This is a genomic window from Labrys sp. HAY1-8F (assembly GCF_056754975.1).
This window is the reverse complement of record NZ_JBPGWZ010000002.1, coordinates 955,840-1,412,837: the sequence shown is the minus strand read 5'-3', so window position 1 is coordinate 1,412,837 and position 456,998 is coordinate 955,840. Positions and strand designations below refer to the sequence as shown.

Annotated in this window: 413 protein-coding genes, 9 tRNA genes, 4 pseudogenes, 2 riboswitches and 1 other annotated feature (2 of these 429 only partly in view); of the genes and pseudogenes, 276 read left to right on the top strand and 150 right to left on the bottom strand. The window is 63.0% G+C overall.

The window, feature by feature from the left end; all coding sequences use genetic code 11:
• Both ACR9ZN_RS15560 and recQ read right to left on the bottom strand, forming a co-directional pair.
• Positions 1-400: the 5' end (the start) of an acyl-[ACP]--phospholipid O-acyltransferase gene (locus tag ACR9ZN_RS15560; protein WP_481272615.1), read on the bottom strand. It extends 3,275 nt beyond the left edge of the window; the window shows 400 of its 3,675 coding nt (coding positions 1-400); it begins with the start codon at positions 398-400; the stop codon falls past the left edge of the window.
• 274 nt (positions 401-674) lie between these two features.
• Complete coding sequence (recQ, locus tag ACR9ZN_RS15555; protein ID WP_434959673.1) at positions 675-2,531, bottom strand: DNA helicase RecQ; 1,857 nt, start codon at positions 2,529-2,531, stop codon at positions 675-677.
• A 270-nt stretch (positions 2,532-2,801) separates the two neighbouring features.
• Here recQ and ACR9ZN_RS15550 point away from each other — a divergent pair, with 270 nt between their 5' ends.
• From ACR9ZN_RS15550 to ACR9ZN_RS15520, 7 genes are all read left to right on the top strand, one after another.
• Positions 2,802-3,770: a CobW family GTP-binding protein gene (locus tag ACR9ZN_RS15550; protein WP_454814869.1), complete on the top strand. Its 969-nt coding sequence runs from the start codon at positions 2,802-2,804 to the stop codon at positions 3,768-3,770.
• A 108-nt stretch (positions 3,771-3,878) separates the two neighbouring features.
• Positions 3,879-4,109, top strand: a riboswitch (cobalamin riboswitch).
• Positions 4,110-4,300: 191 nt separating this feature from the next.
• Positions 4,301-5,359, top strand: coding sequence for an ABC transporter substrate-binding protein (locus ACR9ZN_RS15545; RefSeq protein ID WP_454814867.1), 1,059 nt, complete (start codon positions 4,301-4,303; stop codon positions 5,357-5,359).
• 1 nt (position 5,360) lies between these two features.
• A complete protein-coding gene (locus ACR9ZN_RS15540; protein WP_481272614.1) occupies positions 5,361-6,383 on the top strand; it encodes a FecCD family ABC transporter permease in 1,023 nt (340 codons plus the stop codon).
• Positions 6,380-7,183, top strand: coding sequence for an ABC transporter ATP-binding protein (locus ACR9ZN_RS15535; protein ID WP_481272613.1), 804 nt, complete (start codon positions 6,380-6,382; stop codon positions 7,181-7,183). Before ACR9ZN_RS15540 ends, ACR9ZN_RS15535 begins: the two co-directional genes overlap by 4 nt.
• Before the next feature lie 35 nt (positions 7,184-7,218).
• Entirely contained in the window at positions 7,219-7,998 is a 780-nt protein-coding gene (locus ACR9ZN_RS15530) for a class I SAM-dependent methyltransferase (protein ID WP_481272612.1), read from the top strand.
• A 349-nt stretch (positions 7,999-8,347) separates the two neighbouring features.
• Positions 8,348-9,322, top strand: a complete 975-nt coding sequence (tal, locus tag ACR9ZN_RS15525; RefSeq protein WP_441772019.1) for a transaldolase — start codon at positions 8,348-8,350, stop codon at positions 9,320-9,322.
• A 24-nt stretch (positions 9,323-9,346) separates the two neighbouring features.
• The gene (locus ACR9ZN_RS15520) at positions 9,347-9,838 is read left to right on the top strand and encodes a GreA/GreB family elongation factor (RefSeq protein ID WP_434957289.1); all 492 of its coding nucleotides are present in this window, start codon (positions 9,347-9,349) and stop codon (positions 9,836-9,838) included.
• Between the two features lie 82 nt (positions 9,839-9,920).
• On the opposite strand, the gene bfr is transcribed toward ACR9ZN_RS15520, so the two are convergent.
• Positions 9,921-10,403, bottom strand: a complete 483-nt coding sequence (gene bfr / locus ACR9ZN_RS15515) for a bacterioferritin (RefSeq protein ID WP_434957288.1) — start codon at positions 10,401-10,403, stop codon at positions 9,921-9,923.
• Positions 10,404-10,676: 273 nt separating this feature from the next.
• Between bfr and ACR9ZN_RS15510 the strand changes: the two genes are divergently transcribed.
• The 6 genes from ACR9ZN_RS15510 to ACR9ZN_RS15485 all read left to right on the top strand — a co-directional run bounded on the left by ACR9ZN_RS15510 (position 10,677) and on the right by ACR9ZN_RS15485 (position 16,267).
• Positions 10,677-10,946, top strand: a complete 270-nt coding sequence (locus ACR9ZN_RS15510; protein ID WP_434957287.1) for a (2Fe-2S)-binding protein — start codon at positions 10,677-10,679, stop codon at positions 10,944-10,946.
• A 146-nt stretch (positions 10,947-11,092) separates the two neighbouring features.
• On the top strand, positions 11,093-11,620 hold the full coding sequence (locus ACR9ZN_RS15505) for an RNA polymerase sigma factor (RefSeq protein ID WP_454814860.1): 528 nt from the start codon (positions 11,093-11,095) through the stop codon (positions 11,618-11,620).
• Positions 11,617-12,450: an anti-sigma factor family protein gene (locus ACR9ZN_RS15500; RefSeq protein ID WP_481272611.1), complete on the top strand. Its 834-nt coding sequence runs from the start codon at positions 11,617-11,619 to the stop codon at positions 12,448-12,450. The genes ACR9ZN_RS15505 and ACR9ZN_RS15500 overlap by 4 nt, the downstream gene beginning before the upstream one ends.
• Positions 12,451-12,653: 203 nt before the next feature.
• On the top strand, positions 12,654-14,003 hold the full coding sequence (locus tag ACR9ZN_RS15495) for an NAD(P)-dependent oxidoreductase (RefSeq protein ID WP_441772016.1): 1,350 nt from the start codon (positions 12,654-12,656) through the stop codon (positions 14,001-14,003).
• 11 nt (positions 14,004-14,014) lie between these two features.
• Entirely contained in the window at positions 14,015-15,334 is a 1,320-nt protein-coding gene (gene preA, locus ACR9ZN_RS15490; protein ID WP_454814858.1) for an NAD-dependent dihydropyrimidine dehydrogenase subunit PreA, read from the top strand.
• Between the two features lie 258 nt (positions 15,335-15,592).
• Positions 15,593-16,267, top strand: coding sequence for a hypothetical protein (locus ACR9ZN_RS15485; RefSeq protein ID WP_454814856.1), 675 nt, complete (start codon positions 15,593-15,595; stop codon positions 16,265-16,267).
• 32 nt (positions 16,268-16,299) lie between these two features.
• Here ACR9ZN_RS15485 and ACR9ZN_RS15480 read toward each other — a convergent pair whose 3' ends face one another.
• The 6 genes from ACR9ZN_RS15480 to ACR9ZN_RS15455 form a co-directional block, all read right to left on the bottom strand.
• Positions 16,300-17,460 (bottom strand): slipin family protein, encoded by a 1,161-nt coding sequence (locus tag ACR9ZN_RS15480; protein ID WP_481272610.1) that lies wholly within the window; start codon positions 17,458-17,460, stop codon positions 16,300-16,302.
• 319 nt (positions 17,461-17,779) lie between these two features.
• Positions 17,780-17,842, bottom strand: a tRNA-Ile gene (locus ACR9ZN_RS15475).
• 4 nt (positions 17,843-17,846) lie between these two features.
• Positions 17,847-17,915 (bottom strand) — tRNA-OTHER (locus ACR9ZN_RS15470).
• 372 nt (positions 17,916-18,287) lie between these two features.
• The gene (locus tag ACR9ZN_RS15465) at positions 18,288-18,851 is read right to left on the bottom strand and encodes a hypothetical protein (RefSeq protein WP_481272609.1); all 564 of its coding nucleotides are present in this window, start codon (positions 18,849-18,851) and stop codon (positions 18,288-18,290) included.
• 16 nt (positions 18,852-18,867) lie between these two features.
• Positions 18,868-19,512, bottom strand: coding sequence for an HTH-type transcriptional regulator RutR (gene rutR, locus ACR9ZN_RS15460; RefSeq protein ID WP_454814850.1), 645 nt, complete (start codon positions 19,510-19,512; stop codon positions 18,868-18,870).
• 38 nt (positions 19,513-19,550) lie between these two features.
• A complete protein-coding gene (locus ACR9ZN_RS15455; RefSeq protein ID WP_481272608.1) occupies positions 19,551-20,102 on the bottom strand; it encodes a cupin domain-containing protein in 552 nt (183 codons plus the stop codon).
• Positions 20,103-20,386: 284 nt separating this feature from the next.
• On the opposite strand from ACR9ZN_RS15455, the gene aptA reads away from it, so the two are divergent.
• Positions 20,387-21,712: an omega-aminotransferase AptA gene (aptA, locus tag ACR9ZN_RS15450; protein ID WP_441772013.1), complete on the top strand. Its 1,326-nt coding sequence runs from the start codon at positions 20,387-20,389 to the stop codon at positions 21,710-21,712.
• A 231-nt stretch (positions 21,713-21,943) separates the two neighbouring features.
• The gene (locus ACR9ZN_RS15445; RefSeq protein WP_481272607.1) at positions 21,944-23,440 is read left to right on the top strand and encodes a CoA-acylating methylmalonate-semialdehyde dehydrogenase; all 1,497 of its coding nucleotides are present in this window, start codon (positions 21,944-21,946) and stop codon (positions 23,438-23,440) included.
• A gap of 214 nt (positions 23,441-23,654) precedes the next feature.
• Here ACR9ZN_RS15445 and ACR9ZN_RS15440 read toward each other — a convergent pair whose 3' ends face one another.
• The 9 genes from ACR9ZN_RS15440 to ACR9ZN_RS15400 all read right to left on the bottom strand — a co-directional run bounded on the left by ACR9ZN_RS15440 (position 23,655) and on the right by ACR9ZN_RS15400 (position 34,658).
• Positions 23,655-24,761 carry a lysozyme inhibitor LprI family protein gene (locus ACR9ZN_RS15440; RefSeq protein ID WP_481272606.1) on the bottom strand — a complete coding sequence of 369 codons (1,107 nt, stop codon included), beginning with the start codon at positions 24,759-24,761 and terminating at the stop codon, positions 23,655-23,657.
• A 240-nt stretch (positions 24,762-25,001) separates the two neighbouring features.
• Entirely contained in the window at positions 25,002-25,775 is a 774-nt protein-coding gene (locus tag ACR9ZN_RS15435; protein WP_481272605.1) for an enoyl-CoA hydratase, read from the bottom strand.
• A 95-nt stretch (positions 25,776-25,870) separates the two neighbouring features.
• Entirely contained in the window at positions 25,871-26,758 is an 888-nt protein-coding gene (gene mmsB, locus ACR9ZN_RS15430) for a 3-hydroxyisobutyrate dehydrogenase (protein ID WP_481272603.1), read from the bottom strand.
• 57 nt (positions 26,759-26,815) lie between these two features.
• On the bottom strand, positions 26,816-27,880 hold the full coding sequence (locus ACR9ZN_RS15425; protein WP_481272602.1) for an enoyl-CoA hydratase/isomerase family protein: 1,065 nt from the start codon (positions 27,878-27,880) through the stop codon (positions 26,816-26,818).
• Positions 27,880-29,022, bottom strand: coding sequence for an isobutyryl-CoA dehydrogenase (locus ACR9ZN_RS15420; RefSeq protein ID WP_454814839.1), 1,143 nt, complete (start codon positions 29,020-29,022; stop codon positions 27,880-27,882). Before ACR9ZN_RS15420 ends, ACR9ZN_RS15425 begins: the two co-directional genes overlap by 1 nt.
• Before the next feature lie 181 nt (positions 29,023-29,203).
• The gene (locus tag ACR9ZN_RS15415) at positions 29,204-30,700 is read right to left on the bottom strand and encodes a CoA-acylating methylmalonate-semialdehyde dehydrogenase (RefSeq protein WP_434957270.1); all 1,497 of its coding nucleotides are present in this window, start codon (positions 30,698-30,700) and stop codon (positions 29,204-29,206) included.
• 136 nt (positions 30,701-30,836) lie between these two features.
• On the bottom strand, positions 30,837-32,558 hold the full coding sequence (locus ACR9ZN_RS15410) for an AMP-binding protein (protein ID WP_481272600.1): 1,722 nt from the start codon (positions 32,556-32,558) through the stop codon (positions 30,837-30,839).
• A gap of 87 nt (positions 32,559-32,645) precedes the next feature.
• Positions 32,646-33,830: an acetyl-CoA C-acyltransferase gene (locus ACR9ZN_RS15405; protein WP_454814835.1), complete on the bottom strand. Its 1,185-nt coding sequence runs from the start codon at positions 33,828-33,830 to the stop codon at positions 32,646-32,648.
• A 60-nt stretch (positions 33,831-33,890) separates the two neighbouring features.
• On the bottom strand, positions 33,891-34,658 hold the full coding sequence (locus tag ACR9ZN_RS15400; protein ID WP_454814833.1) for a 3-hydroxyacyl-CoA dehydrogenase: 768 nt from the start codon (positions 34,656-34,658) through the stop codon (positions 33,891-33,893).
• A 165-nt stretch (positions 34,659-34,823) separates the two neighbouring features.
• Between ACR9ZN_RS15400 and ACR9ZN_RS15395 the strand changes: the two genes are divergently transcribed.
• Positions 34,824-35,813 (top strand): AraC family transcriptional regulator, encoded by a 990-nt coding sequence (locus tag ACR9ZN_RS15395; protein WP_481272599.1) that lies wholly within the window; start codon positions 34,824-34,826, stop codon positions 35,811-35,813.
• A 134-nt stretch (positions 35,814-35,947) separates the two neighbouring features.
• Entirely contained in the window at positions 35,948-36,196 is a 249-nt protein-coding gene (locus tag ACR9ZN_RS15390; RefSeq protein ID WP_454814829.1) for a hypothetical protein, read from the top strand.
• 108 nt (positions 36,197-36,304) lie between these two features.
• Here the strand turns inward: ACR9ZN_RS15390 and ACR9ZN_RS15385 are convergent, their stop codons facing one another.
• The 3 genes from ACR9ZN_RS15385 to ACR9ZN_RS15375 form a co-directional block, all read right to left on the bottom strand.
• A complete protein-coding gene (locus ACR9ZN_RS15385; RefSeq protein WP_441771999.1) occupies positions 36,305-37,906 on the bottom strand; it encodes a phosphoenolpyruvate carboxykinase in 1,602 nt (533 codons plus the stop codon).
• Between the two features lie 343 nt (positions 37,907-38,249).
• A complete protein-coding gene (locus ACR9ZN_RS15380) occupies positions 38,250-38,909 on the bottom strand; it encodes a dihydrofolate reductase family protein (protein ID WP_481272598.1) in 660 nt (219 codons plus the stop codon).
• Positions 38,910-39,051: 142 nt separating this feature from the next.
• Positions 39,052-39,771 carry a GAD-like domain-containing protein gene (locus ACR9ZN_RS15375; RefSeq protein ID WP_481272597.1) on the bottom strand — a complete coding sequence of 240 codons (720 nt, stop codon included), beginning with the start codon at positions 39,769-39,771 and terminating at the stop codon, positions 39,052-39,054.
• 498 nt (positions 39,772-40,269) lie between these two features.
• Between ACR9ZN_RS15375 and ACR9ZN_RS15370 the strand changes: the two genes are divergently transcribed.
• From ACR9ZN_RS15370 to ACR9ZN_RS15330, 9 genes are all read left to right on the top strand, one after another.
• Positions 40,270-41,040: an ABC transporter ATP-binding protein gene (locus ACR9ZN_RS15370; protein WP_434959672.1), complete on the top strand. Its 771-nt coding sequence runs from the start codon at positions 40,270-40,272 to the stop codon at positions 41,038-41,040.
• A complete protein-coding gene (locus ACR9ZN_RS15365) occupies positions 41,030-41,959 on the top strand; it encodes an ABC transporter permease (protein WP_481272596.1) in 930 nt (309 codons plus the stop codon). The genes ACR9ZN_RS15370 and ACR9ZN_RS15365 overlap by 11 nt, the downstream gene beginning before the upstream one ends.
• On the top strand, positions 41,956-43,065 hold the full coding sequence (locus ACR9ZN_RS15360; RefSeq protein WP_454814819.1) for an ABC transporter permease: 1,110 nt from the start codon (positions 41,956-41,958) through the stop codon (positions 43,063-43,065). The genes ACR9ZN_RS15365 and ACR9ZN_RS15360 overlap by 4 nt, the downstream gene beginning before the upstream one ends.
• A 109-nt stretch (positions 43,066-43,174) precedes the next feature.
• On the top strand, positions 43,175-44,143 hold the full coding sequence (locus ACR9ZN_RS15355; protein WP_481274360.1) for an ABC transporter substrate-binding protein: 969 nt from the start codon (positions 43,175-43,177) through the stop codon (positions 44,141-44,143).
• 219 nt (positions 44,144-44,362) lie between these two features.
• On the top strand, positions 44,363-45,817 hold the full coding sequence (gene hydA / locus ACR9ZN_RS15350; RefSeq protein WP_481272595.1) for a dihydropyrimidinase: 1,455 nt from the start codon (positions 44,363-44,365) through the stop codon (positions 45,815-45,817).
• Positions 45,818-46,078: 261 nt separating this feature from the next.
• Positions 46,079-46,675 carry a DUF1349 domain-containing protein gene (locus ACR9ZN_RS15345; RefSeq protein WP_481272594.1) on the top strand — a complete coding sequence of 199 codons (597 nt, stop codon included), beginning with the start codon at positions 46,079-46,081 and terminating at the stop codon, positions 46,673-46,675.
• Positions 46,676-46,692: 17 nt separating this feature from the next.
• On the top strand, positions 46,693-47,934 hold the full coding sequence (locus ACR9ZN_RS15340) for an allantoate amidohydrolase (RefSeq protein ID WP_481272593.1): 1,242 nt from the start codon (positions 46,693-46,695) through the stop codon (positions 47,932-47,934).
• A gap of 41 nt (positions 47,935-47,975) precedes the next feature.
• Entirely contained in the window at positions 47,976-48,584 is a 609-nt protein-coding gene (locus tag ACR9ZN_RS15335; protein ID WP_481272592.1) for an ASCH domain-containing protein, read from the top strand.
• Between the two features lie 9 nt (positions 48,585-48,593).
• Positions 48,594-49,061 carry a YiiD C-terminal domain-containing protein gene (locus tag ACR9ZN_RS15330; RefSeq protein ID WP_434957253.1) on the top strand — a complete coding sequence of 156 codons (468 nt, stop codon included), beginning with the start codon at positions 48,594-48,596 and terminating at the stop codon, positions 49,059-49,061.
• Between the two features lie 24 nt (positions 49,062-49,085).
• Here ACR9ZN_RS15330 and ACR9ZN_RS15325 read toward each other — a convergent pair whose 3' ends face one another.
• The 3 genes from ACR9ZN_RS15325 to ACR9ZN_RS15315 form a co-directional block, all read right to left on the bottom strand.
• Entirely contained in the window at positions 49,086-49,874 is a 789-nt protein-coding gene (locus ACR9ZN_RS15325) for a bestrophin-like domain (protein ID WP_481272591.1), read from the bottom strand.
• 23 nt (positions 49,875-49,897) lie between these two features.
• On the bottom strand, positions 49,898-51,088 hold the full coding sequence (locus ACR9ZN_RS15320; protein ID WP_481272590.1) for a M23 family metallopeptidase: 1,191 nt from the start codon (positions 51,086-51,088) through the stop codon (positions 49,898-49,900).
• 155 nt (positions 51,089-51,243) lie between these two features.
• A complete protein-coding gene (locus tag ACR9ZN_RS15315) occupies positions 51,244-52,230 on the bottom strand; it encodes an aldo/keto reductase (protein ID WP_454814807.1) in 987 nt (328 codons plus the stop codon).
• A gap of 143 nt (positions 52,231-52,373) precedes the next feature.
• Here ACR9ZN_RS15315 and ACR9ZN_RS15310 point away from each other — a divergent pair, with 143 nt between their 5' ends.
• Positions 52,374-53,291 carry a LysR family transcriptional regulator gene (locus tag ACR9ZN_RS15310; protein WP_481272589.1) on the top strand — a complete coding sequence of 306 codons (918 nt, stop codon included), beginning with the start codon at positions 52,374-52,376 and terminating at the stop codon, positions 53,289-53,291.
• A gap of 12 nt (positions 53,292-53,303) precedes the next feature.
• Here ACR9ZN_RS15310 and ACR9ZN_RS15305 read toward each other — a convergent pair whose 3' ends face one another.
• The 3 genes from ACR9ZN_RS15305 to ACR9ZN_RS15295 are packed head-to-tail and all read right to left on the bottom strand — an operon-like array spanning position 53,304 to position 57,552.
• On the bottom strand, positions 53,304-54,272 hold the full coding sequence (locus tag ACR9ZN_RS15305; RefSeq protein ID WP_434957248.1) for a threo-3-hydroxy-L-aspartate ammonia-lyase: 969 nt from the start codon (positions 54,270-54,272) through the stop codon (positions 53,304-53,306).
• Positions 54,269-56,350, bottom strand: coding sequence for a prolyl oligopeptidase family serine peptidase (locus ACR9ZN_RS15300; RefSeq protein WP_481272588.1), 2,082 nt, complete (start codon positions 56,348-56,350; stop codon positions 54,269-54,271). Before ACR9ZN_RS15300 ends, ACR9ZN_RS15305 begins: the two co-directional genes overlap by 4 nt.
• A 41-nt stretch (positions 56,351-56,391) precedes the next feature.
• The gene (locus ACR9ZN_RS15295) at positions 56,392-57,552 is read right to left on the bottom strand and encodes a M20 aminoacylase family protein (RefSeq protein WP_481272587.1); all 1,161 of its coding nucleotides are present in this window, start codon (positions 57,550-57,552) and stop codon (positions 56,392-56,394) included.
• Between the two features lie 98 nt (positions 57,553-57,650).
• On the opposite strand from ACR9ZN_RS15295, the gene pgi reads away from it, so the two are divergent.
• Entirely contained in the window at positions 57,651-59,288 is a 1,638-nt protein-coding gene (gene pgi, locus ACR9ZN_RS15290; RefSeq protein WP_481272586.1) for a glucose-6-phosphate isomerase, read from the top strand.
• A 161-nt stretch (positions 59,289-59,449) separates the two neighbouring features.
• The gene (locus tag ACR9ZN_RS15285) at positions 59,450-60,532 is read left to right on the top strand and encodes a dipeptidase (RefSeq protein ID WP_481272585.1); all 1,083 of its coding nucleotides are present in this window, start codon (positions 59,450-59,452) and stop codon (positions 60,530-60,532) included.
• 81 nt (positions 60,533-60,613) lie between these two features.
• Here the strand turns inward: ACR9ZN_RS15285 and ACR9ZN_RS15280 are convergent, their stop codons facing one another.
• The 15 genes from ACR9ZN_RS15280 to ACR9ZN_RS15210 all read right to left on the bottom strand — a co-directional run bounded on the left by ACR9ZN_RS15280 (position 60,614) and on the right by ACR9ZN_RS15210 (position 81,074).
• Positions 60,614-61,348 (bottom strand): endonuclease III domain-containing protein, encoded by a 735-nt coding sequence (locus ACR9ZN_RS15280; RefSeq protein ID WP_454814793.1) that lies wholly within the window; start codon positions 61,346-61,348, stop codon positions 60,614-60,616.
• A gap of 10 nt (positions 61,349-61,358) precedes the next feature.
• Positions 61,359-64,679 carry an error-prone DNA polymerase gene (locus tag ACR9ZN_RS15275; protein WP_481272584.1) on the bottom strand — a complete coding sequence of 1,107 codons (3,321 nt, stop codon included), beginning with the start codon at positions 64,677-64,679 and terminating at the stop codon, positions 61,359-61,361.
• Positions 64,676-66,394, bottom strand: a complete 1,719-nt coding sequence (locus tag ACR9ZN_RS15270; protein WP_454814789.1) for a Y-family DNA polymerase — start codon at positions 66,392-66,394, stop codon at positions 64,676-64,678. The genes ACR9ZN_RS15275 and ACR9ZN_RS15270 overlap by 4 nt, the downstream gene beginning before the upstream one ends.
• A complete protein-coding gene (locus ACR9ZN_RS15265) occupies positions 66,309-67,091 on the bottom strand; it encodes an ImuA family protein (RefSeq protein ID WP_454814787.1) in 783 nt (260 codons plus the stop codon). Before ACR9ZN_RS15265 ends, ACR9ZN_RS15270 begins: the two co-directional genes overlap by 86 nt.
• A gap of 162 nt (positions 67,092-67,253) precedes the next feature.
• Complete coding sequence (locus ACR9ZN_RS15260) at positions 67,254-68,738, bottom strand: SulP family inorganic anion transporter (RefSeq protein ID WP_481272583.1); 1,485 nt, start codon at positions 68,736-68,738, stop codon at positions 67,254-67,256.
• Positions 68,739-68,807: 69 nt separating this feature from the next.
• Positions 68,808-68,863 (bottom strand) — a sequence feature (sul1 is cis-regulatory element that is thought to sense ions involved in sulfur or methionine metabolism; They are found in Alphaproteobacteria).
• A 105-nt stretch (positions 68,864-68,968) separates the two neighbouring features.
• Complete coding sequence (locus ACR9ZN_RS15255; protein WP_481272582.1) at positions 68,969-69,913, bottom strand: ABC transporter permease; 945 nt, start codon at positions 69,911-69,913, stop codon at positions 68,969-68,971.
• Positions 69,910-70,965: an ABC transporter permease gene (locus ACR9ZN_RS15250; RefSeq protein ID WP_481272581.1), complete on the bottom strand. Its 1,056-nt coding sequence runs from the start codon at positions 70,963-70,965 to the stop codon at positions 69,910-69,912. Before ACR9ZN_RS15250 ends, ACR9ZN_RS15255 begins: the two co-directional genes overlap by 4 nt.
• Positions 70,966-70,978: 13 nt before the next feature.
• On the bottom strand, positions 70,979-72,490 hold the full coding sequence (locus tag ACR9ZN_RS15245) for an ABC transporter ATP-binding protein (RefSeq protein WP_481272580.1): 1,512 nt from the start codon (positions 72,488-72,490) through the stop codon (positions 70,979-70,981).
• Between the two features lie 214 nt (positions 72,491-72,704).
• On the bottom strand, positions 72,705-73,739 hold the full coding sequence (locus tag ACR9ZN_RS15240; protein ID WP_434957235.1) for a BMP family protein: 1,035 nt from the start codon (positions 73,737-73,739) through the stop codon (positions 72,705-72,707).
• Between the two features lie 162 nt (positions 73,740-73,901).
• Positions 73,902-75,197 carry an amidohydrolase family protein gene (locus tag ACR9ZN_RS15235; RefSeq protein WP_454814773.1) on the bottom strand — a complete coding sequence of 432 codons (1,296 nt, stop codon included), beginning with the start codon at positions 75,195-75,197 and terminating at the stop codon, positions 73,902-73,904.
• A 95-nt stretch (positions 75,198-75,292) separates the two neighbouring features.
• The gene (locus ACR9ZN_RS15230; RefSeq protein ID WP_481272579.1) at positions 75,293-76,213 is read right to left on the bottom strand and encodes an ABC transporter permease; all 921 of its coding nucleotides are present in this window, start codon (positions 76,211-76,213) and stop codon (positions 75,293-75,295) included.
• Complete coding sequence (locus ACR9ZN_RS15225; protein ID WP_434957232.1) at positions 76,213-77,280, bottom strand: ABC transporter permease; 1,068 nt, start codon at positions 77,278-77,280, stop codon at positions 76,213-76,215. The genes ACR9ZN_RS15230 and ACR9ZN_RS15225 overlap by 1 nt, the downstream gene beginning before the upstream one ends.
• On the bottom strand, positions 77,264-78,802 hold the full coding sequence (locus ACR9ZN_RS15220) for an ABC transporter ATP-binding protein (RefSeq protein WP_481272578.1): 1,539 nt from the start codon (positions 78,800-78,802) through the stop codon (positions 77,264-77,266). Before ACR9ZN_RS15220 ends, ACR9ZN_RS15225 begins: the two co-directional genes overlap by 17 nt.
• Before the next feature lie 344 nt (positions 78,803-79,146).
• A complete protein-coding gene (locus ACR9ZN_RS15215) occupies positions 79,147-80,241 on the bottom strand; it encodes a BMP family ABC transporter substrate-binding protein (protein ID WP_454814767.1) in 1,095 nt (364 codons plus the stop codon).
• 62 nt (positions 80,242-80,303) lie between these two features.
• A complete protein-coding gene (locus ACR9ZN_RS15210; protein ID WP_454814765.1) occupies positions 80,304-81,074 on the bottom strand; it encodes a GntR family transcriptional regulator in 771 nt (256 codons plus the stop codon).
• 195 nt (positions 81,075-81,269) lie between these two features.
• Here ACR9ZN_RS15210 and ACR9ZN_RS15205 point away from each other — a divergent pair, with 195 nt between their 5' ends.
• From ACR9ZN_RS15205 to ACR9ZN_RS15190, 4 genes are all read left to right on the top strand, one after another.
• On the top strand, positions 81,270-82,136 hold the full coding sequence (locus tag ACR9ZN_RS15205) for an aromatic ring-hydroxylating dioxygenase subunit alpha (protein WP_481272577.1): 867 nt from the start codon (positions 81,270-81,272) through the stop codon (positions 82,134-82,136).
• 33 nt (positions 82,137-82,169) lie between these two features.
• Positions 82,170-83,075: an aromatic ring-hydroxylating dioxygenase subunit alpha gene (locus tag ACR9ZN_RS15200; protein WP_454814761.1), complete on the top strand. Its 906-nt coding sequence runs from the start codon at positions 82,170-82,172 to the stop codon at positions 83,073-83,075.
• Between the two features lie 126 nt (positions 83,076-83,201).
• Complete coding sequence (locus ACR9ZN_RS15195) at positions 83,202-84,968, top strand: PDR/VanB family oxidoreductase (RefSeq protein ID WP_481272576.1); 1,767 nt, start codon at positions 83,202-83,204, stop codon at positions 84,966-84,968.
• A gap of 9 nt (positions 84,969-84,977) precedes the next feature.
• Positions 84,978-85,625, top strand: coding sequence for a glutathione S-transferase family protein (locus ACR9ZN_RS15190; protein WP_481272575.1), 648 nt, complete (start codon positions 84,978-84,980; stop codon positions 85,623-85,625).
• Between the two features lie 122 nt (positions 85,626-85,747).
• Here the strand turns inward: ACR9ZN_RS15190 and ade (ACR9ZN_RS15185) are convergent, their stop codons facing one another.
• The 3 genes from ade (ACR9ZN_RS15185) to ACR9ZN_RS15175 form a co-directional block, all read right to left on the bottom strand.
• Positions 85,748-87,538 carry an adenine deaminase gene (ade, locus tag ACR9ZN_RS15185; RefSeq protein WP_481272574.1) on the bottom strand — a complete coding sequence of 597 codons (1,791 nt, stop codon included), beginning with the start codon at positions 87,536-87,538 and terminating at the stop codon, positions 85,748-85,750.
• 66 nt (positions 87,539-87,604) lie between these two features.
• Positions 87,605-89,008, bottom strand: coding sequence for an NCS2 family permease (locus ACR9ZN_RS15180; protein WP_434957224.1), 1,404 nt, complete (start codon positions 89,006-89,008; stop codon positions 87,605-87,607).
• A gap of 159 nt (positions 89,009-89,167) precedes the next feature.
• Positions 89,168-90,964: an adenine deaminase gene (locus ACR9ZN_RS15175; protein WP_454814755.1), complete on the bottom strand. Its 1,797-nt coding sequence runs from the start codon at positions 90,962-90,964 to the stop codon at positions 89,168-89,170.
• Between the two features lie 116 nt (positions 90,965-91,080).
• On the opposite strand from ACR9ZN_RS15175, the gene ACR9ZN_RS15170 reads away from it, so the two are divergent.
• Positions 91,081-92,019, top strand: coding sequence for a LysR family transcriptional regulator (locus tag ACR9ZN_RS15170; RefSeq protein WP_481272573.1), 939 nt, complete (start codon positions 91,081-91,083; stop codon positions 92,017-92,019).
• A gap of 173 nt (positions 92,020-92,192) precedes the next feature.
• Here the strand turns inward: ACR9ZN_RS15170 and ACR9ZN_RS15165 are convergent, their stop codons facing one another.
• Positions 92,193-93,560, bottom strand: coding sequence for an outer membrane protein (locus ACR9ZN_RS15165; protein ID WP_481272572.1), 1,368 nt, complete (start codon positions 93,558-93,560; stop codon positions 92,193-92,195).
• Positions 93,561-94,069: 509 nt separating this feature from the next.
• Here ACR9ZN_RS15165 and dusA point away from each other — a divergent pair.
• Together dusA and ACR9ZN_RS15155 are read left to right on the top strand one after the other, a co-directional pair.
• The gene (dusA, locus tag ACR9ZN_RS15160) at positions 94,070-95,056 is read left to right on the top strand and encodes a tRNA dihydrouridine(20/20a) synthase DusA (RefSeq protein WP_481272571.1); all 987 of its coding nucleotides are present in this window, start codon (positions 94,070-94,072) and stop codon (positions 95,054-95,056) included.
• A gap of 110 nt (positions 95,057-95,166) precedes the next feature.
• A complete protein-coding gene (locus tag ACR9ZN_RS15155) occupies positions 95,167-95,769 on the top strand; it encodes a hypothetical protein (RefSeq protein ID WP_454814747.1) in 603 nt (200 codons plus the stop codon).
• A 129-nt stretch (positions 95,770-95,898) separates the two neighbouring features.
• On the opposite strand, the gene ACR9ZN_RS15150 is transcribed toward ACR9ZN_RS15155, so the two are convergent.
• From ACR9ZN_RS15150 to cobT, 3 genes are all read right to left on the bottom strand, one after another.
• Positions 95,899-96,657, bottom strand: a complete 759-nt coding sequence (locus ACR9ZN_RS15150) for an MBL fold metallo-hydrolase (RefSeq protein ID WP_481272570.1) — start codon at positions 96,655-96,657, stop codon at positions 95,899-95,901.
• A gap of 307 nt (positions 96,658-96,964) precedes the next feature.
• Entirely contained in the window at positions 96,965-97,264 is a 300-nt protein-coding gene (locus ACR9ZN_RS15145) for a porin (protein ID WP_481272569.1), read from the bottom strand.
• Between the two features lie 241 nt (positions 97,265-97,505).
• On the bottom strand, positions 97,506-98,531 hold the full coding sequence (gene cobT / locus ACR9ZN_RS15140; protein WP_481272568.1) for a nicotinate-nucleotide--dimethylbenzimidazole phosphoribosyltransferase: 1,026 nt from the start codon (positions 98,529-98,531) through the stop codon (positions 97,506-97,508).
• A 167-nt stretch (positions 98,532-98,698) separates the two neighbouring features.
• Between cobT and cobS the strand changes: the two genes are divergently transcribed.
• From cobS to cml, 6 genes are all read left to right on the top strand, one after another.
• The gene (gene cobS / locus ACR9ZN_RS15135; protein ID WP_481272567.1) at positions 98,699-99,520 is read left to right on the top strand and encodes an adenosylcobinamide-GDP ribazoletransferase; all 822 of its coding nucleotides are present in this window, start codon (positions 98,699-98,701) and stop codon (positions 99,518-99,520) included.
• A 36-nt stretch (positions 99,521-99,556) separates the two neighbouring features.
• Positions 99,557-99,805 carry a DUF1289 domain-containing protein gene (locus ACR9ZN_RS15130; protein ID WP_441771956.1) on the top strand — a complete coding sequence of 83 codons (249 nt, stop codon included), beginning with the start codon at positions 99,557-99,559 and terminating at the stop codon, positions 99,803-99,805.
• Between the two features lie 107 nt (positions 99,806-99,912).
• The gene (locus ACR9ZN_RS15125; protein ID WP_481272566.1) at positions 99,913-100,698 is read left to right on the top strand and encodes a transporter substrate-binding domain-containing protein; all 786 of its coding nucleotides are present in this window, start codon (positions 99,913-99,915) and stop codon (positions 100,696-100,698) included.
• Positions 100,699-100,740: 42 nt separating this feature from the next.
• A complete protein-coding gene (locus tag ACR9ZN_RS15120) occupies positions 100,741-101,616 on the top strand; it encodes an NAD(P)-dependent oxidoreductase (protein WP_481272565.1) in 876 nt (291 codons plus the stop codon).
• A 28-nt stretch (positions 101,617-101,644) separates the two neighbouring features.
• Positions 101,645-101,980 carry a hypothetical protein gene (locus tag ACR9ZN_RS15115; protein ID WP_481272564.1) on the top strand — a complete coding sequence of 112 codons (336 nt, stop codon included), beginning with the start codon at positions 101,645-101,647 and terminating at the stop codon, positions 101,978-101,980.
• Positions 101,981-102,253: 273 nt separating this feature from the next.
• Positions 102,254-103,456, top strand: coding sequence for a CmlA/FloR family chloramphenicol efflux MFS transporter (cml, locus tag ACR9ZN_RS15110; protein WP_481272563.1), 1,203 nt, complete (start codon positions 102,254-102,256; stop codon positions 103,454-103,456).
• A gap of 287 nt (positions 103,457-103,743) precedes the next feature.
• Here cml and ACR9ZN_RS15105 read toward each other — a convergent pair whose 3' ends face one another.
• The 6 genes from ACR9ZN_RS15105 to moaA all read right to left on the bottom strand — a co-directional run bounded on the left by ACR9ZN_RS15105 (position 103,744) and on the right by moaA (position 109,204).
• Positions 103,744-103,956 carry a hypothetical protein gene (locus tag ACR9ZN_RS15105; protein WP_149254465.1) on the bottom strand — a complete coding sequence of 71 codons (213 nt, stop codon included), beginning with the start codon at positions 103,954-103,956 and terminating at the stop codon, positions 103,744-103,746.
• A gap of 176 nt (positions 103,957-104,132) precedes the next feature.
• Positions 104,133-104,918: an enoyl-CoA hydratase-related protein gene (locus ACR9ZN_RS15100; RefSeq protein ID WP_454814731.1), complete on the bottom strand. Its 786-nt coding sequence runs from the start codon at positions 104,916-104,918 to the stop codon at positions 104,133-104,135.
• A 14-nt stretch (positions 104,919-104,932) separates the two neighbouring features.
• Positions 104,933-105,862 carry a DMT family transporter gene (locus ACR9ZN_RS15095; RefSeq protein WP_454814729.1) on the bottom strand — a complete coding sequence of 310 codons (930 nt, stop codon included), beginning with the start codon at positions 105,860-105,862 and terminating at the stop codon, positions 104,933-104,935.
• Positions 105,862-106,746 (bottom strand): DMT family transporter, encoded by an 885-nt coding sequence (locus tag ACR9ZN_RS15090; protein ID WP_454814727.1) that lies wholly within the window; start codon positions 106,744-106,746, stop codon positions 105,862-105,864. Before ACR9ZN_RS15090 ends, ACR9ZN_RS15095 begins: the two co-directional genes overlap by 1 nt.
• Before the next feature lie 113 nt (positions 106,747-106,859).
• Positions 106,860-107,990, bottom strand: coding sequence for an N-methyl-L-tryptophan oxidase (gene solA, locus ACR9ZN_RS15085; protein WP_454814725.1), 1,131 nt, complete (start codon positions 107,988-107,990; stop codon positions 106,860-106,862).
• 182 nt (positions 107,991-108,172) lie between these two features.
• Positions 108,173-109,204, bottom strand: a complete 1,032-nt coding sequence (gene moaA / locus ACR9ZN_RS15080; protein WP_454814723.1) for a GTP 3',8-cyclase MoaA — start codon at positions 109,202-109,204, stop codon at positions 108,173-108,175.
• A 276-nt stretch (positions 109,205-109,480) separates the two neighbouring features.
• Here moaA and ACR9ZN_RS15075 point away from each other — a divergent pair, with 276 nt between their 5' ends.
• Complete coding sequence (locus ACR9ZN_RS15075; protein ID WP_434957205.1) at positions 109,481-109,897, top strand: gamma-butyrobetaine hydroxylase family protein; 417 nt, start codon at positions 109,481-109,483, stop codon at positions 109,895-109,897.
• 95 nt (positions 109,898-109,992) lie between these two features.
• Here the strand turns inward: ACR9ZN_RS15075 and ACR9ZN_RS15070 are convergent, their stop codons facing one another.
• A complete protein-coding gene (locus tag ACR9ZN_RS15070) occupies positions 109,993-111,156 on the bottom strand; it encodes a patatin-like phospholipase family protein (protein WP_481272562.1) in 1,164 nt (387 codons plus the stop codon).
• 29 nt (positions 111,157-111,185) lie between these two features.
• Complete coding sequence (locus ACR9ZN_RS15065; RefSeq protein ID WP_434957203.1) at positions 111,186-111,932, bottom strand: acetoacetate decarboxylase; 747 nt, start codon at positions 111,930-111,932, stop codon at positions 111,186-111,188.
• Between the two features lie 182 nt (positions 111,933-112,114).
• On the opposite strand from ACR9ZN_RS15065, the gene ACR9ZN_RS15060 reads away from it, so the two are divergent.
• Positions 112,115-112,903: a 3-hydroxybutyrate dehydrogenase gene (locus ACR9ZN_RS15060; protein WP_454814719.1), complete on the top strand. Its 789-nt coding sequence runs from the start codon at positions 112,115-112,117 to the stop codon at positions 112,901-112,903.
• 65 nt (positions 112,904-112,968) lie between these two features.
• Here ACR9ZN_RS15060 and ACR9ZN_RS15055 read toward each other — a convergent pair whose 3' ends face one another.
• A complete protein-coding gene (locus ACR9ZN_RS15055; protein WP_434957201.1) occupies positions 112,969-113,553 on the bottom strand; it encodes a L,D-transpeptidase in 585 nt (194 codons plus the stop codon).
• A 190-nt stretch (positions 113,554-113,743) separates the two neighbouring features.
• Positions 113,744-114,490 carry an SDR family oxidoreductase gene (locus ACR9ZN_RS15050; RefSeq protein ID WP_481274359.1) on the bottom strand — a complete coding sequence of 249 codons (747 nt, stop codon included), beginning with the start codon at positions 114,488-114,490 and terminating at the stop codon, positions 113,744-113,746.
• 78 nt (positions 114,491-114,568) lie between these two features.
• Here ACR9ZN_RS15050 and ACR9ZN_RS15045 point away from each other — a divergent pair, with 78 nt between their 5' ends.
• Both ACR9ZN_RS15045 and ACR9ZN_RS15040 read left to right on the top strand, forming a co-directional pair.
• A complete protein-coding gene (locus tag ACR9ZN_RS15045; RefSeq protein ID WP_454814716.1) occupies positions 114,569-114,922 on the top strand; it encodes an ArsR/SmtB family transcription factor in 354 nt (117 codons plus the stop codon).
• Positions 114,923-115,002: 80 nt separating this feature from the next.
• A complete protein-coding gene (locus ACR9ZN_RS15040) occupies positions 115,003-115,404 on the top strand; it encodes a rhodanese-like domain-containing protein (RefSeq protein WP_481272561.1) in 402 nt (133 codons plus the stop codon).
• 86 nt (positions 115,405-115,490) lie between these two features.
• Here the strand turns inward: ACR9ZN_RS15040 and ACR9ZN_RS15035 are convergent, their stop codons facing one another.
• Entirely contained in the window at positions 115,491-116,261 is a 771-nt protein-coding gene (locus ACR9ZN_RS15035) for a helix-turn-helix domain-containing protein (RefSeq protein ID WP_441771947.1), read from the bottom strand.
• Between the two features lie 233 nt (positions 116,262-116,494).
• Between ACR9ZN_RS15035 and ACR9ZN_RS15030 the strand changes: the two genes are divergently transcribed.
• From ACR9ZN_RS15030 to ACR9ZN_RS14965, 14 genes and pseudogenes are all read left to right on the top strand, one after another.
• On the top strand, positions 116,495-118,765 hold the full coding sequence (locus tag ACR9ZN_RS15030) for a marine proteobacterial sortase target protein (RefSeq protein ID WP_481274358.1): 2,271 nt from the start codon (positions 116,495-116,497) through the stop codon (positions 118,763-118,765).
• Between the two features lie 224 nt (positions 118,766-118,989).
• Positions 118,990-119,577 carry a class GN sortase gene (locus ACR9ZN_RS15025; protein ID WP_481272560.1) on the top strand — a complete coding sequence of 196 codons (588 nt, stop codon included), beginning with the start codon at positions 118,990-118,992 and terminating at the stop codon, positions 119,575-119,577.
• A 54-nt stretch (positions 119,578-119,631) separates the two neighbouring features.
• Positions 119,632-120,414: a DeoR/GlpR family DNA-binding transcription regulator gene (locus tag ACR9ZN_RS15020; protein ID WP_454814708.1), complete on the top strand. Its 783-nt coding sequence runs from the start codon at positions 119,632-119,634 to the stop codon at positions 120,412-120,414.
• A 387-nt stretch (positions 120,415-120,801) separates the two neighbouring features.
• The gene (locus ACR9ZN_RS15015; RefSeq protein ID WP_481272559.1) at positions 120,802-122,310 is read left to right on the top strand and encodes a sugar ABC transporter ATP-binding protein; all 1,509 of its coding nucleotides are present in this window, start codon (positions 120,802-120,804) and stop codon (positions 122,308-122,310) included.
• Positions 122,310-123,305: an ABC transporter permease gene (locus ACR9ZN_RS15010; RefSeq protein ID WP_434957195.1), complete on the top strand. Its 996-nt coding sequence runs from the start codon at positions 122,310-122,312 to the stop codon at positions 123,303-123,305. Before ACR9ZN_RS15015 ends, ACR9ZN_RS15010 begins: the two co-directional genes overlap by 1 nt.
• Before the next feature lie 12 nt (positions 123,306-123,317).
• Complete coding sequence (locus tag ACR9ZN_RS15005) at positions 123,318-124,286, top strand: ABC transporter permease (protein WP_481272558.1); 969 nt, start codon at positions 123,318-123,320, stop codon at positions 124,284-124,286.
• A gap of 160 nt (positions 124,287-124,446) precedes the next feature.
• On the top strand, positions 124,447-125,550 hold the full coding sequence (locus tag ACR9ZN_RS15000; RefSeq protein ID WP_434957193.1) for an autoinducer 2 ABC transporter substrate-binding protein: 1,104 nt from the start codon (positions 124,447-124,449) through the stop codon (positions 125,548-125,550).
• A 431-nt stretch (positions 125,551-125,981) separates the two neighbouring features.
• The gene (locus tag ACR9ZN_RS14995; protein ID WP_454814702.1) at positions 125,982-127,028 is read left to right on the top strand and encodes an ADP-ribosylglycohydrolase family protein; all 1,047 of its coding nucleotides are present in this window, start codon (positions 125,982-125,984) and stop codon (positions 127,026-127,028) included.
• Complete coding sequence (locus ACR9ZN_RS14990; protein WP_454814700.1) at positions 127,025-127,996, top strand: PfkB family carbohydrate kinase; 972 nt, start codon at positions 127,025-127,027, stop codon at positions 127,994-127,996. Before ACR9ZN_RS14995 ends, ACR9ZN_RS14990 begins: the two co-directional genes overlap by 4 nt.
• Positions 127,997-128,083: 87 nt before the next feature.
• Complete coding sequence (locus ACR9ZN_RS14985) at positions 128,084-129,148, top strand: ABC transporter substrate-binding protein (protein ID WP_454814698.1); 1,065 nt, start codon at positions 128,084-128,086, stop codon at positions 129,146-129,148.
• A 281-nt stretch (positions 129,149-129,429) separates the two neighbouring features.
• Positions 129,430-130,323 (top strand): ABC transporter permease, encoded by an 894-nt coding sequence (locus ACR9ZN_RS14980; RefSeq protein WP_481272557.1) that lies wholly within the window; start codon positions 129,430-129,432, stop codon positions 130,321-130,323.
• Between the two features lie 9 nt (positions 130,324-130,332).
• Positions 130,333-131,113: pseudogene (locus ACR9ZN_RS14975) on the top strand (ABC transporter permease).
• Complete coding sequence (locus ACR9ZN_RS14970; protein WP_454814694.1) at positions 131,100-132,155, top strand: ABC transporter ATP-binding protein; 1,056 nt, start codon at positions 131,100-131,102, stop codon at positions 132,153-132,155. The pseudogene ACR9ZN_RS14975 and the gene ACR9ZN_RS14970 overlap by 14 nt, the downstream one beginning before the upstream one ends.
• A 1-nt stretch (position 132,156) precedes the next feature.
• Positions 132,157-134,400: an MGH1-like glycoside hydrolase domain-containing protein gene (locus ACR9ZN_RS14965; protein ID WP_481272556.1), complete on the top strand. Its 2,244-nt coding sequence runs from the start codon at positions 132,157-132,159 to the stop codon at positions 134,398-134,400.
• Between the two features lie 193 nt (positions 134,401-134,593).
• Here ACR9ZN_RS14965 and ACR9ZN_RS14960 read toward each other — a convergent pair whose 3' ends face one another.
• The 3 genes from ACR9ZN_RS14960 to ACR9ZN_RS14950 form a co-directional block, all read right to left on the bottom strand.
• Entirely contained in the window at positions 134,594-136,453 is a 1,860-nt protein-coding gene (locus tag ACR9ZN_RS14960; RefSeq protein ID WP_481272555.1) for an ABC transporter ATP-binding protein, read from the bottom strand.
• A 257-nt stretch (positions 136,454-136,710) separates the two neighbouring features.
• Positions 136,711-138,000 (bottom strand): glycerate kinase type-2 family protein, encoded by a 1,290-nt coding sequence (locus tag ACR9ZN_RS14955; RefSeq protein ID WP_481272554.1) that lies wholly within the window; start codon positions 137,998-138,000, stop codon positions 136,711-136,713.
• A 174-nt stretch (positions 138,001-138,174) separates the two neighbouring features.
• Positions 138,175-138,798 carry a CGNR zinc finger domain-containing protein gene (locus ACR9ZN_RS14950; protein WP_481272553.1) on the bottom strand — a complete coding sequence of 208 codons (624 nt, stop codon included), beginning with the start codon at positions 138,796-138,798 and terminating at the stop codon, positions 138,175-138,177.
• Between the two features lie 97 nt (positions 138,799-138,895).
• Here ACR9ZN_RS14950 and ACR9ZN_RS14945 point away from each other — a divergent pair, with 97 nt between their 5' ends.
• Entirely contained in the window at positions 138,896-139,834 is a 939-nt protein-coding gene (locus ACR9ZN_RS14945; protein ID WP_481272552.1) for a DMT family transporter, read from the top strand.
• Between the two features lie 128 nt (positions 139,835-139,962).
• Here the strand turns inward: ACR9ZN_RS14945 and ACR9ZN_RS14940 are convergent, their stop codons facing one another.
• From ACR9ZN_RS14940 to ACR9ZN_RS14930, 3 genes are all read right to left on the bottom strand, one after another.
• On the bottom strand, positions 139,963-140,238 hold the full coding sequence (locus ACR9ZN_RS14940) for a hypothetical protein (RefSeq protein WP_481272551.1): 276 nt from the start codon (positions 140,236-140,238) through the stop codon (positions 139,963-139,965).
• Between the two features lie 193 nt (positions 140,239-140,431).
• Positions 140,432-140,506 (bottom strand) — tRNA-Val (locus ACR9ZN_RS14935).
• Between the two features lie 13 nt (positions 140,507-140,519).
• Positions 140,520-141,218 carry an HAD family hydrolase gene (locus ACR9ZN_RS14930; protein WP_434957181.1) on the bottom strand — a complete coding sequence of 233 codons (699 nt, stop codon included), beginning with the start codon at positions 141,216-141,218 and terminating at the stop codon, positions 140,520-140,522.
• A gap of 197 nt (positions 141,219-141,415) precedes the next feature.
• On the opposite strand from ACR9ZN_RS14930, the gene ACR9ZN_RS14925 reads away from it, so the two are divergent.
• From ACR9ZN_RS14925 to mmsB (ACR9ZN_RS14845), 17 genes are all read left to right on the top strand, one after another.
• Positions 141,416-141,769, top strand: coding sequence for a hypothetical protein (locus tag ACR9ZN_RS14925; RefSeq protein ID WP_434957180.1), 354 nt, complete (start codon positions 141,416-141,418; stop codon positions 141,767-141,769).
• Between the two features lie 157 nt (positions 141,770-141,926).
• Positions 141,927-142,625 carry a ribose-5-phosphate isomerase RpiA gene (gene rpiA / locus ACR9ZN_RS14920; protein WP_454814680.1) on the top strand — a complete coding sequence of 233 codons (699 nt, stop codon included), beginning with the start codon at positions 141,927-141,929 and terminating at the stop codon, positions 142,623-142,625.
• Positions 142,626-142,642: 17 nt separating this feature from the next.
• The gene (locus ACR9ZN_RS14915) at positions 142,643-143,287 is read left to right on the top strand and encodes a DUF2059 domain-containing protein (RefSeq protein ID WP_434957178.1); all 645 of its coding nucleotides are present in this window, start codon (positions 142,643-142,645) and stop codon (positions 143,285-143,287) included.
• 244 nt (positions 143,288-143,531) lie between these two features.
• Positions 143,532-144,893 (top strand): glutathione-disulfide reductase, encoded by a 1,362-nt coding sequence (gor, locus tag ACR9ZN_RS14910; protein ID WP_481272550.1) that lies wholly within the window; start codon positions 143,532-143,534, stop codon positions 144,891-144,893.
• Positions 144,894-145,109: 216 nt separating this feature from the next.
• Positions 145,110-146,312 carry a tetratricopeptide repeat protein gene (locus ACR9ZN_RS14905; RefSeq protein ID WP_481272549.1) on the top strand — a complete coding sequence of 401 codons (1,203 nt, stop codon included), beginning with the start codon at positions 145,110-145,112 and terminating at the stop codon, positions 146,310-146,312.
• A 251-nt stretch (positions 146,313-146,563) separates the two neighbouring features.
• A complete protein-coding gene (locus tag ACR9ZN_RS14900) occupies positions 146,564-147,949 on the top strand; it encodes a class II 3-deoxy-7-phosphoheptulonate synthase (RefSeq protein WP_434957175.1) in 1,386 nt (461 codons plus the stop codon).
• 175 nt (positions 147,950-148,124) lie between these two features.
• Positions 148,125-149,021, top strand: coding sequence for a metallophosphoesterase (locus ACR9ZN_RS14895; RefSeq protein WP_481272548.1), 897 nt, complete (start codon positions 148,125-148,127; stop codon positions 149,019-149,021).
• Between the two features lie 127 nt (positions 149,022-149,148).
• The gene (locus ACR9ZN_RS14890; RefSeq protein WP_481272547.1) at positions 149,149-150,000 is read left to right on the top strand and encodes a metallophosphoesterase; all 852 of its coding nucleotides are present in this window, start codon (positions 149,149-149,151) and stop codon (positions 149,998-150,000) included.
• Positions 150,001-150,183: 183 nt separating this feature from the next.
• On the top strand, positions 150,184-151,782 hold the full coding sequence (locus ACR9ZN_RS14885) for a GMC family oxidoreductase (RefSeq protein WP_481272546.1): 1,599 nt from the start codon (positions 150,184-150,186) through the stop codon (positions 151,780-151,782).
• A gap of 141 nt (positions 151,783-151,923) precedes the next feature.
• Positions 151,924-152,844 carry a polyphosphate kinase 2 gene (gene ppk2 / locus ACR9ZN_RS14880; RefSeq protein ID WP_434957171.1) on the top strand — a complete coding sequence of 307 codons (921 nt, stop codon included), beginning with the start codon at positions 151,924-151,926 and terminating at the stop codon, positions 152,842-152,844.
• 175 nt (positions 152,845-153,019) lie between these two features.
• Entirely contained in the window at positions 153,020-154,216 is a 1,197-nt protein-coding gene (locus ACR9ZN_RS14875) for a glycine C-acetyltransferase (RefSeq protein WP_481272544.1), read from the top strand.
• 45 nt (positions 154,217-154,261) lie between these two features.
• Positions 154,262-154,606 (top strand): type II toxin-antitoxin system prevent-host-death family antitoxin, encoded by a 345-nt coding sequence (locus tag ACR9ZN_RS14870; RefSeq protein ID WP_481272543.1) that lies wholly within the window; start codon positions 154,262-154,264, stop codon positions 154,604-154,606.
• Positions 154,607-154,609: 3 nt separating this feature from the next.
• Positions 154,610-155,641, top strand: coding sequence for an L-threonine 3-dehydrogenase (gene tdh / locus ACR9ZN_RS14865; protein WP_434957168.1), 1,032 nt, complete (start codon positions 154,610-154,612; stop codon positions 155,639-155,641).
• Between the two features lie 175 nt (positions 155,642-155,816).
• Positions 155,817-156,881, top strand: a complete 1,065-nt coding sequence (gene chvE, locus ACR9ZN_RS14860; protein WP_434957167.1) for a multiple monosaccharide ABC transporter substrate-binding protein — start codon at positions 155,817-155,819, stop codon at positions 156,879-156,881.
• A 389-nt stretch (positions 156,882-157,270) separates the two neighbouring features.
• Entirely contained in the window at positions 157,271-158,290 is a 1,020-nt protein-coding gene (gene chvE / locus ACR9ZN_RS14855) for a multiple monosaccharide ABC transporter substrate-binding protein (protein WP_210250091.1), read from the top strand.
• A 121-nt stretch (positions 158,291-158,411) separates the two neighbouring features.
• Positions 158,412-159,989 (top strand): multiple monosaccharide ABC transporter ATP-binding protein, encoded by a 1,578-nt coding sequence (gene mmsA / locus ACR9ZN_RS14850; protein WP_434957166.1) that lies wholly within the window; start codon positions 158,412-158,414, stop codon positions 159,987-159,989.
• A gap of 2 nt (positions 159,990-159,991) precedes the next feature.
• Complete coding sequence (gene mmsB, locus ACR9ZN_RS14845; protein ID WP_434957165.1) at positions 159,992-161,194, top strand: multiple monosaccharide ABC transporter permease; 1,203 nt, start codon at positions 159,992-159,994, stop codon at positions 161,192-161,194.
• A gap of 103 nt (positions 161,195-161,297) precedes the next feature.
• Here the strand turns inward: mmsB (ACR9ZN_RS14845) and ACR9ZN_RS14840 are convergent, their stop codons facing one another.
• Entirely contained in the window at positions 161,298-161,711 is a 414-nt protein-coding gene (locus ACR9ZN_RS14840; RefSeq protein ID WP_481272542.1) for a hypothetical protein, read from the bottom strand.
• Positions 161,712-161,994: 283 nt separating this feature from the next.
• Between ACR9ZN_RS14840 and ACR9ZN_RS14835 the strand changes: the two genes are divergently transcribed.
• Positions 161,995-162,342 carry a diacylglycerol kinase gene (locus ACR9ZN_RS14835; RefSeq protein ID WP_434957163.1) on the top strand — a complete coding sequence of 116 codons (348 nt, stop codon included), beginning with the start codon at positions 161,995-161,997 and terminating at the stop codon, positions 162,340-162,342.
• A gap of 34 nt (positions 162,343-162,376) precedes the next feature.
• Positions 162,377-164,113 carry an NAD+ synthase gene (locus ACR9ZN_RS14830; protein WP_454814659.1) on the top strand — a complete coding sequence of 579 codons (1,737 nt, stop codon included), beginning with the start codon at positions 162,377-162,379 and terminating at the stop codon, positions 164,111-164,113.
• A 167-nt stretch (positions 164,114-164,280) separates the two neighbouring features.
• Here the strand turns inward: ACR9ZN_RS14830 and gcvA are convergent, their stop codons facing one another.
• A complete protein-coding gene (gcvA, locus tag ACR9ZN_RS14825) occupies positions 164,281-165,192 on the bottom strand; it encodes a transcriptional regulator GcvA (protein WP_454814657.1) in 912 nt (303 codons plus the stop codon).
• 128 nt (positions 165,193-165,320) lie between these two features.
• Between gcvA and ACR9ZN_RS14820 the strand changes: the two genes are divergently transcribed.
• Entirely contained in the window at positions 165,321-166,025 is a 705-nt protein-coding gene (locus tag ACR9ZN_RS14820; RefSeq protein ID WP_454814655.1) for an SDR family oxidoreductase, read from the top strand.
• 52 nt (positions 166,026-166,077) lie between these two features.
• Here ACR9ZN_RS14820 and ACR9ZN_RS14815 read toward each other — a convergent pair whose 3' ends face one another.
• Together ACR9ZN_RS14815 and ACR9ZN_RS14810 are read right to left on the bottom strand one after the other, a co-directional pair.
• Positions 166,078-168,039 carry an oxidoreductase gene (locus tag ACR9ZN_RS14815; RefSeq protein WP_454814653.1) on the bottom strand — a complete coding sequence of 654 codons (1,962 nt, stop codon included), beginning with the start codon at positions 168,037-168,039 and terminating at the stop codon, positions 166,078-166,080.
• A gap of 143 nt (positions 168,040-168,182) precedes the next feature.
• Positions 168,183-169,016: a MipA/OmpV family protein gene (locus ACR9ZN_RS14810; RefSeq protein WP_454814651.1), complete on the bottom strand. Its 834-nt coding sequence runs from the start codon at positions 169,014-169,016 to the stop codon at positions 168,183-168,185.
• A 361-nt stretch (positions 169,017-169,377) separates the two neighbouring features.
• Here ACR9ZN_RS14810 and gltX point away from each other — a divergent pair, with 361 nt between their 5' ends.
• Together gltX and ACR9ZN_RS14800 are read left to right on the top strand one after the other, a co-directional pair.
• Positions 169,378-170,703: a glutamate--tRNA ligase gene (gene gltX / locus ACR9ZN_RS14805; RefSeq protein ID WP_481272541.1), complete on the top strand. Its 1,326-nt coding sequence runs from the start codon at positions 169,378-169,380 to the stop codon at positions 170,701-170,703.
• A gap of 111 nt (positions 170,704-170,814) precedes the next feature.
• The gene (locus ACR9ZN_RS14800; protein ID WP_454814647.1) at positions 170,815-171,330 is read left to right on the top strand and encodes a CreA family protein; all 516 of its coding nucleotides are present in this window, start codon (positions 170,815-170,817) and stop codon (positions 171,328-171,330) included.
• Positions 171,331-171,397: 67 nt separating this feature from the next.
• Here ACR9ZN_RS14800 and ACR9ZN_RS14795 read toward each other — a convergent pair whose 3' ends face one another.
• On the bottom strand, positions 171,398-171,700 hold the full coding sequence (locus ACR9ZN_RS14795; RefSeq protein ID WP_434957155.1) for a hypothetical protein: 303 nt from the start codon (positions 171,698-171,700) through the stop codon (positions 171,398-171,400).
• Positions 171,701-172,212: 512 nt separating this feature from the next.
• Here ACR9ZN_RS14795 and ACR9ZN_RS14790 point away from each other — a divergent pair.
• The 4 genes from ACR9ZN_RS14790 to cimA all read left to right on the top strand — a co-directional run bounded on the left by ACR9ZN_RS14790 (position 172,213) and on the right by cimA (position 177,119).
• Positions 172,213-173,241 carry an acyltransferase family protein gene (locus ACR9ZN_RS14790; RefSeq protein WP_454814645.1) on the top strand — a complete coding sequence of 343 codons (1,029 nt, stop codon included), beginning with the start codon at positions 172,213-172,215 and terminating at the stop codon, positions 173,239-173,241.
• Between the two features lie 319 nt (positions 173,242-173,560).
• A complete protein-coding gene (gene cysS / locus ACR9ZN_RS14785; protein WP_481272540.1) occupies positions 173,561-175,003 on the top strand; it encodes a cysteine--tRNA ligase in 1,443 nt (480 codons plus the stop codon).
• 26 nt (positions 175,004-175,029) lie between these two features.
• On the top strand, positions 175,030-175,527 hold the full coding sequence (locus ACR9ZN_RS14780) for a GNAT family N-acetyltransferase (protein ID WP_481272539.1): 498 nt from the start codon (positions 175,030-175,032) through the stop codon (positions 175,525-175,527).
• Entirely contained in the window at positions 175,524-177,119 is a 1,596-nt protein-coding gene (cimA, locus tag ACR9ZN_RS14775) for a citramalate synthase (RefSeq protein WP_441772387.1), read from the top strand. Before ACR9ZN_RS14780 ends, cimA begins: the two co-directional genes overlap by 4 nt.
• A gap of 33 nt (positions 177,120-177,152) precedes the next feature.
• Here the strand turns inward: cimA and ACR9ZN_RS14770 are convergent.
• From ACR9ZN_RS14770 to ACR9ZN_RS14760, 3 genes and pseudogenes are all read right to left on the bottom strand, one after another.
• Positions 177,153-177,730 (bottom strand): annotated as a pseudogene (locus ACR9ZN_RS14770) (YceI family protein).
• Between the two features lie 90 nt (positions 177,731-177,820).
• Positions 177,821-178,423: an LOG family protein gene (locus ACR9ZN_RS14765; RefSeq protein ID WP_434957149.1), complete on the bottom strand. Its 603-nt coding sequence runs from the start codon at positions 178,421-178,423 to the stop codon at positions 177,821-177,823.
• Between the two features lie 56 nt (positions 178,424-178,479).
• Positions 178,480-179,634, bottom strand: a complete 1,155-nt coding sequence (locus tag ACR9ZN_RS14760) for a COG3904 family protein (RefSeq protein WP_481272538.1) — start codon at positions 179,632-179,634, stop codon at positions 178,480-178,482.
• Between the two features lie 109 nt (positions 179,635-179,743).
• Between ACR9ZN_RS14760 and ACR9ZN_RS14755 the strand changes: the two genes are divergently transcribed.
• The 6 genes from ACR9ZN_RS14755 to ACR9ZN_RS14730 all read left to right on the top strand — a co-directional run bounded on the left by ACR9ZN_RS14755 (position 179,744) and on the right by ACR9ZN_RS14730 (position 191,743).
• Positions 179,744-179,947, top strand: a complete 204-nt coding sequence (locus ACR9ZN_RS14755; RefSeq protein ID WP_481272537.1) for a hypothetical protein — start codon at positions 179,744-179,746, stop codon at positions 179,945-179,947.
• Positions 179,948-179,989: 42 nt separating this feature from the next.
• Complete coding sequence (locus tag ACR9ZN_RS14750; RefSeq protein WP_481272536.1) at positions 179,990-181,702, top strand: LysM peptidoglycan-binding domain-containing protein; 1,713 nt, start codon at positions 179,990-179,992, stop codon at positions 181,700-181,702.
• A gap of 116 nt (positions 181,703-181,818) precedes the next feature.
• Positions 181,819-183,774, top strand: coding sequence for an ABCB family ABC transporter ATP-binding protein/permease (locus ACR9ZN_RS14745; protein ID WP_441772382.1), 1,956 nt, complete (start codon positions 181,819-181,821; stop codon positions 183,772-183,774).
• Between the two features lie 106 nt (positions 183,775-183,880).
• Entirely contained in the window at positions 183,881-184,978 is a 1,098-nt protein-coding gene (locus ACR9ZN_RS14740) for a TRAP transporter substrate-binding protein (protein ID WP_481272535.1), read from the top strand.
• Positions 184,979-185,429: 451 nt separating this feature from the next.
• Complete coding sequence (locus tag ACR9ZN_RS14735; protein WP_481272534.1) at positions 185,430-187,439, top strand: autotransporter assembly complex protein TamA; 2,010 nt, start codon at positions 185,430-185,432, stop codon at positions 187,437-187,439.
• Positions 187,439-191,743, top strand: coding sequence for a translocation/assembly module TamB domain-containing protein (locus tag ACR9ZN_RS14730; RefSeq protein ID WP_481272533.1), 4,305 nt, complete (start codon positions 187,439-187,441; stop codon positions 191,741-191,743). The genes ACR9ZN_RS14735 and ACR9ZN_RS14730 overlap by 1 nt, the downstream gene beginning before the upstream one ends.
• Before the next feature lie 183 nt (positions 191,744-191,926).
• Here ACR9ZN_RS14730 and ACR9ZN_RS14725 read toward each other — a convergent pair whose 3' ends face one another.
• The 3 genes from ACR9ZN_RS14725 to ACR9ZN_RS14715 are packed head-to-tail and all read right to left on the bottom strand — an operon-like array spanning position 191,927 to position 193,560.
• Positions 191,927-192,679, bottom strand: coding sequence for an SDR family oxidoreductase (locus ACR9ZN_RS14725; protein ID WP_481272532.1), 753 nt, complete (start codon positions 192,677-192,679; stop codon positions 191,927-191,929).
• A gap of 60 nt (positions 192,680-192,739) precedes the next feature.
• A complete protein-coding gene (gene mobB, locus ACR9ZN_RS14720) occupies positions 192,740-193,258 on the bottom strand; it encodes a molybdopterin-guanine dinucleotide biosynthesis protein B (protein ID WP_481274357.1) in 519 nt (172 codons plus the stop codon).
• Positions 193,258-193,560 (bottom strand): sulfurtransferase TusA family protein, encoded by a 303-nt coding sequence (locus ACR9ZN_RS14715; protein WP_441772378.1) that lies wholly within the window; start codon positions 193,558-193,560, stop codon positions 193,258-193,260. The genes mobB and ACR9ZN_RS14715 overlap by 1 nt, the downstream gene beginning before the upstream one ends.
• A gap of 230 nt (positions 193,561-193,790) precedes the next feature.
• Between ACR9ZN_RS14715 and mobA the strand changes: the two genes are divergently transcribed.
• From mobA to gmk, 15 genes are all read left to right on the top strand, one after another.
• Entirely contained in the window at positions 193,791-194,423 is a 633-nt protein-coding gene (gene mobA, locus ACR9ZN_RS14710; protein WP_481272531.1) for a molybdenum cofactor guanylyltransferase MobA, read from the top strand.
• Between the two features lie 132 nt (positions 194,424-194,555).
• Positions 194,556-196,361, top strand: a complete 1,806-nt coding sequence (locus tag ACR9ZN_RS14705; protein ID WP_454814617.1) for an ABC transporter ATP-binding protein — start codon at positions 194,556-194,558, stop codon at positions 196,359-196,361.
• Positions 196,358-197,020, top strand: a complete 663-nt coding sequence (locus ACR9ZN_RS14700; protein ID WP_441772376.1) for an HAD family hydrolase — start codon at positions 196,358-196,360, stop codon at positions 197,018-197,020. Before ACR9ZN_RS14705 ends, ACR9ZN_RS14700 begins: the two co-directional genes overlap by 4 nt.
• Before the next feature lie 101 nt (positions 197,021-197,121).
• Positions 197,122-197,234, top strand: a riboswitch (TPP riboswitch).
• 65 nt (positions 197,235-197,299) lie between these two features.
• Positions 197,300-198,301, top strand: a complete 1,002-nt coding sequence (gene thiB, locus ACR9ZN_RS14695; protein WP_454814613.1) for a thiamine ABC transporter substrate binding subunit — start codon at positions 197,300-197,302, stop codon at positions 198,299-198,301.
• A gap of 91 nt (positions 198,302-198,392) precedes the next feature.
• Positions 198,393-200,102, top strand: a complete 1,710-nt coding sequence (locus ACR9ZN_RS14690) for an ABC transporter permease family protein (RefSeq protein WP_481272530.1) — start codon at positions 198,393-198,395, stop codon at positions 200,100-200,102.
• Complete coding sequence (locus tag ACR9ZN_RS14685; protein WP_481274356.1) at positions 200,021-200,566, top strand: thiamine ABC transporter ATP-binding protein; 546 nt, start codon at positions 200,021-200,023, stop codon at positions 200,564-200,566. The genes ACR9ZN_RS14690 and ACR9ZN_RS14685 overlap by 82 nt, the downstream gene beginning before the upstream one ends.
• 154 nt (positions 200,567-200,720) lie before the next feature.
• Positions 200,721-202,424 carry an adenine deaminase gene (gene ade / locus ACR9ZN_RS14680; RefSeq protein ID WP_454814607.1) on the top strand — a complete coding sequence of 568 codons (1,704 nt, stop codon included), beginning with the start codon at positions 200,721-200,723 and terminating at the stop codon, positions 202,422-202,424.
• A gap of 186 nt (positions 202,425-202,610) precedes the next feature.
• Positions 202,611-203,207, top strand: a complete 597-nt coding sequence (locus tag ACR9ZN_RS14675; RefSeq protein WP_434957132.1) for an NAD(P)H-dependent oxidoreductase — start codon at positions 202,611-202,613, stop codon at positions 203,205-203,207.
• A 237-nt stretch (positions 203,208-203,444) separates the two neighbouring features.
• Positions 203,445-204,389, top strand: coding sequence for an ACP S-malonyltransferase (gene fabD, locus ACR9ZN_RS14670; protein ID WP_454814605.1), 945 nt, complete (start codon positions 203,445-203,447; stop codon positions 204,387-204,389).
• Positions 204,390-204,492: 103 nt separating this feature from the next.
• The gene (gene fabG / locus ACR9ZN_RS14665; protein WP_434957130.1) at positions 204,493-205,230 is read left to right on the top strand and encodes a 3-oxoacyl-[acyl-carrier-protein] reductase; all 738 of its coding nucleotides are present in this window, start codon (positions 204,493-204,495) and stop codon (positions 205,228-205,230) included.
• Positions 205,231-205,473: 243 nt separating this feature from the next.
• Positions 205,474-205,710 carry an acyl carrier protein gene (locus tag ACR9ZN_RS14660; protein WP_068287214.1) on the top strand — a complete coding sequence of 79 codons (237 nt, stop codon included), beginning with the start codon at positions 205,474-205,476 and terminating at the stop codon, positions 205,708-205,710.
• A 255-nt stretch (positions 205,711-205,965) separates the two neighbouring features.
• Positions 205,966-207,225: a beta-ketoacyl-ACP synthase II gene (fabF, locus tag ACR9ZN_RS14655; RefSeq protein ID WP_434957129.1), complete on the top strand. Its 1,260-nt coding sequence runs from the start codon at positions 205,966-205,968 to the stop codon at positions 207,223-207,225.
• A gap of 347 nt (positions 207,226-207,572) precedes the next feature.
• On the top strand, positions 207,573-209,015 hold the full coding sequence (gene mltG, locus ACR9ZN_RS14650; RefSeq protein WP_454814602.1) for an endolytic transglycosylase MltG: 1,443 nt from the start codon (positions 207,573-207,575) through the stop codon (positions 209,013-209,015).
• A gap of 161 nt (positions 209,016-209,176) precedes the next feature.
• Positions 209,177-210,064, top strand: coding sequence for a YicC/YloC family endoribonuclease (locus ACR9ZN_RS14645; protein WP_434957127.1), 888 nt, complete (start codon positions 209,177-209,179; stop codon positions 210,062-210,064).
• On the top strand, positions 210,061-210,726 hold the full coding sequence (gene gmk, locus ACR9ZN_RS14640) for a guanylate kinase (RefSeq protein ID WP_434957126.1): 666 nt from the start codon (positions 210,061-210,063) through the stop codon (positions 210,724-210,726). The genes ACR9ZN_RS14645 and gmk overlap by 4 nt, the downstream gene beginning before the upstream one ends.
• Before the next feature lie 37 nt (positions 210,727-210,763).
• Here gmk and rsmA read toward each other — a convergent pair whose 3' ends face one another.
• From rsmA to lptF, 5 genes are all read right to left on the bottom strand, one after another.
• Positions 210,764-211,606, bottom strand: a complete 843-nt coding sequence (gene rsmA, locus ACR9ZN_RS14635; protein ID WP_481272529.1) for a 16S rRNA (adenine(1518)-N(6)/adenine(1519)-N(6))-dimethyltransferase RsmA — start codon at positions 211,604-211,606, stop codon at positions 210,764-210,766.
• A gap of 108 nt (positions 211,607-211,714) precedes the next feature.
• Positions 211,715-212,773 (bottom strand): 4-hydroxythreonine-4-phosphate dehydrogenase PdxA, encoded by a 1,059-nt coding sequence (pdxA, locus tag ACR9ZN_RS14630; protein WP_481272528.1) that lies wholly within the window; start codon positions 212,771-212,773, stop codon positions 211,715-211,717.
• A 27-nt stretch (positions 212,774-212,800) separates the two neighbouring features.
• Positions 212,801-215,245: an LPS-assembly protein LptD gene (locus ACR9ZN_RS14625; protein WP_434957123.1), complete on the bottom strand. Its 2,445-nt coding sequence runs from the start codon at positions 215,243-215,245 to the stop codon at positions 212,801-212,803.
• Positions 215,245-216,324, bottom strand: coding sequence for an LPS export ABC transporter permease LptG (lptG, locus tag ACR9ZN_RS14620; RefSeq protein ID WP_481272527.1), 1,080 nt, complete (start codon positions 216,322-216,324; stop codon positions 215,245-215,247). The genes ACR9ZN_RS14625 and lptG overlap by 1 nt, the downstream gene beginning before the upstream one ends.
• Positions 216,321-217,487: an LPS export ABC transporter permease LptF gene (lptF, locus tag ACR9ZN_RS14615; protein WP_434957121.1), complete on the bottom strand. Its 1,167-nt coding sequence runs from the start codon at positions 217,485-217,487 to the stop codon at positions 216,321-216,323. Before lptF ends, lptG begins: the two co-directional genes overlap by 4 nt.
• A gap of 176 nt (positions 217,488-217,663) precedes the next feature.
• Between lptF and ACR9ZN_RS14610 the strand changes: the two genes are divergently transcribed.
• From ACR9ZN_RS14610 to ACR9ZN_RS14600, 3 genes are read left to right on the top strand one after another with little or no spacing between them, the layout of a single operon-like run.
• Complete coding sequence (locus ACR9ZN_RS14610; protein WP_454814590.1) at positions 217,664-219,160, top strand: leucyl aminopeptidase; 1,497 nt, start codon at positions 217,664-217,666, stop codon at positions 219,158-219,160.
• A complete protein-coding gene (locus ACR9ZN_RS14605; protein ID WP_481272526.1) occupies positions 219,157-219,777 on the top strand; it encodes a glutathione S-transferase family protein in 621 nt (206 codons plus the stop codon). The genes ACR9ZN_RS14610 and ACR9ZN_RS14605 overlap by 4 nt, the downstream gene beginning before the upstream one ends.
• A 13-nt stretch (positions 219,778-219,790) precedes the next feature.
• A complete protein-coding gene (locus ACR9ZN_RS14600) occupies positions 219,791-220,237 on the top strand; it encodes a DNA polymerase III subunit chi (protein ID WP_434959663.1) in 447 nt (148 codons plus the stop codon).
• A gap of 128 nt (positions 220,238-220,365) precedes the next feature.
• Here the strand turns inward: ACR9ZN_RS14600 and ACR9ZN_RS14595 are convergent, their stop codons facing one another.
• Positions 220,366-221,295 (bottom strand): LysR family transcriptional regulator, encoded by a 930-nt coding sequence (locus ACR9ZN_RS14595; RefSeq protein ID WP_481272525.1) that lies wholly within the window; start codon positions 221,293-221,295, stop codon positions 220,366-220,368.
• A gap of 90 nt (positions 221,296-221,385) precedes the next feature.
• Here ACR9ZN_RS14595 and ACR9ZN_RS14590 point away from each other — a divergent pair, with 90 nt between their 5' ends.
• The 6 genes from ACR9ZN_RS14590 to ACR9ZN_RS14565 all read left to right on the top strand — a co-directional run bounded on the left by ACR9ZN_RS14590 (position 221,386) and on the right by ACR9ZN_RS14565 (position 226,959).
• The gene (locus tag ACR9ZN_RS14590; protein WP_481272524.1) at positions 221,386-222,534 is read left to right on the top strand and encodes a CaiB/BaiF CoA transferase family protein; all 1,149 of its coding nucleotides are present in this window, start codon (positions 221,386-221,388) and stop codon (positions 222,532-222,534) included.
• Complete coding sequence (locus ACR9ZN_RS14585) at positions 222,531-223,664, top strand: acyl-CoA dehydrogenase family protein (protein ID WP_454814582.1); 1,134 nt, start codon at positions 222,531-222,533, stop codon at positions 223,662-223,664. Before ACR9ZN_RS14590 ends, ACR9ZN_RS14585 begins: the two co-directional genes overlap by 4 nt.
• Positions 223,665-223,900: 236 nt before the next feature.
• On the top strand, positions 223,901-224,722 hold the full coding sequence (locus ACR9ZN_RS14580; protein ID WP_434957115.1) for a transporter substrate-binding domain-containing protein: 822 nt from the start codon (positions 223,901-223,903) through the stop codon (positions 224,720-224,722).
• Positions 224,723-224,817: 95 nt separating this feature from the next.
• On the top strand, positions 224,818-225,525 hold the full coding sequence (locus tag ACR9ZN_RS14575; RefSeq protein WP_481272523.1) for an amino acid ABC transporter permease: 708 nt from the start codon (positions 224,818-224,820) through the stop codon (positions 225,523-225,525).
• Complete coding sequence (locus tag ACR9ZN_RS14570; protein WP_434957113.1) at positions 225,525-226,181, top strand: amino acid ABC transporter permease; 657 nt, start codon at positions 225,525-225,527, stop codon at positions 226,179-226,181. Before ACR9ZN_RS14575 ends, ACR9ZN_RS14570 begins: the two co-directional genes overlap by 1 nt.
• A 1-nt stretch (position 226,182) precedes the next feature.
• On the top strand, positions 226,183-226,959 hold the full coding sequence (locus ACR9ZN_RS14565; protein WP_434957112.1) for an amino acid ABC transporter ATP-binding protein: 777 nt from the start codon (positions 226,183-226,185) through the stop codon (positions 226,957-226,959).
• Between the two features lie 36 nt (positions 226,960-226,995).
• Here the strand turns inward: ACR9ZN_RS14565 and ACR9ZN_RS14560 are convergent, their stop codons facing one another.
• The gene (locus tag ACR9ZN_RS14560; protein ID WP_481272522.1) at positions 226,996-227,457 is read right to left on the bottom strand and encodes an ester cyclase; all 462 of its coding nucleotides are present in this window, start codon (positions 227,455-227,457) and stop codon (positions 226,996-226,998) included.
• A gap of 41 nt (positions 227,458-227,498) precedes the next feature.
• Positions 227,499-229,358 carry an ABC-F family ATP-binding cassette domain-containing protein gene (locus ACR9ZN_RS14555; RefSeq protein WP_481272521.1) on the bottom strand — a complete coding sequence of 620 codons (1,860 nt, stop codon included), beginning with the start codon at positions 229,356-229,358 and terminating at the stop codon, positions 227,499-227,501.
• A 159-nt stretch (positions 229,359-229,517) separates the two neighbouring features.
• Between ACR9ZN_RS14555 and ACR9ZN_RS14550 the strand changes: the two genes are divergently transcribed.
• The 6 genes from ACR9ZN_RS14550 (at position 229,518) to ACR9ZN_RS14525 (ending at position 234,825) form a co-directional block, all read left to right on the top strand.
• A complete protein-coding gene (locus ACR9ZN_RS14550) occupies positions 229,518-229,940 on the top strand; it encodes a VOC family protein (protein ID WP_481272520.1) in 423 nt (140 codons plus the stop codon).
• A 364-nt stretch (positions 229,941-230,304) separates the two neighbouring features.
• Positions 230,305-231,012, top strand: coding sequence for an aquaporin Z (gene aqpZ / locus ACR9ZN_RS14545; protein ID WP_454814571.1), 708 nt, complete (start codon positions 230,305-230,307; stop codon positions 231,010-231,012).
• A 215-nt stretch (positions 231,013-231,227) separates the two neighbouring features.
• Positions 231,228-231,650, top strand: coding sequence for a nucleoside-diphosphate kinase (gene ndk / locus ACR9ZN_RS14540; protein ID WP_149254567.1), 423 nt, complete (start codon positions 231,228-231,230; stop codon positions 231,648-231,650).
• Between the two features lie 383 nt (positions 231,651-232,033).
• Positions 232,034-233,044: a taurine ABC transporter substrate-binding protein gene (gene tauA, locus ACR9ZN_RS14535; RefSeq protein WP_481272519.1), complete on the top strand. Its 1,011-nt coding sequence runs from the start codon at positions 232,034-232,036 to the stop codon at positions 233,042-233,044.
• Positions 233,045-233,200: 156 nt separating this feature from the next.
• Positions 233,201-233,983, top strand: coding sequence for a taurine ABC transporter ATP-binding protein (locus tag ACR9ZN_RS14530; RefSeq protein WP_481272518.1), 783 nt, complete (start codon positions 233,201-233,203; stop codon positions 233,981-233,983).
• Complete coding sequence (locus tag ACR9ZN_RS14525) at positions 233,980-234,825, top strand: ABC transporter permease subunit (RefSeq protein WP_481272517.1); 846 nt, start codon at positions 233,980-233,982, stop codon at positions 234,823-234,825. The genes ACR9ZN_RS14530 and ACR9ZN_RS14525 overlap by 4 nt, the downstream gene beginning before the upstream one ends.
• 24 nt (positions 234,826-234,849) lie before the next feature.
• Here ACR9ZN_RS14525 and ACR9ZN_RS14520 read toward each other — a convergent pair whose 3' ends face one another.
• The 17 genes and pseudogenes from ACR9ZN_RS14520 to ACR9ZN_RS14440 all read right to left on the bottom strand — a co-directional run bounded on the left by ACR9ZN_RS14520 (position 234,850) and on the right by ACR9ZN_RS14440 (position 252,093).
• Positions 234,850-235,233, bottom strand: a complete 384-nt coding sequence (locus ACR9ZN_RS14520; RefSeq protein ID WP_434957104.1) for a DUF427 domain-containing protein — start codon at positions 235,231-235,233, stop codon at positions 234,850-234,852.
• A 14-nt stretch (positions 235,234-235,247) separates the two neighbouring features.
• Positions 235,248-236,732: an MFS transporter gene (locus ACR9ZN_RS14515; RefSeq protein WP_481272516.1), complete on the bottom strand. Its 1,485-nt coding sequence runs from the start codon at positions 236,730-236,732 to the stop codon at positions 235,248-235,250.
• Between the two features lie 96 nt (positions 236,733-236,828).
• Entirely contained in the window at positions 236,829-237,410 is a 582-nt protein-coding gene (locus tag ACR9ZN_RS14510) for a TetR/AcrR family transcriptional regulator (protein ID WP_481272515.1), read from the bottom strand.
• Positions 237,411-237,552: 142 nt separating this feature from the next.
• Positions 237,553-238,653, bottom strand: a complete 1,101-nt coding sequence (locus ACR9ZN_RS14505) for an amino acid ABC transporter permease (RefSeq protein ID WP_481272514.1) — start codon at positions 238,651-238,653, stop codon at positions 237,553-237,555.
• Complete coding sequence (locus tag ACR9ZN_RS14500; protein ID WP_481272513.1) at positions 238,650-239,840, bottom strand: amino acid ABC transporter permease; 1,191 nt, start codon at positions 239,838-239,840, stop codon at positions 238,650-238,652. Before ACR9ZN_RS14500 ends, ACR9ZN_RS14505 begins: the two co-directional genes overlap by 4 nt.
• Positions 239,841-240,128: 288 nt before the next feature.
• The gene (locus ACR9ZN_RS14495) at positions 240,129-241,172 is read right to left on the bottom strand and encodes an amino acid ABC transporter substrate-binding protein (RefSeq protein ID WP_434957099.1); all 1,044 of its coding nucleotides are present in this window, start codon (positions 241,170-241,172) and stop codon (positions 240,129-240,131) included.
• Between the two features lie 293 nt (positions 241,173-241,465).
• Complete coding sequence (gene cysE / locus ACR9ZN_RS14490; protein ID WP_454814557.1) at positions 241,466-242,305, bottom strand: serine O-acetyltransferase; 840 nt, start codon at positions 242,303-242,305, stop codon at positions 241,466-241,468.
• 139 nt (positions 242,306-242,444) lie between these two features.
• Positions 242,445-243,194: an ABC transporter permease gene (locus tag ACR9ZN_RS14485; RefSeq protein ID WP_481272512.1), complete on the bottom strand. Its 750-nt coding sequence runs from the start codon at positions 243,192-243,194 to the stop codon at positions 242,445-242,447.
• Positions 243,191-244,153 (bottom strand): ABC transporter ATP-binding protein, encoded by a 963-nt coding sequence (locus ACR9ZN_RS14480; protein WP_441772348.1) that lies wholly within the window; start codon positions 244,151-244,153, stop codon positions 243,191-243,193. The genes ACR9ZN_RS14485 and ACR9ZN_RS14480 overlap by 4 nt, the downstream gene beginning before the upstream one ends.
• Entirely contained in the window at positions 244,150-245,265 is a 1,116-nt protein-coding gene (locus ACR9ZN_RS14475) for an ABC transporter permease (protein ID WP_454816793.1), read from the bottom strand. The genes ACR9ZN_RS14480 and ACR9ZN_RS14475 overlap by 4 nt, the downstream gene beginning before the upstream one ends.
• 101 nt (positions 245,266-245,366) lie before the next feature.
• The gene (osmF, locus tag ACR9ZN_RS14470) at positions 245,367-246,242 is read right to left on the bottom strand and encodes a glycine betaine ABC transporter substrate-binding protein OsmF (RefSeq protein WP_434959661.1); all 876 of its coding nucleotides are present in this window, start codon (positions 246,240-246,242) and stop codon (positions 245,367-245,369) included.
• A gap of 218 nt (positions 246,243-246,460) precedes the next feature.
• Positions 246,461-246,754: a hypothetical protein gene (locus ACR9ZN_RS14465; protein WP_434957095.1), complete on the bottom strand. Its 294-nt coding sequence runs from the start codon at positions 246,752-246,754 to the stop codon at positions 246,461-246,463.
• Positions 246,751-247,518 (bottom strand): ABC transporter ATP-binding protein, encoded by a 768-nt coding sequence (locus ACR9ZN_RS14460; protein ID WP_481272511.1) that lies wholly within the window; start codon positions 247,516-247,518, stop codon positions 246,751-246,753. The genes ACR9ZN_RS14465 and ACR9ZN_RS14460 overlap by 4 nt, the downstream gene beginning before the upstream one ends.
• On the bottom strand, positions 247,518-248,537 hold the full coding sequence (locus ACR9ZN_RS14455; RefSeq protein ID WP_454814549.1) for an ABC transporter permease: 1,020 nt from the start codon (positions 248,535-248,537) through the stop codon (positions 247,518-247,520). The genes ACR9ZN_RS14460 and ACR9ZN_RS14455 overlap by 1 nt, the downstream gene beginning before the upstream one ends.
• 9 nt (positions 248,538-248,546) lie before the next feature.
• Positions 248,547-249,566, bottom strand: coding sequence for an ABC transporter substrate-binding protein (locus tag ACR9ZN_RS14450; RefSeq protein ID WP_322431304.1), 1,020 nt, complete (start codon positions 249,564-249,566; stop codon positions 248,547-248,549).
• A gap of 184 nt (positions 249,567-249,750) precedes the next feature.
• Positions 249,751-251,006 (bottom strand): annotated as a pseudogene (locus ACR9ZN_RS14445) (O-acetylhomoserine aminocarboxypropyltransferase/cysteine synthase family protein).
• Between the two features lie 43 nt (positions 251,007-251,049).
• Positions 251,050-252,093 carry an isopenicillin N synthase family dioxygenase gene (locus tag ACR9ZN_RS14440; protein ID WP_481272510.1) on the bottom strand — a complete coding sequence of 348 codons (1,044 nt, stop codon included), beginning with the start codon at positions 252,091-252,093 and terminating at the stop codon, positions 251,050-251,052.
• A 285-nt stretch (positions 252,094-252,378) separates the two neighbouring features.
• Here ACR9ZN_RS14440 and ACR9ZN_RS14435 point away from each other — a divergent pair, with 285 nt between their 5' ends.
• Genes ACR9ZN_RS14435 through ACR9ZN_RS14425 form a run of 3 tightly spaced genes read left to right on the top strand, consistent with a single transcriptional unit; the run spans position 252,379 to position 254,962 of the window.
• Positions 252,379-253,335 carry a sulfonate ABC transporter substrate-binding protein gene (locus ACR9ZN_RS14435; RefSeq protein WP_481272509.1) on the top strand — a complete coding sequence of 319 codons (957 nt, stop codon included), beginning with the start codon at positions 252,379-252,381 and terminating at the stop codon, positions 253,333-253,335.
• 14 nt (positions 253,336-253,349) lie between these two features.
• A complete protein-coding gene (locus ACR9ZN_RS14430) occupies positions 253,350-254,162 on the top strand; it encodes an ABC transporter permease subunit (RefSeq protein ID WP_481272508.1) in 813 nt (270 codons plus the stop codon).
• Positions 254,159-254,962 carry an ATP-binding cassette domain-containing protein gene (locus ACR9ZN_RS14425; protein WP_481272507.1) on the top strand — a complete coding sequence of 268 codons (804 nt, stop codon included), beginning with the start codon at positions 254,159-254,161 and terminating at the stop codon, positions 254,960-254,962. The genes ACR9ZN_RS14430 and ACR9ZN_RS14425 overlap by 4 nt, the downstream gene beginning before the upstream one ends.
• A gap of 81 nt (positions 254,963-255,043) precedes the next feature.
• Here the strand turns inward: ACR9ZN_RS14425 and ACR9ZN_RS14420 are convergent, their stop codons facing one another.
• Positions 255,044-256,369: an NCS2 family permease gene (locus tag ACR9ZN_RS14420; RefSeq protein WP_434959660.1), complete on the bottom strand. Its 1,326-nt coding sequence runs from the start codon at positions 256,367-256,369 to the stop codon at positions 255,044-255,046.
• A 697-nt stretch (positions 256,370-257,066) separates the two neighbouring features.
• Positions 257,067-257,276: a hypothetical protein gene (locus ACR9ZN_RS14415; protein WP_481272506.1), complete on the bottom strand. Its 210-nt coding sequence runs from the start codon at positions 257,274-257,276 to the stop codon at positions 257,067-257,069.
• A gap of 44 nt (positions 257,277-257,320) precedes the next feature.
• Between ACR9ZN_RS14415 and ACR9ZN_RS14410 the strand changes: the two genes are divergently transcribed.
• The 11 genes from ACR9ZN_RS14410 (at position 257,321) to ACR9ZN_RS14360 (ending at position 268,630) form a co-directional block, all read left to right on the top strand.
• Complete coding sequence (locus tag ACR9ZN_RS14410; RefSeq protein ID WP_434957085.1) at positions 257,321-257,548, top strand: hypothetical protein; 228 nt, start codon at positions 257,321-257,323, stop codon at positions 257,546-257,548.
• Positions 257,545-258,648, top strand: a complete 1,104-nt coding sequence (locus tag ACR9ZN_RS14405) for a methionine ABC transporter ATP-binding protein (protein ID WP_434957084.1) — start codon at positions 257,545-257,547, stop codon at positions 258,646-258,648. Before ACR9ZN_RS14410 ends, ACR9ZN_RS14405 begins: the two co-directional genes overlap by 4 nt.
• Entirely contained in the window at positions 258,638-259,303 is a 666-nt protein-coding gene (locus ACR9ZN_RS14400; RefSeq protein ID WP_434957083.1) for a methionine ABC transporter permease, read from the top strand. Before ACR9ZN_RS14405 ends, ACR9ZN_RS14400 begins: the two co-directional genes overlap by 11 nt.
• Positions 259,304-259,451: 148 nt before the next feature.
• Positions 259,452-260,264, top strand: a complete 813-nt coding sequence (locus ACR9ZN_RS14395; RefSeq protein ID WP_481272505.1) for a MetQ/NlpA family ABC transporter substrate-binding protein — start codon at positions 259,452-259,454, stop codon at positions 260,262-260,264.
• 257 nt (positions 260,265-260,521) lie between these two features.
• A complete protein-coding gene (locus ACR9ZN_RS14390) occupies positions 260,522-261,031 on the top strand; it encodes a flavin reductase family protein (protein ID WP_454814534.1) in 510 nt (169 codons plus the stop codon).
• Positions 261,032-261,052: 21 nt separating this feature from the next.
• Positions 261,053-262,291: an SfnB family sulfur acquisition oxidoreductase gene (locus ACR9ZN_RS14385; RefSeq protein ID WP_481272504.1), complete on the top strand. Its 1,239-nt coding sequence runs from the start codon at positions 261,053-261,055 to the stop codon at positions 262,289-262,291.
• Between the two features lie 101 nt (positions 262,292-262,392).
• Positions 262,393-263,652 carry an SfnB family sulfur acquisition oxidoreductase gene (locus ACR9ZN_RS14380; protein ID WP_481272503.1) on the top strand — a complete coding sequence of 420 codons (1,260 nt, stop codon included), beginning with the start codon at positions 262,393-262,395 and terminating at the stop codon, positions 263,650-263,652.
• 191 nt (positions 263,653-263,843) lie between these two features.
• Positions 263,844-265,037, top strand: a complete 1,194-nt coding sequence (gene ssuD / locus ACR9ZN_RS14375; protein WP_434957078.1) for an FMNH2-dependent alkanesulfonate monooxygenase — start codon at positions 263,844-263,846, stop codon at positions 265,035-265,037.
• Between the two features lie 100 nt (positions 265,038-265,137).
• Entirely contained in the window at positions 265,138-266,559 is a 1,422-nt protein-coding gene (locus tag ACR9ZN_RS14370; protein ID WP_481272502.1) for an LLM class flavin-dependent oxidoreductase, read from the top strand.
• Positions 266,560-266,694: 135 nt separating this feature from the next.
• Complete coding sequence (locus tag ACR9ZN_RS14365; RefSeq protein WP_149254599.1) at positions 266,695-267,144, top strand: RrF2 family transcriptional regulator; 450 nt, start codon at positions 266,695-266,697, stop codon at positions 267,142-267,144.
• Positions 267,145-267,259: 115 nt separating this feature from the next.
• The gene (locus ACR9ZN_RS14360; RefSeq protein ID WP_454814526.1) at positions 267,260-268,630 is read left to right on the top strand and encodes an FAD/NAD(P)-binding protein; all 1,371 of its coding nucleotides are present in this window, start codon (positions 267,260-267,262) and stop codon (positions 268,628-268,630) included.
• A 131-nt stretch (positions 268,631-268,761) separates the two neighbouring features.
• Here ACR9ZN_RS14360 and ACR9ZN_RS14355 read toward each other — a convergent pair whose 3' ends face one another.
• The 3 genes from ACR9ZN_RS14355 to ACR9ZN_RS14345 are packed head-to-tail and all read right to left on the bottom strand — an operon-like array spanning position 268,762 to position 271,968.
• The gene (locus ACR9ZN_RS14355) at positions 268,762-269,772 is read right to left on the bottom strand and encodes a zinc-binding alcohol dehydrogenase family protein (protein ID WP_481272501.1); all 1,011 of its coding nucleotides are present in this window, start codon (positions 269,770-269,772) and stop codon (positions 268,762-268,764) included.
• Complete coding sequence (locus ACR9ZN_RS14350; RefSeq protein WP_454814522.1) at positions 269,769-271,238, bottom strand: mannitol dehydrogenase family protein; 1,470 nt, start codon at positions 271,236-271,238, stop codon at positions 269,769-269,771. The genes ACR9ZN_RS14355 and ACR9ZN_RS14350 overlap by 4 nt, the downstream gene beginning before the upstream one ends.
• A gap of 4 nt (positions 271,239-271,242) precedes the next feature.
• Positions 271,243-271,968 carry a GntR family transcriptional regulator gene (locus ACR9ZN_RS14345; protein WP_434957073.1) on the bottom strand — a complete coding sequence of 242 codons (726 nt, stop codon included), beginning with the start codon at positions 271,966-271,968 and terminating at the stop codon, positions 271,243-271,245.
• A gap of 211 nt (positions 271,969-272,179) precedes the next feature.
• On the opposite strand from ACR9ZN_RS14345, the gene ACR9ZN_RS14340 reads away from it, so the two are divergent.
• From ACR9ZN_RS14340 to ACR9ZN_RS14315, 6 genes are all read left to right on the top strand, one after another.
• Entirely contained in the window at positions 272,180-273,205 is a 1,026-nt protein-coding gene (locus ACR9ZN_RS14340; RefSeq protein WP_454814520.1) for a sugar ABC transporter substrate-binding protein, read from the top strand.
• 109 nt (positions 273,206-273,314) lie between these two features.
• Positions 273,315-274,181 carry an ABC transporter permease gene (locus ACR9ZN_RS14335; protein ID WP_481272500.1) on the top strand — a complete coding sequence of 289 codons (867 nt, stop codon included), beginning with the start codon at positions 273,315-273,317 and terminating at the stop codon, positions 274,179-274,181.
• On the top strand, positions 274,088-274,348 hold the full coding sequence (locus ACR9ZN_RS14330) for a hypothetical protein (RefSeq protein WP_481272499.1): 261 nt from the start codon (positions 274,088-274,090) through the stop codon (positions 274,346-274,348). Before ACR9ZN_RS14335 ends, ACR9ZN_RS14330 begins: the two co-directional genes overlap by 94 nt.
• Positions 274,348-275,307: an ABC transporter permease gene (locus ACR9ZN_RS14325; protein ID WP_434957070.1), complete on the top strand. Its 960-nt coding sequence runs from the start codon at positions 274,348-274,350 to the stop codon at positions 275,305-275,307. The genes ACR9ZN_RS14330 and ACR9ZN_RS14325 overlap by 1 nt, the downstream gene beginning before the upstream one ends.
• A gap of 2 nt (positions 275,308-275,309) precedes the next feature.
• Positions 275,310-276,839: a sugar ABC transporter ATP-binding protein gene (locus tag ACR9ZN_RS14320; RefSeq protein WP_481272498.1), complete on the top strand. Its 1,530-nt coding sequence runs from the start codon at positions 275,310-275,312 to the stop codon at positions 276,837-276,839.
• Positions 276,840-277,009: 170 nt separating this feature from the next.
• On the top strand, positions 277,010-278,047 hold the full coding sequence (locus ACR9ZN_RS14315; RefSeq protein WP_441772330.1) for an NAD(P)-dependent alcohol dehydrogenase: 1,038 nt from the start codon (positions 277,010-277,012) through the stop codon (positions 278,045-278,047).
• A gap of 59 nt (positions 278,048-278,106) precedes the next feature.
• On the opposite strand, the gene ACR9ZN_RS14310 is transcribed toward ACR9ZN_RS14315, so the two are convergent.
• Positions 278,107-279,540, bottom strand: a complete 1,434-nt coding sequence (locus tag ACR9ZN_RS14310; protein ID WP_481272497.1) for an MFS transporter — start codon at positions 279,538-279,540, stop codon at positions 278,107-278,109.
• A 121-nt stretch (positions 279,541-279,661) separates the two neighbouring features.
• Here ACR9ZN_RS14310 and soxR point away from each other — a divergent pair, with 121 nt between their 5' ends.
• Complete coding sequence (gene soxR / locus ACR9ZN_RS14305) at positions 279,662-280,105, top strand: redox-sensitive transcriptional activator SoxR (protein ID WP_434957066.1); 444 nt, start codon at positions 279,662-279,664, stop codon at positions 280,103-280,105.
• 6 nt (positions 280,106-280,111) lie between these two features.
• On the opposite strand, the gene ACR9ZN_RS14300 is transcribed toward soxR, so the two are convergent.
• Complete coding sequence (locus ACR9ZN_RS14300; RefSeq protein ID WP_454814511.1) at positions 280,112-280,528, bottom strand: VOC family protein; 417 nt, start codon at positions 280,526-280,528, stop codon at positions 280,112-280,114.
• 225 nt (positions 280,529-280,753) lie between these two features.
• Here ACR9ZN_RS14300 and ACR9ZN_RS14295 point away from each other — a divergent pair, with 225 nt between their 5' ends.
• Positions 280,754-281,221 (top strand): GNAT family N-acetyltransferase, encoded by a 468-nt coding sequence (locus ACR9ZN_RS14295; RefSeq protein ID WP_454814509.1) that lies wholly within the window; start codon positions 280,754-280,756, stop codon positions 281,219-281,221.
• Between the two features lie 4 nt (positions 281,222-281,225).
• Here ACR9ZN_RS14295 and ACR9ZN_RS14290 read toward each other — a convergent pair whose 3' ends face one another.
• The 4 genes from ACR9ZN_RS14290 to ACR9ZN_RS14275 form a co-directional block, all read right to left on the bottom strand.
• The gene (locus ACR9ZN_RS14290) at positions 281,226-281,897 is read right to left on the bottom strand and encodes an amino acid ABC transporter permease (protein WP_441772326.1); all 672 of its coding nucleotides are present in this window, start codon (positions 281,895-281,897) and stop codon (positions 281,226-281,228) included.
• A gap of 20 nt (positions 281,898-281,917) precedes the next feature.
• Positions 281,918-282,727 carry a transporter substrate-binding domain-containing protein gene (locus ACR9ZN_RS14285; protein ID WP_481272496.1) on the bottom strand — a complete coding sequence of 270 codons (810 nt, stop codon included), beginning with the start codon at positions 282,725-282,727 and terminating at the stop codon, positions 281,918-281,920.
• Positions 282,728-282,841: 114 nt separating this feature from the next.
• Positions 282,842-283,177 (bottom strand): GYD domain-containing protein, encoded by a 336-nt coding sequence (locus ACR9ZN_RS14280; RefSeq protein WP_481272495.1) that lies wholly within the window; start codon positions 283,175-283,177, stop codon positions 282,842-282,844.
• Complete coding sequence (locus ACR9ZN_RS14275) at positions 283,174-283,848, bottom strand: cysteine hydrolase family protein (protein ID WP_481272494.1); 675 nt, start codon at positions 283,846-283,848, stop codon at positions 283,174-283,176. The genes ACR9ZN_RS14280 and ACR9ZN_RS14275 overlap by 4 nt, the downstream gene beginning before the upstream one ends.
• Positions 283,849-283,958: 110 nt before the next feature.
• On the opposite strand from ACR9ZN_RS14275, the gene ACR9ZN_RS14270 reads away from it, so the two are divergent.
• The gene (locus tag ACR9ZN_RS14270) at positions 283,959-284,849 is read left to right on the top strand and encodes a LysR family transcriptional regulator (RefSeq protein ID WP_481272493.1); all 891 of its coding nucleotides are present in this window, start codon (positions 283,959-283,961) and stop codon (positions 284,847-284,849) included.
• 13 nt (positions 284,850-284,862) lie between these two features.
• On the opposite strand, the gene ACR9ZN_RS14265 is transcribed toward ACR9ZN_RS14270, so the two are convergent.
• The 4 genes from ACR9ZN_RS14265 to ACR9ZN_RS14250 all read right to left on the bottom strand — a co-directional run bounded on the left by ACR9ZN_RS14265 (position 284,863) and on the right by ACR9ZN_RS14250 (position 288,075).
• Positions 284,863-285,621 carry a YbaY family lipoprotein gene (locus ACR9ZN_RS14265; protein WP_481272492.1) on the bottom strand — a complete coding sequence of 253 codons (759 nt, stop codon included), beginning with the start codon at positions 285,619-285,621 and terminating at the stop codon, positions 284,863-284,865.
• Between the two features lie 139 nt (positions 285,622-285,760).
• Positions 285,761-287,383, bottom strand: coding sequence for an ABC-F family ATP-binding cassette domain-containing protein (locus ACR9ZN_RS14260; RefSeq protein WP_481272491.1), 1,623 nt, complete (start codon positions 287,381-287,383; stop codon positions 285,761-285,763).
• A gap of 230 nt (positions 287,384-287,613) precedes the next feature.
• A tRNA-Arg gene (locus ACR9ZN_RS14255) sits at positions 287,614-287,690 on the bottom strand.
• Between the two features lie 85 nt (positions 287,691-287,775).
• Positions 287,776-288,075 (bottom strand): HlyU family transcriptional regulator, encoded by a 300-nt coding sequence (locus ACR9ZN_RS14250; protein WP_434957056.1) that lies wholly within the window; start codon positions 288,073-288,075, stop codon positions 287,776-287,778.
• Between the two features lie 196 nt (positions 288,076-288,271).
• Here ACR9ZN_RS14250 and ACR9ZN_RS14245 point away from each other — a divergent pair, with 196 nt between their 5' ends.
• From ACR9ZN_RS14245 to ACR9ZN_RS14235, 3 genes are all read left to right on the top strand, one after another.
• Positions 288,272-288,514 (top strand): hypothetical protein, encoded by a 243-nt coding sequence (locus ACR9ZN_RS14245; RefSeq protein WP_434957055.1) that lies wholly within the window; start codon positions 288,272-288,274, stop codon positions 288,512-288,514.
• 363 nt (positions 288,515-288,877) lie between these two features.
• Entirely contained in the window at positions 288,878-290,029 is a 1,152-nt protein-coding gene (locus ACR9ZN_RS14240) for an efflux RND transporter periplasmic adaptor subunit (RefSeq protein ID WP_454814490.1), read from the top strand.
• 11 nt (positions 290,030-290,040) lie between these two features.
• Positions 290,041-293,214 (top strand): efflux RND transporter permease subunit, encoded by a 3,174-nt coding sequence (locus ACR9ZN_RS14235; protein WP_434957053.1) that lies wholly within the window; start codon positions 290,041-290,043, stop codon positions 293,212-293,214.
• 15 nt (positions 293,215-293,229) lie between these two features.
• On the opposite strand, the gene ACR9ZN_RS14230 is transcribed toward ACR9ZN_RS14235, so the two are convergent.
• From ACR9ZN_RS14230 to dnaG, 3 genes are all read right to left on the bottom strand, one after another.
• The gene (locus tag ACR9ZN_RS14230; RefSeq protein WP_454814488.1) at positions 293,230-293,478 is read right to left on the bottom strand and encodes a hypothetical protein; all 249 of its coding nucleotides are present in this window, start codon (positions 293,476-293,478) and stop codon (positions 293,230-293,232) included.
• 55 nt (positions 293,479-293,533) lie between these two features.
• The gene (gene rpoD, locus ACR9ZN_RS14225; protein WP_434957052.1) at positions 293,534-295,537 is read right to left on the bottom strand and encodes an RNA polymerase sigma factor RpoD; all 2,004 of its coding nucleotides are present in this window, start codon (positions 295,535-295,537) and stop codon (positions 293,534-293,536) included.
• A gap of 513 nt (positions 295,538-296,050) precedes the next feature.
• A complete protein-coding gene (dnaG, locus tag ACR9ZN_RS14220) occupies positions 296,051-297,958 on the bottom strand; it encodes a DNA primase (RefSeq protein ID WP_454814486.1) in 1,908 nt (635 codons plus the stop codon).
• A gap of 202 nt (positions 297,959-298,160) precedes the next feature.
• On the opposite strand from dnaG, the gene ACR9ZN_RS14215 reads away from it, so the two are divergent.
• On the top strand, positions 298,161-298,313 hold the full coding sequence (locus ACR9ZN_RS14215; RefSeq protein WP_454814484.1) for a hypothetical protein: 153 nt from the start codon (positions 298,161-298,163) through the stop codon (positions 298,311-298,313).
• A gap of 79 nt (positions 298,314-298,392) precedes the next feature.
• On the opposite strand, the gene ACR9ZN_RS14210 is transcribed toward ACR9ZN_RS14215, so the two are convergent.
• Positions 298,393-299,709, bottom strand: a complete 1,317-nt coding sequence (locus ACR9ZN_RS14210) for a porin (RefSeq protein ID WP_454814482.1) — start codon at positions 299,707-299,709, stop codon at positions 298,393-298,395.
• A gap of 498 nt (positions 299,710-300,207) precedes the next feature.
• Positions 300,208-301,146 (bottom strand): LysR family transcriptional regulator, encoded by a 939-nt coding sequence (locus ACR9ZN_RS14205; protein ID WP_481272490.1) that lies wholly within the window; start codon positions 301,144-301,146, stop codon positions 300,208-300,210.
• Positions 301,147-301,202: 56 nt separating this feature from the next.
• Here ACR9ZN_RS14205 and ACR9ZN_RS14200 point away from each other — a divergent pair, with 56 nt between their 5' ends.
• A complete protein-coding gene (locus tag ACR9ZN_RS14200) occupies positions 301,203-302,129 on the top strand; it encodes an NAD-dependent epimerase/dehydratase family protein (RefSeq protein ID WP_481272489.1) in 927 nt (308 codons plus the stop codon).
• A 3-nt stretch (positions 302,130-302,132) separates the two neighbouring features.
• Here ACR9ZN_RS14200 and ACR9ZN_RS14195 read toward each other — a convergent pair whose 3' ends face one another.
• Positions 302,133-303,272: an alpha/beta hydrolase gene (locus ACR9ZN_RS14195; RefSeq protein WP_434957047.1), complete on the bottom strand. Its 1,140-nt coding sequence runs from the start codon at positions 303,270-303,272 to the stop codon at positions 302,133-302,135.
• A gap of 74 nt (positions 303,273-303,346) precedes the next feature.
• Positions 303,347-303,808, bottom strand: a complete 462-nt coding sequence (locus ACR9ZN_RS14190) for a GatB/YqeY domain-containing protein (protein WP_434957046.1) — start codon at positions 303,806-303,808, stop codon at positions 303,347-303,349.
• Positions 303,809-304,053: 245 nt separating this feature from the next.
• On the opposite strand from ACR9ZN_RS14190, the gene carA reads away from it, so the two are divergent.
• The 3 genes from carA to ACR9ZN_RS14175 all read left to right on the top strand — a co-directional run bounded on the left by carA (position 304,054) and on the right by ACR9ZN_RS14175 (position 307,647).
• The gene (carA, locus tag ACR9ZN_RS14185) at positions 304,054-305,253 is read left to right on the top strand and encodes a glutamine-hydrolyzing carbamoyl-phosphate synthase small subunit (RefSeq protein ID WP_454814474.1); all 1,200 of its coding nucleotides are present in this window, start codon (positions 304,054-304,056) and stop codon (positions 305,251-305,253) included.
• Between the two features lie 20 nt (positions 305,254-305,273).
• Complete coding sequence (locus ACR9ZN_RS14180) at positions 305,274-306,338, top strand: extensin-like domain-containing protein (protein WP_434957044.1); 1,065 nt, start codon at positions 305,274-305,276, stop codon at positions 306,336-306,338.
• Between the two features lie 439 nt (positions 306,339-306,777).
• Positions 306,778-307,647, top strand: coding sequence for a LysR substrate-binding domain-containing protein (locus tag ACR9ZN_RS14175; RefSeq protein ID WP_481272488.1), 870 nt, complete (start codon positions 306,778-306,780; stop codon positions 307,645-307,647).
• A gap of 97 nt (positions 307,648-307,744) precedes the next feature.
• On the opposite strand, the gene ACR9ZN_RS14170 is transcribed toward ACR9ZN_RS14175, so the two are convergent.
• The gene (locus ACR9ZN_RS14170; RefSeq protein ID WP_481272487.1) at positions 307,745-308,194 is read right to left on the bottom strand and encodes a transthyretin-like family protein; all 450 of its coding nucleotides are present in this window, start codon (positions 308,192-308,194) and stop codon (positions 307,745-307,747) included.
• A 160-nt stretch (positions 308,195-308,354) separates the two neighbouring features.
• Between ACR9ZN_RS14170 and ACR9ZN_RS14165 the strand changes: the two genes are divergently transcribed.
• The 4 genes from ACR9ZN_RS14165 (at position 308,355) to ACR9ZN_RS14150 (ending at position 313,378) form a co-directional block, all read left to right on the top strand.
• Positions 308,355-308,579 (top strand): hypothetical protein, encoded by a 225-nt coding sequence (locus ACR9ZN_RS14165; protein ID WP_481272486.1) that lies wholly within the window; start codon positions 308,355-308,357, stop codon positions 308,577-308,579.
• Positions 308,580-308,814: 235 nt separating this feature from the next.
• Positions 308,815-312,120, top strand: coding sequence for a carbamoyl-phosphate synthase large subunit (gene carB / locus ACR9ZN_RS14160; protein ID WP_454814468.1), 3,306 nt, complete (start codon positions 308,815-308,817; stop codon positions 312,118-312,120).
• Positions 312,121-312,242: 122 nt separating this feature from the next.
• Positions 312,243-312,716 (top strand): transcription elongation factor GreA, encoded by a 474-nt coding sequence (greA, locus tag ACR9ZN_RS14155; protein WP_149254640.1) that lies wholly within the window; start codon positions 312,243-312,245, stop codon positions 312,714-312,716.
• A 176-nt stretch (positions 312,717-312,892) separates the two neighbouring features.
• Positions 312,893-313,378 (top strand): hypothetical protein, encoded by a 486-nt coding sequence (locus ACR9ZN_RS14150; RefSeq protein WP_434957039.1) that lies wholly within the window; start codon positions 312,893-312,895, stop codon positions 313,376-313,378.
• 49 nt (positions 313,379-313,427) lie between these two features.
• On the opposite strand, the gene ACR9ZN_RS14145 is transcribed toward ACR9ZN_RS14150, so the two are convergent.
• On the bottom strand, positions 313,428-313,913 hold the full coding sequence (locus ACR9ZN_RS14145; RefSeq protein WP_434957038.1) for an Lrp/AsnC family transcriptional regulator: 486 nt from the start codon (positions 313,911-313,913) through the stop codon (positions 313,428-313,430).
• A gap of 191 nt (positions 313,914-314,104) precedes the next feature.
• The gene (locus ACR9ZN_RS14140; protein WP_481272485.1) at positions 314,105-314,818 is read right to left on the bottom strand and encodes an SIMPL domain-containing protein; all 714 of its coding nucleotides are present in this window, start codon (positions 314,816-314,818) and stop codon (positions 314,105-314,107) included.
• Between the two features lie 149 nt (positions 314,819-314,967).
• On the opposite strand from ACR9ZN_RS14140, the gene ACR9ZN_RS14135 reads away from it, so the two are divergent.
• Positions 314,968-315,043: transfer RNA gene (locus ACR9ZN_RS14135), tRNA-Ile, on the top strand.
• 58 nt (positions 315,044-315,101) lie between these two features.
• Here ACR9ZN_RS14135 and ACR9ZN_RS14130 read toward each other — a convergent pair.
• Positions 315,102-316,331, bottom strand: coding sequence for a site-specific integrase (locus tag ACR9ZN_RS14130; RefSeq protein WP_481272484.1), 1,230 nt, complete (start codon positions 316,329-316,331; stop codon positions 315,102-315,104).
• A 771-nt stretch (positions 316,332-317,102) separates the two neighbouring features.
• A complete protein-coding gene (locus tag ACR9ZN_RS14125; RefSeq protein ID WP_481272483.1) occupies positions 317,103-317,399 on the bottom strand; it encodes a hypothetical protein in 297 nt (98 codons plus the stop codon).
• A gap of 3 nt (positions 317,400-317,402) precedes the next feature.
• On the opposite strand from ACR9ZN_RS14125, the gene ACR9ZN_RS14120 reads away from it, so the two are divergent.
• Both ACR9ZN_RS14120 and ACR9ZN_RS14115 read left to right on the top strand, forming a co-directional pair.
• Positions 317,403-317,756, top strand: a complete 354-nt coding sequence (locus ACR9ZN_RS14120) for a hypothetical protein (RefSeq protein ID WP_481272482.1) — start codon at positions 317,403-317,405, stop codon at positions 317,754-317,756.
• Entirely contained in the window at positions 317,753-318,715 is a 963-nt protein-coding gene (locus ACR9ZN_RS14115) for a hypothetical protein (RefSeq protein WP_481272481.1), read from the top strand. The genes ACR9ZN_RS14120 and ACR9ZN_RS14115 overlap by 4 nt, the downstream gene beginning before the upstream one ends.
• Before the next feature lie 178 nt (positions 318,716-318,893).
• Here ACR9ZN_RS14115 and ACR9ZN_RS14110 read toward each other — a convergent pair whose 3' ends face one another.
• Positions 318,894-319,199 carry a hypothetical protein gene (locus tag ACR9ZN_RS14110; RefSeq protein WP_481272480.1) on the bottom strand — a complete coding sequence of 102 codons (306 nt, stop codon included), beginning with the start codon at positions 319,197-319,199 and terminating at the stop codon, positions 318,894-318,896.
• Between the two features lie 164 nt (positions 319,200-319,363).
• Here ACR9ZN_RS14110 and ACR9ZN_RS14105 point away from each other — a divergent pair, with 164 nt between their 5' ends.
• The 14 genes from ACR9ZN_RS14105 to ACR9ZN_RS14040 all read left to right on the top strand — a co-directional run bounded on the left by ACR9ZN_RS14105 (position 319,364) and on the right by ACR9ZN_RS14040 (position 332,799).
• Positions 319,364-319,906 (top strand): hypothetical protein, encoded by a 543-nt coding sequence (locus ACR9ZN_RS14105; RefSeq protein ID WP_481272479.1) that lies wholly within the window; start codon positions 319,364-319,366, stop codon positions 319,904-319,906.
• A gap of 951 nt (positions 319,907-320,857) precedes the next feature.
• Positions 320,858-321,265, top strand: a complete 408-nt coding sequence (locus ACR9ZN_RS14100) for a hypothetical protein (protein WP_481272478.1) — start codon at positions 320,858-320,860, stop codon at positions 321,263-321,265.
• Positions 321,266-321,581: 316 nt separating this feature from the next.
• The gene (locus ACR9ZN_RS14095) at positions 321,582-322,052 is read left to right on the top strand and encodes a hypothetical protein (RefSeq protein ID WP_481272477.1); all 471 of its coding nucleotides are present in this window, start codon (positions 321,582-321,584) and stop codon (positions 322,050-322,052) included.
• A gap of 36 nt (positions 322,053-322,088) precedes the next feature.
• Complete coding sequence (locus ACR9ZN_RS14090; RefSeq protein ID WP_481272476.1) at positions 322,089-324,053, top strand: phage tail tape measure protein; 1,965 nt, start codon at positions 322,089-322,091, stop codon at positions 324,051-324,053.
• Positions 324,053-324,748: a hypothetical protein gene (locus ACR9ZN_RS14085; protein WP_481272475.1), complete on the top strand. Its 696-nt coding sequence runs from the start codon at positions 324,053-324,055 to the stop codon at positions 324,746-324,748. The genes ACR9ZN_RS14090 and ACR9ZN_RS14085 overlap by 1 nt, the downstream gene beginning before the upstream one ends.
• Positions 324,714-325,328: a hypothetical protein gene (locus ACR9ZN_RS14080; RefSeq protein ID WP_481272474.1), complete on the top strand. Its 615-nt coding sequence runs from the start codon at positions 324,714-324,716 to the stop codon at positions 325,326-325,328. The genes ACR9ZN_RS14085 and ACR9ZN_RS14080 overlap by 35 nt, the downstream gene beginning before the upstream one ends.
• Positions 325,329-325,333: 5 nt before the next feature.
• On the top strand, positions 325,334-327,181 hold the full coding sequence (locus ACR9ZN_RS14075; RefSeq protein WP_481272473.1) for a phage major capsid protein: 1,848 nt from the start codon (positions 325,334-325,336) through the stop codon (positions 327,179-327,181).
• A gap of 52 nt (positions 327,182-327,233) precedes the next feature.
• Positions 327,234-327,563 (top strand): DUF2190 family protein, encoded by a 330-nt coding sequence (locus tag ACR9ZN_RS14070; RefSeq protein WP_481272472.1) that lies wholly within the window; start codon positions 327,234-327,236, stop codon positions 327,561-327,563.
• Positions 327,564-328,009: 446 nt separating this feature from the next.
• Complete coding sequence (locus tag ACR9ZN_RS14065) at positions 328,010-328,288, top strand: hypothetical protein (protein ID WP_481272471.1); 279 nt, start codon at positions 328,010-328,012, stop codon at positions 328,286-328,288.
• A 341-nt stretch (positions 328,289-328,629) separates the two neighbouring features.
• Complete coding sequence (locus tag ACR9ZN_RS14060; RefSeq protein WP_481272470.1) at positions 328,630-329,367, top strand: hypothetical protein; 738 nt, start codon at positions 328,630-328,632, stop codon at positions 329,365-329,367.
• 354 nt (positions 329,368-329,721) lie between these two features.
• Entirely contained in the window at positions 329,722-330,132 is a 411-nt protein-coding gene (locus ACR9ZN_RS14055) for a hypothetical protein (RefSeq protein ID WP_481272469.1), read from the top strand.
• A gap of 234 nt (positions 330,133-330,366) precedes the next feature.
• The gene (locus ACR9ZN_RS14050; protein ID WP_481272468.1) at positions 330,367-331,113 is read left to right on the top strand and encodes a hypothetical protein; all 747 of its coding nucleotides are present in this window, start codon (positions 330,367-330,369) and stop codon (positions 331,111-331,113) included.
• Between the two features lie 238 nt (positions 331,114-331,351).
• On the top strand, positions 331,352-331,894 hold the full coding sequence (locus tag ACR9ZN_RS14045) for a helix-turn-helix domain-containing protein (RefSeq protein WP_481272467.1): 543 nt from the start codon (positions 331,352-331,354) through the stop codon (positions 331,892-331,894).
• Between the two features lie 149 nt (positions 331,895-332,043).
• Positions 332,044-332,799 carry an AbiU2 domain-containing protein gene (locus ACR9ZN_RS14040; protein WP_481272466.1) on the top strand — a complete coding sequence of 252 codons (756 nt, stop codon included), beginning with the start codon at positions 332,044-332,046 and terminating at the stop codon, positions 332,797-332,799.
• Between the two features lie 195 nt (positions 332,800-332,994).
• Here ACR9ZN_RS14040 and ACR9ZN_RS14035 read toward each other — a convergent pair whose 3' ends face one another.
• Complete coding sequence (locus ACR9ZN_RS14035) at positions 332,995-333,555, bottom strand: tyrosine-protein phosphatase (protein WP_481272465.1); 561 nt, start codon at positions 333,553-333,555, stop codon at positions 332,995-332,997.
• Positions 333,556-334,369: 814 nt separating this feature from the next.
• Here ACR9ZN_RS14035 and ACR9ZN_RS14030 point away from each other — a divergent pair.
• Positions 334,370-335,017: a cyclic nucleotide-binding domain-containing protein gene (locus ACR9ZN_RS14030; protein WP_454814461.1), complete on the top strand. Its 648-nt coding sequence runs from the start codon at positions 334,370-334,372 to the stop codon at positions 335,015-335,017.
• 262 nt (positions 335,018-335,279) lie between these two features.
• Positions 335,280-336,173: a DMT family transporter gene (locus ACR9ZN_RS14025; RefSeq protein ID WP_481272464.1), complete on the top strand. Its 894-nt coding sequence runs from the start codon at positions 335,280-335,282 to the stop codon at positions 336,171-336,173.
• A gap of 103 nt (positions 336,174-336,276) precedes the next feature.
• Here ACR9ZN_RS14025 and ACR9ZN_RS14020 read toward each other — a convergent pair whose 3' ends face one another.
• Entirely contained in the window at positions 336,277-337,293 is a 1,017-nt protein-coding gene (locus tag ACR9ZN_RS14020) for a substrate-binding domain-containing protein (protein ID WP_434957033.1), read from the bottom strand.
• Between the two features lie 564 nt (positions 337,294-337,857).
• Between ACR9ZN_RS14020 and ACR9ZN_RS14015 the strand changes: the two genes are divergently transcribed.
• The 6 genes from ACR9ZN_RS14015 to ACR9ZN_RS13990 all read left to right on the top strand — a co-directional run bounded on the left by ACR9ZN_RS14015 (position 337,858) and on the right by ACR9ZN_RS13990 (position 344,334).
• The gene (locus tag ACR9ZN_RS14015) at positions 337,858-339,117 is read left to right on the top strand and encodes an ABC transporter substrate-binding protein (protein WP_454814458.1); all 1,260 of its coding nucleotides are present in this window, start codon (positions 337,858-337,860) and stop codon (positions 339,115-339,117) included.
• 227 nt (positions 339,118-339,344) lie between these two features.
• A complete protein-coding gene (locus ACR9ZN_RS14010) occupies positions 339,345-340,271 on the top strand; it encodes a carbohydrate ABC transporter permease (protein WP_434957031.1) in 927 nt (308 codons plus the stop codon).
• Positions 340,268-341,089, top strand: coding sequence for a carbohydrate ABC transporter permease (locus ACR9ZN_RS14005; protein ID WP_434957030.1), 822 nt, complete (start codon positions 340,268-340,270; stop codon positions 341,087-341,089). Before ACR9ZN_RS14010 ends, ACR9ZN_RS14005 begins: the two co-directional genes overlap by 4 nt.
• Before the next feature lie 4 nt (positions 341,090-341,093).
• Positions 341,094-342,185: an ABC transporter ATP-binding protein gene (locus ACR9ZN_RS14000; protein ID WP_481272463.1), complete on the top strand. Its 1,092-nt coding sequence runs from the start codon at positions 341,094-341,096 to the stop codon at positions 342,183-342,185.
• Between the two features lie 204 nt (positions 342,186-342,389).
• Positions 342,390-343,175 carry a ThuA domain-containing protein gene (locus ACR9ZN_RS13995; protein ID WP_434957028.1) on the top strand — a complete coding sequence of 262 codons (786 nt, stop codon included), beginning with the start codon at positions 342,390-342,392 and terminating at the stop codon, positions 343,173-343,175.
• A gap of 118 nt (positions 343,176-343,293) precedes the next feature.
• Complete coding sequence (locus ACR9ZN_RS13990; RefSeq protein ID WP_434959659.1) at positions 343,294-344,334, top strand: Gfo/Idh/MocA family protein; 1,041 nt, start codon at positions 343,294-343,296, stop codon at positions 344,332-344,334.
• A gap of 254 nt (positions 344,335-344,588) precedes the next feature.
• On the opposite strand, the gene ACR9ZN_RS13985 is transcribed toward ACR9ZN_RS13990, so the two are convergent.
• From ACR9ZN_RS13985 to ACR9ZN_RS13970, 4 genes are read right to left on the bottom strand one after another with little or no spacing between them, the layout of a single operon-like run.
• A complete protein-coding gene (locus ACR9ZN_RS13985) occupies positions 344,589-345,395 on the bottom strand; it encodes a 3-methyl-2-oxobutanoate hydroxymethyltransferase (protein WP_481272462.1) in 807 nt (268 codons plus the stop codon).
• A 52-nt stretch (positions 345,396-345,447) separates the two neighbouring features.
• Complete coding sequence (locus ACR9ZN_RS13980) at positions 345,448-346,671, bottom strand: NAD(P)/FAD-dependent oxidoreductase (protein WP_481272461.1); 1,224 nt, start codon at positions 346,669-346,671, stop codon at positions 345,448-345,450.
• Between the two features lie 16 nt (positions 346,672-346,687).
• Positions 346,688-347,002, bottom strand: coding sequence for a MocE family 2Fe-2S type ferredoxin (locus ACR9ZN_RS13975; RefSeq protein WP_434957025.1), 315 nt, complete (start codon positions 347,000-347,002; stop codon positions 346,688-346,690).
• A gap of 36 nt (positions 347,003-347,038) precedes the next feature.
• Positions 347,039-348,154, bottom strand: coding sequence for a fatty acid desaturase family protein (locus ACR9ZN_RS13970; RefSeq protein WP_454814451.1), 1,116 nt, complete (start codon positions 348,152-348,154; stop codon positions 347,039-347,041).
• Between the two features lie 155 nt (positions 348,155-348,309).
• Here ACR9ZN_RS13970 and ACR9ZN_RS13965 point away from each other — a divergent pair, with 155 nt between their 5' ends.
• From ACR9ZN_RS13965 to ACR9ZN_RS13940, 6 genes are all read left to right on the top strand, one after another.
• Complete coding sequence (locus tag ACR9ZN_RS13965; RefSeq protein WP_481272460.1) at positions 348,310-349,335, top strand: LacI family DNA-binding transcriptional regulator; 1,026 nt, start codon at positions 348,310-348,312, stop codon at positions 349,333-349,335.
• Between the two features lie 291 nt (positions 349,336-349,626).
• On the top strand, positions 349,627-350,457 hold the full coding sequence (locus ACR9ZN_RS13960; RefSeq protein ID WP_481272459.1) for a TIM barrel protein: 831 nt from the start codon (positions 349,627-349,629) through the stop codon (positions 350,455-350,457).
• 178 nt (positions 350,458-350,635) lie between these two features.
• The gene (locus ACR9ZN_RS13955; protein WP_434957021.1) at positions 350,636-351,565 is read left to right on the top strand and encodes a sugar ABC transporter substrate-binding protein; all 930 of its coding nucleotides are present in this window, start codon (positions 350,636-350,638) and stop codon (positions 351,563-351,565) included.
• Between the two features lie 142 nt (positions 351,566-351,707).
• Positions 351,708-353,240 carry a sugar ABC transporter ATP-binding protein gene (locus ACR9ZN_RS13950; RefSeq protein WP_441772299.1) on the top strand — a complete coding sequence of 511 codons (1,533 nt, stop codon included), beginning with the start codon at positions 351,708-351,710 and terminating at the stop codon, positions 353,238-353,240.
• A 138-nt stretch (positions 353,241-353,378) separates the two neighbouring features.
• Complete coding sequence (locus ACR9ZN_RS13945; protein WP_481272458.1) at positions 353,379-354,428, top strand: ABC transporter permease; 1,050 nt, start codon at positions 353,379-353,381, stop codon at positions 354,426-354,428.
• Between the two features lie 324 nt (positions 354,429-354,752).
• Positions 354,753-355,511 carry a hypothetical protein gene (locus ACR9ZN_RS13940; RefSeq protein WP_481272457.1) on the top strand — a complete coding sequence of 253 codons (759 nt, stop codon included), beginning with the start codon at positions 354,753-354,755 and terminating at the stop codon, positions 355,509-355,511.
• 290 nt (positions 355,512-355,801) lie between these two features.
• Here the strand turns inward: ACR9ZN_RS13940 and ACR9ZN_RS13935 are convergent.
• Positions 355,802-355,877, bottom strand: a tRNA-Phe gene (locus ACR9ZN_RS13935).
• A 352-nt stretch (positions 355,878-356,229) separates the two neighbouring features.
• On the opposite strand from ACR9ZN_RS13935, the gene ACR9ZN_RS13930 reads away from it, so the two are divergent.
• The 8 genes and pseudogenes from ACR9ZN_RS13930 to ACR9ZN_RS13895 all read left to right on the top strand — a co-directional run bounded on the left by ACR9ZN_RS13930 (position 356,230) and on the right by ACR9ZN_RS13895 (position 370,778).
• Positions 356,230-361,455, top strand: a complete 5,226-nt coding sequence (locus tag ACR9ZN_RS13930) for an alpha-2-macroglobulin family protein (RefSeq protein ID WP_481272456.1) — start codon at positions 356,230-356,232, stop codon at positions 361,453-361,455.
• Between the two features lie 11 nt (positions 361,456-361,466).
• A complete protein-coding gene (pbpC, locus tag ACR9ZN_RS13925; RefSeq protein WP_454814440.1) occupies positions 361,467-363,587 on the top strand; it encodes a penicillin-binding protein 1C in 2,121 nt (706 codons plus the stop codon).
• 141 nt (positions 363,588-363,728) lie between these two features.
• Positions 363,729-364,880, top strand: coding sequence for a LysM peptidoglycan-binding domain-containing protein (locus ACR9ZN_RS13920; RefSeq protein ID WP_481272455.1), 1,152 nt, complete (start codon positions 363,729-363,731; stop codon positions 364,878-364,880).
• 230 nt (positions 364,881-365,110) lie between these two features.
• On the top strand, positions 365,111-365,926 hold the full coding sequence (locus tag ACR9ZN_RS13915) for a GntR family transcriptional regulator (protein ID WP_454814436.1): 816 nt from the start codon (positions 365,111-365,113) through the stop codon (positions 365,924-365,926).
• Positions 365,927-366,085: 159 nt separating this feature from the next.
• Positions 366,086-367,563, top strand: a pseudogene (locus ACR9ZN_RS13910) (putative N-acetylmannosamine-6-phosphate 2-epimerase).
• Between the two features lie 25 nt (positions 367,564-367,588).
• Positions 367,589-368,932: an extracellular solute-binding protein gene (locus ACR9ZN_RS13905; protein WP_454814434.1), complete on the top strand. Its 1,344-nt coding sequence runs from the start codon at positions 367,589-367,591 to the stop codon at positions 368,930-368,932.
• Between the two features lie 155 nt (positions 368,933-369,087).
• Positions 369,088-369,951, top strand: coding sequence for a carbohydrate ABC transporter permease (locus ACR9ZN_RS13900; protein WP_454814432.1), 864 nt, complete (start codon positions 369,088-369,090; stop codon positions 369,949-369,951).
• Positions 369,948-370,778, top strand: a complete 831-nt coding sequence (locus ACR9ZN_RS13895; protein ID WP_481272454.1) for a carbohydrate ABC transporter permease — start codon at positions 369,948-369,950, stop codon at positions 370,776-370,778. The genes ACR9ZN_RS13900 and ACR9ZN_RS13895 overlap by 4 nt, the downstream gene beginning before the upstream one ends.
• A 37-nt stretch (positions 370,779-370,815) precedes the next feature.
• Here the strand turns inward: ACR9ZN_RS13895 and ACR9ZN_RS13890 are convergent, their stop codons facing one another.
• On the bottom strand, positions 370,816-371,688 hold the full coding sequence (locus tag ACR9ZN_RS13890) for a MurR/RpiR family transcriptional regulator (protein ID WP_454814428.1): 873 nt from the start codon (positions 371,686-371,688) through the stop codon (positions 370,816-370,818).
• A gap of 119 nt (positions 371,689-371,807) precedes the next feature.
• Between ACR9ZN_RS13890 and ACR9ZN_RS13885 the strand changes: the two genes are divergently transcribed.
• The 9 genes from ACR9ZN_RS13885 (at position 371,808) to ACR9ZN_RS13845 (ending at position 385,053) form a co-directional block, all read left to right on the top strand.
• Complete coding sequence (locus ACR9ZN_RS13885) at positions 371,808-372,611, top strand: N-formylglutamate amidohydrolase (RefSeq protein ID WP_454814426.1); 804 nt, start codon at positions 371,808-371,810, stop codon at positions 372,609-372,611.
• A gap of 114 nt (positions 372,612-372,725) precedes the next feature.
• Positions 372,726-374,318, top strand: a complete 1,593-nt coding sequence (locus tag ACR9ZN_RS13880) for an amino acid permease (RefSeq protein ID WP_454814424.1) — start codon at positions 372,726-372,728, stop codon at positions 374,316-374,318.
• Between the two features lie 98 nt (positions 374,319-374,416).
• On the top strand, positions 374,417-375,790 hold the full coding sequence (locus tag ACR9ZN_RS13875) for a glutamine synthetase family protein (RefSeq protein ID WP_434957006.1): 1,374 nt from the start codon (positions 374,417-374,419) through the stop codon (positions 375,788-375,790).
• Positions 375,791-375,985: 195 nt separating this feature from the next.
• Positions 375,986-377,371, top strand: coding sequence for an aldehyde dehydrogenase family protein (locus tag ACR9ZN_RS13870; protein ID WP_481272453.1), 1,386 nt, complete (start codon positions 375,986-375,988; stop codon positions 377,369-377,371).
• An 81-nt stretch (positions 377,372-377,452) separates the two neighbouring features.
• Entirely contained in the window at positions 377,453-378,619 is a 1,167-nt protein-coding gene (locus ACR9ZN_RS13865) for an iron-containing alcohol dehydrogenase (RefSeq protein WP_441772290.1), read from the top strand.
• A 21-nt stretch (positions 378,620-378,640) separates the two neighbouring features.
• A complete protein-coding gene (locus tag ACR9ZN_RS13860) occupies positions 378,641-379,618 on the top strand; it encodes a phosphotransferase (RefSeq protein ID WP_481272452.1) in 978 nt (325 codons plus the stop codon).
• Positions 379,619-380,000: 382 nt separating this feature from the next.
• A complete protein-coding gene (locus ACR9ZN_RS13855; protein ID WP_441772288.1) occupies positions 380,001-380,714 on the top strand; it encodes a glycosyltransferase family 2 protein in 714 nt (237 codons plus the stop codon).
• 812 nt (positions 380,715-381,526) lie between these two features.
• Entirely contained in the window at positions 381,527-382,783 is a 1,257-nt protein-coding gene (locus ACR9ZN_RS13850; protein WP_481272451.1) for a porin, read from the top strand.
• Positions 382,784-383,691: 908 nt separating this feature from the next.
• Positions 383,692-385,053: a porin gene (locus ACR9ZN_RS13845; protein WP_481272450.1), complete on the top strand. Its 1,362-nt coding sequence runs from the start codon at positions 383,692-383,694 to the stop codon at positions 385,051-385,053.
• A 302-nt stretch (positions 385,054-385,355) separates the two neighbouring features.
• Here the strand turns inward: ACR9ZN_RS13845 and ACR9ZN_RS13840 are convergent, their stop codons facing one another.
• Entirely contained in the window at positions 385,356-387,044 is a 1,689-nt protein-coding gene (locus ACR9ZN_RS13840; protein WP_481272449.1) for an ATP-grasp domain-containing protein, read from the bottom strand.
• 297 nt (positions 387,045-387,341) lie between these two features.
• Between ACR9ZN_RS13840 and ACR9ZN_RS13835 the strand changes: the two genes are divergently transcribed.
• On the top strand, positions 387,342-388,532 hold the full coding sequence (locus ACR9ZN_RS13835; RefSeq protein WP_481272448.1) for a porin: 1,191 nt from the start codon (positions 387,342-387,344) through the stop codon (positions 388,530-388,532).
• A 9-nt stretch (positions 388,533-388,541) separates the two neighbouring features.
• Here the strand turns inward: ACR9ZN_RS13835 and ACR9ZN_RS13830 are convergent, their stop codons facing one another.
• Together ACR9ZN_RS13830 and ACR9ZN_RS13825 are read right to left on the bottom strand one after the other, a co-directional pair.
• On the bottom strand, positions 388,542-390,620 hold the full coding sequence (locus ACR9ZN_RS13830) for a lytic transglycosylase domain-containing protein (RefSeq protein WP_481272447.1): 2,079 nt from the start codon (positions 390,618-390,620) through the stop codon (positions 388,542-388,544).
• Between the two features lie 219 nt (positions 390,621-390,839).
• Positions 390,840-391,079, bottom strand: a complete 240-nt coding sequence (locus tag ACR9ZN_RS13825; RefSeq protein ID WP_481272446.1) for a hypothetical protein — start codon at positions 391,077-391,079, stop codon at positions 390,840-390,842.
• Positions 391,080-391,129: 50 nt separating this feature from the next.
• Here ACR9ZN_RS13825 and dapA point away from each other — a divergent pair, with 50 nt between their 5' ends.
• Both dapA and smpB read left to right on the top strand, forming a co-directional pair.
• Positions 391,130-392,020 carry a 4-hydroxy-tetrahydrodipicolinate synthase gene (gene dapA / locus ACR9ZN_RS13820; protein WP_454814402.1) on the top strand — a complete coding sequence of 297 codons (891 nt, stop codon included), beginning with the start codon at positions 391,130-391,132 and terminating at the stop codon, positions 392,018-392,020.
• Between the two features lie 134 nt (positions 392,021-392,154).
• Positions 392,155-392,628, top strand: a complete 474-nt coding sequence (gene smpB, locus ACR9ZN_RS13815; RefSeq protein ID WP_454814400.1) for an SsrA-binding protein SmpB — start codon at positions 392,155-392,157, stop codon at positions 392,626-392,628.
• 32 nt (positions 392,629-392,660) lie between these two features.
• Here the strand turns inward: smpB and ACR9ZN_RS13810 are convergent, their stop codons facing one another.
• On the bottom strand, positions 392,661-393,305 hold the full coding sequence (locus ACR9ZN_RS13810; RefSeq protein ID WP_434956993.1) for a uracil-DNA glycosylase: 645 nt from the start codon (positions 393,303-393,305) through the stop codon (positions 392,661-392,663).
• A 212-nt stretch (positions 393,306-393,517) separates the two neighbouring features.
• Positions 393,518-394,186: a LabA-like NYN domain-containing protein gene (locus tag ACR9ZN_RS13805; RefSeq protein WP_434956992.1), complete on the bottom strand. Its 669-nt coding sequence runs from the start codon at positions 394,184-394,186 to the stop codon at positions 393,518-393,520.
• Between the two features lie 433 nt (positions 394,187-394,619).
• Here ACR9ZN_RS13805 and rpoZ point away from each other — a divergent pair, with 433 nt between their 5' ends.
• A complete protein-coding gene (gene rpoZ / locus ACR9ZN_RS13800; RefSeq protein WP_434956991.1) occupies positions 394,620-394,997 on the top strand; it encodes a DNA-directed RNA polymerase subunit omega in 378 nt (125 codons plus the stop codon).
• A 177-nt stretch (positions 394,998-395,174) separates the two neighbouring features.
• Positions 395,175-397,367, top strand: coding sequence for a RelA/SpoT family protein (locus ACR9ZN_RS13795; protein WP_434959658.1), 2,193 nt, complete (start codon positions 395,175-395,177; stop codon positions 397,365-397,367).
• Between the two features lie 55 nt (positions 397,368-397,422).
• Here the strand turns inward: ACR9ZN_RS13795 and ACR9ZN_RS13790 are convergent, their stop codons facing one another.
• Positions 397,423-397,767 (bottom strand): hypothetical protein, encoded by a 345-nt coding sequence (locus tag ACR9ZN_RS13790; RefSeq protein ID WP_434956990.1) that lies wholly within the window; start codon positions 397,765-397,767, stop codon positions 397,423-397,425.
• Between the two features lie 233 nt (positions 397,768-398,000).
• Between ACR9ZN_RS13790 and pyrE the strand changes: the two genes are divergently transcribed.
• The 9 genes from pyrE (at position 398,001) to ACR9ZN_RS13745 (ending at position 404,915) form a co-directional block, all read left to right on the top strand.
• Positions 398,001-398,591 (top strand): orotate phosphoribosyltransferase, encoded by a 591-nt coding sequence (gene pyrE, locus ACR9ZN_RS13785; protein WP_454816790.1) that lies wholly within the window; start codon positions 398,001-398,003, stop codon positions 398,589-398,591.
• Positions 398,592-398,593: 2 nt separating this feature from the next.
• Entirely contained in the window at positions 398,594-399,361 is a 768-nt protein-coding gene (locus ACR9ZN_RS13780; RefSeq protein WP_454814397.1) for a pyridoxine 5'-phosphate synthase, read from the top strand.
• Positions 399,358-399,756: a holo-ACP synthase gene (gene acpS, locus ACR9ZN_RS13775; RefSeq protein ID WP_481272445.1), complete on the top strand. Its 399-nt coding sequence runs from the start codon at positions 399,358-399,360 to the stop codon at positions 399,754-399,756. Before ACR9ZN_RS13780 ends, acpS begins: the two co-directional genes overlap by 4 nt.
• 297 nt (positions 399,757-400,053) lie before the next feature.
• Positions 400,054-400,854, top strand: a complete 801-nt coding sequence (gene lepB, locus ACR9ZN_RS13770; protein ID WP_434956987.1) for a signal peptidase I — start codon at positions 400,054-400,056, stop codon at positions 400,852-400,854.
• Positions 400,855-400,943: 89 nt separating this feature from the next.
• Positions 400,944-401,447 carry a signal peptidase I gene (lepB, locus tag ACR9ZN_RS13765; RefSeq protein WP_481272444.1) on the top strand — a complete coding sequence of 168 codons (504 nt, stop codon included), beginning with the start codon at positions 400,944-400,946 and terminating at the stop codon, positions 401,445-401,447.
• Between the two features lie 75 nt (positions 401,448-401,522).
• Entirely contained in the window at positions 401,523-402,236 is a 714-nt protein-coding gene (gene rnc / locus ACR9ZN_RS13760; RefSeq protein ID WP_434956985.1) for a ribonuclease III, read from the top strand.
• Between the two features lie 396 nt (positions 402,237-402,632).
• Positions 402,633-403,547 carry a GTPase Era gene (gene era, locus ACR9ZN_RS13755; protein WP_441772277.1) on the top strand — a complete coding sequence of 305 codons (915 nt, stop codon included), beginning with the start codon at positions 402,633-402,635 and terminating at the stop codon, positions 403,545-403,547.
• Positions 403,548-403,596: 49 nt separating this feature from the next.
• The gene (gene recO / locus ACR9ZN_RS13750) at positions 403,597-404,328 is read left to right on the top strand and encodes a DNA repair protein RecO (protein WP_434956983.1); all 732 of its coding nucleotides are present in this window, start codon (positions 403,597-403,599) and stop codon (positions 404,326-404,328) included.
• Between the two features lie 65 nt (positions 404,329-404,393).
• Positions 404,394-404,915, top strand: coding sequence for a hypothetical protein (locus ACR9ZN_RS13745; RefSeq protein WP_454814390.1), 522 nt, complete (start codon positions 404,394-404,396; stop codon positions 404,913-404,915).
• A gap of 51 nt (positions 404,916-404,966) precedes the next feature.
• Here ACR9ZN_RS13745 and ACR9ZN_RS13740 read toward each other — a convergent pair whose 3' ends face one another.
• The gene (locus ACR9ZN_RS13740; RefSeq protein ID WP_434956981.1) at positions 404,967-405,740 is read right to left on the bottom strand and encodes a TrmH family RNA methyltransferase; all 774 of its coding nucleotides are present in this window, start codon (positions 405,738-405,740) and stop codon (positions 404,967-404,969) included.
• A 214-nt stretch (positions 405,741-405,954) separates the two neighbouring features.
• Here ACR9ZN_RS13740 and ACR9ZN_RS13735 point away from each other — a divergent pair.
• The 46 genes from ACR9ZN_RS13735 to ACR9ZN_RS13510 all read left to right on the top strand — a co-directional run bounded on the left by ACR9ZN_RS13735 (position 405,955) and on the right by ACR9ZN_RS13510 (position 443,238).
• Positions 405,955-406,039, top strand: a tRNA-Tyr gene (locus ACR9ZN_RS13735).
• Between the two features lie 27 nt (positions 406,040-406,066).
• Positions 406,067-406,140 (top strand) — tRNA-Gly (locus ACR9ZN_RS13730).
• 139 nt (positions 406,141-406,279) lie between these two features.
• A complete protein-coding gene (gene tuf / locus ACR9ZN_RS13725; RefSeq protein WP_434956980.1) occupies positions 406,280-407,470 on the top strand; it encodes an elongation factor Tu in 1,191 nt (396 codons plus the stop codon).
• A gap of 159 nt (positions 407,471-407,629) precedes the next feature.
• Complete coding sequence (locus ACR9ZN_RS13720) at positions 407,630-407,950, top strand: YbjQ family protein (protein WP_105865681.1); 321 nt, start codon at positions 407,630-407,632, stop codon at positions 407,948-407,950.
• A 167-nt stretch (positions 407,951-408,117) separates the two neighbouring features.
• Positions 408,118-408,193 (top strand) — tRNA-Trp (locus ACR9ZN_RS13715).
• A gap of 284 nt (positions 408,194-408,477) precedes the next feature.
• Positions 408,478-408,675, top strand: a complete 198-nt coding sequence (secE, locus tag ACR9ZN_RS13710) for a preprotein translocase subunit SecE (protein WP_434956979.1) — start codon at positions 408,478-408,480, stop codon at positions 408,673-408,675.
• 12 nt (positions 408,676-408,687) lie between these two features.
• Positions 408,688-409,221: a transcription termination/antitermination protein NusG gene (gene nusG, locus ACR9ZN_RS13705; RefSeq protein ID WP_434956978.1), complete on the top strand. Its 534-nt coding sequence runs from the start codon at positions 408,688-408,690 to the stop codon at positions 409,219-409,221.
• A gap of 140 nt (positions 409,222-409,361) precedes the next feature.
• On the top strand, positions 409,362-409,793 hold the full coding sequence (gene rplK / locus ACR9ZN_RS13700) for a 50S ribosomal protein L11 (RefSeq protein WP_105865683.1): 432 nt from the start codon (positions 409,362-409,364) through the stop codon (positions 409,791-409,793).
• 4 nt (positions 409,794-409,797) lie between these two features.
• Positions 409,798-410,496, top strand: a complete 699-nt coding sequence (gene rplA, locus ACR9ZN_RS13695) for a 50S ribosomal protein L1 (protein ID WP_434959656.1) — start codon at positions 409,798-409,800, stop codon at positions 410,494-410,496.
• Between the two features lie 1,058 nt (positions 410,497-411,554).
• Positions 411,555-412,073, top strand: coding sequence for a 50S ribosomal protein L10 (gene rplJ / locus ACR9ZN_RS13690; RefSeq protein WP_434956976.1), 519 nt, complete (start codon positions 411,555-411,557; stop codon positions 412,071-412,073).
• A gap of 53 nt (positions 412,074-412,126) precedes the next feature.
• Positions 412,127-412,501: a 50S ribosomal protein L7/L12 gene (gene rplL / locus ACR9ZN_RS13685; protein WP_434956975.1), complete on the top strand. Its 375-nt coding sequence runs from the start codon at positions 412,127-412,129 to the stop codon at positions 412,499-412,501.
• A 313-nt stretch (positions 412,502-412,814) separates the two neighbouring features.
• The gene (rpoB, locus tag ACR9ZN_RS13680; protein WP_434956974.1) at positions 412,815-416,936 is read left to right on the top strand and encodes a DNA-directed RNA polymerase subunit beta; all 4,122 of its coding nucleotides are present in this window, start codon (positions 412,815-412,817) and stop codon (positions 416,934-416,936) included.
• Between the two features lie 134 nt (positions 416,937-417,070).
• A complete protein-coding gene (gene rpoC, locus ACR9ZN_RS13675; RefSeq protein ID WP_454814385.1) occupies positions 417,071-421,273 on the top strand; it encodes a DNA-directed RNA polymerase subunit beta' in 4,203 nt (1,400 codons plus the stop codon).
• Positions 421,274-421,754: 481 nt separating this feature from the next.
• A complete protein-coding gene (gene rpsL / locus ACR9ZN_RS13670) occupies positions 421,755-422,126 on the top strand; it encodes a 30S ribosomal protein S12 (RefSeq protein ID WP_068299562.1) in 372 nt (123 codons plus the stop codon).
• Positions 422,127-422,140: 14 nt separating this feature from the next.
• On the top strand, positions 422,141-422,611 hold the full coding sequence (gene rpsG, locus ACR9ZN_RS13665; RefSeq protein ID WP_068299564.1) for a 30S ribosomal protein S7: 471 nt from the start codon (positions 422,141-422,143) through the stop codon (positions 422,609-422,611).
• Between the two features lie 28 nt (positions 422,612-422,639).
• Positions 422,640-424,715 carry an elongation factor G gene (gene fusA, locus ACR9ZN_RS13660; RefSeq protein WP_434956972.1) on the top strand — a complete coding sequence of 692 codons (2,076 nt, stop codon included), beginning with the start codon at positions 422,640-422,642 and terminating at the stop codon, positions 424,713-424,715.
• 54 nt (positions 424,716-424,769) lie between these two features.
• Positions 424,770-425,960 carry an elongation factor Tu gene (gene tuf / locus ACR9ZN_RS13655; RefSeq protein WP_434956980.1) on the top strand — a complete coding sequence of 397 codons (1,191 nt, stop codon included), beginning with the start codon at positions 424,770-424,772 and terminating at the stop codon, positions 425,958-425,960.
• A 69-nt stretch (positions 425,961-426,029) separates the two neighbouring features.
• Positions 426,030-426,338 carry a 30S ribosomal protein S10 gene (gene rpsJ / locus ACR9ZN_RS13650; protein ID WP_068292049.1) on the top strand — a complete coding sequence of 103 codons (309 nt, stop codon included), beginning with the start codon at positions 426,030-426,032 and terminating at the stop codon, positions 426,336-426,338.
• Between the two features lie 31 nt (positions 426,339-426,369).
• A complete protein-coding gene (gene rplC / locus ACR9ZN_RS13645) occupies positions 426,370-427,074 on the top strand; it encodes a 50S ribosomal protein L3 (RefSeq protein ID WP_434956970.1) in 705 nt (234 codons plus the stop codon).
• A gap of 10 nt (positions 427,075-427,084) precedes the next feature.
• A complete protein-coding gene (rplD, locus tag ACR9ZN_RS13640; RefSeq protein ID WP_149254710.1) occupies positions 427,085-427,705 on the top strand; it encodes a 50S ribosomal protein L4 in 621 nt (206 codons plus the stop codon).
• Positions 427,702-427,998, top strand: coding sequence for a 50S ribosomal protein L23 (locus tag ACR9ZN_RS13635; protein WP_434956969.1), 297 nt, complete (start codon positions 427,702-427,704; stop codon positions 427,996-427,998). The genes rplD and ACR9ZN_RS13635 overlap by 4 nt, the downstream gene beginning before the upstream one ends.
• A gap of 28 nt (positions 427,999-428,026) precedes the next feature.
• A complete protein-coding gene (gene rplB / locus ACR9ZN_RS13630) occupies positions 428,027-428,860 on the top strand; it encodes a 50S ribosomal protein L2 (protein ID WP_149254712.1) in 834 nt (277 codons plus the stop codon).
• Between the two features lie 11 nt (positions 428,861-428,871).
• Positions 428,872-429,150 carry a 30S ribosomal protein S19 gene (gene rpsS / locus ACR9ZN_RS13625; RefSeq protein WP_068292063.1) on the top strand — a complete coding sequence of 93 codons (279 nt, stop codon included), beginning with the start codon at positions 428,872-428,874 and terminating at the stop codon, positions 429,148-429,150.
• A gap of 3 nt (positions 429,151-429,153) precedes the next feature.
• The gene (gene rplV, locus ACR9ZN_RS13620) at positions 429,154-429,534 is read left to right on the top strand and encodes a 50S ribosomal protein L22 (protein WP_068292065.1); all 381 of its coding nucleotides are present in this window, start codon (positions 429,154-429,156) and stop codon (positions 429,532-429,534) included.
• A 10-nt stretch (positions 429,535-429,544) separates the two neighbouring features.
• On the top strand, positions 429,545-430,255 hold the full coding sequence (rpsC, locus tag ACR9ZN_RS13615; protein WP_149254713.1) for a 30S ribosomal protein S3: 711 nt from the start codon (positions 429,545-429,547) through the stop codon (positions 430,253-430,255).
• Between the two features lie 30 nt (positions 430,256-430,285).
• On the top strand, positions 430,286-430,699 hold the full coding sequence (gene rplP / locus ACR9ZN_RS13610; RefSeq protein WP_149254714.1) for a 50S ribosomal protein L16: 414 nt from the start codon (positions 430,286-430,288) through the stop codon (positions 430,697-430,699).
• 10 nt (positions 430,700-430,709) lie between these two features.
• A complete protein-coding gene (gene rpmC, locus ACR9ZN_RS13605) occupies positions 430,710-430,913 on the top strand; it encodes a 50S ribosomal protein L29 (protein WP_149254715.1) in 204 nt (67 codons plus the stop codon).
• Positions 430,914-430,924: 11 nt separating this feature from the next.
• On the top strand, positions 430,925-431,176 hold the full coding sequence (rpsQ, locus tag ACR9ZN_RS13600) for a 30S ribosomal protein S17 (protein ID WP_149254716.1): 252 nt from the start codon (positions 430,925-430,927) through the stop codon (positions 431,174-431,176).
• Positions 431,177-431,515: 339 nt separating this feature from the next.
• Positions 431,516-431,884: a 50S ribosomal protein L14 gene (gene rplN, locus ACR9ZN_RS13595; protein ID WP_149254717.1), complete on the top strand. Its 369-nt coding sequence runs from the start codon at positions 431,516-431,518 to the stop codon at positions 431,882-431,884.
• Between the two features lies 1 nt (position 431,885).
• Entirely contained in the window at positions 431,886-432,203 is a 318-nt protein-coding gene (gene rplX / locus ACR9ZN_RS13590) for a 50S ribosomal protein L24 (RefSeq protein WP_481272443.1), read from the top strand.
• A complete protein-coding gene (gene rplE / locus ACR9ZN_RS13585; RefSeq protein WP_149254719.1) occupies positions 432,196-432,783 on the top strand; it encodes a 50S ribosomal protein L5 in 588 nt (195 codons plus the stop codon). Before rplX ends, rplE begins: the two co-directional genes overlap by 8 nt.
• A 42-nt stretch (positions 432,784-432,825) precedes the next feature.
• The gene (gene rpsN / locus ACR9ZN_RS13580; RefSeq protein WP_068292095.1) at positions 432,826-433,131 is read left to right on the top strand and encodes a 30S ribosomal protein S14; all 306 of its coding nucleotides are present in this window, start codon (positions 432,826-432,828) and stop codon (positions 433,129-433,131) included.
• Between the two features lie 12 nt (positions 433,132-433,143).
• The gene (rpsH, locus tag ACR9ZN_RS13575; RefSeq protein ID WP_068292097.1) at positions 433,144-433,542 is read left to right on the top strand and encodes a 30S ribosomal protein S8; all 399 of its coding nucleotides are present in this window, start codon (positions 433,144-433,146) and stop codon (positions 433,540-433,542) included.
• A 17-nt stretch (positions 433,543-433,559) separates the two neighbouring features.
• On the top strand, positions 433,560-434,093 hold the full coding sequence (rplF, locus tag ACR9ZN_RS13570; protein ID WP_481272442.1) for a 50S ribosomal protein L6: 534 nt from the start codon (positions 433,560-433,562) through the stop codon (positions 434,091-434,093).
• A gap of 12 nt (positions 434,094-434,105) precedes the next feature.
• Positions 434,106-434,468, top strand: a complete 363-nt coding sequence (gene rplR, locus ACR9ZN_RS13565; RefSeq protein WP_434956967.1) for a 50S ribosomal protein L18 — start codon at positions 434,106-434,108, stop codon at positions 434,466-434,468.
• 12 nt (positions 434,469-434,480) lie between these two features.
• Positions 434,481-435,038 (top strand): 30S ribosomal protein S5, encoded by a 558-nt coding sequence (gene rpsE / locus ACR9ZN_RS13560; RefSeq protein WP_434956966.1) that lies wholly within the window; start codon positions 434,481-434,483, stop codon positions 435,036-435,038.
• Positions 435,039-435,055: 17 nt separating this feature from the next.
• Positions 435,056-435,247, top strand: a complete 192-nt coding sequence (gene rpmD, locus ACR9ZN_RS13555; RefSeq protein WP_068292106.1) for a 50S ribosomal protein L30 — start codon at positions 435,056-435,058, stop codon at positions 435,245-435,247.
• Positions 435,248-435,259: 12 nt separating this feature from the next.
• Positions 435,260-435,739: a 50S ribosomal protein L15 gene (rplO, locus tag ACR9ZN_RS13550; RefSeq protein WP_434956965.1), complete on the top strand. Its 480-nt coding sequence runs from the start codon at positions 435,260-435,262 to the stop codon at positions 435,737-435,739.
• A gap of 76 nt (positions 435,740-435,815) precedes the next feature.
• The gene (gene secY, locus ACR9ZN_RS13545; protein WP_434956964.1) at positions 435,816-437,156 is read left to right on the top strand and encodes a preprotein translocase subunit SecY; all 1,341 of its coding nucleotides are present in this window, start codon (positions 435,816-435,818) and stop codon (positions 437,154-437,156) included.
• Positions 437,156-437,746 carry an adenylate kinase gene (locus tag ACR9ZN_RS13540; protein WP_434956963.1) on the top strand — a complete coding sequence of 197 codons (591 nt, stop codon included), beginning with the start codon at positions 437,156-437,158 and terminating at the stop codon, positions 437,744-437,746. The genes secY and ACR9ZN_RS13540 overlap by 1 nt, the downstream gene beginning before the upstream one ends.
• 218 nt (positions 437,747-437,964) lie before the next feature.
• Entirely contained in the window at positions 437,965-438,333 is a 369-nt protein-coding gene (gene rpsM, locus ACR9ZN_RS13535) for a 30S ribosomal protein S13 (RefSeq protein WP_434956962.1), read from the top strand.
• Positions 438,334-438,389: 56 nt separating this feature from the next.
• Positions 438,390-438,782 (top strand): 30S ribosomal protein S11, encoded by a 393-nt coding sequence (gene rpsK, locus ACR9ZN_RS13530; RefSeq protein ID WP_068292125.1) that lies wholly within the window; start codon positions 438,390-438,392, stop codon positions 438,780-438,782.
• 67 nt (positions 438,783-438,849) lie between these two features.
• On the top strand, positions 438,850-439,881 hold the full coding sequence (locus ACR9ZN_RS13525; RefSeq protein WP_434956961.1) for a DNA-directed RNA polymerase subunit alpha: 1,032 nt from the start codon (positions 438,850-438,852) through the stop codon (positions 439,879-439,881).
• 39 nt (positions 439,882-439,920) lie between these two features.
• Positions 439,921-440,337, top strand: a complete 417-nt coding sequence (gene rplQ, locus ACR9ZN_RS13520; protein ID WP_434956960.1) for a 50S ribosomal protein L17 — start codon at positions 439,921-439,923, stop codon at positions 440,335-440,337.
• 196 nt (positions 440,338-440,533) lie between these two features.
• A complete protein-coding gene (locus ACR9ZN_RS13515; protein ID WP_441773415.1) occupies positions 440,534-441,928 on the top strand; it encodes a Do family serine endopeptidase in 1,395 nt (464 codons plus the stop codon).
• Positions 441,928-443,238, top strand: coding sequence for a replication-associated recombination protein A (locus tag ACR9ZN_RS13510; protein WP_434959655.1), 1,311 nt, complete (start codon positions 441,928-441,930; stop codon positions 443,236-443,238). The genes ACR9ZN_RS13515 and ACR9ZN_RS13510 overlap by 1 nt, the downstream gene beginning before the upstream one ends.
• 131 nt (positions 443,239-443,369) lie before the next feature.
• On the opposite strand, the gene ACR9ZN_RS13505 is transcribed toward ACR9ZN_RS13510, so the two are convergent.
• Complete coding sequence (locus ACR9ZN_RS13505) at positions 443,370-444,110, bottom strand: pyridoxamine 5'-phosphate oxidase family protein (RefSeq protein WP_481272441.1); 741 nt, start codon at positions 444,108-444,110, stop codon at positions 443,370-443,372.
• Between the two features lie 112 nt (positions 444,111-444,222).
• On the opposite strand from ACR9ZN_RS13505, the gene pdxR reads away from it, so the two are divergent.
• Positions 444,223-445,611, top strand: coding sequence for a MocR-like pyridoxine biosynthesis transcription factor PdxR (pdxR, locus tag ACR9ZN_RS13500; protein WP_481272440.1), 1,389 nt, complete (start codon positions 444,223-444,225; stop codon positions 445,609-445,611).
• On the opposite strand, the gene ACR9ZN_RS13495 is transcribed toward pdxR, so the two are convergent.
• Positions 445,606-446,028, bottom strand: coding sequence for a GFA family protein (locus ACR9ZN_RS13495; RefSeq protein ID WP_434956956.1), 423 nt, complete (start codon positions 446,026-446,028; stop codon positions 445,606-445,608). The two genes, pdxR and ACR9ZN_RS13495, sit on opposite strands and share 6 nt — an antisense overlap.
• A gap of 64 nt (positions 446,029-446,092) precedes the next feature.
• Positions 446,093-446,521, bottom strand: coding sequence for a GFA family protein (locus ACR9ZN_RS13490; protein ID WP_434956955.1), 429 nt, complete (start codon positions 446,519-446,521; stop codon positions 446,093-446,095).
• A 71-nt stretch (positions 446,522-446,592) separates the two neighbouring features.
• Here ACR9ZN_RS13490 and ACR9ZN_RS13485 point away from each other — a divergent pair, with 71 nt between their 5' ends.
• The 5 genes from ACR9ZN_RS13485 to ACR9ZN_RS13465 all read left to right on the top strand — a co-directional run bounded on the left by ACR9ZN_RS13485 (position 446,593) and on the right by ACR9ZN_RS13465 (position 449,870).
• Positions 446,593-446,850 carry a YjiS-like domain-containing protein gene (locus tag ACR9ZN_RS13485; RefSeq protein WP_481272439.1) on the top strand — a complete coding sequence of 86 codons (258 nt, stop codon included), beginning with the start codon at positions 446,593-446,595 and terminating at the stop codon, positions 446,848-446,850.
• The gene (locus ACR9ZN_RS13480; RefSeq protein ID WP_434956953.1) at positions 446,825-447,157 is read left to right on the top strand and encodes an ArsR/SmtB family transcription factor; all 333 of its coding nucleotides are present in this window, start codon (positions 446,825-446,827) and stop codon (positions 447,155-447,157) included. The genes ACR9ZN_RS13485 and ACR9ZN_RS13480 overlap by 26 nt, the downstream gene beginning before the upstream one ends.
• A 254-nt stretch (positions 447,158-447,411) precedes the next feature.
• A complete protein-coding gene (locus ACR9ZN_RS13475; protein ID WP_434956952.1) occupies positions 447,412-448,407 on the top strand; it encodes an RluA family pseudouridine synthase in 996 nt (331 codons plus the stop codon).
• A gap of 3 nt (positions 448,408-448,410) precedes the next feature.
• Complete coding sequence (locus ACR9ZN_RS13470; RefSeq protein ID WP_454814366.1) at positions 448,411-449,088, top strand: HAD-IA family hydrolase; 678 nt, start codon at positions 448,411-448,413, stop codon at positions 449,086-449,088.
• Positions 449,085-449,870 (top strand): ATP12 family chaperone protein, encoded by a 786-nt coding sequence (locus ACR9ZN_RS13465; protein WP_454814364.1) that lies wholly within the window; start codon positions 449,085-449,087, stop codon positions 449,868-449,870. The genes ACR9ZN_RS13470 and ACR9ZN_RS13465 overlap by 4 nt, the downstream gene beginning before the upstream one ends.
• Positions 449,871-449,907: 37 nt before the next feature.
• On the opposite strand, the gene ACR9ZN_RS13460 is transcribed toward ACR9ZN_RS13465, so the two are convergent.
• Positions 449,908-451,185, bottom strand: a complete 1,278-nt coding sequence (locus ACR9ZN_RS13460; RefSeq protein ID WP_434956949.1) for an aspartate aminotransferase type Ic — start codon at positions 451,183-451,185, stop codon at positions 449,908-449,910.
• Positions 451,186-451,272: 87 nt separating this feature from the next.
• On the bottom strand, positions 451,273-452,148 hold the full coding sequence (locus ACR9ZN_RS13455; protein ID WP_481272438.1) for a LysR family transcriptional regulator: 876 nt from the start codon (positions 452,146-452,148) through the stop codon (positions 451,273-451,275).
• Between the two features lie 118 nt (positions 452,149-452,266).
• On the opposite strand from ACR9ZN_RS13455, the gene ACR9ZN_RS13450 reads away from it, so the two are divergent.
• The 4 genes from ACR9ZN_RS13450 to ACR9ZN_RS13435 form a co-directional block, all read left to right on the top strand.
• Positions 452,267-453,073 (top strand): GNAT family N-acetyltransferase, encoded by an 807-nt coding sequence (locus tag ACR9ZN_RS13450; RefSeq protein ID WP_481272437.1) that lies wholly within the window; start codon positions 452,267-452,269, stop codon positions 453,071-453,073.
• Positions 453,070-454,290 (top strand): MFS transporter, encoded by a 1,221-nt coding sequence (locus ACR9ZN_RS13445; RefSeq protein WP_481272436.1) that lies wholly within the window; start codon positions 453,070-453,072, stop codon positions 454,288-454,290. Before ACR9ZN_RS13450 ends, ACR9ZN_RS13445 begins: the two co-directional genes overlap by 4 nt.
• Positions 454,291-454,360: 70 nt before the next feature.
• Positions 454,361-455,893 carry an acyl-CoA carboxylase subunit beta gene (locus ACR9ZN_RS13440; protein ID WP_434956945.1) on the top strand — a complete coding sequence of 511 codons (1,533 nt, stop codon included), beginning with the start codon at positions 454,361-454,363 and terminating at the stop codon, positions 455,891-455,893.
• Between the two features lie 521 nt (positions 455,894-456,414).
• Positions 456,415-456,998, top strand: the 5' portion of a protein-coding gene (locus ACR9ZN_RS13435) for a hypothetical protein (RefSeq protein ID WP_481272435.1). Its footprint extends 175 nt past the window's final position; only the first 584 of its 759 coding nucleotides appear in the window; its start codon is at positions 456,415-456,417; its stop codon lies off the right edge, out of view.

Below are 456,998 nucleotides of genomic sequence, written 5' to 3'. Positions count from 1 at the left end.
CGGGCAGGATGCCGTATTTGACTGGAGTGAACAGGGTTCCCAGGACCCCCATCGCCAACATGCTGAAGAGCAGCACGGGAACCGAATGCATCGCGAAGCCGACAGCAGCGATGGCAATGATGACAATCTCGACCAGCTTGATGCGTTGCGCCACGACGGCCTTGTCGTAGCGGTCGGCCATCTGGCCCGCCAGACCGGACAGGATCAGCCCCGGTGCGACCAGCAGGGCGCTTGCCAGGGAAACCAGGCTGTTGCTGCCTTCCATCGGCGCCGTCTGGGCGATGCCGTAGACAGCCAGGACGATCAGGGCCTGTTTGATGAAATTGTCGTTGAAGGCGCTGAAGAACTGGCTCCAGAACAGGGGCCAGAAGCGGCGGGCGGACATCAGCGATGCGAGCATCGGCGTGGTTCCTGGATGGGCGCGTACCGGGCGCGGGAGAATCGCATTTAAGTTAGCGTTCGTTCACTAACTTAAAATGTATGGTAAACGGCGTCAAGGCGGGGGAGGTTGGCGCAGGTCCGGCATGTGCGCCGCTGCACAATGGCTGGAGCCATCGGTATCGCGTGGCCATCCTAGAGCAAAACGCGTTCAAGTGTGAACGCTTATTTCCTCTAACTCTTTGTTTCGACGCGTCTTTGCAATTCTTGGTGATCCCGTCTCTTCGCAAAACGCTTTAGCCTTCGCGCCTGACGACTTCCAGGAAGAGTTCGCCGTAGCGCTCCAGCTTCGCCTGCCCCACGCCCGGTAGGGCCAGAAATTCGGGCAGGGTGCCGGGGCGCTCGCTCGCCATGGCGCGCAATGTGGTGTCGGCAAAGATCATGTAGGGCGGCACGCTTTGCTCGCGGGCGAGTCGACTGCGCTCGGTGCGAAGGGCGGCGAACAGGGCGCCGTCGCGTTCCGACATCTCGACCTCACCCCGCCGAGCGCGTTTTGCCTCGGTGCTCTTGCGTGGCCGGTCGCGGCGGAAGACGATTTGCCGCTCGCCCTTGAACACGGCCCGGGCCTCTTCGGCGAGGATCAGGGCGCCATGAGCCTCGTGGTTGACATTGACGAGGCCGGCGGCGGTGAGCTGGCGCAGCACAGATTGCCAGGTACGCGCCTCGATGTCCTTGCCGGCCCCGAAGACAGGCTGGTTGTCGTGGCCGAAGCGCTGGACTTTCTCCGTGACCTTGCCGGTGAGCACGTCGATGATATGGGCGGCGCCGAACATCTGACCGGTGCGGTAGATAGCGGCCATCGCCTTGACCGCGGCATCGGTGCCGTCCCAGCTCTCGACCGGCGAAAGGCAGGTATCGCAATTGCCGCAACGGCCGGGATGGGTCTCGCCGAAATGAGCGAGGATGGCCTTGCGCCGGCATTCGGCGGTTTCGCAGATGCCGAGCAGGGCGTTGAGCTTGCCGAGTTCGACCCGCTTCACCGTCTCCGGCGCATTGCCCTCCTGGATCATGCGGCGGCGCTGTACCACATCGGCCATGCCGTAGCTCATCCAGGCATCCGAGGGTAGGCCATCGCGCCCCGCGCGGCCCGTCTCCTGGTAATAGGCTTCCACCGAGGCCGGGATATCGAGATGGGCGACATAGCGTACATCAGGCTTGTCGATGCCCATGCCGAAGGCAACCGTAGCGACCAGGCAGAGATCTTCCTCCTCCAGGAAGGCGTCCTGGTTGGCGCTACGAACAGCCACTTCCAGGCCCGCATGATAGGGTAAAGCGCGGATACCCTGCTCGTTCAGCCATTGCGCCGTTTCCTCGACCTTGGCGCGCGATAGGCAGTAGACGATACCGCTATTGCCCTTGTGCGCAGCCAGGAAGGCCAGCAATTGCCGGCGGGCGTTGTCACGCTCGACGATGGCGTAGCTGATGTTGGGCCGGTCGAAGCTGGTGGCGAAGACCTCGGCCTCGTTGAGACCGAGCCGCTCGATGATGTCGGCGCGAGTGACCGGGTCGGCCGTGGCAGTGAGGGCGATGCGGGGCACACCGGGGAAGGAAGCGGCGAGGCCGCCGAGTTCGCGATATTCGGGCCGGAAGTCGTGACCCCATTGGCTGACGCAATGGGCCTCGTCGATGGCGAAGAGCGCGATGTCGGCATCGGCGATCAGCGACTGGAAACCCTGTGTCGCCACACGCTCGGGGGCGACGTAGAGCAGGTCGAGCTTGCCGTCCATCAGGGAGCGGCGGACCTTGTAGGCTTCCTCGCGCGACAGCGAGGAATTGAGCGCCGCCGCGCGCACGCCAGCCTGTTTGAGCGCCTCGACCTGGTCGCGCATCAGGGCGATCAGCGGCGAGACCACGATGCCGACGCCGCGCCGGCACAAAGCCGGGATCTGGTAGCACAGCGACTTGCCGGCCCCGGTCGGGAACAGCACCACCGCATCGCCGCCCTCGGTGACATGGCGCACCACCGCCTCCTGCTGGCCGCGAAAGGCGCTGTAGCCGAATATGGCGTTGAGGACGGAGAGAGGATCTTGAGGAGAAGAGCGGGTCATGCCTGCAGGATGCACCTTTGGAGCCTGATTCCATTCCAGGGACATCATGGACACTTACCCGACAGGGGCCATGATTCGAAAATCTCCCGCGTCAATTTCCCACGCTGACAGGCAATTGCCGTGGAGCGGTCGCGGTCGCGAATGCCGGCAATGTGCCCTTCGGCCAGAAGGCGGGTTACACCCGCAACACCGTTGACGGTCTGCCGAGATAGAGATAGTTATGTTATAACGTTTCATACAAATGAAGCCCATTCTGGCGCCCGCGGCATCGTCATGTCCGGGGGCGCTCGCAACGGATCAAGGAATTCCGACATCATGCAGCCCGCGCCGCAGACACCCGTCACCGTCCTCACTGGCTATCTCGGAGCAGGCAAGACCACGCTTCTCAACCGCATCCTGACCGAGAGCCACGGCAGGAAATATGCTGTCATCGTCAACGAGTTCGGCGAAGTCGGCATCGACAATGATCTCGTCGTCGATACCGACGAGGAGATCTTCGAGATGAACAATGGTTGCATTTGCTGCACGGTGCGCGGCGATCTTATCCGCATCATCGAGGGTCTGATGCGCCGGCGCGACCGCTTCGATGCCATCCTGATCGAGACGACCGGGCTGGCCGATCCCGCGCCGGTCGCCCAGACTTTCTTCGTCGACGACGATGTGCGCGCCAAGACCAGGCTCGATTCGATCGTCACCGTGGTCGACGCCAGGCATCTGCTTGGCGAAATCGAGACAGCGCATGAGGCCCAGGAGCAGCTCGCCTTTGCCGATACGATCCTCCTCAACAAGACCGATCTGGTCACGGCCAGGGAACTCGAACGGGTGGTGAAGCGGATCCGCCGCATCAATCCCACCGCTACCCTCCACGAGACACGCCGCTGCGATATCGCGCTCGACAAGGTGCTGGATCGCGGTGCCTTCGACCTCGACCGCATCCTGGAAGCCGAACCCGATTTTCTTGCAGGATTCCATGACCATGAGCATGACGACCATGTCGGCAGCTTCGCCCTCGTTGCCCGCGAGCCGCTCGACCCCGGCAAGTTCATGCCCTGGCTGAACATGATCGTGCAGCAATTCGGCACCGACATGCTTCGGCTGAAAGGCATCATCGCCTTCGACGGCGATCCCCAGCGCTTCGTGGTGCAGGGTGTGCATATGCTGATCGAGGGCGATCATCAGCGCCCCTGGAAGCCGGAAGAGGAGCGCAGGAGCCGTTTGGTGTTCATCGGGCGTAATCTGCCGAAAGACGTGATCGAACAGGGGTTCCTGGCCTGTCGGGCCTAAAGCGTTTTGCTCCAGGTGAGGGAAGGCGCGTGCTGAGGCGGGAAAACAGGGCTCGCCATCGGCCGCCACCCGCTTTGCATATTCGCTTGACCGCGATCGGGACACCCCGGTAACTGTGGCACTGACGGTTCCCGTCGGGTGCGAGCCCGATGGGAGTAATAGGGAACACGGTCCGGCTTTCTCGAAGCCCATGCCGTGGCTGCCCCCGCAACTGTAGGCGGATTGCCGAGCATCCTCGTGGCGCCAAAAGCGCCATGCCACTGTGGGTGACCCCATGGGAAGGCAGAGGCAAGGCCGATATCCGTGAGCCAGGAAACCTGCCGTCATCTCGATCAATCCCATGTCACGGGCGGGGATGCCCGGAACAGGAGACAATGTGACGTTTCTTCCCGCCATCTCGGGCCGTCGCCCACCTGTTCCCTCCGCTTCGCGCCATCAGACCCTCTGCCATAGCTTGGCCTGAGGGCGTTTCCCGTTTTCGGCCCTGCGCCGAACAGCGCCATCTTCCTATCGCGAACCGAGAGAACGTCATGACTTTTCCCAAGACAAGGGCCCGCTGGAGCAAGGCCTGCTGGTCGAGCTTCGCCGTCATGCTTGCGGCCGGCTTCAGCCTGACGCTGAGCATCGATCCAGCCGCCGCCCAGGCGACCAAATATCCGCTCAAGATCACCAATTGCGGACGCACCGTCACCTTCGACCATGCTCCGCAGCGCACTGTCTCCGTCGGTCAGAGCGGTACGGAGGTTCTCTACCTTCTCGGTCTTGCCGACAAGGTGGTGGGGACGGCCGTCTGGTTCGGCCCGGTTCTGCCGGGCTATGAAGAGGCCAACGTCAAGATTCCGCGCCTGGCCGACAATGATCCGAGCTTCGAAAGCGTAATCGCCAAGAAACCCGACCTCGTGACCGCCCAGTTCCAGTGGCATGTCGGCCCCAGTGGCATCGTCGGCAAGCCCGAGCAGTTCGAGGAACTAGGTGTCCAGACCTATGTTTCGCCCGCTGATTGCGTCGGCAAGGACAATTCCAGCGGTGGCGACGGCACCCGCGGCACCCTTTTCACCATGGATCTGGTCTATCAGGAGATCAGGGAACTCGCCGAGATCTTCGACGTGCAGGAGCGCGGCTCGAAGGTCATCGCGGACCTGAAGGCACGCGAGGAAGCTGCCCGCCGCAAGATCGCCGCCGGCGATGGCAAGGTCTCGGCTGCCTTCTGGTTTTCGAGCGCCAAGGTCGATGTCGATCCCTATATGGCCGGCAAGAACAGCGTCCCAGGCTACATCATGTCCGTCCTGGCTGTCCGGAACATCGTGGAAAGCGAGGAGGAATGGCCGAGCGTCGGTTGGGAGACCGTCGCCAAGGCCGATCCCACCATCATCGTCGCCGGCAGGATGGACCGTCGCCGCTATCCCGCCGACGACATCGCCGTGAAGCTCAATTTCCTCAAGACCGATCCGGTGGCGAGCCTGATGCCGGCCGTCAAGCAGGGCCATGTCGTGGAAATGGACGTCCAGGCCATGCAGCCGAGCGTGCGTGTCGTCGACGGCATCGAGATGCTCGCCAATGCCATCCAGCGTTTCGGCCTGAAGCGTTGAGATGAACCGCGCTGTCACGCGATTGCTGGCAATCGGCATGCTGGCGCTGGCCGTGCTGGTGTTGGCGCTCTGGCTGGGCGCCGCCATCGGCGAGACGGCCATCCCGATGGAGGTGGTGGCCAAGACGGCGGCCAACCGCCTGTGGGGGGCCGGCTACATTCTCGATCGCATCGATGAAGGCATCGTGTGGAACTACAGGCTGAGCCGCGCCGTCGTCGCGGCCTGCTGCGGCGCGGCCCTGGCGCTGTCGGGTGTCGTGCTGCAGTCGCTGCTGCGCAATGTCCTGGCCGATCCCTATGTGCTCGGCATCTCGGCCGGGGCATCGACGGGGGCAGTTGGGGTCGCCATTCTCGGCCTCGGCGCAGGATTTTTGAGCCTGCCGGCCGGCGCCTTTCTCGGTGCGCTGGTGGCCTTCGGTTTCGTCGCCTTGCTGGCGATGCGATCGGGGCGCGGAACCGGCGCGGTGATCCTCGCCGGCGTGGCTGGGTCTCAGCTTTTCAATGCCCTGACCTCCTTCATCGTCACCAAGGCGGCCAATGCCGAACAGGCGCGGGGCATCATGTTCTGGCTGCTGGGCAATCTTTCGGGCGTGCGCTGGCCGGATGTCTGGCTGGCCCTGCCGATCACGGCCGTGGGGCTGCTGGTCTGCCTCTGGCACGCTCGCGCGCTTGATGCCTTCACCTTCGGCACGGAATCGGCGGCATCCCTCGGCATTTCCGTCCGGCGCGCTTATGTCGTGCTCGTCGGCGTCGCGGCGATGATGACGGCGGTGATGGTCAGCATCGTCGGATCGATCGGCTTCGTCGGTCTGGTGATTCCGCACGCCGCGCGGATGGTGGTGGGCGTGCGCAATGGGCGATTGTTGCCGGCCAGCGCCCTGATCGGCGCCGTCTTCATGATCGTCGCGGACATTCTGTCCCGAATCATCATCCCCGGCCAGGTCCTGCCGATCGGGGTGATCACGGCCCTTGTCGGCGCGCCGGCCTTCGCTCTCATCCTCAGCCAGAGAAAGGCGACGGCATGAGCCTGTCGGCACGCAATCTGTCCTGGTCGGCGGGCGGGGCCTCGATCCTGCAGGGTGTATCGCTGGAGGTTCGTCCGGGCGAGTTGCTCGGCATCATCGGCCCGAATGGCTCGGGCAAGACCAGCCTGATGTCCCTGCTGGCCGGTATCCGCCGCCCGCAGGGCGGCGAGGTGTTGCTGTCGGGCCAGCCACTCCACGCCTTGGCTCGCCGCGAAATCGCGCGCCGGATCGCTCTGGTCGAGCAACAGGCCGAGACGGCCGATCGCATTACCGCCCGCCAGGCCGTGGAACTCGGGCGGACGCCGCATCTGGGTGCCTTCATGCCCTGGTCTGGCAAGGACGATGCCATCGTCGACCTCGCACTGGAGGAGGTTGCCATGACCAGCCTTGCCGCTCGCCTGTGGCATACGCTCTCGGGCGGCGAGCGCCAGCGCCTCCACATCGCCCGCGCCTTGGCGCAACAGCCCGAAATCCTGCTTCTCGACGAGCCCACCAATCATCTCGATATCGGCCACCAGATCGGCCTGCTGCATCTGGTTCATCGCCAGAACCTCACTGTCGTGGCGGCCCTGCATGATCTCAATCATGCGGCGATGTTCTGCGATCGGGTCGCGCTGATGCAGGCGGGGCGGATCGAGGCGATCGGTCCTCCGTCCGAGGTGCTGACGGCTTCGCGCATCCAGTCGGTCTTCGGTGTCGCCGCTGAGGTTGTCCACGACGGTACCGGTGGCTGTTTCATCCGCTATCGGCATCCGGATCTTCCAGTGCCGCGGCCGGGCTGGGTCGCGGCTGCGTCATGACGCGGGCTCAACCGACAGATGAGGAGGGCCGACGGATGACGGGCGCCAGTTCAGCGAATTTCGATCTCAAGGAAGAGATCCGTGATTATTGGTCGAGGCGTTCGGAAACCTTCGACCGCGCCTTCGGGCATCATATTCCCGAAGGGCCGGAATTCGAGGCCTGGGCCGCGGCGATCCGCGATCATCTCGGTACCGAACCGCGCCGGATCCTCGATCTGGCTTGTGGGACGGGCGAGATCACCAAGCTGCTGCTGGCGCTCGGCCACGAGGTCACGGCCCTGGATTTCTCCGAGGCCATGTTGGCGGTGGCCCGTCGCAAGCATGCCGGCCGGCAGCGCCTGCGCTTCCGGCTCGGCGACGCCGAGAACACCATGGAACCGGAAGGCGCCTATGACGCGGTCGTCTGCCGGCATCTGGTCTGGACACTGACCGAGCCGCAGAAGGCCTTTGCCGATTGGTATCGCGTGCTGAAGCCGGGCGGCAGATTGCTATTCTTCGACGGGGATTGGGCCAGGCCCACCAGGGTCGGCCGGATGGCGTCCAAGCTCATCGCCCTGATCGACCGCCTCGGCGGTGCCGATCCCTATTATGACGGCGCGATGAGCGAGCGCCATGCCCGCATCATGGAGAGGCTGCCTTTCGGTAGGGGGCTACGGAGCGCCGATCTCCTTCCGTTCCTGGAGCAGGCCGGTTTCAGGAATATCGTGATCTCTTCGCATCGGCCGATTGCCGCTGCCCAAAGGCGCCAGGCCGATCTGCGCAACCGGCTGCGTAGCCATCTCTACCAGCGCTTCATCATCTGCTGCCGCAAGTGAGGCCTCCGCGACCGGTCGCCTTGCATGGCTGTCCGGCAGGAACCATATGATCGAGATCAGTCTCGAAGGACCTCAGGCGGAGAGTGCCATAGGCGCTAACTTTGCGAGTGTAGGCGCCTGAAACGAGGTGTGCCGATCTCCAGATCGGCATCTTCCTGCCGGCAAGCACGGCGCTTCCAAGATGGTCGATCTGGAGATCGACCCACCAGATAAGCACCGAGAGAGCCCGTCTTGTCTTCCCTCTGGAGTAGGGAGAGAAAACAAGCACGATAACTGATGACGCCGCCGGGGCTGGGGTTTATGGTCCGTGCCGGGACGCTATCAAGGTCTGTGAACAAGGACGTTACATATGGCTTCGAAACTCGAACAATTGCGCGCCATGACGGTCGTAGTTGCCGATACCGGCGATATCGACTCGATCAAGGCGCTCAAGCCGGTCGATTGCACCACCAATCCGAGCCTGCTGCTCAAGGCCGCCGAGATGCCGGCCTATGACCATTTGATCGCGGAAGCCGTGAGCTGGGGCGGCAAGCAGGGCGGCAGCAAGGAAGGCACCGTCGCAGCCATCGCCGATCGCCTGGCCGTCTCCTTCGGCGCGGAACTCACCAAGCTCGTTCCCGGCCGTGTCTCGACGGAGGTCGACGCCGACCTCTCCTTCGATACGCAGGCGACCATCGCCAAGGCGCATGCCATCATCGCCGACTACAAATCCCGCGGCATCGAGCGCGATCGCATCCTGATCAAGATCGCCTCGACCTGGGAGGGCATCCGTGCGGCCGAGGTGCTGCAGAAGGAAGGGATCGACTGCAACCTGACCCTGTTGTTCTCTCAGGCCCAGGCCGTGGCTTGCGGCGATGTCGGCGTGTTCCTGATCTCGCCCTTCGTCGGCCGTATCCTCGACTGGCATGTCAAGAATGACGGCCGTACCTTCACGCCGGAAGAAGATCCGGGCGTGATCTCGGTCAGGGGCATCTATGCCGACTACAAGGCACGTGGCGTCAAGACGGTGGTGATGGGCGCTTCCTTCCGTTCCACCGGCGAGATCGAGGCGCTGGCCGGTTGCGATCGTCTCACCATCGCCCCGAACCTGCTGCAGGCACTCGAGGCGGACGAGGGCACGCTGGAGCGCAAGCTCTCCCCCGACAATCATGCTTCGGCCCCCACGACGGGCAAGATCGACGAACGCGCCTTCCGCTGGGCGATGAACGAGGATGCGATGGCGACCGAGAAGCTCGCCGAAGGCATTCGCGGCTTCGCCAAGGATCTGGGCAAGCTGCGTACGCTCCTTGCCAAGCGCGTCGAGGGCACGGCCCAAGCCGCATGACCTTGGCTGCTTGATCGTCGTATCGTGAGCCGAGCCTTTACCCAGGACGGCCAGGAAGGGGAGGACGCACAGGTCCTTCCCGAGCGGCCGGTCTCGAGCGAGCGCAATCTCGTTACCGCGCGCGGTCTTGGCATGATCGAGGCCGAGCTTAGACAGGCGCGTTCGCTTTTCGCCACGGCCGAAGCCGCGGGCGATCGCATTGCCATGGGCAATGCATCACGCGAAATCCGCTACTGGGCCACCCGCCGGGCAACGGCGGAACGGGTGGTCCCGGGCGCTGGCGATGCAGGTATCCGCTTCGGCATGGCAGTCACGCTTCACTATCCCGACGGGCGCGAACGCATCTGGCGTATCGTCGGTGAGGATGAGGCCGATGCCGCATTGGGACGGATCAGCCATGTCTCGCCGCTGGCGAAGGCATTGTTCGGCAAGGATGTCGGTGAGGTGATTCGCGTCGGGCCACAGGAGGCCGAGATCGTGGGGATCGACACGACGCCGGAGGGCAAGCCGCAATAGCCGGCCGGACCCAAAGACCCGACCAACGAAAATGGCGGCCAGCGGCCGCCATTGCTATGCACATCCCTGCAATCAGGAAAGCTTACTCTTCCGCGAAGCCGCCGAGATGGCTCTGCGAGTAGTTCTGGATGCCGAGGCGCTCGACCAGGTCGAGCTGGGTTTCCAGGAAGTCGATATGGCCTTCCTCGTCGGTCATCAGCTCCTTGAACAGATTTTCGGAGACGAAATCCTTGACGGTGCGGCAATATTCCGCAGCCTCCTGATAGAGGGCGCGAGCCTCGCGCTCGGCGGCAAGGTCGCACTCGAGAACTTCCTTCACAGTCTGGCCGATCCGCAGCGGATCGAGCGTCTGCATGTTCGGGAAGCCTTCAAGGAAGAGGATGCGTGTGGTCAGCTTGTCGGCGTGCTGCATCTCCTCGATCGATTCGGCGCGCCACTTCTTGGCAAGGCCCAGCAGGCCCCAATTGTCGAAGATCCGGTAATGCAGCCAATATTGGTTGATCGCGGTCAGCTCGCTCCGCAAGGCCTTGTTGAGATAATCGATGACCTTCTTGTCGCCCTTCATGAGCGTTTCTCCATACTTGGTGGACTGAAAATACATTAGAAGAATTCTAAATTTAGGCAAGCCCCCAGACGCGGCAAATTTGTCCGGAGGATTTTGCCAGGGGAGGGGAAGGCACGAAGCCTCCAGTGGCCACCCAGGGGTTTCCCAGTTTATTCTCGTTCTAAACTACTGATTTATAACGATTCTATTGTTGCGTCGGGCCATTGACAAGGTGAGCTCGTCCGTCCACATCACTCTCGTCACTGCCTTTGCTCGAACCCAAGATCGCTGCGAATGATCGTCTGTTCCTGCCGTGTTTTGACCGATGAGGATTTCACCAGCACGCTCGCGACCGAGCAGCCGGGTTGTCCCCGTTCGGCTACGGAAGCCTATCGTTGCCTGGGCTGCGGACCGGAATGCGGCCGTTGCCTGATCACAGTGCGGCAGATTCTCGCCGATGCACGCGCGGCTGCGCGTTGCCATGAGTGTACCGAGGATTGCGCCCTGCGCGATATGGTTGAAGCCGCCAATACCGACGAAGTGATGCTCGACGCCGCTGAATAGGCGTCATCCCGGGCGATTGTGCGCGAGGCGCTCGTAAGGCAGCCTCCAAATGCGGTTGATCGTCGGAAATCCTGGTTCCCCCTCACGGTTGCGTTTCCTGTCCGCCGCGCCACAATAATGCCGCTCCCTATCGGCATAGGCGATTCATGCCCCAATCAGGTGACCAGGACGTTCGGACCGGCCTTGCTACGCATCTCGTGGCGTTGTGGCGGTTCGGGCTCGTGCTGTCGGGCAATGGGCAGTTCGCGGAGGAGTTGGTGCAGGCCACCTGCCTCAGGGCGCTCGAGCGCTCGCACCAGTTCATCCCGGGGACCCGCCTCGATCGCTGGCTGTTCGCCATCGAGCGTTCGATCTGGCTCAACGAGGTCCGGGCCAACAAGGTGCGCAACCCCGTCGAGCTGGAGCAGGCCGAGAACGTCCTGTCCTTTGATGGTGCGCGGCAGTTCGAAACGAATATTTTGGCTGCCCAAGTGTTGAGGCAGGTACAGGCCTTGCCTGCAGCACTGCGTGAAACCGTCTTTCTGGTCTATGCGGAAGGGCTCAGCTATGCCGAGGCGGCGGACATGCTGGCCGTACCAATCGGAACCGTCATGAGCCGCCTGGCTTCGGCCAGGCTCAGGCTCGCTCATCTAAACAAGGATACGCCGGAGGGCGGTGCGGGGGAGGCATCATGACTACGCAGGAGATGGGACCCGATGACGCCAGCCTCGTCGCCTTTCTGGATGGAGCTCTGTCGCCTGAAGAGCACGCGGGGCTGGAGGTCCGCCTTGCCCAGGAGCCGACTCTGAAGGCGAGACTGGACGCGCTCGCGGCCGGTTCGCTCCCGTTCAAACAGAGCTACGATACTCTGGCGGCGCACGCGCCCCGGCAACGTCTTGAAGCGCTTCTTGCCGAAAGCCAGACGGCGATTCCGGCGCCGGTGGTCAATGACAATGCACGGCGCTCTGGCTGGCGCATCCCGCCGGCAGCGGTCGCGGCGGCGCTCGCCTTGTTCGTGGTCGGAGCCGGGGTTGGCCGTTACGCGCCGCCCGGTCTGTGGCCGTTCCCTTCGGCGCAGCACAGCGACCATGAAGGGCCGGATGCCTGGCGCACGACGGTAGCGGAATATTGGGGGCTGACGACGTCGCAGACGCTCGACTGGATGCCGAACGATGTCTCCACCGCGCAGCGCGATCTTGCCGCGGCGACCCGCCGGCTCGGCTTCCCGCTGACACCCGAAAAGGTCAACCTGCCGGCCCAGGAGCTCAAGCGCGTCGAACTCTTCCACTACGACAATGCGCCCCTGGTCGAGATCGCCTATCTCGACGAACTGACTGGCCCGCTGGCCTTCTGCATCTATGCCAACAATCCCGGCACGGCGAGCGCACCCACGCTCGAACAGCGCAACGGCTTCAACGTGGTCTACTGGTCGGATGCCGAGCGTTCCTACATGCTGATCGGCCACGGGCCGGACGAGATCATGCAAAAGCTTGCCGCCATGCTGGCAAAACAGATCGCGGCGTGACAGTGGGCGGGTCTTTGGACCCGCCCTACCCCTTGCAATGTGTAGCGGTTCCAGGCCGGTCTGAAGAGCTGCCTCCAATTGCGCTTGCCGAGCTGGCAGAGCAGGCGGATTCTTACTCTGGAGCCGTTCAAAAGTGTGATTGACAGCGACTCGTTCTTTTGATCAACTGGTAAAAAATAAAGAGCTGATTACCAGAGGTTCAGATGACTGCACGATCCGACATTGCGCGGGGCCGTCTCGATTCCCCCACGCTCGCCAGCAATTTCTCAGACCTTCATCCGGCCTTCGACAGGCATGAGGCGCGCGTTGCCGCCGAGCGCTGCCTGTTCTGTTATGACGCGCCCTGTGTGAAGGCCTGCCCCACCTCGATCGATATTCCGATGTTTATCCGCGAGATCATGACCGGCAACACGGTTGGAGCGGCGCGGACCATCCTGGAATCCAACATCATGGGCGGCATGTGTGCTCGTGTCTGCCCGACCGAGACGCTGTGCGAGGAAGCCTGCGTCAAGGAAACCTCGGAGGGCAGGGCGGTCGAGATCGGCAACCTGCAGCGCTATGCCACCGACGAGCTCTTCGCCAAGGGCAGGCAATTGTTCAAGCGCGGTGCTCCCACCGGCAGGCGCGTCGCCGTGATCGGCGCCGGTCCGGCCGGCCTGTCCTGTGCCCACAAGCTGGCAACATTGGGCCATGAGGTCGTAGTGTTCGAGGCGCGTGAGAAAGCCGGCGGCCTCAACGAATACGGCATCGCCGCCTATAAGAGCACCGGCGGCTTTGCGCAGGCCGAGGTCGATTACATCACGGCGATCGGCGGCATCACCATCGACTATGGCAAGCGCCTCGGGCGCGACATCGAACTCTCGGATCTCGCCAAGCAATTCGACGCGGTCTTCCTCGGCATGGGGTTGGGGGACACCAACGATCTCGGCCTGGAAGAAGGTATCGAGGGCGTGATCGATGCTGTCGACTACATTGCCGCGCTGCGTCAGGCGGGAGACCTTGCGGATTTGCCGGTCGGCCGCCGCATCGTGGTGATCGGCGGCGGCATGACCGCCATCGACATCGCCTCGCAGACCAAGCGCCTGGGCGCGGAAAGCGTGACCATCGCCTATCGCCGCGGCCAGCAGCAGATGAATGCCTCCAATTACGAGCAGGAACTCGCCCAGACCGACGGCGTGCTGATCCGCCATTGGCTCAAGCCTGCGCGGCTGCATGCTGAGGATGGCAGGCTGGTGGCTGTCGAGCTCGAATATACCAGCGAGCAGGGCGGGCGACTCACGGGTACCGGCGAGACCCTCAGGCTCGAATGCGACCAGCTTTTCACCGCGATCGGGCAGTCCTTCCTGCCTGGGGAGGTCAACGGCGTGCCGCTCACGCTGGAAAAGGGACGAATTACCGTCGACGCCGAACGACGCACCTCGGTGCCCGGCATCTGGGCCGGTGGCGACTGTATCGCCGGCGGCAAAGATTTGACGGTGGCTGCGGTCGAGGACGGCAAGCAGGCCGCGCTTTCGATCGATCAAGCCCTTAAGTCCCAAGCCAAAGCTGCGTGAGGAGAAAAGACATGGCCGATCTCAGCACCAATTTCCTGGGCATCAAGTCTCCCAATCCGTTCTGGCTGGCTTCCGCGCCGCCAACCGACAAGGAATACAACGTCGTCCGTGCCTTCAAGGCGGGTTGGGGGGGCGTGGTCTGGAAGACACTCGGCGAGCAGGGGCCGCCGGTGGTCAACGTCAACGGCCCGCGCTACGGCGCCTGGCACAGCCAGGACCGCCGGGTGATGGGCTTCAACAATATCGAGCTGATCACCGACAGGCCGCTCGAGGTCAACCTGCGCGAGATCAAGCAAGTCAAGCGCGACTGGAAGGATAGGGCGCTGATCGTCTCCCTGATGGTGCCCTGCGAGGAAGACGCCTGGAAGTCGATCCTGCCCTTCGTGGAGGACACCGAGGCCGACGGCATCGAGCTGAATTTCGGCTGCCCGCACGGCATGTCGGAGCGCGGCATGGGCTCGGCCGTCGGGCAGGTGCCTGAATATGTCGAGATGGTTGCGCGCTGGTGCAAGCAATATACCCGCATGCCGGTGATCGTGAAGCTGACACCCAACATTACCGACGTGCGCAAGCCAGCCGAGGCGGCCAGGCGCGGCGGCGCCGACGCGGTATCGCTGATCAACACCATCAACTCCATCGTCTCGGTCGACATCGACACTATGCGCCCCTGGCCGAATACGGATGGCTTCGGCACCCATGGTGGCTATTGCGGCCCGGCGGTGAAGCCCATCGCACTCAGCATGGTTTCGGAGATCGCGAGAGCCGAGGCGACGCGCGGCATGCCGATCTCCGGCATCGGCGGCGTCGAGACCTGGCGTGACGCCGTGGAATTCATGGCGCTCGGCTGCGGCACCGTGCAGGTCTGCACGGCAGCCATGGTCTATGGCTTCAAGGTGGTGCAGGAGATGATCTCGGGCCTGTCCGACTGGATGGACGAGAAGGGCTATACCTCGGTCGACCAGTTCGTCGGCAAGGCCATCCCCCAGGTGACCGACTGGCAGCACCTCAATCTCGAATATGTGGTCAAGGCCCATATCGACCAGGATGCCTGCATCAAATGCGGCCGCTGCCACATTGCCTGCGAGGATACCTCGCACCAGGCCATCACCAACATGGTCGCCGGCGAGCGCAAGTTCGAGGTGATCGAGGAAGAGTGCGTGGGCTGCAATCTGTGCGCCGTGGTCTGCCCGATCGAGAACTGCATCACGCTCGAACCGGTGACCTCCGGGGTCGACAAGCGTACCGGCAGGCCGGTGGGCGGGCATCGCACCTGGAAGGAGCATCCCAACAATCCGGCGGTGTACGCCAAGGCTCCTGCCGCGGCGGAGTAGGTGGCACGCTGCTTCACCTCCCATCACCCTGCTGGAACCTTCTCCCACAAATCGAGAAGGGGCTCTGCTCGGATAGGCGAGTTTGCTTGAACAGGGCCGCGCTACAATATCCCGGCCCAATAAATTCCCTTCTCCCCTTGCGGGAGAAGGTGGCAGCAGCCGGATGAGGGGTGAAGCCCAACAGCGCAGAATGAGATTGTCATCTCTCTCCACCCACAACAGGATGCAGCGCTCTCATCGGGAAATCACGCCGGGCCCATGACGCTGGATCAGATTGCAGAACACGCCGAAGTCGTCGGTCTCTCAGTGAGGGGTGCCTTCCATCCCCGACCTGAGGACGGCGTCCCGGCGCTCGATACCGGGTCAGTCGAAACGCTGGTACTGCTCGGCTGGACCGGTGGCCGGCAATGGCCGGCCTTCGCGGCTTCACACGAGGCTGCCGATGGCGCACTGCATCCATTGGATCGTTGGTCCGCGCGGGTGATTGACGCGATGGCAAACGAGTTTAGCGCCGTCGCCCTCTATCCCTTCGGCGGCCCGCCTTATTTGCCGTTTCAGCGCTGGGCGCAACGCGGCGATACTGTCTTCGCTTCGCCGCTCGGCATCTATGTGCACCCCGTGCATGGTCTCTGGCACAGCTATCGCGGTGCGCTCGGCTTTGCGCAAAGGCTGGCGCTGCCGCCGCTCGCAAGGGTGGTCCATCCGTGTGAGAGCTGTGCGGCCAAGCCCTGCCTGAACAACTGTCCGGTCGGCGCCTTCACACTGGCGGGCTATGATGTGGAACGCTGTGCCGCCCATGTGCGCTCGCCGCAGGGTACGGCCTGCAGACAAGGCGGCTGCCTCGCGCGCCGGGCCTGCCCGGTGGCACCCGACAAGGCTTATGGCAGCCAGGAAGCAGGATTCTACATGAAAGCCTTCCTGGCCGCGCATTGACGAAAATGGACGGGTCGCAGGACCCGCCCATCTCACTTGTTGTCCGCCGGCGAAAGATCCCGCAGCTTGACGAGATCGTTCATCAGGCCGCCGACCCCGTTATGCACCGTCAGGCGCTCGACCTTGCCGGCAATCGCCTCCAAGGCCTCCAGCTCCTTGAGCCGCAGCATCACCGGGTTCTCGGCCATCACCTTGGCCGTGTTGAGCAGCGAACGGGTGGCGTTCGTCTCCTCGCGGCGGCGGATGACATTGGCCTCGGCCTGCTTTTCAGCCGCCACGACCTGGTTGAGGATCTCGCGCATCTCGCCCGGCAGGATTACATCCTTCAGGGCGATCTCACCGACCTCGATACCGATATCGGCCATGTCGCTGCGCACCTTTTCGGCGGCCTCGGCATCGACGACGGTCTTGCGTTCCAGCAACTGGTCGAGCGTCAGGGCGCCCAGAGCCTTGCGGAAGGCGTATTGCAGGGAGCGGTAGAACGCATCCTCGCAATCCTTGACGGTGGTAACAGCCTTCACCGGATCGACGACGCGGAACTCGGCCGCGATGTTGACGCGGATGGTTACCCGGTCGCGCGTCAGCATCTCCTGGCCGTTGACGTCGAGCGAACGCAGCCGCACGTCGAGTGCCTTGACCTGTACCGGCTTTCCGATGTTCCAGAAGCCATGCACACCCGGCGCCAACGTACGGATGAAAGCACCGTCGACATAGAGCAGGCCGATCTGGCCATCCTGCACGGCGTGCAGGATCACGAGTTCAGCCTTGCGGGCCTGCACCAGCCGAGGGATCAGGCCCGGCTCGACGGCGAGGTCGGCCGGCGGAGCGATGGACGTCGAGGTCCAGGGGCCGGCCGCCTTCCACACGGTGAGCTTGCGATCGGGACCCAGCACCAGATGGACGAGACCATCGCGCTCGACGATGGCAATCATGCCCGGCTCGGTGCGGAACCGCTGCAAATGACGCTCGGCCACGGCCGGAAGCTTGTCGAACAACGCCTTCTCGAGAGGAGAGTTGAACGGCCCTGCTTCAATGTCATGGCGCAGGATTTCGGTATCGTCCTTCCGGCCGGCCAGGACGTGCTCGCCCGGCTCCAGAATGGCACGCACCTCGCCCTTGCGCAGCACGATGGCACGCTCGGTTTCCTTCACGACGACGCGCTGGCGCCGCAAAATCAGGTCGAGAAAAGTCATGTCGTCTCCTTTCGGCAAGCTCAGATCATCTGCCGATCGTTCCTTCCGTTGTTGATGATTGGTCCCGGCAAAGATCCGGGAACCGGTGACGTCTGCCCGTGGCGGGCCGGCGGCAGCGGGGCGCAAGGCCGAGTGGCGGGCGCGGATCCGAAGATACGTCGCCGGCCACGGGACGTCTTGCCCATATCCGCAAGCCAGGCTGCGGGCGAACGGCTTCAGGCTCTCCGTCAGAGGTAACACCCGTGGGCGCAGCTTCTTCCGAAGACCGTCGGCATGCCAGTTCCCGGACCGTCAAGGGCGAAGCGTTTTTCAGGCGCTTTGGAGAAGGATTCGAACCTTCGTGCGTAGAGTATCAGTCTACTGCTCGACCACTGAGCTATCCGAGGTTAGGCTGACAGGAATCGAACCCGCGACCTCCGGCTCCCGCCGGCGCTCTGCCATTGAGCTACAACCCAAACCGATCCCGTCCCGACATCCGTACACAGGACGGCAGAGCCGCCTGCGCGGGCGGAGGTTTCGAACTCCGGCCGCTGATATCGTTCCGGCTGGATGACCGGGGCGCGGCTTATAGCTGCACGCTTGAAGTTACGCAAGGGACCAGTACCGAAATTCGGCCTTATTCTTTTTGGGTTGAGTGCATGCACCCGGATATTTCAAGCAAAGGCGCGACCTGCCTCCCCCAGCCTCGTGGGCGCGCGCGCTATATTTGGTTGCTGTTGCGCAGGATCTGACTTGGGTAGAAGCCACGCATTCTCACTTAGCTGAAAAGTTGGCGAGCATTTCTGAAGACTGCTTTGGAGCGAAAGCTCGTTAACGGCCTCGGTTGCTCAGCGTGATGACGCTAAGGACATCCGATAAACGCAGCGCCTCTCGATGCTGGCGACAGCCGCCGGGACTAGCTCCGTCGGCGCGCCCGGCCCACCGAGCGAACCGAAGCCAACCGGTGGTACGAAGACATCGAACCGGGCCCGGCTATCGTCGCGTGGCACCTGCCGAAATTCGAGACCGAAATCGCCGCGCGCCGAGGTCATCACGGCGCTGGCGGCCAGTTCGGGCGCCGGCCGGCTCGCGGCATATTTCTCGTCGAGGTAAAGGCCGGTGTCGAACAACAGGGCAGGGAAGCCACGCTCGACCAGGAGGAAGCGGCATGGATCCTCGTCGATGTTACGCAAGGTTTCGCCGGCTTCCTGCATCATCGGGCCGAGCGCGGATTTGAACTGGTCCCATTCCTCGCGATTGCGCTGCTTGAACGCGTCGCCTTCGCCGCGCTGCGCCGCACCGAAACCATTGCGGAAACCGTTGAGGAACCCCCTGGCGAAGCTGCGCGCGCCGGCACCCGATTCCCTGGCGATCCAGCGGGCCTGTCTCCATCGGCGCCTGAACAGCTTCATGCGTGCGCTTCCGCCTTCAACGATCGGCCAGCACGCCGCGCAGGATCGTCTCGGTCAGCGTCTTCAGCGTTTCCTGGTAGAAGACTTCATCGGTGAGGTCCTTGCCGGTGAGGACACTGATCTGCGTGGCGAAATCGGCATAATGCTGGGTGGTCGCCCAGATCATGAAGAGGAGGTGATAAGGCTCGATCGGCCGCAGTTTTCCTTCGGCGATCCAGCCTTGGATGATGACGGATTTCTGCCGGACGGTGTTGGTGAGATCGGTTGCCAGGACCTTTTTCAGGTGAGGGGCGCCCTGCATGATCTCCATGGCAAACAGACGGGAGGACTCCGGATAGAGCCGAGAGCATTTGAGCTTGTGCTCGATATAGGATGTCAGTGCCACGACCGGGCCGCGTGCGGCATCGAGTTCCTTCAGAGGCGTGACCCAGACTTCCAGAGTGCGGGTGAGAACGGCCTCGTAAAGGGCGTCCTTGGTTCGGAAATAATAGAGAAGATTGGTCTTCGACATGCCGGCGGCTTCCGCGACCTGATCGATACGGGTACCGCGCAAGCCGTGTTTCGAGAAAGCCGAAAGGGCGCTGTCGAGGATCTTGTCGATATTGGCCAGGCCGAGCTTGGTCTTGCTGCGTTGCCGGCCGGCCTCTCCTCCCTCTGCCATGAGCGCTTCCTGTTTCGTTGTCCCCACCCCTTCATGGCTCAGAAGCTTGGCGGTGTGCAAGCCGATATCAACTCGCAGGGCGTGTCGCCGACATTACGAAACCGATGAGGTTCACGGCTGTCGAAATAATAGGCGTCGCCGGGGCCGAGCACGGCCATATCCTCGCCCACGGTGACTTCGAGCTGGCCGCGGATGACGATGCCGCATTCCTCGCCCTGATGGTGCAGCAGCACTTTGCCGGAATCCGCCCCGGGCTGGTAGAGTTCGGAGATCATCTGCAGGGCGCGTCCGCGCAGGTCCGAACCGACCTGGCGATAGGAGACGCGCCCGCGACCGATCTCCATCAGCTCCTTGTTGCGATAGAACACCTTGCGTCCGGGATTGGCATCGAGGGCGAAAAACTCCGCTAGACCAATCGGCAAGGCATCGAGTACCCGCTTCAAGGCGCCGACCGAAGGGTTCACCGCATTCGATTCCATCAGCGATATGGTGGCATTGGAGATGCCCGCCCGCTTGGCGAGCTGGCGCTGCGACAATCCGCGCGCCTCGCGCACGCGCCGCAGCAATGACCCCAAATCGACGTTCTGCATGGTGCCGTCCTTCGTCCAGGCCTGTTTAGAATGTTAAATATCATGAACGCCGTCGACAATTCCACTTTGCATTCAATGCACCGGAATTTGCAAACCTAACGCTTGTTATTGAACATTCGTTCTAGAACAAAAACTCGGGTATTGAAGTGCGGTCGAAATAGGAATGATGCTGCCACAACAAAGAGTTGGCATAATTTCCAAATTCAAGGCAAAGCTATTGCCAGCTTAACGAGCCGGGCTTCCCGCCAGCCTTCGGGACCTCGGCAGCTTCCGGAGAGATCCCGATGAATGCCCCGATCCGCGCGACCAACAACCTCGAAGCGTTCTGGATGCCGTTTACGGCTAACAGACAGTTCAAGGCCAATCCGCGCATGTTCGTCGCCGCCAAGGACATGCACTACACCACGGCCGATGGCCGCCAGGTGCTCGACGGCACGGCGGGCCTTTGGTGCTGCAATGCCGGCCATGGCCGGCCCAAGATCACAGAGGCGATCCAGAAGCAGGCGGCCGAGCTCGATTATGCGCCGGCCTTTCAGATGGGGCACCCCGCTGCCTTCGAACTGGCTTCGCGTCTGGTGCAGCTGACGCCCCAGGGCATCGATCACGTCTTCTTCGCCAATTCCGGTTCGGAAGCCGTCGATAGCGCGCTCAAGATCGCCCTGGCCTATCACCGCGCCCGCGGCGAGGGGCAGCGCTTCCGCCTGATCGGCCGCGAGCGCGGTTATCACGGCGTCGGCTTCGGCGGCATTTCGGTGGGCGGCATCGTATCCAATCGCAAGATGTTCGGCACGCTGCTCACCGGTGTCGATCATATCCGCCATACCCATGACCTCACCCGCAACGCCTTCTCCCGCGGCCTGCCCGAGCACGGCGCCGAATATGCCGAGGATCTGGAGCGTGTCATCGCCCTGCACGACGCTTCCACCATCGCGGCCGTGATCATCGAGCCGATCGCCGGCTCTACCGGCGTGCTGCTGCCGCCCAAGGGTTATCTCGAGCGCATCCGCGCCATCTGCGACAAGCATGGCATCCTCCTGATCTTCGACGAGGTCATCACCGGTTTCGGCCGCCTCGGCACGCCTTTCGCCGCCGACTATTTCGGCGTGACCCCGGACATGATGACTGTAGCCAAGGGCATCACCTCGGGCGTGATCCCAATGGGCGCGGTGTTCGCCAAGAAGGAGATCTACGATGCCTTCATGACGGGCCCCGAGCACCTCATCGAGCTCTTCCACGGCTATACCTATTCGGCCAATCCGGTGGCCTGTGCCGCAGCGCTCGGCACGCTCGACACCTATACCGAAGAAGGTCTGCTCACCCGTGCTGCCGATCTCGCTTCTTATTGGGAAGACGCGATCCATTCGCTGAAGGGCCTGCCGCATGTCATCGACATCCGCAATCTCGGCCTGATCGGCGCGATCGAACTGGAGCCGATTGCCGGCCAGCCCACCAAGCGCGCCTTCTCGGCCTTCCTGAAGGCCTATGAGAAGGGCTTGTTGATCCGCACCACCGGCGACATCATCGCCCTGTCGCCGCCGCTGATCATTTCCAAGGTGCAGATCGACGAGCTTGTCGCGACGCTCGGCGACGTCTTGAAGACGCTGGATTGACGTTGCCTTCTCCCCTTGCGGGACTCCGCAGCTCCTGCGGAACCGCTCGGGGTCCCGGCAGGGGGATGAGGGGTCTTGCGGCCTCGCCTGACGGGATGACGTCGTCGGAAATTTCAATTGGAGGGGCCTCGTCCACCCCTCATCCGCCCTTTTGGAGCACCTTCTCTCGCAGGGGAGAAGGATGGATCGCTCCTAAGGTGCGCAGCAAGACAAACTCCTTGAGGAAACCCCATGGCCCGTATCGACAATCTGATCGGCGGCAAGCAGACCGCCACCACCAGCGGACGCTTCGCGCCCGTGTTCAACCCCGCCACCGGCGAGCAGAGCGGTGAGCTCGGCTTGTCCTCGACCGCAGATGTCGATGCCGCCGTGCAGGCGGCGAAGAAGGCCTTCCCTGCCTGGTCGACCACGGCGCCGCTCAAGCGGGCCCGCTACATGTTCAAGTTCAAGGAACTGATCGAGGCCAATGCCGACAAGATTGCCCAGGCGATCTCGGCCGAGCATGGCAAGACCCATTCCGATGCCCTCGGCGAGGTGCAACGCGGCCTCGAAGTGGTGGAATTCGCCTGCGGCATTCCGCATCTGCTGGCTGGTGAATTCAGCCGCAACGTCGGCCCGGCCATCGACACCCATAATGACCGCCAGCCCCTCGGCGTCGTCGCCGGCATCACGCCGTTCAACTTTCCCGCCATGGTGCCGCTGTGGATGTATCCGGTGGCGATCGCGGCCGGCAACACCTTCATCCTCAAGCCGTCCGAGCGCGATCCCTCGGCCGCCCTGGCGGTCGCTCAGCTCCTCCTCGATACCGGCCTGCCGGAAGGCGTGCTCAATGTCGTCAACGGCGACAAGGAAGCCGTCGACGCGCTGCTGCATCACCCCGACGTCAAGGCTATCAGCTTCGTCGGTTCGACGCCGATCGCCCAGTACATCTATGCGACGGCTGCTGCCAACGGCAAGCGCTGCCAGGCTCTCGGTGGTGCCAAGAACCACATGGTGGTGATGCCGGATGCCGACATGGACCAAGCCGCCGATGCGCTGGTCTCGGCGGCCTACGGCTCGGCGGGCGAGCGCTGCATGGCGATCTCGGTGGCCGTGCCGATCGGCGATAAGACCGCCGACGTGCTGGTCGAACATCTGCTGCCGCGCATCAACAAGCTCAAGGTCGGCCCTGCCGCCGATCCGCAGGCCGAGATGGGGCCGCTGGTCACCAAGCAGCATCAGGAAAAGGTACTTGGCTATATCGATGCCGGCGTGAAGGAAGGCGCCAAGCTGGTGGTCGACGGTCGCGGGCTCAAGCTGCAGGGCTATGAAAACGGCTATTATGTCGGCGCCACTTTGTTCGATCACGTCATCGAAGAGATGTCGATCTACAAGGAGGAGATCTTCGGGCCGGTGCTTTCCATGGTGCGCGCACGCGACTATGCGCATGCCACCAAGATGATCAATGATCACGAATATGGGAATGGTACCGCCATCTTCACCCGTGACGGCGATGCGGCGCGCGCCTTTGCCGACAGCATCGAGGTCGGCATGGTCGGCGTCAACGTGCCACTGCCGGTACCGGTCGCCTACCACTCGTTCGGCGGCTGGAAGCGCTCGTTGTTCGGCGACCACTCGATCTACGGCATGGAGGGCGTGCGCTTCTATACCCGCCTGAAGACCGTGACCGCCCGCTGGCCTACCGGCATCCGCTCGGGCGTGAACCTCAACTTCCCCTCGACGAACTGAGATCGGGCGTAAACACTCGGCGGAGCCGCATTCCTTCTTGGCTTATGGAGTGCGGCTTCGCCGCAATGACCGCCGGGGACAGCTTCGGCTACAGGGTGGTCGAGGGATTTCAGCTTTTTCGGCAAGAAGGCTGCGGCTTGCCGGCCCGCCTATCCGAGCCGCGCGCCTGCTGGCTCCGAGCAAACCCTGCTGCCGCCCCCCTGCTCAGCGAGGGTCACGACAGGAATTCGCGTAGCGCGGCAATACGTTCATTGGTCAGCACGCCCTTGATGTCATCGGCGGAGCGACCTGGAAAAGCCTCGGCAACAAAGTCCGCGAAAGCGTCGCGATAGGTGAGCCAGGCACGCTGGGTCTCATGAATGCCGCTTTTCTGGACCGTGCCGTAGGAGAAGTTCTTCAGGCGCATGACCTTCTGATAGGTCGTGTTCAGGGTGGCATCGGCCTTGGCCAGTTGCGGTGTGCTGAATTTCTGAACCTTGCCGTTGACGACCTGCCGAAGATCGTCGTGGAAGGCCTTTTTGGCCGCGTCCGTCGCGTCGGTCTGCATGGCCGCGCGAAGTGTGCCGCTGAGATCCACCTCATTCTTCCCGACGGCGTCCGCATAGGCCGCCGATGCAGTCTGAAGCCGGGCCAAGGCTGCCTTCTGCTGATCGTTCCAATCCCTGGAGAGGGTCGTGATGGCCTGATCGCGTTGAGCGTTCTCGATGCGGGAGGCATGGACCTCGCAGGCGCCGCCGAGGAAGCCGCTCGTGGCGTCGTCGCATACGCTGAAATCCGTGCCCGCCCATCCTTCGGTGCGCAGCTTGGCGAGATGCTGGATGCGAAGATCCATTTCGTAATCGGCACCGTTGAGTTGGCAGGCAAGGGCGATTGCCCGATTGAGGTCGCGCGGTGCCCCGACTCCATTGGCATACATCATCATGAGAAGGCTGTTGCCGCCGAAGGGCGTTTCGTTTCCGTCGGGTCCCTTTGCCTCCTGTGCGGCACAGCGCCGAGCCGCGTCGAGGTCTGCCTTCATCCCGATGCCGTAGTAGAGCGCCTCGGAGTCGCAAGGGGCCTTGTCGTCAGGTTGGGCTGGTTCGGAAATGTCCACCGTCTTCGCCGATCGACAGATCTGTTGCGACTTCGAGAATGACGGATCGGCCTTCGCATCCGCCCAGGATCCTGCATGGGCGGAAAGCGCAGCCGCTAGAAGAATGGGAATTGCCAGGGCAAGGGGAGCGAGTTGCGCGCAAAAATTCTTCATCCCTGGTGCCTCTGTATTAAAAGTCGTGACAGATGAGAGGGCCACTATACCAGTATGGTTCCCATCATGCCGCACTTATACCTGGATCTCCGGCAACCTCAATCGGCCAAGGAAGATTTGCAGTGCCTAGTTTGTGGTCCTTTCGGAATGGAAACTTGCCTGATCAGGGCACCGATCCTCCGCGCTCCCATAGGGGCTTGGTTTCGCCATCATCCTCGTGGGAACAGGTGTGTAGGTAGGTGCCCGCGCCGAGCAATTCGGGCTGGTCGGGGACCGGCCCGCCATTGCAACGTTTTCGCGGTGAGAGCCCCGAACCTATCCTTGATGGAACTGCGCCGGGCGCTTCTCCACGAAGGCAGCCATGCCTTCCTTCTGGTCCTGCGTCGAGAACAGAGCCTGGAAAACGCGGCGCTCGAAGGTGAGGCCGCTGGCGAGCGGCAGTTCATAGGCCTGGTTGATCGCTTCCTTCATCACCATGCTTGCCGTCAGCGACATGTTGGCGATGGTTTCAGCCGTCTTCACCGCGTCCTCGACGAGATCCGCGGCCGGAATGATGCGCGAGGCCAGGCCGCAGCGCTCGGCCTCGGCGGCGTCCATCAGCCGGCCGGTGAGGCACAATTCCATCGCCTTGGACTTGCCGATCGAGCGTACCAGCCTCTGGCTGCCGCCCATGCCGGGGATCACGCCGAGCTTGATCTCCGGTTGGCCGAATTTGGCGGTGTCGGCGGCCAGGATGAAATCGCACATGAGCGCGAGTTCGCAGCCTCCGCCCAAAGCATAGCCGGCTACAGCTGCGATCTTCGGCTTGCGAGAAGCCGCGAAATGGTTCCATTCCGAGAACCAGTCGCTGCTGTGCATGTCGACGAAGCTCTGAGCCTGCATCTCCTTGATGTCGGCGCCGGCGGCGAAGGCCTTGGCGGAACCGGTGATCACCAGGCAGCCGATGCCGGGATCGACGTCCGCCGCCTGGGTCACCGCCAGGAGTTCGCCGGCCAGCTTGCGGTTGAGGGCGTTGAGGGCCTCGGGCCGGTTGAGCGTGATCAGCAACACGCGTCCGCGCTTTTCGGTGATGATGGTCTCATAGGTCATGTCTGGTCCTCAAACCTTTGGGCATTTCCGTCCTCAAGGAGAGGGAAATGCGCCCTTCATTTGAAATACTGAGCCGGCTGCCATGTTGATGAAACTCAGCTCCTGCCCCGAAGCAGCCGGATGATGGCGGAAAAATCTTCCGTACCGTGGCCGAGGCCGTCGAACAGGGAATAGAGCTGGGCGGCTTCGGCGCCAAGCGGCGTGTTGGCGCCGACCGAATTGGCGGCCGCCTGGGCGAGCTTGAGATCCTTGAGCATCAGGGCCGCCGCGAAGCCCGGCTTGTAGTCGTTGTTGGCGGGCGAGGTCGGCACCGGCCCCGGCACGGGGCAATAGGTGGTGAGAGACCAGCACTGGCCCGAGGAGGTCGAAGCGACATCGTAGAGCGCCTGCTGCGACAGGCCGAGCTTTTCACCGAGCGCGAAGGCCTCGCAGACCCCAATCATCGAAATGCCGAGGATCATGTTGTTGCAGATCTTGGCCGCCTGGCCGGCGCCGGCGCCGCCGCAATGCACCACGCGCTTGCCCATTATGGTGAGCAGCGGCTCGGCCCGGGCGAAGGCCTCGTCCGGGCCGCCCACCATGAAGGTCAGCGTGCCGGCCTTGGCGCCGCCGACGCCGCCCGAGACGGGAGCATCCACGGCGGCTAGGTTACGTCCGGTCGCGATCTCATGGGCCTTGCGGGCGCTGTCAACGTCGATGGTGGAGCTGTCGATCAGCAGCGCGCCCGCAGGCACGAGGCTGACCAGATCTGACCATACCGTCAGCACATGGGCGCCGGCCGGCAGCATGGTGACCACGGCGTCGGCATCCTTGACCGCTTCGGCGGCGGAGGCGGCGATGGTGACGCCATCAGCACGCGCACTGTCGAGCGAGACCTGGGACAGATCGAAGCCGCGCACCGCGTGCCCGGCCTTGACCAGATTGGCGGCCATCGGTCCGCCCATATTGCCGAGACCAATGAAACCTATCTTGCTGTTGGCCATTGGGAACTCCTCTGCGAGAATACGATCAGGATCGGTGCCTTGCGCATAGGCATGCGCTCAGGGAAACACTCGATTCGCCACCGGTTGGATACAGGCTTCGATATCGTGGTCATCGACCTCTGCGAGGCTTGCGGGTGACCAGTGTGGATTGCGATCCTTGTCGATGATGGCTGCCCGTACGCCCTCGTAGAAATCGTGGCCCTGGGCCACCGCGACCGCGGCAGCAAATTCGCGTTCCAGAGCCTCTTCAAGGCCATCGGCCTCGCGGGCCAGACGGATCAGGCAGAAGGTGAGCTTGAGGCTGGTCGGCGATTTGGAGGCGATGAGGTCGCGCGTCTTCAGGGAGAAGGGCGTACCATCCGCTTCGAGAGCTTGCAGGATGGCCTCGACGGAGGAGCCGGCAAAGCAGCGATCGATCAGCGTGCGATGCTCGGAAAGGCGAGCGAGTTCAGGCTGCACGGCATGCTTTGCAAGCATGGCGCGGATTGCCTCATTGTCGGTTCCAGGCATCAACTGAGCCAGCTTGTCGATCAACGCGGGAATGCTGCCCTGAGGGATCTGGAGGTCGGCCAGGCCGGCATAAACAGCATCGGCAGGCCCGATCGTCTCGCCGGTGAGGGCGAGATAGGTACCGATCTCGCCCGGCGCATGGGCGAGCAGCCAGGTGCCGCCGACATCCGGCACGAAGCCGATGCCGACTTCAGGCATGGCGATGCGGCTGCGCTCGGTGACGATGCGGTGGGCGCCGTGAGCCGACAGGCCGATGCCGCCGCCCATGGTGATGCCGTCCATCACGGCCAGATAGGGCTTGGGAAAGCGGGCGATGCGGGCATTGACGCGATATTCGTCACGCCAGAATTTCGCGCCCGTACCATCGGGCGTGCGTTCGCCTTCGTAAAGGGCCCGGATGTCGCCCCCGGCGCACAGGCCACGCTCGCCTTCGCCCGTCAGCAGTATGGCGGCGATGGCGGCATCTTTCTCGAACGCGTCGAGGGCCGGCGCGATCAGATGTACCATGTCGCGCGTGAGGCTGTTCATCGCCTTGGGGCGATTGAGCCGAATGCGGCCAAGCGAGCCTGTGCGTTCGACGATCACGTCCGGAAGCGTCTCTTCTGCTGCCATTAGCGGTTCCCCAGCAGGGCACGGGCAATGATCACGCGCATGATTTCGTTGGTTCCTTCCAGAATCTGGTGCACCCTGAGATCCCTGACGATCTTCTCGACGCCATATTCGCTCAGATAGCCATAGCCACCGTGAAGCTGCAGCGCCTGATTGGCAACCTCGAAACCGGCATCGGTGACGAAGCGCTTGGCCATGGCGCAAAAGCGCGTCGCCTCGGGGCTCTTGGCATCGAGCGCGCAGGCGGCCCGCCACAGGAAGGTGCGCGCCACTTCCAGTTCCGTCGCCATGTCGGCAAGGCGGAATTGCAGGGCCTGGAAATCCGAGATCTTCCTTCCGAAGGCTTTGCGCTCGCCCATATAGGCGATCGCCTTGTCGAGAGCCGCCTGGGCGCCGCCGAGCGAGCAGGCGGCAATGTTGAGGCGCCCGCCGTCGAGCGCCGCCATGGCGATACGAAAGCCCTGGCCCTCTTCGGCAATGCGGTTGGCGGCGGGAACTCGGACATTCTCAAACATCACGGCGCGGGTCGGCTGGGCATGCCAGCCCATCTTCTTCTCGCTGGCGCCAAAGGAAAGACCAGGCGTGTCCTTCGGCACGATGAAGGTGGAGATGCCCTTGGGGCCATCGCCGCCGGTGCGGGCCATCACGATGTAGAGATCGCTGGCACCGGCACCCGAGATGAACTGCTTCTGGCCGTTGAGGACGTAATTATCACCCTCGTGCGTCGCCCGGGTAGCCAGGTTGCCGGCATCCGAGCCATAGCCGGGCTCGGTCAGGCAATAGCTGGCAATCGTCTCCATTCTGGTCATCGCCGGCAGCCATTGCTGGCGCTGTTCGGGCGAACCATAGCTATCGACGATCCAGGCGCACATATTGTGGATCGACAGGAAGGCGGCGACGGCCGGGCAGCCCGAGGACAGGGCTTCGAAGATCAACGCCGCATCGAGCCGGGTGAGGCCGGAGCCGCCGACATCCTCGCGCACATAGATCGCGGCCATGCCGAGCCCGGCGGCCGCCTTGAGCGTGTCGATGGGAAAATGCTTGTTCTGATCCCATTCGAGGGCGTGCGGGGCGATCGCCTCCGCCGCGAAGCCGGCCGCCATCTCCCGAATGGCCACCTGTTCGTCGCTGAGTTCGAAATCCATGGTGGTTGCCTCGTTTCCTACCCTCCCCTGGAGGGGGAGGGGCGGCCCAAAGGGCCGGGGTCGGGTGACTGGCGCAGCGTTCTGCCAGATTGGGCGGCGCTAGACTGGGATCGGTCGTGCAGACACCCCACCCCGACGCTGCGCGTCGACCCTCCCCCTCCAGGGGAGGGTAAAGATTGCCTCACCGCATCGTCGGGATCGAGAAATCCGCGCCGCTCTTGATGCCGCTCGGCCAGCGCGAGGTCACCGTCTTGGTCTTGGTATAGAAGCGGATCGAATCCGGCCCGTGCTGGTTAAGGTCGCCGAAGCCCGAGCGCTTCCAGCCGCCGAAGGTGTGATACGCGATCGGCACCGGGATCGGCACGTTGATGCCGACCATGCCGACATTGACCCTGGCGGCGAAGTCTCGGGCAGCATCGCCGTCGCGCGTGAAGATCGCCACGCCGTTGCCGTAGGAATGCTTGGTCGGCAGAGCCAGCGCTTCCTCGTAATCGTGTGCACGCACCACGGAGAGCACCGGGCCGAAGATTTCCTCCTTGTAGATGGTCATCTCCGGCTTGACCTCGTCGAACAGGCAGCCACCCATGAAGAAGCCGTTCTCATAGCCCTGGAGACGGAAATTGCGGCCGTCGACGGCTAGTTTCGCGCCCTCGTTGATGCCGATCTCGACATAGTGTTTGACGCGCTCCACCGCCTCGCGGGTGACGAGAGGGCCGTAATCGGCGGAGCCGTCACTGGAGGGACCGATCTTCAGCGATTCCACCCGCGGGATCAGCTTTTCCATCAAGGCATCAGCCGTCGGCTTGGTGACGGGAACGGCGACCGAGATCGCCATGCAGCGTTCGCCCGCCGAACCGTAGCCGGCGCCGATCAAGGCATCGACCACCTGGTCCATGTCGGCATCCGGCATGATGATGGCGTGGTTCTTGGCGCCGCCGAAGCACTGGGCTCTCTTGCCGGTCTGGGCGGCGCGGACATAGATATATTCGGCGATCGGGGTCGAGCCGACGAAACCCACGGCCCGGATGTCTTCGTCGTCGAGAATGGCGTCGACCGCTTCCTTGTCGCCGTTGACCACATTGAACACGCCCGCCGGCAGGCCTGCTTCAAGGAACAGTTCGGCGATGCGGATCGGCACGGAGGGATCACGTTCGGAGGGCTTGAGGATGAAGGCATTGCCGCAGGCCAGCGCCGGGGCGCATTTCCACAAGGGGATCATGGCGGGGAAGTTGAAAGGCGTGATGCCGGCGACGACACCCAGCGGCTGACGCAGGGAATAGACGTCGATGCCGGTACCGGCGCTCTCGGTATATTCACCCTTGAGCAGATGCGGGATGCCGATGGCGAACTCCACCACTTCGAGGCCGCGCTGGATGTCACCCTTGGCATCCGGCACGGTCTTGCCATGCTCGCTCGCCAGGAGTTCGGCCAGACTGTCATGCTCGTCCCGCATCAATTCGAGGAAGCGCATCATCACACGGGCGCGCCGCTGCGGATTCCAGCCCGCCCAGACCACCTGTGCCTCGCGGGCATTTTCGACCGCGGCCCGCAACTCGGCCTTGCTGGCGAGCGCCACCTTGGCCTGCACTTCGCCGGTGGTGGGATTGAACACGTCGGCATAGCGGCCGCTGGTGCCCTCGACGCGCTTGCCGGCAATGAAATGTCCGATCTGTCGCATGGCTTGGTCCTTCATCGTGTTGTGAATTTCATTTTCCGGGTGCGCGGACGTCTCGTCCGCTCTTGGAAACACAGTGTCTGCCGAGAGCAAGAAGCGGACGAGACGTCCGCGCACCCGGAACGCCGCTGCCGCAACCCTATGCGCGCTTCCTCTCCGATGCCATCTCCGGGAAATCGGTCTCGGCGAATTCAACGCCCCGGAATGCGCTTTGCGTATCGCCCTCCACCTCCAGCCGACGCAGCTGGACGCGGCGGATCTTGCCGGAGATCGTCTTGGGCAATTCAGTGACGAATTCGATGCGGCGGATGCGCTTGAAGGGGGCGAGCCGTTCGCTGGTGTAGCGGAAGATCGACAGCGCCGTCTCGCGCGACGGCTTGGCCGCGCCGACCAGCAGCACATAGGCCTTGGGGATCGACAGGCGGATGGGATCGGGCACCGGCACTATGGCGGCCTCGGCCACCGTCTCGTGTTCGATCAGCACGCTTTCGAGCTCGAAGGGACTGATGCGGTAGTCGGAGGACTTGAAGACGTCGTCGGCGCGGCCGACGAAAGTGAGGTAGCCGTCCTCGTCGATGAAGGCGACGTCGCCGGTGTGATAGACCTCGTCCTCCAAACCTCCGAGCTTGCCGTCGATCCCCTGATAGCCCTGCATCAGACCGGCCGAACGTGTGTCGCCGAGCGGCAGGCAGACCTCGCCTTCCATGGCAGGCTTGCCATCGGCGTCGAGGACGCGGATGTCGTAGCCGGGGAGGGGGCGGCCCATTGCACCGACCTTGATCGTCTGTCCCGGCGAATTGGCGATCTGGGCCGTGGTTTCGGTCTGGCCGTAGCCGTCGCGGATGGTCAGCCCCCAGGCGTTGCGGACCCGTTCGATCACTTCCGGATTGAGCGGCTCGCCGGCCCCGCACACTTCGCGCAGCGAAACCTTGGTGGCGGCAAGATCCTCCTGGATCAGCAGGCGCCAGACGGTCGGCGGGGCACAGAGCGTGGTGACCTCGCAGCGTTCGAGTTCGCGCAGCAGGACTTTGGCGCTGAATTGCGGCTGGTTGATCACCAGCACCGTGGCACCGGCATTCCAGGGCGCGAAGAACGAACTCCAGGCATGCTTGGCCCAGCCGGGCGAGGAGACGTTGAGATGGACGTCTCCCGGCTGCAGGCCGAGCCAGTACATGGTCGAGAGCGCGCCGACGGGATAGCTGCGCTGGGAATGGCGCACCAGCTTGGGCTTGGCCGTGGTGCCGGAGGTGAAATAGAGCAGCAGCGGATCGTGCGGATGGGTCGGGCTATCCGGTGTGAAGGTGGTGGGCTGGTTGAAAGCTTCGACATAGGTGATCCAGCCGGCTCCTCCGCCGGGGCCGACGGCGATGCGCTTGACTTCCGGTGGCGCCACATCTTCGCATTTGGCGAGCTGGTCGCGCTCGGCGATGATGGCGCGGGCCCTGCCGCGGTCGAAACGGTCGGCGAGCTCGTCCGGGGTGAGCAGCGTCGTAGCCGGAATGAGGATCAGCCCGAGCTTGATCGCCGCCAGCGTCGTTTCCCAGATAGCCGGCACATTGCCGAGCAGCACCAGCACGTGGTCGCCGCGTCTCAGGCCCTGAGCGCGCAGGAAATTCGCCACCTGGTTGGAGCGCCGGCTGAGCTCGGAAAAGCTGAAACGGGTATCGGTTCCGGTGGCTGTATCGACGATCCACAGGGCCGTGCGGTCCCGGCTTTCGGCAGCGGTGGCGAGCTCGGCGTCGAACCAATCGAGCGCCCAGTTGAAATGGGAGTCATCCGGCCAGCGGAAGCCGGCGCGAGCCGTCTGGTAATCGCTACGATGCTTGAGCAGAAAGTCACGAGCCTGCCGAAAGTCTGGCATGAAAGTTTCCTCGCTGTTGCCGTCGGGAGACGGGTCTTCAGACCCGCCAGTGCTTCTATGAAGGCGGGTCTGAAGACCCGCCCCCACTTACGCCAACCGTTCCACCGCCATGGCAGTCGCTTCGCCGCCGCCGATGCAAAGACTTGCGACGCCGCGCCTCAGTCCATGGCTTTCGAGGGCGGCCAGCAGCGTTACCAGCACGCGGGCGCCAGAGGCGCCGATCGGATGGCCAAGGGCGCAGGCGCCGCCATGCACATTGACCTTGTCGCCGGGCAGGTCGAGGTCTCGCATCGCCGCCATCGTCACCACGGCGAAGGCCTCGTTGATTTCGAACAGGTCTACCTCGCCGGCCGTCCAGCCGGTGCGCTCGAACAATTTGCGCATGGCGCCGATCGGAGCGGTAGCGAAGCGGTTCGGCTCCTGGGCGTGGCAGGCATGGCCGACGATCGCGGCGAGCGGGGCCAAACCACGCTTTTCCGCCTGGGAGCGGCGCATCAGTACCAAAGCAGCGGCGCCGTCGGAGATCGAACTCGAATTGGCTGCCGTCACCGTGCCGCCCTCGCGGAAGGCGGGCTTCAGCGTCGGAATCTTGTCCGGGCGGGCCTTGCCCGGCTGCTCGTCGACGCCGACGACCTGCTCCGTCTTACCGGAACCGACGGTAACGGCCACGATCTCGCTGTCGAAACGTCCGTCTCGGATGGCGGCCTGGGCTCGGCTCAGGGAGCGCAAGGCAAATTCGTCCTGCGCCTCGCGGGTGAACTGATAGGCCTCAGCACAATCCTCGGCGAAGGTGCCCATCAGTCGCCCCTTGTCATAGGCGTCCTCCAGCCCGTCCAGGAACATGTGGTCCTTCACGCTGCCATGGCCCATGCGGTAGCCGCTGCGCGCCCGGTCGAGCAGGTAGGGCGCGTTGGTCATGCTCTCCATGCCGCCGGCCACCACCACGCCGGCCGTGCCGGCGGCGATGAGGTCATGGCCGAGCATGGCGGCCTGCATGCCCGAGCCGCACATCTTGTTGACGGTGGTGGCGGGAGTCGAAATCGCCAGGCCCGCGCCCAGGGCAGCCTGGCGAGCCGGGGCCTGGCCCTGGCCGGCGCTGAGCACGCAGCCGAACACGGTCTCCTCGATGGCTTCGGCGGGCAACCCGGCCCGAGACACCGCGGCCGAGATGGCGGCTGCGCCGAGGCGTGCCGCCGGCAGGCTGGAGAAGGCCCCCTGGAAACCACCGAGCGGGGTCCGCGCGGAACCGACGATCACGACAGGGTCATTCATCTTGAGGTCCCTTTTTGCGAAGGAGGATTTTACGCCGATTTCGGCGACATGTGTGGTCGATCAGCGCGGCGCCATGCGCAGGGCGCCGTCGAGCCGGATGATTTCACCATTGAGCATGCGGTTTTCGACGATGTGGCAGACCAAGGCGGCGAACTCTTGCGGATGGCCGAGGCGGGGCGGGAAGGGGACGGTCGCACCCAGCGAGGTCCTGACCTCTTCCGGCATGGCCTGCATCATCGGGGTCTCGAACACGCCGGGCGCCACGGCGACGACGCGGATGCCGAAGCGAGCGAGCTCGCGGGCTGCCGGCAGAGTGAGGCTGACGACGCCGCCCTTGGAAGCGGCATAGGCGGCCTGGCCGATCTGGCCGTCATAGGCCGCGATCGAAGCTGTGTTGACGATGACGCCGCGCTCGCCGTCTTCGCCGGGCGCATTGGTGGAGATTGCCCGGGCGGCGAGGCGCGTCATGTTGAAGGTGCCGACGAGATTGATCTGGATGGTGCGGGCGAAGCGGTCGAGATCATGCGGGCCGTCACGTCCGACGATGCGCTCGCTGGGGGCGACGCCGGCGCAGTTGACCAGGCCGTCGAGCCGGCCGAAGGCGTCGAGGGCGGCCTCGACGGCGGCCTGCCCATCCCCGGCATTGGCGACGTCGGTGCGCTGGAAGCGGGCCGCAGGACCCAGCGCCGCCGCGGCTTTCTCGCCGGCTTCGGCATTGAGATCGCAGAGCAGGACACGCCCGCCGCGGCTCACGAACTCCGCTGCTACCGCATGGCCGAGCCCGGACGCTCCACCAGTCACCAGGAAGACGCGATCTTGGATTTGCATGGCGCGGAACTCTCCCCGTGTCGGCCCTTTGAGGGCCGTTGTCGTTGGCACCGATATTACGCGCGTCGGCGGTGGCATTCGATGACCCTTCGTGCTTAAAATTGTGATCGGTTTTGCCATATCGTAAGGGGCGCGGATGGCCTGGAGAGCGCAGAGATTCACGCCATGATCGGCGTCGGCTTTATCGAGGATACGCTCGAGCCCCTGAGGCGCGGCGGCTTTGACCTCGCGACGGCGCTGGAGGCGGGTGGATTCAGCGAGAGCGATCTCGATCTGCCGGGCTTTCGCCTGTCGGCTGAGCAATATGGCCGGCTGTGGCTCAGCATCGCGCAGATCATGAGCTGCGAATATTTCGGCTTCGGTGCCCGTCCGATGGCGCCGGGCAGTTTCGCCATGCTCTGCCACGCCGTGATCTCCAGCCAGACGCTGGAGCATGCCGTCAGGCGGAGCTTGCGCTTTCTCAACCTGGTGCTGGGAGAGCCCAAGGGCGAACTGGTGATCGAAGAAACGAGCGCCAGCGTGATCCTGCGCGAGACCGCTCCTCCGCGGCCGGCCTTTGCCTATCGCACCTATTTCCTGCTGCTGCACGGCGTCGTGTGCTGGCTGGTCAAGCGCCAGCTCGAGATCCGCGAGCTGCATTATCGCGGACCCCTCCCGAGCGGCCGGGAAGACCATCGCGACTTCTTCGGCACCAAGGTCGACTTCGATCGGCCACAGACCATGCTGACCTTCGACCGTGTGCTGCTGTCCTTGAAGGTACGCCAGACCGAGAAGACGCTGCAGGGCTTCATAACCGGCGCTCCGGCCAACATATTGGGGCGCTATCGCTATGACCGTGGCGCTGCCTCCGCCACGCGACGTCTCCTGCGCGAGCTCCCTCCTACCGAATGGCCTTCCTTCGCCGAGATGGCCGCGAGGTTGGACCTGTCCGAACCGACATTGCGGCGCCATCTGGCTGGAGACGGCGAGAGTTTCTCCGAAATCAAGGAGGAGATTCGCCGCAAGCTGGCCCTGGACTGGCTGCTCCGCACGGCCAAGCCGGTTGGACAGGTCGCTGCCGATCTCGGTTATACCGAGCCGAGCGCCTTCCACCGCGCTTTCCACAAATGGGCCGGCTGCAGCCCCGGGGAATTCCGGCACTCGCGTGGGAAATGACGGATGGGCCGGCCGGTTCCGTCATAACTCCTTGGGGTTATTGTTCGATCGCCGGCATCGGCACAAGCTTCCCGATGACAACGATAGGACGAGCGCCGGCAAACCGGAGAACTTGTCGCCAGGGGAGAGAAGCGATGCAGGACGTGAAATTGGACAGGACGTTGGGCCTGCGGTCGGTGGTATTATTCGGCCTGGCCCATATGACGCCGATGATCGTATTCGGCACCTTCGGGCCGCTGGCGACGGCGAGCCAGGGCACCACGGCGATGTCCTATCTGCTGGCCTCTGGCATTGGCCTGCAGATCGTTGGTCGGCGCCATGCGGACGAGGACGTCCTTGCCATCGCGCTGGGCGCGGAAAAGCTCCTGGCGCCACCGCGTTAGATCCGTCCTGCAGAAAGAGAAAGCGGTGGCCAGGGGAGCCGCCGCTTTGGCTTTTATTGCCGTATCGTTTCCTGCCGAAAATCGGGATCCATTTTTCGGCGCGATGCTTTAGCCGCCGAGCGCCGCGCTCATCGTCGTCTCGTCGGCTGCCACCTCGAACTGCTTGAAGTTCTCGGTGAACATGCCCACCAGCCTGCGGGCCTGGTTCTCATAGGCCGCCTTGTCGGCCCAGGACTTGAAGGGGTCGAGCACGTGGCTCGGCACGCCTTCCACCGCGGTCGGAACCTGGAAGCCGAAATGGCGGTCGGTGCGGAACTTGGCCCTGTCGAGGCTGCCGTCGAGGGCGGCATTGAGGAGGGTGCGGGTCCATTTGATCGGCATGCGGCGTCCGGTGCCATAGGCGCCGCCGGTCCAGCCGGTGTTGACCAGCCAGCAGGAGACCTGGTGCCTGTCGATCAGCTCCTTCAGGAGGCGCGCATATTCGACCGGATGGCGCGGCATGAAGGGGGCGCCGAAACAGGTCGAGAAGGTCGGCTGCGGTTCGGTCACGCCACGTTCCGTGCCGGCGAGCTTGGCGGTGAAGCCCGAGAGGAAGTGGTAGATGGCCTGCTCCGGCGTGAGGCGGGCGATCGGCGGCATCACGCCGAAAGCATCAGCCGTCAGCATCACCACCGTACCGGGATGGCCGGCTGCACTGGTTTTCGAAGCATTTTCGATGAAATGCAGCGGATAGGCAGCGCGGGTGTTCTCGGTCTTGCGGCCGTCGGTGAAGTCGAGCCTGCGCGTGATCGAATTGATCGAGACGTTTTCCAGGACTGCTCCGAAGCGCTGCGAAGCGGCAAAGATCTGCGGCTCGGCCTGCTTGTCGAGATTGATGGTCTTGGCGTAGCAGCCGCCTTCGAAGTTGAAGATGCCGTTCGGGCCCCAGCCATGTTCGTCATCGCCGATGAGCGAACGGTCGGGGGAAGCGGACAATGTGGTCTTGCCGGTGCCAGAAAGCCCGAAAAACAGGGCCGAGACGCTGCTAGGGCCGACATTGGCCGAGCAATGCATCGGCATGACGCCGCGCGCGGGCAGGATGTAGTTGAGATAGGAGAACACCGACTTCTTCATCTCGCCGGCATAGGCCGTGCCGCCGATCAAGACGACGCCGCGGGTGAAATCGCAGGCGATCACCGTCTCCGAGCGTAGGCCGTATTTGGCAGGGTCGGCCTTGAAGCTCGGCATGTCGATGATGGTGAGGTCCGGATAGAACCCGACGAGGTCATCGGCGGAGGGGCGAATCAAAAGATTGCGGATGAACAGGCTGTGCCAGGCCAGCTCGGTATAGACCTTGACCTTGATACCGTTGTCCTCATCGGCGCCGGCATGCAGGTCCTGCACGAAGAGCTGCTTTTCCGTCGCATGCCAGAGCATGTCGGCCAGCAGGGTGTCGAAGGCGGCGCGGGAGATCGCGTTGTTGTTGGTCCACCAGACAGAGTCTTCGGTCTCGCGCTCGCGGACGATGTATTTGTCCTTCGGGGAGCGACCGGTATGGCTGCCGGTATCGACGACCAGGGCGCCACCGGGGCTGAGAAGGCCTTCGCCGCGGCGAATCGCAATCTCGATCAGCGAGGGCTCGTCGAGATTGGCGTGCAGCGCGCCGAGATTGTTGAACTGGATCGGCTCGATCTCGTCTTTGGCGCCGCCTTCCACAACATGAAGTTTCATATCACGCTTCCTCACATTTGCCGGTGCCTGGCCCGTTATCCGGCCTTGTTCCCGCGGGCAGCACCGCACCAATCATTCGCTGCCATGGCGATGCATGGCGGGGGCGGCTGCTTCCCATCCAAATGCGACCTTAGCACGGCGGCCGGGCGGAAGTGTCATGCGAATGTTGCGGCGAAATGCATCGGCGGCGGAATTCTGGCTGGCATTGGTATTGTTATGACAAATGACAGAAAAGGACGATCGCAGAGAGGCCCGCGATCGTCCCGATGCCGGTTAATACTTTGAGAGAACGCCGCAATTTCCGGTCCCGCCTTGCAGATGGGACCGGCAAGCCTGTCCAATCTCAGCCCTCGTGCTTCATGCGCTCGCGACGCTTGATCTCCGCCGGGCTCGGTTCGGCAAGCTCAAAGGTGCCTGTTGGCACGGGGCCGGCCGGTTCATAGGTGGCGATGACGACCCCTGTGCTCGAAACGTCATGGCTGGTCAGTTTCAGGGCGCCGGACGGCGTGCCGGTACCGAACAGGCGCTTGCCCTTGCCGAGCACCAACGGGAAGGTCATGACGAAGAGCCGGTCGATCAGGCCCGCGGCCAGCAATTGGGGGTAGAGCGTCGTGCTGCCCTGGATGAGGATGTCGGGACCTTCGCCCTGCTTCACCTTGGCGACGGCGGCGATATCGGTGAGACGATGGCTGTTCTGCCATTCGAGAGGCTCGCTGCCGCGCGTGACCACATATTTGGCTGCCTTGGTGAAGGCTGGGCCGATGGGATCATCCGGACCGACGAAGGGCCAGTGGGCTGCGAAGATCTCATAGGTCTTGCGGCCGAGCAGCAGGTCGAAGGGATTGCTGAACAGGCCACCCATCGCGGTGCCCATCGTGCCGTCCCAGAAGGTCGCCGACCAGCCGCCGAGCTCGAAGCCGCCGGTCGGATCCTCCGGTGGGCCGCCGGGGGCCTGCATCACGCCGTCGAAAGACTGGAATATGCCGCCGATGATCTTGCGCATGAGAAGATGTCCTTTGATTGCCCTTGTTTGGATGGGAGGCCGCTATGTTGGAGGCATGGCGTTATGCTCCAAGGACGAGCGGGCAGGTCCTCTCCCGACAAGGAACGCAATATTTCGCCCGGCTCTTCGTCGCCCTATGGGGTCACTTGCGCGAGGGGCCGGAGGAAAGAGCCAATTGCAGCAGGATTTCCTGATGAACGAGGCAGTCGCCACGGCCGACGGATTTCTTGGTCGCCTGGCCACCGAGGGCAAGGGCCGGCACGAAATAGAAGCATTCGCCAGGGGCGAGCGGCTGCCCGCCGACCGTCGAGTAGAGCTCGTGGAAGGCTTTCGGATTCTCCTGCAGGAAGCCCTTGAGATCCTTGGTGAAGAAGTCGTCCACGGACCAGGTGATGGCCGAACTGCCGCGATAGTGGATGCTGAGAAAGATCACGTCGCTACCGGTCTTCCAGTCGGCAGGCAATCCGTTTTCCGCCGCCCTTTGCCGCAGATCCCGAAAATAGATCAGGTCGCCGAAGGCGGTGCGCGCAATGGGGACTCGCGTGGGGTCGGGATGTTGGAGCAGGAGCCAACGCGCCAGCATCGTTTCGGCGTCGCGCGGATCGAAAAAGGTGATGAAGCCATTGCCGAAAGAGCCGAAGCCAACCCTTTGCCAGAACTCGATCAATCTGGGGTGGACGTGCTCCTTTAGTGCTGGCGACAACTCGCCGCGAAAGGGGTGCACATCCTTTCCCGGCGGGAAGTCGGTCAGGAAGGCTTGGAACTCCTTCGGTCTGTCCTGGGCAAAGCCCGGTCGTGGCGCGACGAGCAAGCTCAACAAGCCCAAGTTCAACAAGCCAAGGAGGATAACAAGGGTGCGCATGATGGAATCTTCCTGCCGGCCAGACATCGACGGCTAATATGTACAATGTGACGATAGGGAAGATGGCTGGCAATCGGGAGTTTGGGTTTCCGCCTCGTTCGAAAGAGAGCTGCGCGGCGATGTGGATCCTCCTTCCTTAAATCTCTTCCAAATGGGGTTGCCTATTTTTTGTCCATAAGGTCAATATTGCTGCCAGCCGTTCGTGCAATCCGGGGTTGCCCTCGGGAGCGGTGAAGAGCAGGGGACGATCCCGCTTTTTTGCTCGCAAGGGGCAATCGGCTCGGTTTGAAATATTCCAACCGGGGCGGTGAGCCGGTAACGTGATAAAATAGAGACTCTCGTCGCAATGGCACGATCATTGCTGTGAACGGGGGCGAGCAGGGCGGAACGGTTCACCGTGTCCGCCGGGGACGAACCAGAGGTAGGGCCGGCATGCAGGTTGAGGGCGTGGATCGGAAGCTTGGTGCCGTACGGGAACGAACGGGCGCCGGCGAACCCGTGATTGCGGTCGAGGATCTTTCCTTGACCTTCGATACCGGCGATGGGCCGGTTTATGCGCTCTCCAAGGTCAATCTCACCGTCAATGAAGGCGATTTCGTTTCTTTCATCGGGCCTTCCGGCTGTGGCAAGACCACGTTGCTGCGTGTCATCGCCGACCTCGAACGCCAGACCTCCGGTTCGATCAAGGTCAATGGCCTGACCCCGGAACAGGCACGTCTCGGCCGGCATTACGGCTATGTCTTCCAGGCGCCGGCTCTCTATCCCTGGCGCACCATCGAGCGCAACGTCATGCTGCCGCTCGAAGTCATGGGTTTTCCGGCCGCCGAGCGCAAGGCGAGGGCGGCCCGCAATCTCGAACTGGTCAATCTCAAGGGGTTCGAGAAGAAATTTCCCTGGCAATTGTCCGGCGGCATGCAGCAGCGCGCCTCGATCGCCAGGGCTCTGTGCTTCGATCCCAAGCTGATGCTGATGGACGAGCCGTTCGGGGCGCTCGACGAGATCGTCCGCGACAAACTCAACGACCAACTCCTGCATCTGTGGCGCACCACCAAGAAGACGGTGGTGTTCGTCACCCATTCCATTCCCGAGGCCGTCTATCTATCCACCAAGATCGTGGTGATGTCGCCGCGGCCCGGCCGCATCATCGACATCATCGATTGCAACTTCCCGCGCGACCGCACGCTCGACATCCGCGAGACGCCTGAATTCCTCGAAGTCGCCCATCGCGTGCGCGACGGCCTCAGGGCGGGGCACTCCTATGACGACTGAGGTGCTTTCAGCCCGTACCGCCCCCTCGCTGTGGAGCCGCCTGATGGTCGGCAAGGCCGGGCCGGTGACGGTGGTGGTGTTGGCGATCTTCGCGTTGTGGTATATCGCCTGCCTGCCGATGAACGGCTCCGCGCTGCAGCGCGCCATGCCCGATGCCGCCAGCCGGCCGCTGATCGAACAGTTCATCGCCGCCATCAATCTGCCGGACGGCAATCTCGCCGCGCCTCACCAGATCGTCATGGCGATGGTGCAGGGCCTGTTCTTCGAGCCGCCCCTGGGGCGCCGCAGCCTGGTTTATCATGGCCTGATCACGCTCTCCTCGGCGCTATCGGGCTTCGTGCTGGGCGCCGTCCTCGGCATCGTGCTGGCGGTGCTGATCGTGCATTACCGCTCGATGCGCCAGAGCCTGATGCCCTGGGTGATCGTCTCCCAGACCATCCCGATCCTGGCGTTGGTGCCGCTGCTGACAGCGATCACCGGCCGGCTCGGCGCACCGATCCTGGTCCCGAAAGCCCTGATCGCTACCTATCTCTGCTTCTTTCCGGTGACGGTCGGCATGGTGAAGGGGCTGATGTCGCCGGACCTGATGCAACTCGATCTGATGCGCACTTATGATGCCTCGAAATGGCAGACCTTCTGGAAGCTGCGCTGGCCGGCGGCGACACCCTATCTGTTCGCCAGCCTGAAGATCGCCATCGCCGGCTGCATCGTCGGCGCCATCGTCGCCGAGATGCCGACGGGAGCCCAGGGTGGTCTCGGCTCGCGCCTGCTTGCCGGCTACCAGTACAATAATCTACGCCTGGTGCTGTGGGCCGCCTTGTTTACCGCCGCGTTGCTTTCGGCTGTCCTGATCGGTCTGATCGGCCTGATCGAAAAGCGCACCTTAACGCGAATGGGCGTGAAGGGAGAGCAGGCATGACGGCTTTCCAATCGCGCGGCTTGTGTCTTGCAGGGCTGCTGATCTGCCTCAGTACTCTCTTCGCTATGGGCGCCGGTGTGATTCCATTCAGTCAACTGGGGGTGGTCTATCTGGCCGGAGCCATCTTTCTGGTGTCCCCATTGCAGCGGCGCTACCGGGGCTGGCTTGCCGCAACGCTGGGCTTCTTTGTTCTCGCCGCGATTTCGTTGACATTCACCGCCCACTCGCCGGACGTTGCGGGGATAGCCGGCTGGGGTTTCTGGCTGAAGGCGGTCGGTCTGTGGGTCGCTTCCTGGATGCTGGTCGACATGATCGCCAATGCCGGGGAGGGACGCCGCACCTCGCGCTGGCGGAATCTGGCGCCGATGATCCTGTTTGGCGCCACGTTGCTCCTTCTTTGGGAGTGGCTGGTCGTCGGTTTCGGCATCTCGCCCATCATCTTGTTGCCGCCCTCCGCCATCGCGGTCGCCGTGGCCGCGCAGGCCAATACGCTCGCCACCGACTTCGTCTGGACCTTCCTGCACGAGGTTCTGCTCGGCTGGCTGATCGGCTGCGGCTCGGGTTTCCTGGTGGCTCTGGTGGCCGACCGAATTCCCTTCCTGCGCCGCGGCCTCCTGCCACTCGGCAATGTCGTCTCGGCCCTGCCGATCGTCGGCATAGCGCCGATCATGATCTGGTGGTTCACCTATGACTGGCCCTCCAAGACGGCCGTCGTGGTGGCGATGACCTTCTTTCCCATGCTGGTCAACACGGTGGCGGGCCTAGCAGCCAGCGGCACGCTGGAGCGCGACCTCATGCGTTCCTACGGTGCCAGCTATTGGTCGACGCTGATCAGCCTGCGGCTTCCCGCCGCGATGCCCTTCATCTTCAACGGCTTGAAGATCAATTCGACCCTGGCGATGATCGGCGCCATCGTGGCCGAATATTTCGACGGCCCCACCATCGGCATGGGCTTTCGCATCAACACCCAGGCGGCCTTGTCACAGACCGACATCGTCTGGGCGGAGATCGCGGTGGCCATGGTGGCCGGTTCCCTATTCTACGGCCTCATCGCCCTCGTCGAGCGGGCGGTGACGTTTTGGCATCCCTCTTACCGGCGCGCGTGACGCAGGGAAGGGTACTCAAGAAGAAAACTTGGTCAACAGAGGAGTGGACGGAATGAAGAAGGCACTTTTGGCAAAGACACTTTTCACCACCGTCGCTTTCGCGCTCGGAATGGGGGCGATCGGGCTTGGAACAGCGGGGGCGCAGGCGGCCGACAAGGTCACGCTGCAGCTCAAATGGGTGGTCCAGGGGCAGTTTGCCGGTTATCTCGTGGCCAAGGACAAGGGGTTCTACAAGGAGGCCGGCCTCGACGTCACCGTGGCTCCGGGTGGGCCCGACATCGCGCCTGAGACTGTGATCGCCAACAAGCAGGCCGATGTGATCGTCGACTGGATGCCGGCCGCTCTCGCCGCTCGCGAGAAGGGTGTGCCGCTCGTCAACATCGCCCAGCCCTTCAAGCGCTCCGGCCTGCAACTCACCTGTCGCAAGGAATCCGGCGTCAAGACGCCGGCCGATTTCAAGGGCAAGACGCTGGGCGTATGGTTCTACGGCAACGAGTATCCGTTCAATGCCTTCATGGGCAAGCTCAGCCTCAAGCTCGACGGTTCGGCCGATGGCGTCAAGGTGATCAAGCAGGGCTTCAACGTCGATCCGCTCCTGCAGAAGCAGGCCGATTGCATCTCCACCATGACCTATAACGAATATTGGCAGGTCATCGAAGCCGGTGTGAAGGCCGAGGACCTGACCGTCTTCAACTACACCGACCAGGGCGTGGCGGTGCTCGAAGACGGGCTCTACGTCATGGAAGACCGCCTCAAGGATCCGAAATTCGTCGAGACCATGGCCAAGTTCGTCAAGGCCTCGATGAAGGGCTGGGAATATGCCCGTTCCCACCCCGACGAGGCCGTGAAGATCGTGCTCGACAACGATGCCTCCGGTGCCCAGACCGAGGTGCACCAGACCCACATGATCGCCGAGGTCAACAAGCTGACGGAAGGCTCCGATGGTACGCTCGATCCGGCCGCCGCGGATAGCACGGTCAAGACGCTGCTCGGGGCCGGCGGCGATAGCCCGGCCATCACCAAGGCGCCCGTGGGCGGCTGGAGTTCGGCGGTCACCGACGCGATGAAGAAACTGTGAGCTGAATGACCCTCCCCTGGAGGGGGAGGGTCGACGCGCAGCGTCGGGGTGGGGTGAGAAGGCACCACCTTTGTAATTTCGAAGGTATTGATGACCTGACCGGTCAAGTCGAGCCTAATCACCCCACCCCGGCCTTTCAGGCCGACCCTCCCCCTCCAGGGGAGGGTAAAATCAGCGCCGAGGTAACAGGCGCGGCGAACTCGTTATTGGAGGACTATTATGCCGATCCTGATCCGTGGCGGTGTCGTGGTGAACCACGATCATTCCAAGCCGGCCGACGTGCTGATCGACGGCGAAACCATTTTGGCGATCGGTCCGAAGCTGTCGGCGCCGGCTGGGGCAGAGATTATCGATGCCGATGGCTGTTTTGTTTTGCCGGGTGGCATCGATCCGCATACCCATCTCGAAATGCCTTTCATGGGCACCGTGTCGGCCGATGATTTCGAATCCGGCACCAGCGCCGCCTTGTCCGGCGGTACCACCATGGTGGTGGATTTCTGCCTGCCCGCGCCCGGCCAGTCGCTGCTGGCTGCCTATCAGGAATGGCGCCACAAGGCCGAGAAGGCGGTCGCCGACCACTCCTTCCACATGGCGATCACCTGGTGGGACAAACAGGTCTTCGACGAGATGGAGACCGTGGTGAAGACCTACGGCATCAACACCTTCAAGCATTTCCTCGCGTATAAGGGCGCGCTGATGGTGAATGACGACGAGTTGTTCCACTCCTTCAGCCGCTGCGCCGGCCTCGGCGCGCTGCCGCTGGTCCATGCGGAGAATGGCGACATCGTTTTCCGCCTGCAGCAGCATTATATCGACCAGGGCGTCACCGGGCCCGAGGGCCACGCCTATTCGCGTCCGCCGGAAGTGGAAGGCGAGGCGACCAACCGCGCCATCATGATCGCCGACATGGCGGGCAGCCAGCTCTATGTCGTGCACACCTCCTGCCGCGACAGCCACGAGGCGATCGCGCGGGCACGCGCGGCCGGCAAGCGCGTCTATGGCGAGCCCCTGATCCAGCATCTGGTGCTCGACGACAGCGAATACCAGAACAAGGATTGGGACTACGCGGCCCGCCGGGTGATGTCGCCGCCCTTCCGCAACAAGTCGCACCAGGATTCGCTGTGGGCGGGCCTCGCCTCGGGCTCGCTCCAGGTGGTGGCGACCGATCACTGCGCCTTCACCGCCGAGCAGAAGCGCATGGGCCTCGGCGATTTCCGCAAGATCCCCAACGGTACGGGCGGGCTCGAAGACCGCATGCCGGTGCTGTGGACGGCCGGCGTCAAGACCGGGCGCCTGACCAAGGAGGAGTTCGTGGCGGTGACCTCCACCAACATCGCCCGCATCCTCAACATCTATCCTCGCAAGGGAGCGATTGCAGTCGGTTCGGATGCCGACCTCACCATCTGGGATCCCGCGGCCACCAAGACGATCAAGGCCAAGACGCAACTCAGCCGCGTCGAATACAACGTGTTTGAAGGCTATGAATGCACGGGCCTGCCTGTTGTCACCCTGTCGCGCGGGCGCATCGCTTGGAAGGACAAGCAGATCCAGCTCAAGAAGGGCGACGGCGCCTTCGTCCAACGCGATCCGTTCCCGGCCAGCGCGGTGGCGAACGCCACCTGGAAGGAGCTCAGCAAGCCCAGGCCGGTCTCGCGCATCGAGGTGACGCCGTAGTCGGGGGCGTCACGCGCAAAAAGCCCTCTCCGCGAAGCGGGGAGGTCGCGCGCACCACTTGTGTGCGCTGGGCCCGGCGAAGCCGGGTCGGGTGGGGTGTGGCGGGCAATGCGAGACGCCTTTTTGAAGAATGGCGCGACCGTGGTGCAACCATGTTGGATTCAGTGCACTGCCCGCCACACCCCATCCGTCAGTGCTTCGCACTGACACCTTCCCCACTTCGTGGAGAAGGCTTTCGTTCTGCGTTGCAGGAGATAGATCTTGGATTCGACGCCTTCCTCTTCCTTCCAGCACGGGGGCTGGCTGAACGAACCGCCTTCCTGGTCGCTGGCCGGCGACCGACTAGAGGTCGTGACCGGCGAGGCCACCGATTTCTGGCGGAAGACCCATTACGGCTTCACCCGCCATAGCGGCCATTTCTTCCACCTCGACAGTGGCGGCGATTTCACTGCGGAGCTGCGCGTGCGAGCGCGTTTCGAAACGCTCTACGACCAGGCGGGCCTGATGGTCCGGCTCGATGACGAGGCCTGGCTGAAGGCAGGTATCGAATATAATGACGACGCGCCCATGCTGGGCAGCGTGCTGACCGTGGGGCAGTCGGATTGGGCGACCGGTCCCTTTCCGGGCGACGCCCAGGATTTCCGCCTGCGCCTCACCGTCGCAGATGGGGTCGTCAGGCTGCAATATTCGACGGACGGGATAGTCTGGCCCCTGGTCCGGCTGGCGCCGTTCCCGAAGGCCGCTTCTTACCAGGTTGGCCCGATGTGCTGCACGCCGGAAAGGGCCGGTCTTGCCGTTTCCTTCTCGGATTTTCGCCTGTCTCAGCCCAACGGCAAGGCGCTTCACGATCTTTCGTAACTTCAGAAAGGCCCACCATGCTCACCAATCTCAACATCAATCCGCAGCGCCTGTGGGACAGCCTGATGGAAACCGCCAAGTTCGGCGGTACGGTCAAGGGCGGCATCAAGCGCCTGACCCTGTCGGACGAAGACAAGAAGGTCCGCGACTGGTTCAAGGCGCAATGCGAGGCACTCGGCTGCACGGTGAGCGTCGACGAAGTCGGCAACATGTTCGCGGTGCGCGCAGGCAGGAACAATGATTTGCCGCCGATCGCCATGGGCTCCCATCTCGATACCCAGCCGACCGGCGGCAAGTTTGACGGCGTGCTCGGCGTGCTCGGGGCGCTGGAGGCGATGCGCACCTTGCATGAGCAGGGCTACGAGACCAATGCCCCCATCGAGATCATCAACTGGACCAATGAGGAAGGCTCCCGTTTCGCCCCGGCCATGCTGGCTTCGGGCGTGTTTGCTGGCGTCTTCACGCCCGATTATGCCTATGAGCGCCTCGACCGTGACGGCATCAGCTTCAAGGACGAACTGGAACGCATCGGCTATCACGGAACGGAAAAGGCCGGCGCCCACAAGTTCCAGGCGATGTTCGAGCTCCATATCGAGCAGGGGCCGATCCTCGAGGACGAGAAGACGATGATCGGCGTGGTCACCGGCGTGCAGGGCATGCGCTGGTATGAGGTCACGGTGACCGGGCAGGATGCCCATACCGGCGCCACGCCGATGTATCTGCGCAAGAACGCCCTGCTGGGCGCCGCTCGCATCATCGAGGCGGTCGATGCCATCGGCCAGAAGCACCAGCCGGGCGTCGCCACCGTCGGCCTGATCGAAAACAAGCCCAACAGCCGCAATGTGGTGCCGGGCGAGGTCTTCTTCACCATCGATCTGCGTCATCCCGACGAGGAGGTGCTGGAAGTGATGGAGCAGGAGTTCCGAGCCGCCCTCGAGGCCGCGCTGCCGCCGATGAAGCTTGCCTATGAAGAAAAGCGCATCTGGAACTCGCCGGCGGTAAAATTCGCCCCGGACCTGATCGAATGCGTCGAACATGGTGCCGACAAGGCCGGCTTTGCCATGCGCCGCATGGTATCCGGCGCTGGCCATGACGCGGCCTATATCGCCCGTGTCGCGCCGACCACCATGATCTTCGTGCCGTGCGAAGGAGGGCTGAGCCACAACGAGGCCGAATCGACCTCCTTCGATGAATGTGCGGCGGGCGCGCAAGTGCTGCTCAATGCCGTGATCGAGTACGACCGGCGCCTGGCGGGCTGATGGAGCGCGGACTGGAAGTCCGCGCTCCGAGGGGCATAGACATGCTGTTCAAGCAGGCCGCGCTCGATGGCATTGCCGCCGGCAAGGTGACGCTGGCCTTCCGGCGCTGGACGCGGCCGACCGTCCGCGCCGGGGGAACGCTGACCACCGCTGTCGGTGTCCTGGCCATCGAGGCGGTGGAAGTGATCGAACTCGCCGATCTCACCAATGAACAGGCGGATCAGGCCGGCTATGCTTCGGCTGCCGCGCTTCGGCGCGATCTGCGGCCGGAGGGACAGCTCTACCGCATTGCCTTCCATCGGATGGGGGACGACCCCCGTATTGCTTTGCGTGGCGAGGCCGCCCTCGATGCGGCTGACGTCGACGGCCTGCGTTCGGCGCTCGCCAAGCTTGACCGCAACCATCGCGGCGGCGCCTGGACAGCCGCCGCGCTCGGCCTGATCGCTGGGCGCGACGGCATTACCGCTGCCGAGATTGCTGGGCAGTTGGGGCGTGACAAGGCAGCGCTCAAGCTCGATATCCGCAAGCTCAAGGCCCTCGGCCTTACCGAAAGCCTCCAGGTGGGCTATCGCCTGTCGCCGAGGGGGCGAGCCCTGCTCGACCGCCAGGAACGGATTTCGGTAGTTGAGAAAACGGCTGGTGAGCGATAGAGCGGGCGGGTGACCCTGATAGAGGAGGCCGCCGTGCTGCCCGCCGAGCTTGAAGCCGATCTCCATGGCAATATTCCGCTGACACAGGCCATGCAGGTCCGCGTTCTCGAAATCGGACCGGATTCCGTGCGGCTCGGCGCACCGCTTTCCGCCAATATCAACCATCACCGCACGGCGTTCGGCGGCAGCCTTGCCACTTTAGCCACGCTTGCCGCCTGGTCGCTCGCTTTTCTCAAGCTCAAAGGAGCAGGGCTCGATTGCAGCCTGGTCGTCGGCTCCGTCCACATGGATTACCTGGCGCCGGTGGAGGGTGATTTCTCTGCCCGTTCTGTTCTGGCCGAACCCGAGAAGTGGGCCCATGTGCTGGAGGCCTTCGCGCGCAAGGGCAAGGCACGCATCCCGGTCCTTGCCGAGATCGAGTATGGTGGCCTCTGTGCCGCCCGCTTCAGGGGTGACTTCGCGGCGTTGGCCCGCTGAAGCAGGCCTCGACGCGGCGGGTCGTCAATTGGTGCTGACGGCCAGGAAGGCGGCGGACTGTACCGAGATCTGCCCCATGAACGGCCGGTCATGCGCGAGAATGACGAAATAGGCTGATGTCACCACCACGACGAAGATATGGGTGGCGAGGATCTGCATGCGGAAGACATGGTTGTTGCAGATGGCGATAGCCGTGACGGTCGTTGTCGAGATGATCCAGATCGCGATCCATTGGGCCCAGCTCATGCCGGTATTCGAGGCCGACAGCCGAAGCAGACGCGCATGGCGCACGGCCAGCAGTTGATTGACCAAAGGCTGATAGGCCGCTGGCTGGACAGTGGTTCCGTTCTGGCGCGAGACGAGGCCGATCGTGTTGATGAGGATGTTGCCGGAACGGTCGAATACCGGGCTTTCGATGTGCTCGCCGTTGGCCATGGCGGGCCAATCGCCGGAGATGACCTCAGCGACATAGGCCTTCAGGCCGTCGCGCACACTGGTCTGGAGATCGGCCGGAAGGCCGGAGGACAGCACCAGAACATTTTCGACCGCATCGGCCTCCTGCTGGACGGCGCTACGGGCGGCGAGGGAATCGGCCCACAGACCCGCGGCCGAAAAGGCCACCATCAGGCCGAAAATGGTGGCGCAGACACCGACGATCGACTCGCGGATGGGCAGTGCCTCGTCCGGGGCGTAGCCGCCCCTGGCAATGGCAAAGCGAACGAGGCCGATGACGATCCAGGTGACCACCAGGCAGATCCCCAGCACCGTTGCGAACATGACGGGCAGTGACAGCTGATGCAGCAGAATGAACATGAGCGGACCCCGGAAGAACGAATCTATTGAAAATCGACGACCTGGTCGTTCAGCGGGAGCTGATTGGTGTGCTCTCCGCACCAGCGTGGTTCGATCCTTGCCACGGTGCCTTGCTCGAGTTCCTCCTCGTTCCCCGGCGCCAGCACGCCCTGCCCGGAGAAGCGCGTGAGCACGAAGGGCAGGCTGTTGGCATTGAGCGGCGAGGGGCCATCCATCAACTGGAAGTGCAGATGGGGAGCGGTGGAATTGCCGGTATTGCCGACCCGGCCGATGACCTGGCCGGCTTTCACGCGGTCACCCAGCTTGGCCCTGAGGCTGCCGCGCTGGAGATGGGCATAGAAGGCAAAGGCACCATTGCCGATGTCCGTCACCAGCATGTTGCCGCCGATATTGGCGGGGACGATGCCGCGGGCCGGTTGGCTGGGGATCTGTTCGTCGGCCTGGTCGTAGAGATTGACCACCACGCCATCGGCCGCCGCATGGACTTCGGCGCCGTAAAAGGAATAGCTGGCCAGATCCTGGGCATTGCCGGTGAACAGGCGGCTGCCGGCGTCGAGCCTGATCCAGTCGATCGCGAAGCGCTCGGGTATGCGCAGACGCCCGTTCACGGCCATGACGGCGCCGCGGTGGGCGGTGACGGCGTCGCAGCAACCATCGGCTGCAACCCAGCCGGTGCCCCTCAACGGTGGCTCGACCACCACGGCCGGCTTGCCGACCGTCGTAGCGCCGCCGATGAAGCTGTAGTGTGCGGAGACGGGTGCATCCGCCGGCAAAGGCGTGGGCTTGCCGTCTGCGCCTGCATTCTCACGGAAAGCCTCGATGCGGGCGGATACCCGCTGCGCCAGCTTGTCATCCCGGGCAAAGCCGACATCCATGAAGACGATGGCGGTGCCGCCGGGCGGCAGCTGGCGATCCCTGCCGCTGTAAAGATGCATCATCTTCGCCAGCTCTTCGCCCTCGAGGGAGGACAGGCTTTTGCCGGCGTCGTCGATCGCTTCGACCTTGTCGAGCCGCACGAACACACTGCCTGGGTTGTTGATCACCAGTTCATAGGCGAGATGGACGCGCCCATCGGCGCCGAGAACCGGATTGGGCTCGCTGATCGGCTGTACGGTGACCGAACTCAGGATCTCATCGGGTTTGAGGGATTGGGCCATGGCGGCAGAGGCCGCCAGAAGCCCTGCACAGGCAACGGAAAGCGACAGGAAACGCATAGGAAATGCCCCACCGGCTGCCCCGCACCGGAAGGCAGAACCTGTAGGCACAATCCCGCATTTGCCTTATCCTTTGTCAAGCGATGTCCGGGCGGTGTGGCGCGCGGTGACGGCCTTGGCCGGGGGCCGCCGAACGGCGCCCGGCCAAGCATTTCCTACCATAGATGATGGACGAAACCGGCGATCTTGCGCTGGTAGAGGTTCTTCAGTGTTTCGAGCGTCGCCTGCGAAAGAGCCGGCACGTCGCTGGCGGCGGCATTCGCCGTGGCCTGGGCCGCATTCCTGGCGCCGGGGATGACGGTGGTGATGGCATCATCAGCCAGGATCCAGGCCAGCGCGAACTGTGACATGGTCATGCCATCGGGCACCAGCGGCCTGATCTCCTCCACGGCTGCCAAGGCGACGTCGTAGGGGACGCCCGAGAAGGTCTCGCCCTTGTCGAAAGCCTCGCCATTGCGGTTATAGGCGCGATGATCGTCGGCCGCGAACTGGCTGGCGGCATTCATCTTGCCGGTCAGCATGCCCGAAGCGAGCGGCACGCGCGCGATCACCGCGATGTTGCGCGCCTTCGCCTCGCGGAAGAAGAGCTCGGCCGGCCGCTGCCGGAAGATGTTGTAGATGATCTGGACCGAGACGACGCCGGGATATTCGATCGCCTTCAGTGCCTCTTCCACCTTCTCGACGGAGACGCCGTAATTGCGGATCTTGCCGGCGGCCACCAAATCGTCCAGCACGCCGAACACTTCGGGCCGGTAATAGACCTCTGTCGGAGGGCAATGAAGCTGGACGAGGTCGAGGCAGTCGGTGGCGAGATTCGCCAGCGAACGCTCGACGAAAGCGGTGAGGTTTTCCTGGTTGTAGCCGTCGGCGGTGTGGGGCTGGAGGCGACGCCCGGCCTTCGTTGCCACGAAGGGGCGGGGTCCGCCGCGCTCCTTCAGGACCTCGGCAATGAAACGCTCCGAGCGGCCGTCGCCATAGACATCGGCGGTATCGATGAGGGTGGTGCCGGCATCGAGGGCGGCATGGAGGGCGGCGCGCGCGTCGTCATCCCGCACATCGCCCCAGGAACCTCCAATGGCCCAGGCACCGAAGCCAATCTCCGAGACGTTGCGCGCGGTCTTGCCGAACAGGCGTTCTTTCATCGTTCAATTCCTGCGTTTCATGGCCGTCGAATAGGAGCCGGCCGGTGTTTCAGCGTTCCTCTTGCAGGATAGGGCTTGAGCCGGCCGGGTGCTCATTGTTTAGTGTGAACGCGAATCATAGAAGCATTGAAAGTTTTTCATCAATGGCGGCTCTCGAACGAACGGATCTCGGCGACCTCAACGTCTTCCTGACCATCGTCCGCCGGCGCAGCTTCACCACGGCTGCCATCGAACTCGGCCTGACGCCGTCAGCTGCCAGTCACGCCATGCGGCGTCTCGAGGCCAGGCTCGGGGCCAAGTTGTTGAACCGCACCAGCCGGGCGGTCTCGCCGACAGATCTCGGCCTCAAATTCGCCCAGCGCCTCGAAGAAGGATTCGATGTGATCGGCTCGGCCCTGGAGGTGCTGGAAGCGCCGGGAAACGTGCGCTTCGGCGAATTGCGCCTGAACGTGTTCCGGGATGCCGCCCATCTCCTGATCTCGCCGGCCTTGCCGGAGTTCGCCCGCCAATGCCCGGATGTCCGCCTGACCGTTGCCGTGGATGACCGGCCCATCGACATCGTCGCCGAGGGCTTCGACGCCGGCATGCGCTATGGTCATCACGTGCCGGAGGACATGATCGCCGTGCCGCTCACGGGGCCGCAGCGCTGGGTGGTGGTCGGCTCTCCCGCCTATTTCAGGGAGCATGGCAGGCCGCAGACCCCGGCTGACCTCGCCAGCCATGTCTGCCTGCAACTGCTCCTGGGCGACAACACAGCCTATCGCTGGGATCTCGGCAGCGGCGCGGAGGCGCGCCGGCTGCGCGTGCCCGGCCTCATCACCCTCAACGACACAGCGACCACGATCGCGGCTGCCGAGGCCGGGCTTGGCCTTGCCTATGTTCTGGAAGCGCTGATCGCCGGAGAACTCGCGCAAGGCAGCCTTAAGATCGTCCTCGACGACCACGCCTCGGATGGCGATCCCTTTCACATGTATTACTCGAGCCGGCGCCACAATCACCCGGCCTTGCGCACCCTGATCAACATCATCCGGATGCAGAACGGCATGACGAGGCTGGCGTGAGCCGGGTGCGTCTTATTCTCCCAGCAATTGGCAGAACCGGTCGATATCCACATTGCCGCCGCTGATCAGCACGCCGACGCGCTTGCCGGCGAGGTCTGTCTTCATGGCACGGGCGGCGGCGAAACCGAGGCAGCCGGTCGGCTCGATCACCAGCTTCATGCGGGTGGCGGCGAAGCGCATGCATTCGACCAGCTCGGCATCGGAGACGGTGAGGATGTCGTCGACATCGCGCTTGATGATCGGGAAGGTATGGGCGCCCAGATATTGGGTCTGCGCGCCATCGGCAATGGTGCGGGGCGTGTCGATCCTGACGATCCGGCCGGCGCGGAAGGATTGCTGTCCGTCATTCCCCGCTTCGGGCTCGACGCCGTAGAGCCGGCAGTTGGGCGACAGTGCCCGCGTCGCCAGCGCCGATCCGGCGAGCAGCCCACCGCCGCCGAGACAGACGAAGAAGGCGTCGAGTTCGCCGACCTCCTCGAAGAGTTCCTTGGCAGCGGTGCCCTGGCCGCAGAGCACGTCCGGATGATCATAGGGTGGAATCAACGTGAAGCCATGTTCGTGCGACAGATTTCGCCCGATCACCTCGCGGTCCTCGGTATAGCGGTCATAGAAGATGACCTTGCCGCCATAGCCCATTGTGGCCTCGGCTTTCGCCTTCGGCGCGTCATGCGGCATGATGATGGTAGCGGGAATGCCGAGGATGCGCGCTGCAAGGGCGATCGCCTGGGCATGGTTGCCCGAAGAGAAAGTCACCACGCCCTTGCGCTTCTGCTCCTCGTCGAAACGCGACAGGGCATTGAAGGCACCGCGGAACTTGAAGGCGCCCATGCGCTGCAAATTCTCGCATTTGAAGAAGACCTGCGCGCCGAGTTCCTCGTCGAAGCTTCGAGAGGTCAGCACCGGTGTGCGATGGGCCTGGCCACGGATGCGCTCGGCGGCGGCGGCGACATCGGCATAAACAGGCAGGACTGGTTCGCTCATGCCTGGCTCTCCCAGCCGATGGCCTGGCGCAGAAAGGTGTAGCCGAGTGCGATGAAGGAGGCGCGCTCCCGGCTGTCCTTGCCGTAGCCGTGGCCGCCGGCCTCGGGCTCGTAGAAATGCACGCGGTGGCCAAGTGCCTCCAGCTTGGCCGCCATCTTGCGGGCGTGGGCGGGATGAACCCTGTCGTCGCGGCGCGTGGTCGCCAGCAAGATGGGCGGATAGGAACCGGCATCGGCAACATGATAGGCGGAGATCTTCCGTAGGAAGGCCCAGTCGTCTGGCTTGTCCGGGTCGCCATATTCGTCGATCCAGCTCGCGCCGGCCAGGAGCTTGGTGTAGCGCCGCATGTCGATCAGTGGGATGGTGCAGAATAGGGCGCCGAATTTCTCGGGATGGCGGGTGAGCATATTGGCGATCAGCAGGCCGCCATTGGAGCCGCCTTCTGCCGCAATCCGCTCCGGCTGTGTGATGCCGCGCCCGACCAGATCGGCAGCCACCGCCGCGAAATCCTCATGCGCGAGATGCTTGCCCTCGCGGCGGCCCGCCTCGTGCCAGCGGGCGCCGAATTCTCCGCCGCCGCGAATATTGGCGGTGACCGACGTGCCGCCCCGTTCGAGCCAGAGCTTGCCGATGGAGGCGCTGTAGCTGGGCAGGACGGAAACGCCAAAGCCGCCATAGGCCGTGAGATGCACCGGTGCCTCGCCGGTCTCGCCGGTGGGGCCGACCAGCGTATAGGGGATCTTCTCGCCGTCGACCGAGACAGCCTCGTGCTTGACGACCTGCAGCCCCTTGCTGTCGAAGGCATCGCGACTGCGCTTGAGGAGCAGGGGACTGGCCACCGCCTCGGGCCTGCTCACATCGAGCAGCAGCATTTGTGGCGGCGTGATCGGATCCTGCAGGGACACCATCACCTCGCCATTGGTGTCGGCCTCCTCCGCGTCGAGCGACCAGATATGCACGACGCCCGTGGAGGGCAGCACGTCGATGGCGTGCTTGGCCCAGGAGTTGGGGGAGGGCGTGACGAGCTCGAATCGGGGCTGGAGATTGTCCAGGATCGACAGCACGAGCTGTCCCTGGTTCCAGAAAAAGCCGTCCAGGGTCCGCCGTTCGGCAGGTTCGAACAGCACTTGGAAAGTGCGGCTGCCTGACCGGAAGGCGGCGAGCGAGATGCCGAGAAGGGTATCGCCGGCAAAACTTGTGCCGGCGGGAGCCCAGCTCGTGCGCAGCTTAACCGCCAGCCAGTCGCCGAACACGTCCCATTGCGAGTCGGCCGGCAGGTCGATGGCCTCGCTCGGGCCGCTCCTGTCGCCGAGCCAGCCCCGCGTTTCGAAGAAGGCGGGCTTTTCGAGAAACCAGATGCGCTCGCCGCCGCCGGTGCGGTCGATGCCGGCCCAGACCGACATGGACTGGGGCTGGACCTCGAAGACCACCGCCGTTTTCAAGGGATCCTCGCCACGACGCCACAGGCGCACCGTGCGGGCATAGCCGGAGGTCGTCGCCATGCCCTCGCCGAGTGCGCTGGAGAGCAGCAGCGTGTCGGCGTCGAGCCAGGCAATGCCGCCCTTGGCTTCCGGCAGCATGAAGCCGTCGGGGACGAAACGCCGTGAGGCCAGGTCGAATTCACGATGCACAGCCGCATCGCTGCCGCCGCGCGACAGGCTGAGGATGGCGCGCTGCCGCCCATGGGGTTCGAGCGAAGCCCCGGCCCAGACCCAGTCCTCGCCCTCTGTCTTGGCGAGGGCATCGAGATCGAGCAGGATATCCCAGGCCGGTTCCGCCTGCCGGTAGGAGGCAAGAGTGGTCCTGCGCCACAGGCCGCGTGGATTGGTGGCATCCGTCCAGAAATTATAGACGAACTCGCCGCGCCTGCTGATGCCGGGAATGCGATCGGGGCGATCAAGGATCGCAGCCAAGGCGTCCCGATCGCGTTCGAAGCCGTCGGTGCCGAAGCGGGCCAGCGTTCGTTGCGAGCGCTCGTTCACCCAGGCAAGGGCGTCCTGGCCCTCGATGTCCTCCAGCCAGAGATGAGGGTCGTCGTCGGGCGCGGCCAGAGTCGGCCGGGAGACGAGATCGGACATGCGGGAGTTCCTTGAGATAGGGAGGCCGAGGAAGAGAGGTCTCAGCCGGCGAGCCGCGTTTCCGCCAGTTGTGTCCAGTAGCTGATCCCGGCAGGGATGATGGCATCGTTGAAATCATAGGCGGCATTGTGCAGTCCGGCGCTGTTGCCATTGCCAATGAAGATGAAGGCGCCGGGGCGCGCCTCCAGCATGAAGGAGAAGTCCTCCGCGCCCATCATGGGAAGAGCGGCAACATCGACATTGTCATGGCCGGCCACCATGCGAGCGACTTCCCCGCAGAACACGGTCTGCGTGGCGTGGTTGCGGGTGACGGGATAATGACGCTGATAGACGGCCTTGGCACTGGCACCCAGAGCCTTCGCCGTCAACTCCGCCACCTCGACGACGCGTGTTTCGAGCAGGTCGCGAATTTCCGGCGTCAGAGCGCGGCAGGTACCGTGCAGATGGGCCGTGGAGGGGATGACGTTATAAGCGTCCCCCGCCTTGATCGCCGTCACTGAAACGACGGCGCCATGAAGGGGATCGGCATTGCGCGAGACGATGGTCTGCAGGGCATTGATGATCTGGGCCGCCACCAGCACCGGATCGACGCTCTCGTGCGGGCGGGCGGCATGCGCGCCCTTGCCGGTGATGTCGATGTCGAACACGTCGCTAGAGGCCATGATGGGCCCGGGGCACATGGCAAAATGGCCTGGCGCCAGGCCCGGCAGATTGTGCATGCCATAGACTTCGCCGATGGCGAATCGCTCCATCAGGCCATCTTCCACCATGGCCTTGCCGCCGCCGCCGCCTTCTTCGGCCGGCTGGAAGATCACCACGGCGTCACCGTTGAAGTTGCGGGTATCAGCTAGATTCTTCGCCGCGCCAAGCAGCATGGCGGTATGGCCGTCATGGCCGCAGGCATGCATCTTGCCGGGCACGGTGGAAGCATATGGCACGCCGCTCTCCTCGAGGATCGGCAAGGCATCCATATCGGCGCGCATGCCGATCGTGCGCGAACCGGGACGCCCCTTGATCACCCCGACCACGCCGGTGCGCCCGATTCCCTCGGCGACTTCATCACAGCCGAAATCACGCAACAGGCCCGCGACCAGGCCGGCCGTACGCTGTACGTCGTATTGCAGCTCGGGGTGGCGGTGAATGTCGCGGCGCCATTGCGTCGCTTCCGAAGCCAAAACCTGGATGCTGTCCGAAATCGTCATCTGCAGTCAGTTCCAATATTGATTTATGCACCCGCTCCGGGCGACAAACACAGCCCGCAGTTTGACACGCCTTCGGACAATGAGGAAGGGAAACGGATATGGAGCATTCACAGGCCGCAAAGGTTTGGCAGGATCTCGAAGCCCATAAGCAGACACTGGCCTCGACGACGACGCGCGACCTTTTCGCCGCGGATCCCGACCGATTCGCCAAGTTCTCCTTCACGCTCGACGACGTGCTGGTGGATTTTTCCAAGAACCGCATCGCCGACGAAACCCTGTCCCTGCTGCTCGAGCTGGCGCGGGCGCATTGCATCGAGACCCGCCGGGACGAGATGCTCGAGGGCGACAAGATCAACACCACCGAAGGGCGGGCAGTGCTGCACACGGCCCTGCGCGCGCCTGTTGATGCCGACATTCGCGTGGACGGCAAGAATGTCGTGCCGGAGGTGCATGAGGAACTGGCGCGCTGCTACGCCTTCGCCGAGAAGATTCGCTCGGGCGAGCTGCGCGGCGCCACCGGTGACAAATTCACCGACGTGGTCAATATCGGCATTGGTGGTTCCGACCTCGGCCCGGCCATGGGGGCCCGCGCCCTCTCGCCCTATGCCGACGGCCCGCGCGCCCATTTCGTCTCCAATGTCGACGGCGCCGACATGGCGGACACGTTGTCGCGCCTCGACCCTTCGCGTACCCTGTTCCTGGTTTCGTCGAAGACGTTCACGACGATCGAGACCATGACGAACGCCCAGTCGGCGCGGCAATGGATCGCCAAATCGCTCGGTGAGACCGCGGTGGGCGATCATTTTGCGGCGATCTCGACCAATATCGTCGCGGTCGAGGCCTTCGGCATCAACAAGGACCGGATGTTCCGCTTCTGGGACTGGGTCGGTGGGCGCTACTCGATGTGGTCGGCCATCGGCCTCGGCCTGATGATCGCCGTCGGGCCGGAGAACTTTTCGGAGTTCCTGGCCGGCGGCCATGAGGTCGACCACCATTTCGCCACCACGCCGCTGGAGAAGAACATCCCGGTGCTGATGGGCCTGATCGGCATCTGGCACCGCAATTTCATGGGCTATGCCGCCCATGCTGTGCTGCCCTACGACCAGCGGCTCGGGCGCTTCCCGGCCTATCTGCAGCAGCTCGACATGGAATCCAACGGCAAGCGCGTGCATCTCGACGGCTCGCCGGTGACCTCGGAGACCGGCCCCCTGGTCTGGGGCGAGCCTGGCACCAACGGCCAGCACGCCTTCTACCAGCTCATCCATCAGGGCACCAATGTGATCCCGGCCGACTTCCTCATCGCGGCCGAGCCGCATGAAGCCGGAATGGGCGATCATCATGCCATCCTGATGGCAAACTGCCTGGCGCAGACCGAGGCGCTCATGCATGGCCGTTCGCAAGAGGAGGCGACGGCGGTGCTGAAGGCCCAGGGGCTCGACGACAAGAAGATCGCGCTTCTGGCCCCGCACAAGGAGTTCCCCGGAAGCCGTCCCACCACCACCATCGCCTATCGCAAGCTCACCCCGCGCATGCTCGGCCGCCTCGTGGCGCTCTATGAGCACAAGGTGTTCACGCAGGGCGTGATCTGGGGCATCAACTCCTTCGACCAATGGGGCGTGGAACTCGGCAAGGAACTCGCCTCGCGCCTGCTGCCGGTGGTGAAGGGCGCGACGGTCGACGGGCTCGATGCTTCGACCAAGGGCCTGGTGGCCCATCTGAAGTCGCTGCGAGGCTGATCGAACAGGATCTCCTGTCCGACATCCGCTCCACGAAACAAGCCCGGCCGCGACGGCCGGGCTTGTTATCTCTCAGGCATCCTCTGTGGCAGCGCCTGGGTGAGAAGGTCGGCCCCTTCCGGGCCGAATGATCGTGCTGCCAGCCTGGAAAGAAATCCCCCATGAACCCGACCGCCGAACCGTCAGCCATCGTCCCTGTCTTCGATGGCCACAACGACACGTTGCTGCACCTGGCCTCCAACAAGGCAAAACCGGCAGAGACGGTGTTCGGCGAGGGCGACGGTGCCGGTCATATCGATCTGCCGCGAGCGCGCGCCGGCGGTTTTGCCGGCGGCTTCTTCGCCATGTTCCCGCCGCCCCTGAGCATGGCGAACATGGACGAGGAGATGAAGGGGACGAGCTACGATCTGCCTTTGCCGCCGCTGCTGCCCCTGGAAAAGGCGCAGGCTTCGACCATCGCCATGCTGTCGATCATGCTGCGGTTGGAGCGGGCCTTTCCTGACGACGTCGCCATCTGCCGCAGCGCCGTCGAGATCCGAGTCGCCATGGCGGCCGGCAAGATCGCGGCCGTCCTGCATATCGAGGGGGCGGAGGCTGTAGATGCCGATTTCGCCAATCTCGACGTGCTCTTCGCCGCCGGCCTGCGCTCGATCGGGCCGGTGTGGAGCCGCCCCAACATCTTCGCCCATGGCGTGCCCTTCCGCTTTCCGGCCTCGCCGGATACCGGTCCCGGCCTGACCGAGATTGGCCGCGAATTGGTGAAGGAGTGCAACACGCGCGGCATCATGATCGACCTCTCGCATCTCAACGAGAAGGGTTTCTGGGACGTCGCCGGGTTGAGTACGGCGCCGCTCGTCGCCACCCATTCCAACGTCCACGCCCTGTGCCAGTCCACGCGCAATCTCACCGACAGGCAGCTCGATGCCATCAGGGAGAGCCGCGGAGTCGTCGGCCTCAACTTTGCCACCTGCTTCCTGAGGCCGGATGGCGCCATGCGCGCGGATACCGATCTCGACGTCATGGTGCGCCATCTCGATTACCTGGTCGAACGCCTGGGCGAAGACGGCGTCGCCTTCGGATCGGACTTCGACGGCGCGGTGATCCCCGCCGCCATCGGCAGCGTCGCCGGCCTGCCGCACCTGATCGAGAGGATGCGCGCTGCCGGATATTCGGAGGCCCTGCTGCACAAGATCGGCCATGAGAACTGGCTGTCCCTGCTGGAGCGGACGCAGGGGCAGGCTTGAGATCGAGCCGAGACCAATAGAAAGCGCAAGAATCCTTCCCCGAAGTCGGGGAAGGATTCCCACGCTATGCGCGACGATGCCCTAACGCGTCGGAACCCGCGGCATTGAGGTGGATCCATGCCGGCATAGAGCCGCCATCTCGCACCGTGGACAAAGCGGTCTTTGGCTGGTGCAGACCTCCTGGCCGAAGCGTTTGATCAGCCAGTGCAGCTCATAGAGATCGTCGGCATCCCAGCTCGCCGGCATCAGGCGCAGCATGATCTGATGGGCCTTGGTCAAACTCACATTTTGCGGAAACAGGCCGAAGCGCTCGCCGAAACGCTTGATGTGCCTGTCCACCACGAAGACACGCCGCCGGAGCGTCGAGAAATTGAGGATGGCCGCCGCGCATTTGGGGCCGATGCCATCGTAAAGCTGGAGCAGTTCCATCCCGGCCTCGACCGACAGCGCGGCGAGATGGGAGAGATCGAACCGTCCCCGCTGCTCGACGATGCGGCCGACCGAAGCAACCAGCTGGCTGGCTTTCTTCTCGGGATGGGTGACGGTGGCAAGATGCGTGAGTACCTGGCGGGGATCGCTCTGCCCCAGCCTGTCGAGGGGATGGAAATGCTCGCACAAGGCCTGGAAGGCTTTTTCGGAAGCGGAATCATAGGTTTCCGAGCTGATCAGCGCCTTGACGAATTGCTCGGACGGCGTGTGGCGCCGAGCATCGCGCCGCGGGCCATAGGTTGCCAGCAGGCGCTGGCGCAGCACGGCGATGGGCTCTTCCCGGCCGAAATCGAGCCCGAGCTGGATCTGCTCCCGGATGGCGGGCATGCCCAATTCCTCAATGGAAATCCCGGCTCTTGAACAAGCTCAGTTCGAGCTGGGCCGGCGGCGGAGCCGGCAGGCCATCCGGCATGTCGCGTAGGCGGGCGAGTTCGGCGGAGAGGTCGAGCACCTCCTCGGCGATGACATGCACGACATCGCTGGCACGCTGGAGCCGGCCGCGTATGGCGACGAAGCGGGCATTCATCACCGCGCGGCGGTTCCTCTCGAAAGTCCGCGACCACACGATGATATTGGCGATGCCGGTCTCATCCTCGATGGTCATGAAGACGACGCCGCTGGCGGTGCCGGGGCGCTGGCGCGTCACTACCAGGCCGGCGACGGTGACGAGGCTGTCCTGCTTGAACTTGTCGTCGCGATGCGCCTCGTTGGTGATGGCGCCGAGATGCTGCAATTGCGGGCGCAGGAAGGAGCAGGGATGGGCCTTGAGCGACAGGCCGGTCGACTGATAGTCCTCCAGTACATGCTCGCTCTGCGACATAGTAGGCAGGGTGACGGCTGGCTCGGGAAACAGGGCATCGTCGAAATCGGCGGCCAGCAGCGGCATGTCCCGGCTCGTCTTGGTGGCACCGATGCCGATGGTCTCGAAGCGGCGCACGGCCCACAGGGCCTCGCGCCTGTCCAGGCCGAGCGAGCGGAAGGCATCGGCCTCGGCCAGTTTCTGCATTGCCGCCAGTGGCAGGCCGCTTGCCGTGCCGAAGCGCTCCAGGCTGGAAAAACCGTTGCCGCGCCGGCCGGCCATTGCGGTGATCTCCTTCTCGTTCAGTCCGGAGACCAGCCGCATGCCGAGGCGTACGGCAAAGCGATGTTTGATGGGATCGCTGGCCGGTTCCAGCGTGCAGTCCCATTCGCTGTAATTGACGTCGACGGGCCGGATTTCGACGTCATGATTTTCGGCGTCCCGTACCAGTTGCGCCGGCTGATAGAAACCCATGGGCTGACTGTTGAGGATGGCGGCGCAGAAGACGTCGGGGTAGTGGCATTTGATATAGGCGGAGACATAGACCAGCACCGCGAAGCTGGCGGCATGGCTTTCGGGAAAGCCATATTCGCCGAAACCTTCGATCTGGCTGAAGCAGCGTTCGGCAAAGGCCTGTTCATAGCCGCGGCGCACCATGCCGCCGATGAACATTTCCTTGTAGTTGCCGATCGTGCCTGTGTGCCGGAAGGTTGCCATGGCCCTTCTGAGGCCATCGGCCTCGTCCGGCGTGAAGCCGGCGGCCTTGATGGCGATCTCCATGGCCTGTTCCTGGAAGAGGGGAACACCGAGCGTGCGGCCCAGGACTTCGGCGAGTTCGTTCCTGTCGCCGCCGCGCCGCATGGGCAGGTCGGATTTTTCGATGCCGTCGCGCCGGCGTAAATAGGGATGGACCATGCCGCCCTGGATCGGGCCGGGGCGCACGATCGCGACCTCGACGACGAGATCGTAGAATTTGCGAGGCTTCAGCCGCGGCAGCATCGACATCTGCGCTCGGCTTTCGACCTGGAACACGCCGACAGAATCGGCCTTGCACAGCATGTCATAGGTGGCCTCGTCGTTGCGGGGCAGGGCCGCGATCGCGCCGAGATTGCGGTCGTAATGGCGTTCCAGCAGCTCGAGCCCGCGCCGGATGCAGCTGAGCATGCCGAGCGCCAGCACATCGACCTTCATCATCCCCAGTTCGTCGATGTCGTCCTTGTCCCACTCGACGAAGGTGCGGTCCGCCATGGTGGCATGGCAGACGGGCACGGTGTCGTCGAGCCTCTCGCGCGTGAGCACGAAGCCGCCGACATGCTGCGACAGATGGCGGGGAAAACCGGTGAGCGCGGCGGTGAAGTGGAGCGCCTGGCGGATCACCGGATTGTCGGGATCCAGGCCCGCCTGGCGCACGCGGCTGGGCGTCCAGGTCTGCATGCCCATGCCCCAGACCGTCTTCGACAAGGCCGCCGTCACGTCCGGTGTCAGGCCCAGCACCTTGCCGACTTCACCCACCGCCCGCCGGGAGCGGTAGTGAATTACGGTCGAGCAGATAGCCGCGCGATGACGGCCATAATGTTCGTAAATACGCTGAATGACTTCTTCGCGGCGCTCATGTTCGAAATCGACATCGATGTCCGGTGGCTCGCCGCGGTTTTCGGAGATGAAACGGGAGAACAGCAGCTCCGTTTCGGTCGGATTGACCTCGGTGATACCGAGGCAATAGCAAACGGCGCTGTTCGCCGCCGAACCGCGCCCCTGGCAGAGAATATTGAGTGCGTTGCGGGCATGGTCGACGACATCGTGCACGGTAAGAAAATAGGGCGCGAATTCGAGCTTGGCGATCAAAGCGAGCTCAGCGCGAACAGCGTTGACGACTTTCTCCGGCACTCCACGAGCAAAGCGCTTCCTGGCGCCGGCCCAGGCCAGGTCCTCCAGGTGTTGCTGGGCGGTCTTGCCAGGTGGAATGGGTTCGTCCGGATATTCGTATTTCAGGTCACGCAGATTGAACGTGCAGGCCTCAACGATTTCGAGCGTGCGCGCCAGTGCGTCGGGATGATCGGCGAAGAGTGCGGCCATTTCGGCGGGCGACTTGATGTGGCGTTCCTCGTTGACTTCGAGCCGCAAGCCGGCTTCGGCCAAGGTGCATTTTTCTCGGATGCAGGTGAGGATGTCGGCAAGCGGCCGCTGGGCCGGTACATGGTAGAGCACGTCGTTGATGGCGACCATCGGGGCGCCGATCCTCTCGCCCAGCTCGGCGAGCAGGCCGAGGCGGCGAGGCTCGTCGCCTTTGAGGCGATGGCTGCCGGCCAGATAGACGGAGCCCGGTGCCGCCTCGGCCAGCCTGGTTACCCGTTCGGCGAAGAGGGGATCGAGCGTATAGGGCGGCAGAACGATCAGTTTCTGCCCCTCGCAGGCGGCGAGAATGGCCGAAAAGTCGAACTGGCACTCACCTTTCGCACGCACCATGCGCTTGTTGTTGTCGCTGAGCAGGCGGCAGAGCCGACCATAGGCCTCGCGGTCGGTGGGATAGGCGATGGCCTCGAAACCATCCATGGTGACGAGGCGCACGCCGGGCAGATAGCGCAGCGACGGATATTTCTTGGCCTCGCGCAGGGCCCTGACCACACCGGCAAAGGAGTTGCGGTCGGCGATGCCGATACCGGCCAGGCCGAGCCTATGGGCCTGCCTCACCATGTCCTGCGGAAAGGAGGCGCCGCGCAGGAAGGAGAAATTGGTGGTGACGGCGAGCTCGGCATAGGCGGATGGGGCTGGTGTCGGCAAATCCACAGGAAGCGTCTGGTCTTTCACCCTGCCGGGAAGGGCGACATAGCCGCTGTCGGCCTCTCTCTCATATCTCATGCGAACAGCCCTCGCAGGGACCAGCTCTGCCGGCCGTCATGGCAGAGCCAGAAACGTTGGCCGGTCTGCGTCTCGGCGACGTAATAGTCCTGGTAGGTCGGCGCGGGCAGCAGGACGGCGCGCTCGCGCCTGGCTTCTCCGTCCTCGAAACGGTTGCGCTTCTGGCTCCTTGGGCTCTCACCGTTGGGGAGGGCAGGAGCTTCCTCGCCCATCTTGCCCCAGCCATATTCCTCCTTGCCCGACTTGTCGGGCAGGACCGGGGGAGCCGCTTCCCACCAGGGACCGGCGATGCGTTCCGGTCCCTGCAGCGCAGTGATGTGATGGGACGAACCGCGCCAGCGGACATGATCGGGCAGGCCGTCTGGACGGGTGGCGAGGATCTGCAGGGGCTCGGGCTGGTCCAGAAACAAGGGTGGCCGCTGACGCAAGCCATCGGCCGCCGGCCAGGCCGGTGCAGGATCGGCGGCATCGCGCGCCTCCTCGGCGAAGGCCGGATCGTGCCGGGCGACGGGATGGAGTCGGCGCACGCTGCCGGGGCCGAGGCGCTGGCGGAGAGCGTCGATCAATTCGGCCCGGCGTTCGCCGGCATCGGCCGGCGGCGCATCCCGGCGTCCCTCCCGCAGGGACAGACGAGCCTGGCGCTGGCCGAATTTCTCGGTGACGGTCGCGGTGAGGCTGATGGTCTCGAAGCCAAAGCCGGCATCGATGGTCTCGCCCAGCCTTTCCAGGTCGAGCTCCACCAGCCTGGCAATATGGGCCGGATCGCGTGTGGCGGCGGCAAGGCCGATATGGATGGTACGCACCTCGCCATCGACCCGGAACAGGCGGAGCTGCAAAGCGCGCACTGCCACCCCGCCGGCGACGAGGGCGGGAACCAGGTCCTGCATCAGGCGGGTGGCGACATGCACCACGGCTGCCTGGCTCACCACCGGCTCGAGGAGCTGGCGGCTACGATGGTAGAGCGGCGGCGGTTCGATCAGAGCAAGGGCTTCCTCGCGCCGCCCCATGGCCTGGTCGAAGCGCTTGAGCAGGATCGCATCGAAGCGCGCGGCGAAGGGCGCCCGTGGCTTGCCGATGAGATCCCCGATGCGGGTGAAGCCGAGACGGTGCAGGGTCTGGACGAGGTCGTTACCAAGGCGCAGGGCTGCCAGGGGCAGATCGGCAAGAGCCGGCCCGGGATCGCTGCCCTCGGCCAGGATGCAGCCATTCTGGGGATGGAAACGGGAGAGAGCCCAGGCTGCGCCGGGTGTGTCGGCCAGCGCCACGCGCGCACCGAGGCGAAGATGGCGCAGGCGCTTGACGATGTCGGCGAGAAGGGCCTGCTCGCCGCCGGCCAGATGGCTGGCGCCGGTGATGTCGAGGAACAGGCCGTCGGCGCCGTCGGCCTCGCGGTAGAGGGCCACGGAGGGCGTATAGCGCATGGCCCACAGGCCGAGCCGGTGCAGGGCCCTGGCATCGGCCTCCGGCATGGCCGGCCGCGTCTGCAGGCCCGGCACCTTGGCTCTCGCATCGGCGACCAGCCCGCCCGCCGCCAGGCCTTCGGTCTCGGCCGGCTTGCTGGCGGCTGAAATGCGCGGGCCGCCGGCGGCATCGACCGTCAGGACGAAGGGGTAATGGCCGTCTATCGTATCAGGCGACCTTGGCGTGTTGCTCTGGGCGACGAGAAAGCGCTGGATCGGCCAGCGTGGCAGATAGATCGAGACGATGCGAGGCATGGTCATACTCCATGAGCCAGGATCCGCTTTGCCCGTTGCGGCTGCGTTCGAGCCGAACGTGCCAGCGCCAGGCGGTGAGAAGGCCGAAACGATCGCGCGGACCGGCGGCCGCGCCGACGCGCCAGCGGGTGATCGCAGCCAGGGAAGGCGTGGCCAAAGGCGGGCGCAGAAGGAAGAGGGGACAGGGGGCGGAGGCTGCTGCGAGCTGGAGGCGGCGGCTGGTGGTAGCGTCCATGCCGCCACCCGTCACGGCGGCCACCGCAGCGGCGGCGCCGGAGCGCAGGATCTCCTCCAGGGCCCAGGCGGCCTCGGTCTCGTCGCCGGCCGTCGTCACGATGAGCCCGGCAGGATCGAGGCCGAGGGCGTTGAGGCCATGGCCATGGAGCCGCCCGAGGCCGGCCATGCCGCGCGGTGAGGTCACCAGCCAGACCGTCCCCTTGGCCTGTCGCAGGCACAGGCGGGAGGCGAGGAAACCCAGCGCGCTGCCATTGTCGAAAATGGTTTGCGGCGCAATTTCATGCAGGCCGTCCAAGGCAAGGCCGCCGCCGGGCAGGCGCGCGTCGATCTCCCCGATGCCGAAAGGCAGCACGCCGGCATCGGCATGCACATGATCGAGCCGGGGCAGCAGAGCACGCAATTCCGCCAGCTTCTCGGTTCGTTGGCCGGTGAGGACAGGAGGGGCAACGCGTATCGTCATGGCTATGATCCGTTTCGTTCAAATTAGAACAAAACAAGAACATTTCAAGCGGAGTCTTCGATCACGCTCCATCCGGCTGGAAAAGAGCCCGGCATGGTAAAGGGACTCTTCCATCACGAGATGGTAGAGTCCCCCGATTTCAAAGGCCGTGCGAAGCGCGCCTCAATGCGACGGCAAAGAGCGGGCTTGGCCTTCCTTGTCGTGCACGGCGAAGCGCTCCACCAGGGTCGCGCTGGCCTCGTTGAGGCCGACGACCTCGACCTCGCGCCCCTGGCGGCGCGCTTTGAGGACGATGCGGTCGAGCGCGCCGACCGCCGAGATGTCCCAGAAATGCGCCGCGCCGACGTCGATGACGATGCGCTCGATGGGCTCCTGCACGTCGACGGCATCGCTGAAGGTACCCGCCGATGCGAAGAAGATCTGCCCTTCGACCCGATAGATGCGCTCCTTGCCGTCGGCCGAGAGGCTCGAACGCACGCGGCTGAGGCGCGAGACCTTGCCGGCGAAGAACACGCCCGACAGGAGCACGCCCACCAGCACGCCCTTGGCGAGGTCGGCCGTCGCCACCACGGTGCCGACGGTTGCCAGCATCACCACCGAGGAGGGCACGGGGTTGCTGCGCAATTGCAGGAGCGAACGCCAGGAGAAGGTATTGATCGAGACCATGATCATCACCGCCGTCAGGGCGGCGACCGGCACGATGGCGAGCAGGTCCTGCAGCGCCACCAGCAGGATCAAGAGGAAGCTGCCGGCTACCAGCGAGGACAGGCGGCCACGGGCGCCGGAGGAGACGTTGATCACCGACTGGCCGATCATGGCGCAGCCGCCCATGCCGCCGAACAGGGCCGAGGCCATGTTGGCGATGCCCTGGCCGGCGCATTCGCGGTTCTTGTTGCTCGGCGTATCCGTCATGTCGTCGACGATCTGCGCGGTGAGCAGGGATTCGAGCAGGCCCACCGCCGCCAGGGTAAGCGCCACCGGTGTCAGGATCCGCAGCGTCTCCAGCGTCAGCGGCACCTCAGGCAGGCCGAAGCTCGGCAAAGTGGAGGGAAGCTCGCCCAGATGGGCCACCGTGCGCACGTCCAGTCCGAAACCCCAGGCGATGGTGGTGAGCACGGCGATCGCGACCAAGGGCGCGGGAATGGCCCTGGTGACATAGGGAAACAGATAGATGATGGCGAGGCCGAGGGCGATCAGGCCGTAGGTCGCCACCGGCACATGTACGAGCTCGGGCAACTGAGCCAGGAAGATCAGGATCGCCAGGGCGTTGACGAAGCCCGTCATCACCGACTGGGAGACGAAGCGCATCAGCCGGCCGAGCTTGAGAAAGCCGGCGATGATCTGGAAGACTCCCATCAGGATGGTGGCCGCGAACAGATATTGCACGCCGTGGTCGCGCACCAGGCCCGTCATCAGCACGGCCGTGGAGGCCGTTGCCGCCGAGATCATGGCGGGGCGTCCGCCGGTGAAGGCGATCACACAGGCGATCACCACGGAGGCATAAAGGCCGACCTTGGGGTCGACGCCCGCGATCACCGAAAAGCCGATGGCTTCGGGGATCAGGGCGAGGGCGACGACGATGCCGGAAAGCACGTCGCCGCGTGGATTGGAAAACCACTCCCGGGAATAGGCAGACAATTTGTTCATGAGAAAATTCGCAAGGGACATGCGGCCATACCCGGTGAAACGGGTTGGATGATGCTGTCGCGCCATTTGCGTTATCCGGCGGATCGGCGGCCGGAAGAGCCACCCGGAATTTCACCGGGTCCTTCTGAATAAGGCTCTTCTATCGGCAAGGCACGGGCTGAGGCAAGGCGAAAGGCATCACCGACCGCAATTTTGTTGCGGCCGGCAGCAAACCTAGGGCGGCCGCGCTCTCAGCGCTCCTCCTTGCGGAAGGGTTTCAGCAGGGCGGTCGGTGCCATGGCATTGCGCGACATCATCGCCATGGCGACGATGGTGAGCAGGAAGGGCAGCATCAGGAAGATCTGGTAGGGGATATGCCCCAGGCCCACCGCCTGCAGGCGCAGTTGCAGCGCGTCGACGCAGGCAAACAGCAAGGCGGCGCCAGTGGCGCGCAGGGGATCCCAGCGACCGAACACCACCAGGGCGATGCAGATCCAGCCGCGTCCCGAGATCACGCCGAAGGTGAAGGCGTTGAACTGGGCCATGGTGAGGAAGGCGCCGCCGAGGCCCATCAGGGCACCTCCGAGGATGACGGCTTCGAAGCGGCGGGCGATCACGCTGATGCCGGCGGAATCGGCGGCACGCGGGTTTTCCCCCACCATGCGCAGGCCGAGGCCCCAGGGCGTGCGATAGATCAAAAAAGCGGTGAGGGCGACGCCGATCAGCGCCAGATAGACCAGGGCGTATTGCTGGAACAGGATCGGCCCAAGGATCGGAATCTCGGCAAGGCCGGGGATCGGCACCGGCTGGAAGGCCGCGATGGTCGGCGGCGAGGCCTGCTGGCCGAACACCAGGCGATAGAAGAAATAGGCAAGGCCCGAGGCGAACAAGGTGATGCCGATGCCCGAGACATGCTGGCTGAGGCCGAGCGCCACCGTCAGTACGGCGTGCAGCGCACCGAGCAGGGCGCCGGTTGCGATGGCGGCGAGGACGCCGAGCCAGGGGCTGCCGGTAAAATAGGCGGCGGTAAAGCCGGTCATGGCCGAGAGCAGCATGATGCCTTCGATACCGAGATTGAGCACGCCCGCGCGCTCGGAGATCAGTTCGCCGAGCGTGGCGAAGATCAGGGGGGTGGCGATGCGCAAGGTCGCCGCGAAGAAGCCGATCTGGAAGATCTGTTCGAGGATCAGGTTCATGCCATAACCCCCGAGCGTCGCAGGCGATAGGAGGTGAACAGGAGTGCGACCAGCATGGTCAGGAGGGACGTGCCCTGAATGACGTCGGCCAGGAAGACCGGCACGCCGGTGGCGCGCGACATCGCCTCGGCGCCGGTCATTGCCGCCGCGAAGAACAGGGCCGCCGGCACCACGCCGAGCGGATTGAGGCGGGCCAGCATGGCGATGACGATGCCGCTATAGCCATAGCCCGGCGACAGGTCTCCCATTACCTGGAAATGCACGCCGCCGACCTCGCCGACACCGGCCAGGCCCGCCAGCCCGCCGGAAAGCAAAGCGGTGGCGACCAGGATGGCATTGACCTTGATGCCGCCATAGGCGGCCGCCTCGGCATTCTCGCCGGTGACGCGGATGGCAAAGCCCAGTGTGGTACGCGTGATCAGGAACCAGATGGCCGGCGCCGCGACGAGGGCAGCCAGCACGCCCAGATGCAGCCGCGTGCCCTCGAAGAAGATCGGGAAATTGGCGCTGTCCTCGATCGGCGGCGAGATCGGATAGCCGCTGAGCGAATCCTTCCAGGGTCCTTCGATCAGGGCGAGCACGCCAAGCAGGATTACCGAATTGAGGAGAAGCGAGGAGACAACGTCGTCGACCTTGAGCTTCACCCTGAGCAAAGCCGGCACCAGCGCAGCGATGCCTCCGGCTGCCGTACCCGCCAGCGCCATGGCGATGTAGGCAAGGGCGCTTGGCATCGCAAAGCTGCCGACGAAGCAGCTCGCCACCGCTCCGGCCATCAACTGGCCCTCGGCGCCGATGTTCCAGAACTTGGCGCGGAAGGCGACGGCGACGGCGAGGCCGGTGAAGATCATCGGCGCGGCCTTCACCAGCGTTTCGGTGAGGGCGTAGAAATCACCGAAGGCACCTTTCAGCATCAGGCCATAGGCCTCGAAGACATTGGCGCCGGCCATGACGATCAGGCCGCTGCAGAGGACGAGCGTGACCAGCACCGCCAGGATGGGCAGGGCGATATTGAACCAGACAGGGGTGGATTGGCGGGGTTCCAGCCTCAACATCAGTGCCTCAACATCAGTTCTTGGCTCCTGTCATCAACAGGCCGAGTTTCTCGATCGTCGCTTCGCCGGCCGGCAGGATACCGGCCACGCGCCCCTCATAGAGCACGGCGATGCGGTCGGAGAGGGTAAGCAATTCCTCCAGGTCCTCGCTGATCACGATCAGGCCGCGGCGGCGGGCGCGCAGGTCGAGAAACCGCTCATGCACGAAGCGAGCGGCGCCGACGTCGAGGCCGCGGGTTGGCTGGGCGACAATCAACGCCTTGGGATCGAAGGCGAGTTCGCGCGCCAGCAGGGCCTTTTGCATGTTGCCGCCGGACAGCGAACCGGCTCTCGCCATGGGCCCGGGGCAGCGTATGTCGAAGGCCCGGATCTGTTCCTCGGCGAAGGCCTGAATGGCGCCGGGCTTGAGGAGGCCGCGCGCCGAGAAGGCGGAAGTGCCGATGCGGGGCAACACCATCGAATCGGCCAGGGGCAGGGCCGTGACCATGCCCTGGGTCATGCGATCCTCGGGGATGCGGCCGAGCCCCATCTCCTGTACGCGGCGCGGGCCATAGGGCACGACTTCGGCGCCCGCGATCTTCAGCGTCCCAGCCGAGGGAGCGAGCATGCCGGCGACCACATCCGCCAGGGCCCGCTGGCCATTGCCGGTCACGCCCGCAATGCCGAGGATCTCGCCCTCGCGCACGGAAAGGGAAACGCTGGCAAGCCGCATGCCGCCATGCCGGTCGGTCGAGATGTTTTCCAAGGACAGGACCACGGCGCCAGGCTCGGAGATGGGGCGCTGCGGCGGTACGATCTCCTGGCCGCACATCAGCCGCGCCATCTCGGAAGAGGAGGTCTTGGCGGGTTCGTCGATCGAGCCGACGACCCGGCCATGGCGCAGCACCACGCAGCGATCGGTGATGGCGCGTACCTCGGTGAGTTTGTGCGAGATGAAGATGATGCCGAGGCCCTCGCCCGTCATCGCCCTTAGCGCCTTGAACAATCCTTCCGTCTCTTCGGGTGCGAGGACAGCAGTGGGTTCGTCAAGGATAAGGAGTCTCGCGCCGCGAAACAGGGCCTTGATCACCTCCAGGCGCTGCTGCTCGCCGACGGCAAGCGAGGAGACCGGCCTGTCTGGATCGAGGCGGAGATTGAACTTGGCGGCAATCTCGCCGAGGCGGACCAGGGCGCCTGTCCGATCGAGCCGTCCGCCCCGCCCTGGCAGACCGACCAGCAGGTTTTCGAGCACACTGAGGCGGGGAGCCAGATGAAAGTGCTGATGCACCATGCCGATGCCGGCGCTGAGCGCATCGGCGGAATTCTGGATGCGCCGTGCCTGGCCGTCGATCAGGATCTCGCCTTCGTCCGCCGCATAGGCGCCGAACAGGATGTTCATCAGCGTGGTCTTGCCCGCCCCGTTTTCGCCGAGCAGGCCGACGATCTCGCCCGGGCGCACCAGGAGATCGACGTCCGCATTGGCCTGGACGGTGCCGAAGCGCTTGGAGATGCCGCGCATCTCGACGAGGGGAGGGGAAGGGGGCATGGGTGGAAGGCGCACCTGGTTTCTACCCTCCCCTGGATGTCCGCAACTCTCTTGAGTTGCGCAGGGAGGGTCGGACGAAGTCCGGGGTGGGGTGATGGCTGGCAGTGATTTTCATCCAAACCATCAATGTCGACACTGTCGTTGAGGGGGCGCCGGCCACCCCACCCCGACGCTGCGCGTCGATCCTCCCCCTCCAGGGGAGGGTAAAGGTAGCTCAGTCCGAGACCGGGGTGTTCTCGTCGACGTCGACGCGGAAGGTGCCGGCGAGGATCTCCGCCTTCTTCTTCTCGACCAGATCCTTGACCTCGGCCGGCAGCAGCTTGTCGAATTTGTGATAGGGCGCGAGCGAGGAGCCGCCCTTGGCCATGCGCGAGAAGTCGCCATAGTCCTGGGCAGTGAACACACCGGCGCGCACCATTTTGATGGCCTGCTGCACGGTCGGGTACATGTCCCAGACCGGGCCGGTGATCACGGTGTCCGGTCCCTGGTCTGATTGATCGGACATGTTGGAGATCGCATAGATCTTCTTTTCCTTGGCCGCGTCGATCACGCCGAAGCGCTCAGCATAGATGACGTCGACGCCGCCATCGATCTGGGCGATGGCGGCTTCCTTGGCCTTGGGCGGATCGAAGAAGGAGCCGATGAAGGTGACTTTCTTCTTCACCTGCGGATTGGCTTCCTTGGCGCCGGCGAAGAAGGCGTTCACCAGGCGGTTGACCTCGGGAATGCCCATGGCGGCCACGGCGCCGACTGTGTTGGACTTGCTCATCTTGCCGGCGATCAGGCCCGACAGATAGGCCGGTTCATGGATCCAGTTGTCGAAGACACCGAAATTGGGCTCGGCCGGACCGGCGCCGGAACCGAACAGGAAGGCGGTCTTGGGGAATTGCTTGGCGGTGCGGCGGGACTCGCGCTCGGCGGCGAAGGCATCGCCCATCACCAGCTCATAGCCGCCCTGCGCGTATTCGCGCATGACGCGGCCGAAATCGGCTGCCTGGACCTTCTCGGAGAACTTGTAGTCGATGTCGAGTTCCTTGGCCGCCTTGGTGAGGGCGAGGTGGATCTGCTTGTCCCAGGGTTCCTCGATCGGGGTAGCGAAGATAGCCGCAACCTTGAGCTTCTTGTCGGAGGCGGCGAAAGCCGGCAGCGGCAGGCCCGCCGCGACCAGGCCGGCGGCGCCGAGCCCGATGAAATGGCGGCGCGACAGGCCTGATTCCCCGTGAAGCGGATTGCGATCTTTGCGCGACATGTCATTCCCCTCTCTTGTCGGATGAAATTTGTAACGGCTCGAAATACGGGATGGAACGTTTGGTTTGCCAAGCACTTGGCGGCTCTTGCCAGAGCAATGTGCCCTTTGGCGTGACGTCTGTCCAGATGGTCAAATCCGGTTCGGAGGCCGGCACACCGGGGTTCACCCCGCCGCCTTCGGTGCGTAGCTCGCCGGATCGAGGCTGGCGGGACGGCCCGGCAGATCGAGTGCGCTGCGTCGGGCTGGGGTCTGCGCAATCACCTTGCCGCGACGCATGACGAAGAGGCGGGTCGGGCGCATGCGCACCGCCTCGATGGTGTCGGCCGCCTGCAGGATGACGAAATCGGCATGGCAGCCCTTGGCGAGGCCATAATCTTCCAGCCCCATCACCGCAGCCGGCACCGACGTCACCGCCTCGAAGGCCCAGCGTATCGCTTCGCGGCTGGTCATCGGCACGGCATGCACCGCCATATGCGCGACATCCAGCATGTCGGCGCCGCCAAGCCCGTACCAGGGATCCATCACGCAATCCTGGCCGAGCGCCACGGGGATGCCGAGCGCCCGCATCTCAGGGATGCGCATCAGGCCGCGACGCTTGGGATAGCTGTCGTGACGGCCCTGCAAAGTGATGTTGATCAGCGGATTGGCGATCGCGAAGATGCCCGCCTCCAGGATCAGCGGCAGCAGCTTGGAGACGTAATAGGAATCCATCGAGTGCATGGAGGTGAGATGCGAGCCTGCGGCCCGCCGGCCCAGGCCGAGGCGCTGGGCCTCCGCCGCCAGCGTCTCGATATGGCGCGAATGGGGATCGTCGCTCTCGTCGCAATGCAAATCGATCATCAGGCCGCGCTTGGCGGCGATGGCGCATAGCGCCTTCACAGAGGCGGCGCCGTCCTCCATCGTACGCTCGAAATGGGGAATGCCGCCGACCACGTCGACGCCCATGTCGAGCGCCCGCTCGAGGTTCCTGGCGGCGGTGGGCGAGCGGTAATAACCGTCCTGCGGGAAGGCGACGAGTTGCAGGTCGAGATAGGGTTTGACCCTGGCCTTGACCTCGAGCAGCGCCTCGACCGCGAGCAGCCGGTCGTCGCAGATGTCGACATGGCTGCGCACGGCCAGCAGGCCCTGGCTGACGGCGAGATCGCAATAGCGCAGCGCCCGTTCGACCACCGCCTCATGGGTCAGCATGGGCTTGAGCTCGCCCCACAAGGCAATGCCTTCGAGGAGCGTGCCTGACTGGTTGAGCCGGGGCAGGCCGAGCGACAAAGTAGCGTCCATGTGGAAGTGGCAGTCGACGAAAGGCGGCGCTACCAGCTGCCCGCCGGCATCGATACGCTGGGCCGCCTCGCCGGTGATTCCAGGCTCGATGGCGGTGATGCGCCCAGCCGAAACCGCGATGTCCTGGCCGGTGCGTCCGTCGGGCAGGGTGGCGTTGGTGACGATGAGGTCGAGCGACATCGGGGCGGTTCCGCTGCAATTCGTTCAGGAGGGAAGGGCGATTGCCATCATGGGCGGTTTGACGGATTCGGCCAATGGCGCAAGTAGCCTTGCCCTCATCCTGCCGGCCTGAACGGCTTGGCCAGCGAGGCCGGGAAATGCAGGGCCAGCATCTGGCGGTTGCGCGAGATCAGCACCAGCACCACGATGGTGGCGAGATAGGGCAGGGCCGATAGCAGCTCGGAGGGAACCGCTATGCCGAGCGCCTGGCCCTGCAATTGCAGGATGGTCATGCCGCCGAACAGCCAGGCGCCGAGCAGCACGCGGAGCGGCCGCCAGGTGGCGAAGACCACCAGGGCTAGGGAGATCCAGCCCTTGCCTGATGTCATGTTCTCGACCCAGAGCGGAGTATAGGCAACCGAGAGATAGGCACCGGCAAGGCCCGCCATCAACCCGCCGAACAGCACGGCCATGTAGCGGATGCGCACGACCGGATAGCCGATCGCATGCGAGGTCTCCGGCGACTCGCCCATGGTGCGCAGGACCAGGCCCGTCTTCGTCCGATAAAGGAACCAGGTGATCGCCGCGAACAGCACAAAAGCCAGATAGACCAGAGCGTCGAAGCGGAAGAACAGCGGTCCGACCACTGGAAGCGCAGAGAGCACGGGGATGTCGAGCGGTTTCAAGGCCTCGATCGGGGCGCTGCCGAAATTGCGCCCGACAAAGGCGGAGACGCCGGAACCGAAAATGGCGAGCGCCAGGCCGGCGGCATATTGGTTGGTGAGGAAGGTGAGGGCGAGCACCCCGAACAGGAGCGAGGCTGCGGCACCGGCCAGCGCGCCGATCAGGATTGCGACGGGCATCGGCAGGCCCGATATCACCGCCCAGAAGGCGAAGGCGGCGCCCATCAGCATCATGCCCTCGATGCCCAGATTGAGCACGCCGGATTTCTCCACCACCAATTCGCCGAGTGCGGCATAGATCAATGGCGTGGCGGCAATGATGGTGCCGGTGAAGATCGCGATGAACAGATCCATCAGGCATGCTCCCGCACGAGGCTGAACCGGTAGAAGATGAAGAAGTCGGCGGCCAGCAGGAAGAACAGCAGGATGCCCTGGAAGATGCGGGTGAGGGACGAGGTCAGGCCCAGGGTAAGCTGCACGCTTTCGCCGCCGAGGAAGAGAAGCGACATCAACAGGCCACCGAAGACAATGCCGAAGGCGTTGAGCCGGCCAATGAAGGCGACGATGATCGCCGCGAAACCGTAGCCCGGCGAGATCTGCGGAGACAATTGCCCGAGCGGCCCGGAAAGCTCGGCCATGCCTGAAATACCCGCGGCCGCGCCTCCGGCGAGCAGGCCCGTCCACACCGCAGCGGATTCGCGGAAGCCGGCATAGCGGGCGGCCAGGGGCGCCGCGCCGCTCACCGACATCTTGTAACCGAGAAAGCTGCGGTCGGTGAACAGCCACATCGCGATCACGCCGATCACGGTGAGGATGATCGAGGTGTTGAGGCGATAGGCATCGTCGAAGACGGGAAACATAGCGGCGGGAGGCAGCAGCGCCGTCTGCGGATAGTTGAAGCCGGCAGGATCGCGCCAGGGACCATGCACCAGCCAGGACAGCAGCAGGCCGGCGATATAGGTGAGCATCAACGTGACCAGGATCTCGTTGGTGTTCATCCGTGCCCTGAGGAAGGCGGGGATTGCGGCCCAGGCCATGCCGGCCAGCGCCCCGGCCATGATCATCAGCGGCAGCAGCAGCCGGCTTTCCGGATCGGGATAGAACAGGCCGACGCCGCAGGCTGCGATCGCTCCCACGATCAGCTGGCCTTCGGCACCGATGTTCCAGACATTGGCGCGGAAACCGACGGCCAGGCCGCAGGCGATCAGGATCAGAGGTGAGGCTTTCAGCAGCCACTCCGACACGCCGTTCAGCGAATTCAGCGGCGCGATGAAGAAGGCCTGCAGGGTCTGGAGCGGATCCTGGCCCAGCGCCGCGAACAGGATGGAGCCGACCAGCAAAGTCAGCACGATCGCGACCAGGGGCGCGGCGAGGCGCATGGCAGCGGATGGTTCGGGTCTTTGTTCAATCTTGAAGCGCAACGGAACCGCTCCCACCGTTCTGGCCCCGGCCACCGATCCTGGTCATGAGCAGGCCGACCTCCTCCCGATTGGTCTCGTCCCGGATGAGGGGCGACGAGACCCGCCCCTGGCAGATCACCAACAGCCGGTCGCATATCTCGAAGAGTTCGTCGAGTTCCTCGGAGATCACCAGCACGGCGGCACCGGCGCGGCTGAGATCGATCAGCGTCTGGTGGATGAAGGCCGCCGCGCCGACATCGACACCCCAGGTCGGCTGGGAGACCAGGAACAGCTTCGGGGCAAGCGCAATCTCTCGCCCGACGATGAATTTCTGAAGATTGCCGCCCGACAGGCTGCGTGCGCTCGCCCGCGGGCCGTTCGCCTTGACCTTGAATTTGTCGATAATACTGCCGGCGAAGCTGGCCGCCCGCCTGCGGTCGACCAGGCTATGGCGCACCAGGCCCTTGCTATGGGCCGTGAGCACGGCGTTCTCCCAGAGCGAGTGAGGAGGCACGGCACCGCGGCCGAGCCTTTCCTCCGGCACGAAGGCGAAGCCGAGCCGGCGCCTGGCGGCAGCATCGAGCCGGCCGACGGGCTGGTCGCCGAAATGGATGGCCTCAGGGCTTGCGACGGGCCGCTCGCCGCTGAGGGCGGCGATCAACTCGGCCTGCCCATTGCCCGAGACGCCGGCAAGGCCGACGATCTCGCCGCCATGCACGTCGAAGCCCACATCGTGCAAGGCGACGCTGCCCTTGTCGGCGAGCACCGACAGACCGCGCACCTTGAGGATCGGTTCGGCGCTGAGTGTCGAGGGCGTGACCTTCATCTCGGGCAAGGCTGCGCCGACCATCAGCCGCGCCAGCTCCACCGAGGTGCTCTGCTTGGGCTTGGCAGTGCCGGTCACCCGGCCATTGCGCAGCACGGTGGCGGAGTCGCAGAGCGCCTGCACCTCGTCGAGCTTGTGGCTGATATAGAGGATGCTGCAGCCTTCGGCGGCAAGCTGGCGCAGCGTCTCGAACAATTTCACCACAGCCTGCGGGGTGAGCACCGAGGTGGGCTCGTCCAGGATCAGCAGCTTGGGCGTGCGCAGCAGGCAGCGCACGATCTCGACGCGCTGGCGTTCACCGACGGAGAGGTCGTGCACCCGGCGCCAGGGGTCGATCGGCATGCCGTAGCGTTCCGACAGGGTGATAATCTGCCCGGCCAGGGCATCCAGGCGAAAGGGGCCGGGGGCGCTGAGGGCGATGTTCTCGACGACGGTGACGGACTCGAACAGGGCGAAATGCTGGTAGACCATCTCGATGCCGAGGGCGCGCGAGCTCGCCGGATCATGCGCCTCGATCAGCCTGCCGTCGCAATGGATCTCGCCGGTATCGGCTTGTGCAGCGCCGTAGATGATCTTCATCAGCGTCGATTTGCCGGCGCCGTTCTCGCCCAGCACCGCATGGATTTCGCCAGGCATGATCGAGAGCGAGATGTCGTCATTGGCGACGACGCCGGGATAGGTCTTGGTGATGTTGCGCAGTTCGAGGCGCGGGGTCATGGCCGGTCCTTGATCGCGGGGGAGGGCGTGGGGGTGCGGGAAGGAACAGAAGCTGGATCTCTACCTGCGGTCCCCGAGAGAGGCGCGACTAGCCTTCTCCACGAAGTGGGGAAGGTGCCCAAACGAAGTTTGGGCGGATGGGGTGTGGCGGGCAGTGCATCAAGCATAACGAGATGGCATCACGGTCGAGCAGCCCAGGAACGGCTGTCACACTGCCTGCCACACCCCTCCCGACCCGACTTCGTCGGGCCACCCTCCCCAGCTGCGCTGGAGAGGGCAAATCGCGCCCTTATCGGCCCGGCCGAGTTGGGTGCGTTCTGTTTCGGAGGGATCGGGTTATCTCCTCACCCCAGCTTGCCGATCATGCCCTTGACGAACCAGTTCATGCCGCGAATGTCGGCGTCGGACGGGGTCTTGCCTGCCGCCACCTTGACCGCACCGCCCTGGTCCTTGAGCTCGCCCGCATAGGGGTGGATTTTGCCCGAGCCTATATCGGCCTCGAGCTGCTTGAGCTTGGTGACTACGTCCCCTGGAATGGCCTCGTTATAGGGCGCCATCTTGACCACGCCGCCGGCCAGGCCGTCCCAACGGGCCTCCGGCTTCCAAGTGCCTTCAGCCACGCCCTTGGCGGCGCGCACATAATCGCTCGACCAGTCCATCGTAAAGGCGGTGAGCTGCTTGCCGGCTCCGAACTTGGCCATGTCGCTGGCATAGCCGATCGACCAGGCGCCGCCTTCGCCGGCGACCTGCACGCCGGTCGCGGTATCGGTCATCGAGCAGATCACGTCGCAGCCTTGCGACAGCAGTGTCTTGGCCGCCTCCTTTTCCTTGCCGGGATCGAACCAGGAATTGAGGAAGATGGCGTTGCAGGTGATTTCGGGCTTCACGCTCTGGGCGCCGAGCAGCAGCGCGTTGGCCGGGCCGACGATGTCGGGGATCGGAAAGCCGCCGATGAAGCCGATCTTGCCGGATTTGGTCATGTGGCCCGCCGCTGCGCCGGCGACATAGGTACCTTCGTAATATTTGGCTTCGAACGTACCGAGATTGGCCAGGTGCACGATGCCCGAGCAATGCTCGAAGGCGAGCTTGGGAAAGCGCGGCGCCACCTTCTGCAGCGGTGTGCCATGCGAGAAGCTGGTGCCGAAGATCAGCTTGTTACCCGAGGAGGCCAGCTCGCGGAAGACGCGCTCGGCATCCTGCGGCATGAAGATGTTGTCGATGACGGTGATGGCGACCTTGTCGCCGAGTTCCTTCTTGATCGCTTCGACGCCGAGGCTGTGCTGCTTGGTCCAGCCGATATCGGCCACGGGCGAAACATAGACGACGCCGATCTTGAGCGGCTCGTCGGCATAGGCCCGGCTCGCAAAGCTCCCGGTTCCCAGGGCAGCGCCGGCCATGCCGGAATATTGCAGGAATTTTCGCCGTGTCAGGCTGGTCATGATGGTGTCCCTCTGTTGGCTTGGTGAGTGCCCGGCTTGTCGCCGAGTCTGTATTGAAGTGTCTATTTCGAACTGTGGTCGTGGCGATGCTTTGCCGCCTCACCATTGCCTTTTCGGGCAGGCTGGCGTCTGGTTTGCGAAACTTCGCCGGCTTTCGGGTCCAGATAGGGCTCCAGGGCTTCGCGGGGCGACAGTTCCGGAAAGACCTCTCGGTCCATGATATAGCCGCGCACCACGCTGCGATGATGGGTGTCGATCAGCTCCATCGCCTGTTTGAGACGGCCCTTTTCGAGCAGGTCGATCACCCGCGAATGGTCGTCGATCAGGTTGCAATAGTCGAAATCGGCGGTGACCAGCGACCGCAGCAGCGTGGTGCGGCGGACGAGCTGGGCATGAATGTCCTGCATCACCTTGTTGCGGCTGAGGCGAACGAAGATGGTGTGGAATTCTTGGCCGAGGACATCGGCCAGGGCATCGTTGCCGGCCGCGATGGCCTGGCGCTGGCGTTCGACATGCTGACGCAATTCGGCCCAGCCGGCCGGGCCGAGCCGGTCGCTGAGCTGGGCCGCCACGCCCTGTTCGACCAGCGTCAGCGCGTCGTAGATTTCCAGCGCTTCCTGCATGCCGGGACGGGCGACGAAGGCGCCGCGATTGCGCTCGATCTGGGCGAGGCCGTCATCGGCGAGCCGGATCAGGGCCTGGCGCACCACGATGCGACTGACGTCGAAGATCTCGGCCAGCTCCCGTTCGCCGAGCTTGCAACCGGGCACCAGCCGGTGCTCGATGATGGCCCGGGTCAGGATGTCGGCTATCGCCTGTGAGCGGCTGCTCATGCCCAATATCTCCGCGCCGGCAGTCCGGCATGTCCGAACTGCCTCCATCATATCGGTATTCAATCCTGTCGCCCTGTCAATCAAGAATCATTCTTTGTCGTGCAATTTTTAATTGATTGATATCCAATCCTGTGGTTCCAATACGCCGTAACAGAGCTAGGTTCATGGGGAAGAGCTAGCCGAGGGGAGGGTGCGATGAGCCAAGCAGCCCTTTGTAGCGACCAAGTTCTTCTGAACGACTGGCATGTGATTGCCGACCTGACGAACCTGATACCCGGCAAGCTCTTCCAAACCCGCCTGCTCGGCGTGGTGCTGGATATCCGTTCCGACGACGGTGCCGATTGGCAGGTTGTCCGTGAGGTCGATGGCAGCCCGGTCACTTCGACCTGCCGCTACGGCTTTCTGTGGGCCTGCCTGGGCGTGCCGGAGCGCGACATCGCCCTCGCGCCGGAGGCCGGGGAGGAGGATCGCTATCTGGTAGCCGGCGGCTCGATCGCCGTTCGCGCCTCCGGGCTGCGGGCCGTCGAGAATTTTCTGGATTTAGGCCATCTGCCCTTCGTGCATTCGGGCACCCTGGGCGAAGAGCCGCATACGGAAGTGGCGCCCTATAATGTGCAGGTGACCGAGGCCGACGAGATCCTGGCGACCGAATGCCGGTTCTTCCAACCTTTCGCCTCGCCGTCTGCGCAAGGCGGCTTCCTGGTCGACTATGTCTACAAGGTGATCCGGCCCTATACGGTGGCGCTCTACAAGAGTAATTCCGTTCACAAGCAACGCTCCGATGTGATCGTGCTGTTCGTCCAACCGGTGGACGAGGAGAATTGCGTGGCCCATCCCCTGCTTTGCTATGTGAAGGACGGTACGGGCGAGGCCGCGATCCGAGGCTTCATGCAGTTGATCTTCGCCCAGGACAAGCCGATCCTGGAAAACCAGCTGCCGAAGCGGCTGCCGCTCGATCCGCGCGCTGAAACGCCGATCCGGGCCGACGCCGTCTCCGTCCATTACCGGCGCTGGCTCAGGGACCATGCGGTTTCCTATGGCGCCATTCCGGCGCGGCTTTGAAGTCTGCGCCGACGCAAATCAAGAGGAACAATGATGATCGAGACACGCTGCAAGGATCCGGTGACTCTCAATCTCTGGCATCCGCTCGCGGCCATGGCCGAGACGGCCGCCGGCAAGGTCGCCGAGACCGTGCTGCTGGAGGAAAGGCTTGGCTATGCGATCGATGAGCACGGCAATGCGGCCGTTTGGTTGAGGCGGCCGGGGCTTGCCGCGAGCGATCCGGTCGATGTCGAAGCCCTAGGAGACACGCTGCCGGTCAAGCTAGCCTATGGCTATATCTGGACCTCGCTCGGCACGCCGCCCGCGGAGCTCTTCCCCATTCCGGAATTCGCCGAACCCGATCGCCGGCGCCTGAATGCCGCCAGTATCGGCGTGAATGTCTCGGCACCGCGGGCCATCGAGAACTTCCTCGACATGGGTCATTTTCCCTATGTCCACACCGATATCCTCGGCGCGGAGCCGCATACCGAGGTGAAGGAATATGACGTCGAGATCTCTGTCGACCGCGACGAGATCCTGGCGACGCGCTGCCGCTTCTTCCAGCCCATGGCCTCGACCGTCTCCACCGGGGGGGCAGATGTCGACTATGTCTACCGCGTTCCCCATCCCTTCTGCTCGGTGCTCTACAAATCGAGCCCGGCCGACGAGAGCCGGCGCGATGTCATCGCCGTCTTCCTGCAGCCGGTCGACCAGGAGCATGTCCGCGCCCACATGATGCTGTGCGTCCTCGACGAGGAGAACGAGGACAAGGTGATCAAGCGCTTCCAGCAGACCATTTTCGGGCAGGACAAGCCGATCCTCGAAAACCAGTTCCCCAAGCGTCTGCCGCTCGATCCCAGGGCCGAGACGCCGATCCGCGCCGACAAGTCGGCGATCGCCTATCGCCGCTGGCTCAGCCAGAAGGGCGTGACCTATGGCGTCATCCCGGCAGCGACCTGACGACAAGAGCAAAGCGCGTTCAGGCGTGAACGCTTATTTGCTCTAGCTTTTTGTTTCGACGCGTCTTTGCGGTTCGACGTGACTACGTCTCATCGCAAAACGCTTTGCCGAATTCCGGAGACAACCATGCTCGAGACCGCCAAGACCCGCTGGCATCCCATTGCCGCGTCGCATGACCTGCCGTTCCGCCATGTCTTCCACGGCCAGTTGCTCGGCCGCGAATTCGCCGTCTGGCGCGCCGATGACGGCTACGTCAACATCTGGGAGAACCGCTGCCTGCATCGCGGCGTGCGCCTGTCCATCGGCATCAATGACGGGCGCGAGCTCAAATGCCAGTATCATGGCTGGCGCTATTCCAACCGCACGGCGGGCTGCACCTATATCCCGGCCCATCCGGCCGATGCGCCGGCGCGCACCATCACCAACCGGACCTTTGCCTCGGTCGAGCGCTACGGCCTGATCTGGTCGGCGGAGGAACCGCTCGGCGAGGTGCCGGAAATAACAGGTCTTTCGGAAGGCAATCTCCTGGCCTTGCGCGGCATCCCGGTGAATGCGCCGCCCGAATTGGTGGCGGATGTGCTGAAAACCTATCGCTTCCAGCCAAGCGATGCCTTGGCGGGCTCGTCTGCCGGGACGGTGGTCGAAGCTGCCAACGGGTTGAGTGTGGCGCTGCGCTCGAAGGAGGGCGAGCACTCGACCCTGGCGGTCTTCTTCGTGCAGCCGGTCGATTCCAACCGCTCCGTCATCCGGGGCGTGCTCGACACTATTCCGGAAGGGCCTGCCCGGCTGGCGGTGCTGCGCCATCATAATGAGCTCCTGTCGAAATTGCGCGACAGGCTCGAGCGGGAGGCTGCTGCCCGGCCGGCGCCGGCGCCGATGGAAGCGGTGATCGAGCGGGTCTCGCCCGAGCTTGCCGAGATGCCCGAACTCGCCGCCCATGGCCGCAAGGCTACCATTCGCGTCGAGGTGGCGCGCAAATGGCAGGCGGCGGACGGCATCGCCGGGTTCGAGCTGCGCAGGGTGAAGGGCCTGCTGCCAACCTTCCAGCCCGGTGCTCATATCGACGTGCATCTGCCCAATGGCCTGATCCGCCAATACTCCATCACCAACGGTCCCGGCGAGGCCGATCGCTACGTCATCGGCGTCAAGCTGGAGCGGGATTCCAAGGGCGGGTCGGTCTGCCTGCATGACAGCGTGCGCGAAGGGGACGTGCTGGCGATTTCCGATCCGCGCAACAATTTCCCGCTGCGCCGGGATGCCTTGAAGACCATCTTCATCGCCGGGGGCATCGGCGTGACCCCGATGCTGGCCATGGCCCAGGCGCTGAATCATCAGGGGTTGACGCACGAATTCCATTATTTCGCGCAGAACGAGGGCCAGCTTGCCTTCCGTGATCGGCTGGACCTTCTGAAGGCCACGCTGGTGCCGCATCTCGGGCTCGGCCCGGAAGCGACGGCGGCCAAGTTGCGCGAAATTCTTGGTTCCTATGACGGCGACACGCATCTCTATCTCTGCGGCCCCGGGCCGATGCTGGAGGCGGCGCGCGCCATCGCCGCCGAGCTCGGCTGGCCGGAAGAGGCGGTGCATTTCGAGTATTTCAAGAACACCAAGGAGATCGATGACTCGTCCAGCTTCGAGATCGCCTTGGCGCGCTCGAACATGACGCTGACAGTGCCGGCCGGCCGCACCATCCTGGAAGTCATGCGCGAGGCCGGCATCGACATGCCTTCGTCCTGCGAGCAGGGGGCCTGCGGCACCTGCCTCTGCTCGGTCATCGAGGGTGAACCGGACCATCAGGACGTCTATCTCACCGAAGCCGAGAAGAAATCGGGCACCAAGATCATGACCTGCGTGTCGCGCGCCAAGTCCGCCCGCCTCATTCTCGATCTCTAGGAAGCAGCAATGATCAAGCTCTACGACTATGAACTCTCGGGCAATTGCTACAAGCTGCGCCTGCTGATGGGCATCCTCGGTATTGCCTATGAAACCGTGCCGGTCGACTTCTATCCCGGCCGCGAGCACAAATCGGACTGGTTCCTCAGGATCAATCCGCTCGGGCAACTCCCGGTGATCGAGGATGACGGGCTGGTGCTGCGCGATGCCCAGGCCATCCTCGTCTATCTCGCCGCCAAATATGATGCCGGGGGCAGCTGGTATCCACGCGATAACCCGGCCCTGCTCGGTGAGATCAGTCAGTGGCTTGCCTTCGCCGACGGCATCACCGTCACGGCTTCGGCGGCACGGCTGCATGACGGGCTGTTCTATGAGCTGGACGTCGAGGCGGCACGATCAGGCGCCCATCGCCTGTTCCGCATCCTCGACGAGCATTTGTGGTTCGGCGAGCAGGAAGGGCGCGACTGGCTCTGCAGCGCGCCTCAGCCGACCATCGCCGACATTGCCTGTTTTCCCTATGTGATGCTGTCGGAAGAAGGGGGCATTCCCCGCCAAGATTACCCGGCGATCCGCCGCTGGTCCGATCGGGTCAAGCGTATCAAGGGCTTCTCGGTGATGTCCGGCGTCTTTCCCGCCGGTCGGGCGAAAGCGGCGTGATCGCCGCGCCGCTTTCGGTGAGAGCAAAGTGCATCTTGATAAAACGCTCTTTGCTCTAACTCTTTGTTTCGGCGCGTCTTTGTGATTTGAGATGACGCATTCAAATCACAAAACACTTTGGCTCACTCCTCCACCAGCACCGAGGTCTCGGCGAAGCGGGTGACGTCGATCAGGCCCTTGTCCGAGATGCGCAGCTCCGGGATGACCACCAGCGCCAGCAGCGAGTGCTGCATGTAGGCGTTGTTGAGCGTGCAGCCGCAGTCGCGCATCGCCTCGACCAACCGGCTCGCCTTCCCGGCCACGATCTCGGCCCGCTCGTCAGACATCAGTCCGGCCACGGGCAGTTCGATCAAAGCGAGTTCGCGGCCCTCGCTGATCATCACGATGCCGCCGCCGACTTCCCCGAGCCGGTTGGCGGCCAGCGCCATGTCGCGCTTGTTGGTGCCCACGACGATCATGTGGTGGCTGTCATGCGCCACGGTGGACGCCATGGCGCAATCCCTGGTGTAGCCGAAGCCGGACACGAAGGCGTTGACCACCTCGCCGGTGGCGCGGTGACGCTCGACCAAAGCGATCTGGCAGACATCGTCGGCCCTGTTCATGCCGACGATGCCGTCCTCGACCGGCAGCTTCCTTTCCAGCGCCCTTGTGGGTGCCTGGTTCTCGACCACGCCGATCACCCGGGCCGTGACCTCGGATGCGCCGGGCGCTGCGATGTCGAAATCCTCAGCCTCCAGGTGCTTGCCGAGGCGCACCGTGTTGCAGGCACTGTCCGGATAGGCGTAGCGCGGGATCTCCGCCGTCAGGCCCCCATGCTCGGCCAGCAATTCTCCGCGGGCGAACACCATCTCGACAGGAAGCGCCGCCAGATCGGAGCTGATGATGAGATCGGCGCGGCGGCCGGGTGCGATCGAGCCGAGCTCGCGTTCGAGGCCGAAATGCTGGGCGGTGTTGAGCGTTGCCATCTGGATGGCGGTGACGGGCTTCAGCCCCTGCGCGATGGCATGGCGCACCACCCGGTTCATGTGGCCGTCATTGACGAGCGTGCCGGAATGGCTGTCATCGGTGCACAGGATGAAGTTGCGCGGATCGAGGCCGCGTTCGGTGATGGCCTTGACCTGGGCGGCGACGTCATACCAGGCCGAGCCGAGGCGCAGCATGGCGCGCATGCCCTGGCGCACCCGGGCGATGGCGTCGTCCACGGTGGTGCCCTCGTGATCGTCGGCCGGGCCGCCGGCCGCATAGGCATGAAAGGCGCGGCCGAGATCGGGGGAGGCATAGTGGCCACCGACCGTGAGGCGGGCCGCCTGCGTCGCGGCGATTTCCGCCAGCATCTTGGCATCGTTCGAGGCGACGCCCGGGAAATTCATCATCTCGCCGAGGCCGATGATGTTGGGCCAGGACAGGGCCTGCCTGACATCATCGGCGCTGAGCTCGGCACCGGCGCGTTCCAGCCCGGGGGCGCTCGGCACGCAGCTCGGCACCTGCACCAGGATGTTGATCGGCAGGCTCTGGGCCTCGTCGTTCATCAGCTTGACGCCGGGCAGGCCCAGCACATTGGCGATCTCGTGCGGATCGATGAACATCGTGGTGGTGCCATGCGGGATGACGGCGCGCGCGAACTCGGTCACCGTGACCAGGCCGCTTTCGACATGCATGTGGCCGTCGCACAGGCCCGGCACGAGATAGCGGCCGGTGGCGTCGACGACCTTGGTCTCAGGGCCGACGGTGTGGCTGGCGTCAGGCCCGACATAGGCAAAGCGTCCGGCCGAAATGGCGATGTCGGTTCCCGGTACGATCTCGCCGGAATAGACGTTCACCCAGCGCCCGTTGCGGATGACCAGATCGGCCGGTGTCCGGCCCATGGCGACGTCGACCAGCCGGGGCGCGATTTCAGACCAGGGCTTCAGCATGTCGTGCTGTCCTTTCAGTTCGGGGAAGAAACGGGGGGCGTGGTGACGTCCACCCCGCGCGGCTCATCAGGATTGCACCTGCAAGACCAGCATGGCCGCAAGCACCGCCACGAACCACATCACCGGCTTCACTTCGCCCGGCTTGCCGGCCAGAAGCTTGAGCAGCACATAGGCGATGACCGCGAGCGACAGGCCGAGCGTGATCGAGAAGGTGAGGGGGATCAGCACGATGGCGAGAAAGGCCGGGATGGCATCCTCCATGCTCGACCATTGGATGCGGCCCATCGGCTCGGACATGAACAGGCCGGTGAGGATCAGCACCGGCGCCGTGGCGATGGCCGGCACCAGCGAAAGCAGCGGCGACAGGAACAGGAAAGGCAGGAAGAGCAGGCCCGAGACCAGCGCGACCAGGCCCGTGCGCCCGCCCTGGGCGATGCCCGCACCCGATTCCAGATAGACCGTCGCCGGGCTGGTGCCAAGCGGCGCCGAGATCAGGGCGGCAACGGCATCGACATGCATCGACTGCTTGACGTTACGCGGCATGCCGTTCTCGTCCTTGAGATCGGCGGCTTCGGCGAGACCGAGAAATGTCGACAAGGCCTCGACGAAATTCGTGAACAGGAACACGAAGATGAAGGGTGCATAGGCAAATTGCAGGGCGCCGAAGAGATCGATCTTGCCGACGAAGCTGAAATCGGGGGCCGCGCTCAGGCCGCTCCAATTGACCAACGTGTGCAGGTCGGGCGTGCCGGCATTGAAGGCAGCGCCATCCCCCCACCAGCGCCCGATCGGGATGGCGAGAAGGGTGGTGAGGATCATGCCCGCCATCATGGCGCCGGGCACACGGCGCACCACCAGCGCCACCGTGACGATGAAGCCGGAGATGAAGGTGAGCGTCACGGGCGAGAAATGGGTGAGCCCGACGATGGTGTCGGCATTCGAGACGATGAACTTGGCGTTGACCAGGCCGATCAGCGCAATGAACAGGCCGATGCCGCAGGCAATGCCATAGCGAAGGTCTGTCGGTATCGCCTCGATCACCGCCGTGCGCAGGTCGAGGAGCGCCATGATGGTGAAGAGCACGCCGGCCCACAGCACGCAGCCGAGCGCGATCTCCAGCGGCACCTTGGCGCCGAGCACCATCGTATAGGTGAAGAGGGCATTGATGCCCATGCCGGGCGCCACCAGGATCGGGCTGCGGGCATAGAGCCCCATGGCGCAACTGCCGATGAAGCTGACCAGCACGGTGGCGGTGACGCCGGCCGAGAAGGGAATGCCGGCCGGCAACAGGATCGAGGGATTGACGACGATGACATAGGACGCGGCCAGGAACGTCGTCAGTCCGGCCAGGATCTCGGTGCGAACCGTCGATCCGAACCGGGATATGCCGAAATAGCGGTCGAGCGCAGCCGCGAGCCAGGATTGCCCCTGGCCTGCGTGTCTGGCTTCGATGTCGGTCTGATAGCCCATGTCTCCTCCCCAGGAATTATTGTCGTTCTTGCCGTCGTTACCAGATGCCGTTTGCGATCGGCGTTTTGTCATCCCCTTCCCCTCGCTTTGCTCGGCCGGGGATGACGATCTTATCAACCTGCTTGTTCGTGGAGCGGCTCTAAGCCGTGCGACGGCGCGTTATGCCGCCGCCTCGATTTTTTTGCCGGCCGCATCGGCCAGCGGCGAGATCACCTTCAAGTTGACGCAATCGACCATGCCGAGATCGGTGATTGCGTAGTCGGGAATCGCAGTGATCTGCAGCACGAACATGTACATGAACGGCCAGGGCAGGTCGCAACCGAGGCTCCGCACCGCGTTGTCGAGCCGCAATTCCTTCTCGGCCATCGCCTGAGGCTCGATATCCGCCACGATGCCGCCGATCGGCAGATGCAGGAATTCGAGCACCTTGCCATCGCGCACCACCACCTGGCCGCCCTGGTTGGCGATGAGATGGTTGATGGCAACGGCCATGTCTTCGGCATCGGTGCCGATGCAGATGATGTTGTTGTCATCCGGGGCAGTGGAACTGGCCATGGCGCCGGCCTTCAGGCCGAAGCCGGAGGTGAAGGCGACGGGGCGGTTGCGCGTCTTGCCGTAGCGTTCGACCACGGTGATGTACTGCACGTTCTGGCCGATATCGGCTTGTACGCGCCCGTCCTTCACCGGCAGCGTCACGTCGCGCCGCGTGCGCACGAAGATCTTCTCCGGCGTTACCGCGATCGCCAGGACGTCGGCACTGTCGCCGGCGCCGGTGACGGGCACGGCGATTTCTTCAGGTTTGATCGGCTCGAGCTTGATCGAGTGCAGCAGGGCCTCGCTGCGTGGGGGAGGCGCGAGATCGACGGCCATCCTGCCGTCGCGCGCCGCCAGGGTGCCCTTGGCGATCACGGCCTCGATCTTGAAGTCGCGCAGGTCGTTGACCAGCAGGATGTCGGCGGCACGGCCCGGCGAGATCGAGCCGACCTTGTCGTCGATCCTCAGGGCATCGGCGCCGTTGATCGTCGCCATCTGGATCGCCGCCATCGGCGAGATGCCCATGGCGATCGCCATGCGCACCATGTTGTCGAGATGGCCGCGCGCCAGGATGTCGCTGGCGACGACGTCGTCGGTGCAGAAGCTGATGCGGCGCAGGGCCTTCACGCCCATTTCGGTGACAATGCGCAGATTGTCGGAGAGGAAGTGCGAGATCGAGGATTCGCGCACCACCACATGCATGCCGGCGCGCAGCTTCTCCAGCATCTCCTCGGGCGTGTAGCTTTCATGGTCGGCGCGCACGCGGGCCTGCTGATAGGCGTCGAGCCGGGCACCGCGCGTCATCGGGCAGCAGCCGAGCAGGGGCAGGCGGCTGGCCTCGGCGATCTCGATCGCTTTGAGCACGTCGGCATCCTCTTCCTGGATGAATTCGCGCACCGTCTCCCAGATGCCGACGCATTCGGGCCAGTGGTGGGTGGCGAGGTGATCCTGCGGGCCGAAATAATGCCCGACGGTCGAGCGCGGCATGGTGTAGGGCGTCTTGCAGGGGGCACCCCAGAACACTTTCAGCGGCGTCTGGCGGGCCTCGTCGAGGAATTCGCGGGCTGCGGCCGGGCCGCCCACCACGATGATTTGGTCGAGGCCAGTGACGATCGAGGTGGTGCCGAGCGGCACGACGGCCTTGGCGAAGCTGGTGATCGAGAGCTTGGAGCATTCGACATGCAGATGCCCGTCGATCATGCCCGGGCAGAGATATTTGCCGCTGGCATCGATGATCTCGGTCTGCGGCCCAATATGGTCGGCGATATCGCCGACGGCGATGATGCGATCGCCGAGAATGGCGATGTCGGCCTTGTAGATCTCTTCCGACACCACATTGACCAGCCGGCCGCCGCGAACCGCCAAACTCGCCTTGGCACCATGGCCCGACGCGGCGCGAATGAACTCCCGTATATCCGTCACTGAAACCTCCCTGGATTGAAAGGGAGTATTCCGGCCGCCGATCGTTTACACAACTGGTCGAATTAGGCTATCCGATGAACTGATCGTCCAATTCTTTGAACGAAATTGGGGCCGGCATGGATCTTTCCATCATCGATTGCTTCGTGAAGGTGGCGGATGCCCGCTCGATTTCAGCGGCCGCGCGGCTGCACCGCCTCCCCAAATCCACGCTCAGCCATCGCATCCGCCAACTCGAGGACGAGTTCGGCGTCGAACTCTTCGTGCGCGAAGGCCATCACCTCCACGTGACCGATGCCGGCTCCGAATTGCTGCGCCACGCCCGGCGCATCCAGGCAAGCTGCGAGGATGCGGCGACGGCCATGGCCGAGATGCGCCACGAGGTCGCCGGCACGCTGCGCGTCGGTTCCACCGGCGAGTTCGGCACCACCATCACCTCCGAACTGCTGTTCGCCTTCCGCCAGAACTATCCGCAGGTGGTGCTCGACGTGATGTTCCTCACTTCGCGCCAGCCCTTCTCGGATGTCACCGAACTCGCCCTCGACGGTATCTTCCACTGGGGAGAGCCGTCCGAGATCGACTATGTCAGCCGCCGCCTGGCGACGGCCTCCTACGGGCTCTATGCCAGCCCTGATTATCTCGACCGCCACGGCCTGCCTGAAACGACCGACGATCTCGCCGGCCATCGCGGCCTGATCTTCCGCCAGCCCACCCGTCCGCAATCCTGGTATCTCGCCGATGCACAGGGCGCGGAGACCGACATCCTGCCGCCGGTGAGTTGCATGACCAACGACTACTGGACCCTCAAATATTTCGCGGTGGCCGGCGAAGGCATCGCCTATCTGCCCGGCTTCTTCGTCGAAACCGAATGCGAGCACGGCCTGCTCGCGCCCGTCCTGCCACACTGGCGTTCGCCGGAGACAGCGATCAACCTCATCTACTCCCGGCGCCGCCACGTCTCGCGCCGCTTCCGGGCCTTCGCCGATTTCTGCGCCGATTTCTATCGCGATCGGGAGAAGGGGCGAGTGCCGCGCTATTATGTCGAGCGGGTCGGCTGACGGCGGGCGATATCCTCGTGGTAGGCGCTAGAGGCGCATAAGCAGAGAAAGCGGTGTCCCGCAACCATACCAAGAACTTCTCTTTCGCCAACGTATGCAGAGCCTCTCCGTTCGACGAGGCAGGCGCCGTCGCCGGCGCCCAAAGACTGCCTCGGCTGTTGCGTCCCATGCCCTCACAGTTTGAAGGCGGCGCCGATGCGAACCTCATCCGTCCTGATGTCGACCATATGGCTCGGCCCTCTGTGCGGAGTGACTTCTCCATAGGGGGTGTAGCGGTATTCCACTCTGACGAGCAGATGATTGGTAAGTGCGTAGTCCACCCCGGCTCCCGCCGTCCAACGCGTGAAACGATGGTTGAACTTCCGCTGCTCGAAGGGGGTCTCGACGGTATGACTGAATTTGGCTCCGGCAACGCCTCCGGTAATGTAGGGAAGAAATCGACCGAAAGCGAAACCGAGCCGACCCCGAACCGACCAAGCATGATCCAGGGCGGACGCGACCTGGAAGTCTGGGTAGGGTGTGCCATGGGCATCCCTCAGGACCCCGCGGGAGTTGATTTTCGATAGGAGAACGTCGCCTTCCCCACCCAGGACGATCCTTCCAAGCTGCCAGTTATAGCCGGCGAAAATCCACGGGACGGTGGTCGACGTGTTCAACTGAACCCGTGACGATATTGCCGTGAGCGGATAATAGCTGGACCGTTCCCAGGCGAAGCCGGCCTGGGCGCCGGCGTAGGGGCCACTCCAATCAAAGGGCGGGAGTTTCGCCCAAGGAAGAGCTTGCTCGCCCCATCCAGACGGGGCTCCAAGTTTCCAGGCGATGCCGACCCGGATCTCGTCGGTGGCGATTGAGGTTTGCGCCGGGCGATCGGCGGAACCATCGGGCATCGTTCGGAATACGTATTTCTTGCCAAAATCGGTATGGCGATACTCGGTGCGAAGGATCAGGTTCTCGGATAGCCCGTATTCGATGCCTGCGCCGATGGTCCATCCGACATGCGACTGGTGGTCGTTGCGGGCTGCCTGCCCGCCATACAGGGCGGTCGGGAAATTGGCGTCGGCGAACGTCACTCCGCCGGCTATATAGGGCAGGAGGTTGCCGATCGCGTATCCCAGCCGCCCCCGAACGGAAACGCTCCAATCGATCTGCGAGCCGACGGACATGGCATTGAGCGGTACGACGAAGCGATCCCCGCGAATCCATGTCTTTGCGAAGTCAGCCTCCATGCCGGCCACCAATGGGCCCGACTGAAAATTATATCCCGCATAGACCCCGGCCAAACCGCCGGCCATGTCGATTGGTTGAGCCGGTCGCCTTCGGGTGGCGGGGCCCAGGCTGTAATGAGCACGCGCCCATCCGCCGCCGGTTTGCGCCCCGAAATAGGCCCCGGACCAAGAATAGGATGGCGAATGGGACAGGGAGAGACCAGTTGATTCTTGCGCCTGTCCGTCTATGGGGATGGCTAGAAGTCCTGTTGCCGCCAATAATACTTGATAGGCTATCTTTGATCGAGAATGTTTGGCATCACGATTCGGGCGCATGAAACTCTCCAGCCGCGCATTGCCGGAGAATTATGGCATCGCGCACTGCTAAACACAAAGTCTATTATTCAAAAGCGGCCGAAAACCATAGCAGTTTCAAGGTTACATTCCATTCGGCTTAGTCAGAGCGGCCTTTTAAACTGTTTATAAAACAAGCAACGTTCAAGCGGTTGCTGGCACCAGATCGCTTCAGGTTTCGTTGCCGACCTTCTCGCCTGGGTTCTTCATGTTGCCAACCAGAACGCGCGTGCCGGTCTGGTCGAGGTGGCTTCAGCGGAATGGTCATGGCTCCTTTCCTGATGTTGGCACATCTCGCGCCGTTTCTGCGCCGATTTCTATCGAGATCAGGAAAAGGGTAGATCCCGCGCTATTATGTCCAGCGCGTCGGCTGAATGGACGGCGATCAACTCTTTGAAAAAACCGGGAAAATGCTGTAAGAGCCTGCGGCGCTCAGCGGCCCGACGCCCTTAGGATGGGTGCCGCGAGTGTGAAAGAGCAACGAAAGCAGCATGTTGGAACGAGACTTTTCCATCGCCCCGATGATGGACTGGACGGATCGTCATTGCCGGTTCTTCCATCGCATCCTCTCGGCGAAGGCCTTGCTTTACACCGAGATGGTGACCACCGGTGCCGTGATCCATGGCGACCGGCAGCGTCTGCTCGGCTTTTCCGGCGAGGAACATCCCATCGCCGTGCAGCTCGGCGGCTCCAATCCGAATGACCTGGCCACCTCGGCCCGCATCTGCGCCGATTTCGGCTATGACGAGATCAATCTCAATGTCGGCTGCCCGTCCGATCGCGTGCAGGAGGGGCGGTTCGGCGCCTGCCTGATGGCGGAGCCGGAACTCGTCGGCGAGTGCGTGGCCGCGATGAAGGCCGCGGTCGATCTGCCCGTCACCGTCAAGTGCCGCATCGGCATCGACGAGCAGGATCCCGAGGTCGCACTCGATCGCATCACCGCGACCGTCCGGGCTGCAGGCGTCGATGCCCTTATCGTGCACGCGCGCAAGGCCTGGCTGAAGGGGCTGAGCCCCAAGGAAAACCGCGACGTGCCGCCGCTCGACTACGGCCGTGTCTATCGGCTGAAGGAAGCCAATCGCGATCTCTCCATCTCCATCAATGGCGGCATCAAGGCCGTCGAGGAGTGGAGCACGCATCGCGCCCGTCTCGACGGCGTGATGGTGGGGCGCGAGGCTTATCAGAATCCCGAGATCCTGCTCGCCGTCGATCCCACGCTGTTTGGTGTGGCCGCGCCTGTCGCCGACGGCTTCGAGGCCATCGAGGCGATGGCGCCCTATATCGAGGGGCAGTTGGCTGAGGGCGTGCGGCTGAGCTCGATCACCCGCCACATGATCGGTCTCTTCCCGGGGCGGCCGGGCGCGCGGCTCTATCGGCGCCACCTCGCCACCGAGGCGGTCAAGCCGGGAGCTGGGCTCCAGGTGCTGTTCGAGGCGGCCGCGCATGTCCGCCGCGCGATCGAGGCCAAGGCCGCCTGATCGGGCCGCCGACCCGCTGCTCCCGTCAAAGTGAATCGCCTCGTCTCGCCGCGGCGCTATGCTGTGTCATCGGGGACGCTGTTGCGTCGCGGGGGCGCGGAGTTTGCATCATGACGAAACCCTATCGGCTTGCCGGCTTGCTGGTGCTCGCCTTCATCCTTCCGGCCCAGGCGCAGGAGGCCCCTCGCAAGATCTTCCGCGGCACGATCGAGTCGCTGGATGGCAAGGGGCTCAGCCTCAAGACCTCGGACGGCCAGAGCATTTCGATCCATCTTGCGCCTGACTGGAAGGCCCGGCTGGTGGCGCCCATCAGCGTCGAGGCCATCCATGCCGGCAGCTTCATCGGCACGGCGCAGATCCCCCAGGCAGACGGTTCGGGCAAATCGCTGGAGGTCCATGTCTTTCCGCCCGGCGTCAAGAGCGGCGAGGGCGAGCGCGACTGGGATTCCAAGCCGGGCGCGCGCATGACCAATGGCACGGTTGGCGGCGAGGTCGTCTCGACCGCGGCGGGGCGGGAGGTCATGCTCAGCTTTCCCGGTGGCAGCCGCAAGATCGTGATCCCGCCCGAGGTCCCCGTCGTGCAGTTCAATGCGGCCGAGCGCACGATCATCAAGCCGGGGATCGCGGTTTTCGTCGTGGCCCAGCCCGACGGCAAGGACTGGCGGACAAACAGCGTCGCTACGGGCCAGAACGGCGCCGCGCCGCCGATGTGACGGGCCTGAACCCAACGCAGTTCATTGAGGCAGCAAACGCTTCGATTTGTCATAGCCGGGCTTGGCCCGGCTATCCAGAAGCCACATGCGCAATTGGTCCGGCAGATGCTTAGGTGAAACGCATCGGCCTTAAACGTCGATGACCATGCCATCCTCGGCAAGGTCGAACAAGGTGCGGTCGACCTTGTCATGATGGGCCAGCATGGTCGGGCCCATATGGGTGAGCACGACGCGTTTGGCGTTGAAGTCGCCACGGTGGGCAAGCAGGCGATTATAGTTGAGGTGAGGCGGGGTTTCCTCGATGGCGAAGCATTCGAGGAAGAGCAGGTCCGCGCCGTTGGCGATCTCAGGCAGGACTTCGGTCCATTCGGTGTCGCCGGAATGCACGAAGATCTTGCCGCCGCCTTCCAACCGCACCGCGGTGGCCGGCGCGCCGCAGGGATGCACCACCTCGACGGTACGGATCGTGAAGCCCTGGGCTTCGCGTTGCGTCCCCGGCGCCATTTCCTCCACGCTCCAGGCAAAGCTCCAGGGCGTCTCCATGGTCGCCCCGGCAAACAGGGCTTCGATGGTGGTGGATAGACGTTCGATCGTACCGGGAGGACCGATGATGCGCAGTGAACGGGTGCGCTTGCGGACCCATTGCGCATCGAGCAGCAGGAAAGGAATGCCGCCGAAATGATCGCCATGCAGATGAGTCAGCATGATCAAATCGATCTGGTCGGGGTCGATGTTGATGGCGCTGAGCGCCGTCATCGTCGTCGCGCCGCAATCCAGCAGGCAGACGGTGCGGCCCTCCTGCGGGTCCTCGATTTCGACCAGGCTGGCGGTATTGAACCGTCCACCTGACCCGAATGCATCGCCGCAGCCGATCACCGTCACACGCATGACAGGATCCCCTGCTGCCGGGGCATCGAGAACTGGGGGGAGCGAAGAAGTATCTGCCTCATGCCGAAGTCTGTTCTATTTCGATCGGAAACCTCGCAGATCGGCGAGGCTTCAACCGGGTGATGCATGTCAAGTCATCCACCGGTATGAACCGAAAAGTCCCGATACTTCAACTCAAAGAAAGCAGCCAAAACCGGCGAGAATGGGCCAGGAGAGGCCAGCCCACGAAATGCCGAAACTGTCTGTGCGAAAACGCACAAAGCGGGCGTTTGAGACCCTGCAGTTCGATCAGGGGAGTCTGCCTGGCTCAGAACTTGCGTGCGGTCGGTTCGACCACGATGCGGAAGGGGCCGAGATCGGTGTTGCTGCGCGCATCGACATGGCCCTTGACGGAGGAGCCGAAGCCGCTCTGCTGGCCGAGGCCGCTTCGTTTCCCGAAGCCGTAATCGGCCCTGAACTCACCGCCGACCCTGATGCACATGCCGGTATCGGCCGAATAGACGAACCCTTCGCCATACTGACTGCAGCGGGGATCCGTTTTCTCGCCGGCAAAGCCGGGTGCCGTGAAGGCAAACACGGCAATGGCGGCGCTGATCGTCCTGAACATGAATAGGCTCCTAAAGCGTTTTGCGATTTGGCGGTATCACCGACATTCGCAAAGACGCGTCGAAACAAAAATTAGAGCACAGCAGGCATTTTTACCGAAACATACCCGACTCTAGCATCGACTCAGGCCTAGCGCCCGATCGTGACCACTTCGCGGCAAAGCTTTTGCGGGTGGAACACGAGATGTAACGGTTTGTTACATTTCGTCGTCGTCCCGCCCCATCTGTATCATCAAGCGCAGCTCACGCCTTGTCGGTGACACCAGCCTGAGCGAAGGTCGCCATGCCGGTATGGCAGGCAAGAGCTGCTTTGATGAGAGACACCGCCAGGGCAGCGCCGGATGCTTCCCCGAGTCGCATGCCCAGATCAAGCAGGGGCTCCTTGCCGAGACGAACCAGTACATCGGCATGGGCTCCCTCGGCGGAGACATGCCCGGCGATGCAGTGGTCCAGCAAGGCGGGATCCATGGCATGGAGGATGGCCGCGGCGGCGCAGACGACATAGCCGTCCAGCACTACCGGCACGCGCTGGCTGCGGGCCGCCAGGATGGCGCCGGCCATCGCCGCGACTTCGCGGCCACCGAGACGCCGCAGCACTTCGAGCGGGTCCTTGAGATGGTCGCGGTGAAACTCGACCGCGGCGGAGACAGCCGCGATCTTGCGGGCCAGGCCGGCATCGTCGATGCCCGTGCCGCGGCCGACCCAATGGGCTGCCTCCTCGCCGTAGAGAGCATGGTAGATGGCGGCGGCGATGGTGGTGTTGCCGATGCCCATCTCACCCAGAACCAGCAGGTCGATGCCGCCGGAAACCGCCTCCATGCCGAAAGCCATGGTGGCCGCGCAGGCTTTTTCGTCGAGGGCGGCTTCGCAAGTGATGTCGCCGGTGGGGATATCCAAGGCGAGATCGAATACTTTGAGGCCGATGTCGAATGTCGAGCAGATCTGATTGATCGCGGCGCCCCCGGCGGCGAAATTCTCCAGCATCTGGCGCGTGACTTCCTGCGGATAGGGCGAAACGCCGCGGGCGACCACGCCGTGATTGCCCGCAAAGATCGCCACCAGGGGCCGCGAGACCGTGGGAGAGGGCGTGGCCTGCACGGCGGCGAGCCATTCGACGATGGTCTCCAGCCGCCCGAGGCTGCCCGGCGGCTTGGTCAATTGGCTATCGCGCTGCTTCACCCCTGCCAAGGCGTTGTCGTCGAGGGCGGGCATGTTGCGGGCAAGCTCGCGGATGTCGTCGAAGGGCAGGGCGGTGCCGGCAAAAGCCATTGGGATGTTCCAGCGCAGGAGAAATGATTTGCCGCGCTTATAGACCGATGACTGCGAGGCGGAAAGGTCGTGTGACGACGGTTGATGCCCCGGCGTCGACACGGGAGGCCGTGCAGGGAAAAGCGGCAGGGGCGTCGCCCCGTTGATTTGATGTGTGCCAGCATGGCATGCAGGTCATCGCCATGATGTACTCACCGCTTCTCGCCAGCGTTCCGCAGGCTCTGCGCTTCTGGTCGCGCCTTCCGGTGCCCGTCCTGTCCTTCGAAGTCGATCCGCATGGTCGGCCTGATATGGAGCGGCTGGCGCCGGTCACGCCGTTGGCAGGCGCCGTGCTCGGCCTGGCTGCCGCCATCGTGCTGGCCATCGCCCATCTTGCCGGCTTGCCCGCAACGGTTGCCGCCATCTTCGCGGTCGCCGCCCTGGCCGTGATGACCGGCGCCATGCATGAGGACGGACTTGCCGATGTCGCGGATGGATTCGGCGGTGGCGGCACGCTGGAGCGCAAGCTCGAAATCATGCGTGATTCGCGCATCGGCGCCTATGGAGCGACGGCCCTGATGCTGGCCCTCGCCGCCCGGGTGTCGTTGCTCGCCTCCTTGCTGACGGCGACGGGCAGCGTCTGGCGCGCGGGCCTGATCTTGGCCGCTGCCGTCGGTGTTTCCCGTATCGTGGGGCTTTTGCCGCTGGTTTTGCTGGGCGCGGCGCGCCAGGACGGCGCCGGTGCCTCGGTGGGCCGTTTGACCAGCCATGCCTGGCGCTCCGGAGCCGTCCCTGCCATGGTCGTGGCGGCTCTCCTGGCCTGGGCCGGAACCGGCCATTTCATGTCGGTTCTTGCGCCTTTGGTAGGGCTTGCGGCAGCCTATGCTGTCACCTGGCTGGCGGAGCGGCAGATCGGCGGACAGACCGGCGACGTTTGCGGCGCCGCCGTGATGCTTGCCGAAGTGGCGGTTCTGGCAGGTGCTCTGGCGCCGCTGGGCTGGTATGCCTAGATTACTCGATATCGCGCTATCCGGATTGTGAACGCCATGCAGATCACCTCCACGCCATGCATCGCCATTTGCCGCATCGAGGCGGCGAGCGGCTTTTGCATCGGTTGCGGACGCTCCGGCCTGGAAATCGGCCGCTGGGTAGAGATGAGCGAGGAAGACCGCTTGGCGCTGATGGCGAGATTGCCGGAGCGTTTCGCGCAAACGCCGGCCTTGCAGGCCGCCCGCGATGCTTTCGACGCTGCGATGGCGGCGCGCAGGCGGACCGGGCGGCGCAACCGCGCATGAATGCCACATTTGAAGGGCTGAACTCTTTTGTGCTTCGAGGTGCCGCTGCGATTGCTGGTGATTCCGCCAAATCGCCAGACATTTCGGGGTATCGTCGAGGAGACGGCATGACGCGGATCGGCACTTTCATCTTGGCTGTCGCCCTCGTCGCCTTTGCCGGCAGCACTGTCTCGGCCAGGGAGTGGAAATCGATCCGCATCGCCACCGAAGGCGAATATCCACCCTTCAACCAGCTCGATGCCAAGGATCAGCCCATCGGTTTCGATGTCGATATCGCCAAGGCGCTCTGCCAGAAGATGGGAGCGACCTGCAGTTTCGAAGTTCTCGATTGGGACGCCCTGATTCCGTCCTTGAACGCGGGCAAGGTCGACGCCATCGTCTCGTCCATGGCGATCACGCCGGAGCGCCGGCGACAGGTCGCTTTCACCAATCGCTATTATGACCGGCCCACCAGTTTCGTGGCCCGCAAGGATAGCAAGATCGCCGCCTGGGACGCTGCGGGATTGAAGGACAAGGTGGTCGGTGTGATGGCCAACACGGCGCAGGCCGCCTTCCTGCAGGCGGAGATCCAGGCGGGAGGCGCCCGGATCAAGCTTTATGGCAGCCAGGCCGAGGCCAATGCCGATCTGGTGACCGGGCGGCTCGATGCGGTGCTTGCCGACAAGCTGGTGCTGGCCGGCTGGCTGGCCAAGCCCGAAAGCCTCTGTTGCGAGCTCAAGGCCGACGTCGACGTGGCCGATTATCCCAGCTTCTTCGGCGAGGGCGAGGGCATTGCCTTGCGCAAGAGCGATGGGGATCTCGTCGAAAAATTCAACAAGGCGATTGCCGATATCGTCGCCGATGGTACCTACAAGACAATCAACGACAAATATTTCCCCTTCTCGATCTATTGAACCTGGCAGCTGTTGGAAGCGCTGGGATAAAGGAGTTCTGCGATGAAAGTGGCGTTTCTCGGCCTTGGCGTGATGGGCTTTCCAATGGCGGGCCATCTGGCCATACGCGGCGGTCATCAGGTCACCGTCTATAATCGCACGCCCGCCAAGGCACAGGCCTGGGTGGAAAAATACGGCAACGCTTCCGCGCCGACGCCGGCCGAAGCGGCTGCGGACGCCGACATCGTCTTTGCCTGCGTGGGCAATGACGATGACCTGCGCTCGGTGACGACGGGTCCGCAAGGCGCCTTTTCCGGCATGAAGAAGGGGGCGGTTTTCGTCGACCACACCACCGCCTCGGCCGAGGTCGCGCGCGAATTGTACGAAGCGGCCGGCAAGCTCGGCCTCGGCTTCATCGATGCCCCGGTTTCGGGCGGGCAGGCCGGCGCGGAAAACGGTGCGCTTGGCGTGATGTGCGGCGGCGATGCCGATGTCTATGCCCGGGCTGAGCCGGTGATCGCCCACTATGCCAAGGCTTGCCAGCTCATGGGGCCCTCGGGCGCCGGTCAATTGACCAAGATGGTCAATCAGATCTGCATCGCCGGGCTGGTACAGGGCCTCTCCGAGGGCGTCCATTTCGCCAACAAGGCCGGGCTCGACATCGAAAAGGTGATCGGTGTGATTTCGAAGGGGGCCGCGCAATCCTGGCAGATGGAAAACCGCTGGAAGCCGATGCAGGAAGGCAAGTTCGATTTCGGCTTCGCGGTCGACTGGATGCGCAAGGATCTGGGCATCTGCCTGGATACCGCACGGGCGAATGGCGCCCAATTGCCGGTGACGGCACTGGTCGACCAGTTCTATGCGGAGGTCCAGGCCATGGGCGGCCGGCGTTGGGATACCTGCAGCCTCGTCGCCCGGCTCGAAAAGCCGCGCAGCTGAATCAGGCGATGATGGGAAAGCCGCATTCATGAAGACCCTCGAGGATATGGGCTCACCGCCAGGTTTCGACGGCGAGCCGGACTACAATGCCGAGACCGACGAGGAGGAAGGCAAGCTCTATGAAAGCCTGATGCTGGCGACGTCATCCGGTCTCGACGAGGCCGTGGCAGCCCTCACGGCCTTCCTCGAACGCCATCTCGGTGCCACGCTGGAAACCACGTCCGAGGACGTTGCCGGTGTGCGCAGCTGGGTGGGGCGATGCACGAATGCAGGCCAGTCAGCGGATGCTCAGCTAACGGATTTCGGGGACTATCGCGGCGGTTATCTGCGCCTGGTGTCCGATCTGGATGGCCTGCAATCCTGAGGGGCAGGGGCCGACCCTGACAAGGTGGCTCTCACTGCAGCCGGTCGAGGAAATGCCCGCCGAGGATTGTTCGCCCGGCAGCATTTTGATAAAGCCGTGCCGCTCATCCATTGCAATGACAGCCAGGAGCCGGACATGAAGGGCCTCAAATCGTCGGACCACTAGGCCGCAACGACATATCGATGTTGTTGCGGCGTTCTGTCCGATCCCGTCCGGTTTCGCGCTGAAAGGCAGACCGCCGCCGAATGTTTTCATTTGAGCGGATGTTTTGTCATGCCTGCCAAAAACCCCGTCTGGGGCTATTCCTTGCCGTCGGCCCTGCTGCTGATGGCACCTTTCGATATCCTCGCCTCCCTGGCCATGGATATCTATCTGCCCATCGTGCCCATCATGCCGGTGACGCTGGCAACCAGCGCATCGGTGATCCAGCTGACCCTCAGCCTCTATATGGTGATGCTGGGCGTGGGGCAGATCGTCTTCGGACCGCTGTCCGACCGCATCGGCCGCCGGCCGGTTCTGATCGGAGGCGCCGCTGTGTTCCTCTTCGCTTCTTTGGGACTTGCGGCCAGTTCGAACGCCACCGCCTTCGTGGCCCTGCGCTTCCTGCAGGCGGCCGGCGCCTCCGCCGCCCTAGTGGCAACCTTCGCCACGGTGCGGGACGTCTACGCCGAACGCCCTGAGGGTGCGGTCATCTACAGCCTGTTCAGCGCCATGCTTGCCTTCGTGCCGGCCCTGGGGCCGATTGCCGGAGCGCTCATTGCCGATCATTTCGGCTGGCGGGCGATCTTCGTCACGCTCGGACTGCTGATGGCGGCTGCCTTCGTCCATGCGGCATGGCGCTGGCCCGAGACCCGGCGAGCAGCGGTGGAGGGCGCCCGGCGCCCCGCCACCTCGGTTCTCGGCAGCTATGCATTCTGGACCTATACGACAGGCTTCGGCACGGCTATGGGAAGCTTCTTCGTCTTCTTCTCCACCGCGCCCCGCGTGCTGATCGACAGGGCCGGCTATTCGCCGCTGGCTTTCAGCCTTGCCTTCGCTACGGCAGCCTTGGCGATGATGGCCGCAACGCGCTTCGTGCCTGGCCGTGTCGAGCGCTGGGGGCGTCTGGGTTGTCTCAAGCTGGCGATGGTGACGATCCTGGCTGGCGCCGGCTTGCTCGCTGCGGGCGAGATCATGGAGGCGCCGTCCTGGTGGAGCTTCCTCGCGCCGATGTGGGTGATCGCCGTTGGCATCGTCCTCGCCGGCGGTGTTGCCGCCAATGGCGCGCTCGAAGGCTTCGATGACATCGCCGGTGCTGCGGTCGCGCTCTATTTCTGTGTGCAGAGCCTGCTGGTCAGCATCGGCGGTACCTTGGCAGTATTGATCCTGCCGGGGGATACCGCCTGGCCGCTGGCCGCCTATGCCGCCGGCATGGCGGGCCTGGTTCTCCTGCTTGCCGGAGCAAAGCGCGAGAGGCTCTTGGAGGCCGGCGTCTGAAATTCATCTGCGGGCTGAAGCATTTTGCTCCAGCCCGTCTTGTTCCCGTCACAAAGGCTCTCTATATAGTCACTCAAGGGTGATTCGGCGGACGCGTCGGGTGCCCGATTGAAAGGCAGTCCTACCACGGATGTACTGGGGGATGGGTCGATCAAAATGAATAGGCTGGTGCTTCGCCTTCGGGTTTGATCCTGGTCTTTGTCGCAAGGCAACCCCGTCAGCAATGGCGGGGTTTCGTTTTTCTGGCGCCTGTTTTTCTGGCGCTCCTGGCTCAGCGCGCCGAGCGCTCACTCTTTGCGAATGAGGAAGAACCAGGCGAGATAGCCGCCAACCGCGAGGGCGATCAGCAGCATCACCGTCTGCTTGGTATCGGCGCTCAGGGCCGCGTCGCGCTGTGCCTGGGCATAGCGACTCGCCATTTCGGGATTGCTACCGACATAGATGGCGGCGATGCCGAGTATCGCGGCCAGTACCAGCCAGATCCAGCGTGAACGAAACAAATCAGATCCTCAACTTCAACTTGGTTGCATTCTCGGCCGGAATGCCGGCGATTTCACGTTAAGAAAGCGCAACTCTAGAGCAAAGCGCGTTCATGACTGAACGTTTTTTGCTCGAGTTCCTCGGGTCCCTTGTCCCGACGCGCCTTTGCGCTTCCGCCAAATCGCAAAACGCGTTGTCAGCGCCCCTGAAACTGTGGAGCCCGCTTCGCCAGGAAGGCCGCAACGCCTTCGGCAAAATCGTGCGAAGCGCCGGCTTTGCGCTGCAGGGCTGCTTCCAAGGCCAGTTGAGTATCGAGATCATTACCGGCGCTGGCCAGGATCGCCTCGCGGATCATGCGAAAAGCGAGGGCCGGGCCTTGGGCAAGCTTGGCGGCGAAACCGGCGACGTCATCGCGGAAACTCGCATCCTCGAAGAGCTTGTAGACCAGGCCCATGCGCAGGGCCTCCTCCGCCGGCACCGGTTCGGCCGTCAGCATGAGGGCGAGAGCCCGCTTGGGGCCAATCAGGCGCGGCAGCAGCCAGGTGCCGCCGGCATCGGGGATCAGGGCGATCTTGGCAAACGCTTCCTGCAAGGTGGCGGAGCGCGCCGCCAATACGATGTCACAGGCGAGCGCGATATTCATGGAGGCGCCGACGGCCGGCCCGTTGAGCGCCGCGATGGTCGGCTTGGGCGACGTGACGATCTGCTTGATCAGGGGATTGTAGTCCCGCTCCAGGGCAGGGCCGAGATCGATGCCGCCCTTGTCGTCGCGCGGCAGGTCCTCGGTGAGGTCCTGGCCCGAAGAGAAGGCGCGCCCCTCGCCGGTGAGTACGACCACCTTGACGCCGTCATCGGCGATTGCCGCCGAGAGGGCCGCGCGGAGTTCGGCGTGAAGGCTTGCCGTAAAGGCATTGAGCTTTGTGGGCCGGTTCAGCGTCAGGGTGCGTACCGAACCCACAGTCTCCACCACCAACTCGCTCATGCCGTACTCCCTGCTCAGGCACCCTTATCCAAAGCAGCCTCGATCGCACGCCGGCGCCGCATCTCGCGTCCGGCGGCATAAAGGCCGCTGAGGATGATCAATATCATGCCGGCGCCCGTCCACGCATCGGGCAAATCGCCGAACACCACAAGTCCGGCCAGTACGGAGAGCGCGATGGCCGAATAGCGGAACGGGCTGACGGCCGAGACGTCCGTACCGCGATAGGCAGCGATCACCAGGGCATGACCGCCGACCAGGCTCAGGCCGCCCAGCATCAGCAGCGAAAGGTCGGCAAGGGCGAGCGGCTGCCAGGCGGACACTGCCGAGCCTGTGAAGCCGGCAAGGGAGACGATGGTGGTGGTGCCAAGCGTCACCAGCAGGGTCGGCACGCTGGAGCCGATACGATGGGTGACCAGGTCGCGCAGCGCGGCCAGTACGGCACAAGCCAGGGTTGCCAGCACATAGAGGTTGAGACCCTCCGTGCTCGGACGGGCGACCAGGATCACGCCGGCGAAACAGACGAACACGGCGGCCCACCGCCTGGCATCGACTTTCTCCTTGAGCAACAGGGCTGAAAAGGCGAGCAGCAAGATCGGCGCGATCTGCCCGATGGCGGTGGCGATGCCGAGCGGCACATGGCTGAGGCCGAGAATGGAGGCGAAGGCAACGACGCTCTCCATGCCGCCGCGAGCCGCGACCCGCCATTGCCAGATCAGGCGGAAATGGCGCTGAAGGCCGTTCGCCAGGATGAGGGCGAGTACGAAAAGCGTCGCGAAGACGCCGCGGATGGCGATCACTTCGCTGACCGGCATGCGGGCCGTGGCGAGCTTGGCGACGGAATCGTTCACCACGAAGCAGGCCATGGCGCCGATCATCAGCACGATGCCTCGCTGATTGGCCCGCTGACGGCCGAGATCGGCCTCGGTGAACGCTACCGTGGTCATCAGGCGATGGCTTCCTGTGTTCGTCTCGATTTGACGAAGAGCAAAGCAAGCCCGCTCGCCACGATCATCACCATGCCGGTGACGGCGAGCCCGTTCGGTACTTCGCCCCAGACCAGGAAGCCGCCGATCACCGCCCAAACGGTGAAGCTGTAATAGTAGGGCGCCACGATCCCGGCCGGCGCACGGCGGTAGCTGAGGAAGATTGCCATCTGGCCGAGCGTGACGATGAAGCCCGACGCGGCCATGGTCAGCCACTGGTCGAGCGAGGGCGGCATCCAGCTCTCATGGATCAGGGTGGCGCAGCCGGTGGCGAGCGTCAGCACGACGGTCGTGGTGGTGAGGACGACGAAAGTGGGAATGGTGGACGGCGTGCCACGGGTGAGCAGGTCCCGCGTCGCCACCATCATCGCAGTCAGAAAAGCATAGAGCGCTGCGGGCGACAGGCCCGAGCCACCGGGCTGTGCCACCAAGAGGGCGCCAAGGAAGCCGGTGCAGACCAGGACGAGGCGGATCGCATTAATCCGCTCGCGGAAGATGACTGCAATGGCGACGATGACCAGCAGCGGTGCGGTCTGGCCGATGGCGATCGCATCGGCGATCGGCATGGCGGACAGCGCGGCCATGTAGAAGAAGGTGGCCGTCGCCTCGAGCAGGGCGCGCAGCACGGCGCGCCAATGCAACGCGCCACCGAGCTGGCGCACCTGTCCGGTCGCGATCAGCAGGAGGCTGCAGGACAACAGCCCGAAGAAACCGCGCATGAACAGGACCTGGAACGGTTGCAGGCCCTGCGCCGTGAGCTTCATCAGACTGTCGCTGACGACGAACAACCCTGTCGCGAGAACCATCGCGACGATTCCGGACCAGTGCGATTGTGCGGGTGGCATGGAGACGCAATCAAAAGATCGCCGCCGGCAGGCAGCGGGCAATCAGGAGGGTAAGAGAATAATACTTACCTATACTTTGTCCGACGATTTGGCAAAGACAAACCGAGACAATCTCAAGAAAAGCGCCCGAGGTTGAACATGCCGAGGTCAAGGCGGCTGCGGCCCGCGGTGGCGAGTTCGGCGAGGGCTTCGCCGATGGCGCTGGCGAATTTGTAGCCATGGCCCGAGCAGGGCGATGCGACGATGACCTGCTCATGGCCGGGCAGGGTATCGATGACGAAATGCTCGTCAGGCGTCATCGTGTACATGCAGGCCTTGAGGCCGAGCAGGTCGCCATTGGCGCCCGGAATGTGCTTGGCGAGGCAGGCGCGTAGCTGCTCGCGATGCCGGGGCGAGGGCTCCCGGGTGGGGGTATCGGGATCATAGGCCTCTCCGCCATAATGCGGCGAGCCGAGCTTGAAGCCCGGATGCTGCCAGAGCGGAAAGCCATAGAAATGGCCTTCGTCGGCTTCGAGCGTGAAAACCGGGAAATGGGCGAGATCGAATAGGGAGGGCCGGGCAGGGGCGAACCAGCCGAGCGTCTGCAGCACTACCTCGGTGGAAGGCTTGAGCGCGGGCACGAGATCCCCGATCCAGGCGCCGGGCGAAAGAATGAGCTTGCCTGCCTCGTAGCTGCCCTGATCGGTCGTCACGCGCACACCACCCCCTGCCGTCGGCTCCCAGTCGATCAAGGCCTCGCAGCCGTGAATCTCGGCGCCGTGATGCAAGGCGAGTGCCGTATGGGCGAGGATGGCCCGCTCGGAAGCCACGAAGCCCGATTGAGGTTGGTAGAGGCCGATATGATTGCGATCGAGGGTGAAGGGATAGCGTGCCTCGATGGCATCGCGGTCGAGCAATTCGTGCTCCAGGCCGTGGGCCTGGCTGGCTTCGAGCGCCTTCTCGACGATGCCGCTGCCCTCATGGGCGATGTCGAGCGCGCCGACCTCGAAGAAGAGCGGCTCGCCGGTGAGCTTGCCGGTCTCGATCCACAGTTCCCGCGCACGCTGCACCAGCGGCACATAGGCTGCGCCCTCAAAATAGGCGAGGCGCAGAATGCGCGTCAACCCGTGCGAGGAACCCATCGCATGGCCGATTTCGAATTTCTCGAGGCCGAGCACACGCACGCCCCGCTTGGCGAGCTGATAGCAGGCGGCCGATCCCATGCCGCCGACACCGACGACGATCACATCAAAGGTCTTGGACATTATGGGGGCCAAGTGGAAGGCAAACCGGCCGAGTCTTCAACCCCTGGAGCAAAGCGCGTTTAGACGAAAACACTCTGGGAGCGCTATTCGCCTGGGACCGCCAGCATCCTGCCGGCTCTCCCTTCTTGCGGGGGTAACGTTTTCCAGGAGCCAGCAGGATGCTGGCGGTCCCAGGAAGGGCTTCACCCGCCCGTCACGCTCATATGCCTGCTAACAGCGGGCTGCTTGGTGCGCCGGTCGATGACGAAATCGTGTCCCTTGGGCTTACGGGTGATGGCGCGATCGATGGCGGCATCGAGAAGATCGTTCGCCTCGGAGGCGCGCAGCGGAGCCCGCAGATCGGCGGCGTCTTCCTGGCCCAGGCACATATAGAGAGTGCCGGTACAGGTGACGCGTACGCGATTGCAGCTCTCGCAGAAATTATGCGTCATCGGCGTGATGAATCCCAGGCGACCGCCGGTCTCGCGGACGCGGACATACCGGGCCGGGCCACCCGTATTATAGGGAATGTCATCCAGCGTGTAGCTGTCGAGAAGCTGGGCGCGCAGCACCGAAAGCGGCAGATATTGGTCGACCCGGTGCCCCGTGACGTCGCCCATCGGCATCACTTCGATGAAGGTGAGGTCCATGCCGCGGCCATGCGCCCATTCGATCAGGCCGACCGCTTCGTCCTCGGTCATGCCCTTGATCGCGACGGCATTGATCTTGACCGCGAGGCCCGCTTCCTGGGCCTTGTCGATGCCATCCATCACCTTGCCGAAATCGCCCCAGCGGGTGATTGCCTTGAATGCGGCCGGATCGAGCGTGTCGAGGGAGACATTGATGCGCTTGACGCCGCAATCCCTGAGTTCGGCGGCGTAGCGGGCAAGCTGCGAGCCATTGGTGGTCACGGTCAGTTCGTCGAGCCGGCCGTTGTCGAGATGGCGCGAGATCGAGCGGAACAGCGTCATGATATCGCGCCGCACCAGGGGCTCGCCGCCGGTGAAGCGCAGCTTCCTGACGCCCTTGGCAATGAAGGCACTGCACAGCCTGTCGAGTTCCTCGAGGGTGAGCAGATCCTTCTTGGGCAGGAAGGTCATGTCCTCCGACATGCAATAGACGCAGCGAAAGTCGCAGCGGTCCGTCACGGAAACACGCAGATAATTGATTGCGCGCCCGAAAGGGTCGATCATCGGCGGCACATCCGCCATTGCATGATCATCCAGCACGTCCATACTCCCGGAAGCAAAGCGTTTTTGCGGAAATGCCGCTCTGCTCCAACTCCCTGTTTCCAAGCCAATCCGACGGATTGGCTAGAGCGCCTTTGCGAATGTTGCCGAAGCGCCGGATCGAAAAACGCTTTAGGGGCATGTCCCCTTTGGTATGTTTCTAAGCCGACAGCGGCCCAAACACCAATGATTGTCTACGGAAACTGCCATTATGTCGCAGAGATCGAAGCGAATGCTCTGACGACATGGGTTTGCTGCTTGCGCAGCATCCGCCTTCTCCCTATGTGGCGATCAGAACGAAAAAGGGAAGATGCCGTGAGCGAAGACGTCGCGAAGGCCTGGCCAACCGAATTGCGCCTGTCCAAGGACAAGAAGACCCTGACCGTGAGTTTCGACGACGGTCGGTCCCATGCGTTCAGCGCCGAGATGCTGCGCGTGATGTCGCCGAGTGCCGAGGTGCAGGGCCACAGTGCCGCCGAACGCAAGACGGTTGGGGGCAAGATCAATGTGGCGATCCTGAGCCTCGACCCGGTCGGCAATTACGCCGTACGCATCTCCTTCGACGACATGCACAACACCGGCCTGTTTACCTGGACCTATCTTGCGGAATTGGGCCGGGAGAAGGAGAGCCGCTGGGCCTCCTATCTCGCCGATCTCCAGGAGAAGGGCCTGTCGCGCGAAAGGCCGGGGCAGCGCTGAGCGAGGGACTGCCGAGCGAAAGTCCGCTCGGCCTGCTGGAGGCCAACCACTGCCCGGCGACACGGCGATTGGCCGGTGAGGGGGATAGTGCCTCGTCAGACGGGATCCTCGCGATGGAGGTCGTGAATGGCCATGCCGCCCTCGGCGTCCACGGGCGGCAGCAGCCATTGGCGATGGCGTAGCGTGCGCCGGGTGTCTTCTAGCCCCATATCCCAATGCTCGCGCATCGAGGTGCCCGAGAATTCATAGTCCTTGGCGTGACCCTCGTAATTCTTGTGCTGATAGATCAGGTGCACGATGTTGACGACGCCGAACCTGGCGTGGCTGTCGATAAGCGCCTGTTCCTCTGGCGTCAGCAGGTCCTTGGGCAGGCGCTTCAGCGCATCGATCAGATGAGTCTTGATGCCATGGATACGCTTGAAATTGTCGGTATTCTGCCGCGTCCGGCTCGAATACATGATGTCCTTGTGGCGCGAGAGCACGTCCGGCATGCTGCGCGGCAAGGTACCGCGGGCGCTGAAGAGATCGACCTGGAACACCAACGAACTGCGCTCTTCTTCCTGGTCGAGCAGATATTGCAGCGGCGTGTTAGAGACGATGCCGCCATCCCAGTAATATTCGCCTTCGATGCGGATGGCGGGAAAGGCAGGGGGCAGCGCACCACTGGCCATGATGTGCTCGGGACCGATACGAACCTGGTCGGTGTCGAAATAGATGAAATTGCCGGTCCGCACGTTGACCGCGCCGACACTGAGGCGCTTGCGGCCGTCGTTGAGGATATCGAAGTCGATGACCTCTTCCAGCGTCCGCTTCAACTCCGAGGTGTCGTAGAAGCTGGTGGCGCCATCCGCACCCGGGAGTTCGAGCCAGGGATTGGGAAGGCGCGGCTTGAAGAAGCCGGGCTGGCCTTGCGACATGGTGATCCAGGAACTGGTGCGGTTGCGGATGTCGCGGAACAGATCGCCTTCCGGCGTGTAGGCCCAGATCTTGCGGCCGGAGATCGTCTGCCAGAACTGCTCGAGCCGCTGCAGCCGGTGACGCGGCTCGTTGCCGGCGATGATCGAGGCGTTGATGGCGCCAATGGAGACGCCGGAGAGCCAGTTGGGTTCGCAGCCGGCATTGGCCAGCGCCTCATAGACACCGGCCTGATAGGCACCAAGCGCGCCGCCGCCCTGGAACACCAGGGCGATGCGATCATATTGCGCCGAGATCTCCTCGATGGTGGCGCGCGCGGCCTTGTCTCTGTTGCGTTCGAGCACGATGGAAAACTCCGGTCAGACAGGCAGGATCAGCGGGCGGTGGCGAGATAGTCGTGCACCACCTCGCCGAGACCGAGCGTGAGGTCGGCGACGAAATGCACGGCCGAGACGACTTCGAGCACCGGCAGGCGGCTGACGTCGGCCATCACATGGGCATGGAGTTCCAGCGCTGCCGGGGCCGTCCAGGCCTCCTTGAGCGTCACATCCGTGAGGTGGTAGCGCACAAGTTCGCAGATCCGCGGCGACCCGTCGACATGGGGGATGATCTTGATGAGGAAGTTGGGTGCGGCGAGCGAGTCCAACACGGCCTGCCGGTCGGCGAGGCGATGCTTGTAGCCCATGGTCCCGGTCGCGCACAGCACGCTACCATAATGCAGCGTCCCCACGATGACCTCGCCCTCATGCACGATCCTGGGCGTCGCCAGCTTCTTGGGAAAGCCCCACAATTCGCGCCCGCCGGCAATGGGGGCATCGTCGTCCAGATACATCGAATGCACATAGGCACCGTGCTGGCCCTTGTAACGCACGGGAATGACCTGCCCTGTCTCGGTGTAGTCACCGAAGCCGGTTGAATCAGGCATGCGGATGAACTCGTATTTGACCAGCGGCTCGTCGATCTCCAGCGGAGCGGGAACCACGGCCTCCAGCGCCTCGCGCGTCGTGCGATAGGTGATGATGATGTATTCGCGATCGAAGAAGCGGTAGGGGCCGGGCGGGAAGGAGGGATTGGTCAGCGGCATGGCATAGGCGCGCTTGACGACGTCGGCTTGGTCCACGGGATGTCCTTCATGAGAAAGCAGGGAAGGGATCGCCGCTATGTTGCACGGCAGCATGACAGGTCCGTGTCCGCCGCGCACAGGGCCGAACTGTAATAAGGGCGACATCTGGCCGTGCCAGCTTCCGGGCCGGTGGCACGTCGATGCCGCGCCTTCCCGCCTTCCTGTCTCATGAGATGAATATGGCCCAATTGTCTTCCCGCAATGCCCTGGTCACCGGCTCGACCAGCGGCATCGGCCTCGCCGTCGCCCGCGCTCTCGCAGCCGAAGGGGCCAATATCACCATCAACGGTTTCGGCGATGCAGACGCCATCGAGCATGAGCGGGCCGGCATCGAGAAGGATTTCGGCGTGAAGTGCCGCTACAGCGGCGCTAACATGATGGTTGGGGCGGAGATCACCGCCATGATCCATGAGGCGGAGGAAGCCTTCGGCAGCCTGGACATCCTGGTCAACAATGCCGGCATTCAGCATGTCGCGCCGATCGACGAGTTTCCGGATGACAAGTGGGAGGCGATCACCCGCATCAACCTGATCGCTTCCTTTTATGCGATCAAGGCGGTGCTCCCCGGCATGAAAGAGCGCAAATGGGGGCGCATCATCAACACCTCGTCGGCCCACGCCCTCGTCGCCTCACCTTTCAAATCGGCTTATGTTGCCGCCAAGCATGGCGTGACCGGCCTGATCAAGACGGTGGCGCTCGAGGTTGCCGAGCACGGCATCACCGCCAATGCCATCGCCCCCGGCTATGTCTGGACGCCGCTGGTGGAAAAGCAGATCCCCGACACGATGAAGGCGCGGGGCCTGACCGAGGAGCAGGTCAAGCACGATGTCCTGCTGGCCGCTCAGCCGACCAAGGAGTTCGTCACGGTCGAAGAGATCGCGGCTGTCGCGGTTTTCCTGTGCAGTGATGCCGCCCGGCAGATTACCGGCACTACCTTGCCGGTCGACGGAGGCTGGACGGCGCAATAGTACGGGTCATCCCGGATCTATGCCGCAGCATTTCATACTGCAGCGCGTCCGGGATGACACGAAATTCAGCCGCGGACCACAACGACGCGGGTGCCGACCTTTACACGATCGTAGAGGTCGGTGACGTCGTCATTGGTCATGCGGATGCAGCCCGACGACACGGCCTGGCCAATGGTCTGCGGCTCGTTCGAGCCATGGATGCGATAGAGCGAAGAACCGAGATACATCGCACGGGCGCCAAGCGGGTTCTGGATGCCGCCAGCCATGTAGGCGGGCAAGTCCGGCCGGCGTTTGCGCATCTGTGGGGGCGGGGTCCAGCCCGGCCATTCCGCCTTGCGCGAGATGCGGTGCGCACCGCCCCATTCGAAGCCCTTGCGGCCGACGCCAACGCCATAGCGCAGGGCCGTGCCGTCATCGAGCACGAGATAAAGCCGTCGTTCCGGCGAATTGATCACGATGGTCCCGGGCTTCTCCCGACCGTTGTAAGCCACCACCTCGCGTGGAATCGGCGAGACGGCGGCAACGGCGCCGGCATTGGCGGGCTGGCGTGGGCCGCCGAACAATTTCTCGAAGATACTGGCCGCATTCGCCGAGCTTGAGGCGATGCCCAAGCTCGACACCAAGACCAGGCCGGTCAAAAGACGACGCATGTTGAAGCCCCGAATGGTCCGATCGAAATTCTTCGATCTCATTGTAGTCGACGCAATAAACTGCGCTTCGATCTTTGGATTCTTCAATCGTTGCCTGAGTGTTTACAGGCAACCGTCACATGAAAATCGAAGGCTGTGTCCTCTCAACAACACATGGCAGGGCGCCGCTGTGCGTATCGACACGCGCCGGTCAGGTATTGGTGCCGCCGTCTATGGTATAGGCGCCGCCGGTGGCATATTGCGCTTCCGGACTGGCGAGCCAGGCGACGAGACCGGCGATCTGCGCAGGTTCGCCATATTTGGGGATCGCCATTGCCGTCCGTGCCTGGGCGGCACGATCGGTGGAGGCCGGGTTCATGTCGGTATCCGTCGGGCCGGGGTGGACGATGTTGACGGTGATGCCGCGCGCGCCGAGGTCGCGGGCCATGGATTGGCTGAGGCCCGTGAGGGCGGCCTTGCTCATCACGTAGAGACCGATGCCGGCGCGTCCGACGCGTCCGACCAGATTGGATCCGATGGAAATGATGCGCCCGCCTTCGCCCATGCGCGCGGCGGCGGCCTGGGAGGCAACGAAGGCGCCGCGCACATTGGCGGCAATGATGTGGTCGAAATCTTCAAGGGTGACCTGCTCTACGGTACCGCTGGTGAAGATGCCTGCATTGTTGACGAGGATGTCGAGACGGCCGAACGCGGCAGCGGCCTGGTCTACGGCGCCCCGTACGGCCACGGCGTCGGCGCTGTCGGCCTGGAGTGTCAAGGCGCGCTGGCCATTCGCCCGGATTCGATCCGCGACGGCCTCGGCACTGTCGGCCCGGCTGGCATAGGTAATCGCGACATCGGCGCCCAGTTCCGCCAAGCGCACTGCGATGGCAGCGCCAATACCGCGGCTTCCTCCGGTCACGATGGCTGTCTTGCCCGACAGGGTCTTGATCATGATCGCCTCCTTGGTAAGATGTTCGCCTTACCTAGCAGATGATTTAGGTACGACGCAAGGCTTACCTTTGGAGTGTTTTCCATGGCGGATCGCGAGGGCCATCCGGAACCGGAGGAGATGCAGCTCGGCCGCCTCATGGCCGCTTTGGCCGACCCGTTGCGCCGGCGCGTCGTTGCCGAATTGGCGCTGGCGCCGGAGGGCACGGCGCGCAGTTGCGCCTCTTTCGGTTTCGATGTCAGCAAGGCGACGCTGACGCATCATTTCCGGGTGTTGCGCGAAGCCGGCCTCATCCGGCAGGTCGATCGCGGGAACAGTCGCACCGCCAGCCTGCGCCGACAGGATGTCGAGGCGCGTTTTCCCGGACTGTTGAGCCTGGTTGCGGCGGATATCGAAGACGTGTCGCGGCGGCCTGAAGCCAATCTGGCCAGATCTTGACGCTGTCTGGCAATCGCGCCAGCTGCCATCACGGTGCGCGTGACCTATGAGGATGGCAGCCCCACAGCAGGAGACGATCAATGAGCCTGGTCAGCGCCATCCCCGCAGCACCACCCCATCATGTCATTGCGCATTTCGAGCGCCGCCTTTCGGTCGAAACCGATTGTTCCGACGTGGCCCAGGCGCTTGCCTCGGGGGAACGGGACTTCGTTCTCCTGCATGTCGTCGGGTCGCCGGAAACCTTTCGTCGCCGGCACGTTCCGGGGGCCCTTTATTTGCCGCATCGCGAGATCGATGCGGAGCGTATGGCGCAATGGCCTGTCGACACGCTGTTCGTGGCCTATTGCGCCGGGCCGCATTGCAATGGCGCCGACCAGGCCGCCCTCAAGCTCGCCCGGCTCGGCCGCCCGGTGAAGATCATGATCGGAGGCCTCACCGGCTGGGCCGACGAGGGATTGGCCTTCGCGGATGGGGAGGGGTGAAACTCATCGGGAGGCAGGTCTTCGGACCCGCCTCTTCCATTCGGCGGGCGTGGAGATATCAGGCTGATCTGAAGACCAGCCGCCCGTTACGGCCCCGCCTTGAACAGCGCGAACTCGTCTGCCGTCACGCGGTCGAGGTGGTCTCGATAGGCTTGATAATGGCGATGGGAGGGGCCGATCCGGCCGAAGGAGAGATCGTCCTCGCGACCGGGCAGAATCGGGACCAGTGCGATGGCGGCCGAGACGGGCGTGAGCTGCGTGCCTCGGCCGGCGCGCAACGAGGTGAGAATGCCGTACATCTCGCCCGTGTTCATCGGCCGGCCGACCACGGCCACTCGATATTGGCCGCTGATGGAGGTCACCAGATAGACATGGCCTGATTGGTTCGGCACCGAGACTTCGCCCGCCTGGTTGAAGCCGGTGTCGAGGCGCTCGGCTTCGCGGAAGATCAGGCGGGACGTGCTGTCGTTCCAGGTGATTTCGGTGCGGTAGGCGAAAACCGCGCCAGCCTCGCCAAAGGACGGACGCAAGGTGAGATAATTGCCGGTGAGCCAGGACACGGCCGCCTTGGTGTAGGAACCCAGATGCTCCGGTGCCGTCCCGCCTCCCTGGACGGTGGCTGGCGGTACGGTGTGATCGGTAGGGCGCAGGCTCGTCCCGAGCGCCTCCTCCAACCGAATGACGGTTGCCAGCGTGAAGGGGCGCCGGCCGGACAGCGCCTTCTCCAGGGTCGACAGGCTGATCTTGGCCTTCTCGGCCAGGGTCTGCCGTGAAATGCGCCGGCGCGCCAGGGTCTCGCGGACCGCGAGCGTGATCTGGTGGGCTTGCTCGCTGGAAAACTCGCTGTCCGACGTCACGGGGCTGATCCTGCTGGTGCGATCACGCTGTATCCAGGCCTGACGACAGGCCATCGCGCACAATCACGTACAAAACCGGACATTGCCGCAGGAGTCCACTGCCGGCAAGGCGCTTTGTGACGGTTTATGCCTAACAAACGCGATTAATGAAGCTCGTACGCACAGTCCTCGCAGGAGCAGAACGGAACGAGGCCGCATGAGGCCCGACAGCGTTCAACGAGGACGACATGAACATGAACCAAGCGGTTGCCGGCCGCCAAACCGGCAGACGACGGCATCCTCATTCCGGTATCGGTCGCGCAGCGCTGGTCGCGCTCGCCGAACGTTTCCTCATGGCGGTGTTGATCCTCGCGACCTTCCTCATCTTCGTGGTCGGCGCCTATGCCGCTCCCCGCATCACCGTCGACGACGTCAAGGCGGGTTCGCTGTTGATGCGCACCGAGGATCCCGGCAGCTATGTCGAGGCCGTCAGGACGGCCACAGACGTGCAGCTCAATGTCAGCGGCCCCACCATCCGCGCCACGCTGACGCAGATGTTCCACAACCCCAGCAAATCCTGGGTCGAGGGTGTCTATGTCTTCCCGCTGCCCGATGGGGCCGCGGTCGATACCATGAAGATGGTGATCGGCCAGCGCGTCGTGGTGGCCGACATCAAGGAAAAGCAGCAGGCCAAGCTCGTCTACGAGCGTGCCAAGGCCGAGGGCAAGAAGGCGGCACTGGTCGAGCAGCAGCGGCCGAACATGTTCATGAACTCGATCGCCAATATCGGCCCCGGTGACACGGTGGTGATCCAGATCGAGTATCAGGAGCCGGTGCGCCAGGCCGACAACACTTTCTCGCTCCGCGTGCCGCTGGTGGTGGCGCCGCGCTTCTCGCCGAACGCGGTCGGCGCCGGCTCGGCCCAGACCGTGACCTTCCAGGACAAGTCGGGCTGGGGTGCCGTTACGCCGGCTCCAGCGTCGAGCCAGGTACCGCAGGCACCCGTCCTCGACCCGCGCGAGAACGCGCCGGTCAATCCCGTACAGATCCGTATCGATCTCGACGCCGGCTTTGCGCTGGGCGAGGTGAAGAGCGCCTTTCATCCCATCAACATCACCGACAAGGGACCTCAGGTCCGCCATATCGAGCTGGCTTCGGGATCGGTGCCGGCTGATCGCGATTTCGAGTTGACCTGGCAGGCCCAGCCCAGCCAGACGCCCGGCGTTGGTTTGTTCCGCGAACGGGTCGGCAGCGACGATTATCTGATCGCTTATGTCACGCCGCCCAGCCTCAAGACCGCGCAGGCCGACCAGCGTCCGCGCGACGTCACCTTCGTAATCGACAATTCCGGCTCGATGGGCGGCACCTCCATCGAGCAGGCCCGGGCCAGCCTGGGCTATGCGCTGAGCCGCCTGTCACAGGCCGATCGCTTCAACGTCATCCGCTTCGACGACACCTTCACCAACCTGTTCGGCGGCACGTTGCCGGCCACGGCAGAGAACATCGCGCGGGCCCAGGACTATGTCTCGCGTCTCCAGGCCAATGGCGGCACCATGATGGTCGCGCCCATGCTGGAGGCCCTGAAGGACGACCATGTCGACGACCAGAATACCGCCAATCTGGGATTCCTGCGCCAGGTGGTGTTCATCACCGATGGCGGCATCGACAATGAGCAGGAACTGTTCGACACCATCGCCTCGCATCGCGGCCGCTCCCGTGTCTTCATGGTCGGCATCGGCTCGGCGCCGAATTCCTACCTGATGACCCGCGCAGCGGAACTCGGCGGCGGCGCCTTCATGCAGATCGGCTCGGTCGATCAGGTGCAGGAGCGCATGAAGCAACTGGTCGACAAGCTGGAAAGCCCGGCGATGACCAATGTCGACGTCGCCATCTCGGCCGGCTCCGCCGATGTGACGCCGCGCATCCTGCCCGATCTCTACCACGGCGAGACGCTGGTGCTGGCCGCGAAGGTCGGGCATCTCAAGGGCAATGTCGAGGTTCGTGGCCTCATCGACGGCAAGGGCTGGTCAGTCACGCTGCCGGTTGCCGGCGCCGCTGAGGGAGCCGGCATCTCCAAGCTGTGGGCGCGACGCAAGATCGACGATACCGAAGTGGCGCAGACACTGCGCCAGATCAGCCGCGAGGATGCCGACAAGCGCATCCTGGCTCTTGCCCTCGATCATCACCTCGTCACCCGCCTCACCAGCCTGGTGGCCGTGGACAAGACCCCGGTCCGCCCACGCGGCGTGCGCCTGTCCCGTTCCGACGTGCCGCTGAACCTGCCGGCCGGCTGGGATTTTGACAAGGTCTTCGGCATCAAGGGCGAGACGGCTGCCGACCGCGAGCAGCGCCAGGCCTTGCTCGATCTTGATGGTAGAAAGGTGCAGACGATCGATGCCTCGCGTACGATCAGCCTGCCGCAAACCGCCACTGACGCCGAACTGCGCCTGATCATCGGCGGCCTGCTACTCGCCGGCGGCCTTGGCTTCGGCTTCCTGACCCGCCGGCGCGGGGCTCCAGCATGATCGCGCTCAAACTCGAAAGGCTCCCGCCCGCAGCGGCGGGGCCTTCCTACCCTCCCCTGGAGGGGGAGGGTAGGCCTGACAGGCCTGGGTGGGGTGATTGCTCCACTTTGAGCGACGAGCCAAGCGGTGCGATGCCTATTCGCGCGAACAAGGTCACCCCACCCCGAAGCTTCGCGTCGACCCCAGGCCATTCCACGAGGAATGGCCGACCCCTCCAGGGGAGGGTGCGGGTTCTCCGCCTCATAATAACCGGTTTGCTGCTCTGCGCCGGCCTGGTCCTGGCAGGGCAGGGGGGGTGGATCCACACCAAGGCCTTCCTGGCCCAGATCCTGCTCGACCGGGCCTTCGACCAGTCCGTCGCCAGCGGCGCCATCGTCAAGCCCTGGTCCTGGCTGGATACCTATCCGGCCGCCCGCATCGAGGTGCCTCGCCTTGCCAAGAGCGCGGTGGCTCTTGAAGGGGCGAGCGGGCAGGCCCTGGCGTTCGGGCCGGCTCATGTCGCCGGTACGCCGGCCGCCGGGGAGGAGGGTACCGCCGTCTACGCCGCCCATCGCGATACGCATTTCGCCTTCCTCGGCGAGGTGCGGATTGGCGACGAGATCAAGGTCACCAACCGCGACGGCATCGCGGTTCGCTATCGCGTCACCGGTCACGACATCCGCCGCTGGGATGGTTCGGGGATCGACCCCGCCGCGCCAGGCCGTCATCTCGTGCTGGCGACCTGCTGGCCGTTCAACGCCGTCACCAGCGGCCCCCTGCGTTATCTCGTTTACGCCGAGATGATGCAGGAAGACATGAGGAAGATCGATTGAAGCGGCGCTCGCCATGATCTAGTTTGCTCACAAAACGTCCGAGGGGAGCGAACCTTGAGTGAACTGAACCGCCAGAACCGGATCATCGAGGTTCTGGGCAAGCGCCCCTTCCTCACGGTGCGTGACCTGCAGGGGCAACTGGGCGTCTCGGCCGCCACCATCCGGCGGGATATCGACAAGCTCGACCAGTCCGGCAAGGCACAGAAGGTCTATGGCGGTATCGCCGCGCTCGACGGTTCAGCCGCGCCAGGCCGTCATGCGGCCAAGCCTTATGACGAGAATCGCGACCTTGCCGTGGAAGCCAAGCAGGCGATCGCGGAGGATGCGGCAACTCTGGTGCGCGATGGCGATTCCGTCATCATCCATGGCGGCTCCACCTGCTTCTATCTCGGCGCGAAGCTCGCCCATCGCAATGTCCGCCTCTACACGAATTCGATGCCCCTTGTCGCCTTTCTCAGCGACCATGGCAGTTGCGGCCTGACGATCGCCGGCGGCGAATTGCATCGGGAGCCGGGCATCATTCACCCGACCGCTCCGGCGCCGCCGTTCTATGCATCGAAATTCTTCCTCGGCGCCCAAGGCATCGGTCGCGACGGGCTGTTGGAATCCCATCCCTTGCTGGTGCGCACCATCATCGACCTGAGCGCCAATGCCGATCAGGTCGTCGTGCTGGCTGATAGCCGGAAATTCGCCATCCGTGCACGCAGCGTCGCCCTGCCGCTTTCCCGGGTGGGCGTGCTCATCACCGATGACGGCTTGTCCGACCGGGATGCCAAGATGCTGGAGAATGCCGGCATCACGATCCGGATCGTTTCTCTTGCGCCCGATGCGGTCTGACTTGGCTCCATCCTGATCCTTATGATTGAGGTCAATCGAATTGGTGCTCAGATCTTTGCATGCGTTGGCGGCGCTACGCACCTCCATCCAGCTACCGCTTTATCTCTAAACATTGAAATCTAAGAGATAAAGTCAATTTCTCTCGTAAATTGGACCTTTGCGGCAATGATGATTCTTGATCTCACATGAGTTAATTATTGCACATCATGCTTTATCCCGCTTGCTGAAAGACGATTTTTGATCTAGTTGGCGATATGTCTTACAAAAAAGCGTGAGGAGAGGCGCGGACATGGGGGAGACGCGGGTCGGCCGGATGGCGATCGCCACCGGGCAAGCCTTTCGGTCGCGCCTGGGGCGTTTCATGGCGGCAGTCACTCGGAGGGCGCCATGACGGCCGTCGTCAGCCTTCGCGACATCTCCAAATCCTTTTCCGGCGTGAAGGTGCTGCGCGACGTCAATTTCGACGTGCGTCCCGGTGAAGTCCACGCTTTGCTCGGCGAGAACGGTGCCGGCAAGTCGACCCTGATCAAGGTGATCGCCGGCGTGCATCAGCCGGATACGGGTACGCTGACGGTCGGCGGCGAGACCGTCCGCTTCACCTCGCCACGGCATGCGCGCCGCCACGGGATCGCCACCGTCTATCAGGAGCTCCTGCTGTTCCCGGAACTGACGGTGGCCGAGAACATCTTCCTGGGCAATGCACCGCGCCGCAATTGGGGAGGGCTCGATTGGAGTGCGATGCGCCTTAGGGCTCGCCAGCTCCTGGATTCCCTGGATAGCCATGATCTGGACGTGGATGCCAAGGTTGGCACCCTTTCCGTGGCCAATCGCCAACGGGTCGAGATTGCCAAGGCACTGTCGCAGGAGGCCCGCCTGCTGATCATGGACGAGCCGACGGCCGCCCTGGTCGAGGCCGATGTGCGCCGCCTGATGAGCGTGGTCAAGAAGCTGCGCGAGCGCGGCGTCGCCATCATCTACGTCTCCCATCGCATGCCCGAGATCTTCGAGCTGGCGGACCGGGTCACGGTGCTGCGTGACGGCAGCTATATCGGCACGCGCGACATTGGCGATGTGACCGAAGCCTCGCTCGTCTCGATGATGGTCGGCCGCTCGATCGAGCAGCTTTTCCCAAAAGTGGAGGCAACGCTCGGCGAGGTCGCACTCGAGCTGCGCGACGTGAGTTTCGGCCGCAAGGTGCAGAACATTTCGCTGAGCCTGCGGGCCGGCGAGATCTTGGGCCTCGCCGGCCTGATCGGCTCGGGGCGCACGGAACTGGCGTTGACCGTCTTCGGTATCACCCCGGCCAGCACCGGCGAGATCCTGGTCAATGGTCGCAAGGTGGTGATCGACGGCCCGCGCAAGGCCCGGGACCTCGGCATCGCCTATGTGCCGGAGGATCGCGGCTCCCAGGGCCTGGTGCGGCCGATGACTATCCGGGAGAACGTCTCGATGGCGGTGCTCGACAAGATGTCGAACGGCTTTTCTATCCGCTTCGGCGACGAGATCCGCCGCTCGGTGGAGGCGATCAAGCGCCTGGGCATCCGCACCCGCGGCCCCGAGCAGATCGTCGGCCAACTCTCCGGCGGCAACCAGCAGAAGGTTGTGCTGGCCAAGTGGCTGGAGGCCAATCCGCGCATCCTGATCATGGATGAGCCGACCCGCGGTATCGATGTCGGCGCCAAGGCCGAGATCTACACCCTGATGGGAGGGCTGGTGCAGCAGGGTGTCGCCATCCTGATGATATCGAGCGAACTGCCGGAGGTGCTCGGCATGAGCGATCGGGTCCTGGTCATCAATGGCGGGCGCATCGTTGCCGAATTCGATCGCGCCCAAGCGACGCCGGATGCCGTCGGCGCTGCCATGACCAATGCCCAACCCCGGCAGGGAGCGGCCTGATGGGCGAAACTGCATCCTCTTCCGCCCTTGTGCCCTCGCGCGGTCCCCTGGCACGCCTCTTCGGCGGGCTCGGCCAGGAGATGGTGGTGCTCGGCGCGCTCGTGGTGCTGATCACCGCCATCGGCCTCTACAATCCGCGCTTCCTTGGTGCCAGCAACCTCAACGCCATCTTCGCCGGCAATGCCTATATCGCGGTGGCCGCCATCGGCATGGCCATGGTGATCATCTCCGGGCACATCGACGTTTCCATCGGCTCGCTGATCGGCGTGCTCGCCACTATTGCCGGCACGCTGGCCACCAAGGGGTATCCCATCTGGATCGCCTGGCTCGTGCCGGTGCTGGTGGGCATCGCCATCAATGCTTTCGTCGGCGTGCTGGTTGCCTATGCCAGCATCCCTTCCATCGTGGTCACACTCGGCATGCTCTCGATCCTCAAGGGCGGGCTGATCCTGGCGACCAGCGGCAACTGGATCAACAACCTGCCGCCCGACTTCATGATCGCCCAGGCGAACTGGTTCGGCGTGCGCTCGCCGATCGTCATCATGGTGGTGCTGACAGCGGCCGTTGCATTCTGGATGCGCTATTCGGCCTTCGGGCGTTCCATCTATGCCGTCGGCGGTAATCCCGAGGCCGCACGCGCGGCCGGCATTCCGGCCAAGCCCGTGACCGTTGCCGTCTTCGCCATTCACGGCTTTTTTGCCGGTCTGGCGGCGCTGCTCTTTGCCACGCAGCTGCAGGTGATCCAGTCGACGGTACCCCCCGGCCTCGAGCTCACCGTCATCACCGCGGCCGTGATCGGCGGCGTTTCCATCCTCGGCGGTACCGGCACGGTGATCGGCTCCACGCTGGCAGCCATGCTGTTCGCCACCATCACCTCGGCCTTGACCTTCATGCCCTATTCCAACGTGCTGGTGTTCTGGAAACAGGCGATCGTCGGCGTGCTCATCCTCATCACCGTGCTGGCGGACATGGTCCGCCGCCACCGCATGCTCTGAGGGGAGGGCAAGATGAACTGGCGTTCCCTCCTGCTTCGTCACGAGAGCATCCTGGCTGTGCTGCTGGCGGTGGTGCTCGTCTTCCTGGCACAATCGTCCGATAGGTTCCTCACCTTAGACAACCTGCTCAACCAGACCCGACTGATGACGGAGATCGGGCTGATCGCGCTGGCGATGACCTTCGTCATCGTCACCGGCGGCATCGACCTGTCCGTCGGTTCGATCGTCGGCGTAGTCGCCATCGTGCTCGGCGTGCTCTGGCAGAATCTCGGCCTGCCGCTGCCGGTCGCCATCGTGCTGGCACTGGCGCTAGGCACCCTGTGCGGCGTCGTCAACGGCCTGATCATCACCAGCTTCAAGGTGCCGCCCCTGATTGCCACCCTGGCCACGCTCGCCCTCTATCGCGGCCTGGCTGAGGGCATCAGCCAGGCCCGGTCCGTGCGTGGCTATCCCGACTGGTTCCTGGTGCTGGGGCAGGGGCAGGTGCTCGACGTGCCGGTGCAGGTCTGGCTGCTCCTGCTGGCGGCGGTCGTGGCGGCCTGTGTCCTCGGCCTGACGGTATTCGGTCGCGCCACCTATGCGATCGGCTCCAACGAGATCGCCGCGCGCTTCTCGGGTATCGCGGTCGACCGTACCAAGATCCTGATCTACGGCGCCTCCGGTCTCTGCGCTTCGCTGGCTGGCGTGATCTTCGTCTCCCGGGTGACGACCACGCGCTCGGACATGGGGTCGGGCTGGGAGCTCGATGCCATCACGGCGGTGGTGCTGGGTGGCACCAGCATCTTCGGTGGCCGCGGCACCATCATCGGCACGGTGCTCGGCCTGGCCCTGATGCAGGCGTTGAAGAACGGCCTATTGCTGCAAGGCTACAAGGGCGACAGCACCATCATCCTGATCGGCACGGCGCTGATCCTCACCGTATTGCTCAGCAATCTGGTTCCCCTGCTGAGCCGCATGGCCGGTCGCAAGCGGCAGGCCTGACGAAGGCCTTTCGGGCGGGGCCGGCGCTCCTGCCTGAAAGGGTGTGCAAGTGTAAGACGTGCAATTTCAACGATCTGGCCCTTGTTCCGGAATCGATTTCTCCGGCAACGAGGACGGCAATGGCAGCCGGCCCAAGGCCGGCAAACAGTGGAGGAAGACCATGATCCGCATATCCCTGGCGCTCGCTCTGAGCGTATCCCTGGTGGGCCTGGCGCATGCCGCCTCGGCCTGGACCGGCGGCGACGAGCTGCCCACCAATCCGCTCGCCTGCGATGCCACGCCGGCCAGCGCGACGAGCAAGCCCTATGATGGCGGTGCCGTCACCGGCGCGCCCGACCGCAAGGGCAAGCCGATCAAGGTGGTCGACGTACCCAAGCTCATCGGCATCGGTTACTTCAACGCCACCTCCAAGGGTATTGCCGACGCGGCCAAGGAACTCGGCAATGTCGATGCCAAGACCGACGGGCCGACCAAGGCCAATATCGACGAGCAGATCACCTTCATCGACAATTACATCACCTCCGGCGTCGACGGCATTCTCTATGCCGCCAACGATCCCGTCGCGATCGCCCCAGTGCTGAAGAAGGCCCTGTCCAAGGGGATCAACGTCGTCGGCTATGACGCCAATTCCACCCCGGACTCCCGCCAGTGGTTCGTCAACCAGGCCGAGTTCAACGGGATCGCCAAGGCCATGGTCGATACCATGGTCAAGGAGAGCGGCGAGGATGCGGGCGTGGCTATCGTTACCTCGACCTTTACCACGCCCAACCAGGCTCGCTGGATCGCCGAGATGGCAGCCTATTCCGCCAAGTGCCATCCCAAGCTGAAGCTTCTGGAGACGGTGGAAGCGCAGGAGGACAATGCGCTCTCCTTCTCGCAGGCGACCACGCTGATCAACAAATACGGGCCCGACCTCAAGGGTATCTTCGGCATGACCAGCGTTGCCACGCCGGCATCGGCCGAGGCTGTCACCCAGGCCGGCCAATGCGGCAAGGTGGCGGTGATCGGTCTGGCCACGCCCAATGCCATGAAGCCCTATGTCGCCAAGGATTGCGTGAAATCCGTGGTGCTGTGGAATCCGGTCGATCTCGGCTATGCCGCCATGCAGGTCCTGCGCGCCACGGCGGATGGTTCGCTCAAGCCCGGCGATACCAAGGTCAAGGCCGGTAAGCTCGGTGAGCTCAACGTGATCAACGGCTCGGAAGTACTGCTCGGCTCGCCCTTCGTGTTCACGAAGGAGAATATCGAGAAGTTCGATTTCTGACGAAAGATCAAGGCTGTAGGCGTCTTTTCCGAATCGGTTTGTCGCTTGCGCCAGGAACGAACACGAAGCCGGGAGAAATCCCGGCTTTTCCTTTGACGCCGATCCGGAATCGGTGTGGAGAAAACAGTATCCGGCTACCTAGAGCAAAGCGCGTTTAGGCGGATACGTTTGTTTGCTCTAGGGCAAAATGCGTTCTTACCGAAACGGCCTTCGAGAGAGGCGCTTTGATATCAAAAGCATTTTGCGGTTCCTGGTGATTCAATTTGAAGGAAACGTGCTCTAGCTCTTTGGTCCGACGCGTCTTTGCGATTCTTGATGTAACCGCCAAATCGCAAAACGCTCTGGCTGGATGCCCCTTGACAGGGGGCGAATTGCACGGGAAGATCGTTTGTACACAAACGAATTTCGGGCGCTTTCTCAAAAGGGGAGTCATGGCCGTTTCCGCTCAAAGCCGTGCTCGGGGGGCGCTGGTCGGTCTGGCGATCGGTGACGCTCTTGGCATGCCCACGCAATATATGCCGCGAGCCCTCGTCTCGGCACGTTACGGCATTCTCGAGCGCTTCGAGCCGGCGCCCGACGACAATCCGATCAGCCGCGGCATGCCGGCCGGCCGGGTGACCGATGATACCGACCAGGCCGTCATCCTTGGCGAACTCCTGGTCGAGGGCAAAGGCTATGTCGATCCCCGGCGTTTCGCCGATGAACTCCTCGCCTGGGAAACCCGCATGATCGCGGCGGGCTCTGCCGATCTCCTCGGCCCTTCCACCCGCAAGGCACTGACACTGATCGCCGAAGGCATGCCCACCGACGAGACCGGGCGCACCGGCGCCACCAATGGCGCGGCGATGCGCGTTGCCCCGGTCGGCATCGTCTTTCCGGCGCGTCCCGTCGAGGCGCTGGTCGATGCCGTCTTCCAGTCCGGCCATGTCACCCACAACACCACCATCGGTCTTGCCGGCGCCTCGGCCGTCGCTGCTGCCGTCAGCGTGGCCATCGACGGCGCAAGCATCGATGAGGCGCTGCAGGCTGCCGTGGAAGGTGCCCGGCACGGCGCCAGGCGCGGCTTCTATTTCGCCGGCGGGGACATCGCCGCCCGCATCCGCTGGGCGATCGAGCTGGTGCGGGGCAAAGGCGAGGCCGAGGCCCTCGAACTCATCTACGACATCGTCGGCACCGGCGTCGCTACGCAGGAGGCCGTGCCGGCGGCGATGGCCATCATCTCGCTGGCGCCCGAGGACCCCTGGCGCATCTGCCGCCTGTCGGCGAGCCTCGGTGGCGATTGCGATACCGTTGCTGCCATTGCCGGCGCGGTAGCGGGTGCCTGCCATGGCGTTGAAGCTTTTCCCGCACCGGTGATCGCAGCCCTCGAGGCCGCCAATCCGAATCTCGATCTTGTTGGCCTGGCCGATCGCCTACTGGCGCTGCGGGGCAGGGCATCGATCCTGCCTCCCGCTGGGAAGGGGGCTTCCACGGCATGAGCAGCAGGCCGACTCCCACCCGTCTCCTGTCCGTGGGCAGCATCCTGGCCGATGTCCGCCTCGACGTGCCCTGCCTGCCGCAACGCGGTGGCGACGTGCTGGGGTCCGAGGCGACGATCAGTGCGGGCGGGGGCTTCAACATTCTCACGGCGGCGGCTCGCAACGGGCTCAGGGCCGCCTTTGCCGGTCAGCATGGCAAGGGTCCCTATGGCGAGCGCATCCGTGCCGAACTGGCAGCCGAAGGTATCGAGGCGCTGATGCCGGTGAGCGCGGACGGCGACAGCGGCTTTTGCATCGTGTTGGTCGAGCCCGACGGCGAGCGTACCTTTGTCACCAGCCCCGGCGTCGAGGCGCGGCCGGGACGGGAGCCGCTTTCCGGGCTGCGATTGGGCTCTGCGGATGCGCTCTTCGCTTCGGGCTATGATCTCTGCTACCCGCAGCTTGGGCCCGCTATCACCGATTGGGTCGGCGGCTTGCCGGCCAGCGTCACCGTGATGATCGATCCCGGTCCCCTGGTCGCCGACATTCCACCCGGCATCATGGCCGCGGTGCTGGCGCGGGCCGACATCGTCACCCTCAACCGGCGCGAGGCCGGCCTGCTCACCGGAGCCGATGACAAGACGGAGGCCGCCAAGCGGGTTCACGATCGCCTGTCGCCGGACACGCTGGTGATCCTGAGGGATGGCCCAGCCGGGTGCTTCCTGCTCGGCGGCGACATTGGCCAGTCCGGCCTGCAGGTTCCGGCGCCGGCCGTGCGCATGGTCGATGCGACCGGAGCGGGAGATGCCCATACCGGCGTGTTTCTGGCCTCCCTCGCGGCCGGCTATCCGGCTGCCGAGGCCGCGCGGCGGGCCAACGCCGCCGCCGCCATTGCCGTCACGCGCAAGGGGCCGGCGACCGCGCCCGGCACGGAAGAACTGAACGCTTTTCTCGCCACGCAGGACCACGACAAGACAACAACACGATAGGGTGGATGCCCCCGCAGGCACGAACGCCCAGCCAATGATAAGAAAATCGAGAGCAGAATGTCGCCATCGACGAAGGGAATTGGAAAGATGACATATCGGATCACGCGCCGTCATTTCACCGCCTTGGGAGCCGCCGCCGTCGCCGGCCTGTGGACACGCCCGGGTTTCGCCCAGGCCAAGGAAATCACCGTGCTCAACTGGAAGGGCTACGGCACCGACGAGGCCTTCGCGCTCAAGGCCTTTGCCGAGCAGACCGGCATCACGGTCAAGCATGACTATTTCAACTCCGAGCCGGAGATGCTGACCAAGCTGCGTACCAATCCCGGCGCCTATGACGTGGTGCTGATCAACAGCGCTCGTACCCAGCAGGCCCAGGCCGAAGGCCTGATCGATCCGGTCGATCTTGCCACCATTGCCAATGCCAAGGATCTGGCCCCGGCGCTGAAGGATCACGCCAATCTCAAGGCCGACGGCAAGATTTATGGTCTCGCCTGGCTCTGGGGCATGAATTCCCTCGCCGTGCGCCAGGGCATCAGCGCCGACAGCTGGACGATCTTCTCGGACCCCAAATATGCCGGCAAGCTGGCCTTGTTCGACGATGCCGTGACCTCCGTCGGCATCGGCGCCCTGCTGACCGGCCAGGATGCCAACGATCCCAAGGACCTCGCCAAGATCACCGAGGTGCTGAAGGCGATGAAGCCGAACGTCAAGCTTATGTGGTCCAGCGAGGACGAATGGAACAAGGCCTTCGCCGCCAAGTCCTTCGACATCTCCGTCTACTGGTCCGGCGCGGCGGTGCGCTCCATCCGCCAGCACAAATTGCCGGTAGAATTCATCGTACCCAAGGAAGGCGCCATCGGCTGGCTCGACAGCCTGGCGGTGCCGACGTCGAGCACCAAGAAGGAGGATGCACTCAAATTCCTCAACTACATGATCGACCCGACCTTCTACCTGACCTGGGCCAAGGAGGCGGGCGCCCCGGCTTCAGCCAATGAGGGAGCGATGAACAAGCTGCCGGCCGATGATCTCAACCGGCAGATCCACAAGGCCGACTACCTGCCGAAGCTGACCTTCATGGCCGCCCTGCCGGATGATCGCCGCCAGGCCTTCAACGATCTGTGGGAAGAAGTGAAGGCGTTCTACGCCAAATAACAGGGCTTCAAGAAAGCGACGCTGATTCAAGGAAGTAGCCAGTCCGAATGAATCAGTTCCGCAGGGCCGCGGCGGGCCTCGTTCCGCCGGGAACCTCGCGGAAAAGACTCTCGCGTCAAGGGCTTGGCAACCTGGCATGAATCAGATCGGCCGGCCCTTGTCACATCGGACAAGGGCCGGTCGCTACCGCCTTGCAATCGCAGGAACGGTCCATGGCGCTTGGTGTATCGCCGCTTTCAAGCAGGCGATGCCGGCGACGAGGGGAGGGACGAGTGGAGACCGTGTCGAAAGCCGATGGCGGCAAGGCAGGCCCCCGCAGGCGCCTGGGGCAGGGCTGGACGACGGCGGCCCTGTTGACGCCGGCCTATGGCTGGCTGCTGCTGGCCGTCTTCCTGCCGCTTTGCGCCATGCTGTTCTTCAGCTTCCTGAAGAGTTCGCCGGTCCCGGGGCGGGCGCTGGTCTACACCGTCGACAACTACCTTGCCTTCATCAAGCGGCCCTATCTCTTCAACGTCGCCTGGACCTCGATCCAGATCGGCTTGTGGACCACGGGCCTGTGTGCACTGATCGGCCTTCCCGCCGCAATCGCTTTGGCGCGAGCGACGGCCGGGCGCTCGCGGCACATCCTGTTCCTCCTCATCATTCTGCCGTTCTGGACCAATGGGCTGGTGCGCGTGTTCTCCTGGACCATGGTGCTGAGAGAAGGGGGCATTCTCGATTATGCCCTGCACTGGATCGTGCCGGCGGCCCCCTCGGTGTCGCTTCTCTACAGCTTTCCGGCCATCATCATCGGCCTGGTCCATGCCTATCTGCCCTATATGATCCTGACCTGCTACCTCTCCGCCACGGCGATCGAAGACTCGACCATCGAGGCCGCCCGTAGCCTCGGTGCGCGCACACCGGTGGTATTCTGGAAGATCCTGCTGCCGCTCTGCATGCCCGGCCTGATTTCCGGATCGATCCTGATCTTCGTGCCTGTGATCGGCAGCTTCATGGAGCCTCGCATCCTGGGCGGGCGCATCGGCGTCACCATGGGCACCGTGATCGAGGACCAGTTCACCGCGGCCTTCAACTGGCCGCTGGGCGCGGCCCTGTCCTTCACCATGCTGGCAGTGGTGCTACTGATCTTCGCCGTCTCCTCGCGCGTGCTGTCCGGCCGCGCGGCGACGCCGTAGGAGGGGACCATGATCGCTCTCGGCCGTACCTTCCTCGCCGCCACCCTGATCTTCCTCTATCTGCCCATCGCGGTGATGGTGGTGATGGCCTTCAACGCCTCGCCCCTCTACACCCTGCCGATCGAGCCGACCTTCCACTGGTTCGGCGTGTTGGCCGAGAACGGGCCGCTGCTCTCGGCCACCTACAACAGCCTGCTGATTGCCCTGGCAACGTCGATCATCGCCACGGCCGTGGGCACGCTGGCCTCGCTTGCCCTCAACCGCCGCACTTTCCGGGGGCAGTCGCTGCTCAAGGTGCTGCTGCTGCCGCCGATCGCCATTCCCTGGCTGATCACCGGCACGGCCATGTTGGTGTTCTTCTTCTGGACGGGCATCGGGCGCGGCCTGCATGCCATGCTGATCGGCCATGTCGCCCTGGCCATCCCCTATGTCGTCCTGATCGTCGGCACCGGCATGCAGACATTGCGGGCCGATCTCGAGGAGGCGGCGATGAGTTCTGGGATCGACGCCGATTCATGCCTTCTTTGCGGTGACGCTGCCTTTGCTGGCGCCGAGCATCATCGCGGCCCTGCTGTTCGCCTTCGCGGTTTCGCTGGACCAGTTCGTGGTCTCCTATTTCCTGGCCACACCAGGCGTCTCCACCTTGCCGGTCGAGATCTATACCTCGATCCGCAAGGGCTTCACGCCGGAGATCAATGCGATCTCCGCCATCTTCCTCGGCGTCTCGGCCGTTCTCGTGCTGATCTTCGCCCAATTGTCCAATCTGGGAGGCAGTCGTGATCGGCGTTGAAGTCGCTTCGATCAGCAAGGACTATGGGTCCCTGCGGGTGCTCGACAAGGTGAGCACCGCCTTCAAGGCGGGCGAGTTCACCAGCCTGCTCGGCCCTTCGGGCTCCGGCAAGACCACGCTGCTGCGCATCATCGGCGGCTTCGTCGACCCCGATGAGGGGCGCATCCTGTTCGGGGGCGAGGACGTCACCGGGGTCGCCCTATGGCAGCGCAAGATCGGCATGGTGTTCCAGTCCTATGCGTTGTTCCCGCATATGAGCGTTTTCGACAATGTCATCTTCGGGCTCAACCGCCAGGGCATCCGCGGCGAGGCGGCACGCAAGGAGGTGGCCCGGGTGCTGGAGATGGTTCATCTCACCGGCTTCGAGCAGCGCAAGCCCAAGCAGCTTTCGGGCGGCCAGCAGCAGCGCGTGGCGCTGGCCCGCGCCATCGTGACCAAGCCGAGGGTTCTCCTCCTGGACGAGCCACTGTCCGCGCTCGACAGGCGCCTGCGCCAGGACATGCAGATCGAGCTGCGCCGCATCCAGCGCGAGAGCGGGCTCACCACCATTTTCGTTACCCATGACCAGGAGGAGGCGCTGACACTATCAGACACGGTGGCCATCCTCGATGGCGGGCGCATCGTGCAGGAGGGGGCGCCGCTCGAGATCTATGAGCGCCCACGCACCCGTTTTGCCGCCTCCTTCCTGGGAGACACCAATTTCTTCGAGGGCAGCGTGACCGGTGAGGGGATCGCGATCGGGAGCGGCGTCATTCGCACGGACGATGGGCTGCCGAGCCCCGGCAGCCAGGCCACGGCGGCGGTGCGACCCGAGAAAATGCGACTTCTCGCGCCCGGAGAAAGACCCGAGGGCGACAATGTCTTCGCCACGAGGATACGCGAGATCATCTATGCGGGCGCTGTCTCGACCTTCATCGCCGAAGGGCCTGGTGGCAGCGACATCAAGGTCCTGTCGCAGAACCGGGAGATCTCGTCGGTCTCGCCCGGGCAGGCCATCACGCTGGCCTGGTCGCCGGCCAACACCGTGCTGCTGCAGGCCTGACATGCCGGTAAGCCTCAACATTCCTCTCGAACGCGCCTGGAACAGCTGGTCGTCGCGGCCGGCGGAAATGGTGTTCCTGCCGCTCGGCCTCCGGCTCACCCCGCTTGCCTTCGCGGCCAGCACGGGCAAGGCCTGCCTGTTCGAGCCGGGCGATGCCGTCGCGCTGGGGCGGCACGCCCTCGATGCCTCGCTGGTGGAGCTCCAACTCTCCCACGCCGGAACCACCCTCGACTGGCGTTACACCAAACCCGATCCCTTCAGCCTTACAGGCAGCTGGCAGACGGCCAAGACCGGCGAATGGGGTTTGCGCTTCTGGATCAATCTCTGCCTCTCGTCGGATAACGGCGAGGAGGTTCGTTTCGACGAAACGCACGGCGCTGCCATCATCCGTGTCGAGCACCGCTTCGCGGCGCTCGTCAGCGAGGAACCAGCCGTGCAGGTGACCGGCCACGCTTGCCTCGCCGACGCGATGCAGGACTACGAAACGCACGGCTATTTCCATACCGCTTCCCGGGCCGAGGCGGCGCCGGTCCTCGTGCTGCGCTTCAACCTGGAAATGATGCGCGACAATCGCTTCGCACTCGCGATTGCCGACAGGCAGGATCTTGCGATCACCCAGGCGCGGGCCCTGCTGGCGCGGCCTGAGGTGGTGCCGCCCCAAGCTGAAGGCGAGCCCGCTGTCGCCCTGGCGGCGCTACGCGACGTCGTCGCCTGGAACACGATCTGGGACGGCATCAACCAGCGCCCCTATACCGCCATCAGCCGCAACTGGGACCTTGGGAAATTCGGCGGCTTCGGCGTCTGGCTGAACGACCAGTTCTATGCTGCCCTGATGGCCGGCGAGCTCGATGCCGGCCTGGCGCGCGATAATCTCGCTGCCGTGTTTTCGGGCGCGACGCCGCAGGGCAATCTGCCCTGCCTGCTGACGGCGAATGACGCCTGGGTCGACCGCAGCCAAAGCCCCATCGGCGGCTTCGTGGTCTGGCAACTCTATCTGCGCCATCGCGCCCGAGACCTGATCGAGGGTGCCTATGCCACGCTGGCCCGTAATCATGCCTGGTGGTGGCGAGAACGCGATCCGGGCGGGACGGGCCTTGCCTCCTTCGGCACCTCGGATGTGGGCGAGGGCCTCTACAAGGGCACCCATTTCGGGGCCCGCAATGAATCGGCAATGGACAATTCGCCTGTCCACGATGAGGCCTGCTACGACAAAGTCACGCGCACGCTCGATAGCTGGGATGTCGGCCTCAACAGCCTGCTGGCCCTCGATGCCGAAATGCTCGCCTTGATGGCCGCGGAACTGGGGCGTGAGGCGGAGGCGGTTGTCCATTTCGCTCGCGCCGAAGCCACGAAAGCTCGTATTCGCGAGACTTTATGGGATGGCGAGCGTGGCATCTTCGCCAATCGCCGGTGTGGTGGTGGCTTCGTGAAAAGCCTGGCGCCGACCAGTTTCTATCCTCTGATTGCCAGCGCGGCGACGCCCGAGCAGGTCGGCCGGTTGTGTGAGCATCTCGACGATCCGATGGCCTTTGGCGGTGACCCGGTCATCCCCGGCGTCAGCCGTGCGGATCCTGCCTTCGGCGACAATTCCTATTGGCGTGGCCGGATCTGGCCACCCTTCAACTATCTCGTCTATCACGGGCTGCGGCGCTACGGTCTCGACGACAGGGCCTCAGCTCTAGCCCAGCGCAGTTTCGCCCTGTTCCGCTCCGTCTGGGAAAGCCGCCGCATCTGCCCGGAAAACTACAATGCCGAGACGGGTGAGCCGCTCGACCAGCCCGACACCGAGCGCTTCTACAGCTGGGGGGCGCTGATGGCCAAGCTCGGCATCGCCGCGGTGACCGACGTCACGCCCTGGCATGGCTGGGAGATCGCCAATCCGGGTTCGGAGGGCGAGTTCGGGCCTTTCGCAAGCCCGATGGGACAGGTTCGCCTCGCTATTTCGCAGGGCCGCCTGAGCCTGATCCAGGGCGAGCGCACTCTGCTGGACACCGATGTCGCCGGCCGGATCTGCCAGCTCTCGATTGCTGCCGGTGCGATATCGTTGCGATTGCCGCCGCTGGAAAGAGCATGCTCCCTGCGCTTCCCGTATCTTCGTGCCGGGATGAAGCCTCAGGCGAGCCTCGACGGCGAGGTGGTTGCAACCACGGAGGACGGTGGCCTCCGGGTTAGCCTTCCCGCGAGTGCCAAGGCGGTTGATTTCGAGCTGCGGTGGCGTGCGCCAATCAAGTCAATGCAGCCATGAGGCTGGAGGAGCCGTTCCTCGATAATTGAATCGAACGGATTGTCATCCCCGGCGGGGTCAAAGACCCCGGGAAGGGGATCCAGGGGCCAAGGGCTGTTCCCTTCGGCTCCTGGATCCCCTTCCCTTCGCCCTCTCTCGCTGCGCTCGCGAGCGGCTCAGCCGGGGATGACGAATGCATTTTTTCGACATTGCCTCAGGCTGCCGAACTATCTTCCAAAGCCAGGAAGCCGCCGGACTGGCGTCGCCACAGCCTGGCATAGAGGCCGTCGCGTTCGATCAGATCCTCATGCCGCCCCTGTTCGACGATGCGGCCGCCATCGAGCACGATCAGCCGGTCGAGTTCCGCGATCGTCGACAGACGATGGGCGATGGCCAGCACGGTCTTGTCATGCATCAGGCGGCGAAGCTGGCCCTGGATCGTTGCCTCTACCTCTGAATCGAGCGCGGAGGTCGCTTCGTCCAGTACCAGGATGGGCGCATCCTTGAGCAGCACGCGGGCGATGGTGATGCGCTGGCGCTGCCCGCCGGAGAGCTTCACGCCGCGCTCGCCCACGCGCGACTCATAGCCGGCGCGACCATCCTGGTCCCCGAGCGTGACGATGAAGTCATGTGCAGCGGCCTGCCTCGCCGCATCCTCGATGGCATCCTGGTTCGCTTCCATACGCCCATAGGCGATGTTGTCCTGGATGGAGCGATGCAGCAGCGAATTGTCCTGCGTCACCACGCCGATATGCCGGCGCAGGCTGTCCTGGGTGACGCCGGCAATGTCCTGCCCGTCGATCAGGATCCGACCCGATTGGATCGCATAGAGGCGCAGCAGCAGGTTGACGAGCGTCGACTTGCCAGCGCCGGACGGGCCGACGATGCCGACCTTCTCGCCGGCACGAATGGTGAGCGAAAGATCCGAGAACACCGGCAGCGTTCCGCCATAGCCGAAACGGACATGCTCGAAGACGATTTTGCCGCGAGGCACCGAGAGTGTGGCGGCATCCGGGGCGTCGACGAGGTCATGCGGCTTGGCGATGGTGAGCATGCTTTCCTGCACGGCGCCGATATTCTCGAAGACGTCGCGGATCAGATACATCAACCAGCCCGAAAGCTGGATCAGCCGAAGCACCAAGGTGAGGGCCGCCGCGCCGGCGCCGGCCGTCATGCTTGCCTGGCTCCACAGCACGAGGATCATGCCGGCGATGACCACCAGCAGCAGGCTGTTGAGCACCTGCAGGACGAAGCTGGCGCCAAGAATGAGTCGCATCAGGTCGAGGAAGCTCTCGTTCCAGCGCTTGAGTGCTTCCTTGACCGCCGAGCGTTCGAGATCGGAACGGGCGAACAGCTTGACGGTGAGGATGTTGGTGTAGGAATCGACGATGCGGCCTGTCGTGGTTGAGCGGCCGAGGGAATTGGCTTCCGAGCGCTTCAGAGCGCGTGGCACGAAAAAGGAGAGCAGCGTGGCATAGGCTGCCAGCCAGACGAGGACGGGCAGCACCAGCCAGGCATCGACCGAGCCGAAAAAACCGATGGTGACCCCGGCAAAGACCAAGGCATACCAGAGGTCGCCGATCACCGCGATGATGGCCGAGCGGATCGATTGTCCGGCCTGGATCACGCGCGCCGATAGGCGCCCGGCGAAATCGTTCTGGAAATAGGTGAGCGAGTGGCCGAGCGTGTAGATGTGGTTGCGCCAGCGGATCTGGTTGGTGAGTGGCGGTACCACGATCAGATTGGTGACGGCCTGGGTCACGAAAAACAGGACCGGCCGCAGGAACAGCACCACGAACAGGGCGCCGGCAAGCAATAGGCCATGATCCTGCAGCAGGGTCTGCGGCGATCCCTTGTTGAGCAGGTCCACGAACCAGCCGACCATCAGATAGATGCCGGCCTCCACGCCGCTGAAGGCCAGTTCGATCGCCATGATGGCGAGGAGCCAGCCCTTTACAGGCTTGAGGTGATGCCACATGAAACGCCACACCCCCGTGGGGGGCGTGTCATGCTCGTCGAAAGCGGCGAATACATCTATGCGGCTTTCGAAAAACCGGAATAAGCGCGCAAACATCGAAAATATGACCTTGAAACAATGTCGGAATCGCTTCGAAGCGACACCAAATCACCAGTTTCAGGTCAAATTACGAGTCGCGCCAGCCTTCTTGCTGTGGGGAGGGCCTCGTCATCCCGGACGCGATGCGGCGCGTAGTGCCGCTTCGCAGATCCGGGATCGCAAGAGGGTGGGGATGATTTATCCCCAAGGGGTCCCGTGTCTGCACCGCGACACTGCGTGTCGCAACGCGCACGGGACGACCAGCGCTTCCTGCCTCAGCCCACCAGGATGACCCGGAGGTCGTTGACGTTGGTAAAGGTCGGGCCGGGTGCGACGAGATCGCCGATGGCTTCGAAGAAGCCGGTCGAGTCGTTGTCGGCAAGATAGGCGGCCGGATCGATCCCGGCAGCGCGGGCTCGGGCGAGCGTGGTTTCGTCGATGATGGCGCCGGCCGGATCGGTGGCGAGACCACCGCCACCATCGGTGCCGTCCGTGTCGGCGGCGAGCGCGCTGATACCCGTTTCGCCGTCGAGGGCGAGGGCAAGGGCCAGGCTGAATTCCTGGTTCGGGCCACCGCGACCCTTGCCGGTGATGGTCACCGTCAACTCTCCACCGGAGATCAGGGCGGCTCGGCGGCCGGAGGCCTTCAGTGCGCGCGCCTGCCGGGCCTGGTCGGCGGCGACCTGCCGGGCCTCGCCCTCGACATTGGCGCCGAGCACGACCGGCTCGTAGCCATGCTGCTCGGCAAGGGCGGTCGCCGCCGCGATCATGTCGCCGGGGGTGACGACGATGCGAAACTCGCTGCGGGCGAACACGGCGTCGCCAGGCTTGGGTGTCTCGTTGCCGGCATCCTCGAAGAGGGCACGGGCGGCGCCGAGAGGCGTGTTGAAGCGTTCGGCAATGGCGAGGGCCTCGGCATTGCTGACGGGATCGGGCACGGTGGGGCCGGATCCGATCACGGCGGGATCGTCGCCCGGCACGTCCGAGACGGCAAGGGTGAGGAGACGAGCCGGGTAGGCGGCCTGGGCCAGGCGCCCACCCTTGATGCGCGACAGGCGTTTGCGCAGGGCGTTGATCTCGCCTATGGCGGCGCCGGAGCGCAGCAGATGGCGGGTGATGGCGCGCTTGTCGTCCAGGGTGAGGGCGCCGGCGGGTGCCACCCAGTTGGCGGAAGCGCCACCCGAGAGCAGGACCAGGACAAGGTCGTCCTCGCCCGCCTCGGCCGCCAAGGCGAGCGCACGCTCGGCGCCGTCGATGCTGCCCTGGTCCGGTACGGGGTGGCCGGCCTCGATCATCGGCAGGGTTTTGAGAGGGCGGCCATAGCCATGACGGGCCACCGCCACGCCGGTGATGCGGTCGGCTGGGATGCCGAGTGCGGTGTAATGGGCCTCGGCGATCTCAGCCATGCTGCCGGCTGCCTTGCCGGCAGCGAGCAGGATCAGACGTCCCGCGGTGGGCGGTGGCGGCAGGTGTTGTGGCAGGAAGGCTGCCGGATGGGACGCGGCGACCGCTCCCGTGAAAATGGCGTCGAGAGTCTGGCGGCGGGCATCGACACGGTCAGGCATTGCGGCTTCGGGCTCCCTCGCGGCAGGACGCGGATGAGAAAACGCGTCGTGCTCCATACTTGTTCTTGCGTCTACCTTCGCGATGTCTTGGCGGCGATGGCTTGCCATGTCCCTTAACCCATGGAGCCGCGGTGAAGCCAGCCCATTGCCGGTAAATTTAAAATCCGCCGGCGGTCAGGATCTCGGGCCGCCTCTTTCTCGAAAGCGACGCACGCGCATATGGGTGCCGCAGGCCTCTTCCGAGCACCATTGCCGGCGCCCGCCGCGCGAGGTGTCGAGGAACAGCCAGCCGCAATTGATGCCATGGCATTCCCGCACATCCCGGCGTCCGTTGCGGCTGGTGAGCAGGTCGGCTGCGGCGAAGGCGATGCGATGGAGAATCGCGTCGAGATCCTCGCCCTCGCGCCATCCCCATTCGAAAGAGCCGGCGACCAGACGCAATTCGCGCTGATGGTTGGCGCTCCGCAGCACGCCATTGAGGCGAGCGCCATCCTCCTCGCGTGCCGCTTCGCCCATGGTTTCGGCGAGGAAGAGATTTCTCAACGTCGTGCGCAGGGCTCGGACCCGCATCAACGCCGCGTCCGCCTCGGCCGGCTCAGTATCGGCATGGTGCCGCAGGTGGGCCGAAAGGGCCGAATCGATGAGGTCGACACGTTCGGCCCAGGTGAGGAGGTCGTCATAGGAGACGAGCAGGTCCGGCCCCCATCGATCGCGCCACGCGTCGACCGTGTTGACGAAGTCCAAGGCCGGATGTCCGCCGACGAGGCGGGCGGCGGCAATGGTCTTGTTCTGGCTCATCTTCGCACTTTCCAGCGCCCAGGCTCGAAACTCAAGGGTGCATTGTAACGATTATAATGATATATAACCGTTACAACAAGTCGACGGAGGTTTCACCATGCCCAGCCGCACCACACTGCTGTTCCTGGTTCTTTGTGTGATCTGGGGAACCACCTGGATCGGCATCAAGGCCGGCGTGGAGGCGGTGCCGCCTTTGCTGTTCGCTGGAACCCGCTTCATCGCTGCCGGCGTGCTTCTGCTGGGATTCGCGACTTGGCGTGAAGGATTGCCGCGACTGGCATGGCGGGACCTGCCCCGCCTCGCAGCCACCAGCCTGCTGATGATCACGCTGTGTTACGCGGCGCTGTTTTGGGGCGTGGCGCATGTCGATTCGGGCACGGCGGCCGTGCTCGAAATGTCGCTGACCCCGATCGCGCTGATGGCCTTTGCGCTCGGACTGCGGGAAGAAAGCTTCGACAGGCGGCGTTTCGGTGCCCTGGTTCTCGGAGTGGTGGGACTGGCCATCCTGTTCGGGCCGACTGCGCTTCGAAACTGGTCCGTTACGGCGGGCGATGGCGCGGGGTTGCGTCTCGCAGGGGCGGCGGCGGTATCATGGGCGGCCGTGGTCTATGGCTGGGGTTCGGTGGTCGCGCGTCCCTTGCTGCGGCTCTACTCCTCGACCTTCGTGGCCGCCAGCACCACTCTCTTCGGCGGCCTGCTGCTGCTGGGCTTGTCGCTCGCCGGCGAGCCGGGGGCAATTCCTGCCCTGGCGGGACAATGGGGCGCAGCGGCCTGGGCGGGATGGCTGTTTCTCGTGCTGTTTGGCTCGCTGATCGGCTACACCATCTACATGACGCTTCTCAGGGAAATCGGCGCCACGCGGGCCGGAACCTATGCCTTCGTCTCGCCCATCATCGCCGTGCTACTCGGCATGGTGTGCTTCGGCGAACAGATTCACCTGTTCGACATGCTCGGCATGGCGGTGATGCTGGCAGGGGCTGGCTTGGCCATGGCCGAACCCAAGCCGAAATCGCAGCTGAAACCCGCCACGAACTGAAGAGCCAGGGCGGACCTTTAGCTCGGACGTCTCGGATCGGAAAAGGTGTCAAAACAGGAAGTTGGAGCAAAGTGGCGTAAATCGCACTTTGCTCCAGTCAAGGGCTTCGTCGGAGTCCCTGAGAAAGGTCAGGTGCGCCAATGGTGGCGATAATGCCGGCGCTGGTGATGGCGATGCCGATAGCCTTCACCGCCATGCTGGCGCAGCCAGCGCGGCCCGCGATGCACGCCCGGCATGCCATACCACTTGCAGCGGGCAGTGCGGGACGGGGCGTTGCAGGTCCGGTCCCTGACGGTCTGCACGAGCGAGGGATTGTCCGGCTGAGACACAGGCATGGCTGAGGAAGGCCCGGCGAGGGCAAAGGTGGCGCCTAGGGCGATGGCGGCGGCAATAAGAAATCTCATGGGCCTCTCCTGTCGAAATGAAACGAAAAACACGCATTTGATCGAAACGCTCGATTGAACGCATGGGCAGGGAGAAAGTTCCGCATGGGATGACGATGTATATCGAAGCAGGCCCGCAAATTGATCCATTGCACCGACCCTTAAAACAGGGCGATGAATACAGCTACCGGGCGATGGACTTGCGGAGTTTGAATGGTGGGCGCGACAGGGATTGAACCTGTGACCCCTCCCGTGTGAAGGGAGTGCTCTCCCGCTGAGCTACGCGCCCCCGAAGGGAAGGCCTATTTGGATAAAGCCGGCTGCGCTGTCAAGCCGGTAATCGCATCGATCGCAGAAATCAGTTCATCGAAGTGAGAAATGACGCGTGTTGCCCCCAATTGGGTGGCAGGAATGTCGGTATAGCCGAAATCCACGCAGACCGAAGGCAGGCCGGCACGCAGCGCCGTATCGATGTCGGTCTTGCTATCGCCCACCATGATGGCGTGGGCGGGATCACCGCCGGCAGCTTCGATCGAGAGAGTGAGATGGCGCGGATCGGGCTTGAACCAGGCAAAGGCGTCGCGCCCGCAAATCGCGCTGAAATAGGGGGCCAGCTTCAAGGCTTCGATCAGGCGCACCGAATGTTCGGTGACCTTGTTGGTGCACACGCCGAGCACCCAGCCTCGCGCCTTGAGCGTTTGCAAGGCTTCTTCGACACCGTCGAAGGCCACCGTCTCATCGGCCAGATGCTCGCCGTAATAGTCGAGGAAGTCGCCATAGAGCACATCCATGCGGGCGGGTTCGATGGTCTGGCCGCATTCGGCAAAACCGCGTTCCAGCAGGGCACGGGCACCGGCGCCCAAGAGGCTATGCGCTTTTTCGACCGGCAGGGCGGGCAGCCCTTCGCGGGCCAGGATGAAGTTCAGCGTTCCCATCAGATCGCGGGCACTGTCCACCAATGTTCCGTCGAGATCGAAGATCGCTGTCCGCGGCTGCATCATGCTGTTCTTTCCGGCTTGGTCTGGAAAATGCCATGTCTGGGTGGCAAGCGGAGATTCGAAAATTCACGATTCGAGATAGGACCCTATCGTCGATATGAATGTAACCGGCTTCGATCACGCCTGACTAGGGCGTGTGACACGACGCCCCAGGCATTCGGGACGATGTGCTCCGCCGAGGAAACGATGAGCCAGTCATCATGAAGAGTTCGCTAGGCCTTGCTGCCCTTCTTCTCACCGCCGGTCCCGCGCTTGCCGCCGACTATGTCTTCGTCGCGGCGCCGCAAAAGGACCTCAACCGGATCTACCGGGTCGACCGACTGACCGGCGAGGTGGGAGCCTGCCAATATGGCGTCAAGGAGGACAACACCGGTGTCACCCTTTGTTTTCCGGCCGGTGAAGGGGCCGGCAAGCAGGAGCCCGGCGACTACACGCTGATCGCCTCCAGCCATGAGCGCGAGAGTTCGGTGTTCCGGGTTGAGCAGCGCACCGGCACGATGAGCGTGTGCTATGTCTGGAAGGATCAGGTCATCTGCACGCCGCCGGGTAAATAGGCAAAGGCTGCAATCGGCGCATGGCCGGCTCACTTGGTAGAAGGGGTGGGGCCGATTTTCCTTGTGTCTAGCCCCTTGCTTCTCAAACTTAACTGATGCAATCGGCAGCAAAGCCGTTATAACCGCCACCCGATAACCCGAACAGCACAAGGTTGCCATGAACCCTGACGACATGAAGCGCGAAGCAGCCCGAGCCGCGCTCGCCCATGTCGAAAGTGGCATGCGGCTGGGCCTGGGCCATGGCTCGACGGCCAAGCATTTCGTCGACCTGCTGGGCGAGAAGGTACGCGACGGGCTTGATGTCATTTGTGTGCCGGCATCCGAATTCACCCACGATCAGGCCAAGAGCCTCGGCATTCCCCTGACCACGCTCGACGAGACGCCCGAACTCGATCTGGCCGTCGATGGGGCTGACGAGATCGGTCCGGCTCTCGGGCTGATCAAGGGCGGTGGCGGCGCGTTGCTGCGCGAGAAGATCGTCGCCGCGGCGGCGGCTTCGATGCTGGTGATCGCCGACGAATCCAAGGTCGTCCCGATGCTCGGGCGCTTTCCGCTGCCGGTCGAGGTCATTCCCTTTGGTTTCGGCGCAACCCGGGCGGCAGTCGAGCATATTGCCGCAAAACTTGGACTTTCCGGTGAATTGCGCCTGCGTCAGCAGTCCGATGGCCTTGTTTTCGTCACGGATGGCGGGCACCACATTCTTGATTGCCACTTTCAACAGATCCCCGATCCCGTTGCCTTGGCGGCGGGCCTGTCCACCATTCCCGGTGTCGTCGAACACGGACTGTTTCTCGGATATGCCAAGGGCGCTTATGTCGCCGGCTCTTCGGGAGTCCGCTTCATCGGGCCAGCCTGATTTGTGATGGGAGTTCCATGATGCTTCGTCAACGCCATGTTTGTGGGCAGGTCCGCGTCTTGGCCGCCGCCATGGTCGCCGGACTGCTTGCAAGCGCTGCTGTGCTGCCGGCTTCGGCGCAAAATGCCACGCCGGCGCCTACGGCCGAGGTGCCCACGGGCAACACCGCCCAGCCCACGCCCGAGCAATTGGCGACGGCCGTGCAGTTCCTGAAGGCCTCCGGCCTCACCGTCGGTTTCGACGACATCATTCCGCAATATCTGCAGCAGGCGACCGCCATATATGCCGGCCAGCGTCCCGAGCTCAGCCAGATCATCAACGAGGCCGCGATCTCGCTGGTACCCGAATTTATGAAGAGGCGGGGCGAGCTCGATAACAGCCTCGCCAAGTTCTACACCACGCGTTTCAGCGAGGACGAGCTCAAGCAGCTGATCACTTTCTATGAGAGCCCGGTCGGCAAAAAGCTCGCTACCCAGCAGCAGGTCATTCTGCGCGACTCGATGCCCGTGGTGCAGGGCTGGACGCGCGATTTGCAGGACGGGGTGATGAAGCGGGTGCGCGAAGAGGTGGAGAAGAAGGGCGGCAAGCTCGGCCCGTCGCCGACCGACGCGCCCGGTGACGCGCCGGCCGCAGCCGATAAGCCCGCTGCACCGGCCCAATAAATCCGAATATCAGCATTGTCGGGAAGCGGGATTGATCACATCAGTCCCGCTTCTTACGTTCAGGCCTCCTTCGAATGCCCCTTAGGCCTTTACCAGCCGGCTGGGCACGAAGGGGGCGATTTGCCGGAATCGGCGAGAATCGCAAAGACGCTGTGGCCAATCCGCTGGTTTGGCTGGAAACGACGAGTTGGAGCAGGCGGTGTTCGGCGTGAACGCGCTTTGCTCCGGAAATCAGGCGGGTACCATGTCGCAATTCGACTTTGATCTGTTTGTGATCGGCGCCGGATCCGGCGGCGTGCGTGCGGCCCGTATCGCGGCCTCCCACGGTGCCAGGGTCGCTGTCGCCGAAGAGTTCAGGGTCGGCGGCACTTGCGTGATCCGCGGCTGCGTACCCAAGAAACTCTATGTGCTGGCGAGCCGCTTCGCCGACGAGTTCCGCGAGGCGGCCGGCTTTGGCTGGACGGTACCCCAGGCCGAATTTTCCTGGCCCAAGCTCGTCGCCGCCAAGGAAGCCGAGATCACCCGGCTGGAGCGCGCTTATTCGGCCAATCTGGAAAAATCCTCGGTCGCGACCTTCCCGAGCCGCGCCAAGATCACCGGGCCGCATACCATCCAGCTCGATGGCGGACGCAGCTTCACCGCCGGCCGGATCCTGATCGCGACTGGCGGAGCACCGGTCAAGCCGAACGTGCCGGGCGCGGATCTTGCCATCACCTCCAACGAAGTCTTCGACCTGCCGGCCCTGCCTGAGACGATGATCATCGTCGGTGGCGGCTACATCGCGGTCGAGTTCGCCTGCCTGCTGCAGCGTCTCGGCGTGAAGGTGACCCTGGTCTATCGCGGCGAGGCGATCCTGCGTGGCTTTGACGACGATATCCGCCGGGTACTGACGGAGGCGATGGGCGCAGCCGGCATCGAGGTCCTGATCCGCACCGATCTCAAACGTATCGAGGCGGACAAGGCTGGCGGGCGGCGGGTTGTTCTCACCAACGGCCAGACGCGTCATGTCGGCGAGATCATGGTGGCGACCGGGCGCAGGCCCAATACCGCGGGGCTCGGTCTCGAAACGGTGGGGGTCGAGGTCAATACCGCCGGCGCCATCGCGGTCGACGACCAGTCGCGCACCACAGCGCCGGGAATCTGGGCGGTGGGTGACGTCACCAACCGCATCAATCTTACCCCCGTCGCCATTCGCGAAGGCCATGCCTTTGCCGATAGCGTCTTCGGCCATAAGCCCTGGCTCGCGGACCATCGCCTCGTGCCGACGGCCGTGTTCTCGACCCCGGAAATCGGTACTGTCGGGTTGAGCGAGGATGAGGCGCGTGCCAAATGCGGAGGCGGTGTCACCATCTTCCAGACCTCGTTCCGCTCCATGAAGGCCACCCTGTCGGGCAGCGGCGATCGCGTCTTCATGAAACTGGTGGTCGATAAGGTGACCGACAAAATTCTCGGCGTGCATATCGTGGGCGAGGGGGCTGCCGAAATGGCCCAACTGCTGGCGATCAGTGTCAAGATGGGCGCGACAAAGGCTGATTTCGATGCCACCATGCCGCTGCATCCGAGCGCGGCCGAGGAATTGGTGACGCTGCGCACCCCTGTCCGCTAAGCTGGTCTTTACCAGAGCAAAGCGCATTTTGGCGAAAACGCACTTTTGCTCTGGTTCTTTGTTTCGACGCGTCTTTGCGATTCGTGGCAACTCCGTTAAATCGCGTAAATCGCGAGAACGCTTTGCCCGGTTGCAGGTTGCCGGCCCTGCTCTGTGGCGGGACCTGACCCAAGGCCAGTCGCATACGGGCGGTAGGGCAGGCGGTTCGGGGAGGGCATGATGCGGGCTCCTTTGGCAATGTTCGGCGTGGTGACGGCCAGCATGATTCTGCTGGCAAACGCGGCTTCGGCACTCAATCTCACCCCGCCCCATGGGCGGCATGTTTCTCCCTTGCGCGTTGTGCCCGCCCAACCCCAGTCGGAAGAGGCCATCACCGATTGCGATCGCCTGGCCACCAGTCCCGAAGACAGCCAGAAACTGGTGGATGGCGTCGCCATGGAGACGCTCGACGGCACATTGGCCCTGGCACGTTGCCAGGAGGCCGTCAGCCGCTATCCTGCTGTTGCGCGCTTTCAGTTCCAGCTCGGCCGGGCCCAGGAAAAGCTCGGCAACGACCTGGCTGCTCTCGATGCCTATCGCAAGGCGGCCGATCTCGGCAGCCTGATCGCCGCCTTCTCGGCGGGCGTGCGCGAGCGCGATGGCGTCGGCACTCCGAGCAATGACGCCGAGGCAAACCGCCTGTTCAAGCTGTGCGCCGACAAGGGCGATGCCGATTGCCTCAACTCCCTGGCCTATCAATATCAGGTCGGGCGCGGCGTGAAGGTGGATCCGGTTGAAGCCCTGGCACTTTACAAGAAAGCGGCGGAGGCGGGGCTGGCCACCGCCAATGTCAATCTGGGCTTTCTCTATCGGGACGGCGAGGGCGTCACGCAGGATTTCGCCGAGGCGGCCCGGCAGTTCCAGGCGGCGGCCGACAAGGGCGACCCGGCTGGCGCACGCAATCTCGCTTTGGCTTATCAGAGCGGGCAGGGCGTGCCGAAGGACGGCGCCAGGGCGGTGGCGCTGTTCCAGGCAGCTGCCGACCAGGGTGACGACGATGCCCTGGTGAAGATCGCCTATGCCTATCTCAGCGGCGACGGCGTACCCAAGGATGACGCCAAGTCGGTAACCTATTACCGGCTCGCCGCCGATCGCGGCAATACAGACGGCATGGCGGGCCTTGCCTTTGCCTATGCCAATGGCACGGGCATTCCGGCCGACGGCAAGGCGGCGGCGCTGTGGCTGATGCGGGCGCTCGCTGCCGGCAACGAATACAGCTTCAACCAGCTCACCGATCATTGGGGCGCCTGGAATCTGGATACCCGCATGGAGGTACAGTCGATCCTGGTCGATCGCGGCCTCTACAGCGGCACGACCAGAGGCACGCTCAATCGGGAGACCTTGAAAGCACTCAAGATCCTGGCGGGGCGGGAGAGTTGAGGGTAGGGCTTCCCGAGAAAAGCCGATCTCGACGCGGCTTGGTATCGGACACGCCCTGCGATTTGTCGGAAACTGTCGAAATTTGCTCGAAGATTTCGTAAATGGAACTGAAAACCGCGGCTTTACGCTGGTTTTCTATTTGCCGGGCGCGTATAGAACCGGCCTTCGCCGGAAAACGCCGGCCTCGTGAAAGTATCGTAGTCGTGCAGGGCGGCTATAGCCGGTTCGCCCTGAGAACAGGAAGTATACTCATGTCCGAGCGTTGGACACCGCAGAGCTGGCGTTCCAGGCCGATTCAGCAGTCGCCCGCCTATCCCGACGAAAAGGCTCTCAACGACGTCGAGGCCACGCTCGCCACCTTCCCGCCGCTCGTCTTTGCCGGCGAGGCCCGCAAGCTCAAGCGCCAGCTCGCCAAGGTTGCGGCCGGCGAGGCCTTCCTGCTCCAGGGGGGCGACTGTGCCGAGAGTTTCGCCGAGCACGGCGCCGACAACATCCGCGACTTCTTCCGCGTCTTCCTGCAGATGGCGGTGGTGCTCACCTTTGCCGGCTCCTCGCCTGTGGTGAAGGTCGGCCGCATCGCCGGCCAGTTCGCCAAGCCGCGCTCGGCGCCCACCGAAAAGGTCGGCGAGATCGAGCTGCCCGTTTATCGCGGCGACATCGTCAACGGCACCGAATTCACGGCCGAGGCCCGCATTCCAGATCCGCGCCGCCAGCTCGAAGCCTATCGCCAGTCGGCGGCGACGCTGAACCTGCTGCGTGCCTTCGCCACCGGCGGCTATGCCAATCTCGCCCATGTGCATCAATGGATGCTCGGCTTCGTCAAGGACTCGCCGCAGAGCTCGAAATATCAGGCGCTGGCCGAGCGCATCACCGAGACGCTCGACTTCATGCGCGCCTGCGGCATCGATCCGGAGCTTCATCCGGAGATGCGCATCACCGATTTCTATACCAGCCACGAGGCCTTGCTGCTCGGCTATGAGCAGGCGATGACGCGCATCGATTCCACCTCGGGTGATCCCTACGCGACTTCGGGCCACTTCGTCTGGATCGGCGATCGCACGCGCCAGCTCGACCACGCGCACATCGAGTTCTTCCGCGGGGTCAAGAATCCGATCGGCCTGAAATGCGGCCCTTCGCTCAAGCCCGACGAACTGATCAAGCTGATCGACATCCTCAACCCCGAAAACGAGCCGGGCCGCCTGACCTTGATCGCGCGCTTCGGTCACGACAAGGTCGAGCAGCATCTGCCGGAGCTCATCCGCGCCGTGAAGCGCGAGGGCCGTTCGGTGGTGTGGTCCTGCGACCCCATGCATGGCAACACGGTGAAGGCGATGAACGGCTACAAGACCCGGCCATTCGACCAGATCACCGGCGAGATCAAGAGCTTCTTTGCCGTGCACCAGGCCGAGGGCACCTATGCCGGCGGCCTGCATCTTGAGATGACCGGCAAGAACGTCACCGAATGCACCGGCGGCGCCCGCGCCGTGAGCGAGGCCGATCTCGCCGACCGCTACCACACCCATTGCGATCCGCGCCTCAATGCCGAACAGGCCATCGAGGTTGCCTTCATGGTGGCGGATCTCGTCAAAAAGGAACGCTCAGGCCAGGTGAAGCCGAGCATCATCGCGGCCGAGTAAGGCGAGTTCGTCGAGCCTCTTCCCAGGCAGACATGTTTGCCTGGGATCGCAGAAAAGCGGCATCTTCAACGAGCGATGATTCCGCGGATTTTCCTTCGACGCTGCATGTCGATGCGATCGATGCATCACAGGCGCGAGCCATGGTTGCCGTTTCCGAAGGCAACCATGGATCGCCATGCTCTCCCGACGCCATTTCCTGCTCAAGGCGGGTCTCGCAACGCCGTTCCTCTTCGGCGGCTACGCTTTTGCCGTCGAGCCTCAACGCCTGGTGGTTACCCGCTATCGGGTCGTGCCGGAGGGCTGGCCTGCCGGATCGATGCTCAGGATCGCCGTGCTGGCGGATATTCACGCCATCAATCCGTGGATGAGTTCCTCTCATATCGAGCGCATTGCGCGGGCGACCAACGCACTCGATCCGGACATCGTGCTGCTGGCCGGTGACTACGAGGCCAGCATGCCGCTCTTTGGCATCGGCTCCTATGTCTCTATGGAGGACTGCGCCAAGGCGCTCTCGCTGCTTCGAGCGCCTTTGGGCGTGCATGCCGTGCTCGGCAATCATGATCTGGGGCGGAGGGGCAAATGGGGAGAGAATGTCCGACGCGCCTTTGCCGCTCACGCCATTCCCGTCATGGAGAATGATGTCCTGCGCCTGACGAAAGATGGCCAACCCTTCTGGCTGTTGGGCCTGGGCGATCAATGGGGCGGGCGAGGAGGGGCGGGGCTCGACGACCTGCCGGGCACACTCGCCAAGGTTGCCGATGATGCTCCCGCAATCCTGCTGGCGCATGAACCCGATATCTTCGCGGCTCTGCCAAAGGTTGACCCAGATCGCCGGATCGCCCTCACGCTGTGTGGGCATACGCATGGCGGACAGGTCCGCATACCCTTCTATGGTCCGCGAGGCGTGCCCTCCCGCTTCGGCAAGCGCTTTGCCTACGGCCATATCGTCGAGGACGATCGTCATCTCGTCGTCTCCGGTGGCTTAGGCATGACGGGCCTGCCGGTTCGCTTCGGCGTGCCGCCGGAGATCGTGATGATCACGCTGGGAGGAGCCGGCTCAACAGCAGCCTAGGCCGACTCTTTGTGTCCGCTCACCGCGAATGCGCCTTCTTTCCATCGCTTCTGCATATCGCTGCTGCTGCAGCGCCACAAAGAGGCGTCAGTATGTGGCCGCTCGTTGAAATACCCCACGGTTCCGCATGCTCACCAGACGTAATTTCCTCCTCAAGGCCGGCCTCGCTACGCCTCTTTTGTTCGGCGGCTATGCCTTCGGCGTCGAACCGCGGCGACTATTGGCGACGCAGTACCAGCCCGCGCCGCGCCAATGGAGGGGCGGCCCGACGCTGCGCATTGCCGTGCTCGCCGACATCCACGCCATCAATCCCTGGATGACGCCCACCCATATCGAGCAGATCGCGTTGACGACCAACGCCCTGAAGCCCGACATCGTGCTGCTGGCAGGCGACTATGAGGCCGGCATGGGGCGCTTCGGTGTCGGTTCCTTCGTGCCGATGTCGGAGTGCGCCAGGGCGCTTTCCGTCCTTCGCGCGCCGCTCGGCGTGCATGCCGTGCTCGGCAATCACGATATCGGCTGGCATGACGGCGACAATGTCCGCCGTGCCTTCAAGGCCCATGGCATCCAGGTGATGGAGAATGCGGCGTTGCGCCTCACCAAGGATGGGCGGCCGTTCTGGCTGCTCGGCCTGGGTGACGGCAATTACGGCCTGGATGATCTGCCGGGCACTCTCGCCAAAATCGGCGACGACGCACCGGCGATCCTGCTGGCGCATGAACCGGATATCTTCGTCGATGTGCCCGATCGTATCGCGCTGACGGTTTGCGGCCATACCCATGGCGGACAGGTGGTCCTGCCCGGTGTCGGGGTGCTTCATGTTCCCTCGCGCTTCGGCAAGCGATTTGCCTATGGTCATGTCATCGAGGAGGATCGCCACCTCATCGTCTCGGGGGGGCTCGGCATGACCGGCCTGCCGGTACGCTTCGGCGTGCCGCCCGAGATCGTGCTGATCACGCTAAAGCGTTTTGCGATTTGACGTTATCGGCAAGAATCGCAAAGACGCGTCGAAACAAAGAGCTAGAGCAAACAGGCGTTCGTGCGCGAACGCGCTTTGCGCTAGGGGCAGGGGCGGCGCCGGCAGTCTAATCTGTTTGCGCTCCCCGCAAAGTTGTGAAACACAACGAACTCGTCAGACAATTGGCACGGGTTCGGATTTGCAATGACTTACGACACCATCATCGTCGGCGGCGGCTCGTCGGGCTGCGTCACCGCCATGCGGCTCGTGCGCGATCTCGGCCAGCGCGTCTTGATGCTGGAAGCCGGCCCCGCGAGCATGAACCCGATCATGCATATGCCCGCCGGCTATATGAAATATCTTGCCAAGGACACCTATCTCACCATGCACAGGATGGAGCGCCAGCCCCAGCTCGATGGGCGCGCCACCATCGTGCCGCAGGGGCGGGTGCTCGGCGGCGGTTCCTCTGTCAACGCCATGGTCTATATGCGCGGCCAGCCTGGTGATTACGACAATTGGGCGGAGAACTATGGGGCGGAGGGCTGGCGCTATGCCGATCTCCTCCCGCATTTCATCGCGATGGAGGGCAACGCCGACCTCGCCACGCCGGTGCACGGCACCACCGGTCCGCTCAAGGTCACCAGGCCGCTCTATACCTGCGAGATGACGAAGGCGTTCCTCGAAGCGCTGCCGTCATTGGGCGAACCGTTCAATCCCGACTTCAATTCCGGGCGCCAGCGCGGGGTGGGCCTCATGCAGGGCACCATGGATCCGGTGCGCAAGCGCCGCTGCTCGGCTGTGGACGCCTTTCTGCCGCTGGTGCGCGACGATGAACGCCTCACCATCGCCACGGAGGCGATCGTGACGCGCCTCGTTATCGAGGGTAACCGCTGCGCCGGCGTGGACTATATCGAGGGGGGGCAAACCCGCAGGGCGTCCGCCGCCACGGTAATTCTCGCCGCCGGGACCTACGTCACCCCCAAGCTCCTGATGCTGTCGGGCATCGGCCCGGCCGATCAGCTCCTGCGCCATGGCATCAAGCCGAAGGCGGACCTGCCGGGCGTGGGCGAGAATCTGCAGGATCACTGCGAGGTGCCGGTGATCGCCGCCTCCAACGGCCGCTATGGCTATTTCGGTCAGGACAAGGGCTGGAACATGATCCGCAATGGCCTGGACTATCTCTTGCGCAAGCAGGGGCCGGTGACGACCACCGGGGTGGAGGCCTGCGTCTTCACCAATCCTGACGATGCCGAGGCTGACGCCTCCCTGAAGATCTATTGTGTGCCGACCGTCTATCTCGACCGCGACGTCACCGATGTCGCCGCCTGTGACGGCGTCACCTTCACCACCTGCCTGCTCAGGCCGAAATCGCGGGGAACGGTGAAGCTGCGCTCGGCGGATCCGCTCGAGCCACCGGTCGTCGACGGGGGCTTCCTGAAACATTCGGAGGATATCCGCCTGATGATAGCGGGCCTGCGTTTTGCCCGCTCCTTCCTCACGGCCTCGCCGATCAAGGAGAAGATCTCCCACGAAATGCTGCCTGGAGCCGATAAGGTCTCCGACGCCGATCTGCACGCCCATTGCAAGCGCATGGTCAAGACCAATTATCATCCGGTTGGTACAGCGCGCATGGGTCGGGACGATGATCCGATGGCGGTCCTCGATTCCCAGTTGCGCGTGCGTGGCATCGAAGGCCTGCGCGTGTTCGATTGCTCGGTCATGCCAGAGATCGTCAGCGGCAATACCAATGCCCCGGTGATGGCCATCGCCCATCGTGCGGTGGAGTGGCTGCAGGCAGGCTGAGGCATTCCGCGAGAAGCGCCTATCGCCTATGTCACATAACTGAAATATTCCTGCACTACGGGCTTCATCATAGTCTGGGCTTATGCGTCCGGACGACGATCCAGCACCATGGACCAGCCCCCTCGCGCAAGGAGTATTCGCATGATCACGCCAGCGGATAGCAGAGCCAACCTCGAACGTATCCAGCAGGAGATCGCTGACGGCTATGACGAGGAACTGGAACTGGAGCTGGAGGAGGCGCGCCTGGATCGTATCCTGACAGGCGTGCCCGACGCAGAGGGCGGCGATACGCTCGATCGCAGGCTTTATTTCCGCGAGCTTTTTCGCATGCAGCACGAACTGGTGCGGCTGCAGGATTGGATTCAGCACCACAAATTGCGAGTGGTGGTGATCTTCGAAGGGCGCGATTCAGCCGGCAAGGGCGGCGTGATCAAGCGCATCACCCAACGCCTCAATCCACGCATCTGCCGCGTCGCGGCCTTGCCGGCGCCAAACGAGCGCGAGCGTACGCAATGGTATTTCCAACGTTACGCAGCCCATCTGCCGGCCGGCGGCGAAATGGTGCTGTTCGACCGCAGCTGGTACAACCGGGCCGGCGTCGAGCATGTCATGGGCTTTTGCACCGATGCCGAATATGAGGAATTCTTCCGCTCGGTGCCTGAATTCGAGCGCATGTTGGTGCGCTCGGGCATCCTCGTGCTGAAATACTGGTTCTCGATCACCGACGAGGAGCAGGAGTTCCGCTTCAATATGCGCATCCAGGATCCGCTCAAGCAGTGGAAGCTGAGCCCGATGGATGTCGAATCCCGCCGGCGTTGGGAAGACTATACCCGGGCCAAGGAAGTGATGTTGGAGCGCACCCATATTCCGGAGGCACCTTGGTGGGTGGTCGAGGCTGTTGACAAGAAGCGCGCTCGCCTGAACTGCATCAGTCATCTGCTGACCCAGATTCCCTATGGCGAGGTGGAGCGTCCGCCTGTGAATCTGCCGGAGCGCGAGCGGCATGAGGACTATGTGCGCCATCCCGTGCCGTTGGAAATGTATGTGCCGAAAGCCTTCTGAAGCGTCTTGCCCTGAATTCCGGCGATAATTGCAGGACATCGCCTGCCATCATGGCGCCTCGCTTCGCAGCCAGCCGAAGCGGGGCGCCATCCGCTTTTGGCATGATCTCATCATTTGAAGCGCGGCCGGTTTTGGCTTAGGCCTGTGAACCCGAACAGGTGCAAGGAGCCGTCCGATGTCGCTCGTCGATCATGTCAAATCCACCCTGGCTGATATTGCCAAGGATGGCTTGTGGAAGAGCGAGCGCGAGATCGCCGGCCCGCAGCGCGCCCGCATCGAGGTGGCTAATGAAGCCGGGCGTCGGCCGATGCTCAATCTATGCGCCAACAATTATCTGGGTCTGGCCGACAACCCCGAGATCATCGCCACCGCCAAGCAGGCAATGGACGGCCATGGCTTCGGGATGGCCTCGGTGCGCTTCATCTGCGGCACGCAGACCCTGCATCGCGAGCTGGAGCGCGCCATCGCCCGCTATCTCAACAAGGATGATGCAATTCTCTTCGCCGCCTGCTTCGATGCCAATGGCGGGGTCTTCGAGCCGCTGCTCGGCGCCGAAGACGCCATCGTCTCCGACAGCCTGAACCATGCCTCGATCATCGATGGCGTGCGCCTGTGCAAAGCCAAGCGCTATCGCTTCGCCAATGGCGACATGAACGATCTCGAGGTGCAGCTGCAGGCGGCTCGGGCGGACAATGCCCGCCACATCGTTATCGCCACCGACGGCGTCTTCTCGATGGACGGCTATCTGGCCGACCTGAAGACCCTGACCGATCTTGCCGGGCGCTACGGGGCGAATGTGATGGTGGATGATTGCCATGCCACCGGCTTCATCGGTCCCGAGGGCCGCGGCACGCCCGCCCGAGCCGGAGTGGAGGACAAGGTCGACATCCTCACAGGCACGCTGGGCAAGGCGCTTGGCGGGGCCATGGGTGGCTATGTCGCCGCGAGCCAGCCGATCATCGATCTTTTGCGCCAGCGGGCACGGCCCTATCTGTTCTCCAATTCGCTGGCCCCGCCGGTCGCGGCCGGTTCGATGAAGGCGATCGAACTGGCGCAAGCAGGCGATGATCTGCGCGAAAGGCTGTTCGCCAACACCAGGCGCTTCCGGGCCGGGCTGGAGAAGGCCGGCTTCGAGCTCTTGCAGGGCGAGACGCCGATCATCCCGGTGATGCTGCATGATGCCCGCCGCGCCCAGGACATGGCCCGGGCGCTCGACGAGCGCGGCGTCTATGTCGCCGGTTTCTTCTTCCCGGTGGTGCCAAAGGGCAGGGCACGCATCCGCACCCAGATGTCGGCCGGGCTGACGGTGGCCGATATCGATTTTGCCGTCGACGCCTTCACCGATGCCGGCAAGGCTTTGGGCGTGATCTGATGATACAACAGCAGATTGTGGCCACCTGGAATATCGAGGTCATCGATGAAGTTCATCTCCAGTCGGGCCTTGGAGCGCAATCTTGCGAGGGCCAAACGAGCCGCGCGGCGTGAGCCTTTGATTATCACTCATCGCGGTCGGCCTGCCTTTGTACTGACCGGCTACGATCGCCATCGCGGCCGAAATCCGATCCGTCCCACCATGTTCGACCTGTTGCATGACGAGTCGACCCCTGATTTCGATCTCTCACGCATTCGCGACGGCAGTCCTGATCAGAATATCGTGGACCTGCTTCGACAAGATGAGCCTGGAGCCGATTTCGATTTTAACCCGCCGCGTTTTCCGTTCTCAACTCCTGGCAAGCCTGAAGGCCTCCCAAGAAAGCCCTGACAGATGAAAGCCCTCGTCAAATCCAAACCCGAACCTGGCCTGTGGTTCTCGGACAATGAGCCGACGCCCGAACTCGGACCCAACGATGTCCTGGTGAAGGTGAAGAAGACCGGCATCTGCGGTACCGACATCCATATTTACAAATGGGATGCCTGGGCGCAGAAGACGGTGCCGGTGCCGATGATCGTCGGCCATGAATATGCGGGCGAGATCGTCGAGATCGGCTCGGCCGTGCACAGCCTCAAGGTCGGCGAGCGGGTGTCGGGCGAAGGCCATGTCATCGGCATGAAGAGCAGGGCGACGCGGGCAGGGCGCTTTCATCTCGATCCCGACACGCGGGGCATCGGCGTCAACATGCCCGGCGCCTTCGCCGAATATGTCAAGGTGCCAGCCTTCAACATCGTGCCGCTGCCCGAGGAAGTCGACGACGAACTCGGGGCTATTCTCGATCCGCTCGGCAATGCCGTGCATACCGCGCTTTCCTTCGATCTCGTCGGCGAGGACGTGCTGATCACCGGCGCCGGGCCGATCGGCATCATGGCGGGGGCCGTGGCCCGCCATGCCGGCGCGCGCCATGTGGTGATCACCGACATCAACCCCATCCGCCTCGACCTTGCCGCCAAGGTGGCCGACATCGTGCCGGTTAATGTCGCCAAGGAAGATCTGCGCGACGTGATGACCCGCCTGAGGATGAAGGAAGGCTTCGATGTCGGCCTGGAGATGAGTGGCGCGCCGGCAGCCTTCCAGCAGATGCTGGATGTCATGTTGATGGGCTCCAAGATCGCCATGCTGGGCATCCCCGCCACGCCCTTCGCCGTCGACTGGAACAAGATCGTCTTCAAGATGCTGACCATTAAGGGCATCTATGGCCGCGAAATGTTCGAGACCTGGCACAAGATGCTGGCCATGTTGCAGAGCGGGCTCAATATCCGTCCCGTGATCACCCATCGCCTGGCCGTCGCCGATTATCTCGAGGGCTTCGAGACGATGGCGCGCGGCGAATGCGGGAAGATCGTGCTCGACTGGGGAGCGTGATAGGCACCGAGCCGGCCGCTTGAGTGCCAGCGCTAACGATCCATGAGGTCCGTCCATCATGGATCGTTGACACGTCCGGGCGCTAATTTATCATTCATCGTACCATTGTGGTGGAGGGGTTGCCGCTGCAATGACGAAAAATTGAGGTACGTAACTCATTAAATCGGGAGGCACTATGGGATTGTTTCAAAAACTGTGGCTGGCGAGCGCCTTGGCCGCCGGTATCCTCGCGACGCCGGCTTTCGCGCAGGATAAGGGGACTGTCGGCATCGCCATGCCGGACAAGACGGTCGAACGCTGGATCGACGACGGCAAGAATGTCGTCACCCAGCTCCAGGCCAAGGGATATGGCGCCGATCTGCAATATGCCAATGGCGATATTCCGGGGCAGCTCGCCCAGATCGAGAACATGCTGACCAAGGGCGACAAGGTGCTGGTGATCGCGGCGATCGACGGCACCACGCTGGCCGATGCTCTCAAGGCCGCCGCCGCCAAGGGCGTGAAGGTCATCGCCTATGACCGCCTGATCCGCAATTCGGAGAATGTCGACTATTACGCCACCTTCGACAATTTCCAGGTCGGCGTATTGCAAGCCCAGTCGCTGGAGACCGCTCTCGGCCTCAAGGACGGCAAGGGACCCTTCAACATCGAGCTGTTCGGCGGTTCGCCGGACGACAACAATGCCTTCTTCTTCTATAACGGCGCGCTGTCGGTGCTGCAGCCTTACATCGACAGTGGCAAGCTGGCGGTGCAGTCCAAGCAGATGGGCATGGACAAGGTCGGCACGCTGAACTGGGACGGTTCGCTTGCCCAGTCGCGTATGGATAATCTCCTCTCGGCCTTCTACACCGACAAGAAGGTCGATGCGGTGCTCTCGCCCAACGACACCCTGGCCCACGGCATCGTCGCTTCGCTGAAGGCGGCCGGCTACGGCTCGGGTGACAAGCCGATCCCCTTCATCTCAGGCCAGGACGCCGAAGTCGCTTCCGTCAAGGCGATCATCGCCGGCGACCAATATTCCACCATCTTCAAGGACACCCGCGAATTGGCCAAGGTGTCGGTCGGCATGGTCGATGCCGTACTCTCCGGCGGCAAGCCCGAGATCAACGACACCAAGAGCTACGACAACGGCAAGAAGGTGGTGCCGACCTATCTGCTCAAGCCCGTGCTGGTCACCAAGGACAATTGGAAGCAGGTGCTGGTGGACAGCGGTTATTACAAGGAAGATCAGTTGAAATAACGGCTCTGCGTCCTGGGCGGTAACCTGAGACCGCAACGCCGCCCGTTCGCATGACGGATTGACATGCGATGACCAGAGGCGCCACTGCCCTTCTTGTGGGGCGGTGGCGCAACATCTGTTTGCTAATTGTAATACCAATTGACAAGCATCGGAAAGCTTTTATGAATTCTGAGCTTGGCTGGGAAGAAACACCTTCAGGCGGCATGGTTCTGCGCGCATTCGGCCATGCTCCGGGGGTGAGAAGAGATGCCATTGGGATCGCTTCGATTCTCGACGTCGGCTGAGGGGCTATTTCTAGACCCGGTCCGTCCTGGATCGGGAAAACGTCAACTTGGGAGAGAGACGTGAAACTGTTCAAATCCTTGCTTTTGGCTGCCGCCTTCGGCGCGATGACCGTCGCATCGCCGGCCCTTGCCCAGGATAAGGGGCCTGTCGGCATCGCCATGCCGACCAAGACTTCCGAGCGCTGGATCGACGATGGCAACAATGTCGTCAAGCAGCTCCAGGCCAAGGGCTACGCCACCGATCTGCAATATGCCGACGACGACATCCCCAATCAGCTTGCCCAGATCGAGAACATGCTGACCAAGGGCGACAAGGTGTTGGTGATCGCTTCGATCGACGGCACCACGCTCGCCGACGTGCTCAAGGAAGCGGCAGCCAAGGGCGTGAAGGTCATCGCCTATGACCGCCTGATCCGCAATTCGGAGAATGTCGACTATTACGCCACCTTCGACAATTTCCAGGTCGGCGTGCTGCAGGCCCAGTCGCTGGAGAGCGGCCTCGGCCTGAAGGACGGCAAGGGCCCGTTCAACGTTGAGCTGTTCGGCGGTTCGCCGGACGACAACAACGCCTTCTTCTTCTACAACGGCGCCATCTCGGTGCTGCAGCCCTACATCGACAGCGGCAAGCTGGTGGTGCAGTCCAAGCAGACGGGCATGGACAAGGTCGGCACGCTGCGTTGGGATGGGTCGCTCGCCCAGTCGCGCATGGACAATCTTCTCTCCGCCTTCTACACCGACAAGAAGGTCGATGCGGTGCTGTCTCCCTATGATGGCCTGTCGCGCGGCATCATCGCCTCGCTGAAGGCGGCCGGCTACGGCTCGGGCGACAAGCCCATGCCCTTCATCTCGGGCCAGGACGCGGAAGTCGCTTCCGTCAAGGCGATCATCGCCGGCGACCAGTACTCGACGATCTACAAGGACACCCGCCAGCTCGCCAAGGTGACGGTCGACATGGTCGATGCTGTGGCCTCCGGTTCCAAGCCCGAGACCAACGACACCAAGAGCTATGACAACGGCAAGAAGGTCGTGCCGACCTATCTGCTCAAGCCCGTGCTGGTGACCAAGGACAATTGGAAGCAGGTCCTGGTCGATGGCGGTTACTACAAGGAAGACCAGCTGAAATAAGTGGTCGCTCCCGAACCATGTTAGGGTATCGGGCGGCAGGAGCATCATTCGGTCATCCTGGATCGAATGATGCCCGGGCTCCCACGAACAGAAGCATTTTCCGATCTCGAAGGGTCGGAAAATGCTTTTGCACGACAGCGCCAACCGCCCTTTTCACAGGTCATCCACTATGACAGCTATCTTGGAAATGCGGGGCATCACCAAGACCTTTCCGGGGGTCAAGGCGCTCAGCAACGTCAACCTCACGGTCAACGAGGGCGAGATTCATGGCGTGGTCGGCGAAAATGGCGCCGGCAAATCGACCCTGATGAAGGTACTGAGCGGGGTCTACCCCTATGGCTCCTATGAAGGGGAGATCCATTATCGCGGCCAGGAGTGCCGTTTCAAGGATATCCGCCATTCCGAAGAGCTCGGCATCATCATCATCCACCAGGAACTGGCGCTGGTGCCGCTGCTCTCCATCGCCGAGAATATCTTCCTGGGCAATGAGCAGGGCACGGGCGGCCTGATCGACTGGCCTCTGACCTATGGCAAGACCCGCAAGGTGCTGGACAAGGTTGGGCTGAGGGAATCGCCCGACACGCTCATCACCAATATCGGCGTCGGCAAGCAGCAACTCGTCGAGATTGCCAAGGCGTTGTCGAAGAACGTCAAGCTCCTGATCCTCGACGAGCCGACGGCCAGTCTCAACGAAAGCGACAGCGATGCGCTGCTCGACCTGCTTTTGGAGTTCAAGAGGCAGGGCATTTCCTCCATCCTGATCTCACACAAGCTCAACGAGATTTCCAAGGTCTGCGACGAGATCACCATCATTCGCGACGGGGCCTCGATCGAAACCCTGGACTGCCGCGGCCAGGCGATCAGCGAGGACCGCATCATCAAGGGCATGGTCGGGCGCGAGATGGCGGACCGCTATCCCAGCCGGCAACCCAAGATCGGCGAGCCGGTCCTCGAGATCAAGGATTGGGTGGTGCACCACCACGAGCATTCCGATCGACAGGTGGTCAAGGGCGTAAATCTCACCGTCCGCAAGGGCGAGGTCGTCGGCATCTCAGGTCTGATGGGAGCAGGGCGGACGGAACTGGCCATGAGCATCTTCGGCCATTCCTACGGCCAGCGCATCAGCGGCCAGGCCCTGATGCATGGCAAGCCGGTCGATCTCTCCACCATCCAGAAGGCGCTTGCCAATGGCCTGGCCTATGTCACGGAGGATCGCAAGCAGCTCGGCCTTGTCCTTGAAGAAGACATCATCAAGAACATCACGTTGAGCAATCTGGAGGGCGTGTCGAAGAATTCCGTCATCGACGACATCAAGGAATTGCGGGTTGCCAACGACTACAGGCGCAAGCTGAACATCCGTTCCCCGAACGTTTTCCAGAAGACGGTGAACCTGTCGGGCGGCAACCAGCAGAAGGTGGTGCTCTCCAAATGGCTGTTCTCAAATCCCCAATTGCTGATGCTCGACGAGCCGACGCGCGGCATCGATGTCGGTGCGAAATACGAAATCTACAGTATCATCAACGAGATGGTGAATGACGGCAAAGCCGTGCTGATGATTTCCTCCGAGATGCCGGAACTGCTCGGCATGTGCGATCGCATCTATGTGATGAATGCCGGTCGATTCGTAGGCGAATTCCCCGGGGCCGAGGCCACCCAAGAGAAGATCATGCGCGCCATCATGCGGGCGGAAGGGCATTGACGATGACGACAAACACTGTGGAAGCTCAAGGCTCTTCGCCCAAGAAATCGATCCTCGAATATATCAGCGGCAACATCCGCGACTATGGCCTGCTGATCTCGCTCGTCGTCATCGTCGGCTTCTTCCAATACATGACGGAAGGGCGGATGCTGGCGCCGTCCAACATCAACAACATCCCCAACCAGAACGGCTACGTCATCGTCATGGCGCTCGGCATGCTGCTGGTGATCGTGTCGGGCCATATCGACCTGTCCGTCGGTTCGGTCTGCGCCTTCACGGGCGCGGTGGCGGCGACACTGATGGTGAAGATGGGCTGGCACTATGTGCCGGCGGCAATCGCCACCTTGGTGGTCGGCGCGCTGATCGGGGGCATCCAGGGCTATTTCATCGCCTATCTGCGCATTCCCTCCTTCATCGTCACGCTGGCGGGCATGCTGGTGTTTCGCGGGCTGACCTATCGCCTGCTCGGCAACACCAATGTCGGTCCGTTGCCGGCGGAGTTCAATCAGCTCAGTGCCGGCTGGATCCCTGACCCCTTCGCCGCCCCCGGCTTCTATACCACCACCTTCGTCCTCGGCCTCGTCGCCGCGGCGCTGTTCGTGCTGATGAACATCAAGGGGCGCCTGACGCGGCTCAAGCATGGGGTGGAGGAGGAGCCGATGGCAATCTTCCTCGGCCGCAACACATTGATGGCGGTTGCCGCCATCTATGTCGGCTACCTCCTTGCGATGTATCGCGGCTTGCCGATGGTGCTGATCATCCTCCTGGTGCTGACGCTGCTCTACGTCTTCGTCACCGGCCGCACGGTGATCGGCCGGCGCATCTATGCTCTCGGCGGCAACGAGAAGGCGGCCAAGCTCTCCGGCATCAACACCGATCGCCTCATCATGCTGACTTTCGTCAATATGGGGGCGCTGGCGGCGCTGGCCGGGCTCATCGTCACCTCGCGCTTCGGCGGCATGGCGACCCCCAAGGCGGGCGACGGCTATGAGCTCGACGTCATCGCGGCTTGCTTCATCGGCGGCGCTTCGGCCTCGGGCGGCGTCGGCAAGATCACCGGCGCGGTGATCGGCGCCCTGCTGATGGGCGTGATGAATGTCGGCATGTCGATCCTCGGCCTCGGCATCGACGACCAGAAATGGATCAAGGGCCTGGTGCTGCTCTTCGCCGTCTGCCTTGACGTCTACTACAAGAAGAAGCGCTGAGAAGCCTGGCGAAAGCACCGGCAAATTGGGCTCTCTTTCCGGCGGTCGCAAATCCTTGCGGCCGCCGTTTTTCGTTCAGTCTCCCCAGAGAGCAAAAGGAGTTTCATCGATCTTCCCAACGGGTTGGGCCCACTGAGGCCTGCGAGGCAGCATTCAAGGCCTGGATGGCAGCCTGCAGGCGCGCCAGGAAATCCCCGAACCGGTCTTTGTCCTCGAAGAAGCGCTGCGCCAGTTTCGTGGTTCCACCGTTGTGGTGGATATGCAGCAGGGGGTATCTGCCGGTCTGCAGGCTGAGATTGACAATGTCGGCGAGGGGAATGGTGGTCGTTGCCCGGCTCAGGATCGAGGCGGGGATGATGACGGCGTTCGGTGCGAGGGTCACATTGCGATCCGGCATGAGCGCGGCTCGCACGCTTGCCAGCCCGAAAGCGACAAGGCCCAGGCTGAGCAGGGCGATCAGCCAATAGAAGCCGGTGGCGCCTGTGGAATCGAGCTCGACGAGCCCGTTGATGACCAAGCCGACGTGGTTGGTACGGGTATGTCGTCGTTTCGTTCATGCGAATGCCATCGAATGTCTGTGTGGGGCGGCGGGTTGAAGCTTTCCGCCTCGTCCGGTGCCCCGTTGTATCGTCTATGGCGCCTGGGCACGACAGGCCGATGTTTCGTGGAGAACAGAGCTTCACTTGCCGCTGCGCTTCGATCCGTGGAGCCATTTACCTCCGCGCCTGGCGGATTTCCATTTGCCGCTTGGCGAGAGAACCCGGCTGGCCTTAAAACGCGTTCCACTTTCGGGAGTGGTCATGGAGCGAATCGTCAAGGCATTCTTCAATTCGGCAGCGGGTCTTGCCCACGCCGTCCGCTATGAATTGGCGGTGCGTCAGGAGGTCGTCGTCCTGCTCATTGCGCTGCCGGCGAGCTTCTTCGTTACCGAGAACTGGTGGAAGCGCCTTGCCCTCATCGGCGTCATCCTGCTGGTGTTGATGGTGGAATTGCTCAACACCGCCATCGAAGCGCTCTCGGACCATGTCACACCCGACCGCCATCCCCATATCCGTATCGTCAAGGATCTCGGCTCGGCGGCGGTGTTCACGGCCCTGGCCTTGGCGGGGCTGACCTGGATTCTCGCGCTGGCCGAAAGGCTGGTGTAAGGATGGCGGATCCTCATCCGCCTTTGAAGAGACCATGAGCACCGATATTCTGCGTATTGCCGTTGCCCAGCTCAAACCGACGCTTGGCGACATCGCCGGCAATCTTGCCAAGGCCCGCGCGGCGCGGGCAAGCGCGCGCGATCAGGGCGCCGACCTCGTATTGTTCACAGAACTCTTCATCTCCGGCTATCTGCCCGAAGATCTGGTGTTGAAAGCCGCTTATCAGGACGCCTGCCGTGCTGCGCTGGAGGATTTCGCCCGCGACACTGCCGATGGTGGGCCGGCCGGCCTGATCGGCCTGCCCTGGCGCGAGAAGGACAAGCTCCACAATGCGGTGGCGCTGGTGGACAAGGGCCTCGTCGCTGCCGTTCGCTTCAAGAACGACCTGCCCAATTATGGCGTGTTCGACGAGAAGCGCGTGTTCCAGCCGGGCCCTTTGCCGGGTCCGATCGCCTTTCGCGGCGTGCGCCTGGGCGTGCCAATCTGCGAGGACATCTGGGGCCATGACGTGGTGGAATGCCTTGCCGAGACGGGCGCCGAGATTCTGCTGGTGCCGAATGGCTCCCCCTATCACCGCGACAAATCCGACATCCGCCTCAATGTCGCAGTGGCGCGTGTCACCGAATCCGGTCTGCCCATGCTCTATGCCAATGAGGTCGGCGGGCAGGACGAGGTGATCTTCGACGGCGCTTCCTTCGCCCTCAATGCCGATCACCGCCTGGCGCTACAACTGCCGGCCTTCAGGGAGGCTGTCGTCACCACCACTTGGCGGCGAGGGCCGCAAGGCTGGGCCTGCGAGCCTGCTACGGTCGAGACGGTGGAGGAGGGCGAGGAGGCCGATTACCAGGCCTGCGTCCTGGGCCTGCGCGACTATGTCGACAAGAACGGCTTTCCCGGCGTGGTACTCGGCCTGTCCGGTGGTGTCGATTCCGCCCTGGTCGCGGCCATGGCGGTGGACGCTCTCGGGCCGGAGCGGGTGCATTGCGTGATGCTGCCCTATCGCTACACCTCGCAAGAATCCCTGAAAGATGCCTTCGAATGTGCCGCGGCGCTGGGCGTGCGCTATGACGTTGTGCCGATCGAGGCCCCGGTGAGCGGGCTTGAGGCGGTGCTCGAACCGCTGTTCAAGGGGCAGCCGCGCGGCATCGCCGAGGAGAACATGCAGAGCCGCACCCGCGGCACCATCCTGATGTCTGTTTCCAACAAGTTCGGCGCCATGGTGGTGACCACCGGCAACAAGTCGGAAATGTCGGTGGGCTATTGCACGCTCTATGGCGACATGAATGGCGGCTTCAATCCGATCAAGGACCTCTACAAGACCGAGGTCTATCGCCTGTGCGAACTGCGCAACCGTTGGAAACCGGTGGATGCCAGGGGGCCTGATGGCGTGGTGATCCCGCAGAACATCCTGACCAAGGCGCCCTCCGCCGAATTGCGAGAGAACCAGAAGGACCAGGATTCGCTGCCGCCCTATGACGTGCTCGACGATATCTTGCGCTGTCTGGTCGAAAGCGAGATGCGGGTGGCGGAGATCGTGGCGCGCGGCCATGACGAGGAAACCGTGCGCAAGGTCGAACGCCTGCTCTATCTCGCCGAGTACAAGCGCCGCCAGGCCGCTCCCGGCGTGAAGGTGACCGAAAAGAATTTCGGCCGCGACCGCCGTTATCCGATCACCAATCGGTTCCGGGACAGCAACAAGCCTGCCTTCGTGCCGGATGCCGCGCTTTATCGCGTCTCCACCACCGCGAGCGCGGACGCGGTGGATTTCTGAGCGTCGGTCGTCCGCCCATGGGCGCTAACTTTGCGAGTGGGGACGCCTGAAACGAGGTGTGCCGATCTCCAGATCGGCATCTTCTTGCCGGCAAGCACGGTGCTTCCAAGATGGTCGACCTGGAGATCGACCCACCAGATAAGCACCGAGTTCCGCAAAGTTAGCGCCTATGGGTCGTCTGCCTGCGCTTCCGCCCGTGCCGTCTCGATGAGCCAGCGCCGAACCGCATCCGTCGGCTCGGGATGGCGCTGCCGGCGCGGCACCACCACGTAGAAGTCATGGGTGCCGGACATTTCGGCCGCCAGCGGTTGGATCAACCTGCCGCTGGCGAGATCGCCGGCGACCAGGAAGCGGCTGGCGAGTGCGATGCCCTGGCCAGCGGCGGCAGCCTCGATCGCCAGTCCCGTCTGGTTGAAGCGCATGCGCTTGGGTTCGGCAGCGGGCTTGAAGCCGAGCACCCCTTCGAGAAATTCCGGCCAAAGATTGTGGGTGTCGTGCAGGAGGGTGTGGTTCGGGATCTCGGCCGGTGCGATGCCGTTCGCGCCGGCTGGCAGCAAGGTGGGGGCGCAGACGGCGATTACCTGCTGCGAAAAAAGGCGCTCGACCACCAACCCCGGTCCGAAGGGCAGCCGCCCCTGCCGCACCGCGATATCGACGCCGTCGCTTTGGAAATTAGACAAGCCTTCATTGGCCAGAATGCGCAGGTCGACGAGCGGATGCTCGGCAACGAACTGAGGCAGCCTTGGAATAAGCCATTTGGTGGCGAAGCTCGGCGTGACGCTGATCGTCAACCTGGCAGGTTCGGGGCGCAGGCCCAATGTCGCATCGGCGATGAGTTCGAATGCTCGGCGGATATTTGGCAGATAGCTATGCCCGGCATGGGTGAGCGCAAGCCCGCGCGGCAGGCGCTCGAACAGCTTCACGCCGAGATCGGTCTCCAGACCTCTGATATGCTGGGCAACGGCGCCCTGCGTCACATTCAGCTCTTCGGCGGCCAGGCGGAAGTTCAGATGGCGCGCGGCGGCTTCGAAGGCTCGCAGAGCCCTGAGCGGAGGAAGGCGAGGCAACGTGTCCAGCATGCAATAGTTTTTCTACAGGATAAGAACAGCTATTCTGGCTCGAATGAGGCCTGAATTGCCAGTATATCAGGAGCATGAGCTCTTTGTCGCGGCCTCCCGCCGCTTCGGGATATGGAAGGATGATTTCAATGGCAGCAGAAAAAGTAGCGATCGTCACGGCGGGCGGCAGTGGCATGGGAGCGGCCGCCGCAAGGCGCCTGGCCAAGGATGGCTATAAGGTTGCCATTCTTTCCTCCTCCGGCAAGGGCGAGGCCATCGCGCAGGAATTGGGCGGCCTCGGTGTCACCGGCTCCAACCAGTCGAACGAGGACCTGCGGCGCCTGACGGATCTCACGCTCGAGCGCTGGGGGCGGGTCGACGTGCTGGTCAACAGCGCCGGCCATGGCCCGCGCGCGCCGCTTCTCGAGATCACCGACGAGCAGTGGCACACCGGGTTCGACGTCTATCTGATGAACGTGATCCGGGCGACCCGCCTGGTGGCGCCGGCGATGATCCGCCAGAAGAACGGCACCATCATCAACATCTCCACGGCCTGGGCCTTCGAGCCGACGGCGATGTTTCCGACTTCTGCCGTGTTCCGCGCCGGGCTTGCCGCCTACACCAAACTCTTTGCGAACCAGCATGCCGCCGACAATGTGCGCATGAACAACGTCCTGCCGGGCTGGATCGACAGCCTGCCGGCTACCGAGGAACGTCGCGACAGCGTGCCGATGGGGCGCTATGGCACCAGCGAGGAGATCGCCGCCACCATCGCCTTCCTCGCCTCGGAGGGCGCCGGCTACATCACCGGCCAGAACATCCGGGTCGATGGCGGGCTGATGCGCTCGCTCTGAGATAGCCGCCTTCGGAGCGATACCTTCCCCCGTATGCGGGAAGGTATCGCTGTCAGATCGCCCAGCCGACCTTCAGACCTTCAAGCACGGCTTCCTCGGCCGTGCGGGGTGTCAGACAGTCACCGATGCTGTGAATCTCCGCAGCCAGGCCTTCCAGCTCGGCTTCCAAAGCATTGACGGCTTCATGGCCGAGCGAGGTCACCAGCGTGTCGATGCCGTCGATGATGATCGGCTCGCGGCCGGTGACATGGGCGAGATAGACGGTCTGGCCATCGACGCCGTAGAGATCGGCATAGGGGATGACCTCGATGCCGAGATCGTGCAGGACACCGGCCCAGTGGTCGCGGACATAGGCCTGGATACGCTGGCCTGGCATGTAGCCGTTGACGGCGAGGCGGACCTTGCAGCCGGCACGCGCCAGCTTCTCGGCGACGCCCATGCCGATCCAGTCGCAGCGCCAGTCCGCCACCAGCACGGAACTGCCGACATTGGCCTCGTCGCGCAGCACCTGCCAGGCGTCGACGACATGCGCGGTTTCCGCGCCGGGCAATTCGGGATGGCGAGGCGTGGCACCGGTGGCGATGACAATCACGTCGGGACGCTCGCGCTCGACCAAAGCGCGATCGACCCTGATGTTCTTCACCACGGCGACGCCGGCAAGCGCCGCCTCGCGGGTCAGATTGGTGACGATACCGCCGAACTCCATGCGCCGGGGCAGCAATTGTGCCAGCAGGGCCTGGCCACCGAGCCGGCCCGAGGCCTCGTAGAGCGTAACGTCATGGCCGCGCGAGGCGGCGATGCTGGCGGCCTTGAGGCCGGCCGGGCCGCCGCCGGCCACCAGCACCTTCTTCACCGAGCTGGCAGGCAGCACCTTGCCATAACGCAACTCGCGCCCGGTCTCGGGGTGCTGAATGCAGGAAATGGGCACGCCGAGCTGGAAATGGCCGATGCAGGCCTGGTTGCAGGCGATACAGGCGCGGATGTCGTCGAAACGGCCCTGCTCGGCCTTCGCAGGCATGTCGGGGTCGCAGATCAGTGCCCGCGTCATGCCGACCATGTCGGCCTCGCCCTTGGCGATCAGCTGTTCGGCATCCTGGGGCTGGTTGACACGACCGGCATAGAAGACCGGGGTCTTGACCTTGCGCTTCACCGCTGCCGCCGATGGCGCACCATAGGCGCTGGAGAAGGCCATGGCGGGGGCGATATGCACGGCACCCCCGAAGCTGGCGGAGGAGCCGACCGTCAGGTTGAAATAGTCGAAGCTGCCATCGAGGGCGGTGAGCACCTCCGCCACCTCCTCGGCGGTAAGGCCGTTGAGATCGCTGTCCTCGGATGAAAAGCGCAGGCCGACGACGAAGTCGGGCCCCGTCCTGGCGCGAATGGCGGCAAGGCTCTCGCGGATGAAGCGCAGGCGATTGTCGAGCGAGCCGCCATAGGCATCCTCGCGCACATTGACGCGCGGATTGACGAATTGCGAGGGCAGGTAGCCGTGGCTGCCGACGATCTCCACGCCGTCGAGCCCGGCCTGTTCGAGCCGGCGCGCAGCCTCGCCATAGCCCTCGACGATCTCGCCGATCATCGTTGTGCTCATGGCGCGCGGCATGACGTGGAAGCGCTGGTTGGGCACGGCGGAGGGCGCGTAGGCGACGGGGGCGGTGCCCTCGGCCGTCTCCATGATCTCGCGGCCGGGATGGAAGAGCTGGCCGAACACCGCCGCCCCCTCGGCATGGCAGACCTCGGCGAGGCGGCGATAGCCGGGGATGCAGTCGTCGCTGGTTGCCATCAGGAGATGGGAGGTGTAGCGCGCCGTCTCGTGCACGCCGGCAACCTGCAGCACGATCAGGCCGACGCCGCCCTGGGCGCGCGCCTGCTGATAGGCGATCAGCGCGTCATTGGGCACGAAGGCCGTGGGCAGCGTGGTGTCGTGCCCGGTGGACATGATGCGGTTCTTGATGCGCAGATTGCGGATCGTGAACGGCGAATAGAGGTGGGGGAGGGCGGCGGACTGGCTCACGGGGCCTCGCAGAAGCTGGACCCCTACTGGGTGCACGGGACCGATGCCGCAATCAACATGGCCGATTGTCGCGACGCGGACACTTCAACGCCGGTGAGGTATTTCCCGGGTGCCCAGGCACTCGGGGATAGCTTCGGGGCGACTCAGAGATTGAAGTCGAAGCGATAGCTTGCCGATACACCGATCGTGAACTGGTTCGGGGAGCCGCGCTCCTTGACCAGGGTCGATTTGGAGGCGGGACCGGTAAGACGGCTATATTCGGCAAAGGCGCTGGTGGTGATCTTGTCCGTCGTCTTCCAGGTGAGCGCACCGCCGACGCCAACCGACTTCAGGCCACCGCCGGGCGAATAGGGGCTGAGGCCGGAAGCGAGTGATTCCTGTAGATTCACGCCATAATAGGCGTCGAAATAGCTGCGCGTAGCCAAGGAGACACGGGGGCCGCCGGAAATACGCCAATCCGGTGCGATGTCATAGAAGGCGTCCGCCGCGATATCGGCGACCAGGCCGTGATGCGAACGGATGCCGTGCCGCAATTCGGCGCGCAAACGCAGCCACTCGACCGGATAGATGTCGGCGAAGATGCCGAGTTCGCCGCCCCAGCGTACTGGCTTGAGGCCCTTGAGATCGTCGTCGGTGGAACCGTCCTGCTTGAGCAGAAGCTTGCCGACGGGGCCGATGCGCAGGAAGCCATTGTCGAGAATGCCGAGGCCCGGATTGTCGTTGCGCGAACTGAAAGCGGTCCCCTTGCCCTGACGGGACAGCGAGATGATCGGCGAGGGCAGGAAGGTGAAATCCTTAGCGCCCTCATAGTTGGGGCCTATGGCGGCGGTCGCGCCGAGTTCCAGCGACCAGCCACCGGCGATGTAGTTGTCCCAAAATCCCGTCGGCGTATAGGAAGAGGATTGGGCCAGTGCCGGCGTCGCCAGAACGGCAAGAACCCCTGCCGCTGCGGCAGTCTTCAGGGAGGTACGCAACATCACTCTATTCCCATTTCCGGTCGCGGCAGGAACGACCGCGAACTTGGCCGCACAATGCCTTCGAGGTGACAACAAACAATGAATGCTGGCATGAATAATCAACGAATTCCCTAACGTCATGTTTTGGATGCCGAGGGCATCGTCAGTTTCGTGATGCCCGTTTTGATGGCATTCACTGAGTGGCGATGATCAGCCGGGAAAGGGTGCTATGAGCCGGCTGCGATTGATTATCGTCTCCGTTATAAACACGATGGCGATTTCGTGGCCAGCAAAAATGGCAGGAGCCTGTCCATAATCTCTCCTTCAAAAGGGAGGCCTCGCGGTATAGGACAGGCCATATTTCCAATTTCGAAAGCCCGTCATGCCGCCTGTCGTCCGCTTTGCGCCGTCCCCCACCGGCTATATCCATATCGGCAATATCCGCACCGCCTTGCTGAATTGGTGCGTGGCCAAGCGCGCGGGCGGACGCTTCATCCTGCGCTATGACGATACCGACATGGCCCGCTCGCGCCAGGAATATGCGGATGCCATCGCGGTGGATCTTGCCTGGCTCGGCATGGTCCCGGACGTGAAGGCGCGCCAGTCCGAACGCATGGCGCTTTACGATGCCGCCGCCGGCCGCCTGCGTGAGGCCGGTCGACTCTATCCCTGCTACGAGACCGAGGAGGAACTTGAGCGCCGGCGCACGCTGCAGAAGGCTCGCGGCCTGCCACCGGTCTATGACCGGGCGGCCCTGCGCTTGACCGCCGAGCAGAAGGCGGCTCTGGAGGCCGAGGGGCGGCGTCCGCATTGGCGCTTCCTGCTCAACCACCGCATCGTCGAATGGCAGGACGGCGTGCGCGGCCCCGCGCATGTCGACACCTCCTCCCTGTCCGACCCGGTGCTGATCCGTGCCGATGGCGGTTATCTCTACACGCTGCCATCCGTGGTCGATGACATCGATCTTGGCGTCAGCCACATCATCCGCGGCGAGGATCACGTCACCAACACCGCCGTGCAGATCGAGATCTTCGAAGCCCTGGGCGCCACGGTGCCGGAATTCGCCCACCACAATCTGCTTACCACAGTGAGCGGCGAGGGGCTGTCCAAGCGCAGCGGGGCGCTGTCGATCGGTTCGCTGCGCGAGGCCGGCTTCGAGCCGATGGCGGTAGCGAGCCTGGCGGTGCTGACCGGCACGGCCGAGGCCGTGCGCCCGATCGCGTCGCTGCAGGAGCTGGCCGCGCTGGTCGATCTTTCGCGCATCTCGCGGGCGCCGGCGCGCTTCGATCCGGCCGAGATCGAGACACTCAACGCCAAGCTGCTGCATGAGACGGCCTTTGCAGACATCTCGCAGCGGCTGACGGCTCTCGGCGTCGAGGGCGGCGAGGACTTCTGGCTCGCCGTGCGCTCCAATCTCGTCAGGCTGGCCGATGCGAAATTGTGGTGGGACGTGGTGACGGGGCCGGTCGCCGCGGGTGAGCAGGATCGGGAGTTCCTCGGCCGCGCCGCCGCGCTGTTGCCGAGCGGGCCCTGGGACGAGAACACCTGGGGCGCCTGGACGCAGGCCGTGAAGGAAGCCACCGGCGCGAAGGGCAAGGCCCTGTTCATGCCGTTGCGCCAGGCGCTGACCGGGCTCGATCATGGCCCCGAACTCAAGGCGCTGCTGCCGCTGATCGGCCGTGAGCGTGTATTGGCGCGGCTCGGGTGAGGCCAGAGTGTCGCCTTCCACAACTCCATCAAGTGATGGAGCGAGGCCGACACTCCACTCTAGCGCCCGGTCGGATGCCTTCCCATATGGGGGCCGATGAGGAGACCCCGCATGTTGCGTAGAATCTGCTTCGGCCTCGCTGCGATCGTACTTGCCCTTGCAGTTCCCGTCGCTGCCCAGGCCCAGGAACCGGACCTGATCTTCCGCAAGTCGACGGTATGGAAATTCCTGACCCCGGACGACAAGCTCGCCGTCTACGGTATCGACGATCCCGATGTCGAAGGGGTCGCCTGTCACTTCACCGTGCCGGAGAAGGGTGGTCTCAAGGGTATGTTCGGGGTGGCCGAGGAGGTGTCGGACGTCTCGCTGGCCTGCCGCCAGGTCGGGCCGATCAAATTCAAGGAGAAATTCGAGCAGGGCGCCTTGGTCTATCGCCAGTCCCGCTCCTTGTTCTTCAAGAAGATGCAGGTGGTGCGCGGCTGCGACGCCAAGCGCAACGTGCTGGTCTATCTGGTCTATACCGACAAACTGATCGAAGGATCTCCGAAGAACTCGACCTCGTCGGTGCCGGTAATGCCCTGGGCCGGCGAGCCGCCCCAGAAATGTGCGGATTTCGTCACGGACTGAGTGCAGGGCCCAGCAGGGCCACCGCCCGCATCCTCACTTCTCGCAAGGCTTCACTTTTCGCAGGTCTTCACTTTTCGCAAGTGATCACGACAGCGTGCGGCTGCGAGGCAGCAGCGACCTGTGTGGGCGCGTTGATGGCGCCAGTGATATCGGTTTCGGTCTGCCGGCGGAAGGCGACCGCCTTGGCATAGCCATTGGCGACACACCATTCGCTGGCAATCGGCTGGCCGCAGGGGGCGCCGCTTTCCAGGCAGGTGTCGACGCCGTAGCCATCATCGGCGCTGACGACGAAGGAAGCCACATTCTGGGCGGAGGCGGGGCTGGCGAAAGCTAGGCAAGCCGCGATGAAGGAGAGGGTACGCAGGTTCATCGAAATCACACATGTGAACGGGGTCTGCCCCGTCCGGATAGCGGAGCTTGCCTATCATCGCCGTGCGTTTTTAAACATCGGTAAATCTACGTGTTTAATTTTTGGCGAAACTCTGTTGCCGGGCTGCATCAGTGCCGACATGCAAAGGCTCCACCTTTGTCGGCGTTTCAACGGGCGAGGGCCCACTTTGGTACTATGGGGCTTGTGCAGCCAGGGCGTGCAACGTTTCGACAAGACGATTATGGCTGATCCCGCGCCTTATTGTTTAGCGGCCATCGTCCCAATTCCTTAGCCAGGTGGACTTGCACTGGGGAGGCCGTTCCTGCTCTCCTTCAATATTCGGACTGCCCTCGAGCCGTCGTCTGAACGTTGTTAGGAAATCCCAAGTGCCGACTGACCATCCCCTGGTTTCTTCCATGGACCGCCCCATGCCAAACCAGGGAAGAAACGGTGACGCGCTCCCGGCACCGGTACTTGCGGCCACGCTGGAACCACGCGTCGAGGATAGGCCCATGGCCACCATGCCGCGCGTGGTCTTTCTCGACACGCTGCGCTTCATCGCCGCCGGGGCCGTGCTGTTTCAGCATGTGGCGGAAAAGGAAAGCGGGTTCGGCCAGTGGATCGTTGGTATGCTTTCGCCCGGTGTGTTCGGTGTCGTCCTGTTCTTCATCGTCAGCGGCTTCGTCATTCCCATGACGGCCGGACGCCGGTTCGACCTCAAAACGTTCATGATTCGGCGCGTGTTTCGTATCTATCCTCTGGTGTTCGCCGCCTTTGCGCTGATGGCACTCCTCGGCTATTGCACCGCTATTCCGGACTTTTCGGCGGTGAAGTCCGCCACGCTGGGTGACTGGCTCGCCAATCTCCTGCTGATACAGGACTATGTCGGCGCCACGCCGCTGCTGGGTGTGACATGGACCCTCAGCATCGAATTCGCCTGGTATGCGATCTTCGCCGTTGCACTGCTTAGCCTTGGACGGAAGTTCGACGACAAGCTGGCCATCGCCGCCCCGCTCGTGATGCTCGCCTTGGTCGGCATCTCGCTCGTGATCGGGCACCGCCTGCCGCTCGGACGGATCGGCATGATCTATGCCGCCATCCTGGGTTGCCGGGCGTTCCGCACCCAGGCCGGGGAATTGCCGCTGACGCGCCTTCTTGTCGATACGGGAGTCTTCGTCGTCATCATGGCGCTCTCGAACATCGTCTCCTTCGGCTATTTCAGCCATCCGAATATCACCATGAACCAGTCGCTGTTTCCCTGGCTGGTCGCGCCGATCGTGTTCGTGCTGGTCGCCGGCATTCCGAGCATCCGCCGCTCAGCGCTGGTCGACAATCGCATCACCGGATGGCTGGGCAGCGTCAGCTACTCGACCTATCTCCTGCATCCCTTCGCCATCGGCCTGGCGGGCGCCCTGGCGCCCTCCAGCCTCTTCGCCGCGGCGAGCGTACTGTTTGCCCTGCTTTTCGCCGTGCTGGGCTATCGGCTGATCGAATTGCCCGGGCAGGCCTTGGGCAAACGGATCATTGCCCGAGCCGGATGAGCCCGGCTCCGGAACAAAGTGCGCTCAAGCCAGAATGCTTGTTTGCCCCCGCTCTATGGTTCGGCGCGCGTTTGCGATTCTACCCGTTACCGTCAATTCACAAAACGCGTTGGTCTGATGCGCGTCATCACCGGGTGATCGAAGGACACGCCATCCTGTCGCTTGACAACGCCGCCCGCATGGCACATTGCTCCCCGCGATGACAAAGACGGCCATCCTTTCGCGGATTATTTGCAGCTAGCAGCAACGCTGGCTGGCGCCGTCATTCGCCCAAAATCTTGAGCGCAGGACGCCCCCGGCCAGCCGAGGTGGGGAACTCATGGTTTTACGGCTCTACGATACCCGTACGCGCTCCAAGGTCGATTTCACGCCGATCGATCCCGATCGGGTGCGTATGTATGTCTGCGGCCCGACCGTCTACGACTTTGCCCATATCGGCAATGCCCGCCCGATCATCGTCTTCGACCTGCTGTTCCGCCTGCTGCGCCACACCTATGGCGCCGAGCACGTCAGCTACGCGCGCAACATCACCGACGTCGACGACAAGATCAACGAGCGCGCGGCCGAGCGCGGCATCACCATCCGTGAATTGACCGACGGGACGCTCGCCCAGTTCCATCGGGACATCAGGGAACTCGGCGTACTGATGCCCGATCAGGTCAACCAGCCGGGGCAGCTGCCGCAGATGGTCGAGCCGCGGGCGACCGACCATATCGAGGAGATGAAGGCCATCATCGAGCGCCTGGTGGCGCGCGGTGTCGCCTATGTCGCTGAAGAACATGTATTGTTCTCCGTCCATGCCATGGAGAAGCTCGCCAAGGTGCCGCGCTACGGCGCACTCGCCCGCCGCTCGCTCGACGAAATGCTGGCCGGTGCGCGGGTGGATGTTGCCCCCTATAAACGCGATGCCATGGATTTCGTGCTGTGGAAGCCCTCGCATGGCCACCAGCCCGGCTGGCCCAGCCCCTCGGGCATCGCCACGCCCGGACGCCCCGGTTGGCATATCGAGTGCTCGGCAATGTCGATGGCGACGCTGCTCACCCCCTATGGCGGCGGCATCGGCTGCGACGACCCGGCCCGCAACGTCTTCGATATCCATGGCGGCGGCATCGATCTCGTCTTCCCGCACCATGAGAACGAGATCGCCCAGAGCTGCTGCGCCTTCGACACGCCGGTGATGGCCAATGTCTGGATGCATAACGGCTTCCTGCAGGTCGAGAGCGAGAAGATGTCCAAGAGCCTGGGCAACTTCATCACCATTCGCGAACTGCTCGGCAGCGACCGCTTCGGCGGGCGGGCCTGGCATGGCGACGTGCTGCGCCTGGCCATGCTGCGCACCCATTATCGCCAGCCGATCGACTGGACCCTGCAAGCCTTGACCGAGGCCCAGCAGACCCTGTTGCGCTGGTATGAGGAGGTGCCTGCGGGCGGAGGCGTCGATGCCGGTGTGATCGAGGCCCTGTCGGACGATCTCAACACGCCGGCCATGCTGGCCCGCCTGCACCAGATCACCGATCCGGCCGACAGGGCGGCGACGCTTGCCTTTCTGGGCTTCAGCAATGATGCGGCGGCCCTGAAGGGTGACACGCATGTCAGCGATGGGCTGAGGCGGGAGGTCGAGGCGCTTCTGGCTGCGCGCAAGGTTGCCCGGGCCGAGAAGAACTGGCCGGAATCCGATCGCATCCGCGACGAACTCGCCCGCTTGAACATCACCGTCAAGGACAACAAGGACGGTACTACCAGTTGGGAGGTCAAGCTCTGATGGCCAAGTCGACGTCGAATCCTGCTATGCCGAAACCTGGGCTGCGCCCGTTCCTGCCTGCCGACGCACCGATCCTGGCCGAGATTTTCCGAGCCAGTATCCACGAACTGACAGGTGAGGATTATTCCGAAGGCCAGCAGGAGGCCTGGGCCGAGGCGGCGGACGACGAGGAGGCCTGGGTGAAACGCCTTGCAGGCTGTCTGACCATCGTGGCAACGGTCGGCGGCTCGCCGGTCGGCTTCATCGCGCTGAAAGGCAAGGAACTGGTCGACCTGCTCTATGTCCATCCGGCGGTCGCCGGGCAGGGCGTGGCCTCGACGCTCTACGGCGCCATCGAACAGCTCGCCAAGGCGCGTGGCGCCGACCATCTGACGGTCGACGCCAGTGATACTGCCCGGGACTTTTTCCTCAAGCAGGGTTTCGTGCCCCAGCAGCGCAACACGGTGTCGCTTGGCGACGAGTGGCTCGGCAACACCACCATGAAGAAGGTGCTTTCGGCCCCGCCCGAGGCTGTCAGGCAATGACGCGCGATCGCCTCTATCTCTTCGACACCACTCTGCGTGACGGCGCCCAGACCACGGGAGTCGACTTCTCCCTCGCCGACAAGCAGGCGATCGCCGGGCTGCTCGACGATCTCGGGGTCGACTATATCGAGGGCGGCTATCCCGGCGCCAATCCGCTCGACACGCAGTTCTTCAGCCAGCCCAACGGCCTCAAGGCGAAGTTCACCGCCTTCGGGATGACCAAGAGGGCAGGGCGCTCGGCCGCCAACGACCCCGGTGTCGCAGGCCTGCTGGATGCGCAGGCGGACGCGATCTGCTTCGTGGCCAAGAGCTGGGACCATCAGGTGCGCATGGCCCTCGGCATCAGCCTGGAAGACAATCTCGATTCGATCCGCGACAGCGTCGCCACGGCCAAGGCACGTGGGCGCGAAGTGCTGCTCGACTGCGAGCATTTCTTCGACGGCTACAAGGCCAATCCCGATTATGCGCTCGCCTGCGCCCGTACGGCCCATGAGGCTGGCGCGCGCTGGGTGGTCCTGTGCGATACCAATGGCGGTAGCCTGCCACATGAGATCGAGCGCATCGTCGGCGAGGTCGTCAAGACGATCCCCGGCGGCCATCTCGGCATCCATGCCCATAACGACACCGAGCAGGCGGTCGCCAATTCGCTGGCGGCCGTCAGGGCGGGCGTGCGGCAGATCCAGGGCACGCTGAACGGTTTGGGCGAGCGCTGCGGCAATGCCAACCTCACCTCGCTGATCCCAACATTACTGCTCAAGCCCGCCTATGCCGAGCGCTTCGAGATCGGGGTGGATGCGGCTGGGCTCGAGAACCTGACGCGCATCTCGCGCAAGCTCGACGAACTGCTCAACCGCATGCCCGACCATCATGCACCCTATGTCGGTTCCTCGGCCTTTGCCACCAAGGCCGGCATCCATGCCTCGGCCGTGGTGAAGGATCCTTCCACCTATGAGCACGTGCCGCCGGAAAGCGTGGGCAACCGGCGCAAATTGCTGGTCTCGGACCAGGCCGGCAAATCCAACATCCTGGCCGAACTGGAACGCCTGGGGCTGGCCGTCGACAAGGATGATCCCCGTCTCTCCAGATTGCTTGGGGCACTGAAGGACAAGGAAGCGCAAGGCTATGCCTATGAGGGGGCGGATGCCTCTTTCTTCCTGCTGGCCAAGCGTATTCTCGGCAGCGTCCCGGAGTTCTTCTTCGTCGAGCGCTTCAGCGTCAATGTCGAGCGGCGCTGGAACGAGCGCGGCGAACTCGGCGTGTTCTCCGAGGCCATCGTCAAGGTCAAGGTCGGCGCCGATGAACTGATCTCGGCAGCGGAGGGACATGGCCCGGTCAATGCCCTCGACACGGCGCTGCGCAAGGATCTCGGCAAGTATCAGTCCGTCATCGAGGACCTGAAGCTGATCGACTACAAGGTCCGCGTCTTCCAAGGCGGTACCGATGCGGTGACGCGGGTGCTGATCGAATTCCAGGATGCCGCCGGCGATCGCTGGGCCACCGTGGGCGTCTCCGACAACATCATCGATGCCTCCTTCCAGGCGTTGGTTGATTCGATGACCTACAAGCTGCTCAAGGCTGGCGCGGAGGTTTGAGGATCGAGCCCGTTGCGGCGAGCGGGCTTTTCCTCAACGGCGGATCGCCTCGACATTGATGTCTATGCGCACGACGTCGCCGATCAGGGGGATGAAAGCCTTCATGCCATAATCCGTGCGACGGATGCTCGTGGTCGCGGTGAAGCCGGCCACCATGCGACTGCCGCGCAGCGGATCCGGCGCGATCTGGTTGAAGGTGGTCCGCAATGTCACGGGCCTGGATATCCCGAGCAGCGTCAGCTCTCCGCTGAGATCGGCGCTGCGCGGACCACGCCGCTTCACCTTTACGGTCCGAAAAGTGATCGTCTGATGGCGGGCGACGTCGAAGAACTGGCTCGACCTCAGATCCTCGTCGGCACCCCCGTATCGATGCTCGAAGCCTCGATCGTTGCCTCGACCAGGCTTTGCTCGGGATGTTCTTCATCGAGCGTGAGCATGCCCTTCAACTGGCGGAAGCTGCCCGTGACGGTGGAATAGCCGAGATGGTCGATATGGAAGATCGCCTGGGTATGCTCGGGATCGAGATCGTAGAGATCGCCTGCGAATACGAGAGGCGAAAGGCCGGCGCTGAAAAACAGTGCCGCCACAGTCACGTGGAAAGACCTCTTCATTGCATTGTCCATACTGCCAGGCCGCGAAACGCCGGAGCATGAACACCGCAGGGCGCAATCCTATTCGATCGCAGCCTCGCAATGCGAAGGTCAGAGCGTCTCGGGCGCGACGCTCATCGCCATTTCGGCCCGCGAGATCTTCTCGATCGCAGCCTTGACCATCGGCACGACCTCTTCGGGCGTGTTGGCCACCAAGACCTCCACCGCGGTCTCGGGACGAATGAAGCCTTCCTCGCGCATATGGTCGAGAATGTCGAGGAAGCGCGTCCAGAACCCGTCGATATTGACCAGCAGGATCGGTTTCTTGTGTTGGCCGAGTTGGGCCCAGGTCAACTGCTCGACCAGTTCCTCCAGCGTGCCGACGCCCCCCGGAAGGGCGACGAAGGCGTCAGCCCGCTCGAACATCAGGCGCTTGCGCTCATGCATGTCCTTGGTGACGATGAGTTCCTCGACCTCGGTGAGCATGCGCTCGCGGCGCTGCAGGAAGGTCGGGATAATGCCGGTAACCTGGCCGCCATTCTCGATGACGGCGCGGGCGACGGTGCCCATCAGGCCAACATTGCCGCCACCATAGACAAGGCGGATGCCGCCTTCAGCCATGTCCCGGCCGAGACGCTCGGCGCCGGCGACATAATCGGGGCGGGTGCCATTGCTGGAGCCACAATAGACGCAAATCGAACGAAGCTTTGTCATATCCACGGTTTCGCACTGCGGCATGGGTGGGTCAAGTTGCTTTGCCGCCGCACGGATCAATCGGCAAGGTTCCCTTGCCTGCCGCAAACCTTACCCAACAGGAGATCGAGATCGCGGAAGCGGCCCGTCGAAACCCACACGGTTTCAGACTTCACAGGGCTGCGTCGTTTCGGGCCGATGGTGAAGGTCAAGGAGCGGCTGTGATCGAGAACGCAGAAGGTCGCGGGGGCGATGGCGATCGTCAGCTCGGAATCCGGCCGGGCGCTTCCGCCCGGCCGGTCCGATAACTCGAACTGGTTGCCGATCTGGATGATGGCGAGCAGGTCAGCCGTGGGCAAGGGGAGCGTCCCGATCGTCGGCGTAACGCTCACCACGACGCCAGTGCCTTTCGGATCCTGCCGGAAATTGACATGCGAGATGATAGCCTTGCCCTGATAGAGCCCCGCCGGCACGTCGGCGGTGGTCACAGTGAAGGCAGCGATGCGCTCGGACATTTTTTGAGCATTCAGCGCCGTCTGAAGTTTCAGGACCTGGCCCCGCGCATCCTGGTCGTCGGTGATGATCTTCGTCTCCAGCAATTCACTGTGGTTCATCACGTGAATGTTCTTGTTGTCGGCGAGCTGGAGCAGCCCGTTGATACGTGGATCAATTCCCATCTCGGCGAAATAGCGGGCGGCCTGGTCATATTGCGCCGGTGTCGTCTTTACCTTGATCCGGTTGACCGACAGAATCTCTCGCCGGATGACGCGCCCGTTCAGAGTGGTCTGGCGCCAGCGTGTCAGAGTCCGCGAGCTGGCGAATTGATGAACACCGACCGGGCTGACCCAAAAGACGTGACGTGCAACTCCTCCGGCCAGCGCGAACACACAGGCCGAATTGCAAAAGGCTCCCGCATTGTTGGCGAAGCCGCGACGGCCCTTCATCATGGTGTCGGAGCATTTCCTCTCTTCTGGCGTACAGGGAGCCAGCATGGTCCGGCCGACCGTGACCTCCAGGCCTGCCCGACGAATCAGGCGGCCGATGGCGTATCCGGCTGTAACGTCTCCGCCAGGCGAGGTGAGGATGAAGGGCAGCTTCCTGCCGCCACTGGCTTTCAGAACCTTGCGCAGCAGCGCCGGCGTCGCGGCGGTGATGTCACCGTCGGCGGAAATCCATTCGGCGCAATTGGGTTCACAATCGACGGCGGCGCTGCGCACGATGAGAATGCGCATCGCGGAGCTCTTCGGGCGTGCTCCAGCCTCTGTTTGGCCGGCTTGCGATGGCATGGTTCCAAAGAGAATGGTCAGGCAAAGAGCAGATACAAAGAGCGCCCCTCGTTTCATGGAACCTTCCGATCGAGCCCCGTCCGATGAAGAATATCGTGCGTTCCTGGATTTTCATCACAATTCTGCAGCAATGGCGCTGCAGTTCGGTGTACAAGTCCTGACAAGGGTGCCGGCAAGAAATGTCGGCGCGATACTTTGCTCGTTCGACAGCATTGTGATGGTGCAGGTCTTTCGTCCGGCAGGTGAAGCGGGTAAGTAAAATCTGATGAAACGGTGCGCGTTCTTGCATCGGGAGTAGAAGATGGCAGTGGGCTGGAAGAGTCTGGCGGGAATAGTGGGAGCCGCGAGCGTCGTCAGCGTCGGTACGCTCTACAGCGTGCTGGTGCGCGAGCCTGCCCGGCCGCCGTCGCCGCTGGTCGGCGATGCCAAGCCGGCAGTTACCGCCAATCCCCCCGCCGACAAGATGCAGAAGCCCGCGCTGACCGGCGAAGCCGTCAAGCCGGAGTCGGCCAGGACTGCGGGAAGCAATACCGAAGTGGCGAAAACCGAAGCCGCGAAGGTTCCAGCAACTGGCAACGAGACAGCCAAGTCCGATCCTGGCAAGCCCGATTCTGGCAAGCCCGATTCTGGAAAGACGGAGGCGGCTCAGCCCGAGGCCGTCAAAACTGAAGCCGCCAAACCCCAGCCTCCCAAGCCCGAGGCGCCGAAACCGGATGCGGCCAAGGGACAGACCGCCCCGACCTTCGATATTGCCCGCATCGAGCCGGCCGGCAGCGCGGTGATTGCAGGGCGAGCCGCGTCCGGCGCCACGGTGGAACTGCTGCGCAATGGCAACCCCTATGCCCGCGTCGTTGCCGACATCAACGGTACCTGGGCGATCACGCCGCCCGCTTTGCCGAAGGGCCCCTGCGAACTGACCCTGCGCACCACATCGCCGGACGGGCGGGTGACCTTGTCTGAGCAAACCCTCTCTGTCCGCGTTCCTGAAAAGCCGGGCGAAGAGGTGGTGGTCGTGCTCAACTCGCCCGACCAGCCCTCCAAGGTATTGACCGACGCGGCGCCGCCGACGAGCAAGCCAACCGAGCAGCCGGCAGCGCCATCTCCGGCAGGTGCAACCGCGTCTGTCGAGGCGGACAAGGGATCTTCACGAGCCAATGTTTCGATCCGGACCGTCGAGGCGGACGAGATGGGCCGTTTCTTCGTGACGGGTCGGGCGGAGCCGGGGGCCGCCTTGCGCATCTATCTCAACGATACGCTGGTGACCGGCGTGACGGCGGCCAAGGACGGTACCTTCGGCATGACGATCGAGAAGGGCATGCAGCCGGGCAATTACCGGGTTCGCGTCGACGATGTCGCGGCTGCCAACGGGCAGGTGCTGACACGGGCCGAAGTCCCGTTCGCCATGGTCGACAAGGCACCCTCGGCCTCGGCTCCGGCCGTGGTGGCGGCGATCGCCACGCCGTCGCGTTCAGGCTCCACCCGTGGCGGCCAGCCCGCTGGAACGCCGCCGCAAGCGGCGACCACGCCCTCTACCGCGGTGCCTGGCGCCGCCACACCGGCCCCGGGTGACAAGACGCAGCCGGCGGCGGCTTCCGCGCCGGCCCAAGGCGCCTCTCCGGCCTTCGAGCCCGGCACGCAGGGGGCGGGCACCACGGGAGCCGCCTCGTCGCCGGCACAGGCGGAGGCCGTGCCGCCGGCCTCCGGCAATACCGTGGTGCCACTATCCGCCACGACGCCATCCGCCTCCAACCCCGCGACCCCCGCGACGGCACCGGTGCAGACGAGCGAGGCCAAGCCGGCCCAGCCGTCGCCGCCGCCCTCTGTGGCCGTGATCCCCGAGATCCGCACCACGACGATCCTCCAGGGCGACAATCTCTGGCGGATTTCGCGCAAGGTCTATGGCCAGGGCATCCGCTATACCTGGATCTATGACGCCAATACCGATCAGATCCGCAATCCCAATCTGATCTATCCGGGCCAGATCTTCGTCATGCCGGATAAGAAAACGCCTTGAGCCGAGTGGGATGCGGGCCTGGTACGAGGCCTGGCGCAGCGAGATTTCATCGCAAGACGCTTGCGATCATGCCGCTGCAGACCTAACTACGCAGCGTCATTGCCAGAAAACTCCTGATGCCGGCGATCTTCCGCTCGCCGGTCGAAAGCCCGTTCATGCCATCCGCCGACCCTTCCACCGCTCCCAAGCGCATCAGCGCCGACCAGGGTGCCTTTCTCCAGACGATGAAGCATTTGTGGCCCTATATGTGGCCGCAAGATCGTGCGGATCTGCGCATGCGGGTGATATGGGCCTTCGTGCTCTTGCTGCTGACCAAGCTCATCACCCTGGTCGTACCCTACACGCTCAAATGGGCGACCGATGGGCTGGCCGCCGTCGGCGGCGACCGCGAGCTTACGGGCCATACCTTGGCGGTGATGCTGGCCGGCGTGCCGCTCACCATGCTGGTGGCCTATGGCGCGGCGCGCATCCTGATGACGGCGATCTCGCAGTGGAAGGACGGCCTGTTCGCTGCCGTGTTCATGTATGCCGTGCGGCGGCTGGCGATCGAGACCTTCGAGCACATCCACAATCTCAGCCTGCGCTATCATCTCGAGCGCAAGACCGGCGGCTTGTCGCGGGTGATCGACCGCGGGCGTACCGGCATCGAGAATATCGTCCGCTTCGCCACCATCAACATACTGCCGACCATCGTTGAGCTGACGCTCTACCTGATCATGCTGCTGCTGCAGTTCGACTGGCGATACGCCCTGATCGTGCTCGCCACGACGGCCTTCTATGTCTGGTTCACCATCAAGGCGACCGAATGGCGCATCTCGATCCGCCGCGAGATGAACGATTCCGACACGGACGCCAACCAGAAGGCGATCGACAGCCTGCTCAACTACGAGACGGTCAAGTATTTCTCCAACGAGGAGCGTGAACTCGCCCGTTACGATCGCGCGATGGCTTCCTACGAGCAGTCGGCGATCCGGACCTATATCACCCTGACCTGGCTCAATATCGGCCAGGGCATCATCTTCATGGCGGGTATGCTGGGCTCGCTGCTGCTGGCCGGCCTGGGCGTCTACCACGGCGTCAATACCGTCGGCGACATCGCCCTGCTCAACGTGATGTGGCTGCAGTTGGCAACCCCCTTGAACTTCCTCGGCTTTGCCTATCGCGAGATCAAGCAGGGCATCACCGACATCGAGACCATGTTCGAGCTGCTCGACAAGGATACCGAGGTCAAGGACCGGCCGGGCGCAGCGCCGCTCGAGGTGCGCGAGGGCCGCGTGACCTTCGAGAATGTGGTGTTCAACTATGATCCCGACCGCCCGATCCTGCAGGGGCTTTCCTTCGACGTGCCGGCAGGCCGCACGGTGGCGATCGTCGGTCCCTCGGGCGCCGGCAAGTCGACGATCTCGCGACTGTTGTTCCGCTTCTATGACGTCAATGGCGGGCGCGTGCTGATCGACGGGCAGGACGTGCGCGACGTAACCCAGAAATCGCTGCGCGCCGCCATCGGCATGGTGCCGCAGGACACGGTGCTGTTCAACGATACCATCCGCTACAATGTCCGCTATGGTCGCTGGGATGCGACCGATGCGGAGGTTGAGGAGGCGGCCCGCCTTGCCCAGATCGACACCTTCATCCGGCGCATGCCCAAGGGCTACGAAACGGAAGTCGGTGAGCGCGGCCTCAAATTGTCGGGCGGGGAGAAGCAGCGCGTCGCCATTGCCCGCACCATCTTGAAGGGGCCGCCGGTGCTGGTGCTCGACGAGGCGACCTCGGCGCTCGATAGCTACACTGAAATGGAGATCCAGGCTGCGCTCGAGCGCATCTCGGAGAACCGCACCACGCTGGTGATCGCGCATCGTCTCTCGACGGTGGTGAATGCCGACGAGATCATCGTGCTCGACAAGGGCGTGATCGTCGAGCGCGGCAATCATGAGGAGTTGCTGGCTCACGGCGGCGTCTATGCCGGCATGTGGAACCGCCAGCGCGAGGCCGACGAGGCCCGCGAGAAGCTTCAGCGCACCCAGGACGATGCGTCGCCAACTGCCGATTATCGGGACGCTCTGGCCGGATAGGGATAGTGGGGGCGGAGAACCCGGCCTCAGTTCAGCCCCGGTTCATCTTGTACGCTGCTTACTCGCCCCGGCTGGGTGTTAGTCTTGCGTAACAGGAACCCTCTTCATGTCGACCCGACGTCGTTTTCTCGCTGGAGCTGCCGCCGCCGGCGCCACCATGCTTGCCGCTCCGGCGTTGGCGCAGAACCTGATCGAATGGCGGATGGCGACGGCCTGGCCGAAGGGGTTGCCGGGAGCGGGCACGGGAGCCCAGCGCCTGGCCGACCGGATCGGCGTGCTCACCCAGGGCCAGCTCACCATCAAGCTCTACGCGGCCGGCGAACTGGTGCCGGGTGACCAGAACATGGCGGCCGTGATGTCGGGCGACGTGGAGATGTCGCACGACATGTCGGCCTATTATCTGTCCAAGTCTCCTGCCTTCGCCTTTTTCTCTGCCATTCCCTTCGGCCTGATCGCCCAGGAATTCGATGCCTGGCTCTATGCCGGCGGGGGCAGGGCGCTCTGGGATGAACTGGGCGGGCAATTCGGCATCAAGGCCTTTGCGGCCGGCAATACCGGCGCGCGCCTCGGCGGCTGGTTCCGCCGGGAGATCAACGGTGTCGCCGATCTCAAGGGCCTGCGTTTCCGCATCGGCGGCCTGGCCGGCCAGGCTCTCGCCAAGCTCGGCGTTCAGCAGGTGCTGATGCCGGGCTCGCAGATCCTGCCCAAGCTCCAGGCCGAGGAACTGGATGCGGCCGAGTTCATGGGGCCGGTCAACGATCTCAGCTTCGGTTTCCACAATGCCGCCAAGTTCTGCTACTGGCCGGGCTTCCAGGAGCCCTGCGCCGCTCTGCAACTCCAGATCAACCGCGCGAAATACGACGAATTGCCGGCAACTCACAAAGTGGCGATCGAAGTCGCCTGTGCCGAGGAGAATACTCGCTCGCTGGCTGAATATGGCGCCCGGGCGCCGGCAGCGATCGCCCAGGCGGTAACGCAGCAAGGCGTTGTTCTCAAGCAATTCCCCGACGAGGTATTTCAGGCCTTCGGCACGGCCAGCGGTCAGGTGTTGAGTGAAATCATCGAAAATGGCGACGAGTTCATGCGCCGTCTCGCCGCCTCCTATTTCGGCTTTCGCCAGCAGACCTTGCTCTGGACCCGGATCGGCGACCAGGGCTATGCCAATATGCGCCTGCTGGCCTACGACTATCCCAAAGGCAGCTGATCGCGTCTTTGTTCGCCGGGTGGGGGCTCTGATCTGGCCGGTTTTGTGTGCCTTCCGGATTGGGTCGCGGGAGACGGAGCGGCGGTTTGCCTCGTAGCGTTGGTTTTTACCATTTGTATACGATTGATGTGACGTAAAGTTATTTTTACGCCCTATGGCAGCGCGGTTTCCAGGTTTTCGATAAGCGTTCTGTAGAAAAACATCTGTCGATTACATGCGAATGCAAATATGTGCCATTTAGTGTGAATTACGTGCCTAAGCATACGGGTAATGTTCAAAATTCAGCGCATGTCGTGGGGGAACAGTTTATTCGATCGATACGATTGATTACGTAATTAACCGTTTGTTCATGATGATATACGGCGATGGGTTGATCGGAAGAGGTCGTTTGGCGTAAGGTTCACCTCCGGGGCGGCGCCCCCGTATCGGGGTTTAGTGGGGGCGCTGGTCTATGGCGTGGGGCGATCGACAGGCGATGAGGGGGCTGAGCAGGCTCGAACGCCTGATGCCGGCGCGGCAGCGTCTGGCCAAGGGGCTGGCCTTGTCGGTGGCCGTCATGGCGCTCATCGCCGGGGCGAAGCCCCAACCCGCCGCAGCCTTCAAGCTTTTCGGCTATAATTTCTTCGGATCGGACGAGAAGCCGGTTTCGCCCGACGCCCAGACCTACAAGATCGAAGTGGTGATTGCGGGCGGGGACAAGGATATCAAGTCGGCGGTCGAGGGCGCGTCTTCTCTGTATAGCGGCAAGGACGAAACGCCGCCGCCGAGCACGCCTGCCTTCCTCTCCAAGGCGCGGACCGAATATGATCGTATCCTCGGTACGCTCTATGCCAATGCACGCTATGGCGCTTCGATCTCGATCCTGGTCAATGGGCGCAAGCTCGAAGAGATTCCCGTCGACGCCACCCTGCCTCACCCGGTCCCGGTGGTTGTAAACGTCAATCCCGGTCCCGTCTTCACCTTCGGCCGGATCCGGCTGGAAAACCGGGCGCCGCACAGCCCGATCGACGACATTCCCAAGACCAAGACGCCCGAGCGTCTCGGCCTCGAGCCGGGCCACCAGGCCAATTCGGACATCGTACTGTCGGCGGAGCAGGCGATGATCGATGCCTGGCGACGCCAGGGCTACCCCAAGGCCAAGGCCCTGCCACGCGTCATCACCGCCGACCACGTCAACAACAGGCTCGATGTCACGCTGGCGGTCGAGCCGGGGCGCCTGGCCCGTTACGGGCGCATGACCGTCGATGGCACCAAGGACATGAATCCAGCCTTCGTGGCGCGTCAGACCGGCCTCCGGCCGGGCGACCAATACGATCCGGCCGAGATCGAACTCGCCAAGCGGCGCCTGCAGCGCCTGCAGGTGTTCTCGACCACCAGCATCGTCGAGGGCGACGCGATTGCGGCCGACAGCACCATGCCGCTGATGATCACCGTGTCGGAGCGCCCATTGCATGTCTTCGGTGCCGGTGCCGAATATTCCACCACCGACGGCATCGGCCTCAACGGTTATTGGGAGCACCGCAATCTGTTCGGCGAAGCCGAGCGCCTGCGCTTCGATGCGACCGTGGCGGGTGTCGATTCCACCGATCCGACCAAGTTCACCTATTCGGGCGGCGTCACCTTCGTGAAGCCGGGGATCTTCGATCCGTTCACGGATCTTACCGCGCAATTGCTGGCCAAGCGCGAGGTTTACGATCCCTATTCGCAGAACACCTTCCGTGCGCGCATCGGGCTTGCCCACGAATTCTCGGAGCGATTGACCGGCAAGATCGCGCTGAACGGCGAATATGACCAGGTCGAAGACTTTTACGGCAAGCGCAATCTCCTGCTGTTCAGCCTGCCCGGTGAACTCGCCTATGACACCACCGACGACAAGCTCGAGCCCACGCGCGGCTATCGCCTGAAGGGCACGCTCGAGCCGTTCTACGAGGCCAAGTTCGGCAATTTCGGCGCGATGACCCGTATCGACGGCTCGGCTTATTTCTCCTTCGACGCGATGGGACGCTATGTCCTGGCTGGCCGGGTTGCGGTCGGCTCGATCGTCGGGGCGCCCGCCAACGAATTGCCAGGCGATCGCATGTTCTATGCCGGCGGTGGCGGCTCGGTGCGCGGATATAATTTCCGCAGCCTCGGTCCCAAGCTCGACAATGGCTTCGTGGTGGGCGGCCGCTCTTTGCTGGAGGGCTCGCTCGAAATGCGCATCAAGGTGACCGACAGCATCGGCATCGTCCCCTTCGTCGACGCAGGCAGCGCCTTTTCTACCTCCTATCCCTCCTTCGACGAGGACATGAAGATCGGCGCCGGCGTCGGTTTGCGCTATTATACCAGTCTCGGGGCGATCCGGGTGGACATCGCCCGGGGTCTTACACCCGTGAAGGGCTTCGTCATCGAGGATGGCAAGGTCAAGAAGAAGAACACGCCGCCTTTCGCCCTCTATATCGGATTGGGAGAGAGCTTCTGATGCGGCGCCGGATCATTCTCTTAACGGCCGTCGCAGTCGTGGCCGTGCCCCTCGGCCTCAGGGAACTTGCGCCGGCGCGGGCTGACGACGCCAGCGAAAAGTCCTGGTTCATCACCTATGTCGAGGACACCATCTCGACGCCCGACCAGAAGATCTCGCTCGGCCAGATCGATGGCGCCCTGTCGTCTGATGTGAAAATCTCTTCCATCACCATCGCCGATCGGCAGGGCGTGTGGCTGACCATCAAGGACGCCCATCTGGTCTGGAGCCGGCTCGCCCTGATGAGCAAGAAGCTCGATGTCGACCTTCTGGAGGCGGGTTCGATCGAGATCACCCGCAAGCCCAATCCGCCTCAGGGCGTGCAGCCGGCCGCGGGCGAGGGTGGTTTCTCCCTGCCCGAGCTACCGGTTTCGGTGAAGCTCGGCAAGCTTGCCGTACCCGTGGTCAAGATCTCGGCGGCACTGGCGGGCGAGGACACGGTGTTCGACGTTGCTGGCAATGCCCTGCTGGCAGACGGCAAGCTGCATTCGGAATTGCTGATCAAGCGGACGCAGCCCGCCGGTGGCGATCTCACTTTCACCACCGACTTCGACAATGCGACCAAGCAATTGGGTCTCAATCTCTCGCTGCAGGAACCGCATGGCGGCTTCCTGACCAGCATGCTGAAAGTACCGGGCTCGCCGCCGCTCGGCTTCACCATCGTCGGTTCGGGACCCCTGGACAATTTCGCTGCCGACATCGCTCTCTCGGCCGATGGCAACAAGCTGTTCGGCGGCAAGGCCATGCTGGCGCAGGGGACCGATGGCGTCACCTTCAAGGCCGATCTCGGCGGCAATCTGGAGCGGCTGGTCGATCCCGCCTATGCCGATTTCGTCCGTGGCCAATCGGCCATTTCGGTCGAAGGCGGGCAGGTGGCTGGCGGGGGCTATGCGCTCAAGCATGCCACCATCAAATCCGGCGTACTCGACCTCGCTTTGTCGGGCGCCCTCTCGGCCGATGCTTTTCCGACCAGCCTCAAGCTCGACGGCAAGTTCGGTGCCGAGGATGGCCACGACATCCTGCTGCCGGGCGGCAACGCCCGCATCAAGGGCATGACGCTGGCGGCCCAGTTCGGTGACGGCGGCTGGACGGCGAATTTCGATCTGCAGAAGCTGGCGGCCGGCACGGTCGCCGCCGAGAGCGCCACCATCAAGGCCGGCGGTGATGCCCAGAACCTCGCCGATCCGCAAAAGCGCAGCCTCACCTTCAAGGTGGATGGACGCGGCGACAAGCTCAGTTCCTCCGATCCGGGTCTGGCCAAGGCGCTCGGCAGCAGCCTCGGCCTCACCGCCGCCGGCAAATGGCAGGCGGGGCAGCCGGTGGTCGTCGATGGCGTGCGCCTGGCAGCGAATGCTTTCCAGGCCGGCTTCACCGGCATCGTCGGCGCCAAGATGAGCGGCATCTACTCGCTGGCCACGCCCGATATCTCGGTCTTCTCCGGTCTGGCGGGACGCGAATTGCGCGGCAAGGCAGATCTGACCGCGAAGGGTGATGTCGCGCTGGCAGGCGGCGGTCTCGCCTTGACCGTCGAGGGCAAGGCCAGTGACATCGTGCTCGGCGATCCGCGCCTGGATGCCGTCCTCGAAGGGGCAACCAGCCTCAAGGGCGGCGTCCGGCGCGATACCGAAGGACTGCATTTCGACAAGATCACCCTCGTCAACCAGCAGTTCAACGCCTCGGCGGATGGGCTCTATGGTGCCAAGGCGATGGACTTCAAGGCCACGGCGAACCTGTTCGATATCAAGCTGGTGACGGACCGTGCCTCCGGTGCCGTCGAGGTCAATGCCAGCCTGAAGGGCAGCGCCGAAAAACCCGATGTCGTCGCCGATCTCATCGCGCCCAGGCTGGTGCTTCAGGGCAAGCCCTTCACCGATGGCAAAGCCAATTTCACCGGCAGCGTTGCCGGTGCCGCCATCAATGGCGTGTTTTCGCTCGCCGGCCAGCTCGACCGCATGCCGGTGAAGGCGGGGGCGACGATATCAACCCTGCCGGATGGCACACATCAGATCAACGGCCTGAATGTCGGAGCCGGCGCGGCCCAGCTCGCCGGCGACCTTGCCGTGACCCCGAACGGGCGCGCCAGCGGCCAGCTCAACGCCGCGATCCCGGATATGGCGGCGATCGCGCCGCTTCTGCTCGTCAAGGCGTCGGGATCGCTCACCGCCAATATCGGGCTCTCGGTCGATGGCACCAAGCAGAACGCCGCGATCAAGGCACAGGCCAAGGCGCTCAAGGTCGAAGCCAATAGCATCGGCTCCGCGACGGTCGACCTGACTGGCCGCGACCTCACCGGTGTGCCGGCACTCTCGGGCACCGTCAACGCGTCGAATGTTCAGGCCGGCTCCTTCATCCTCAATCAGTTGCAGGCCACCGCCAAGTCAGAAGGCGAGAATGCGACCGCCTTCCAGCTCCAGGGCACGATGCCTCGCGGCAAACTGGCCCTGTCGGGTGCGGTGAAGCCAGCCGGGGATGGACTTGACGCCAGGCTCGATACGCTCAACGTCTCGCAGGAGGGCATCTCAGCCTCCCTCCAGTCTCCCGTCACCATTGCCAGCCGCAAGAGCGGGGTCTCGATCCCCAGGGCCGTGCTGCGCATCGGGCAGGGTGGTGTCGTCTCCATCGACGGCAAGGTTGGCGAGACCCTGGCGATGAACGTCGTCGTCGGTCAATTGCCGCTGTCGCTCGCCAATATCGCCTCCCCGGGCCTCGGTGCCACCGGCACGCTGTCGGCCAATGTGAAACTCTCCGGCAAACCGGCCGACCCGGTGGCGGAGTTCGACGTGAAGGGCGCCGGCCTCGGCGTCGCCGCCACCAAGGGCTTCGGCATTCCGGCTTTGCAGCTTGCCGCCAATGGCCGCTATGCGGGCAAGGCCGTCACCATCGGCAATGCCAGCCTGACGGGAGCCGGAGGTCTGTCGGTCACGGCGCGCGGCCGTGTCCCTCTGCAGGGAGCAGGCCTCTCCGTTGACGTGCAGGCCTCGGCGCCGCTTGCTCTGGCCAATGGCGCCTTGCGTGACCGTGGCGGCCGCGTGACCGGCACGCTTACCCTCAATGCCAAGGCCGGCGGATCGATCTCGGCGCCATCAGTTTCAGGCCAGGCGGTGATCGCCGGCGGCACGGTGACCGATCCCGAGACCGGCATGAAGCTGACGGGAATCGGCAGCACCATCCGCTTCGACCGCGACCGGGCAACCATTGCCCAGTTCAGTGCCACCACCCAGGGCGGCGGCAGCATCGGCGTCAGCGGTTCGGTCGGGTTGAAGCCCGATTTCGCCGCCGACCTGAAGATCACCACGCGCAACGCCAAGCTCACCGACGGCAATCTGGCGACGGCAATCGTCTCCAGCGACATCACGATACGCGGGCCCTTGATGGCCAGGCCGGTTATCGGTGGCCGTATCGATATCCAGCGGGCCGAGATCACCATTCCCGAACGCTTTGCCGCCAATGCCGCCATGCTCGGTGTCAAGCATCTCAAGCCGCCGCGTGAGGTGGCCCGGACCCTCGCAAAGGCGAAGGACACCGCCGCGGCTGGCAAGCCCAAGAAGGGCAAGGCAAGTTCCGGCCCCAATGTGGTGCTCGATCTCACCATCGACGCGCCGGCCCGCATCTTCGTGCGCGGTCGCGGCATTGATGCCGAACTCGGCGGCCAGATGGCGCTGAAGGGCTCGGTCGCCAACATCGCGCCGGTGGGCTTCCTGGAGATGCGGCGCGGTTCGCTCGACGTCATCGGCCAGCACATCGTGTTCGACAGCGGCAAGGTGACCCTTGTCGGCGATCTCGATCCCAACATCGATTTCGCTGCGTCCACCCGCAACAGCGCGATCACCGTGACGGTACGCGTGACCGGACGCGCCTCCGATCCGCAGATCATACTCTCCTCGGTGCCCCAGTTGCCGCAGGACGAGGTGATGGCCCGGTTCCTGTTCGGTCGCAGCATCCAGGACCTGTCGCCGCTCCAGCTCGCCCAGCTTGCCACTGCCGTGGCCCAGCTCGCTGGCGGTCCTTCCGGCCCCGGCCTGCTCGACAAGATCCGCAAGTCGACCGGGCTCGACAATCTAGGCGTGGTCACCGATTCGAGCGGCAACGCGGCCGTGCAGGCCGGCACCTATATCGGCGACAAGATCTATCTCGGCGTGACCTCGGGCGTGGGCGGCCAGACAGACGCCACCATCAATCTCGATGTCACCAAGAACCTCAAACTGCGCGGCCAGGCCGGCACCGACGGTTCCAAGGGCGGCATCTACTACGAACGCGAATATTGAGGCCGGTATTTGCTTTGGGATTCGTCCGTCAATAAATGGATCGAATTGGCCCGACCTTTGTCATTGCCGGGCTTGATCCGGCAATCCACGGCCCCTCCAGACGTTGAAGACGGGAGGCGCGGGATGCCCGGATCAAGCCCGGGCATGACAAAGGCAGCGTTTTAGTCGTTTCCAGCCAATGCCTCAGCGACCACCCGATACCCGCAGGATCGAGCCGGTGACGTAGCTCGAGGCTTCGGACAACAGATAAAGTGTCGCGTCGGCGATCTCCTCGGCTGAGCCGATGCGCTGCATGGGAATGCTTGGCCTGATGCGTTCCACACGTCCGGCGTCGCCCGTACTGCGGGCATGGATCTCGGTATCGACCATGCCGGGCTGGATGGCGTTGACACGCACGCCCTCATTGGCGAGCTCGCGGGCAAGGCCATAGGTCAAGCCGTCGATCGCCGCCTTGGACGCGGCATACCAGACATATTCGCCGGGCGAGCCCAAGGTGGCTGCGGCGGATGACATGTTGACGATGGCCCCACCCAATCCGCCCAGCCGGGTCGAAAGCCGCCTGGCAGCCTCGCGCGCCACCAGGATGGCGCCGGTGACGTTGAGATCGATGGTTTCGCGGATGATGGATGGATCGGTTTCGGCGAGCTTCCCGGATTTGCCGGTAATGCCGGCATTGTTGACGAGGTGGGTCAACCTGCCGAAATCGTCGACGGCAGCAAACAAGGCCGCGATGTCATCTTGCCTGGCCATGTCGCCGGCGAGGACGAGAACCCGCGCGCCGGCATGACGGGCGGCCCGCGCCACGGCCTCGGCAGCTTCATGGTCGCTGCGATAGTTGATGATGAGGTCGTAGCCTGCTGCGGCGGCCTTGAGCGAGATCGCGGCCCCGATGCCGCGGCTTCCGCCGGTGACGAGGAGGAGAGGGCGCATCGACATGGAGAACTCCCGGCTGTGATCTGCCTTGGCTGGCTGAGGGAATGGAGGCGCTCTGATTGCTCAGAGAGCGAAGACGCCCCCAGGTTCGATGGGAACGGCCTCGCGGATGACCCAATCGGTGATCCCCTCGATGTCGTCGAGGTCGAAGCGCTGCATCGGGAAGGGGCCGGGCCCGTCGGTGGCGATGGCGCGAATGTAAGGGTCGGCCGGATAGATGTAGTCCTTGTCGGTCGCGGTGCGGTGCACCTCGATCTTGGGATGCGGATCGCGCTTGAAGCCCTCGACGATGACGAGGTCGACTGGCGTCAGGCGCTTAAGCAGTTCGCCGAGCGAGGGTTCGGGCGCCCCGCGCAGCTCATGCATCAGGGCGAAGCGATGGGCCGAGGCGACCAGCACTTCCTGCGCCCCCGAGTCGCGGTGGATGTAGGAATCCTTGCCCGGCTTGTCGACATCGAAGGCGTGGTGGGCATGCTTGATGGTCGACACCGTCAGGCCGCGCCGGCACAAGGCCGGAATCAAGGCGGCGATCAAAGTCGTCTTGCCGGCGCCGCTCCAGCCCGACAGGCCCATCAGCCGCATCATGGCGTGGGCGCCTTGCGGATATGGTGGGCGGTGAAGCCGGGCTCCTCGCTGCGGCCTTCATAGATGTCACCGGTCTCGCGCATGAGATTGGGCAGGTCGATCGCCGCCATCGGATCGGTGCATTCGAGGATGAGACGGTCGCCGGGAGCAAGGCGTGCCAGTTCCTTTTGCGCGCGCAGCACGGGCAGCGGGCATTTGAGACCGCGCAGGTCGATGCGCGAGGCCGGGTTGCTGCGCAAGGCCGGATTGCTGTGCAAGGCTTGGTCGGCGGCCGGTGGCGAGGGCGGAAAAGCGGACATATCTATCGCTTTAGCGAGCCCGAGGCCGCCATTCAACCATTGTGCGTCGTCGCGACGCATCCCAGACTTGCGGGGGATGGCGCGGACGTGGAACACGTAGGCGATGGCTTTACGCAGGTGAGGCAGGCGAGGCATGGTGTGCCGATCTTCAGATCGGCATCCTTGTAAACGACGGCTTTATCGGCCAAGGACGGTGTCCTTGATCCTGGAAAACCGCAGGGGCAGTGACTTTGAACCAGGACATCAAGAAAGCTGATGGCGCCGTCATGGGGGTGATCCTCGCCGGCGGCTTGTCGCGGCGCATGGGCGGCGGTGACAAAGGACTGTCCTTTCTGGGCGGGCAAACGATCCTCGAGCGCATCGCCGGGCGCCTGCGCCCTCAGGTCGATGCGCTTTTTCTTAATGCCAATGGCGATGCCGGGCGCTTTGAAACGCTGGGCCTCCCCATCCTGCCGGACGGCGTGCCGGATTTCCCGGGACCGTTGGCCGGCGTGCTCGCCGGTCTGGATCATGCGGCGCAGGCCGGTTTTGCCGAGGTGATCGCGGTGCCCTGCGACGCGCCCTTCCTGCCTGAAGACCTGGTGGCAAGATTGCGTGCCGGTACGCAGATGGGGAGAGGTGCCGTCGCGGTCTCCGCCGGCCGGCGTCACCCGACCGCGGCGCTCTGGCCCGTTCATCTGCGTACCGCTCTGCGGCAGGCCCTGGTGGAGGAAGATCAGCGCCGGGTCGAGACCATTCTGCGGCGGCACGATTTTGCTGAGGTGGTATGGTCGGCGGACCCCTTCGACCCCTTTGCCAATGTCAATGATCCCGACGGCATGGCGGAGGCGCAGGCTCTTCTTGCCCTTTTTCCGGCTGCCTGATCACCGACCTTGTCTGGCGCCGTACCAGTGCCCCCATCTGGCCTTAATTTCACGCCGGTGATAGAAGCGCGGCAATTGTCAGAGCGTTTTGCGATTTATTGGGTTCACCAGGAGTCGCAAATCCGCTTAGGAGTGACCACCATTTCGACCAAGGCCCAGAATTCAGTGCCTGCCATACCCTTGCTGCGGCGCCTGTTCTCCGACGAGGGGAGCAAGCATACCCGCGCCTATGGCCTGGCGATCGCGGCCGGCGCCATCGAAGCCTCGATGGGCGGTCTGGTGGCGTGGCTGATCGGCCCCGTCATCCGCGCCATGTGGGACAAGCAGAGCATGGGGCAGATCGCCGGCTTTGCTTTGATGGTGGTTGCGGTCTTCCTGGTTCGCGGTGCGGCCGCCTATACCAAGGACACCGTGCTCGCCCGTATCGGCAATTCCATCATCGCCAGCGTGCAGCAGCGGCTGTTCAACCATGTCGTCCAGCAGGACATGGCCTATTTTACCGCGCGCCATTCCACCGAGATGGTGACCTCGAATAGCTTCATCGCCAATTGCTCGCGCATCGCCTCCAATTTGCTGGTCACCTCCGTTTCCAACGTTCTTCAGGTCGCGGCCCTGATCGCCGTGATGATCATCCGCGATCCCTTGCTGGCCCTGTCCGCCATTGTGGTGATGCCGCCGGCGGTGCTCGGCATCCGCTACATCACCAAGCGCATCAAGCGCGTGGTGACCCGGCAATATCAGAGTACTGCCCGCATCACCGGCATCATCCAGGAGACCTCGCAGGGCATCCGGGTGGTCAAGTCCTTCGGCATGGAAGAGGCGATGCGCGAGCGCATGGCGGCCGGGGTCGCCGAAGCGCAATCGGCTGCCAACAAGATGGCCGGCCTTGGCAACCGGACCGGCCCGATCATGGAGACCATGGCCGGCTTTGCCGTTGCGGCCGTGATCGTCTATGGCGGTTGGCGCATCACCGCCGGCCAGCTTACCGTCGACGAGTTGATTTCCTTCCTTTTCGCCTTCCTCACTGCCTATGCCCCGTCCAAGGCCCTGGCCCGTGTGAATGTCGATCTGAACGCGGCCGTCACCGGCGTCAGCATGTTCTACGATATCGTCGATGAGCCGGCCCGAGAAGGGCCGATCGAGGAGGCCAAGCCGGCTTTCGTCAACAAGGGTGGCCACATCGTCTTCGACCGTGTGAATTTCGGCTACAAGCCGGACGAGCCGGTCCTGCAGGATCTCTCCTTGATTGCGGAAGTCGGCAAGACCACGGCCCTGGTCGGGCCGTCAGGTAGCGGCAAGTCGACCGTCCTCAACCTGATCCTGCGTTTCTACGAACCGGGCTCCGGGACGATCCGCATCGATGAGCAGAATATCGCGTCGGTTTCCGTCGCCAGTCTGCGCAGCGCCATGGCCTATGTCGGGCAGGACGTGTTCCTGTTCGCCGGAACCATCCGGGAGAACATCGCCTTCGGCCGGCCGGGTGCGTCGCAGGAGGCGATCGAGGCCGCCGCCAAAGCAGCCCATGCCCATGATTTCATCGTGGATTTCGACCGGGAATACGACACCGAGGTCGGTGAGCGCGGCCTGCAGCTCTCCGGCGGCCAGCGCGCCCGCATCGCGATTGCGCGCGCCATTCTGCGCGATGCCTCGGTCATCCTCCTGGACGAAGCCACCGCCGCGCTCGACTCCCAGTCCGAGCAGGCCGTCCAGAACGCTCTGGACGATCTCTGCGCTGGCCGTACCGTCGTGGTGATCGCCCACAGGCTGCAGACCGTCCAGGAGGCGGACAAGATCTGCGTGATCGACGGCGGTCGGTTGGTCGAGGAGGGCAGCCATGAAGAGCTGCTCGCCAAAGGGGGGCGCTATGCCGCCCTCCATGCCGTGCAGTTCCGCGAAGAGCCTCAGCTCTCGCCTGTTTTGGAAGGTTTTGCTTCGTGAAGTCCGTTGCCCTTTTCGATCTCGATGGCACTCTGGTCGATGCCGATCACCTGCATTACGAGGCCTGGCGCGAGATGGTGGCGCCACACGGCATCGAGCTCTCCCTCGATACCTATGTCTCCGAGATCATGGGCCAGCCTAACAGCCTGCTCGCCAGGAACTTCCTGAAGGATCTGGACGAGGATGTCGCCCTCAAGCTCGTCGACGACAAGGAGGCGATGTTCCGCAGCCTCTTCGTCGGGCTCAAGCCGGCAAAGGGGCTGACGGATTTTCTCGACTGGCTCGAAAAGAACGGCGTGCCGATCGGCGTGGTCACCAATGCGCCGCGGGACAATGCGGAGCATCAACTCGTCAATCTGGGCCTGGTGGAGCGCTTCCCTACCGTGGTGATCGGCGCCGAGGTTACTAATCCCAAGCCCCATCCGGATCCTTATCTCGTTGGTCTGGAACGCCTGCAGGGAATGGCTGCTTCCAGCCTGGCCTTCGAGGATTCACGCTCGGGTATCACGGCCGGCAAGGCAGCGGGCCTTGCCGTGATCGGTCTTGCTACCAGCATGAGCGAGGAGGCACTGCTGGCTGCGGGCGTGGAACTGGCGATTCCCGATTATGAGGATCCGCGCCTTCGGCCCTTCGCAGCGGCCCGGCTCGGCATCGCTTGATGGCAGGCGGATAAACCTCCTCAGTTTTGCGCCTTGTCGGCCGTGGGCGATCTCCGCCACGAAACGGGCTTTCCCTTGCCTCGGGAAAGCGCTAACACGGGAATCGTCTCATGGGGTGCCCGCAAGGGCTGAGAAGACGGTGGCCGCAAGCTTCGTCTAACCCATCGAACCTGATCCGGGTCGTGCCGGCGGAGGGATGAGCTTCGAAGCTTTCAGCTTCACCGCAATTTTCTTCACCGCCGTCGTCCGTATCGAACCGTTTTCGACATGGAGGACGCTATGCTGAGGAAACTGCTCGCCGCTCTCGCACTGGCCACCGTTGCCACGACGGCCTCGGCCGAGGACAAGCCGGTGCTCACCGTCTACACCTATGAGAGCTTTTCGAGCGAATACGGTCCCGGCAAGCCGCTGCAAACCGCGTTCGAGGCCAAGTGCAACTGCAAACTGACCTATGTCACCGCCGATGACGGCGGCGCTCTCTTCGCTAAGCTCAAGCTTGAAGGCGCCTCGACCAAGGCGGATGTTGTCGTCGGTCTCGACGACAATCTGATGGGAGAGGCGGAAAAGTCCGGTCTTTTCGTGCCGCATGGCGTGGCAGCCGAGAAGCTCTCTCTGCCCGAACCTTGGACCAACAAGACCTTCATTCCCTATGACTGGGGCTATTTCGCCTTCGTTTATGATAGCGACAAGCTCAAGACCCCGCCGACCAGCCTGAAGGAACTGGTCGACGACAAGAACGGCCCCAAGCTGGTGATCGAGGATCCGCGCACCTCCACGCCGGGCCTCGGCCTGCTCGCCTGGGTCAGGGCCGTCTATGGCGACAAGGCCCCCGAGGCCTGGAAGTCGCTGAAGCCGCGCATCGTCACCGTCACCTCGGGCTGGTCGGAAGCCTATGGCCTGTTCCTGAAGGGGGAGGCCGACATGGTGCTCTCCTATTCGACCTCGCCCGCCTATCACATCGGCGCCGAGAAGAAGACCAACTACAAGGCCGCGATGTTCCCGGAAGGCCATCAGACCCAGGTCGAAGTCGCCGGGGTGGTGGCGAGTTCCAAGCAACAGGAGCTCGGGCGTCAATTCCTCACCTTCCTGCTCTCGGACGAGGCCCAGGCTGCGCTGCCCGAGACCAACTGGATGTATCCGGCCAGGACACCGGTCGCAGGACTCCCGGAGAGCTTCAAGGCTGTTGCCGTTCCCGCCAAGGCTTTGATGGCCGATCCCGCCAAGCTCGCCGAGAACCGCAAGGCCTGGATCGACGAATGGCTGGCCGCCATGGCCAAGTGACGAACGAGAGACGAATGAAGCTGACAGTGGCTCCGAAACGCCGAGCCTCCACCCTCCCCTGGAGGGGGAGGGTAAACGCGCTCCATCCTGAATGCCCGGCCTGATTCTCCTTGGCGCCCTTGCCGCGCTTGTGCTCGCAGCGCTCGCCAGCCTTTTCCTCGCGGCTGGCGGCGATGCCTGGCAGGGCAATGTCGGCTATCTCGTCTCGATTGCCGGCTTCACCGTCTATCAGGCGCTGCTCTCCACCTTGCTGTCGTTGTCGTTCGGGGCGTTGGTTGCCCTGGCGCTGGCCCGGCGGCAATTCCCAGGGCACCGCCTGCTGCTGGCTCTGTTCGGCGTCGCGGCCGCGCTGCCTTCGATCGTGGCCGTGTTCGCCTTTGCCGGCATCTATGGCCGGGCCGGCGTCGTCAACGCCGTGCTGGGGGCCATCGGCCTGCCGGGCATCTCGCTCTACGGGCTTACCGGCATTCTGATGGTGCATGTCTTCTTCAACGGAGCCTTCGCGAGCCGGGTGTTCCTCGCGGCACTGGAGACGGTGCCGGGGGAGCATTGGCGGCTGGCGGCCTCGCTCGGCCTGCCGCCTTCAACCATTTTTCGCCGTATCGACTGGCCAGTGCTGCAGCGGGACCTGCCGGCGCTGGCCCTCCTGATCTTCATCGCCTGCGCAACCTCTTTCGCCATTCCCCTCACGCTCGGAGGAGGCCCCGGCAGCGCCACTTTCGAGGTTGCGATCTACCAGGCCATCCATTCCGATGCCGATTTCGCCAGGGCCGCCGTGCTGGCCTTGCTGCAGATTGCTGCCATGGCAGTGCTGGTGACGCTTGCGGCGCCCCTGCTGGTGCGTCCTCCCGAAGCCGCCAGCCTCGGGCGCAAATTGGAGCGGCCCGATCGGGAAGCAGGCTGGCTGCGGCTGGCGGATACGGTGGTCATCGGCCTTGCTTTGCTTTTGCTGCTGCCTCCCTTGCTGGCCGTCCTCCATGCCGGCCGCACGCTGCTGGCAGGAATTGACCCGCAGGTGCCCCGGGCTCTGGCGACCAGCCTGGTGGTCGCATTGGCGGCTGCCTCGCTGTCGCTGGCAGCCGCCCTCCTGCTGTCGCGCTCGCGCCTGGCCCTGATGGGGCAGGGCTGGCCGCGCCTTGCCAGGCTGATGGCGGCGGCTCCCCTGCTCACGCTGGCCGCACCGCCATTGGCCTTCGCCGCCGGCCTCTACGTGATCGCCCGGGCTTTAGGCGTCACCGACTTCGTGGCCATGCCGGCTCTCGTGCTGGTCAACGCCATGATGGCGCTGCCCTTCGTGCACCGGCTCGTCGATCCGCCCATGGCCCTGGCGCAGGAGCGTTACGGCCGGCTGGCCGACAATCTCGGCCTGACCGGCTGGACCCGGTTGCGTCTGGTCGAATGGCCGTTGCTGGCACCCTCCGCAACGGCAGGCTTCGCCCTCGCCATGGCGCTGTCGCTCGGTGATCTCGGTGTCGTGGCCCTGTTCGGCTCGCAGAGTTCTGGTGACGCTGCCGGCCTTGCTCTATGCCAAGCTCGGTTCCTATCGTGTCGCCGAGGCCGATGGCATCGCCGCGCTGCTCGCCGGGCTGGTGCTGGTCCTGTTTCTGGTGGCTGGGCGGTTTGGAGGCCGGCATGCTCGTCGTGGATAGTCTCACCATCACCATCGACGACTGGACCGGGCGCTACGACCTCACCGTTTCCCGGGGCGCGCTGGCGGCCATGGTCGGTCCATCCGGCGGCGGCAAGTCCACCTTGCTGCACGCCATTGCCGGTTTTGAGAAGCCGGAGAGCGGCCGATTGAGCTTCGATGGTGTCGATCTCCTGCCTCTGAAGCCGGCCGACAGGCCCGTGGCCATCGTCTTCCAGGACCATAATCTCCTGCCCAATCTCACCGCCCTGCACAACGCCGGCCTGGCCTTGTCGCCATCCCTGAGGCTCTCCGCGGCCAATCGTCAGGCCATCTCGGCGATGCTCGATCATGTCGGCCTGGGCGGCATGGAAGCGCGGCTGCCTTCCGAGCTCTCCGGCGGCCAGCGCCAGCGCGTGGCGCTCGCACGCGCCATGCTGACCACGCGCCCGCTGCTGCTGCTCGACGAGCCGTTGACGGGGCTTGATCCCGCCATGCGCGCCGACATGGTCGATCTCATCGACACGCTGCGCCGGGAAAAGAACCTGACCGTACTGATGACGACGCATACGCCCGAGGACGTCGACGGCAGAGCCGATAAGGTCATCACGGTGGCGGATGGACGGGTGGTGGGCTGAGGCAAAGCCTGGAGCGCGGACTTCTCAGCGTCATGCGGGCATGGCGCGATAGCCGCTCTTCCTTTCTTCCAAAGCACGACGTTTCCAAGAGCGGACTGGAAGTCCGCGCTCCGAGGTCTAAGCTGATCGCTTGCAAGCAGAAGGAATCGCCCGGATGGACGCCAGTGAACTCGCCCGATTGATCGCCCAGGGGCGAGGCACCGAGCCGGCTGACCTGGTGATCAAGAATGTGCGCCTGCTCGACCTCGTCAGCGGCGATCTGACCGAGACCGACATCGCCATCGGCGGGGACCGCATCGTCGGGACCTATGCCAGCTATCGCGGCCGGCGCGAGATCGATGGGCGGGGGCTCGTGGCCGTGCCCGGATTCATCGATACGCATCTGCATGTCGAATCCTCGCTGGTCACGCCAGCCGAGTTCGATCGCTGCGTGCTGCGCCATGGCGTGACCACCGCCATCTGCGACCCGCACGAGATCTCCAATGTTGTCGGTGTCGAGGGCATCCGCTACTTCCTGGAAGCCGCCGGCCATACGGCCTTGGATCTGCGCGTCCAGCTTTCGAGCTGCGTGCCCTCGACCCATCTGGAGACCGCCGGTGCAAGGCTCGAGGCCGCGGACCTCGAGCCGTTCATGAACCACCCTTGCGTGATCGGCCTGGCCGAATTCATGAATTTTCCGGGGGTGATCAACGCCGATCCCGCTTGCCTCACCAAGCTTCTGCCGTTCCAGGACGGCCACATCGATGGTCACGCCCCGCTGCTGTCAGGCACCGATCTCAACGCTTATCTCGTCGCTCGCATCCGCACCGACCATGAGACGACGACGGCTAGGGAGGGCCGGGAGAAGCTCGCCAAGGGCATGACGCTACTGATCCGCGAGGGCTCTGTCTCCAAGGATCTGCACGCTCTTGCGGAACTGATCACCATCCGTAATTCGCCCTATCTCGCTTTCTGCACCGACGACCGCAATCCTCTCGACATTGCCGAAGAGGGCCATCTCGATTTCATGATTCGCACCGCCATCGCCCTCGGTGCCGAGCCGCTCGCGGTCTATCGCACCGCCACCCTGTCGGCGGCCATGGCCTTCGGGCTCAAGGATCGCGGCGTGATCGCGCCGGGCAAGCGGGCCGACATCGTGCTCATCGAGGATCTCGATCATTGCGCTGTACGACAGGTGATCAGTGCGGGCCGGCTGGTAGAGGACGGCCTGTTCGAGGGGCGGACCCGAATTGCGCCGGTGGGTCTCGGCTCTATCAGGGCACCCCGCGTCTCGGCCGCCGATTTCCGTGTGGCGGCGAGCGGACCGACGGGGCCGGTGATGGGAGTGGCGCCCGGCAAGATCATCACCGAGCATCTGCGGCTGAGCCTGCCCTATCAGAATGGTTATCGCGGCATCGACCTCGACCAGGATGTGGTGAAGGTGGCCGTGGTCGAGCGGCACGGCGTCAATGGCAATATCGGGCGTGGCTTCGTCAAGGGTTTCGGCCTGAAGCGGGGGGCGATCGCTTCTTCAGTGGGGCACGATTCGCACAATATCTGCGTCGTCGGCGCCGACGACGCGGACATGGCGCTGGCGGTCAACCATCTCGGTGAGATCGGCGGCGGCTTCGCAGTAGCCCAGGATGGCGTCATCCTGGCCGAATTGGCACTTCCGGTAGCGGGATTGATGAGCCTGCTCACCTTCGAGGAGGTGCGTGATCGCCTGATCCCGCTGCGCGCGGCCGCCAAATCCCTCGGCGTCACCCTGGCCGAACCCTTCCTGCAGGTTGCGTTCCTGCCCCTGCCGGTAATTCCCCATCTCAAGATCACCGACATGGGCATGGTCGACGTCGATCGCTTCGAGCTGATCACCGCTTGAGTCACGCTTCCCGCGGTACTGGAAAAGCGCCGTACTCCGGGCTCTTATGCAGGGATCCGGAATCGTTTTCCGATTACGGCTCGGACCCGATTTCTGAATCGGGTCCGAGCCGTAGGTTATTGTTTTCGCATCATTTTTGCCGAAAATCGGTGTCCACTTTTCGGCACGATACTCAGAGTGCTCGTGATGAAACTGCTCGTCGTCTACTGCCATCCGTGTTCGGAAAGCTTTGGCGCCTCCATTCGGGATACGGCGCTGCAAACGCTGAAAAGGGCGGGGCATGAGGTGCGACTGATAGACCTGTACGCCCTGAATTTCGACCCGGTCATGAGCGCGGAGGAGCGGCGCGGCTACCACGAACGCGGAAGCAACGAGGCGCCCGTGGCTGAGCACCTCGCGCACCTTCGCTGGTGCGAGGGCCTGATCTTCATCTACCCCACCTGGTGGTACGGACCGCCCGCCATGCTCAAAGGCTGGCTCGAGCGGGTCTGGGTGCCGCATGCCACTTTCACCATGCCCGAAAATGGCAAGGCGATCGGGCCGGTACTGACGCAGATCCGCTTGCTGGCGGTTATCTCCACGTTGGGATCGCCCTGGTGGTGGTGGACGTTGTTCATGAAGGCGCCAGGCCGAAACATTCTTCTGCGTGGCTTGCGGGCACTTTGCGCGCCGCGCTGCCGTACCTTGTGGCTGGCCTTGCACCGCCTGGACGAAGCCAGTGAAACGCAACGTCGTCATTTTCTTGCGAAAGTCGAGAAGAAGATGGCGGCCCTCAAGAATTGAGAACCCCCGAGGCGCAATATCCGCGGGTATCTGGAGCAAGTTCGATCAGTTCTCGATACAGGGAAGTTTGGCGCTGATGCCATCCTCGTGAGCCGAATTACCGAACGCCTCCGCCGACAGCCACAAAAGGCCGAGTTTTGCCGAATTTATGCAAGATGTACGGGTATTGTCATGCTTCGGACTTGACTTAGGCACCAGCCTATTGTCTCAACGCGCCGTCTCAAACGGGGTTCTTGCATGAGTATCGCCTTCACGTTTCCCGGCCAGGGAAGCCAAAGCGTGGGTATGGGCAAGGCGCTAGCCGATGCCTTTCCCGTCGCCCGCGCCGTCTTCGACGAGATCGACGCTGCGCTTGGCCAGAAGCTGACGGCCGTGATCTGGGATGGCCCGGAGAACGACCTCACTCTTACCGAGAACGCCCAGCCGGCCCTGATGGCCGTCTCGCTGGCGGCTTTCCGCGTGCTGCAGGACGAGGCCGGCCTCGACCTCAAGAAACATGCCAGCTTCGTCGCCGGCCATTCGCTCGGCGAATATTCGGCCCTGGCTGCCTCCGGTGCACTGACGATCGCCGATACGGCTCGGCTGCTGCGCATTCGCGGACGGGCGATGCAGGCTGCGACGCCGGTAGGTACTGGCGCCATGGCCGCTCTTCTCGGCCTCGACTATGAGCAGGCAGTTGCCGTCGCCGCCGAGGCGGCGCAGGGCGAAGTCTGCCAGGCCGCCAACGACAATGCACCGGGCCAGGTGGTCATCTCAGGCACCAAGGCAGCGGTGGAGCGCGCGCTGGAGATCGCCAAGGGCAAGGGTGCCAAGCGAGCCATCCTCCTGCCGGTTTCAGCGCCTTTCCATTGCGCCCTGATGCAGCCGGCCGCCGATGCCATGGCCGAGGCGCTCGAAAAGGTTGCCATCGCGGCCCCGGCCGTGCCCCTGGTCGCCAATGTCCTCGCCCGGCCGATCGTGGATCCTTCCGAGATCCGCCGTCGTCTCGTCGAGCAGGTGACGGGAACAGTGCGCTGGCGTGAAAGCGTCGAATATCTCGCCGGAGCCGGTGTCACCAAACTGGTGGAAGTCGGCTCCGGAAAGGTTCTGAGCGGGCTGGTCAGGCGCATAGCCTCCGGCGTAGAAGCGGTGAGCATTGGCACGCCGGACGATGTCGCGGCATTCGCGCCGACCTTGCAATGAAAGGGCCCACGGCCACCCGCCCGACAGCAGGTGGCCATTTCGGGTGAGGATAAACAATAAAGGTGCGCCCGCAGCGACCGGCAGCACTCGATTGGGGATGACGATGTTCGACCTTACTGGCAAGACAGCCCTGGTGACCGGAGCCACGGGCGGAATCGGAGCGGCCATTGCCGCATCCCTGCACCGCCAGGGCGCTACGGTAGCGCTTTCTGGCACGCGCAAGGCGGTGCTGGAGGAACTGGCGGCCAAGCTCGGTGACCGTGCTCATGTCTTCGCCTGCGACCTCACCGATAAGGAACAGCTCGGCACGCTGGTTCCGAATGTCGAGGCAGCCCTCGGTCAGTTGGACATTCTGGTCAACAATGCCGGTTTCACCCGCGACAATCTGATGCTGCGCATGAAGGACGAGGACTGGGACAGCGTCATCGCCGTCAATCTTTCCGCCGCTTTCCATCTGTCGCGAGCCGCCGTGAAGGGGATGCTGAAGCGCCGCACCGGACGCATCATCAACATCGCTTCCCTGTCCGGTGTCATCGGCAATCCGGGGCAGACCAATTATGCCGCCTCCAAGGCCGGCCTGGTCGGCATGTCCAAATCACTGGCCCACGAGGTGGCCAGCCGCGGAATCACCGTCAATTGCATCGCGCCGGGCTTTATCGAAACGGCGATGACGGATGCCCTCAACGAGAAGCAAATGGAGCCGATCCTTGCCGCTATCCCCGTGCATCGGCTCGGCCATGTCGACGAGATTGCGGCCGCAGCCGTTTACCTTGCCTCTTCGGAGGCTGCCTACACCACCGGGCAAACTTTGAATATTAACGGCGGAATGGCAATGATTTGAACGAGTTAGAAGTCAATTCCACAGTGGTTTCCACTGGTGGGATGCCCGCTGGCAATGGCATTTGAAGTGTGTTAATCACCGCCGAGGGACATTCCGATGGCCCCTATGAATGTGATTGTCCGGGATAATCGGAGGCCGATCGAAGGATTGGCCCCGGCTCAAGGAACTATCAAATACCGACCGCCTAACCGGCGGCGGAATAAAGTGCCGGCAGGCAGTCTTGGTTTATCAAAGGAACGAAAAATGAGCGATATCGCAGACCGCGTGAAGAAGATCGTGGTTGAACACCTCGGCGTCGATCCGGACAAGGTCACCGAGAATGCGAGCTTCATCGACGATCTGGGCGCTGACTCTCTCGACACGGTTGAGCTGGTCATGGCTTTCGAGGAAGAGTTCAACTGCGAAATCCCCGATGATGCCGCAGAGACGATTCTGACCGTCGGCGATGCTGTCAAGTTCCTGACCAAGGCTACGGCCTGAGACGATCGGGGAGCGCAGGCTCCCCGATATCCATCCATCGACCGGCCGAGGGACGAGATTGCATCATTGCCGGGAGGTCTGGAGTGTCAGCAGACATAGAGGCTGCCAGTTCAGCGTAAGGGCAATGCGTTCGAAGCATTGGAAGGGGCGATCCTCGGAGCGTCCGCATTCTGTGCTAGCCTTGCGCCAGGCAATCTTGCGATCAATCGGGTTTGAGTAGCCGGGGAGGGCGATTCCCCGGCCTTTGGAGGTTCTATGAGGCGCGTTGTCGTAACTGGTCTCGGCATGGTCAACCCGATGGGTGGCGATGTCGAAACGTCGTGGTCCAATCTCCTTGCGAGCAAGAGCGGCATCGTCAAGATCGACCGTTTCGAGACGGAAGATCTCAAGGCCCGGATTGCCGGCCTGATCCCGGCTGGCGATGGCAGCAACGGCACCTATAATCCCGACCAGTGGATGGAGCCCAAGGAGCAGCGCAAGGTCGACGATTTCATCGTCTTTGCCATGGCCGCCGCGACCCAGGCTCTCGACGATGCCGGTTGGCATCCTGCTTCGCAGAAGGATCAGGAAGAGACCGGTGTCCTGATCGGCTCGGGTATCGGTGGCCTGCAGGGCATCGAAGACGCCGCGCTGACCTTGAAGGATCGCGGCCCAGGGCGCATCTCGCCCTTCTTCATTCCCGGCCGCCTGATCAATCTGGCCGGTGGCCAGGTCTCCATCCGCCATGGCCTGAAGGGGCCGAACCATGCGGTGGTCACGGCCTGCTCGACTGGCGCACACGCCATCGGCGATGCCGCCCGCCTGATCGCGCTCGGCGATGCCGAGGTGATGGTAGCCGGTGGTACCGAATCTCCGGTCTGCCGTCTCGCCCTTGCTGGTTTTGCCGCCTGCCGCGCGTTGTCGACCTCCTTCAACGACGAACCGGCGCGCGCCTCGCGCCCCTATGATCGCGATCGCGATGGTTTCGTCATGGGCGAGGGTGCCGGTTGCGTCGTGCTGGAGGAGTATGGCCACGCCAAGGCGCGTGGCGCCAAGATCTATGCCGAAGTCATCGGCTATGGTCTTTCGGGCGACGCCTATCACATTACCGCACCGTCCGAAGATGGTGACGGCGCCTTCCGCAGCATGCAGATGGCGGTGAAGCGGGCGGGGATCTCCGTCGGCGAGATCGACTACATCAACGCGCACGGCACTTCCACGATGGCCGATACGATTGAGCTCGGCGCCGTTCAGCGCCTGCTCGGCAATGCGTCCGCGACGGCCTCGATGTCGTCGACCAAATCGGCGACCGGCCATTTGCTTGGCGCTGCCGGTGCGATCGAGGCAATCTTCTCGATCCTGGCCCTTCGCGATCAGATCGTGCCACCCACCATCAATCTGGAGAATCCCGAAGTGGAGACCCCGATCGATCTGGTGCCGTTGACGGCTCGCAAGCGCGAGGTGAACGTGGTGCTCTCCAATTCCTTCGGGTTTGGCGGCACCAACGCCTCCATCATTTTGCGCAAGGCGGACTGACGTCTCGCCGGGATTCGGCGCGCGGCTGCAGAGGCCCGGCTGGCATTTTCGCCATATTCGCGAGGCATGCCGGTTGAAACAAACGCGATGTGGCTTCCGATTCCCGGAATCGGAGGCCGCCTTATTGTTCGTATTTTGATGCATTTTTGCCGAAACAAATTGCTACTTCCAAGCGCGGCACAATCAGGTTGGCATTTTGGCGAGATGTAACGCTCGCGGGGCCTGGCCGGGCATCTATGTAGGCGTACGAGGTTTCTATGGTCGATGATCGGGATGATTCGGGACTAGCGAACGAACGCTCGCGCTCCTTCGGGAAAGGCGCAGCCGGCTCGCGCGGATCCCGCAACATGATCCAGCCCGATGCTGTCGCCAAGCCGCCGACACGTTCGAGCGCGGTGCGCAATCCCTTCGTGGTGGCTGGCAATGCCGTCTTCGTCCTGCTGATGCTGGTCGCTATCGGTGGTTATTTCGGTTTGCGTCAGTTCACGTCGGCCGGGCCGCTGGCGGAAGCCAAGACGGTCTATGTGCCAAAGGGCAGCGGTCGCGACGAGATCGCCGATTCCCTCGAACGCCAGGGTGTGATCGATGGCGCCACCACCTTCACCACCGGCGTCTACATGCTCGGCCACGGCAATGATCTGAAGGCCGGCGAGTATGCCTTCAAGCCGGGCGTCTCCATGTATGACGTCATGAACATTCTGGTGGACGGCAAGGTGATCCAGCATTCGATCACCATCCCCGAGGGCCTTACCAGCCAGATGATCATCGACCGGCTGAACCAGGACGACCTGCTCACGGGTGATGCCCCGCCGGTGCCGGCCGAAGGGGCGTTGCTGCCCGATACCTACAAATATGAGCGCGGCACCACCCGTTCGGCCATGGTGCGCAAGATGCAGGAAGAGCAACGGGCGCTGGTCGACCAGATCTGGAAGCAGCGCTCCGCCAACCTGCCGCTGAAGAGTCCGGCGGAAATGGTAACGCTCGCCTCGATCGTCGAGAAGGAGACGGGCCAGGCGGACGAACGTCCGCATGTCGCCAGCGTCTTCATCAACAGGCTGCAGAAGAACATGCGCCTGCAATCAGATCCGACCGTGATCTATGGCATGGTCGGCGGCAAGGGCAAGCTCGACAGGGCCCTGACCAGCGCCGACCTCACGCAGCCGACGCGCTTCAACACCTACACCATATCCGGCCTGCCGCCGTCCCCCATCGCCAATCCCGGAAAGGCTGCAATGCAGGCCGTGGCGACGCCTTTGGCCACCAAGGATCTCTATTTTGTCGCCGACGGCACGGGCGGGCATGCCTTCGCCCCCACCTTGGACGAGCACAACAAGAATGTCGCCAAATGGCGCCAGTTCCAGCAACAGGGCGGCAACGCCCCAGTAGCGCCGTCCCCGCCTGCGCCCGAACCGGACGCTGCTACGCCGCCGGCACCTGCCCCGGCTGAGGCACCCGTCGCCAAGCCCCCGGCCAAGCCCTGCAAGAAGGGCAGCAAGGCCTGCAAGCAGCAGACCGAGGCCGAGGCTCCGGTCGCGCCCACGCCGCCGCCGGCACCTGCCCCGTCGCCTGCGCCCGCGGCCGATATCCCGCTGCCTGCCCCGTCGGCTCCGTCGGCGTCTCCAGCCCCTTCGACGCCTCCGGCCGCCCAGGCGCCGACCGCTCCCAATGCTGACCCGACCCAGGCCGCAAAGCCCAAGAAGGGTGGCTTTGACGATCCCGTCGCCAACACCACCCATGATCCGCTGCTCGACAAGACCTTCGATCTGAACTCGCCGCAGACGGTGCAGTAAGCCGGCTGCATCCGATTGGCTTGAGCGCGGAGCCCTTGGGCTCTATCTTCCGTCAGGCTCTGTTCGGCGCGCTTACGGCGCGTCGAGGGAGAGCGCTCAGTTTTCGTTGCTGGTAAAATCATCCGGCCGGACGCTGAAATCACCGTATGGAATGTAGGAAGATGTCCGTTGTCAGCATGACCGGCTTTGCCCGGGTAGAAGGACAGACCGGCGCGAACCGCTGGGCCTGGGAAATCAAGACCGTCAATGGCAAAAGCCTCGATGTCCGCTTCCGGTTGCCTCCGGGATTCGATGCGTTGGAGGCGTCGGCGCGTGCCGCTTTGGGCGCGGCCTTTGCCCGTGGTTCGTGTCAGATCGGCCTGTCGCTGAAGCGTGACGCCGTGGCGCCGGTGGTCCGCATCAATCAAGCGGTGCTCGATGCCATCGTCACGGCGATGGCCGAGGCCTCGCAGAAGGTGGATGCGGCGGCACCGCGCCTCGATGGCCTCTTTGCCATCAAGGGCGTGCTCGAGGTCGAGGACCAGGAGGAGGACGAGGCTGGGCGCACCGCGCTGCAGGGGGCCCTGCTGGAGGGGTTCGCCAAGGCCATTGCCCAATGCGCCGAGATGAGGCGCCAGGAGGGGCAGGCACTCGCCCGCGTCCTGCTCGGTCGCATCGACGAGATCGAAGCCCTCACGCATGCAGCGGACGCCAATCCGGCGCGCCAGCCCGCGGCGGTGCGCGATCGGCTTGCCGCGCAGATTGCCGCTCTCCTCGATGCGTCGTCGTCGCTCGATCCCGATAGGTTGCACCAGGAGGCGATCCTGATGGCCGCCAAGGCCGACATACGCGAGGAACTCGACCGGCTGCACGCCCATATTGCCGCTGCTCGCGATCTCCTGGCCAAGGGCGGGCCGGTGGGACGGCGCCTCGACTTCCTCGCCCAGGAATTCAACCGGGAAGTCAACACCCTTTGCTCCAAGGCGAATGATGTCAGCTTGACCGCGACCGGCCTTTCTCTCAAAGCAGTGGTCGAGCAATTCCGCGAACAGGTTCAAAATATCGAATGAGTAGCACTGCGTCCGTTCCTCAGCGCCGGGGCCTCCTGCTGATCGTTTCCTCGCCCTCCGGCGCTGGCAAGACCACGCTGACGCGCCTGCTTCTGGCCGAGGACAAATCGATGCATCTGTCGATCTCGGTTACCACCCGCCCGCGCCGCGGCAGCGAGATCGATGGCGTCCATTATCGCTTCATCGACGCAGGCACCTTCGAGACCATGCGCGAAAGAGACGAATTGCTGGAATCGGCCAAGGTCCACGGCAACTACTACGGCACGCCGGCAAGGCCGGTTGAGGAGGCGCTGGCCGCCGGGCGCGATGTCCTGTTCGACATCGATTGGCAGGGCACCATGCAGATCTACAACAAGATGAGGCCTGACATCGTGTCCGTCTTCGTCTTGCCGCCATCGGTGGCCGAACTGAAGGCGAGGCTCGAGCGGCGGGCCGAGGACAGCGCGGAGATCATTCTGCAGCGCCTGCAGAATGCCCGCGTCGAGATCAGCCACTGGACCAAATATGACTATGTGCTGGTCAACACCGATCTGCAGACCACCTATGCCAAGCTCAAGGAAATCCTCGACGTCGAGCGCATGAAGCGCCAAGACAAGTCGCAGGTCAGCCGCCTGGTCGACACTTTGAAGGCGGATCTCGACGCCCTGACGCGCGGGCGCTGACGGGACGGGGGGAGTAGATCCCCCTGACTTCCTGGTTCTATTTCAAGGTGTTCGCAAGGGCGACGAAGGCGGCCACGGGAACTTCCTCGGCTCGCATTTCCGGACGCAGGCCTGTATCGGCCAGCGCGGCCACCAGATCGCCACCAAGCCCTTTGAGGCTCTGGCGCAGCATTTTGCGCCGCTGGCCGAAGGCCGCCTGCGTGACCCGTTCCAGGGCGGCTGCGGTACAGGGCAGGGGCGTCGGCCGCGGGCGCAGATGCACCACCGAAGAGGTGACCTTGGGCGGCGGCACGAAGGCGCTTGGCGGTACGTCGAAAACGATTTCGGCTTCCGTCCGCCACCCGGCCAGGACGCCGAGGCGGCCATAGGCATCGTCCGCTTCGGTCGCCACGATACGTTCGGCGACCTCCTTCTGGAACATCAGCGTCATCGACTGGAACCAGGGCGGCCAAGGCTCGGACTTCAGCCAGCCGATCAGCAGGGGCGTGGCGACATTGTAGGGCAGGTTGGCGGCGATGCGGACCGGCCCTTCCAGTCCCGCGATCAAGGCCGGCCAATCGGCTTCGAGGGCATCGCCGGCATGCACGGTCAGCCGGCCGGGATAATGAGCGGCAATTTCGGCCAAGGCCGCCAGACAGCGCTCGTCGCGTTCCACGGCAACCACGTGCCTCGCTCCGCAGGCCAGCAGCGCCCGGGTGAGGCCGCCAGGGCCGGGGCCGACCTCCACCACATTCACCCCCTCCAGCGAGCCGCCGGCACGCGCGATCTTGGCGGTGAGATTGAGGTCGAGCAGGAAGTTCTGGCCAAGCGACTTCTTGGCCATCAATTCATGCTGGCGGATGACCTCGCGCAGCGGGGGAAGAGTATCGATCTGCACCATGACGGGCCCCAAAGCGTTTTGCGATCTGACGGCGTTGCCCGGAATCGCAAAGACGCGCCAAGACAAGGAGTTAGAGTAGAGTGCGATTCGATGGAATCGCACTCTACTCTAACGTGACATTCTGTCGGCCAGTGACAGGCTGGCGAGGAAACTGGAAGGGTTGGCCTTGCCCGTGCCCGCAAGATCGAAGGCCGTGCCATGATCGGGCGAAGTGCGGACGAAGGGCAGGCCCAGGGTCACGTTGACGGCCTCGTCGAAGGCCAGCGCCTTGGCCGGTGCCAGGGCCTGATCATGATACATGCACAGGGCCGCATCATAGGTTTGCCGCGCCCGGGCATGAAACATGGTGTCGGCGGGCAGGGGACCCCGGGCGTCGATGCCGGCGGCCCTGAGCCTGGCGACGGCGGGTGCGACCACGGCGTTGTCCTCGCTGCCCAAAGTGCCGTTCTCGCCGGCATGGGGATTGAGCCCGGCAACCGCGAGGCGCGGTGCGGCGATGCCAAAACGAGCCCCGAGGTCCCGGGCAACGATCAGGCCTGTTTCGTAGATCAAGTCCTCGGTGAGGGCCGTGGGCACGTCGGCCAGGGGGATGTGGATAGTGACCGGCACAACCGCGACGGTTTCGGACCAGATCATCATCACGGGCCTAAAGGCTGCTTCTCGATATTGCCCATCAGTGGCTCGATCAGGAAGAATCGGCTTGCCATCGCCCTGCCAATGGCGCCGGGCCAGTTCGCCCAGGAATTCAGTGTGCCCCGGATAGCCGAAACCGGCGCGGTAAAGCACCTCCTTCATGATTGGTGACGTCACCACGGCCCGAGCATGGTTCACGCGAATTGACAGTATGGCTCGTTCGATCGACTCGATGACCGCGCCGGCACCAGCGACATCGGGCTTGCCGGGCCGATCGGGTACCGGATTTAGCAGGGGGACGACGGGAAGGCCGCGCGCGAAGGCTGCAGGCGCGCCGGCTTCGTCGGTCTCGATGATGGCAAGGTCCAGGCCGATCCGCCTGGCGCGCGCCGACAACAGGGCGGGGTCGGCATAGACGAAGAAGGGCGCCTCTTCCCGGCGGGCTGCACCTGCCATCACGATCAGTTCGGGCCCGATGCCAGCCGGTTCTCCCATGGTCAAGACAATCGGCAGGGCGGGCTGTTCGGTCGGCATTGTCAGGTCAGATGGGCTCGCTTGATCTCAGAAGGTCTTCAGATTGCCGTAGCGGTCGGTATAGCTGCTCGGCTTGGTGACATTGAGATCGTCGAAGTCGTTGTTCCAGACCTTGTTGGTGAATTCCTTAGGGCTACCACTGACGCCGAGGCCACGCAGTTGCAATTGGAACTGCACCGTGGTGTCGTATTTCAACGACGTGGTGTCATAGGAACGCGAGACGCTCATGCCGAGCGCGATGCAGGCGTCGACATAGGTCAGTCCGGCATAGCTCGACGCGAATTTCTTCGTCTTCATATCGTAAAGAGCACCGGCGCTGGCGATCCAGTTCTCGCTCAGCTTCAGGGCGGCCTTGCCGTTGACGCCTTCGCGATCGTCGAGCCCAAGCAGGGGCTGGGCATCGTAGCGCGCATAGGTGACATCGGCCTTCAGGCGTCCGAGGGTGCCGAGGACACCGATCTCGAACTGCCGCATGTCCCAGTTCTTCTGGTCGAAGCGGGCACCCGACATCACGGCAAAATTGTTCACCGGCTGCAGATAGACACGCCCGACATAGTCGGAAACGTTGCGATCCAGTCCCGACTGCAGGCCCGTATTGGCCATGTCGCCAGTGGTGTAGGGGTTGGTGCCGCCGAAGGAATAGGACTGGCCGAACATGGCGTTATAGTAGCCGCCGCCATTGGTGGTCAGCGAATATTGCAGGCCAGCATTGATGCGAGAGCCGTCCTCGACCCGGTCATAGCCGGAATACTTGTCCCAGGCGAACAGGTTGCTGTCGTCGAAAATCAGGCTCTGTGCGTCTTCGTTGGGGAAGACGCCGCTCTGCATCGCCTTGGGGCGCAGGATGATCTGGGCGATCGGTTCGATGATCTGCGTACCCCAATCGGACTGCGAGATGAAGGGATAGCGGTAGTCGAGGCCGATGGCTGGCACCAGGCGTGCGGCCGTATCGTTCTTCTTGTTGCTGACGAACTGGTCGGCAGGGTTGCCGTCGAGCTGGGTGAAGCCCAGATCGCCGCGGACATAGGCGAAGGGGGTCCACTGCTGCCCATAGGTGTCGGTAAAGGTCTTCTTCCAATAGGCGTTGATCGAGGCGCGGGTATAGGTGCCATCAATGCCGCGCTGCAGGCAGTTCGTCCGAGTCTTCGGAGAGAGGTTGTCGCAGTTGTAGCCCAGAATATTGTCGAAGGCAGCCTGCTGACGCGTCAGGCTGGTCAGATTGAAATTCCAGCCCAGCTCACCGCCGAGCACCGGGTGGTCGACGATATAGTCATAGTCGAGCACCGGCGCGACGACGGGCAATTGCTTCTGTACGTCGGCCGTGGTCAGGCCCTGGAAATAATAGGCGCGCAGATCGAACCAGGATTTGGTGCCCACGCCCGTCAGATAGACGGTGGAGGTCGCCTCGGTCTTGCCCCGCAGATTGTCGAGCCGGTAGTCGCGCCAATAATATTTGTCGCTCAGCAGCGAGCCGTCCCAGCCGAAGCGCCATTTGTCGTTCAGCCAGAATTCGCCCTTGGACGAAATCGAGCCGCGCCAATTCGGCTTGCCAATATCCTCATTGGCGAACTTGTCCGGGTCGCTGATAAAGGCACCCGATGCCATCACCGAATAGGCGCCATTCAGCGTGCGATGGCGCCACTCAATCTGGCCCGTCGGCCCCTGACTGCTGGCATAGCCGGGCGTGAGCGTCAGATCGTAGTTGGGAGCGAGGTCGATGAAATAGGGCAGTTCGGCTCCATAGCCGATCCGGGAGCTATGGAAATAGCGCGGCGTGATGAAGCCGCTCTTGCGGGTGACGGTCGGGTCGGGTGTCGACATATAGGGCAGGTAGGCGATCGGCATGCCGAAGAACTCAAAGCGAGCATCTTCGAAATAGATCATCTTTTCCTGCTGGTTATGGATGACCTTGACAGCCTTGATCTGCCACAGCGGCGGCTTTTGCGGATTGTCGGCACAAGGGGAGCAGGCGGAATAGATGCCGTTCTGGAACACGGTGACGTTGCCGCCGGTGCGCTCGGCCCGGTTGGAGGCGATATAGAGTTCGTCCGCCGTCACCGTCTTCAGCGAATTGACGAAGCCGTCCTTGAAATCGTCGGTGAGGTCGAAATTATCGGCATAGGTCTTCGTGCCGTCGGCTTCGGTGATCACGACATTGCCGTTGGCGCGCACGCGCTTGCCCTTGCGGTCATAGACCACACGGTCTGCCTGCAGGGCGCGGCCGTTGTAGTAGATCTGCACCGTGCCGATGGCCGTTACGACCTCGTTGTCCTGATCATACTGCATCTCCCTGGCCTTGAGGACCATGTTGGAGCTGCCTTGGCCTCCGGCACCATCGGAACGTGCACCCAGGGGCCCGAGCAGGTTCTCCTGGGCGTGAACTTTCGATGGCAACAACGCAAACGACAGCGCTGCAACCGCTACGGTGGTGCACAGCATGGTCGTAAGGAAGTGGCGAGCTGATACGCGCATCAGCCATCCTCCTGGTTAAGCAACACGGTAAATCCGATCAGGGCCGCAATGGCGGCCGGAGTCCAAGCGGCGACGGCCGGCGCAACCAGCCCCGCAATGCCCAGGTCCTTGGCCATTTTGGTTACGACATACAGCAAGAAACCCGCCCCGATTCCACTCAAGATCATCACACCAATACCACCCAGGCGAGCAAACCGAAGCGATACCGTCGCGGCGATCAGCACCATCGCCACGAGCAGCAGGGGACGAGCAAGAAGCGTCTGATATTGCAACCGGTAGTCATTTGCTTCAAGTCCCGCGGCGCCCTGTTGTTCGATTGATGAAGGGAGTCTCCAGAAAGACACGCTGTCCGCGGACACCGCAAATTGCTGATCAACCTGAGACTTGGTCAAATTGCTAGGAAAATCAACGATTTCTGAGGTTTTTACCGACTGGTTGGGGATGAATTCCTGAACCTTGGATAGATGCCAGGCACCCTTGTCAAGTTTTGCGGTATCCGCCTCGATGCGCCTGATAAAGCGGCCATCGGCATCGAGGGCATAGATGGTGACCCCCGTCAGCGCGCCGTCGTCGCTATTCTCGGCCGAGGTATGGATGACCGCCTGGCCATCGCGGATCCAGCGGCTCTTGTCGTCATCGCGCACCTGGCGAGAGCCAAAGACGCGCGTATCGAGCACGTCGCTTCTGGTTTTCAGCGCGGCCGAGAGCGGGTTGAAGGCCATCGCGGCAAGGAGGCCGAGGAGGATGGCACAGATGATCGGCGGGGCCAGGAACTGCCAGACCGACAGGCCGGCGGCGCGCATCACCACCAGTTCGAGCCGTAGGCTGAGATTGACGAAGCAGATGATGGCCCCGAACAGGAAGACGAAGGGCAGGGTCTGCTCGATGATGGAGGGCGTCCGCAGCAGAGACAGAGTGGCGATCGAGCCTACGGATACATGTGGCAAGTCGCTGGCGCGCCGGCTGGTTTCGGCAAAATCCAGCAGGAAGATCATGACGAACAAGAAGGCGAGCACGCCGAAAATGGCGATCAGGAAGCGCTTGCTGAGGTAACGGCCGAGGGTGGAGGTCATGATCATGCGCGCGCCGTCCGGTTGGCGAGGCGCGAAGTCAGGTCATTGTACCAGTTCGTCAAGCTGCGCGGCAGCGACAGGCGCAAATGGCCGGTAATGACGGCAAGGCAGATCAGGGACGTCAGGACCGGCACGCCGAATGCGATATAGACGCCGCCAGCCGTGTGTACGCTCAGACTCTGCGTGGCGATGAAGCCGAGAATGCGCACCACCACGACGCTCAGAATGGCAAAACCGATCGCGCTGGCCCGGCCCTGGCGGGTTGTGCGCGCCTGGCCGAGGAAGGCGAGGGCGATCAGCATGAAGGCGATCGGATAGAGGGGAGCGGTAAACCGGTCCACAAGTTCGCCGCGAACGCGGCCACGCTCGGCCGGTCCTTTCATCTCGGATGGCTGGGCGTTCCAGAGTTCACTGGTGTAGCGGTCGCGCGGCTTGTAGTTGATGGCATCGTTGTCGTCGCGGGCGAGTTGGGAGAGGTCGAACTGATATTGCTCGAAGGTGACGATCGAGGCATCGGAGGAGGCGCCGCCTTCCTGCTGCTGCAGCGAGCCGTTGTTCAGGACCAGCACCAACCCCGTCGAGGTATCGACGATCTTGCCGGTCCCGGCGATATAGGTCTTGGTCTTGCCCTTGTCGCGAGCATCCTGCACGAAAATACCGAGCAGCGTGCCATCTTCCTGGCGTTTACGGATATGGAAGGTGAAGCCGCGCAGAGCGGTGAACTGGCCTTCCTTGAGGAAGTGCTGCACCACGTCGGCCGCGGCGGCGACACGCCAGGCGGTCAGCTCATGCTGGCTGGCAGGCTGGATATAGAGGGTGACGGCGGCGATCCCCGCGGCGACGAGGCCGGTAATGCCGGCAAAGGGCGTGATCAGCCGCGAGGGGGAATAGCCCGCCGCATTGAGAACGACAAGTTCGGAACCGGCATTGAGACGTTGCAGCAGCCATACTGCGGCCAGGAAGACAGCAAGTGGCGCGACCACCACCATAAGCGCAGGCAGGGCAAGCGAACTGATGGCCAGGAAGACCAGGACGGACTGGCCCTGTGCCGTCATGACATTGAACTCGCGCAGGGCGCCGACCATCCAGGCCAGGAGCGTCAGCACGACGAGGCAGACCAGAAAGGCAAAGCCAAACTGTCTGGCAATATATCGGCTGACGAGGTTCATTGCCTTCTCGGGTCTCCTACCCGTTGCTTGTATCCTCCTGCTAGGTGGCAGGCGAGACGTTTGTATGGCAGGACCGAGGCTGCGAGCGATTTGTTGTAGACATGGTTACGGATTGACATGCAAAAGTCCCAACAAGCCGTCAACCGCGCGGCAGCTTCCTAGAATGGGCATCAATTATGGTTTCCGAATTGAAACTGTCTTTTTCAAAAGTCGAGAAAATTGCCGACGGCATTGCCGTCATATTCACAAATATCGATTTGGCCGTATCGCCTGAAACGGAAGCTGCTCTACCGGGTATCGGCAGTCTGGTCAAACGTGCGGCTTCCGCCGATAATTTCAAGGGGAAGGCGCTGGCCTCCCTCGACATTCTTGCTCCGTCCGGCCTGCCGGTGGACCGGGTGATCGCGGTTTCTCTCGGCAAGGCTGAAGAAAGCGCCCGCACCGATTGGGTCAAGGCCGGTGGCAATGTGATCGGCAAGCTGCCGGTCTCGGCGAAGACGGTTACCGTGGTGCTGGACCTGCCGGAGGCGGCCATCACCGCCGATCAGGTGGCGGACTTCGCCCTCGGGGCCAGGCTGCGGGCCTATAAGTTCGAGCGCTACAAGACGCGCAAGCAGGACGATGCGGCGAGCAAGGTGCTTGAACTGACGATCGCCAGCGGTGTCGACGGCGCGGCCAAAAAGGCTGGCAAGTCTCGCGAAGCGATCGCAGACGGCGTCAGGCTTGCTCGCGATCTCGTCAACGAGCCGCCGAACGTGCTCTATCCCGAGGCCTTCGCCAAACGCGCGGCCGAACTGGAGGAACTCGGCGTCGAGATCGACATTCTCGACGTCAAGGCCATGAAGAAACTCGGCATGGGGGCGCTGCTCGGTGTCGGCCAGGGCTCCGAGCATGACAGCCGGCTGGTGGTGATGCGCTGGAATGGCGCCAAGAATCGCGAGGCCAAGCCGGTTGCCTTCATCGGCAAGGGCGTGACCTTCGACACCGGCGGCATTTCCATCAAGCCGGCTTCCGGCATGGAGGACATGAAGGGCGACATGGGCGGCGCGGCCTGCGTGGTCGGGTTGATGCACGCGCTTGCCGCCCGCAAGGCCAAGGCCAACGTCATCGGGGCCATCGGCGTGGTCGAGAACATGCCAGACGGCAAGGCCCAGCGTCCGGGCGATATCGTCACCTCGATGTCGGGCCAGACAATCGAGATCATCAACACCGACGCCGAGGGCCGGCTCGTGCTGGCGGATGTGCTCTGGTACATCCAGGACAAGTACAAGCCGCAATTCATGGTCAATCTCGCCACGCTCACCGGCGCCATCATGGTGGCGCTCGGCCAGGAATATGCCGGCCTCTTCTCCAACAATGACGAGCTCGCCGGGCGCCTGTTCGTGGCAGGGCAGACGACGGGCGAGAGGGTCTGGCGCATGCCGCTCGGCCCGGAATACGACAAGCTGATCGATTCCAAATTCGCGGACATGAAGAACACCGGCGGCCGCAATGGGGGGTCGATCACGGCGGCCCAGTTCCTGCAGCGCTTCGTCAACGAGACGCCTTGGGCCCATCTCGACATCGCCGGCACCGCCATGGGCTCGCCCGCCAGCGACGTCAACCGCAGTTGGGCTTCGGGCTGGGGCGTGCGCCTGCTCGACCGGCTGGTGGCTGAGCATTACGAAGGGTGAGGATCACGCTGTTCGGCACGCCTGACAGCGTCTATACACGGATCATCCGGCTGATCCTGGATTTCAAGAATATCAGCCATGAGATTGTCATGGCTGATATTTTCGACGACAGGGGCGTGCCGAATGAGTATGAGCGGCTGCATCCGTTCCGGCGTATTCCGAGCATCGAGATCGATGGTACGGTCGTCTATGAGACCGACGCCATTGCGCATTATCTTGAAGCGCTGCTGCCCGATCCTTCCCTGATACCGGCCGATCCTCGCGCGGCTGTACGCATGCGACAGATCATGCGCGTGGTCGACAATTACGCCTATCGGCCTCTCGTATGGGGAATCTACGTGCCACAATGGTGGCGCGATGGCACGATGCCCACCCCGGAGACTCTGGCGCAGGCCGAGGTGGCATTGCGCGCCCTGCAGGAATTGGTATGCGAGGGGGGTGTCGGGCTTTCTCCCAACTTGGCTTGGTGCTACCTCGCACCTGTCCTGGCCGTTGCCGACAGTGTCTCGGCTGGAAGCGAATTGATCGATCGCGTGCCGGCGCTGAAGGAATGGTGGCATTCTATCCGAAACGCGCCTGCCATGCTGCGGACGCGCTCGCCGGAAAGCGCCTATTGAGAAAGGGGAGATGATGACGGAATTGCTCTTCTATCATCTGCAGAGAGCCCCGCTTGAACGGATTCTGCCGGGCCTTTTGGAAAAATCCCTGCAGCGCGGCTGGCGTTGCGCGGTGCAGGGGCCGCAGGAGCGCCTGCGCGCGCTCGACGACGTATTGTGGACCTATAATGACGAAGCCTTCCTGCCGCATGGCCTGGAGAGTGACGATGGTCCGGCCCAGCCGATCGTGCTGGTGGCGCATGAAGGCAATCCCAACGGGGCCGTGATTCGTTTCCTCGTCGATGGCGCGCCCTTGCCGACGGATGCGCCGAGCTATGAACGCATCGTGCTGATGTTCGACGGCAACGACGCCGATGCCGTGCAGGGGGCGCGGGATCAGTGGAAGCAGGCCAAGGAACTTGGCTTTGCCGCGACCTATTGGCAGCAGAGCGACGAGGGGCGCTGGGAAAAGAAGGCGTAGGCCAGACCTGATCGAATCGGAAATCGATCTAAAGCGCTTTGCGATTTGGCGGAATCACTTCAAATCGCAAAGACGCGTCGAAACAAAGAGTTAGAGAAAAGTCTGGTTCGGAGAAATCGCACTTTGCTCTAAGCGCATTCCTGCCCCCCGGCTGACGAAACTTCCGGACCCTGCCCGAAATGCGCGCGGACATGGTCGATGAAGGCGCTTGCCATCCAGGTAATGGGAAATTGGCGCGGTGTGATGATCACGGCCTTTTGCGGGGGCAGCACATCCTCGAGCTCCACGATGGCCAGCGGGAGGCCATCCTCGCTGATACCGGACCGGGAGCGCGTGGTCAGCAGGGCAATACCGAGGCCGTTGGCGACGAGGCCGCGCACCATATCGATCGTGCGTGCCTCCATCCCCAGGGTGGGTGTCACCCCCGCCTGGCGGAACAGTGCCAGGAAATAGTCACGGCTGTGCGGCAGATTGATCAGGATCAGCGGCCAGGCCGCGAGATCCTGTAGCCGGGCGCGGCGTTTGTCGGCAAGCGGATGGCCGGCCGGAACGAGCACGTAGGGTTTGAATTCAGCGACGGTCTCGGCCGTGCCGGTGCGGCCGAGATCGAGATCGTAGAGAAGCGCAACCTCGATCAACCCGTTGTCGACCAGCCGGTGCAGTTCCTCGATATCGCCCTCCCGCATCCGGACTTCGACATGCGGATGGGACTGGCGAAAGGCGCGGATGATGGGCGGCATGTGCAGTGGGCCCAGCGTTGCGAGACAGCCGACGTCGACGAAAGTCTTCCGCCCGGACGAAACGCCCGGGGAAGCGGCCCAGGCATTGATCTGGGAGAGGATGGAGCGAGCTTCGGCAAGCTTGTCGCGGCCGGCCTGGGTGAGGACGAGGCCCTGGGCGTGGCGGCGCACGAACAGGGGCTGACCGACCCTTTCCTCCAATTGGCGGATGGCCACGGAAATCGCCGGCTGGGAGACATGAAGGGCGCGGGCCGCCTGGGCTGTGCCCTCATGCTCGGCGGCAGCAACGAAATAGCTCAGCTGGCGTACTGTGACCATGAATAGGAAAAACTTATTCTGTTGATGCAATAAGATTATTTGCATCTATTCAAGAACTGTCAAATCCTGCGGAAGAACCAAGGAACAGTCATGACTGGATTTGACCTGCCGCTCGAGGGCCTCGTGGTGCTCGATTTTTCGCGCGTGCTCGCGGGGCCCTTCGCCACCGCTCTCCTCGCCGATGCTGGCGCCGACATCATCAAGGTCGAGGGGCGCGAAGGCGACGACTATCGCCATGTCGGCCCGTTCGTCGGCAACGACAGCGCCCTGTTCGAATTCGCCAATCGCGGCAAGCGCAGCATTGTACTCGACCTTAAGAGCGAGGCCGACCGTGCCACGGCGCGGCGGCTGGCGGCCGGGGCCGACGTCGTGGTCGAGAATTTCCGGCCGGGCGTCGCATCGCGGCTCGGCATCGCCTATACCGACCTCGTCGGTGAGAATCCCGATCTCGTCTATCTCAGCATTTCCGGCTTCGGACAGGAAGGTGTCGGGCGCGACCGGCCGGCCTATGACATCATCGTGCAGGCGGAGAGCGGGCTGATGGCGCTGACGGGCACGCCCGACGGGCCGCCCACCTTGATCGGCGAGGCCATCGGCGACATTGCCGCCGGTCTGTATGGCGCCTGGGCCGTCACCGCCGCGCTGTGGCAGCGCGAGCGCACCGGGCGTGGCTGCCATATCGACCTCGCAATGTTCGATGCCCTGCTTTCGCTGCTGCCGACCGGAGCGTGCCGCTATCTGGCGACGGGCCGCGTGCCGATGCGCGCCGGCAACCGCCACCCGCTCTCGGCGCCTTTCGGGGCCTATCGAACCGCTGACGGCCATGCGGTGATTGCGGTCCTCAATGAGAAGCTATTTGCCCATTTCGCCGCGACCATCGGCCAGCCCGAACTGGCGAGCGATCCGCGCTATCACACCGATTCTCTGCGCTCGGACAACGAGCCGGCCTTGCGCGCCTGCGTGGAGCAATGGACGGGGGGGCGGTCGACCGACGAGGTGGTGAAGGTCCTTGCCAGCGCCGGCATCCCAGTGGCACCGATCAGCACCGTGGCGCAGGCGATCGATTCGGAGCAGGCGCGCGGGCGTGGCCTTTTTCGGCAAGGGAGCATTGTCCCCCTGCCGGAACAGCCTGCCCATTTCTCCGGCTCCCGGCGTGGCCGGCCTATGCGAGCGCCGCGGCTCGGAGAGCACACGCACGACATCCTCGCCGGTCTGGCCGCACAGGAGGAGCGCTCATGAATTTCGAGCCGGATGCCGACACCCTCGCGGTGGTCGAACAGATCCGCCGCTTCGCCGAGGACGTCCTCAAGCCGAATGCCCGTGAGATCGATGCAAACGGGATCTTCGCGTCGCGGCATATTCCGGCTCTGGCCGAACTGGGCGCGATGGGCATGAACCTGCCGGAGGCATGGGGCGGCCCCGGCCTCTCGCCGGTGGCGCTCTATCTTGCCGTCGAGGCTTTGGCGGCCGGTTGCGGTTCCACCGTCTCCATGATGACGGCGCATTTCCTGGCGACCGATGCGATCCTCATCGGCGGCGGCGATGCGCAGCGCAGCCGCTATCTGCCAGATGCGGCTGCAGGCAAGACCCTTGGCGCATTCGGCCTGACCGAACCGGCTGCGGGCTCCAATCCGGCCGATATGACGACCCGAGCCGTCTGGAACGGCGGGTCGTATCATCTGCGAGGCGTCAAGCATTTCATCTCCAACGCGGCGCATGCCGATTTCATCGTCGTATTCGCCAAGACCGATGCCGCGGCAGGCGCGCGCGGCATCAGCGCCTTTGTGGTCGAACCGGCGAAAGGGGGGGTGAAAGTCGGTCCGCCCGAAAGGACGATGGGCCTGCGCGGTGGACATGTGTTCGAGGTCGAGTTCGACTGCCGCGTCGGCGAGGAGGCCAGGCTGGGACCCGAGGGGAGTGGCTTCAGAACCGCCCTGAAGACGCTCGACAATGGTCGCACCGAAGTCGCTGCCATGTGCACCGGAATGGCCGGCGAGGCGCTGGCCATGGCGGTGGAATGGGCGAAGACCCGCCACGTCGGCGGCCATCCGATCGCCGAGTTCCAGGGCCTGCAATGGATGCTCGCCGACATGGCGACCGAACTCGATGCCGCTCGCCTGATGGGGCTGAGGGCCGCCTCCCTGCGCGAGAGGGGTGAGCGTTTTTCGAAGGAAGCCTCCATGGCCAAGCTGTTTGCCTCGGAAAAGGCCGGGTCGATCATCGACCGCGCCCTGCAGATCCATGGTGGCTATGGCTATTCCCAGGAATTGCCCCTGGAGAGGATGGCGCGCGATGTCCGCATCATGCGCATTTACGAGGGTTCCTCGGAGGTACAGCGCAACATCATAGCGCGCATGGTGCTTGCCTGAGTGTTGTACGATCTGACGACTACCGCAAATCGTAGAGACCTGTCGCAACGAAGGGAGAGCAAGGACGCGGCTTCATCAAGGCGCGCTTTGCTCCCAGCGTCCTGATAGTAATACCTCCTCATGATTTAACGCGAGGCTGTGAACCATAAAACTGTCGTTGGGCGAAGGCGAAATCCTCTCTCGACGGTGCGCTAAAAAGCGGCTTCAATCCAATGGCTATCCAGGTGGAGAACATAATGAAAATCGGAACCTTATTGTGTGGCGCGCTGCTTGGGCTTGCCTTTGGCGGGCTCTCGGGAATGGCAGCGTCGGCCGATCAGCTGAGCAATGTCAAAAGTGCCGGTAAGATCGTGACGGCGACGGATATGCACTATGCACCGTTCGACATGGTCGTCGACGGCACCTATCAGGGCATGACCAAGGACCTGTTCGACAATGTCGCCAAGGAAATCGGCGTGGAACCCGTCTATCAGGACCTGCCTTGGACCTCCCAGCTTCCGGGCCTGGAAGTGTCGAAATTCGACATCGTCATCGCGCCGGTGACGATCACGCCGGAACGGCTCGAGCGCTACACCTTCACCCTGCCGATCGCCGACGCGACCGTCGGCATCGTCAAGGCCGCCGCCAACAAGGACATCAACAAGCCCGAGGACATCGCCGGCAAGACCGTCGGCGTGCAACAGGGCACGGCGCAGTTCAAGCAGTTGCAGGAATTCGGTGCCAAGGTCGGCAATGTGACCGTCAAGGAATACGGCACCACCGACGAGGCCTATGCCGATCTTGCCGCCGGTCGCCTCGATGCCGTGGCGGGCTCGGCGCCCAATCTTGCCTATCTCGTCAAGCAGCGTGGCGATGTGTTCGCCCTGCCTGAAGTGTCGACCTTCGGCAAGCCGACCTATTTTGGCTGGGTGCTCCGCAAGGGCGACGACAGCGCGAGCTTTGCCGGGGCCATCAAGGATGCCATCGTCAAGATGACCAAGGACGGGCGCGTCAAGGCGATCCAGGAAAAATGGCTCGGCAAATATACCGAGTTGCCGCTGGAGGTGCCGGCCAAGTGACCTGAAGTGTCTTCCGATTTGATGGATCCCGTCAGATCGCAAAGGCGCATCGCAAAGAAGAGCTGGAGTAGGGTGTGATTCGCAGGAATCGTGCCTTGCTCTGGGAACGCATGGCCGCCTGGCGGCGCCGTGCTTCGGTCACTGGTCCTCCCCGCATGTTCTCGCTGAATGCCTTCATCAAGAGCTTCCACGCGCTGGCGCTGGGAGTGCCCAGTACCCTGATCGTCTCCCTGTTGGGCATTGCGATCGGGCTCCTCGTCGGCGCGATGATCTGCGCCGGCGCCCTGTCGCTCTCGCGTACGCTGCGGTCGGCAGCCGCCGTTTGGATCAGTTTCTTTCGCGGCGTGCCACTGATGGTACAGTTGCTTTTGATGTTCTACCTCCTGCCGGTGACCGGCATCAACGTGCCGCCAATGGTGGCGGCGGTGCTGGCCGTCGGCCTGTGCTCCAGCGCCTATGTTGCCGAAATCTGGCGGGGAGCCATCAATGCGCTGCCCCGCGGACAGGCCGAGGCGGCGGTCGCCATCGGCATGCTGCCGCACGCGATCTGGACCCGGATCATCCTGCCGCAGGCGGTCCGCCTGTCGTTGCCGGCGCTCGTCAATGAACTCATCCTCTTGGTCAAGGCCTCCTCGCTGGTCTCCCTGGTCGGGATCTGGGAGATCACGCGAGCCAGCCAGGCGGAGGCTGGCGCGAGCTATCGCCCGCTTGAAGCCTATGTCGCGGCGGGATGCCTTTATCTCGTGATCAATCTGTGCCTGGCCACGCTTGGCCGGTACCTGGAACGAAGGGCGGCGGCATAATGGAGCTGATCGTTCACTACGGGCCGGCACTGCTGCGCGGTTTCGGCATGACGGTGCTGTGCTGGCTGGTCGGAACCGCCTGTTCCGTGGTCCTGGGCCTCGTCATTGCGCTTGCCCAGCGCTACGGGCCGGCGCCGTTGCGCTGGCTGCTCGTCGGTTATGTCGAGGCCATTCGCGGCACTCCCTTCCTGGTTCAGCTCTATGTGCTCTATTATGGCGGCCCTGCCTTCGGCTTGAGGCTGGATGCCCTGCCGGCGGGCCTGATCGGGCTGTCGATCTATGGCAGTCCCTATTTCGCCGAGATCTTCCGCTCGGGCTTCAATGCGGTCGCGGTGGGGCAGATCGAGGCGGCGCGAACCATCGGCATGAGCGAGTTCGCCATCGTGCGGCGCATCCTGCTGCCGCTCGCCTTGGTTTCGTCCCTGCCGGCGCTGGTCAATTTCGCCATCATCCTGACCAAGGAAACGGTGGTGCTCTCCACCATCACGGTGCCCGAACTGCGCTATCAGGTCGACCGGATGATCACCGAGACCTTCCGCTATTTCGAGGCCACTTTGGCGCTGGCCCTGTTCTTCTGGGGCCTTGTGGAACTCGTCTCTCGGCTCGGTCGCTGGCTGGAAAGCCGCGTCACCCATTACATGATCGAAAGACGCTGATATGGAGCAGGCTTCCTCCGTCGAGATCCACAAGGTCGACAAGTTCTATGGGCCGTTCCAGGCGCTGAAGCAGATCTCCGTCTCGGTTCCCCCCGGCAAGGTCACCTGCCTGATCGGCCCCTCCGGATCGGGAAAGTCGACCCTGCTGCGCTGCATCAACTTCCTCGAAGAGTATGATGCCGGCGAGATCCGCATCGACGGCCGGTTGATCGGCTACGAGACCCCGGGTGGCCGCCGCATGGCCTCGGGCAAACTGCGCGAGATGCGCCGGCGCATCGGCATGGTGTTCCAGCAGTTCAATCTCTGGCCGCATATGACCGCGCTGCAGAATGTCGCCGAAGGACTTGTCCAGGTACGCGGCTTCTCCAAATCCGAGGCTGGTGCGCGCGCGGCTGAGGCGCTGCGCAAGGTCGGACTGGCCGACAAGATGGTGAGCCACCCCGGTCGGCTTTCGGGCGGGCAGCAGCAGCGCGTCGCCATCGCGCGCGCCATCGCCATGGAACCCCAGCTCATGCTGTTCGACGAGCCGACTTCGGCGCTCGATCCCGAACTCGTCGGTGAGGTGCTGAATGTTATGAAGCAGCTTGCCGCGGAAGGCATGACCATGGTGGTCGTCACCCATGAGATGGGCTTTGCCGCCCATGTCGGCGACCAGGTGGGCTTCATGGAAGCGGGCGAACTGGTTGCCGTCGATACGCCGGCGGCCATTTTCCACGACCCGGCCGACAAGCGTATCCAGTCTTTCCTGCGGACTTATAACGAGCGCAACAGTTTCTAGAGCGGCAAGCCTTGCTGCACCAGGCTTGCCGCAGGCCTACCCCTTCAACTGCGCCATGACGCCGGCAATGTCGCCCATGCCCCAATGCTCGGCGATCAAGCCGGCCTCGACGCGGAAGATGTCGCAAGAGGTGAAGCGCAAGGTTTTGCCCGTGGGGGCGATGCCGAAATAAGGGCCCTTATGCGTGCCGGTATAGACGAAGCTCGCGGCGACCTTGGCGCCCTGGCTCACATGCGTCTCTATCGCGACCTGCAGGTCCGGCATGGCGGTGAGGCGGGCCTGGAAGAAGGCCACGGTCGCCTGCTTGGCACTCAGCTCTTTGCGAGCCGGAGCGGCGGCACTGGCTTGGTTGTTGATGTAGGTCTCGGCGAACAGAGCGGCGAAGCCGTCGATATCGTGTGCATTCAGCCGGGCCGCGAAGCGCTCGGCGGCATTGGGCTCCTGCGCCAGTGCCGGCAGGCTCGTGTCACCCGCCAGGGCGAGCCCGCCCAGGATCATCAGTCTGCGTCCACAATCCATATCAGGCCTCCGTTCTTGCGTCAGGAAGACGCGTCCTCCAGGGCGGCACTGGCTTCCAGCCAGGCCTCTTCGGCGAGGAGAAGTCTTTCCTCGGCGGTGGCGCGGGCCTTGGCCATCTCGGCCGCCTTGTCGGGCGAACGCTCGAACAGGCCGGGACGCGACAGCTTCTCGTCGAGATCCGCGATGATGGCCTGCAGCTTCTCCATGGCGGCCTCGATCTGGCGGATCCTCTCGCGGTCAGCCGCGGTTTGCGCCCGCCGCGCAGCATTGGTCTGGCGCTGCGTCGGCTCGCCGTTGCGCTCGCTTTTCTCCACGGCCGGCTTGGCCAGGACCAGGCGACGATAATCCTCCATGTCGCCCTCGAAGCCCCTGACCGTGCCGTCGGCCACCAGCCAGAGCCGGTCGACGCAGGCTTCGAGCAGATAGCGGTCATGGCTGATCAGGATGACCGCGCCGGGATAGTCGTTGAGCGCCTGGATCAGGGCCTGGCGGCTGTCGATGTCGAGATGGTTGGTCGGCTCGTCCAGGATGAGCAGATGCGGGCCGCCGAAGGTGGCCAGACCCATCAGCAGGCGTGCCTTCTCGCCGCCGGAAATGTTGGAGACCGGGGTGTCGGCCTTATCGGCGCCGAAACCGATCTGGGCGGTGCGGGCGCGGATCTGGGCTTCCGTGGCGCCGACCATCATCTCGGCGACATGGTCGCGGGCCGAGGCCGCCGGATTGAGCTCGTCGAGCTGATGCTGGGCGAAATAGGCGACCTTCAGCGCAGAGGAGCGCCGCATGCGGCCAGCCATCGCCGCCAGGCGCCCGGCCAGCAGCTTGGCGAAGGTCGACTTGCCGTTGCCGTTGGAGCCGAGCAGGCCGATGCGATCCTCGCTGTCGACAGAAAGGTCGAGCCGCGACAACACCGTGCGCTCGCCATAACCGGTGCTGGCGCCTTCCAGCGCGATGATCGGCGGTGACAGCGGCTTGGCGGGCGGCGGAAAGTCGAAGGGCCTGACTTCCTCGTCGACAATTGCCGCCACGGGCTCCATGCGCGCCAGCATCTTCATGCGCGACTGGGCCTGGGCCGCCTTGGTGGCCTTGGCCTTGAAGCGGTCGATGAAGGACTGGATGTGGCGGCGCTGGTCTTCCTGTTTCTTCCTGAGCTTCAGGCTCAGCGCCTGCTTTTCCCGGCGCTGTCTTTCGAAGCCGTCATAACCGCCGCGATAGAGTTCGAGCCGGCCCTCGGTCAGATGCAGGATGTAGTCGACCGAAGCGTTGAGGAGGTCGCGGTCATGGCTGATCACCACCACGGTATGCGGGTAGGAGGCGAGATAATCCTGAAGCCAGAGCGTGCCTTCGAGGTCGAGATAATTGGTGGGCTCGTCCAGCAGCAGGAGATCCGGCTCGGTGAAGAGCAGGGCGGCCAGCGCCACGCGCATGCGCCAGCCGCCCGAGAATTCCGAGCAGGCGCGGCTTTGTGCGGCATGGTCGAAGCCCAGACCTGCCAGGATGGTGGCGGCGCGGGCCGGCGCGGCATGGGAATTCTTGTCGGCGAGGCGGGTCTGGATCTCGGCGATGCGATGAGGATCGCTGGCGGTCTCCGCCTCGGCCAGCAGGGCCGTGCGCTCCTCATCGGCCGCCAGCACCACCTCGATCAGGCTTTCGGGTCCACCCGGCGCTTCCTGGGCGACGCGGCCGATGCGCATGCCGCGCGGCACCGAGACGCTGCCGAGATCGGGGGAGACCTCGCCCATGATCATGCGGAACAAGGTGGTTTTGCCGGTGCCGTTGCGCCCAAGAAAGCCGACGCGCGCATCCGGCGGCAGCGCCACCGTGGCGTTGTCGAACAGGACGCGGGAACCAAGACGAAAAGTGAGGCCGTTCACATGCAACATGGCCGGGCTTTTGGCATGAGCCGGGCGGCAGGGCAATCATGCAATGCCTGCCGATGGCGATCGGCCGGCAAATGGCCGAAATCTTCAAGGCTTGCGCATGGCATGCATGGCATACCGGAAAAGAGCGTTCCTGCGGGAACCGAACAAGGAGTTATCGCGATGAAACCGCATATCAGCGTTCTGACCATCGGTGTGGACGATCTGGAAACCGCCCTGCGTTTCTACCGCGACGGCCTCGGCCTGCCCACCGGGGGCATCATCGGCCGTGAATTCGAGCATGGCGCCGTCGCCTTCTTCGATCTGCAGGGCGGATTGAAGCTTGCGATCTTCTCCCGCGCCAACATCGCGCACGACGCTGGTATCATGCAATCGGCGCGCAGCCCGACCGAATTCACGCTCGGCCATAATGTCGGCAGCGAGGCCGAGGTCGATGCTGTGATGCAGCGGGCGATCGCAGCGGGTGCGCGCCTGGTAAAGCCCGCCCAGAAGACCTTCTGGGGCGGATATGCCGGCTATTTCCAGGACCCTGACGACCATTTGTGGGAGATCGTTTTCAATCCGGCCTTTCTGCCGGCTGCGTGAAAACCTGGTGCCGGAGCGGGGGAATACGCGGGAGGCTGGGGCCCCTTTCAGTAGTCCGCGCGGAGAACTATTCGGTCCTTCCGCTCCGTGAGGTAGCAGCTTGGTCTTGCCGAAGCTGGCAGTGTATGATCCCCGTTTTTAACCAATTGCTGAGGTTTCACTCGCAAATCCGGCATTTGTTTCATGGCGTTGCGCCAGAATCATGATACTTCATCTGTCTGTGGCGATTGGGGAGGTAAAATATTAATGCATTCCCCAGCGTCAATTTAGGATACCGGGCGACATCGAAATTGGTCCATGAAGATGAGTCATTCACGGCGTGAACCAAGCAACCTCTCATTAGACAAGCCCAAATGGATGAGACATGATTAAAAAACTCGCGGCAGAGTTCTTCGGAACGTTCTGGTTGGTTTTCGGTGGCTGCGGCTCAGCTGTCCTCGCTGCCCTCTTTCTCGGTCCGGGTAACGTGCAGCTCGGCATCGGCTTTGTTGGCGTCGCACTTGCCTTCGGCCTCACCGTGCTCACCATGGCCTATGCCGTTGGCGGTATCTCGGGCGGACACTTCAACCCCGCCGTCTCGCTGGGTCTGGCCGTCGGTGGTCGGTTCAGTTGGGCCGAGCTCATTCCCTACTGGATTGCGCAGGTCGTCGGCGGCCTCGCTGGCGCGGCGGTGCTCTATGCCATCGCCACCGGCAAGCCCGGCTTCGAGGTTGGAGGCTTTGCGTCCAACGGCTATGGCGACCTTTCGCCCGGCAAATACAGCATGGTCGCTGCCCTGATCGCCGAAATCGTCCTGACGGCGGCGTTCCTGATCATCATCCTGGGTTCGACGTCGAAGGCCGCGCCGGCCGGCTTTGCGCCAATCGCCATCGGCCTTGGCCTGACGCTGATCCATCTGATCTCGATCCCGGTCACCAACACCTCGGTCAATCCGGCTCGCTCGACGGCGGTCGCTTTCTTTGCGCAGACCGGTGCGGTGAACCAGCTCTGGCTGTTCTGGGTCGCGCCGCTGGTCGGTGCCATCGTGGGTGGCCTGATCTGGAAGGTGTTGCTGGAGCCTGAGCAGGCCTGAGACTGAGCCGCAACAAGACAAGCAAGCGGCGATCGGTCCCTCCGGTCGCCGCTTTTGCTTGGCAGCAAGAAAACTGAGCATTGCCGGAGCGTTTTGCGATTCGACGGAATCGCCAAGAATCGCAAAGACGCGCCCAGACAAAGAGCTAGAGCTTGAAGCCGGGCAGGGGCATGGCTATAAGCCGCTCACCTCAACTCATAGCAACCAGGACGATCATGGCTCTCGAGCGCACCTTTTCGATCATCAAGCCCGACGCGACCAACCGCAACCTCACCGGCGCCATCAATGCCGTGTTCGAGAAGGCTGGCCTGCGTATCGTCGCCCAGAAGCGCGTCCGCATGACCCGCGAGCAGGCCGAGACCTTCTACGGCGTGCACAAGGAGCGTCCCTTCTTCGGTGAACTCGTCGAGTTCATGATCTCGGCCCCCGTCGTCGTGCAGGTGCTGGAAGGCGAGAACGCCGTCGCCAAGCATCGCGAAGTGATGGGCGCCACCAATCCGGCCAATGCCGCCGAAGGCACCGTCCGCAAGCTCTTTGCTCTGTCGGTCGGCGAGAACTCGGTGCATGGCTCGGACTCGCTCGATAATGCCAAGATCGAGATCGGCCAGTTCTTCTCGGGCAACGAGATCGTCGGCTAAGCTGGCCGACGGGCTGCCGGCCTGATTGCACGTTCAGCTCGAATGCGCTTTGCTTCAGGCGGGGCAGGCATCCTTCAAGGCGGATCCATTGGGTCCGCCTTTTCTCGCTTTTAATTTTCTACTAATTCTATAGAAAATAATTGACACGCTCGCGCCGCCGTCGCACCCTTCGGTCATGAGGAGCGGGCAGCCCTGGTTTCCCCGCAAGCCGAACCTGTGGAAGGGGATCACCATGACCAGTTATTGTCGCTGCTGAGTCCTTTGCATTCGGGCGCCTGACCGGCGTCGCATCTCGCATACCCTTCATCACCGCATCGACGTTGCCGAGCGTTTTGCGACGCTTTTGCGCAGCGCATGACGGATCGCGTCTTCAAGGATCTCACATGACATCGCTCAACCGCCGCCTGTTCCTGGCTGCTGGCCTGGCTCTCGGTACCGCCCTCGGCACGGCCCATGCGGCCGACAACAAGGTGACCATCGGCTTCCAGACCGGCGTGGACCCAGCCAAGGCGGCGCAGGCCGCTGGTACCTATGAAAAGGCGACCGGCTGGCAGATCGCCTGGCGCAAATTCGATTCCGGCGCCGACGTGATTGCCGCCATCGCCTCGGGCGACGTGCAGATCGGCTATGTCGGCTCGAGCCCGCTCGCTGCCGCCGCCAGCCGCCAATTGCCGATCGAGACGATTTTCGTCGCCGCCCTCCTGGGCGATTCCGAGGAACTGGTGGTGCGCGACACCATCAAGGAGCCCAAGGACCTCGCCGGCAAGAAGATCGGCGTGCCCTTCGTTTCCACCTCGCATTACAGCCTGCTGGCGGCGCTCAAGCATTGGGGCATCGCGCCAAAATCCTTACAGATCCTCAATCTGCGCCCGCCGGAACTGGCGGCGGCATTCGAGCGCGGGGACATCGACGGTGGCTATGTCTGGGATCCTGCCTTGGGCAAGCTCAAGGAAAAGGGCAAGGTGCTGGTATCCTCGGCCGATGTCGCCAAATGGGGTGCGCCGACCTTCGACGCCTGGATCGCTTCGAAGGATTTCGCCAAGGCCCATCCCGATGTGGTGACCTCCTTCGTCAAAGTCACCGGCGAGGCCTACAAGACCTATCGGGACAAACCGGAGGCCTGGAGCGCCGCCTCCGATCAGGCCAAGGCGATCGCCCGGCTCACCGGCTCTAAGCCCGAGGACGTGCCGGATTTGCTGAAGGCGAATGTCTGGCCGCTCTTGGCGGAGCAATCCTCGCCCGACCTGCTGGGCGGTGCCACGATCAAGGCCATCGCCGACACGGCCGGATTCCTCGCCGAGCAGAAGAAGATCCCGACGGTGCTGCCGGATTATTCTGCCTATGTGAACAAGGCCTTCGCCGCACAAGCCCTGACGAAACTCTCATCCCAATAGATTTTCGCAGGCTCGCCCGCCCCGGGATCTCCTCCCTTCCGGGGCGGGCCTTATTCAATGGCTTGAAACGGTGGCCCGCATCGTCATTGCGAGCTCTGCCAATCCTGCGGATTGGCAGAGCTCGCAATGACGTTCCAGGGGCTGAAAGAGGTTCCCGTGTCCGATTTGTCCGCCCGTGACGTCGACGTCGTCTATTCCGGAAGAGGAGGGCGGTCCGTTACGGCCCTCAGCAACGTCTCCCTCACCATCGAATCCGGCGAGTTCGTCGTGGCGGTGGGTGCGTCCGGCTGTGGCAAGACCACCTTGCTCAAGCTGTTCGCTGGCTTTCTGCCGCCGAGCTCGGGCGCCATCACCCTCGGCGGCAAGCCCGTGCGAGGGCCGGGCGGCGAGCGCGGCGTGGTCTTCCAGGACGATGCCTTGTTTCCCTGGCTTTCGGTGCGCGGCAATATCGAGTTCGGTCCGAGGCTTGCCGGGCTCGATGTTGCCGAACGCAAGCAGCGCTGCGGACGCATCATCGACCTGGTGGGGCTGGCCGAGTTCGCCGATCACAGGATCTGGGAATTGTCCGGGGGCATGCGTCAGCGCGTCGGCATGGCCCGGGCGCTCGCCAACGAGCCGGAAATCCTGTTGATGGACGAACCGCTCGGCGCGCTGGATGCGCTGACGCGCGAGAAAATGCAGGAATTGCTGATCCGGCTGTGGGACCGCACGCGGCGCAGCGTCTTCCTGATCACGCATAGCGTCGAGGAGGCCATCTTCCTGGCCACCCGCATCGTGGTGCTGTCGCCGCGCCCGGGACGCATCACGCGCGAATTCCATACCGATTTCTCGCGGCGGGTTCTGGCCGGGGAGAACAGCCGGTCGATCAAGTCCGATCCTGCCTTCATCGCCCTGCGCGAGCAAGTCCTGGCAGCTGTCCTGCAGGGAGCTGATGCATGAGCGATTTCGCCAACTCCGCCGGCCTGGACGAGATCGAGGAAAAGGGCGGCACGGGCCGTTTGACAAGATCCAGCGCACCCCTCGGCGCGACACCGGTACGCATTCTCACCATTCTCGCTCTGCTGCTGCTGTGGTCGTTCGCCACCTATTTCGAATGGTTGCCGGCCTTCTATCTGCCGTCGCCCCGGGCCGTGGTGGAGCAACTCTTCACGGTCGCCACGGAAGGCTATGCCGACGCGACCCTGCTGCAGCATTTCAATGCCAGCCTCTGGCGCATCCTCGCAGCTCTGCTGATTGCGCTAGTCACTGCCGTGCCGGCCGGCATCGCCATCGGGCTCAGCCCGATCGCCCGCGGCATTCTCGATCCCATCATCGAATTCCTGCGCCCGGTGCCGCCGCTTGCCTATCTGCCGCTGATGGTAATCTGGTGCGGTATCGGCGAAACTACCAAGGTGCTGATCATCCTGATCGCAGTTTTCGCACCGGTGGCGATCACCACCGCCGCCGGTGTCGGCGCCGTGCCGTCGGACCGGGTGGATGCGGCGCGGGCCCTGGGCGCGCGTCGATGGCAGGTGCTTTGGCATGTCATCCTGCCCAATGCCCTGCCATCGATCCTGACCGGTGTTCGCATCGGGCTCGGTGTCGGCTGGTCCACGCTTATCGCTGCCGAACTGGTCGCCGCATCCCAAGGGCTCGGCATCATGATCAAGACGGCGTCGGACTTCCTGCAGACCGATATCGTCGTCCTCGGTATCTTCGTGATCGCCCTGGTGGCGATCGGCTTCGAGTGGATCGTCAGGCTGGCCGAGAAGTTGCTGGTGCCCTGGCGCGGAAAGGCATGAAAGATGCGGGATGATCAAGCGGCCTCAGCCGATCGGCAGTCGCTCGATTGCGTCCACCCGGTCCGGGTAGAAGGCGAGATGGTCCTTGATGGCTGATACCGCGGGGTAGGGCGTCTCATAGCTCCAGACGGCATTGACTGAGCGATCACCGCCCGCCGGAAGGCTGAAATAGGAGCATTCACCCTTGTAGGGGCAGTAGGTGGCATGCTCGGTGCGTGCGAGCGCCCCCATGTCGACGTCGCCGCGCGGAATGTAGAGGACGGCAGGATAGGAGGCTTCCTGCAAACGCAGCGCCCGCCGGCTGTCGGCGATCACCCGGCCGCCGAGGCTGACAACGATACGTTCCCCGCTCGGCTCGACGCTGATGGGATGATCGGGACCTGGAATCTTCATCACCTTGTTCGTCATGACCTGTCCTTTCCTCAATCCGCCGCGGAGGGAACCGCCTGCGGGCCTACGGCCTTGCGCCGACCCAGGCCGGCCGCGAGATAGGCGCCGACGGTGTGACAGGCTGCGATGGCCAGCAGGGTCCAGGCGAAGGCATGTCCGATGCTGGCAGCATCGGTTCTCGTGCCCACCAATGTATAGAACAGCCCGCCCAGCACTGCCACGCTGATGGCGGCGCTGACCTGCAGCGTCGAATTGACGATGCCGCCGACGAGGCCGGCGTGATGCGGCCCGACCCGTTCGACGATCGCACGCATCATGGTCGGCATCGACGTGCCCATGCCCAGGCCGATGAAGCCAATGGCGGGTGCCATCAGCAGGAGCGGCGGCATGTTTCCGGCCGGAAAGGCCAGCACGAGCAGGGCTGTCAGCGCCGTGCCTAAGGCCGAACTGGCGAAGCCGAAGGCGGGCGCAGAGCCGCCAACCAAGCGGCTGATCGCGGGGCTGAAGGTCGATCCGGCCAGGAAGCCGGCCGAGAAAGGCAAGATGGCGAGCCCGGCTTCCCAGGCCGTGTAGCCGAGGGAGCCCTGGAGATAGAGCGAATAGGTCAGGAAGAAGGTCGCCATGGCGTAGAGCGCAAGGATGGCGCTGATACCGCGCACCAAGCCGGGCAGGCGGAAGATGCCGAGATCGATGAGGGGATCGCCGCCGGCCCGGGCGAGGCGCCGCTCGTAACGTCGGAACAGTTCCACGAAAATGGGCGTCATCGCCAGCATCACGATCGACCACCAGGGCCAGCCGCGCTCGCGCCCTTCGACCAGCGGCACGACCAGGCTACTGAGCGCCAGGCTCGAAAGCACCACGCCGCCAAGATCCAGACGGGGCCGCTTTTCGCTGCGGGTTTCGCGCAAAAGCGGGATCGCCGCCAGGAAGGCAACGAAAGCGATGGGAAGGTTGATCAGGAAGATCAGCCGCCAGCCGAAACCGTCGAGATCGGCGCCGACGAGCGCGCCGCCCAGCAACTGGCCGATGATGGAGGATACGCCGAGCACGATACCGTAGATGCTGAGGGCGCGTCCACGCTCATGGGCCGGAAAGAGCGCATGGACTGAAGCCAGCGCCTGGGGAGCCATGGCGGCGGCGGCGAGCCCCTGCAGCATCCGCGCGGCGATCAGCACGGTGGGGGACCAGGCCAGGCCGCAAAGGGCGGAGGCGGCGGCAAATCCGGCGAGGCCGATCATGAAAATCGCCTTGCGGCCGAAGATGTCGCCGAGCCGCCCGCCGGTGATCAGAAAGACGGCATAAACCACCGCATAGCCGGAAATCACCATCTGTACGTCGGCGGCGGTGCTATGGAGGCCGGTGGTGATGGCCGGCATGGCGACGTTGACGATGAAAAAGTCGAGAGGGGCCAGGAAGGCGCCAGTCAGCAAAATGGCCAGGGCCGACCAGCGGCGGGGATCGGGCGCAGGGCTGGTCGGCCGGGTAACATCGGAAACACTGAGTACCGAGTCTGGCATTGCAGGACCTCGTTCTGAAAGATATAAAATACGGACGAACGTATTATTTTGCGGCGCCAATGGATTTTCGAATCGAGGCCCGGGCGTGGAGCGGCCTCAACGCAAAATCGAACCAAACAGGAATTTCTTGAGGCGTTCGACGGGTTCGGCGTTGCGCTCCGTCTTCGCGGTCAGGAAAGCTCCTTGAAGAGAGGAGAGAATGAGGGCGGCCGCCTCGTCGCAATCGAACTCTTCCGGCAGTTCGCCCATCCGCACGGCGGCCTCCAGGCAATAGCTCATGGCGCCCCGGCTCTCGGCGAAGATGTCGAGCAATTCATGGCGAATGGCCTCGCTGTCGCTGCTGGATTCAGCGGCAAAATTGCCGAACATACAGCCGCAACGCATGCCGTTCTGTTTGAACCGCTCCGTCCTAGCGTCGATATAGGCCCTCACGCGCTGCAAGGGTGGGCTATTGTCGTCGAGCAAGGTCTTGTGGGCATCTTCCCGCTTTTCGCTACGGTAGAGACCCAGCACTTCCAAGCCGAAAGCTTCCTTGGACGTGAAGTGGTTGGTGAAGCAGCCTTGAGGCACACCCGCCGCGCGTACGACGTCGCGCACACTGGTAGCGGTGAAGCCATGCTCGTGTATCAGACCGAGCCCGGCGACGAGAAGTTTTTCACGGTTGGATGCACGTGCCATGATTTCAATATGTACGACCGTATTATTTTGTCAAGCGCGATTTCCGGGAACAGGTTCTGTTCCCGGGAGCGTGGACATCACCCCATGACTTCACGGGGCTGAGATGTCCGCGCCCCAAGAAGTTGCGCTTCGTTGTCGGGTTCTACTTGTCCTTGGCCTGATGGCTGGTCGATGCCTTCAGGCGTCGCTCGAGCCACAGGCTGTAGCGCGAGGCCGGGAAGCAGATCAGGAAATAGACCAGGGCGGCGAAGGCATAGGCCTCCGGATAGGCGTGCGGCCAGATCTGCTCATTGGTAGCGGCCGTGTTCCTGACGGCGGTCAGGAAGTCGATCATTCCGATGAAGCCGATCAGCGGCGTGCTCAGGAGGACGCCGATGCCCAGATTGACCAGTGGCGGGATGATGGCACGCAGGGCCTGCGGCAGGATCACCAGGCCGGTGGTCTGCCAGTAGCTCAGGCCCAGGGCCCGTGCCGCCTCGTTCTGGCCTGATGGCAGGGCCTGCATGCCGGCGCGGATCACCTCCGCCAGATAGCAGGCGATGAAGAGGGTGAGGGCGACTTCGACGCTGAAGAACAGGTTCACGTCGAAATAGGGCAGGGCCATCGGCACGATCAGGCTGGAGACATAGAGCACCACCAGCATCGGCATGCCGCGCACGATTTCGATGAAGCTGGTGCTCACCAACCGCACGCCGCCCATGCTCGAACGGCGCCCCAGGGCCAGGGGAATGGCGATCAGGAAGGACGAGGCATAAGCGATCGTCCAGATCAGCATTGTCAGCGGCAGGCCGCCCCAATCATTGGTGGAGACGATGATGCCGGAGAAATAGCCGCGCAGCAGCAGGCAGGTGACGAGGGGTACCGCGATCCAGGCGAGGATCAGGCCGCGCCCCCAAAAGCGCGGGATGGTGCTGAGGCCGGCCAGGCCGAACATCAGGACCAGGCCGAGAATCGGGCGCCAGATGAGGTCCGAGGGATAGGTCCAGAACAGCATCAGCTTGAGGTTGACGCCGACGAAAGCCCAGCAGGCGCCCCCATTGGCCTGGCAGTCCTGTGCGGTGCCCGACCAGGTCGCCCGGACGAAGGCCCAATCGATCAGATACGAGCCGACCCAGGCGACCAGGCCCAGCACGATGAGCGTGATCGCCGTGTTGAGCGGCGAGGAGAACAGGCCGGCCTTGATCGTCTGCCAGCGTTGGGCCGAGCGGGGCCGGAGCGCATCGGGGAGGGACACCGTGCTCATTTGGCGATGATCCCGCGCTGGGCCATGCGGCGATTATAGAGATTGATCAGGTATGAGGTCGGCATGCTCACGGCCAGGAAGACGGCGACCAGCACGATGATGGTCTCGACGGCATTGCCGGTGTTGTTGGCGCTCGTCTTGATGATGGCGGTCACCTCGGTGAAGCCGATCAGGATGCCGAGCGTGGTGTCCTTGGTGAGGTCGAGATAGCTCGAGGTCATCAAGGGCGTGATCACGCGCATCGCCTGCGGCATCACGATCAGGCGCATGATGCGCCCGCGCGGCAGCCCGATTGCCCGGCCCGCTTCCCATTGGCCTGCATTGACGGATTCGATGCCGCTGCGCACGCTTTCGGAAATGCTGGCGGAATAATAGATCGTCAGCCCGACGAGCATGGCGGCGAATTCCGGTGTCAGCGTGATGCCGCCGCGAATGTTGAAGCCTTGCAGCACCGGCAGGTCCGGCGTGAAGGTGACGTTGGCGATGAAGATCCAAATCAGGGCGATGGCGGGAAAGAGGGCTGATACGCCCAAAAGGCCGAGAGCCGACAGGGGATGCTGCAGGCGACGGAGGAAGGCCCTCACGACGAAGGCGAGCAGTATCAGCACGAGGGCCAGCAACCACAGGCTCTCGCCGTTGCCGATCTCGACCCAGGGCAGGAAGATGCCGCGCACCGACAGGAAGGTCGAGGAGAAGGGCTGCAGGGCCTGCCGGGTGGAGGGCAGGGCCTGGGTCATCGCGATCCAGAAGAAAAGCTGCAGGGGCAGGGGCGTGTTGCGGATCAACTCGACATAGGCCTGCACGAGGCGTGAGAGCAGCAGATTGCCGGACAGGCGGGCAATGCCCAGGCTCGTACCGAGAATGGTGGCGAACAGGCAGCCGAGCACGGCGAGCTTGAGCGTGTTGAGAAGGCCGACCGCGATGGCACGCGCATAGCTGTCGCCGGCCTGGTAGACGAGCAGGCTTTCGGTGATGTCGAAATTGGCCGGCTGCCAGAGATAGTCGAGGCCGGGCGCCATGCCCAGGCGATGCATGCTGCCCAGGATGTTATGGCAGATGAGACCGAGGAACAGTGCCAAAGCGGCGATCAGCAGGAGCTGACCATAGGGGTGCGCGCCCCACCACCGGCGGATCCTGCCGATGGGGCCGGGAACATCAGGGGACACTATGCTGATCGTATCGGCCATAAAGGCATCCCATGGGGGCGGGTCCGAAGACCAGCCCCTTTCAAGGTGTTGGAGACTGAAGTCCGGATAGAGCGGAGCAACCCCTCATCCGGCACTTCGTGCCACCTTCTCCCGCAAGGGGAGAAGGCGACCGGCTAGCCAGCGCCTTCCCTAATGATCCCCCTTCTCCCCCTGCGGGAGAAGGTGCCGGCAGGCGGATGAGGGGCGCGATGCCCTATCCCGGCCTTCCCCGGTTTGTTCGAAAGACCCTGAAAGGGGCGGGTCCGAAGACCCGCTCCCCGTTGCATCTCAACGGAAGGGAGGCGAATAGATCAGGCCGCCCTTGGTCCAAAGATTGTTGAGACCGCGATCGAAGCCGATCTTCGTGCTCTTGCCGAGATTGCGCTCGAAGATCTCGCCGTAATTGCCGACTTTCTTGATGATGTTGTAGGCGAATTTCGGATCGAGCCCGATGGCCTGGCCGAGCGATGGGTCGACGCCGAGGAAGCGCTTGATCGCCGGATCCTCGCTGGTAAGGAAAGAATCGACGTTCTCGCTGGTGATGCCGAATTCCTCGGCCTGGATGGTGGCGTAAACGGTCCAGTTCACGATCTCCAGCCAGCGGTCGTCGCCGCCAAGCACTGCCGGTGCCAGGGGTTCCTTGGACAGGCGCTCGGGCAGCAGCACATACTCGTCCGGGTTCGGCAGGGCGGCGCGGCGCAGGCCGAGATCGGTACCGTCCTGCGTCAGCGCGTCGACGCGGCCGGAGGTCAGGGCCTGGGTGAAGGTTGCGGTGTCCTCGATCACCACGGATTTGTAGGTCTTGCCGGCCTTCTTGAAGAAATCGGCGATGTTCTGCTCACCCGTGGTGCCGCTTTGCACACCGATGGTGGCGCCGTCGAGCTCCGCGGCCTTGGTCACGCCGAGCGACTTCTTCGCCAGGATGCCCTGGCCGTCATAGAACACCACCGGGCCGAAATGGAAATTGAGCTTGAAGGCGCGGGTGATGGTTTGGGTCACGGCCGAGAGCAGGATGTCGAACTGGCCGGCCTGCAGGGCGGGGAGACGCTGCTGGGGCGAAGAATTGGTGAATTCGACCTTGTCGGGATCGTTGAACACGGTAATGGCGAGAGCCCGGCCGAAATCGACGAAGAAGCCTTGCCAGCGGCCATTGGCGTCGGGCGCGAAGAATCCGGCCTGGCTGCCGACGCCGACCTTGATGACGCCGCGCTCCTTGATCTTGTCGAGCGTGGGACCGGCCTGAGCCGGCGCCGCCGCGATGAAGCCGGCCGCGAGCGCGGCGATGGCGATGCCGGCGTTCCGCCTGAAGCCGCGTTTGACTGAGTTCAGCATGAAAGTCCCTTTCATTCCCTGCGCGGTCGGTATCCACGACAGGGCGCCCCGTTGCTCTCTTATGTCACCGGCCTGGCAGCATGCGCCGGGATCAGTGGTTTTCGGAAGGATGCCATTGCCTCCAGGCATGATCGGGCGATTACACCGCGATGGCAAGATCGGCAGCGACCGCTCCAATCCCTGTCAGCTGTTTCATCCATTCAGCAGAGTGTGATCGTAGAATGATTTATTATACACTGTCTACTGGTTTTATAAACTAATGAACAATATGAAACTGGGTATTGTGCCCCGCCTCAGAGCCCGACGTCGAAGAAGATCTGGTCCATGGTCCGCCCCGGTTCGGCACTCGGCGTGTCGCCGATGATGCGGGCCGGCACGCCCGCCACCGTCTTGTGCGGCGGTACCGGAGCCGTCACCACCGAGCCGGCGCCGATGCGGGCCCCTTCGCCGATTTCGATATTGCCGATCAGCTTGGCGCCCGAGCCGATGAGGACGCCCTTGCGGATCTTGGGATGGCGCTGGCCGGAGCGGATGCCGCTGCCGCCCAGCGTCACCGATTGCAGGATCGAGACATCGTCCTCGATCACTGCCGTCTCGCCGATGACGATGCCGGTGGCGTGGTCGAAGAAGATGCCGCGCCCGATCGGAACGGCGGGGTGGATGTCGACCTGCAGCACCTCGGAAATCCGGCTTTGCAGATAGAGCGCGAAGTTGCGCTGGCCATGATGCCAGAGCCAGTGGGCGAGGCGATGCAATTGCAGGGCATGGAAGCCCTTGAAGTAAAGCAGTGGTTCCAGATAGCGCTTGCAGGCCGGGTCGCGTTCGAGCACGGCCTGGATATCGGCGCGTATGCCGAGGCAGATGCCGGGATCGGCGGCCATTGCCGTGCGGAAGGCATGGCGCAGCACGGAGGCAGGCATATCCGGATGTTCGATGCGCTGGACCAGGCGTTGGATGAGCGCATCCTCGAAGGATGTGTGGTCGAGCACGCTGGCGTAGAACTGGGTGGCGAGCTGCGGTTCGGCGACGATGGCCTCCTGTGCTTCGTCCACCAGCCTGTCCCAGATCAGGTCGGATACGGCACCCGGACTTCGGGGCCGGCGCGAGAGCTTGCGGCTGTTCGAGGCGTTCATGGCAACTTCCTCAGGAGCAAAGCGCGTTGGGAAGGAAAGGTGCTTTCGCTCTAACTATTTGTTTCCAAGCCAATCCGACGGATTGGCTGGAGCGTTTTGCGATTGCTGGCATGACCGCCAAATCGCAAAACGCTTGGGATCAGCGTGCGCTGGCTGTGCCGGCACGCTTGGCGAGAGAACGCTCGAGGCTGCCGAGCGCATCGTAGATGAGCACGGCGAGGAGCGCGACGATGACGCCGCCTTGCAGGATATAGGCGGTATTGGTGGTGGTGATGCCGGCCATGATCACTTCGCCGAGGCTCTTGGCACCGACGGTGGAGCCGATGGTGGCCGTGCCGAGATTGACCACGAAGGAAAGGCGTATGCCGGTGAGGATCACCGGAAGGGCGAGCGGCAGCTCCACCTTGGTCAGGCGTTGCCAGCCGGTCATGCCCATGCCGCGGGCCGCGTCGAGAGCGGTGGTCGGAACGCTCTTCAGGCCCGCCATGGTGTTCTCGAAGATCGGCAGCAGCCCGTAGAGGGTGAGGGCCAGCAAGGTGGGCTCAGCGCCGAAGCCGAGCGAGGGCACGGCGATGGCGAGCACGGCGATCGGCGGGAAGGTCTGGCCGATATTCACGATGGTGCGCGACAGCGGCAGGAATTCGGCGCCCGCCGGCCGTGTCACGAAGATACCCGCGACCAGGGCCAATGTGCCGCCGATCAGGGTGGAGACGGCGACCAGGCCGAGATGGCTGAGGGCGAGGAACAGCAGGCTGCCTTGGCGATAGACAGCCGGTGCGCCATTGTCGTTGAGCGGTGCCAGGACCGACGTGAACAGCTCCGTGTCCAACAGCAGCAGCAGCAGCAGGATGAGGGCGAGCGCCCTGGCGCCGTAACCGAGCCATTTCATGCGGGCGAGCTTTCCACGCGATGCGCTTCTGCGCCTGCCTGGCCCAGGATGGCCGGCAGGGTGATGCGGCCGCGCGGCGTGCCATCCGCTGCCGCCACCGGCAGTGCCTGCGTGCCAGCCCACAGCAACTCGGAGAGTGCATCGCGCAGCGTCGCGGTTTCCTGCACGGGCTTGCCCTCGGCGGTACCCGGCTGCACGGAATCGGCGACCTTGAGCAAGGAGAGCAGGCGCAGCGAGCGGTCAGGGCCGCCGATCAGGCGTTCGACGAAACCGGGAGCCGGATTAGTGAGGATTTCCGTCGGTGTGGCATATTGCAGGAGCTTGCCGCCATCCATCACGCCGATGCGGTTGCCCAGCAGCATGGCCTCTTCCATGTCGTGGGTGACCAGGACGACGGTGATGCCGAGCCGGCGTTGCAGAGCGAGCAGATCCTCCTGCGCCTTGGCCCGGATGATCGGGTCGAGCGCCCCGAAGGGCTCGTCCATCAGCAAGACCGCCGGCTCGGCGGCCAGAGCGCGAGCGACACCGACGCGCTGCTGTTGGCCCCCGGACAATTGATGCGGCAGTTTTTCGGCATAGGTGGCCGGGTCGAGATCGAACAGGCGCAGCAGTTCGTCGACGCGCTTGGCTATACGAGCCTGGTCCCAGCCGAGCAGGCCCGGCACGGTGCCGATATTACGGGCCACCGTCCAATGCGGGAAGAGACCGTGGCCCTGGATGGCATAGCCGATGCCCCGGCGCAGCTCCTCACCCGACAGGCTGGAGGTGTCGCGGCCATTGATCAGGACTGTGCCGGCAGTCGGTTCGATCAGGCGGTTGATGATGCGCAGCAGCGTAGACTTGCCGCTGCCGGAGGTGCCGACCAGCACCGTAATCGTGCCGCGCTCGATGATGAGCGAGACATCGTCGACGGCCAGCTGGGAGCCGAAACGGCGGCTGACTTGCCTGACTTCGATCATGCGTGCCGTCCTTTAAGTGTGTCGACGATGGCATCGAGAATGATGGCTGCCGAAAAGGCGAGGGCGATGGTGGGGATGGCACCGAGCAAAACGAGGTCGATGGCCGTGGCGCCCATGCCGTTTTGCACATAGACGCCGAAGCCGCCGCCGCCGATCCAGGCGGCGATGGTGGCCAGGCCGATATTCTGCACCAGCACGATGCGCACACCTGTCAGGATGACGGGGAAGGCGAGGGGCAGCTCGACCTGGAACAGGCGTTGCCACTGCGTCATGCCCATGCCGCGGGCGGCATCCACGACGTTGAAGGAAACGGAGTCGAGGCCGATCGCCGTGTTGGAAACCACCGGCAGCAGGGAATAGAGGAACAGCGCGATCAAGGCCGGCGAGGCGCCGGTGCCATGCACGCCGATGGCTTCGACGATGGGATAGGTTTTGGCCAGATAGGTCAGCGGCGCAATCATCAGGCCGAACAGTGCCAGCGACGGGATCGTCTGGATCATGTTGAGCGCCGGCAGCACCACGCTGCGCAATCCCGGCTGGCGCTGGCAGAGAATGCCGAGCGGCAGGCCGACGACCAGGGCGCCGAGCAGGGAGGTGAGGGCAAGCGTGACGTGCACCCCTGCATTGGCGGCGAAGCCCGAGCCGTTGGTGTTGTATTCCTTCATGATCGACAGCCCGCTCCAGTGCCCCGAGAGCAGGAAGGCCAGGAAGACCGCCAGCGTGAGCAGCAGGGCGACAACCCTCTGGGCCGGGCGTAGCGACAGCTTGACCAACGCGTCGGTGAGCAGGATGGCGAAGGAGAAGGCGAGCAGCCAGAACCCGGCGGCAGGGCCGACCCGCGGCCTGGCATTGCCTGGCGGGATCAGGACCTCAGGCACCAGGCCGATCAGGATGGCCAGGAGCACCAGGACACCGGCCGCCAGGGAGAGCCGGAGCCGCGGGGAACTCCGGCGCAGGAGCAAAATCAGGCAGAGGACGAGCAGGGCCAGGCTGGCCCAGGCAAGGCTTGCGGGAAGCGCCTGGATGAAGCCGATGCCCTGGGCCTGGCCGATGCGGCTCGGCCGGAAATTGGCGAAAGGCAGCAACAGCGCCGCGGCGGCGATGACGGCCATCACGACGCCGAGCTTGTCGAAGGCCAGGGCACGCGTGCCCGTGGCGGCGGGCGGCGCCGGGAAAGCACCGTTGTCGGCTTGAACCTCCCCGGCGCCTGCACTCACTTCACCAGACCCTTCTTCTTGAGATAGTCGGTTGCCACGTCCTTTGCCGCCTCGCCGTCGACCTGGATGCGGCCGTTGAGCTCCTGCAGCGTGGTGAGGTCGAGGCTGGCGAAGACCGGCTTCAGCCATTCAGCGATCTCGGGATGGGCCTTGAGTACGGATTCGCGGATGACCGGGGTCGGCGCATAGACGGGCTGGACCGATTTGTCGTCGTCGAGCACCACGAGGTTGCCCGCGGCAATACCGCCATCCGTGCCATAGACCATGGCGGTGTTGACGCCGTCCGTCTGCTCGGCCGCCGCCTTGATGGTGGAGGCGGTGTCGCCGCCCGAAAGCACCACGAGCTGGTCGGACGAGAGCTTGAAGCCATAGGTGGTCTGGAAGGCGGGCAGGGCGCCGGCACTGTTGACGAACTCGGCCGAGGCAATCAGCTTCACCTTGCCGCCGCCGGTGACGAACTTACCGAAATCGTCGAGCGATTTCAGCTTGTTGGTGTCAGCCACATCCTTGCGGATGGCGATGGCCCAGGTGTTGTTGGCGGGGGCCGGATCGAGCCACACCAGCTTGTTGGCGTCGTAGTCGAGCTTCTTGGCCTCGGCATAGCCCTTTGCAGCATCCTTCCACAGGCCGTCATCGGCCTTGTTGAAGAAGAAGCCGGCATTGCCGGTATATTCGGGATAGAGGTCGATATCACCCGCGACCAATGCCTTGCGCACGATCGGCGTGGTGCCGAGCCCGACCCGGTTATTGACCGACAGGCCGTGGGATTCCAGCACCTGCACGATCAGGTTTCCGAGCAGATTGCCTTCGGTATCGATCTTGGAGGCGACGGTGACGTCGGCGGCCTGGGCCATGCCGGCGGTCGCCATCATGGCGACGGCAGCCGCCGCGGATGTCAGCCGGGCCGCCCGCTTGCCGATGAGGGAGCGGAGGGGGAGCGAGAATGGCATCTTGTGATCCTCTTGGTGTCCTTTGAACGACGCCGGAAGCTGGAAGGGTTGTGCCGACGGTCGATGATTCAGATTCTGAAGTGGAGCGAGGCCCCGTATCTTGTTGATCCGACTCCGGAACTCGTACCGGCAGTCTTTGTTCAGGCGTCTCGTGCCGTCCCCGTCGCGAGGCTGGCGCAGAGCGCCGCGACACCGATCCACAGGCTGGCCGACCAATAGGCCACGATCGCCAGAGGGTGGGTGCCGCGACACAGCGATTTCGCAAGCTGGCAAATATCGCTGTTGCTGACAAGGCAAAGCCCAGCATCGGGAAGCGAGAGATAATTGTAGCCGATCACATCCCTGTAGGTAATCCACCACCAGAGCAAGGACAGGGTGACGATGGCTACACCCAGGATGAGGAGAATTCGCGGATATAAGGGCAGGACGCTCATGAAAGGACCAATCCCAGCGCCGCCAGAATTTCCCGGCGCAGATGCACCAGGTCCACGTCGTCGCGATGGCGGGGATAGGGCTTGTCGATAGGAAATTCCGCCTTGATCCGCGCGGGCCGGTCGGAGAACACGATAACGCGCGACGCGAGCAGCAGCGCCTCTTCGACGTCATGGGTCACGAGCAACGCCGTGAAGCCCGTGCGCTGCCATAGCGACACCAACTCGTCCTGCAGGGCGAGGCGCGTCAGGGAATCGAGCTTGCCCAGCGGCTCGTCGAGCAGCAGCAGCGCGGGGTCGTGCACCAGGGCCCTTGCGAGCGAGGCTCGTTGGGCCATGCCGCCCGAAAGCTGGTGGGGATAGGCATCGGCGAAGCGCTCGAGCCCGACCAGAGACAAGGCATGGCCTATGCGATGGCGCTGACGGGCGAGCACGCCGCGCGCCTCCAGCCCGGCCGCGACATTCTTGCGGACGGTGAGCCAGGGAAACAGGGTCGGGTCCTGGAAGACCAGGATGCGGGAGGGATCGGGTGCCCCGACCGCGTTGCCGTCGGCCAGGATCGTGCCGGTGGCGGGGGGCTCCAATCCTGCGATCAGGCGAAGAAGGGTGGACTTGCCACACCCCGAGGGACCGAGCAGGGCGACGAATTCGCCGGGCGCGACCTTGAGATCGATGCCATCCAGTACGGGCAGTTCCGCGCCCGAGAGATCGAAATGATGGCTGACGCCGTGGACGTCGATGCCGATGCTGTGGCCGGAGACAGCCATCAGATGAAGCCCTTCTGCCAGGTGAGGAGGCGATCGCGCAGCACGAAGAGCAGCTTCACGATACCGGCGCAGATGACGGACATGATCAGCAGCGTTGCGTAGACGTTGGCATAGCCCGAATAGGCGGTCTGGAACTGGATGTACCAGCCGAGCCCGTATTTGGCGCCGAGCATCTCGGCGACCACCAGGACTGCGAATGAGTAATAGAGGCCCATGAACAGGCCAACGAAGACATGTGGCAGGGAGGCGGGAATGGCGATGTTGCGGATCAGATACCAGCTCTTGGCGCCAAAGATGCGGCTGACGTCGTAATAGGCCCGGTTGACCGAAGCGACGCCGGAGGCCGTCAGGATGGCGACGGGAATGCCGGAGGCAAGCGCCACGATGAACACGCTGGCATCGAAGGTATTGGGGAAGAAATAGAAGGTGCAGGGGATCCAGGCCGTGGCCGGAACCGGGCCGATCAGCTTGAGGATCGGCATGCCCCAATAGCTGAAGCGCTTCGACCAGCCCAGCGCAATGCCGAGCCCATAGCCGACGGCGATGCCGCAGAAGAAGCCGGCGGACCACAGGCGCAGCGAATAGGCGATGCAGATCAGAAGGCGCTGGCTCTCGGTGACGTAGACGTGGAGCAGGCCATGCGGAGGCGAGAAGAACGGCTTGGGCAGCCAGCCGGTCTTGGCTGTCGAGAGTTCCCACAGCGCCAGCCAGACGCCGATGGCAGCGAACCAGGGACCGTAATGCAGCAGCGTGCGTCCCAGCCCGCCAAGACGGTGCACGGCAAAGGCTAGGGCCAGGAAGACCAGCGCCGCTGTGCCGGTAAGGGCGGCGAACAGACCAGCGCTGCCCCAGGGGACCACGTCGGGCAAGCCGATCGTGATGCCCGCAGTGGCCGCCAGAGCGGCCGAGGCAAGCAGCCCATGCTTCCACACGCCGTTCCAGAGGGCCTGCAGGGAAGCCTGTGAAGGCGGCCTCGCCTTGAGGACTCCGGAGTTGGGCGCGCGCAGGGTATCGCTCATGACAAGACCTCAGGCGAGCAGGTTGATGGTGATCCGCTCGGCGAACTCCTTGGGATCGGTGGTGGGATCGAGCACTTTGACCAGCTTGAGATCTTCAGCCGCCAGGCGGATCTGGTCGATCAGCGGCTGGCCGATCGGATGGTTGTGGTAGACCAGCGTTCCCAGGATTTCGGTAAGCTGAGCGGTCGTCAGGCCGGCGGGCTTGAGCGTTTCGAAATACCATTGCGCCACCTCGTCGGGATGGTTGGCGGTATATTCATGGATCTCGATATTCGCCTCGGCGAGGCGACGCAGCGCATCCTTGTTCGCTTCCAGGAAGGGGCCGTTGGCGCCGAGGACGCAGCAGGTGTGGTTCTCGTAATAACCCGTCTGGGTGTCGGCGATCTTGGTGAAGCCGAATTGCTTCTCGATGGCCCAGGCCCAGGGATCGAGATGGGCGGCAAGATCGACATCGCCTCGGTTCAGCGTCTCGCCGACGAGATCGAAGGGCACAGCCTTCCAGGTCACGTCGGTTTCCGGATCGAGCCCGGCCTTGGCGAAGCTGACCTGGAAAGCGACCTGGGGCGGAGCGCCGATGCCATAGGTGGCGATGGTCTTGCCCTTGGCGTCCGCCAGCGTCTTGATGCCGGAATCCTTGCGTGTGAGCAGGCGCTGGCAGCCGCCATGGGAGCCGACGAAGAGCTTGACGTCGAAACCTTGCTCCAGGGGCTTCAGCCAGTCTCCGATCAGGCCGGCGCCGGCATCGGCCTTGCCGGTGGCGAGAGCCTGGATCAGCGTCTGGCCGCTGGCGCCCTGGTAGAACAACTCGACGTCGAGATTGTGCTTGGCGTAGATGCCCTTGGCCACGCCGAAGCCGAGCGGCGAGTGGCAGGCAGCCACCTCCGTCCAGGCCAGGCGGATCTTGGGCGCTGGCGCCGCGATGGCGGGCGAGAAGATCCGGCCACCGACGGCGCCGAGGGAGGCGAGGGCACCGGCCGTTCCGGCCAGTTTGAGCGCCCTGCGGCGCGAGAAAGTGGGGAGTTTGGACATGGGTTTCATCCGTGGCCGGCTGGGCGGTGAAAAGACTGTGTCATCCCCGGCGAGCGAAGCGAGGGAAGGGGATCCAGGGGCCATCAGTCGAGCCCTTCAGTTCCTGGACCCCCTTCCCCTCGCACTCACAAGCAAGCTTGTGAGGCTCGGCCGGGGATGACAGGCGCTATTCTCGAGCGATGTTTTAGGCCGCCTTACGTTCCGCGGCGTCGTGCTCGTCTTCGGCAGTGGCCAGGGCCTGCGTCAGGTCGGCGATGATGTCGTCCGGGTGCTCGATGCCGATGGACAGGCGCACATAGCCGGGCGTCACCCCGGTCGCGAGCTGGTCTTCCGGCGTCAGCTGCTGATGGGTGGTCGAGGCCGGGTGGATGGCGAGCGAGCGGGCATCGCCGATATTGGCGACGTGGTAGAGCAATTTGAGTGCGTCGATGAAGCGCTTGCCGGCCTCGACACCGCCCTTGAGCCGGGGAAGATGACATGGCTGACGCCTGGGTGCTTGGCGAGGAAGTCCGCCACCTTGATGGCGTTCTCATTGTGCTGGCGCAGGCGCAGCGGCAGGGTTTCCAGCCCCTGCAGCAGCTGGAAGGCGTTGAAGGGCGACAGGGCCGCGCCGACGTCGCGCAGGAGCTTCACCCGCACGCGCAGAATATAGGCGATCGGCCCGAGCGGCTTGGCGGCCTCGGTCCAGATGGCGCCGTGATAGGCCTCGTCCGGCTGGGTCAGCAGCGGGAAGCGTTCGGCATGGTCTTCCCAGGGGAAATTGCCGCCATCGACGATCAGCCCGCCGATGGAGGTGCCATGGCCGCCGATGTATTTAGTCGCCGAATAGACCACGACGGCTGCGCCATGTTCGAGCGGGCGGGCGATCAGCGGCGCGGCGGTATTGTCGACGATGAGGGGAATGCCGATCGAGCGGCCGATGTCGGCGATCTCGCGGATTGCCAGCACCTGCAGCTTGGGATTGGGCAGCGTCTCGGCATAGAAGGCGCGGGTCTTGTCGTCGCTCGCCCGGCGGAAATTCTCCGGATCGGAGGGATCGACGAAGCGGACCTCGACGCCGAACTGCTTGAGGGTCGAAGCAAACAGGGTCCAGGTGCCGCCATAGAGGTCGGTGGACGAGACGATATTGTCGCCGGCCTGGGCGAGGTTGAGGATCGAATAGGCCGAGGCCGTCTGCCCCGACGAGACAGCCAGGGCGGCCGCGCCGCCCTCGAGGGCGGCAATGCGCTGTTCCAGCGCGTCGGTCGTCGGGTTCTGTACGCGCGTATAGATGTTGCCGAGCTCCTCGAGCGCGAAGAGGCGCGCGGCGTGGCCGGTATCCTGGAACTGGTAGGAGGTGGTCTGGTAGATCGGCACCGCCACCGCACCGGTGGCCGGATCGGCGCGATAGCTGCCGCCATGCAGAGCGAGGGTTTCGAAATGCCGGGAGTCGGTGGTCATGCGAATGGCTCCGGAGGAGGGGCTTGAGGTCAGTAGTTTCGGATCAGTAGGCGGACGCGACCTGTGCGGTTTTGCTGGTATCGATCAGGTCGGAATGGTGGCGGCGGGCGACGTCGGGGTGAGAGCGCAGGCGGCTCTTGAGATAGTTGCGTCCGGCCTCGCGGAAGAGCGGATTGAGCGGGTCATGCGTCAAGCCGCGTGCTTCGGCTGCGAGTTCCGGTGCAAGCGTCAGCAACGGTACTTCGGCTTCGAGATTGGCGCCGAGGAAGAAGGGCACCGACAGTCGGTCGGTTCCGGCGGGCGGCGAGACGACGCGATGGATGTTGGCGCGCAGATAGCCGTTCGAAGCCAGTTCAAGGATCTCGCCTATATTGACGACGAAAGTGCCGGGAATGGGCGGTGCCTCGATCCAGCCATGCTCTCCCTCGACCTGCAGGCCACCCTGCACATCCTGCAGCAGCAGCGTGAGGAAACCCGAATCCTTGTGGGCACCGACGCCCTGGTCGCCCTCGCTGGCCTCGCGGCCGGGATAGCGCACGATCTTGAGGAGCTGGTTGGGTTCGGGTGTGTAGATCGGCTCGAAGGCATCAGCCTTCTGGCCCAAGGCAAGCGCGAAGGCACTGAGGACACGAACGCCGAGCTGGGTGATTTCACTGAGATAGCGCAGCGTGATGAGCTGCAATTCGGGCAGGGCTGCGGGCCATTGATTGGGACCTTGCAGGCGGTGCCAGGCCGGGGTTGCGGGGTCGAGGGGACGGGCCCTCTTCTCGGCGCCGATGTCGACCTGCTCGCGCCAGTCCGGCTTGCCGCGCGTATGCTCGAAACCGGCCCGGTTATAGCCGCGGAAATGCGGCGACTTGATCATCTCGATCGCCAGCTTGTCCTGTTCGGGCAGGTCGAAGAAGCGACGTGACAGGCGCAGCACGTCACCGATCAACTGCTGGGGGATGCCGTGACCGGTCAGGTAGAAGAAGCCGGGGCCGCGGGCCGCCTCGCGCAGGTCCTCCAGGAAGGCCTTGCGTTCCGCCGGCCCGGCCTCGAACCAGCGGAAATCGAGGATAGGCAGGCTTTCGGCTGAAGTCGTCATGGCGTTGGACCGTCTGGTTGAATCTCTGTGTGAAATCGACCATGGCGGTATTTATAAGTCAACTGATTTTATAGACTATATAGAATTATAACGACGGACTGCCGAAATAACGTCTTTCGGCCAGAGAGTTAGGTACCAGAACGGAATCAGATCGTGAACGGTCCGCACTGGAAGAAGAGGCCGGATTGCAGGCCAAATTCCATGCAGCTGGGGCGGGAAATTAATTATTGACTAAATCTATCAACTATTGGGATTATAGAGGCCGATATGCCTAAGGATGACCTGATGACCGCGCTCTGGACCCGCCGCTTCCTGCTTGCCGCCGCGCCCGCACTTGCCGTGACCGCCGCCCTTGGACCCGCGCGCGCCGCGACGAAGACGGTGCGTGTCGGCTATCAGAAATACGGCACCTTCCTGCTGCTCAAGGCGCGCGGTAATCTGGAACGCAAGCTCGAGCCGCTCGGCTTCGGCGTGACCTGGACGGAGTTTCCCGGTGGGCCGCAATTGCTGGAAGCCCTGAATGTCGGCGCGCTCGATTTCGGCATCACCGGTGAGGCTCCGCCGATCTTTGCCCAGGCCGCTGGCGCACCCCTGGTCTATGTCGCCAACGAACCGGCTGCCCCCCTCAGCGAGGCGATCCTGGTGCGCAAGGATAGCCCGCTGCAATCGGTGGCGGAGCTGAAGGGCAAGAAGGTCGGGCTCAACAAGGGATCGAACGTTCACTATCTCCTGGTCAAGGCGCTGGAGAAGGCGGGCCTGGCCTATGGCGACATTCAGACCGTGTTCCTGACGCCTTCCGATGCACGAGCCGCTTTCGAGCATGGCGACATCGATGCCTGGGTGATCTGGGACCCCTTCCAGGCAGCGGCCGAGATCGCCGTCGAAGCGCGCCAGCTCGCCAATGGCGAGGGACTGGTCGCCAACCGGCAATTCTATCTGGGTGAACGCTCCTTCACCGAGGCCAATCCGGCCGCGATCGACGCCGTCCTGGCCGCCATCAATGAGATCGACCAATGGGCCAAGGACCATGTCGACGAGGCGGCGAAGGAACTCGCCCCCGCCGTCGGCATTCCCGCGCCGGTGCTCAAGCTGGCGCTCGGCCGGCAGTCCTGGAACGTGCAGCCGATCACTGCCGAGACGGTGGCCGCCCAGCAGCAGATTGCCGACACCTTTCATGAGCTCGGCCTCATCCCGAAGGCGATCAAGATCGCCGACGCGCTACGTCCCGGCGTGACGCTCTGAGCAGGGAGGGACCGATGGCATCGCAACGCATCAATGGGCTGACCCAGCGCCTGGTTGGACGATTGATTCCTTGGCTGCTGCCCGTGCTGCTGCTGGCCGGCTGGGAGCTTGCCGCCGATCTCGGCTGGCTGCAGGCGCGGGTGCTCTCGGCACCGAGTGCGGTGGCGCTCGCCTTCTGGCAGACGCTCCAGGATGGCAGCCTCCTGCACAATGTTGGCGTCAGCGCCGGACGCGCATTGCAGGGCCTTGCCATTGGCGGCCTCATCGGTTTCGCGCTCGGCGTCGCCAATGGCGTTTGGCGCCCGGCCGAGCTCTTGCTCGACTCCACCCTGCAGATGCTGCGCAACGTGCCGCACCTTGCCATCATTCCGCTGGTGATCCTGTGGTTCGGCATCGGCGAGAGCGCCAAGATCTTCCTGGTCGTCCTCGGCGTGCTCTTTCCCGTCTACATCAATACCTATCACGGCATCCGCACCATCGATCCGCATCTCACCGAGATGGCTCGTGTCTACGGCCTGGGCCCGGTGGCGCGATTCTGGCGGGTGATCCTGCCGGGCGCCCTGCCGTCGGTCTTCGTGGGCCTGCGCTACGGCCTTGGCATCATGTGGCTGACGCTGATCGTGGCTGAGACCATCTCCGCTTCATCGGGCATCGGCTACATGACCATGAATGCCCGCGAATTCCTGCAGACGGACGTCATCCTGCTCGGCGTGATCATCTATGCCGTGCTCGGCAAGCTCTCCGACACGCTGGTGAAGCTGCTCGAACAGGCCGCCCTGCAATGGCATCCCACCTATGCGCGACCCCGCCGGGAGGCACTAGCTTGACCCACGCTCTGCTCCATGTCGAAGACGGCTATTTCACTCCCGAATTGACCCGCAACAGCCTGGCGCCGTCGAATTTCGTCGCGCCGTCCCCCAAACCCAAGGGATTGGCGATCGAGCTGAAAGGGGCATCCAAAGCCTTCGATCACCGCGTCGTGCTCGACAGGCTCAATCTCACCATCAAGCCGGGCGAGTTCGTCGCCGTCGTCGGGCGTTCGGGCGGCGGCAAATCCACGCTTTTGCGCCTCATTGCGGGCCTCGACCGCCCCAGCGCCGGCGAGGTGGCGATCGGCGGGGCAGCCGCGCAAGGTGCGCATGCCGGAGCCCGTCTGATGTTCCAGGACGCGCGGCTGCTGCCCTGGCAGCGCGTGATCGGCAATGTCGGCATCGCCCGCGGTCCGAACTGGCGCGGCCTAGCGCAGGCCGCGCTCGATGAGGTGGGGCTGGGGGATCGGGCCAATGAATGGCCGAGCGTGTTGTCCGGCGGGCAGAGACAGCGTGTCGCGCTGGCGCGCGCCTTGGTCAGCCGGCCCGACATCCTGCTGCTCGACGAGCCCTTCGGCGCGCTCGACGCCATGACGCGGGTGGAGATGCATCAATTGCTGTCGCGGATCTGGCGCGAGCACGGCTTCACCGCCATCCTCATCACGCACGACGTGTCGGAAGCGGTAGCGCTGGCGGATCGGGTGATCGTGCTGCGCGAAGGCGCCGTGGCGCTCGACCTGGCCATCGACCTGCCGCGCCCGCGTCGCGATGACGAGCGGACGGCCAAGCTGGCGAGCTGCGTGCTGTCCTACGTTTGATCCTTCTGCCGATATGAAAAAGGCCAGGGCAAGCATGCTGCCCTGGCCTTTTCGCTTGTGCTATGTCCGAGGATCGGAGGCTCAACCGCCCGCGAAGAAGGCGAAGCGGACGACGAAAAGAGCGGCGACCAGCCAGGTGGCGAGATGCACCTGGCCGGGCCGGCCGGTGAGGGTCTTGAGAGCGCAATAGCTGATGAAGCCGAAGGCGAGGCCGTTGGCGATCGAATAGGTGAAGGGCATCATCAGCGCGGTCAGCGCGGCCGGAGCGGCCTCGGTGATGTCGTCCCACTCCACTTCGAGCAGTTCGCGCATCATCAGGCAGGCCACGTAGAGCAGAGCGGGCGCAGTGGCGTAAACAGGCACGGAACCGGCGAGCGGCGAGAAGAACAGCGCGGCCAGGAACAGGATGGCGATGACGATGGCGGTGAGGCCGCTGCGCCCGCCGGCCTGCACGCCGGACACGCTTTCAACATAGGCGGTGGTCGAGGAGGTACCCAGCAGCGAGCCGGCGAGAATGGCGGAGCTGTCGGCCAGCAGAGCGCGGCCGAGGCGGTTGGGCTTGTCGGGCTGGATCAGGCCGGCGCGCTTGGCAACGCCGATCAGCGTGCCGGTGGCGTCGAACACCTCGACCAGCACGAATACCAGGATGACATGCACCAGGCCCGCATGCATGGCGCCGACCAGGTCGAGCTGCAGGAAGGTCGGCAGGATGGAGGGCGGCATGGAGATGACGCCGCCGAACTTGCTGACGCCGAGTGCGATCGAAAGCGCGGTGATGACGAGAATGCCGATCAGGATGGCGCCGCGAACCTTGAGTACGTCGAGCGCCGCGATGATGAAGAAGCCGAGGATGGCCAGCAGTGTGCCGGTCTCCTTGAGCGAGCCCAGGGTAACCAGTGTGGCGGGACTGGCGACCACGATGCCCGAGCTCTTGAGGGCGATGATGCCGAGGAACAGGCCGATACCGGCCGCGATGGCCGATCGCATCGAGTGCGGAATGCCGGCGATCAACCAGCTGCGCACGCCGGTGACGGTCAGGACCAGGAAGATACAGCCGGAGATGAACACCGCGCCCAGCGCCTGCTGCCAGGTGAAGCCCATGGTGCCGACGACGGTGAAGGCGAAGAAGGCGTTCAGGCCCATGCCCGGCGCCATGCCGATCGGCCAGCGGGCGACCAAGCCCATGATCAGCGAGCCGAGGGCCGCGGCCAGGCAGGTCGCGACGAAGACCGCATTGCGGTCCATGCCGGTGGTCGACAGGATCTCCGGATTGACGAAGATGATATAGGCCATGGTGAGGAAGGTGGTGATGCCGGCGATCACCTCCGTCCGCACCGAGGTGCCCTGTTCCTTCAGTTTGAAAAACGCGTCCAGCACGGTTTGCTTCCTCTCTTGCGGCACGCGCATGACCTTGGTCGCGCGTCTGGCCATCCCTGTAAAGCGATCTCGATCGCCTGTTCGGGGCTGGCCTCTGCCGAGCGTTATGACTCCCTAAGCAGCATTTCTGCTTCAACCCAAAGGATGAGACCAGAAATTGCTGCGTCTTCTCAAGTTTTTTGCTGGTGCTTTCGGGCGGGAACCATGTTCCGACCCGAAAACATCAGCTGTGGCGCCCGCCGGATTGTTCTTCCCACGAGGGGATGGTGGCTGCCATTCGTTCGACGCGGCAAGATACCAGCTTCAAACCATTCCTTTCTCCGTTGCTTTGCCTAGAGACACAAGGCTTTCAACAGCCGGCTAAGCTGGAAGGTCTTTCGCAATTATTTGTAAGAGAAGGGGGAGGGAAGTGGAGGGTTTCCGCGCGACTTGCAGAGGCCTTCGGGGATGAGCGCCGTTCTCGATCCGCCTTGCATGGGGCTGCGCTGGGCTCTCATCCACCTTGCGCAGCGGCCTTGCTGGCATACAGCATGGAATTACGCTCACTATACAGCGTGCCTGTGGGGTTGGCCATTGGTCCGATGAGTTACTGACTGGCCGACCGTCTTTTTGTCCGATCATTACGGCACATTGAGTTCATGCAAGTCAGTGTCTATGGAGGGAACAAACGAAGTTCGTGGAGACCAAAAAAATCCACGAACAACAGTTGACTAATTTTGTGGACTATTTATTTTTGTGTCATCGGCTTCTCACGGAGTCGATCGCGGGCATTTGAGCGTGCAGCTTGCGCCGCGTCATCAAACGCTAAAGCGCCACGGCTGATGTCGTGGGCTCCAAACAGGAAGTGACCCATGATCGCGATCAGCGGGACAGGTATCAAAAAGCCAGACGGAAAGATGTGTTGCAGCTGTTGTTGTTGAAGCTGGTCTGAACGCATGCATTCCCTGTCTTTCCGGAGCGCCACCAAGTGGCGGCCTTATCATGTCTCATCCCTCCAATTCCGAATCCTATGTTATTGAGATCTCCGGTGCCGCTGTCGGCATCGTGGTGCGCGAACCCCAGGCGCGCCGCTTTGCGTTTCATGCTGCGAGCCGGCGCTTCAGCCGTTTCGACGGCATGACCTTCGTGGGTCCGCGTGATGCCGAACGCTATCTCTCTGGCCAGGTTGCCAGGCGCCTGCACTCCCTCATGGAGGAGTTGGTGGCGTGAACGCACCTGTGAGAGTGGAAAGCCTGACCTTGCCTGGTGAGGTGGAGGCAGTCGAACCGATCGTGCGCTTCGAACGCGTGTCGCGTTCCTTCGCCGCGCGCAAGGGCAGTTCTGCCGTGTTCGCGCTCGACGATCTCAGCCTGGAGATTCCGCGCGGCGAGATCTTCGGCGTGATCGGGCGCAGCGGTGCCGGTAAATCGACGCTGCTGCGGCTGATCAACGGGCTGGAGCGGCCGACCAATGGTCGCGTCGTCGTCGACGGCATCGAGGTCGATGCCCTCAGCGAAAGCCAGTTGCGCCCGGTCCGCCGGTCCATCGGCATGGTGTTCCAGCACTTCAATCTTTTATCCTCGCGCACAGTCTTCGAGAATGTGGCGCTTCCCCTGGAAGTGGCCGGTATCGCCGCCGCCGAGATCCGGGAGCGCGTCGAACCGCTGCTCGATCTGGTCGGGCTGGCAGACAAGCGCAACCGTTATCCGGCGGAGCTGTCGGGCGGCCAGAAGCAGCGCGTCGGCATCGCCCGCGCCTTGGCGACCCGGCCCAAGATCCTGCTTGGCGACGAGGTGACCTCGGCGCTCGACCCGGAGACGACGGCCTCCATCCTGGCCCTGCTCGCCGATATCAACCAGCGCCTCGGCGTCACCATCGTGCTGATCACGCATGAAATGTCGGTGATCAAGGAGATCTGCCATCGGGTTGCCGTGCTCGAGGCCGGCAAGCTGATCGAGACGGGGCGCGCCTTCGAGGTGTTGACCCAGCCGCGCCATGCCACCACGGCCAGTTTCGTGCGCGGTGTCACCGGTGTCGAACTGCCGGCCGATCTGGCCCGGCGCCTCGCCGACCAGCCGAGCCCGGGCAGCCACGCGGTGCTGCGCATCACCTTCACCGGCTCGCATGCTACAGCGCCGGTGGTCAGCCGTCTCACCACCATTCTCGGCATCGACATCAATATCCTGGCCGGTCGCATCGATACGATCGGTGGCGAGCCCTTCGGAGCACTCCTGGTTTCGGTGCCAGGCGACGAGGCAACCCGGCTTGCCGTGGTCGCGGCGGTGGAGAGGCTCAATCTGCAAGGGGAGGTGATTGGCTATGTCGCCTGAAATCCTCAGAGTCATTCGTGATGCCACCGGCGATTCCCTGATCATGGTGGGTGTCTCCATCCTGTTCGGTACGCTTTTCGGTTTGCCCCTCGGCATCTTCCTGGCCACCAGCCGGCGTGGCGAGTTGCTGGCTTCACCCAAGGCCAATGCCGTGCTCGGCGCCATCGTGAATGCCGTGCGCTCGGTGCCCTTCATCATTCTCATTGTCGCGATCATTCCGTTCACGCGTTTCGTGGTCGGCAGTTCGATCGGCCTGAAAGGCGTGATCGTGCCGTTGACGATCGCGGTCGCTCCCTTCATCGCCCGTATCGTGGAAAGCGCCATTCGCGAGGTCGATGCCGGGCTGATTGAGGCGGCGCGCTCCTTCGGGGCCACACCGTTCCAGATCATCCGCAAGGTGCTGTTTCCCGAGGCCCTGCCGGGTCTCGTGCTCGGCCTCACCCTCACCACGGTCAGCCTGATCGGCTATTCGGCCATGGCCGGCGTAGTCGGTGGCGGCGGCCTGGGGGATGTCGCCATCCGCTATGGCTATCAGCGCTTCATGCCCGAAGTGATGGGGGCGGTGGTGGTCATCCTCATCCTGCTCGTGCAGGGCGTGCAGTCGGCGGGTGACCTGGCCGCTCGGAAACTCAACAAGCGCGTGCGGCAGGACTGATATCGAGTCTCGCAGATGCCGAGGCATCCGAGACCTGAACACCTCGCAAATTATTGGGTAAACGCAGTGATTTGCGAGACGGAACCGAGAGTCATTTCCAGTGCCTCTCGACATGATTCAACGTCTATCTAAAACAGGAAAGACTCCCATGTCCGCCTACACATTGACGCGCCGCCGCCTCGCCGGTGCTGCCCTGGCCCTGGTCTTTGCCCTCGCTCCCGCCGGTGCGGCCTTTGCTGCCGACAAGCTCAAGCTCGGCGTCATGGGTGGCGACGAGGAGCGCATCTGGGAGGTGGCCAAGAAGGTTGCCGCCAAGGATGGGCTCGATATCGAACTGGTTTCCTTCTCCGACTTCGCCATTCCCAACGAGGCGCTGGAGAAGGGCGACCTCGATGCCAACGCCTTCCAGCACAAGCCCTATCTCGATAGCCAGATCGCGGCCCGCGGCTACAAGATCGTGCCGATCGGCTATACGCTGGTGCAGCCGATCGCCCTCTATTCGAAGAAGCTGAAGGCCTTCGCCGACCTGAAGGAAGGCGCCGTCATCGGCATTCCCAATGATCCCTCCAATGGCGGCCGCGCCCTCAAGCTCCTTGAGGCCAATGGCCTGATCAAGCTGAAGACCGCCGATGGCCAGGTGCCGAGCGTGCTCGACGTCACCGACAATCCCAAGAAGGTGGAATTCAAGGAGATCGAGGCCTCGCAGCTCGCCAATCTGCTGCCCGATCTCGACGGTGCGGTGATCAACACCAACTACGCCCTCGGCGCCGGCCTGACGCCGGCCAAGGATGCGCTGATCCAGGAGAGCCGCACCAACAATCCGTATGGCAACTTCATCGCCGTGCGCGAAGCCGACAAGGACAAGCCGATCTTCAAGAAGCTGGTCGCCTCCTACCAGAATCAGGAAGTGGCCGATTTCATCAACGCCAACTTCAAGGGCGCGATCCAGCCGGCCTGGTAAGATCGTTTCAGGGGTGCGCCGGCTGACGGTTGGCGCACCCACTTCCGGACCGCACTCAGCCCGATGATCGTCATCGGCTGCAAGCGGGTCGGGCCCCAGGCGAGAGCAGAAGCTCTCGAATTTTTTGGCCATAAATTCTATAAAATCTATAGACATAAGTTTATCGCTGTTGCACCATCCGCCCACGATGCGCCGTTGGGTGCCAGCGAAAGGGGAGGCGAGGCCTCCACTGCTTCTTTCAGATGACGGATACGAACATGAATATCGCCGTGAAGCTGCCGCCGGTTACGGCACCGAATCTGCGCGACGCCATGCGGCTGGTGGCTGGCGGCGTCAGCGTCATCACTGCGGGTGAGGGGGACGAGCGTACCGGCCTCACGGCGACCTCGGCCGTGTCGCTGTCGGTCGAACCACCGACCATGATCATCTGCGTCAACCGCGATGCCTCGGCCTGGCCGATCATCCGCCGCTATGGCCATTATTGCGTGAACATCCTGGCCGACCACCAGCGCCACGTCGCCGATCGCTTCGCGGGGCGGGGCGGCATCAAGGGGGTGGCCCGGTACGAAAACGCCGGCTGGAACCGCCTCTTCACCGGCGCCCTGGCGCTGGAGGGGGCGCTCGCCTCCGTCGATTGCGAGGTCGAGGAGTTCATCGACCGCCACAGCCATTCCATCATCATCGGTGCCGTACGCGGTATTCGCACCGCCGATGGCAGGCCGCTCGTCTATGCCCAGGGCGGCTATGGCGGCTTCCATCCTGCCTGATTCAAGAAGACCGGGATCACCATGACCATTTCCGTTGCGCCGCCGCTCACCTCCGAGCCACCTCAATTCGATCTCCAGCCTAAGGCCCATGTCATCACGTCCGATGCCGAGGCGATCGAGATTGCCACGACTCTGGCGGCGGAATTCGCGGCCGAGGCGGCGCTGCGCGATCGCGAACGGCTTCTGCCGGCGGTGGAACTCGACCGTTTCTCCAAGAGCGGCCTTTGGGGAATAACCATTCCCAAATCCTATGGCGGTGCCGGCGTCTCCTGGGTGACGCTGACGGAGGTGATCAAGCTGATCTCGGCGGCGGATCCTTCCATCGGCCAGATCCCGCAGAACCATCTCGCCGCCGTGGACGTTATCAGGGCCACCGCGTCGGAAGAGCAGAAGAAATTATGGTTCGACCGCGTGCTCTCGGGCTACCGGCTCGGCAACGCCTTCTCCGAGGCCAAGTCCAAGCATGTCGGTGCCTTCGAGACCACGCTCACGCCCGATGGCGATGGCTACCGGGTCAAGGGCGAGAAGTTCTACGCCACCGGAGCGCTGTTCGCGCATTACATCCATATCGGCGCCGTCGATCCCGCCGGCAAGGTGCATCTGGCCATCGTGCCTCGCGATGCCGAAGGCCTTGATATCATCGACAATTGGTCGAGTTTCGGGCAGCGCACCACGGCGAGCGGCAATGTCCGCGTCGACAATGTCCGGGTTGGCCCCGAGGGCGTCATACCGGCCTATCTCGGCGGCGAGAATCCCTCGACCAACGGGGCGGTCTCCCAGATCATCCAGGCCGCCGTCGATGCCGGCATTGCGCGCGGCACTATCGAGGAGACCATCAAGTTCGTGCGCAACAACGTTCGGCCCTGGATCGATAGCGGCCAGGAGCACGGTTATGAGGATGTCTTCACCATCGCCCAGATCGGCGATCTCAAGATCAAGCTGCATGCCGCCGAGGCCCTGCTGGAGAAGGCCGGGCGGGCTGTCGACGCGATCGTGGAGCAGCCGACCGAGGAGGGCGTGACGGCGGCTGCCGTCGCGGTTGCCGAGGCCAAGGTGCTGACCACCGAGATCGCCATCCTCGCCACCAACAAGCTGCACGAACTCGGCGGTACGCGCTCGACCCTGGGCCAGTACAATCTGGACCGGCATTGGCGCAATGCCCGCACCCACACGCTGCATGATCCGGTACGCTGGAAATTCTTCCATGTCGGCAATCACGCCCTGAACGGCGTGAGCCCGCCGCGCCACCCCTGGAGTTGATTTCTCCGGGTGCGCGGGCGTCTCGCCCGTCCTTGGAAACATCGAATAAGCCGGAAGGAAGAGCGGGCGAGACGCCCGCGCACCCGGAATAGGACTAAATCATGCCCACTGCCGCCGCCCTGACCGCCGATACCCCACCTGAGCGCCTGGTTGCGTTCAAGGCACCTGCCTTGCGGGCCGGCAAGGCCCATATCATCAAGGATGACGCCGAGGCACTCGCTGCCGCGCGCAAGGTCGCGGCCCGCATCGCCGAGACCGCGATCGAACGGGATCGCGAGCGGCGCCTGCCCTATGAGGAACTCGACTGGCTGTCCGATGCCGGCCTGCTCGCCATCACCGTGCCGAAGGCTTATGGTGGCGCCGAGGTATCATCCGGCACTCTGGCGGAGGTGATTGCGCTTCTCTCCGCGGCGGATGGTTCGATCGGCCAGATTCCGCAGAACCACTTCTTCATCCTGCATGCCCTGCGCCTGGAAGGCAGCGAGGAGCAGAAGCGCTTCTTCTATGGCCGCATTCTGGCCGGCGAGCGCATCGGCAATGCCCTGTCCGAAATCGGCACCAAGACGGCCCAGGACCACAACACCCGCCTCAGCAAAGAAGGGCCGGTGCTGCGCCTCAATGGGCGCAAATTCTATTGCACCGGTGCCTTGTTCGCCCATTGGGTGGCCGTGGTGGCCAATGACGATGAGGGGCGTTCGACCATCTCCTTCGTGCCGCGGTCGACACCGGGGCTCGAGGTCATCGACGATTGGGCAGGCTTCGGCCAGCGGGTTACCGGCTCGGGCACGACCACGCTCGACAATGTCGAGGTGCATCCCTTCTCGGTGATTTCGTTGAAGGCCGTCTTCGACCGGCCGACCTCGATGGGGCCGGTGGCGCAGATCATGCACGCCGCCGTCGAGGCCGGTATCGCGCGGGCCGCGCTCGCCGAGACGCTGAGCTTCGTGAAAAAGCATGCGCGTCCCTGGAAGGACAGCGGCCTCGATCATGGCTATGAGGATCCCTATACGATCGCCGGCATTGGCGAGGTGAAGATCCGTGTGGCCTCCTCCGATGCGCTGCTGGAGCGGGCCGGGCGCTTTTCCGACATCGCCGTGGCCGATCCCACGGTGGAGACGGTCGCGGCCGCCTCGATAGCCGTCGCCGAGGCCAAGGTTGCCTCCACCGAGGCTTCGCTGCTCGCCGGCAGCAAGCTGATCGAATTCGCCGGTTCGCGCGCCACCCAGACCCAGTTCGGCTTCGACCGTTTCTGGCGCAACGCCCGCACCCACACCGTGCACGATCCCGTGCGCTGGAAATACCGCGCCATCGGCGACTACTGGCTCAACGGCATCAATCCGCCGCGCCACGGCGCCATCTAAGCAAAAGCCCGTTCATGAACACGCGAACCGAATTGGCCCGACCTCCATAAGCGCTGACTTAACCGCCGAAGGCGCCGGGAGCATGGAGGGTCGATCTCCAGATCGACCGTCTTCGCGCCCCATCTCGTCCTACGTTTCCAAGACGGTCGATCTGGAGATCGACCCTCCAATATACGACCAGAGACTTTACCATGCCCTATGATCTCGACCTGCCCCCGCCCGCCCAGGAAACCGATGTGCTCTGGTTCCTGCCGACCCATGGCGACGGGCGCTATCTCGGCAGCGAGGAGGGCGCGCGGCATGTCTCGCTCGGCTACCTCTCTCAGATTGCCAAGGCCGCCGACGAACTCGGCTATTTCGGTGTGCTACTGCCCACCGGCCGTTCCTGCGAGGACAGCTGGGTCATCGCCTCGGCCATGGTGCCGCTGACCAAGCGCCTGCGCTTTCTGGTGGCGATCCGTCCCGGCCTGACCACGCCGGCCTTCGCGGCGCGCTCGGCGGCGACGCTCGACCGGCTCTCCGACGGGCGGCTGCTCATCAATGTCGTCACCGGCGGCGATCCGGTGGAGCTGAAGGGGGACGGCGTCTTCCTCGACCATAAGGAGCGCTACGAGGTCACCGACGAATTCCTCGATATCTGGCGCGACCTCCTGCAGGGCGGCAAGATCACTCGCGAGGGCAAGCATCTGCGCATCGAAGATGGTGTGCTGCTCTATCCTCCGGTGAGCCAGCCCTATCCGCCGCTCTATTTCGGTGGATCGTCGGAAGCGGGTAACGAGGTCGCCGGCAAGCATGTCGACGTCTACCTGACCTGGGGCGAGCCGCCCCAGCAGGTCGCGGAGAAGATCGCCAATGCCAAGGCGGTCGCCGCCAAATATGGCCGCACGCTCACCTTCGGCATCCGCCTGCATGTGATCGTGCGCGAAACCTCGGCCGAGGCCTGGCAGGCGGCGGATGCCTTGATTTCCAAGCTCGACGACGAGACCATCGCCACGGCCCAGAAGGTGTTCGCACGCATGGATTCGGTGGGGCAGAGCCGTATGCGGGCCTTGCATGGTGGGTCGCGTGACAAGCTGGAGATCAGCCCCAATCTGTGGGCCGGTGTCGGCCTGGTCCGCGGCGGGGCCGGCACCGCGCTGGTCGGCAATCCCGACGAGGTGGCCGAGCGCATGAAGGAATATATGGCGCTCGGCATCGACCGCTTCATTCTCTCTGGTTATCCGCATCTGGAGGAATGCTATCGCTTCGCCGAACTGGTCTTCCCCAAGCTTCCCCTGAAGAAGACCACCGGCAACGATCTTGGGCCCGCCCGCAATGCCGGCCCCTTCGGCGAGGTCATCGCCAATGTCGTGGCGCCTTCCAATCGTAAGGCGGCAGCAGGATAATGGTGTGCCGGTCTTTTCAGCTCCATCAAGTGATGGAGCGAGACCGGCATCAATCTTCTTCCAACAAGGATTGCCGGTCTGAAGACCGGCACACCGAGTGATGTCCAAACCCATCCGTTTCAATGCCTTCGAGATGAACTGCGTGGCGCATCAGTCCCCCGGGTTGTGGCGCCATCCCCGCGATCGTTCGCGCGCCTATAACCGGCTCGATTATTGGCTCGATCTCGCCCGCATCTTGGAACGGGGCCTGTTCGATGGATTGTTCCTGGCCGACGTCCTGGGTGTCTACGACGTCTATGGCGGCAATGGCGAAGCGGCCCTGCGCCACGCCACGCAGATCCCGGTGAACGATCCCTTGCTGCTCGTGCCGGCCATGGCGGCGGTGACGCGGCATCTGGGTTTCGGCGTCACCGTCAATCTCAGCTACGAGCCGCCCTATGGTTTTGCGCGCCGCATGTCGACGCTCGACCATCTCACGGAGGGGCGCATCGGCTGGAACATCGTCACCGGCTATCTCGACAGTGCGGCTCGCGGTGCCGGCAAGGACAAGCAGACAGCGCATGACGACCGCTATGCCATCGCCGAGGACTATATGGCTGCGGTCTACAAGCTGTGGGAAGGAAGCTGGGCTGACGATGCCGTGGTTGCGGATGCGCAGAGCGGGGTCTTCGCCGATCCCCGGCGGGTGCGCAAAGTCCAGCATGACGGACCGCATTTTCGCATCGATGCCGTGCATCTGAGCGAACCTTCGCCACAGCGCACGCCCGTGCTCTATCAGGCCGGAACCTCGCCGGCGGGGCTCGGCTTCGCGGCGCGGCATGCCGAATGCGTCTTCATTTCCGGGCCGAGCCGCAAGGTGATCGCCGGCCGGGTGGCTGCCATTCGGCAGGCCGCTGCGCGGCTCGGACGCAACCCTGCCGATATCCTGATCTTTACCCTGCTGACGGTGATCGTGGCGCCCACGGATGAGGAGGCGGCGGCCAAGTTCGCCGATTATCGCCGCTATGCCGATCACGAGGGAGCCTTGACCTTGATGTCGGGCTGGACCGGTGTCGATTTTTCGCAACTCGACCGCGATGCGATCGTGGAGCATGTCGAGAATGAAGCCGGACGCTCGGCGCTCGAGAACATCACCCGCGCCGATCCCGATCGCCGCTGGACTGTGCGCGAGGTCGCCGAGCATGTGGCGATCGGCGGCATCGGGCCTGTGGTGATCGGCTCACCTGCCAGCGTGGCCGACGAGCTGGAAGCCTGGGTCGATGAAACCGGCATTGACGGCTTCAACCTCGCCTTCGCGGTGCGCCCGGAGACCTTTGCGGATGTCGCCGATCTGCTGGTGCCGGAGCTGCAGCGGCGGGGACGCTACAAGACTGTTTATGCCGAGGGAACCTTGCGCGAGAAGCTTTTCGGCGGCTCGCCGCGGCTGCCCGAAAGTCATGCGGCGTCGGCTTATCGCCATAGCGTTTTGCGATTGGACGGGAGCACGTCGAATCGCAAAGACGCGTCCAAAGCAAGGAGCTAGAGCAAAGCTCGTTCACGCCTGAACGCGCTTTGCTCTAGTTTTGGCAAGCTTTGGCGACGGCATGAGTAGCAAATCAGTGCTTTTGCTATTACCAGAAGGCTGAAGTGGATTTCCGAATCGCAGTCCGGGGGCCGCATGCTGACGAAAAAAGGCAAATACGGCCTCAAGGCAATGGTGCATCTGGCCGGTGCAGAGCCGGGCAAGCCATGTCTTGTCTCCGATATCGCTGAACAGAATGGCATTCCCAAGAAGTTCCTCGATACGATTCTGGGCGAGCTGAAGAATGCTGGCTTCCTACATTCGAAGAAGGGCAAGGGCGGCGGCTATGTTCTCGGCCGGCCCGCAAGCGAAATCCGAGTCGGCCACATCGTGCGCGTGCTGGACGGGCCGCTCGCGCCGATCCCCTGTGCCAGCCGCACGGCCTATCAGCGCTGTGACGACTGTTCCGACGAGAACCAGTGTGCGGTGCGTCTGATGATGCTGGAAGTGCGGCAGGCGATTTCCACCGTGCTGGACAATCGCAATCTCGCCGAGATGCGGGCGCTCGCCGATCTCGACGACCTGACTTTGATGTATCACATCTGATCCGCCCATCTGGATCGGTGTCTGAGACGGCCTGCTTTGAAATTCACCAGCTGAGCACCTTGTCGGCTGTGTGTGATTGATCTATCAAAATGCTAGATTAATCGAAGTTTGCAGCATGCCGCCCACTGTCCATTCCGCCTCCTCCAGGCATATCGTCGTCATCGGAGGCGGAGCGAGCGGCGTGTTGATGACGGCCCATCTGCTGCGTCATCATCATCCGGATCTGCGTGTGACCCTGGTGGAGAAGAGCCGGGAGCTCGGCGCCGGTATTGCCTATGGCACCAGCCATCCCGATCATCTCCTGAATGTTCGCGCTGCCAATATGAGCGCCTATCCCGATGATCCCGACCATTTCTGGCGCTGGGTTGGCGAGCATAGCAGCAGCCATTGTCCGGACTCCCAGTCCTTCGCGCCCCGGCGCCTTTATCGCGATTACCTCGCCGATCTGCTCTCGCCGCATCTCGTGCAGCGGCCGGGTAGCCGGCGTCTGGTCATCGTGCAGGACGAGGCGGTCGGCATCGCGGAAACCGGGCAAGGCGTTGTCGCCCATCTGGGCGGGGGCGGCAGGCTGAATGCCGACATCGCCATTCTGGCGACCGGCAATGAGGGTCCCAGGCTGTCGCCGGCCCCCTGGCGTTTCGATGGCTGGTTCGATGCCGGGCCGGCGGCCTTCTCCCCCGATGCCGCTGTCGTCATCGTCGGTACCGGCCTCACCATGGCCGACCGGGTCCTGTCCCTGCTGCATGCCGGACATCGAGGCCGGATCACCGCGATTTCCAGGCGCGGCCTCAGCCCGCAAGCGCATCGGCCGATCCAGCCGCTGCGCCTCGACGCCGCCGACATCCCCTATGGCACGGGTATCGTCTATCTCACGCGCTGGCTGCGTCGGCTCGTGGCTGAACACCAGAGAGCGGGGGGCGATTGGCGTGCCATCGTCGACGGGCTGCGGCCCTATACACAGCCCCTGTGGCGCAGCCTGTCTCAGGAGGCGCGCCGACGTTTTCTGCGCCATGCCCGGGCCTGGTGGGACATTCATCGTCATCGCATGGCACCGGATGCCGCAGCGCGGATCGAAGAAGCTCGCCGGGCAGGGCAGCTCGCCATCGTGGCGGGACGGGTTACCGGATTCGATCCGCAGGCAGGTGGTGTAACGGTGCGCTACACCGCCCGCACTGGTGCGTCCGAAATGCAGATCGACGCGGATGCCGTCTTCGAGTGCCGCGGGCGCGCGGCTGACGTCACGGCGACCGACAACCCGATTCTGCGCCAATTGCTCGCCGATGGCAGGGTGCGGCCCGACAGCCTCGGCCTCGGCCTGGATGTCGGCCTGGACTGCGGTGTGCTGGGGGCGGATGGCACGCCCTCGGATCGGCTCTTTGCCGTGGGACCGATCACCTCCGGCACGTTCTGGGAGATCGTAGCTGTGCCGGATATCCGCCAGCAGGTGGCCAAGCTGGCGGGCCATCTGCTGACGGCACCGTCCTAGAAATCTGCAGCTTGCTGGCTGATGCGGGCACGGACGTCCCGGCGGACGGGGCGGGGCTGACAAAGCAAGACGCGACAGGCCTTCTTCGGCAGGGAGTGTGGCAACCGCCTGGTTTGAGACGCGCAGGCCGCCTATACGGTCAGGATCGCCTTGATCACGCCGGTTTCCGGCTTGGACCATTCCGGTATCAGGCCGGGCGCATCGTCCAGGCTGCCCTCATGGCTGGCCAGGGCTTGCAGGGGCACCTTGCCGGTCCGCATCGCCTGCAGCACGGTCTCGAAATCCTGCCTGATGGCATTGCGGCTGGCATAGAGCGTGGTCTCGCGCTTGTGGAATTCCGGATCGTTGAAGGTGATGTCCGCGCGCACCAGCGACAGCAGCACGTAGGCGCCGCCATGGCCGACGAGATCGAAACCCTTCTGCATGGCGCAGGGGCTGCCGGTAGCGTCGATGACGCAGTCGAAGAAATCGCCGCCCGTTGCCTGACTGAGGCGATCCCGGATATCGGCGGAGGCCTCGAAGACGCCATCCGCCCCCAATTCGTCCGCGCAGAAGGTGAGGCGGTGGGGATTGATGTCGACGACGCTGACATGGGCGCCAGCCACCTTGGAGAAGACGGCGGCTGCGATGCCGATTGGCCCGGCGCCGACGATCGCCACGCGCTGTCCCGGCCCGATGCCGCCGCGCGCCACGCCATGGGCGCCGATGGCCAGGAACTCGACCATGGCCGCCTGTCCTGCCGTCAGGCCGTCGGCCGGAATGACGTTGGCCTCCGGCACGGCGATCAAATCACAGGCCCCGCCGTCGCGATGGACGCCGAGGACTTCCAGGTGCTGGCAGCAATTCGTCTTGCCCATCCGGCAGGCACGGCAGTGGCCGCAATAGATCGTCGGCATGATCGAGACGATCTGGCCGGTGCGCAGGGCCGGTCCCGCCGGCGCGCTGACGACCTCGGCGCCGAGCTCGTGTCCGATCACCCGCGGATAGCTCAGATAAGGCTGGTTGCCATGGAAGATGTGATAGTCGGTGCCGCAGACACCGACATGGCGAATGCGCACCAACACCTCGTTCCCGGTGGGGCTAGGCTCGTCGCGCTGGATGATGCTCAGCTTGCCGGGCTCGTCGCAGCTCAGGGCTCTCATGTCTGTCTCCAGGATTGGGCGGCGCCCAGGACGCCTTGGGTGGCGATCGCCCGATAAGCCACCTGCAGATCGCCGACAAAGGCGGTGTTGCGTGGCAGGTCGTTGCCGAAAACAGCAGAAAGGCCGAGAAAAGCCTCGACCACAGCCTGGGGCGCTGCACTGCGCTGGTCGGGCTGGCCGGTCCAAGCCTCGAAGGTCGGGTCGTTGAGGGGCAGGGGACGGCCCTTGTCGTCACTGCCACCACAGGAGCGAATCCAGGCGGCGATAGCGAAGATCAGTGGGCCGCAGGGCAGTCCCTTGGCGAGGCAATCGCGCAGGGGCGACAGAATGCGCTGCGGCAGTTTCTGCGAAGCGTCGGAGGCGATCTGTGCGGTGCGGTGATGCAGGGAGGTGTTCTCGTAGCGGCCGAGAAGCTGCCTCGTATAGGCGAAGGCCCTGCCGGCCGGAATGGACAGGGTCGGGATGGCGCATTGCCAATAGCGCTCGATCAGATCGCGGATCACCGGATCGGCGATCGCCTGCGCCACGAATTCATGGCCGGCCAGCCGCCCCAGCGCGGCGATGGTGGAATGCGTGCCGTTGAGCAGGCGCAGCTTCATATGCTCGAAGGGCTCGACATCGTCGGTGAACTCGACGCCGCTTTCCTCCAGGCGCGGCCGGCCGGCGGCAAAGCGATCCTCGATCACCCACTGGCTGAACGGCTCGCCCAGCACCGGCCAGGCGTCTTCGAGGCCGAGCGAGGCGGAAATGGCGGTGCGGTCCGCGTCGGTCGTCGCCGGCACGATGCGATCGACCATGGAGGAGGGGCAGGGGATCTCGCCGGCGATATAGGCCGCCAGGTCCTTGTCCCGCAGGGCAGCGAATTCGGCGAGCACGCGTTTCAGCGTGCGTCCATTTTGCGGAAGGTTGTCGCAGGACAGGACGGTGAAGGGGCGACCGCCCTCCCGGCGCCGGCGCGCGATCGCTTCCACCAGGAAACCGAGGGCCGAGCGGGGCGCCTGCGGGTTGGCGAGATCATGGACGATATCGGGATGATCCTGCCTCAGGCCGCCACTGCCGAGATCGACTGCATAGCCTTTTTCAGTGATCGTCAGCGTGACGATCCGGATAGCCGGGTCGGCGAGTTGGTCCAGGAGAAGAGTGGGATTTTCCGGTGCGACGGTGACACCGAGCACGGATCCGATTACGCGCAGATCCTCGCGGCCGCTGTCGCGTATGGCGAGTGTGTACAACCCATCCTGGGGAGCGAGGGCGTCGCGCGTCTGGGTGCCCCGCAGCGAACTGCCGAGGATGGCCCAATCCGTCTCGCCGCGGGCCAGGCAATCGTCGATGGCGACAGCCTGATGCGCGCGATGGAAGGCGCCCGTGCCCAGATGCAGGATACCGGGCCGGATCGCGGCCCGATCATAGCGCGGTTTGGCGATATCAGCCTTGAGTTGGGCGAGGGTACTGGTGCCAAGACGCATCGGGCTACTCCGTAACATAGGGCCCATACTCGTCCGGCAATTGGGCGAGCATGGTGAAGATCATGTCGAGATGCTGTTCGAGCCGGGCGGCGGCTTCGTTCGTCCTGCCGTCGTCGAGGGCATCGAGTACGGCCAGATGTTCCTCCAGCACCAGGGGCAGACGGGAAGGCGTGCCGAACAGCCGCACGAAGCGTGCAAGGCGGGCGCGGACCTGCAGGATGGTCGGCCATACGCCTTCGCGCTCGGCGAAGCCGGCAAAGGCGTAGTGGAAGCGTTCGTCCTGCTCGAAGAAGCGGTCCTTGTCATCGGCGAGCATGGCCTGGCGTTGCGTTTCCACGATGGCGCGGGCCTCGACGCTCTTGGCCGATGTCCAGCGCGAAGCAGCCTCGCGCAGCAAAGCCAGTTCCAGATGCTTGCGGATGAAATGGCTATCGCGCACTTCGGCAAGGCGGATGGGCGAGACGAAGCTGCCCTGCTGCGGATAGACATCGATCAGGCCGTCCTCGCTCAGCCGCACCACCGCGGAACGCACGGGGGTGCGCGACACGCCGAAATGGCGGCAGATGCGGTTCTCGCTGATCGAGGTGCCTGGCATCAGCCTGACTGTGATGATGGCCTGCTTCAACGCTTCGTAGATCTGGTCGCCCACCGGATGCTTGCGATTGATGTCGACGGCAAAGCCCAGCCCGTCTTCGTCCGGCCCGGACTGTTTGTTGGGCAAGGCAGACATCGGCCGGCTCCTTCAAAACCGCAATGATCGCAATGATATGGTGCTCCATCCTGAATCGGAATGGCATGGGAGGAGGACCAAGATCGCTACCATTATCTTGCAAACACGGTTGCATAGATTGACCTTGGATCCTAGTATCCACACCTGTCAAGCGGGCCAAGCGAAGTCGAGAAGCGCCCGCAGCACGTCATCTCCAGAGGGAGGGAATTTCATGTTCATTCGACGTCAGCTCTTTGCTTGCGCGGCTGTGGCTGCCTTGTTCGCCGGTGCGTTGCCCGCTTTGGCCGCCAACGACACCAAGGTGGCGCTGGTGCCCGGCGGTCCGCATCCCTATTTTTCGGCCTGGGATCAGGCCGGCAAAGATGCGGCCAAGGATTTCGGCCTTGGGGCGGCCGACTACAAGGTTCCGCAGAAATGGGAGCTCAGCCAACAGAACGAACTGCTCGAAAGCCTGGTAACGCAGGGCTACAATGCCTTCCTGATCTTCCCGGGCGATCCGGTCGGTTCGGTGGCCACAGCCAATGAGCTGGCCGATACCGGCGCGCCGGTGATGGCACTGGCCGGCTGCCTGAAGGACCCTTCCAAGGCGGCCTTCTGCCTCGGTACCGATACCGGCAATTCGGCCTATCTCGGCACCAAGGAATTGTTCAAGGCGATGGGCGGCAAGAAGCGCATCGCCCATTTCACCGGCTTCCTGGTCGATCCCAACACGCAGCTTCGCATCGACGCCGTAAAGAAGGCTGCCGAGGAAGAAGGCGGGCAGGTGGTGCAGGTCATCGCCGATATCGACGCGCCCGAGCCGGCGGAAGAGAAGATCAACGCCTATCTTGCCGCCCATGCCGGTGAGATCGACGGCATCGTCACCACGGCCTGGGTGCCGGCGGTGGTCGCCTCCAACGCCTTGCGCAAGATCGGCGACAAGCGCATCAAAATGGTCGGCATCGACCATGACGAGGTGGTGCTCAAGGCGATCAAGGACGGCTTCGTCAACGGCACCATGCTGCAGAACCCCTATGGCCAGGGCTATATCGGTTCTTTCGCGGCCGACAAGCTGCGCAATGGCTGCACCGTGAAGGCCGATGCGCCCTGGAAGTCCAATGCACTGACCAACCACTTCATCGATTCGGGCACGGTTTTCGTCGATGCCTCGGGTGTCGACAACTACATCTCCGCCATGCAGGGCATCACCAAGACGCTGCTGGCGAGCTTCGAGAAAACTTACCTGGCTTGCAAGTAAGCGCGCCGGAGGGACTGTTCGTCATTGCGAGCCGCGCCGATCACAGGATCGAAAAGGCCCGCAGTGACGACCGGACGCAACTCTATTCCTACGGAGCCGAGATCCGCCGATGGCCGGTGACGAATCCCCAACCGCAACACTCGCGCCGGCGACCGGCAAGCCGATGCAAAGCGGCACGGTGCGCTTCTACCTGACCAACGAATTCGGCCTGCTGGTCCTGATCGTGGTCTTCGCTTGCCTGTTCGGCCTCGCCACCAAAGGGTTCTTCTCGCCCTTCAACCAGTTCACGCTGGGGCGCGTCGCCGCCGTCAACATCATGGTCGGTCTGTCCATGATGGTGGTGATCGTCACCGGTGGGTTGAACCTGGCGGTCGGCGCCATTGGCGTCTGCGCGGCGATGGCCTTTGGCGCCCTGGTGGAATTGGCGGGGTTGCCCTGGCCTGTTGCCGCTCTCGGCGCCATCGCCCTGGCGGCGGCGCTCGGCTGGATCAACGGTTTCGTCGTGGTACGCTCCGGCCTGCACAGCTTCATCATCACCCTTGCCAGCATGAGCATCTTCTTCGGGACGATGATCTATCTGACCAAGGCTCAATCCTTCCGCGGCATTCCGGCCGACTTCTCCAATTTCGGGCGGTTGCGCCTGTTCGGCCTGGTCTCGCCGCTTCTCGTCGTCGCCCTCATCGTGGCGATCGCGCTGGGCATGCTCTATCGCTTCACCGTTTTCGGCCGCGAGATGCTGGCGGCCGGCGCCCGTCCCGAGGCCGCCGAGTTTTCCGGCGTGCGCGTCGGGCGTGTCTTCATCCTCTGCCACATGCTGTCGGGGGGCTCGCCGCCATCACGGCCATGCTCGTGGTGGCGCGTACCGGCGCGGCCATTCCCTCGATGGCCGGACAACTGGGGCAGGACTGGCTGCTGCCGGCCTTTCTCGGCCCGGTGCTCGGCGGCACGCTGCTCAGCGGTGGCCGCGTCTCGGTGAGCGGCACCGTGCTCGGCGCCATCCTGGTTACGATGCTGACCAACGGCCTGCTTCTCCTGCAGATCGGGGAGTTCTGGGTGCAGGCCTGCCTGGGTTGCCTGCTGCTGTCAGCCGTGCTGATCGATAAGGCACGCCGTTCCTATCTCGCCCATCGGAGGATGGTGTGATGCCCCGCTTCATGCAGACCGACTGGTTCGGGCCGCTGGCGATCGCCGTCGTGGCGATTGCTTTCATCGGCAGCTTCAACCCGTCCTTCCTGTCGCCGCTCAACATCCAGGTGCTGCTGCTCGCCATCACCGTGAACATGCTGATCGCCTTTTCCCAGATGATCATCATCGCCATCGGGCAGATGAACCTGGCGGTCGGGGCCATCGGCGGACTGGCCGCGATCTCCTTTGCCGGCATGATGCAGGTGTGGGGCTTGCCGGCGCCGCTTGCCGCGCTGCTGGCGGCGGGGATCGGCCTCCTGGCCGGCATCGTCAATGGCGCCTTCATCGCCGGCACCGGTATCTCTGCCTTCGTCATCACATTGGCCACCCTGTCGGTGTTCAAGGGCATCAACCTCGCCATCACCAAGGCCCAGCCCTTCTACGGCGTGCCTCAGAGCGTCAAGGATTTCGGCAACACCACCTTCCTGGGTCCGCTGCCCTGGCTGGTGATCCCGGCGGCCATCGTGTTCGCGGCGATGTGGTATCTGCTCAACCGCCTGCCGCTTGGGCGCTTCATCCTGGCCGTAGGCGGCAATCCGCATTCGGCCGAACTCTCCGGCATCTCGGTGTCGCGGACCGTCGTCACCGCCCATGCCATTTCGGGCCTGCTGGCGGCCCTGGCCGGCATCGCGCTGGTGGCGCGGCTGGAGATCGGGCAGCCGACCATCGGCGACGACTGGCTGATCCTTTCCTTTGCCGCACCGGTGATCGGCGGTGCCGTGCTCGCGGGCGGCCATGTCTCCAGCTTCGCCACGCTGCTCGGCGTGATCATCGTCGCCATCATCACCCAGGCGCTCGTGCTCTTCCATATCGATCCCTTCCTGGTGCAGGTCGTTCTCGGCGGCCTGATCCTGTGGGCTGTCGGCATCAACCGCTGGCGCGAGATCCGCGTCAGCCGCGGCCTGAAGAGGATCTGACCATGGCGGCAGAGACACCAGCCTCGGTCTTCCAGGCGCGCGGCGTCAGCAAGTTCTTCCCGGGCGTCAAGGCGCTGGAAGGGGTCTCGATCTCCCTACGCCCGGGCTCCATCCACGCCTTGCTGGGCGAGAACGGTGCCGGCAAATCCACACTGATCAAGCTGATCACGGGGGTGCTCAGGCCCGACGAGGGCGAACTGGTGGTCGATGGGCAACCCGTGCATTTCACCTCGACCCGCGACGCCATCGCCAGGGGTATCGGCGTGGTGCATCAGGAACGCAACCTCATCCCGCGCTTTTCGGTGGGCGAGAACATCATGCTGGAGCGCCTGAGCGCCAGCCCGTTCAAGCCGATCGACTATGCCGCAGTGAATGCCGAGGCGCGGCGCTGGCTCGACGTCCTCGGGCTCGACCTCGACCCGGCCACCCCGGTCTCACAGCTCAGCGTCGCCAAGATGCAGCTCGTCGAGATCGCCAAGGCGCTGTCCCTGCGTTCGCGCGTGCTGCTGCTCGACGAGCCGACGGCCTCCCTGACTCCGCATGAGACCGTCGCCCTGTTCGCTCTGCTCAAGAAGCTCAGGGACGAGGGTGTCAGCATGCTCTTCGTCAGCCACAAGCTGGAGGAGGTGCAGGAGATCTGCGACCAGGTCACCGTGCTCCGCGACGGGCGCAATGCCTGCGACAGCCGGTCGATGGAAGGGCTCGGGCGCCAGGATCTCGTGCGCCTGATGATCGGGCGCAGCGAGCAGATCCCGGACTGGAAGCCGCGCGACCATGCCGGGGCAGCGCCCGTGCTGCAGCTCGAGAAGGTCGCCACGCCCTTCGGCCATCGCGACATCGATCTCACCGTCCGCCGCGGCGAGATCGTCGGGCTCTATGGCCTGGTGGGAGCCGGGCGCACCGAACTCGCCAAGTCTATCATGGGGCTGCAGCCGGCGACGTCGGGCACCATCCGGCTCGACGGCAAGGAGGTGGCCATTACCAGCGTCGGCGAGGCGATCCATACCCATCGGCTCGGCTATGTCAGCGAGGACCGCAAGCAGGAAGGCCTCATCCTCCTGCATTCGGTGCTGGACAATGCCGGCATCGCGATCTGGCGCAAGCTCGCCGGTTTCGGCGGCCTGCTCACCGACCGCACCGTGCGCAAGGCGACCGAGCCCTATATCCGCAAGCTGGAGGTTCGCACGCCTTCCCTAGGGCAGCTCGTCGGCAATCTCTCCGGTGGCAACCAGCAGAAGATCAGCGTGGCTAAATGGCTGGCTGCGGGTGTGCGGCTCCTGATCATCGACGAGCCCTCGGTTGGAATCGACATCAAGACCAAGGCCTATCTGCATGAATTGATTCGCGAACTGTCGGATGCCGGCACCTCCATCCTGCTCATCACCTCAGACATGCCGGAGATGATCGCCCTGGCCGACCGCATCGTGGTGATGAACGGCTACCGGGTGGCGGGAGACCTGCACAACAGCCGCGACTATGGTGCCATGAGCGAAGGCATCATGAACCTCATCCACAAGCTCGATGCAGCGTGAGGGCCGGATTATTTCTGACGGATCGGCACGCACGGATAGCTGGTAATATCTCTGTCGGCTCGCCGTCCTCGGTTGCCGGAGTTGGTTGATTGCCGCAACAAACTGACGATAATGTCGGATGAATACGCGCCGGCTCTTCGGCGACGTTTGCCCGAAACCGGAGGAAACCCATGCGTGCACTTGTCCTCGAACGCCAGCACGAATTGTCGCTGCGCGAAATCGATCTCCCGCTCGAGGTCGGCCCCACGGATGTGAAGATCGCCCTGCACACCGTCGGCGTCTGCGGCAGCGACGTGCATTATTACACCCATGGCCGCATCGGCAATTTCATCGTCAACGCGCCGATGGTGCTGGGCCATGAAGCGGCCGGCACGGTCGTCGAGGTCGGCTCGAAGGTGACGAACCTCAAGGCTGGCGACCGCGTCTGCATGGAGCCCGGCATACCGGATCTGAGTTCTCGGGCCTCAAAGCTCGGCATCTACAATGTCGATCCGTCCGTGGTTTTCTGGGCGACGCCGCCGGTGCATGGTGTGCTCACGCCCTTCACGGTGCATCCGGCCGCCTTCACCTACAAACTACCCGACAATGTCTCCTTCGCCGAAGGTGCGATGGTCGAGCCCTTCGCCGTTGGCATGCAGGCAGCTGCACGCGCCCGCATCGCACCTGGCGATGTCGGCGCAGTGATCGGTGCCGGCCCGATCGGCATCATGGTCGCGCTTGCTGCCCTGGCCGGCGGCTGCAGCAAGGTGCTGATCTCCGATTTCAGCAAGGAAAAGCTCGAGATTGCCGGGCGCTATGACGGCATCATCCCGGTCGACCTGACCAAGGAAACCTTTGCCGCCGCCATCGCGCGGGAGACCGACAAGTGGGGTGCCGACGTGGTGTTCGAGGCGAGCGGCAGCGCCAAGGCCTATAACGGCATCTTCGACCTGGTGCGGCCCGGCGGCGCGCTGGTGCTGGTCGGCTTGCCGGTGGAGCCGGTCAATTTCGACGTTCCTGGCGCCATCGCCAAGGAAGTCCGCATCGAGACGGTGTTCCGCTATGCCAACATTTATGATCGCGCTCTGGCGCTGATCGGCTCAGGCAAGGTCGATCTCAAGCCGCTGATCACCGGCACCTATGCCTTCCAGGATTCCATCGCCGCCTTCGAGCGGGCCGCCAAGGCCTTGCCCACAGACGTGAAGCTGCAGATCCTGATGGAGGACTGAAGCGTCTTCCTGCCCTCTTGCTGAAAGAGGCGAGGGCCTCGCGGGAGGGCTGCATTTTCTCAACTCGTGCAGCCCTGAGCCCGCTCCCTCTCCCTGAACAGAAGCGGCGCTAGTTTCAGCGCGGCGAAAACACCGGGCAGGGCGATTGCGATCGCCAGGATGAACACGGCCAGCATGGCTTGCTGAAGCTGTGGACCCGTGGTGGCGGAGCCGGCACCGTTGGCGTTGGCCACGAAGCCGAGCACGGCGGCCCCAATGGCATAGGCCGCCGATTGCAGGGTGGGCAGCAGGGCCGAGGTGCGGTTGCGTTCCTCCGCCGGCGAGGCTTCCATCAGGCCCTGGCTCAGATAGCCCCAGCTTGCCCCGAAGCCCACGCCGATCAGGATCTGGCCGCCGACGAGCAGCACGATGTCGGTCCGCCAGAGCGCGACGATGATGGCGCTGAGGCCAAGCACCAGGAACAGCGGGCCTAGCCAGATCAGCCGGCGACGGATCCTCTGCGAGGCTACGCTCGCCACGGCGATGGCGACGAGGCTCCAGCACACCGCCATCACCGCATTGAGCGCGCCCGCCAGCGTGGCGCCGTACCCCCAAAGATGCTGGATCAGATAGACGAGATAGACCGAGGCCGCCGAATGGGCCATCGGCATCAGGAAGACGATCCAAAGTCCGAGGCCGATCGGCTTGCCGAGCCGGAAGGCATCCTTGGGGAAGAGCCGGGCCGGCGAGCGCCTGTCGCTGTAGACGGCGCCGACATACAACAGGGCGGCGAGCACCAGCAGCAGCATGGCCGCGCCGGTGCCGCCGGCCACGTCGGCGATCATCACCGCCGCCATGCCGGCTCCGATGGCGCCGAGCTGGACGAGTGGAAGTGGCACCGCTTCCTGCCGGGTTGCATGCGGCACCACTTTGAGGACGAGGGCGATGAAGATCAGCGACAGCGGTACGTTGACCAGGAAGGCCGCCCGCCACGACACCGTCTCGCTGATGATGCCGGCGACGGCCGGGCCGCCGAAGGCCGCCGCTGCCCAGACCATCGCCTCGGCGCCGAACACCTTGGGAACCAGGCGGGAGGGAAAGATCTCCGGGATCAGCGCGTAGCAGATCGCGGCGATCAGGCCTTCGCCGAAGCCCTGCAAGGCGCGGCCGACCAGCAGCACGGCCATGGCGGGAGCAAGGCCCGCGAACAGCGTTCCCGCCGTAAACAGCAGGGCTGCCCCGATCAGTGCCGCCCGTGCGCCATGGCGGGCCTTGAGCAACGCCGCGATCGAGCCGCCGAGGATGGCGAAGATCAGATAGAGGCTGACCGACCAGGCGATCAACGAGGCGCCGCCCAGCTCGTCGATCGCCGAGGGCAGGGCGGTCGAAACCAGGAAGCTGTTGAAGGCGAACAGGGCAACGCCAAGGCAAAGCGTCGCCGTCGCACCGGCATAGCTGCCGACCGCGATCTCGCGCCAACGGGCTTCGGTTCCCGTGCTGACTTGCGTGTCCATCTTCAGCTCCAACTTCCAGCGTCCGTCTCGAACGGTGTCCGATGCAACCTCTGCATCCCGACATCGTCTGGCCTACAACCTCTACTTAAGTTAAGGTCAAGCTGTTTTTGGGAGACGAACCATGGTTGAATTGAGCGTCGGCGATCTCGCTCACCGCAGCGGCGTGTCGGTCACGGCGCTGCATTTCTACGAGCGCAAGGGGTTGATCCGCAGCCGGCGCAACCAGGGCAATCAGCGCCGCTACGACCGGGCGGTGCTGCGCCGCGTCGCCCTGATCAAGGTGGCGCAGGAACTCGGCTTCTCGCTGGCGGAGATCGCAGCTCGCCTGGCCGAGCTTCCGGACGATCGTCCGCCTTCCCGGCACGATTGGGAAATACTCGCCAGTCACTGGGCCGACGAGCTCGACCATCGCATCGCGTTGATGCAGACCCTGCGCGCCGAACTGACGGGCTGCATCGGTTGCGGCTGCCTGTCGATGGAACGCTGCACCTTGCTCAATACCGATGACCGGCTCGCGGGTGCAGGCAGTGGGCCGGTCAGGCTGATGCAGGAGGCGGAGGCGTAGCCTGTGTCAGCCCACCGGCTCGAACGGCAGGTTGATCTGCCAGGAGACGCCGAAACGGTCGGCGATCCAACCGAACCGGCGGCTGAACCCGTAATCGTCAAGGGCCATGAAGACAGTGCCGTCCTGCGAGAGGGTGGCGAAGAGGCGATCCAATTCCTCATTCGTCTCGCAATCGATGAAGAACGAAAAGGATGGCGTGAAGGTGAAATTGTGCTGCACCGGGCTGTCGATGCAGACCACGCTCTGGCCGGCGATGCTGAAACGCGCCTTCTTGATCGAACCCTGCAGCCCCATTTCACCGGGGCCGTAACGCTCGACGTCGAGGATCTTGCCGTCCGGAAACAAGGAAACATAGAGGTTCATGGCGGCGTCCGCCTGCCCGTGCCCCTGGAACATCAGGAAAGGCTGGACCGTCAGTGTCATCGGCATGTCCTCCAAAAGGGCGCTCATCGTCATTCTAGCGCTTATCCGGCGTCAGTCGGTACTTCCTTCCATGGTGACATAGCGAGAATTTCCGTGGTGACATGGCGAGAATATGGGCCGGTCATCTCTCCGTGCTTCGGGCGCTTACGCCGCTGAGAATCAGGTTAAGGCAGTGTGAAGCGCAAGAGCCCGGGTCGGGCGGGCTTGCAATCGGGGTAGATGGTAATGGGTGTCGTCGTGGTCAGGCAGGGCAGCGAGGCGGACAAGCCGGCGTTGAAGGCGATCCTCCGGGATACGTTCGACAGCACCTGGCGCCCCAACATCACGCCAGCAGCTGTCGAGCGCTATCTCACCTCCGGCCTCGCCGATCGCTTCATCGACGAGCATGGGCAGGAATGCCTGGTTGCCGAACTCGACGGCGAGGTGGCAGGCTTCGTGCGCTGGGAAGGCGATTTCATCGATGCCCTGCATGTCCACTCCAGCCACGCTCGCAAGGGTATCGGACACCGGCTGATGGACGCGGCGGAGGCCGCGATCAAGGCGGCTGGCTTTGCACAGGTGCGCCTGGAAACGGACACTTTCAACCAGCCGAGCCAGGCCTTCTACCTCTCGCGGGGCTATCGCGAGGCCGGTCGCTATCCCGACGAGGAATGGCAGAGCGGGCTGACCACCATCCTCTTCGTCAAGCCGTGAGGCTTCACTGCAGGCGGCGGGCGATCAGCGACTGTGCCATCATGAAAAGCGAGACGATGACGAGATAGTAGATCAGGGCGGCGCAATACCATTCCACGAAGCGGAAGGATGCTGCTATCGCGTCATTGACCACCGCCATGATCTCGCGCAACGAAATGACATAGGCGAGCGAGGTCACCTTCAGAAGGTTGATGAACTCGTTGACCAAAGCGGGCAGCGAGACACGCAGGGCCTGCGGCAGGATCACCAGCCTGAAGGCCTGCAGGCGCGTGAGGCCGAGCGCGGTCGCGGCTTCCCCCTGTCCGGCGCCGATCGAGCGCAGGGCTCCCTTCATGATCTCCGCCATATATGCCGATGTGACCAAGGTGAAGGAGATTGCCGCCGCCACGAAGGGCGTGAACCAGCCTGCCTTGAGCAGAAAGGGCATCAACTGCGGCGAGCCATTCCACACCAGGAGCAGCACCAGAATGAGCGGTGCGGCGCGGAACACCCAGACATAGAGCTGCGCCGAGCCATTGCGTATCGCCTTGCGTGAATTCAGGCACAGCGCCAGCGGCAGGCAGAGGAAGAACGAGACGGCGAAGACGATGACGGACAGGATGAGGGCGATGGCGGCGCCCTGCAGCATGGCCGGGTTGGTCAGTGCCGTCAGGAGGAGTGCCGGATCGAAGGACATGTCGGCGCCGCTGCTCCTGGCTACTTGTCGTAGTCGACGTCGAAGACAGCAGCGTTGAGGCCGTATTTCTGGGCGAGAGCGGCGAAGAAGCCGTCATCGCGAAGCTTCCTCAGGGAGTTGCGCACCAGCGCCGGGTCGCCGTCCTTGCGACGCATATAGATGCCGTAGGTGAAGTCGGACTGCCATGTATAGGCGATCTGTAGCGTGTCCTTGGCGTCGGCAACGCGGAAGGCACCCTCGGCCTCCTCGGTCAGCGTTGCGTCGACGCGGCCCACCATCACCTGCTGATAGGCTGCCTGCTGGGTCGGATAATTGTGGATGGCGACGGGCGGCTTACTGGCCGCTTCCAGGGTCTTGTTCAGGGGATCCAGCCGCTCTTCCTTGTAATAGGTGCCGGCCTCCAGTGCGACGTCGCGGCCGCTGAGGTCGTCCGGCTTGCCGATCGCCGCGTTGCCGGCCTTGGTCACCAGCACGGTGGCCGATTTCATGTAGCGCACGCCGTCATAGGTCTTGCGGCGCTCGTCATTGACATAGATGCCGCTGATGATCAGGCCGCAGCGCCCCGAACCCAGCGTCGGCAGCAGGCCCGAGAAGTCGGTGACGGTATAGCTCGTGCTGGCGCCCCAGGTTTTGGCCAGCGCCTCGGCGATCTCGATGTCGATGCCGACGGGCGTCAGGTCGCCCGGTGAGCGCTTGTAGCTCAGGGGCGGAAATGCCGCAGTGGTGCAGATATTGATCGATCCGTCCGAAACGAAGCTCGGCTGTTCCGCGCATGCCGCGGAGCTGGCAAGCGTCGCCAGTGCAACCATGGTCACGAATTTCGCTGTCATGACTGTCTCCTCCTTGGAGCAAACTGCGTCCATGGCTGAACGCTTGTTTGCTCTAATTCATTGTTTCGACACGTCTTTATGATTCCTGGCGTTGCCGTCTCATCACAAGATGCTTCAGCTTGTCCGGATGTCCGCCGCTTGGATGCGTTCGATGATCCCGCCATAGGCTTGCGTGTCGAAGGCGGGGAGGATGAGCGGATCGACATGGCCGTCGCGGCGCGCGGTGAGCACATATTGCATCATCGCTTCGGGGCTCGGCATTTCGAAGATCTGTACGAAGTCATAAGCGCCGAGCAGGGCGTAGAAGGCGATGGAGCGCCCGCCCAACGCCGCCACACGCTCTTCGCTGATACGCCTGCGCCCGGCGCTGTCACCGAGCTCGGCCAGGCCCTTGGCGGTCAGACGCATCAGCGAGACGTAGCGCTGGGGCGCGCCGTGGTGCTGGCTCACGCGCCGGCCCTCGGTAGCTTGGCAAGGCCGGCGAGCACAGCGGCAGAATCCGTCAGGGCGCCGAAGATGCCGTTCTCCACCGTCACCATGTGCAGGGCTGCCTCATGGGCGCGCTGGTCACCGCTGGCACAGGCATCGGAGATGGTCAGGCATTGGAAGTTACGGTCGCAGGCCTCACGCAAGGTGGTATGGACGCACACATCGGTGGTGCAGCCCGAGAAGAGCAAATGGGTGATGCCCTGGGCCCGCAGCACGTGCTCGAAATCAGTGTAGGTGAAGGCGCCGTTGCAAGTCTTGTCGACGATGATGTCCTCGGGGCGCACCTCGATGTCGGAGACGATCTCGAAGCCCGGGCTTGAACGCAGCAGAACCTGCGTGCCGTCGAGGCCGGCACGCTTACGGCGCCATTTTTCGTAAGGAGTCATGTCCGCCATATCGCCGCGATAGCCCTGGCGGGTATGGATGATGCGGATGCCGGTGGCGCGGGCGGCGTCGATCAGCCGGTTGACCTTCGGGAGGATGGCCCGAAGTGGGCTGGGATCATAGCCCTGCCTGGCGAAATAGCCCGTCGGCGAGAGGAAGTCCTCTTGCAGGTCGATGACGATCAGCGCCGTGCAGCGCGCGTCGAGCCTGCCGTCATAGGGATAATCGAATGGTGTCGCCTGGATCATCGGGGTGCTTCCTTTCGCCATCCTGGATAGCACCCGAAATTGTTCTCAAAAAACGATTTGTTTTAATCAAAATTGTTCTAATAATCTCATCGATTACCGCGCGAGGCATCATGGCCCGGCCCCTGGTCTATCTGCAATATCTGCCGGCCTTCGAGGCGACGGCCCGGCTGGCAAGCCTTCGCCGGGCGGCGGAGGAGCTCAATCTCAGTCCAAGCGCCGTCTCGCTGCAGCTCAAGAAGCTCGGAGAGGCGATCGGGATCCCCCTGTTCGAAAAGGCGGGACGCAACATCGCGCTGACGCCGGCCGGCCGCGATTTTGCCCAGGCGGTTGCCGTCAGCCTCGGCCAGCTCGATTCGGCTGCACGTGACTGCCGCAGCCGAGGCGCTGCCACCCCGCAGCAGAACCTGTCGCTATCCCTGCCGACCGCGCTCGGAGTCGCCTGGCTGAGCGCGGTGGTGGTGGAGTTCGCGGAAAGCCGTAACATCGCCAATTTGGCCATCAACGAGGCGATAACCGCTGCCGAGGTGGATTGGCAGGCCAGCGATGTCGCCATCGTCTACGACAATCCGCCTTTCCCGGGACGGTACTGGCGCCTGCTCAGCGAGGTACGCTTACGGACGGTATGCTCGCCGATCCTGTTTCCACGGCTCGACCTGCAGCATCGCGAGCGCAAACTCAATGGCATCACGCTGCTGCACGAGGACCGCGGCGAGGAATGGGCACGGTGGGCCGTGGCGGCACGGGTCAATCTGCAGGGAAGTGCCAGCGTGCGCGTGGCCTCGGTGGCACAGGCGGTTGCCTCGGCTGTGCAAGGGCAGGGGCTGGCGCTTGTCTCGGACGTGCTCACGCGCAATCTGCTGCGCGAGGGACGGCTCATTCAGCCCTTCGCCACCTCGATCAATGCGGCGGCGGCTTATTACATCCTTTGTTCGGTCGACGGGGCGGAGGAGCCGCTCCTGCAGGCGCTGATGGAGCGGCTCGTCGAACGCGTCGGGTCGTGAGTTCCCGAAATGGCTACATACGAGCGAGGACGAGGATCGAGCGTCCCCCTGCGTCGAGGAGCAGCAGCTTGTTGCGGGCCGCATCGATGCGCCAGCTGCGCGCGGACTCCAGGGCTTTGATGAACTTGCCTTCCTGATCCATGATGGCCGGCGGGCAGGCCATCTGGGTGCTGACGATCTGTCCGATGCGAATGCGCGAGCCCCTGATGGTGGCCCTGCCGCCCATGCCGTTGCAGCCCCCGCGACCGGAAATCGCGCCATTGGCGGCGATTTCGAGCACGCTCTGCGCATTGTCGACCACACCGCGGCCATTGATGTCCTCGGCCAGCCAGCGTCCGCTCGGACCGGCCGGGCTGGCTTCAGCCTCTTGCCCCACGCGATCGACCTGGATGTCGCCATTCACGAGCTCGCCCGCGGTGACGGCGTGGTGGGTGGTATTGAGGAACCAGAGGCGGCCATTGACGCTGATGCGTGCCTCCAGGGCATAGCGGCCGGTCGGCTTCAGGGACCTGTCATCATAGCGCAGGCGATAGGGAATGGGTACCTGCCGGCCGGAACGAACCGATGTCCGCGCCAGCGTGCGGGCCGGGGCGTCTGCCAGGGAGACATCGACGAGCTTGACCTCGATCATCGCGGAGGGAGGCAAGGCGATGCGCTCTCGATAGCTGACTGTGCCGGTCAAGATACGCTGTCTTGCGAAAGCCTCGCTCGCGGGAAGCATCAGGCCGAGCAGAGCGCAGGCTAGTACGACGGGCCACCAGCGATTGATCATCGGATCTACTCCTCAGGGCGATGGGACCGGCACGTTCCGATCCTCGGGCTTCTTCGGTCACCCTATCAGCCTGACGCTGCCTTCGCAGCCTTTGGCTGGGGCAGGCGTCAGCCGAGCCGTCCCAGAGGTGCGCCGCGCCTCAGCTGTGCAGACCGGGCGCCTCATGCCCGGTGCGGGCGACATATTCGGTGTAGCCGCCGCCATATTGGTGGACGCCGTCCGGCGTCAGCTCCAGCACACGATTGGAGAGAGAGGCGAGGAAGCGCCGGTCATGCGAAACGAACAGCATCGAGCCCTCATATTGCGACAGGGCCGCGATGAGCATCTCCTTGGTCGCCAGGTCGAGATGGTTGGTGGGCTCGTCCAGCACCAGGAAGTTCGGCGGATCGTAGAGCATCTTGGCCATCACCAGCCGGGCCTTCTCGCCGCCCGACAGGAACCGGCATTTCTTCTCGATATCGTCGCCCGAAAAGCCGAAACAGCCAGCCAGGGTGCGTAGCGAGCCCTGGCCTGCCTGGGGAAAGGCATCCTCGAGCGTCTCGAAGATGCTGTAATCGCCGTCGAGTAGGTCCATGGCATGCTGGGCGAAATAGCCCATCTTGACGCTGCCGCCCTGCACGACCGCGCCCCTGTCGGGTTCGGCGGTGCCAGCAACGAGCTTGAGCAAGGTGGATTTACCGGCGCCGTTGATGCCCATCACGCACCAGCGCTCCTTGCGCCGGACCTGGAAGGTAAGGCCTTCATAGATGATGCGATCGCCATAGGCCTTGTGCACCTCCTTCAGGCTGACGACGTCGTCGCCCGAGCGCGGTGCAGGCTGGAACTCGAAGGCAATGCTCTGGCGCCGGCGCGGCGGCTCGATCTTGTCGATCTTCTCCAGCTTCTTCACCCGGCTCTGTACCTGCGCCGCGTGGGAAGCGCGCGCCTTGAAGCGCTCGATGAACTTGATCTCCTTGGCGAGCATCGCCTGCTGGCGCTCGAACTGCGCCTGGTGCTGCTTTTCGTTCAGGGCGCGCTGCTGCTCGTAAAACTCGTAGTCGCCCGAATAGGTGGTCAGCGTGCCGCCATCGATCTCCACCACTTTCGAGACGATGCGGTTCATGAATTCGCGGTCATGCGAGGTCATCAGCAGGGCGCCCTCATAGCCCTTGAGGAACCCCTCCAGCCAGATCAGGCTCTCGATGTCGAGATGGTTGCTTGGCTCGTCCAGCAGCATGGCGTCGGGACGCATCAGCAGGATGCGGGCGAGGGCGACCCGCATTTTCCAGCCGCCGGAAAGGGCGCCGACATCGCCGTCCATCATGATCTCGCTGAAGCTCAGCCCGGCCAGAACCTCGCGGGCGCGGCCTTCGAGCGCGTAGCCGCCCAGTTCCTCGAATCGCCCCTGTACCTCGCCATAACGCTCGATGATGGCATCCATGTCGTCGGCCCGGTCCGGGTCGGCCATCGCGGTTTCGAGTTCCTTCAACTCGGCCGCCACCTCGCTGACGGGGCCGGCACCATTCATCACCTCGGCGACGGCGCTACGGCCGGCCATCTCGCCGACATCCTGGTTGAAATAACCGATGGTGACGCCGCGATCGACGGAGACACGGCCTTCATCGGGTTCTTCCTCGCTGGCGATCATGCGAAACAGCGTGGTCTTGCCGGCCCCGTTCGGGCCGACAAGCCCCACCTTCTCCCCCTTCTGCAGGGTGGCGGAGGCTTCGATGAACAGAATCTGGTGGCCGTTCTGCTTGGAGATATTTTCGAGGCGGATCATGGAGCGATGCGGTCAATGCGGAGGGAAGCACGCTCTTACGCGATGCCGGAAACAGGAGAAAGATCCCAGCAGGCCGGACGTGCCGTGGAAAATGACGAATCCGGATCATGGGAACGGCGGACACCTGTCATCCACACTGGACGGCAGGTTCACAATCAGTCGATCACCATGAGGCAGGATATGAAATCATGCCCACAAGCAACTGACAATGTGATGAAAAATAGAAAGAATGGCGCGCCCGAAAGGATTCGAACCTCTGACCCTCAGATTCGTAGTCTGATGCTCTATCCAGCTGAGCTACGGGCGCACTGGGAAGCGACCGGCGCTTCCATGGCCGGTCTGATAACCAAGCCTAGCGGGGTATGCAAGCCCCCTTCTCGCTTTTTTTCATATTATCGAAATAAACCCTCGCCCTGCTCGTCGATCAACTGCTTGCCTTTGGTCAGGGAAAACTGCACGGCATCGTCCAAACTGGCGAAACGATCGGCCCGAATGAACTTATGGCTCTTGAGTTCGCCGCCGATCTCTTTTTCCACAAAGCCGCAGGTCTGATACTGGCCGCCTTCCTTGTAGGGGGCAGGGCGCACGGTAAAGCCGTTATATTCCTCGCCATCACCCTTGGGGGTGGGGTCACCATCCGATTCGCGTTTGCCTCCGAACAGGGAGGAGAGGGATTTAAGGAAGGAGGCCACGGCAAAGTCCCAATATGATTGATCGAGGCCCGCACGATAGCTGCATTGACGCTTGTCGCCAATGGGCGCATGTTCCGCCCGGTTGTGGGAGGACGGGCTTTCGCGCAGAAGCTGCGGGCGATTTGCTCCTGCCTGCGCGCTCCACTAGAATTCGCCAGCCGCGACGAGATGCGGCGGCGATTCCTGGGATACAGACATGAACAAGCTCATTCTCGCCGGCATGATCGTGATGGGTGGGTTCTATGCTGGAACAGGTACGGGACAGGCAGCCTCGCGCCAACAGGGTGAGCGCTACGCCGACAATGCCAGGATCGAATGCATCCTGCCGTGGTATCGCTTCTTCGGCGCCTGTGACGAGGCGATCCAGGATGCGCCCGATGGCAAGAATGGCCACGCATGGGAGTATCGCGGCCATCGGCATCGCGGCTGGCGCCGCTAGAGTATCGTGCCGAAAAGTGGATTGCGGTTTTCGGCAAGAACGATGCAACCGCAAGAATGCTCTCAATTGGTTCCGATTCCGGAACCGCGAGCGCCTCGCTAAAGCAGGCGCTCTCGTTTTTTTCCGCATCGGTCTTCAGCCGGTGGCCTTGAAATTGCCGCAGGAAGACCAAAATCAAGGGACCCCACAAGACGGCGGGAGCCGCGGGGGGATTTCATTTTCAGTTTGCCGGACAAGGGAGCCGGCATCGGAATTGCCGACGAGCCCGGCGCACGGGGGCTTCGGCATGCCTGATGCCGACTCTCGTTAAATTATTGATTTTTCACCAGGGTCCGCGAAGAGGCAGCTATGCGTGAAGGTAGAATGATACTAGAAAATTTGCGTGGCCGCGATGCCGTGATCGGCACCCTGCTGGCTTTGGGGTTCTCCACCGCGGTGCTCGCCCAGAACGCGCCGCCGCCGCCCGTCGCGGTGGCCAAGCCCATCGTGAAGGACGTCGTCGAATATGACGATTTTATCGGCCGCTTCGAGGCGGTCGACAGGGTGGACATCCGCGCCCGCGTCTCGGGTTACGTCGACAAGATCCATTTCATCGACGGTGCCATCGTCAAGGCCGGGGACCTGCTCTTCACCATCGACCAGCGTCCTTATCAGGCCGCGCTCGAAGAGGCACAGGCCAGTGTCGAGGCAGCCAAGGCGCGGGTGGATTTCGCCGCCGGTGACGTCGGCCGCGCCGAGAACCTGCGCAAGTCGGGCAACATCACCGGCCAGATCTATGACGAGCGCACGCAGACCCTCGCCACCGCAAAGGCTGATCTCAACCGGACCCAGGCGACCTTGAACCGCGCCAAGCTCGACCTGCAGTTCACCGAGATCAGGGCGCCGATCCCCGGCCGGATGTCTCGGCGCCTGGTCTCGCTCGGCAACCTCGTCAATGCCAATGAGACGGTCCTCACCAATGTGGTGTCGATGGACCCGATCAACTTCTATTTCGACGTCGATGAGCGCTCCTATCTTGCCTATCAGAAGCTCTCGACCGGGTCGCTGCGCATTTCGAGCGATGGCAATCTCAACGAGGTCCTGGTCGCCACTTCCAATGAGCGCGAGCCCATCCACAAGGGCCATATGGACTTCACCGACAACCGTCTGGATGCCGCCAGCGGCACCATGCGGGCCCGCGCTGTGTTCGAGAACAAGGATCTGGCCCTGGTGCCCGGCCTGTTCGGCCGCATCCGCATCCTCGGTTCCGACAAATACAAGGGCGTACTGGTGCCGGAGGACGCACTCGGGTCCGACCAGGATCGGCGCGTCGTCTATGTCGTCGGCGCCGACAACGCCATTTCGCTGAAGCCGGTCCGTGTCGGCTCGCGCGTGGACGGCTATCGCGTCATCCGCGAGGGGCTCAAGGGTGACGAGACCATCGTCGTCAACGGACTGATGCGGGTGCGGCCCGGCATCAAGGTCGATCCTAAACTGACGACCTTGCCGGCCACCGCTGTCGCGGCCGCGAACTGAGAGAGCGGTCCATGCGATTTTCCCATTTCTTCGTCGACCGGCCGATCTTTGCATCGGTCTTGGCGGTCGTGATCACGCTCGTCGGCACCATCGCCTTTCTAGGCCTGCCGGTGGCGCAATATCCCGAGATCGCGCCGCCCACCATCGTGGTGCGCGCCAGTTATCCGGGCGCCAATGCCCAGACCGTCGCCGCTACGGTGGCCACGCCTTTGGAGCAGCAGATCAACGGCGTCGAGAACATGCTCTATATGTCCTCCTACGCCTCCAATGACGGCTCGATGTCGCTAACCATCACCTTCAAGCTCGGTACCGACCTCGATACTGCGCAGGTGCTGGTGCAGAATCGCGTCGCGATCGCCACGCCGCGCCTGCCGGATGATGTCAGGCGCCTCGGTGTCACCACGCTGAAATCCTCGCCCGATCTGATGATGGTCATCCATATGTTTTCGCCGGATGACCGTTACGATCAGCTCTATGTCTCCAACTACGCCCGCAACAACGTGCGTGACGACCTGCTTCGTCTCGACGGCGTCGGCGACCTCACCATCTTCGGCGAGCGCCAATACAGCCTGCGCGTCTGGCTCGATCCGGACAAACTCGCCAGCTACGGCCTGACCTCGTCCGATGTGGTGACGGCGATCCAGGCCCAGAACGTCCAGGTTTCCAGCGGCGCCATCGGCCAGGAGCCGACAAGTTCGGGCGGCGCCTTCCAGGTCACCATCAACACCCAGGGGCGCTTCCAGGATGTCGCCCAATTCCGGCGCGTGATCGTGCGCTCGACCCCGGACGGGCAACTCATCCGGGTCCAGGACGTGGCGCGCGTGGAACTCGGCGCCCAGGATTACGTCACCAATTCCTACCTCAATGGCAAGCCGGCGGTGGCGCTGGCGATCTTCCAACGCCCGAATACCAACGCGCTGGAGGCCGCCGACGAGATCATCAAGAAGATGGAGGAGCTCAAGCAGTCCTTCCCGCCGGGCGTCGCCTATTCCATCGTCTACAATCCCACCCAGTTCATCGCGGAGTCGGTCAACGCCGTCTATCACACCCTCGGCGAGGCCGTGGTGCTGGTGGTGGTGGTGATCATCATCTTCCTGCAAAGCTGGCGCACGGCGCTCATCCCGGTGATCGCCATCCCGATCTCGCTGATCGGCACCTGCGCGATCATGGCCATCTTCGGCTTCTCGCTCAACACGCTGACCTTGTTCGGCATGGTGCTGGCGATCGGTATCGTGGTCGATGACGCCATCGTCGTGGTGGAGAATGTCGAGCGCAATATCAGTCTGGGCATGTCCCCACGCGATGCGGCGCATGAGACCATGGACGAGGTCGGCACGGCGGTGATCGCCATCGCCCTGGTGCTCGGCGCGGTGTTCATTCCCACCGCCTTCATTCCCGGCATATCAGGCCAGTTCTACCGGCAGTTCGCACTGACGATCGCGGTCTCGACCTTCATTTCCGCCTTTGTCTCGCTTACTTTGTCGCCGGCGCTTGCGGCCATCCTGCTCAAGCCGCACAGCCACGAACCGCCGCGCAATCCGCTGACACGGCTCGGCAAGAGCCTGGCCGGCGGTTTCAACCGGAGCTTCGATGGTCTGTCAAACGGTTACGCCTCCAGCGTCAATCGCGTGGTCCGGCGCAAGATCATCATGCTGCCGCTCTATGCAGGATTGCTGGCCGGTACGGTCTGGGCGGTGCAGAAGGTGCCACAGGGCTTCATTCCGACGCTCGACCAGGGCTATGCCATCGTGGTGGTGCAGCTACCGGACGGTGCCGCGCTTTCGCGCACCGACGCCGTCACCCGGCGGGTCTCCGAAATTGCGCGGGCAACGCCCGGTGCGCAGGATGCCGTGGCCTTTGCCGGCTTTTCCGGTGCGACCTTCACCAACGCCACCAATTCGGCCGCGATCTTCGTGCCGTTCAAGCCTTTCGAGGAGCGCCTGAAGGAAGGATTGACCGCGGACAAGATCATCAAGGATCTGTTCGGCCGCATGCAGGTGATCGAGGAAGCCTTCATCATTGCCATCCCGCCGCCCCCGGTGCGCGGCATCGGCAATGCCGGTGGTTTCAAGCTGCAGGTGCAGGAGAGGCTCGGCTCGGATATCCAGCGTATCCTCGCTTCGACCTACGAGATGATGGGCAAGGCGCGCCAGAATCCGAAGCTTTCCGGCGTGTTCACCACTTTCTCGGCCAATTCGCCGCAGCTCTTCCTTAACATAGACAGGCAGAAAGCCGAGATCCTGAACGTCCCGATTACCAACATCTTCGACACGCTGCAGCAGAATCTCGGCACAGCTTATGTCAATGATTTCAATGCGTTCGGGCGCGTCTACCAGGTGCAGGCCCAGGCCGATCAGCGCTTCCGCAACGATCCTGAACAGATCGGCGGCCTGCGCGTACGCTCGGCCTCCGGAGCCCTGGTACCGCTCGGTACGCTGGTGGAAGTGAAGGAGGTCTCAGGCCCACAGCTGATCCAGCGCTACAACATGTATCCGTCCGTGCCGCTGCAGGGCAATGCCGGCCCAGGCGTCTCCACCGCCCAGGCCCTGGACGAGATGGAGGCTCTGGCAAAGGCGACCTTGCCGCAGGGCACCAGTTTCCAGTGGACGGAACTGGCCTTCCAGGAACGTGCGACGGGCAACACCGCGATCTTCATCTTCGCCCTGTCGGTGCTCTTCGTCTTCCTGGTGCTGGCCGCCCAGTATGAGAGCTGGTCGCTGCCGCTCGCCATCATCCTGATCGTGCCGATGGCGGTGCTCTCCGCCCTGCTCGGGGTGATGGCGCGTGGCATGGACAACAACATCCTCACCCAGATCGGCCTGATCGTGCTGGTCGGTCTTGCGGCCAAGAACGCCATCCTGATCGTGGAGTTCGCACGGGAGGCCGAGGCACGGGAAGGCAAGACGCCGATCGAAGCGGTGGTGGAGGCTTGCCGCCTGCGCCTGCGCCCGATCCTGATGACGGCCTTCGCCTTCATCCTGGGTGTGGTACCGCTCCTGATCGCCACCGGTCCCGGCGCCGAAATGCGCCAGGCGCTGGGCACCGCCGTGTTCTTCGGCATGCTGGGGGTGACCTTCTTCGGCCTGTTCCTGACGCCGGTGTTCTATGTCGCACTGCGCATGCTTGCCCCGGGCAAGAAGCGCAAGGAAGTCAAGCCGGCAGAGGCGGCGCCAGCAGCCGAGTAGGGGCGAACGGTCGCTTCACCCAAGTACAAAGGGCTTCTCCATCGTGTTGGAGAAGCCCTTTTCATTGGTGCCCATATCCTTGCAGGAAACGCAGGGGCTGGGACCGCGGACATCCCGTCCGCTCTTGGAAACGCCATGCTGGAGGATGGGAAGAAGCGGACGAGACGTCCGCGGTCCCAGCCGGGTGCCACGCAGATTGTTCTGCGCAACAAAAAGGGCTTCTCCGATGCCGGAGAAGCCCTTTTCCGTCTGAAGAACCAGCAATGGCGACAATCTTCACCGAAGATTGTCGCTGAGATGCCGGTGATCCCGGCAGGGATCAGTTGTCGAGGAAGCTCCTGAGCTTGCGCGACCGGCTCGGATGCTTGAGCTTGCGCAGAGCCTTGGCTTCGATCTGGCGGATACGTTCGCGCGTCACCGAGAACTGCTGGCCGACTTCTTCCAGCGTGTGGTCGGTGTTCATGCCGATGCCGAAGCGCATGCGCAGCACGCGTTCCTCACGGGCGGTCAGCGAAGCCAGCACGCGCGTCGTCGTTTCGCGCAGGTTGGACTGGATGGCCGCGTCGATCGGCAGGATGGCGTTCTTGTCCTCGATGAAATCGCCGAGATGTGAATCCTCCTCGTCGCCGATCGGAGTTTCCAGCGAGATCGGCTCCTTGGCGATCTTGAGCACCTTGCGCACCTTTTCGAGCGGCATGGCGAGCTTCTCGGCCAGTTCCTCCGGCGTCGGTTCGCGGCCGATCTCGTGCAGCATCTGCCGGCTCGTGCGCACGATCTTGTTGATCGTCTCGATCATGTGCACGGGGATGCGGATGGTGCGGGCCTGGTCGGCGATCGAGCGGGTGATCGCCTGCCGGATCCACCAGGTGGCATAGGTCGAGAACTTGTAACCGCGACGGTACTCGAACTTGTCGACCGCCTTCATCAAGCCGATATTGCCTTCCTGGATCAGATCGAGGAACTGCAGGCCGCGATTGGTGTATTTCTTGGCGATGGAGATGACGAGGCGCAGATTGGCCTCCACCATTTCCTTTTTCGCCTGGCGGGCTTCGCGCTCGCCCTTCTGCACCATATGCACGATCTTGCGGAACTCGGTGATCTCGAGGCCGGTCTCGGTGGCGAGGTTATGGATATCCTCGCGCATCGTCTTGATGGTCTCGAGCTCGTGGGCCACGAACTCCCGCCAGCCCTTCGAACCGAGCTTGGAGACGCGCAGGATCCATTTGGGATCAAGCTCCGAGCCCTGATAGGTCTTGAGGAAGTCCGTCCGATCGACGCGATAGCTCTCGGCCAGGCGCATCAGGCGGCCTTCATAGCTGATCAGGCGCTTGTTGATGTCGTAGAGCTGCTCGACCAGGGCATCGATACGGGCCTGGTTGAGGGAGAGGCTCTTGACGTTGACGACGATCTCTTCCTTCAGCTTCTTGTATTTGCGGTCCTGCGACGGCGAGAGCGAGCGGTTCTGCAACCGGCTCTCGACATTCACGTCCTGCAGGCGACGCAGCTTCTTGTAGTCGTCGGCGATGCGATCGAAGGTCTCGAGCACCTTGGGCTTGAGCTCGGCTTCCATGGCCGAGAGCGACACGTTGTTCTCCATGTCGTCTTCGTCCATGTCGCTGTCCATCGGCGGCAAGGCGTCGTCGTCCATCTGCTGCTGCTCGGCCTCGCCGGCCTCAGCCTCGCCTTCACCCGCCACTGCCGGCGGATTCTTGCCGTCGGGGCCGGCATAGGTCGCTTCGAGGTCGATGATGTCGCGCAAGAGAATCTTGCCGTCATTGAGCTCGTCGCGCCAGATGATGATGGCCTGGAAGGTGAGGGGGCTTTCGCAAAGCCCCGCGATCATCGCCTCGCGGCCGGCCTCGATGCGCTTGGCGATGGCGATTTCGCCCTCGCGCGACAGCAGCTCCACCGTTCCCATCTCGCGCAGATACATGCGCACGGGATCGTCGGTGCGGTCCGTCGGCTCCTTGGCCGTGGTGGTGGAAGCGATCGCGCGCGAAGAGGTGGTGGCTTCGACGAGGTCGCCGCCTTCGGCTTCCTCCTCCTCGCCCTGAGCAGCCTCCTCGGGCTCCTCGTTCTCTTCGTTCTCGACGACATTGATCCCCATCTCGGAGAACATGGCGAGCACGTCCTCGATCTGATCGCCATCGACCTGATCGGAAGGCAGGACGTTGTTGATCTCTTCATGCGTGACGTAGCCACGCTTCTTGGCGCGCTTGATCAAGGCGCGAACCGCGGCATCCGAGAGGTCGAGCAAGGGGCTGTCCTGGCTCGGCGCTTCGGTGTCCGGCGTTTCTTCCTTGTCAGCTTCCTTTTTCGCCATCGTTGCTTTCCCTCACTCGCTCAAGCAGGATTTCGCAGCTCGCCCCGCCGGGTAGAGCTCGGAAATCCCGCACAACGTTCCACCAGGACCAGCCTGGCCACTACCAATTCCCCCGGGCCACAGATTTCGGCCCGTAAGCACTGGCGCATCCGCACACCCTGTGCGACACCCGATATGGAAATCTTCAGATTCGCCGGAAGGCGCCTCCGAATAATTCCAAACAACTTCAAGGCCTTGGCGCAGGATCCTGGTCTCGAGCCTAAACTCCAGTCCCAAACCCTGGCCTGGCGAGGGGTTCCCGCCACAGGCACCCCGTTTGCCAACACCAAAAAGGGCAGCATCCGGTATCCGGAGCCACCCGACTTGTCACAGCCTTGCTCCAGAGCCCTGGGAAGACCTTCCGTTCAACCTCGCAACGCCTTGCGGCGACTGGTAGAATCGAAATTCCAGTTCCAGGAACTGGTGCTATCACTACCCGGGTAAAGGCTAATCCGCCGTTAACCCTGATGGTTCCTACACAGCCCGCGAAGTCCGCCCGGAGGAAGCTCCAAACCCTTCGATCACTGCCTCGGTTCCTTCCATCGCGGCGATTTGTGCCTTGATATCAGTGAGCCGAGCCCAATTCTCTTCAGTGAAGTCCCGATCCAAAGCCGCCTCAGCGTGCTTAAGCTCCTTATGTAGCGCGCGATTCTTATGATGCAAGGCCACTGTGTGCAGGAAACCGTCCCGAACGTCAGGAAATGCGGCGTCCCGTCGCACCCAAAAATGCCCCGGAACGGTCAGAGCGGCGGTATGCACCAGCAAACGCTCGAATCCAAGTGTCTTGAGTTCGGCTTCGATCTCAACTGATTCGCGCAAGCCGTGCGCCACGCAGTCAATCAACGCCTTGCGCAACCGGCCTGCTTCGACATTGTCGAATTCGAGCCCGGCCAGCAACTCGCAATGGGCGTCGAGCAAATGCGGATGTGCCACCAGAGCCGCCAATATCAAGGCCTCACGGGTTGGTATGGTGCCATGACCGCCGCGCATATGTGCACTTTCCCGAACGGCGGGTGTCACCACATGGGCAGTCTGGGCCGTTTCGCGCCGGCCGCCGCCCTGGCGCCAGGCCCGTTGCTGGCCACCGCCGAAGCCGGACTGGGTGGCCCGGGCGGGGGCAAAGAAACTGCGCAGGCGGTTGTCCATTTCCGCGCGATAATGCTTGCGTACTGTCTCGTCGCGGATCGGCGCCAGCGTATCCATCAATTTGCGTTCGAGCGCGGCCCGCCGCTCCGGCGTGGAAAAGTCACCGCTTTGCGTTTCCCGCTCCCAGAGGATGTCGGACAGCGGCAGGGCGCCTTGCAGGACTTCCGAAACGGCGGTCGCACCGGAACCGCGCACCAGTTCGTCCGGATCCTGGCCGCTTGGCAGAAGCGCGAATTTCAGCGTCTTGCCGGGCGCGATCTGCGGGAGGGCGACGTCGACGGCGCGATAGGCGGCGCGCCGCCCGGCCTTGTCACCGTCGAAGCACAGCACCGGTTCCTCGCTCATGCGCCAGAGCAGGTTCAGCTGATCCTCAGTCAAGGCCGTGCCGAGCGGCGCGACCGTGTGACCGAACCCCGCCACGCTCATCATGATGACGTCGACATAGCCCTCCACCGCGATGACGCCACCCTTCTCATGGGCAGCCTTGCGGGCGCGGTGATGGTTGTAGAGGCAGGCGCCCTTGTGGAAGAGCGAGGTTTCGGGCGAGTTGAGATATTTGGCGGACGCTTCCTTATCCATGGCGCGGCCGCCGAAAGCGATCACCTTGCCGCGCGCATCATGGATGGGGAACATGATGCGGTCGCGGAAGCGATCATAGGGGACCTGGATGTCCTCGCCATGGATGAGCAGGCCCGCTTCGATCATGGCGTCGCGGTCGACACCCTTGCCGGCGAGATGGTCGCGCAGGGCGAATTTCTCATTTGCCGAATAGCCGATGCCGAACTCGGCCTGGATCGCCGGCGTCAGGCCGCGATCGGCGAGATAGCCGCGTGCCGCCGCACCTTCGCGCGCCTGCAGGCGCGACTGGAAGAAGGCGGCGGCGAGTTCCATCACCTCGTGCAGCGAGGCACGCTGCTCCTCGCGCCGGACATCCTCCACCGTCATCTTGGGCAGGGCGACGCCCGCATCGTTGGCGCAACGCTCCACGGCTTCGGGAAAGGAGATGCCTTCGACCTCGCTCAGGAAGCGGAAGATGTCGCCATGCTTGCCCGAAGAGAAGCAGTGATAGAAGCCCTTCTGGTCATTGACATAGAAGGAGGGCGTCTTCTCGGCATTGAAAGGGGAAAGACCGCGCCATTCCCGCCCCTGTTTCTTGAGCTTAACGCGCCTGCCCACTACCTCTGACACAGGTAGCCGGGCGCGGATTTCGTCGAGCAGGGAAGGCGGATATTTCATGGGCTCTTATGTGAGGACGCAGGCCGCAGGCGCAAGAGCGTCACTCTAGCACGGAAGGGATGAGTCGAATCTTTCCCCGCTGTTCTCAGGGCGGGCCTTCCGTCCGTGCCTTAGGAGGCAGATTGGCGGCTTGCCGACATGCGGACATGAAAACGCCCGCTCTCGATGATTGCTTGTGATCGTCACGCGCAGGGAGGAACCGTTGGCCGAGATCATGGGACTGGTCGACCTTATCGGCGCCATCGCGCGGATCATGGGCGCCATAGTCTTTCTCGTGGTGCTGGTTGGCGGCGGTATCTCCTTCATTCGGGATCGCCCCGGCTGCCGCCATCCCGCGGATTTCCTTTGGCCCTGATCCCAAGCATGCAGTGGAGCGCATGAAAAAGGCCCGGTACAAGCCGGGCCTTCCTTGATATGATGATCGCAGCGACGGATCAGAAGGTGCGCTTGATGCGCACGCCGCCGGTCCAGAAGTCGGACTTGGCATCTGTGACGCGGGAAACGGCGTTGGCGCCGGTACCGGTGGTCCAAACGGTGTTGTCGATGTCCTGATGGGTGTAGGTGAGTTCACCCGTGACCGTGAGGCCCTTGACGATGGTGTAGGTCAGGTTGCCCGTCAGCGAATATTCTTTCACGCCGAGATCACCGCCGAGAGCGCTGAACTTGTCATAGGTCGTATCGATGTAGCCGCCGACGAGGTTGAAGCCCCATTGCGGCGTGAAATTGCCGCCGAGTTCCGCGGTCACCGACCAGCCCTTGCCGCCATCGAAGCCACCATTCGAATTGATGAAATAATCCTGGCCCTTGAGCTTGGTCGAGGAGATGCCGAGATAATCCAGCGCGCCGTCGGCATACTGGCCTTCGATCACGAGGTGGCCCTTGTCGAGGGCAGGGATATTAAGCAGTAAGCTGGCGCCAACCGCGTAGCCCCACTTGTTCTCGCGCGGGATATAATTGGCATTCGTGGGCAGGACCGGCACGCCATTCGCGTCGAGCGCCGTCGCCGAACGATACTGATGCGCGGCAGCCTGGACGGCGATTGAACCCCAATCCTGCTTGAAACGAACCTGGCCGACCACGTCGGGGGCCTGTTGGCCGCCCTGCATGGCCCGGAAAGCGTTCTGACGATGGTCGCGGCCATCTTCGACCGACAGCGTTGCCGAGAAGCCGCCGCCGAAATCGGCCGTGTAGGCCAGCAGGTTCACGACGTTCGATTGGGCGTAATAGGCGCCCCAAAGCGTGTTGCCGTACTCGAAGTCATAGAAGCCGAAGTAGGAATGGGCGAAGCCTGCTGTCAAGCCACCGAACTGCAGATAGGCGTATTTGATCGAGAAGGTATTGCCGGACGTGTCGCTGTTAACGTTCCAGTTGCTCGGGATCGGACGGCTGTTCGCACGGAGCTGGAAGAAGGAGCGGAGCAGGCCATACTCGGTCTGCGTGCGAGCATCGAAGGAGATGCGAGCCTCGGTGTTGAAGGCGCTGCTGTGGTTGTTGCGGGTCTGCTTGTAACCATCCGCCGCCGTACGGCTATCGCCGCTCTGATTGTAGCCGCGATAATCGGCACGGATTTCGCCGCCGATCTTGAGGCAGGTGTCGGAGCCGGGAATGTAGAAGAAGCCGGGGCCGAAGGCCGAGCAGACCTTCACATATTCGACGGCTTCCCCCTTGGTCATGGGAAGGTCGGCGGCCTGGGCGGTGGCAAGGGCGGCGAAACCAGCCGCGGCGCCGAGGAGGAGAGATTTCATCGTCATCTGAAGGCTCACTGAGCAAATTGAGTTGGGTACTTCGGGCTGGCTCGTCTCAAGCCGGGCACAGGCTTTCGCCCAAAAAGGGCGTTTGGAGCCGGATGCTCGTGAAACGAGAGCCGAAGTGTCTTTGCGAAATCCCGAGGAAATTCACAACAACGTTTGCAACAGACAACTGATATGACGTTTTAATAACTGAATAGTGTCTCCAAAAAGCCACATTATGTTTTGTGACAGTTTGATGAAACTAAAGATATGTTTTGTTAAAACTGTATATCACTGAAGATAAACTGATTATTATTACGGTTTGGGGTAAATGCTCAGGCATCGCAAGGAAAATCCCCCATGTTTTCGACCGATTTGTTCTAGAAATGGAACAGCCTTCGCCGCGAAATCAGGGCGCAATTGCAGATGGATATTCGCGCGTTATCTGCGTTTTTACGTGATTACGCTCAGAAGTTGAATTTGATTGCGGGGCGTAAACGGTCGGTGCCGCGGAGGCGTTCACTCCACGGTTTCGGCGGCGACCTGTCTGAAGACGTCCCGCAGCCAGGCAAGCAGGCGGTCATGCTTGCGGGATGCGTGCCAGACCATGGTGACGGGCAAGGCCGTCGGCCGAATCGGAGGCTCCAGGAGGATGAGCCCGAAGGCCGGAGCGAACTGGCGTGCGAAGGCACGAGACAGCATGGTCACCATGTCGGTGCGGGCTACGGCCATCAGCGCCGAGGTGAAATGCGGCGTTGTCAGGCCGATGCGCCTTTCCAGCCCGGCCGCGGCCAGCACCGCATCCGCCTCGGTGCTGCCGTCGCCGAAGACGGACACGGTGACATGAGTGAGGGCGGCATAGGCGCCGAGGCTGAGCGGTCCGTTCCGGGCGGCTGGATGATCGCGCCGCATGATCAGCGCGAGGCGATCGTCCATCAGCATCTCGCTATGGGTTCCGGCCGCGAGCGGGTAGTTGGCCAGAGCGAAGGTCAGGTCGACATCACCGCTCTGGAGACGGCGGGCGATGTCCGTTCCGATCGGCATGGCGCGCAGATCGACATGCGGCGCTTCTTCGAGCAGACGGGCCATCATGCCGGGAAAGAGCAGGGTGGTCAGCGAATCGACGGCCGCGATCCGTAGCGTGCGGCGCTCGGTCGAGGGATCGAAGAGCGGTTCGGCAACGAGGGCGCGGATATCGGCCAGGATCTCCTGCACTTGCGGCACCAGCGCCTCGGCGCGCGCCGTCAGCACCATGCCGGCTCCCGAGCGCAGCATCAGTTCATCGCCGAACAGATGGCGCAGACGATCGAGTGCCCGGCTCATTGCAGGCTGGCTGAGGCCGATCTCGCGTGCCGCGCGGCTGACGCTACGCTGGGCGAGCAGGGCGCCGAGCGCCGTCAGCAGGTTGAGATCGATCGATTTCAAATGCACGTCGCGCATATAGTAAATATAAACCATGCATTGGAGTTATGATAGGGCACTTGCTAGCGTCTCCTCATCAAGGAGGACGCACCATGTCTGCCAAAATCATGATCCTGGGTTACGGCCCCATCGGCCGCGCCATCGCACAGCAGCTTTCGGAGGCCGGCCGCGAGGCGCTGGTCGCTCAGCGGCGGGAACCAGCCAATCTGCCGTCCGGCGTGCATTTCCATGCCTGCGATGCTCTTGATCGGGCCAGCCTGACGGCCGCGCTGCACGGGCACGACGTGCTGATCTGCACCATCGGGCTCGCCTATGACGCGGCCGTCTGGGAGAGGGACTGGCCCCGCCTGATGGCCAATATGCTAGCGGCTTGCGAGGCGAACGGGGCACGTCTGGTTTTTGTCGACGACCTTTACATGCACGGCCCCCAGCCCGGGCCACTCGATGAGAACACGCCCCTCGATGCGCCCGGTCGCAAGGGCAGAGTGCGCGCCGCTATCACCCAGCAATGGCAGGCTGCCGGCACGGTGACGGCCACAGCCTTGAGGGTGACGGATTTCTACGGTCCCGGCGTGACGCTTTCGGTGCTTGGCCAAGAGGCCATCGGCCGTCTTGCCGCCGGCCGCTCCGCCCAACTCGGCATCGCCGCCGACGAGCCGCATGCTTTTGCCTATGCACCGGATGTCGCTGCGGCCGCGATCCTGCTCGCCGATGCTTCGGACGAGGCCTATGGCCGGGCCTGGATGATGCCCTGTGCGGCGGCGCGCACGCCACGCGAGATCATCGGCATGGCCGCTACGGCGCTCGGCGTAAAACCTCGCCTGCAGGCGCTCCCCGGCTGGCTGCAGAGGTTGATGGGGGCGTTCGTGCCTTTTCTACGGGAGTGGACCGAGACGGCCTATCAGCACGACCGCCCCTTTCTGGTCGATGGCGGCAGTTTCGAGCGTTCTTTCGGCTTCAGGCCGATGCCGCTCGAGCAGGGGATTTCGGCCACTGCGGCCAGCTTTCTCAAATCCTGAGAATCACTGCCCGACGATGGCTTCACCCAAACGCAGAGGAGTCTGCAGCAGCGTGCCGGCCGTATTGACGACGAACAGACCGGTGCGCGAGATCGGATTGCCGCGGGCGGCCGCCGCGTCGCTCTTGGCCATCTGGCTGAGGGAGGGCAGCAGGCCGACGAACTTGCTGTGATTCATCGAATCCAGGCTCTGGGCATCCGACATGTCGATCACCCGCAGGCCGTAATGGGCGATGGCCTGCTGGGCCTCCTTGTTGTCGATCAGAACATTGCCGACGCGCGGCACATCCCCTGCCAGTCGCTGCGAGAAGCCGAGTGCCCTGTCGTCGCGTGAGATCCCGACCGTGATAGGCTGGTTCAGCTTACCGATGGTGTCGAGTTGGGTGCGGAAGACGTCGATGTCGATGTCCGGCGACATCAGGAAGACTTCGCCGAGCTTGGGAATGAAGGCCGAGTTGCCACGGATCTTGGACTGGCGGAGGGTCTCCACCGCCAGCCAATTACCCATGGAATGCGCGATGATGTGGATGCGTCGCACACCCGGCGTGCGGGCGAGGCCGTTGAGGGTGGCTTCAAGATAGTCGCGCGAATAGGTGGTGCTCTCGCGATCGGCGACATAGCCGGTCAAGGTGCCGAGCGAGGGCCAGGCGAAGGCTACGACCGCTCCCGGAAAGCCGCTGTCCTTCTCGAGCTGGGCAACCCGATAGACGGCTTCCTGGTAGTTGGTGTTGTAGCCATGCACGAAGACGATGACCTCGCCACTGCCCTTGGTGTCCTTTGCCACGGCTGCGTCGAAACGCGCCTGGTCCAGGGCCGTCGAACCGGTAACGACGAAGTTCACGGCAGGATTGCCGGGAGGCTTCTTCGGCCATTCGATATTGCCGACGACATGGTTGGGCGGCACCGAAATCGTATAGGCCTCATAACTCACGCCGAAATTGCGCTTGGTCGTGAAGTCGTTCTTGTCGGTGGCGGAGCGCTGACGCGTGGTGGCGACCAATATGTTGACCGGCGTACCGATACCCGGCGATGCCGAGACCGGATGCAGCATCAGCGCACCGGGCCGGTCGGCGCAGGACGCCAAGCCGGCCACGGCGAGCAGGACCACCGAAAACCGAACCAGGAAGCGTGGGAAGGGCGCCATGCCGGCCTCATTGTTGCACGGCCGGCAATCTAGCGGGCGCGTCGGTCTCGGAAAAGCCTGGAATTTAGACGTCCTTAACCGCCGAGCGCTTCCTTGACCAGCGGGCTGGTCTTGCCGAAATCCATCTTGCCGGCGAAACGCTCCTTCAGCGCGGCCATGACCTTGCCCATGTCCTTGACGCCGGCGGCTCCGATTTCGGTCACCACGGCGGCGATGGCGGCCTTGGTCTCGGCCACGTCCATCTGCCTGGGCAGGAAGGAGGAGAGGGTTTCGATCTCGGCCTTGCTGGCTGCGGCCATTTCCTCGCGGCCTGCCTTGACGGCGGTCTCCAGCGTCTCCTGGGCCTGCTTGATCATCTTCTGCAGCATGGACAGGATCTCGCTTTCCGGGATCTTGCCGTCATGCTCGCCGCCGCGGGCGGCGATGTCGCGGTCCTTCAACCCGGCCTGGATCATGCGCACGACCGACAGGCGGGCCTTGTCGCCGCCCTTCATGGCGTCCTTGACGGCGGTGGTGAAATCGTCGCGCAGAGACATGGTGCCCTACCTTTCCTGGAATCAAAATTGTTCACCGAGCGGCACGCAGCAGCGAAATATTTGGTAGCTCCGTCTCAAATCATTGAATTTGCTTACGATTTTGAGCGTCACCAAGGGTTGACGGCAAGCCGTCCGCCCCCTACTTTCCGCCGCGCCTGCCGGGCGGAGCCAAATGTGCCGCCGCCATTCATCCGGCACTTAAGATGAAAATGACCGTCACACAAGCGAGCGCGAAGGACAGAGACATGGAAAATGGCTGGGCGGAACCCAAGGCGACCGCGCTCCTGGTCCTCGCAGACGGCACCGTGATCGAAGGCATCGGGCTCGGCGCCGTGACGAAGGCGGCGGGCGAACTGTGCTTCAACACCGCGATGACGGGCTATGAGGAAATCCTCACCGACCCTTCCTATGCCGGCCAGATCATCACCTTCACTTTTCCCCATATCGGCAATGTCGGTGTCAATGACGAGGACATCGAGACGGTCAACATGGCCTCTTCCTCCGGGGTGAGGGGCGTGGTGCTGCATGCGCCGATCACCGAGCCGGCCAATTACCGTGCCAGCCGCCATCTCGATGCCTGGCTCAAGGCTCGTAACATCGCCGGGATTGCCGGCATCGATACCAGGGCGCTGACGGCACGCATCCGCGAGGGCGGCATGCCCAATGCGGTGCTCGCCTTCGATCCCAACGGCAATTTCGACGTCGAGGCTCTGAAGCGCGAGGCCGCCGGCCTTCCTTCGATGGACGGCCTCGATCTGGTGCCCCCGGTCACGACCGCGCAGCGCTTCGACTGGGACCAGACCACCTGGGAATGGTCGCAGGGCTTTGGCAAGCAGGAGGCGCCGCAATACAAGGTGGTCGCCATCGATTACGGCGTGAAGCGCAACATCCTGCGCCTGCTGGCCGCGGCCGGCTGCGCCGTCACCGTGGTGCCCGCCACCACACCGGCCGAGGAGATCATCGCGCTTGAACCCGATGGCATTTTCCTCTCCAACGGCCCCGGCGATCCTGCGGCGACCGGCCAATATGCCGTGCCGGCGATCAAGGCGCTGCTCGAAAAAGATATCCCGATCTTCGGCATCTGCCTCGGCCACCAGATGCTCGGCCTCGCTCTTGGCGCCCGTACGGCCAAGATGAAGCAGGGCCATCACGGCGCCAATCATCCGGTCAAGGATTTCACCACCGGCAAGGTCGAGATCGTCTCGATGAACCATGGTTTCGCGCTGGATCGCGACAGCCTGCCGGCTGGCGTGGTCGAAACCCATGCCTCGCTGTTCGACGGTTCCAATTGTGGTATCGCGGTCACCGGCAAGCCGGTCTTCTCTGTGCAGCATCATCCCGAGGCCTCGCCCGGCCCACAGGATAGTCACTACCTCTTTAAGCGGTTTGTCGAAAACATGGCGTCTCGCCATGGTGTTGCCGCAGTTGCGCAACACAACGCCTGATCGAAAACGGAGCAGTGTGCATGCGAGCAAGCGTCGCCTGTCTCTTCCTGACTGTTTTCTGCGGCACCGCGGTGGCGCAAACGGCAGATGGACCGCTGGTCCCCCTGCCGGACTACTTTCAGAAGAGCATCGCCGCGGCGAACGCCAAGCCGTTGCCGCCCCTCAAGCCCAAGCCCAATCAAATGCGGGCCATCCGGGCTTCGACCGGGCTGGAAGGCCTGCCGGACCTGATCGTCCATGGCGGCGTGCCCACCCCACCGGAGCGGCCCCGCGGCAATGACTCTCCCGTGGTGTCCGCCTATGCCGCCGATACACCCTTGCCGCCTGCGCGCCCCGATACAGATATCGACGTGGCCGGGCCAGAGCCCGATGGGGCGCCGGCGCAAGCCAACGCCGCATCGAATGCCAAGCCCGACGGTGGCTTGCCACCCGGAACCTTGTCACATGCCTTCGTGCCGCTGCCCGTGCGCCGGCCCGGTGGCATTGATGACCGCATGACCACCAATCCTGGCCTCAATGCACCGCCGCCGGAAACCAAGGTCGCCATGCTGGGTGCCTTGCCGGGCGCGGGCATTGCGATCAACAATCTGGCGCGTGCGGTCCCCGAGGCCGCCATCGTCAAGGGGGCTTGCAGCGTGGGGCAGCCCTATCGCCTGATGGCGTTGGGGCCGGGCAGCCGCACCACGCTGGTGCCGGCCGCGACCGTCGACTACGCCATGGTCAACGGGCTGGTGCGCTGGGAGGCCGGCATGCAGGCTGCCGCCAAGCAGTATCTCGGCGAGAACGTCGTTGCCATCAAGGTGGCTGCTTCCTATGTCTGCCGGGGCATGAACAACATTCGCGGCGCCAAGCTCTCCGAGCATGCCAAGGGCAATGCCATCGACATTTCCGGCTATATTACCGCGAGCGGCAAGGAAATCACCGTCCGTCATGACTTCAAGGGCGGGGGTGCCAAGTCGGCCTTCCTGAAACAGGTGCATGGCGTGACCTGCGGCGTGTTCCAGGTCGTGCTGGGCCCCGGTTCGGATGGCTACCACGAAGACCATTTCCATATGGATCTCGGCCGCTGGAAGAGCTGCCGGTAAAACCAACCCCATTGCTGGTTCGCGCGCCGAGCCCGCTCTTGCCGGCGGGCCGGCCCTCAGCCGCGGCAGCCGGCAGTCTTCGCAATCTTCCGCGATGACGGCTCCGGTTTGGCTCGGAACAAACGCATGAACCGGGCCAGGCGCGTCGTGATTGTGGCTCTCGCCCGCCTGTGCGGCTGATTTTCTTCTCGATAAGCTCGTCGCTCCTCCATCTGTGCCACTTCGGTGCCCCGCAGCGCGGCCTGCGGTGACAGGGCAAGGCTAAGGCCTCTGGTCAGGCCGGCAGTTAGATAAGAATCAATCATGAGAGGTTACCTCCTCACCGCTTGCAAAAGCTTGGTGACATGGCAGTCATTCTCAGGAAATATTGGGTAATCGGCAAACGAGTTCAGTTTGAATATCGTGCCTCTTTCATAAGTTTTTCTTGTAGGTTGAACATATGGAAACACTGCCGTCCCTATCGGCCTTGCGCGTGTTCGCCGTGGCGGGAAAGGCGTTGAGTTTCACCCGCGCAGCCCAGATGCTGAACGTTACCCAGGCGGCGGTTTCGCATCAGATCCGGGTGCTGGAGGAGCAGCTCGGCGTCAAATTGTTCCAGCGCACCACGCGCAGCCTGCAGCTAACCGCTGCCGGACAGCAATTGCTGCCGGCAGCGGTGGCTGCCTTCGGCGAGATCGAGCGGGCGGTTGCCGGCATCAGGCGCGCGCAGAGCCTCCTCTCGATCACCACCACGCCCTCTTTCGGTGCCCGCTGGCTGGCACCACGCCTGCCACGCTTTGCCGAGCTCCATCCCGAAATCGAGATTTCGGTGCGTCATACCGAGACGCCGCTGGATATCGTGGCCGAAGGCATCGACCTTGCCATTCGGGGCGGCCTCGGCAAATGGCCGGGCCTTACGGCGGAATTGATCGGCCTATCGGTGACGCTGCCAGTGGCGGCGCCTGATTATGCCGAGCGGCTGCGCCTGTCCGAACCCGCCGACCTTGCCCGCACCAGCCTTCTGCACGATCAGGATCGCAGCGACTGGCGCGAATGGCTTGCCGTGGCTCGCCTCGATCCGGCTCTGGCACAGGCCGGGCCGGTATTCGACGACGAGAACGTGCTGATCGAGCTGGCCTTGGCCGGGCAGGGGGTCGGTCTGGTCGTCGGCAGTGTGGTTGAGGGGCTGATCCGCCAGGGGCGCCTGGTGGCGCTGTTCGACCGACAAGTCACGCTCGGCTATGGGTATTATCTCGCTTATCCAGCCGGCGCTCTGGCTCTGCCCAAGGTGGCGGCCTTTCGGCGTTTCGTGCTGTCGCAGGCGCGGTGAGGGCCGGAGCGCGGACATCCTGTCCGCCCTTCATCTCCACGAGCGCAGGGTTTTATTGGAAGGAAGGACGGACAGGATGTCCGCGCTCCAAAGCAGCTTATCGGCATCTCAACGCCTTGATCGGCTGGCCGGGCTTCCATTCGATGTCATTGCCGCTCCAGAAACGCCCCTGCTTGTCCGAAGCATAGAGAGCATTGCTTTCGAGCTCGCAGGTGAAGGCCAGGGAGGTGAGCGAGATCTCACCGACGGCATGATAATCCTCGCCGCTCGCCTCGATTCGCAGAACGTCACGATTGCCGCCGATACCGCTCGCATCGAGGCGGAAGCGTCCTTGCGTATCCGTGGTGGTAAGCATGCTGTGGCTTGGCAGGTGTGAGGAGGTCGCGCGAATGCGGATATTCGGAACGGGCTTGCCTTGGTCGAGCAACCGGCCCGTTGCGCCGAAGCCTGCGAGTGCCCCGGCCTGGCCTGGAACGGGGGCCTCGGTGAGACGACAGGCGCTCAGAACGAGGCAACTGGCGAGGATGGCGAGGCGTAGGCTGATCATGGGCGTTTTCCACGGCCAAATGGGCAGATCCCGCGGAGATGGCCGACCATGATGGCACGATTAGGCCATTTTCGCGGCTGACACATGCTTCCCTTGCGTTATCGTGGCCGGGCAGGTTTCATCGGTCCCGAACAGGATCTCACCGCCAGGAGGGAATGACATGGGCCTACGTTTGATTCGCGCCGTCCTGGCAGCCGGACTGATCACCACACCGGTCGCGGCTCAGGCCCAGACCAAGGACAGCTGTCGGAGCCTCCTGCAACGCGGTGGCAAGGTGATTGACACCTATGTCATGGATTTCGGGTCGGGCGACAAGCTCTATGTCCATATCGTGCGCATGCCCGGCGGCCAGACGACGAAATGCACCACGCGCAGGCCGCTTTGAGCCGCCCATCGAGCCCACAATTTCTGTTACGATCGTCACTTTCCGCTCAGGTCGGCATTCGGCCCCTTTCGCAAGACGCCAAAATGGTTTAGTCGAACCGCTCGATCCGCCGCAGCCGATCTCAATCGGCCCGAATCGTGTTCGGGCCGATTGAGATCGGCTGGTACCGTGAATATCCGGCCGTGGAGTCCCCTCCGCGGCTTTTTCATGCCGGCCCTCCTAAATCGGACGAGCGATGCCAAAACGTAGCGATATTTCCTCCATCCTGATCATCGGCGCTGGCCCAATCGTCATCGGCCAAGCCTGCGAATTCGACTATTCGGGCACGCAAGCCGTCAAGGCCCTGCGCGAGGAGGGCTATCGCGTCATCCTGGTCAATTCCAACCCGGCCACGATCATGACCGACCCGGATCTGGCGGATGCGACCTATGTCGAGCCGATCACGCCCGAGATCGTCGCCAAGATCATCGAGAAGGAGCGCCCGGACGCGCTGCTGCCGACCATGGGCGGCCAGACCGCGCTCAACACCGCGCTGAAGCTTGCCGAGATGGGCGTGCTGGAGAAATTCGGGGTCGAGATGATCGGCGCCGATGCCGACGCCATCGATAAGGCCGAGGACCGCCAGCGCTTCCGCGAGGCCATGACCAAGATCGGCCTGGAGACGCCGCGCTCGAGCCTGGCCCACAGCCTTACCGAAGCGCTGGAGGCGCTCGACCATGTCGGCCTGCCGGCGATCATCCGTCCCTCCTTCACGCTGGGCGGCACGGGTGGCGGCATCGCCTACAACAAGGCCGAGTTCATCGACATCATCGAGCGCGGCCTCGATGCTTCGCCGACCAGCCAGGTCCTGGTCGAGGAGAGTGTGCTCGGCTGGAAGGAGTTCGAGATGGAGGTCGTCCGTGACAAGGCGGACAATGCCATCATCGTCTGCTCGATCGAGAACATCGATCCGATGGGCGTGCATACCGGCGACTCCATCACTGTCGCACCGGCGCTGACGCTGACGGACAAGGAATACCAGATCATGCGCAACGCCTCGATCGCGGTGCTGCGCGAGATCGGGGTGGAGACCGGCGGCTCCAACGTGCAGTTTGCCGTCGACCCGGCTACCGGACGCCTCGTCGTCATCGAGATGAATCCGCGCGTCTCGCGCTCTTCGGCGCTGGCTTCCAAGGCCACCGGATTCCCGATCGCCAAGGTCGCCGCCAAGCTCGCCGTCGGCTATACGCTGGACGAGATCGAGAACGACATCACCGGCGGGGCGACGCCGGCCTCCTTCGAGCCGACGATCGACTATGTCGTCACCAAGATCCCGCGTTTCGCCTTCGAGAAATTTCCGGGCGCCGAGCCGATCCTTTCTACCGCGATGAAGTCGGTCGGCGAGGCGATGGCCATTGGCCGCACCTTCCAGGAGAGCTTGCAGAAGGCACTGCGCTCGCTCGAAACAGGCCTCAACGGCCTCGACGAGATCGAGATCGACGGCCTTGGCCAGGGTGACGACAAGAACGCCATCCGTGCCGCTCTCGGCAAGCCGACGCCCGATCGCCTGCTCAACATCGCCCAGGCCATGCGCCTCGGCCTGTCCGACGTCGAGATCCACGGCGTGTGCAAGGTCGATCCCTGGTTCCTGGCCCAGATCCGCGGCATCGTCGAGACCGAGCAGAAGGTGCGCGCGATCGGCCTGCCCCAGACCCAGGGTGCCCTGCGCAGCCTCAAAGCCATGGGCTTTGCCGACCGTCGCCTCGATGCACTGGCCGGTGTTCCGGAAGGAACGGTCAAGAACCTGCGCACGGAACTTGCCGTGCATCCCGTCTTCAAGCGCATCGATACCTGCGCCGCCGAATTCGCCTCGCCCACCGCCTATATGTACTCGACCTATGCGCCGCCCTTCGCTGGCGCGCCGGCCGACGAAGCCAATCCGTCCGACGCCAAGAAGATCGTCATTCTCGGCGGCGGTCCCAACCGCATCGGCCAGGGCATCGAGTTCGACTATTGCTGCTGCCACGCCTGCTTCGCGCTTTCGGATGCGGGCTATGAAACCATCATGGTCAACTGCAATCCCGAGACGGTGTCGACCGACTACGACACCTCTGACCGTCTTTATTTCGAGCCGTTGACGGCCGAGGACGTGCTGGAGATCCTGCGCGTCGAGAAGTCCAAGGGAACCCTGCACGGCGTGATCGTGCAGTTCGGCGGCCAGACGCCGCTGAAGCTGGCGGCGGCGCTTGAGGAGGCAGGCATTCCCATCCTCGGCACCACGCCCGACGCGATCGATCTCGCCGAGGACCGCGACCGCTTCAAGCGCCTGCTCGATAAGCTCGGCCTGCGCCAACCCAAGAACGGCATCGCCTATTCGGTTGAGCAGGCGCGCCTGGTCGTCGCCGATCTCGGCCTGCCGCTGGTGGTGCGTCCCTCCTATGTACTGGGCGGACGCGCCATGGCGATTATCCGCGACGAGATTGCCTTCGACGATTACCTCCTCGGTACCCTGCCGCAGATGGTGCCGCCGGAGATCAAGACGCGCTATCCCAACGACAAGACGGGCCAGATCAACACGCTGCTGGGCAAGAACCCGCTGCTGTTCGATCGCTATCTTTCCGACGCGGTCGAGGTCGACGTCGACGTGCTCGCCGATGGCAAGGATGTCTTCGTCGCCGGCATCATGGAGCATATCGAGGAGGCGGGTATCCATTCCGGCGATTCGGCCTGTTCGCTGCCGCCGCGCTCGCTGAGTCCCGAGGTCCTGGACGAACTCGAACGCCAGTCCAAGGCCATGGCCCTGGCCCTCGATGTCGGCGGCCTGATGAATGTGCAATACGCCATCAAGGACGGCCTGATCTATGTGCTCGAGGTCAATCCGCGCGCTTCGCGCACGGTGCCCTTCGTGGCCAAGGTGATCGGCGAGCCGATCGCCAAGATCGCCTCCCGGGTCATGGCGGGCGAAAGCCTGGCTTCCTTCAACCTGAAAGCCAAGAAGCTCGACCATATCGCGGTCAAGGAAGTGGTGCATCCCTTCGCACGCTTCCCTGGTGTCGATACGGTGCTGGGCCCCGAAATGCGCTCGACCGGCGAAGTCATCGGTCTCGACCGCGACTATGCCGTCGCCTTCGCCAAGAGCCAGCTTGGAGCCGGTGTCACCGTGCCCTCCGGCGGCACGGTGTTCGTGTCGGTGAAGGAGAGCGACAAGCCGCGTATCCTCGATTCGATGCGGCTGCTCGCCGAGCTCGGCTTTTCGATCGTCGCGACCGACGGCACGCAGCAATTCCTTGCCGGCCATGGCGTCAACGCCACGCGTATCAACAAGGTCTTGGAAGGGCGTCCGCACATCGTCGATGCCATCAAGAATGGCAGCATCCAGCTGGTGTTCAACACCACGGAAGGGGCCCAGGCCCTGGCGGATTCGCGTTCGTTGCGACGTGCCGCCCTCTTGCATAAAGTTCCGTATTACACCACTCTCTTCGGAGCGGTGGCGGCTGCGCAAGGGATCAAAGCCCATAAGGGCGGGGATCTGGAAGTGCGGCCGCTGCAATCCTATTTCTGAAAGGAGGCACCCTCTCCCGTGGGGGGAGGGTACCGTAAAATTGCAAAACCGATATGTCAGCCGCGCCGGGGAAGTCCGTCCGGCGCGTATCTTTTTTGCGTTTGGAAAGAGAAGACGAAGCAATGGACAAGATCCCGATGACGCCGGCAGGCTATGCCGCGCTCGAGGCAGAATTGAAGGAACGCCAGCAGGTTGAACGGCCGCGCATCATCGCGGCGATTTCCGAAGCGCGTTCCCATGGCGACCTTTCCGAGAACGCCGAATATCATGCGGCCAAGGAGGCTCAGGGCCATAATGAAGGCCGTGTCGCCGAACTCGAAGATGCTTTGTCTCGCGCCGAAGTGATCGATATTTCCAAGCTGTCCGGCGACACCGTCAAATTCGGGGCCCTTGTCACGCTGATCGACGAAGACACCGAGGAAAAGAAGACCTATCAGATCGTCGGCGAGAGCGAGGCTGATGTCCGCTCCGGCAAGATCTCGATCGGTTCGCCGCTCGCCCGCGCGCTGGTGGGCAAGAAGATCGGGGTCTCCGTCGAGGTCAACACGCCCAAAGGCCCCAAGGCCTATGAGATCGCCAACGTCGCCTGGCGTTGAGCCGGCCGCCGATTTCGGGCCCTGTAACACGGTGCGCCGCATCCTCGCCGGGTGCGGCGTTTTGCTGTTGGATACAGGACGACATAGTCGCGTGAATTTGCTTCGATTGGTGAGACGGCACGTTCTATAGAGAGCGAGTATCTATAGAGAGCGCGTATCGCAAGCAGGAGGGTACCATGACTTCGGAACGTATCGGGCGCAGGGGCTTCCTGACCATTGGCGCCGGTCTACTGCTCACCAGTTGCGCCACCTCTTATGGCGACAATCCCGCCATTCCCGTCATCCGCAGGGTTCAGGTCAGCGGGAGCGGCAATCTCTGGCTCCAGCGCATGCCGCCCTATCTTCAGCGCAATCTCGTCCGTCAGCTCGGCTCGCGCTACCAGCCCGGCGCAAAGGGCGGAGCGACATTGTCAGTCGTGCTTACCGACATCAGTTTTCCTGTGGATTCCGATGGTGGCCTGGTCAGCTTCGACAGTGTCGACACGCTCGATGGCCGCATCACGCTGTCGTCATCGGGGGGCGTGATCAAGAGCTTCCCGCTCTTCGCCACCACGACCTCGGTGGATGCCGCTGCTGAAGTGCCTGATCCGACACCGCGCCGATATGATTGGCTGGCTTCCAGCTACGCGCATTGGCTGCTGAGCAAGCTGGTTCAGGCTTGATACGGTTCACTCAAGATGGGCAAGCACGCCCAGCTGAACCGCATCGGGGTTAGGCCCCTTCGCTCACGTCGAGTTCGAGGGGAACGATCGGATCGTCCTTGATAGAACGCAGAGTCAGCGCCGTCTTGACGTTGCGCACGGCCGGCCCTGCCGTCAGCTCGGCCACGAAAGCCTGGAAGGAGCGCAGATCCTTCGCCACGCATTTGAGCACGAAATCGACGTCGCCGGACAGCATCCAGCATTCGCGCACCAGGGGCTGATTCTTCACATAGGTTTCGAAGGATTGCAGATCCGCACCGGCCTGCGAGGTCAGATTGACCATGGCGAAGATGGTGATCTCGTAACCGAGCGAGGTTTCGTCGAGCAGGGTGCGGTAACCCTTGATCACGCCGGCATCTTCGAGGGCCCGCACACGCCGCAGACAGGGGGGCGCGGAAATGCCGACGCGCTTGGCCAGCTCCACATTGGTCATGCGACCATCGGCCTGTAGTTCCTGCAGGATTTTCCAGTCAACAGCATCAAGGCGTGCGCGCACGATAAGCATTCCGATTAAGAGCGGTTAAGCCGTCCTAAACCGGGGAGAACAGCCAAGCAAGCATCTTTGTTACCCAATCGGCCTTGCTGCGTGAAACAAACTTGCGTGTGCGGAAAATCGGCGGGCCAGCACTGCGGCAAATGCCGTGCTGGCCCGTGGAGTCTTGTTCGATACTGGCGGAGCGCGAAGGGTCAGTCTTCAAGCTCGAAGCGTACGGATACGGTGACGTTCAGCGCGCTCTCTCCGGACTCGATCGGCACCGAATCCTGCACGGCCTTGGCGCGATAGAGGCCGCCGCCGATCGGGCCAGTATTCTCGCTCAGATCCACCAGCTTGCCCAAGCGCAGACCGGCGGCCTTGGCATAGATCTCGGCCTTGCGCCTCGCATCGTCCAGGGCGGTCTTGCGAGCCCCGTCGAGCAGGACCGACTGGTCGGAGACGACGAACTGGATGCCCTCGACGCTGTTGGCGCCGGCGCTCACCGCCTTGTCGAGGATATCGCCGAGCTTGGGCAGGTCGCGTAGCGTCACGTTCACGGTATTGGAGACAGTATAGCCCGCAATGGCCGGGCCATCTTCGGAACTCGACGAGAACTTGCCGTTCTGTGGGCTCGCCGGCTGCACGTTGAAGCCCGAGGTCTGCAGGTCCTTGGGATCGATGCCGGCTGCCTTGAGCGCGGCGAGAACCTCGCCGGTCGCCTTGGAATTGGCGGTCAGCACGTCGCGCGCCACCTTGCCTGCGCTCTGCACGCCAACGCTGACATAGGCCAGATCCGGCTTGGCGCCGACCGTCGCCTCGCCATTGATGGCGATCACGCGCTTGAAATCTTCGGCTTGGGCAGCGCCGAGCGCTCCGGCCAGCAGCAAGGCGGCGAGGGCGGGGCGGGCGACGAAGGACGGTAGCATCGATGAACTCCGGTGAGGAAAAATTGCGAGCGGAACCTTGCAATCGAAGGCGGCGGCATGATGACGGCCTTGCGGCAGGCATCGCAATTGCGGATAGCCGATTGAACCTGGACAAGACTCTGCCTATAGATGCCCCGTCTGGCACAGCCGGGCCTGTAGCTCAATGGTTAGAGCCGGCCGCTCATAACGGTCTGGTTGGGGGTTCAAGTCCCTCCGGGCCCACCAGACAAAACCCTAAACCTTCCAATCACTTATTGCCGATCGGCGGTTTGCTCCTGACCGATCAAGCCTTTCGCGGCAACGATAACGGCAACGGAATGCGTCCCTTGGGCTTCTGCGTCAGGCCTGCGATCGCTTCCCCTTGGAAGTCGGGATGGAAATGCCCGTAGACCTCAATCAACATCTTTTCGGACATGCCGAGATAGTTAGCGGCCAGCAGTGTGGGGACCCCATTCAGCATCAACCATGTCGCGGCGGTGTGTCGCAGGGTATGCGGGGTAACCTTCTTTTCGATCCCGGCCGCTTCGAGCGCCCGGGCGAGACCGTACTTGATTGATGCGATCGGAAGTCCTTCCCACTCCACCACATACTGCGCAATGACCCCCTTCTCCTTCCAGCGTCGAATATGGGCGAGCAGGCGAGGGGGCAGCCGTATCGGCGGCTGCCGTTTGTTGGTGACCCTGCAGCCTTCCGCAAGCCGGAAGAAGACACCATTGTCGAGGTCGATGAAGCTGCGATTGGCGCCGGCGTAGACCGAGGCCGTGAAGATCGCCCCCGACCGGGATCCGGTGTAGAGGCCCATCAACAGGAAGCGGGCGACGTGGCGCAAATCGTGCCAGGTGCTCTCGACGACCTGACCCTTGCGATCTCCGCGCATTGGCTTCTCGGATCGCCTGTGGCGCCAGCAGGCCCACAGCAGGCGGGCAGCTTCTTCACGCGTCAGCCATTCCTGTCGTGCCTTTCCCTTCTCTGGAAGTTCGACTTTGACCAAGCCGACATGCAGTTGCCGTTGCGCGTGGTGATTGATCGCGGCGCGCAGATCCTCAAGATCGCGCCTGGCGCCGCCGCCGGTGACCTTCTGCGGTGCCTTGCGTTTGGCCTTGGCTTTCGCGGCAGCCGTTGCCACAGCCTTCCTATGGGCTGCGTAGGCCCGACAGGATGCCGGTGACACGTCAGACAGCATCCTGGTGCCCCACCAGTCCAACAGGCGCTCAATGCGCGGGGTAATGCGATCCTTGTCAGGGTTCCCGCCGACGACGTCGTCGAGGTAAACGGACAAGGCGTCGGCTACGGGAACCTGAGCAGGGTAACGGGGGCGTTCGGGGTCTTGGGCCGGGGCGGGGTTGTGCTTCGACGCGATGTGGTCGGCGAGCTTGCTTTCAGCTTCTGCACGCGCAGCTTCGCCGCAGCCAGTGCCAAACTGGCGTCCGTGGTCGAGGATGATCCAGACTGCGTCACGGTCCTTGGCTGCTGGCCGGAGCCAGAGGCGGGCAGGTTGGGCTTTTCTAGGCATTCCGTCATCATCCGTTTTATCGAGGCCAACGTCGTCATCTGTTTGCCGGCGATCCGCATAAGCGCGAGGCGCCCCTTTGCGGCCTCGCGACGCAAGGACGATGGGCTCACGCTTCCATCAGGGAAGGCGATCCGGGCCGCGACGTCGAGACGAAGGGGGACGTCATCCCCGATATCTTTTCCGAGTGTTTCAACTATAGTCGAGATATCGCGCATGATGCTTCAGATATGCTGTCCCAGGCCGAGTATCGGCGGCGGGATTTTTGCAGGGAAGCGAAGATAGGGTATTTTTGCGCACGAAACGTCAAGCCCTGGGCATCGACGCATCGGAAATGTAGCCATGCAGGGTCTGTCTTATAACCCATTGAATTTAATAAGATATTCGGAAATCACTTTATTGGATATTTCGTTTAGAAATATAGAAATGGCCAATTTCCGCACTTTTTGCGCTTCTTGATGGTTCCTGAATTTTAGAATTCCATAAATATAACAATGACATATGGCCTATCTGATAAAAAGTAGGCGCTGTGTTAGAAATAGTTTTCTTGAGGTTTCGACATATTTAGTATCCGTAGTTGAGCACCAAATGTTCGGGGTGCCATTATGAAAAATCCAAAGAGTAACTCGACACCGGCGCTGATTAGTATGAAAGCCGGCGCTCGCAAGATCGGGATATCGGAAAGCCTATTCCTGCGTGAGGTCGCCGGGGCCAAGGTTGCGATGGTCACGATCGGCGCGAAGCGCTTCGTCCGCGCTGCTGACGTGGATCGCTTCATTGCGTCGATCGGCCGAGGTGCTCCGTGAGCAGGGCGCGCGACTGGGATCGCGCTTCCGCCCGTTCCAGGGCCGCGCGCCAGGGCACCGAGGCCGACGCTGACCGAGAACTGATGTCGATCGGCACCCGCCCGAAGGCGGGGCCGTCCAAGGCCGACCAGCGTGCGGCCCTTGCCGAGGCGATGGGGAAGATCACCAGGCGGATCCAGTGCGCCTGCGGGCACACGGGGAGTGTGGTGGTGCCGACGGCCTGGGCAGGCAGGCGGTTGCGGTGCTCTCGATGTGGGGAAATCACGACATGACGTACGACGATTTCATGGAGGCGTTGAAACATCACATCGGCCGGTGCCGACCTGAACGGGCGGCCGGGGTGGTGATCTTCCCTCGCCACCTCAACCGGCGGCTGATCGCCAAGATCGCGCAAGAGGCGCTATGGCCCTTCGGCGATGGAGACGCGGTGATCTGGCGCGCGAACCTGAAGATCGCCGATGAACTGCGGCGTCAGGGCGCGACGGATAGCGATCTTCTCGACGAGCTTCGCCGGTTCAACGACCGTATCGACGAGGCGATGGCCACTGAACGCGCCCGGCGCGGGAGCAGGGAAACGGGCAGGCCACCGCAGCGGCCGGCAGGCCCGGGCGGTGCCGCATGAGGGCGCGGGTCAAGAAGACCAGCGCCGGACCTTCCTCGGCCTTCCTCATGGGGGAGCGGCAAGCTGCGGATCGCACATCCCTGGCAAAGCTGGAGCCGCCGGACGGGGCTAAGGTCGTCAAAAGCGGCCGATCCATCCTTGGATACGAGATCCGGAAGACACGGGGCCGGCGCGGCGGCAAAGGCGCGCTTCGGCGTGCTGAAGTGCAGCGCATCATTGTCCATCGCTTCGGCGGTCCTTGCGACACCGACGACGGCGACCGGTATCTCGCCGCTGTCGCGACCTATATGCGGGAAGACGAGGCGATCGACTGGGCGTCGACCTGGCTGCCTCGTATGGGATCTGACGAAGCCCGCGCGATCGTCTGCAAGTTGCACGATGAGAAGGCAACCTTCACCGCTGATCAGGTCGCGGAATTGCTCGACATCGATCACGCGCTACGCGAAGCGCTCAAGCTCACCACCATCGGGGCGGTCGACCTGAAGCGGGAGAAGCGCAAGGGGCGACGGGCGGAGAATTCGCGCGCTCGTACGGAGAAGTGGCGCCGCGAACATGGCGCCAAACCGCAGGCTCTTTCGACCGCCAGGGCCAAGCCGTGGGAGAAGTTGGGGATCAGCAGGCGAACCTTTTACAGGGATAAAAAGAGGAACGAAACGGCGCCCGATTTTGGCACCAAATCGTACGATGGCACTGTTTCGTACGCACCGTATTCTGAAAGAATACACGGAGCGCACGAAACAGTGCCACCCCGTACATCAAAATCTCAAACCGGTCGCAGCGTCGGGCGGCATCAAGCCGACCCGGCGCGGGCTCTACTGGACTGCGACATCGCGGGAGCCGTCGCGGATGAGCTTGACGCGCTGTTGCCTCGCGGTGCCCGGAAGATCGGCGGCGATGATTTGAGGATCCTCACTTTCGATTACGCGGCTGCACTGCTGAGAGCGGAACGTGTCGCCTGATGGTGGGGCGCGCCCGAGGGCGCCCCACTTCCATCGCGCCACAGATAAAAATGTCACGGGCATAGTTTTCGATGTCACAGACAGGGTAATCTTGTGACCAGGGTTGTGACATTGGAGATGTGAGAAAGATCCGGTGTGACATCCTTGGTCACAGGGCAGATTTTAGAAGGCGCTAAATTCAATTTTTTCGAGGTTTTGCAGGAATATCGAAGAGAGAGCCGAAGAGATAAAAGAATAGCGTGCCGACAAACATCGGGACAAAGATGCTGTCCAGCCACGTGTTTCGGATCAACAGTTCCAATCGTGTAGCCATCAGGAAAAGAAACCCAGGGGCCAACACCAATTGCGTGATCACCACCCATCCTTTGTAGGCAATGATGTCGCCGGCCTGTTGATTGTAGATCGCCGCGCCCAAGCAGCCCCCGGCCGCTGCCAAGTAGATACCGCCCAGAACAAGACCAACCCGGCTGACCCGCATTTTCACAGCCTATTCCTCACCAGCAATAGTCTCGACGTTACATCGACCTGCGGCTAGACCCAAGACCTGGATCGCTGCATTCTCGGATAGTGCCCATCCGCACCCGTTGACGGGCAGCTTGACAGACAGCGCAGCCAGTCGATCATAGGTCTGATGGGTTGGGGGAAGCCATGAAGGTCACGGTTATCGCCGCTGCATTGTCCGCGCTTTTGGCCGGAACGAACGTCTATGCGCAAGCCAATCCGCCGGCACAGCAAAGGACGCCGGAACAGCAGGCAAAATACGAGGCGGCTCTGAAGAAATTGGCGTTTGCTAAAGCTGCCGCCCAGCAGGCAGCCATCAAGGCAATTGCTCTGGATGCAGAGAAGGCCGCAAAGTCCCAGTTTGTCACAAGGTGCGCTGCCAAGTACCAGGGCCCGCCCCGCACATACCGCGAACTGATGCGGCAGTACGACCGGTGCGGCCGCCAGTATGATCTCGCGAAGAAGAACGGAACGCTTCCCCGCGAGGAGATCCGGATCTACGCAGCCCCTGCACCGCAGCGTGCTACCGCTGACCAGAAGGCCCGCGCTGCCGCTGCCCAGGTTGAAAAGCAAAGGCAGGAGTTTCTTGCCAAATGCGCGGGTAGCCGTGAGCAATGCGAAGCGAAGTACCGGGCCTCCGTCGTTCCGACCGAACCTGCTATCATCGCCAAGCACCGACGCGAGCCGTAGACCCCGGCAAGCCGCGTGGCGCGGCGGGGGGCATCAGCCCCAGCCGCCTGCCCCGAGGCACGATCGGGGCGAGTGTGGCAGATCGGCCACTCCGGGTCCTTCCCAGCCTCCCCCTCCCGTGCGGGCACGCCGCCCGCGAGATTTGGGTCTGTTTCTGATTTTGAGATTTCGACTTTGATTTGACGGCCGCCCCCCTCGACGTCGAGCAATATCAACAGCTTGACCGATCAATAGTTGTCGATGGTGGCGGGATCCGCACCCTGCCCGACGCGATGCCGTTCCTGGCCACGCCCGAACCCGCTGGCGGCCTTTTAGGGCCGCCCGGCTACTGTATAGCCGCCGCCATCAGAAGCCGCTCACGGCCTATTTCTCGCAACCGGATGCAGCAACGGCGCAACACAGTGGTCTCTGAATGAGTATTATGTTCGGCTTGTCGAGCAATAAATCTCGGAAAAGATGAAATATTCTCTCTCGATATCGAGATATCTCTCTGCTTCTCTCGAATTGTGAATTGAGCAATCGCAATGACGGAGACGCTATTAAGATAACAGTACAGGAAGCGCACGATCGGTACTTGAGAACATGCGCAATTCGACGCAGTATTGAGGAAGGAAGGGGAGAAATCAGCCCTGACCTCAAATCAATATTTGTAGAGGCACAGCTTTCCGCCGCTCGCGATCTATCGGATCGCTGGGCCCGCAATGTCGGTGATGTTTTGATGAAAACCAGAGTGCTCTTGGACCTACTAATACACCACCACGAAGGCAGAGACGTCGCCGAGTGGACAGATAGGCTCGCCTGCGAATTGGCGGCCGACTTCATCCGGATCGGTTTGGCGCCATTGCCGCAGCGTGACGCGGACGACGACGACTACATCGCCAGCGTCCGCGCACACCTTACTCCCCGACCGAAGTCGGACCGCAATATCGCACCGCTTTCGGAGGCCGCGTGATGAAGCGTCGCAAGCCAACCAAAAGCACGGTGCCGGCAGCAGCGCCGATGTTCAGCGACACTGTCGACGCAATCGGCGCAGTGATCGTCGGGTCGCCAGCCGATCCAGATCCGGATCCGCAGCCCGATCTGGCCACGAAGCGCGCCCGCTCGCCCGGGGCCAAGTACGAAACGCTGTTCGCGCAGGCCGAGCAAGGCATCCTGCCGCCGGCACCGGATCTGTCGGCGCCGACCCATAAATCGTTCCGAAAGCGCGGCGAGAAGATCGTCGCCATGGCGGAAGCGGGCGACATCGCCGGACTGAAGGCGGACACCCTCGAACCCAAATCGAGCAGCCGCGCCATCATATGCCGCTACCGCGACTTGGCGATCGTGGCGCTGGCTGCCCGGGGTCGGCAATCGACCTGACCCAGCTACGTAGTTGACGATCGGCCCCTTCGGGGGCCGTTTTCGTTTCAGAAGCTTTCTCTTGCAAATAAGTCAGAAATAAATAAATTATTCAAAATCAAAAAGTTAGAAAAAGGTTGTAAATTTCTAGAAGAAAGGTTGTAATTTTTTAGAAGTTTTCAATTTTTTACTTTTTACAACCTTTGGCGCTGTTACGATATTTGTTGTCACAGCTCACGCAATGACGTATTTTGTACATGCGAGCCGTCACTTGCAGCGTCGGCGGTGGGTTTCCTCCGCCCTTGGTGGCCGCCGACGCACTCCTCTTCGAGAACCCATGTCGAAGCGCACGAACCGAACCTATCTCGCCACCGCCCTTGGCCTCACATCGGCTGATATCGGCCACCTGGTCGAAGCTGGCATTCTTCCCGCGAGAGGCCGTCGCGGGTGGTCGATCGACGAGTGCCGCAACCGCATGGACCTGGCCGCCAGTGCGAGCCGGTTCGCCTCAACGCCCGCTTGGCAATCGTTCATCGCCGAGTACGAGCGCCTCGCCCACGAAGCACCGGCAGCCTTGGCCAGGGCGATCACCGAACCGACCTCAGAAAATGCCAGGGCCGCCGCCACCGTCGGCAGTCGCTACTTCAGCGCTTGGGCCTTCGCCATCGCCGTGCTCGGCGACCGCCCGAACTTTCCTGCATCGATGAACGCCACCACTCACGCCGTCGTTCTCGATGCCTTCGCAGCCGGCCTCGCCACCGTCGGTCAGACACTCAGTGACCGCGCTGCGGTGCGCTTCCTCAACTGATCGGAGGATCTTCCCGTGCCAACTTTGACTTCCGAATTGGTCGCCCGCCTCAAAGATCACATCAGCGCCCCGGCGAATAAGGCCGGGGCGTCATTGGATCGCTTGAAGCGGCGCGCCGGCACCGCCGGCAGCGCCGGGCTATTTGGCCGCATGAACGACCATGCGACCAGGACCGCGCGCGACCTACTGGCCTTCGGCGGCGCTGCCGGCGCCGCCGCCTTCGCGGCCAAGTCCTATAAGGATTTCGCTCAATTCGACCGACAGATGACCCGGATCGGCATCACGGCCGAAGCTAGCGCCGGGGAAGTCGCCAACGCCAAGAAGCAGGTCCGCGACATCGCCAATCAATACGGATTGGAGACCAGCCAGACCATTGCCGGCCTGGATAGCCTGACCGCAGCTGGCCGCAACATGAAGGATGCACTGGCGTTCCTGCCATCCGTCTCCGCAACGGCCCAAGCTTCAGGGGCGGACGTTGCCGACATCGCCGGCACGGCGGACGCCATCGGCAACTCGATGGGCATCACGGCTGACAAGATGCAGGGCGCCTTCGACATCCTGGCCAAGGCCGGTAAGGCAGGAAAGTTTGAGCTCAAGGACATGGCGTCCTACCTGCCATCGATCGCGCCCGCTGCGGCGGCGATTGGAATGAAAGGCACGGATGGCCTGATTAAGCTCGCTGCCGCATTGCAGATGACCCGGAACCAGACCGGTGACGCCTCATCGGCTGCGACGAACCTGCAAAACGTCTTCCAGAAAATGACATCACAGGAAACTGTGAATAAATTCAAGAAGATGGGCGTCAAGGATCTCCGGGGCCAGTTGGATAAGGCCAAGAAGTCGGGCAAGGACGTCTTCGACACCTTCCTCGACATCACCGAGGCGGCCACCAAGGGCGATCTGTCGAAGATCCCGTTGCTCTTCAACGATGCGCAGATGCAGGCCGGTATGCGTGCCCTGATCTCGCAGCGCCAGCAAATGCGGGAGCTACGGGGTGAACTCGGAAGCGCAGCGGGCACCGTGGCCGGCGACCTGGCGAAGGTCCAGGGCGATGCGATGTCCGGGCTCACCAAGCTTCAGAACGCCGTAGGCGCCACTGCAAACGCCATGGGCGAAGCTTTGCACAAAGGCGGCGTCACCACCTTCCTGTCCGAACTGACCACGGAACTGAACAACGCCTCGAACGCGATCGAGACCCTATCGAAGCACATGGAGAAGGGGCCGCTCGGCTTCATGGACGGCATCCATGAAATGAATGAGCAGGCGGCCAATGACCCCAAACAGAAGGGATGGACGTCCCGCAAGGGGCAGCCTTTCATAGATAGATCCGGCAAGGTCCTGGCCGATTACCAGCGCGGGCGACCTGACAGCACCGAGTACAATGCTGCCCAGGCGACCTTGAACGGCAATCGTCAGTATTTCGAGGCCATCGACGAAGGCGGAGGCCCCATCAACGACGAGCAGCGGTCTGAATATGCCCAGCACAAGGCCGAAGACGAGAAGGCCCGTGCCTTCATCCAGGCTGAGGAAGCGAAGTATCGGGCGAACCGGGCTGCTCTTCTCGATCAGCTACGCCAGCGCGCAGATGCGCAGCTGCAAATCGATCACCCTGGCGCCACGGAGGCCCGCACCAAAGACGACAGTCTGTTGCAGATGCGCGGCGGCAAGGAAGTCCTCGGCCCGCAGGTCCCCTATGGCTTCGGCCAGAAGCCAGCGGCCGGCGTGCCCCAGCCGCCGGCACGACCTACGGAACTTGCACCTGCTACGACCAACATCGATGCGAGCAAGGCCGACGAAGCTAAGACCAAGGTAGATGCCGTGCAGGCTGCCCTTCAGGAACTCAGCGTCATGAACGCCAACCCCAGCGTTAGCGTCGGTGGCATCGACGCCGAGATCGCCAAGCTGCGGCAGATGAAATCGCTCATCGACAACATCAATAACAGTTCGATCCGGGCCCCGTCTGGTGGCGGCGGCAGCTATTCCGACGAGGGAGTGCACTGATGCTGTGGGAAACCCGCCCCTGCTGCCAGGCGGCCGGCGAGGATGCCGGCAGCTTTCGTAATCCCGTCGGTGACGCCGCGCCGACCGATGCCGCCGTCGTGGAGACGGCGCCAGCGCCAAGAGAACGCCATCCCGAGACCTGCGTTCACGAAGCTGGCCACGCTGTCATCGCACTGGCGCTGGGCTACTCAATCGAGATGATTACCGTCGATGGCCAAGGCTTCACCCGAGGCGGTGACAGCATGATCAACATGAACATTATCGAGATGATCGCCTATGCGCTTGCTGGCCACACCGCCGGGCGATGGTCGAGGCGGGCGGTCTACCGAATGACCGACGATTACCTCGCGCCGTACGTTCAGCGCATCTGCGTTCTCAAGTCGAAGGGCCGATGCGACACATGCATGGCGGTTCGGGCTGCCTTCTTCGTCGCTCCCGAAGCCCGCGATATCATCACCTTGATCCGCGATATCGAGGCCCGGGTGATCGAACTGGTCCAGCACCGGCCGGTGTGGCTCGCGATCCGCGCTGTGGCCAACGCCCTCGCCGAGCAGGGCACCGTCACCGGCCCCGAAGCCGAGGCAATAGCAGGCAGATTTTTTCATCGCGGCGAGTACGCGACCGCGATCAACGCCCCCGACATCTCCAAGGAGACCACCCATGAACATCCTGACGTTGTTGAAGAAGCGTGCTGACAGCGCGGCCGATCTCCGCGCCAAGGCGGCCGAACTCGAAGCCGCCATGCCCGGCCTCCGCGCCGACCTTGAGGCGGCCCAGGCCAAGCGCGCCGAGCTTCTTCTGTCCGGCTCGGACAGCGCGATCCTGAAGGCCGAGGCCGACATCACCACCGCCCGCCTCGCGGTCGATAGGGCCGAGGCCGCCATCGCCGAAACCCAGCGCCTCGCCGGCCTGGCGGACGTGGCCGAGAAGGTGGCGGCGATCCGGACCAGGAGCGCCGAGCTCGACGCCGCCGCCGCTCGATCGGCGGCGCGGGTACGGAAGGCTTTCGACACCGCCGCTGCCGAGCTCGCTGCTGCCCTTCACGAGTGTTTCGATCTCGATGAAGCGATCGCCGAGCACAACGGCAAGGTCTACGGGACGGAAATCTTGCCGGAACAGGATCGTTCGGGCCTCCAAATTGCCAAGGTGAATGATCGCCTCGTGAAGACGTCTCCGTTGGGCACTAGGCCAACGCTGTGGCGCCATGTCGACTTGCCCCAGTTCGGCCGATGCCAAGGCTTCGGTACGGATCCCACCGTGATTGAGCAGGCCTGACAGCCATGAACGCGCTTTCCCCGACGATCATGCTGCCATTGCTCTGGCGGCGCGCCAGGGTCAAGGCCGCCAGCATCGACCAGATGGACCGTTATGCCGAGGCGGCGGTCGACAACAGCCTTACCCGCCAGCGCCTCGGCGATGCCGGCGAGTTCGACGAAGATCTCGTCGTCGGCACCGCCGCGATCCGGATGACGAATATCGATCGCGCCGGCCCTCCATCCAGCCAGCACGAAGGACTTGCCGATTTTTGGCCTTTCGGCCTCGAAGTGACGAAACGCGCCAATTTCGCGGTCAGGCTGTCGCTCGACCCAGCCCACCGCCGAACTGCCGATCAGATCCTCGAAGGGAAGCGGGCCGACATCTGGCTCGCCTACCGTGTCCACCGGGTCGAGATCGAAGACAGGCCCGGCGACGTGCCGCTCTACCGCGTCAGCAGTTGGGAACCACTTGAGATCGCCGCGTCGCCACGACGGGACGCTGCGACCTTCCCCGCCAACATCACCCGCATTTCTCCAACGGAGACAACCACAATGGATCTCGAAACTACCATTCGCACCCGCGCCGTTGCTGCCCTCGCCAACAAGGGGCTGCCCCCGACCGAAGCAATGATCGAGACGATCACCCGCGCAGAAGCGTCGGAGGCCCGCCAGCGCGCCACCGCGATCGTCGACGAGGCGATGGCCCGGGTCCGGGGGGATAATCGCGTCATCGGTCCCGCGAACGGTGAGGCCCGCGCTGCGGCGATCACGTCGGCGCTTCTCCATCGTCACGACCCTGAGAAACACCAGCTGAGCGCTGGCGGCCAGAACTTCCGTGGCATGAGCCTGCTGGCGATTGCCCGGGATTGCCTTGAAGTGAATGGGATCCGGACCGCCGGCATGGACCGTATGGAGATCGCACGAACCGCCCTGGACGGCGCCACCCGCACCGGCGGGATGAGCACCACCAGTGACTTCCCGAACATCCTCGCCAACTTGGCCAACAAGACCCTGCGCGACGCCTACAAGGCGGCACCCCAGACGTTTCGGCCGATCGTGCGGGAGACGTCGGTGGTCAATTTCAAGCCGGTTGCCCGAGAGCAGATGAGCGAAGCGCCGCAGTTCGAGAAGGTCAACGAACACGGCGAATATCACCGTGGCACCTTGGGCGAAGCCCGGGAGCAATACGCCATCGCCACCTTCGGCCGAATTGTCGCCATCACCCGTCAGGTCATCATCAACGATGATGTCTCTGCATTCACTCGCGTGCCGGCAATGTTTGGCACCCAGGCGGCGAACCTTGAGAGCGACTTGGTTTGGGGTGCCATTCTCGGCCCCAGGCCGATGGGCGATGGCTTGCCTGTCTTCCATGCCAACCACAAGAACATTGGCGTCCCGATCGCCTTGGGCGAGATCGGCCTCGGTGGCGGACGTGCTGCGATGCGGAAGCAGACCGGCCTGGACGGCAAGACGTTTCTGCACATCGCGGCCCGATACCTGATCGTCCCGGCAGCGCTCGAAACGATGGCCGAGCAGCTTACCGCGATGATCACCCCGACCAAGGCCGACGACGTCATCCCCCAGGCGATCCGCAGCCTTCAGGCCGTGACAGAAGCCCGTCTCGATCTCGGCTTCACGGATCCGGCCACCGGCGACTACATCGCCCCCTCGGCGATCGCTTGGTACATGGCGACCACCCCGGGTGCGGTCGACACCGTCGAGCTTGCTTATCTCGACGGGCAGAAAGGCGTCTACACGGAGATCCGCAACGGGTTCGATGTCGACGGGGTCGAGATCAAAGTCCGGCTCGATGCCGGTGCGAAGGTCATCGATCATCGCGGTTTCTACAAGAACGCCGGGGCACCGGCCTGACCCGGGCCGGCTTCGGGCGGCCCATCTCCCCTCAAACCGAAAGGACTTCACGATGCGTACCTATGCTCAACCCGGTGACGTTCTCACCCTGCCGGCACCCTATGATGTGGCCTCGGGCCGAGGTCTCAAGGTTGGCACCATTTTTGGCATCGCCACCAGTTCAGCGATGGCCGGCGAGATCGTCGAGGCCAAGCTGAAAGGTGTCTTCGAGATCGACAAGGCCGAAGCCCAGGCGTGGACACAGGGCGATCTCATTTTCTGGGACAACACCGCCAGGGTCGCCACGGCAACCGCTGGATCCAACGCCAAGATCGGCGTTGCCACCTCCGACACGCCAGGTCCATTCCCGACCGGCCGGGTACGGCTCAACGGCACCTTCTGACTGCCAGGGGCCGGCTACAGCCGGACCATCTTTTATCAGAAAGGATATCCTGGATGTTGCCGGGTTTAAGTTCATTCGCGAGGGCTGCCCCTCCCAAAGCCACATTCCTAGGATCTCGCACGAACAGTAGCGCGGGAAGCACCTATACTTTTCCTGGCATCGATCTTGGTTATCCTGTCCCCCGCCGTTTCATTGTCGTGCACGTTGGTGCCCGATCGAATGTCAATGAAGGTAGCAGTTCGCAATTCGACAAGGTGACTATCAACGGTCAAGCGGCTCAGGTTCTGGCAGGCGGCGGCGGGTCTCTCACCGGCATTACCGTACACTCGATCTTAGTCGGTCTGTCAGTTCAATCAGGCGTGACGGCTGATCTAGCCGTTGCGTTCAAGTCGGCCCGGACTGGCTGCATCGTCAGTTGGTGGGCGTTGTCAGGGATATATCCCAAAGTGGGCGACACTCGTTTCAGCACCGTAAACGGGGCCTCTTGGAGTGACGGCCTCAATGCCAAAAGGAACTCGATCTGCCTGGCTGGCGTCTGCGTCGGCACCGGCGGCACCAATGCTTCGGCCTGGACGGGACTGACAAAAGACTATGAGGCGAATACCACCACGGCAATTCGCTCCATCGGGGCAAGCATCATCATGCCGACGGACCGTGGCGTCATCAATTTCTCCGCGTCCCATCCGAGCGGCCTCGCTGTTCGGGCAGCTGTGGCGCTGGGATAAAACGCAGTCGGCCCCAATCGCCTGCGCAGCGCGACCATAGAGCGCGCTTTGTTTTGTTGCCGGCGGCAACGATGGTTCCGATGATGCCGATGGCCGGCCGATCTATACCCCCCTTGGTCGTCCCGCCGACAAACCCAACTGCGCCCGGCCCCACAAGGGTCGGGCTTTTTCACGTAGACGTCACTCCTGAACGTGGAGGTATCTACCGCCCGAAAGTGGGCAAAATGGAAAATAAAGTTCCACATTGAATTAGGGCGGCCCCATAGGCCGCCGTCGCACGAACAGATAAACCGTTCTCAGCCCACGACGCGCCAGTGAAACTGAATGTCAGGAATACTTAGTTGAGACCGCTTCTTTCAACTGCGCTGCTCATCCTCATTGTGGTGGCATCTTTCGCTTTCGGCGCGATCGTAACCGTTGGAATTCCCCCCGACCGGGTCCCCAAAGACGCGGCGGCGTTCCAGAACACAGCGTACCTAGTCTTCCGAGACTGGCAAACGTTGATCGCCGGCCTTGTTGCCATTGCCGCTGCCTGGTGGACCTACCAGACGGCGCAGTCGCAGTTGGAAAGTTCTCGGGAGGCAGAAAGAAACCGAATTGCTAAAGAGCGGACTGCGGCTCGAATGATGCTTCCTGCTGCCCTGAGTGCCCTTGTCCGATATACGGAAGCAGTTGCTCGATACATTCCAGACCCAACGGGGACGTTAACGCAACCGATCATCAATCCTGAGGTTTTGGAAAGAATTAGAGACTGCATAAAATATGAAGATGATCGGACGATCGTTGATCGTCTCGTCGAGTTATCAGAATGGTTGCAAGTCCACGAGGCTCGTATTTCGACAATATCTGATGATCGCTTTACACAAACCTGGTTGTCAGATGCAGATCATATAATTGATACGGCAAAGCTTTATGTTCTTGTCAACGAATTATTCAAGTATGCACGGCAAAAATTGAGTTCTTCAGAAGGAATTTCAATTAGTCACGACGAAGTTGTGCACATGCTTCGAGTTGCGGACGTTGATCTAGGAGACGATGAGGACAAGATTATGGGGCGGATAAAGGGGAAGCTTTCTTGACCCGAGGAATGATCTAGAGATCAAGCCCACGCCACCACAATCTCCGTTCCTCCCGCGCTACAGCCCCGGCCTTCCAGGGCCGGGCCAGGTCTTCGCGGACAAGCTGCACGCCGGCGTCGAGGCCCGACGGGTTGCCGATCCGTAGCGCCACAAGGGTGCGCCCGTATATGTCATGTCGACCGTTTGTCTCGGCCGTCAAGGATCGACTTCTCCAGCGAAGAGAAACGTGATTTCATGCTCAGCCCTTGCGGGGTGTGCTCCCATTGGCTTTGCTATCCGCATTCCGAAGACTTAGGCAATATTCGCGATCTAAATTAGAGCGTTCTGAGTTCGACTTTTGTAGCAGGAGCAAGCATGTATTCGAGGCTGTCCGCGACACTCAGTGCTGTTTTGCTTTGTTCGTGCGTCGCAACGCATGACGCAAGCGCCCCGTCGAATAGAAAACTTGTATCACTCAGTAATTTAGAAGTGGAAATAGTCAAAAAGGATCTCCTTAAATCCATCAAGGGTGCCGTGTTTGCAACTTATGGTCGGATGCACGCATCGAGTGACGGCCACTGGGTCTACGTATGTGGCTTGGTCAATGGCACGAATAGGCTTGGCACTCCCTCAGGAATGGAGCCGTATTTTGGAATTCTTGAGGGACCACCAGGTAAGCCCACTGTGTTTTCACCGATTATTTTAGGAACCGATGGCAATAAGCAGGCGGAAATTGATACTATGTGCGCCAAGTTCGGGACTTACGTCGAGCAATTCCCAATGTGATCCGGGATCAAGCCCGGTTGGCGCGACAATATTGAGCCAGAACCGGCCGATCTGATGGTCCCGTATCCGTCAGACCTCATGGACATGTGGCCGATCTCGACCAAGGTGAACAGCCCTGCCTACAACCAGTCGGACGTTGCCGATCCGGTGGATCCATCCAATGGCTTTCCGGACAAGTTTGGGGAGTGACGGCCAATGCCTTCTAGGATCACTATTCGTCTGGACCCGAATGGCGTGAGTAACACCATCAAGAAGACGGCGATTGAGGCGGCCCACGTAGTCGCTACATGTCTTGAGCGACTTGCTGATGGCGAACTTGGCGCCCCCCGGATAGGCGGACAGAATGGGATTGGGTACACCTTCATTGGCGAAGACCTGACTTCCGAACATCGTCGAGAGATCTATACGAACTGGTTGATCTCAAAAGGCTTCGCAGATCTCGCCCGTGGCATCCGCGAGGGACTTGAAGAGGCAAAGCTCTACATTACTGTCTTGAGGCAACCGCCAACTATCACATCGATCGACGACCTTGATGCTTACTTCGCGGGCATTAGACGAGATGCAAATCGGCTGAATTTTCCGGACCTGCTTGCTGAGGTGAACGCCACTTTGACGGAGACGCTGAGTTTTGACGCTGAGTTCCTGTCAATCCAGCGAGCCCGCAACTGCATGGAACATCGCGCAGGTACCGTTGGGCCCAAAGATGTCGATTTGGGCTCCGATGCGATGTTGCTTACCTTTCCATACATTAAGGCTTTTTATCTGCGAGGTGAGGAAGAAGTAGAGATCCGCCCCGGAACCTGGGTCGGTGCAGATGATGGCCGCGATCACGTACGAGTTATGGGTCGCTTAGATCGGCGAATGAAGGCATACCGCCTGGGGGAGCAGATTAGGTTGAACGCAGATGATTTTTCGGAGATTGCGATGGCATGCCATTTCTTCGGTGACGACCTAGGGCGCAAGTTGCCAGTTTTGTCCTAGCGCCGACGGCCCTAAAGCCCACCAGCGGCCACCGCAGGGCACGGGAAGGGCATCCTGCCACCGGCGCCCCGCCTGGGGCGCGGGTCCTTCCCAGCCTCCCCCCTAGGGTGCGGGCATCACGGCCCCGCAAACTCGGCCTGTTCCTCGATTTGATATTTGGGGTTGCCTTGGCATACTCCCTTGGCCTCCCAGTCTTTCGGTTGCTCATTCGGCGATATGCGATCTATAACGAGGACGCATGAAAAGCGTTCATTACCTCAGCAATGCGGGAAGAGATCTCTGGCACTATCGCAAAATCGGAATGGCGGTGGTCGACGAAATCAATCATCTGGCGGAAACGAGTGTTCCGAGGCGAGCTCGAAGTATTTCGCTGCCAGGTGGCGGATTAAATCGCCTTCAGATCGAGGATTTCAACGCGCTCTATAGGGAAAGCGGGACGGAATTGCTGGTCGTGGCGGTTATTCCTGGCCTTCATACGGACGACAGAGAGCTCGCGGCGGCGGCGCGAAGAATACTGGAGCGGGAGGGAGCGCCCTTTGAAGAGGTGCTGACCGCCACGGAAGCGGCAGACCTGGTTTCCTCCCCGAACCCCATCGGCGTCTGGCGTCGGAAGCGAGGGGTTACCCGTGAGGAACTGGCGGCGAAGATCGGTGTATCACCAAGCCTTATCGACCAACTTGAGGCCGGTACGGTTAGCCCGAGAGACATGGGCATCTGTCCGGTCGATATCTACGATCGCATCTCAGCCGCGCTAAATGTTGGGCATCCGAACTTGGCATGATGCTGGTTAGTGCCCCCGGCCGATGATCCCGGTGGGGCGCAATTTCGCGTGCAGCAGCATGCCCTGTCCTCGACGTGGTGATCGCGATAGCCTAATCCGAGTTCCCGAGGGAACGTTGACCGGTTATCGGAAAGGCGAGATCGGACGAAATGGCGAAGCGGCTCACGCCGGCCGAAAAGGCAAAACGCGCGAAACGGCGACGGGATCACGCCCGGTTAGAGATCACCACCAGGCAGGCGCTGCTGCGCCTAGATGTGATGGTCACGTCCGTGGTCAAGGACGTCAAGATTGCCCTTGGCGCCGAGGCGGTCCTTGAAGAAGGCAATTCCTTGGTCAAGGCGGATACCGATGATCTGCGGCCAGCCAGTTATGGCATCGTTTCTAACAGCCTTCTCATCAATCTGGCCATGTCGCTCGCCCGGGTTTTCGATGACGGCAGCTGGAAGCAGCATCCCGATAATCGCCACGTCGCTTCCATCCCATTGATGATCCGCCTTCTGAAATTTCCAGTTGTCCAAGAGGCATTGGCCCGCAAGGCCCGCAGATGGCTACCTGCCGACTACGGAATGGCCGACACCAATGAGGCGTCGTGTAGGGAGGCGATCAGCAAAGCAATCGCCGCCTATCAGTCGATCGCTGGCAATCCGGCGGGTAGGGGCTTGGTGACGCGGCTCAGAAACATCCGCGATGCGAGAATGGCACATAACCTTCCTTTTCGGAGGAAGGGGCAGCAGCCGACTTACAACGGGCTTTTCGTACTGGCTGATGTCGCGCGCACCGTGGCTGACCAAGCACGGCTCGCCATATTGGGCGGCTCGCCAGATCTAGACAAGCACGAGAAAATCGAACATGACAACGGCGCAGCATTCTGGAAGGCAGCATTCGTCGATGAGCTAAACGGGTAGGGGTCCGGCAACGATACGGCAATGAAATATCATTGCCGAACCGTCTCTGGAGTGCTTGAGATGGGCGCTTGATAGGGGGTGATCTTGCCCTTTCCCGGCCATTTCTGCGCTCATAGCGGTCTGGTTGGGGGTTCAAGTCCCTCCGGGCCCACCAGAACTCCTTACAGGAATTCGTTAGCCTGGCGCGATTATCGGTCATTGCAGGTCGGTGGTGTTGCCGTCCGACCTAGCCAGCGCAGGGTGTGGTTCGTGCCCAACCTTGTTCAGCCACTGGGCGAATTCCTCCCAGGTTCTGTCCATGGCATAGCCGGGCAGAAAGGGCAGGGACAAGTGCCCGAAGAAGGGCGACAATTGGGCTTGCGCCTTCTCGCGGCCGGCCTTGGCGATTGCGGCGACATAGAGGGCGGCGGCAAGGCCGGTGCGGTCGGCTCCGGAAGCGCAGTGGATCAGCAGCGGTTTTGGCGCCTGCGCCATCAAGGCGATGAGTTCTTCGGCTTGTTCCCGGCTCAGCCCCCGCTTGGCCGACATCCGGAAATCGATGTGGTGAATGCCGAGCACCTTCGCATAGGCGACTTCCCTATCATACCAATCCTGGCCGGGATTGCTGCCGCGCAGATTGATGATGGCCTTGATGCCATAGCGCTGGACGTTGAATGACATCGTGGCGCTGCCGAGTTGGGCGGACCGATAGACCTGTCCGCGAATCACCGTGCCGAAATTGCCCCAGCAGATGAGCACCACGACATAGATAGCCACGGCGGAGATGCTCCAGAACAAGGTTCTGGAGAGCCATCTGCAGGCACGGCTGCCCCCTTTCGACCGTGCAAGCAAGACGCGTGGAAGCAGGTGTCTCAGGGAAGATCCTGGGTTGTAGCGGACATGTTGTTTCAATCTGTAATAAGACAGCAGCAGCGCGAACAGGATCGACAGCGATGCAAGGGCGATGGAGCGATCCGTACTTATTCTTTCATAAATTGATGCGAAAATTGCCGCAATTATCATTAGATTTATTAGAATAAATGAGATTATGTTATCAATGTTTCTAAATATATCCCTGATTATGTCCCTTATTATCATGAAAAAGGGTGGCATTTTTTGCATCCTGAAGCCGAATTTTTGAGATTGATATGCCGGCTTAATGGGAAGTGCGTTACAAGATTGTCGCCGGCGATAAATCTATACTGCTGATTATTATTGCATGGACATTGCGTGGTTATGTCGATGGCGCGCGACAAGAGGGGGATGTCATCTAGGAGAGGTGCCCGCCACTGCCGAAACCGACAAAACCCTGCGGACTATGGCGGAGGGTTTCCCATCAGCGCATCCAGAGCAGCGCGCCGGGCGAGGGCGTCGCCGTATTCGAGGCAAGCCGACAAACTCGCAATGGCAACCAGGCGGTCATCGCGGTTCTAGAGCCGATGCGCCTTGCATGGGCGCGAGTCGGCTCCGGATTGGGGCCACATCGGCCGACCCGTGCTAGGGCGCACAGCATTTTTGCGCTGAGCGCACCATGTGGATGCCGCGGATGGCGGCGTGACACGGCATCCGGTCTTCCCTCCCTGGTGCTGAAATGTTCTTCGAAATTGTCCGGCTCGGCCTGATCCATGCCGCCGCGCTCATTGCCGTTGCGGCGCTGACCTGCCGCGACCAGCTGGTCTTGCGTGCCCTCCTTGTGGTCTCGACCCTGCTCTACATTCTCTATTACCTGGTCGTTCCCGAGATCATGCTGTGGGATGCGCTGTTCTGGACCGTGGTCAATCTGGGCGTGAATCTTCTGATGATGGCCAGGCTGGTTTTTGCTCGCACCCAGTTTCGTCTGAGCACCGAAGAGCGGCGGCTGTTTGCTGCCCTGGGCGGCCTGTCGCCGGGCGAGTTCCGATCCTTGATGAAGATCGGTCTTTGGCGACGCAGTGAGGATGGCCACACCCTCCTGCGCCAGGGGGAAGCGGTCGAGAAGGTCTATTATGTGCTCGACGGGCGGTCCCATGTGGAGAAGGCTGGCCGCAATCTGGTCATCGGGCCGCAGTCCTTCATCGGCGAGGTCGGCTTCCTGCGTCGCCAGCCGGCCTCGGCCACTGTGACGGTCGAGCCAGGCGCCTGTTATGTCGAATGGCCGGTTGCAGCCCTCAACGCCTTGCGGATGCGCCGCCCCCTGATCAAGGTCGCGCTCGACGGCTTGCTCGCCTCGGACATGGCGGCGAAGATGACGGCCGCCTGATTTCCCTACGGGCTCGAAAGATTGCCTCTTTCCGCAATGTCCGGATATTGGTACGACAAATGACCGTTCGGGGCGGATGGGGCGACGCCCGGCCGACTTCCGGACCGCTTCAAACTCCATGCCATGCGCCTGGAACGCTTTGCGAATTGACGGACTCGGCAAGACTCGCAAAGACGCTTCGAACCAAAGAACTCGAACCAAGAATTGGGCAAAGCGCATTCATCGCCGAACGCGCCTTGTTCCGGCAGGAAACGAAACCGAAATGACTTCCCCCCGCCAGGCTGGTATCGGGGCCGCGAGCGTCGGCATGGGCATCGCGCTCTTTCTCACCGGCGTGTTCTTTTTCGCCCTGAACGATGCCCTCGGCAAATGGCTGGTTGCCGACTATTCCGTCGGCCAGCTGTTGCTGTTGCGCTCGGTGGGCGCGGCCATCGTCCTCGTGCCGATGGTCTGGCACCTGAAGGTCGATCTCTTCGATTTCGGCCAGTGGCGGCTCCAGATCCTGCGCATCCTGTGCATGGCCGGCGACACCTACTGCTTCTATTTCGCCACGCGCAGCATGCCGCTCGCCGACGTCATGACCTTCTACATGGCGGCACCCCTGATCATCACCGCCTTGTCGGTTCCCCTACTCGGCGAAAGGGTGGAGCCGTTCCGCTGGGGAGCGGTCATCGCCGGCTTCATCGGCGTTCTCGTGGCGCTCCAGCCTTCGGCGGAACTGTTCTCCTCGGCCTCGCCCATCGCTCTCATCGGCGCCGTCATGTTCGGCCTGGCGGTCACCGTGACGCGGCAGTTGCGGCGCACGCATTGGCTTTCCCTCGTGGTCTGGCAGTTCGCCGGGGCGGGCGTCATCGGCGCGGCTACGATACCGTTCGCCTGGGTTACGCCGGGCTGGTTCGATCTTGCCCTGATGTTCCTCGTCGGTATCGTCGCCATGATGTGCTTCGTATGCATCACCCGCGCTCTGGCCATGGCGCCGGCTGCCTTGCTCGCCCCGTTCCAGTATTCGGCCATGGTATGGGCCACTTTGATGGGTTGGATCGTCTGGCGCGACGTGCCGACGCTGCCGATCGTCATCGGCAATTGCCTCATCATCGGCAGCGGATTGTTCGTCTTCTATCGTGATCGAGCCACTGTGTCCGCGCCGGCCGGCTAACGCATTTTCCAGAAAAGCTGATGGACTTTTCGCTTAAGAAAATGCGTCAGAATAGGAACTAGAAAGCAAAGCGCGATTTTCCCGAAATCGCGCTTTGCTTTAGTCAGGGCGCGGGCGGCACGGTGGAGCCGCGGAAGACGAGATCGACAGGCCAAATCTCTGCGATGGCGGCGGGATTGGCGCTGTTGGCCAAGGCCATGGCGATCTCGGCCACCCGGATGCCGGCGGCATGGATCGAGGAAAAAGTGGTGGTGAGGGCTGGCGTCAGTGTTTCCGGCCGGATGGCGTCGAGGCCGTCATCATGGGCGATCAGCGACAGGTTCTTGCCGACGACCCGGCCTGTCTCCCGGGCCGCCCGCATGGCCCCGAGGGCGAGAAAGATCGACGAGCAGAGCAGGGCCGTCGGCGGGTCTGATAGCTCGAACAGGCCGCGGGCCATGCGGTAGCCGTTCTCCTCAGTCATGCGGGCGCCGCCTTCGAGTTCCGGAGAGGCGGTGAGCCCCCGGGCGGTCAACGCTCGGCGCCAGCCTTGCGAACGATGCGTAGCGAAGGTGAAGCGCAGGTTTTCGTTGAGCAGGCCGATGCGCCGGTGCCCCAGATCGATCAGCAGCGTGGTGGCCTTGTGAAAGGCCCCCTCATTGTCGATGTCGAGATGGGGATAATGCAGGCCGGTCTGTGTGCGTCCATGCATGACCAGGGGCATGCCCAGCCGCTGCAGCAATGCGATGCGCGTATCGTCGATCGTCGGGGAAGACAGCAGCACGGCGTCGACCGACCGGACGCGCGCGAGGCGTCGATAGGTACCGGCCTCGTCGCCCTGGGCGGAGGAGACCAGCACGTCATTGTCGGATCGAGAGCATTGGGTGGCGACGCCGGCGAGAAAATCGGTGAAGATCGGATCGAGCAGCATGTTGCGTTCGGACGAAAACACGATGCCGATCGCCCCCGCGCGACCGGTCGCGAGTTTGCGTGCGCTGGCATTGGGACGATATTGGTAGGTCTCGGCCGCCTCCAGCACGCGCTTGCGCGTCGCCTCGCCAACTTCCGGAAAGCCGTTGAGCGCGCGGCTGACAGTCGTCTGGGACAGACCCAGATGCTGTGACAGTTCCTTCAAGTTCACCGCAACGTTCCTTCCAGGCCTTCTCGTTTCTCTCGATGAACAGAAGCGGACCCGTTTTGCCGGGGATCGGAGAGAAATATCCGTCGGGCACAGCGAATAGCTCGCGATACTGCGCACCCTTCTAGGCAATTCCCCCAGCCGCAAGCAGCGATGAGACCGCATCTGTTCATTAAAGCGCTTTGGGCCAACGCTTTCTATTATTTTTTCTGAGTCAGCTTAGTTCTTTTCCGTCAAATAGGTAGCATAACCGCCGTATTTGTTGGGAAATTCACAAGTTTCTCACGCATTCGCTCAAAAAACATCAGCGGCATTGAATTTCAATCAAAATATTTCAATGGAGCATGCCACTTTCGGAGGATCTGTTCGGGCGCCCCAGTTGTTACGCAGTTTTGCCATGTGGTTGCCTTGACAAAGGCAGACTTTTGTCGGAATTAGAATTCAAAGCGCTTTGAAGTAGATTATAGAAGCTCTGCTAAAAGAGACCTCGAACGAGGAAATGTCGGTTGCCTATGCTGACCTGCCATAGAGGAGGCAGCTACGGCACATTAAAGGGAGGAAGACCGCATGTTCATGCGTTGGGCCTTGGCCGCGACTGCCTCTATCGCTCTCACGAGCTTTGCCAGCGCTGCCGAAGTCGCGATTTCCTGCGGCGCAGTCGGCCAGGAATTGGCCCTGTGCAAGAGTGGCGCGGAAGCCTGGGCCAAGAAGACCGGCAATACCGTCAAGATCGTCTCGACCCCCAATGATACCAATGAAAGGCTGGCGCTCTATCAGCAGTTGCTGTCGGCTGGTGCGAGCGACATCGACGTCTTCCAGATCGACGTGATCTGGCCCGGCATTCTCGCCAATCACTTCATTGATCTCAGCCCCTACACCAAGGGCGCCGAGAAGGAGCATTTCCCCGCGATCATCGACAACAACACGGTGGGCGGCAAGCTCGTCGCCATGCCGTGGTTCACCGATGCGGGCGTGCTCTACTATCGCAAGGATCTTCTGGAGAAGAACGGACTTAAGCCGCCGACCACCTGGCAGGAAATGACCGAGGCCGCGGCCAAGGTTCAGGAGGGAGAGCGCAAGGGCGGCAACGACAAATTCTGGGGCTTCGTGTTCCAGGGCAAGGCCTATGAGGGCTTGACCTGCGATGCGTTGGAATGGATCGACTCCTACGGCGGTGGCACCATCGTCGATGCGGAAGGCAAGATCACCATCAACAATCCCAAGGCGGCGGAAGCGGTGACGCTGGCCTCCTCCTGGATCGGCAAAATTGCGCCGGATGGCGTGCTCAATTACGGCGAGGAGGAAGCGCGTGGCGTGTTCCAGTCGGGCAACGCCGCCTTCATGCGCAACTGGCCCTATGCCTGGTCGTTGGGCAATGGCGCCGACAGCCCGGTCAAGGGCAAGATCGGGGTCGTGGCCCTGCCCAAGGGCGGCGCCAACGGCAAGAACACGGGTACGCTCGGCGGGTGGCAACTCGCCGTCTCCAAATATTCCAAGAAGGCGGATCTTGCCGCCGACCTCGCCGTCTATCTGACCTCGAAGGAGGAGCAGAAACGCCGCGCCATCGAAGGCAGCTACAATCCCACCATCGCCAGCCTCTACGAGGACCCGGACGTGCTCAAGGCCGTACCGTTCTTCGGCGACCTGAAAGCGACCTTCACCAGCGCGGTCGCCCGTCCCTCCAAGATCACCGGCGCCAATTACAACGAAGTTTCGAATGCCTTCTGGAACGCGATTGCCAGCGTGCTGTCCGGCAAGGCGAAAGCAGAGACGGCTCTCGAGGACCTTGACGGCGAACTCGCCAATATCAAGGGCTCGGGCTGGTAACATCCTCCCCGACTGCGCCGCGAACCCTCGGTTCGCGGCGCTCTTTCTTCTTCCTTCCTTCCTTCCTTCCCTCTCCAGCCGCATGGCCGAAGCCTGGGTCCTGACCCCGTGGGCGTGGCTATTGGCAGGTCGCATCTCGACTTCATGCGCTCCGACTTCAAGAATTTCGACTTGGGTGGTGGCGCATCCGCTGGCCAACTCTTCCTGCTTCCCTCTGGGAGTCCCCAATGGCAAGTCAATCAGAACTGACACGGACAAGGGTTCGGTCGGCATGGCTGTTCCTGTTGCCCATGCTGGTCGTGCTGGCTGTCGTCGCCGGATGGCCGCTGCTGCGCACCATCTGGTTCGGCTTCACCGATGCCAAGCTGAGCAGTCCCGGCAATTACAAGATCGTCGGCTTCTCGAACTATCTGGCCAATGTCGACGGGCGCTGGATCGGCCTGCTCGCCAACAAGGTGTGGTGGCTTTCGGTCTGGAACACGGTGTGGTTCTCGCTGGTATCCGTGGCCCTGGAGACGGTGCTCGGAACCATCGTCGCGCTGGTGCTGAACGCCAATTTCAAGGGGCGCGCCTTCGTACGTGCCGCGGTGCTGATCCCCTGGGCCATTCCGACCATCGTCTCGGCCAAGATGTGGCTGTGGATGCTCAACGACCAGTTCGGCATTCTCAATCACATCCTGCTCAGCCTGCACATCATTTCGAGCCCGGTCGCCTGGACCGCCAATTCGCAGACGGCGATGTGGGCCGTGATCATGGTGGATGTCTGGAAAACGACACCCTTCATGGCCCTGCTGATCCTGGCTGCACTGCAGATGATGCCATCCGACTGCTATGAGGCGGCCAAGGTCGACGGCATCCACCCCGTGAAGGTGTTCTTCAAGGTGACGCTGCCGCTGATCCGCCCGGCCCTGATGGTGGCTGTGGTCTTCCGCGCCCTCGATGCGTTGCGCATCTTCGACCTGATCTATGTGCTGACCTCGGGTAGCCGGGACACCATCTCGATGTCGGGCTTTGCCCGGCTGCAACTGGTCGACTTCGCCAAGACGGGGCTCGGCTCGGCAGCAGCGACGCTGCTGTTCCTGGTGATCGGCATCATCACCGTGCTCGCTATGACCGTGGGTAAGGTGCGTGTTTCGGAGGATGCAACGCGATGACCAAGGTCCTCAAACCCATCGGATTCTGGCTGCTGGTCGTCGTCATCGTCCTCTACGCCGTTTTTCCGTTCTACTACGCCATCATCACCTCGATGCGTACGGGCCAGGCTTTGTTCTCGACCTCGCTGCTGCCCGACAGTCTGGACTTCTCCAATTATGTCGGCGTGTTCGAGCAGCAGCCCTTTGCCTGGAACATCTGGAACTCGATCCTCGTCGCCGTCACGGTGGTGCTGATCTCGCTCTTTTTGGGGGTGACGGCCGCCTATGCGCTGGGCCGGGTCCACTTCAAGGGCAGGGGCCTCCTCTTGATGACCATCCTGGCCGTGTCGATGTTCCCACAGGTCGCGGTGCTGTCGGGCATGTATGAGGTTGTCCGCGCCTTCGGCCTCTACAACACCATGCCGGCGCTGGTGCTTTCCAACCTGATCCTGACGCTGCCCTTCACCGTATGGGTGCTCACCACCTTCATGAAGGAACTGCCGCGGGAACTGGAAGAAGCGGCTTTCGTCGACGGCGCCAGCCCCTGGACGGTGGTACGCCGCGTGTTCATGCCGCTGATGTGGCCGGCCATGGTGACGACGGGCCTGCTCGCCTTCATCGCGGCCTGGAATGAATTCCTGTTCGCGCTGACCTTCTCGCCCGACAACCGCACCGTGCCGGTGGCGATCGCTTCGATGAGCGGCGCCAGCCAGCAGGAACTGCCCTGGGGCAACATCATGGCCGGCTCGGTCATCGTGACGCTGCCCCTCATCGTCCTCGTCCTCATCTTCCAACGCAAGATCGTCGCGGGTCTCACCGCTGGCGCCGTCAAGGGTTAAGCAAATGGCGAGTGTGACACTCAAGAATATCCGCAAGGCCTTTGGCCGGATCGAGACCCTGCATGGCGTCAACCTGGACATCGAAGACAGGGACTTCGTGGTCTTCGTCGGTCCGTCGGGCTGCGGCAAGTCGACCTTGCTGCGCCTGATCGCCGGATTGGAGGACATCACGTCCGGCGACCTCCTGATCGACGGACAGCGCGTGAACGACAAGACCCCCAAGGATCGCGGCATCTCGATGGTGTTCCAGTCCTATGCGCTCTACCCGCACATGAACGTCTATCAGAACATGGCGTTCGGCCTGGAACTGGCGAAGACCGATACGCAGACCATCGACCAGAAGGTGCGCGAGGCAGCGAAGATCCTGGAACTGACGCCGCTGCTCGAGCGCCTGCCCAAGCAGCTGTCCGGCGGCCAGCGCCAGCGCGTCGCCATCGGCCGCGCCATCGTGCGCAACCCCAAGGTCTTCCTGTTCGACGAGCCGCTCTCCAACCTCGATGCGGCGCTGCGCGTGCAGATGCGCATTTCCATCGCCAAGCTACACAAGCAGATGGGCGCCACCATGGTCTATGTCACCCATGACCAGGTGGAGGCCATGACGCTGGCCGACAAGATCGTGGTGCTGAACGCGGGCAATGTCGAGCAGGTCGGCGCGCCACTGGAACTCTACCATAATCCGCACAATTTGTTCGTCGCCGGCTTCATCGGTTCGCCGCAGATGAATTTCATCGATACCGAGGTGCAGGCGGCCGACGCCTCCGGCGTGAAAGTCGCCTTGCCGGGCGGGGGCAGCGTGGTGGCCAAGGTCGACGGCAACGGTGTGCGCGCCGGCGACAAGGTGAAGCTCGGCATCCGGCCCGAACATCTGCAGGAAGCCGGCGGGGAGACCTCGTTCACCGGCGATGTCGAAGTGGTCGAGGAACTCGGCGAAAGCCATTTCCTATATGTGCGCACGGCGGACGGCAGGCTGGTGACATTGCGCCATGCCGGGGACGCACCGGTGGTCGCCGCGACCAAGGTGAATATCGGCGTGCCGGGGGAACTGTCGCATGTCTTCAAGGCCGACGGGGCGGCCCTGCGGCGGCTCCAGGCCTAGAACGATCTCGGCGGACGGCACCAGGGGCGTCCTCCGGGAACTCCTCGCGTAGCCGCCCGCCACCGGTGCAACGAGCATCGGTCCCGGCGAGCTTCGCCGGACCTGAAAATATCCTCAGATCCCACCTTCAATCATGCCCCAGGATGTGGCAGAGATTTTTATTAAAGCGCTTTGAATCGCCGTTGACGGCAAAGGAAACCCGATATGACTATCCGCGCACTCGTCTGGAACGAGAACCGGCATGAGCAGACCAACGCCCTGGTGCGCCAGCTCTATCCCAAGGGCATCCATGGCGAGGTAGCGGCGGCGCTGGAGGAGGCCGGCGGCATCAGTGTCGGTACCGCGACTCTCGACGAGCCCGAGCATGGCCTGACCGTCGAGAAGCTCAAGAATACCGACGTTCTGCTGTGGTGGGGCCACACTGCCCACGGCGAGGTCAAGGACGAGATCGTCAAGCGCGTGCAGGAGCGCGTCTGGGAGGGCATGGGCCTGATCGTTCTGCATTCGGGCCATTTTTCCAAGATCTTCAAGCAGCTCATGGGCACGCCCTGCGCGCTGTCCTGGCGCGAGGCCGGGGAAGTCGAGCGGCTGTGGGTGCTGAACAAGAACCATCCGATCGCCGAAGGCCTGCCGGAATATTTCGAGATCGAGCATGAAGAGATGTATGGCGAGCCCTTCACCGTGCCCGAGCCGATGGAAACGCTGTTCATCTCCTGGTTCGAAGGCGGCGAAGTCTTCCGCTCGGGGCTGACCTATCAGCGCGGCGCCGGCAAGATCTTCTACTTCCGTCCGGGCCACGAGGCCTATCCGACTTACCACAACGCCACCGTGCGCAAGGTGCTCGGCAACGCGGTGAAATGGGCTTTCAATCCCGCGACGGCCTGGAAGCGAGTCAACGAAGCGCCCAACACGCCGCATGACAAGGCGCCTGTGCCTCTGGAAGTGAAGGGGCCACGGCTCCACGAGGATGGCGAAGAAGGCTTCCGGTGAATTTGGAGCGCGGACATCGCGACATGCTTGCACGTCGCGATGTCCGCACTTCCTGATCGCCTGACGTTTCCAAGAGCGGACGGGATGTCCGCGCTCCCGAGATCATTCCATGTCCAAGATCCGCATTCTCGTGCTCGGCACCGGCAATATGGCGGCCAATCACGCCCGGCACTTCCAGGCCTCTCCCGATGCCGAGGTGGTGGCGGGCGTCGACATCGATGATGCGAGGGCGCGCCAGTTCAGCGACGAGCATGGCATCCCGCACTCCTTCGGCGATCTCGACGAGGCGATCGCCTGGGGCGGCTTCGATGCCGTAGCCAATGTCACGCCCGACAGGTTTCACCATCCCACCACGATGAAGCTGATCCTCGCGGGCAAGCATGTCCTGTGCGAGAAACCGCTGGCCGAAACCTTCCCGCAGGCCGACGAGATGGCGACGGCGGCCGAGGCCGCCGGCCTGATTGCCATGGTCAACCTGTCCTATCGGGATGTGCCGGCGCTGCAGGCGGCCCACGGCATCATTGCGCGCGGCGAGATCGGCGAGGTTCGCCATGTCGAGGCCTCCTATCGCCAGAGCTGGCTGGTGGGCAATCACTGGGGTGACTGGTCGACCGAGCCCCGCTGGCTCTGGCGTCTGTCGGAGGAGCATGGCTCCAAGGGCGTGCTGGGCGATGTCGGCATCCACATCCTGGATTTCGCCAGCTATGCCGTGAGCATGACGCCGGTCGCGTTGCAGGCGCAACTCGCGACTTTCCATAAGGCATCGGGCGACCGGATCGGCGACTATCCGCTCGATGCCAATGACAGCGCGGTGATGTCGGTGCGTTTCGAAAATGGCGCGCTGGGCGTGATCCATACCAGCCGTTTCATGACTGGCTATGCCAACACGCTGAAGCTCAGTGTCTTCGGCACCAAGGGCGCGATCGAGATCAATCACGGCCCCTTCACCAGCCTGCGCATCTGCACCGGGGACGGCATCCACACCCAGGCCTGGCGCGATTTGCACGCCGATCCGGTGAAGACCAATTACCAGCGCTTCATCGCGGCGGTGCAGAGCGGAGAGAACGCCGAACCCAGCTTCCGCCACGCCGCCAATCTGCAGCGTGTGATCGATCGCTGCTTCGACACGGATATCGCCTCGGCCCCACCGATCGCCTGATCGTTTTTCGGGTGCGGGGGCGAGACGCCCATAGGCGCTAACTTTGGGTGGTGGCACCAGATTGGAGAGTCGATCTCCAGATCGACCATCTTGGAAATGTCGAGCCAGATAGAGGACAAAGGTGGTCGATCTCGCTCCATCAATTGATGGAGCTGTGGAGATCGACCCTCCCGCTACCTGCGCCTCTGGCCGCAAAGTTAGCGCCCATGGGCGAGACGCCTGCGTCCTCGGGAGCGGCCTCACAGTGCCTGCGATCAGGCCGCGTCGGCGTCGAGCGCCTTCAGGAAGCGCTCGAGTTCCTCGCCGGCAATGCCGACGACCTGGTTCGGCGCCGGGAAGGCACCATTGGCGACGTCGGCATTGTATTCGGAAAATGCCGCGATGCGTTCCTTTTGCAGGCGCTCATATTCAGCGCGGAAATTGCGATAGACCTTGGCATGACGCGGGTAATGCCCGTCATGGACACCGAGCACATCGTCTGCGAACAGATATTGCGCATCGCATCCTCCGCCGGCGCCCATGGAGATCATGAACAGGCTGGTCCGGCGGCCGATGGCCGCGGCGACTTCCACCGGCACCACTTCGATCTCCGCCGCAAAAGCACCGGCTTCCTCGAGAGCCTTGGTCTGCTGCCAGACCTGCCAGGCCGTCTCGAAGGTCTTGCCGACAGCCCTGAAGCCGCCGGTCCAGGTCCGATGCGAGGGGATCAGGCCGACATGGCTCACTACGGGAATGCCTTCGTCGCGAAGCCGCCGGATGGTGGCAAGGCTGGCGGCGCAATAGACGGCGTCTGAACTCTGCTGCCTGGCAAGGAAGGCGGCCCGCAGATAGTCTTCTGCGGTGATGTAGTGGCCATGTTCCAGCCCGGTCACCGCAAAGGCTGTCGGTGCCGCATCGCGGAAAGCCGGCTCGGCGATCAGCGCAGGCGGAACCGAGAGCATGCCGATGCCGGCGCGCTCGGCCGCCTCGGCCTCTTCCAGTGTGGTGACTCTCAGTTTGGCGATCTGCTTCTTGCCGCGAAGAGCAAGCAGGTCGGCAACCGTGGGACGAAGGCGGGCCATGACGGTCTCCAGGGGGCTGTGGCAAGATCGCATCGTCGAGGCGCAGGACGGATCAGGCAGCGAGAAGGGATTTGAGGCGGGTGTTGGGATCGGTGAGCTTGTCCTTGTCCGGGTGCGCGCGCCTGGCAATCAGCATCTCGCAAAGCCGGATATCCTTGGCGATGGCATTGCCGGGGCCGATGCCACTGGCGGCGACCAGGCGTCCGCCATCGTCGAGATGGCAGAGGATGAAGGAACCGTCCGCACCGTCTCGGCGAATGGTATGGCGCCCCTCGTCGACCAGTCCGGCGACCTGCAGGGATAGGTCATACTGATCCGACCAGAACCAGGGAACGGCGTCAAAGGCGACGTCTTCGCCCAGCATGGTGCGGGCGGCATGCGCGCCTTGCTCCTGGGCGTTGCGCCAGGATTCCAGACGCACGCGCCGTCCTCCATAGACGGGCAGGGGAAAAGAACAGCAATCGCCGGCCGCGAAGATGGCTTCGTCGCTTGTCCGGAGCCTGGCGTCGACGGCGATGCCGTTGTCGACGACAAGGCCTGCCGCCTCAGCCAGCATTGTGCTGGGCGAAGCACCGACGCCGAGAACGACGAGGTCGGCGAGCACCAGTTTTCCGCTGGTGAGGCGGACGGCGAGGCCGTCTGGCTCCTCCTCGATGGCGGAGATGCCTTCGCCGCACAGCAGCGTGCAGCCTGCCGCTCGATGGCGCTCTTGCACGACCTCGGCGATATCGGCGGGCACCCCCCGACTGAGCAGCCGTGGAAGTGCCTCGATGATGGTGACCGCCGCGCCGCGCTGGCGGGCGCTGGCAGCGAGTTCCAGCCCGATGAAGCCGCCGCCGATGATGACGATTTCCGCACCCGGACGAAAACGTTCCCTCAGATGCATGGCATCCTCGAAGCGCCGCAGCGTCACGCATCCGGGCCTGTTCGCGCCAGCCAGGGGCAGCCGGCGTGGCGCTGCGCCAGTGGCAAGGAGCAACTTTTCATAGGTGAGGGCATTGCCGTCATCGAGCCGAACCAGCCGCCTGTCCCGCTCGATCGTTGCGACGGTGCGCTTAGCCAGATGGACGATGGCATCGGTCTCGAAGCGCTCTTCCGCCACGATATAGCGCGGGGAAGGGCCGGCTTCGTCCAGCAGCGTCGCCTTCGACAAGGGCGGACGCTCATAGGGGGCGTGGACTTCGTCCCCGATCAGGGTGATGGAGCCTGCCCAGCCGTTCTCGCGAAGGGCGAAGGCGGCCCTGGCGCCCGCCTCGCCGGCGCCGACGATGACCATGCCCGGTTGCATCGGATCAACCGAGCTGGATCTGGACCTTGCCGTCGGCGAGCCGGACGGCATAGGTCTTCAGGTTGATGCAGACGGGGGCGCCCTTGGCCTCTCCGGTCTTGTAGTTGAAGCGCCCATTGTGCTTGGGGCATTCGATGATGTCGTCCATCACCAGGCCGTCGGCGAGGTGTATCTGTTCATGGGTGCATAGCCCGTCCGTCGCGAAATATTCATCGTCCGGGCTGCGATAAAGTGCGTAGGTGCGGCCGGCATGATCGAAGCGCAGCACATCTTCCTGCTCGATATCCTCGCTATCGCAGGCGTCGATCCAGGTGCTCATTTTTTCCTCCCGATGTGATTTTGCGTCTTGTGTCTGTCAGTGGTGCTGGCCGGCGAAACGGGCACGCGGGTCGTCGGGCGTGACCACCTCGCCATGCAGGTCGGGGCGATAGGGCTGGGCGCTTGCAGGGAGCACGCGGCGCACGAAATATTCGGGATCCCTCCTCTGTCGAAACAGGGCCGGGATGATCTCGCGATAGGCCGCGATCGTGTTGCGATAGGGCGTGGGCGTGTCGGCAAGCATGGCCTTATGCAGTTCCGGCAGCGCGTGATAGGGCACCATCGGGAACATGTGATGCTCGACGTGATAATTCATGTTCCAGTACACGAAGCGGAAGAACGGGTTCATGTAGACGGTGCGCGAGTTGAGGCGGTGGTCGAGCACGTTCTCGGCCAGGCCTGCATGTTGCGTCAGCCCGAAATAGAGGGTGAGCCAGCCGCCATACATGGTGGGCAGCACACCCACGAACATCATCGGCAGCCAGGATTGCAGTGCTAGGGAGAGTGCGACGGTGGCGGCATGGATGGCGAGCCAGATGCGGGCGACCAGATAGACCTTGCCGCGCTCCATCTCCGGCACGAAGGTCTCTTCCTCCTCGCTGAGCCTGCCGGTGGCATGCAGGACGAGGCTTTTGAGAGCAGCCCAGGTCGAGGAGATCGCAAAAACATTCGAGACGAGGCGCAGCAGTGCCGGCGGCCGCATGGCGGCGATCTCGGGGTCGCGGCCGACGATGATGGTATCGGTGTGGTGTCGGGTATGGCTCCAGCGCCAGATCGTCGGCTCGCGCATGATCATGAAGCAGGCGATGTGATAGATCACATCATTCATCCAGCGCGTACGGAAGGCGGTGCCATGCCCGCATTCGTGCCAGCGTGAGTCCGAAGCCGAACCGTAGAGAATGCCGTAAAGTGCGAAGAACGGCACGCACCACCAGCTTCCCCACAGCACTCCGGCGGCAAGGCCGCTCAGCAACAGCCCGGCGAGCCATAGGGCGGTGTCGCGGATCGCCGGGGCATCCTTGCGCTGCATGAGTTCCTTCATGCGCTTGCGGGGAATATCGCACCGATACCATTCGGCGGCGGCCAGGCCACTCTCGACGGCGGCCTGGGCATCGCGCCCGATCAGACTGTAGTCGCGCCGGGTCGGCATCATTGCGGAGCTCCCTTGTCCGGCCCGGTTCCGATCAGGCCTCATCCTTGACATCGATGCTATGTCGCACCGGTGCGGGGCTCAATGGGCGGTTGACAGTTTCTATCAAAACACGTCAAAACGACTATCATCATGATGTAATTCCATCAGAGACAGCCATGGCAAGGCCCACGATCCAGGATGTCGCGAGGGAGGCGGGTGTCAGTCCCGCAACCGTCGACCGTGTACTAAACGGCAGGCTTCCGGTCCGGCCGGAAACTGCCCGGCGCGTGGCCGAGGCGGCCAAGGCTCTCGGCTACTACGCCGCCGGGCTGATCCAGCAGCGCCTCGATCGCGATACGCCGCATTTGCGGCTCGGCTTCCTGCTGCTCAAATCCGAGTCGCCCTTCTACAGCCTGCTGGCCCAATCCATCGCCGAAGCGGCCGCTTCGGCGCCCGGCTATCGCATCTCCGCCATCATCGAACATCATGGCGACACCTCGCCGGCCGTGGTGGCCGAGCGGATGCACCGGTTGGGTGAACGGTGCCAGGCCTTGGCCGTCGTGTCGGTGGACCATCCCCAGATCACCGTGGCCGTCGCCGAATTAAAGGCCCGCAACGTGCCAGTCTTCGCCTTGCTGTCCGATTTCGCCGCCGAACATCGGGCGGCTTATGTTGGCCTCGACAATCGCAAGGCAGGACGCACCGCTGGCTGGCTGATCGCGCGGACGGCACGCCGACCCGGCAAGGTCGGCATCATTCTCGGCAGCCATCGTTTCCACGGCCATGAACTCAGGGAAATCGGGCTGCGCAGCTATTTCCGCGAGCATGCGCCCGATTTCGAGGTGCTGGACAGCCGTGTCAATCTCGAGGAACCGAGCATCGCCCATGAGGCGACCTTCGGCCTGATCAGACGGCATCCGGATCTGGCGGGGCTCTATGTGGCCGGCGGCGGCATGGAGGGCGTGATTGCCGCCTTGCGCGAGGAAAAGGCGGAAGGGCTGGTGGCGGTTTGCCCCGAGCTGACGCCGGGCTCGCGCCTGGCCTTGAGCGAAGAGGTGATTTCCTTCGTCATCGCGACACCGCTGCCGCAACTGCCCGTGGAACTCATCCGCGTCATGGCGCAGGCCTGCCTTGCGGGCAGCGTGGAAGGAGCCGGACAGGTTTTCCTGCCCTTCAATCTCTATCTTCCCGAAAATATCTAAAACGTTTGACGCCTGCTCGGCCTTGCGGAGCGCGGCCGGGCACGTTGCCGGGCCCGGCCAACCGAAATGGTGCGCGCGATCCCGGCGACCGATGGTGCAGCGCGCGCGAGCGAGCGCGCAAAAGAAATGCGCACTTGACAGGGCAGTGCAAAAATAGAATATTAATTCCAATTAAGATCAAAAACGGTCCAATCATTCTATTTTGATGACGGGTACCGGAAAGCACATGGCGTCGGAAACTGGCGCTGGCGAGGTTGGAAATCAGGCGCTTGCGCCTGCAAGGAGTGTTTCATGACAGGCGGAGCCGAATCCTTCGCTCTCAACCATATGACCACGCCGAAGCTGCGGCCTGCGGAATTCTTCGCGCTCGCCCGCAATCTGGGGATCGCCGAGGTCGAAATCCGCAACGATCTCGCCGGCAACGCCATACTCGATGGGACATCCGCGGTTTCGATGCGGGAGGAAGCGCGGCGAGCCGGTGTCGAAATCCTGTCGATCAATGCCCTGCAACGCTTCAACGAGTGGACCGCGGCGCGGGCATCGGAAGCGGAAGAGCTTGCCGATTATGCGGCCGGTGCAGGCGCCAAGGCCCTCGTGCTGGTGCCGCGCAATGACGGTGACGGGTGCGGCGATGGTGAGCGCCTTCCCAATTTGATCGAGGCATTGGAGGCGCTCAAGCCGATCCTGTCGTCACGCGGGCTGAGCGGTCTCGTCGAACCGCTCGGCTTCAAAATCTGCTCCTTGCGCCTGAAATCGGAAGCGGTCGCCGGTATCGATACGGTCGATGGTGCGCGGACCTTCAAACTGGTGCATGATACGTTCCATCATCATCTTGCCGGTGAGGCGGCATTGTTCCCGAACCGCACTGGGCTGGTCCATATCTCCGGCGTGGACGACACGTCCGTAGCGGTGGAGGAGATGCAGGACAGCCATCGCGGCCTTGTCGGGGCGGACGATCGTCTGGGCAATATCGCTCAGATCAAGGCGCTGCGCGCCGGCAGCTATACCGGTGCGCTCTCCTTCGAGCCTTTCGCCGAAAGCATACAGAAAATGGATGCCGGGCAGATCCAGGATCGCATCGCCGCGAGCATGGCTCTGATCGCGGCAGGGTTGGCGTCCTAAGCAAAACGCATTCGAGCATGAACGCGCTTTGCTCCAAGCCTTTGTTTCTACGGGCCTTTGTAATTCTGGATGATTCCAGCACATCGCAAGCTGTTTTGACGGTCCACCAATTCCCCGCAAGGGGATTATCCGGAAAATGACGGGTGCTGCCGGACATCCGACCCAGGGAGGAGACACGATGAAACGGACCCTTTTTGCCCTCGCCGCGACGGCTTTGCTGTGTGGCACGGCGTCCGCCCAGAGCGTGGGCGTCAGCATGGCCAAGTTCGACGACAATTTCCTCACCGTGCTGCGCAATGGTATGACGGACTACGCCAAGACGCTGCCGAGCGTGAAGCTGCAGGTCGAGGACGGCCAGAACGACGTCAACAAGCAGCTCAGCCAGATTCAGAACTTCATCGCCCAGAAGGTTGACGCGATCATCGTCAATCCCGTCGATACCGATGCCACCCCGCAGATGACCAAGCTCGCCACCGAGGCGGGTATTCCCCTGGTGTTCGTCAACCGCATGCCGTCCGATACCAAGCTGCCTGAGAAGGTCGCCTTCGTTGGCTCCGATGAGGCCCAGTCCGGCACGCTCGAGATGCAGGAGATCTGCAAGCTGATGGGCGGCAAGGGCGACATCGTGGTGATCATGGGCGAATTGTCGAACCAAGCGGCCCGCCAGCGCACGCAGGACGTCGAGGACGTCATCGCCAAGGAACCTTGCACCGGCATCAAGATCCTGCAGAAGCAGACGGCCAATTGGGACCGGACCGCGGCCATCGATCTGATGACCAATTGGATCACCTCGGGCATCAAGCCGGCGGCCGTGGTTTCCAACAATGACGAAATGGCGATCGGCGCCATTCAGGCGCTGAAGCAGGCAGGGATTGCCGGCGGCAAGACCATCGTCGGTGGCGTGGACGCGACGCAGGACGGCCTCGGCGCGATGAAGGATGGCGATCTCCAAGTCACCGTCTTCCAGAATGCCGAAGGACAGGGCAAGGGCGCCGTCGATACCGCGCTCAAGCTGGCCAAGGGCGAGAAGATCGCCGATCCGATGGTGTGGGTGCCCTTCGAGCTCGTGACGCCTGCCAATATGGACAAGTACCTCAAGAAGAACTGAGCGCAATCGCGCCAAAGTCCCTCCGGTCGATGCCGGAGGGACCTGGAAATGTTCACCGCCTGTCTGGCCGCAGGTCCGGAGCCAAGCTTCGGGCGACCAGAACGCACGTCGGCAGCATGGCGCTGGCAGAGGGGAAATGAGGATGGCCGTCGCACAATCGACCGCGCCCGAAAGGGCCGGGCAAGCCAAGTCCGATTACCTGATCGAAGTGGAGGGCGTTCGCAAGGGGTTCCCCGGCGTTCTCGCGCTCGACAACGTTTCGTTCAAGCTGCGCCCGGGCACGGTGCATGCCCTGATGGGTGAAAACGGAGCCGGCAAGTCGACGCTGATGAAGATCATCGCCGGCGTCTATCAGACCGATGCCGGCACGATGAAGCTTCGCGGACAGGAAGTGCGTTTTTCAGGACCGCTCGATGCCTTGGAAAACGGCGTGGCGATGATCCATCAGGAACTCAACCTGATGCAGTACATGACGGTGGCGGAGAATGTCTGGATCCGGCGCGAGCCGCTGACCCGGCTCGGCTTCGTCGACCATGCCGAACTCAATCGCCGCACCTCCAAGCTGTTCGAGCAATTGAAGATCAAGATCGACCCTGCGGCCGAGGTCGGCACGCTCAGCGTAGCCAATCGGCAGATGGTCGAGATCGCCAAGGCCATCTCCTACAACTCCGACGTGCTCATCATGGATGAGCCGACCTCGGCGTTGACCGAGACCGAGGTCTCGCATCTGTTCGAGATCATCCACGATCTCAAGGCGGCCGGGAAGGGCATCGTCTACATCACCCACAAGATGAACGAGCTCTTCGAGATCTCTGACGAGGTTTCGATTTTCCGAGACGGAAAATATATCGGAACCGACCTGGCTGAGAACCTCACCCGTGACGAGATCATCCGGCGCATGGTCGGGCGCGAGATCACGCAGATGTTCCCCAAGGAGACGGTTCCGATCGGCGAGGTCGTGCTGTCGGTCAAGAATCTGACGCTCCAAGGGGTCTTTTCCGATGTCTCCTTCGACCTGCGCGCCGGCGAGATCCTCGGCTTTGCAGGGCTGGTCGGGGCAGGGCGCAGCAATGTCGCGGAGACGCTCTTCGGCGTCACGCCAGCGACGAGCGGCACCATCGCGATCAACGGCAAGCAGGTCAGCATCGGGTCGCCCTCTGTCGCGATGCGCAACGGCATGGCCTTTCTCACCGAAGACCGCAAGGACACCGGCTGCTTCCTCATTCTCGATATCCTCGAGAACATGCAGATGGCGGTTTTGACGCAACGCTATGTCAAGGCTGGCTTCGTCGCCTCCAGTGAAGTGGTGCCAGCTTGCAGCGAAATGAGTTCGACCCTGCGGGTCAAGACTCCCAACATGCACGAGCGCATCGAAAATCTCTCTGGCGGCAATCAGCAAAAGGTTCTGATCGGCCGCTGGCTGCTGACCAAGCCGCGCATTCTCATCCTTGACGAGCCGACGCGCGGCATCGATGTCGGCGCCAAGGCGGAGATCCACCGCCTGATCAGCAAGCTCGCCGGAGAAGGCGTCGCAGTCATCATGATCTCGTCCGAACTGCCCGAGGTTCTGGGCATGAGCGACAGGGTCGTCGTGATGCATGCGGGTCACGTCACCGGCATCCTCGATCGGTCGGAAGCCGACCAGGTCCGCATCATGGAGCTGGCAGCGCGATGAGAGGGATAGGAACACGACAGACGCGGCTGGTAGCCGCGCATGGAAAAGAGGCGCTGCCCGGTCGATCCCTGATGGATCCGCGCAGTGGCTTCGAAATGGAAATGCACGAAGTCCGGGAATGGGGAAACGGAGGACGTCATGTCGACCAATGAGATTGCGAACAAGGCACCGGGAACCACCACGACGTCGCCGCGCCGGCGCATACCACAGGAAGTCAGCATTCTGGTGGTGCTGATCGGCATCGGCCTGCTGTTCGAGGCACTGGGCTGGCCGGTCAAGCAGCAGAGCTTCCTGTTCAATGCGGATCGTCTCAGCATCATCTTCCTGCAGACGGCGGTGGTGGGCATCATCGCCGTCGGGGTGGCGCAGACCATCATCACCGGCGGCGTCGATTTGTCTTCCGGTTCGGTGGTGGGGGCAACGGCGATGATCGCGGCCAGCCTGGCGCAGGTCTCGACGGCCCGTTCCATCGTCTATCCGCATCTGTCCGACCTGCCCTTCATCGTGCCGGTGCTGGCCGGGCTGGCGTCCGGGCTGTTCGCCGGCGTCGTCAATGGTGCACTGATCGCCTATGCCAATGTGCCGCCCTTCATCGCCACCCTCGGCATGATGGTTTCGGCCCGCGGTTTTGCCACCTGGTACACCAATGGCGCGCCAATCAGCACTTTCACGCCCTCCTTCAGCATGATTGGTTCGTCGACCAAGATCTTCGGCGATTTCTCGATCAACTTGCCGATCACCATCTTCCTGGTGGTGGCGCTGATCTTCCACATCGCCATGCGCTACACCCGTTACGGCAAGTTCACTTATGCGATCGGTTCGAACATGCAGGCGGCGCGCGTGTCGGGCATCGACGTGAAGAAGCATCTGGTCAAGGTCTATGGCATTGCCGGCCTGCTGTCGGGCTTGGCGGCCGTGGTGATGATCGCCCGCGGCGGTTCGGGCCAGGCCGGTGCAGGCCTGGGCTATGAACTGCAGGCGATCGCAGCTGTTGTGATCGGGGGAACGTCCCTGTCGGGCGGCGTGGGACGCATCACCTCCACCGTGATCGGCCTGTTGATCCTCAGCGTCGTGCAGTCGGGTTTCACCTTCCTGGGCGTGCCGGCCTCTCTGCAGCAGATCGTGCTCGGTGCCATTATCGTCACCGCCGTGGTGATCGATCAGTACCGTCGCCGCCGAAAGGTCTGAAACGGGGCGAAGCCATCGAGCAGCTCCTTCGCGAGAAGGGGCTGCAATCTGTTTCCACAGATACGGTCGGTTGCGATCGAGCTCGATTACCCGGACAGTTCCGTTGCCATGCCGGAAACTTTCTATATCTATTCGATCTCAACGGTGACGGACGCCGGCGGGTCCTTCAAGCGATTGACTGGATGAGCCTTGGCACTGTCGCGGGGGCGATGGTTTCCATGGCACCAGGAGCATTCACGATGAATGTCATCCTGGCCAAGAAAGAGGGGTGAGCGGTTCAAGACTTCCGGCCTGTGGGCGGGAGGAGCGAGCCTGCGAGACTTGATGAGCAGCAACACAACAGTCTACCTGTTTCCGCATATTCTGAAATGCGCCGGTTTGAGCGTCAGGGATTATCTCCTGCACGATGTCCCGCCGCGCGGTTCCGCCGTGATCTATTCCAAGCCCGAACAACGGCCCTGGCTCGATCCGCAGGCTCGTGTACCTCAGGCCGATCGCGACGAAATCCGCATCCTGTTCGGGCATAGATTGCCGCGCGCCGCAGCCAGGGGCTTCGACGGCCGCATCATTCGCGAGATCGGCCTGCTCAGGGAGCCGGTGTCCTTCTACGTCTCGCTTTACAATTTCCTGCAGAAGACGCCCGAGAGACATCGGATCGTGGGCATGTCCTTCGAGCAATGGTATCCGACCAACAAGCACAACCGCATCAGCCGCTTCTATTTCAGGCATTATTTCGGTTTGTCCTCCTTGGGCATCCGCAAGATGAGCCAGCGCCAGAGGTTCGAATTTCTCTCCAGGCAGTTCGAGACGTTCTGGTTCGTCGGCGATTATCGCAACTGCGATGCGGTGATGGAGCAGATGACCCAGGATATCGGCTGGAAATTCGAAAAACTGCCTCATGAGAATGCCGCGCCTGCCAATGCGCTGCGCAGCCAGGATATCGGCGAGGCATTGCGCCAGAAGATCCGGGAGGACAACGCCCTTGATCTGGCCCTCTACGAGACCTGGGGCGAGCGCAAATGGGGTAGCAATCCGACACTGGAGCGCGCAGCGGTCCTGAACAATCGTTGGACCTGGCAATAGCTTTTACCGCTGGAGGGCAGGGCCGGCGCGTATTCGGACGGGAACTCGTGAGAGAATCGGCCGCATGCGTGCGAATTGGCCCGGCCGTTTCAGACTCCTGCCCGGTTAGAAGCACAAGGCTTCTTCTGACCGGGATGTGCTTGTCGTCCCGGTGACGGTTCAGGACCTCGTTCTGCCGGGCCCGGGCGCCAATTGGCTGAAATGGACCGCGGCTATCGCGCCGACACCGGCCAGCAAACGGCAGCAGCCATGCAGCTTTCTTGTCGGTCAGCAAAATTAGAAAGGGGAGATGGTGCCTAGGGACGGAATTGAACCGCCGACACTGCGATTTTCAGTCGCATGCTCTACCAACTGAGCTACCTAGGCATCCAGCGCGTCAGCCGAGGCCGAAGCGAGAGCGGGCTTATAGCCAGCGCCTCCGAGGTTGTCCAGCCCTCTCGCGCGGAAAAAATAAGCCGGCTGCAAAAACACCGGTACGCGCGCTGTTCCCACCGGTACAGATGGTAAAAACTCTCTGAATCATGATTGCCGCCGACCCGGGGCGCCCTTAGTCTTGTGGCTCGGTGGCCCGCTCCGCATGCGTATCGCGTGACCGAGGCGTGTCGTCAGCTATGGATTGCGTCCCTCCATAGCTGACGACACGCCTCGGTCACGCCGGCACGCTAGCGTGGAAAGGACCGCCGCCATAGGCCGAGGGGCGGCTAAGAGGACAGGCAAGATGGTCAGGCAGGCAGCGCGCCACGGCGTTTTCGTGCGGTTTTTCTCTGCGTTCGTGCTCATGCTCGCCGTGTTGAGCTGGGTGGCTGCTGGTCCGGCGCAAGCGGCCCCGCTGTTCCAGGCCGACAGCTATTCCTATGCGGCGGACAGCTACAAGGACAGCATCGCCAAACTGGCCAAGACCATGAGGAAGAGCGCGCCCCAGCTTCAGGAGGAGCTGAAGGCCGCCGTCAGCTCCGACAATGCCCGCAACACCGCCGTGGTGGTGGAACAGTTCATCGCCCTGACCCCCAATGACGGCGCGATGTGGAAGCGCCTCGCCGATTTGCTGCTGGTGGCCGAGCCCTTCAACAGCCAGGACCGGTATGAACTGCCCTACAAGGCGCTCGGTGCCTCGATTCGGGCCTATCAGCTTGCCAGGACACCGCAGGAACAAGCGGAGGCGCTGAACGATGTCGCCCAGGCCCTGGTCAAGCGCGAGGACTGGCGCCCGGCCCTCAACGCCTATCGGGCGAGCCTCGATCTGGTCGATAACGCGGAGATTCGCGAAACCTATGAAGAGGTGCGCAAGGATCACGGCTTCCGCATCATCGATTACACGGTGGAGAGCGATGCGCCGCAACCGCGCCTGTGCTTCCAATTCTCCGATCCGCTGAGCAACGCGGTCAGCGACTATGCCCCTTATTTCACCCAGGAGCCTGGCCCTGTCTCGGCCGTTACCGTCGACGGTACCAAGCTGTGCGTCGAAGGACTGAAGCATGGCGGGCGCTACAAGGTCACCGTGCGCCAGGGCCTGCCTTCAGCCGTGGACGAAAGCCTGCTCAAGAACGCCGACTATGAGATCTATGTGCGCGACCGCCTGCCGTCTGTGCAGTTCGTCGGCAAGAGCTATGTCCTGCCGCGCACCGGCCAGGCCGGCATTCCGCTGGTCTCGGTCAACTCCACCCAGGCCCGGCTCGCCCTCTATCGGGTCGGCGACCGCAGCCTGATCTCGGCCGTGATCGATTCCAACTTCCTCGACCAGATCTACGGTTCTCAGGCCGGCGAGATCGCCCGCACCAAGGGCAAGAAGGTCTGGCAGGGTACGATGGACCTTGCCAGCACCGCCAATCAGGATGTCACCACCGCCTTTCCGGTCGACGAGGCGCTCGGCAAGATCGAGCCCGGCCTCTATGTGATGACCGCCCAGCCCGGTGAGGTGAAGGAGGACGAAGACAGCCAGCTCGCCACGCAATGGTTCGTGGTCTCCGATCTCGGCCTGACCACTCTCAAGGGCAAGGATGGACTGCACGTCTTCCTGCGTTCGATCGCGTCTGCCGATCCGCTCGCCAATGTCACGGTGCGCCTGCTAGCCCGCAACAACGAGATTCTCGGCTCGGCGAAGACGGGTGCCGATGGCGCCGCCTTCTTCGATGCCGGCCTGACCAAGGGCAGCGAAGGCCAGGAGCCGGCGCTGGTGGTGGCTTCCGACGAGAAGAACGACTACGCCTTCATTGATCTCACCCAGCAGGCCTTCGACCTCACCGATCGCGGCGTCACCGGGCGCGATCCGCCAGGCCCGGCCGATGCCTTCGTCTATGTCGAGCGCGGCGTCTATCGCCGCGGCGAGACGGTGCATGCAGCCATCCTGCTGCGCGACGGCAATGCCAACGCCCTGGCCGACGTGCCGGTGACCATGGTGGTGCAGCGCCCCGACGGCGTCGAATATTCCCGCACCGTGCTGAAGGACCAGGGCGCCGGCGGCCGCACGGCCGATATCGCCATCATTCCCTCTGCCGCCAGCGGTACCTGGCGCGTCATCGCCTACACCGATCCCAAGGCGTCACCGGTCGGCGAGACCACCTTCCTGGTCGAAGACTATGTGCCCGATCGCATCGAGTTCGACCTCGCCACCTCCGGCACCCGCATCGACCGCACAAGCGGCGCCAATCTGAAGGTGGACGGCCGCTATCTCTTCGGCGCCCCGGCTGCCGGCCTTGACATCGAGGGTGACGTTTCGGTCTCGACCGACAGCCAGCCCTTCTCGCAATGGAAGAACTATGCCTTCGGCCTGTCGGACGAGAGTGTCGATACGGTGCAAAACACCGTCGACGATCTCGCCCAGACCGATGACAAGGGCCACGCTGAGTTCACGGTGCCGCTGCCGCAACTGCCGACGACCACTCGTCCGCTCAAGGCCAATTTCGTCATCCGCATGAAGGAAGGCGGCGGCCGCGGCGTCGTACGCTCGGCCTCCCTGCCGATCGCCTCTACCGGCCCGATGCTGGCCTTGAAGCCCGGCTTTGCCGAGGGCACGGTGCCCGAGGGGCAGCAGGCCCTGTTCGACGCCATTGCCGTCGATCCCCAGGGCAACCAGGTAGCGGCCAAGGGCGCGACCTGGACGCTCAAGCGTCTCACCACGAGCTATCAGTGGTACAAGAGCAACAATCGCTGGAACTATGAAGCCGTCACCACCGCGCGCAAGGTCGGCGGCGGCACGGTCGACCTCGCGGCCGACAAGCCTGCTCAGATCTCGGCGCAGGTGCAGTGGGGCCAGTACCGCCTCGAAATCTCGGCGGATGGACTGGCTTCTTCCTCCAGCTCCTTCTACGCGGGTTATTACACCAGCGAGAAGGCCGACACGCCCGACATGCTGCCGGTCGCCCTCGACCAGACCAGCGTCAAGACCGGCGACACGCTGCAGGTCAAGATCGATGCGCGTTTCGCTGGCAAGGCTTCGGTGCAGGTGGTCGGCGAGAAACTGCTGTCCTCTACCCTGGTCGACGTGCCGGAGAAGGGGACCACCGTTCCCGTCACCGTCGGCAAGGATTGGGGCACGGGCGCTTATGTCGTGGTCACCCATTTCCGGCCGATGGACGTCGCCGCCAAGCGCATGCCGACGCGCGCGATCGGCCTCGCCTGGTTCGGCATCGACCGCAATGAGCGCACGCTCAAGGTCACGCTCACGCCGACCGAGCTTATGAAGCCGCGCCAGCCTCTCAAAGTGCCGGTGAAAGTCGAGGGCCTCGCCGGCGAGAAAGCCTATGTCACCGTGGCGGCCGTCGATGTCGGCATCCTCAACCTGACGGGCTACAAGCCGCCGGAGCCCGAGACTTTCTATTACAGCCAGAAGCGCCTTTCGGCCGAGCTGCACGATCTCTACGGCCAACTGATCGACGGCATGGAAGGGGCGAAGGGGCGGATACGCACCGGCGGCGACGGCGGGGCCAATTTCAACAGTCCGCCGCCGACTCAGGCACCCCTGGCGCTGTTCTCGGGCATGATCGAAGTCGGTGCCGACGGCACGGCCGAGATCAGCTTCGATATCCCTGCCTTTAACGGCCTGGTGCGCGTGATGGCGGTGGCCTGGACGCCAACCAAGGTCGGCCATGCTTCGGCGGACGTCAAAGTGCGTGATCCGGTGGTGATCGCCGGCACCTTGCCGCGCTTCCTTGCGGTAGGTGACCAGTCGCGCTTCCGCCTGGACCTCGTGAATGCCGAGGCCGCGCCGGGCGACTACACGCTCGCCGTCACTATGGAGGGACCCGTTGGCGCCGAGCCATCAGCTCTCTACCAGACCGTGAAGATCGGGGCCGCGGGCTCGCGCACGCCGGTGAACATTCCCATTACCGCCAACGGTATTGGCACCGGCAAGCTGGTCGCCACCCTGGCCGGTCCCGGCAATGTCGCCATCGACCAGAGCTTCACGCTCGGCATCCTGCCGGCCAATCCGCCGGTGACACGCCGCACGATCCAGACGATTGCCGCCAATGGCGGCGGCATCACCGTCAATGCCGACCTGGTTGCCGAAATGGTACCCGGCACCGGCGCGGTCTCGCTTTCAGTGGGGCCGTTCAGCGCACTCGACGTGCCCGGCCTGCTTCGCGATCTCGATCGCTATCCTTATGGCTGCTCGGAACAACTCGTCAGCCGCGCGCTGCCCTTGCTCTATCTCAGTGAACTCGGCGGCAATGCCGTCGATCTCGACGGCACGGTGAAGGAGCGCCTGGGCGATACGGTTCAGCGCCTGCTCGCACGCCAGGATTCGAACGGCGCCTTTGGCCTGTGGAATGCCGACAGCGGCGAGTTGTGGCTGTCGGCCTATGTCACCGACTTCCTGCTGCGGGCCCGCGAAAAGGGTTTCGCCGTGCCGGAACTGGCGCTCAACCAGGCGGTCGACTATCTGCGCAACCGTGTCGGCAATGCGCCCGACGTGGAAGAGGGCAAGGGCGAGGACATCGCCTACGCGCTCTACACGCTGGCTCGGGCCGGCAGGGCGCCGGCAGGTGATCTGAAATATCTCGCCGATACCAAGATCGGCCAGTTCGGCAGCGCCATGGCGCGGGCTCAGATCGCCGCGGCCCTCGGCATGCTCGGCGACAAGCCGCGGGCCGGCGAGGCATTCGGCTCGGCTGCCGAAGCGCTCCAGAAGGAGACTGTCGATGCCAGACAAGCCTATCGCAATTACGGCTCGCCGCTGCGCGACGCCGCGGCGGTGGTGGCGCTTGCGGGTGACGGCAATGCAGGCCTGCCGGTGATCAAGGCGGCGCTCAAGGTCATCACCGATGCGCGCTCCAGATCCCGCTATGCCTCGACCCAGGAGATGACCTGGATGGTGCTCGCGGCACGCAGTGTCGCCGACCAGGCCCGTTCCGTCAGGCTGATCGCCGATGGCTCGGAACAGCAGGGCGCCTTCTACAAGGTCTATCGCGGCGAGGCGCTCAAGACCCCGCATTCCGTCTCCAATCCCGGCGCCTCGGCTCTGCAAGCCGTGGTCGCGGTCTCCGGCTCGCCCGTGGTGCCCGAGCCGGCCGCCAACAACGGCATGAACCTGACGCGCACCTATTTCTCGCTCGACGGCAAGGCCGTGGACCCTGCGGAGGTGAAGCAGAACACCCGGTTGGTGGTGGTGCTGAATGCCAGCCGGAGCGGCGACAACCAGACTGGCAACTTCCTGCTCGTGGACCGGCTTCCGGCCGGTTTCGAGATCGAGAATCCGAATCTGGTCGTCACCGGCGAGACGGGCAGCATGGCCTGGCTGAAGGACCTCACCGACGTCACCCATTCGGAGTTCCGCGACGACCGTTTCGTCGCCGCGTTCACCGATCAGGCCGCCAAGGTCGCCTATGTCGTCCGCGCGGTGGCGCCTGGCCGCTACATCCTGCCCGGCACCACGGTTGAGGACATGTATCAGCCCGAGCGCAATGCCACGCTTGCCACCGGCACGCTCACCGTCACCGAGAGGTAGAACGGACTGAGATGACCAATCGGCGCGTCCATATCCTATGCGCGCTCTTCTTCACGGCTGTTATCGCCGTGAACGCCGGAGGCTTTGCGCTTTCGGAGGCCGTGCGACGCCTCGGTCCGGTGCCGCTGGGCGAAAGAGTGACCTATTCTCCGCTGGTGGTGGATCGTGACGGCAGGTTGCTGCGCCCCTTCACCACCGCGGACGGCTATTGGCGACTGCCGGCAAAGCCGGAGGAGGTCGACAGGCGCTTCCTGTCGATGCTGGTCGCCTATGAGGACAAGCGCTTCTATTCCCATCACGGCATCGATCCGGTGGCGATGACCCGGGCGGCCTGGCAGATGCTGAGCCGCGGGCGCATCGTCTCTGGCGGCTCGACCCTGACCATGCAGGTTGCCCGCCTGCTCGAGCCGCGGCCGGATCGCACCTTTGCCGACAAGGCGGCCGAGATGATCCGTGCCGTCCAGATCGAGAACCGGCTGAGCAAGGAGCAGATCCTCGGCCTCTATCTGGCGCTGGCGCCCTATGGCGGCAATCTGGAAGGAACGCGGGCCGCTTCGCTGGCCTATTTCGGCAAGGAACCCAAGCGCCTTTCGACGGCGGAGGCGGCCATGCTTGTGGCCTTGCCGCAGGCTCCTGAATCGCGTCGGCCGGACCGAGTTCCTGCCGCGGCCAAGGCCGCCCGAAATCGGGTATTGCGGCTTCTCGCCGGCAAAGGCGCGCTCCATCCCGACCAGGCCGAGGCCGCCACGCTGGAAGCGGCGCCGCAGGGGCGCAAGCCCTTCCCGATCCTGGCGGCTCACGTCGCCGAACGGCTTGTGCGCCAGGACCTTATGCGTCAGGTCCAGGCCGGCAAGCGCGATCCCAATCCGGTGCTAACAACCACGATTGCGCGCTTCCTGCAGGAGCAGCTCGAAAATCTGGCGCGTGAGCGGGCGACGGCTCTGGGCGGCGGGGTTTCGATTGCCATCGTCGCCGTCGACAACGCGACCGGCGAGGTGAGGGCGCATGTTGGCGGGGTCGGCTATTTCGACAAGGCGCGGGCCGGCCAGATGGATCTCGCCGAATCGCTGCGATCTCCGGGGTCCACCCTCAAGCCCTTCATCTACGGCCTCGCCTTCGAGGACGGCCTTGCCCATCCCGAGACGCTGGTGGACGATCGTCCCGTGCGCTTCGGGGTCTACAAGCCCGAGAATTTCGACGATGCCTTCCAGGGCACCGTCACGATGCGCCGTGCCTTGCAGCAATCCCTCAACGTGCCGGCGGTGATGCTGCTCAATTCCGTCGGGCCGAATCGGCTGATTGCCCGCATGAAGAGTGCCGGTGCCGAGCCGTCCTTGCCGCCCGACGCCGTGCCGGGCCTGGCAGTCGGTCTTGGCGGCGCCGGCGTGAAGCTCACCGATCTTGCTACCCTATATCTGGCGCTGGCGCGGGATGGCGAGGCGCTCCCGTTGATCTGGCGGGCGCAAGATCGGGCGCTCGGTGCGCAGCCCCATCGCCTGTTCGAGAAGGCCGCGGCCTGGCAGGTCGGTAATGTCCTGATCGGGGCGCCGCCGCCGGAGAACGCCGTGGGCGGCAAGATCGCCTACAAGACGGGCACCTCTTATGGCTATCGCGATGCCTGGGCCGTCGGGTTCGACGGTGCCAACACCGTCGCAGTCTGGGTGGGGCGGCCTGATGGCGCGCCGGTTTCGGACCTGGTCGGGCGCAAGGCCGCTGCTCCCATCCTGTTCGATGCCTTCCAACGCATCGGCGAGCGGCGCGTGCCGCTGAAGTCCCCGCCGCCCGGTGTGGTCTTCGCGCGAACCTCGGAGCTGCCGCCCGCCCTGCAACGGTTCCGCCCGGGCGCTTTGCCCGAAGTCGCGGCCGCCGGTTCAGGTGATGCACCGCTGGTGATCTCCTTTCCGCCCGATGGCGCGAGGGTCGAGGTCTCGGCCGACGAACCGGACGCCACACTCTCTCTCAAGGCCATGGGCGGCGCTCCACCTTTCACCTGGCTCGCCGACGGCCTGCCGATCGTGATCGGCGAACAGCGTCGTGAGGCCATCTGGGACAAGCCGGGCAAGGGCTTCGCCCGCCTCTCGGTGATCGACGCCAGGGGACATACGGCCAGTGTGCAGATCAGGCTGGATTGACGGCGGTTTGTGCGGCGCCTCGATGACCCAGTACGAGTTTTTTCGGCCGGAACCATAATATTCCTGTCAAGAAGCGAGCCTAGCCTCAGGTACCGGCATTCTATTGATTGGCTGAAATCCATTTTTCCGGGAGAAGACATCGTGCAGGCAGGGCGTTACGTGATCAAGCAAGGCGATACCTTGTGGGGAATCGCCGGCCGTTACTATGGCAATCCGGTGCGCTGGCCGGAGATCTATGCCTACAACAATGAGCCGGCTATCGTCGCCAAGACGGGACACGGCATCGTCAATCCCGACCTCATCAGGGCAGGAGCGGTGATCTACTTGCCGAGGCAGCACCGTCGCGTGGTGCTGCGCGGCGCCCTGGCAGGCACTCCGGCGGCGACGGCGACCGCCCAGTCCACCAATCCGCCTGCGCCCAACTCGCCTGCCTCCGTACCCGCCCCGAGGGGCAGCTCGACCCCCTCTCATACGCATGTGCAGCCCGATGCCGGCAGCAATCCTGCGGCCAGGACGCTCGCGAACAATTTCGGTTTCGGCTATCAGCTTGACGACCTGTCGATCATCGAGATCAAGGGCAATGGTTTTTCGGCCAGGGTCAAGCTGAAGGGGGCGATCTTCCTGCAGCCGACCGACAAGGTGCCGCTACTCGTCTACAGCAACCGCGGACTGGAGTCGCAGGCGCGTCGGCAGACCTCGACCGTGCTCGGCGAACTGGTGTCCGGCGGCAAATTGAGCTGGGACCGCAAGTCCAACAGCGTCACCTATGAATGCCAGCTCACCTTGCGCGCGAATGCCCATTCGCCGGGTGCCCAGTTTTCCGCCGGCATATCGAGCACGGGAGAGCCGGTGCTCAAGGCCACGCTGACCTATCCACGCATGACCGGGCGAATCCGCGACTACGTCTATGTCGCCAGCGAGTTCAAGGTCGAGATCGAGCTGAAGCCGGATCAGCACCTGCGTCCGCCCCTGCCTGAGCCGGTTCTCGTACCCAGCTATCGTCCCGTCCCGGATGCAACACGGGTTTGGCGTCCCGAGCCCGTGCTCTCCAATCGCAGGCCCGCGCCTTCCCCGGAGCCCTCGTCAGGTATCCATTGGGGCAAGGCAACGGTGGCCATCGTCGGAGCCGTGGTCATTGTGGGACTGACCCTGCTCGAGGATGCCGCTACTGCCGGTGGCGGCGTGGCCGACGATCCGGCGAGCTTCGCGGCGGCGGGCGCCCTGCTGCGCTGGGGTTTGCGCCGGGCAGCCGTACAGGCAGCGCCGAGACTGGCGCCGGCGCTGGCCTACTAGAGCAAAGTGCGTTCATGACTGAACGCTTCTTCATCGCCTCTTTCGCTTTTTTGAGCACGAAATCTGTTCTTCGATGCGGTTTCAGAGTTTTACAGGCCGGCCAGCAACGCTGGCCGGCCTTTTCTTGTCGCCGATGCGTCAATCGAGATTGCGTGTTAGACAAAGCCGAATAATTGACGGCCGCTCCGCGGCATCGCGGTGTGTCCTGGCCTGAAAATATCGGTGTATGCATGCCTTCATCTTTCTCACCCGACCAGACCGCCGATCGCTCAGAACCGGCGGAGAGCGCTGAAGTCGGGCTGCTGATCGATTATCTGCAGCGCAAGGGACGCTTGGAAACCGAAAGCCCGACGGCTCTCTATCGGCGCCTGCAGGATGCCCTGCGGAGCGCCATTTCGGAGGGCATCGTTCCGGCGGGCGCCATGATCCCGGGCGAACGTGAACTGGCCCAACGCCTTGATCTGTCGCGCGTGACCGTGCGCAATGCCATCAAGGGGCTGGTCGAGGAACGGTTGCTGGTCCAGCGCCACGGCGCACGAACCAGCGTGGCGCTGCGCCTGGAAAAGCCGATGACGGTGTTCACCAGCTTTTCCGAGGACATGGAGGCGCGGGGCCGTGTGCCCGGCACCACCTGGCTGCGTCGCGAGATCGGCATGGCCGACACGGCTGAAGCCATGGCGCTGGGCCTGTCGCCGGGTGCTGGGGTTTGCCGCCTGCATCGGCTCCGGCTGGCGGATCGCGTGCCGATGGCGATCGAGTATTCGGTGCTGCCGGCCGAGTTCCTGCCGAGCTCCGACCTGATCGAAGGTTCGCTCTATGTGACGCTCGATCAGCGTGGCTGTCAGCCGGTGCGGGCCCTCCAGCGAGTGAGGGCCGATGTGGCGACCGCCCATGAGGCGCGCCTGCTCGAGATCGAAACGGGTGCGCCCATCCTTGAAATGGAGCGCCGCTGCTCGTTGGAAAACGGACGCGTGGTCGAACTGACCCGCAGCCGCTACCGCGGGGATGCCTATGATTTCATGGTCGAACTGGCCCGCCGCGGCTGAATCTCAAGTGATTTTGCAACTGGTATTAAACAGGTTGCATTCTGGTCCTATCGGTGTCAGGCTTCCTCATCAGCAAGCGAGGAGCATGGGGTGGCATCTGCAGTTGAACGAGCGCTCGACGGATTGATCGTGTCATGCCAGCCGGTAATCGGTGGCGCCATGGACCGGACCGAGATCGTCGTCGGCTTCGCACTGGCCGCCGTGGCAGGGGGGGCTGCTGCCTTGCGTATCGAGGGCCTGGCCAATGTCAGGGCCGTGCGTGCGGCAACATCGCTGCCGGTCATCGGCCTGGTCAAGCGGGCCGAAGCAAACACACCCGTTTTCATCACGCCCCTGCTGCAGGACGTCGCCGATCTGGCGGAAGCCGGTGCCGACATCATCGCCTTCGATGCCACACAGCGGCCCCGCCCGGTTTCCGTGCCTGCCTTGATCGGGGCCATTCATGCCGCCGGACGCCAATCTATGGCCGATTGCGCCGGGCTCGCGGATGCCGTTGCAGCCGCCGAGGCAGGTGCATCCGTGATCGGCACCACCCTGTCCGGCTATGTTGGCGGGCCGGTGCCGGAGGATCCGGATGTCGACCTCGTACGCCGGGTCGCCGCTCTCGGGCGGCCAGTCTTCGCCGAGGGGCGCTATCGCACGCTCGCACAGGTGCAGGCCGCACGTCAGGCCGGCGCCGATGCCGTGGTGGTCGGATCCGCCATCACCCGGCCCGAGCACATCACGAGTTGGTTCGTCGAGGCGGTGAAGTCGTCCTCCGCCCCATCCTCCTAGGAATGCTCATGCAGCCGCGGCCTGTCCTTGCGATCGATATAGGCGGCACCAAGACGCTTTCGGCCTTGGTCGATGGTGAAAGGGTACTGGAGCAGCGCCGTGTCGAAACCGCGCGCGAGGGCGGCCCGCAAGCCTGGCTGGATGCCGTCGTCACGAGCATAGCCGATTGGCGCGGGCGCTATGCTGCGGCCGGCATCGCCGTCAGCGGTCGGATAGCAGAAGGCCGCTGGTCGGCGCTGAATCCAGCCATCCTGCCGGTGCCGGATGGCTATCCTCTCGTGGCTGTTCTCACCGAGTGCCTCGGCGTGCCCATCACCGCCGTCAATGATGCCCAGGCCGCCGCTTGGGGCGAATATCGCTTCGGCGCGGGGCAGGGGGCCGACATGGTCTTCATGACGGTCTCGACGGGCGTGGGTGGGGGCCTGGTCCTGGGCGGGCGCCTGCTGATCGGCCGCAGCGGTCTGGCAGGACATGTCGGCCAGATCCTTACCGATCTCACGGCAGGCGAGCAGCGATTGGAGGATATCGCAGCCGGTTCTGCCTTGGCGCGATTGGCGGCCGGCAGCGGGCGGTGGCCCGACCCGCCGGCCCTGCTGGCGGCGGCCAGGGCCGGGGATGCTGGCGCCGAAGCCCTGATCGGCGGTGCCGTGCTCCCGCTGGTTCGTGCCGCACGCTCCCTGCAGATGCTGATCGATCCGGATTGCTTCGTCATTGGCGGAGGCCTCGGTTTGGCCGAAGGCTTCCTCGATCGGCTGCGCAGCCACGCCGCGGCGCTTTCTCCCCAATACCGTCCCGAATTCCGCGCTGCCGCGCTCGGCGCTGAAGCGGGACTGATCGGCGTGGCCGATCTCGTCGACCCATAAACAGAAAGCGCACCGGAGGTGGATCATGTTTGAGATGAAGCGAGGCCGAAGGAACAGATGCAGGGCGTTGCTGGCCGGTCTGGCTCTGGCGCTGGCGGGCAGTACCAGCGCCTTGGCCGAGGTCACCGTTCTCGGCTGGCCGGGTGGGCCGGAAGAGACGGCCCTGCGCGCGACGGCCAAAGCCTATAACGAGCGCTCGGGCCTGGCCGATGCCGACAAGGTCAAGCTGATCTTCTTCAACCGCGAAGGGTTCTGGGACAAGCTGCAGGCCGATCTCGCGGCGGGTTCGACCGAATTCGATCTCAATCTGATCGCTACCTATTCACTGGGCAAATATGCGCCTTTCATGCAGCCGGTGGATCTGCCGGCCGACAGCGCTAAGGTCTTCGGCGAGAAGGTGCTGAAGACCATGCAGTTCGACGGCAAGCAATATGGTGTGCCGACGGATCTGTCCTTGCATTTCATGTATGTGCGCAAGGACCTGATGGCCAGGCTCCTGGCCGATGACGGCTGGAAGAAGACCTATGGCGAGATCGCCCAGAAATATCTCGGTAAGCCGCTGCAGCCGGTGAAACCGGAGGCGTGGACCTGGGACGATTATGCGGCGACGGCCCTGTTCTTCACCAAGAGCATCAATCACGCCAGCCCGACGCGGTACGGCACCGTGCTGCAGATGAAGAACCTGTTGTTCAACATGATGGTGTTCCAGACCATGGCGCGTTCCTACGGCGCCGACTGGCAGGATGCGGCGGGCAAGATCACGGTGGATTCGCCCGCCTACCGCACCAGCCTGGAGCTCTACAAGAAGCTTTACGATGCCGGGGCCAGCCCCAAGGATTCGCTGTCCTACGAATATGCCGAGGCCAATGCCGCCTTCGGTGCCGGGCAGGTCGCCACGATGCTGCAATGGAATGCCGCCGCGGCCGATCTCGACAACCCGGCCAAGAACGCCGTCGTGGCGGGGAAGATCGACACGCTGGCTCCGCCCAAGGGGCCGGAGGGACGCACCACCCATATTCACGGCCTCGGCTTCGGCCTCAACAAGGCCTCACCCCATAAGGAGGGGGCCGTCAAATTCCTGAACTGGCTCGCAGGCGCGGAGGCGATGAAGATCTACGCCGATGCCGGCGGTTCGCCGGCGCTCGACGCCAGTCTCACCGCGTCCCTGCCGAAGCGGCCGGACCTCGCCAAGATCGGCGACTTTGCCGGCCAGTACGGCTTCGTGATGACAGGCGGCACCTCGGCCGGCGCACTGCAGGTCTACGAGACCCAGGCCAAGGACTTCACCGGCTATTGGGCGGCACAGACCGATCTTGACGCGGCGCTGAAGGATACCGCTGCCAAGATGCAGGAATTGTTGAAGAAATAATCGGCCTTCCTGTAGCGGAGCGGTGGCTTTGGTCATCGTTCCGCATGAGAACTCTGTGCGGGTGGGGCAAGGCGGCCGCAACAGGCGGAGGGCTCTTGCATGCCGCCTGCCGTTACGGCCGCCCTATCGAGCGGCTCCTGCCCGGAGATAGCCTGATGGCGCTCGCCAAGAGCAAGACACCCTATCTGCTCATCGCACCGATCACCGGATTCCTGATCTTTTTGGTGGCGCTGCCGCTTTGCATCGACATCGTCTACTCGCTCTCGAAGGTGACCTTCGAAACCCTCCGCAGTCCGAGCCTGCAGGGCTTTGGCAATTTCGTCACTGTGCTCCAGGATGGCGCGTTCTGGAGGGCCATGGGCTTCTCGCTGAAGTTCGCCGTTGCCGCCTCGATTGCGCAAATCCTGCTCGGCCTGTTCCTTGCCATCTTTCTCAGCCCGCTCCTGGCTAAGCGGCCCTGGCTGATGGCGGCTCTGATGCTGCCGATGATGCTGGCCCCGGCCTTGGTCGGCCTGATGTATCGCCTGGTGCTGCAGGAGTTCGTCGGCGTGATCCCCTATTATTTCCTGCTTTTCACCGGGGACAGCCCGGCTTTCCTCAGCCCGGACAATGCCTTCGCCACGCTCGTCACCATCGAGGTCCTGCAGTGGACGCCCTTTGCCCTGCTGATCCTCTATTCGGCCTACCAGTCGATCCCCCTCGAAATCAGGGAGGCGGCGGCCATTGACGGTGCCGGCTATTTCCGCCGGCTGCGCTGGATCGACCTGCCCTATATGGCGCCGGCCATCGCCATCACCTTCTTCTTCCGCTTCATCGACAGTTTCCGGGTCTTCGACAATGTCTATGTGCTCACCGGCAGCGGTTCCGGCGGCAGCACGACCACCATCAGCATCTATATCTACGAAGCCTTCTTCCGTGGCAGCAACATCGGGGTTGCCGTCGCTGCCTCGTTGATCCTGCTCGTGATGTCCTATGTCGTGGTGGCTGGGCTGATGACGCTGGCGGAGCGGCGCGCATGACACGGCTTCTCACCATCCTGCGCTGGATCGTCTTTCTCGTCGCGGCCTTCGCCTTGAATTTTCCGCTGATCGCCACCCTGATCGCCGCGTTCAAGAGCGAAGCGGAAATCGCTGAGAACCCGTCTCTGCTGATCGAGGCGCCGACGCTGGAGAATTTCGCCAAGGTGCTGGAGATCTCCGATCGCTTCGACATCACGCATTATCTCGTCAACAGCTTGATTGCCGCCTCGCTGGGCTCCTTGTTCGCGATCGTGCTCAGTTTTCCGGCAGCCTACGCCATCGTGCGCCATGGCGTCGGGCAGCGCTGGCTGCTGCCCGGGGTGACCAATCTACGTGCCATTCCGCTGATCATCTTCTCCATCCCGATCTATCTGATCTATCAGCGTCTTGCACTGCTCGATACCCGTTTCGGGCTCGCCTTGATCCTCTGCCTCGTCAACCTGCCCTTGGTGCTTGTGCTGATCGCCAATGCCATCAGGGACCTGCCGCTCGAGATCGAGGAGGCGGCACGGGTCGATGGCGCCAGCACGTCCTATGTGCTGTGGCGGGTGGTGCTGCCCCTGACAGCACCGGCCATCGCTTCCTCCGCAATCCTTGCTTTCATCTATGCTTGGAACGAGTTCCTGTTCGGCCTGATGCTGACGACACAGAGCGCCGTGCCGATCACCGTCGGAGCCTCGTTCTTCTTCGCGGCAAGCGGAGGTGGGGTACAATGGGGCACGGCGGCGGCGGTGATGGTCCTTTCCGTGCTGCCGCCATTGCTCATGAGCCTGCTGGCCTATCGCTATATCGGCCGCTCGCTGACCGCCGGAGCCGTCAAGGGATAAGCGTGGCCCCGGATAAGCGTGGCCCCGCCAAGACGCCTTATCGCGGTGCGTTCTTGCGCAGGACCTCCAGGGCCTCCATGCGGGCCTTGGAAAGGTCCCATAGCGTCTTGGTGGCCGCCGCCATCAGGGCTTCTATGATGGCCAGGATCGCCGCGTTCGAATCCCAGTTCGACGGCACGCCCGTGCGTGCGGAAATGACATGGCGCGCAAAGCGGGCGATCGGCGACAGCCACTGGTCGGTGAACAGCACGATGGTGGCGCCGCGCTCGGAGGCTTCCTGCGCTAGGAGGATCACATCGTCCTGGTAGCGCCTGATGTCGAAGACGAGCAGGACGTCGCGCTTTCCGAAATCGATGACCTGGTCACGCCAGGTCGCCGCCTGTCCCTCGACCAGCGTGACGTCGGGACGGATGACCCTGAGATGGCGCACGGTATAGAGCGCCACGGCTTCCGTGAGGCGCCCCCCGACGATATGCAGCCGACGCTTGGTGTCGACGATGATAGCGAGAATCGCGTCGAACTCGGTCGGCGCCATGGCCTCGAAGCTGTGTGTAATGTTGGCGACCACGGCGGCAGCGAAGGCGGAGAACGGCGTTGTATTCGCTTGTTCCGGTGCCTGCTTCATCAGCGGAGACTGCAACTGCGCCTCAAGTTCGTCCTTCAGATGACGTTGGAAATCGGCATAGGCCCCGAAGCCGAGCCGGGCGATGAAGCGCAGGATCGAGGGCGCCGAAATACCGGCTCGAGAGGCAAATTGCGCAACGGTCTCAAGGCCCGCGAACGGGTAGTTCGACAAAAGAACATGGGCGGCGCGACGCTCGGTAGGGGTCAGCGAACCGAGCCTGCTGCGGATGGTCGTCGCCAAGGTCTCATCGCTTGCCGTGGTCGCCGTGTCCGGGCGTTTGGTCATCAGGCGACTCCCTCTGGAAAAGCGAGAGTGGAAGGTGGACACAATTTTCACAATTGACAAGTCGGCTACGGCTGTACTCAAAATAACACTCAATACAAAAATAAGCTCGGACGTAATGAATGTTAGAATCGCTCACCGAGAGAGCCGCTAGAGGAACCTCGGATGGGGAAACCCAACCCGAAGCCGCTATCCTGGACAATGGTCGGGGCAGGGGAGCTCACGTCCTCGTTTGTGAGCACGCATCCAACTTCATTCCTGCGCGATATGGCCAGCTCGGCCTGTCCGATGCCGACCTGCAGCGCCATATCGCCTGGGATCCGGGTGCCCTTGGCGTGGCGCGTGTGATGGCGCGCGAACTCGATGCGCCGCTGGTGTCCTGTGCCGTCAGTCGCCTCGTGATCGATTGCAACCGCGACCCTGCGGTATTCGATGCCATCACGCTCAGGAGCGAGGGCACTGTCATTCCAGGCAATATGGATGTCAGCGATGCGGAGCGGGCGCGGCGGGTTCGCGAAGTCTACGAGCCTTTCCACGCCGAAGTTGCAGACGCCGTGACGGCCAAGCGACTGGCCGGACAGGTGGCTGTCATCGGCATTCACAGCTTCACCCCGGTCTATAACGGCACCCAGCGCCCCTGGCATGTCGGCATTCTCTTCGACCGCGACGAGAGCCTGTCCGCGCCGATGGTCGCCGCCCTGCGCGAGGATCCGAGTCTGGTGGTCGGGGTCAATGAGCCCTACAGCCCGGGAGACCGCGTCTATCACACGCTCGATCGGCATGGCCAAAGCCAAGGCCTTCCTAGCGTGATGATCGAAATCCGCAACGATCTTCTGGCAGCGCCGAATCAGCAGGAAGAATGGGGCATGAAACTTGCTACCATCCTGAAGCGGATCGGCCTGCCGGAAGGCGATTCGCCAAAATGAGAGAGCCGGAACGACCGGCCGAAAACGATAGCTGCGTGAAAGGTAACATCCATCGGTCCAATGTCTATCGGTCCAATGTCGACCGATCCTGGACCATAAGTCGGGGGACTTTCTATGAGCGGATCGACTGACGAGGACGTCAAAGTCCTCCATTCCATGGGCTACGCGCAGGAATTGGCGCGCCGCATGGGCGGTTTTTCGAATTTTGCGATCTCCTTTTCCATCATCTGCATCCTCGCAGGCGGCATCACCTCGTTTCCGCTGGCGATGGGGACCGGTTCTGGCTTCGAAGCGACGATCGGCTGGGTCATCGGCGGCGTATTCGCCCTCGTGGTCGCCGCCTGTCTCGGGCAGATCGGTTCGGCTTACCCGACGGCGGGCGGTCTCTATCACTGGTCCTCGATCCTCGGTGGGCGCGGCTGGGGCTGGGCAACGGCGTGGATCAACCTGCTCGGCCTGATCTTCGTCGTCGCCTCGGTCAATGTCGGCGTCTGGCTGCTCTTCAGGGATCTGGTGCTGTCGGGCGTCTTCCATGTCGACGTAACGGCGTGGACCGCCGTGACCACCGACCCGTTGCCATCAGGCATGACGGCCGAACAGGCAGCGGCGATCAACAATTCCGCCTATGCCGCACAGGTCGTTGCTGTCTGCCTGATCACGCTGGCCCAGGCCTTGATCAACCATTTCGGCATCAAGCTCACCACGCTGCTGACTGACTTTTCGGGCTATCTCATTCTGGTGATTGCCGTGGTGCTGACCCTGACCTTCCTGGGTTGGGGAGCCGGCTGGGACTTCTCGCGTCTCACCACTTTCGTGAACAACACGGGTGATCCGGGTGGCAACTATGTGCCTGAAGCACGGCCCGCCTTTATCGCTTTCCTGGTCGGCCTGCTCTATCCGCTCTACACCATCACCGGGTTCGATGCCTCTGCGCACACCTCCGAGGAAACTCAGAATGCCCGCGTCGCGGTGCCGCGCGGCATGATCCATTCGGTGTTCTGGTCGCTGGTATTCGGCTTTGCCATGGCAGTATCCTTCGTACTGGCCAGCCCCGACCTAGCCCAGACCGCCAAGGACGGGGGCGCAGGCTGGTTCAACCTGTTCAACAACCTGCCCGCGCCGGGCTTGCTCAAGGATGTGCTGGCCATCGGCATCGTGCTGGCCAATTTCATCTGCGCCCTGGCCGGTCTGACCTCGACCTCGCGCATGATCTATGCCTTTGCCCGTGACGGCGGCCTGCCGGCTTCCGGCATCTGGAAGGGCGTGAGCCCGACCTGGCGCACGCCTGTGGCAGCGATCTGGCTCGGAGCGGTGCTCTCGATTGCCGCCACGCTCTATTCGCCCGCCTTCGCGGCGCTGGCGGCGGGCTGCGCGCTGTTCCTCTATGTCTCCTATGCGATGCCGATCGCAGCCGGATTGCTGGCGGAGGGCAAGACCTGGACCGAGTTCGGCCCCTTCCGCCTCGGTATCTGGTCCAAGCCGCTCGGCGTGATCGCCGTGCTCGGCGTGCTCGTCCTGATGTATGCCGGCATCCAGCCGCCCTTTGACATCCTGATCAACTACGCCATCGGCTTGCTGGTGCTGCTGCTGGTGTTGTGGTTCGGCATCGAGGCGCGCCGGTTCAAGGGACCGCCAATCGGTGGTGACATCGCCAAGCGGGCCAGCGAGATCGCAGAAGCCGAAAAGGCCGTCGGCCAGAGCACCTGATCGTGACGACGGCCGGCCCCGGTGTCGCCGGGGCCGGCCATTCCAGGGCATTGAACCAACCACCAAAAACAGACCTAGAGAGACGGAACTAGCGGATCATGGCGAACCCAGCGAGACCAACCAATGCAGCCGAGGCGATCGCCTATGTGCGTGAGCACGGATTTTCCGATGTGAAAGTCGGTGTCTTCGACATAGACGGCGTCTTCCGCGGCAAATACATGGCTCGCGAGAAATTCGAGAGTACCCTCGAAAAGGGCTTCGGCTTCTGCAATGTGGTGTTGGGCTGGGATTCGAACGATCAGCTCTACGACAACACCAGTTTCGCCGGCTGGCACAATGGCTATCGCGACGCCGAGGCCCGGTTCCTGCCTGAAACCATGCGCGTCATCCCGCTCGAAGACGGCATGCCGCTCTTCATCGGCGAGTTCGCCGGCGAGGCGGAGGCCTATTGTCCGCGCGGCACGCTGCGTCGGGTGCTCAAGCGCGCCGCCGACATGGGTTACAAGGTCTCCGCTGCGGCGGAGTTTGAGTTCTTCGTCTTCGACGAAACGCCTCATAGCGTGCGCGAGAAGCGCTTTCGCAATCTGAAGAACATTACGCCGGGCTTTTTTGGCTACTCCATGCTGCGGGCCGGCGTGCATGCCGATTTCTACCAGGATCTCCTGCAGATGTGCCGCGATATGGACATGGAGATCGAAGGCCTGCACACCGAAACCGGCCCTGGCGTGCTCGAAGCGGCACTCAAGGTCGACGAAGCCCTGGCCATGGCCGACAAGGCCGCGCTGTTCAAGACCTACACCAAGATCCTCGCGCAGAAGCGCGGCTGGATGGCCACCTTCATGGCCAAGTGGTCGCATGACTGGCCCGGCCAGTCCGGGCATCTGCATGCCTCACTCTCGGATCTCAAGACCGGCAAGGGGATATTCCACGACCCCTCCAAGCCACATGCGATGTCGGACGAGATGCGTTGGTTCGTCGGCGGCCAGCAGGCGCTGATGCCCGAATTGCTGGCGATGATTGCCTGCACGGTGAACTCCTATACCCGCCTGATCCCGGGCTTCTGGGCACCGACGGATGCGAGCTGGGGCGTGGAGAACCGCACCTGCGCCTTGCGCGTCATTCCCGGCTCGGAAAAATCCCAGCGGGTCGAGTATCGCGTGGCTGCCGCCGACATCAATCCCTACATCGCCCTGGCCGCGGCGATCGGCTCGGGCCTGTGGGGCATCGAAAACCGCATCGAGCCCGATGCGCCGGTCGAGGGCTCGGCCTACGATAAGAAATTCCCCAAGGCGCGCCATTTGCCACGCTCGCTGTGGGACGCGGCTCAGCGCCTGAAGGCCTCCAAGGCGGCGCGTTCGCTGTTCGGCGATGCCTTCGTCGAACACTACGCCGCAACGCGCGAGTGGGAGGAGCGTGAATTCCGCCGCACGATTTCGGATTGGCAGCTGGAACGCTATTTCGAAATCATCTAGATGTGATCACAAAGGGAATGGGCCGGGTCGACCCGCGATCATTCCTGCGTATTACAGGGATGTTTCGTCGTCGCGAGCCCTACCAATCGGCAGGATTGGCCTGGCGAAGCAACTCGGTTCTTCATGCGGGGCGAAGCCGGCTTGCTTCGCTGCGCTCGCAATGACGGCGCGCCAAGCCGTCCGAGGTTCTCAATCATGTCCGATATCGTCTGTATCTCTCCCATCGACGGCAAGGAGCTGGTACGTCGCCCGGCCGCCAGTGCTGCCGAGATCGACGCGGCCCTGGCCGCGGCCCGCAAGGCCCAGAAGGAATGGCGCCGGCTCTCCATCGAGGAGCGTAGCGCCTATGTCCTGAAGTTCCTCGACGCCATGCTGGCGATGAACCAGGAAGTGGTGCCGGAACTTGCCCAGCAGATGGGCCGGCCGGTGCGCTATGGCGGTGAATTCCGCGGTTTCGAGGAGCGCGTGCGCTATATGGCACGCATTGCTAAGGACAGTCTGGCTCCGACCATTCCGGACGACGACCGTCCCGGCTTCAGGCGCATGATCAAGCGCGAGCCGCTCGGCGTGGTCTTCGTGGTGGCGCCCTGGAACTACCCGTTCATGACAGCGGTCAACACGGTCGCCCCAGCCCTGATCGCCGGCAACGCCGTGGTCCTCAAGCATGCGGCGCAGACCATCCTGGTCGGCGAGCGCTTCCAGAAGGCGATGGATGCCGCCGGCCTGCCCAAGGGCGTGTTCCAGAATCTGGTGCTCACCCACGAGCAGACCAGCGACATCCTGGCCAAGGGGCTGGTCGACCACACCAATTTCACCGGCTCGGTCGCGGGCGGGCGGGCCATCGAGAAGGCGGCTGCCGGCACTTTCATGACGCTTGCACTCGAACTCGGCGGCAAGGACCCAGCCTATGTGCGGGCCGACGCCAATGTCGAGCATGCCATCGAAAACCTGGTGGACGGCGCGTTCTTCAATTCGGGCCAGTGCTGCTGCGGCATCGAGCGCATCTATGTGCATGAGAGCCATTACGACCGCTTCGTCGACGGCTTTACCAATCTCACCAGCCAATATGTGCTCGGCAATCCGCTCGAGGAGACGACGACGCTCGGCCCGATGGCCAATGTCCGCTTTGCCGACTGGGTGCGCAAGCAGACGGCCGAAGCCCTCGCCAAGGGAGCCAAGGCTCACATCGATACGTCGAAATTTGCGGCTGACGTGGCCGGCACGGCCTATCTCGCCCCGCAGATCCTCACCAATGTCGACCATTCCATGTCCGTGATGATGGAAGAAAGCTTCGGCCCTGTCGTCGGCATCATGAAGGTGAAGTCGGACGAAGAGGCGATCGCTCTGATGAACGACTCGCCCTATGGCCTCACGGCCGCGATCTGGACCCAGGATCTCGATGCAGCCGAGCGCATCGGCGGGGAGATCGAGACGGGCACCATCTTCATGAACCGCTGCGACTATCTCGATCCCGGCCTGACCTGGACCGGCGTGAAGGATACCGGCCGCGGTACGGGCTTGTCACGGCTTGGTTACGACTCGCTGACCCAACCCAAGAGCTATCACCTGCGCAGCCTGTGAATTGGGGGGCGGGTCTTCAGACCCGCCTTCACAACGCCCATAGCGGGTCTGAAGACCCGCCCCCATTTTCGGAACCCAACCATGACCACGACCTCTCCCCGCGCCAATTGGAGCTACCCCACCGCCATCCGCTTCGGCGCCGGCCGCATCTCGGAACTGGCAGAAGCCTGCAAGAGCGCCGGCATCACCGCGCCGCTGCTGGTGACGGATCCTTTCCTCGCCACCCAGAAAATGACCAAGGATGCGCTGGAAAGCCTCAAGGCGGCCGGGCTGCATGCCGCCATCTTTTCGGACGTGAAGCCCAACCCGATCGAGTCCAACGTCTATGCAGGCCTGGAAGTCCTGCGTAAGGGCGGACATGACGGCGTCGTCGCCTTCGGTGGTGGCTCCGGGCTCGACGCCGGCAAGGTCATCGCCTTCATGGCGGGCCAGAAGCGGCCGATGTGGGACTTCGAGGACATCGGCGACTGGTGGACCCGGGCCGATCCCAACGGCATCGTGCCGATCGTAGCCGTGCCGACCACGGCCGGCACCGGCTCGGAAGTCGGCCGGGCAGGGGTGATCACCCAGGAAAAGACCCACACCAAGAAGGTGATCTTCCATCCCCTGATGATGCCCAAGGTGGTGATCTGCGATCCCGAACTCACCGTCGGCATGCCCAAGCACATCACCGCCGGCACCGGGCTCGATGCGCTGGCCCATTGCCTGGAAGCCTATTGCTCGCCCTTCTACCATCCGATGGCTGAAGGCATGGCGGTCGAGGGCGTGCGCCTGGTCAAGGAATTCCTGCCGCGCGCCTACAAGGACGGCACGGATCTCGAAGCCCGGGCCCATATGATGTCGGCCGCGGCCATCGGCGCCACCGCCTTCCAGAAGGGCCTTGGCGCCATCCATGCGCTCTCCCATCCGGTCGGGGCGCTCTACGACACCCATCACGGCCTGACCAATGCGGTGTTCATGCCCTATGTCATCGCCTTCAACAAAAAAGCGGTGAAGGAGAAGATCGAGCGGCTGGCGGCCTATATCGGATTGAAGCCACGCTATGCGGCATTTCTCGACTGGACGCTGGCGTTGCGCGAGGAACTCGGCGTGCCGCATACGCTCGCGGGCCTCAAGGTCGACGACCAGAAATTCGACCTGATGTCGAAGATGGCCCCGAAGGATCCGACCGCCGGCGGCAATCCCGTCACGCTCACCAAGGCCGGTGCGCTGAAACTCTATCGCAAGACGCTGGAGGGTGCTCTTTAGAGCGTACCGCTCTAGGGTGTCGTGCAAAAGCGGGTGCCAGTTTTGGCAAAAGCAACACGATGCCGGAGCCGAAAACGTGGCGTGTCGGTCATCGATCGGTACGCCACGTTCGATTGCACGATGCCAGCTATGCGCCACTATAAGGATCGCCTTGCAGCCTTGCCCTTGTGGGGCGGTGCCGTCGCCATCGAGGCCATTGCCGGCGGTCTGACCAATCGCAACCTACTGATTACAGCGAAGACGGGCCGTTTCGTTGCCCGCATCGCCGGTGACAATGCTGCGCATGACATCGATCGCGCGGCCGAACAGGCGGCGACGCGGGCGGCGGCCGAATGCGGGCTCGGCCCGGAACTCGTTTGGGCGGAGCCAGGATTGATGATCCTGCGATACGTTGATGGAAAAACGCTTCGTTCGGCCGATCTTGCCGGTGCTGCTAAGCTTCGCCGGAGCCTGGCTTTGCTGGGCCGGGTCCGTCGGGAGATGCCCGCTCGCTATGATGGGGCGCGGCGAGACCGGAGCCCGATTGCGCTCCTCACCGGTTATGCCAAACGTCTCGCAGCTGAGCCCAATCGCTGGCAGCAAGCCATTGATCGCTACCGGCCGCTTATCGAACGCCTGCGCGCGCGGTTGGAGCTGTTGCCATCCGGCTTTGCCCACAATGATGTTCATGGCGACAACATCATCGATGATGGCGAGCGCCTTTGGCTGCTCGATTGGGAATATGCGGGGTATGGCCAACCTCTCGTCGATCTCGCCAGCCTCGTCAACAATGCCGGCCTGAGGGATGAGGCCATTGAGATCGGCTTGGCCGACTGGCTCGGCCATGCACCCACGCACAGCGAAGGAGAAGACTTTGCTGCCATGCGGCTCGCTGCAGCCATGCGTGACCTATTCTGGGGCTATGCCCAGGATGGGTTGGTGGCCGATCAGCCGGGCAAGCTCGATGACTACATATCGATCAACGAAGGGCGGGTGAACGCAGCTGCCGCTCTGATCTGAAGATCTATCAAACGGATGCAACGAGCCTGGCGAGGCTCCAGCGCCCAAAGACTATTGAAGTCGATACGATAGGTACGATGATAGTTCACCGGGAGATTTGAGTGTTCACATCATTTCAATTTTAAGTGAGACGCTAGTCGCGTGGCTACGCCTATGTTGCACGTGGTGGATTTCGTCAGTTATTATCCCAAGTAGATCTACGATTCTGACCTTTTTACGATTAATATCAATCTAATTTCTTATGCAACTCTGGGTTGGTTGGTCATTGTAAAATGAAATATTTGAGCTGTATTGAAATAATTACTTATTCGGTGTTGAGATGAAAAGAGCCAGTGTCCTTATCGCTTGTGTATGTGGAAACCGTTTTGTCGATATCGATGCTGTGCGCTCCTTTCTCGGCATTGCGCTGGATTTGAAAGAGCGAAAGATCGAGGTCGACTTTCTCGGTCAATCCGGCATTCCCCACCTAGAGCATGCACGGAACGCGGTCGTCAGCTATTTCCTGGAAAAACGGGGCGATTATCTCCTGTGTCTGGATTCCGATATGGAGGTGTCGCCCAAGACGATCGGGCGCTTGCTGCAGTTCAGCCAACTCCACGACAAGCCCTTCACAGCGGCGCCCTATGTCTCGAAGGGCTATGACAATGAGAAGACCAGCAAGGTTTTCGCTCGCGATCTCGATGATTTTCATGCCGTCACATCGCGCTGGAACGTGGTCTTCGAGGACCCGACGGCATTAACGGGACAGGGGCGGCTCGACATGCGCAACGGGTTTGCGCGCGCCGTCAGAGTGGGGGCGGGGGCCATGCTCTGCCGCCGCGACATGCTCGAGACCATGGCCGCACACTATAGGGACGAAGGCTACTTCTACCATAACGTCCCGTTTCGCTTGTTTCCGCTGTTCAACATCCCGGTGGTGAATGGCGAGGCGGTTGGCGAGGATTATGCGTTTTGCGACCGATGGCGTGAATGTGGCGGCGAGTTGTGGGTCGATACCACGGCAACGATCCGCCACAACGGCCACCATTCCTATCGCGGCAATCTCGCTGAAACTCTGGATCTGCGGCGACGGGCCCTGAGCCAAGGCGAGGCTTGAGCCTAAAAATACGCCGAGGCTGGTGGCATGCCTTCTCCCCATCCGGCTCATGGCGTTGGCACTATAGCGTTCAGGCCCTGAAACCATCGCGCTGATAAGCAGGGCGGCGCAGCAGTGATGCCCCTTCGAATAAAAGATTGTCGAATACAAGATTGTCGTTCGGAAGGCGCGTGCAGATTGCCCTCTGCGATGGCCTCAGGCTGGCGGTGGCTTTGCCGGTCGCATTTCGTGCTGCCCCGTTTGCGCCACCAAGCTCTTCAAGCGACTGCGGCGACGATCATTGCATTTCGGCGCCGAATATCTAAGCCGAAACACGCCATCCCAGGCTTCATCATGCCATCCTATCTGGCGAGATCGAGCACGCCTTTCGTTTGGCTTGATGATCGACGCTCTTAAAAGTTGTAATATATATTTTTATCAACTTTAAGTAATAACTTTCGTATTTTTAGCAACCAAACTTATACGTGTAGTTCTTGGTGTTTTCAATATAAAAGCTGTTCGGCGGATTTCCGAAATTTGCGGTTGATTTTGGAAATTAAATGCAACCAGGAATTGAAATTCCTCTATATAGACTCTGTACATGTGGCGCTCCTGTGTCTTTTGGGTGACATGTATTACGCAAAGCGATGTGAATACGCTCAATTGTGGCAATTTGAGATTGTGAAAAACCCCTCCCTGCCGCACTGTCACATCCAACGATTCACGCAATGGGTCGTCTCCGGGCCGCCGCCAGAGGTTGGGGCCGGGGTCTCGCGAGCCGGTCGGAGAGGTCAAGTCTACCGACCGAGTAAAAATGTCTTGGAGGTCATCTCATGACGATGAAGTCAGTTCTTCTCGGCGCCGCCGCCGGTATCGCCGCCATCGGCGCTGCCCAGGCCGCCGATCTGCCCATGACCAAGGGCGAAGCCGTTGAATATGTGAAGGTCTGCTCGGCCTTCGGTGAAGGCTTCTTCTATATCCCTGGTACCGACACCTGCCTGAAGATCGGTGGTGAAATCCGTGCGAAGTACTACGCCTTCGGCGGCACGGGCTATAACCGCAACGACAACCGTTCGGCGTTCGACACCCAGGCTCGCGTCTGGTTCGACGCCCGCACCGAGACCGATTGGGGTCTGCTGCGCTCCTACTTCCAGATCAATGCCGACTCCAACCGGCTGACGGGCCGTGGCGGTGGTGATGGCAAGCGCAACGACTTCACCATCGACAAGGCCTTCATCCAGTTCGGCGGCCTGACGGCTGGTTACGCTCATTCGTTCTTCGGTTTCTACGACAACGAATATGGCGACACCCTTGAGGGTAACTACTACGCCGAAGTCAGCACGGTTAATCTGCTCGCTTACACCGCTCAGTTCGGTGGTGGCTTCAGTGCTACGCTGTCGATCGAAGATGGCCGCGATCATCGTGTGAACAATGACGCTTTCAATAATTTCGTGAGACAAGGTGGCCAGCAGGTCCCCGATGTCGTCGGCCAACTCCGTTGGGATCAGAGCTGGGGTTCTCTCGCCGTTCAGGCTGCAGGCCATCAGTTCCGGTCGGCTGACCTCTTCGATGATGACGGTGTTCGGATTCCCGGCCCGCGCGAAAACAAGTTCGGCTACGCCGTCGGCGCGACGGGCTTGATCAAGATTCCGGCGATCGACGGCTGGTTCGTTGTTGAAGGCCAATATGCCGACAGCGCTCTGGAGTATCTTGGCGCCAACAACACCTTTATCGCACAGTCCGATTACTTCACGAACGCCGCAGGGCGAGTCGATGGTGGCAAGGGCTGGTCGATCACCGGTGAATTGGGTGGGCGTATCACGCCGCAGTTGCAGGCCGTTCTGGTCGGCAGCTATATCGACACTTCCTATGATCGGTCTACCGTCACTGGGGATAGCGGGATCAAGGAATTCACCATCAGCGGCAACCTGACCTATACGATTGTCAAGGGTCTGAAGGTCGCCGGTGAGGTAGGCTATACCCACGGCAAGATCGATCACGGTACCATTGTTTCTGACAATCCGAAGCTTGACGGTCGTGACAGCTACAATAACTGGTTGGCTGGCATGCGCATCACGCGCCAGTTCTGATCACTCAGTTCGAATATTCGAGAGAAGGCCCGGCGAAAGCCGGGCCTTTTTTATGAGCGAGACACGCCATTGTCTTGTGATTACGGCATTGGTCAGTTCTATGCCCTGTGACCGCCAAAAATGCCTGCCGCCCGTCATGGCACGAGAAAAAGCGATAGCGAGGGGTATCGCACCCTCGGATGAGCTGCGGGGGATACAGAGACGGGATTGAGGGGTATCGCCCATCCGCGTCGGAAGAAGGTGTTGCCCGAGGCCTTTGCCGCCGGCTTCGCAACATCTCCGAGTACCGCTTTGCGATCGCACCTGGCATTCGCGCGCACTCCGAATTCTTCAATCCCCCGGCCGTGGACTTGCGCATTTTGTATGTAGTCCGGCGCCTGCCCGTTCAATGATGGCGCATCGCCAGTCGTTCTTCCAAGCGAAACTCAATGGAGACGCGTTACCGCTGGGGGACTCGACGATGGGGATTCCAGATTGATGCTCTCAAGGCGGAATTAGATTGGAATCGCCGATCTATAGGGCACAGAACGGTTGCCGTTCCTTCGAACTTCCGAAAGCGACACCAGCCGATAGCAAGACGCAGGCCCCGCCTGATGAAGCGCAATTGTGTCATTCGAATGCGAATATCGCCGGAAAATCCCGAATTTTCGCCGAGACCCGCCCAAATTGTGGCGAAAATGCTGCGTGTGTCCTTTTTGCTACACAGCTTTGCCAAAATGTCACGACCCTAGGTTGTTGGGTGCAATCGCTATTGTGCAACCTAGAGGAGTAAAGCAATGTCATGACAACGATTCACTCGATGGGTCGTGTCCAGATTGCAAGTTTAACGTGTGATCGGGGTCTCGCGAGTCGATCGAAGCACCAAGCGGCGCTTTCGATCAAATAATAACTGTCTTGGAGGTCATCTAATGACGATGAAGTCCCTTCTCCTCGGCGCCGCTGCTGGTATTGCCGCCATCGGCACTGCCCAGGCTGCCGATCTGCCCATGACCAAGGGTGAAGCTGTTGAATATGTGAAGGTCTGCTCGGCCTTCGGTCCCGGCTTCTTCTACATCCCCGGCTCCGACACCTGCCTCAAGATCGGTGGCGAAATCCGCGCCGACTACCGTGCCTTCGGTGGTGACCGTCCGGCTGCCCTGGGAACCAGCCGTAGCTTCGACCGCAACGACAATCGCTCGGCTTTCAACACCCAGGCTCGTATCTGGTTCGATGCCCGCACCGAGACGGAATGGGGTCTGCTGCGCTCCTACTTCCAGATCAATGCCGACTCGCATCCGATCGGCTCCGGCGGTCGCAACAGCACCTATAACGGCAACACCTTCTCGATCGACAAGGCCTTCATCCAGTTCGGTGGCCTGACGGCTGGTTATGCCCATTCGTTCTTCGGCTTCTACGATAACGAGTACGGCGATACCATCTGGGCGCCCTATTATGCCCAGAGCAACACCGTAAACCTGCTGGCCTACACCGCCCAGTTCGGTGGCGGTTTCAGCGCAACGCTGTCGATCGAAGACGGCCGCGATCATCGCGCAGATACGGTCACTTCCCGTGACGTCGGTGGTACGCTCTTTGGTTATCGTGCGGGCGGACAGCAATATCCTGACGTCGTTGCTCAGCTGCGTTTCGATCAGTCTTGGGGCTCGGTTGCCGTCCAGGGCGCCATTCATCAGGCTCGCTCGGGTGAAGATTTCAGCGTCGATACTGACGATGATGGTATTGCTGATACGAATGTCACTGTCCGTCATAGCAACAAGATCGGTTACGCCGTTGGCGCCACTGGCTTGATCAAGCTGCCCTTCATTGACGGTGGTCACTTCGTCGTGGAAGGTCAGTATGCCAACGGCGCTACCGATTATCTCGGTGCCGGTAACAGCGTGCTGGGCTCGTTCGATCGCTTCGTCAACACCTCCGGCCGCTTCTCCAGCGGCAAGGGCTGGTCGATCGTGGCGGAACTCGGCGGCAACATCACGCCGGTTCTCAATGCGAACCTGGTCGGCAGCTACATCGACACCAAGTATGACCGTCTCCTGGCCACGGACGCTGGGGCAACGGCGAACTACGGTATCAAGGAATTCACGATTGCAGGTAACCTCACCTACACGATCGTGAAGGGTCTGACGATTGGTGCCGAAGTCTCCTACACCCGCGTTCAGCAGGACAATGGTGTTGCGATTGTGGACAGCACGGGTGAAACGCCGGTTGTCACGGGCTTCCGTGACGACAAGGCCAACGTCTGGCAGGCCGGTGTCCGCCTGAAGCGCGTGTTCTGATCGTCTTCGATCACTCACAAGAAAGAACCCAGCTGCGCAAGCAGCTGGGTTTTTTTGACTTTTGCACTGACAAAGCTGGCTAGATCGAGACGGCGGGGTGATGTGATATAGACCGATTATTCGAGTAGTCGTTGAAAGTCACTCCCGAAATAATCGTTCTGCTACTGCCAAGTTCTGCTTTGGTGTTGGATATTGCCGGGTACTTGGGAACTGGAATGCATCAAAGAATTTGAGTGGATGCATTCGTTTTCAGGGTCTGCCGTGAATGAATTCTGGCATTGGTCTTATCCAGTCCGTGCAAATCATGCATTTTGGGTTCGCTGCTGCATAAAAAATTCTTCCAGATAATGTAGGAGTTTTGACTCGGCGTCCGGTGGATACTCAAGTCCAGAGGGTGAGGTCGAAAGTAGATTCATTGTGGCATTTATCTCGAAGATGAGCAGACTTCCGTCTTCTGCGAGATCGAAATCCATACCAAAAATCTCGAGCGGCATTATTTTTGCGATGCTTCGAAGCTTGTCATAGAAATTGCTGCCCAATTCTCGTTCCGGATCAAGGACGATACGATTGGCAATGTCCAACAGATGAGGGTTCTCACGATAGAAATCCTGCCGACCTGGATTTCGTCGAGCTCGCACGTTCCAGTGGTCGCTATAGTCGGCGCGTATGAGAAGAGGTCGCTTGTTGACGAAAGCCGCGCGTATTGAGCGGAACCCGCCGTCACCATGACGGGTCTGGACATAGTCGATTGCGTAAAACTGCAACCCGTCGAGCTGGCCCAGAGCTTCATGAAGTTCCTGCCGGTCGCTGGGGCGCCAGGTTCCCTGGCCCATTTGCTGGAAGACGGTGCGAATGATGACTGGGTAACCAAAACGGCCTTCAATATCCTCGGTCAGCGCAGCCCTCTGCTCTTCGTGACTACGATAGCGGTGGACTCTGGGGAAAATGATGCCTGGTATATCGGCAAAACGCTCCGAATTCTTCTGACGCGTTGCCTGTACGGCAAGATTTGGATGATTGACCACCTTGATGCGGAGGCTGTCCTCCAAGGCGCTGACACGCTGCAGCGTGTCCTCCACCATCAGTTGCTCGGCATTGACGACATTGTTCAGCGCCAGCACTGGCCGCGGCATGTCGCGCAACGCATCTGTAGTGGTGGGTGAATCCACCAGGATGGACATGAAGCGGAAACGGTCGGTGAATGCCTGCGCCAATTGCGAAGGGAAATTGCTGCTATAATGGTGATCATAAGGCTCCCGAAAGTCTGTGATGAACTCGGGAGCCCGGTTGAATACAGCCAGCACGAATTGCTGCGAAGGCTTGGCTTCGGAAAGCAGGATGGGCATGCTGGCGGCGAAGCGGCGACTGCTCTGGCGGCAGGTCAAGCGATCATGGCGCTCATAGGCAAGTGCAGCACGAACCGCATGCAGGTTCGGCAACTCCTCTCCTGGACCGAAATCCCGATCAAGCGCGGCAAAGGCTTCATCGTTCCGGCCGGCGTCGTGCAGCATTTCGGCGATCAGCAGACCGAAGTCGACGTCCTGCTCCAGAATGGGGAGAAAAGGAAAGCCCGTAGCGAGAGCCTGCTCGGCGAGACCGAGATCCTTCAGGGCACTGACCAGGCTGACGATCGTACCTTGCTCGATGGTGTCTGGTCTGCGCCCCGACGGCCAGGTGCCGGGTAAATAATCTTCGGCCGCGCATTTCGCCTCCTCCAGCCGATCGGATTCGATCAGAAGACCGAGCAGGTTGTTGAGGTTGCGATAAACGAGGGGAATCGATGTCCGCTCTCCAAGGCTCTGCCGCAACAGGTTCTCAGCCCGGTCGAGGCGACCGACCTGCTCGTTGGCCACACCGAGAAGGCCGAGAAGGTCGGCGCTGTCAGGCTGTTGTTTCAGAAGGTCCTCATAGACCGCCACCGCCTGCTCGATCTGACCGTTGCGATGCAGCGCGACAGCATGGTCCCGGCTGGCCTGAAAAGGGGTCGACATCAAGGAACCTCTGGTTGTGCCCTACTTCCCTCCCAACCTAATGAGGGTTTCAGCCAAACGGAACTGTTTCGGCGTGTGGAAGGCTGAATTGATTGTGTCACGTCACGGCCTTCTAACGCGATTTCAGGCAGGATGACGTTGACGTTGCGGCGTGCCCTTTTTGCAACGCGTTGTCTCAATAGTCGGTCTGCGGAGGTCCGACCTGCCGCATTTCATTGAGTTGCCTCGGCTTTTGCCGCACTCTGCAGCCAAAGGTTGTGCGGCTGGAGCGTGGAGTCGTCACCTTGGGGGAGAGCGATGAAGGCAGCGGCGATTGGCCTTGCCGGCGCATTGATGGGGGCTTGCATCGCCCATGCGCAGGATCTGCCGGCCAGCAAGGGCGCGCCGGACACCTATCTTCAGGCTTGCGTCGCCATGGGCGTGGGCTTCTGGCAACTGCCGGGCAGCGATACCTGCGTGAAAATCAGCGGCGAAGTGCGGGCCGATTATGTGATCACCCGCCAGAGAACCCGCAAGGATGACTTCACCGGCTTCACCACGCGCGGCCAGATCGGCTTCGATGCCCGCACTGAGACCGATTACGGCCTGCTGCGCTCTTTCTTGCTCATGGATGCCTATGTTGGTCCGGGAGCGAAGACGGAATTCGTGGTCGACAAGGCGTTTCTGCAATTTGGCGGGCTGACGGCTGGCTATGCTCATAGTTTCTTCGGCATCTACGATCTCGACTATGGCAACGATCTTCTGCAGCCCTATTTCGGCTATGCCGCTACCACCAATCTCATCGCCTATACGCAGGAATTCGGCGGCGGTTTCTCGGCAACACTGGCGCTCGAGGATGCACGCGGCACGCGCAGCGATGTGCTGAACTTCTTCGGTTTTCCCGATCGGCGCCCGGCGGGAGGAGCTGCAATGCCCGATGTCGTCGGCAATCTCCGCCTCGACCGCGATTGGGGCACACTGGCCGTATTTGGCGCCGCCCATCAGATCCGTTATCCCGGGTCGCCGCAGATCAGCGGATCGGACTATGGCTATGCCGTCGGCGGTGCATTCGGTCTCAACCTGCCGATACGCTCCGGTGCGCATGTCGTAGTGGAGGGGACCTATGCCGATGGTGCTTCCTCTTATCTCGGCTGGCAGCAGATCGATGCCGCTTATGAGAATTTCAGCGGGCGCAAGGATCTCGGCCGTGGCTGGACTGTTACCGGCGAGGTGGGCATGAACGTCACCCCGGCGCTGACGTTGAATCTGCTCGGTTCCTATCTCGACTATAGCGGCGCGACCACGCGGGATTTTGTCAATCCAGCGGCGCCCGATGTCAGGGGCTGGATTGCCGGAGGCAATGCCGTCTACACGGTCACCCGCGGTCTCTCCTTCGGCCTGGAAGCCTTCTATTCATCCTATCGGGCCAAGGGCGGACAGGATTTCTTCCCCTATGAGGAAGACGTGAGGGGCTGGACGGGCGTGATGCGAATTCGACGCACCTTTTGAGATTCGGTCCTAACGGCTCTTGCCGCGCATGTCGGCTTCGATCAGCAAAATGCTCTTGGTATCGAGGCGCGAGCGATAGACCTGCACATTCTCCAGCACGCGCTGCACGTAGTTGCGTGTCTCGGTGTAGGGGATGCGCTCCACCCAGTCTATCGGATCAACCTTCGGATCGCGCGGATCGCCATAGGCCTTTACCCAGTCGGCCACCTTGCCCGGGCCGGCATTATAGGCGGCGAAGGTCATGACGTAGGAGCCGCGGAATCGGCCGATCAGATCGCCCAGATGGGCCTCGCCCAAACGCGCATTATAGACCGGATCGCTGGTCAGCTTCTTGGCGTCGAAAGCGATCCCGGCCAGACGCGCGGTTGCCTTGGCGGTCGAAGGCATCACCTGCATCAGTCCGCGGGCGCCGGCCGTGCTGACCACCTCATGGCCGAATTCGCTTTCCTGCCGGGCGATGCCGTAAACGACCGCCCGTTCGACCGTGCCGGAACTCTCGAAGCCGGGAATGGCACCGATCGGAAAGGCGATCGCATCGAGTGGCAGGCCGCGCTGCGTCGCCGACTTGCCCACCGTGAGTGCCGTCTTGGCATCGAGATTGTCGAGAGCGATCTGGCCGAGCAGGGCCAATTGCTGGCTGTCCTGGAGCTGTCGGCCCATATCGGCAACCAGGATGCGGGCATAGTCTCGCTTGCCGAGCGTGTAGAGCTGGTTGATGGCACGCACCGCCAGGAGTTCGTCGAAGGCTGCGCGGCTGGCCGGCGTGGCTTCGGGCAGGGCATTCAGGTCGAGCGTGCGCATGCCCAGGCGCGCCCGCGCGATCTGGCCATAATAGGTGATCGGATAGCGCGCGGCCGCCTGGTAAAACCCCGTCGCCCCGGCCTTGTCGCCGGCTGCTTCGGCGGCGCGGCCCTGCCAATAGGCGCCCCGCGCAACTGAAATCGGCCGCTGGGATTCGGCGCTCAGATTGGCAAAATGCCGGGCCGCACTGCGAGGGTTGTTCAGGAAGCGCAGGGCGATCCAGCCGCAATGGAACTCGGCTTCCATCCGGGTCGTATCGCTCTCGGCGGTATAGCCGGCAACGACCGCATAGGCAGTCCGCGCATCCCCTTGATCGAGCAAGGCGCGAGCCACCAGGCGACGTTCCGTCCACCACTGGTCGGGGCGCACCAGCGCAGCGGCGTCGCGCGGCGCTTTCAGCAACAGGGCGGCGGCATCGCGCGGCTTCTTCTGGCGCCTGAGATAGGAGATACGGGCAAAGATGTAGGCCGGGTCGGTCGACACGTTGGCAGCCAGCAGGGCGCCGACGTTCTTGGGTTGCCTGGCGACGGCAATGCGCAGCTTGGCAAGCGTTACCGCAGCCGGATCGGCACGGGCCGCGACACGCAAGCCATCGTCATAATTGCCATCATAGATCAGACGATCGGCCCGATATTTGTGGTCCGCTGGTGAAAGAAGGGCGCCGTAGTCGCGCAGGATATCGCCTTCGAGCTGACCCGACAGGCTGTCATTGCGATAGGCGTCGCGAATGAGGGCTGTGGCTCCGTCCTGGTTGCCGTCGCGCTGCAGCACGGCGGCAAGAGCGACCTTGCCTTCGTCGGTCTCTGGCTGGGACGAGGCAAAGAAGGCTCGCACCGTGTCGGCGTCGGCCTTCTCATTGTAAAGAGCCTCTTCGCCGCGCCGGCGGATCAGGCCGTTACCAGGCCAACTTGGATAAGCGGCGAGGAAGGCCTTGATTCGGGTGAGGCCGATATGGCGTGCGGCGCTGCGGATGGCGATCCACTCCGCCGCGGCCTGGCTGGCCGGATCGGTCAGCGAACGGGCGAGGCCGTCGCCGCCAGAGCGGTCGCTGCTTTCATAGGCCGTGATCGCCTGGCGCAGGGTGTCGAACTGGTTCACCAGCGGCGAGGGGACGATGATAGAGCCGGTGATTTCCGTGTCGGAACGCGTCGAGGTCGTCGCGGTATCGGCATCCGTACGCAGAGCCACCGTGCGGGAGGGAGGCTTGAGGGTGGCATCGCCCGGGCGCGTGACCGGCGCGGCAAGAGCGCCGGTCAGCACCGCCACGAAGAGGGATGTACCCGTCATGAACCGCAAGAGCATTGCCGCCACGCCAATCCAGATGACCTGATTTGCCAGGTGACCCAGTTTGGCGATTGTCGCGTCCTCTGATTGACGAAGCGTGAATGGCGACGTTGGAATGCCGCATTCTCGCCATCAGTGAGGCACGAGGAAAAGGTGATTTTCAAGGCCCGAAGGCGGCGGATTCGCGGCTGCTGCCTTAAAAAGCGGCAATGAAGGCCCGACTCATTCCATTAACCAGAGCGATGCGAAGATCATCCCGTTCAAATGGGGTGTTTTCGGCCGCAAATCGCCGTTGATGCTCTTTTCGTGACCGGGTGGCTCGTATATGTCTGGCGCCCGGCCGCCGCGCGCACCGAGGCGGCCATCCGGCAAAGCGTTTTGCGATTTGGTGGAATCACCGAGAAACGCAAAGATGCTCAAGCCAATCGGCTGGATTGGCTTGGAACCAAAGAGCGAGAGCAAAAGTGCGGTTCCACCAGAACGCGCTTTGCTCCAGGGATCGTGGAGTTGAGATGATGTCGAAGGCAAAGTTCAGAGGGTCGCTCACCGCTTTGGTGACGCCGTTCCGCGACGGCGCCATCGACGAGAAAGGTTTTCGTGATCTGATCGACTGGCAGATCGCCGAAGGGACGAGCGGTCTGGTACCAGTGGGGACCACCGGCGAAAGCCCGACGCTCAGCCATGCCGAGCATCACAAGGCGGTGGAGATCTGCATCTCCCAGGCCAATGGCCGGGTTCCAGTAATTGCCGGCGCCGGCTCGAACAACACTGTCGAGGCCATCGATCTGGCTGTTCATGCCGAGAAGGCGGGCGCCGACGCCGTGCTGGTGGTGACGCCCTATTACAACAAGCCGACGCAGGAAGGCCTCTACCAGCATTTCAAGGCCGTCAACGACGCCGTCGGCATTCCGATCTTCATCTACAACATCCCGCCGCGCTCGGTGGTCGACATGTCGGTGGAGACGATGAAGCGTCTCTACGAACTCAAGAACATCGTCGGGGTGAAGGATGCCACTGGCAATCTCGCCCGTGTATCGCAGCAGCGCCAGCAACTCGGGGCTGATTTCATCCAGCTCTCCGGTGAGGACATGACGGCGCTCGCCTTCAACGCCGCGGGCGGGCAGGGCTGCATCTCGGTGGTTTCCAACATCGCACCGCGCCTGTGCGCGGACTTGCAGGAAGCGACGCTGCGTGGAGATTATGCCTCGGCCCTTGAAATTCAGGATCGTCTGATCCCACTTCATGGGGCAACCTTCCTGGAGCCGGGGCTCGCCGGAGCAAAATGCGGTCTGGCCATGCTCGGGCGCCTCAAGGAAGAGGTGCGCCTGCCGCTGCTGCCGGTGACGGACGCGGCGCGTACGCAGATCCAGCAGGCGATGGTGCATGCCGGGCTGCTCAATTGAAACGCTGAAGCGGGGGAGGTAAAGCCTCTCCATCTGAAGCACGGGTATCTTGCCTGTCTCGGGAAACGCTTCGAAAACAAGAAGGTAGAGTCTACTTCGAGTGTTTCGCTCGAAGGCTCTCTTTGGGTGATGACGTGGCGGACAAGAAGGACGTTGCTCGCAAGCTGGTTGCCGACAACCGCAAGGCTCGGTTCAATTATGAATTGATCGATACCTTCGAGGCCGGGATCGTGCTGGCCGGAACGGAGGTGAAATCGCTGCGCCTGGGCAAGGCAACGATCGGCGAATCCTATGCCGGGCCGTCGGGCGACGAGTTGCTGCTGTTCAACGCGGACATTCCCGAATATCTGCAGGCCAACCGCTTCAACCATGAGCGTAAGCGTCCGCGCAAACTGCTTTTGCATAAACGCCAGATCAGCAAGCTGATCGGTGCCGTGCAGCGCGACGGCCTGACGATCGTGCCGACCAAGCTCTATTTCAATGAGCAGGGCAGGGCCAAGATCGAGCTTGCTCTCGCTCGTGGCAAGACTTTGGGCGACAAACGGGACACGGAAAAGAAGCGCGATTGGCAGCGCGAAAAGGGTCGCCTGCTGCGGGACAAGGGCTGACGCCTACAAGATAAATCTCCGCAAGGCGGATTTCAGCGGTCGAGAATATCTCGGATCGTCTGGAAGACCGCCCGGAACATCGGTGTGGTCAGGCGGCCCGTATTGGTGTTGTAGCGCGAGCAGTGGTAGCTATCGACGAGCGTCAGGCCGCCGATTTCATGGCGCGCATGGTGGGCGAAGGGATAGTGGGCGGGCCTGCGGCCGAGGGCCGTGACCACGCTGTCATGCCCGATCTTGCCCAGCGCCAATATCACCTTGAGATTCGGCATTTCCTTCACGGTGTTGGCCAGGAAGGGGCGGCAAGCGGCGATCTCGCTGCCAACAGGCTTGTTCTCGGGCGGTACGCAGCGCACCGCATTGGTGATGCGGCAATCGACGAGTTCGAGACCGTCATCGGGGCGCTCGTCATAGGTGCCGGTGGCGAAGCCGAAATCGCCCAATGTTTCGTAAAGCAGATCGCCGGCCCAATCGCCCGTAAAAGGCCTGCCGGTGCGATTGGCGCCTTGGAGCCCGGGCGCCAGGCCGCCGATCAGCAAGCGGGCCGAGGCCGGACCGAAACTGGAAACCGGGGCATTGTGCCAATCGGGATGCTTGGCGCGCGCCTGCAGGCGAAAGGCGACGAGCCTCTCGCAAAGCGGGCAATCGCGTCCGGGTTCTTGGAATTGGCTGGCGATCATGAATATTGGGCCTAAGCAGAGTTTTCTGGCGAGTCCCACGGACGGGCTTCGCCGGGAAGCTCTGCAAATATTTGATATCCTGTAGATTTCTGTTGATCATGCCCGTGGCCCGATCAACAGAAATCTGCTTGGAACGAAAAGTGGTTCGGACGGAGCTGTCGTGAAGGCTCCGTCAATAGAACGACCCGATCGTTCGAGGCAACGTTCTTGATCTATTGATCGTCGGCCTGGCCGCTTGGGCTCGCCGACATGAAGCCGGGGGTCTGGCCGGCAAAACCCTGCTGGGGCGGCTGGCGGGTTGGCCCGGGACCGGCCGGAAAGTTACCACCGGCCTGCGAGCGCACGGCGCGTTCGGACGGATCACGGCCGATCTTGCTTTGAAGCGTGACGAGGTCCACGAACTCATCCGCCTGGCGCCGCAATTCGTCGGCGACCATCGGAGGCTGGGTCGATATGGTGGACACGACGGAAACGCGCACCCCCTTGCGCTGCATGGCTTCGACCAGGGAGCGAAAATCACCGTCGCCGGAAAACAGGATCATGTGCGAGATGTGATCGGCCAGCTCCATGGCATCGATGGCGAGCTCGATGTCCATATTGCCCTTCACCTTACGGCGGCCGGTGGAGTCGACGAATTCCTTGGTCGGCTTGGTGACGACGGCATAGCCGTTATAATCCAGCCAGTCGATCAGCGGGCGGATCGAGGAATACTCCTGATCCTCCACAAGGGCGGTATAATAGAACGCTCGCACCAGATAGCCGCGGCTGTGGTACTCCTTGAGCATTTTCCGATAGTCGATATCAAACCCCAAGCTTTTCGCCGTTGCGTAAAGATTGGCGCCATCAATAAAAAGAGCGATGCGTTCCTGGGTGTTGTTCATTCTTCTGCCAGTTAGGGTTCGTTCTGCTGATGATCGGTCTGTTTGAATACGATTGAAATCGGTCTAAATTACAGTCTAATATTAATCCCAAGGACCACATCGAGAACGGCCTCTCTGTGTAACGTCAGCGGAATGGTAGCAACGACAAGTTTAGGTCCGATGCAACTAGCTTGTGCCCATCGCGGTATAGAATGTCAAGTTCGTCTGCATTGTCATTAGATTGAGCGTATTCCAATGAGAGTGTTTACAGGATTATTGCAATATCGAGACGAGCAGCCTCGATATGTAAGTCGAATGAGGTAGAACTTGCGGTCAATCTCTCTGCCTCGGAGGCGGGAGGATACCACGGATCTGTCTTTTAGGGTTGCACAAACTCGCTTGGCGGTGTAGTTGGCGCGCTTGATCCCAAAACACGGTACAGAAAGGCGTCGCCATGGCCCGCGTCACGGTGGAAGATTGCATCGACAAGGTCGAGAACCGCTTCGAGCTGGTTCTGCTGGCCAGCCATCGCGCCCGCATGATTGCCGGCGGCGCTGCACTGACAATTGATCGCGATCGTGACAAAAACCCGGTGGTGGCTCTGCGTGAGATCGCGGACGAGACCCTGACCCCGGATGACCTCAAGGAAGACCTGATCCACTCGATGCAGAAATACGTCGAGGTGGATGAGCCCGAATCGGATCCGGCGGCTCTTGCTTCCGGTGATTCCGACGACAACGTCGCCTTTGACCGCATGTCGGAAGAGGATCTGCTGCGCGGACTGGAAGGCCTGGTCCCGCCAGCCAACAACGGTTCGGACGACGAGGAATAAACTCCTCCACCAATCCCGAAGATTTCAGCGGGTCGGCATTGCCGGCCCGCTTTTCTTTTGTGCCGCGGACGTATTGAATAGCGCCATGCTTCGGTTTGGCCGGGAGCTGGCAATGATGAAGCCGGGCGCTTGAAGGCGGCCGGCGGGAGACTGTGAGTGACGGCGCCATTTCGCCTGATGCGGCAATATGAACTCGTGGACAAGGTGCGGGCGTATAACCCTGCTGTTAACGAGGATCTGCTCAACGCTGCCTATGTCTACGCCATGCAGCAGCACGGCGCGCAATTTCGTGCCTCTGGTGATCCCTATTTTTCCCATCCCCTTCAGGTAGCCTCGCTTCTTACCGATCTGAAGCTCGACGATGCCACCATCGCAGCCGCTTTGTTGCATGACACCATCGAGGATACCGATGCCACGCGCGGCGAGATCGAACGTCGCTTCGGCAAGGAAATTGCGGCTCTCGTCGACGGGCTGACCAAGATCAAGAAGCTCGATTTGGTTTCCAAGGAAGCCAAGCAGGCCGAAAACCTGCGCAAGCTCTTGCTGGCCATCGTCGAGGACGTTCGCGTTCTCCTCGTCAAGCTGGCGGATCGCTTGCACAACATGCGCACGCTCAACTTCATGAGGGCGGAAAAGCGCGCCCGTATTGCCCAGGAGACGCTGGACATTTATGCACCGCTGGCCGGGCGTATGGGCATGCAGGATATGCGCGAGGAGTTGGAGGACCTGTCCTTCCACGAATTGCAACCGGCCCATTACGAAACCATCGTGCGCCGCTTGGAAGGCTTGAAGCGCCGCAATGGCGCGCTGATTGCCGAGATCGAGAACGATCTGCGCGAGAGGCTGCAGGAACGCGGCATCGAAGCGACGGTGAAAGGGCGGGAGAAGCGGCCCTATTCGATCTTCAAGAAGACCGAGCAGAAGCAGGTCGCCTTCGAGCAGCTCTCCGATATCTTCGCCTTCCGCGTGCTGGTGAACAAGGTGGAGGATTGCTATCGCGCCCTCGGGCTCGTCCACACCAAATGGCCGCTCGTGCCTGGGCGCTTCAAGGACTACATCTCCACACCCAAGCAGAACGATTACCGGTCCCTGCACACCACGGTGATCGGCCCGGGTCATCAGCGCGTCGAGTTGCAAATCCGAACCGAGGAGATGCACCGCATCGCCGAACTCGGCATTGCCGCCCATGCGCTCTACAAGGAGAACAAGGCTGGTGACAGTCTGCGCCTGGAAGGAGAGAGCCGGGCCTTTGCCTGGTTGCGCCGGACCATGGCGATGCTTGCCGAGGGCGACAACCCCGAAGAATTCCTCGAGCATACCAAGCTCGAGCTGTTCCAGGACCAGGTGTTCTGCTTCACGCCGAAGGGCAAGCTGATCACCTTGCCACGCGGGGCCAATGCTATCGATTTCGCCTATGCCGTGCATACCGACGTCGGCAACACGGCGGTGGGCTGCCGCGTCAACGGCCGTACTACGCCGCTGGTCTCCGAACTCTACAATGGCGACGAGGTCGCCATCATCACCGCCAAGCAGCAGACGCCCCCGGCGGCCTGGGAAACGCTGGTGGTCACGGGCCGGGCCCGCGCCGCCATTCGCCGTGCCACGCGCACGGCGGTGCGGGCGCAATATGCCGGGCTCGGCCAACGCATCATCGAACGCGCCTTCGAGCGGTTGGAGAAGACCTACAGCCCCGATGCTTTGCAGGGAGCGCTCAAGCGCCTCGCCCGTAAAAGCGTGGACGATGTGCTCACAGCCGTCGGCCGTGGCGAAATGCGTTCGCAGGATGTGGTGCGGGCGGTGTTCCCCGACTTCAAGCTTGAACAGTCGAGCCATGCCGCTGCCGGGCTCGACGAGACCTGGTTCGGCCTGCAGGGCGGACAGAATCTGCGCTTCAAGCTGCAAGGTGGCGGTGATCCCGCCAAGGCCGCCATCCCCGTGCGTGGCCTGATGGGTGATCTGCCGGTGCGTTTTGCCGAAGGCGGGGCGGTGCCGGGTGACCGTATCGTGGCCATCCTCACCCCGGGCGAGGCGATCACCATCTATCCGATCCAGTCGCAGGCGCTGGCCGATTTCGAAGACCGGCCCGAGCTTTGGCTCGACGTGCGTTGGGATCTGGAAGCGGCCCGCGCTGAGCGCTATCCCGCCCGGGTCCAGGTGGTGTCGATCAATGAGCCCGGCACGCTTGCCCAGATCGCCCAGGTTGTCGCCGAGACCGACGGCAACATCGACAATCTCGCCATGCAGCGCCGCTCCTTCGACATGACCGAGATGATCATCGATCTCGAGGTCTACGACCTCAAGCATCTGCTGGCCATCATCGACGGCTTGCGGGCCCGCAAGGTGGTGAGCGAGGTGCAACGGGTGATCTGACGGCCGGCTCGACCTTTGATGGGACCTTCATCTGCGGGCGTTCCGCGCTACGCGATCAACTGCATTGCCCACCGATGCTGGTCATCCCGATTACGCGCCCGAACATCAGGCTGACGAGGACGGCGCAGGTGCGGTCGTAGGCAAGGCCGTAGCGAGCCAGGATCCGCTTCTGCTCGGGCAGCGGGATGGGTGGCGTGTCGCCGCGCTGGCGGAAGTCGAGGCGATTGCCCAGATAGACCAGACGAATGGTGCCACCTTCCTCTGCGCGAAAATCCGGCTTGCCGTAGCGCTCGACGAAGGCCTGTTCCGACGAGCCCATCGAGAACAGCGGCCGGATTCCGCCATCGCCGATCGCGCATCCGCTGAGCAGCAGCGACAGGCAGAAGATCAACTTTCTCACAGCACTCGCACTCCATACCTCGAGAAAACGGGAAATTGGCGGCTAAACCGTGTTGCGATTAGATGAAGTCTCTCGGAATCGCAAAGGCACGTCTAAGATCTCCCGTCAGCAACCGAAAGGCGGGGCACCGTTGTTGACTTTTCGCGAAATTTTCGCCCTCCGACCATTATCGGCCATTGATCTGCACGCCCTGGAAGCGTAGCCCGTACAGCCGGAAAAACCAGGAGATGATGATGACGCAGGATGAGGTGCTGGCGGAATTCCGGGCGGCGGGAGCATTGCTCGAAGGACATTTCATCCTGACGTCGGGGCGCCATTCGGCGGTCTACCTGCAGAAGAATCTCGTCTTCATGGATCCCCCCCGCACCGAGCGTCTGTGCCGCGCCCTGGCCGAGCGCATCCGTGCCGCCTACGGGCCCATCGACATGGTGGTATCGCCGGCCGTGGGCGGGATCGTGCCGGGCTACGAGACCGCGCGTGCGCTCGGCGCCAAGACGGTTTTCGTGGAACGCGAGAACGGCCAGTTCCAGTTGCGGCGCGGCTTCGCCATTCCCAAGGGTGCGCGCGTTGTGATGGTGGAGGACATCATCACAACCGGTCTGTCCTCGCGCGAATGCCTGGCATCCATCGCCGACCAGCCGGGCGAGATCGTGGGCGCGGCCTGCTTGATCGACCGCTCGGGCGGCAAGGCCGATCTCGGCAAACCCTTGGTGGCCCTGGCGACCCTCGACATCCCGACCTTCGAGGCCGACAAGCTGCCGCCGGAACTCGCCAACCAGCCGGCCGTCAAGCCCGGCAGCCGCGCTCTTGCGGGACAGGCTTGAAAATGACCTCCGCCGCTCTGCCCAAGATTCTCCGTCTCGGCGTCAATGTCGACCACGTCGCCACCGTGCGCAATGCGCGCGGCGGCCCCTGGCCCGATCCCGTCCGCGCCGCGCATCTGGCGGTCGAGGCTGGCGCTGACGGCATTACCGCGCATCTGCGCGAAGATAGGCGCCATATCCGCGATGCCGACATCCGCCGCATCCGCACCGAGGTGAAGGCACCGCTGAATTTCGAAATGGCGGTGACCGACGAAATGCTGGCGATCGCGCTGGACGTGAAGCCCCACGCTGTCTGCCTGGTGCCGGAAAAGCGTGAGGAGCGCACCACCGAGGGAGGACTGGACGTCAGGGCGGCCGAAGCCAATCTGAGAGCGGCGATCCCACAGTTCAAGGAAAGCGGCATCCGCGTCTCCCTGTTTGTCGAACCGGACAGGGCGGTGCTGGAGGCCTGCGCCGCTCTGGGTGCCGATATCGTGGAACTGCATACGGGAACCTGGTGCGAGGCGGTCGCCTCGGGGGAGACCGGCCACGCCGCCGCGGAGTTCGAGCGCCTGAAGCTTGGTGCGTCCATCGCTGCCGGGCTCGGGCTGGAAGTGCATGCCGGGCACGGCCTTGATTTCGAGACCTCCGAAATCCTGGCTGCTGTGCCCGAATTCGCCGAGTTCAATACCGGGCATTTCCTCATCGGAGAGGCTGTATTCGTCGGGCTCGCGGAGAGCATCCGTACCGTCAAGGCGGCGATGGCGGCCGGACGGAGCCGGGCCGGATGATCATCGGCATCGGCAGCGATCTTTGCGACATCAGACGGATCGAGGCTGCCCTCGCGCGCTATGGCGAGCGTTTTCAACAGCGCTGCTTCACCGAGGCCGAGCGCGCCAAGGCGGCCGGCCGTGCCGACAAGGCCGGCACGCTGGCCAAACGCTTCGCTGCCAAGGAGGCGTGCTCGAAAGCGCTGGGGACCGGCATCAGCGGCATCCATTGGCATGACATGGAAATCCTCAATGCGGAGAGCGGCCGGCCCGAATTGCGGCTGACCGGCGCGGCTTTGCAACTGCTCGAAAGCCTGCTGCCGGTAGGACATGAAGCCCATATTCATCTTAGCCTGACCGACGAGCATCCCCTGGCGCAGGCCTTCGTGGTGATCGAGGCCCGACTGCGTGTTTGAACGCGGGGTTGGCCGTTTGCCGCGCAATTGCCGAAATCATGCTGTTTGTGGCGGACGTGGCCTGTGAATGATTGACCTCGTCAGGGTATCTCGAAGGCAGGCTCCGGCGTTGCACCCTCAATCCGCAGGGGTTATAGCAGCCGCAACAGAGTTGTTTCGTTACAAAGCTTCCGGAGCTTGCCTCAAGGCCGACTCCGGAAGCTTTGCGCAATTTCAAGGTTCTTGTGGAATCTTGGACCGGGGCGATATTCCGAGGCTCCGGTCCCGCCAAGGACCGCCTCCAAAGATGGAAGACCGATGAGCGTGGCCAGCCAACCGAACAAGACGCCCGACACCAGCGGCGCCGCCAAGAAGACGTCGAAGGATGGCGGTATCGGCGAACTGATCAAGATCATCATTCACGCCCTTATCATTGCGCTGGTGGTCCGCACGGCCCTGTTCCAGCCGTTCAACATTCCGTCCGGTTCGCTGATCCCGACGCTTCTGGTCGGCGACTACGTCATGGTCTCGAAATACAGCTATGGCTGGTCGCGCTATTCGGTGCCGGTGATTTCCGGCTTCCTGCCCTCCGGCCGCTTGTGGGCGGGCGAGGGGCCGAAGCGCGGCGACATAGCCGTGTTCAAGCTGCCCAAGGACAATTCGACCGATTTCATCAAGCGCGTCATCGGTCTGCCCGGCGATCGGATCCAGGTGCGCCAGGGCCGACTGTTCATCAACGGCACCATGGTTCAGCGCGAACAGGCGGGCACCTATCTGGTCAAGGACGAATTCGGGCGCGACAAGCAGGTGCCGAAATATATCGAAACCCTGCCCAATGGCGTGAAGCACGAGGTCATCGAAATCCAGGGCGACAGCGGTTATTACGACAACACCGATGAATATGTCGTGCCGCCGGGCAACTACTTCATGATGGGTGACAATCGCGACAATTCCGATGATTCGCGCGATCTTGCCGCCGTCGGCTACGTGCCGCTCGATAATTTCGTCGGCAAGGGCCAGATCATCTTCTTCTCCGTCGCCGATGACGCCTCGCCTCTCGCTTTCTGGCAGTGGCCGTGGACCGTGCGCGGCAGCCGTTTGTTCTCGCTCATTCGATAATGGCGGATCGGACCACGTCTGACGGAGTGTTGCGTCGAATTTGGCCTCATGCGAGCCGCTCCAGCGGATTGCTATTTGCTGGTGGCGCTTTGCTGCTGCTCGCCTCTTGCCGCAATTTCTCGGTGCCGAGTGGTTCCAACATTCCTACGCTGCTCGTGGGTGACATCGTGATGGTGTTGCCCTTCGGCGAGGGACCTTTACTCGGGGCCCCCGCTCGTGGCGACATGGCGGTATTCCGATTGCCCAAGGATCGCTCCACCTATTTCATCAAGCGGGTGATCGGCCTGCCGGGAGATCGCATCCAGATGCGCGATGGCCGTCTGTTCATCAACGGAAGCAGGGTGCCGCGCGAGCCGGCCGGCAGCTACAAAGCGGAGATGGCGTTTAGCGTCGACAAACAGGTGCCGAAATATCGGGAGACCTTGTCGAACGGACGGAATTATGAAGTCATCGAGGTCAGTGAAGACATTGGCTTTTACGACAATACCGATGAATATGTCGTTCCGGCCGGCCATTATTTCACGATGGGCGACAATCGCGACAATTCCGATGACTTCGCGCGATCTCGCCGGTGTCGGCTATATTCCGCTTGAGAATTTCGTGGGCAAACCCTGGCGGGTCCTGTTCTCGACGGCCAAGGGACAAATGCGGCTGTTTAAGATCGTACAATGAGCTCGAAGAAGAAACCTCCGCTTGAAACCCTGGAAGCCGCGCTCGGCCATGTCTTTGCCGATCGCTCTGTCTTGGAGCGAGCGTTGACGCATATCAGCTTTCTCGACGGGCCGGCTAGGCTGGAGAGTTATCAACGCCTGGAGTTTCTCGGCGACCGTGTGCTCGGGCTGGCGGTTGCCGACATGCTTTACAGCGTCTTCCCCGATGACGAGGAGGGCGCAATGTCGCGCCGGCTTTCCGACCTCGTGCGCAAGGAGACCTGCGCTGCCGTCGCAAACGACTGGGGGGTAGGCCCGCATGTCAAGCTCGGCCTTGGCGAGGCCCATTCGGGCGGGCGCAAGCGTGTCACCACGCTTGGGGATGTCTGCGAGGCCTTGATCGGCGGCGTCTTCGTCGACGCCGGCTATGATAAAGCGCGCGCCGTGGTCGAGAACGCCTGGCGCGAGCGGCTTCACGCTCCCGTCAGGCCGCCGAGCGATGCCAAGACCGCCTTGCAGGAATGGGCGCAGGGCCGTGCGTTGAAGGCCCCGACCTATCGATTGGTTTCGCGTACCGGGCCCGATCACAATCCACGTTTCGTAATCGCCGTCGATATCGAGACGCTGGCCTCGGCCGAGGGCGAAGGCAAGTCCAAGCGCCTGGCCGAGCAGGCCGCCGCCACCGCCTTCATGGCACGCGAAGGCATCTCTCTGGAGGGGCGGCGGAGCTGAACCTTCGGCGGATATAGCCGACTGGCCTGCCCGGGACATGAACAAAACCGGCTTGCGGCGGCCCGGAGCGTTTTGTGGTTTGTCGGAAACGGGTCAAACGACAAAGACGCGTCGAAACGATGAGTTGAAGCAAAGTACGATTCGGTAAAAACGAACTTTGTTCCGGGGCGTATCGCGCCGTATTTCAGAGCGCGAATGTCTGCTAGAACGTCGACAATGGTAGAATGTCCGAGCCCGTTTCTCGTGGACGCGTTCGGACATTCTGCTTGAGCCGGATTGATCCAAGAGCATTTTCCGGAAGAGTCGATAGACTGTTCGATTGAGAAAATGCGTCAAAACAAAGAGTTAGGGAAAATTGCGATGCGAAGAAATCGCAATTTTCCCTAGAAAGAGCAAATGAACGAGACTACGCAAACAAGATGCGGCTTCGTCGCCCTGATCGGCGCACCCAATGCCGGCAAGTCCACGCTGATGAACGCCATCGTCGGCGCTAAGTTGTCGATCGTGACCCATAAGGTGCAGACGACGCGTGCGATCGTGCGCGGCATCGCCATCACAGGCGAAGCACAGATCATCTTCGTCGACACGCCTGGCATCTTTCAGCCCAGGCGCCGGCTCGATCGGGCCATGGTCACCACCGCATGGAGCGGAGCGGCCGATGCCGATGCCGTCTGCCTGCTGGTCGATGCCCAGCGCGGGCTCGACGAAGGCAATGAGGCCATCCTGCAAAAGCTTTCGGCAACCAAGCAGAAGCGCATCCTCATCCTCAACAAGATCGATGCGGTGAAGCGCGAAAAGCTGCTGGAGCTTGCCCAGGCCGTCAATGCGCGGCTGCCCTTCGAACAGACCTTCATGCTATCGGCGCTGACCGGCAGCGGCGTGGAAGATCTCACCCGTCATCTCGGCTCCATCATGCCAGCCGGGCCCTGGCTCTATCCCGAGGACCAGATCTCGGATGCGCCCCTGCGTTCGCTGGCGGCCGAGATCACGCGCGAGAAGCTGTTCCTGCGACTGCATGATGAACTGCCCTACGAATCGACGGTGGAAACCACGGCGTGGACGTCGATGAAGGATGGTTCCGCCCGCATCGAGCAGACGATCTATGTCACGCGCGAGGGACACAAGAAGATTGTCATCGGCAAGGGTGGCGAAACCATCAAGGCGATCTCGATGGCGGCACGCAAGGAAATCGCGGCCATGGCCGAGGCACCGGTGCATCTGTTCCTGTTCGTGAAGGTGCGCGAGAACTGGTCTGACGACCCCGAGCGCTATCGTGAAATGGGCCTGGACTTCCCGGTGGAGAAACCCTGAGGCAGGCGCCTTCCAATGCGTTTTGCGATTTGACGAAAATACCAACCCGATGGAATGGATCGACAGCGGTTACATATTGGGCGTGCGCCGCCACGGCGAATCCAGCGTGATCCTGGAGGCTATGACCCGGGATCACGGCCGTCATCTCGGCATGGTGCGGGGAGGGCGCTCGCGGACTTTGCAGCCTGTGCTGCAGCCTGGCAACGAGGTGCAACTCACCTGGCGCGCCCGGATCGAAGGTCATCTCGGCCATTTCGCCGTCGAGGGACTGACCTTGCATGCTGCTCGGTTCCTGTCCTCCCGGCTGGCCTTGTTCGCCATGACCCATGTGGCGGCCCTGGTCCGCCTGCTGCCCGAGCGCGATCCACATCCGGGGCTCCACGAGGCCTTCGGCCACCTCATAGAGGTGCTTGGAGACCCTGCCTTGGCGCCGGCGCTGATCGCAAGATTCGAACTCGAAATCCTGTCGGACCTCGGCTTCGGCCTCGATCTGGCCGCCTGCGCCGTCACCGGCCGGCGGGACGACCTGATCTATGTCTCGCCCAAGAGTGGGCGGGCGGTCTGCCGGGAAGCTGGAACTCCCTGGCATGACAGGCTGTTGCGCTTGCCAGCCTTTCTGCGCGGAGAGGAAGGCGTGCCTGGCGCTGGCGACATCGCGGATGGCTTGCGCCTCACCCAATATTTCCTGGAGCGCGATGTCTTTGCGCCGCGCGGTCTTGCCATGCCCGAGGGTAGGCGTGTGCTGCTGGAAGACCTGGTGGTGGCGAAAGAAAAAGGTTAACCAATCCTTATTCCGCCAAAGTCGTTGGCTACGACCGCCGGGATGAAGTTCTCGAGGATGCCGCCGTGACGATCCGTCCTGTTTCCTTGTTGGCGATTACGTTCTGTCTCGTCGCTCTGCCGATGACACAGGCCCAGGCGGGCTGGCGTGACGCTCCCTTTTACGACGACGGAGGATGGGGCGGCGAGTTCGAGGCGCCCATGCGCCCCTATCACCCGCGGCCCATCTATCGCGAGGATGATGGAGGCTACGAGACCCGCAGCTTCTATCCGCGCCCCTGGGTGAGGGGGCCGGCCTATGCTCCGGATCTCGACGCCCCCTATGACGTCCTGCCGGAGGAGCGTGGCCCGGCGATGCGACCGCTGCGGCCGCCCCGCCGTCTTGTCGGGACGCCGCAAAGCCTGCCGCGTCCGGCTCTGCCCAAACCGCGCAGCGCAGCCCTGTCTGTACCGAAAAAGCTCGAACCGGCCAAAACTCTGCCGCTCGCTGCTGCGCCCAAACCGCGCCCCGAGCCGGTTCAGGAGGCAAGAGCCCTGCCGGTGCCGCGGCCGAATCTCGAAAGTATGGATTTCGAGCCCGCGAAATAGAACAGCGCTCGTCCTTACGGCTCCCGGTGATCGGTCAAATAGCAAAAGCGTTCAGGCCGGTATCTTCGTTCGAGCCACATAGAGTGCGAGGGCGGCGGCATTCGAGACGTTGAGGCTTTTGATCTCGCCGGGCATGTCGAGCCGGGCCAAGGCATCGCAGAGCGAACGGGTGCGTTGACGCAGGCCCTTGCCCTCGGCGCCGAGCACGAGCGCTAGCGGCCCGGCGAACACGGTGCCTTCCAATGTTGCCGGTCCTTCCGAGTCGAGACCGATTCGCGTCACGCCGCTCGCTTCCATTTCATCCAGCGTATCGCCGAGATTGCGTACGGAAACGACCGGCACATGTTCGAGGCCGCCCGAGGCCGATTTGGCGAGCACGCCGGTGGCGGCAGGTGAATGGCGCTCGGTCGTGATGATCGCAGCCACCTTGAAGGCGGCGGCCGAGCGGATGATGGCGCCGACATTATGGGGATCGGTGATCTGGTCGAGCACCAGGACGATATCTTGCGCGCCGAGCTCGCCGAAGGCGGGAGCGGGCAGGGGAGCCGCCTCCAGATAGAGGCCCTGGTGAATCGAATCGGGCGTGAGCAGACGGTCGATGTCGCCGGGACGGACGGTTTCTGGCTTAATTCTCGTCTCGACCTTCTCGTCGGCCAGCCTTTTCAGGGCATTTTCGGTGGCGAGCAGCCGCTTGAGCTTGCGGTTGGGGTTCTGCAGCGCTTCACGCACCGGGTGCCAGCCATAGATCACCACGGTTTCCGGCGTCGCTTCGCCAGCGTAGCCCCGATGGTGGCCGCGATGGCCTCTGCGGTCCCTGTCCTTCATGTTTTTCTCCGTTCCGGAGACTGCCCATGACATGCCCGGCGCGCCAAAAAAAGCCCCGTCCGCGATTAAGTGTAAAAACTCGTCGTCAATCTTCGCCTTTTAGGTTGACAGGCACCGATCCCCTCACCATAACGGCGCCCTCTGAACGAAGCGGTCGCGCCACTTGGCCGCTTCGATTTCGCAGCGGTGTCACAGCGTTGCGGAAGGACGTTTTGGAGGGGTGCCCGAGTGGTTAAAGGGGACGGACTGTAAATCCGTTGGCTCAGCCTACGTTGGTTCGAATCCAACCCCCTCCACCAAACGTCCAAAGAATACTGTGCTTGGTCGCGGGTGTAGCTCAATGGTAGAGCAGCAGCCTTCCAAGCTGAATACGAGGGTTCGATTCCCTTCACCCGCTCCACTCCCTTCCGGTCGGATTTTGGGCCGCACACACGCCGTGCTCCATTCTCTTCTTGCGCGTTGCCGCAAAAACCCCTATCGAGCCGCCCGATATTTCGCACCGGCGAAATACCCAATCCTCCAATGCTGGAAACGGGGCTATGGCCAAAGAGAAATTTGAACGCAACAAGCCGCACTGCAACATCGGCACGATTGGTCACGTTGACCATGGCAAGACGTCGCTGACAGCGGCGATCACGAAGGTGCTTGCCGAGACGGGCGGTGCGACGTTCACGGCGTATGACCAGATCGACAAGGCACCGGAAGAGAAGGCTCGTGGCATCACGATCTCGACGGCGCATGTGGAGTATGAGACGAAGAACCGTCACTACGCCCATGTCGACTGCCCCGGGCATGCCGACTATGTTAAGAACATGATCACGGGCGCGGCGCAGATGGACGGTGCGATCCTGGTTGTTTCGGCAGCGGACGGCCCGATGCCTCAGACGCGCGAGCACATTCTGCTGGCCCGCCAGGTCGGCGTTCCGGCGCTGGTCGTGTTCCTGAACAAGGTCGACCTTGTCGACGATCCGGAGCTGCTCGAGCTGGTTGAGATGGAAGTTCGCGAGCTTTTGTCGAAGTACGAGTTCCCCGGCGACGACATTCCGATCACGATGGGCTCTGCGAAGGCTGCTCTGGACAACGTCAACCCGGCGATTGGTCATGACGCGGTGCTGAAGCTGATGCAGACGGTTGACGACTACATCCCGCAGCCCGAGCGTCCGATCGACCAGCCCTTCCTGATGCCGGTTGAAGACGTGTTCTCGATCTCGGGCCGTGGCACGGTCGTGACCGGCCGTGTCGAGCGCGGCATCGTCAAGGTTGGCGAGGAAGTCGAGATCGTCGGCATCCGCGCCACGCAGAAGACGACGGTGACGGGCGTCGAGATGTTCCGCAAGCTTCTGGACCAGGGCCAGGCTGGCGACAACATCGGCGCGCTGCTGCGCGGCACCAAGCGTGAGGACGTGGAGCGCGGGCAGGTGTTGTGCAAGCCCGGTTCGGTGAAGCCGCACACCAAGTTCAAGGCCGAAGCCTACATCCTGACCAAGGAAGAGGGCGGTCGTCATACGCCGTTCTTCGGCAACTACCGTCCGCAGTTCTACTTCCGCACGACGGACGTGACGGGCGTGGTGACGCTGCCTGAGGGTACGGAGATGGTGATGCCTGGCGACAACATCGCCATGGAAGTGAACCTGATCGTGCCGATCGCCATGGAAGAGAAGCTGCGCTTCGCCATCCGTGAAGGCGGTCGTACCGTCGGCGCCGGCGTCGTCGCCGCAATCATCGAATAAGAACGGGCGAAAGCTTGAGTTCGGAACGGCGCAGCCTTGGCTGCGCCGTTTTTGTTTGTATTGGTGGCTTTTGCGTAAAGTGTTTTTGACGCGTTTTCTTAATCGGAAAGTCTATCAACCTTTCTGAAAAACGCTCTATCCGCATTCGAGGAACAGGTCATGATCGTCGTCACTACCAATGATCTCCCAGGTTACCGCGTCGTGAAGCATTTCGGCGTGGTGCGGGGCATCACCGTGCGTTCGCGCAGCGTGATCGGCAATATTGGTGGCGCCATCCAGTCGGTGTTCGGCGGCAAGCTGTCGGTCTATACCAATCTGGCGGAAACCGCCCGGCAGGAAGCCTATGAGCTTCTCGTGCGTCATGCCGAGGAACTGGGCGCCAATGCCATCATCGCCATGCGCTACGATGCCAATGAGATCATGGATGGAATCACCGAGGTGCTGGCCTATGGCACCGCGGTGGCCGTCGAGCCGGTCTAAGCGAGGCCGGGGCAGCCCGGGTATGAAAACTGCCATGAAATGCGGAGCGCCTGCAGGTCCGTCGCACTTCTGCCCTGGCGGCGATGAAAATTTACACAGCGATCCCCATCTGTGGGATTGCGCCAAATCATTTGCGCGGCTATGTAGGCGCCGCGCGAGCAACGCGTAGGGGTATAGCTCAGCTGGTAGAGCGACGGTCTCCAAAACCGTAGGTCGCAGGTTCGATCCCTGCTGCCCCTGCCAATTTACGCGGATGAGGCGTTTAGCTTTTTTCGCTCTGTCATGAAAGCCGGGGGATGGGGCTTGGCCGCACCCTCGGTTTTGTGTTGGCAAAAACGGCCGGACAGGATTTGCAAGCCCGCTGGGCGGGATCGCAGACCCTGCGAGGTTCACAGTCGTCGCAGAGCCTGGCTGGCCGGATCATGTCCGCTTCATCCACGCTCCGCTCAGGCCCGGCCTTGCATTTGCAAGGTAGGATTTCGAAATGAGTGCCGGAACAATCCTGTTTCGGTCAAGGCGGTAGAACGATGGCAAAGACGACTCCGATGGAGTTCTTGCGACAGGTTCGCAATGAAACGAACAAGGTCACCTGGCCCACCCGCCGGGAAACCATGATCACGGCCCTCATGGTCGTCATCTTCACCATCGCCATGGCCATCTTCTTCTCCATCACGGATGCCGTGTTGATCCGTGCCGTCTCCTTCATCGTGAATCTGGGCCGCTAGGGAAAATCCATAATGGCCAAGCGCTGGTACATCGTTCACGCCTATTCCAACTTCGAGAACAAGGTCGCGCAGTCGATTCGCGAGCAGATCGCCCAGCGTGGGCTCTCCGATCTGTTCGAAGAGATCCTGGTGCCGACCGAAAAGGTCGTCGAGGTTCGCCGCGGCCGCAAGGTCGATACCGAACGCAAGTTCTTCCCCGGCTATGTGCTGGTGAAGTGTGACCTGACGGACGAGGTGCATCACCTCATCAAGAACACGCCGAAGGTCACCGGCTTCCTGGGGGCCGACAAAGCCAAGCCCGTGCCGATTCCCGACCGTGAGGCGGAGCGCATCAAGGGGCAGGTCGCCGATGGCGTCGAGCGTCCCAAGCCCTCCGTCAGCTTCGAGGTCGGCGAGCAGGTCAAGGTCGCGGACGGCCCGTTCGCCTCCTTCAACGGCATCGTCGAGGAAGTCGACGAGGGTCGTGCCCGCCTCAAGGTGGCGGTTTCCATTTTCGGCCGGGCCACCCCGGTCGAACTCGAATATGGGCAGGTCGAGAAGGTTTGACCTGATTCCATACGCGGGAGGAGACATCGGGCCGATCGCCGCCCGATGAAACCGAACCGCGAAACTCCGGCCATCTCGATGGTCACCTGCCATCCTCTTGATGGCTGATAACCGCGGGGCAACCCGCATAGGAGCAACAAATGGCGAAGAAAATTACGGGCTACGTCAAGCTTCAGGTTCCGGCCGGCGCCGCGAACCCGTCGCCGCCCATCGGCCCCGCGCTCGGTCAGCGCGGCCTGAACATCATGGAATTCTGCAAGGCCTTCAATGCGAAGACCGCGCAGATGACCAAGGGCATGCCGATCCCGGTCATCATCACGGCCTATCAGGACCGTTCCTTCACCTTCGAACTGAAGCTTCCCCCGGTGTCCTACTGGGTCAAGGAAGCTGCCGGCATCAAGTCGGGTTCACAGACCCCCGGCAAGGGCGCCAAGGCTGGCAAGATCACGATCGCTCAGATCCGTGAGATCGCCGAGAAGAAGCTGCCCGACCTCAACTGCGATACGGTCGAGGCCGCTATGGCCATGGTGAAGGGTTCCGCCCAGTCGATGGGCCTCGAGATCGTCGGGTGATATGATGGCACATCAAGGAAAGCGTATTCGCGCGGCCAAGGAAGGCATTGACCGCATCAAGCTCTACGGCCTGGATGAGGCTGTGGCCCTGATCAAGGACCGCGCCAAGGCCAAGTTCGACGAAACCGTCGAGATCGCCATGAATCTGGGCGTCGATCCCCGCCATGCCGACCAGATGGTCCGCGGTGTTTGCAACCTGCCCAACGGTTCGGGCCGGACGCTGCGCGTGGCCGTGTTCGCCCGCGGCGCCAAGGCTGACGAAGCCCGCGCTGCCGGTGCCGATGTGGTGGGCGCCGAGGATCTCGTCGAGATCGTCAATGGCGGCAAGATCGATTTCGATCGCTGCATCGCCACCCCGGACATGATGCCGCTGGTCGGCCGTCTGGGTAAGGTGCTCGGCCCGCGCGGCATGATGCCGAACCCGAAGGTCGGTACCGTGACCATGGACGTCACCTCGGCCGTGCAGGCTTCGAAGGGTGGTTCGGTCGAGTTCCGTGTCGAGAAGGCCGGCATCGTGCATGGCGCTATCGGCAAGGCCTCGTTCTCGGCCGACAAGCTCGCCGAGAACATCAAGGCTTTCGCCGACGCCGTGGTCAAGGCCAAGCCGACTGGCGCGAAGGGCACCTATGTCCAGCGCGTCGCCCTGTCCTCGACGATGGGCCCCGGCGTGAAGATCGATCCGGCCAGCGTGCTCAGCGCCTGATCCGGTTTGCATCGAACGATTTGAAAACCCCGCCGAAGCTGCTTCGGCGGGGTTTTCTATGACATAGCTAGCTTCAACTGCTCCTTGCCATTTTCGAAAATCATCATGTTTCGACGCCGATTTCTTTTCTCTCTTGGGAGGTGTCGCCATGACAGCAGGTGGCCTGCCACATCAGTGGTCAGAGGTATGTAGTCTACTCGCCAAGCGTGGCGTCGCAGGAATATCAGCCATGGGGCAATGCAGCCTACGCCTTCTTCAAGATCGTCAACGGCCAACTCGCGGCAAGCCGACTCCGAGGCGCACTTCTACGCCATCAACGATGGCAATGATTTAGGGGGCCTCTTCCTGACGCCGAACGATGCGCTCGCTGCCAGAACTTCGCCGTCCCAACCGCGTGATTGGCCCTATATCCCGAACTATCGTGCGCCATGGTACGGGAAGTTTCATTGAGAGGTCGCCAAAACGGGGGGCGGGGCGGGAATGCTGGCGAGCCGCCTTAGTTGTTCAATCACCGATAGGGGAGTCTGGGGTGTCGGTAAGCCAAAGCGCTTCGATGCGTTTTGGAAAAAGCGCCTTCCCAATGCAAATTCCCCCTTGGCAATTCGGCCAAGAGGGACTATATCGCGCTTCTCACTGAACTGATCAAAGGTTCATGACCCTGGGATGTGTAAACAGCCCGGGATTTTTGCTGTCCAAAGCAATTTGGACGGTAGGCTGGTCGGAAAGGTTTTCGAGCCTTGACGGCCATGTCCTGTCCGAGACTGCAGGCGCAGGGAAACCTGCTTAATCGCCGGGAGAGGCCCTGAAAAGCGCTCCTTTTGGCCTGCATAGACGGGGAAGACCGGTTTTCGGTATCCGCCTCGCGGCTGCCTCATGAATTGGTTCGATCCGGCTCGCTCGTTGTGATGGCATGTGTCATTTTGACGCATATCCGATAACGAGGGACAGGCAATCGAGCGTCGCCTTTCAAGGTTCCGGTTCGCCGGTATCCCTAAGGCGGCAAATGCAACGGTCGGCTTTCCTTTGAATTTGGGAAAGCTGCAACCGGAGAGAGCAACGTGGAAAGAGCGGAAAAGCAGGAGTTCATCGGCGTTCTCCAGGAAGTCTTCAAGGCTTCTGGCGTCGTCGTCGTAGCTCACTATTCCGGCCTGACCGTCGCCCAGATGCAGAACCTGCGCAAGCAGGCCAAGGCAGCTGGTGCGACCGTGAAGGTCGCTAAGAACCGCCTCGCCAAGATCGCTCTCGATGGCACGGATGTGGCCTCCATCGCGCCCCTCATGAAGGGCCCGACCTTGATCGCTTATTCCAGCGATCCTGTGGCTGCTCCGAAGGTCGCCGTCGACTTCGCCAAGGCCAACGACAAGTTCGTTATCCTCGGCGGCGCGATGGGCAAGACCTCTCTGAACCAGGATGGTGTCAAGGCGCTTGCGTCTCTGCCGTCTCTGGACGAACTGCGCGCCAAGCTTATCGGCCTTATCCAGGCCCCGGCTACCAAGGTCGCTCAGGTCGTCAACGCACCGGCTGCCAAGCTGGCTCGCGTGTTCGGAGCCTATGCCAAGCGAGACGAAGCGGCGTAAGGCCGTTCGCAACCCGATAAACCGGTACGAACCTAAACTAAGGATTACGGACAATGTCCAAGATTGAAAAGATCGTTGAAGACCTCTCGAGCCTGACGGTTCTGGAAGCCGCTGACCTCGCCAAGGCCCTGGAAGAGAAGTGGGGCGTTTCGGCTGCTGCTGCTGTTGCAGTGTCGGCTGGCCCGGCTGCTGCCGCCGCTCCGGCTGCTGAAGCTCAGACCGAGTTCACCGTTGTTCTGGCTGCTGCTGGCGACAAGAAGATCGAGGTCATCAAGGAAGTCCGCGCGATCACCGGCCTCGGCCTCAAGGAAGCCAAGGACCTGGTCGAAGCTGCTCCGAAGCCCGTCAAGGAAGCCGTGGCCAAGGAAGAAGCCGACAAGATCAAGGCTGCCCTCGAGAAGGTCGGCGCCAAGGTCGAGCTCAAGTAAGCGAGCTTGCTTCAGGCGATTTGGCCCCGGGGTTTCCCCCGGGGCCTTTTCGGCGTTTTGGGGCCTTGCGCACCAGATGCCGGAACGGCGGACCAGAGAATCTTCGAGATTTCGATCCAATTGGATGAGATCGTTCGGGATTTTCCGGTCTGCCGTGACGAGAATGGCGAGGGCCGGTGATCCGGCCGACAGTTTCAGCACCGGGCCGCACCAGCGGCGCTGTGCCGGGCGGGGAGAGCAATCTTCCCTGCGATTCAAATGCCTGCAGGATCGGTGCAATGATGCCGGGCCTGCTTGAAAGGACGAGGACCACATGGCTCAGACGACCAATGCCCGCAAGCGCGTCCGCCGGTTTTTCGGAAAGATCCGCGAAGTCGCGACGATGCCGAACCTGATCGAGGTTCAGAAGGCTTCCTACGACCAGTTTCTCCAGGTCTTGGAGCCCGAGAGCGGGCGGACGGATGAGGGATTGCAGACCGTCTTCAAGTCGGTCTTCCCGATCTCGGACTTCTCCAACAAGGCGATGCTCGAATTCGTCCGCTACGAATTCGAAGCGCCGAAATATGACGTCGACGAGTGCCGCCAGCGCGGCATGACCTTTGCTGCGCCTCTCAAGGTGACACTGCGTCTGATCGTGTTCGATGTCGACGAGGAAACCGGCGCCCGCTCCGTGAAGGACATCAAGGAGCAGGACGTCTACATGGGCGACATGCCGCTCATGACCTCGAACGGCACCTTCATCGTCAACGGCACCGAGCGCGTCATCGTCTCCCAGATGCACCGTTCGCCGGGCGTGTTCTTCGATCACGACAAGGGCAAGACCCACTCGTCGGGCAAGCTCCTGTTCGCCGCACGCATCATTCCCTATCGCGGCTCCTGGCTCGACATCGAGTTCGATGCCAAGGACATCGTGCATGCGCGCATCGATCGCCGCCGCAAGATCCCGGTCTCCTCGCTGCTCTTTGCCCTCGGCATGGATGGCGAAGAAATTCTGCGTACCTTCTACAACTCCATCACCTATGTCCGCGACAAGGATGGCTGGCGCGTTCCCTATGACTGGAACCGTCTGAAGGGCGTCAAGCCGACCATCGATCTCATCGACGCCGATACCGGCGAAGTCGTGGTTGAAGCCGGCAAGAAACTGACGGCGCGTTCTGCCCGCGCGCTGGCCGACAAGGGCCTCAAGGCCCTGCGCGTCACGGATGAGGATCTGATCGGCCGTTACGTCGCCGAGGACATCGTCAATCTCAACACGGGCGAGGTCTATCTGGAAGCTGGCGACGAGCTCAGCGAGAAGAACCTGAAGCTGCTCGGCGACGAGGGTTTCGACGAGATTCCCGTGCTTGACATCGATCACGTCACGGTTGGCGGCTACATCCGCAACACGCTGGCGGTCGACAAGAACAACTCGCGCGAAGAGGCCTTGTTCGACATCTATCGCGTGATGCGTCCGGGTGAGCCGCCGACGATCGACTCCGCCGAGGCGATGTTCCAGTCGCTGTTCTTCGATTCCGAGCGTTACGACCTCTCGTCGGTCGGCCGCGTCAAGATGAACATGCGCCTCGACCTCGATGCCGAGGATACCGTCCGCGTGCTGCGCAAGGACGACATCCTGGCCGTGGTCAAGACGCTGGTGGACCTGCGCGACGGCAAGGGCGAGATCGACGACATCGATCATCTCGGCAACCGCCGCGTGCGCTCGGTCGGCGAGCTGATGGAAAATCAGTATCGCGTCGGCCTGCTGCGCATGGAGCGCGCCATCAAGGAGCGCATGTCCTCGGTCGACGTCGACACCGTGATGCCGCAGGATCTGATCAACGCCAAGCCGGCGGCTGCCGCCGTGCGCGAGTTCTTCGGCTCCTCGCAGCTCTCGCAGTTCATGGACCAGACCAACCCGCTGTCGGAAATCACCCACAAGCGCCGCCTGTCGGCGCTTGGCCCGGGGGGTCTGACCCGCGAGCGTGCCGGCTTCGAAGTGCGCGACGTGCATCCGACCCACTACGGCCGCATCTGCCCGATCGAGACGCCGGAAGGCCCGAATATCGGTCTGATCAACTCGCTGGCGACCTTTGCTCGCGTCAACAAATACGGCTTCATCGAGGCGCCCTACCGTCGCGTCCGCGACAGCAAGGTCACGCCCGAGGTCGTCTATCTGTCGGCGATGGAAGAGGGCAAATACTACGTCGCCCAGGCCAACATCCCGCTCGACCAGGAAGGTCGGCTGACCGAGGACTTCGTGGTCTGCCGTCATGCCGGTGAAAACGTCATGGTGACGCCTGACCGCGTCGACTACATGGACGTGTCGCCCAAGCAGCTGGTTTCGGTTGCCGCCGCGCTCATTCCCTTCATCGAGAATGACGACGCCAACCGGGCGCTGATGGGAGCGAACATGCAGCGCCAGGCCGTGCCGCTGGTGCGCGCCGATGCGCCGTTCGTCGGCACCGGCATGGAAAGCGTGGTGGCCCGTGACTCCGGCGCTGCCATCGGCGCCCGCCGCACCGGCATCGTCGACCAGATCGACGCGACGCGTATCGTTATCCGCGCCACCGCCGATCTCGATCCGACCCAGTCGGGCGTCGACATCTACCGCCTGATGAAGTTCCAGCGCTCCAACCAGTCGACCTGCATCACGCAGAAGCCGCTGGTCCGCGTCGGCGACGTCGTGAAGAAGGGTGACATCATCGCCGACGGTCCCTCGACCGAACTCGGCGAGCTGGCGCTCGGCCGTAACGTGCTCGTCGCGTTCATGCCCTGGAACGGCTACAACTTCGAGGACTCCATCCTGCTCAGCGAGAACATCGCCAAGGAGGACGTGTTCACCTCGATCCACATCGACGAATTCGAAGTGATGGCCCGCGATACCAAGCTGGGTCCGGAAGAAATCACGCGCGACATTCCGAACGTCTCGGAAGAAGCGCTGAAGAACCTGGACGAGGCTGGCATCGTCTATATCGGCGCCGAGGTGCAGGCCGGCGACATCCTGGTCGGCAAGATCACGCCGAAGGGCGAGAGCCCGATGACGCCGGAAGAAAAGCTCCTGCGCGCCATCTTCGGCGAAAAGGCCTCCGACGTGCGCGATACCTCGTTGCGCGTTCCCCCGGGCGTCACCGGAACCATCGTCGAAGTGCGCGTGTTCAACCGCCACGGCGTCGACAAGGACGAGCGTGCCCAGGCGATCGAGCGCGAAGAGATCGAGCGCCTGGCCAAGGATCGTGACGACGAGCAGGCGATCCTCGACCGCAACGTCTATCAGCGTCTCGTCGAATTGCTCGAGGGCAAGGCGGCGATCGGCGGGCCTAAGGGCTTCAAGAAGGAGACGGTGCTTACTGCCGACGTGATGCAGGAGTATCCGCGCTCGCAGTGGTGGAACTTCGCCGTGGCCGACGACGCTCTGATGAGCGAGGTCGAGGCCATGCGCAAGCAGTACGACGAATCCAAGAAGCGCCTTGAACAGCGCTTCCTGGACAAGGTCGAGAAGCTGCAGCGTGGCGACGAACTGCCGCCCGGCGTGATGAAGATGGTCAAGGTCTTCGTCGCCGTGAAGCGCAAGATCCAGCCGGGTGACAAGATGGCCGGCCGTCACGGCAACAAGGGCGTGGTTTCGCGCATCATGCCGATCGAAGACATGCCTTTCCTCGAGGATGGCACGCCGGTCGACATCGTGCTCAACCCGCTCGGCGTTCCCAGCCGCATGAATGTCGGTCAGATTCTCGAAACCCATATGGGTTGGGCAGCTGCCGGTCTCGGCAAACTTGTTGGCGATGCCATCGACGCCTATAAGAGGGGCAAGGGGGCCAAGCAGCTCAAGGATACGCTCGACCGCATCTACGGCAAAAATGAAGAGATCGAGTCCATGGATGAGCGTGAGCTCGTCGACATGTCCTCGACGCTTCGCCGCGGCGTGCCGATCGCGACCCCGGTCTTCGACGGCGCCAAGGAAAGCGACATCGTCGACTTCCTCAGGATGGCGGGGCATGACGCCTCGGGTCAGGTGCAGCTCTATGACGGGCGCACGGGCAATCCCTTCGACCGCAAGGTGACAGTCGGCTACATCTACATGCTGAAGCTGCACCATCTGGTCGACGACAAGATCCATGCCCGTTCGATCGGCCCGTACTCGCTGGTCACGCAGCAGCCGCTGGGTGGCAAGGCGCAGTTCGGCGGTCAGCGCTTCGGCGAAATGGAGGTGTGGGCCCTGGAAGCCTACGGCGCCGCCTACACGCTGCAGGAGATGCTCACCGTCAAGTCGGACGACGTGGCGGGCCGCACCAAGGTCTACGAGGCCATCGTGCGCGGCGACGACACCTTCGAGGCGGGCATTCCGGAATCGTTCAACGTGCTGGTCAAGGAAATGCGTTCGCTGGGCCTCAATGTCGAGCTCACCGGCCTGCGCAACGCCGACCAGATGCTGCCGCCGGCCGAAGCTGCCGAGTGACATTGCCCGGGAGGCGGGTCTTCGGACCCGCCGTGACCGTGCCGCGAATGAGGCGGGTCTGAAGACCCGCCCCCCATTTTTATCCGCGCGGGCAGGGGCGTTGGCCCCGCCTTAGCGCAAACCTGGAGACGGCCATGAACCAAGAGGTCATGAATCTCTTCAATCCGGTAGCGCAGCCGCAGACCTTCGATCAGATCAAGATCTCGATCGCTTCGCCGGAAAAGATTCTTTCCTGGTCCTACGGCGAGATCAAGAAGCCGGAGACCATCAACTACCGTACGTTCAAGCCCGAGCGTGACGGCTTGTTCTGCGCGCGCATCTTCGGACCCATCAAGGATTACGAGTGCTTGTGCGGCAAGTACAAGCGCATGAAGTACAAGGGCGTCATCTGCGAGAAGTGCGGCGTCGAAGTCACGCTGTCGCGCGTCCGCCGCGAGCGCATGGGCCATATCGAACTCGCTGCGCCCGTCGCCCATATCTGGTTCCTGAAGTCGCTGCCGAGCCGCATCGGCCTCTTGATGGATATGACGCTCAAGGATCTCGAGCGCATCCTGTACTTCGAATATTACGTCGTGATCGAGCCCGGCCTTACCCCCTTGAAGGAGCGTCAACTCCTCTCTGAGGATGAGTATGCGCGCGCTCAGGACGAGTATGGCGAGGACAGCTTCACCGCGATGATCGGCGCCGAGGCCATCCGCGAGATGCTGCGCTCCATGGATCTGGAGAAGATCGCGGCGGATCTGCGCGTCGAGATCGCCGAGTCCACCTCGGAGCTCAAGCCCAAGAAGCTGGCCAAGCGCCTGAAGATCATCGAGGCCTTCGTCCAGTCGGGCAACAAGCCTGAATGGATGATCCTGACGGCCGTGCCGGTGATCCCGCCGGATCTGCGCCCGCTCGTCCCGCTCGACGGTGGCCGCTTCGCGACCTCGGACCTCAACGATCTCTATCGCCGTGTCATCAACCGCAACAATCGTCTGAAGCGGCTGATCGAACTGCGTGCGCCTGACATCATCATCCGTAACGAAAAGCGCATGCTGCAGGAAGCTGTGGACGCGCTGTTCGACAACGGCCGCCGTGGCCGCGTCATCACCGGCGCCAACAAGCGCCCGCTGAAGTCGCTGTCCGACATGCTCAAGGGCAAGCAGGGCCGGTTCCGCCAGAACCTGCTCGGCAAGCGCGTCGACTATTCCGGCCGTTCGGTCATCGTCGTCGGTCCTGAGCTGAAGCTGCATCAGTGCGGTCTGCCCAAAAAGATGGCGCTGGAGCTGTTCAAGCCCTTTATTTATTCGCGTCTCGACGCCAAGGGGCTTTCCGCGACCGTCAAGCAGGCCAAGAAGTTGGTCGAGAAGGAAAAGCCGGAAGTCTGGGATATCCTCGACGAGGTCATCCGCGAGCATCCGGTGCTGCTCAACCGTGCTCCGACGCTGCATCGCCTTGGCATCCAGGCCTTCGAGCCGGTGCTGATCGAAGGCAAGGCCATCCAGCTGCATCCGCTTGTCTGCACCGCCTTCAATGCGGACTTCGACGGTGACCAGATGGCCGTGCACGTCCCGCTGTCGCTCGAAGCGCAGCTGGAAGCGCGCGTGCTGATGATGTCGACCAACAACATCCTGCATCCGGCCAATGGTCAGCCGATCATCGTGCCGTCGCAGGACGTCGTGCTCGGCCTGTATTATGTGACGCTGATGTCGGACGGCGAGCCCGGGCAGGGCATGGTGTTCGGCAACGTCGGCGAACTCGATCATGCGATCGACAACAGAGTCGTCACGCTGCACTCGAAGATCAAGTGGCGCTGGAGGGGCATCGATGCCGAAGGCAACGAGGTCACCAAGATCTACGACACCACGCCCGGCCGCGTGAAGCTGGCCGAGTTGCTGCCGAAGAATCCCAAGATCTCCTTCGAGGCCGCCAACAATCTGATGACGAAGAAGGCAATCTCCGCCCTCATCGACGTCGTCTATCGCAACGTGGGTCAGAAGGAGGCGGTCATCTTCTGCGACCGCATCATGACGCTCGGCTTCTCCAACGCCTTCAAGGCGGGCATCTCCTTCGGCAAGGACGACATCGTCGTGCCGGAGAACAAGTGGAAGATCGTGGCCGAGACCGACGCTCTCGCGAAGGATTACGAGCAGCAGTACAATGACGGTCTGATCACCCAGGGTGAGAAGTACAACAAGGTCGTCGATGCCTGGGCCAAGTGTGCCGATCGTCTCGCCAAGGAGATGATGGACCGCATTTCGGCCGTGAAGAAGGACGAGAGCGGCCGCGACAAGCCGATCAACTCCATCTACATGATGGCGCACTCCTCGGCCCGCGGTTCGCCGGCCCAGATGCGTCAGCTCGGCGCCATGCGCGGCCTGATGGCCAAGCCGTCGGGTGAAATCATCGAGACGCCGATCATCTCGAACTTCAAGGAAGGCCTCACCGTGCTCGAGTACTTCAACTCGACCCACGGCGCCCGCAAGGGTCTGGCCGACACCGCCTTGAAGACGGCGAACTCGGGTTATCTGACGCGTCGTCTCGTCGACGTCGCCCAGGACTCGATCATCACCGAGACCGATTGCGGCTCGGAAGGCGGCATCGGTGTTCGTGCGATCGTCGATGCGGGCCAGGTCGTGGCTTCGCTCGGCATTCGCGTCCTCGGTCGTACTGCGGCTCAGAACATCACCGACCCCTCGACCGGCACCGTCATCGTGCCGAAGGGCGAGATGATCGACGAGAAGGCGGTCGACCTGATCAGTGCCTCGGGCCTGCAGGAGATCAAGATCCGTTCGGTGCTCACCTGCGAGACCAAGAACGGCGTCTGCGCCACCTGCTATGGTCGCGACCTGGCACGCGGCACGCGCGTCAATATGGGCGAGGCTGTCGGTGTCATTGCGGCACAGTCGATCGGTGAGCCGGGTACACAGCTCACCATGCGTACCTTCCACATCGGTGGCGCGGCGCAGATCAACGAGCAGTCGAACATCGAGTCCACCTTCGAGGGCACGGTCAAGATCCGTAACCGCAACGTGGTGCGGAACACGGACGGCGAGCTGATTGCCATGGCCCGCAACCTGGCTGTCGTGGTCCTCGACCATGACGGCACGGAGCGCTCGGTCAACCGCGTCCCCTATGGTGCCCGCATCAAGGTCGATGACGGTGACAAGATCAAGCGCGGCCAGCGTATCGCCGAGTGGGATCCCTACACCCGCCCGGTGATCACCGAACTCGATGGTGTGATCGGCTATGAGGATCTGGTCGACGGCATCTCGGTTAACGAGAGTGCCGACGAGTCGACCGGCATCACCAAGCGCGTGGTCTCCGACTGGCGGACGTCGAGCCGCTCGGCGGATCTGCGTCCGGCCCTGGTGATCAAGGGCAGCGACGGCAAGATCGCCAAGCTGTCGCGCGGCGGCGACGCCCGCTACTTCCTGGCGGCCGAATCCGTCATCTCGGTCGATCCAGGCTCGAAGGTGAATGCCGGCGACGTCATCGCCCGCGTGCCGCTGGAGAGCGCCAAGACCCGCGACATCACGGGCGGTCTGCCGCGCGTGGCCGAGTTGTTCGAGGCTCGTCGTCCGAAGGATGCGGCGATCATCGCCGAAATCACCGGCACGATCCAGTTCGGTCGCGACTACAAGAACAAGCGTCGTCTCGTGATCCAGCCGCATGAGGCTGATCAGGAGCCGGTCGAATATCTGATCCCGAAGGGCAAGCACATCCATCTCCAGGACGGCGACGTCGTCGAGAAGGGTGACTTCATCGTCGATGGTAACCCGGCTCCGCACGATATTCTGGCGGTCAAGGGCGTCGAGGAACTGGCGGCCTACCTGGTCAACGAAATCCAGGAAGTCTACCGCCTGCAGGGCGTGCAGATTAACGACAAGCACATCGAAGTGATCGTCCGGCAGATGCTGCAGAAGATCGAGGTCACCGACGCCGGTGAGACCGAGTTCCTGCCCAGCGAGCAGGTCGACCGCATCGAGTTCGAAGAGGCCAACCTCAAGGCGGTCGAGGAGGGCAGGAAGCCTGCGGTGGGCCATCCGGTGCTGCTCGGCATCACCAAGGCTTCGCTGCAGACGCGTTCGTTCATCTCGGCGGCCTCCTTCCAGGAAACCACCCGCGTGCTCACCGAAGCTGCCGTCAACGGCAAGTCGGATACGCTGGAGGGCCTCAAGGAGAACGTCATCGTCGGCCGCCTCATCCCGGCCGGTACTGGCGCCCAGGTTGCTCGGGTCCGCGAGATCGCCAAGCGCCGCGACGATCTTATCCTGCAGCAGAAGCAGGCCGAGGCCGGTGTTCCGGCTACGCCGGCGGCCGAAGCCGAAGTCGTGGCATTGCCCGCGGCGGAGTAAGAAAATTCAACCGATCGGTTGAATGGGAGGGCGGCTTGCAAGAGCCGCCCTTTCGTCTTTGAGGGAGCCGTGATCATGACGAGGGAGGGGCAGACCCGAAGCCTGAAGTCATGCAAAACGGCAAAGGGGCTATGCGAAAGGCCCTATCGGCTCAAAAACCTCATTTATTGGTAAATTTGACACGCTTCGCGCTTGACGAGAGGCGAGTCGGCAGTTAAAGACCACATCACTTTCAGGGCGGGCCGTAAGCCGTATTGTTCCTGCAGTCGACAAGACGCGGAACTGATCGCTTAAACGCTGCCTCCGGGCTACCAGACACAGTTCCGGTCATGATCGTACGCTTTGCGTTGCGATCCTCTGTGGGTGTCGCGCTTGCATCCCCTAATAGGGAAGCTGGCGCGGTTTCGTTTTGCGTGATTGCTCACGCAGGGCAAAGCAGTGCGTTCGTAGGGGCGTACTAATCGATGTTGAAGGGCGAACGATGCCAACCATTAGCCAGCTGATCCGCAAGCCGCGCGAACCGAAAGTGTATCGCGAGAAGGCGCGCCACCTGGAAGCATGCCCGCAGAAGCGCGGTGTGTGCACTCGTGTGTATACGACGACTCCGAAGAAGCCGAACTCGGCTTTGCGTAAGGTTGCCAAGGTGCGTCTCACCAATGGCTTCGAGGTCATCGGCTACATCCCCGGCGAAGGCCATAACCTTCAGGAGCATTCCGTGGTCATGATCCGCGGCGGCCGCGTGAAGGATTTGCCCGGCGTCCGCTATCACATTCTCCGCGGCGTTCTCGATACCCAGGGTGTCAAGAACCGTAAGCAGCGCCGTTCGAAGTACGGCGCGAAGCGTCCGAAGTAAGGGAAGATTTCACCATGTCCCGTCGCCATCGTGCAGAAAAGCGTGAGATCATTCCGGATCCGAAGTTCGGTGATCTCGTCGTGACCAAGTTCATGAATGCCATCATGTATGATGGCAAGAAGTCGGTTGCCGAGAAGATCGTCTACGACGCTTTCGACACCATCGAAGCCAAGGCCAAGCAGAGCCCGATCACGGTGTTCCAGACTGCCTTGTCGAATGTCGCCCCGGCGATCGAGGTTCGCTCCCGCCGCGTTGGTGGTGCGACCTATCAGGTCCCGGTCGAAGTTCGTCCGGAGCGCCGCCAGGCTCTCGCCATCCGTTGGATCCTCAGCGCGGCCCGTAACCGCAACGAGAAGACCATGGAAGAGAAGCTGTCGGGCGAGCTGCTCGACGCCTCCAACAATCGCGGCAACGCCGTGAAGAAACGCGAAGACACGCACCGGATGGCGGAAGCCAACCGCGCCTTCTCGCATTACCGCTGGTAAGCCGGAAGACAGGACTGAGGATCACACGATGGCCCGCACCCACGCGATCGAGGACTACCGCAACTTTGGTATTATGGCGCATATCGACGCCGGTAAGACCACGACGACCGAGCGGATCCTTTACTACACCGGCAAGTCCCACAAGATCGGCGAAGTCCATGACGGCGCCGCCACCATGGACTTCATGACCCAGGAGCAGGAGCGCGGCATCACGATCACGTCCGCCGCGACGACCGCTCTGTGGGCCGGCAAGCGCCTGAACATCATCGACACCCCCGGCCACGTCGACTTCACCATCGAAGTCGAGCGTTCGCTGCGCGTACTCGACGGTGCCGTCTGCGTGCTCGACTCCAACCAAGGCGTCGAGCCTCAGACCGAGACCGTCTGGCGCCAGGGTGACAAGTACAAGGTTCCGCGTATCGTCTTCGCCAACAAGATGGATAAGACGGGCGCCGACTTCTACAAGTGCCTCGACGACATCGTGAAGCGCCTTGGCGCCAAGCCGATCGCCATTCAGCTGCCGATCGGTTCGGAGTCGAACTTCAAGGGCATCATCGATCTCGTTCGCATGAAGGCCGTGATCTGGTCGGGTGAATCGCTGGGCGCCGAGTTCGACGCCGATCTGCCGATCCCGGAAGACATGGTCGAGAAGGCCGTCGAGTACCGCAACATGCTCATCGAAGCTGCTGTGGAACTCGATGACGAGGTTCTCGCTGCCTTCTTCGATGGCCAGGAGCCGGATGAAGCGACGCTGAAGCGTCTGATCCGTAAGGCCGTCCTTACGGGCGCCTTCTATCCGGTTCTCGCCGGTTCCGCCTTCAAGAACAAGGGCGTACAGACCCTTCTTGATGCCGTGGTCGACTATCTGCCGTCGCCTGTCGACGTGCCGGCCATCAAGGGCATCGACCCGGAGACCGAAGAAGAAATCGAGCGCAAGTCTTCGGACTCCGAGCCTCTTTCTCTTCTCGGCTTCAAGATCATGGACGACCAGTATGGTGTCCTGACCTTCTGCCGCATCTACTCGGGCAAGCTCGAGAAGGGCGTCTCGCTGCTCAACTCCTCCCGCGAGAAGACCGAGCGTGTCGGCCGCATGGTTCTGATGCATGCCAACAACCGCGAGGAAATCGCCGAAGCCTATGCTGGCGACATCGTCGCCTTGGTTGGCCTCAAGGACACCCGCACCGGCGACACCCTGTGCGATCCCAACAAGCCTGTCATCCTAGAACGCATGGAATTCCCAGAGCCCGTCATCGAGATGGCCGTGGAACCCAAGACCAAGGCGGACCAGGAAAAGATGGCTTTGGCCCTGATCAAGCTCGCTTCGGAGGATCCGTCCTTCCGTGTGTCGACCGATCAGGAATCCGGCCAGACCATCATCAAGGGCATGGGTGAACTCCATCTCGACATCAAGGTCGACATTCTGCGTCGTACCCACAAGGTCGAGGTCAATGTCGGCGCGCCGCAGGTGGCCTTCCGCGAGAAGATCACCAAAAAGGCCGAGATCGACTACACCCACAAAAAGCAGACCGGCGGTACCGGCCAGTTCGCTCGCGTCAAGTTCGTCGTCGAGCCGAACGAACCCGGCAAGGGCTTCGAATTCGAATCGAAGATCATCGGCGGTTCGGTGCCCAAGGAATATATTCCCGGCGTCGAAAAGGGCCTCAACTCGGTTCTGGGTGCGGGCATCGTCGCCGGCTTCCCGGTTGTCGACGTCAAGGTCACGCTGATCGACGGTGCCTTCCACGAAGTCGACTCGTCGGCTCTGGCCTTCGAAATCGCCTCGCGCGCCGCTCTTCGTGAAGGTTTGCAGAAGGGCCATTCGGTCCTGCTTGAGCCGATCATGAAGGTCGAAGTCGTTACCCCGGAAGAATATACCGGCTCGGTCATCGGCGATCTCAACTCCCGGCGTGGACAGATCCAGGGCCAGGACATGCGCGGCAACGCGAATGTCGTGAACGCCATGGTTCCGCTCATGAACATGTTCGGCTACGTCAACCAGCTGCGTTCCTTTACCCAGGGCCGCGCCAGCTACACGATGCAGTTCGATCATTACGAACAGGCGCCGTCCAACGTCGCTGCTGAAATCCAGGCGAAGTACGCCTGATCCCCTTGATTTGAGTTTCATCCGCCGTTTCGGCGACAGGTGAAGGAGGCCCCGATGGCCAAAGAGAAATTTGAACGCAACAAGCCGCACTGCAACATCGGCACGATTGGTCACGTTGACCATGGCAAGACGTCGCTGACAGCGGCGATCACGAAGGTGCTTGCCGAGACGGGCGGTGCGACGTTCACGGCGTATGACCAGATCGACAAGGCACCGGAAGAGAAGGCTCGTGGCATCACGATTTCGACGGCGCATGTGGAGTATGAGACGAAGAACCGTCACTACGCCCATGTCGACTGCCCCGGGCATGCCGACTATGTGAAGAACATGATCACGGGCGCGGCGCAGATGGACGGCGCGATCCTGGTTGTTTCGGCAGCGGACGGCCCGATGCCTCAGACGCGCGAGCACATTCTGCTGGCCCGCCAGGTCGGCGTTCCGGCGCTGGTCGTGTTCCTGAACAAGGTCGACCTTGTCGACGATCCGGAGCTGCTCGAGCTGGTTGAGATGGAAGTTCGCGAGCTTTTGTCGAAGTACGAGTTCCCCGGCGACGACATTCCGATCACGATGGGCTCTGCGAAGGCTGCTCTGGACAACGTCAACCCGGCGATTGGTCATGACGCGGTGCTGAAGCTGATGCAGACGGTTGACGACTACATCCCGCAGCCCGAGCGTCCGATCGACCAGCCCTTCCTGATGCCGGTTGAAGACGTGTTCTCGATCTCGGGCCGTGGCACGGTCGTGACCGGCCGTGTCGAGCGCGGCATCGTCAAGGTTGGCGAGGAAGTCGAGATCGTCGGCATCCGCGCCACGCAGAAGACGACGGTGACGGGCGTCGAGATGTTCCGCAAGCTTCTGGACCAGGGCCAGGCTGGCGACAACATCGGCGCGCTGCTGCGCGGCACCAAGCGTGAGGACGTGGAGCGCGGGCAGGTGCTGTGCAAGCCCGGTTCGGTGAAGCCGCACACCAAGTTCAAGGCCGAAGCCTACATCCTGACCAAGGAAGAGGGCGGTCGTCATACGCCGTTCTTCGGCAACTACCGTCCGCAGTTCTACTTCCGCACGACGGACGTGACGGGCGTGGTGACGCTGCCTGAGGGTACGGAGATGGTGATGCCTGGCGACAACATCGCCATGGAAGTGAACCTGATCGTGCCGATCGCCATGGAAGAGAAGCTGCGCTTCGCCATCCGTGAAGGCGGTCGTACCGTCGGCGCCGGCGTCGTCGCCGCAATCATCGAATAAGAGCTCATCAAAGCGCGTCTTTCGGCGCGCCGTTGAGCGGCGCGCCATTTAATTTTCGGAGTCAGGGCAATGAACGGCCAGAACATCCGCATCCGTCTCAAGGCGTTCGACCATCGTATTCTCGATACGTCGACCCGCGAGATCGTATCGACGGCCAAGCGCACTGGCGCCGCCGTCCGCGGACCGATCCCGCTGCCAACGCGGATCGAAAAATACACGGTGAACCGCTCGCCGCACGTGGACAAGAAATCGCGTGAGCAATTCGAGATGCGCACCCATAAGCGCCTGCTCGACATCGTAGACCCCACCCCGCAGACCGTGGACGCGCTCATGAAGCTCGACCTCGCCGCAGGCGTGGACGTCGAGATCAAGCTCTGATCAGGCTCCTCTAGGCTTAGGAACGAACGCCATGCGTTCTGGTGTCATTGCACAGAAGATCGGCATGAGCCGCGTCTATAACGACGCTGGCGAGCATGTCCCGGTCACGGTTCTCCGTATCGACGATTGCCAGGTCGTCGCTCACAGGACTAACGATAAGAACGGCTATACCGCGCTTCAGCTCGGTGCCGGCCTCGCCAAGGTCAAGAACACGACCAGGGCGCAGCGCGGCCACTTCGCTGTTGCCAACGTGGAGCCCAAGCGTAAGGTCGTCGAATTCCGCGTACCGGAAAGCGACCTGATTCCGGTTGGCGCAACGATCACCGCGGACCACTTCGTCCCCGGCCAGTTCGTCGACGTCACCGGTACCTCGATCGGCAAGGGTTTTGCCGGTTCGATGAAGCGCTGGAACTTTGCCGGCCACCGCGCCAGCCATGGTAACTCGATCACGCATCGTGCCCATGGTTCGACCGGTCAGCGGCAGGATCCGGGCAAGACGTTCGCCGGCAAGAAGATGGCGGGTCACATGGGTGACGAGCGCATCACCACCTTGAACCTCAAGGTCGTGCGCACCGACGTCGAGCGTGGCTTGATCCTGGTCGAGGGTGCCGTTCCCGGCGCCAAGGGCGGCTGGATCCTGGTGCGCGACGCCGTGAAGAAGCAGCTGCCGGAAGCAGCGCCGAAGCCCGGCGCATTCCGCTTGCCTGAAGCTGCAGCCGCAGCTGCTGGCGAGTGAGGAGGAGCCGATGAAACTCGCAATTACCACTCTCGAAGGCTCCGAAGCCGGTTCTGTCACGCTGTCGGACGAGATCTTCGGTCTCGAACCGCGCACCGACATCCTGCAGCGCGTCGTGCGCTGGCAGCTGGCCAAGCGCCAGGCCGGTACGCACAAGACGCTGGGCCGGTCCGAAATCAACCGGACCAAGAAGAAGCTGTACAAGCAGAAGGGCACCGGTGGTGCTCGTCACGGTGCAGCCTCGGCGCCGCAGTTCCGTGGCGGTGGCCGCGCCTTCGGTCCGGTCGTGCGTTCCCACGCCCACGACCTGCCCAAGAAGGTTCGCGCTCTCGGCCTCAAGCATGCGCTTTCGTCCAAAGCGAAAACGCAGCAACTGATCATCGTCGACAAGGCCGTCGCCGAAGTGATCAAGACCAAGGCGCTGAAAGACACCTTCGGCAAGCGTGGCTTGGCCAATGTGCTGATCATCGATGGCGCCGAACTCGACCAGAACTTCGCGCTGGCCGCCCGCAACATTCCCAACGTGGATGTGCTGCCGGTTCAGGGCATCAACGTCTACGACATTCTCCGCCGTGACAGCCTCGTGCTGACCAAGGCGGCTGTCGATGCGCTGGAGGCGCGCTTCAAATGAGCACCGATGTCAGGCATTACGACGTGATCGTGTCGCCGGTGATCACCGAGAAGGCGACCGCTCACTCAGAGCATAACCAGGTGGTGTTCCGGGTTTCTCCGGATGCGACCAAGCCGCAGATCAAAGCCGCCGTCGAAAAGCTGTTCAATGTCAAGGTGATGGGCGTCAACACGCTCGTTCGCAAGGGCAAGACCAAGCGTTTCAAGGGCATTCTGGGCACTCAGAGCGATGTCAAGCGTGCGATCGTGACCCTGGCCGAAGGCCACACGATCGACGTGACGACGGGCCTCTGAGGCGCGGGCCGGAAAGGGAGAGAGACCAATGGCTCTCAGGAAATACAAGCCGGTTACGCCGGGCCTGCGCCAACTCGTGCTGGTCGACCGTTCCGCCCTCTACAAGGGCGCACCGGTCAAGACCTTGACCGAAGGCCTGACCAAGTCGGGTGGCCGCAACAATACGGGCCGCATCACCTCGTTCCGCAAGTCGGGCGGGCACAAGCGCGCCTACCGCATCATCGATTTCAAGCGCCGTAAGCTTGATGTCGAGGGTACGGTCGAGCGGATCGAGTATGATCCCAACCGTACGGCCTTCATTGCGCTCATCGACTATACCGATGGCGAGAAGGCCTACATCCTGGCTCCGCAGCGTCTGGCTGTCGGCGACAAGGTGATCGCGGCTGCTTCGGCTGACGTGAAGCCTGGCAATGCCATGCCGATGTCTGCGATGCCGGTCGGCACCATCGTCCACAATGTCGAGCTCAAGCTCGGCCGTGGTGGCTCGGTGGCTCGTTCCGCCGGCAGCTATGCCCAGATCGCCGGCCGCGATGGCGCCTATGTCATCCTGCGCCTGAACTCGGGCGAGCAGCGCCTGGTTCTGTCGAGCTGCTTTGCCACGGTGGGTGCGGTGTCGAACCCGGACCACATGAACATCTCGCTCGGTAAGGCGGGTCGTTCGCGTTGGCTCGGCATCAAGCCGTCCGTCCGCGGCGTTGCCATGAACCCGATCGACCATCCCCATGGTGGCGGCGAAGGCCGTACCTCCGGTGGTCGTCACCCCGTCACGCCTTGGGGCAAGCCGACCAAGGGCAAGAAGACGCGTTCGAACAAGGCGACGAACAAGTTCATCGTCTCGTCCCGTCACGCTAAGAAGAAGTAAGGAGACCACACGTGTCCCGCTCAGTCTGGAAAGGCCCGTTTGTTGACGGGTACCTCCTGAAAAAGGCGGATGCCGCGCGCGGCTCCGGCCGTAGCGAAGTCATCAAGACCTGGAGCCGCCGCTCCACCATTCTGCCGCACTTCATCGGCGTGACTTTTGGCGTCTACAACGGCCAAAAGCATGTTCCGGTTCAGGTGACCGAAGACATGGTTGGCATGAAGCTCGGCGAATTTGCTCCGACCCGGACCTTCTATGGTCACGCGGCGGACAAGAAGTCGAAGAGGAAGTAAACGATGGGCAAGCCGAAGTCCGAACGGGCCCTGCCTGACAACGAGGCGAAGGCGGTTGCGCGCATGCTGCGCGTTTCGCCGCAGAAGCTCAATCTCGTCGCGTCGCTGATCCGCGGCAAGAAGGTGGACTCGGCTCTGGCCGACCTGACCTTCTCGCGCAAGCGTATCGCCACCGACGTGAAGAAGACGCTGCAGAGCGCCATCGCCAATGCCGAGAACAATCATGGCCTCGACGTAGACGATCTGATCGTCTCCGAAGCCTATGTCGGCAAGGCCTTCGTCATCAAGCGTTTCCACGCTCGTGCCCGTGGCCGGGCAGGGCGCATCGAGAAGCCCTTCTCCAACCTGACGGTCGTTGTCCGCCAGGTCGAAGCCAAGGCGTAAGGAGCAAGCGATGGGACAGAAAGTTAATCCGATCGGCCTGCGTCTGGGCATCAACCGGACCTGGGATTCCCGCTGGTTCGCCAACAAGGGCGAATATGGCAAGCTGCTGCACGAAGATATTGCGATCCGCCAGGCGCTGATGAAGCTCCTGAAGCAGGCTGCGGTGTCGCGCATCGTCATCGAGCGTCCGCACCGCAAGTGCCGCGTCACGATCTACTCGGCTCGTCCGGGCATCGTGATCGGCAAGAAGGGCGCTGACATCGACAAGCTGAAGAAGGCCGTGTCGAAGCTCACCACCTCGGAAGTGCACATCAACATCGTTGAAGTGCGCAAGCCGGAAGTGGATGCGACCCTGGTTGCCGACTCCATCGCGCAGCAGCTCGAGCGTCGCGTTGCCTTCCGTCGTGCCATGAAGCGTGCCGTTCAGTCGGCTATGCGTCTGGGCGCCGAGGGCATTCGTATCAATTGCTCGGGCCGTCTGGGCGGCGCCGAAATCGCGCGTCTGGAGTGGTACCGCGAAGGTCGCGTGCCGCTGCATACGCTGCGGGCCGATGTCGATTACGGCACGGCGACGGCGTTCACCACCTTCGGTACGTGCGGCATCAAGGTCTGGATCTTCAAGGGTGAAATCCTCGAGCATGATCCGATGGCCCAGGACAAGCGCCTGGCGGAGGCCGACACCGGCCGTTCGTCTTCGCGCCCCCGTCACGAAGCTGCTTGAGCGGCTGCGGGGATCTGAGAGAATAGAACCATGTTGCAACCCAAGCGCACTAAATTCCGTAAGCAGTTCAAGGGCCGCATTCACGGTGTGGCCTCCTCGGGCGCGCTCCTGAACTTCGGCCAGTTCGGCCTGAAGGCTCTTGAGCCCGAACGTATCACCGCGCGTCAGATCGAAGCCGCTCGTCGTGCGATCACGCGCGAAATGAAGCGTCAGGGTCGCGTGTGGATCCGCATGTTCCCGGACGTGCCGGTTTCGGCGAAGCCGGCTGAGGTGCGCATGGGTAAAGGCAAGGGTGCTCCCGATCATTGGGTGGCCCGCGTCAAGCCGGGTCGCATCATGTTCGAACTGGACGGCGTGAGCGAGGAAATCGCTCGCTCCGCCCTGACGCTCGCTGCCGCCAAGCTGCCGATCAAGACCCGCTTCGTCCAGCGCATCGCCGAGTGAGGAAAACACCATGAAGACCACTGACATCAGGGTGCTGTCCGACGACCAGCTTGCCGATGAACTCGCCAAGCAGAAGAAGTCGCAGTTCAACATGCGCTTCCAGAAGGCCACCGGTCAGCTCGAAAACACGGCAGAAGTGCGCAAAGTCCGTCGCACCATCGCCAAGATCAAGACGGTTCAGAGCCAGAAGGCCGCGACCAAAGCCAAGGCTTGAGGAGATAGTTTATGCCCAAGCGCGTCCTGCAAGGCGTCGTCGTCTCTGACAAGAACGATAAGACGATTGTGGTGAAGGTGGAGCGTCGCTTCACCCATCCGCTGCTGAAGAAGACGGTGCGTCGCACCAAGAATTACCATGCTCATGACGAGGGCAACGGCCACAAGGTCGGTGATATCGTGTGGATCGAAGAAGGTCGCCCGATGTCCAAGCTGAAGCGCTGGGTCGTCGTCGACCAGGCGGCGGAAGCAGCCAAGGCCTGATCGTCAGGCAGGGCAGGGAGGCGTTTTCTGCGCCTTCGCACCACCACGGTGAAAATAAAAGCCGGCGGAAGCCGGCTTTGTGCTTGTGGTTGGACGAAGGAATCGCTAGAAGACCGGCTTTCCTGGAGCGTTGGCGAAAGGGGTGGAGGTCTCCACCGCCTTGGCCGCGCTTTCGTGCTTGTGAAATGATTTGCCGGCCGTGAGGTTGGCGAAGTGGGTTCAAAGCCGAGCAGGTGGAGAACTTCACGGCGGTTGGGTTGCGATCCTGCCGCCAAACCCGAGGTTGGGCCGGGTCCGCCGTGAGCGGATACCAGCCTGCGAAGAATAAGAGGGTACGTCATGATTCAGATGCAATCGAATCTCGACGTCGCGGACAATTCAGGTGCCCGACGCGTGATGTGCATCAAGGTTTTGGGCGGCTCGAAGCGGAAATATGCCTCCGTCGGCGACATCATCGTGGTGTCGATCAAGGAAGCCATTCCGCGCGGGCGCGTCAAGAAGGGTGATGTGATGAAGGCCGTGGTCGTACGTACGGCCAAGGACATCCGTCGTCCCGATGGCTCCGTGATTCGTTTCGACCGCAATGCGGCCGTGCTGATCAACAATCAGAAAGAGCCGATCGGCACCCGCATCTTCGGGCCGGTTCCGCGCGAGCTGCGCGCCAAGAACCACATGAAGATCATCTCTCTGGCCCCGGAGGTGTTGTAACATGGCCGCTAAGATCAAGAAGGGCGACAAGGTCGTCGTCATGACCGGCCGTTCCAAGGGCCGTGTCGGTGAAGTGATCCAGGTTTTCCCGGAAGAGAACCGTGCGATCATCCGCGGCGTGAACGTCGTCCGTCGCCATCAGCGTCAGACTGCGAACCAGGAAGGCGGCGTGATTTCGAAGGAAGCGCCGATCCACCTGTCGAATGTTGCCATTGCCGATCCCAAGGATGGCAAGCCAACTCGCGTTGGTTTCAAGGTTCTCGATGGCGGCAAGAAGGTTCGCGTCGCCAAGCGTTCGGGAGAGCAGATCGATGGCTAAGTCCCCAGCCGCAGCCGAGACCGCGAATGGCGATGCCTATTCGCCGCGTCTGAAGGCCTATTACAATGATGTGGTTCGTCCTGAGCTGATCAAGCAGTTCGGCTATAAGAACCCGATGGAAGTTCCCACGATCTCCAAGATCGTGCTGAACATGGGCGTGGGCGAAGCCACCGCCGATACCAAGAAGGTCACCGTTGCGGCCGCCGACCTCGCTTTGATCGCGGGGCAGAAGCCGGTGATCACGCGGGCTCGCAAGGCGATCTCGCAGTTCAAGGTGCGTGAGAACATGCCGATCGGCGCGAAGGTGACCCTTCGCAAGACCCGCATGTATGAGTTCTTCGATCGCCTGGTGACGATCGCGCTGCCGCGCGTTCGCGACTTCCGTGGCCTCAACCCGAAGAGCTTCGATGGCCGTGGCAACTATGCCATGGGCTTCAAGGAACACATCGTGTTCCCCGAGATCAACTACGACAAGGTCGATCAGGTTTGGGGTATGGACATCGTCGTCTGCACCACGGCCAAGAGCGATGACGAGGCGCGTGCGCTTCTGAAGTTGATGAACTTCCCCTTCCGGCAGTGAGGCGGTTGATCCGCCCTCAAACGCGGAACGTTGGAGACCTACATGGCTAAGAAAAGTTCGATTGAGAAGAACAAGCGCCGCGAGAAGCTTGCCAAGCAGTACGCTGGCCGTCGCTCCCGCTTGAAGGCCATCGCCAATGATGAATCGTTGTCGATGGAAGAGCGCTTCACCGCTCGTCTGAAGCTCTCGGAATTGCCGCGCAACTCCGCCAAGGAACGCGTGCGCAACCGTTGCGAAGTGACCGGCCGTCCGCGCGCCGTTTACCGTAAGCTGAAGATGTCGCGTATTGCTTTGCGCGAACTCGGTTCCAAGGGGCTGGTTCCCGGCCTCGTGAAGTCGAGCTGGTGAGGAGATATCGTCATGGCGATCAATGATCCTGTCGGCGATATGCTGACCCGTATCCGTAACGCGCAGATGCGCCGCAAGACCAGCGTTTCGACGCCCGGTTCCGGCCAGCGCGCTCGCGTTCTCGATGTGCTGCAGGCGGAAGGCTATATCCGCAACTACACCGTTACCGATTTCGGCAACGGCCGCAGCGAATTCGAGATCGAGTTGAAGTATTATGATGGCGCACCGGTGATCCGTGAGATCGCCCGCGTCTCCAAGCCCGGCCGCCGCGTCTACGTGTCCGTCAAGGACATTCCGCGCGTCGCCAACGGACTGGGCGTGTCCATCGTTTCGACCCCGCGTGGTGTCATGGCCGATCATCAGGCCCGTGAATCCAATGTCGGTGGCGAAGTGATCTGCACCGTATTCTGAGCCGGAGGAGAAATAGTATGTCTCGTATCGGTAAGAAGCCGGTTGCCGTTCCCGCCGGCGTCACTCCCAGCCTGGATGGTCAGACCGTCAAGGCCAAGGGCCCGAAGGGCGAACTCAGCTTCACCGTTCCCGACCTCATCTCGGTTGAGTTCAAGGACGGTGCATTCAAGGTCGACCCGAAGGACGATTCTAAGCTCGCTCGCTCCCAGTGGGGCATGTCCCGCACCATGGTGTCGAACATCCTGGTGGGCGTGACTCAGGGCTTCGAGAAGCGTCTTGAGATCAACGGCGTCGGCTACAAGGCCGCCGTTGCTGGCAAGGTCGTCAAGCTGTCGCTCGGCTATTCGCATGACGTCGACTATCAGATTCCGGAAGGCATCACCGTGGTGACGCCCAAGCCGACGGAAATCGTCGTGTCGGGTATCGACAAGCAGAAGGTCGGCCAGGTCGCGGCTGAGATCCGCGAATATCGCGGCCCCGAGCCCTATAAGGGCAAGGGTGTCAAGTATGCTGGCGAATTCATCTTCCGCAAGGAAGGCAAGAAGAAGTAACGGAGCCAATCAATGGCAAATGCAAGGCAAGCTCTTGAGCGCCGCAAGGCGCGTGTCCGCCGGCAGCTGCGCTCGGTGGCGAACGGACGGCCGCGCCTCTCGGTTTTCCGCTCTTCCAAGCACATCTACGCACAGGTCATCGACGATGCAAACGGCAGCACGCTGGTTTCCGCATCGACGCTTGAAAAGGATCTGCGCGGCAGCTTGAAGACGGGTGCCGACATCGAGGCCGCGAAGGTAATCGGCAAGCTCCTCGGTGAGCGTGCGGTTGCCAAGGGCGTCAAGGACGTCTTTTTCGATCGCGGCGGCTACATCTTCCACGGGCGTGTCAAAGCGCTCGCCGATGCGGCCCGCGAAAGCGGCCTCAACTTCTAAGGAACGGATTCTATGGCTCGTGAACGTGAACGTGATCGTCAGCGCGAAGAGCGCGACAGCGAGTTCGTGGACCGCCTAGTCCACATTAACCGCGTTGCCAAGGTGGTGAAGGGCGGCAAGCGCTTCGGTTTTGCGGCGCTCGTCGTCGTTGGTGACCAGAAGGGCCGCGTCGGCTTCGGCCATGGCAAGGCTCGCGAAGTGCCGGAAGCCATCCGCAAGGCGACCGACCAGGCCAAGCGTGGTCTGGTGCGTGTGTCGCTGCGCGAAGGCCGTACCCTGCATCATGACGTCAATGGTCGTCATGGCGCCGGCAAGGTCATTCTGCGCGCTGCACCGGCCGGTACCGGCATCATCGCCGGCGGCCCGATGCGCGCTGTGTTCGAATCGCTCGGCATGCATGACGTCGTCGCCAAGTCGCTGGGGTCGTCCAACCCCTACAACCTGGTGCGTGCCACTTTCGACGCCCTGAAGCATGAGGACAGCCCGCGTTCGGTCGCAGCTCGTCGCAGCCTCAAGGTGTCGCAGATCCAGAACCGGCGTCAGGGTATCGACGCCGAGTCGACGGACTGATCGGAGAGGGATGAGCGATGGCTAAGACCAAGACCGTTACGGTCGAGCAGATCGGTAGCCCGATCCGCCGCACCTCGGACCAGCGCGCGACCCTCGTCGGCCTGGGCCTTAACAAGATCCGCCGCAAGAGCACGCTGGAAGATACGCCGGCCGTGCGTGGCATGATCGCCAAGCTCGGCCACCTCGTCCGCGTGGTCGAGGCCGAGTAAGGAGACGCGACGATGAAACTCAACGATCTTCGCGACAATGAAGGCGCGACCAAGGCCCGTATGCGCGTCGGACGCGGTATCGGCTCTGGCAAGGGCAAGACCGGCGGCCGTGGCGTCAAGGGTCAGACCTCGCGCACCGGTGTCGCCATCAAGGGCTTCGAAGGTGGTCAGATGCCGCTGCATCGCCGCCTGCCCAAGCGTGGCTTCAACAACATCTTTGCCCTGGACTTCGCCGAGGTGAACCTCGACCGTATCCAGGTCGCCGTCGACGCCGGCAAGCTCGACGCCAAGGCCCCGGTCACCGCCGAGGCTCTGGTGCAGGCTGGCGTGATCCGTCGTGTTCTCGACGGCGTGCGCCTGCTGGGCCGCGGCGAGATCAAGGCCAAGCTCGCCTTCGAAGTCGCCGGTGCGACCAAGGGCGCCGTGGCTGCGGTCGAGAAGGCTGGCGGCTCGGTCAAGGTGCTGAAGGCTGTGGCAAAGGCGGAAGCCTGATCCTATATGAAAGCGGCCCGCCTCGTCTGGCGGGCCGCACCTTTTTTGGCGCGCTTTCGACACGGCGGAGCACCACATGGCATCGGCGGCCGAGCAGCTTGCTGCGAGCATCAATTGGAGTTCGTTCTCCAAGGCTGACGAACTCAAGAAGCGTATCTGGTTTACGCTTGGCGCGTTGGTCATCTACCGGCTGGGTACCTATATCCCGCTGCCCGGCATCAACCCCGATGCCTATAAGTCTGCCTTCGACGGTCAGGCCGGTGGTATTCTCGGCCTCTTCAACATGTTCTCGGGCGGCGCCGTTTCGCGTATGGCGATCTTCGCGCTCGCGATCATGCCCTACATTTCCGCCTCGATCATCATCCAGCTGCTGACCACTGTCGTGCCGCAGCTCGAGGCCCTCAAGAAAGAGGGCGAGGCCGGCCGCAAGATCATGAACCAGTACACGCGCTACCTCACGGTGGTGCTGGCGACGGCGCAGGCCTGGGGCATTGCCATCGGTCTGGAAGGCGGGCAGGGGGGCATCGTGCTCGCGCCCGGGCTGTTCTTCAAGATCTCGACCACCATCACGCTGGTCGGCGGCACCATGTTCCTGCTGTGGCTCGGCGAGCAGATCACCTCGCGCGGCATCGGCAACGGTACGTCCCTGATCATCCAGGCCGGCATCGTCGCCGAGTTCCCGGCTCATCTTGGTCAGATGCTCGATCTGGCGCGCACGGGCGGCATGTCGCCGGTCACGCTGCTGATGTCGATCGTCGTCGCCGTTGCCGTGGTGCTGGCCATCGTGTTCTTCGAGCGGGCACAGCGTCGCCTGCTGATCCAATATCCCAAACGCCAGGTCGGCAATCGTCTCTATGAAGGCCAGTCCTCGCATCTGCCGCTGAAGCTGAATACGTCGGGCGTGATCCCGCCGATCTTCGCTTCGTCGCTGTTGCTGCTGCCGACCACGGCTGCCGCTTTCGTGGCACAGGGCAATCCCAACTCCTGGTTGGCGAATGTCTCGATCTATCTCAATCACGGCAAGCCGCTGTTCATGGTGCTGTACGCACTGCTGATCGTGTTCTTCTGCTTCTTCTATACGGCCATCGTGTTCAACCCGACCGAGACGGCCGACAATCTCAAGAAGCACGGCGGCTTCATTCCCGGCATCCGTCCGGGCGAGAACACCGCCAAGTTCATCGACTATGTGCTCACGCGTATCACCGTGGTCGGCGCGATCTATATTGCGCTGGTCTGCATGGTGCCGGAGATCCAGAATTACCTGGTCCCCTCGATTCCCTTCGTGCTGGGCGGTACCTCGCTGCTCATTACGGTGAGTGTTTCGATGGACACGCTGGCCCAGATTCATGGCCATCTACTTGCCCATCAGTATGAAGGGCTGGTACGCAAGACCAAGCTGAAGGGGAGCCGTCGCTGATGAAGCTCATTCTGCTGGGTCCGCCGGGGGCGGGCAAGGGAACCCAGGCCGTCAGACTGTCGGAAAAGCATGGCATTCCGCAGCTTTCGACGGGTGACATGCTGCGTGCGGCCGTACAGGCCGGTACGCCGGTTGGGCTGAAGGCCAAGGCCGTCATGGATTCCGGCGGACTGGTGTCGGATGACATCGTCGTCGGCATCGTCGCCGACCGCATCGAGGAGAAGGATGCAGCCAATGGCTTCATCCTCGATGGTTTCCCGCGCACCGTGGCGCAGGCTTCGGCCCTCGACAAGATGTTGGCGGAGAAGGGTTTGCGTCTCGATGCCGTGATCGAGTTCGTGGTCGACGAGTCGGTGCTGCTGTCGCGTATCGAAAAGCGGGCCGCCGAGACGGTCGCTCGCGGCGAGAAGGTACGCCCGGACGACAATGCGGAAGCTTTCAAGACCCGTCTTGAAGCTTATCGTGCCCAGACGGCACCGCTGTCTGACTATTATCGCAAGAGCGGCGATCTTCGTCCGGTCGATGCGATGAAGTCGATCGACGAGGTCACTCGCGAGATCGACGCTACCCTGTCGGCGGTCTCGGTCTGATTCGCCGTTTCGCATACGCCGTGAGGCGATATGCATGAAGTTTGTCTTTACGAGTTGACGTCTTCGCAGAGAATCTCTAGAAGACGGCTCTCACGTCAAAGACGCGCGGGTCGATCGCTCGGTTAGAGCGAACGGCTCGTTTTTGCGCTGCCGGTTCGCCGGCGATGATTGAACTGATATTCGGCCTCACGCCGGATCAAAGATTTGGAGACCGGAAATTGGCCCGCATCGCTGGTGTCAACATTCCCACCGCCAAGCGCGTCGAGATCGCGCTGCAATATATCCACGGCATTGGCTCCGCCAAGGCCAAGGAGATCGTTGCCAAGGTCGGCATCGCGCCTGAGCGCCGTGTCCACCAGCTGTCGGACCAGGAGGTCCTGCAGATCCGTGAGGCGATCGACCGCGATTACATCGTGGAAGGTGATCTTCGTCGTGACGTCGCGATGAACATCAAGCGTCTGATGGATCTGGGCTGCTATCGCGGTCTGCGTCATCGCCGCAGCCTGCCGGTTCGTGGCCAGCGCACCCATACCAATGCCCGTACCCGCAAGGGCAAGGCAAAGCCGATCGCCGGCAAGAAGAAGTAAGTTTTTATTCAATCCCGAGCGCCTGGTACAACGGGCGCGCTTGAAGGATCCATACTATGGCAAAAGAAGCCGCTGGTCGCGTTCGCCGTCGCGAACGCAAGAATATCGTTTCTGGCGTTGCTCACGTCAATTCGAGCTTCAACAACACCATGATCACCATCACCGACGCCCAAGGCAACACGATTGCCTGGTCCTCCTCGGGAACGATGGGTTTCAAGGGCTCGCGTAAGTCGACCCCCTATGCTGCGCAGATGGCCGCCGAAGATGCCGGCCGTAAGGCCAGCGAGCATGGCATGCGCACGTTGGAAGTTGAAGTTTCTGGTCCGGGTTCGGGTCGTGAATCGGCTCTGCGCGCCTTGCAGGCGTCGGGCTTCACGATCACGTCGATCCGCGACGTGACGCCAATTCCGCATAATGGTTGCCGCCCGCGCAAGCGTCGTCGCGTCTAATTTCGCGATTTGAGATGGCCCGGCCGCTATTCGAGCGTGCCGGGCTTATTGGCCGCACCGAGACCGATTGAAGGGTGTCGTCGTGATTCAGAAGAACTGGCAGGAACTTATCAAGCCCCAAAAGCTCGAAGTGACTCCGGGAGAAGATCCGAAGAGCCAGGCAACTGCCGTTGCCGAGCCGCTGGAGCGTGGCTTTGGCGTGACTTTGGGTAATGCGCTGCGCCGTGTCTTGCTGTCGTCCCTGCAGGGCGCGGCCGTGACCTCGGTGCATATCGATGGCGTGTTGCACGAGTTCTCGTCGATCCCCGGCGTGCGTGAGGACGTGACCGATATCGTCCTCAACATCAAGGAGATCGCCGTCAAGATGGCGGCCGAGGGACCCAAGCGGATCGTGCTGAAGAAGCAGGGTCCGGGTCAGGTCTTCGCTGGGGATATCCAGACCACCGGCGACATCCAGATCCTCAATCCCGAGCACGTGCTGTGCACGCTGGACGAGGGTGCGGAGATCCGCATGGAATTCACCATCAACACCGGCAAGGGCTACGTTGCGGCTGACCGCAATCGGCCTGAAGATGCTCCGATCGGTCTCATCCCGGTCGACAGCCTCTATTCGCCGGTGAAGAAGGTGGCTTTCAAGGTGGAGAACACCCGTGAAGGCCAGATCCTCGACTACGACAAGCTGACGCTGACGGTCGAGACCAACGGTGCGATCACCCCGGAAGACGCGCTCGCCTATGCGGCCCGCATCATCCAGGATCAGCTCGAAGTCTTCGTCAACTTCGAGGAGCCGAAGAAGGAATCCGAGGCCCCGGCCATTCCGGAACTCGCCTTCAACCCGGCGCTGCTCAAGAAGGTGGACGAGCTGGAACTGTCGGTCCGTTCGGCAAACTGCCTGAAGAACGACAATATCGTCTATATCGGCGATCTGATCCAGAAGACGGAAGCCGAAATGCTCCGTACGCCGAACTTCGGCCGCAAGTCCTTGAACGAGATCAAGGAAGTGCTGGCTCAGATGGGTCTTCATCTGGGCATGGAAGTGCCCGGCTGGCCGCCGGAAAACATCGAAGAGCTCGCCAAGCGCTTCGAAGAACATTATTGATCTGGCGCATCGCGCTGCCAAACTTGAAGGAACAGGGCAATGCGTCACGGCAAGGCTCACCGCAAATTCAATCGTACCGCCGAACACCGCAAGGCGATGTTCGAGAACATGGCCGCCTCGCTCATCAAGCATGAGCAGATCGTCACCACGCTTCCCAAGGCCAAGGACCTGCGTCCGATCGTCGAGAAGCTGGTCACGCTCGGCAAGCGTGGCGACCTGCATGCCCGCCGCCAGGCCATTGCGACGCTTCAGGACGAGACCATCGTCAAGAAGCTCTTCGACGTGCTGGCGACCCGCTACAAGGACCGTCAGGGTGGCTACACCCGCGTGCTGAAGGCCGGCTTCCGCCATGGCGATTCCGCGCCGATCGGCGTGATCGAGTTCGTCGATCGTGACGTCTCGGCAAAGGGCCAGGACTCCGGCCCGGTTGCCAATGAGCAGGCCGAAGCAGCCTGATCTTTCGATCTAGGATCCAAGATTTGAAGGGCGGTGCGCAAGCACCGCCCTTTTTCGTTTTGAAACGCCGTGGAGATCTAGCGTCAGACCTGTGATCTGAGGCGACAATCACCACATTTGCACCATTGGCTTTGCGCATGATCTGGTTCAGAAGGATCTGCGAAACCGATCAAACTGTCCCACTCGGAGTTCATCCATGCGTCGACTGTCCTATGCCGCATTCGTGCTCTTAGCCGGCCTTGTGCCGGCGCAGGCTCAGGAAAGCGTAGTTCCCGAAAGCGCGGCGCAGGTGAAGCTGTCATTTGCCCCAGTGGTCAAGAGCGTGACTGCCGCGGTGGTCAACGTCTATGCCCAGCATGTCGAGAAGGCGCAGGCCAATCCGATGTTCAACGATCCCTTCTTCCGCCAGTTCTTCGGCGGCGGAGCGGCGCCGCGCGAGCGGGTGGAGCGCTCGCTCGGCTCGGGCGTGATCGTCGCCAAGGATGGCATGATCGTCACCAATTACCACGTGATCGCCAATGCCACGCAAGTCCGTGTCGCCCTGTCCGACAAGCGGGAATTCGATGCCGATATCATTCTCAAGGACCAGCGCGCCGACCTTGCCGTGCTCCGCCTCAAGGGCGTGAAGGCTGATCTCGCCACGCTTGATTTCGCCGATTCCGACAAGGTGCAGGTGGGTGATCTCGTGCTGGCCGTCGGCGACCCCTTCGGCGTCGGGCAGACGGTGACCTCCGGCATCGTGTCGGCGCTGGCGCGCAGCCAGGTCGGCCAGTCCGACTTCCAATCCTTCATCCAGACCGACGCAGCCATCAATCCGGGCAATTCCGGCGGCGCTTTGGTCGATCTCAACGGCAGGCTGGTCGGCATCAACACTGCGATCGTCTCGCGTTCGGGCGGTAATATCGGTATCGGCTTTGCGATTCCCGCTGCCATGGTCAAGGTGGTGGTTGCTTCGGCCCAGGCCGGTTCCGATCGGGTCCTGCGCCCTTGGATCGGCGCCAGCATGCAGAACGTTTCGTCCGAGATCGCCGAGTCGCTGTCGATGGAACGGCCGGCTGGTGCCCTGGTGACCGAGGTCGCCAAGAACGGGCCGGCGGCTGCAGGTGGGCTACAGACGGGTGATGTGGTACTGGCCGTCGACGGGGTGGCGGTCTCCGACCCCGACGAATTCGGCTATCGCTTCGCCACCAAGCCCCTGGGGGGGGAAGCCCAGCTCGAGGTGTTGCGCAAGGGCGAGCGCCTGAAGGTTTCGGTCAAGCTTGCGGCCGCCCCCGAGAGCACGCCGCGCGACGAGACGGTGCTGCAGGGACGCTCGCCGCTCAGCGGTGCCACGGTCGCCAATCTCTCGCCGGCCACAGCCGAAACCCTCGGCATGCCGCTCGATACCAATGGCGTGGTGATCACCAATGTCGAAGACGATAGCGCCGCCGCCAATTTCGGCTTTCAGAAGAAGGACGTGATCCAGGTCATCAACGGCCAGAAGGTCGATGATGCCAAGGCATTGGACGCCTTGGTGCAGGAACCGCGCCGGCTGTGGCGCATCACCATCGTCAGGGATGGCCAGCAAATTTCGACGATCCTGGGGGGATGATGTCGGATCTGTTTTCCGCTGCGGGTCTGGAGAAGGAGGCGCCACGGCCGCTCGCCGACAGGATGCGCCCCAAGCACCTCTCCGAAGTGGCCGGGCAGGATCATCTCGTCGGTCCCGAGGGAGCGCTGACGCGGCTGCTGGCGTCGGGCTCTGTCGGCAGCCTGATCTTCTGGGGCCCGCCCGGTACCGGCAAGACCACGGTGGCGCGCCTGCTGGCCGGTGAAACGGATCTCGCCTTCGAGCAGATTTCCGCGATTTTCACCGGGGTCGCCGATCTGAAGAAGGTGTTCGAGGCGGCGCGCTCGCGGCGCATGATGGGGCGCGGCACGCTGCTTTTCGTCGACGAGATCCATCGCTTCAACCGGGCGCAGCAGGATGGCTTTCTGCCGGTGATGGAAGACGGCACCGTGACGCTGATCGGCGCGACCACGGAGAATCCGTCTTTCGAGCTCAACGCGGCCTTGTTGTCACGCGCCCGCGTCATGGTGTTCAATGCACTGGACGACATGGCGATCCTGCGTCTTCTCGATCATGCCGAGGAAGTCGAGGGCAGGAAGCTGCCTGTTGACGATGAGGCGAGGGCGGCGCTGGTGCGCATGGCCGATGGCGATGGCCGCGCCAGCCTGACGCTGGCCGAGGAGGCCTGGCGTGCGGCAAAGCCCGGTGAGGTCTTCACCGCGGCCAAGCTGCAGCAGGTGCTGCAGCGCCGTGCGCCGATCTACGACAAGTCGGCCGACGGGCATTACAACCTGATCTCGGCCTTGCACAAATCGGTGCGCGGCTCCGATCCCGACGCAGCGCTCTATTATCTCGCCCGGATGTTCGACGCCGGCGAGGATCCGCTGTTTATCGCGCGGCGGGTGGTGCGCATGGCGGTGGAGGATATCGGCCTCGCCGATCCGCAGGCCCTGGTGGTCGCCAACGCTGCCAAGGACGCCTATGACTTCCTCGGCAGCCCGGAGGGAGAACTCGCCATCGCCCAGGCGGTGATCTATGTGGCGACGGCGCCGAAATCGAACGCGGCCTACAATGCCTACAAGGCGGCCATGCGCCTCGCCAAGGAGGCGGGATCGCTGATGCCGCCCAAGATCATCCTCAACGCGCCGACCAAGCTGATGCAGGCCGAAAGCTACGGCCAAGGCTATCGCTACGATCACGACGAGCCGGACGGCTTCTCCGGCCAGAACTACTTCCCGGATGCCCTTGGCCGGCGCCAGTTCTACGAACCGGTGGAGCGCGGCTTCGAGCGCGAGATCCGCAAGCGTCTGGACTATTGGGATAAGATCCGGCGCGAACGGGGCGAGGGGTGATTTGAGATCACCGGCTTCGAGCTGGACTCTTCAGTCTTGATATCGCTGGCTTCAAGCCTGTATCTGCCTTCAGGTATCGTCACAACTATCCGGATGGCGGTGACGATGGCCGGCGATCCCAGGCAGCAACGTCAGGCTGCCACCTCTTCTTCCTCTTCATAGAGCTGTTGGGCTTCGAGCAGAGCCTCATCGAGCCGCCGTCCGGCACGATAGCCGGCTAGGCCAGCGCCTTTTGCCATGCCGGGCAACAGACGAGGGCAGGCCTGGGTGGCACCGATCACCGTCTGGATCGGGATGACGCCGGCCCATACCGGGTGGCCGTAATCCTCCTCGTCATCACCGACGCCGGCGGCGCGCACTTTGGCCGAGGCCTCCTCGATGCGCATGCCGATCACCATGGTCGCCTTGCTTTCCTGCCCATGCGTCTGGCGCAGTTCCGCGGCACGGCCGGGGTAGAAGCGATCGACCACGCCGAGCAACGCCTTCGCCTTTTCGTCCGGATCGTCGATGATACGAGCGGTGCCAAAGCAGATTGCCGAGCGATAATTGGCCGAATGATTGAAGCCGCTACGCGCCAGCACCAGCCCGTCGAGATGCGAGACCGTGAGACAGACCGGGACGCCGCCCTTGAGGTTGCGCAGCATGCGGCTGGCCGAGGAACCGTGCCAATAGAGCCAGTCATCCTCGCGCCAGTGAATGGTCGGCGTGCAATAGGGCTGGCCATCGATGACATAGGCGACATGGCACAGAAGGCCGGCATCGAGCACGGCATAAACCGCCTCGTGATCATAGCGGCCGCGGTCGTGCCGCCGCTTCAGGCGATTGCGGGCGCTGACGGCGAAGCGCTCTGGCGTGGCTTCCTGTTCTTTCATGGTGCCTTGCTTTCAACGATGAATATGCGCAAGGTGCGTCATCGTATTGGTTCAAGAAAGATCCAATTTGGATAAAAATATTCGAACCAATTTGCCCGATTGGTCGACCCTCATGCCGGTGTTGCCAGGCCGAGGGCCGCGCAGGCGCGAACTCTATGTCGCCATACGTAGACTGATCGAGACGGGCCTGGCACGGCCGGGCGCCAAACTGCCGACCACGCGCGACCTCGCCAGGCGGCTGGGCCTGTCGCGGGCTGCCGCGGTTGCCGCCTTCGAGATGCTCGTCGCCGACGGCTTCGCCGAGGCACGAATCGGGGCGGGTACCTTCGTCGCGGCGCAGGTGCCGGCAGTCTCGGAGCGGCCCGGCGGCGAGCCTGGGCAGGCCTCGGCCTCGGCGGCACTCCCCTGTGAACTGGGGGTGGCCACCATCGACGACAAGACCATGCGTGTCTTTCGCAGCCTGCTCTCGCGAAACCTCGCCCAGCCGGGGCCGGAGCATTTCCGTTATGGCGATCCGCGCGGCGGGAACAAGCTGCGGGAAGCCATCGCTGCCTATCTTCGCGCGGCACGGGGGGTGCGTTGCGATGCCGAGCAGATCGTCGTCACCACCGGGACCATGCATGGGCTCGATCTTGTCGTGCGCACCATTCTACGGCCGGGCGATGCCGCCTGGATCGAGGATCCTTGCTACCCTCTGGCCAGGGCCACGCTGGAGGCGGCGGGCGCCAGGCTGATTGGTGTTCCCGTCGACGCGGAAGGGGTCGACGCCGCCAGGGGCGAAACGCTCGAAGCTGGGGGGCGTCTCGTCTATGTCACGCCCTCCCACCAGTTCCCGCTCGGCGTCACCATGACCATGCGCCGCCGCCTGGCTCTCATTGACTGGGCTGATCGCAACGATGCCTGGATCGTCGAGGACGACTATGACAGCGAATTCCGGTTCTCGGGTCCGCCGCTCACCGCCTTGCAGGGCATGGACGGCGCCGATCGGGTCGCCTATCTCGGTACGTTCTCCAAGGTCCTGTTCCCCGGCATCCGCATCGGCTATGCGGTGCTGCCTGCGGCCCTGCTCGACAGGGTGCTGCGCCTGAGAACCCTGTCCGACCGCCAGCCGCCGACCCTGGTGCAGGGTGCCGTCGCCGATTTCCTCAACGATGGCCATTTCACGGCCCATCTGCGCCGGGCCCGCCGCCGCGTGCAGTCTGCGCGGGATGGGTTCGTCACCGCCCTACGCCTTCATTGCGCAGGGGAACTCGACTTTGCCGTGCCTGAGCATGGGCTCCATCTGGTGGCGGCGCTGGCCGCTTCGGCGGGTGATCGCGACATGGTCCAACGATTGTTCGCCGAAGGCATCGGTGCGCGGGCCTTGTCGCCCATGTATCTGGACACCCCAGCCCGTCAGGGCCTCGTGCTCGGCTTTTCGGGATTTGAGGCGGACGTCCTGGCGAGCGCCGCCAGGCGTATTGGCGATGTTCTGAAAGCCGGTACGCCCGCGCGTTCATAGACAGTCGCGTTCTTGCCCTTCCTGCGGCAGGCCATCGCCAATCTCGTAGTAGTCTCCCTTTTGATTCACGCAGATATGCTTGACCAGTTTGAGGCCGGTCGGTTCGTTGAGCGTTCCGGCCGCAATGGATATGTGGTCGCTGCCCTTGCCATCCCAGAAGATCTGGGCACCGCATTTGGAGCAGAAACCGCGGCGGGCGGTTGGCGAAGATCGGTACCAACGCAGCTTGTTCGTCGGAGCGATTTCGAGATCGGCGGGATCGCAGGCCGCATAGGCCGCAAAATGGCTGTGCAGCCTTCGGCATAAGATGCAGTGACAAGCCCAGACGTCGCGCACGGCGCCGCGGATGGTATAGCGCACCGAACCACACAGACAGCCGCCCGTCGCCCGTATCGGACGCTCCTGGCCTATGGACATGACCAATCTTCCTTTGTTGTCGCTTGTCGTGGGGAGATGGGGTTGAGGGGGACTGGCCGGCCCTTCAATGCCCACCTCCCGGGTCTCGTCCACCCTCTTGGGGTAGGCCGTCGGCAAGTTCGTAATAATCTCCCTTCTGATTCACGCAGACATGCTTGGCGAGCTTGAGGCCTGTGGGCTCGTCAAGGCTCGAGGCCGTCAGGGAGACATGATTGCGGCCGGTGCCGATCGAAAAAAGCTGTGCTCCGCATTTGGAGCAGAAGCCACGCCGGGCCATTGGGGAAGCGCGATGCCAACGCAGTCGCGTTGAGGGCAGGATCTCGAGATCGGCGGCATCGCAGGCCGTGTAGGCGCAACAATAGCCGTGCAGACGCCGGCATATCAGGCAATGGCAAGCCTTGACGTCCGCCAGGGCACCGCGGACGACATAACGCACCGATCCGCACAGGCAGCCGCCCTTGGCCCGTATCGGCTTGTCCTCCTCCTGCTTCATCGCATGCCCCCTTGTAAATTCGAAAAATAGGACTACATTTCTAGAACTATGGTGCTATTCAGGAGGCGACCATGTTTGGCTGGATCAAAGACATTCTCGGGGATTTGCTTGCGGAGCGCCAGCGCCGTGCCAATATCGAGTACTTCGATGCCCTGAGCGATCGGGTGTTGCGTGATATCGGCATTGAGAGAAGCGAACTTGAAAAAGTTTTCGACCGGGCTGATCCTTTCTGGCAGGGGCGCAGACGGTCCTTGGCCGATTCCTGGACGATCTTGAAGCATTTTGGAGGCGCACGAAAACACAATGGCGCTGGCGGATATGGCATTTGACGATGCGGCGCGGTGTTTGGCTGAGCTCGGCCACCCGCACAGGCTTCAGATTTTTCAACTGCTGATCAAGGCGGGAGACGATGGCCTGGCTGTCGGCGACATCCAAAGGGAACTTGGCATTCCCAAATCGACGCTGGCCCATCATATCGCGCAATTATTGGCTGTTGGCCTGATGACGCAAGAACGGCAGGGCCGGGTACAGCGCTGCCGCATCGCCGCCGGCAAGGCCAGCGCCTTCGTGACTTTCTTCGTGGCCGACTGCTGTGAAGGGCTGCCGGGCATCGAGGGCCTGGAAGTCGGGGCTTAGCGGCCCTCGTCATTGCCGGGCATGACCCGGCAATCCAGCCTTGGCCGGTTGCGCGGGAGCTTCTGGATAGCAGGGCCGAGCCTGGCTATGACAAATCGGAGCGTTTCTCCCTCGGGTGAACTGCATCGAGCCTAGCAAGTCGACCCATCCGCAGGTTCAACCGGTAGGCGACGCGCCTTTGGGAGATTTCCGGCAGACAGCGGCGCCGCGCTGCTTTATAGGGACGCGATCCCTTAATCACTGTCGGAACCTTGATGTCCTTTCTGGTCGAAACCCGTACTGTCACCGCCGATGAGGACGGCATGCGTCTCGACCGTTGGTTCAAGACGCATTTCCCGGAGCTCGCCTTCGGCCATCTGCAAAAATTGCTGCGTTCCGGCCAGATCCGGGTCGACGGCGCGCGCGTCAAGACCAATGACCGCCTCAGCAAGGATCAAACTGTTCGCGTGCCGCCGCTGCCGCGTTCCGATCCGGCGATCACCAGCGTCAAGCGCTCGTCGCAGAACCAGAAGGACGCCGATTTCATCCGCTCCCTGATCCTGCACGAGGATAGCGACGTCCTGGTGATCAACAAGCCGCATGGCCTGTCCGTCCAGGGCGGTTCCGGCACCGAGCGTCATGTCGACGGCATGCTCGCGGCTCTGGCCGGGCCGGATGGCGAGAAGCCCCGTCTCGTCCATCGTCTCGATCGCGATACTTCCGGCGTGCTGGTGCTGGCCAAGACGCGCAAGGCGGCCTCCGATCTGGGCGCGATCTTCCGCACCCGCTCGGCCCGCAAGATCTATTGGGCCCTGGTCAAGGGCGTGCCTGCGCCCAAGCAGGGCCGTATCTCGCTCTTCCTGTCCAAGCAGCTCGGCATGGACGGCGAGAAGGTCCGGGTGATGAAGCATGGCGATGAAGAAGCCGTGCATTCGATCACCTATTATTCGCTGGTCGATCGCGCTGCCAATTCGGTGTCCTGGCTCTCGCTCAAGCCTGTGACCGGCCGCACCCATCAGCTGCGCGCCCATACCGCCCATATCGGCCATCCCATTATCGGCGACCCCAAATATGGGGAAGCCATGGAAAACATTCCCGAGGAACTGCCGAAGAAGCTGCACCTCCATGCGCGCCGGATCACCCTGCCACATCCGCGTGGCGGCACGCTCGACGTCACCGCACCCTTGCCGCCGCATATGAAGCAGAGCTTCGAGATTTTGGGCTTCGACACCTCGGCCTATGATCCCATCGTCGACGCTCCGGAGGATTGAGACGTGAAACTTGTCCTGTTTGACGTCGACGGCACGCTGCTTGACAGCCAGCACTTGATTCACGCCTGCCTGGTCGAGACTTTCAAGGGCATGGGGCGGCCGACGCTGCCGCGCGCGGAGATGCTAAGCATCGTCGGGCTCTCGCTGGTGCCTGCAATCCAGCGCCTGTTCGGCGACGACACCAGCACCGGCGATATCGAAAAGGCTGCCGGCTTCTATCGCGAAGCCTTTCTCGCCCGCGTCAACGACCCAGCCTTCGCGCCGCCGCTGTTTCCGGGCGCGGCGGAGGCGGTGGCCGAGTTGCGCCGGCGCGATGATGTGATCCTTGGCCTGGCGACCGGCAAGTCACGCCGCGGCGTCGATCGTATCCTCGAAAGTTTCGGCTGGGAGGGGTTGTTCGCCACGATCCAGACCGCCGATACCGCGCCCTCCAAGCCCGATCCCGGCATGGTCGTGCAGGGGGCTGGCGAGGTGGGCCTGCGCCCAGAGGATGCCATCATGATCGGCGATACCAGTTTCGACATCTTGATGGGGCGCAGCGCCGGTGCCCGCACCATCGGCGTCAGCTGGGGCAATCACCCGGTTTCTGAGCTCACCGAGGCGGGGGCCGATCATATCATCGACGACTTCGGGCAATTGCTGCCGCTGGTCGAAGCTTTCAGGGTGCCTCAGCCACAATGAGCGACCGCGATTTTTATAGCGACTGGTTCCGCGACGGCGCCACGCCCGATCCGATGCATGCCGCCCAGAAGGGCATGAAGCCCGAACTGCCCAAGCGCTTTTACAGTCAGGCGAGCGTGGTCGAGCGGGAAGGGCAGCATGCCGTGGCGCTGGACGGACGGGTCGCCCGTACCCCCGCCAAGGCCTTGCTGGCCTTTGTCAGGCCTGAAATGGCCGAGGCCGCGGCAGCGGAGTGGAACGGGCAGGGGAGCCATATCGATCCCTTCTCCATGCCGATCACCCGTATCGCCAACTCGGCGATCGATGGCGTGCGCACGTCGCGGCAGGCCGTGATCGACGAGATCGCCAAATATGGCGGCTCGGATTTGCTCTGCTACAGAGCGGACCAACCCGAAGAATTGGTTCGGCGCCAGGCCGAAGCCTGGGATCCGGTGCTGGCCTGGGCAGCCGGTCATCTGGGTGCCAAGCTCGTCGTCACGCGCGGCATCCAGCACAAGCAGCAATCCCCAGAAGCCCTGGCCGCCATTGCCGAGGCCGTGGCCCGCCATGACGAATACGGCCTCGCCAGCCTCCACGCGGTCACCACGCTGACCGGTTCCGTCATCCTGGCACTGGCGGTTGCAGACGGTTATCTGGAGCCGGAGGCGGCCTGGGCCGCGGCCCATATCGACGAAGATTATCAGGCCGAGCTCTGGGGCCAGGACGAAGAGGCTCAGAAACGCCGCGCATGGCGCTGGCGCGAGATGGAAGCGGCGTCTCGCCTGCTGGCACTGGGACGGTAATCTGGAGCGCGGACATCCTGTCCGCGCTCCAGATCCTTTACGCAGCCATGCGCTTTTCACACGCCGCCAGCAAGGTGCAGAGTGCCACGGCATCGGCGGCCAGCTTTACCTCGGCGAGGCTCGGATAGGTCGGCGCGATGCGCAAGGTCCGGTCCTCAGGGTCCCTGCCGTAAGGATGCGTGGAACCGGCCGGGGTAAGCGCCAGGCCGGCGGCCTTGGCGAGCGCCACTACGCGGGAGCCCGTGCCCTCTAGCACATCCAGAATGATGAAGTAGCCGCCGGCAGGCCTGGTCCAGCGCGCGAAGCCATGGCTGGCGAGCCGGCGTTCGAAGGCTTCTTCGACTGCCGCGAATTTCGGGGCGATCAAGGAACGGTGCTTTTCCATATGGGCGTGGATGCCGTCGAGATCGCGCAGGAAGCGGACATGGCGCAATTGGTTGAGCTTGTCGGGGCCGATCGTGCGCTTGCTCGCATTGTCGAGATACCAGCGCACATTGGCGGGGGAGGCGGCGATAAAGGCAAGGCCTGCGCCGGCGATGGTGACCTTCGAGGTCGAGGCGAAGACAACAGCCCTGTCGGCATTGCCTGCTGCCGCGCAGGCCTCCAGGATGTTGGCGAGATGCGGCCGGGTGTCACCGAGATGGTGCAGCGCATAGGCGTTGTCCCATAGGATGCGGAAGTCCGCGGCTCCCGTCTTCATGCGCGCCAGGCGTTCGACCACGGCGTCTGAATAGGTCTCGCCGCTGGGGTTGGAATATTGCGGTACGCACCAGATCGCCTTGACCTTCGGGTCGGCGGCCAGGCGCTCGACTTCGTCCATGTCGGGGCCTTCGCCGGTGAGCGGCACCGGGATGAGCTTGATGCCGAAGGATTCGCTCAAGGCGAAATGCCGGTCATAGCCCGGCACCGGGCAGAGGATGGCGATCTCCTCTTCCTTGCTCCAGGGCTTCTGCCCGCCGGGGACACCGCGCAGCAATGCATAGACATGGACGTCGTGCATCAATGCCAGACTGGAATTGTTGCCGACGATGACCTGGGCGGCGGGCGCGCCGAGCACCGGCGCAAACAGGTTGCGCACCTCGGCCAGTCCCTGCAGGCCGCCATAGTTGCGGGTGTCCTCACCGGCTTCGCTGAGATGGTCGCGGTTGCCGGGCAGAGCGAGCATGCCTTCGGCAAGGTCGAGCTGTTCGGGTGCCGGCTTGCCGCGCGTCATGTCGAGGGAGAGTTTGCGGTCTTTCAAGGCCTCATATTCGCGCGTCAGTTCGCCGTGGAGGGCAGCGAGGGCATCGGGGCGCAGTTCGGCCAAGCTCGACATGGGGTTTTCCTATCGATGAGGATGAGCACGTCGAACTAACGCGCTGCAGCGAAAGGTTCAAGCGCTGGTTTCAATTCCTCGATCATCTCACGCCAAGGTCTGCAGGGCTCGAAAGACTTCCTTCAGACCGCGATGAAGTGGCTTGTCGCGTCGGAGCACCACTGCCAGAGTTCGATGCAGGAGGGGAGCCAGGCTTCGTACGGTGAAAGCCGTTGCCTCTGCCCGAACCGCCATTTTGGGCAGGATAGAGCACCCGAGCCCTGCCTTGACCAGTTCTTTGATCGCTTCGACGCTGCCCAGCGACATCACCGGTTTGGGCGACAATCCTGCCCGAGCAAACCATTCGTCGCCGATGCGCCTGGTATTGCCTCCTGGCTCGAAAAGCAGCAGCGGCAACTCGGCGACCACTGCTGCCGTCGCCTCCTGCGTGAGCGTCATGCCCGGCGGGCCGATCAGCAGGAACGGGTCATCCAGCACGGGAACGATCTCCAGGGAACGGCTGGAGAGCGGCAATGCGACCAGGCCAATGTCGAGGCGATTGTCTTCGACTGCCTTGGCGATCTCAGCCGTATTGCCGGTGGAGATGATAATTTCCAGGTTCGGAAAGGCTTGCCGCAATTTCTTGAGAACCGGTGGCAACAGGAAGATGCAAGCCGTCGCGCCCGTACCGATGCGTACCTTTCCCATGACCTTTCCGTCATGGCGCGCCACGGCTTCCAGCGCCGCCTGCACTGCGGCATCGATTTGGGCGACGTGGAGCAGGAGGTCTGCGCCGGCCGCCGTCGGTCTTGTCCGGCGGCCAACGCGCTCGACCAACAAGGTGCCGAAGCGCCGCTCCAACTGACGGACCTGCAGGCTGACGGCGGGTTGCGTCAGGTTCAGCCGTTCCGCCGCCGCCGAGAAACTGCCGAGCTCGACGACATCGGCGAAGGCTTTGAGGTGGTCGAGATTGAGGTTGTTCATATCGGAGTTATTCTCGTACCAAAAATTTTCTTATGCTTTGCATGATTTTCCAAAGCTTCATTTATTTCAAGCGAGGAGCAACAATCCGGCCGGTTTCACAAAACGGGAAGAACGCGAGATGGCAGAGCACCTGTCGCTGCCGACGGCATTCATGGCAGCTGTCAGGGGAACGGGGCGCTATCTCGCTTTGTCGCCCCGGTCATGCCTGCATCAGCGGGCGGCATTGCGAGAACTCGACGACCGTTTGCTGGCCGATGTCGGCGTCACCCGGCGCGGAGCGCTGGCCGGTCACCCCGTGGCGACGAGGAGCGATCCTGCTATGAAGGGATGCAATCAGGCGATGGCAATGACAGCGAATCGGATGGAACCAGCCGCCAACGCCGCTGCGATCCTCGTGCGGGATGCCCGCGAGAGCGACATGGCGGCGGTGCAGCCGATCTATGCCCACCACGTGCTGCAGGGGCTGGCGAGCTTCGAGGAAGTGCCGCCAAGCCTGGATGAGCTGGTTTCGCGCCGCCGCGGCGTTCTCGCCCAGGGACTGCCCTATCTCGTGGCGGAGGCGGAAGGGCGCGTGGTGGGCTACAGCTACGCTACGGCCTACAGGCCACGCCCGGCCTATCGCTACACCGTCGAGGATTCCGTCTATGTCGCCCCGGACATGGGTGGGCGAGGCGCTGGTCGCCTCCTGTTGGAGGAACTGATCGCCCGCTGCGAGGCCGGCCCCTGGCGTCAGATGCTGGCCATCATCGGCAATAGCGGCAATACCGGTTCGATCGCCTTGCATCGGCGCCTGGGCTTTTCCGAGGCGGGCGTGCTGACATCGGTCGGCTTCAAGCTCGGGCGTTGGGTCGACACCGTACTGATGCAGCGTTCCCTCGGGATCGGGAATGGCGCGCCGCCCCTCGACAGCGAGGCCGGGCGGTGATCGAGCGTCGTACCGTCCTTTGTCTCGGCCTTTTCCAGTTCGTGGCCTGGGGCGCCACCTATTATCTGGTCGGCGGCTTCGGCGAGCGGATGGCCGAGGACCTTGGCTGGTCGCGCGACATCGTCTATGGCGGCTTTGCCCTGGCTCTGCTGATGATGGGACTGGTTTCGCCGCTCTGCGGGCGGCTGATCGATCGTCACGGCGGCCGCGGCATGATGGCGACCGGATCGGTGCTCGCCGCCCTGGGATGCCTGGGGCTGGCCGCCAGCCATTCCCTGCCGGCTTATTTCGCCGCCTGGCTGGTGTTGGGCGTGGCCATGCGGCTGACGCTTTACGATGCCGCCTTCGCCGCCCTGGCGCGCGTCGGTGGGGCCGATGCGAGCCGCGCGATGGCCCAGATCACACTGCCCGGCGGACTTTCTTCCACTGCGTTCTGGCCGTTGGGAACGGCGCTGGCCAATAGTCTAGGCTGGCGGGGAGCCGTCCTCGTCTATGCCGGCCTGATGCTGGCGATGGCACCGCTCGCTTTGGCGTTACCTACAATTCGTCATCGCGACAGGCCGGTACCCAATGCGGAGGACTCCCGGCCGACGTTCGGCGGAACCGGTTCCGGCCTCCTTCTTGCCGGCGTGCTCTACGCCCTGATCACTACTATCATGAATTTTCTGAACGCCGGCATGTCATCCCACATGATCGCCATCCTGGCGGGGCTTGGCCTCGCTCAGACCTCGGCGGTCTGGGTCGCGACGCTGCGGGGCATCGGCCAGTCCGCCGCGAGGCTTGCCGAGATCTTGTTTGGCACCCGCCTGCATCCGCTCGCGCTCAATCTCCTGGCCTGCTCTCTTCTGCCGCTCTCCTTTGCCGCAGGGTTCGCCGGTGGCTACTCGTTGGCGGCCGCCATGCTGTTCGCCCTTGGCTATGGCGCCGGCAACGGCCTCGCAACGATTACGCGGGGCACGGTCCCGCTCGTTCTGTTCGACCATCGCGCCTATGGCGCCATCACCGGCCGCTTGCTGGCGCCGAGCTTCGTCGTTTCGGCCGGAGCGCCTGTCATCTATGCCCGCGTGATCGAATGGTGGGGCCAAGAGGGGGCGCTCGTCCTCTCCCTGGCGCTGGCCGGCATCACACTGGCCGCGGCCTTCCTGCTCAAGCTGCGTTTTGCGCCAACAAGCGCCGGTTCCTGTGGAATTTCGCCGGGGAATGGCGGAGCACGATGAAATCCGGGCGATATCGCTGTATGGAACAAGGCGCGGCAGGTTCAAACAAGAGCCGCGGGAAGCGCCCTTCATGAAGCATATCCTGGCCGAACTCCAGTCACGCCGCACCCAGGCCCTGCTGGGCGGTGGCGAAAAACGCATCGCAGCACAGCACGCCAAGGGCAAGCTTACCGCACGCGAGCGCCTGGAATTGCTGCTCGATGCCGGTTCCTTCGAGGAATTCGATGCCTTCGTCGAGCATCGCGCCGTCGATTTCGGCATGGACCGTGCGCATATCTCTGGCGATGGCGTCGTCACCGGCTGGGGTACGGTGAATGGCCGCAAGGTCTTCGTCTTCGCCAAGGACTTCACGGTGTTCGGCGGCTCGCTGTCGGAGACCCACGCCACCAAGATCAACAAGATCCAGGATATGGCACTCAAGAACCGGGCGCCGATCATCGGTCTGTTCGACGCCGGTGGTGCCCGTATCCAGGAGGGCGTCGCTGCGCTCGGTGGTTATGGCGAGGTGTTCCGGCGCAATGTGCTGGCCTCCGGCGTGATCCCGCAGATCTCGTTGATCATGGGTCCTTGCGCCGGCGGCGACGTCTATTCGCCGGCGATGACCGACTTCATCTTCATGGTGAAGGACACCAGCTACATGTTCGTCACCGGCCCCGACGTCACCAAGACGGTGACCAACGAGACGGTGACGGCCGAGGAACTCGGCGGCGCTTCGGTGCATGCCGTACGCTCCTCCGTGGCCGACGGTGCCTATGAGAACGATGTCGAGGCCTTGCTTCAGATGAGACGGCTGATCGACTTCCTGCCGGCCAATAATTGCGAGGGGCCGCCGGAGATCCCGTCCTTCGACGATATCGAGCGGCTCGAGCCCTCGCTCGACACGCTGGTGCCCGACAATCCCAACAAACCCTATGACATGAAGGAGCTTGTCACCAAGCTGGCGGACGAGGGGGACTTCTTCGAGATCCAGGAGAAGTTCGCGCGCAACATCATCACGGGCTTCGCGCGCATTGCCGGGCGGACCGTCGGCATCGTGGCCAACCAGCCGATGGTGCTGGCCGGCGTGCTCGATTCCGACGCCAGCCGCAAGGCTGCTCGTTTCGTGCGCTTCTGCAACGCCTTCGAGATCCCGATCGTCACGCTGGTCGACGTTCCCGGCTTCCTGCCCGGCACGGCGCAGGAATATGGCGGGTTGATCAAGCACGGTGCCAAGCTCCTGTTCGCCTATTCGCAGGCCACGGTGCCCCTGGTGACCGTGATCACCCGCAAGGCCTATGGCGGCGCCTATGACGTCATGGCCTCCAAGCATGTCGGGGCCGATGTCAACTATGCCTGGCCGACCGCCCAGATCGCGGTGATGGGCGCCAAGGGAGCCGTGGAGATCATCTTCCGCCAGGACATGGATGATCCGGAAAAGATCGCCAAGCACGTCAAGGGCTATGAGGACCGATTCCTCTCCCCCTTCGTCGCCGCCGAGCGCGGCTATATCGACGAAGTGGTCCAGCCCTCACAGACGCGCAAACGCGTGGCGCGCGCCTTGGCCATGTTGCGCAACAAGCATGTCGAGGCTCCGCGCAAGAAGCATGACAACATCCCGCTATAACGGTCAGTCTCAAACTTGAGACTGACCGGGATGGCTCCACCGGTTATTTCGCTTGCCGTAGGGGAAAATAACAAAACATGGTGAATCCCGCGAGCGGCGTTTCCCGCATATCCGCTGCGCGAGGCGCACCTCGCAGGGCAGGCCTGCGGCTGCGGCATGGCTGAACCCTGAAAAGGGTTTGATATCAGATAGATATCAGGTGTATCGGATCGGCCTCTTTACATCAGCTCTCTCGTCGAGCCCTCGGCGGCCGCCAAGCTCAAAGCTGTGAATGATCGGATTTCGGCCCGACATTGCCACAGGATTGTGGCGAACAGCACATTCTTTGGCCATGTGCGGCCCTTAGGGTGAGACTCATTAACGCCAGTTTGAGTGATCCAGGCTCAAATTGGGTTTCATGAGGCGCCGCGAGTTAGGCGCAAACCAAGGCAAGGCACGACCCCATGGTGACGTCACCTATCGCAACTCTAGTTGAGCCCGCTCTGGAGCGTGGTTCGATCGAGGATTCCGAAGTTCAGCAAATGCGTCAGCGTTGGCAGGACGGCGCGCTGCTCCAGGCCGCCGATGCCGACGCACTCTTTGCGCTTCAGGGCGTATTGGCAGGACGCAACAAGAATTTTAACGCCCTCTTCGAGGAAATGCTGACGGCTTTCGTCCTGGATCGTAACGAACCCAAGGGCAGCATTTCCAAGGAGCAGGGAGCCTGGCTCCTTTCGATGCTCGATGGCGGCGAGGGATTGGTGGCCAATGCCGCCGAACTCGGTCTGCTGATCCGACTGGTCGAGCAGGCTGACAGCGTGCCCGACGAACTGGCCAGCTTCGCGCTGCATCAAATCCAGCACGCTGCGATGACGGGCGAGGGACCGGCCGCCAAAGGCCGCATCCATTTCTCCCGCGTGATCGACACGCAGGATATCGCCAGCATGGCTCGTCTTTTTCAGGTCGAGAGGGGCGCCAAGCGCCGCATCATCTCGCGCCAGGAAGCCGAGATGCTGTTCGATATGGCCGAAGGCTGCAACAGTGAAGATCCGGCCTGGGACGGACTGTTCGCCGAAACCATTCAGGCGCATCTGCTGGCCACCAACCAGCCGAGCGATACGGGTGG

Excerpts from the sequence above, each read along its gene's own strand:
- ACR9ZN_RS14895 (WP_481272548.1), top strand. The coding sequence starts at position 148,125 with ATGCTCTCCCGACGCCATTTCCTGCTCAAGGCGGGTCTCGCAACGCCG.
- fusA (WP_434956972.1), top strand. The coding sequence starts at position 422,640 with ATGGCCCGCACCCACGCGATCGAGGACTACCGCAACTTTGGTATTATG.
- ACR9ZN_RS14600 (WP_434959663.1), top strand. The coding sequence starts at position 219,791 with ATGACGGAATTGCTCTTCTATCATCTGCAGAGAGCCCCGCTTGAACGG.
- ACR9ZN_RS14270 (WP_481272493.1), top strand. The coding sequence starts at position 283,959 with ATGGCCCGGCCCCTGGTCTATCTGCAATATCTGCCGGCCTTCGAGGCG.
- ppk2 (WP_434957171.1), top strand. The coding sequence starts at position 151,924 with ATGATCACGCCAGCGGATAGCAGAGCCAACCTCGAACGTATCCAGCAG.
- ACR9ZN_RS15390 (WP_454814829.1), top strand. The coding sequence starts at position 35,948 with ATGCAGGACGTGAAATTGGACAGGACGTTGGGCCTGCGGTCGGTGGTA.
- mobB (WP_481274357.1), bottom strand. The coding sequence starts at position 193,258 with ATGCGGCTGATGGGCCTGTCGGGCTGGAGCGGCGCCGGCAAGACGACT.
- rplC (WP_434956970.1), top strand. The coding sequence starts at position 426,370 with ATGCGTTCTGGTGTCATTGCACAGAAGATCGGCATGAGCCGCGTCTAT.
- rutR (WP_454814850.1), bottom strand. The coding sequence starts at position 19,512 with ATGGCAGAGGGAGGAGAGGCCGGCCGGCAACGCAGCAAGACCAAGCTC.
- thiB (WP_454814613.1), top strand. The coding sequence starts at position 197,300 with ATGCTGAGGAAACTGCTCGCCGCTCTCGCACTGGCCACCGTTGCCACG.
- ACR9ZN_RS14990 (WP_454814700.1), top strand. The coding sequence starts at position 127,025 with ATGAGCAGCAGGCCGACTCCCACCCGTCTCCTGTCCGTGGGCAGCATC.
- mmsB (WP_481272603.1), bottom strand. The coding sequence starts at position 26,758 with ATGGCCAACAGCAAGATAGGTTTCATTGGTCTCGGCAATATGGGCGGA.
- ACR9ZN_RS14905 (WP_481272549.1), top strand. The coding sequence starts at position 145,110 with ATGATGCGGGCTCCTTTGGCAATGTTCGGCGTGGTGACGGCCAGCATG.
- ACR9ZN_RS14345 (WP_434957073.1), bottom strand. The coding sequence starts at position 271,968 with ATGTCTGCCTTGCCCAACAAACAGTCCGGGCCGGACGAAGACGGGCTG.
- pdxR (WP_481272440.1), top strand. The coding sequence starts at position 444,223 with ATGCCGGTGTTGCCAGGCCGAGGGCCGCGCAGGCGCGAACTCTATGTC.
- ACR9ZN_RS13985 (WP_481272462.1), bottom strand. The coding sequence starts at position 345,395 with ATGGCCCGCCTTCGTCCCACGGTTGCCGACCTGCTTGCTCTTCGCGGC.
- ACR9ZN_RS13880 (WP_454814424.1), top strand. The coding sequence starts at position 372,726 with ATGAGCGGATCGACTGACGAGGACGTCAAAGTCCTCCATTCCATGGGC.
- ACR9ZN_RS14555 (WP_481272521.1), bottom strand. The coding sequence starts at position 229,358 with ATGTTGCATGTGAACGGCCTCACTTTTCGTCTTGGTTCCCGCGTCCTG.
- ACR9ZN_RS14795 (WP_434957155.1), bottom strand. The coding sequence starts at position 171,700 with ATGAACCTGCGTACCCTCTCCTTCATCGCGGCTTGCCTAGCTTTCGCC.
- ACR9ZN_RS15395 (WP_481272599.1), top strand. The coding sequence starts at position 34,824 with ATGATCGGCGTCGGCTTTATCGAGGATACGCTCGAGCCCCTGAGGCGC.
- rplN (WP_149254717.1), top strand. The coding sequence starts at position 431,516 with ATGATTCAGATGCAATCGAATCTCGACGTCGCGGACAATTCAGGTGCC.
- ACR9ZN_RS15040 (WP_481272561.1), top strand. The coding sequence starts at position 115,003 with ATGAGCCTGGTCAGCGCCATCCCCGCAGCACCACCCCATCATGTCATT.
- ACR9ZN_RS15465 (WP_481272609.1), bottom strand. The coding sequence starts at position 18,851 with ATGAAGCTGTTCAGGCGCCGATGGAGACAGGCCCGCTGGATCGCCAGG.
- preA (WP_454814858.1), top strand. The coding sequence starts at position 14,015 with ATGGCCGATCTCAGCACCAATTTCCTGGGCATCAAGTCTCCCAATCCG.
- rpsJ (WP_068292049.1), top strand. The coding sequence starts at position 426,030 with ATGAACGGCCAGAACATCCGCATCCGTCTCAAGGCGTTCGACCATCGT.
- ACR9ZN_RS13960 (WP_481272459.1), top strand. The coding sequence starts at position 349,627 with ATGACAGGCGGAGCCGAATCCTTCGCTCTCAACCATATGACCACGCCG.
- ACR9ZN_RS14335 (WP_481272500.1), top strand. The coding sequence starts at position 273,315 with ATGGCCGGTGACGAATCCCCAACCGCAACACTCGCGCCGGCGACCGGC.
- ACR9ZN_RS14210 (WP_454814482.1), bottom strand. The coding sequence starts at position 299,709 with ATGACGATGAAATCTCTCCTCCTCGGCGCCGCGGCTGGTTTCGCCGCC.
- ACR9ZN_RS14965 (WP_481272556.1), top strand. The coding sequence starts at position 132,157 with ATGCCGGTAAGCCTCAACATTCCTCTCGAACGCGCCTGGAACAGCTGG.
- ACR9ZN_RS14465 (WP_434957095.1), bottom strand. The coding sequence starts at position 246,754 with ATGAGCGTCCTGCCCTTATATCCGCGAATTCTCCTCATCCTGGGTGTA.
- ACR9ZN_RS15165 (WP_481272572.1), bottom strand. The coding sequence starts at position 93,560 with ATGCGCCCGAATCGTGATGCCAAACATTCTCGATCAAAGATAGCCTAT.
- ACR9ZN_RS14435 (WP_481272509.1), top strand. The coding sequence starts at position 252,379 with ATGACCGCGCTCTGGACCCGCCGCTTCCTGCTTGCCGCCGCGCCCGCA.
- ACR9ZN_RS14740 (WP_481272535.1), top strand. The coding sequence starts at position 183,881 with ATGTCGACCCGACGTCGTTTTCTCGCTGGAGCTGCCGCCGCCGGCGCC.
- ACR9ZN_RS15120 (WP_481272565.1), top strand. The coding sequence starts at position 100,741 with ATGAAAGTGGCGTTTCTCGGCCTTGGCGTGATGGGCTTTCCAATGGCG.
- fabF (WP_434957129.1), top strand. The coding sequence starts at position 205,966 with ATGAGGCGCGTTGTCGTAACTGGTCTCGGCATGGTCAACCCGATGGGT.
- ACR9ZN_RS13945 (WP_481272458.1), top strand. The coding sequence starts at position 353,379 with ATGTCGACCAATGAGATTGCGAACAAGGCACCGGGAACCACCACGACG.
- ACR9ZN_RS14455 (WP_454814549.1), bottom strand. The coding sequence starts at position 248,537 with ATGAGCGATACCCTGCGCGCGCCCAACTCCGGAGTCCTCAAGGCGAGG.
- ACR9ZN_RS15530 (WP_481272612.1), top strand. The coding sequence starts at position 7,219 with ATGACGGGCGCCAGTTCAGCGAATTTCGATCTCAAGGAAGAGATCCGT.
- ACR9ZN_RS15010 (WP_434957195.1), top strand. The coding sequence starts at position 122,310 with ATGGGCGAAACTGCATCCTCTTCCGCCCTTGTGCCCTCGCGCGGTCCC.
- ACR9ZN_RS14475 (WP_454816793.1), bottom strand. The coding sequence starts at position 245,265 with ATGGCCGTCATCGCCGCCGCGGCGCTGTTGCTGCCTTTCGCCAATTTC.
- ACR9ZN_RS14755 (WP_481272537.1), top strand. The coding sequence starts at position 179,744 with ATGGAACCTTCCGATCGAGCCCCGTCCGATGAAGAATATCGTGCGTTC.
- ACR9ZN_RS14415 (WP_481272506.1), bottom strand. The coding sequence starts at position 257,276 with ATGCGTTCAGACCAGCTTCAACAACAACAGCTGCAACACATCTTTCCG.
- tal (WP_441772019.1), top strand. The coding sequence starts at position 8,348 with ATGGCTTCGAAACTCGAACAATTGCGCGCCATGACGGTCGTAGTTGCC.
- ACR9ZN_RS13480 (WP_434956953.1), top strand. The coding sequence starts at position 446,825 with ATGGCGCTGGCGGATATGGCATTTGACGATGCGGCGCGGTGTTTGGCT.
- ACR9ZN_RS15445 (WP_481272607.1), top strand. The coding sequence starts at position 21,944 with ATGGCCCGTATCGACAATCTGATCGGCGGCAAGCAGACCGCCACCACC.
- rpoB (WP_434956974.1), top strand. The coding sequence starts at position 412,815 with ATGGCTCAGACGACCAATGCCCGCAAGCGCGTCCGCCGGTTTTTCGGA.
- rplV (WP_068292065.1), top strand. The coding sequence starts at position 429,154 with ATGGGCAAGCCGAAGTCCGAACGGGCCCTGCCTGACAACGAGGCGAAG.
- ACR9ZN_RS14005 (WP_434957030.1), top strand. The coding sequence starts at position 340,268 with ATGACCAAGGTCCTCAAACCCATCGGATTCTGGCTGCTGGTCGTCGTC.
- ssuD (WP_434957078.1), top strand. The coding sequence starts at position 263,844 with ATGCCCTATGATCTCGACCTGCCCCCGCCCGCCCAGGAAACCGATGTG.
- dapA (WP_454814402.1), top strand. The coding sequence starts at position 391,130 with ATGATGTCGAAGGCAAAGTTCAGAGGGTCGCTCACCGCTTTGGTGACG.
- recO (WP_434956983.1), top strand. The coding sequence starts at position 403,597 with ATGGAATGGATCGACAGCGGTTACATATTGGGCGTGCGCCGCCACGGC.
- ACR9ZN_RS15380 (WP_481272598.1), bottom strand. The coding sequence starts at position 38,909 with ATGCGCAAGATCATCGGCGGCATATTCCAGTCTTTCGACGGCGTGATG.
- ACR9ZN_RS13890 (WP_454814428.1), bottom strand. The coding sequence starts at position 371,688 with ATGACCAAACGCCCGGACACGGCGACCACGGCAAGCGATGAGACCTTG.
- moaA (WP_454814723.1), bottom strand. The coding sequence starts at position 109,204 with ATGGACGTGCTGGATGATCATGCAATGGCGGATGTGCCGCCGATGATC.
- ACR9ZN_RS14595 (WP_481272525.1), bottom strand. The coding sequence starts at position 221,295 with ATGGTCACAGTACGCCAGCTGAGCTATTTCGTTGCTGCCGCCGAGCAT.
- ACR9ZN_RS15335 (WP_481272592.1), top strand. The coding sequence starts at position 47,976 with ATGCTGTTCAAGCAGGCCGCGCTCGATGGCATTGCCGCCGGCAAGGTG.
- ACR9ZN_RS14420 (WP_434959660.1), bottom strand. The coding sequence starts at position 256,369 with ATGCGCGTGCCGCAAGAGAGGAAGCAAACCGTGCTGGACGCGTTTTTC.
- ACR9ZN_RS13805 (WP_434956992.1), bottom strand. The coding sequence starts at position 394,186 with ATGAACAACACCCAGGAACGCATCGCTCTTTTTATTGATGGCGCCAAT.
- rpmD (WP_068292106.1), top strand. The coding sequence starts at position 435,056 with ATGGCTAAGACCAAGACCGTTACGGTCGAGCAGATCGGTAGCCCGATC.
- ACR9ZN_RS15455 (WP_481272608.1), bottom strand. The coding sequence starts at position 20,102 with ATGCAGAACGTCGATTTGGGGTCATTGCTGCGGCGCGTGCGCGAGGCG.
- ACR9ZN_RS14765 (WP_434957149.1), bottom strand. The coding sequence starts at position 178,423 with ATGACAAAGCTTCGTTCGATTTGCGTCTATTGTGGCTCCAGCAATGGC.
- ACR9ZN_RS13515 (WP_441773415.1), top strand. The coding sequence starts at position 440,534 with ATGCGTCGACTGTCCTATGCCGCATTCGTGCTCTTAGCCGGCCTTGTG.
- ACR9ZN_RS13895 (WP_481272454.1), top strand. The coding sequence starts at position 369,948 with ATGACACGGCTTCTCACCATCCTGCGCTGGATCGTCTTTCTCGTCGCG.
- ACR9ZN_RS14565 (WP_434957112.1), top strand. The coding sequence starts at position 226,183 with ATGGAGCAGGCTTCCTCCGTCGAGATCCACAAGGTCGACAAGTTCTAT.
- pbpC (WP_454814440.1), top strand. The coding sequence starts at position 361,467 with ATGACCAATCGGCGCGTCCATATCCTATGCGCGCTCTTCTTCACGGCT.
- ACR9ZN_RS15150 (WP_481272570.1), bottom strand. The coding sequence starts at position 96,657 with ATGCGTGTGACGGTGATCGGCTGCGGCGATGCATTCGGGTCAGGTGGA.
- ACR9ZN_RS14265 (WP_481272492.1), bottom strand. The coding sequence starts at position 285,621 with ATGATCAATCGCTGGTGGCCCGTCGTACTAGCCTGCGCTCTGCTCGGC.
- ACR9ZN_RS13810 (WP_434956993.1), bottom strand. The coding sequence starts at position 393,305 with ATGATCGCCAGCCAATTCCAAGAACCCGGACGCGATTGCCCGCTTTGC.
- ACR9ZN_RS14520 (WP_434957104.1), bottom strand. The coding sequence starts at position 235,233 with ATGACGAACAAGGTGATGAAGATTCCAGGTCCCGATCATCCCATCAGC.
- ACR9ZN_RS14725 (WP_481272532.1), bottom strand. The coding sequence starts at position 192,679 with ATGTCGATGCGCCCTCTCCTCCTCGTCACCGGCGGAAGCCGCGGCATC.
- ACR9ZN_RS15500 (WP_481272611.1), top strand. The coding sequence starts at position 11,617 with ATGACTACGCAGGAGATGGGACCCGATGACGCCAGCCTCGTCGCCTTT.
- ACR9ZN_RS14130 (WP_481272484.1), bottom strand. The coding sequence starts at position 316,331 with ATGCCTAGAAAAGCCCAACCTGCCCGCCTCTGGCTCCGGCCAGCAGCC.
- ACR9ZN_RS15005 (WP_481272558.1), top strand. The coding sequence starts at position 123,318 with ATGAACTGGCGTTCCCTCCTGCTTCGTCACGAGAGCATCCTGGCTGTG.
- nusG (WP_434956978.1), top strand. The coding sequence starts at position 408,688 with ATGGCCAAGCGCTGGTACATCGTTCACGCCTATTCCAACTTCGAGAAC.
- ACR9ZN_RS14560 (WP_481272522.1), bottom strand. The coding sequence starts at position 227,457 with ATGATCCTGGGCGGGCTCGCCCTGGCGGGTGACACGAGCCTGCCGGCA.
- carB (WP_454814468.1), top strand. The coding sequence starts at position 308,815 with ATGCCAAAACGTAGCGATATTTCCTCCATCCTGATCATCGGCGCTGGC.
- ACR9ZN_RS13460 (WP_434956949.1), bottom strand. The coding sequence starts at position 451,185 with ATGTCGAGCTTGGCCGAACTGCGCCCCGATGCCCTCGCTGCCCTCCAC.
- ACR9ZN_RS15545 (WP_454814867.1), top strand. The coding sequence starts at position 4,301 with ATGACTTTTCCCAAGACAAGGGCCCGCTGGAGCAAGGCCTGCTGGTCG.
- ACR9ZN_RS14240 (WP_454814490.1), top strand. The coding sequence starts at position 288,878 with ATGATACTAGAAAATTTGCGTGGCCGCGATGCCGTGATCGGCACCCTG.
- gcvA (WP_454814657.1), bottom strand. The coding sequence starts at position 165,192 with ATGCTGGACACGTTGCCTCGCCTTCCTCCGCTCAGGGCTCTGCGAGCC.
- ACR9ZN_RS14170 (WP_481272487.1), bottom strand. The coding sequence starts at position 308,194 with ATGATCAGCCTACGCCTCGCCATCCTCGCCAGTTGCCTCGTTCTGAGC.
- carA (WP_454814474.1), top strand. The coding sequence starts at position 304,054 with ATGGAAAATGGCTGGGCGGAACCCAAGGCGACCGCGCTCCTGGTCCTC.
- ACR9ZN_RS13540 (WP_434956963.1), top strand. The coding sequence starts at position 437,156 with ATGAAGCTCATTCTGCTGGGTCCGCCGGGGGCGGGCAAGGGAACCCAG.
- ACR9ZN_RS14645 (WP_434957127.1), top strand. The coding sequence starts at position 209,177 with ATGTCCGTTGTCAGCATGACCGGCTTTGCCCGGGTAGAAGGACAGACC.
- rpoD (WP_434957052.1), bottom strand. The coding sequence starts at position 295,537 with ATGGCGAAAAAGGAAGCTGACAAGGAAGAAACGCCGGACACCGAAGCG.
- ACR9ZN_RS15535 (WP_481272613.1), top strand. The coding sequence starts at position 6,380 with ATGAGCCTGTCGGCACGCAATCTGTCCTGGTCGGCGGGCGGGGCCTCG.
- ACR9ZN_RS13995 (WP_434957028.1), top strand. The coding sequence starts at position 342,390 with ATGACTATCCGCGCACTCGTCTGGAACGAGAACCGGCATGAGCAGACC.
- ACR9ZN_RS13915 (WP_454814436.1), top strand. The coding sequence starts at position 365,111 with ATGCCTTCATCTTTCTCACCCGACCAGACCGCCGATCGCTCAGAACCG.
- ACR9ZN_RS15360 (WP_454814819.1), top strand. The coding sequence starts at position 41,956 with ATGACGGCTTTCCAATCGCGCGGCTTGTGTCTTGCAGGGCTGCTGATC.
- ACR9ZN_RS14190 (WP_434957046.1), bottom strand. The coding sequence starts at position 303,808 with ATGTCTCTGCGCGACGATTTCACCACCGCCGTCAAGGACGCCATGAAG.
- ACR9ZN_RS15315 (WP_454814807.1), bottom strand. The coding sequence starts at position 52,230 with ATGAAAGAACGCCTGTTCGGCAAGACCGCGCGCAACGTCTCGGAGATT.
- ACR9ZN_RS14450 (WP_322431304.1), bottom strand. The coding sequence starts at position 249,566 with ATGTCCAAACTCCCCACTTTCTCGCGCCGCAGGGCGCTCAAACTGGCC.
- ACR9ZN_RS14040 (WP_481272466.1), top strand. The coding sequence starts at position 332,044 with ATGGCGAAGCGGCTCACGCCGGCCGAAAAGGCAAAACGCGCGAAACGG.
- ACR9ZN_RS14790 (WP_454814645.1), top strand. The coding sequence starts at position 172,213 with ATGGCCACCATGCCGCGCGTGGTCTTTCTCGACACGCTGCGCTTCATC.
- ACR9ZN_RS14505 (WP_481272514.1), bottom strand. The coding sequence starts at position 238,653 with ATGAGCACGGTGTCCCTCCCCGATGCGCTCCGGCCCCGCTCGGCCCAA.
- ACR9ZN_RS15250 (WP_481272581.1), bottom strand. The coding sequence starts at position 70,965 with ATGTTGAGGCTGGAACCCCGCCAATCCACCCCTGTCTGGTTCAATATC.
- ACR9ZN_RS14685 (WP_481274356.1), top strand. The coding sequence starts at position 200,021 with ATGGTCGGTCCATCCGGCGGCGGCAAGTCCACCTTGCTGCACGCCATT.
- rpsL (WP_068299562.1), top strand. The coding sequence starts at position 421,755 with ATGCCAACCATTAGCCAGCTGATCCGCAAGCCGCGCGAACCGAAAGTG.
- soxR (WP_434957066.1), top strand. The coding sequence starts at position 279,662 with ATGGTTGAATTGAGCGTCGGCGATCTCGCTCACCGCAGCGGCGTGTCG.
- ACR9ZN_RS15340 (WP_481272593.1), top strand. The coding sequence starts at position 46,693 with ATGCTCACCAATCTCAACATCAATCCGCAGCGCCTGTGGGACAGCCTG.
- rplO (WP_434956965.1), top strand. The coding sequence starts at position 435,260 with ATGAAACTCAACGATCTTCGCGACAATGAAGGCGCGACCAAGGCCCGT.
- ACR9ZN_RS13905 (WP_454814434.1), top strand. The coding sequence starts at position 367,589 with ATGTTTGAGATGAAGCGAGGCCGAAGGAACAGATGCAGGGCGTTGCTG.
- ACR9ZN_RS14165 (WP_481272486.1), top strand. The coding sequence starts at position 308,355 with ATGGGCCTACGTTTGATTCGCGCCGTCCTGGCAGCCGGACTGATCACC.
- ACR9ZN_RS14495 (WP_434957099.1), bottom strand. The coding sequence starts at position 241,172 with ATGCTGAACTCAGTCAAACGCGGCTTCAGGCGGAACGCCGGCATCGCC.
- ACR9ZN_RS13635 (WP_434956969.1), top strand. The coding sequence starts at position 427,702 with ATGAGCACCGATGTCAGGCATTACGACGTGATCGTGTCGCCGGTGATC.
- rpoC (WP_454814385.1), top strand. The coding sequence starts at position 417,071 with ATGAACCAAGAGGTCATGAATCTCTTCAATCCGGTAGCGCAGCCGCAG.
- ACR9ZN_RS14830 (WP_454814659.1), top strand. The coding sequence starts at position 162,377 with ATGAGCACCGATATTCTGCGTATTGCCGTTGCCCAGCTCAAACCGACG.
- ACR9ZN_RS14875 (WP_481272544.1), top strand. The coding sequence starts at position 153,020 with ATGTCGCTCGTCGATCATGTCAAATCCACCCTGGCTGATATTGCCAAG.
- ACR9ZN_RS15215 (WP_454814767.1), bottom strand. The coding sequence starts at position 80,241 with ATGACCAGCCTGACACGGCGAAAATTCCTGCAATATTCCGGCATGGCC.
- ACR9ZN_RS14550 (WP_481272520.1), top strand. The coding sequence starts at position 229,518 with ATGAAACCGCATATCAGCGTTCTGACCATCGGTGTGGACGATCTGGAA.
- ACR9ZN_RS14310 (WP_481272497.1), bottom strand. The coding sequence starts at position 279,540 with ATGGACACGCAAGTCAGCACGGGAACCGAAGCCCGTTGGCGCGAGATC.
- ACR9ZN_RS15130 (WP_441771956.1), top strand. The coding sequence starts at position 99,557 with ATGCAGATCACCTCCACGCCATGCATCGCCATTTGCCGCATCGAGGCG.
- ACR9ZN_RS14820 (WP_454814655.1), top strand. The coding sequence starts at position 165,321 with ATGGCAGCAGAAAAAGTAGCGATCGTCACGGCGGGCGGCAGTGGCATG.
- greA (WP_149254640.1), top strand. The coding sequence starts at position 312,243 with ATGGACAAGATCCCGATGACGCCGGCAGGCTATGCCGCGCTCGAGGCA.
- ACR9ZN_RS14340 (WP_454814520.1), top strand. The coding sequence starts at position 272,180 with ATGTTCATTCGACGTCAGCTCTTTGCTTGCGCGGCTGTGGCTGCCTTG.
- era (WP_441772277.1), top strand. The coding sequence starts at position 402,633 with ATGAACGAGACTACGCAAACAAGATGCGGCTTCGTCGCCCTGATCGGC.
- ACR9ZN_RS15180 (WP_434957224.1), bottom strand. The coding sequence starts at position 89,008 with ATGGGCTATCAGACCGACATCGAAGCCAGACACGCAGGCCAGGGGCAA.
- acpS (WP_481272445.1), top strand. The coding sequence starts at position 399,358 with ATGATCATCGGCATCGGCAGCGATCTTTGCGACATCAGACGGATCGAG.
- ACR9ZN_RS14780 (WP_481272539.1), top strand. The coding sequence starts at position 175,030 with ATGCCGAAACCTGGGCTGCGCCCGTTCCTGCCTGCCGACGCACCGATC.
- ACR9ZN_RS14395 (WP_481272505.1), top strand. The coding sequence starts at position 259,452 with ATGTCCGCCTACACATTGACGCGCCGCCGCCTCGCCGGTGCTGCCCTG.
- ACR9ZN_RS15220 (WP_481272578.1), bottom strand. The coding sequence starts at position 78,802 with ATGACCCCGCGCCTCGAACTGCGCAACATCACCAAGACCTATCCCGGC.
- ACR9ZN_RS13830 (WP_481272447.1), bottom strand. The coding sequence starts at position 390,620 with ATGACGGGTACATCCCTCTTCGTGGCGGTGCTGACCGGCGCTCTTGCC.
- rpsH (WP_068292097.1), top strand. The coding sequence starts at position 433,144 with ATGGCGATCAATGATCCTGTCGGCGATATGCTGACCCGTATCCGTAAC.
- ACR9ZN_RS14610 (WP_454814590.1), top strand. The coding sequence starts at position 217,664 with ATGGTTTCCGAATTGAAACTGTCTTTTTCAAAAGTCGAGAAAATTGCC.
- ACR9ZN_RS13950 (WP_441772299.1), top strand. The coding sequence starts at position 351,708 with ATGGCCGTCGCACAATCGACCGCGCCCGAAAGGGCCGGGCAAGCCAAG.
- ACR9ZN_RS14945 (WP_481272552.1), top strand. The coding sequence starts at position 138,896 with ATGCCCAGCCGCACCACACTGCTGTTCCTGGTTCTTTGTGTGATCTGG.
- rplP (WP_149254714.1), top strand. The coding sequence starts at position 430,286 with ATGTTGCAACCCAAGCGCACTAAATTCCGTAAGCAGTTCAAGGGCCGC.
- ACR9ZN_RS14315 (WP_441772330.1), top strand. The coding sequence starts at position 277,010 with ATGCGTGCACTTGTCCTCGAACGCCAGCACGAATTGTCGCTGCGCGAA.
- ACR9ZN_RS14810 (WP_454814651.1), bottom strand. The coding sequence starts at position 169,016 with ATGTTGCGTACCTCCCTGAAGACTGCCGCAGCGGCAGGGGTTCTTGCC.
- ACR9ZN_RS15030 (WP_481274358.1), top strand. The coding sequence starts at position 116,495 with ATGAACCAAGCGGTTGCCGGCCGCCAAACCGGCAGACGACGGCATCCT.
- ACR9ZN_RS15550 (WP_454814869.1), top strand. The coding sequence starts at position 2,802 with ATGCAGCCCGCGCCGCAGACACCCGTCACCGTCCTCACTGGCTATCTC.
- mmsA (WP_434957166.1), top strand. The coding sequence starts at position 158,412 with ATGCTTTTGCACGACAGCGCCAACCGCCCTTTTCACAGGTCATCCACT.
- rplF (WP_481272442.1), top strand. The coding sequence starts at position 433,560 with ATGTCTCGTATCGGTAAGAAGCCGGTTGCCGTTCCCGCCGGCGTCACT.
- ACR9ZN_RS13980 (WP_481272461.1), bottom strand. The coding sequence starts at position 346,671 with ATGGTCATCGTCGGCGCCGGCGAGGCGGGCGCCAGGGCCGCCTTCGCC.
- ndk (WP_149254567.1), top strand. The coding sequence starts at position 231,228 with ATGGCTCTCGAGCGCACCTTTTCGATCATCAAGCCCGACGCGACCAAC.
- rplB (WP_149254712.1), top strand. The coding sequence starts at position 428,027 with ATGGCTCTCAGGAAATACAAGCCGGTTACGCCGGGCCTGCGCCAACTC.
- ACR9ZN_RS14175 (WP_481272488.1), top strand. The coding sequence starts at position 306,778 with ATGGAAACACTGCCGTCCCTATCGGCCTTGCGCGTGTTCGCCGTGGCG.
- ACR9ZN_RS15505 (WP_454814860.1), top strand. The coding sequence starts at position 11,093 with ATGCCCCAATCAGGTGACCAGGACGTTCGGACCGGCCTTGCTACGCAT.
- ACR9ZN_RS14985 (WP_454814698.1), top strand. The coding sequence starts at position 128,084 with ATGACATATCGGATCACGCGCCGTCATTTCACCGCCTTGGGAGCCGCC.
- ACR9ZN_RS14150 (WP_434957039.1), top strand. The coding sequence starts at position 312,893 with ATGACTTCGGAACGTATCGGGCGCAGGGGCTTCCTGACCATTGGCGCC.
- ACR9ZN_RS15100 (WP_454814731.1), bottom strand. The coding sequence starts at position 104,918 with ATGAGCGAGTTGGTGGTGGAGACTGTGGGTTCGGTACGCACCCTGACG.
- secE (WP_434956979.1), top strand. The coding sequence starts at position 408,478 with ATGGCAAAGACGACTCCGATGGAGTTCTTGCGACAGGTTCGCAATGAA.
- ACR9ZN_RS15415 (WP_434957270.1), bottom strand. The coding sequence starts at position 30,700 with ATGCGACAGATCGGACATTTCATTGCCGGCAAGCGCGTCGAGGGCACC.
- ACR9ZN_RS15245 (WP_481272580.1), bottom strand. The coding sequence starts at position 72,490 with ATGCCCCCTTCCCCTCCCCTCGTCGAGATGCGCGGCATCTCCAAGCGC.
- ACR9ZN_RS15075 (WP_434957205.1), top strand. The coding sequence starts at position 109,481 with ATGTGGCGATCAGAACGAAAAAGGGAAGATGCCGTGAGCGAAGACGTC.
- ACR9ZN_RS14570 (WP_434957113.1), top strand. The coding sequence starts at position 225,525 with ATGGAGCTGATCGTTCACTACGGGCCGGCACTGCTGCGCGGTTTCGGC.
- ACR9ZN_RS13900 (WP_454814432.1), top strand. The coding sequence starts at position 369,088 with ATGGCGCTCGCCAAGAGCAAGACACCCTATCTGCTCATCGCACCGATC.
- fabD (WP_454814605.1), top strand. The coding sequence starts at position 203,445 with ATGAGTATCGCCTTCACGTTTCCCGGCCAGGGAAGCCAAAGCGTGGGT.
- ACR9ZN_RS13455 (WP_481272438.1), bottom strand. The coding sequence starts at position 452,148 with ATGAACAACCTCAATCTCGACCACCTCAAAGCCTTCGCCGATGTCGTC.
- cysE (WP_454814557.1), bottom strand. The coding sequence starts at position 242,305 with ATGAACGCCTCGAACAGCCGCAAGCTCTCGCGCCGGCCCCGAAGTCCG.
- ACR9ZN_RS14690 (WP_481272530.1), top strand. The coding sequence starts at position 198,393 with ATGCCCGGCCTGATTCTCCTTGGCGCCCTTGCCGCGCTTGTGCTCGCA.
- ACR9ZN_RS14360 (WP_454814526.1), top strand. The coding sequence starts at position 267,260 with ATGCCGCCCACTGTCCATTCCGCCTCCTCCAGGCATATCGTCGTCATC.
- ade (WP_481272574.1), bottom strand. The coding sequence starts at position 87,538 with ATGCTGAAGCCCTGGTCTGAAATCGCGCCCCGGCTGGTCGACGTCGCC.
- ACR9ZN_RS14095 (WP_481272477.1), top strand. The coding sequence starts at position 321,582 with ATGTCGAAGCGCACGAACCGAACCTATCTCGCCACCGCCCTTGGCCTC.
- ACR9ZN_RS14510 (WP_481272515.1), bottom strand. The coding sequence starts at position 237,410 with ATGGCACGTGCATCCAACCGTGAAAAACTTCTCGTCGCCGGGCTCGGT.
- ACR9ZN_RS15045 (WP_454814716.1), top strand. The coding sequence starts at position 114,569 with ATGGCGGATCGCGAGGGCCATCCGGAACCGGAGGAGATGCAGCTCGGC.
- ACR9ZN_RS15210 (WP_454814765.1), bottom strand. The coding sequence starts at position 81,074 with ATGAGCAGCCGCTCACAGGCGATAGCCGACATCCTGACCCGGGCCATC.
- ACR9ZN_RS14590 (WP_481272524.1), top strand. The coding sequence starts at position 221,386 with ATGACTGGATTTGACCTGCCGCTCGAGGGCCTCGTGGTGCTCGATTTT.
- ACR9ZN_RS15295 (WP_481272587.1), bottom strand. The coding sequence starts at position 57,552 with ATGACGATTTCGGACAGCATCCAGGTTTTGGCTTCGGAAGCGACGCAA.
- ACR9ZN_RS15090 (WP_454814727.1), bottom strand. The coding sequence starts at position 106,746 with ATGCCACCCGCACAATCGCACTGGTCCGGAATCGTCGCGATGGTTCTC.
- ade (WP_454814607.1), top strand. The coding sequence starts at position 200,721 with ATGGACGCCAGTGAACTCGCCCGATTGATCGCCCAGGGGCGAGGCACC.
- ACR9ZN_RS14480 (WP_441772348.1), bottom strand. The coding sequence starts at position 244,153 with ATGATCGAAGTCAGGCAAGTCAGCCGCCGTTTCGGCTCCCAGCTGGCC.
- aqpZ (WP_454814571.1), top strand. The coding sequence starts at position 230,305 with ATGATTAAAAAACTCGCGGCAGAGTTCTTCGGAACGTTCTGGTTGGTT.
- ACR9ZN_RS15000 (WP_434957193.1), top strand. The coding sequence starts at position 124,447 with ATGATCCGCATATCCCTGGCGCTCGCTCTGAGCGTATCCCTGGTGGGC.
- ACR9ZN_RS14070 (WP_481272472.1), top strand. The coding sequence starts at position 327,234 with ATGCGTACCTATGCTCAACCCGGTGACGTTCTCACCCTGCCGGCACCC.
- ACR9ZN_RS14485 (WP_481272512.1), bottom strand. The coding sequence starts at position 243,194 with ATGAAATGGCTCGGTTACGGCGCCAGGGCGCTCGCCCTCATCCTGCTG.
- pyrE (WP_454816790.1), top strand. The coding sequence starts at position 398,001 with ATGACGCAGGATGAGGTGCTGGCGGAATTCCGGGCGGCGGGAGCATTG.
- mmsB (WP_434957165.1), top strand. The coding sequence starts at position 159,992 with ATGACGACAAACACTGTGGAAGCTCAAGGCTCTTCGCCCAAGAAATCG.
- gltX (WP_481272541.1), top strand. The coding sequence starts at position 169,378 with ATGCCGCCTGTCGTCCGCTTTGCGCCGTCCCCCACCGGCTATATCCAT.
- ACR9ZN_RS14800 (WP_454814647.1), top strand. The coding sequence starts at position 170,815 with ATGTTGCGTAGAATCTGCTTCGGCCTCGCTGCGATCGTACTTGCCCTT.
- ACR9ZN_RS13885 (WP_454814426.1), top strand. The coding sequence starts at position 371,808 with ATGTTAGAATCGCTCACCGAGAGAGCCGCTAGAGGAACCTCGGATGGG.
- ACR9ZN_RS13870 (WP_481272453.1), top strand. The coding sequence starts at position 375,986 with ATGTCCGATATCGTCTGTATCTCTCCCATCGACGGCAAGGAGCTGGTA.
- ACR9ZN_RS14350 (WP_454814522.1), bottom strand. The coding sequence starts at position 271,238 with ATGCGTCTTGGCACCAGTACCCTCGCCCAACTCAAGGCTGATATCGCC.
- lepB (WP_434956987.1), top strand. The coding sequence starts at position 400,054 with ATGAGCGTGGCCAGCCAACCGAACAAGACGCCCGACACCAGCGGCGCC.
- rpsG (WP_068299564.1), top strand. The coding sequence starts at position 422,141 with ATGTCCCGTCGCCATCGTGCAGAAAAGCGTGAGATCATTCCGGATCCG.
- gor (WP_481272550.1), top strand. The coding sequence starts at position 143,532 with ATGTCGCAATTCGACTTTGATCTGTTTGTGATCGGCGCCGGATCCGGC.
- ACR9ZN_RS14300 (WP_454814511.1), bottom strand. The coding sequence starts at position 280,528 with ATGACACTGACGGTCCAGCCTTTCCTGATGTTCCAGGGGCACGGGCAG.
- rsmA (WP_481272529.1), bottom strand. The coding sequence starts at position 211,606 with ATGGTGCAGATCGATACTCTTCCCCCGCTGCGCGAGGTCATCCGCCAG.
- osmF (WP_434959661.1), bottom strand. The coding sequence starts at position 246,242 with ATGATGGCGACCGCCGGCATGGCCCAGGCCGCCGACGTCACCGTCGCC.
- ACR9ZN_RS15320 (WP_481272590.1), bottom strand. The coding sequence starts at position 51,088 with ATGCGTTTCCTGTCGCTTTCCGTTGCCTGTGCAGGGCTTCTGGCGGCC.
- ACR9ZN_RS15230 (WP_481272579.1), bottom strand. The coding sequence starts at position 76,213 with ATGGATCTGTTCATCGCGATCTTCACCGGCACCATCATTGCCGCCACG.
- ACR9ZN_RS15385 (WP_441771999.1), bottom strand. The coding sequence starts at position 37,906 with ATGAAACTTCATGTTGTGGAAGGCGGCGCCAAAGACGAGATCGAGCCG.
- cml (WP_481272563.1), top strand. The coding sequence starts at position 102,254 with ATGCCTGCCAAAAACCCCGTCTGGGGCTATTCCTTGCCGTCGGCCCTG.
- ACR9ZN_RS14745 (WP_441772382.1), top strand. The coding sequence starts at position 181,819 with ATGCCGGCGATCTTCCGCTCGCCGGTCGAAAGCCCGTTCATGCCATCC.
- tdh (WP_434957168.1), top strand. The coding sequence starts at position 154,610 with ATGAAAGCCCTCGTCAAATCCAAACCCGAACCTGGCCTGTGGTTCTCG.
- ACR9ZN_RS15425 (WP_481272602.1), bottom strand. The coding sequence starts at position 27,880 with ATGGCAGCAGAAGAGACGCTTCCGGACGTGATCGTCGAACGCACAGGC.
- tuf (WP_434956980.1), top strand. The coding sequence starts at position 424,770 with ATGGCCAAAGAGAAATTTGAACGCAACAAGCCGCACTGCAACATCGGC.
- ACR9ZN_RS13840 (WP_481272449.1), bottom strand. The coding sequence starts at position 387,044 with ATGTCGACCCCTTTTCAGGCCAGCCGGGACCATGCTGTCGCGCTGCAT.
- ACR9ZN_RS15265 (WP_454814787.1), bottom strand. The coding sequence starts at position 67,091 with ATGACGATACGCGTTGCCCCTCCTGTCCTCACCGGCCAACGAACCGAG.
- rplR (WP_434956967.1), top strand. The coding sequence starts at position 434,106 with ATGGCAAATGCAAGGCAAGCTCTTGAGCGCCGCAAGGCGCGTGTCCGC.
- ACR9ZN_RS15255 (WP_481272582.1), bottom strand. The coding sequence starts at position 69,913 with ATGAACCTGATCCTCGAACAGATCTTCCAGATCGGCTTCTTCGCGGCG.
- solA (WP_454814725.1), bottom strand. The coding sequence starts at position 107,990 with ATGTCCAAGACCTTTGATGTGATCGTCGTCGGTGTCGGCGGCATGGGA.
- chvE (WP_434957167.1), top strand. The coding sequence starts at position 155,817 with ATGGGATTGTTTCAAAAACTGTGGCTGGCGAGCGCCTTGGCCGCCGGT.
- ACR9ZN_RS13780 (WP_454814397.1), top strand. The coding sequence starts at position 398,594 with ATGACCTCCGCCGCTCTGCCCAAGATTCTCCGTCTCGGCGTCAATGTC.
- ACR9ZN_RS15170 (WP_481272573.1), top strand. The coding sequence starts at position 91,081 with ATGGATCTTTCCATCATCGATTGCTTCGTGAAGGTGGCGGATGCCCGC.
- ACR9ZN_RS14525 (WP_481272517.1), top strand. The coding sequence starts at position 233,980 with ATGAGCGATTTCGCCAACTCCGCCGGCCTGGACGAGATCGAGGAAAAG.
- ACR9ZN_RS14105 (WP_481272479.1), top strand. The coding sequence starts at position 319,364 with ATGAAGGTCACGGTTATCGCCGCTGCATTGTCCGCGCTTTTGGCCGGA.
- ACR9ZN_RS14950 (WP_481272553.1), bottom strand. The coding sequence starts at position 138,798 with ATGAGCCAGAACAAGACCATTGCCGCCGCCCGCCTCGTCGGCGGACAT.
- ACR9ZN_RS13475 (WP_434956952.1), top strand. The coding sequence starts at position 447,412 with ATGTCCTTTCTGGTCGAAACCCGTACTGTCACCGCCGATGAGGACGGC.
- ACR9ZN_RS14915 (WP_434957178.1), top strand. The coding sequence starts at position 142,643 with ATGATGCTTCGTCAACGCCATGTTTGTGGGCAGGTCCGCGTCTTGGCC.
- ACR9ZN_RS13465 (WP_454814364.1), top strand. The coding sequence starts at position 449,085 with ATGAGCGACCGCGATTTTTATAGCGACTGGTTCCGCGACGGCGCCACG.
- ACR9ZN_RS14260 (WP_481272491.1), bottom strand. The coding sequence starts at position 287,383 with ATGATCCGCCTCGAAAATATCTCCAAGCAGAACGGCCACCAGATTCTG.
- ACR9ZN_RS15410 (WP_481272600.1), bottom strand. The coding sequence starts at position 32,558 with ATGCCAGACTTTCGGCAGGCTCGTGACTTTCTGCTCAAGCATCGTAGC.
- ACR9ZN_RS14440 (WP_481272510.1), bottom strand. The coding sequence starts at position 252,093 with ATGACGACTTCAGCCGAAAGCCTGCCTATCCTCGATTTCCGCTGGTTC.
- ACR9ZN_RS14055 (WP_481272469.1), top strand. The coding sequence starts at position 329,722 with ATGTATTCGAGGCTGTCCGCGACACTCAGTGCTGTTTTGCTTTGTTCG.
- ACR9ZN_RS14760 (WP_481272538.1), bottom strand. The coding sequence starts at position 179,634 with ATGCGCATTCTCATCGTGCGCAGCGCCGCCGTCGATTGTGAACCCAAT.
- ACR9ZN_RS14835 (WP_434957163.1), top strand. The coding sequence starts at position 161,995 with ATGGAGCGAATCGTCAAGGCATTCTTCAATTCGGCAGCGGGTCTTGCC.
- ACR9ZN_RS15510 (WP_434957287.1), top strand. The coding sequence starts at position 10,677 with ATGATCGTCTGTTCCTGCCGTGTTTTGACCGATGAGGATTTCACCAGC.
- ACR9ZN_RS14115 (WP_481272481.1), top strand. The coding sequence starts at position 317,753 with ATGAGGGCGCGGGTCAAGAAGACCAGCGCCGGACCTTCCTCGGCCTTC.
- ACR9ZN_RS15125 (WP_481272566.1), top strand. The coding sequence starts at position 99,913 with ATGACGCGGATCGGCACTTTCATCTTGGCTGTCGCCCTCGTCGCCTTT.
- rpsQ (WP_149254716.1), top strand. The coding sequence starts at position 430,925 with ATGCCCAAGCGCGTCCTGCAAGGCGTCGTCGTCTCTGACAAGAACGAT.
- ACR9ZN_RS15285 (WP_481272585.1), top strand. The coding sequence starts at position 59,450 with ATGAACCCGACCGCCGAACCGTCAGCCATCGTCCCTGTCTTCGATGGC.
- ACR9ZN_RS14355 (WP_481272501.1), bottom strand. The coding sequence starts at position 269,772 with ATGAGAGCCCTGAGCTGCGACGAGCCCGGCAAGCTGAGCATCATCCAG.
- ACR9ZN_RS13850 (WP_481272451.1), top strand. The coding sequence starts at position 381,527 with ATGACGATGAAGTCAGTTCTTCTCGGCGCCGCCGCCGGTATCGCCGCC.
- ACR9ZN_RS14120 (WP_481272482.1), top strand. The coding sequence starts at position 317,403 with ATGACGTACGACGATTTCATGGAGGCGTTGAAACATCACATCGGCCGG.
- ACR9ZN_RS14080 (WP_481272474.1), top strand. The coding sequence starts at position 324,714 with ATGAACATCCTGACGTTGTTGAAGAAGCGTGCTGACAGCGCGGCCGAT.
- ACR9ZN_RS14295 (WP_454814509.1), top strand. The coding sequence starts at position 280,754 with ATGGGTGTCGTCGTGGTCAGGCAGGGCAGCGAGGCGGACAAGCCGGCG.
- secY (WP_434956964.1), top strand. The coding sequence starts at position 435,816 with ATGGCATCGGCGGCCGAGCAGCTTGCTGCGAGCATCAATTGGAGTTCG.
- dusA (WP_481272571.1), top strand. The coding sequence starts at position 94,070 with ATGTTGGAACGAGACTTTTCCATCGCCCCGATGATGGACTGGACGGAT.
- ACR9ZN_RS15355 (WP_481274360.1), top strand. The coding sequence starts at position 43,175 with ATGGGGGCGATCGGGCTTGGAACAGCGGGGGCGCAGGCGGCCGACAAG.
- hydA (WP_481272595.1), top strand. The coding sequence starts at position 44,363 with ATGCCGATCCTGATCCGTGGCGGTGTCGTGGTGAACCACGATCATTCC.
- ACR9ZN_RS15190 (WP_481272575.1), top strand. The coding sequence starts at position 84,978 with ATGATCAAGCTCTACGACTATGAACTCTCGGGCAATTGCTACAAGCTG.
- ACR9ZN_RS13510 (WP_434959655.1), top strand. The coding sequence starts at position 441,928 with ATGTCGGATCTGTTTTCCGCTGCGGGTCTGGAGAAGGAGGCGCCACGG.
- rplX (WP_481272443.1), top strand. The coding sequence starts at position 431,886 with ATGGCCGCTAAGATCAAGAAGGGCGACAAGGTCGTCGTCATGACCGGC.
- ACR9ZN_RS14370 (WP_481272502.1), top strand. The coding sequence starts at position 265,138 with ATGTCCAAACCCATCCGTTTCAATGCCTTCGAGATGAACTGCGTGGCG.
- lptG (WP_481272527.1), bottom strand. The coding sequence starts at position 216,324 with ATGATCATGACCTCCACCCTCGGCCGTTACCTCAGCAAGCGCTTCCTG.
- ACR9ZN_RS14365 (WP_149254599.1), top strand. The coding sequence starts at position 266,695 with ATGCTGACGAAAAAAGGCAAATACGGCCTCAAGGCAATGGTGCATCTG.
- ACR9ZN_RS13845 (WP_481272450.1), top strand. The coding sequence starts at position 383,692 with ATGACGATGAAGTCCCTTCTCCTCGGCGCCGCTGCTGGTATTGCCGCC.
- ACR9ZN_RS15325 (WP_481272591.1), bottom strand. The coding sequence starts at position 49,874 with ATGTTCATTCTGCTGCATCAGCTGTCACTGCCCGTCATGTTCGCAACG.
- ACR9ZN_RS13450 (WP_481272437.1), top strand. The coding sequence starts at position 452,267 with ATGGCAGAGCACCTGTCGCTGCCGACGGCATTCATGGCAGCTGTCAGG.
- bfr (WP_434957288.1), bottom strand. The coding sequence starts at position 10,403 with ATGAAGGGCGACAAGAAGGTCATCGATTATCTCAACAAGGCCTTGCGG.
- ACR9ZN_RS14330 (WP_481272499.1), top strand. The coding sequence starts at position 274,088 with ATGGCCGGACAACTGGGGCAGGACTGGCTGCTGCCGGCCTTTCTCGGC.
- ACR9ZN_RS14885 (WP_481272546.1), top strand. The coding sequence starts at position 150,184 with ATGACTTACGACACCATCATCGTCGGCGGCGGCTCGTCGGGCTGCGTC.
- rpiA (WP_454814680.1), top strand. The coding sequence starts at position 141,927 with ATGAACCCTGACGACATGAAGCGCGAAGCAGCCCGAGCCGCGCTCGCC.
- ACR9ZN_RS15115 (WP_481272564.1), top strand. The coding sequence starts at position 101,645 with ATGAAGACCCTCGAGGATATGGGCTCACCGCCAGGTTTCGACGGCGAG.
- ACR9ZN_RS15145 (WP_481272569.1), bottom strand. The coding sequence starts at position 97,264 with ATGTTCAGGACGATCAGCGCCGCCATTGCCGTGTTTGCCTTCACGGCA.
- ACR9ZN_RS14010 (WP_434957031.1), top strand. The coding sequence starts at position 339,345 with ATGGCAAGTCAATCAGAACTGACACGGACAAGGGTTCGGTCGGCATGG.
- ACR9ZN_RS14675 (WP_434957132.1), top strand. The coding sequence starts at position 202,611 with ATGAAACTGCTCGTCGTCTACTGCCATCCGTGTTCGGAAAGCTTTGGC.
- rplD (WP_149254710.1), top strand. The coding sequence starts at position 427,085 with ATGAAACTCGCAATTACCACTCTCGAAGGCTCCGAAGCCGGTTCTGTC.
- ACR9ZN_RS13495 (WP_434956956.1), bottom strand. The coding sequence starts at position 446,028 with ATGTCCATAGGCCAGGAGCGTCCGATACGGGCGACGGGCGGCTGTCTG.
- ACR9ZN_RS13975 (WP_434957025.1), bottom strand. The coding sequence starts at position 347,002 with ATGAGCACCTGGATCGACGCCTGCGATAGCGAGGATATCGAGCAGGAA.
- ACR9ZN_RS14500 (WP_481272513.1), bottom strand. The coding sequence starts at position 239,840 with ATGGCCGATACGATCAGCATAGTGTCCCCTGATGTTCCCGGCCCCATC.
- ACR9ZN_RS15400 (WP_454814833.1), bottom strand. The coding sequence starts at position 34,658 with ATGCAAATCCAAGATCGCGTCTTCCTGGTGACTGGTGGAGCGTCCGGG.
- ACR9ZN_RS14045 (WP_481272467.1), top strand. The coding sequence starts at position 331,352 with ATGAAAAGCGTTCATTACCTCAGCAATGCGGGAAGAGATCTCTGGCAC.
- ACR9ZN_RS14180 (WP_434957044.1), top strand. The coding sequence starts at position 305,274 with ATGCGAGCAAGCGTCGCCTGTCTCTTCCTGACTGTTTTCTGCGGCACC.
- tuf (WP_434956980.1), top strand. The coding sequence starts at position 406,280 with ATGGCCAAAGAGAAATTTGAACGCAACAAGCCGCACTGCAACATCGGC.
- rpmC (WP_149254715.1), top strand. The coding sequence starts at position 430,710 with ATGAAGACCACTGACATCAGGGTGCTGTCCGACGACCAGCTTGCCGAT.
- ACR9ZN_RS14735 (WP_481272534.1), top strand. The coding sequence starts at position 185,430 with ATGGCGTGGGGCGATCGACAGGCGATGAGGGGGCTGAGCAGGCTCGAA.
- cysS (WP_481272540.1), top strand. The coding sequence starts at position 173,561 with ATGGTTTTACGGCTCTACGATACCCGTACGCGCTCCAAGGTCGATTTC.
- aptA (WP_441772013.1), top strand. The coding sequence starts at position 20,387 with ATGAATGCCCCGATCCGCGCGACCAACAACCTCGAAGCGTTCTGGATG.
- ACR9ZN_RS15015 (WP_481272559.1), top strand. The coding sequence starts at position 120,802 with ATGACGGCCGTCGTCAGCCTTCGCGACATCTCCAAATCCTTTTCCGGC.
- ACR9ZN_RS14930 (WP_434957181.1), bottom strand. The coding sequence starts at position 141,218 with ATGATGCAGCCGCGGACAGCGATCTTCGATCTCGACGGAACATTGGTG.
- rpoZ (WP_434956991.1), top strand. The coding sequence starts at position 394,620 with ATGGCCCGCGTCACGGTGGAAGATTGCATCGACAAGGTCGAGAACCGC.
- rnc (WP_434956985.1), top strand. The coding sequence starts at position 401,523 with ATGAGCTCGAAGAAGAAACCTCCGCTTGAAACCCTGGAAGCCGCGCTC.
- gmk (WP_434957126.1), top strand. The coding sequence starts at position 210,061 with ATGAGTAGCACTGCGTCCGTTCCTCAGCGCCGGGGCCTCCTGCTGATC.
- ACR9ZN_RS13490 (WP_434956955.1), bottom strand. The coding sequence starts at position 446,521 with ATGAAGCAGGAGGAGGACAAGCCGATACGGGCCAAGGGCGGCTGCCTG.
- rplA (WP_434959656.1), top strand. The coding sequence starts at position 409,798 with ATGGCACATCAAGGAAAGCGTATTCGCGCGGCCAAGGAAGGCATTGAC.
- ACR9ZN_RS14900 (WP_434957175.1), top strand. The coding sequence starts at position 146,564 with ATGTCCGAGCGTTGGACACCGCAGAGCTGGCGTTCCAGGCCGATTCAG.
- ACR9ZN_RS14410 (WP_434957085.1), top strand. The coding sequence starts at position 257,321 with ATGTCTCATCCCTCCAATTCCGAATCCTATGTTATTGAGATCTCCGGT.
- ACR9ZN_RS14275 (WP_481272494.1), bottom strand. The coding sequence starts at position 283,848 with ATGATCCAGGCGACACCATTCGATTATCCCTATGACGGCAGGCTCGAC.
- cobT (WP_481272568.1), bottom strand. The coding sequence starts at position 98,531 with ATGGCTTTTGCCGGCACCGCCCTGCCCTTCGACGACATCCGCGAGCTT.
- cobS (WP_481272567.1), top strand. The coding sequence starts at position 98,699 with ATGCAGGTCATCGCCATGATGTACTCACCGCTTCTCGCCAGCGTTCCG.
- ACR9ZN_RS15365 (WP_481272596.1), top strand. The coding sequence starts at position 41,030 with ATGACGACTGAGGTGCTTTCAGCCCGTACCGCCCCCTCGCTGTGGAGC.
- ACR9ZN_RS13865 (WP_441772290.1), top strand. The coding sequence starts at position 377,453 with ATGACCACGACCTCTCCCCGCGCCAATTGGAGCTACCCCACCGCCATC.
- ACR9ZN_RS14890 (WP_481272547.1), top strand. The coding sequence starts at position 149,149 with ATGCTCACCAGACGTAATTTCCTCCTCAAGGCCGGCCTCGCTACGCCT.
- ACR9ZN_RS14200 (WP_481272489.1), top strand. The coding sequence starts at position 301,203 with ATGTCTGCCAAAATCATGATCCTGGGTTACGGCCCCATCGGCCGCGCC.
- ACR9ZN_RS14955 (WP_481272554.1), bottom strand. The coding sequence starts at position 138,000 with ATGCCTGACCGTGTCGATGCCCGCCGCCAGACTCTCGACGCCATTTTC.
- ACR9ZN_RS14430 (WP_481272508.1), top strand. The coding sequence starts at position 253,350 with ATGGCATCGCAACGCATCAATGGGCTGACCCAGCGCCTGGTTGGACGA.
- pdxA (WP_481272528.1), bottom strand. The coding sequence starts at position 212,773 with ATGCCGACCGAACAGCCCGCCCTGCCGATTGTCTTGACCATGGGAGAA.
- ACR9ZN_RS15405 (WP_454814835.1), bottom strand. The coding sequence starts at position 33,830 with ATGAATGACCCTGTCGTGATCGTCGGTTCCGCGCGGACCCCGCTCGGT.
- ACR9ZN_RS15240 (WP_434957235.1), bottom strand. The coding sequence starts at position 73,739 with ATGTCGCGCAAAGATCGCAATCCGCTTCACGGGGAATCAGGCCTGTCG.
- ACR9ZN_RS15310 (WP_481272589.1), top strand. The coding sequence starts at position 52,374 with ATGGCGGCTCTCGAACGAACGGATCTCGGCGACCTCAACGTCTTCCTG.
- ACR9ZN_RS14925 (WP_434957180.1), top strand. The coding sequence starts at position 141,416 with ATGAAGAGTTCGCTAGGCCTTGCTGCCCTTCTTCTCACCGCCGGTCCC.
- ACR9ZN_RS13955 (WP_434957021.1), top strand. The coding sequence starts at position 350,636 with ATGAAACGGACCCTTTTTGCCCTCGCCGCGACGGCTTTGCTGTGTGGC.
- ACR9ZN_RS14730 (WP_481272533.1), top strand. The coding sequence starts at position 187,439 with ATGCGGCGCCGGATCATTCTCTTAACGGCCGTCGCAGTCGTGGCCGTG.
- ACR9ZN_RS14940 (WP_481272551.1), bottom strand. The coding sequence starts at position 140,238 with ATGAGATTTCTTATTGCCGCCGCCATCGCCCTAGGCGCCACCTTTGCC.
- rpsK (WP_068292125.1), top strand. The coding sequence starts at position 438,390 with ATGGCAAAAGAAGCCGCTGGTCGCGTTCGCCGTCGCGAACGCAAGAAT.
- ACR9ZN_RS14140 (WP_481272485.1), bottom strand. The coding sequence starts at position 314,818 with ATGCTACCGTCCTTCGTCGCCCGCCCCGCCCTCGCCGCCTTGCTGCTG.
- ACR9ZN_RS14750 (WP_481272536.1), top strand. The coding sequence starts at position 179,990 with ATGGCAGTGGGCTGGAAGAGTCTGGCGGGAATAGTGGGAGCCGCGAGC.
- ACR9ZN_RS15435 (WP_481272605.1), bottom strand. The coding sequence starts at position 25,775 with ATGACCTATGAGACCATCATCACCGAAAAGCGCGGACGCGTGTTGCTG.
- ACR9ZN_RS15260 (WP_481272583.1), bottom strand. The coding sequence starts at position 68,738 with ATGAACAAATTGTCTGCCTATTCCCGGGAGTGGTTTTCCAATCCACGC.
- ACR9ZN_RS15420 (WP_454814839.1), bottom strand. The coding sequence starts at position 29,022 with ATGGATTTCGAACTCAGCGACGAACAGGTGGCCATTCGGGAGATGGCG.
- ACR9ZN_RS14870 (WP_481272543.1), top strand. The coding sequence starts at position 154,262 with ATGAAGTTCATCTCCAGTCGGGCCTTGGAGCGCAATCTTGCGAGGGCC.
- ACR9ZN_RS14995 (WP_454814702.1), top strand. The coding sequence starts at position 125,982 with ATGGCCGTTTCCGCTCAAAGCCGTGCTCGGGGGGCGCTGGTCGGTCTG.
- ACR9ZN_RS15200 (WP_454814761.1), top strand. The coding sequence starts at position 82,170 with ATGATCGAGACACGCTGCAAGGATCCGGTGACTCTCAATCTCTGGCAT.
- rpsN (WP_068292095.1), top strand. The coding sequence starts at position 432,826 with ATGGCTAAGAAAAGTTCGATTGAGAAGAACAAGCGCCGCGAGAAGCTT.
- dnaG (WP_454814486.1), bottom strand. The coding sequence starts at position 297,958 with ATGAAATATCCGCCTTCCCTGCTCGACGAAATCCGCGCCCGGCTACCT.
- ACR9ZN_RS14515 (WP_481272516.1), bottom strand. The coding sequence starts at position 236,732 with ATGCCAGACTCGGTACTCAGTGTTTCCGATGTTACCCGGCCGACCAGC.
- rplE (WP_149254719.1), top strand. The coding sequence starts at position 432,196 with ATGGCTAAGTCCCCAGCCGCAGCCGAGACCGCGAATGGCGATGCCTAT.
- ACR9ZN_RS13720 (WP_105865681.1), top strand. The coding sequence starts at position 407,630 with ATGATCGTCGTCACTACCAATGATCTCCCAGGTTACCGCGTCGTGAAG.
- ACR9ZN_RS14290 (WP_441772326.1), bottom strand. The coding sequence starts at position 281,897 with ATGTCCTTCGATCCGGCACTCCTCCTGACGGCACTGACCAACCCGGCC.
- ACR9ZN_RS14580 (WP_434957115.1), top strand. The coding sequence starts at position 223,901 with ATGAAAATCGGAACCTTATTGTGTGGCGCGCTGCTTGGGCTTGCCTTT.
- ACR9ZN_RS14015 (WP_454814458.1), top strand. The coding sequence starts at position 337,858 with ATGTTCATGCGTTGGGCCTTGGCCGCGACTGCCTCTATCGCTCTCACG.
- ACR9ZN_RS14460 (WP_481272511.1), bottom strand. The coding sequence starts at position 247,518 with ATGGCTGTCTCCGGCCACAGCATCGGCATCGACGTCCACGGCGTCAGC.
- ACR9ZN_RS14205 (WP_481272490.1), bottom strand. The coding sequence starts at position 301,146 with ATGGTTTATATTTACTATATGCGCGACGTGCATTTGAAATCGATCGAT.
- ACR9ZN_RS14085 (WP_481272475.1), top strand. The coding sequence starts at position 324,053 with ATGCTGTGGGAAACCCGCCCCTGCTGCCAGGCGGCCGGCGAGGATGCC.
- ACR9ZN_RS14325 (WP_434957070.1), top strand. The coding sequence starts at position 274,348 with ATGCCCCGCTTCATGCAGACCGACTGGTTCGGGCCGCTGGCGATCGCC.
- ACR9ZN_RS13485 (WP_481272439.1), top strand. The coding sequence starts at position 446,593 with ATGTTTGGCTGGATCAAAGACATTCTCGGGGATTTGCTTGCGGAGCGC.
- tauA (WP_481272519.1), top strand. The coding sequence starts at position 232,034 with ATGACATCGCTCAACCGCCGCCTGTTCCTGGCTGCTGGCCTGGCTCTC.
- chvE (WP_210250091.1), top strand. The coding sequence starts at position 157,271 with ATGACCGTCGCATCGCCGGCCCTTGCCCAGGATAAGGGGCCTGTCGGC.
- rplL (WP_434956975.1), top strand. The coding sequence starts at position 412,127 with ATGTCCAAGATTGAAAAGATCGTTGAAGACCTCTCGAGCCTGACGGTT.
- lptF (WP_434957121.1), bottom strand. The coding sequence starts at position 217,487 with ATGAACCTCGTCAGCCGATATATTGCCAGACAGTTTGGCTTTGCCTTT.
- rplK (WP_105865683.1), top strand. The coding sequence starts at position 409,362 with ATGGCGAAGAAAATTACGGGCTACGTCAAGCTTCAGGTTCCGGCCGGC.
- ACR9ZN_RS14320 (WP_481272498.1), top strand. The coding sequence starts at position 275,310 with ATGGCGGCAGAGACACCAGCCTCGGTCTTCCAGGCGCGCGGCGTCAGC.
- ACR9ZN_RS13795 (WP_434959658.1), top strand. The coding sequence starts at position 395,175 with ATGCGGCAATATGAACTCGTGGACAAGGTGCGGGCGTATAACCCTGCT.
- ACR9ZN_RS15060 (WP_454814719.1), top strand. The coding sequence starts at position 112,115 with ATGGCCCAATTGTCTTCCCGCAATGCCCTGGTCACCGGCTCGACCAGC.
- ACR9ZN_RS15095 (WP_454814729.1), bottom strand. The coding sequence starts at position 105,862 with ATGACCACGGTAGCGTTCACCGAGGCCGATCTCGGCCGTCAGCGGGCC.
- rpsE (WP_434956966.1), top strand. The coding sequence starts at position 434,481 with ATGGCTCGTGAACGTGAACGTGATCGTCAGCGCGAAGAGCGCGACAGC.
- ACR9ZN_RS14585 (WP_454814582.1), top strand. The coding sequence starts at position 222,531 with ATGAATTTCGAGCCGGATGCCGACACCCTCGCGGTGGTCGAACAGATC.
- ACR9ZN_RS15275 (WP_481272584.1), bottom strand. The coding sequence starts at position 64,679 with ATGAGATATGAGAGAGAGGCCGACAGCGGCTATGTCGCCCTTCCCGGC.
- ACR9ZN_RS14245 (WP_434957055.1), top strand. The coding sequence starts at position 288,272 with ATGAACAAGCTCATTCTCGCCGGCATGATCGTGATGGGTGGGTTCTAT.
- ACR9ZN_RS15375 (WP_481272597.1), bottom strand. The coding sequence starts at position 39,771 with ATGCGCACCCTTGTTATCCTCCTTGGCTTGTTGAACTTGGGCTTGTTG.
- ACR9ZN_RS14100 (WP_481272478.1), top strand. The coding sequence starts at position 320,858 with ATGAAGCGTCGCAAGCCAACCAAAAGCACGGTGCCGGCAGCAGCGCCG.
- ACR9ZN_RS15270 (WP_454814789.1), bottom strand. The coding sequence starts at position 66,394 with ATGCCTCGCATCGTCTCGATCTATCTGCCACGCTGGCCGATCCAGCGC.
- ACR9ZN_RS14400 (WP_434957083.1), top strand. The coding sequence starts at position 258,638 with ATGTCGCCTGAAATCCTCAGAGTCATTCGTGATGCCACCGGCGATTCC.
- ACR9ZN_RS14075 (WP_481272473.1), top strand. The coding sequence starts at position 325,334 with ATGAACGCGCTTTCCCCGACGATCATGCTGCCATTGCTCTGGCGGCGC.
- fabG (WP_434957130.1), top strand. The coding sequence starts at position 204,493 with ATGTTCGACCTTACTGGCAAGACAGCCCTGGTGACCGGAGCCACGGGC.
- ACR9ZN_RS13930 (WP_481272456.1), top strand. The coding sequence starts at position 356,230 with ATGGTCAGGCAGGCAGCGCGCCACGGCGTTTTCGTGCGGTTTTTCTCT.
- rplQ (WP_434956960.1), top strand. The coding sequence starts at position 439,921 with ATGCGTCACGGCAAGGCTCACCGCAAATTCAATCGTACCGCCGAACAC.
- ACR9ZN_RS15205 (WP_481272577.1), top strand. The coding sequence starts at position 81,270 with ATGAGCCAAGCAGCCCTTTGTAGCGACCAAGTTCTTCTGAACGACTGG.
- ACR9ZN_RS14625 (WP_434957123.1), bottom strand. The coding sequence starts at position 215,245 with ATGCGCGTATCAGCTCGCCACTTCCTTACGACCATGCTGTGCACCACC.
- ACR9ZN_RS14380 (WP_481272503.1), top strand. The coding sequence starts at position 262,393 with ATGCCCACTGCCGCCGCCCTGACCGCCGATACCCCACCTGAGCGCCTG.
- ACR9ZN_RS14715 (WP_441772378.1), bottom strand. The coding sequence starts at position 193,560 with ATGTCCGCTTTTCCGCCCTCGCCACCGGCCGCCGACCAAGCCTTGCAC.
- ACR9ZN_RS14030 (WP_454814461.1), top strand. The coding sequence starts at position 334,370 with ATGTTCTTCGAAATTGTCCGGCTCGGCCTGATCCATGCCGCCGCGCTC.
- ACR9ZN_RS15155 (WP_454814747.1), top strand. The coding sequence starts at position 95,167 with ATGACGAAACCCTATCGGCTTGCCGGCTTGCTGGTGCTCGCCTTCATC.
- ACR9ZN_RS15300 (WP_481272588.1), bottom strand. The coding sequence starts at position 56,350 with ATGTCCGATCTCGTCTCCCGGCCGACTCTGGCCGCGCCCGACGACGAC.
- pgi (WP_481272586.1), top strand. The coding sequence starts at position 57,651 with ATGGAGCATTCACAGGCCGCAAAGGTTTGGCAGGATCTCGAAGCCCAT.
- ACR9ZN_RS13505 (WP_481272441.1), bottom strand. The coding sequence starts at position 444,110 with ATGAAAGAACAGGAAGCCACGCCAGAGCGCTTCGCCGTCAGCGCCCGC.
- ACR9ZN_RS15495 (WP_441772016.1), top strand. The coding sequence starts at position 12,654 with ATGACTGCACGATCCGACATTGCGCGGGGCCGTCTCGATTCCCCCACG.
- ACR9ZN_RS15305 (WP_434957248.1), bottom strand. The coding sequence starts at position 54,272 with ATGAGCGAACCAGTCCTGCCTGTTTATGCCGATGTCGCCGCCGCCGCC.
- ACR9ZN_RS15480 (WP_481272610.1), bottom strand. The coding sequence starts at position 17,460 with ATGACTTTTCTCGACCTGATTTTGCGGCGCCAGCGCGTCGTCGTGAAG.
- ACR9ZN_RS14390 (WP_454814534.1), top strand. The coding sequence starts at position 260,522 with ATGAATATCGCCGTGAAGCTGCCGCCGGTTACGGCACCGAATCTGCGC.
- ACR9ZN_RS15235 (WP_454814773.1), bottom strand. The coding sequence starts at position 75,197 with ATGTCGCTCGACCTCATCGTCACCAACGCCACCCTGCCCGACGGACGC.
- ACR9ZN_RS15485 (WP_454814856.1), top strand. The coding sequence starts at position 15,593 with ATGACGCTGGATCAGATTGCAGAACACGCCGAAGTCGTCGGTCTCTCA.
- cimA (WP_441772387.1), top strand. The coding sequence starts at position 175,524 with ATGACGCGCGATCGCCTCTATCTCTTCGACACCACTCTGCGTGACGGC.
- ACR9ZN_RS13965 (WP_481272460.1), top strand. The coding sequence starts at position 348,310 with ATGGCAAGGCCCACGATCCAGGATGTCGCGAGGGAGGCGGGTGTCAGT.
- ACR9ZN_RS13835 (WP_481272448.1), top strand. The coding sequence starts at position 387,342 with ATGAAGGCAGCGGCGATTGGCCTTGCCGGCGCATTGATGGGGGCTTGC.
- ACR9ZN_RS15280 (WP_454814793.1), bottom strand. The coding sequence starts at position 61,348 with ATGCCCGCCATCCGGGAGCAGATCCAGCTCGGGCTCGATTTCGGCCGG.
- ACR9ZN_RS13875 (WP_434957006.1), top strand. The coding sequence starts at position 374,417 with ATGGCGAACCCAGCGAGACCAACCAATGCAGCCGAGGCGATCGCCTAT.
- ACR9ZN_RS14025 (WP_481272464.1), top strand. The coding sequence starts at position 335,280 with ATGACTTCCCCCCGCCAGGCTGGTATCGGGGCCGCGAGCGTCGGCATG.
- mltG (WP_454814602.1), top strand. The coding sequence starts at position 207,573 with ATGATCCAGCCCGATGCTGTCGCCAAGCCGCCGACACGTTCGAGCGCG.
- ACR9ZN_RS15195 (WP_481272576.1), top strand. The coding sequence starts at position 83,202 with ATGCTCGAGACCGCCAAGACCCGCTGGCATCCCATTGCCGCGTCGCAT.
- ACR9ZN_RS13940 (WP_481272457.1), top strand. The coding sequence starts at position 354,753 with ATGAGCAGCAACACAACAGTCTACCTGTTTCCGCATATTCTGAAATGC.
- ACR9ZN_RS13970 (WP_454814451.1), bottom strand. The coding sequence starts at position 348,154 with ATGATGCCGACCCGGCGCGACTACAGTCTGATCGGGCGCGATGCCCAG.
- ACR9ZN_RS14235 (WP_434957053.1), top strand. The coding sequence starts at position 290,041 with ATGCGATTTTCCCATTTCTTCGTCGACCGGCCGATCTTTGCATCGGTC.
- ACR9ZN_RS14385 (WP_481272504.1), top strand. The coding sequence starts at position 261,053 with ATGACCATTTCCGTTGCGCCGCCGCTCACCTCCGAGCCACCTCAATTC.
- ACR9ZN_RS13740 (WP_434956981.1), bottom strand. The coding sequence starts at position 405,740 with ATGAAGGACAGGGACCGCAGAGGCCATCGCGGCCACCATCGGGGCTAC.
- ACR9ZN_RS15540 (WP_481272614.1), top strand. The coding sequence starts at position 5,361 with ATGAACCGCGCTGTCACGCGATTGCTGGCAATCGGCATGCTGGCGCTG.
- ACR9ZN_RS14960 (WP_481272555.1), bottom strand. The coding sequence starts at position 136,453 with ATGTTTGCGCGCTTATTCCGGTTTTTCGAAAGCCGCATAGATGTATTC.
- ACR9ZN_RS13440 (WP_434956945.1), top strand. The coding sequence starts at position 454,361 with ATGAAGCATATCCTGGCCGAACTCCAGTCACGCCGCACCCAGGCCCTG.
- ACR9ZN_RS14285 (WP_481272496.1), bottom strand. The coding sequence starts at position 282,727 with ATGACAGCGAAATTCGTGACCATGGTTGCACTGGCGACGCTTGCCAGC.
- ACR9ZN_RS14660 (WP_068287214.1), top strand. The coding sequence starts at position 205,474 with ATGAGCGATATCGCAGACCGCGTGAAGAAGATCGTGGTTGAACACCTC.
- ACR9ZN_RS14000 (WP_481272463.1), top strand. The coding sequence starts at position 341,094 with ATGGCGAGTGTGACACTCAAGAATATCCGCAAGGCCTTTGGCCGGATC.
- rpsC (WP_149254713.1), top strand. The coding sequence starts at position 429,545 with ATGGGACAGAAAGTTAATCCGATCGGCCTGCGTCTGGGCATCAACCGG.
- ACR9ZN_RS15055 (WP_434957201.1), bottom strand. The coding sequence starts at position 113,553 with ATGCGTCGTCTTTTGACCGGCCTGGTCTTGGTGTCGAGCTTGGGCATC.
- ACR9ZN_RS14195 (WP_434957047.1), bottom strand. The coding sequence starts at position 303,272 with ATGGCGCCCTTCCCACGCTTCCTGGTTCGGTTTTCGGTGGTCCTGCTC.
- recQ (WP_434959673.1), bottom strand. The coding sequence starts at position 2,531 with ATGTCCCTGGAATGGAATCAGGCTCCAAAGGTGCATCCTGCAGGCATG.